Here is a 461,373-nt window from a genome sequence, read left to right on the forward strand (position 1 = left end):
CGTCGTGCTGGACGTCGGGGCCGCCGGCAAGGGCCACCTGGTGGACATCGTGGGCGACCTGCTGACGTCGTTCGGGATCGACTCCTGGGTGGTCGACGGATCCGGAGACCTGCGTCATCGAGCCCCGTCCGGAGACCCGGACGACGCCCTGCGGGTGGGCCTGGAGCATCCGTTCGTCCCCGACCAGGTCATCGGCGTCGCACCGCTGTCCGACGACGCACTGGCCGCATCGGCCGGCAATCGCCGCCGGTGGTCGACACCCGAAGGGCCCGGGTCCGGCCGGGTGCTCCACCACATCGTCGACCCCCGCACGGGCGCGCCCACCTCGGCCGTGCTCGCCACCTGGGTGATCGCCGGTTCGGCCCTGGTGGCCGACGGGCTGGCCACCGCCCTGTTCTTCACCGATCCCGTCGCGAGCCGCGACCTCGCCGAGGCGTTCGGCGCCGATTGGGTGCGCGTCGCGGCCGACGGATCGGCCACCTGGTCGCCCACCTTCGAAGGAGAGTTGTTCCGATGAGCGTGAGCACGAACCGCGGGAGCTCCGCCGCCCCCACCGCGCCGCCGCTGGTGGCGGCGCGCACCACCCTCGACCGACTGCTGGGGCGGGTCACCATGTACCGGCTCGTCGTCCTCGGCCTCGCCGCGCTCGTCGTCCTCTCGTTCGTACTGTCGTTGACCGGGGCGATCTTCTACACCCCGGCCGCGCTGGCCCTGACCCTGGCCGTGCTCGTCGTCGTCACCCTGGCCTCGGGACGGCTCTACGGCGCGCTGTTCGGCGTCACCCCGCACACCGAGTCCGCGCTGGTCACCGCCGGACTGCTCTACTTCCTGCTCTGGCCGAGCACCGAACCGCTGAAGCTGCTGGCCATCGCACTGGCCGCGTTCGCCGCGTCGGCCTCGAAGTACCTGGTGGCCTGGCGCGGCCGGCACATCCTCAACCCGGCCGCCGCCGGCGTGCTGCTGGTCACCCTGCTCGGGCTGACCGGCGGGGTGTGGTGGGTGGCCACCGAGCCGCTGCTCTACCTCGTCGCGCCGCTGGTCCTGCTGATCGCCTACCGCACCGGCAAGCTCCCCGTCGTCGCACTGTTCATCGTCGTCGCCGGGGCGCTCACCGTCGTCTTCAGCATGTCCGGCGGGACCGACCTCGCCGGAGCGCTGCAGTACGCCTTCGTCGCCAGCCCGATCGTCTTCCTCGGCGGGTTCATGCTCACCGAGCCGCTGACGCTGCCCCCCACCCGCGGCCAGCAACTGGCCGTCGCGGCCCTGGTCGGCGTCCTCGTCGCCCTGCCCACCCTGGTCAGCCTGCACGTCGGCCTGCTGTCGCTCACCCCGGAGACCGCGCTGCTGGTCGGGAACGTCGTGGCCTTCGCGCTGGCCCGGCGGCGGGGTCTGAGCCTCACCCTGTCCGGGCGACGCTCGTTCGGACCGACCACCACGGAGTTCGTCTTCACCCCCGATCATCCGGTGCGGTACCGGCCCGGCCAGTGGCTGGAACTCACGCTGCCCCATCGCAAGGTCGACTCCCGCGGCTCCCGGCGGGTGTTCTCCATCGCCTCGGCCACCCCGGACGGGTCGTCGGTCGCCGTCGGCATCAAGCTCCCGCCCGGCCACACCAGCTCATTCAAGCGGGCCCTGGGCGACCTGCCTGTCGGCACCCACCTGCGGGCCACGACCGTGGCCGGTGAGTTCACCCTGCCCACCGACCGCAGTCAGCCGCTACTGCTGGTCGCCGGCGGCATCGGCATCACGCCGTACCTGACCCAGCTCGCGGAATGCGTGCAGCAGGGCCGTGACGTCGTCCTGGCCTACGGGGTCACCGACCCCGACGAGATCCCCTACCGGGACGACCTGGTCGACCTGGGTGTCCCGGTGGTGCTGGCCGCCCCCCGGGTGGCCTCGGTGGATCTGCCCGACGGCTGGGTGCCGGTGGAAGGGTTCCTCACCGCGGACACGTTGCGCGAACACGTCCCGGACGTCGACCGCCGCGTCGCCTACGTCTCCGGCCCACCGGTGATGGTGAACGCGTTGTCCGCCACCCTGCGTCAGCTCGGCGCCCGGAAAGTGCGGACCGACGCCTTCGTGGGGTACTGAGCCGCAGCGAGCGAGCATCGCAGGCGCCCCCGGCGCCGAGGAGCGCAGCGAGCGCCAGGCGAACATCAGACACTGAGCCGCAGCGAGCGCCAGGCCCACTTCGGGGCAGGGGGTCGTGTGGTTACCGTGGTCCGGTGATGGACGTGCGCTGGACCACCGCGTTTCTCGACTTCCCGGCGGCTGTTCACCCGGCGGGAGCCCGGTTCTGGGAGCGGGTGACGGGCAGCACGCTGTCCCCGTCGCGCGGGGATCACCGGGAGTTCGCGACGCTGGTCCCCGGTGCGGGCGACGGGTTCCTGCGGGTGCAGCGGCTGGCCGACGGGCCCGCGCGAGTGCATCTGGATCTGCATGTCGCCGACTTGGAGGCCGGGACCACGGCGGCGGTGTCGTCCGGAGCGACCGTGGTGCACCGGTGGGACGACGGGGACGTGGTGGTGCTGCGCTCGCCCGCCGGACTCGTCTTCTGCCTGGTGCCGTTCGCCGCCGCACCGGGCACGCGCTGGCATCGCCCGCCGCCGTCGCCGTGGGCCGGGCACCTGTCGCTGGTCGACCAGATCACCGTCGACGTCGCCCCGGACGACGCCGATCGGGAGGTCGGGTTCTGGGCCGCCCTCACCGGTTGGGAGCCGTTGCGGCCGCACTGGGCGGGGCCGTTCCGGCCGCTGCTGCGACCGGAAGGCCAGCCGCTGCGCATCATGCTGCACCGGCTAGACCGGGGTCGCGGGCCGGCCACCGCACACCTGGACCTGGCCAGCACCGACCGGGCGGCGGAGACCGAGCGGCAGACCCGGCTAGGCGCCGTCGTCCACGCCGTGCACGACGACTTCACCGTGCTGACCGACCCGGCCGGGCTGGCCTACTGCATCACCGACCGCGACCCGGTCAGCGGGTTGTCACCCGACTGACCGGGTCGCGCCGCGCACCCGGTCAGACCGGGAGAGCCCACCGCTGGGCCGCGCTGCCGTTGCAGTCCCAGATCTGCAGGCGGTTCCCGTTGGCCGGGTTCCCGGCCGGAACATCCAGGCACTTGCCGGACTGCGGGTTCCGCAGGGTGTCGCCCTGCTCGACCCAGACCTGGGCACCGCTGCCGTTGCAGGTGTAGATCTGCAGGGCCGAACCGTTCGTCGTCCCGCCGCCGGCCACGTCCAGGCACTTGCCCTGGGCGCGAAGGGTGCGGTCGCTCGAGACGTTCCACTGCTGGGCCTTGCTGGTGTTGCAGGCGTACAGCTGCACGGGGGTCCCGTCGTCCGTCCGGGCCTCCCGGACGTCCGCGCACTTGCCGGCGAGCCCGATGATCTGCCCGACCGCGATCGACGACACCGGCAGCGACCAGCGCTGCGCCACCGTGCTGTTGCAGTCGTAGAGCTGCAGCGCGACCCCCTTGGCCAGGTTGCCGCCCGGGATGTCCAGGCAGCGACCCGACTGCGGGTTCTTCAGCGCCAGTCCCTGCTGCACCCACACCTGGGCACCGGATCCGTTGCACGTCCAGATCTGGACCGGCGCGAAGTTGACGGTCCCGCCGCCGGCCACGTCCAGGCACTTGCCCAGCGCGCGGACCGTCTGATCGCTCCCGACGTTCCAGGTCTGCGCCTCGGTGCCGTTGCAGTCCCACCGCTGCACCCGGGCGCCGTCGGTCGGGTTGCCGCCGCGGACGTCCAGGCAGGACCCTTGCGGCCCGACGACCGGACCGGAGGCGATCACGCTGCTGGCGACCCGCCACTGCTGGGCGCCCGAACCGTTGCAGTCCCACAGCTGCAGACGCTGGCCGTCCACCGCGTTGCCGCCGGGGACGTCCAGGCAGCGGCCGGACTGCGGGTTGCGCAGCGAGCCGTCACCCTGCGGCACCCAGACCTGGGCGCCGGAGCCGTTGCAGCTCCACAGCTGCACGGGGGTGCCGTTGGTGGTGCCGCCGCCCGCGACGTCCAGGCACTTCCCGAACGCCCGCAGGCTCTGGTCCGACCGCACGGTCCACTTCTGGGCCCCACTGCCGTTGCAGGTGTAGATCTGCACCGGCGTCCCGTCCGCCGAGCGCGCCTCCCGCACGTCCAGGCACTTGCCGCCCGGCCCGACGACCTGCCCGGCCGCCCCGGACGTCCCGGTGCCGCGGACCTGCACCTGCTGGGCGCCCTGGCCGTCGTTACCCGTGATGATGTACGTCCCGGTGACCTCGCCGGACGCCGTCGGCTTGAACGACACCGCCTGCCGGATCGTGTCGAGGGGCTCCAGTTCCTGTCCCTCGGCGACCGGGTCGGCCACGTCGAACGGTGCGGCCGGCGGGGCCGCCTTGTTCAGGGTGAGCGCGAGGTTGCCCTCGTTGACGATGTCGAAGTACTTGGTCGCCGTCTGCCCCACGGGCACCGCCCCGAAATCGATGACGTTCGGCGTGAGGGTCAGCTTCGGTGCGCCGACGACCCCCTCACCCGACAGCGGGACCCGCACGGTTCCGGTCGACGAGCGCACGACCAGCGCGGTGTCCACCGTGCCCGCCGCGGTCGGCGCGAACGCGATCGGCACCGACACCGACTGTCCGGCGGCGATGGTGGAACCCACGGTCGGCGGTGCGGCCACCCGGTAGGGCGCCGGTGGCAGGTCGACCCCGGTGATGGTGGTGCTGGTCGTCCCCGTGTTGGTGATGTTCGCGCTCAGGGTCACCACGCCGCCCGTCGGGACCTCCTCGAAGTCCAGCGACGCCGGGGTGGACAGCAGACCGTCCCGGGTCCCCAGGCCGTGCAGGTCGAAGCCCAGTGGCCCCGCGCTGGTGGCGAAGTTCAGGGCGCCGGACAAGGAGGTCGGAGTGCCCGGGGTGAAACTGACCGGGACGGTCAGGGTCTGCCCGGTCTTCAGCTGGGCCGGAACGGTGACCCCGCCCGCCCGGAACCCGTCGCCCGAGGTGGAGACGCCGGTGACCGTGACGTCGCGGACGGCGGTGACCGTCACCGACTTCGTCGCCGTCGCACCGACCGCGACCGAACCGAAGTCGGTGGGCGACCCGGACAGCGCGACCGTCGTCGGCCGGCCGAACCCGAACACCACGCCGTCCCGCGTGCCGGTGTAGACCCGGCCCCCGTCCGTGGCCGGCTTGGCGAACTTGGTCGCGGTGCCGATCGGCGCCGAGTAGCGCAGCACCATCTGGCCGTTGCGCGGCACCGCCTCGAAGGCCCGGATCTGACCGCCGGAACCGTTCGACCCGCTGCTGTACACGGCCCACACCAGGGCGGTGCCCGACTTCGTCCCGTCCGACGTCACCGCCGGGGATCCCGAGGTGTAGCCGAACCAGCCGGTGCTGGTCCCGGTCCGGGTCAGCGACGGCAGGCCGTTGCCGGCCACGCCGATCTTGAACGCCGACAGCGGCCCGCCGTTCGTCACCATGTAGACGTAGCCGCCGTCGCCGCCCCAGAACGCGGGATGTCCCCAGACGCCGTTGTAGGGGCCGACGGTCTGCAGCACGGCGTCGGTCTTGCCCGGCCCCTGCCCCATCCCGCCGAGCTTGTCCCGGTCCAGCAGGAACACCCGACCGTCCTTGCCGACCTGCACCATCAGGTGGGGATTCGCGGCCGTGCCGAAACCGTCCGGGATCGCCATCGGCGAGCCGGATCCGAAGTCGACGTCGTCGCGGTCGAGGTTGGTGTTGTTGACCGGGCTGAAGAAATCCTTGGACACCAGGGAACGGTCCGAGTTGACCTGGAGGCGAACGACCGATTCGCCGAGGGTGCCCGGCGGGGACTGGCCCGGACCGGGCGGCGGCGAGACGCCGTTGCCGGTGGTGAAGAAGATGCGACCGGGCCCGTCGGAGACCAGCCCACCGCCGGAATGCCAGATGCCGGCCCCGTCGCTGGACGATCCGGTCTCCGTCGCCCACATGGTGGTTTGGCGGCCGCTCGTCGCGTCGAAGCCGATCACGTAACCGACGTAGGCGCCGTAGTCGCAGTGACTGGCGAAGGAGGCGTAGACGACCCCGTCCAGCAGCAGCAGACCCGGCCGCTGCATCGCCGTCTTGGCGTTGAACGTGTTGGCGGGGTTGTTCGTCGGGCTGCCGGCGATCTTCGTCGGGAAGCCGGACCGTTCCCGGCCGGTCGTGATGTCGACGGCGTGCATGTACCAACTGGGCTGGTCGACCGTCGGGCCGTCGTTGACCTTGGACGTGAAGTACGCGGTTCCGGTAGCCGGGTCGACCACCGGCGTCGCGGTGATGCCGATGTTGGGAACCAGGTCACCGCACCCGATGGCCGAGGCCGGCCAGGGGCGGCCGACGTCCCGGGTCCACCGGATGGCCCCGCTCTTCGGGTCCAACCCGTAGGCCTTGTTGTTCTCGGTGACCGCCAACAGGGTGTCCTTGGCGATCACCGGCTGCGCGTAGATCTGGCCGTCGAGCTGGGTCGCGAACAGCTGGCCGAAGTCCGCCGCGGAGACGTCGGACGGCCCGAGTCCCGGCTGGTTCGGGTCCCATCCGGTCCGGTTGTTGTCGTACGACACGGTGGTGTTGTCGGCCGCCGCCGGGATGGACCCCGCCAGCGTGCCAGTGACGACGAGTGCGGTCGCCGACAGGATGGCGACCGCTTTCCGTCTGACGCGCTCTACCCGGATACGGATGGTCTGCATACGTGGTTCCCCCCACCTGCCGAAAGCCATTCGGGTGTCAGTCGTCTGTGACCGACAAGGGGAACGTACAGGAGCGTGGTGGACGGGTGACGAAGTTCGTCGACGCCCGCACCTGGAAGACGTTTTGTCGACTTTGTCCGAGCGTCAGCCCAGATCGACGGTGCCCGGCCGCTTGCGCTGACCGGCGACCACCGAGTAGGCGGCCGCGAGCAGGGACGGGTCCGGGCCCTCCAGCCGGCCCGGGCGGGCCAACCCGTCGAGCACGACGAACCGTAGCGTGCCCGACCGGGTCTTCTTGTCCGAGCCCATGATCGTGACCAGCTCGGAGAGCGCGTCCGGGTCGTAGGTGGTGGGCAGGCCCAGGGCGTGCAGGACGGTCAGGTGGCGGTCGGCGGTCTCGTCGTCCAGCCGTCCGGCGGCGCGTCCCAGCTCGGCGGCGAACACCAGGCCGACGGAGACCGCGGCGCCGTGCCGCCAGCGGTACCGCTCCCGCTTCTCGATGGCGTGCGCGAGGGTGTGCCCGTAGTTGAGGGTCTCCCGCAGGTCGGATTCCTTGAGGTCGGCGGCGACCACCGCGGCCTTCACCGCGATCGCCCGCCGCACCAGTTCGGCCAGCACCGGCGACGCCGGGTCCAGCGCGGGCGGCAGCGTGGACGAGTCGACCGACGCCGGGCCGTGTTCCTCGATGAGATCAAGGATGACCGGATCGGCGATGAACCCGGCCTTGACGATCTCGGCCATCCCGGCGACCAGCTCGTGCCGGGGCAGAGACTCCAGCGTGGCGAGGTCGACGATCACCGCGGCCGGTTCGTGGAACGCGCCGACCATGTTCTTGCCGGCGCCGGTGTTGATGCCCGTCTTGCCGCCCACCGCGGCGTCGACCATCCCGAGCAGTGTGGTCGGCACCTGCACCACGGCGATGCCACGCATCCAGCTGGCCGCCGCGAAGCCGGCGAGATCGGTGACCGATCCCCCGCCGAGCCCGACGACGACGTCGCGCCGGTCGAGACCGACCTGACCGAACACGTCCCAGCAGAAGCCGAGTACCTCCAGGGACTTGGCGTCCTCGGCGTCCGGGACCTGCACCATGTGGGCGTCCAGGCCGCCGTCGGCCAACGCGGCCTTGACCGCGTCCGCCGTCAGCTCCAGCGTCGGCGGATGCAGGATCGCGGTCCGGGTCGCCCCGGTGGCGCGGACGGCGGCGACCAGCTCGTCGAGCAGTCCCCGACCGATGACGACGTCGTAGGGCGCACCGGACTCCACCCGGACGATCTCGGGCGCGGTGGCCGGGCCGTCCGTGGCCGGTGCGGACTCCTGCGGTGTGCTCATGCCAGTCCCAACTTCTCGATGATCACGTCGGCGACCTCGTCGACCCCCAGGTCGTCGGTCGCCACCTCCACGGTCGCCACCTGCCGGTAGACGGGCATTCGGGCCGCGAGCAGGGCGCGGTACGTCGCCCGCGGGTTCACCCCGGCCAGCATCGGCCGGCCGGCCCCGTCCAGTCCGGTGCGCCGGACCCCGGTGGCCGCCGTCACCGTCAACAACACCACGGCGTGACCCCCGAGCACCGCCTGGGTCTCCGGCGCGAGGACCGCCCCGCCTCCGAGCGACAGCACGCCCGGGTGCTCGGCCACCGCCCGGGCCACCGCGGCCCGCTCCAGCGCCCGGAAGACCGGTTCGCCGTCGGTGGTGAAGATGTCGGAGATCGACCGGCCCTGTTCGGCGACGATGTCCGCGTCGGTGTCCCGGAGCGCGACCCCCAGACGAGCGGCGAGCACCTTCCCGACGGCCGTCTTGCCGGAGCCCATGGGTCCGACCAGGACGGCCAGCGGCCGCGTCATCCGGTGGCGACGGGCAGCGTCTGGCTCACGGTGTCCAGGTAGGCACGCACGTTGCGGGCCACCTCGGCCACGGAGTCGCCGCCGAACTTCTCGGCCACGGCGTCGGCCACCACCAGCGCGACCATCGCCTCGGCGACCACGCCGGCCGCCGGCACCGCGCAGACGTCGCTGCGCTGGTGGATCGCCTGGGCCTGCTCGCCCGTGGCCACGTCGAGCGTGGACAGCGCGCGCGGCACGGTCGAGATGGGTTTCATCGCCGCGCGGACCCGCAGGACCTCGCCGTTGGTCATGCCGCCCTCGATGCCGCCGGCCCGGTTGGAACGGCGGGAGACGCCATCGAGGCTGCCGTCGGTCCCGGCGACCGGCACGATCTCGTCGTGGGCCTGCGAGCCGCGTCGATGGGCGGTGGTGAAACCGTCGCCGACCTCGACGCCCTTCATGGCCTGGATGCCCATGAGCGCGCCGGCCAGCCGGGCGTCGAGTCGACGATCCCAGTGCACGTAAGAGCCCAGCCCCGGGGGCAGCCCGTAGACCAGCACCTCGACGACCCCACCGAGGGTGTCGCCGTCGGCCTTGGCCGCGTCGACCTCGGCGACCAGCGTCGCCGTCGAGTCCGGGTGGAAGGCCCGCACCGGCGACTCGTCGATGGCGGCCCGGTCGGCCGGGGTGGGCAGCACATCGGCGACGGCCTCGGCCGCACCGATCGACACCACGTGCGAGACCACCTCGGCGCCCACGGTGGCCCGCAGGTAGTGCTGGGCGATGGTGCCCAGGGCGACGCGGGCCGCGGTCTCCCGGGCCGAGGCCCGCTCGAGGACCGGGCGGGCGTCGTCGAAGCCGTACTTCTGCATCCCGGCCAGATCGGCGTGCCCGGGCCGCGGACGGGTCAGCGGAGCGTTGCGGGCCGAAGCCAGGACGGCGGCGGCGTCCTCGTCGCTCAGCGGATCGGGGGCCATGATCTTTTCCCACTTGGGCCACTCGGTGTTGCCGACCTGCACGGCCACCGGGCCGCCCTGGGTGAGGCCGTGCCGCACCCCGCCGATGAGGGTGACCTGGTCCTGCTCGAACTTCATCCGGGCGCCCCGGCCGTAGCCGAGGCGGCGACGTCCGAGTTCGACGGCGATATCGGCACTGCTCACCGGAATTCCGGCGGGCAGTCCCTCGATGACGGCGACAAGAGCGGGTCCGTGTGATTCCCCCGCGGTGATCCAACGCAGCACGGCCGCCATCCTTCCATTGATTGCCGGCGTCAGTGCGCGGCCTCCCAGGCGGCGTACGCGTCGTGCACGACCCGGACCATGTCGTCGACGTCGTCGGTGACGTGAAGCAGACCCAGGTCTGGCGGCGAGATGTTGCCGGCCCCGGCCACCGACGTGCCGATCCACTCGACGAGTCCGCCCCAGTACTCGGAGCCGAACAGCACCACCGGGAACTTGGTGACCTTCTTGGTCTGCACCAGGGTGAGCGCCTCGAACAGCTCGTCCAGGGTGCCGAAGCCGCCGGGCAGGCAGACGTAGGCCTGCGAGTACTTCAGGAACATCGTCTTGCGGGCGAAGAAGTAGCGGAAGTTGATGCCGAGGTCGACGTAGTCGTTCAGGCCCTGCTCGAACGGCAGCTCGATGCCCAGCCCGACCGACAGCCCGCCGGCCTGCTTGGCGCCCTTGTTGGCCGCCTCCATGATCCCGGGGCCGCCGCCGGTGATGACGGCGAAGCCCTCCTCGGCCAGTGCCTGGCCAATCTGCACGGCGGTCTCGTAGTACGGCGTGCCGGGCTTGGTCCGGGCGCTGCCGAAGACGGTGACCGCGCGGGGCAGGTCGGCCAGCGCACCGAAGCCCTCGACGAACTCGGCCTGGATGCGCAGCACCCGCCACGGGTCGGTGTGCACCCAGTCGTTCGGACCTCGGGAGTCCAGGAGCCGCTGGTCGGTGGTGGTCGCCGGGATCTGCTGATCCCGCAACCGCACCGGTCCGCGGAAGCGTTCCTCCTCACCATCGTGGGTGGAGGAGCGAGCCGCGCGGGCGGTCGCCGCCGCCGCGGCGGCCTCGACGTCTTCGGGTGGGATGAATTCGGCCACCTGATCACACTAATCACGGCGAGGTGTCCTCCGGTGGCGCAGCGCGCCCACCGGCGGCGGGTTCACCCCCTGTTCATGGCCGACCGTCAGATCAGGAAGGTCCGCAGGGTGTCCGTCATCTGCCGGATCTGCGCCCGGGACACGTGTTCCTCCCGGGTGTGGGCCAACGACGGGTCGCCCGGCCCGAAGTTGACGGCGGGCACCCCCAGCGCGGCGAACCGGGAGACGTCGGTCCAGCCGAACTTGGCCTGCGCCGCTCCCCCGGTGGCGGCGACGAACTCCGCGGCGGCGGGCGCGGACAGGCCGGGCAACGCCCCGGCCACCGCGTCCAGCACGGTCACCTCGTAGCCGTCGCACACCTCCCGGACGTGGTGAAGGGCCTGGTCGACCGACCGGTCGGGCGCGAAACGGAAGTTGAGGCGGACGACGCACTCGTCGGGGATGACGTTGTTGGCCACGCCACCGGAGATGTGCACGGCGTTCAGCCCCTCGCGGTACAGGCAGCCGTCGATGTCCACCGACCGTGCCTCGTAGGCCGCCAGCCGCGCGAGCAGCGGTGCCGCGCCGTGGATCGCGTTGACGCCCTTCCACGACCGGGCCGAGTGCGAACGGCGACCGGGGACGGTGACCGCGACGGTCGCCGTGCCCTGACAACCGGCCTCGACCACCCCGTTCGTCGGCTCGCCGAGCAGGGCGAGGTCGGCGGTCAACCAGTCGGCGTGCTCGGCCTCGATGCGGGTCAGCCCGTTGCGGTCGTGCTCGATCTCCTCGCAGTCGTAGAAGACGAGGGTCAGGTCGCGAGACGGTTCGGCGGGCTCGTCGGGGGTCCCGAAGAGGGTGGCCGCCAGGTGCAGGATCATCGCGTCGCCGGACTTCATGTCCGTGGTGCCGCAACCGTGCAGGATGTCGCCGTCCCGACGGGACGGCACGTTCCCCGCGATCGGCACGGTGTCCAGGTGACCGGCCAGCAGCACCCGGGTCGGGCGGCCGAGATGCGTGCGGGCCAGCACGGCGTTGCCCGAACGCAGCACCTCGTACTGCCCGAGCTCGCGCAGGGCCGCCTCGACCAGATCGGCCAGGGGTTCCTCGTTCCCGGACACCGACGGGATGTCGACGAGCGTGGCGGTGAGATCGGCCGGATCGGACCGCAGGTCCAGCGACGGCGGGACGGTGGCAGCAGGATCGGTCACACCGCGGCACAGTACCGTCGGCGGCGTGCGTCGCTCGGTGTCGGTTCCGCTGTTGGTCGTCGGTGTGCTGCTCGTCCTGGCCGTGGCGGGTGTCGGCGGGTTCCTGCTGCTCCGGTCGTCGTCGATCGCCGGACCCGAGTGCACGGTGGCCGGCGACGCGGCCGACCAGGACCGCACCCCGGACGTGGACCTGACGGCCGCCCAGTTGCAGCACGCCTCGACGGTCAACGCCGTGGGCCTGCGGCGCGGGCTGCCCGAGCGGGCCCGGGTGATCGCCCTGGCCACGGCGTTCCAGGAGTCCAGCCTGCGCAACCGGCCGGACGGCGACCGCGATTCCGTCGGCCTGTTCCAGCAGCGTCCCTCACAGGGGTGGGGCACCCCCGAGCAGATCCTCGACCCGGTGTACGCCTCAGGCCGGTTCTACGACGCCCTGGTGGAGGTGCCCGGGTGGACGGACCTGCCGCTGACCGAGGCCGCCCAGGCCGTGCAGTACTCCGGTCACCCCGACGCCTACGCCAAGTGGGAACCGCAGGCGACGACGCTGGCCCGGGGTCTCGGCGGCCGCACCTTCGTCCCGCTGGGCTGCCGGAACGGGGCGACCGACCCGGCGCCCATCGCCGCCGAACGCGCCGCCGTCGAGGGGCTGTCCGGGGCCGACCCCCGGTTGACCACCCTGCTGGAGGCCGCACAGGCCGAGTTGGGCGGGGTGGCCGTGTCCTCCGTCGGTGACGACGGCCGCACCGCGACCGTCACGGCGTCGGTGCCCGACCTGGACCCGACGGCGGCGGCCACCGCACTGGCCGCCTGGACGGTGGCCCACGGGACCACGGCCGACGTCGCCACGGTCACCACCGCCGGGCATCGGTGGGCCGGTCACGAGTGGGTGGGCGGCGACACCGCCGTGCCCGTGGGCTCGGTCACGGTGACCGTCGCCTGATCCGCCGGGGTCGGTGTCGGTCGCTGACCGGCCGATAGGCTTCGGCCATGACTGACGTCGACCCGTTCGCCCTGATCACCGACGGCGCCGAGGGCGCCGGACTGGCCACCGTCGCCGCCGACGGCACCGTCCTGGACGTCTGGTACCCGACCCCCTCGCTGCGCCACTCCGCCGGCGAGCCGGTCGAGGTGGCGACCGCCGCCCCGGCCACCACCGTCGACGACCTGGCCGCCGCCGAGCGGCACGACCCGATCCGCGACGTGACCCTGACCGCCGTGCAGACGGTCGTCTCCTCCCTCGCCGACCCGCCGGCCGACACCACCGACGCGTACCTGCGTCTGCACCTGCTGTCCGCGCGGCTGGTCCGGCCGCGCACCGTCAACCTCGACGGCATCTTCGCGGTACTGCCGAACAACGCCTGGACCAGCCTCGGCGCGGTCCGGCCGGACGACGTGGAGACGGTGCGGCTCCGGCTGCTCGCCGCCGGCGGTCGCCTGTCGGTCTTCGGCATCGACAAGTTCCCGCGCATGACCGACTACGTCGTGCCGTCCGGGGTGCGGATCGCGCACGCCGATCGCGTCCGGCTCGGGGCGCACCTGGCCTCCGGCACCACCGTCATGCACGAGGGGTTCTGCAACTTCAACGCCGGCACGCTCGGCACGTCGATGGTCGAAGGCCGCATCTCGCAGGGTGTCGTGGTCGGGGACGGCAGCGACATCGGCGGTGGGGCGTCGATCATGGGCACCCTGTCGGGCGGCGGCAAGGAACAGGTGACGATCGGTGCGGGCTGCCTGCTCGGCGCCAACTCGGGCGTCGGCATCTCCCTCGGTGACGACTGCGTGGTCGAGGCCGGCCTGTACCTGACCGCCGGTACCAAGCTGCTGCTGCGGGCCGACGGGGAGGAACGGGTGGTGAAGGCCCGCGACCTGTCCGGCACCGCCGGCCTGCTGTTCCGTCGCAACTCGCTGACCGGCGGCGTCGAGGCCGTGCCGCGGTCCGGCTCCTGGGGTGGCCTGAACGCGATCCTGCACGCCTGACCCGTGCCCGCCTGACTGCAGGCTCAGCTCACCGCGGCCGGGTCGGCGGCCCGGCCCACCGGGTCGGGCCGCCGGTTCGGCAGCGCCAGCGTCGCGAGCAGTCCGACGACCAGGAACCCGGCCGCGACGTAGGCCGCGAAGCTGGTGCCGTCCGAGAACGCGGTCTTGGCCGCGTCAGCGACCGCCGCCGTGTCCGGGGCGGCGGCCAGCTGGCCGATCGCCCCGCCGGCGCTTTCGACCACGACGTTGACGAGCTGGTCGGCGGCGGCAGTGGGCAGCCCCTGGTCGGTCAGCCGGTCGCCCAGGGCATTGCCGGCGCTGACGAAGAGGACCGTGCCCAGCACGGCGATGCCCAGCGCCGAACCGACCTGCCGGGCGGTGCTCGAGATGCCGGAGCCCTCGCCGCTACGGCGGACCGGGACGTCGGCCAGCACCACCCCGGTCAGCTGGGCGGTGGCCAGCCCGACCCCGAACCCGTAGACGAACAGGAACGCCACCAGCGCCGGCCACCCGGTCGTCGGCGAGACCACCAGGCCGATGCCGACGATCTCCGCCGCGATGCCGATGCGGACGACACCGACCGCCCCGATCCTGGCCGGCAACCCGACGGACAGACCGCTGGCCGCGAACGATCCGACGGCCAGGCCCAGGAGCACCAGGCCGGTCTGCAGGGCGCTGTAGCCCAGGACGTTCTGCAGCCAGATCGGCAGCGACAGCAGGATGCCGAACTCGCCGAGCGAGACGATCAGGGCGGCGACGTTGCCGTTGCGAAACCCGGAGATCGAGAACAGGCCCGGGTCGATCAGGGAGGGCCGGCCGGCCCGGGTCCTGCGCTGGGCCCGGACGACGAACACGACGAGGGCGATGGCGCAGACGGCGAACGCGACCGGGATCGGCGACAACGGGGCGGACCAGGACCAGCTCCCGATGCTCAGCGGCCGCAGGGACGTCCACCAGCCGTACTGCCGTCCCTCGATGAGACCGAAGGCCAGCAGACCGAACCCGACGGTGGTGAGCAGCGCGCCGACCCAGTCGACCCCGGTGGTGTGTTCACCCCGGGACTCCGGGACGAAGAGCACCACCAGCGCGATGATGGCCAGCCCGATGGGCAGGTTGATGCCGAAGGCCCAGCGCCAGGAGAAGGCGGTGGTCAGCCAGCCGCCGAGGAGCGGACCGACGGCGGCCATACCGCCGATCGTCGAGCCCCAGACGGCGAAGGCGATACCCCGCTCGCGGCCGGTGAAGGTCGCGTTGATCAGCGACAGGGTGGTGGGCAGCATCATCGCGCCGCCGATGCCCTGGACGACGCGGGCGCCGATCAGCAGCGCTCCCGTCGGCGAGACCGCGCACAGGACCGATGCCAGCAGGAACAGCGCGGTTCCGGTGAGCAGGATGCGGCGACGGCCGTAGCGGTCGGCCAGCGCCCCCCACACCAGCAGGGTGGCCGCGAACACCAGCGTGTACGACTCCTGCACCCACTGGACCTCGGTGGAGGACAGGGTCAGGTCGCGCACGATCGACGGGACGGCGACGTTGACGATCGTCGAGTCGACGATGATCAGCGCGACCGCGAGGCTGATGCCGATCAGGCCGATCCACCGGTTGCGGCCGGCGGGTGCGGTGGTGGTCACGGTGACCTCCCGGGAGGCTGGACGGACCGGGGGCGCGGCGGCGTGACCCGGAAGTACTACGGAAACCGTACTACACGGAAGGTATCATCACATCATGACCGGACCCCCGGCGGCCGCGCGGCACAGCGAACCGGAGACCCAGCTCCTCCGGCAGATCCAGGTGGCCGGGTCGATGGCCGAGCAGGTCATGGCCCGCCGGCTGGAGGTCAACGGCACCGACCTCGCGGCGATGGGACACGTCAGCGCCGCCGAGCCACCGATCGGCCCCCGGGAGCTGAGCCAGCGCCTGGGCCTGAGTCCGGCCGCCGTCACCGAGGTGGTCGATCGCCTGGAGTCCGCCGGTCACCTCGTCCGTCAACGGGACACCCGTGATCGGCGGCGGGTGCAGCTGCGGCCGTCCCCCACCGCCGTCGGCCGGGTGCTGACCGAGATCGCCCCGCTGACCCGGGAGCTGGACAGGTTGGCCGATTCCTTCGACGACGCCGAGCGCGCGGTGATCGGGCGGTACCTCACCGGGGTGCTGGTCGCGTACGAGCATTTCGGCCGGGACTGACCACCCGCCGACCGGCAGCAGGTCGCCCGGACCCGCTTGGGATACTGGCCCGGTGCCTCCGCGACGACGAACCGCCACCGTGACCGCTGCCACGCCGGGGAAGACCCCGGCGAAGCCCCGGGCCAAGACCCCGGGCAGGACGACGAAGGCCGCCCCCGCTGCGCAGCCCGCGGCGGCCGACGCCGTCGCGCCGCCCGGCCCCGCGGCCGGCCGTCGGACCACGACCAGCCGGCCGAAGCGCGCGCCCCGTCCCGCGCCGCTCAAGCCCACCGATGGCATCACGCCGGTCGCCGACGATCCGTCACCGGCCGGCGCCCTCCCGGTGGACGCCGACGCGATCGCCCCACCGCGGCCCGCCCCCCGCCGTCCCGGGTTGATCCCCACCGACATCGCCGACACCATCCGGCCGGTCCTCGGTAAGGCCGTCGCCGACATCCGCGCCCACGAGGAGGGCAGCCGCCGCGGCGGCGACATCGAGAACGTGCACAAGATGCGCGTCGCCACCCGCCGCATCCGCGCCTACCTCAAGGCCGCCCGGCCGGCCCTGGACCGGGTCGCCGTCGACCGGCTGCGCGACGACGTGCGGGAACTGGCCGGCACGCTCGGTGTGCTGCGCGACCACGACGTGATGATCGACCGGCTGCACACCGAGGCGTCCCGGCTCGGCGAACCGGATACGGCCGCGCTCGAGCAGTTGATCGCCCGACTGGACGCGGACCGGGTCCTCGCCCGGCGACGTCTGGTGGCCGAGCTCGACGACCCCGCCTACGCGGCGCTGCTCACCGAGTTGGACGAGGCCGTCGCCACGCCGCCGGTCGCCGACCCGTGGGCCGACCTGGTGGCGCTGGCCGCGGCCGAGTGGCGGGTGCTGGTCAAGCAGCAGCGCCGGCTGCAGCGCCGGTTCGGCGACGACCCGCCCAACGACGACCTGCACGACCTGCGGATCTACGGGAAGCGCGCCCGGTACGCCGCCGAGCTCCTGCCGTCGGAACCGAGGACCGTCGCGTTCCTCGGGGCCCTGGCCGAGTTCCAGGAGGTGCTCGGCGACCATCAGGACGCGTGTGTGCTGGAGGACCAGCTGCGCGAGCTGCTCGGCGGCGGTGCGTCACCGGGGGGCGCTGCGGACGTCGACCTGGCTGCGGCCGGGATCGCGGCCGGCCGGGTCATCCAGGGCTGCCGGGAACGCCGGGTCACGGCACGGGCCGACTACCCGGGGGCCTGGAAGAAGGTCAAGGCGGCCGGTGACGCCGCCTTCGGCGACGCCTGATCGAACACCGCACGGGGCTCCCGCCGGCCGGCTCACCGGCCTGCGGGGGCCTTCGTCGTTCCCCGGGCCGACGGCCGGGCAGGTGGTTCAGCGCCGGTGGTTCAGCGCCGGCGACCCGCGCGGAGTCGCTCGGCGGCGGCCTCGACCCGCTCGTCGGTCGCCGTGACGGCGACCCGGAAGTGCTGGGAACCGGCCGGCCCGTACATCGAACCCGGGGCGACGATGATGCCCAGCCCGGCGAGCCACTCCACCGACTGCATGGCCGGTTCCCCCCGGGTGCACCACAGGTAGAGACCGGCGTCCGACTCGGCCTGCACGCCGGCCGCCTCGAACGCGTCGATGAGCGTCTTGCGGCGGTTCTTGTAGCGGCTGCGCTGGGCCAGGACGTGCCCGTCGTCGGCCAGCGACGCGGCCGCGGCCGCCTGGATCGGCGTCGGGACGATGGCGCCGAGGTGGCGGCGCAGCGCGACGAGACCGGCGACGAGGTCCGGATCACCGGAGACGAACCCGGCCCGGTACCCGGCCATGTTGGAACGCTTGGACAGCGAGTGCACGGCCAGCAGGCCGGTGAAATCGCCCCCGCACACCTCCGGATGGAGGATCGAGACCGGCGTGACGTCCCAGCCGAGGTCGATATAGCACTCGTCGGAGGCGACGATGACGCCCCGGCTGCGCGCCCAGGCGACCACCTTGGCCAAATGTTCCGGGGGCAGTACCCGCCCCGTCGGGTTAGACGGCGAGTTCAACCACACCATGGAGACGCGGTCCGGCCCGATGGCCGTCAGGGAATCGGCCCGCAGCGGGGTCGCCCCCGCCATCAACGCACCGATCTCGTAGGTCGGATAGGCGATCTCGGGGATGACGACGATGTCGCCGCTGCCCAGCCCCAGCTGGGTGGGCAGGGAGGCCACCAACTCCTTGGAGCCGATGGTCGGCAGCACGGCCTGGGGGTCGACGTTCGGCACGCCGTGGGCGCGGGCCAGCCAGGAGGAGTACGCCTCCCGCAGGTCCGCGGTGCCGTGGACCGTCGGGTAGCCCGGACAGTCCGAGGCGTCGCCCAGCGCGCGACGGACCGGCAGGGGGACCCGATCGACCGGGGTACCGATGGACAGGTCCACCGGGCCGTCCGGGTGCTGGGCGGCCCGTTGCCGGGCCGGCACCAGGCTGTCCCACGGGAAGGCGGGCAGCCGGTGAATGGGACTGCTCCCCCGGCTCCGCCCGCCCGGCCCGTTCGCCGATCTCCCAGGACCGGCCGGAGGAGGCGCGGATCCCGGGGCGGCGGACGGGCTGGACGGGGAGCCGGGGGCGGGAGTCACGGGGTCAGTGGTCCTCACCCATCGGGGGCAGGCCCGCGACCATCGGGTCGTCCTTGGCCACCTTGCCGGTCTTGGAGGCACCGCCCGGGGAGCCGAGATCGTCGAAGAAGTCGACGTTGGCCCGCGTGTAGTCCGCCCACTCGGCCGGGACGTCGTCCTCGTAGAAGATGGCCTCGACCGGGCAGACCGGTTCGCAGGCCCCACAGTCGACGCATTCGTCGGGGTGGATGTACAGCATGCGGCCACCCTCGTAGATGCAGTCCACGGGGCATTCCTCGACACAGGCCCGGTCGAGCACGTCGACGCAGGGCTCGGCGATCACATAGGTCACGTCAGTTCTCCGACTGTGCAGGTGCTGCGGTGCGAGCGTTCCGGGTGGTTCCCGGCCCGGTCCGGACGGCCCGGGACACCCCCCGGCGGCGGGCGGCGGACATCACGGACTCGACCGTCAAAGGTACGGCACCGCGGAGCACCCGATCACCCGGCCGGTGGGCTGCGCTGCGCCGGAGCCGGATCGCCCGCCGCCTTCCCGGCGGCCGGCGCGGACGCCGCGACCTGCTGGCGCACGTGCTCGCCCCAGATCAGCGACAGCGCGGCCGCCCCGGTCAGCGCGCCCAGCCCGAGCAGCAGCATCACCCGCCACTGACCGTCGTGCACCGCATACGGCTGACCGGGCAGGATGCCGTTGCGGGCGATGCTCAACCAGCCCGCGGTGATCAACCAGGCCGCCGCGGGCAGCACCGCGGCGAAGACGGAACCGGTCAGCCGATGGACCGCCCGCGGCGCCCACCACAGCACGATGGGCCCGAGCAGGACGCTGATCGGCAGGGGCACCGACCCGACGTACAGCGGCAGGAACGCGGTGCCGACCAGAGCGGTGGCCGCGGCCAGCAGGATGATCCAGATCACGACGGCCCAATCCGCCACCGGCTCCGGCGCCGGTCCCTCGGTCGGGGACGGCACCACACCCTCAACCGATGGCTCCGGTGTCGTCACCGGCGGATCCGCCCCGGCCCACCGGAGGAGTCCGATCCCGCGAACAGGTCGGTGGCGGGCCGTTCGCCCGCCGGGTAGTCCGGTCCGGCCAGCAGCTGGAAGCTCTCGTGCGGCAGCAGCGGCTGCACCCGCTTGTTGGAGAGGACGAAGCCGTCCGGGACGCGGGCCGCGACCTCCAGATGGGGGTCGCCGCCGAAGACCGTGACCTGGGTGGCGTGCGCCCGCAGAGCGGCGGCCCGGGCTGCGGCGGCGTGGGGGCCGACGGGGACGGCGACGTCCACCGCGGCGTCGTCGACGAGGAACCCGAGGTCGTCGGCCGGCACCCGGGTGAACCCGGCCGGCACGGTGAGGCCGGCCAGGGCGGCGGTGAACGCCTTCCGGGGGCGGGCGACGGCGAGCAGCCGGGCCGACCGAATGCCGTCGGCGGTCCACTGGGCGAAGGCCGCGGCCGTGACCTCGTGGGTGGCGATGTGGTCGGGATGCCCGTACCCGCCGTCGGCCGCGTAGGTCAGCACCACGTCGGGGGCCACCTCGTCCAGGACGCCCAGCAGCGCGGCCACCGCCAGATCGTGGTCGGGGCCACCCGGGCGGGCCCGGACGAAGGCCCGCGGGTGTGCCGCGGAAGGGGTACCGACCATGCCCGAGTCCCGCCAGGCGCCCACGCCGCCCAGCAGCCGCCAGTCGGCGACCCCGAGCGCGGCCACGGCCGCCCGCAGTTCTGTGTACCGGTAGCCGCCCAGCTGGTCGGCCCGGTCGGCCACCAGCCCCTGCAGCTCGTGCCCGATGACCTCGCCCTGCTCACCCAGGGTCGCCGTCACCAGGGTCACCCGCACCCCGGCGGCGACCGCCCCGGCGAGGGTCGCCGCCATGGTCAGCGACTCGTCGTCGGGATGGGCGTGGACGGCGAGCAGGGCAGGCATGGCCCCGAACCTACTGCGTGGAACCCACCGGGTCGGGGACCGGACCGGTGCCCGCCCCCCGGGCGACGGCCGCGATCTCGGCCTGCGGGTCGTCCACCGGGAAATGGCAGGCGGCCAGGTGCGGGCCGGCCGTCCCACCGGCGGGGTCGACCAGCGGCGGTTCCTCCCGAGCACAGATGTCCTGCGCCTTCCAGCAGCGGGTGCGGAAACGGCATCCGGACGGTGGGTTGAGCGGACTGGGCACGTCACCGGTGAGGATGATGCGCTGGCGGCTCCGTTCGAGCCGGGGATCGGCCTCCGGCGCGGCCGACAGCAGGGCGACGGTGTAGGGGTGCCGGGGGTTGGTGTAGACCTCGTCCTTCGGACCCGTCTCGATGACCTTGCCGAGGTACATGACGGCGATCCGGTCCGAGATGTGCCGCACCACCGACAGGTCGTGGGCGATGAAGAAGTAGGCCAGGCCGAGCCGCTCCTGCAGGTCCTCCAGCAGGTTGACCACCCCGGCCTGCACCGAGACGTCCAGCGCGGAAACCGGTTCGTCCAGGATCAGCACCTCCGGTTCCAGGGCGAGCGCCCGGGCGATGCCGATGCGCTGGCGCTGCCCGCCGGAGAACTCGTGCGGATACCGGTTGCCGTGCTCGGGCGACAGACCGACGAGCTTGAGCAGCTCCCCGACCCGGGCCAGCCCGGCCGCGGTCTTCCCGCCCCTGGCACTCTCGGATCCGCCGGCGGTGTCCCACAGGCCGTGGATCTTCAGGGCCTCCCCGATGATGTCGTTGACCGGCATCTTCGGGTTCAGCGAGGCGAACGGGTCCTGGAAGACGATCTGCAGGTTGCGGCGCACACCGCGCAGTTCGTCGGCGTCCATCGTGGTCAGTTCACGACCCCGCAGCTTGACCGACCCGGACGTCGGCTTGTGCAGCTGCAGGATGGCCCGGCCGGTGGTCGACTTCCCGCACCCGGATTCGCCGACCACGCCGAGGGTCTCCCCCGCGTCCAGGTGCAGCGACACCTTCGACACGGCCTGCACCTTGCCGACGGTGCGGCGGACGAAGCCCTTGCCCTTGACCGGGAACTCCATCACCAGGTCGGTGACCTCGAGCAGCCGTTCACCGCCGGCCGGCCGGCCGGTCGACCCGGAATCGGCGGGCTTGGTCGAATCCGTCATGCGATACCCCCTACGGGTGCGCCCGCCGCCCCGGCCACGGTCTCGGTCCCCGGCCCCTCGCGGAAGAAACGGGTGGGGTCGTCGGTCGCGGCCAGCCGGTCCCAGTGGTGGCAGGCGGCGAGATGGTCGGGATCGTCGGTCGGAGCCAACGGCGGCTCCTCCTTCGTGCAGATGTCGGTGGCCACCGGGCAGCGGGGCGAGAACGGACAGCCCGGCGGCAACGAGATCAACGACGGCGGAGCGCCCTTGATCGGACGGAGCCGACCGGTGTCGCCGGCCGACGGGATGGACCCGAGCAGGCCCGCCGTGTACGGCATCCGGGTGCGGTAGAAGATCTCGTCGGTCGAGCCGAGCTCCACCGGACGACCGGCGTACATGACCAGGGTGCGGTGGGCCATACCGGCCACCACCCCGAGGTCGTGGGTGATCAGCACGATGGCCGCGTTGACCGCGTCCTTGACCTCGATGAGCTTCTCGAGGATCTGCGCCTGAACCGTGACGTCCAGAGCGGTGGTCGGCTCGTCGGCGATGATCACGTCCGGGTTGTTGATCACGGCCATGGCGATCATCGCCCGCTGTCGCATGCCGCCGGAGAACTCGTGCGGGTAGGAGTCGAGCCGCGTCTTCGGCTGCGGGATGCCGACCAGGGCCAGCATCTCCTCGGCCCGCGCCAGCGCCTGCTTCTTCGGCATCAGTTCGTGGCTGAGAACGGCCTCGGCCAGCTGGAATCCCACGGTGTAGACCGGGTTCAGGGCGGTCATCGGATCCTGGAAGATCATCGCGATGCGCTTGCCGCGCAGGCCCCGGCGCTGCCGGGCCGACATGCTCAACACATCCTGGCCGCGGAAACTCACCTTTCCGGTGATCCGCGCCGACTTCGGCAGCAGACCCATCACCGCCATCGACGACACGGACTTGCCGGAGCCGGACTCGCCGACGATTCCCAGCACCTCGCGTTCCTTCAGGGCGTAGGACACTCCGCGGACGGCCTTGACCAGTCCGTCCTCGGTGGGGAACGCGACGGTCAGGTCCTCGACCCGCAGCACCTCGGGAGCATCCGCCGGGACCGGGTCGGCCAGGCCCGAGGACACCTGGACCCCCTCGCCGGCGACCCGGTCGCGGATCTCCAGCCCCTTGTCGATGGCATCCGGCTCGCCGTACAGCGTGCCCGAACTGCCCTCGTCCTCCATGCGGTGGTCGTCGGCCGGGCCCAGGCCCGGCAAGCTTCCCGTCATGACCTCACTCGATTCTGGCGGGGGTCGAACGCGTCGCGCAGACCGTCACCGATGAAGTTGACGCACAGCGCGATCACCACGATGAACAGACCGGGCCACCAGAAGAGCCAGGGCCGGGTGGTGAACGCGTTCTGATAGGTCGAGACCAGCAGGCCCAGCGAGGTGTCCGGCGCACGGACGCCGAAACCCAGGTAGGACAGGGCGGTCTCGAGCAGGATGGCGGTCGCCACCGAGAGGGTGGCGGCGACCGTGATGACACCCACCGTGTTGGGCATGATGTGCCGGAAGATGATCCGCGTCGGCTTGGCCCCCAGAGCCCGCGCCGCCTCGACGAATTCCTTCTCCCGCAGTGACAGGAACTCGCCGCGGACCAGGCGGGCCAGCGTCATCCAGGTCACCGAGCCGACGACCAGCGCCAGCACGATCGGCCCGCCGTCGCCGTACTTCTGGCCGAGCACCGCGGCGATGACCAGCACCGGGATGGTGATGATGACGTCGGTGAACCGCATCAGGACGGTCTCCACCCGGCCGCGGTAGTAGCCGGCCAGCGCTCCGATGACGGTGCCGATGACGGTGGAGAAGATGCCCACCACGAAGGCGATGAGCAGCGAGATCTGCGCACCGCGCATGGTCAGGGCGAAGTAGTCGCGGCCCAGGTCGTCCTGCCCGAACGGGTGCTCGCCCCAGGCCAGCCCGTCCCCGCCCAGGAACGTCGGCACCACCGACAGGGTCGGGGCGCCGCGGTTGACGACGATGCCGGATTCCACGTAGCCGTACTTCCACCAGCCGGGGATCCCGAGCACCCCGATGGAGGTGGTCGCCAGCAGCAGCACGATGATCAGTACGGCCAGCGAGATCATCGCCGCCCGGTGCCGGAAGAACCGGCGCCGGACCAGTTGGCCCTGGCTGCGGGCCACGACAGCCAGGCCCTGCGCGGCGGTGTCGGCCTGGCCGGCCGGAGCGCCCGGAATCGGAGCGCCGGTCCCGGCGGTGTCCGGGACGGTCTTGTTCTTCTCGGTGGTCATGACTTCCCTCGCTCGCCCGTCACGACAACCGGATCCGGGGGTCGAGAACCCCGTACAGGATGTCCACGATCATGTTGAACACCACCACCGCGGTGCCGGTGACGAGGAAGAACCCCATCACCGGGTTCGGGTCGGGCACCCGTAGCGCGTCGGTGAAGAGCTTGCCCATCCCCTGCCAGCCGAAGACGGTCTCGGTGATGACCGCGCCGCCGATGACCGCGCCGAAGTCGATGGCCATCAGGGTGGTCACCGGGATCATGGCGTTGCGGAACGCGTGCCGGACGACGACGGTCCGCTCCGTCAGGCCCTTGGCCCGGGCGGTGCGGACGTAGTCCTGGTTCATCACCTCGAGCATCGACGACCGGGTGTACCGGGTGTAGGTCGCGAAGGAGATGAGCACGATCACGATCGACGGCAGCAGCAGGTGGCCGAGGGTGTCGAGCGTGGTCTGCCAGAAGTCGCCGGTGAAGTTCGGGGTGTTGGAACCGATGGTGGCGATCAGGATGCCCCGCACCTGCTGCGAGTAGTCCGGCACGGCGACCAGCAGCCGGTCGGCGAAGATCAGCGCCCCGACCCCCAGGCCGGTGAGGATGCAGGCCTTCACCGCCTGGGACCGCAGCAGACCGCCGCCGACGAAGCCGACCAGCCCGGACACCACGACGGTCACGACGGCCAGGATGAGGATCGTGCCGAGCGTGGAGATGTCGAGCAGCCACTGCAGACCGAAGTAGCAGCCGATGCCGATGGCCGCGACGACCAGGCAGCAGATCAGCACGTTGTAGGTGCGGAAGCCGGCCAGCAGGGCGGTCGCCCCGACCGCGGTGGCCAACGAACCGACGATGATGATGCCGGGGCCGATGGCCGGCTGGGCGAACCACTTGGTCAGGTCCAAATACAGGCAGATCCCGGCCAGGATGGCCGCCCCGACCCCGAACGACAACAGCTTGGTCCGGCGGTCGCCGCCGATCAGCGTCATCAGCAGCAGGCCGCCGATCAGCGCGACCGCGACGGTGATCCACAACGGGATGATCGGGTTCAGCAGCCACGAGTTGAACTTGATGGCCAGGAACTGCTTGAGCAGCACGGCGATCCAGAACGCCGGCAGCGAGAAGAAGAGGAACGCCAGGAACGTCACCGAGTAGTCCAGGCCGGAGTACTGCCGCAACGCGGTGACGATGCCGACCAGCACGCCGAAGACGATGGCGGTCACGGTGGCGAACAGCACCAGCTGCAGGGTCGACCCGATGGCCACGGACAGCAGCCCCGCGACGGGGGTCCCGGTGACGTTGGTGCCGAGATCACAGCTGCCGACGAAGCAGCCGGCCACGCCCTTCAGCCAGATGAAGTACCGGCCGACGACGGGGGTGTCGAGATTCAGGTTCGCCGTCAGGGCGGCGAGTTTGGCCTCTCGGCTGGGGTCGGCGGACTCCAGCAGGGCCGTGCGCGGGTCACCGGCGTTCGCGACCAGCACGTACACCACGAAGGTGGCGGCCAGCAGCACGAAGAACGAGATGACCAGGCGGCGCAGGATGAAGGTGGTCAACGGTGGGCTCCTACCCGTTGCGGCGAGACGGGTGTCACGAAGGGTACGCACGCGCGGCGGCGGACGGACCCCTTTCCCCAATCGGGGCCCGTGTCCGAGTGGATTCCACTCGGACACGGGCCCCGACGAGGGTGCTGGGTCAGCTACGAGCCCAGTCCTGCATGTTCCAGGTGCCCTGGGTCTGGCCGGAGTTCAGCTCGACGCCGGTGACGTTCGAGTTGCTCGCGAGCAGGCCCGGGAAGGTGAACAGCGGGATCGACCAGTACTTCTGGGCGTAGATCTGGTCGACCTTCTTCAGCTCGTCCACGATCGTCTGCTCGTCGGTCGAGGAGTTCAGCTTGGTGAACGCCTCGTCGACGGCCGGGTCCGACCAGCCGGCGGTGTTCTGCGGGCCACCGTTGTCCTTCGACGCGTACTGCGCCGAGATGGAGCCGAACAGACCGGATCCGGCCCAGGCGAACAGCGCGACGTCGTAGTCGCCGCCGGAGCGGGCGGCACCGAAGGCGTCACTGGCCAGCGGGGTGTCCTGGATGTTGAAGCCGACCTGGTCGCAGGACGACTTGATCAGGGCGACCTCGTTGGTCCGGCGCGGGTTCGGGTCGATGTGGATGATGCGGACGGTCTGTCCGGCCGGCGCCCCGGACGCGGCGTACGCGGCCTTGGCACCGTCCAGGTCGACCTGGTCGTAGGCGCTGAACCCGGAGGCGGCGGCCACCTCGTCGTACGCCGGCTGACCCTGCTGCAGCATCAGCGAGTTGAGGATGGTGGCGTCCGGCTGCGACGGCTTGATCAGGTTGTCGATGATCTGCTGCCGGGGCACGCACTTGAAGAACGCCTCACGCAGCTTCTCGTTGCTGAACGCCTGGTTGACGTTCAGGTCGAGGTGCTCGTAGGTGAACAGCGAGCCGGACTGCACGTTGACCGCGCTGCCCAGCGCGTTCAGTGCGGCCAGGCTGTCCGGGTTGGCCTGCGGCTCGATGACGTCGACCTCGCCGGACTGCAGGGCGGAAACCTGCTGGCTCTGGTCGATGAACCGCATGACGACGGTCCCGGTCTTCGCCGGGGTGCCCCACCACTTCGGGTTGGCCTTCAGCGTGATCGACTGACCCGGCTGCCAGGAGTCGATGTAGTACGGGCCGCTGGCCGGGATGACGTCGGCGCTGGGCAGACCGGTGTCCTTGTTCAGGGCCCAGCCGGTGTTCCAGAAGTCGGCGACCTTGGTCAGGACGTCGGCCTTGTCGTTGGTGATCGCGTCGACCACGCCGGCGGTGTCGGTGCCGGCGGCCTTGGCGGCGACGTGCGCCGGAACGATGCTGCCGCCCGAGGAGGTGGCGAAGGCGGACTCCCAGTCGACGAACGGGGTCCGGTAGACCAGCGTGATCGTCTTGTCGCCGTCCTTGCAGGTCGGCTTGTTGGTGTCCTCGATACCGGTGGTGGACGCGGCGTCGAACAGGTTGGTCGAGTCGGCGGTCGGACCGTTGGGGTTGGTCGAGCCGTCCTTGTTGTAGTAGCCCGACGAGGCGGCCCACAGCATGAGCAGGTCGGCGCAGCCGATCGGCTGGCCGTCGGACCAGACGGCCTTGTCGTTGAGCGTGTACTTGACCGTCAGCGGGTCGTCCGAGGTCTTTTCGATCGTCCCGAACTCGGTGTCCAGCTGGACGGCGCCCTTGTTGTCGACGTAGGAGAACCCGCGCAGCACCTGGTTGAGCACGGTCTGGTTGGCCGTCGCATTGCCGTCCACGGTGAAGGTGTTGTACGCGTAGAAGTCCTGCTCGGCCGCGTAGGTGATGGTTCCCTCGGACGGGGCGGTACCGGTATTGCTGGTCGCGCTGCCGCTGCCGCCGGTCGGAGCCGCGGACGACGACGTCGATCCGCCGCCCGATGTCGTGCACCCGGCCACCAGGGCACCCGCGGCGACAAGGCTCAGGAGCAGTGTCCCTGTGCCCTTCTGTGTCCGTCTCAACAGTCCTCCTCGAAGGTCCTCGCCAGTGGCGGCGCCACTACCGAACGCGTCTGAAGCCTCAGCTGTCAGTGACCTGTCGACCTTACGAGCGTTCCCACTATCCGGGCGCCCTGGTAACAGAATCGTGATCGACTGTGGCCCGGGTCACCCCGGTCCGCGAGCGATTCTGCCGCAGGATTCCGCGAAACACCAATTCCAGTCCGCAAACCTTGTCGGCAAGATGACCTGCGGCAACATTACTTTTCGTCGCCCAGTAGTTACCAGAGGTTAACTAGGCCATTGTGCACCACAACGGCAGCTGCGGACGCGGACGCGCCTCAGCCGGACGGCCAGTTCTGGGCGCCCTGCAGCGGCGTGGTCCAGGTCCACCCCGCCACCGGCCCGTCCAGCAGGCTCTGCAGCCCACTGCCCACCGCGAACGTGGTGGTCGGCTGGGCGAGCGGCAGCACCGGCAGTGCCGCCCACAACGGCTCGTCGACGTCGGGTACCGTCCCGGCGGCCAACGCGGCGACCAGCCCGGGCTGGACCGCGGACGAGCACAGTCCCGACAGGTTGCCGGTGCGTGGCTCGGTGGCGACCGCGGCGGCGGCATCGGGGGTGGCTGTGGTCGTCGAGGGAGCGGTCGACGTCGACGCGGCATCGCCCTCGGGTTCGGCGGTCGTCTCCGAGCGGCCGGCGGCCGCGTCGACCAGCGGCTCGACGGCGGCCGAGGCGCCGGACGACGCCCCGGCCACCCGCGGACAGCTGAAGGCGGTGGCCGCGGCGACGGCGTCGTCGGCGCCCCGCGGGACGGTCACCAGCGCGAGGTCCAGGCTTCCGGTGGCCACCCGGGTGGCCAGCAGCGTGGTCGCGGCGTCCGCCAGCAGCACAACCTGGATCCCCGCGGCTCCGAGCTGGGTCTGCAGCGTCCGCGCCACCGCGGCCAGCCGGCGGTGGCCACTGGGGTAGCCCAGGGTCAGGGTCAGCACCTCACCGCCCCGGGTCGCGTACAGACCGTCCGTCGTCCAGCCGGCGTCGCTGAGCCGACGGCGGGCGGCCGCCGCGTCGCCGGTGGGCACGGGCAGTTCCGCGGACGACCAGTCCCCCTCGACCGCTGCGCCGTCGGACTGCGCCGGCAGGCGCACCTGCGAGCGCACCGGCAGGACCCCGGCGGCCCGACCCGCGCCCAGTTCGGCTGCGACGTCCGCGGGGACGACGGCCTGCGCGATGGCCGCCCGGACGGCCGGATCGAGCGTCAGCCGTCCTGCGGAGCCGGTGCCCCCGGCGGTCGTGGCTCCCGTGGTCGACGGGGACCCGGTCGCCGCGGCGGACGCGGTGCCCGGTCCGATCGCGGCGTTGAACACCAACTGGACGGTGGCGGGGGCGGGCACGACGACCCGTCGCTCGGCCGGCACGGCGTCATCCAGCAGCGCATCGGTCTCCGCACCGGGGGCGAGCCACAGGGCCTGCACGTCACCGCGACCGTAGGCGGCGATGAGGTCGGCCGGGCTGCCCAGCCGCAGGACCACCGCCGCCGGCCCGGGCTGCGCGCCCCAGTACTTGTCGTTGCGGGCCAGCGTGATCTGCCCGGTCACCGGGTCGTACGGGTTCATCCGGAACCGGCCCCCGGAGACCGGGATGTCGGAGGAGAGCGCACCGGCCCACCCGGCGGGGCTGTCCTTGAGGATGTGGGACGGCAGCAGCGGCGAGAACAGCGACGGGTAGCCCGGGAACGAGGTCGCGAACTCGACGTCGACCGTCTTGCCGGCGTCCCGCGACCGGATCGCCGTGATGAGCCGGTAGCCGGCCGTGTCGACGGTGGCCGGCTGGGTGAGCAGTTGATCGCGCAGGTAGGCGAAATCCTCGGCAGTGACCGGGGTTCCGTCCGACCACGACGCCTTGCGGTCGAGGGTGTAGGTGACGGTGAACGGTTCGGTCGAGGTGACGGTGACGGCGTCGACCACGTCGACGTCGATCACCGCTCGGCCGTCCCGCCCGATGGTGAACACCGACGGCAGGACCAGCCCGGCCACCGCGGCGGCCGCCGGCGACCAGTCGGCGATGGCGTACGGGTTGAACCCGGTGACCGGGACCCCGGGCCCGTCCAACCCGACCACGATGGTCCCCGGTTCCGGCGGCCGGGCGGAGGCCGAGGACTCACCGCTGGGGGCGATCGGCGCGGGCAGCCCGTACGGCGTGCACGCCGCGGCCGCGAGGGCGGCCGCGCCCAGCGTGCCGACGCGCAGCAGCCGGCGCCGGGTCAGTGTCACTGACCCAGCCTAGAGAGCGCCGGCGACGGCCGTGGCCGTCGCCGGCCGCGACTCACGCCTTGTTCTTGGACCGGTTCTTGGCCCGCTCGTTGGCGGTCAGCAGCACCTTGCGGATACGGGCGTTGACCGGGGTGATCTCGACGCACTCGTCGTCGGAGCAGAACTCCAGCGCCTGCTCGAGGTTGAGCAGCCGGGCCGGGACCAGGTGGACGAGCTCGTCACCGGTCGAGGACCGCATGTTGGTGAGCTTCTTCTCCTTGGTGATGTTGACGTCCATGTCGTCGGAACGGGAGTTCTCCCCCACGACCATGCCCTCGTAGACCTCGGTGGTCGGCGGGACGAACATCGTGCCCCGCTCCTGCAGGGAGAACATCGCGAACGGGGTGGCCTTGCCGGCCCGATCGGCCACGAGCGACCCGGTCGGGCGTGCCCGCAGATCGCCGGCCCAGGGGCCGTACCCGTCGAAGATGGCCGACGCGATGCCGGTGCCGCGGGTCTCGGTGAGGAACGCGGTCCGGAAGCCGATGAGGCCACGGGACGGGACGTGGAACTCCAGCCGCACCCAGCCGGTGCCGTGGTTGCTCATCGTCTCCATGCGGCCCTTGCGGACGGCCAGCAGCTGGGTGATGGCACCGAGGTAGTCCTCGGGGGCGTCGATGGTCAGCCGCTCGAACGGCTCCAGCTTCTTGCCGTCGACGATCTTGGTGACGACCTGCGGCTTGCCGATGGTGAGCTCGAAGCCCTCCCGGCGCATGGTCTCGACCAGGATGGCCAGGGCCAGCTCACCGCGGCCCTGCACCTCCCAGGTGTCGGGGCGCTCGGTGTCGAGGACGCGGATGGAGACGTTGCCGACGAGTTCGGCGTCGAGCCGGTTCTTCACCTGGCGGGCGGTCAGCTTGGTGCCGCCGTCCCGGCCGGCCAGCGGCGAGGTGTTGATGCCGACGGTCATCGAGATGGCCGGCTCGTCGACGGTGATCGGCGGGAGCGGGATCGGGTTCTCCGGATCGGCCAGGGTCTCGCCGATGGTGATGTCGGCGATGCCGGCGACGGCGATGAGGTCACCGGCGGTGGCCGACTCGACGGGGACGCGGGTCAGCGCCTCGGTCATCAGCAGCTCGCTGATGCGGGTCCGGGTGACGGTGCCGTCGAGGTTGATCCAGGCGACCTGCTGGCCCTTGGTGATGGTGCCCTCGATGATCCGGCACATCGCGATACGGCCCAGGAACGGGGACGCGTCGATGTTGGTCACCTGCGCCTGCAGCGGCGCGTCCGGGGTGTAGCGGGGGGCCGGGATGGTCTCCAGCAGCACGTCGAACAGGGCGTCGAGATTCTCGGCGTCGGGCAGTTCGCCGTTGCCCGGCTTGCTCAGCGAGGCCTTCCCGGCGCGGCCGGAGCAGTAGACGATCGGGAACTCGATCTGGTCGTCGTCGGCGTCCAAGTCGAGGAACAGCGCGTAGGTCTCGTCGACGACCTCGTCGATCCGGGCGTCCGGACGGTCGGTCTTGTTGATGACGAGGACGACGGGCAGCCGGGCGGCCAGCGCCTTGCGGAGCACGAACCGGGTCTGCGGCAGGGGACCCTCGGACGCGTCGACCAGCAGCACGACGCCGTCGACCATGGACAGCGCCCGCTCCACCTCGCCGCCGAAGTCGGCGTGGCCGGGGGTGTCGACGATGTTGATGGTCATGTCGCCCCGCTTGACCGCGGTGTTCTTGGCCAGGATGGTGATGCCCTTTTCGCGCTCCAGGTCGTTGGAGTCCATCACCCGGTCGTTCTGGGTGGAGCCGGCGCGGAAGGCGCCCGACTGCCAGAGCATGGCGTCGACGAGCGTGGTCTTGCCGTGGTCGACGTGGGCGACGATGGCGATGTTCCGCAGATCGTCGCGGGACGCCGGTCCGGTGGATCGCACGGACGGGACGGGATGGGCACTACCGGGCACGGCTCAGTACTCCTCAAGGTGGTGGGGGCCGGGCCCGACGCGGTCGTCGCGGCGGTCCGGCAGGGGTCAGCCACCTCGCAGCACGGCAGCACAACAGGCCCATTCTAGTCGGTGGAGCTTGCGATACCGCCAGACAGCACAGTGAGCCGGGCGACCACGCCTGGGCGACGAAGGAGCCCGGCGCGATCGACCGGCTAGTCAGGCGAGCGGCGGCGACGCGAGTCGGCGCCCGAACCGGTGGTGACCGTCACGTCCTGATCCGGCAGTGCCCGCCGACCCGTCATGATCTCGGACAGGACATCCCGGAGGCGGCCATGACCAGCAACGATCGTTCCTCTCACCCGGATCCGGCGGACCCGCCGGAGTCGGCGGCGGACCCGGTCGAGCGGCTGGGCGCGCCCGCGGGCACCGTGGCGGGCGCGTCCCGTTCCAGCGATCCGATCGTCTGTTTCGACCTCCCCGGTCTGCCCGGGTCGGCACCCGGCGAGCCGGCCGCAACGGACCCCCGTCGCTGGTGGGTGCTGGCGGTGCTGGGCCTGGCCCAGCTGATGGTGGTGCTGGACGGCACGATCGTGAACATCGCGTTGCCGTCGGCCCAGGCCGACCTCGGGTTCGGCGACCAGTACCGGCAGTGGGTGATCACCGCCTACGCGCTCGGGTTCGGCAGCCTGCTGCTGGTCGGTGGGCGACTGTCGGACCGGTTCGGTCGCCGGGAGATGTTCCTCGTCGGGCTGGTCGGTTTCGCGGTGGCCTCGGCGGTCGGCGGTACGGCCACCACCATCGGCCAGCTGCTCGTCGCCCGGGCCGTGCAGGGCGTCTTCGGGGCCCTGCTGGCCCCCGCGGTGCTGTCCGCACTGACCACGACGTTCCCCGATGTCAGGGAGCGCGGGCGGGCGTTCGGGGTGTTCGGCGCGGTGGCCGGCTCCGGCGCGGCGATCGGCCTGCTGCTGGGCGGGGCGCTGACCGAGTGGTTCTCCTGGCGCTGGTGCCTGTTCGTCAACCTGGGGTTCGCCGCCGTCGCGTTCGCCGGCGCCTGGGTGCTGCTCCCCCGCGGGCAGGAGCGCAATCGCACGCCGATGGACTGGCCGGGGGTGGTCAGCGTCTGCCTGGGGCTGTTCGCGGTGGTCTACGGGTTCTCGTTGGCCGAGACGGACGGCTGGCTGGCCGCGCAGACCTTGTCGATGCTCGCCGCCGGGGTGGCGCTGCTGCTGGCGTTCGTGGTGGTCGAGAGCCGGTCTGGCCACCCGCTCCTGCCGCTGCGGGTGGTCGCCGATCGGGACCGCGGCGGGGCGATGCTGTCGATCTTCCTCACCGGGCTGGGCATGTTCGGGGTGTTTTTGTTCCTGACCTTCTACATGCAGCAGATCCTCGGCTTCTCGCCGGTCGTCAGCGGGGTCGGGTTCCTGCCGATGGCCGCGCTGATCGTGGTGACCTCGGCGGTCAGCGGCTCCCTGCTGGTCCCCCGGTACAGCCCCAAGCTGATGATGCCGATCGGGATGCTGGTCGCCGCCGCCGGGTTGATCCTCTTCACCCGCATCACGGTGGACGGCGAGTTCGTCACCCACGTGCTGCCGGCGTCGCTGGTCTTCGGCCTGGGACTCGGGCTGGTGTTCTCCTTCTCCACCAACGTGGCGACCCGGGGCATCCGACCGTCCGACGCCGGGGTGGGATCAGCGATGGTCAACGTCGCCCAGCAGATCGGTGCGGCCATCGGCACGTCGCTGCTCAACACCGTCGCCGCGAACGCCACCATCGCCTGGCTGACCGACCACCGACCAGGCCCCGACGCCACCGCCGCCCAGGCCGCGCGACTCCAGGCGGAGGCCGCGGTCAGCGGCTACAGCACCGCGTTCTGGGTGTCGGCCGCCGTCTTCGCGGGCGGGGCGCTGCTGACTGGTCTGCTGCTGCGCCCCGGCGTCGTCACCCCCGACCCGGACGTCCCGACCGCGGTCGGCTGAGCAGCCACCCGATCAGCACGCCGTCAACGGCACCCGGGGCGGCACGGTCGGACGGGAGCGGACGGCGATCGCCGTGCCGTCCCGACGAGCGGACCGGCGCACGGCCAGCACGGTCTCCAGGACGTGCGCGGCGATGCCCGGGTCGGCCTGCGCCGGACGGCCGGTCGCGATGGCGTCCGCCAGGTCCAGCACCCCGGAACCGCGGGCGGCGTCCACCGCCCCGGCCCGGTCCGGCAGGTCGGTCCACTGCCGCTCCCCCAGGCGGCGCAACCGCACCGTGCCGGCGAAGTGGTTGGGGTCGGGTACCGCGATGGAGCCTCTCGTGCCGTGGATCTCGATCGGTGGCGCCAGTGTGCCCACGCCGTCGAAACTGATGGTGACGGTGCTGACCGCGCCGCCGGCGTGGCGCAGCAGCGCCGTCTCGTGGGTGTCCACCTCGACCCCGAATTCGTCGCCGGCCCGCGGACCTCGCCCGATGCGCCGCACCGGCCGTGGTCGGGTGCCGATCCCGTTGACGGTCGCCACCGGTCCGAGCAGATGCACCAGCGCGGTGAGGTAGTAGGGCCCCATGTCGAGCAACGGTCCGCCACCAGCCCGGTAGAAGAACTCCGGATGGTGGTGCCAGCGCTCGTGTCCCGGAGTGACCATGACGGCGTGGGCGGACACCGGGGTCCCGATGAGCCCGTCCGCCACGGCGGCCCGGGCCGTCTGCAGACCGGTGCCGAGCACGGTGTCCGGAGCACAGGCCAGCCGGTGGCCGGGACCGGCCAGGGCCGGGAGGTCGACGGCGTCGGCCGCGGAGATGCCCAGCGGTTTTTCGCTGAACACGTGACGTCCGGCCCGCAGGCCGGCGCGCGTGATCGCGGCATGCTCCGACGGCACGGTGAGGTTGAGCAGCAGGTCGACGTCGGCGGCGGCAAGGACTGCGGACAACGTGGCGACACGCGCGCCGGGCAGGCGGTCGGCCAGCGCGGCGGCCCGGTCCGCGCGACGGTCGACCACGGCGACGAACCGCACCTGCGGGCGGCCGGCCAGCGTGGCCACGTACTGCTCGCTGACGGCTCCGGCTCCGACGACGGCGGTGCGCAACGGACGAACGGTCACCGGGCCGCCCAACGCAACCCGCGCTGTACGACGGCCCGGGTGACCGGGTGGTCGAGGTCCTCCGGGGAGTGCCCGAGGGTGCAGACGAAAACCCTTCCGTGGCCCCAGTTCCTGGTCCAGACGGCCGGACAGGTCACCGGCCGGTCCCACTGCTCCCCCGGCGCGATCGTGGTGGTGGCCAGCACGTCGTTGTAATCGTCGGCCAACACCCAGTACTGCTCGGTGTGCACGGCGAACGAGGACGGCAGGCCGGCGACGATCGGATGGTCGGCCCGTTCGGGAACCAGTTCGATCCGGTGGTCGACATGGCCGCCGGGGTGGGCGACGAACTGGCCGCCGACCATCTGCAGGTACTCGGGCCGGGAGCGGAACGCATCGACGACACCGCCGTGCCAGCCACCGAACCCGACGCCGCTCGCGACCGCACCGGTCAACCCCGCGCAGTGCTCGGCCGACATCCGGCCCAGCGTCCAACACTGCACGATCACCGAGAGGTCCTGCAGGCGAGCGGCATCGAGGTAGACGTCGAGGTCGTCGGCGATCTCCACCGAGTGGCCGGCGTCGCGCAGCACGGGTACGACCAGGTCCGTCGTCTCCTCCGGCGCATGACCCGGCCAACCACCTCGGACGACCAGCGCCCGGCGTCGTGGTGCGGTCACGGCGTCCTCCCGGCTCGGCAATGCGTGGACTGGGTCCCCGCTCAGCGGACTCGGACGGGGTTGCGGCCCACCTCACACGAGATCGGATAGTTGCGCAACACTTACGAGCCCGCGATGATCAGCCGGTGTCCACGCCCGCCCGTCGCCGTCGGTCCGGTTCCCCGACCCTGGCGGCCATCGCCGCCGAGGCGGGCGTCGCCGTGCCCACCGTGTCCAAGGTGCTCAACGGCCGCAGCGACGTCTCGGAGACCACGCGTTCCCGGGTCACCGAGCTGTTGCGGTCGGCCGGCTACCCCTTCCCCGAGCCCGAGACCGCCCCGCGGACCCCGGGTCTGGTCGACCTGGTGGTTCCGGGCATCGAGGGCTCGTGGGCCACCTCGATGCTCGCCGGCGTCGAGGAGATCGTCTCCGAGTCCGGCCGGGACGTGGTGCTGACCGTGGCGCACGGCCGCCCCGACTCGCCGGACTGGGTCGACCGCTTGATCGCGCGGCGCAGCCGGGGCGCGGTGCTGGCCCTGGTGACGCCGACGGCGGCGGAGATCCGCCGGCTCCGGGCGGCCGAGATCGCCGTGGTGCTCCTGGATCCGGGGGCCGATCCCACCCCGGGGATCGCGACCGTCGGCGCGACCAATTGGGCCGGCGGGTACAGCGCGACCGAGTTCCTGCTCGGCCTCGGGCATCGGCGGATCGGCGTGATCGGCGGCCTGAGCAGTCACCTGTACAGCCAGGCCCGGCTGGACGGGTACCGGTCGGCCCTGGCCGCGGCCGGCGAGCGCATCGCCCCCGAGCTGGTCCGGGATGCCGATTGGACCCGGACCGGGGCGTTCGCCCAGGCCACCCGGTTGCTCGCGCTGCGTCGCCCGCCGACCGCGATCTTCGCCTGTTCCGACCGGATGGCCCTGGGGGTCTACGAGGCCGCGGCGGCCCGCGGTCTGAGCATCCCGGACGACCTCTCGGTGGTCGGCTTCGACGACCTGCCCGAGGCCCGCTGGATCACCCCGGCGCTGACCACGGTGCGCCAGCCGGTCCGTGAGATGGGTGCCACCGCAGCCAGTGTGCTGCTCCGGTTGATGGCCGGCCAGACCGCGTCCAGCCAGCGTCTGGAGCTGTCCACCGTCCTGGTGGAACGGGCCAGTACCGGTCCGGCGCCGGCGCGCTGAAGGCGCGCAGAACCGCAGAAGTCGGCGGTCCGGGCGCCATCGCCGCGGGCCAGGCGAATGCCTCCGGTGTGCCGGAATGTCGAAAGTTTCGACCCGCCGCCGCGTCAGCGCCGTGACGACCGGGTCCGGCCGACCATCCGTCTGGCCGGCCGGGTCGGGAGGGCCAGCAGCGCGTGACCCCGGGCCCGCCGTATTCGCCCGCTGCGCCAGTCGTCTCCGCGCTTCGTCCCGTCCCCGCGGCCATCCCGGCCTGCCGTAGTTCGGCGGTCACATCCCGATCACGCTTCGAAATATTGCGCAACATTGCTTGACGCCGAGCGCTCGCGCCCCCCATAGTCGTCCGCATCACACCGGGCGCCGCCGTCGCCGTCCCTCACCGGAGCAGGCGGGTGCCCTCGGCGCGAGAGGCGCAGCATGACCGACCCGACACCCCCGGCCCCCGCCGGTGAACCCCTGCTGGCGATGCACGGCATCGTCAAGCAGTTCGCCGGTGTGCGCGCGCTGGACGACGTGTCGCTCCAGGTGCGGGCGGGCGAGGTGCACTGCCTGCTCGGCCAGAACGGGGCCGGCAAGTCAACCCTCATCAAGGTCCTGGCCGGGGTGCACATACCGGACGCCGGTGAGCTGCTGTGGGACGAGCAGCCCGTACGGTTCTCCGGGCCGGCCGCCGCCGTCCGCGCCGGCATCGCGACGATCTACCAGGAACTCGACCTGGTCGACGGCCTGTCGGTCGCCGAGAACGTCTATCTGGGACACGAACTCAGCACCGCCGGCTACAGCCGTCGACGGGCCACCACCGACGCCACCCGACGACTGCTCGTGCGGCTCGGCCACCCGGAGATCCACCCGGACACCGAGCTGCGCCTGCTGTCGATGGCGCAGAAGCAGGTGGTCTCGATGGCCCGGGCACTGAGCCACGACGTCCGGCTGATCGTGATGGACGAACCGTCCGCGGTGCTCGACCCGCACGAGGTGGAGAGCCTGTTCCGGCTGGTCGAGGACCTGCGGCGGGACGGCATCGCCGTCGTCTACATCTCCCACCGACTGGAGGAGATCCGCCGGATCGGCGACCGGATCACCGTCCTGAAGGACGGCCGGGTGGTCGCCGCCGGGCTGGCCGCCCGGGACACCCCGACGGCCGAACTGATCGCGCTGATGACCGGACGGTCCATCGAGTACGTCTTCCCCGCCCGACCCGGGGTGCCGGGCGACGCACCGGAAGTGCTGTCGGTGCAGGGTCTCTCGCGGCGCGGCGAGTTCACCGACGTGAGCTTCGGCGTCCGGGCCGGCGAGATCGTCGGCTTCGCCGGACTGGTCGGGGCCGGCCGCAGCGAGGTCATCGAGACCGTCTTCGGGGCCCGCCGGGCCGACGCCGGCCGGGTACTGGTCGACGGCCGGCCGGTTCGTCGCGGGTCGGTCCCGGCCGCCGTCGCGGCCGGGATGGGCCTGTGCCCGGAGGAGCGCAAGGCCCAGGGTCTGCTGCTGGACGAGTCGGTGTCGGTCAACATCGGCGCCGCCACGCTGCGGCGGACGTCCCGCTTCGGCTTCCTCGACCGCGCGCGTGAGCTGCGGCAGGCGCGCACCCAGATCGACGACCTGGAGATCCGCCCGAACGACCCGCGCCGCATCATCCGCACGCTGTCCGGGGGAAACCAGCAGAAGGCCGTCCTGGCGCGCTGGCTGGCCCGCGGCTGCCGGGTGCTGCTGCTGGACGAACCGACCCGCGGAGTCGACGTCGGCGCCCGCTCCGAGATCTACGCCGTCGTCCGGACGCTGGCCGATTCCGGGGTGGCCGTCGTGGTCGTCTCCAGTGAGGTCGAGGAGGTACTCGGGTTGGCCGACCGGGTGCTGGTGATGGCCGACGGCGCCGTCGTCCACGAGGGCCCGGCCACCGACATCGACGAGCACGGCGTGCTCGATCTCGTCATGAAAGGGACTGCCGTGCAGGGAACTTCCTCGAAGGGGACGGCGGCATGAAGACCGGAGTCCCGGCCGCGGCCGGCGCAGCCGCGACCGGACCGGAACTGTCGGGCATCGGCAGCGAGCCGCCGCCGGAGCCGCCGACCGCCCGGCGCACGAGCGTGCTGTCCGGTCCCCTGGGCCGCCATCTGGGCCTGGTCGCCGCACTGGTCGTGCTCTGCGTCATCGGTTTCCTGACCGCGGGCGACCGGTTCGGCGCCGGCTCCAACATCCGCACCATCCTGACCCTGTCGGTGGTCATCGGGGTGCTCAGCATCGGCATGACGTTCGTGATCATCGGCGGCGGGATCGACCTGTCCATCGGTTCGCTCGTCGCGCTCTCGTCGGTCTGGGCCACCACCGTGGCCACCCAGTCGCTGTCCGGGTCGTGGTGGCCGATGGTGATGGTGGCCCTGCTGGTCGGGACCATCTGCGGCGTCGTCAACGGCCTGTTCATCGCCTACGGGCCCATCGTGCCATTCATCATGACGCTGGCGACCATGGCCGCGGCCAAGGGACTGGCCGAGGTCATCTCGGCCAAGCGGACCCAGGTGATCCGCGACGACGGCTTCAAGAACTTCTTCAACGGCGACCTGTTCGGCGTCCCGGTGCAGATCCTGGTCTTCCTCGCCGTCGGCGTGATCGGCTGGGTGCTGTTGAATCGCACCACCTTCGGGCGCCGCACCTATGCCGTGGGCGGCAACCCGGAGGCGGCCCGGCTAGCCGGGATCGACGTCCGCCGACACACGGTCGGCCTCTACGCGCTGATGGGCCTGTGCTGCGGCATCGCCGCCGTGCTGATCGCCGCCCGTACCAACTCGGGCTCGTCCAACCTGGGCCTGGGGTACGAACTCGACGCCATCGCCGCGGTGGTCATCGGCGGCACGCTGCTGACCGGTGGCCGCGGCACCATCGTCGGCACCGTCATCGGGGTGCTGATCTTCACGGTGCTGTCCAACGTCTTCACACTCAACAACCTGGACACCTCGACCCAGGCGGTGGCCAAGGGCGTGATCATCGTCGTCGCCGTGCTGCTCCAGCAGCGCCTGGCCCGCAGCTCGATCTCGCCCTGACCGCCGGCACTGCCGTCGGTCCGGTCACTCCCGTTCGCCGGGCCGTACCGCCGGCGTGCCCGCTTCCGCCCCTGTCCCCGACCCGGTCATCCCAAGGAGCGCCCATGCCCACCTCCGAACCGCCACCGCCGGAACCCGTTGTGCGGCGCGGGATCCCCCGTCGCTCGTTCCTGTTCGCCGGGCTCGCCTTCGGCGGCACCGCCGTGCTGTCGGCCTGCGTGTCCAACGCCGCCCCCGAGAGTGCCGCCACCAGCACCGCCGGAACCACCGGGGCGGCCAGCAGCCCCGCCGCCAGCAACCCAGGAGGACAGATGGTCAGGATCGGTTTCTCGGCCCCGGCGGCGGATCACGGCTGGATGGCCTCGATCACCGACCAGGCCCGCAAGGTCGTCGAGCAGTACTCCGACGTGCAGGCCAGCTTCGTCGAGGGCACCAACGACGTGAACCAGCAGATCTCCCAGGTCGAGACCCTGATCAACGACGGGGTGGACGCCATCGTGCTGCTGCCCTACGACGGCGCCCAGATGACCGACGTCGCCCGCAAGGCGATGGACGCCGGCATCGAGGTCGTCAACGTCGACCGCGTCTTCTCGTCTCCACTGTCGTACCGGACCTACATCGGCGGCGACAACTACGGGATGGGCGTCTCGGCCGGCAACTTCGTCGGACAGCGGCTCAAGGACGCCGGAGCGGCCGACCCGGTCATCGCCGAGATCCAGGGCATCGCCAGCCTGCCGCTGACCGTCGACCGGTCCAAGGGCTTCGCGGACGCCCTGCAGACGTACGGGTTCTCCGTCACCAACCAGGTGTCGGCCGAGTTCACCGCCGACTCCGGTGAGGCGATCACCGCCAACCTGCTGCAGGCCGCGCCGAAGATTGACGCGATCTGGAACCACGACGACGACCAGGGGGTCGGCGTGCTCGCCGCCATCGAGGCCGCCGGCCGCAACGAATTCTTCATGGTCGGCGGGGCCGGCTCCGCCAACGTCATGCGCTCGATCAAGGACGACAACACCGTCCTGAAGGCCACGGTCATCTACCCGTCCACCCAGGCCGCGTCCGGCCTGGAGCTGGCCCGGTTGATCGTGCTGGAGAAGGGCCTGTCGGAGATCGAGGAGCTCGAGGTGCCCAAGAGCTTCACCCTGTACTCCGCCGTGGTCACCAAGGACAACGTCGACAGCTACCTGCCGTCGGCCTTCGAATCCTGATGAGCCCAGCGAGTACGGGGACCACGGTCACCCCGCGGCCGGTGCGGGTGGCGATGATCGGCTACGCGTTCATGGGCGCGGCCCACTCGATGGCCTGGCGCAACGTGCACCGGGCGTTCGAGCTGCCGGTGGCGCCCGAGATGAGCCTGCTGGTCGGCCGGGACGCCGAGAAGGTCGCCGCGGCGGCCCGGCGGCTCGGCTGGGCGCAGACGTCGACCTCCTGGCGGGACGCCGTCGAGCGGCCGGACGTCGACGTCGTCGACATCTGCACCCCCGGCGACTCGCACGCCGAGATCGCGCTCGCCGCGCTGGCCGCCGGCAAGCACGTGCTGTGCGAGAAGCCGTTGGCCAACTCGCTGGCCGAGGCCGAGCAGATGGCGGCAGCGGCCGCGGAGGCCCGGGGCGCGGCCATGGTCGGATTCACCTATCGCCGGGTGCCGGCGCTGAGCCTGGCCCGCCGCATGATCGCCGACGGCGAGCTGGGCACCATCCGGCACGTCCGGGCGGCCTACCTCCAGGACTGGATCGTGGACCCGGAGTTCCCACTGGTCTGGCGCCTGCAGGCCGAGCACGCCGGGTCCGGGGCCTTGGGCGATATCGGAGCCCACATCGCTGATCTCGCGCAATTCCTGACCGGGCAGCGGATCAGCGCGGTGTCCGCCCTGACCCGCACGTTCGTCCCGGAGCGGCCGCTGCCCGACGACGCTGCCGGGCTGGGTGCCACTCCCGGCTCGGGCCGGGGTCCGGTGACCGTCGACGACGCCGCCCTGTTCCTGGCCCGGTTCGACGGCGGGGCCGTCGGCACATTCGAGGCGACCCGGTTCGCCACCGGCCGCAAGAACGCCCTCCGCATCGAGGTCAACGGCTCGGACGGCAGTCTGGCTTTCGACCTCGAAGCGCTCAACGAGCTCTGGTACTACGACGGCCGCCGCCCGGCCGCCGGCGAGGGCTTCCGCAGGCTGCTCGTCACCGAGCCCGAGCACCCGTACCTGGAGGGCTGGTGGCCACCCGGCCACAGCCTCGGCTACGACCACGCCTTCACCCACCAGATGCGCGACTTCCTGCTCGCCGTCGCCGGAGCGGGTCGGGCGGAACCGGATTTCGCCGCCGGTCTGCAGGTGCAGCGGGTGCTGGACGCGGTGCAGCGCAGCGCCACGGACGGCACCTGGCGCGCCGTTCCGACCTCCGACCGAGTCGCGGCAACCGCGGGCTGAACCCGGTCCGTCGACCTCCAGAGCCCGAACCCGTTCGATCCGATGACAAGGACACCGCCATGGCCCGACCGATCACCCTGTTCACCGGCCAGTGGGCCGACCTGCCACTGGAAAAGGTGGCCGAGATGGCCGCCTCCTGGGGTTACGACGGCTTGGAGATCGCCTGCTGGGGCGACCATCTCGACGTGTTCCGCGCGGCCGACGAACCCGGTTACCTGGACTCCCGCCGGGAGATCCTGGACCGCTACGGATTGCGGGTCTGGGCGATCTCCAACCACCTGACCGGGCAGGCCGTCTGTGACGACCCGATCGACGCCCGCCACCAGGCCATCCTGCCGCCGCAGGTATGGGGCGACGGGGACCCCGAGGGCGTCCGCCGCCGGGCGGCCCACGCGATGCAGCTGACCGCCCGGGCGGCCGCCGGCTTGGGCGTCGACACCGTCATCGGGTTCACCGGATCGGCCAGCTGGAAGTACCTGGCCATGTTCCCGCCGGTCACCGAGCAGCAGGTCGCCGCCGGCTACCAGGACTTCGCCGACCGCTGGCACCCGATCCTGGACGTGTTCGACGAAGTCGGCGTGCGCTTCGCCCACGAGGTGCACCCCAGCGAGATCGCCTACGACTACTGGACGACGGTGGCCACGCTCGAAGCCATCGGACACCGCCCGGCCTTGGGCCTGAACTGGGATCCGAGCCACTTCGTCTGGCAGGACCTGGATCCCGTCGGGTTCCTGTGGGACTTCCGGGACCGGATCTACCACGTCGACTGCAAGGACGCCAAGCGGCAGGTCGGCAACGGACGCAACGGCCGGCTCGGCTCGCACCTGCCCTGGGCCGACCCGCGCCGCGGCTGGGACTTCGTCTCCACCGGGCACGGCGACGTGCCGTGGGAGGCCTGCTTCCGGATGCTCAACACCATCGACTACACGGGGCCGATCTCGGTGGAGTGGGAGGACGCCGGGATGGACCGCGAGGTCGGCGCCCCGGAGGCGCTGGCGTTCGTCCGGCGGATGGCCTTCGACCGACCGCAGGCCGCCTTCGACAGCGCCTTCGCGCGACAGGACTGACCAGGGCCAGGGGGGCGCGGGACGGGCGGTCGCTGACGGGCCGGCCGCCCGTCCGACGCGCTGATCGGACCGACCGGCTCTACGGTGGGCCGATGGACGACGCCCATCCCACCCCGGCCGATGCCACCCACGGCCCGGCCGGCGAGACCGCTCCCCCGCTCGAGGTTCTCGAGGCGGACGAAACCGTCCCGCCGCGGCCGGAGGAGGAGTTCGCGGACCGCGAACGGGCCCGGCCGGACCCGCACTGACCTCGGACTCAGGGGCCGTCCAGGCGGTCAGATGACCCCGCCGTGGCCCCCACGGTAGGGATCGAGGGCTGTCTCCGGGAGCACGGGCGCATCGATCTCCCCGGTCGGCGGGGCGGCGAACTCGTCGCCCTCCTGCACCGCCGTCGGGTTGAGCACCCGGGCCAGGAACGCCTGGGTGCGTTCGTGCTGCGGATTGCCGATGACCTGCTCGGCCGGTCCCTCCTCGACCACGTACCCGCCGTCCATGAACACGACGCGGTCGGCGACATCCCGGGCGAAGGCCATCTCGTGGGTGACGACCATCATCGTCATGCCCTCGGACGCCAGCCCCTTCATGACGGCGAGCACCTCGCCGACCAGTTCGGGATCCAGGGCCGAGGTGGGCTCGTCGAACAGCATCAGCTCGGGCGACATCGACAGCGACCGGGCGATCGCCACGCGCTGCTGCTGACCGCCGGACAGCTGCGCCGGGAAGGCGTCCTCGCGGTGGGCCAGACCCACCCGTTCCAGGTTCTCGCGGGCGATCTTCTCCGCCTCGCCCTTCGACCGCTTGAGCACCTTGATCTGGGCGACGGTCAGGTTCTTCAGGACCGTGAGGTGCGGGAAGAGATTGAACTGCTGGAAGACCATGCCGATGCGGCGGCGGACCTTGTCGATGTCGACGTCGGGGTCGGTCATCTCGTCGGGGCCGACGAAGATCTTGCCCCCGGTCGGCTCCTCGAGCAGGTTGACGCAGCGCAGCAGGGTCGACTTGCCGGACCCGGACGGGCCGATGACACAGACGACCTCACCCGCGTGCACGTCGAGGTTGATCTTCTTCAGGACCTCGATGGGTCCGAACGATTTCACCAGACCCTGGATGGAGATGGCCGGACGATCCGACCCACCGGGGCGGGCGCTGACAGATGCGGACACCGTGACCTCCTCAGCCCTTGGCCCGGGCGTGACGCACTTCGAGCCGTCGCACCAGCTGCGACAGCGGCAGGGTGATGCAGAGGTACAGCAGGCCGCCGACGACCAGCGGGGTCGGGCTGACGGCCTTGTTGAGGAAGTCCTGGCTGAACTTGGTCAGTTCGTACTGCGCCGTCGTGACGCCGAGGACGTAGACCAGCGACGAGTCCTTGGTGAGCAGGACGATCTCGTTGGTCAATGGCGGGATGACCACCCGGAACGCCTGCGGCAGCACGATGGTGATCATCGTGCGCCCCGGGCTCATGCCCAGGGTGCGCGCCGCCTCCACCTGCCCCTTGGGGACGGCCTGGATACCGGCGCGCAGCGTCTCGGACATGTACGCCGCGGCGGTCAACCCGAGGCCGACGGTGACCTGCCCGAGGAAGCCGCCGGGGAACTCGAACGTCGGGAACGCGTTCGGGATGCCGTAGGCGACCATGAACAGCACCAGCAGGGCGGGCAGCCCGCGGAACAGTTCGACGTAAGCGGTCGCGACCCAGCGGTAGGGGCCGACGGACGACAGTCGCATCAGGGCGATGATCAGGCCCACCACCAGCCCGAAGATGAACGACAGCACGGTGTAGAGCAACGTGTTCACCAGGGCCACCGTGAGCACCCGGGGGAACATGCGGGCGGCGACGTCAACATTCAGGAACGCGTCAGCGAACCTTCCCCAGTCGGCCGCGAACGCGATGAACACCAGGATGAGCACGAAGACCGCGTACTGCACACCACGGATTGCGCGGGTGCGTTGCCGGCGGGTCAGGGCCACGCGGGTCTCCTCAGACAGGACCGTCGTTGCGGGACAAGAGAAACCGACCGGCGGCGGGGGTCTGGTGAGGGCCGCCCGCGCGCCGGTCGGTCAGGGAACTCGGATCAGCTGGTCGGCGCCTGGCCGATCCACTTGGTGTACAGCTGGTCGTACGTGCCATCGGCCTTGGCCTTGTTGATGGCCGCGTCGGCGACGCTCTTCAGCGCGGTGTTCCCGAGCTTCATCCCGAACCCGTACTGCTCGCCCGTGTCGAACTGGGCGACGATCTTGGTCTTGTCGGGCTGTTCCTTGACGAACTCCGACCACACCGGCAGGTCGTTGATGGCCCCGTCGATCTGGTTGGTGACCAGCGCCTGCTGCTCGGACGCCAGGTCCTGGTACTCGACGATCTCGTAGCCGTTCGCCGCGGCCTGCGCGTTGGCGTAGTCCAGACCGGTGGTCGACGACTGGGCGCCGAGCTTCTTGCCCTTGAGGTCGGCCAGCGAGGTCACGGACTCGTCCGACCGCACCAGCAGCGCCTGGGTGGCGTCGAAGTACGGCTCGGAGAACAGGATGACCTTCTCCCGGTCCGGGGTGATCGTCATACCCGCGGCGGCGATGTCGCACTTGCCGGAGGACAGGTCCTGACCGGACTTGATCCCCTCGAACGGGGTGTCGACGATGGCCTGCTTGACGCCCAGTTCCTTGGCGACCAGGTCGATCATGTCGACGTCGAAGCCGACGGTGTTGCCGTCGTCGTCGTTCGACTGGAACGGTGCGTAGGGCAGGTGGGTGCAGGTGGTCAGCGTGCCCGACGCGATGAGCGCGGCCTTGGCGGCGTCGATGTCGGACTGGCTGGCGGTCGTGCTCCCGGTGCCGGGGGCCGACGAGCCGCTCGAGGAGGCGCCGCTGGAGGAGGCCCCGCTGGAGGAGGCCGCCGAGGACGGCGCGGCCGTGGTCGTGGCACCGCTTCCGCTGCTGGAGCCACCGCCGCAGGCGGAGAGCACCAGGACGCCGGCGAGGCCGGCGGCGAGGGCGACGGAACGGACGGCACGGGCCGGACGCGGATGGGATCTCACAACAGTCACAGCACTCCCCAGGAAGCGGCGGGTGATCGAACAGGGCTGGGCTGCGGACCGGGACGGTGGACCCGGCCCGGCGACAGCATCGGGCCATGCTGCCACGTGGGGCGTGACGACCGCATGACACACCTGCCGTTCACGGTCGTTCACCGGCGTCCGTTGTCCGATCGTGACCTGACAACCCGAGTCGGTGACGTCCGGTCGCCCTCGGTGACCGAACCGGGCGCCGGGTCAGGTGACGGTCAACATTTCCGTCAGGGCCGGGACCCAGTCGCGATCGGCCGCCCGCCACGGCAAAGCTTGGAGTTCGTCGGCCGCGATCCAGCGCAGTGCGGTGTGTTCCCGGGCCTGCGGATCCGGCTCGCCGTCCTCGAGGTGGGCGGCCAGCGCCCGCAGCTGGAGACCGTCGCCGAGATCGACCGGTTCGCCGACCCGGCCACCCACCACGATCCGGACCCCGAGTTCCTCGTCGATCTCGCGACGTAGTGCCTCGGCCTCGGACTCGCGGGGCTCGACCTTGCCGCCCGGCAGCTCCCACTCGCCCGACCGGCAACGACCGACCAGCAGCTCCGCGCGGCCCGGACCGGTACGGGTGATGGCGGCGGCGACCACCAGCCGGGGGGCTCGGGCGGTGCTGTCGATCAGACCGAGCAGCAGGCGCGCGGTGGCCGTGAGCCGCCGGCGGTCGGAGCCCAGCCACAGCCGGCCCGTCGTGGCGATGGCGACGGTCACCCGGGTGCCCGCACCCGCCGGCCCGACGGACACGTCGATCCGGTGCACGGGCCCCGGACCGGTAAGGACCGTCCAGGACGGCGGACCGGACGGATGGGGCCGGTCGGCGCGCAGGACGAGCGACCGGGCCCCCGGCCGCGAGCTCCGTCCGCGTCGCCGCAACCGCATCAGGTCGCCGTCGGCCACCGGCCCGGTGACTGCGGGGTGAACGTCGACGACGGCACCCCGCGCGGTGGCCGCCCGCACCCAGAGGCTCCGCTCCCCCACCACGGTGGTCACCCGGCCCGGCGAGACGGCGAGCACCGTCCCGACCGTCACGGTGTTGCCGCGCTCAGCCACGCCCCGGGTCCACCGCCCGCTGCCCGCGCCCGATGGGCACCGGGCCGTCGGTGACCGGCCGACCGGCCAGCCGGGCCAGTACGGCGAGGGTGACGAGTCCCAGCAGCGGATAGACGACGCCGAGCGCCGACTGCCACAGCGGACGCGACGCCGGCTGGTCCTCGTACTGCTGGGCGATGAGGATGCTCACGACGTAGCTGCAGGTCGCGACCGTCCAGGCGATCGCCAGCCAGCGCGCCGCGGCCGACCGCTGCCGGGGGCCGAACAGGCACCACAGCAGCAGCGGCAGCACCCACACCCAGTGGTGCGACCACGAGATCGGCGAGATAAGCAGCGCAGTGATCTGCACCGCCAGGAACGCCGCGGTCCGGTCGCCGGCCCGCAACGACCGCCACGCGCACCACAGGCCCAGGACGAAGGCCAGGGCCGCGCACACCAGCCACACTCCGACCCGGTCCTGCCCCTGCACCCGGGACAGCGCCCCGCGCAACGACTGGTTGATGGCCGACCAGATGGGACCGGTGCGGGCCGGGTCGAACATCAGCGACGTGAAGAAGCGGACGGTCTCGGACGGCGCGGCGATCCAGCCGACCGCGACGGTGGCGACGAACGTCGCCACCGACCAGAACACCGCCCACCACCGGCGTTGCAGCAGGTAGTACAGACCCGACAGGGCCGGCGTCAGCTTGACCCCGGCGGCCAGCCCGACGCTCAGACCACCCCAGAAGTCCCCGCGCCGGGTGGTTTTCGGGTCGATCATCGGATCGCCCGGGACGGCCGGCGGGCCGGCCGCCGCCGCGCCGGTCAGCAACAGCGCCGCGAGGAACAGATTGATCTGGCCGTAGTTGAACGTCGTCCGTACCGGCTCCAGCCAGAGCCCGAGGGCGATGACCGTGACGACGATGCCGCGCAGGTGCCTGACCGGGTGGGGGGCACCGGGACCGGCCCGGCCGAGCAGCTTGAGCGTCGAATACGCCATGAGACCGATCGCCCCGAAGGACGCCGCCTGCCACAGCACCCGCAGCACCGTCCACGGGATCCAGACCATCGGCGTGAAGATGAGCGCCGAGAACGTCGGATAGGTGAACGGCAGGTGCAGCGGCTCGGAGAAGAAGTCGTACAGGGTGCCGTCGAACAGGTGGCCGGCTCCGTCGTAGTAGACCTTGAGGTCCACCATGTTGAAGGCGTCCGACCCCAGCAGGGTGACGACCACGTGCAGGATCAGACTGACCGCCAGCAGCGCCCACGGCGCCCAGGTCGAGGCCACCAGGGACCGCATCGCCCGGACCATCGTGCGGGGCACCGCCTTCCATCCGTCGTCCGGTGGTGGTCGGCCGGACCGGCGCGACCGGTCCTGCCCGGTGGCGGCCATCGTAGGCAGCTCGGGAGTCCTGGGGCGGGAACACCCGCGGGGCTCATCGGGTTGCGCCCAGGGGCCGGCCCACCGCGCCGGCCTGCCAGGCATCCCACCCGGATGCCGTCCAGGTTCTCCAGAGAGGTCCGCACCGTGTCCGTCGACCACACCGCCATCAGCACGCAGATCCAGCTCGTCGCCCGCCCGGAGGGCTGGCCGACCCCCGACGACTTCCGGACGGTGACCGTCGAGTACGGCCCCCTGGAGCCGGGCCAGGTGCGGGTGGTCAACGAGTTCGTCTCGGTCGACCCGTACATGCGCGGCCGGATGAACGACGTGAAGAGCTACGTCCCGCCGTTCGCGCTCGGCGAGACGATGACCGGCGGGGCGATCGGGCGGGTCGTCGAGTCGACGGCGGACACGGTGCCGGTGGGCAGTGTGGTCTCGCACCAGTTCGGGTGGAGGGACGTCGTCCAGGAGGACGCCCGCGGCTTCCAGGTGGTCCCGGAGATCCCCGGTGTGCCGTTGTCGGTGCGGCTGGGCATCCTGGGCATGACTGGCCTGACCGCCTACGTCGGGTTGACCGACATCGCGCCGGTGAAGGACGGCGACACCGTCTTCGTGTCCGGGGCGGCCGGCGCGGTCGGCAGCGCGGCCGGCCAGTTCGCCCGGCTCCTGGGCGCGGCCCGGGTCGTCGGGTCGGCCGGATCGGCGGACAAGGTCGCCCGGCTCACCGACGAGTACGGCTTCGACGCCGCCTTCAACTACCGGGACGCCCCCGTCCGCGAGCAGCTGCCGACCGTGGCGCCGGACGGCGTCGACGTGTACTTCGACAATGTCGGTGGCGACCACCTGACGGCCGCCCTGGACGTGCTCAACCGGCACGGACGGGTCGCTCTGTGTGGCGCGATCGCCGGCTACAACTCGACCGAACGCACCCCGGGCCCGGACAACATGTCGAACCTCATCACCCGCAGCCTCACCCTGCGCGGGTTCACCCTCGGTGACCACCTGCACCGGGCCGCCGACTTCCAGCAGTGGGTGACCCCGCTGTTCGCCGCCGGGAAGATCGCCTACGACGAGACGGTGGTCGACGGGCTGGAGAACGCCGTCGATGCGTTCCTGTCGATGATGCGCGGCGGCAACACCGGCAAGATGGTGGTCCGCGTCAGCCAGTCCTGATCATCCGATGACCCCGCCGGCGAGGCCGCCCAAAAGATGGGTGACGCCCATGGCGAGGAGACCGCCGGCGACGTTCCGGACGACGGCCCGGCCGACCGGCGCCTTGCCCAGACGGGCGGACAGTGCGCCGGTGATGGCCAGCGCGACGGCCACGGCGATGACGGTGACCCAGCTGCTCGGTGCGAACGCCGCGCCGAGCAGCGGGATCGCCGCCCCGCAGACGAACGCGACGAAGCTCGCGAACGCCGCGTGCCACGGCGAGGTGAGCTCGTCCGGGTCCAGGCCCAGCTCGGCCTCGGCGTGGGCACCGAGGGCGTCGTGCTCGGTGAGCTGCACGGCCACCTGCCGCGCCAGTTCCGGACTCAGGCCCTTGCCCTCGTAGATGGCGGCGAGCTCGTCGAGCTCCTCCTCCGGCATCTCCGCGAGCTCGCGGCGTTCGAGGTCCAGGACGGCCTTCTCGGTGTCGCGCTGGGTGGACACCGAGACGTACTCACCGGCGGCCATGGACATGGCCCCAGCGGCCAGACCGACCAGCCCGGCGAGCACGATGGCGCTGCGGTCGCTGGTCGCCCCGGCGAAGCCGAGCACGATCGCCGCGGTCGAGACGATGCCGTCGTTGGCGCCCAGCACACCGGCGCGCAGCCAGTTCAGCCGGCCGGCCAGGCCGGGGTCGTGGGGTTCGTGCGGATGGGCGGGACCGTCGGTGGCCGGGTCGGCCACGGTCTTGGGGACAGTCGGGGTATCGGGGACCGCCGGGTGCTCAGGAGCGCTCACCGGACCAGCATGACCGACCGCGACCGCTTCCCGCCAGCTAGCAAAGGCTGCCCTGACCTGCGCAAAGAGGCCCCGGATACGCGGACGGGGCCGCCGTGACCGGCGGCCCCGCACCCGGGGTGGATGACTCAGCCGATGGTGCTGACGTCGATGACCGCCCGGTAGCGGACGTCGCCGTCGACCACCTTGTCGTAGTACGCGGTGGCGTCCTGGGCGTCGATGACCTCGACGGTGGCCGTCACGCCGTGCTCGGCGCAGAAGTCGAGCATCTCCTGGGTCTGCGGCAGCCCGCCGACCATGGAACCGGCGAAGGCCCGCCGCTTGGTCAGCAGCGAGAACACCCCGACCTGTTGGGGCTTCGACGGCGCCCCGACATTGACGAGCGTCCCGCCCCGGCCGAGCAGGCCCAGGTAGTCGTCCAGCGGCAGGTCGGCGGACACGGTGTTGACGATGAGGTCGAAGTGCCCGGCCAGCTCCTCGAAGACCTTCTCGTCCTCGGTGGCGTAGTAGTGGTCGGCGCCGAACTTGCGGCCGTCCTCCTCCTTGGCCGCGGTCCGGCTCAGGACGCTGACCTCGGCGCCCATGGCGGCCGCGATCTTGACGGCGACGTGCCCGAGGCCGCCCATACCGATGACGCCGACCTGCTTGCCCGGACCGGCGCCGTAGCGCTGCAGGGGGTTGTAGGTGGTGATGCCGGCGCAGAGCAGCGGGGTGGCCGCGGCCGGGTCGAGCCCGTCGGGGATGCGCAGCACGAAATGCTCACGGACGACGACGCCCTGGCTGTAGCCGCCGTAGGTGGTGGCGCCGTCCTTGTCGTGGTCGCCGTAGGTCTGCACGACCCCCTGGTCGCAGAACTGCTCCTCGCCGTCCTTGCAGGCCTCGCACTCCAGGCAGGAGTTGACGAAGCAGCCGACGCCCACCCGGTCGCCGACGGCGAAGCGGGTGACCTCGTCGCCGATCTCCGCGACGGTGCCGACGATCTCGTGCCCGGGGACGAGGGGGAACTCCATCGGTCCCCATTCCTCGCGGACCTGGTGGATGTCGGAGTGGCAGATGCCGGCGAACTCGATGGCGATGCGGACGTCGTCCGGACGCAGATCGCGGCGCTCGATGCTGATGGTCTCGAAGGGCGCCCCGGCGGACGGAGCGGCCAGTGCGGTGACGGTGGTTGTCATGCCCCCCCAGTGCCCCCGCGGGGCAGTCGTCGAACGACCGATCGGCGTGACGCTGTCGTCAGGCGGTCGGCCGGTCCGGTGTCGGCAGACCGATGAGGGCCCGACGATCGGCGTGCCGGCGGATCGAGTCGGCGACGACGTCGGGATGGGCGGCGTAGCGCTCCAGATGCGCGGCTACCACGTCGCGCAGCGGCAGACGCTCGCCCCGGAAGATCCACTCGGCCCGGTCGGGGTCCGCCGGCCAGTCGAGGGCGGCGGCCACCGCCGGTTCCAGCGGGGCCCGCCGCTCCCCCAGGTACTCGCGGTCGGGGACGGCGAAGGCGTCGGGCCCGTCGGGCAGTCCGAGCGCGGCGAGGATGCGGCGGGCCTGGGCGGCCAGCAGGGCGTTCGTCGGGTGGGTGATGGTGAACAGCGCGTCCGGTCCCAGTTCGTCGAGGAGATCGCTGACGGGGACGTCGATGTCGTGCTCGCGACGGCGCAGCTCGGCCCGGGACGCGGCGGTGGTGCGGAGTACGGCCTCGGCCGATGGCTGCGGCCACCGGTCCACCGTCTGGTCGACCGACCAGCCGCGCGCAGCCGCGTCCAGGATGCGCAGATCGTGGTAGTCGGTCATCGGCGCGGTCACCCGGTGTCCGTCGCCGTCGTGGGCGTTGACCTGGTAAGGGAACGCCCGGGTGTCGAAGGCGACCGGGAACGTGACCAGGCGCGCATCGGCGGGCAGCAGCGCGGCCAGCTGGCGGGTGCCGCACCCGGGTGTGGCGTACTCGTCACGGATGGGTTGGCTGACCAGTGCGGCCGCGTCCGCGAGCAATTCGCGGACCCGCTGCACGTCGTCGGCGTCGGCCAGGAAAACCGGTGGCACGTCCACGATCTCGCACCCCGCGGCGGCCAGCGGGGCGCGCAGCAGGTCGGCGGTCGGGGCGGCCTGGCAGTTGCCCCAGACCAGCACCGGTCGACCCCCGGACGGCAATGGCAGCGGATGACGATCCATGAGCGGACCGTAGCCCCCCGGGTGGAGGTTTGGTCCCGCCGATGCCGGGACACCTCTTCACGGTGAGCGGCTACTACATCCACCACCACGGGCATGGGCACCTGCACCGGGCCGGCACCATCGCCCGGGCGGTCGCTCGCGCCCACGGGTCGGTGGTCACCGGACTGTCGAGCCGGACCCGTCCGGCCGGCTGGTTCGGGCCGTGGGTCCACCTGGCCGATGACGCCGAGCCGGTCGCCGGACCGCAACACAATCCGTCGGCGTTCGGGCGTCTGCACTACGTCCCGACCGGTCACCCCGGGTTGCGGGCGCGGGCGGCCACCATCTCGTCCTGGATCGCCGCCACCGCTCCGCGGGTGCTGGTGGTGGATGTGTCCGTCGAGGTCGCCCTGCTCGCCCGCCTGCACGGCGTTCCGGTCGTCTCCATGGGAATGCCAGGGTTCCGGCATGACGAGGCCCACGAGATCGGTTACGGCGTCAGCGATCTGATCGTCGGACCCTGGCCGGCCGCGGCCAGCCGCTGGTTGCACGGTGGCACCCCGGAGGATCGCCTCGTCGCGGTCGGCGCGATCAGCCGGTTCGCCCCGGCCGACGGCCCGGTCGACGTCCGACCGGGCAGCGTCGTGGTGCTCAACGGCACCGGAGCCGCGGCGTCCGATCCGACGGCGTTGTCCGCCGAACTCGTCGCCGCTGCCGACGCCGTCACCCCGGACTGGTCGCTGGAGTACCTGGCCGGGGCGGGCCACTGGGTCGAGGATCCTTGGTCCCGGCTGAGCACCGCCGAGGTGGTGGTGAGCCACTGCGGACAGAACGCGGTGGCCGAGATCGCGGCCAGCCGCCGGCCGGCGGTGCTGGTGCCGTCCGCCCGTCCCTTCGACGAACAGTGGGCGACCGCACGGGCCCTGCGGGAGCTCGACCTGCCCGCCGTCGTGCTGGATGCGTGGCCGGCTGCCGAGGACTGGGCGCAGGTGCTGACCCGGGCTGCGCGGCTGGACGGGGCGGACTGGGTCCGCTGGAACGACGGCCAGGGCGCCGACCGCGCCGCGGCGCTCATCGGTGCGGTGTCCAGCCCCGCCGGGTCGACCACGACGCCCGGCGGGAGGTGGTCGGTCGTCGACGGAGACGGCCACGACCACGACGCCCGGATCGCATGACGACGCTGCGGACGGCCGTCATCACCACGGCCCACGGTCGACACGAACATCTGCACCGCCAGCAGCAGGTCCTGCAGGCCCTGCCCGACCCGGCCGACATCCGGGTGGTGGTCGCCCTCGACGATCCCGGGATCGCGGACGTCCTGCAGTCCGCCGGGGCCGGTCCGTCGACGACCGTGGTGGACGGACCACGCGGCGACCACGGCCTGGCCGTCGGGGCCGGTCGGAACGCCGGGGCCGCCGCCGCCCGGACCGCGGGCGCCGAACTCCTGGTCTTCCTCGACGTCGACTGCCTGCCGGGGCCGGGCACCCTGGCCGCCTATCGGCGATCCGCCGCCGGCGCCCGCCGCGACGATCTGCTCGCCGGCGTCGTGGCCTACCTGCCGCCACCCCCACCGGAGGGCTACGACCTCGACCGGCTGGCCGATCATCCCGGCCATCCCGGCCGACCGATCCCGGCGCCCGGCGCCGAGATCCGGGGCGACGACCCCCGGTTGTTCTGGTCGCTCTCGTTCGCCGTGCGACCCGAGATCTGGGACCGGGTCGGTGGATTCGACGAGGACTTCGAGGGATACGGCGCCGAGGACACCGATTTCGCGTTCCGGGCCGACCGGGTCGGTGTCGGACTGACCTGGGTGGGCGGGGCCGAGGCCTACCACCAGTGGCACCCCAGCGGGTCGCCGCCGGTGCGTCACCTCGACGACATCCTGCGCAACGGTGAGCTTTTCGCCCGGCGATGGGGATTCTGGCCGATGGAGGGCTGGTTGCGACAATTCGCCGAGATGGGCCTCGTCCGGCCGACCACGGCGGTCGGCGGACCGGCCGATGGCACTGCGATCCATGGATGGGAGCGAACATGATGTGGCCGACGGCGGGATTCATCGATCAGCCGGGTCACCGGCCCATCGCGCGATCGATGGCGACCGTCCCCCCGTTACGCATCGCGATCCTGGGCCATTTCCGCCACGCCATCGCCGAACCGTTCCAGGGTGGTCTGGAGGCGCACACCGCCCTGCTGGCCGACGAACTGACCCGCCGCGGTCATGACGTGACCCTGCTCGCCAAGGAGGGCAGCGTCACCGCCGCCCGGCTGCGGCCGATCGTCCCGGCCGGTTTTCACTACGGCCCGCTGCCGGGCGAGACCATCGACCGGTCGGAGATGATGGCTGACGCCGCCCTGCTCGAGGCCATCCATGAGGTCGAGGACGAGGTCGACGTCGTCCTGAACAATTCGCTGTCCAAGGTCCCGTACCTGCACCTGGCCGATCGGCCGATGCTGACGGCGCTGCACACCCCCGCCTCGCTGGAACGGGTCGTCGAGGTCATCGCGGCCACCGACTGGCGACCGGGGCACCGGCACGTCTGGGCCGGGGTGTCGCGGACCACCAGCCGCGACTGGGCCCGGTGGCTGCCCGACGTCCGCTGCATCACCAACGGCATCGACCTGGCCCGCTGGGCCCCGCGGCCGGACGTCACCGCCCGGCCCCAGCACGCGGTCTGGTCCGGTCGTATCACTCCGGAGAAGGGCCTGGTACTGGCCATCGAGGCAGCCCAGTTGGCCGGGTGGAGCCTGTCGATCAGCGGTCCGGTCGCCGACCCGGTGTATTTCGCCGAACAGATCGCGCCGCGGCTGGACGAGAAGATCCGGTACGTCGGCCATCTGCGGCACACCGAACTGCCCGCCTTCCTGCAGTCGGGTTCGGTGTACCTCTTCACGCCCATGTGGCCGGAGCCGTTCGGGTTGGCGCTCGTCGAGGCCCTGGCCGGCGGCACCCCGGCCGCGGTCCTGCCCCAGGGCGCGGTCGCCGAAATCGTCGGCCGCCGAGGGGGTGTCATCGCCGCCGGGTGCACCGCGGTCGATCTCGCCGCCGCCCTGCCGCGGGCCGCGGAACTGGACCGCCGGGCGGTGGCCGCGTCCGTGGCCGGCTTCTCCAAGACCGCCATGGTCTCGGCCTACGAGCAGGTCCTGGCCGAGATCGCCACTGTCGACAGTGATCTGATACCGGTTCCGGTCTCCGCGCCGTCCCGGTCCCACGAGCGCACCACCGACCGGGAGAAGGAGTCCCCATGCCGATGAGTTCCGCCGAGGGCAAAGACTGGACGCGGGAGCGCATCCAGCAGCTGTCCGAGGACCCGATCACCGTCCTGGACATCGGTCCCGGAGTGGGCACCTACGCCAAGCTGCTGGCCGGGCCGAACCTGGCGCACATCACCGGTATCGAGATCTGGGAGCCCTACGTCCACACCTACCGGCTCAAGGAGTACTACGACGAGGTCATCGTCGGGGACGCCCGGGAAGTGGAGTTCCCCACCGTCGACGTCGTCGTCCTCGGGGACGTCGCCGAGCACATGAGCGAACCCGACGCGCTCCGGCTGTGGGAACGGGCCGCGGCGGCGGCCCGCCGCGCGGTCTACCTGTCGATCCCGATCGTGCACTACCCGCAGGGGCACATCGAGGGCAACCCGCACGAGCACCACGTGGTCGACGACTGGGACCACGACAGGGTTCTCGCGACCTTCCCGGGGATCGGCGAGTCGTGGCGGGGCACCGAGGTCGGCGTCTACGAGCGGCGGACCGACGGTGGCGGGACGGTCGAATCCGCCGCCTGACCGGGCCCTGACGGCCGGGCGGTCACCGCCCGGCCGGTTCCTGGCCGACGTACTTCAGTTCGTGCGCCAGATCGACCGGACGCGTCGGCCGGGGATCGGGACGGTCGCGGCCGCCGAACAGCCGGGCGGTCACCAGCTCCACGTCCAGGGCCAGCCGGTCGGCCCATCGTCGGCTCCGGGCCTGGGCCCGGGCCGGCACCAGTCGGCCGGTCGGCAGCTGCAGCGGACCCTCACGGTACGCGCGGTCGAGGAGATCCATGACCCCGGTGATCCGCGCCGGGGCGTGCAGAGTCAGCACCGCCAGCGCACTGGCCGCGACGTCCGCCGGCACCGGGCCGGCCTGGACGCGCGGATCGCCCAGCCGACCGGCTGTCTCGACGGCGGCCTGGATCGATGCCTCGTCCATGGCGACCAGCCAGACCCCGACGTCGGCGTCCCCGGCGAACGCCGCCCGGGCGGTGGCCAGCACCTCGACCGGGTCGCTGAACGCCAGCTCCACGACCACCGCCGGCCGCGCCCACTGGCCGCCGCCCCGGGCCTCCGGATCGGGCAGACGCTCGGCCAGGACGAGGGTCTCGGCGTTCTTCGCCGCCCGGCGGTCCGGCTCCGGACGGTCGGCCCAGTCGGGCCCGTCGTGCCAGGCGACCGCGTCCCGCACGTGGGCCAGGACGGCACCGGCGGTGTAGGCCCGGTGGGTGAGCTCCCAGTCCTCGCCGCCGTAGCCGCGGAACGACTCGTCGAAGCCGCCGATCGCACGGAACAGGTCCCGCGGCACCGCCAGCACCGCCGAGATGACGGCGCGGTAGCTGCGGCGGTCGACGTGCCGCAGGTCGGCGCTGGCGGCATACAGATCGAGCAGCCACTGCGGCTCGGTGAGCTCACGAGGAGCCGGACCGAGGCCCAGCAACCAGTCGGTGATGGCGGCGGGGGTCCAGCCGTCCAGGTCGGCGTGCCGGCGGCGGCCGACGGTGAGCGCGTCCGGGCAGAGAGCGGGCAGCCGGGTCAGCCGGGTCAGATAGTCCGGTTCGGGAACGGTGTCACCGTCGAGGAACACCAGGATCTCGCCGTCCGCGGCAGCGGCGCCCCGGTTGCGGGCGGCCGCGGCCCGGAACCCGTCCCGGTCCTGGCGCACCACCCGCCCGGAGATGCCGGAGCCGTCCAGCACATCCAGGGAGGGCGGTCGGTCGCTGCCGTCGTCGGCCACCACCACCTGCACCCGCGTCCGCGGATGGGTGGTGACGGTCAATGCCGCCAGCACCTGGTCCAGCCCCGCCTGGGCCTGGAAGTACGGGACGACCACACTGACCGTGGGCGGCTCGACCGGCTCGACTCCGGCCAGCAGGTCCCACCGATTGCCCGGTAGCGCGGTCACCGACGCTCCCCCGGTCGTCGTCACCGTGACCGGCGCAGGTGCCGCACACCCGGCGAAGTGCCGGTGGTAGAACGCCGTGACCTCGACCGTCGACGGCGGGGGGACGGCGTCGGCCGGCAGCCGCGTCCGGGCGGGATCGGCCAGGGCGGCGGCGATCTCGGCCCGCAACGCCCCCGGCCGATCGGCGTCGTAGAGGCGGACGCAGCCGGGGGTGCGCTGTTCCAGCTCGCGGGCGTACGGCGAGTCGGGGACCAACGGTCGCCGGCCGTGCGCGTTCCAGGTGCTGATGGACGCGGAAGCGGCGACCCGCCGATTCGGGGCCACCGGCACCGCAGCCGCGGCCAGGGCGGCGGCGAGGTCGCGGTCGGGGACGAAACCGGTGACCTGCAGGCGGTGGCCGGCCGCGGCCGCCCGCTCACCCAGGGCGGCTGGCAGGTCCTCGTGCCCGGCGGGCGGCCGGCCGAGCGCGACCAGATCGACCCCGGGTGGCAGTTCGTCGATGGTGTGCTCGTAGCCGCGGTCGGGGAAGACGAAGCCGAGCACGGCGACCGCCCCCGCCAGCCCGTCGGGCGGGGCGGCCCCGTCCGCCGGGTCGCCCGCCCGCTCCATGGGCAGCGGGATGCAGCGGATGCTGCGGGGGCCCGGCTGGACGGGTTCCTCGGTGCCGTCGGGGGCGCCGGCCAGCAGAGTGTCGAGCAGCGCGAGTTCGCGCCACGAGTTCACGACCACGCCGTCGGCCCGCCGGACCACCTCCCGGTAGGCCGACCGGCGCCGACGGTCCCGGCCGGGGTCACCGGTGCCGTCGGGCAGATCGTGCAGCGTCACCGACAGGGCGACGCCGCGTTCCCGCCACGGGTCGACCAGGGCGGCGAAGGCGGCGGCACTGTTGGGTGCGAGATCGCCGAACAGGCGGTCGGTGAACGGCAGGTGCACGAGCGTGCCCGTCTCCGGGCGCAGGTCGGCGATGTCGGCCGCGGTCGTCCCGCGTGCGAGCCGGTGACCGCAGGCCCGGGCGACCTGGACGGCGTGGCGGACGACTCCGTGCTCGTCCGGTCCGACGACGACGTGCGTGGCATCGGTCCAGGCGGTCGGGTTCACCGGGCCGCTCCGACGAGCCGCGCGTAGAGCTCCGCGTGCTGGCTTCGGATGGTCGCGGCCTCGGCCAGCCGGGCGCCGCGGTCGGCCGGGGCGGGCGGCGGCTCGGACGCCGCCCGGGCGACCGCCGTCGACAGGGACGCCGGATCGAACCCGGCGCGCTCGTCGTTGACGAAGAGGTGCACACGGTCCCACTGGTCGCGGTAGTGACCGCAGCTGGGGGCGACGACCGCGGTGCCGAGATCCCGGGCCAGCTCCAACCACCCGGAGTGAGTGCCCCACCGGTGCGGCAGCACGGTGACGTGGGCCCGTCGCAGGTACCGCTCCAGTTCCAGGTCGTCGAACCGGTCGTGGACCGCGATCTCCAGGCCCGGACCGGGCTGCAGGCCGGCGAGCCGGGGATCGTCGACGACGTCCGGATGCATGTCGACCCGCAACCGGCCGCCCCCGGCGACCGCACCGGCAGCGGCCGCCGTCACCAGTTCCACCGGGTCGATGAGATTGCGCCGCAACGACTTCAGATGCAGGGCCACCAGACCGGGCTCGGTGTCGACGTCCGCCGTGCGGTCGGCGTCGACCAGGCTGGGGTGCGCGATGACCTGGGCGCGGCGCCCCCACCGGGAAGCGATCTCGTCGGCCGCGCCGTCGGTGAGGGTGACGACGGCGGCGGCCCGGGCGAACAGCGCGTCCAGCACGTCGGCGTGGGGGGCCGGGTCGACGTGATGCGGGTTGCGCAGATCGTGCGCGGTGAGGACCAGCGGGACGCCCGCCGTGTCCAGGGCGTCGGCCCAGCGCTCGGCCGCGGCGCGGTCGAGATGGTCGAATCCGAAGTGCAGGTGGACCAGGTCGGCGCTCCCGGCCCACTGCGGGACCGACGCCGCTTCCAGGTACGGGTCCGGTTCCCACCCGCGCACCCGGTCGATGGCGACCGGACGCACCCCGTCCGGGCGGACGGTCTCGACGTAGGGGTGCCGGGCGGGCACGGTGACGACCCGCAGGCCGGCGGTGGGCGCGACGGGCCCCACGGTCGGTCCGGCGGCGGTCGAATCGGCGGCGGTGGTGCGGGACGGCATGCTGGGGCTGTACCCCGCCGCCCGGTCGGTCAGTGCTTGACCACGGCCAGCATGTCGCGCAGGGACGCGGTCGGCAGGTACGCCCGGGTGATGGCGATGCCGATGCGCGGCAGGTCGCCCTCGTCCCGGAACGTCATCAGCATCGGCGACAGGCGTGGCTGGAACTTGGCCTTGAACGCGTGCAGCGAACGGAACCCGTAGACCGGTTCCAGGGTCTCGCCCAGGGTGCCGAGGAACTTCTCGATGGCCGAGCCGTGTTCCTCCTCGCCGTCCGAGCGGGCCAGCGGCGCCCCGGACAGCGACACGAACTGCGCACCCTGGGCCTTGAAATGCAGGCAGGACGAGGCGATGAGGAACTCCATCGCATTGCGGAAACCGCCGTCGGCCCGGCGCATCAGATCCAGGGTCCACCCGGCGATGTCGCCGCCTTCGGCGTACACCGGCATCCAGGACGTGACGCCGTGCAGCTTGCCGTCGGCGTCGACGGCCAGGCCGACCTTGACCTCCGGGTCGAGGGCCTCGGTGACCCCGCCGAGGGTGAAGCCCATCTCGGGCAGTTCCTTGTCGCCCAGCCACTGCTGCGAGAGGTGTTCGACCTGGCGCACCATCGCCCACGGCTCGTCGGACAGGGTGACCATGCGGAAGGTGATGCCCTCCTTGGCCCCCTTGTTGAGCGCGGTGCGGATGTCCTGCCACTTCTTGCCCTTGAACTCCAGGGGCGGCAGGTCGATGAGGTTGTCCTCGGCCACCTGGACGTGCTGCCAGCCCAGCCCGTCGGTGACGTCGGAGGTCAGGCGCGAGCAGGAGAAGAAGTACGGGATGAGCGACGCCTGCTCGCACATCGTCAGGAACTCGCCGATCGCGGGCGCCGTAGAACCGGGCGGTCCGATGGGGTCACCGAGGACGACAGCCACCCCGGCGTGTTTGCGGAACGCCAGGTACGACTGTCCGTCGGCGGTGATGAAGTGCCGGTTCTCCGGCCACGTCGTCATCCACGACAGGGGGCTGCCGCCCCACTGCCGCAGCAGTTGCCTGGCCATCTCGGGGTGCGAGGTGCCGCTGGCCTGCCGACGGGTCGATTTCCGGGGGACCTTGAACGCCGATCGGGCGGCGATGAGCATCGCCAGGTAGCCGCCGAAGATGACCGCCGCGGCGATGAGTTCCGGAATGCCGTCGACCTGCGCGTCCGGGTCGTCCAGCGCTCCGACGATCTCCAGGAAGAGCAACAGCGCGAAGACGGCGGCGACGGCGAGCAGCGGGATGGATGCGACCACCACCGCGACCCACCAGGCCCACCGGTAGCCGCGGCGCAGGCCGTTGGCGATGAGCAGCGCGATGACCAGGTACGGCAGCAGGTAGTACCAACTCCAGTCGTCGTCGTCGGTCATGCCGAACGGCGTCAGGTGCGACGGGAGGAAGTTGGCCAGCACGTTGGCGACGGCCAGCACGATCAAGGCGACCATGGCGATCAGCCGGATCTCGTGACGGGTGGGCAGCGCCCGTGCCTTGAGCGCACGCGGTCCGGCGAGCCGGCTGGAGAACGGCAGACTCAGGGCGACGGCGACGAAGTGTTCGGCGTCGGCCATCTGCCCGACGAAGATGATCGAGAAGACCACGTAGGTCCAGATGACGATGCGCAGCCGTAGCCGCCACGGCGGGCGCACGGTGGCCGAGGCGATGCCGAGCACGGCGAGCATGCCGGCCGAGAACCCGACGTCCGTCTCGGTGGCCCGGGTGGCCGCCCATTCCCACTGGGAATTGCGGAAGACGTAGAACACCAACGCGGTGACCAGGACCGCGACGATCTGGTAACCGAAGCACAGCAGTGCGGTCCGCCGGGTGCCGAGCTTCCATTCCGCGAAGCCGGTGAGGACGGCGAAGAAACCGACGACGAAGATGTAGTAGATCGGGTTCAGGGCGAAGAAGCAGCCCCACAGCAGGGACAGCCAGTTGCCGTCCTGCAACGCCGGCAGCCCGTAGCCGACCGTCGGGAAGAACGATTTCTCGTCGACCGGCGTCCACAGAGTGCCGAACCCGATGGCCAGGGCCAGCGTGATGACGACGTAGGTGGCCGTGAACGGCACCCGTCGAGCCAGTCTGGCCAGCGTCGCCCCGGTCCGGGCCAGCGCACCGGGTGGGGCGTCGTCGGCTGGCGTCTGCGGTGCAGGCGGCTCCGACGTCGTTCCCGGGGTCGTCCCAGGCGTCACAGTGGTCTCCACCGGGGGAACGCTAACGGCCCGATGGCCGAAAAGCCCTCGGATCGCGAATCCTTCACCGTCTTGGGACACCCGACCGGGGCCGTCGGGGCCGGGTGGTGATCCGGGCGTCCGTGAGGACCAGGGGTGCCCAGCTGGGGGCCGGCCGCCGTCCGTGGCCGGGATCCACCCCGATGATCCGCCGGCCACCGATCTCGGTGGTGACGTGCCGCCGCACCGGGTCCTCCACGGTGACGATGCCCGGTCGGTCGGTCAGGTCGCTGCGGTACTGCCGTCCGGTGGTGAAGTCGACGGTACTGCTGTGGCCGTGGACCTGATGGAAAGGGGCCGGAGCGGAGCTGGCGGCCCACGACGGCAGCAGCTCGTCGGGCGCCGAGGCCCAGAAGGGACCGGCGGACGGGTCGACCTCCCCGGTGAGCATCACCCCGGGCCGGAAGAGCGACGAGTGGCGCAAACCCCGCACCAGTCCGTTGAGGGCGGCAGCTGCCGCGGTGGCGTCGGCGGGCAGCCCCAGCAGGTGCCGCCAGAATCCTTCTGTCAAGCCGGCGTGGGTGATGAGCCAGTCGCCGTCCGGTGTGGCGACGGCGGCCGCGACGCCCATGCGCCCGGAGTGCCACCAGCCGTAGATCGTTTCGATGTCGTCCTCGTCGAGGCGCTCGGGCCAGTGGAACATCGGTGGGGCCAGGTACTGGGCCTCGTGGTTGCCGGCCAACTGGATCCACTGCTCGGGTTGGGCGAGCTGGATGCGGTCGACCAGGGCGATGGCGCCCGGGCTGTCCGGCCCCCGGTGGATGAGGTCGCCGACCTGGATGACGGTGAGGTCGTCGGGGAGCCGCCCGGTCCGTTCGTCGAATCCCAGATCGATGAGGGCATGCCGCAGTTCGTCCGCGTGGCCGCCCACATCCCCGATGACCGCCACGCGGCCGGTCGATCCAGCGACGGCCTCCGGCTCCGCGGAGCGGAGCGCCGGGGGCGCTGGTCGCGGTGGGTACGCGGTCATGCCGGGCAGTGGACCACACCGCAGCCGGCGCATCGTCCGTGATGTCCCACCGGCGGGTCGTGTCCACCGGGTCGGGGCAACCGGTCAGGGAGGCGGGAGCGACCGCGCATGGTCGAGACCGACGCGGACGTACCGTTGCAGCGCCGTTGGGTCGGCGATGGCGCTGGGGGCGACGTCCATCCAGCCGACCAGCTCGCGGCCACGCATCACCATGGGCTCCATTCCGGGCTCGGCCGCGTACTTCTCGGTGTCCTCCGGGGGAACCCGCAGCAGCAGTCCGCCCCGGCCACTCACCGCCATGGCCATGCGGCCGTGGACGAGGAACGCCAGCCCGCCGAACATCTTCTTCTCCGTGATCGCGGGCTCGCCCTCGAGGAGCTCCCGGATGCGCTCGGCCAGTTCCAGGTCGTAGGCCATGAACTGCAGTATCGCCCCGGACACCAGCATTCGGCCGGGATGGCGGGGCCGCGGTGACCGGTTCCGCCGGTCCTTCTAGGGTCTGGGCGTGCCGCACTCCGAGCCGACCCGGATCTTTCTCAATGCGCGCGTCTTCACCGGGACCGGAGAGGACGACTGGGCAGCGGCCTTTCGCGTCACTGCGGGCCGGTTCGATCGCGTGGGCGCGACGGCGGAGGTGATGGCCGACCGACCCGATGACTGCGAGATCGTCGACCTCGGCGGGGCGACGGTGCTGCCGGGGCTGCTCGACGTCCACAGTCATCCGGCGTTCCTCGCGGCGCTGGCGGACTCGACGCTGTGCTTCCCGCCCGCCGTGACCTCGCTGCGGGGGCTGGTGGAGCACCTGCGGGGAAACAGCGGGATCGGGCAGGGACCCGACGTCTGGATCGAGGGATTCGGTTACGACGAGTCGGCGTACCCGGAGAGGCGCGGACCGACGGCCGACGATCTCGATCAGGTCAGCCCGGACCAGCCGGTCTTCGTCCGCCGATGCGACGGGCACTCGGCGGCCGCGAACCACCGGGCCCTGGAACTGGCCGGGATCACCGCCGCCACCCCGGACCCGCCCGGAGCCCGTTTCGGGCGCGACGCCGCCGGCCGCCCCGATGGCCGGCTCATCGAGTCGGCGGCGACCGCCGCGGTGGCCCGGGTCGTCCCGCCACGAAGCTCGGCGGACCGTGCCCAGGATCTGGCCGGACTCGACTGTCACTTCCTGTCCCGGGGGATCGTCGGCGTGGCCGACCTGTGGGCCACCATGGTCCCGGAGCCGTTGGCCACCTTCCGCGCGGCCGAGGACCGCGGCCTGTCGGTGCAGTGCGCCCTGTACTACCCGTGGCCAGAGATCGTCGCGGCCGGACTGCAGGAGATCGGCGCGGACCAGCGGGCCGGCCGGATGCAGATCGCCGGAGCCAAGCTGTTCCTGGACGGCGCCTATTCCAACCGCACGGCCTGGACGGAACGCCCCTACCCCGGGTCCTGCGATCACGGACTGCGCACCGCGTCTGATGCCGACCTGCACGCCGCGGTCGCCTGGGCTCGTCGCAACCGGTTGCAGGTGGCCATTCACGCCATGGGGGATGCCGCCATCTCGCACGTCCTCGATCTGTTCGCCGACGTCGAGCCCTGGCTGACCGGGATGCCGTCGATCCGCATCGAACACGCCACCCTGTTCTCCCCCGCCATGCTCGACCGCCTCACGGCCGGCCGGATGCGATTCGGCGTCGTCAGCCACGCCATCTTCCTGTATGCCGAGATCGACGCCTATCGCGACAATCTCGACACCGAACAATTCGCCATCGCCTACCCGCTGCGCTCCTTCTTCGAACAGGTCGGGGATGCCGCGCTGGCGTCCGACGTTCCGGCCACCGCCTGGGCGGACGCCGACAACGTCTTCCTCTCGGTGCAGGCGGCCGTAAGCCGTCGGGCCCACGACGGCACCGACATCGGCCAGCCGCAGGCGGTGACGGTGCCGCAGGCCCTGCTGCTGTACACGGGGCGCGCCCGCACCCTCGCTCCCCTGCAAGACGTCGGCCTGATAGCGCCCGGATACGAGGGCAGCTTCGTGATCCTCGACCGGGACGTGTTCACCGTTCCGGTCGCTGACATCGCAGCCACCCGGGTGGTCCAGACCTGGCTGGCCGGGCGGCTGGCGTACGACGCCGAGGCGAGCACCCCGACAGGCTCGTGACGCCGCCGGCCCGCCGGAGGGTTTCTCCGACGGGCCGGGTGCTCAGGAGGACGCTGTGGTCAGTCCTCCGACTCCCGCTTGGCCTGGTCGGCCAGCGGACGGTTCGCGACGATCGGGTACGCACCGGTGAACCCGGAGCGCTCCTCGGCGATCGCGGTGATGCGGTCGCGGCACAGGAACCAGCCGAGGACCAGCAGCGGCACGATGATGACCAGCGAGCCGATGGTGTAGGTACCGACCGGGTAGTCGAAGCCGATCAGCACGAGCACCGCGAGCAGGAACGCCAGCGTCAGGTACGAGGTGAACGGCGCCCCGAACAGCCGGAACGACGGCCGCTCCAGCAGGCCCTTGTCGGCCCACTGCTTGAGGCGGATCTGACACAGCATGATGGTGGCCCAGCTGGCCAGGATGCCGATCGAGGCCACGTTCAGCACGATCTCGAACGCCTCGGACGGCACGATCGCGTTCAGCCCCACCCCGAGCAGGGTCACGACGGCGGTGATGGCGATGCCGCCGTAGGGCACGCCGGCCTTGTTCATGCGGCCCGCGTACTTCGGTGCCGACCCGGCCTTGGACATCGAGTGCAGGATGCGGCCGGTCGAGTACAGGCCGGCGTTGAGCGACGAGAGCGCCGCGGTCAGGACGACCAGGTTCATGATGACGTCGACGCCGTTGATGCCGATCGACGAGAAGAACGTGACGAACGGCGAGACCCCGGCCTGATAGGCGTTGTAGGGCAGCAAGAGCACCAGCAACAGCACGGACCCGACGTAGAACAGCGCGATCCGCCAGATGACCGTGTTGATCGCCTTGGGCATGACCTTCTCGGGGTTCTCGGTCTCCCCCGCCGTCGTCCCGATCAGTTCGATGGCGGCGTAGGCGAAGACGACGCCCTGGATGATCACGAACGCGGGCAGGATGCCGTTGGGCAGCCAGCCGCCGTTGTCGGTGATCAGCGAGAAGCCCACCTGCTGGCCCTCGATCGGCGTGCCGAAGATGACGAAGTAGGTGCCCACGAGCAGGAAGGCGACCAGCGCCGCCACCTTGATGAGCGCGAACCAGAACTCCATCTCACCGAACACCTTGACCGAGACCAGGTTCAGGCTCAGCACGATCACCAGGCCGAGCAGCGCCCACACCCACTGCGGCACCGAGTTGATGAAGGTGGAGTACTTGCCGAAGAACTTCATGTAGAGCGCCACGGCGGTGACGTCGACGATGGAGGTCATCGCCCAGTTCAGCCAGTACAGCCACCCGGCGGTGAAAGCGGCCTTCTCGCCGAAGAACTCGCGGGCGTACGAGACGAACGAGCCCGACGACGGCCGGTGCAGCACGAGCTCGCCCATGGCCCGCAGCACGAGGAAACCGAAGAAGCCGCAGATCGCGTAGATGAACACGAGCGCCGGCCCGGCCTGCGCGAGCCGACCGCCGGCCCCGAGGAACAGGCCGGTACCGATCGCGCCGCCGATGGCGATCATCTGGATCTGCCGGGCCTTGAGGCCCTTGTGGTAACCCGCTTCCTCCTCGGAGAAGATCTCCTTGAGGTGGGTTTCGGTCGCCTGCGGCGACGGCTGGTGGTAGCGGTGGTGCTCGCCGGGTCCGGTGGGCCCGGCAGGACCGGTGGACGTCGTCATGGAATGACCCTTTCGCGGGACGGGGGGAACGGGACGGGCGATCCGGGCGGGTGGGCGCCGTCAGGCAGCCCACCGGTGGATCACCGATGGCCTCCCGCGACGGCGCGGTGGGGGCAGCTGCGGCTTTCCCGGGGGTGGGTCGCTGCCGCAGTGACGCGTGGAACCAGAGGGGTTCGGATCAGGAAGTCAGGAGAACAGGTGCGGTACGACCGTGGCCGCCCCGACGGGGCGACCACCGCCCAGTACGACGTCCGCGGGCAGGTCGACATCGATGCCGAGCCGGCCGAGTGCGGCCTTGATCAAGGGCAACCGGGCGCGGTGCGCGCCGTCGGAGATCTTGAACGCGGCGGCGCGACCGTCGGGCAGGGCGAAAGCCTGCACCCCGTCGGCGCCGAGCTTGACCAGGATGCCGGGCACCGCGGTCATCACCTGGGTGTCGGGTGAGTGGGTGCCGCCCACCAACCAGGGGTGCGCCCGCATGGCGTCGGCCACCCGTCGTTCCGGCGACCCGACTGGACCGGTGACCAGCGCGGCGAAGCCGCGGGCCAGCGCGACCAGGTCCGTGGCGAACACCGGCGCGCCACACCCGTCCACCCCGACCGCCGACGGCTCGGCACCGGTCAGCCGGGTGACGGTCGCACGGACCGCGATCTGCAACGGGTGGTCGACGGCCAGGTACCCGACGGTCGGCCAGCCCTTGACCAGGCAGGTGCGCAGCATCGCCGCGTGCTTGCCCGAGCAGTTCATCAGCAGCTTGCGGCTGGGTACGCCGGCGAGAACCGCCGCGTCACGGGCGCTCTCGTCTTCCGGCCGGTCCGCCGGACAGCCCAGGTCGTCCTCGGACAGCCCGCCACCGGCGAGGATCCCGAGGATCCGCTCGACGTGACCCGCCTCGCCCGCGTGCGACGCCGCGGCCACCGCAAGGTCGCCGCCGTCGAGCGTCAGACCGGTTTCGAGCATGGCGGTCGCCTGGAACGGCTTGGCGCAGGAGCGGTGGAACACCGGTCGGCTGACGTCGCCGACCTGGTCGAGCACGGTGCCGTCCGCGTCCAGGATGACGAGCGCGCCGTAGTGGCTGTTCTCGTGCACCCCGGAACGGTGCACCCGGACGAGTTCGACGTCACCACTCGGAGCGCCCGCGGAGTGGGGGCCTCCCGGGCCGGCAGTCGGGGCGCCGGCCCGGGAGGAGTCGGTGGTGGCGCTCACTGGCTCGCCGGCACGGGGCGGACGGCTGCGTCGAGCAGGGCGTCGATGGCCGCACGGTCAAGCAGACCGCGGGACTCGACGATCTCGGCCACCCCGCGACCGGACAGCAGTGCCTCCTGGGCGACCGCGGTGGCGTTCTCGTAGCCGATGACCGGGCTGAGTGCGGTGACCAGGCCGATGGAGTCGGCGACCCGGGAGCGCAGCAGGTCGGCGTTGGCGGTAATGCCGTCGACGCACTTCTCGGCCAGCACGACGGCCGCGCGGGCCAGGTGCTGGAGGCTGGCGAACAGCGAGTGGGCGATGATCGGCTCGAACGCGTTGAGCTGCAGCTGCCCGCCCTCGGCGGCCAGCGTGACGGTGACGTCGTTGCCGATGACCTCGAAGGCGACCTGGTTGACGACCTCCGGGATGACCGGGTTGACCTTGCCCGGCATGATCGACGATCCGGCCTGCCGGGCGGGCAGCACGATCTCGTTGAACCCGGCCCGCGGACCGGACGACAGCAGCCGCAGGTCGTTGCAGATCTTGGACAGCTTGACGGCGACCCGCTTGAGCACACCGGACAGCTGGACGAAGTGCCCGACGTCCGAGGTGGCCTCGACGAGATCGGTGGCCGAGACGAGGGTTTCGATGCCGGTGATCGCGCGCAGCTCGGCCAGCGCCCGGGCGCGGTACTCGGGGTGCGCGTTCAGCTCGGTGCCGATCGCGGTTCCGCCGAGGTTGATCTCGTGCAGCAGCAGCCGCGCCTCGCGCAGCCGCTGCCGGTCCTCGGTGAGCGTGGCGGCGAAGGCTGCGAACTCACGGCCCAGCGTCATGGGGACGGCGTCCTGCAGCTGGGTCCGCCCCATCTTGACGACATCGGCGAACTCCTGCCCCTTGCGGGCGAACGATTCGACCAGCACGCCGAGCGCCGAGTCGAGGCGGACGACATACGCGTCGAGGGCGATGTTGACCGCGGTCGGGTACACGTCGTTGGTGCTCTGACCGAGGTTGACGTCCTGCAGCGGGTGCAGGTGGGCGTAATCCCCACGCTCGTACCCCAGAAGCTCCAGGCCCCGGTTGGCCAGGACCTCGTTGGCGTTCATGTTGGTCGACGTGCCGGCGCCGCCCTGGATCATGTCGACGACGAATTCGTCGTGCAACCGGCCCGCCCGGATCTCCTCCGCCGCCGCGATGATCGCGTCGGCCTTGGCCGGGTCGAGGACGCCGATCGCCTTGTTGGCGGTGGCGGCGGCCTGCTTGACGGCGGCCAGGGCGTTGACGAACGAGGGGTAGATGCCGAGCCGGATCCCCGAGATCGGGAAGTTGTCCACCGCGCGGGCGGTGTGGACCCCGTAGTAGGCCTCGGCGGGGACCTCGAGGTCGCCCAGCAGGTCGTGCTCGGAACGCGTGGTGGTCATGTCACCTTCCCGGCGGTGGGCCTGCGGATCGGTCCAGGCTGTCAAGTGGTCTTGCTGTCCAGCTGTCTGACAGGTGAACCATAAGAGAACCGTGAGAGTGCGTCAACGCCTTGGTGCGCCCCGTCACACTCTTTCGAGTCTCCCCAGGTCAGAGGGCTTTGGGCCGGTCTCTCGGCTACTCTGCACGCATGGACCCGTCGGACAGCTGGACAAGCGGACGGCCCGAGTTCGCCCGGGTGTCGGCCGCCGAAGCCGTGCTCGCCGACCTCCGGAACGCCATCGAGAAGGGCGAACTGGCCGTCGGCACCCGCCTGCCGTCCGAGGCCGCCCTGGCCGCCCGGTACGGCGTCAGCCGCTCGGTCGTGCGGGAGGCCCTGCGGTCCTGCGAGACCCTGGGACTGACCCGCACCCAGACCGGACGCGGCACGTTCGTCATCGCCGACCACGTCGCCACCGACCTGACGGTGGGCGAGTTCTCCAGTCGCGAGATCGCCGAGGCCCGGCCGCACGTCGAGATCCCGGCCGCCGGGCTCGCCGCACGGCACGGCAGCGAAGCCGTCCGCGCCGAGATCCGCCGGCTGGCCGACGAGATGAACCGGGTCACCGATCCCCCGCGCTGGGTCAAGCTCGACGGCGAATTCCACGCCGCCATTGCGCGGGCCGGCAACAACCGGCTGATCGCCGCCTGGCAGGCCACCATGCGCGCCGCACTGCTGCGGCAGTCCGAGACGCTCAACCTGGTCGCCCGCCGCCGGGACGCCGCCAACACCGAGCACGCGGCCATCGTCACCGCCATCGAGGCCGGGGACGCCGACCGCGCGGAGGCCGCCATGGCCGAGCACCTGGATCGGGTCCGCGAGGCGTTGGAGCGGCTGCGCGGCTGAGGCGTGGTCACGGTCACACAGCCACCGGATGACGGAATGCCTGACCCCGGTGGACGTTCGACCCGTACATGACTTCCTTGTTCGATCCGATCACCGTCGGCGGTCTCACCGTCAAGAACCGCATCTGGCTCTCCCCCATGTGCCAGTACAGCGTGGAAAAGCAGGACGGTGTACCCACCGACTGGCACCTGGTGCACCTGGGCGCCCGCGCGGTCGGCGGGTTCGGCCTGCTGTTCACCGAGGCCACCGCGGTGCTGCCCGAGGGTCGGATCAGCCCGCAGGACACCGGCCTGTGGAACGACGAGCAGGTCGCCGCCTGGCGCCGCATCGTCGACTTCGTCCACGCCCAGGACGCCGCGATCGGCGTGCAGTTGGCCCATGCCGGCCGCAAGTCCTCCACCTACACGGCGTGGCTGGGCAGCGGAACCGTGCCGGTCGACCAGGGCGGCTGGACCCCGCAGGGCCCCTCGCCGCTGGCGTTCGGCGACTACGCCCAGCCGGCCGAGCTGACCGTCGACCAGATCGCGGACGTGGTGACCGGTTTCGCCGACGCCGCCGATCGGGCCGCGGCCGCCGGCTTCGACGCCGTCGAGATCCACGCCGCCCACGGGTATTTGCTGCACGAGTTCCTGTCCCCGCTGGCCAACCAGCGCACCGACGGCTACGGCGGTTCGTTCGAGAACCGGAGCCGGCTGGTGCTGGAGGTCGTCGACGCGGTACGGGCCCGCTGGACCGGCCCGGTGGTGGTCCGCATCTCGGCCACCGACTGGGTCGACGGCGGCTGGGACGTCGCCCAGAGCGTGGAGCTGGGCGAACGGCTGCGGGAGCGTGGCGTCGACCTGATCGACGTCTCCTCCGGTGGCCTGGACCCGGCCCAGCAGATCACCGTGGGTCCCGGCTACCAGGTGCCGTTCGCCCGGGACGTCCGGACCAAGGCCGAGATCCCCACCGGGGCGGTGGGTCTGATCACCGAGCCGGCCCAGGCCCAGCAGGTCCTGGACGAGGGCTCGGCCGACGTCGTACTACTGGCCCGGGCCGCTCTGCGCGAGCCGAGCTGGCCGGTGCGCGCCGCCTTCGAGCTGGGCCTGCCGGCCACGAAGGACCCCTTGCCGAAGCAGTACGAGCGGGGCGCCTACCGCCGGGCCCACTGAGGCGTGGTCACAGCCAGCCGTTCTCGTCGGCCACCCGGACCGCCTCGGCCCGGGTGTGGGCCGAGGTCTTGCCGATCGCGGCCGAGAGATGGTTGCGGACGGTGCCTTCGGACAGGAACAGCCGCTGCGCGATGTCGCTGACCGGGGCGCCGTCCCGGGCGGCCAGCAGCACGTCCCGTTCCCGACCGGAGAGCGGTGACGCGCCGACGGTCATCGACTCGGCCGCCAGCTCCGGGTCGATGACCCGCAGGCCCGAGTGCACCCGGCGGACCGCGTCGGCCAGCAGATCGGGGCTGGCGTCCTTGACCAGCAGTCCGGACGCCCCGGCCTCCAGCGCCCGACGCAGGTAGCCGGGCCGGCCGAACGTCGTCACGATCAGCACCCGGCAGGTCGGCACCTGAGCACGGATGGCCGCGGTGGCACTGAGACCGTCCAGGCCGGGCATCTGCACGTCCAGCAGGGCGACGTCGGGCTGCAGCTCGACCGCGAAGGCCACCGCGTCGTCGCCGGTGCCGACCGAGGCGACCACCTGCAGATCGGGTTCGAGTTCCAGCAGCGCCGCCAGGGCGCCGCGGATGAGCGCCTGGTCGTCGGCCAGCAGCACCCGGATCGGCGTGCTCACCGGGCCGCCGCCAGCTCGGCGCGGACCACGGTGCCGCGGGGTTCACGGCGGGCCACCGTGAGCCGTCCACCCGCTTCGGTCAGCCGGCCGTCCAACCCGGCCAGTCCCGATCCCGTCGCGCTCCGTTCGTCCAGACCCCGCCCGTCGTCGGCGATCTCAACCCAGTTGGGGCCCAGATCGATCCGGCACGCGGACGCCTGGGCGTGGCGCACGACGTTGGTCACCGCCTCGCGCACCACGAAGCCGAACAACTCCCGGCCGTCGGCCCGGACGTTGTCCACCGCGGACGGGAGGTCGGCGGCGACCCCGGCCGAGTCCAGGACCGCCCGGGCGACGGCCAGTTCGCCGGCCAGGGTCACCGCGCGGACGCCCTGGGCGGTGGCCCGCACGTCCTTGATCGCGCTGCGGGCCAGGTCCTCGATCTCGGTCAGTTCGGCCGTGGCCCGTTCCGGGGCGATGGGCACCAGCTTGCGGGCCAGCCCGGCTTTGACGCTGATCGCGGTGAGCGAGTGGCCGAGGATGTCGTGCAGGTCGCGGCCGATGCGTTCGCGCTCGGCGGCCACCGCGGTGCGGGCCAGCTGCTCCCGCGTGGCGTACAGCTCGCGGGTCAGCCGGATGTTGCCGGCGAACCCCATCATCCACAGGGTGACCGCGATCTGGACCCCGGCGAGCTCCCAGCTCGCGCCGTCCGGCGACGACCACGAGGTGCCGACGATGACCGCCGCGACCGCGAAAGCCACCGTCAGCGACCACTTCCGGGGCAGCAGCAGTCCCCCGGCGACCGACGGGAAGATCAGCATCGACGCGGCGCCGGGGCCGATGACGAGCATCTGCACCCCGAACAGCAGGGCGGTCACCGCGACGTATCCGGCGGCCGTGCGGGTCGGCAGGCCGTCGTGCACCAGGCCGGCCGGACCGATGGCGTACCAGACCATCGCGACCACCATCAGAACGGTGGCGACGACCTTGGTCGACACCGGGGCCACCGCCTGCCAGACCCCGGTGAGGTAGAAGACCGGGAAGACCAGGGCGACCAGGGACCCGAAGACCCACTCCCTGGACCCGGGGGTCCAGCGCCATCCCGTGCGTTCGAGCAGCGCGGTCGTCCTGGCCTGCGTCATGGTCGGATTCTCCCCTGTCCTCAGGACCGCTTGCCGCTGCGCCGATAGGCGGCCACGCCGATCGCCCCGAGCCCCACGGTCCAGGCGGCCAGCACGCCGATGCCCTGCAGCGGGACCCCGCCGCCGGCCAGCACGGTGCGGCCGATGTCGGCGACCCAGTAGGCCGGGGTGTACTCGGCCAGCTGCTGGAACGTGGCCGAGAACTGGGTGACCGGCACCCACAGGCCACCGAGGATGGACAACCCCAGGTAGAAGATCATCGTCACCGGCTGCACGGTGTCGGGCTTGACCATCGAGCCGATGGCCAGACCGATGACGGCGAACGGGATGGTGCACAGCCACAGGGCCAGCCCGGTCAGCAGCCAGGTCGTCGCCGACAGCTGGACGTGCCCGATGGTCGCGCCGAGCAGGAACACCAGCACGATGGGCGGGATCGCGACCAGCAGGGCCACCGCGCACTTGCCGACGAGGTAGCCGGGGCCGGGCAACGCCGACAGCCGCAGCTGGCGGTTCCAGCCGGCCTGCCGTTCCAGGGCGACCCGGGCGCCGGAGTTGAGGCTGCCGCCGATCGCGCCGTAACAGGCCATCGACACCATCAGGTAGGCCCCGGCGGTGAGCGTCGAACCGTCCCCCGCGTCCTGGGTGCCGTAAAGGCTGTTGAACAGCAGGTACATCGCCACCGGCAGGATCGCGGTGAAGACCAGGAAGGCGGGGTTGCGGACGGCTCCCCAGGCGGACAGGGCACTGAACCGCAGTGTCATGGCGACGGGTCCGCGGGCGGCGGTGGCGCTTTCGCGGTGCACGGTGGTGGTCATCGCTGTTCTCCGATCAGGGTGAGGAACGCGGCCTCGAGAGTGGGCTGGACGACCTCGATGTCGTGGGCGTCGGGGTGGCGGGACAGCAGGGCGCGCAGGGTGTCGTCGGAGCTGGCGGTGCGGACCGACAGGCGGCCGCCGACCGGCTCGACCGCGGTGGCCCCGGGCAGATCCGCCAGGCTCTGCGGGTCGGCCCCGGGGACGACCGCCGAGACCGTCCGGCCGACCGTCCCGGCCTTGAGCTGGGCGCCGGTCCCGTCGGCGACCACGGCCCCGTCGGAGACGACGACGATGCGGTCGGCGAAGTCGTCGGCCTCCGGCAGGTAGTGGGTGGCGAACAGGACCGTGCGCCCCTGGGCGGCGAAAGACCGCATGGCCGCCCAGAACTCGCGGCGCACCTCGACATCCATGCCGACGGTCGGCTCGTCGAGGACGATGAGGTCCGGGTCGGGAACGAGGGCCAGGGCGAACCGGACCCGCTGGGCCTGACCACCGGACAGGTTCTGGGTCTTGCGCTTGGCCAGATCGGCGATGCCCGCCCGCTCCAGCACCTCGCCGATCGGCAGCGGGTGCGGCTGCAGGCCGGCGAACAGCAGGACCAACTCGCGGACGGTGAGATCGGGCAGCAGCGCGCCGGCCTGCAGCATGGCCCCGACCCGGCCGGCCGACACCGCCTGCTGCGGCGCCGCCCCGAACAGCCGGGCGGTGCCGCTGTCCGGGGTGGTCAGCCCGAGCAGCATGTCGATGGTGGTCGACTTGCCGGCGCCATTGCGGCCGAGCAGGGCGACGACCTCGCCGGGAGCGATGTGCAGGCTCAGGTCACGGACGGCGCGGACGGTGCCGAACGACTTGCTGACGCCGGTCAGGCGGACGGCGGCCCCGTCCGGCGCGGCCAGGGAATCAGAGCCCTGGATCGGTGCGGTGGAAGTCATGCGATGAGCTTCGGCCGAACGGCGGGCCCGTGCCTCGGCCGACTGTCATCGACCGACCATGACATCCGTCAGGGGTGGTCGGGCACCTCCACCACCTCGACCGCCCGGGCGTGCTCACACAACGCGGCCAGGTGCTCGGGCGGGGTGCGGGAATCGGTGAAGACGACGTCGAAGTCGGCCACCGCGCCGAGTTTGTGCAGGGCGATGCGGCCGAACTTGGTGTGGTCGAGCAGCAGGTAGCGCTTGCTGGCGATGCGCAGCATGGCCTGCTTGAGCGAGACCACCCGAGGTTCCTGATGGAACACGTAGGGCCCCGAGATGGCCGACGTGGACAGGAATGTGGCATCGACCCGGATCGAGGCGATGGCGTCCTCACACATCAGCCCGACGAACGCGTCGTGCTGCGGGTCGTAGTCACCGCCCAGGGCCATCAGCCCGACGTTGTCCAGGGTCACCAGTTCCTTCATCGCGGCCAGGAAGTTGGTGGCGATGCGCAGCGGCGCGACATCCCGCAGGTGCGGCACCATCTGCAGCACGGTGGTCGAGTCGTCGAGCACGATGGCCATGCCCGGTTCCACCAGTTCGGCCGCCCGGGCCGCGACCGCCTGCTTCTCCGCCAGTGCGGCGTTGTGCCGGTAGTTGACGCTGGCCTCGAATACCCCGGACGGCTGGGCGGTGGCTCCGCCGCGGGACTTGCGCAACACCCCGCGACGCTCGAGCTCGTCGAGGTCGCGGTGGATGGTCATGACGCTCACCGCGAACTGCTCGGCCAAATCGGCGGCCTTGACGCTGCCGTGGTCGACCACCAGGCGCTCGATCTCGGCCTGCCGCTGGGTGCGGTCCAGGGGGCGGCTGGTGGTCACCGCCTGATTGTCGTCCCTCACCGGTCGCTTCCGTCCCTTTCTGGTCGCCTTCGGGTTGTCTAAAAGTCCACCGACATATCGCTCCTAACATCTTGCCTGTTAACTTCACGCCCGATACTGTGTTCTTAACACCGAGGAGTACTTCTCGGGACATCGACCAGAGGAGATCGACATGGCTGACCAGCTTCGTATCGTCATCGGTAGCGACGACGCCGGGACGGCCTACCGCGAGACCCTGAAGAAGGACCTGCTGGCCGACCCGCGGGTGTCCGAGGTCGTCGACGTCGTCACGGACGGCCCGTTCGAGGACTCCACCGCGTACCCGCATGTGGCCGTCGGCGCCGCCCGTCGGGTCGCCGAGGGTAAGTCCGACCGGGCCCTGCTGATCTGCGGCACCGGCCTCGGCGTCGCCATCAGCGCCAACAAGGTCCCCGGCATCCGCGCCGTGACCGCGCACGACAGCTTCTCCGTCGAGCGGTCCGTGCTGTCCAACGACGCCCAGGTGCTGTGCCTCGGCCAGCGGGTCATCGGCCAGGAGCTGGCCCGCCGCCTGGTCAGCGAGTGGCTCGACTACCGCTTTGACCCGACCTCGGCCTCCGCCGACAAGGTCGCCGCGATCTGCAGCTACGAGCCCGAGCTGTCCGCCGTCTGAGTGACCGTCCCCTCGCACTGAACCAACGCGTCCGTCGCCCTCCCGCGACGGACGCGTTCGGCTTTTGCCCTGCCCGACCGATCACCCCAGTCGCACCACCCATCTCACCGAGGAGAACCGCAGTGACGCGTCTGTTCAACGAGCCCGACGACTTCCTCGACGAACTCACCGAGGGCCTCATCGCCGCATCCGGACGCTGGGTCCGCGGCGTGCCCGGTGGTGTCGTCCGCTCGACCAGGTCCCCCGAGCCGCAGGTCGCGGTCGTCGTCGGTGGCGGGTCCGGGCACTACCCGGCGTTCGCCGGCCTGGTCGGCCCCGGCCTGGCCCACGGCGCGGCCATGGGCAACCTCTTCGCCTCCCCCTCCACCCAGCGCGCCCACTCGGTGGCCAAGGCCGCGAATGAGGGCCGCGGCGTGCTGTTCACCTTCGGCAACTACGCCGGTGACGTGCTGAACTTCGCCGCCGCCGAGGAGCAGCTGCGGGCCGAGGGCATCGACTGCCGCACCGTTCTCGTCACCGACGACATCTGGAGCGCACCGGTCGACGAAATCTCCAAGCGCCGCGGCATCGCCGGCGACCTCACCGTCTTCAAGATCGCTGGTGCGGCCGCCGAGGAAGGTGCCGACCTCGACGAGGTCGAGCGCATCGCCCGGCACGCCAACGACCGCACCCGCTCCTTCGGCGTCGCCTTCGACGGTTGCACGCTGCCCGGCAAGTCCGAGCCGCTGTTCACCGTGCCGGCCGGCCGGATGGCCGTCGGCCTGGGCATCCACGGCGAACCCGGCATCGACGAGACCGCTGTGCCCACCGCGGCCGCACTGGCCGAGCTGTTCGTCTCCCGGCTGCTCGAGGAGGTGCCCGCCGGGGTCGAGAAGCAGGGCGCCCGCGTCGTACCGATCCTCAACGGCCTCGGCTCGGTGAAGTACGAGGAGCTGTTCGTCGTCTACCGGACGGTCGACAAGCTGCTCAAGGAAGCCGGTCTCGTGGTCGTCGACCCCGAGGTCGGGGAGTTCTGCACCAGCTTCGACATGGCCGGCTGCTCGCTCACCCTGCTGTGGCTGGACGAGGACCTGGAGCGGCTCTGGACGGCCCCGGCCGACACCCCGGCGTTCCGTCGTGGTTCCGTCACCGCCCGCGAACAGGTGTCGGTCAGCGAGACCGAGGCCGCCGCGGAGAAGACTTACGGGCAGGCCAGCGCCGAGTCCCAGGAGAGCGCCGGCCGCATCGCGGCGCTGCTCGGCTCCGCGGCCGGATCGATCGACTCCGCCGCCGACGAACTGGGCCGGCTGGACGCGGTGGCCGGCGACGGCGACCACGGCATCGGCATGCAGCGCGGCATCAAGGCCGGTGCGGCCGCGGCCCGTTCGGCCGCCGAGGCGGGTGCCGGTGCGGGCAGCGTGCTGATCGAGGCCGGCGACGCCTGGTCCGACCAGGGCGGCGGCACGTCCGGCGTGATCTGGGGCCGGATGCTGCAGGCGTTCGGCAAGTCCCTGGGCGACGAGAAGCCCGTCGACGCGGCTGCTGTCGTCGCCGCGGCGAGCGAGGCCCGCGACGTCGTGATGGGCTTCGGCAAGGCCACCGTCGGCGACAAGACGATGATCGACGCGGTCGTCCCGTTCGTCGACACCCTGGCCGCCGACGTGCAGTCCGGGCTGTCGCTGTCCGAGGCCTGGGGCCACGCCGCCCAGGTCGCCGACCAGGCTGCGAGGGACACCGCCCAGCTGGTGGCCAAGCTCGGCCGGGCCCGCTCGCACGGCGAGAGGAGCGTCGGCACGCCCGATCCCGGTGCCGTGTCCTTCGCGCTGATCGCCACCACCGTGGCCGGCGAGCTCAGCTGACCTGAGCCGCTGGCGCCATCGACCGGACGCAGATGTACGGAATCCCCCCGAAGGTTCCGTACGTCTGCGTTCTTCGTCGAACGCCCATTCCTCTGCACCTGCCCATGGTTCTTCCTTGTCGTCATCCTTTCCACCACGGATACTGGAACCATGGCACTGAACATCAAGGATCCGGAGACCGATCGGTTGGCCCGGGAGCTGGCTGCTGCCGCCGGCGAATCCATCACCACCGCGACCAAGCGGGCGTTGGAAGAACGGCTCGAACGGGTCCGAGCGCGGGCACGGGCGGAGTCGCTACCGGTGGATCTCAGTGACGTCATCGCCCGGGGGCGAGCCCGGGCAGTCCTTGATGGCCGACCCGAGGCAGAACTGCTGGGCTACGACGACAGCGGCATCCCGGCATGACCCAGGTCGTCGTTGACACCTCGGCCGTCGTGGCCGTCGTGCTGGGTGAACCGGACGCCGAGCAGTTCGCCGCTGTTCTGGTCCACCATCGCGGCGAATTGTTGATCAGCGCCACGACCCGCGTCGAGCTGGGCATCGTGGTCGAGGCACGCCATGGCCCGGAGGGAACCCGGGAACTCGAGGCGCTGTTGACGAGGCTGTCCGTCACGGTCGAGCCGTTCGACGCAGTCCAGTCGACAGTGGCGCTCGCCGCATGGCGACGGTTCGGGAAGGGACGCCACCCGGCTGGCCTCAACCTCGGCGACTGCTACAGCTACGCACTCGCCAAGTCCCGCGGCGCACCGCTGCTGTTCAAGGGTGACGACTTCTCACAGACGGATGTGGACGCCGTGCCGGGCTAATGCACTCGGGCAGCCCCAACCTCTGCGAGCCGTTCGGTGACGAACCGGTCGTTGACATCAATGTTGATCCGACTCGGACAGCCACGATCGAGCACTCCGGAGCGGTGCGGGGCCACGTCGGGGCGACGAGGAGCCAAAGGCCGGATGACCGTTGGGCTGGTGATTGACGGCGAGCCCGGTATCGACGCGACCGATGTACCCAACGCGGCCGAGCTGGCCAAACTGTTGGTCACCAAGCTGCTGGCCGAGGTGTCCGAAGGCGTCGACGAGCAGAGAGCGCGTGGTCTCGATCCTGAACGGGCTGTGATGTCACCGACTGGATGCAGATGTACGGATGATCGTCATCGGGCCGTACATCTGCGCCTGTGACTAGCTCGATCTGCTTGACGACTGCGTCTTCTACTGCTGGAAGCGCTGACGATCCGTTAGCACCTACTAGTGGTCCCGAGGGGTACCGGCTCCCACTTAGCTGGTCGGCTGACCGCCAAGCGCGGGCCGTTTCCCCGCCGGACCTCAACAGAGGGGTACCGCAACCTGCACACACGAACGCGTCACTTCCTGTCGGCCGCAGTTGACGCGGTCCTTTACTCTGCTTCGTCGTCGCTCGGAAGGGGACCAAGCGGCCGGCTGCCGAGACACATATAGCACCAGAATTCCGCGTACGAGAGCGCGGGATGCGTTGTCAATATTCGTGACGGTCTTGCGCGCGGTACTTGAAACGGGTTCGTACCCGATCAGGAAGACCTGAGACATGCACTGGGCCCCAATGCAGCATCCGTGTATCACGAACCTGCATGAGTTCATCCGTGTGTGTCAAGAACGTGCATCGGTTAGCATGCCCGACCCTGAGACTCGACACCCCGTTTGCGGCTCAGCATCACCTCTTTGAGCCAACACATTGAAATCATGCGATCCTTGCCCTAGGCTCCCGAGGTCTGCACTGTAGACACTCACGAGGGGGACTGCAATGGACTATCCGTACACAAAAAGTGTGAAATCAATTCCAAAGTTGTTCTCTGAGATTCGTAGGGTGGCAACGCCCGCAAAGGTCACTACATCCTATTTGAAATCGATCGGCTTCACGAGCAGCAATGATGGCTAATTGGTTGGGCTTCTTAAAGCTATCGGCTTTGTAGACCCAAGCGGGGTCCCAACTTCTCACTGGAAAGAATATCGGGGCAACGACCACAAACGAGTAGCGGCCGAGGCCACGCGTAAAGGGTATGCCAGCCTCTTCGAGGTTTATCCGGATGCAGACAGTCGCGACGATGAGGCAATTGCTAATCTTATTCGCCAGAACTCAAACTACAGTTCCGACACTGTTGCCCGGGTTGTGGGCTCTTTCAAAGCGCTCTGCTCCCTTGCCGACTTCGGTGAACCGAACGAAGTCGCGGAGACCATCCACGGCCACGTTGCTCCGACCGAGACTTCCATCAAGCCTACAAGTATCCCGATGGTGACCCTCACACCCGGTCTTCCAGCAATAAACCTGAACATTCAGCTGGAGCTTCCGTCGAATGCAGATGAAAAGTTCTACGACGCATTCTTCGCCGCACTTAAGAAACACCTGATGCAGTGAGCGACGCTGACTTAAGTGACTTCGCAGGAAGGTTGGCGCGGTTCGAGACCGAGGCACGGGGGATGGTAGTCGGCTATGAGACAAGCCGACGAGCCCGAGTGATGACTCTCTCCGCTAGCTTGACCGACGTCACCAATCTGAATGTGCGTCAGGACGAGCTCCTGAAGCAAGCCCTTCGATGTGCTGAGCACGAGCTCTACCGTGCAGCACATGTGATGGCCTGGGCGGCCTATGTGGACTGTCTGCAGCAGAAACTTGCAAGCGACGGTCTCGTCAAATTGCGCAAGTTGCGAACTAAATGGATATTTAGCCATCTGAACGACCTTGTGGAGAAGTTCACCGAGTTTGCGTTACTCGAGGCTTCACGCGACTTGCGGCTCTTATCGAAGGCCGACTTCAAGGCACTGTCCGGCGACCTGTCCAGACGTAATGAGTGCGCCCACCCTTCGGACTACCTGCCGGGGCTGAACGAGACACTGGGGTACGTCTCTGGCCTCGTGCAGCGGATTCGGAACCTTTCAGCGAAGGGCTACTGACTAATCTTTCAGCGAAGGGCTACTGACTAATTACGCCTCTCGCGAATTTTGCCGGGCTGCTCGCTGATTTCACCTCACACGTTGAAGCGGAACTCCACCACGTCCCCGTCGGCCATGACGTAGTCCTTGCCCTCCATGCGGACCTTGCCGGCGGCCTTGGCCGCGGCCATCGATCCGGCGGCGATGAGGTCGGCGAAGGAGACGATCTCGGCCTTGATGAAGCCGCGTTCGAAGTCGGTGTGGATGACCCCGGCGGCCTGTGGGGCGGTGTCGCCCTTGCGGATGGTCCAGGCCCGGGATTCCTTAGGGCCGGCGGTGAGATAGGTCTGCAGGCCCAGGGTGTGGAAACCCGCTCGCGCCAGGGAGTAGAGCCCCGGCTCGGACTGGCCGACCGATTCCAGCAGCTCGCGGGCCGACTCCTCGTCCAGTTCCAGCAGTTCGGATTCGACCTTGGCGTCCAGGAACACGCAGTCGGCCGGGGCGACCGCGGCGGTCAGCTCGGCCCGCTTGGCCTCGTCGGTCAGGACGGCCTCGTCGGCGTTGAAGACGTAGAGGAACGGCTTGGCCGTCATCAACGACAGTTCGCGCAGCGCCGCCACGTCGACCTTGCCGGCGGCGGCGAACAGGGTGGTCCCGGAGTCGAGGACGGTGACGGCGGCCTCGGCCGCGTCCAGCACCGGCTTGCGGTCCTTGGCGGTGCGGGCTTCCTTCTGCAGTCGCGGGATGGCCTTCTCCAGCGTCTGCAGGTCGGCGAGGATGAGTTCGGTGTTGATGACCTCGATGTCGGCCAGCGGGTCGACCCGGCCGTCGACGTGCACCACGTCGTCGTCGGCGAACACCCGGACCACCTGGCAGATGGCGTCGGCCTCACGGATGTTGGCCAGGAACTTGTTGCCCAGCCCGGCCCCCTCGGACGCACCCTTGACGATGCCGGCGATGTCGACGAACGAGACCGACGCGGGCACCGTCTTGACCGAGCCGAACACCTTGGCCAGCTCGTCCAGCCGCGGGTCGGGCAGCGGAACCACGCCGACGTTGGGCTCGATGGTCGCGAACGGGTAGTTCGCGGCCAGAACGTTGGCCCGGGTCAGGGCGTTGAAGACGGTGGACTTGCCGACGTTGGGCAGGCCGACGATGCCGAGGGTCAGACTCACAAGGAGCCAGTTTAGGTGCCCGGGGGGCTCACCTTCGGCCGTCGAGAGCCATCGGCCCCGCAACAGCGGGGGCCTTCCGTGGCCAGACGGTGTCGCAGACGGCGACCACCACCTCGATCGCGAGGATCAGCGCCAGCAACTGGACGGTCGCGACGAACGGGTCGAACGGTACGTCCGCGAACCAGGCCAGCCCGGCCATCACGGCGACGGCGACCGCGGCAGCCAGTCCGGTCCGGCCGACGTCCCGCCAGCTGGCCCGGGCCCGGGCGGCCCCGTACACCCTGACCGGCGCCGGTCCCCCGGCGAACCGATGGGCGAACCGGACGTCGGCCCAGCGGATCATGGCGTGCCCGTAGGCCAGTGAGAAGCCGAGGTAGAGCGCCGCCAGCGAGTGCGCCCCGCTCGGCTCCGCTCCCGACCGCAGGTGGACCGCAGTCGCCACCAGCAGGACGCCGTCGAGTACCGGGGCCGTGACCAGCAGGGCCGCCCCGAGGCGCGGGCGCCGCAGCAGGTAGCGGGCAGCCAGGCCGAGCCCGATCGCGACCCAGAAACCGATCTCGCAGGCCAGGATCACCGCATAGATCATGACTCTCCTTGTCAGTACGACTGTGTTACTTAAGCTAGCACAGTCGTGCCACATAGACTGGGCCGATGCCCCGACTCATCGACCACGACCAGCGGCGCGACGAACTGGCCCAGGCCGTCTGGCGCATCGTCACCGCGAAGGGCATCGGGGCCCTGTCGATCCGCGAGGTCGCCGCCGAGGCCGGCGTCTCCGCCGGATCGCTACGGCACCTGTTCCCGACCCGTGAGCAGCTCGTCATCGCGGCGGCCGAGCAGATGCTTCTCGGCGTGGAACGACGCATTCGCGCACTGCCGCAAGACATCTCGCCGCTCGACTTCGCCGAGCGGGCGTTGGCGCAGACACTCCCGCTCGACGACGCGCGGCGCACCGAGTTCGCCGTCAACCTGGCCCTCGTCGCCGAGGAACCGGCCGTCCCCGCTCTGGCCGGCATCCGCCGGCAGACCTACGACGACCTCCGCCGGCTGTGTCGCGGCCTGGTCGGGATGCTCCGCCCGCAGGACGACACCGCCGGCCGCGACCGCGCCGACCTCGACGACGCCGCCCGCCGACTGCACGTCCTGGTCGACGGTCTGGGCTTCCACCTGTTTCAGACCGGTGAGGACGACGGGTGGTCCCTGGCCACGCTCCGCGCCGAACTCCGGCAGCTGGCCGCCGACCCGAGGCCCGTCAGCCAGTGACCGACGGCGCCTTCCGCAACACCGTCACGCACCAGTCCGCATCCTCGGCCCACGGATCGAGGTGCCAGGTCGAGAACGTGTGTTCCACGGCCAGCCCGACCGCCGCGGCGGCCACGCGGAAGGCCGACACCTGGTAGTCGCGGTCGGTCGCGAACCCGGTCACCATCCGGCCGCCGGGAACGAGCAACCCGGCCAGGTTGGCCAGCACCGCCCGCTCGGTCCCCGGAGCCACGAAGACCAGCACGTTGCCGGCCAGCACGATCGCATCGAACTCGGCCACGACCCCGGCCTCGGCGAGTTCGGCCGCCGTGAGCGTGAGCAGGTCCCCGACCAGGTACCGACCGTCCGGATAGCGGAAACGGGCGATGGCGACCAGGCCGGCGTCCCGGTCGACCCCGACGGTGTCGTGCCCGGCCCGCCGCAGTCCCTCCGCCACCCGGCCGGTGCCGCACCCGGCGTCCAGCACCCGGGATCCCCGCGCCAGCAGCACGTCGACGAACCGGGCCTCCCCGTCGACATCGGCACCGGAGTGGTGCAACTCGGCGAACCGCTCGACGTAGTGCTGCCAGGAGGGGCCGTCGTGGAACGTTTCCCACCGGGTCGGGGGCGACTGCTCGGGACTCATGGCCCGATGATGCCCGGCCGCGCCGCGCGCCGGAAACGCGCCGATGACAACGGAGGTCTAGCGTCCCGGACGTCCGGGTGACGCACGACGAAAAGGAGCCACACCCAATGGCCATCGGCTGGAAGTTGGTGGGCGACAACGGCCCTCTGCCCGTGGGGTCGGTCGTCCGCCCCGAGGAACGGCTCTCGTGGCCGAAGACCATCGGTATCGGCGCCCAGCACGTCGTCGCGATGTTCGGCGCCACGTTCGTCTTCCCCATCATCATGGGGCTGGACGCGAACCTCGCGATCATGATGTCCGGGGTCTGCACGATCCTGTTCCTGCTGATCGTCAAGAACAAAGTGCCGTCCTACCTGGGCACCTCCGCCTCGTTCGTCGGCGCGGTCGTCGCGATCCGCGCCTCTGGCGGGACGTCGGCCTCGGTCACCGGCGCGATCCTGGTCGCCGGCGTCACCCTGGCCGTCGTCGGCCTCATCGTGCACTTCGTCGGCGGAGCAGCGATCCGCAAGATCCTCCCTCCGGTCGTGTCCGGCGCGGTGGTCATGCTCATCGGGTTCAACCTCGCCCCCGTGGTGGCCGGCACGTACTGGCCGCAGGACCCGGGCGTCGCCCTGCTCACGATGATCTTCACCATCGTCGCCGCGGTGGCCTTCCGAGGCTTCTTCTCCCGCATCGCCGTCTTCCTCGCCCTGATCTTCGGGTACGTGCTGTCCTGGGTGCTGGACAAGACCGCCGGCATGATCACCTCCCCGGACGGCGCCGGCGTGGTCAGCGAGCACTACCGGGTCAACCTGTCCGGAGTGGCCGACGCCGCGTGGTTCGGCCTGCCGACCTTCCACGCCCCCGAGTTCCAGGTGAGCTTCATCCTGCTCGCCCTGCCCGGCGTCATCGCGTTGATCGCCGAGAACACCGGCCACGTCCGGGCCGTGGCCGAGATGACCGGGGACGACCTCGACCCGTACATGGGCCGGGCGCTGTTCGGAGACGGCCTGGGCACTGCCCTGGCCTCGGCCGTCGGCGGCTCCCCCACCACCACCTACGCCGAGAACATCGGCGTCATGGCGGCCACCCGGGTCTACTCGACCGCCGCGTACTACGTCGCCGCGATCGTGGCCATCCTGCTCGGCCTCGTCCCCAAGTTCGGCGCCATCGTCAACGCCACCCCGGGCGGGGTGCTGGGCGGGATCACCGTCGTCCTCTACGGGATGATCGGCCTGCTCGGCGCCAAGATCTGGATCGAGAACCGGGTCGACTTCGCCAATCCCGTCAACCTGGTGCCCATCGCCGCCGGCATCATCATCGGCGTCGGCAGCGTCGCCATGCCGTTCGGCGACAGCTTCCAGCTCACCGGCATCGCCTTCGGCTCCATCGTCGCGATCGTCGCCTTCCACGTCGCCCGGCTCCTGGCCCCGGCGAACCTGCGCGAACCGTTGGACGGCGGCCGGTCGTACTCCGGCGGGACGGCGATCTCGACGGGATCGGTCGTCGAGGACGGGCGGAGCACGTCGCCCTTCGAAGATCCGCGCAGCGAAAGGTAGTCGAGCGACCGGGACGGAAATGGCCACACGTCCGAGTGACGACCTGGGCGGCGACTAGGTCGGCACGCGGGCGACGGTCACCCTACAGAGGCGCACCCCGTCGAGGTAGGAGACCAGAGACCCATGATCGAAGTGGTCGGACTGACCAAGAAGTACGGCAGCACGACAGCGGTGGACGACCTGACGTTCACCGTGCGACCGGGCATCGTCACCGGCTTCCTCGGACCCAACGGAGCCGGCAAGTCGACGACGATGCGGATGATCCTCGGCCTGGAGACGTCGTCGTCCGGCCGGGCGCTCATCGACGGCAAGCCGTACGCCGCGCTCGAGCGGCCACTGACCCAGGTCGGCGCACTGCTCGACGCCAACTGGATCCACCCCAGCCGGTCGGCCAAGGCGCACCTGAAGTTCCTGGCCGCCACCAACAACCTGCCCACCGCCCGGGTCGCCACCGTCCTGGATCTGGTCGGCCTGAGCTCGGTCGCCAACAAGGCCGCCGGCAAGTTCTCCCTCGGCATGAAGCAGCGCCTGGGCCTGGCCAGCGCCCTGCTCGGCGACCCGAAGATCCTGCTCTTCGACGAGCCCGTGAACGGCCTGGATCCCGAGGGCATCTTCTGGATCCGCAACTTCATGAAGCAGCTGGCCTCCGAGGGCCGGACCGTGCTCGTCTCCTCCCATCTGCTGTCCGAGATGGCGCAGACCGCCGATCATCTCGTCGTCATCGGCCAGGGCCGGCTGATCGCCGACTGCTCGACCGCCGACTTCACCGAACGATCCAGCCAGTCGTTCGTCCGCGTGCGGTCGCCGCGGCTACCCGACCTTGCTGCGGCGCTGCAGGCCGCGGGCATCGCGTCGACGGCCACCGGGAACGGTCCCGACGCCGCCCTCCAGGTCACCGGCACCCCGATCGAGCAGATCGGCGACATCGCCGGCCGGGCCGGGGTCTTCCTACACGAACTGTCCGTCCAGGGCGGGTCCCTGGAGCAGGCCTTCATCGAACTGACCGCGTCCTCGGTGCAGTACGGCGACGCCAGCAAGGCCGCCGCCGCCACGTCCAGCTCCGGAGTCCGATCATGAGCCTGCTCGCCGCCGAACGCATCAAGCTCGGTACCACCCGCTCGCCCTACTGGTGCATCGCGGCGGTGGCCGCCGGCGCCCTGCTCTTCTCGCTCATCACGGCCCTCAACCAGAGCGGCCGGTTCGCCTCGACGACCGGCTCGCTCATCGGCGTCGATCTCAGCCTGAGCATCTTCATGGTGCTCGCCGCGCTGTCCGTCACCACCGAGTACCGCTTCAACACCATCCGCAGCACGTTCCTCGCCGCTCCCCGCCGGGTTGGGGTGCTGGTCGCCAAGTCGGTCGTGGTCGGTCTGCTCGGGTTGGTGGTGGGCGCCGTCATGGCTCTGGCCGCGTTCTTCCTGGCCCAGGCGCTGGCGAAGGACCCGGCCACCCCGCTGACGCTGTCCACCGCCGAACAGTGGCGTCAGGTGCTCGGCTGGGGACCGATCTTCGCCATCGCCGGGGTGCTCGCCGTGGCCGTCGGGGTCATCGTCCGGCAGTCCGCCGGCGCGATCGCCATCGTGCTGATCTGGCCGTTGGCGCTGGAGGGTCTGCTGAAGCTGATCCCCGGCGTCGCCGACTCGATCGGCCCCTACCTGCCGTTCACCGCCGGACGGCAGTTCGTCGCGGACGGCCCGAACCTCGACCCGTCCCCGTGGGTCGGGCTGGGCGTCTTCGCGGCCTGGACCGCGGTCATCTGGTTGCTGGCGGCCGCGTTGCTGCGGGGCCGGGACGCCTGATCGGCTCACCGAACCCTCACCCGGTCGGTCAAGAATGCCGTCTCCGCGCGCCGGAGGCGGCGTTCTTTACCGACCCAGGTCGGCGGCGAGCGCGGCGAACCCCTCGTCCAACGACACCGCGGGCGACCACCGCAGGGCCTGCCGGGTGCGGCGCTGGTCGAACCAGTGCGCGGTGCCGAGCTGCTCGGCCAGGAACCGGGTCATCGGCGGGATGCCCGGCCGGCGGGCGACCCGCCAGCCGGTCTCGACGATGCTCCCGACGGTCGCGGCCACCGCGAGCGGTATCCGCCGCCGCGGCCCGGGCACGCCCGCCGCCTGGCAGATGCGGGCCAGGATCTCCCCCACCGGCCGCGGCTCGCCGTTGGTAACGACCAGCGCCTCGCCGTGCACGGGGCCGCAGGCGTCGACCGCGGCCACCAGGGCGGACACCGCGTTGTCGACGTAGAGCGTGTCGATCAGCGCCGTACCCCCGGCGATCAGCGGCAGTCGGCCGGCCCGGGCCCGCTCGAGGATCGGGGCCACCAGCTGGGTGTCGGCCGCCCCCCAGATGAGATGCGGCCGCACGGCCAGCACGGCCAGGTCCGGCCCGTCGGCGGCCAACACCGCACGTTCGGCGGTCGCCTTGGTCCGGGCGTAGGGACTGCGGGCGTGGGTGGGGTCGGCCCGGCCGGCGTCCACCCCGACCAGGGAGCCACCGGTGTGCGCCACCGACGGCGAGGACACGTGGACCAGGCGCGGGACCGCGGCGCGACGCACCGCGTCGATCACGGTGGCCGTGCCGGCCACGTTGACCCGCTCGAACTCGGCGGCCGTCCCGACCACCCCGACCTTCGCCGCCGCGTGCAGGACAGCGTCCTGGCCGGTGACCGCGTCCCGCACGCCGGCCTCGTCGGTGACGTCGGCCAGCACCTCCCGGACCCCGGACAGACCGCTGGGCCGACGCTGCAGCACCGTCACCTCGTCGCCGCGGTCGCGCAGGGCCCGCGCCACCGCCCGGCCGGTCATCCCCCCGGCCCCGGTGACCAGCACCTTCACCGGTCGCCCCCGAGGACGTCGGCGGCCCAGCGGGCCACGGCGACCCGGTCGATCTTGGAGTTGTGCCGGATGTCCACCGGCAGCGCCCGGCACAGCAGCACCGCCGCCACCGGGTGGTCGGCCACGGCGCGGACCGCGTCCTGGGTGGCGGTGTCGGCCAGGGCCCCCGCCTTCGGGGCGGTGCCGTCCTGCACGACGACCACCAGCTGCTGGGTGCCCCGTGGGCCGACCCCGACGGCTGCGACCAGCGGGCCCGCGGGCAGCGCCTGCTGGGTACGCACCTCGACGCCGACCGGGGTGACCGGACCGTCCACCGTGGTGATCACGTGGACCAGCCGTCCCTGCACCCACAGCCGGCCGTCGGGGTCGAACTGACCGACGTCGCCGGTGCGGTGCCACCCGGGGTGCGCGTCTGCGGCGCGGTCCAGCAGCCAGCGCGTGTCGTACCGGGCCCGCTGGTGCGGGGCCGACGCCCAGATCTCCCCGGTCACGCCGGGCGCGTCGGTCAGCTCGGCCGCGGGCTCCCCCGCCGCGTCGAGCGGGGCCACCGCGACCCGCACCCCGGCCAGCGGTGTGCCCACACACACGCCGTCACCCGCCCCGGCCGCCCGGATCTGATCCAGGCTGACATCGGTCAGCGGCAGCGCCTCGGTCATCCCGTAGGGGGTGTGCAGGGACGCCGCGGGCAGCAGCGCCTGCAGGCGAGCCAACAAAGCGACCGGGACCGGCGCCCCGGCGCTCATCAGCAGTCGCACCCGCCCCAGTGCATCCCGGTCGGCGGGCGTGAGGGCGTCCGCGGTGGCCAGCACGTTGACCAGGGCGGCCGGCGAAGCGAAGACCACGGTCGCGTCGATCGCCCGGGCCGCCTCGGCCAGCTTCACCGCGGTGAGCGTTCCGGGCTTCGTGACGTCGACGTCCGGGACCGCGGAGGCGATGCCGAGCGCCGGCCCGTACAGCGCGAACGGGGCGAAGGCGGCGACGATCCGGTCGTCCGCACCCAGGTCGTAGGTCGACCGGATGACCGCCAACTGGGCGGCGACCTCCCGCTGCCGGTACAGCACGCCCTTGGCCGGGCCGGTGGCCCCGGAGGTGAACAGCACGGCCGCCTCGGCGTCCGGGTGCACCTCGACGGCGGGCGTCGGGGACGAGACGGGCGCGCCGTCCAGCAGCGGCCCGACCGCGCCGGTCAGCCGCCGGACCGCCGCCGGGACCGCCCGCACCGCGATCCGGGTGCCCGGCACCCGCAGCGGCGCGGCAGCGACCAGCCCGGCGCTCTCGGCGATGAGATGGTCCACGTGGGCGGCCCGCAGCGCGGTCCCCATGGCCCGCAGACCGAGGCCCTTGTCGACGACGACGATCGCGGCCCCCACCCGCCACACCGCGTACAACGCGACGGTCAGCTCGAGAGAGGGCGGGACGAGCAGCGCGACCCGGTCCCCGGCCCGCACGCCCAGCCGGGTGAGGACGGCGGCGGCCGCCTCGACCTGTTCGGCCAGCTGCGCCCAGCTCAGGGTGCGCCCGCCCACCTCGACCACCGCCGGGGACGAGTCCTCACGGCGGCGGCGCAGGGCGATCAACCCGGCCGACTCGGCAGCGCCGGGATCCGCCGGTGCCGGCGGGGGCACCGACCCGGCCCCGGGCAGGCTCGCGACGAACCGGTGGACCGCGGCCACGTATTCCGGGGCGTCCTCGGGGAGCAGGTGCCCGGCGGTCTCGAAGCGGTGCACCCCGGCCTGCGGCAGGCGCTCCCGCAGGTCATGGAGGTGCTCGTCGAGGAACACCGGGTCCCGCGGACCCCAGAGCAGCAGCGCTGGGACGTCGAGTTCCCGGACGGCCCCGGCGATCCCGTCCAGCGCCGGGCGGCTCGGATGGCCCGGGGCGAACGGGATGTCGGCCACGAAGTCGCCGACCGCACGACGGTCGGCGACGGTCCGGTAGGGCGCGGCGTAGGCGTCCCGGATCGATTTCTCGGCCCGCGGCGGATTGATGAGAGTGGTCGCCCGGACGAACAGCGGCGTGCGCCGGCACGTCAGTTCGGTCAGCGCCGGGACGTGCGCGGCCCGGATCAGCCACGGCCCCTTCGAGGTGGTCGGCTGGTGCACGGCGGTGTTGGTGAGCACGACGCCGGCCAGCTGCTCGCGGTGCCGCTCGGCCCAGCCGAGGGACAGGATCCCGCCCCAGTCGTGGGCCAGGGTGACCACCGGTCCGGAAAGGTGAAGGGCCGCAGTCAGCGCGCCCAGGTCGTCGACCCGCTGGGCGAGGGTGCGGGGCACGGCCGGTCGCTCGGAGTACCCCATGCCGAGGTGGTCCAGGGCGACGACCCGCCAGCCGGGTGGCGGGTCGGCCAGCAACCGACGCCACAGATAGCTCCAGGTCGGGTTGCCGTGGACACAGAGCACGGTGCCGACCTGATCGGCGACCGGACCGGTGTCCAGGACGTGGAACGTCCGCCGGCCGTCGGCCAGGTCCACCGGGACGAGCCGGGACCAGCGCGGATCCAGCCCGGGCAGGCCGGATGGCGGCAGGGCGGCGGGGTGGGTGCTGGACCGGGAGGAGCCCCGGGTCACCAGACGATCTCGGTGATCGAGGCGTTCAGGCCGGAACCGATCCCCAGCAGCAGGACCCGATCCCCGGCGGCGAGTTCGTCGACCACGCCGGCCAGCGTGAACGGGATGGCCGCCGGGCCGAGGTTGCCCCGCTGCGGGAACGTCAGCGGGACCCGCTCGAGGTCGAGGTCGAAGACCTTGGCGATGGCCCGGGTGTGCACGTTGCTGACCTGGTGCATGACGTAGCGGCTGATGCCGGACCGCCAGCCGAAGTCGTCGGCCGATTCGGCCCACAGGTCGGCGGACAGCGCGATCCCGGCGTTCATCAGACCGGTGCTGTCGGTCTGCATGTGGTCCATCGTGCCCACGCACAGCAGGTGGTGTTCGCTGCCGGCCCGGGTGACACCACCGAGGTAGCGGTGACCCTCGGGGTGCCGGTCGGTCCGGCCGAGCACCATCGCCGCGGCGCCGGAGCCCAGGGTCAGGGAGGCGAACTGCTCGTAGACCGAGCGGGCGTCGTCGGCCCCGTTGCGCAGCCGCTCGATGGTCTTGGTGTGGATCTCCTGCGCGTCCTCGCCGTTGACGACGAGGGCGTAGTCGATCTGGCCGTTGTCGATCATCGCGGAGGCCAGTTGCATGCCGTTGACGAAGCCGAGACAGGCGTTGGTGACATCGAAGTTCAGACAGGAGGTCGGCAGGCCCAGCGTGTGGTGCACGGCCACCGCGGTCGACGGTTCCAGGTGGGCCCGGCTGACACTGGTGTTGACGATCAGCCCGATCTCACCGGGCTGCACTCCCGCCTCGGCCATGGCCTTGGCGCCGGCCATCGCGGCCCCGTCGACGAACGTGGTGCCCTCGTTCCACCAGCGCCGCTCCTCGATGCCGGCCAGCCGCTGCATCATTCCCGGGCGCAGGTTGACCCGCTGGTACACCTCGGCCAGTTCGGCGTCGATGGCGGCCGACGTCACGGACTTCGGCGCGTCGATGGCGCAGACGGACAGCACCGACGTGTTGCTGAACCGATGTATGGAGTTGCCGCCCACGCGGATCCTTCCGTGACCCAACCGGTGGCCGCGATACCGGCCGTACCCGTACTCATCGACGCACCGTTCCTGGTGTCGCCGAACTTCCTAACCCGCGATCCCCGGCGGCCTGGGTTGCAGACCGTCACGAACCGCCAACCTCACGACGATAGGCGCTGCGCAGACGTGATCGTTGCGCTGCACGGGTGAGACCGGGGCCCGCCCCGCGGCCGGGCCGTTCGAAGCCGCCGGACGACACAACCGCCGATCCTGCCGAACCGTTCCCCCTCAGTGAGCCACCGACACAGACTCACTCGTCCGGCGGAGTCCCTGCCAGGGATTCGACTTCGCAGCGACGACAAAACTACGCTCGGCTTGCGGCCAGACACGTTCTGCGACGCATGTCTGCGGGACAGCGGTTCCCGTCATCGATCACCCGGAGGCGGTATGACGCGCACCACCGACCGTGGGCCGCACCCGGCCCTTCGACCGGACCTGCGCCGAGGACTGGCCACCGTCACCGCGGTCCTGGCCGGTTCGGCCAGCATGCTGATCGCCACCGACGCCCTGGCCGACTCGGGAACGACCACACCGACCGCCTCGACGACCGCGGCCCCGGGCGAGGACTGCCTGGACGTCACGTCGGTCTCCGACGGCGCCGTGGTCATCGCCGGCCACGGCTTCCCGGCCGGCGACGCCGTCACGTTCCACCTCGGCACCACCGCAGCGGCCCCCGGGCAACGCGTGACGGCGACCGCCGGCGGGGATGCCGTGTTCACCCTGCCCCGGGCCGGCGATGCGACCGAGACCATCCTCACGGCGACCGGCGAGCCGTCCGGGCGGAGCTGCGCCGCACGGCTGACCGGCGATGCGATCACGCCGGTCACCCCGGCTGCACCGCTCCCGGCGGCCACCACCACCGTGCCCACCGCCAGCACGCCGTCGTCCGCAGCCACGACGACACCGACCACCCCGTCGACGCCCGCCTCGACCGCGGTCTCCACGCCGATGCCGACCCCCACGACCACGCTGTCCTCCGGGGCCGTCAGCGTGCCGCCGGCCTCCATCACGCCGTCGTCCTCGGTGCCGTCGACCACGCTGCCGTCGACCACGCTGCCGTCGACCTCGGTGTCCTCAACCTTGCTGCCGTCGACCGCGTCAGCGACCACCACGACCTCGGCCGCCACTGCCAGCACGGATTCGACGACCACCACCACCGGGCCGACCCCGGAAGCGCAGGTGCTGAACGCGCAACGTGCGGCGGAGCTGCCCGCGGCTCGGCCCGTTCAGCAGCCCTGGCAACCCCGGATGCAGGCCACCGAGGAACTCCCCGCCCCGAAAGTGCCACAACAGGACACCCTGCCCGGCGACACCAGTGACCTCAACAATCCGGTCGGTGACTCGTCGACCAGCGATCCGTACGCCGTGACCACCAGCGATCCGTACGCCGACCCCACCAGCGACAGCCTGCCGTCCAGCGCCCCGGTGACGTTCGGCCAGTGGTCGGTGCCGAGCTACCCGTCGGAGTCCGTCACCCCGTACGTCGCCCCGTCCTACGCCCCCACGACGACAGCACCCACGACCGACGGCCCCACGACCACCGCCCTGGCCAGCACCGGGGTGCCGGTGGCCGAACTGGCCGTCCCCGGATTGCTGCTGTCGATCGGCGGCGCCCTGCTGACGCTGATGGGTCGACGCCGCGGGCTGACAGGCCGTCGGTCGGGTCGGCACTCCTGACGCCCGACCGGTCGTCAGGACCGCTGGGCGCCCGTCGGGACGGTGACCCGGCGGCCGACGTTGTTGCAGGCCTCGCACACTGAGGCGGGGATGACGCCGAGTTGCTGCAAACGGCCGAAGATCAGGCAGCCCAGGCAGATCCCCAGCGCGGCCTCCAGTGACGCGGCGACGACGATGGCGCCGACCAGCACCCAGGCCACCGTGGGGGCGCCGAGCAGGTAGGCCACCAACGCGCCGGTGGACAGGGTGGCGCCGATGGTCTGCGCGAACCGCTTGGGCGGCCCGGGCACCAGTCGCGGCGCGCCCAGCCGGGGTGCGATCACCCGGGTGGCGATCTGACCGAACACCGAGAACCGCGGACCCGACGCCACTCTGGCCCAGAAACCGAGCGCGAGCAGGCCGATCAGCCACGGCGAGCGGGTGATCAGGATGGCCGCGGACAGCAGCACGACCAGACCGGCGACCGCGCGGGCGGCCTTCTCGTTGACCGGGTTGGGGAACGACAACAGCTTCACGCCAGCACCTCTCGCGCTTGGTCGTAACGGCGCAGCACCAGACCGGCCAGCGCGGTGCCGAGCGGGGCGGCCACCCGCACCTCGCCGTCCGGTACCAAGGCCGCCGCCTTGTCGGCGACCTGGTCCAGCAGCAGGCCCGGGGCCAGGAACAGCGGAACGATGCCCACCCGGTGGCCGTCACCGGCCAACCGTCGGATGACGGTGGCCGCCGACGGTGCCTCCGGCGTGTCCATGGTCGCGAAGCCGGCCAGCACCGGACCGGGGCGGGCAGCGGCCCACCGCGCCGCCAGCTCGTGCACCGCCTGGTTGGCGGACGCGCGGGACGACCCGACGGCCAGCAGCAGGATGCCGTCGTCGGCTCCGATACCGGCTGCGGCGGCGGTGTCGACCAGCGCGGCCAGCACCTCCTCCCCCATGCCGAGGATGCCGCCCACGGTGAGATCCACCCCGGTGGCCTCCGCCGTCTCGGCCACCGCCTCGGGGACGTCGACAGTGGCGTGGAACGCCTCGGTGAACAGCAGCGGCAGCACCACCGCCTGCTGCGCACCGTCCCGGGCCTGCACCTGCTGGACGGCTTCGAGCAGGTCGGGGCTGGCCAGGTCGAGGAACGCGGGCACGGCGATCAGCCCGGGCCGCAGCGCGGCGGTCGCGGCCATCACCTCGGCGATGGTCACCGCCGCCCGCGGGTCCCGGCTGCCGTGGGCCAGGCCGACCAGCACCGGGGCGTGACCCGGCCCGGGAGCGTCCGGACCGGGTTCGGTTGTCAGCACGGACACGACGGCCTCGTCAGGACCCGTACGGCTTGAGGCCGCGGGCATCCAGAATGACCCGCTCCAGCGGGCGGAACACCACCAGCTCGATGCCGACGCCGACGAAGAAGATCAGCAGCAGGCCCGAGTACAGCATCGGGGCGTCGGACAGGTCGCGGCCCTGCTGCATCAGCTGGCCGAGGCCGAAGCCCAGCTTGGTCGAGGTGACGATCAGCTCGGCCGCCATCAGCGAGCGCCAGGAGAACGCCCAGCCCTGCCGCAGTCCGGCGAGGTAGCCGGGCAGCGCGGCGGGCAACAGCACCTGCCGGACCAGGGCGGACTTGCCCATGCCGAGCACCTGGCCGACGCGGGTGTAGATCGGCGGGACGTGGTCGATACCGGCGACCAGGCCGTTGGCCACCGACGGCACCGCGCCCAGCAGCACGACGGCGTAGATCATCGCCGGGCTGATCTGGAAGAACAGGATGGCCATCGGGACCCAGGCCACGGACGGCAGCGACTGCAGACCGGTCAGCAGCGGACCGATCGAGGCCCGCAGCCACTTGAGCCGGGCCACCAGCAGGCCGAGCACGGTGCCGATGACGATGGCCATCGCGAAGCCCAGCAGACCGCGGGACAGGCTGGTCCAGATCGCCTGCCACGCCTGGCCGCCCTCGGCCAGCCGCAGGAACTCCTGCCACACCGCGGACGGAGCCGGCAGCATGACCTCCGGCTTGACCTTCAGCCAGTACAGGACCTGCCAGACGACGAAGACGACTCCGATGGCCAGCAGCGGCGGGACGATCGACCGGGATGTCCGGCGCCACCAGGAACTGCGCTCGGCGGTGGGAGCCTCCAGGGCGTCCAGACCGGCGCCGACGGCAGCGGTGTCCTCCCGCTCCACCGGCTCCGGCGGGGCGATCAGGCGGGCCCCTGGGCCCTGGGGGGTGTCAAGCGCGGGCATGTTTGGCGATCTCCTCCCGGAGCTGGACGGTGATCTCCGCCGCCAGCGCCGCCACCTCGGGGTGCTCGATGGTGCGGGGGCCGGGGATCTCCACGGCCCACTCGCGGATGACCCGGCCGGGCCGCGACGACAGGAGCACGACCCGCTGGCCGAGCCGCACCGCCTCGCGGACGTTGTGGGTCACGAAGACGACGGAGTTGCCGGTGCGCTTCCACACCCGGGTCAGCTCGTCGTGCATGACGTCGCGGGTGATGGCGTCCAGGGCCGCGAACGGCTCGTCCATCAGCAGCACGTGCCCGTCCTGGGCCAGGGCCCGGGCCAGCGCGACCCGCTGCCGCTGACCGCCGGACAGCTCGTGCACCCGGCGGTTCGCGGTGCCGGCCAGCCGGACAAGTTCGAGCAGCTCGTCGGCCCGGGCCGCCCGGTCGGCCCGCGGGACGCCGGCGTACTTCAGGGCCAGCTGGACGTTCTTGCCCGCGGTCAGCCACGGGAAGAGGGCGGCCTCCTGGAACATCAGCGCCGGCCGTCCCTCGACGGTGACGGTGCCGCTGGTCGGCCGGTCCAGACCGGCGATGAGGTTCAGCAGCGTGGACTTGCCGCAGCCGGAAGCGCCCAGCAGGCAGACGAACTCGCCCGGGGCGACCTTCAGGTCGATGGTGTCCAGCGCGGCCACCCGGCGGCCCTTGCTGCCGCCGTAGACCTTGGAGACGCCGTCGATGGTGACGGCCGCCCGTTCCTGCCGGATGGACGCCTCCAGCAGCGGGACGACGCGGGGGTCGTCGAGGTCGACGTCGGCCAGATCGCTGCGTTCCAGATCCTGCACGTCGGTCACCGGGTGCTCCTGGGTGTGAAGGTGGCGGGGATGAGGGGGGCTGATGCGAGCGGGAGACCGCAGGCGGGGCCGGTCACGAGCCCTGCCCCAGTCCGCCGTCGCTGACCTGGGGCTGACCGGCGTCGGCGAGCACCTTGTTCAGCAGGGTGAGGTCGTAGATGCCCTTGAGATCCGGCTTGCTGGTGAGGGTTCCGGCGGTGACGCCGTCGTCCGCGATGGTCGGCAGGGTGGCCGCCAGCGGATCCCACGTCGGCTGGATCTCCGTGAACGACCGCTGGATCACAGCGTCGGACAGCGGCTTCCCGGTCAGTTCCCCGATCGCGGCGTTCAACTCGGTCTGCGCGGTCGCCGGATCGGACTCGATCTTCTGGGTCTCGGTGACCAGGCCCTTGAGCAGCGCCTGCACCTGCTCCGGGTGGTCCTTCAGGTAGGAGGTGCTGACGATCAGGTGCGTGGTGAGGAACTGCTCGTTCGGCCACAGCGTCTTCTCGTCGACCAGCACCTTGCCGCCGGCGTCGAGCACCAGCCGGGACGCCCACGGCTCGGGCAGCCAGGCGCCGTCGATCTGGCCGGACTTGAACAGGTCCAGCGTCTGCGCGTTCTCCTGGTTGACGATGTCGACGTCGGACCCGCCGGTGGTCTGCGTCTTGAGCCCGTTGTCCAGCAGCCACTTCCGCAGGGCGACGTCCTGGGTGCCGCCCAGCTGCGGGCTCGCCAGTGTCTTGCCCTTGAGGTCGGCCGCGGAGTTGATCTCCGGCTTGACGACGAAGGCGGCGCCGTCGGCGGTGGTGCCGGCGATGATGCGGATGGCCTCGCCGCCCGACTTCGCGAACGCGTTGATGGCCGGGTTGGGGCCGATGAACGTCGCGTCGATCGAGCCGGACAGCAGCGCCTCGGTGGCGGCCGGGCCGGCGTTGAAGGTCGTCGTCTCGAGCTTGGTGGAGCCCAGGGCCTGCTGGAACGTCCCGTCCTTGACGCCGAGGACGGCACCGGCGTGGGTCACGTTCGGGAAGTAGCCGAGGCGGAGGGCGGCGGAACTGCCGCTGCCACCAGAGGTTCCGGCCGCGGTCGCACCGGAGTCCGACGACGAACCGCAGGCGGAGAGCACGGTGGCCGCCGCGGCGGCGAGGGCGACGAGAGCCAAGGGACGGGGGGTGCGACGAGGGGCTCGTCGGCGGGCGGAGCGCAGGGTCGACAGCACGGGGTGGGTCCTTGTCGGGGAGCCGGCGGTTACGGGCCGGGAGTGGGGAGGTTGGCGGATGCCAGGGACAGGTCGAAACCGCAGGCGATCCCGATCCACGTCGGGATCGCGCGGCGCGGGGCGCGACAACATCGCCCCCGGCACGGCATTCGGGTATCGGTCACAGCCAGTCCTCCTCGGCGGGGGTGGTTTCCTCCGGAGCGGCGGCGTGCCGTTCGGGGTGCAGGGCGGCGACACGGTCGCCGACCATGCCGGCGGCCAACGACGCACCGTCGGCCGGATCGATGAGCAGCAGGGACCCCACCGCGCCGCCGGGCCGGTAGTCCTCGACCGGCAGCGGGTCGGCGGTGCGGACGGTGATCCGGGCGATGTCGTTGAGCGCCAGCGAGTCCGGGGCCGGGGTGAACCGCAGAGCGTCAATGTCCAACCGACCGTCGATGGACGTGACCAGCGCCCGGGTCAGCGTGGTGCCGTAGCGCAGCAGCACCCGGGCGTTGGGCAGCAACGGCTTCTCGGCCAGCTGGGTCACGGTGACCGCGAAACTGGTCACCGGTTCCGGGGTCTGGCCCGGACCGACGATGAGGTCGCCGCGGGAGAGGTCGACGTCGTCGTCCAGCAGCAGGGTGACCGAATCACCGGCGGCGGCCAGATCCACGGTGCCGTCGGCGGTGTCGACCGCGGCGACCCGACTGCGCCGTCCGGACGGCAGCACAACGACCTCGTCGCCGGGCCGGACGGTGCCGGCGGCCACCCGGCCCGCGTAGCCGCGGTAGTCGGGCAGCTCGTCCGACCGTGGGCGGATGACGTACTGGACGGGGAACCGCAGTTCGCCCTGCGCCTTGTGGTCGGAGTCGAGCTCGACGTTCTCCAGGTGCTCCAGCACGCTGGGCCCGTCGTACCAGCCGATCCGCTCGGAACGCGTGACGACGTTGTCGCCGTGCAGGGCCGAGATCGGGATGGCGGTGACCTCACCGATACCCAGATCCCGGGCGTAGACGTCGAAGTCGGCGGCGATCCGATCGAAGACGGCCTCGTCGTAGTCGACCAGATCGATCTTGTTGACCGCCAGCAGCAGGTGCGGCACACCCAGCAGGGCGGCCACCGCGGCGTGCCGACGGGTCTGCGCGACCACCCCGGTGCGGGCGTCGACCAGGATCACCACCAGGTCGACGGTCGACGCGCCGGTCACCGTGTTCCGGGTGTACTGCACGTGCCCCGGGGTGTCGGCCAGGATGAACGTCCGGGCCGGGGTCGCGAAGTAGCGGTACGCCACGTCGATGGTGATGCCCTGCTCGCGTTCGGCCCGCAGGCCGTCGACCAGCAGGGACAGGTCCGGGGTGTCCAGGCCGCGGGCGGCCGAGGTGCGCTCCACCGAGTCCAGCTGATCGGACAGCACGGACTTCGAGTCGTGCAGCAGACGGCCGACCAGGGTCGACTTGCCGTCGTCGACGGAGCCGGCGGTGGCGAACCGGAGCAGCGCCCGGTTGGTGGTGAGTTCCTCGGCGAGGTCGTGCGCCAGCGCGCTGACCGGGGCGAGGGTGTCGGTCTGGGCGGTCATCTCTAGAAGTACCCCTCGCGCTTGCGGTCTTCCATGGCGGCTTCGCTGAGCTTGTCGTCGGCCCGGGTGGCGCCGCGTTCGGTGATGCGGGTGTGCACGATCTCCTCGATGACCTCGCGCACGGTGGCCGCGGTGGACTCGACGGCGCCGGTGCAGGACATGTCGCCCACGGTGCGGTACCGCACCGTCCGGACCTGCAGCTCCTCACCGTCGCGCGGGCCGCCCCACTCCCCCGGCGACAGCCACATGCCGTTACGGGAGAACACCTCCCGCTGGTGGGTGTAGTAGATCTGCGGGAGGTCGATGTTCTCGGCCTCGATGTAGTTCCAGACGTCCAGCTCGGTCCAGTTGGACAGCGGGAAGACCCGCAGGTGCTCGCCGGGCGCGTGCTTGCCGTTGTAGAGGCTCCACAGCTCGGGACGCTGCTTGCGCGGGTCCCAGCCGCCGAACGCGTCGCGCAGCGAGAAGATGCGCTCCTTGGCCCGCGAGCGCTCCTCGTCCCGCCGGGCACCACCGATGACGGCGTCGTGCTGATGGGCGACGATGGTGTCCAGCAGCGGCACGGTCTGCAGCGGGTTGCGGGTGCCGTCCGGCCGCTCGGTGAGCCGCCCGTCGTCGATCCAGTCCTGGACGTGGGCCACGTCGAGGCGCAGGCCGCCCTCGGCGACGACGCGGTCCCGGTACTCGATGACCTCGGGGAAGTTGTGCCCGGTGTCGACGTGCAGCAACGAGAACGGCAGTGGCGCCGGCGCGAACGCCTTCCGGGCCAGGTGCAGGACGAGCACCGAGTCCTTACCGGCCGAGAACAGGATGACCGGTCGGTCGAACTGGCCGGCCACCTCCCGCAGGATGTGGATGGCCTCGGATTCCAGGGCCCGCAGGTGCGGGCTCAGGCTCCGGGCCGGGGCCACCGGGCGGTTCGTCGCTCCGGTCGGCGGTGCGGTGGTGGTCGCGCTCACAGGGCGCCCCTTTCGGTCAGCAGGCCGATCAGGGCGGCGACGGCGGCGTCCTGGGTGACAGCGGCGGTGTCGATCCGCAGATCCGGGTTCTCCGGGATCTCATAGGGGTCGTCGACCCCGGTCATCTGGCTGATCTCGCCGCGGAACGCCTTGGCGTACAGCCCCTTCACGTCCCGTTCGGCGCAGACGTCGACGGACGTCGACAGGTGGACCTGCCAGTGGGCGGTGCCCTTGTCGGCGTGGTGGGCGGCGACCTTGGCGCGGGCGTCGGCGTACGGCGCGATGACCGGCACCAGCACGAGAACCCCGTGCCGGGCGAGCAACTCGGCGACGTAGCCGATGCGGGTCACCTGGGTCTCGCGGTCGGCCTTGGAGAAGCCGAGCCCGGCCGACAGGTGCGTGCGCACCTCGTCGCCGTCCAGGATCTCGACGTCCAGGCCGCGCTCGGTGAGCTGCGTGGCCAGGGCGCGGGCCAGCGTGGTCTTGCCGGCGCTGGGCAGGCCGGTCAGCCACAACGTGCCACCGGCCGTTCGCGCCGGGGCCGCCGGATCGGCGGCCAGGGTGGACGTGTCGGTCATGTGTTGATCCCGCATTCGGTCTTGGTGGATCCCGCCCAGCGGCCGGCCCGTGCGTTCTGCCCGGGCAGCACCCGGTGCGTGCACGGCTCGCAGCCGATGGACGGGTATTCGTCACTGAGCAGGGGGTTGACGAGCACGCCGTGCTCGGAGATGTAGCGGTCGACGTCGTCGTCCGTCCACGCCGCCAACGGGGCCAGACGGACCTTGCCCCGCTTCACGTCGAACTGCACCACCGGGGTGTTCGCCCGGGTCGGCGCCTCGACGCGACGGACCCCGGTGGCCCAGGCGTCGAAGTCACGGAGCGCCCGGTTCAGTGGCGCGACCTTGCGCAGCGAGCAGCACAGGTCGGGATCCCGGGCGAACAGATCCTTGCCCAGCTCGGCGTCCTGCTCGGCGACCGTCTGGGCCGGGAGCACCCGCTGCAGGGTGACGTCGTACACCGCTTCCACCGCGTCGGCTGTGCCGATGGTCTCGACGAAGTGGTAGCCGGTGTCCAGGAACAGCACGTCGATCCCCGGCACCGCGCGGGCCGCCAGGTGGGCCAGCACGGTGTCCTGCATCGAGGCGGTGACGGCCAGCCGGGTGCCGAACTGCTCGCCCGCCCACCGCAGGATCTCGATCGCGGTGGCGTCGGCCAGTTCCAGGGCACCGCGGCGGGCGATCGACCCCAGCTCCTCGGCCGACCGGGCGGCCTTGCGGACGCGGGGCACGCCGACCGGCACGGGAGCCGCGCCGGAGCGCGGGGAACGCGAGACCGCTTGCGCGGCACCGTCCACGGGGTGATGGGCGAGCGTCATGATCGCAGCTCCGCCGCGTCCGGGGCCGGGAAGGCCGACCCACCGGCCACCCCGACGAACTTGACCGCGAACACGCGGCGGCAGTCGCGGCAGGACCAGGTGCCGTGGCCCGCCTCGTGCGGCCACAGGTTCGTCTCGCCGCAATACGGGCAGTACTGGGCGGGCGACCGGGTGGGCGCGCTCATCGCAGGGCCGCTTCCTCGGCCCGGGCCACCCACTGCGCGAACGGCTCGTCGCCGTCGCGCTGCTCGGTGAACCGCCGGACGACCCGCTCGACGTAGTCAGGCAGTTCGTCACCGGTGATCTTGTGTCCGCGCAGCTTCTTGCCGAAACCGGGCGCCAGGCCGAGGCTTCCGCCCAGGTGCACCTGGAAGCCCTCGTGCTGCTCGCCGTCCGCGCCGGTGACGATCATGCCCTTCAGGCCGATGTCGGCGATCTGGGTGCGGGCGCAGGCATTCGGGCAGCCGTTGATGTTGATCGAAATGGCCGGCAGGCTGTCGAGCTCGTCGGCGAGCCGGGTCTCCAGCGCGTCGACCAGCGCGATGCCGCGCGCCTTGGTCTCGACGATCGCGAGCTTGCAGAACTCGATCCCGGTGCAGGCCATCATGTTCCGCTTGAACGTCGACGGGGTCGCGGTGAGTCCCAGCTCGTCCAGACCGGCCAGGAACGAGTCGATCCGCTCGGCCTCGAGGTCGAGGACGACGATCGCCTGGTCGGCGGTCAGCCGGACCCGCTGCGAGCCGTGGGCCTCGACCAGGTCGGCCAGCCGGGTCAGCAGGGTGCCGGAGACGCGGCCGACGGTCGGGGTGATGCCGACGTAGAAGCGGCCGTCGTTCTGCTCGTGCACGCCGACGTGGTCCCGGGCACCGGCGTACGGCTCCGGCGCCGGTCCGTCGACGAGCGCACGGTCCAGGTACTTGGGCGACTCGAGCACCTCACGGAACTTCTGGGCCCCCCAGTCGGCCATCAGGAACTTCAGCCGGGCGTGGTTGCGCAGCCGGCGGTAGCCGTAGTCACGGAAGATGCCGACGACGCCGGCCCACACCTCGGGCACCTCGTCCAGCGGCACCCAGACGCCCAGCCGCTGGCCGAGCATGGGGTTGGTGGACAGGCCGCCGCCGACCCAGACGTCGAAGCCGGGGCCGTGTTCGGGGTGCACCACGCCAACGAAGGCCAGGTCGTGGACCTCGTGCAGCAGGTCCTGCCGGGGCGAGCCGGTGATGGCGGTCTTGAACTTGCGCGGCAGGTTCGAGAACTCCTTGCTGCCGATGTACCGCTCGACGATCGCCTCGATGGCCGGGGTGCCGTCGATGATCTCGTCCTTGGCGATGCCGGCGACCGGCGAGCCGAGGATGACGCGGGGCACGTCGCCGCAGGCCTCGGCCGTGCTCAGACCCACGCCTTCGACGGCGTCCCAGATGGCCGGGACGTCCTCGATGCGGATCCAGTGCAGCTGGATGTTCTGCCGGTCGGTGACGTCGGCGGTGTCCCGGGCGTAGGTGGTGGAGACCTCGCCGATGGTGCGCAGCGCCGCCGTGGTCAGCTGACCGCCGTCGACGCGGACGCGCAGCATGAAGTACTTGTCCTCGAGCTCCTCGGGCTCGAGGACCGCGGTGCGACCGCCGTCGATCCCGGGGGCACGCTGGGTGTAGAGGCCCCACCAGCGGAACCGACCGCGCAGGTCACCGGGGTCGACGCCGTCGTAACCGGTGTGCCGGTAGATGTTCTCGATGCGGGCCCGGACGTTCAGGCCGTCGTCGTCCTTCTTCATCCGCTCGTTGGGGTTGAGCGGTTCGCGGTAGCCCAACGCCCACTGGCCCTGCCCCTTGGCCGTGCGCGGACGGCGGGCCGGACGCTCGGCCGCGGCCGGGCGGGCGGCGCGGGCCGGCCGCTCGGGGGTGACGGCAGCAGCCGCAGGGGCGGCTGAAGCACCCTCGGGCGCGACGCGCTCGGTCTGGGGCGAAACAGAAGACACAGGGGATCCTTGCGGACAGGGCCGGAAGGTCACACCAGAGCAGGGAGGTCCGCGAGTAGGACCGTGCGCGCCGGCATGACAGCCCGGCACGAAGCGGCGGGAGTCAGGCGGCGGAACAACAGGCAGCGCTGGCAACGCGCACGAGGTCGACCTCGCGACAGCACACCAGCATCACTACCCGGACAGACATATCAGGGATCCTACCGTGGCCGAGGCCGATCCGACCCCGTGAGCCGCTTCACGCAGACGTCGCGGATCAACCACTGAGAAAACGGCCGAACGGTGGGTCCGGTCATGCGGGCGGTGTGCGGCTTCGTAGGCTGGCCCGCCGTGACCCTCCTCGAGCGCCTCGCCGACATCCTGCGACACGAGACGGCCACCGTCGTCGTCGAACCGCCCGGAACCGGCACCGGCTTCTGGGCCGGCGGTCCGAGCGCCGTCCGGCACGACGGGATCTTCCACCTGGCCTATCGCCTGCGCCGCCCCGTCGACGCCGGCCGCGGGTACGCCAACGTGGTCGCCACCTCGACCGACGGCGTGCACTTCGAGACGGCCTGCACCGTTCCGGTGGGCGACTTCGATTCCGCATCGCTCGAACGGCCCGCCCTGGTCCGCCGTCCGGACGGCGGCTGGCGGCTCTACGTCAGCTGCTCGACCCTCGGCTCCAAGCACTGGTGGGTCGAGGCCCTGGACACCGCGGCGGACGGCTCCGTCGCCGACCTGGCCACCGGGACGCGGACCGTCGTCCTCCCTGGGGACGAGGCGACCGCGTGGAAGGACGTCGTCGTACAGGCACCGACCACCGACGACGGTCCCTGGCGCATGTGGGCCTGCCGGCACCCGCTGGACGGCGGTGACGACGCGGCCGACCGCATGCAGACCTGGTACTTCACCAGCCCGGACGGCCTGCGCTGGGATTCGCACGGCGCCGCCCTGGTGCCGACGGCCGACAGCTGGGATGCCCGCGGCACCCGGGTGACCAGCGTGCTGCCGGTCGACGACGGCTGGCTCGCCCTGTACGACGGGCGGGCCAGCGCGGCGGAGAACTGGTACGAGCGCACCGGTCTGGCCCTCGGGTCCGATCCGGGCTCGTTCCGTCCGGTCGCTGGCCCCCTCCAGCGCGACGGACGCACCCTGCGGTACGTCTGCGTCGTCCCGGCGGGCGATCACTGGCGGATCTACTTCGAGGCCGACCGTCCGGACGGGTCCAACGTGCTGCTCACCACCGTGCTGCCGCTGGGCTGAACTCCGCCCTTCGACTGCCGGCACACGCCGTTCGCCGGGACCGGGCCACGGCGTGTTGTCGGCAGTGGATCGTGCGCTCCCCCGCTCAGCTGCTGGCCCGCTCCCCGAACGAGCCGCGGCCGACCTCGTTGAGCCAGTCGGAGTGGTCGACGCCGGTGATCTCGCTGAGCAGGTGCACATCCGGCGCGACCCGCGGCAGCAGCGCGGCCCGTTGCTCGGCGGTCAGGGACGGACGGCGCCGGCCACCACGGTGCAGGACGCCCAGTAGGGGCTTCTCGACCCCGCGCCAGATCTGCGGCGGCACGTGCGCCCCGAGCGCGGCCCCGGCCCGGACGACCTGCCGCAGGACCTGGTTCACCGGGGTGTTGGGCACCCAGTTGGAGACGTTGGACCGGGGCACCGACGTGAGTTCACCGGTGCGTACGCCCAGGAACGTGCAGATCTCGTCGAGCACGGTCGCCGGGTCGTCGATGAGCCGGCGGTAACGGAGCACGAAGACCTGCTCACGGGGGAAGACCGAATACAGGTGCTGGAGCTGTTCGCCGTAGCGGCCCATCTCCAGGTACCGCCAGAACGGCGCGTAGCCGGCGGCGATGCGCTGCTCCTCCAGGTCGACCGCGCGGAGGAAGTCGGCCTCCGGCTCCAGACCGTCGCACCACAGGTGGGTCCAGTTGGAGTAGGCCCGATCGATCGGGTCCCGGACCACCGCGATGAGCTTGGCCTGCGGCACCACCCGGCGGATCCGCTCATGGGCCGAGCTGTCCCACAGGTAGAACGGCGTGCTCTCCCCGGTCAGGGTGCCGGGTGGGGCGGCGTCGAAGAGCGCCTCGTAGCGGTCCCGCCGCCAGACCCACTCCTGCGCCGAGTGAGCGTCCCCGGGGCCGCGCTGATGGGCCGGGTCGGGCGGAGCCGCCTCGCAGAGGAAGAACTTGGGTTCCTTCGGAGTGGAGAGGAACAGCTGCGGGTGCTGGGCCAGGGCCGCGTGCAGAGCGGTGGAGCCCGCTTTGGGTGAACCGATAATCAGGAAATCGGGAAGGGACACGGCAGGCACCCTTTCGGAAGGTGTCGGCGAATGCGGTGGGGTGCGCGACGGTGCGCTGTTCGTTCGGGGAGTGCGCCCACGGCCCGAGGGGGCCGAGCGCGAATGGAGGTCCGACCGACCGAGGCCGCTGCGGGCGGCGGCAGCCGTGCTAGTCGTTCCGGCGGACACCACGGGGTGCGGCCGGGGTCTGCTCAGCGGCCGAGGCGACAGGCGGCGCTGACCACACGCATGAGGTCGACCGCGCGGCGGCGGATCAGCGCGGTGCCCGGGCTGGTCATGGGGCGGGAGTGTAACGGCCGCATGTGAACGGCCCGCCGCCCCGGGCCGGGCGCGGCGGCCCGGCGCGCACACCGCTCACTGTCGGTGGCAGGTGCCATGGTGTCGACCATGGACACGGGAGGGTCGGGCGCCCTGCTCACCGGCGCGCTGCTGCTGGTCGTCGGGCTGCTCATCGGGGTGGTCGTCGGAGTGCTGCTCAGCCGGCGACGGGGCTGGTCGGGCGCTGGGCCGGACGGCCCCGACGTGGCCGCGGTGCTCGCGCCCGCGGCCGACGCCCTGACCCGGGTCGAGCACCAGCTGGCCGCGGTGGAACGCGAACGCATCGGCGCCTACGCGGGCCTGCAGGAGCAGGTAGCCGCCCTGCACCGGGCTTCGGTCGAACTGGGTGGCCAGGCCCGGTCGCTGGTCGGCGCCCTCCGCGCCCCGACGGTCCGGGGGCGGTGGGGTGAGGTGCAGCTGCAACGGCTGGTCGAGTTGGCCGGCATGGTCGAGCACTGCGACTACGACGTCCAGGTCAGCGCCCCGGGCGGCGAGGGTCCCGGGGTCCGGCCCGACATGCTGGTGCGGCTGTCGGGCGGACGGAGCATCCCGGTCGATGCCAAGGTGCCGTTCGCCGCCTGGCTGGAGGCCCTGGACAGCTCGGACGAGCAGCGGCGACGCCAGCTGCTGGTGGCCCACGCCCGGGCGGTACGGCACCACGTCGACCAGTTGGCCGCCAAGTCGTACTGGCGGCACTTCCACCCGGCCCCGGAGTTCGTGGTCCTGTTCGTCCCCGGCGAGCCGCTGCTGGACGCAGCCATGTCGGTCGACCCCGGGCTGTCCGACTACGCCTTCGCCCGCAACGTCGTGCTGGCCACCCCCACGTCGCTCATCGCCCTGCTGCGCACGGTCGCCTTCAGCTGGCGGCACGAGCGGGTGTCGGCCTCGGCCGCGGAGGTGCTCGAGGTGGGCCGCGACCTGCACGGGCGGCTGGTCACCCTGAGTACCCACCTGAGCCGGACCGGGGCGGCCCTACAGCGGGCGGTCGGCGCCTACAACCAGGCGGTCGGCTCCTTCGAGAGCCGGGTGGTGACCAGCGCCCGTCGACTCAGCGACCTGGGCGTGGTCGGCGACGAACTGGCCGCCCCGCCTCCCGTGGACACAGCCGCCCGTGACCACCGGTGGTCGTCCGAACGCTTCCCGTCACCCCGGTCTCCCCTGGAGTCCCCGGTCGAGTGGCCGCCCTCCGCGGAACGGCCGGTCTGGCCGGGCGAGGAGGCTACCGTGGACCGATGAGCACCTTCGCCCCCGACCGCTCCCGTCCCCTGGCCGTGTCGTCGGCCGCGCCGGGTGTGCGGGGCTGGCCGTGGTGGGCCGCGGTGCTCGTCGCCCTGGTGTGCACGCTCATCGGCACGGCCATCGACGGCTGGGTCTTCGGCACCTTCAGCTGGGGACTGCGGCTCGGCTTCTGGATCGGCGTCGCCCTCGCCGCCCTCCTGGTGCAGCGCCGGTCCGTCTTCACCGCGATGGTCCAGCCGCCGCTGATTCTGGTCGCCGGGCTCCTCATCGGCGGCCTGCTGTTCATCAACGGGGGCGGCATGTACGGGATGGCCCTCAAGCTGATCGCCACGTTCCCCACGATGGCCATCGGCACCGCGCTCGCGGTGGCCATCGGGCTCATCCGCATCGTCGCGCAGCCGCTGCGACGGACGTCCCGCACCGCCCACGCCGCCGACGCCCAGCGGGTCTGACCGGGCGGCTCGTCCAGGGCCCGACCAGGTCGGGCCCGAGCGGCTCAGGCGGAGGCCGGGCGCAGGTCGCGCCGCAGTTCCTTGGGCAACGAGAAGGTCAGGGTCTCGGTGGCCGCCGTGATCTCCTCGGCCGGCGGGAACCCGTTGTCCTGCAGGTGGGCCAGCACCCCGTGGACCAGGTCGTCCGGCACGGACGCCCCACTGGTGATGCCCACCGTGACCACTCCGTCGAGCCAGGCCGGGTCGATCTCACTGGCGTCGTCGATGAGGTACGAGGCGTCGGCCCCGGCGGCCAGCGCGACCTCGACCAGGCGCACCGAGTTCGACGAGTTCTTCGAGCCGACCACCAGCACCAGGTCGCACTCGCCGGCGATCTGCTTGATGACCTCCTGGCGATTGGTCGTGGCGTAGCAGATGTCGTCGCTGGGCGGCGCGGCCATCAACGGGAACCGCTTGCGGAGCAGACCCACCGTCTCCAGCGTCTCGTCGACCGACAACGTCGTCTGCGAGAGCCAGATGACCTTCTCCGGGTCACGGACCTGCACGGTGTCGACCTCGGACGCGTCGTTCACGATCTGGATCGACTGCGGGGCCTCACCGTGGGTGCCCTCGACCTCCTCGTGGCCGCGGTGACCGATGAGCAGGATGTCGTAATCCTCGGACGCGAAGCGCCGGGCCTCCTTGTGGACCTTGGTCACCAGCGGGCAGGTGGCGTCGATCACGCGCAACTGACGGTCGGCGGCCTCCTCGTGCACGGCGGGCGACACGCCGTGCGCGGAGAACACCACCAGTGCACCCTCGGGGACCTCGTCGGTCTCCTCGACGAAGATCGCGCCGCGAGCCTCCAGGTTGGCCACCACGTGCTTGTTGTGGACGATCTGCTTGCGGACGTACACCGGGGCGCCGTACTGCTCCAACGCCTTCTCCACGGTGATCACGGCCCGGTCGACCCCGGCGCAGTACCCGCGGGGGGCCGCCAGCAGGACACGGCGGCGGACGTCGTCGGCGGGCGGCGGGGTCGAGGGGGAAACCATGCCTCCATGGTAGGGGCGCGGTGGAGCGACCCCGGGTGACGAGCGCCATCGCCCGCCGTCCGGTGGGCGCGAGCACGGAACGCAGCACCCGCCCCCCTGCCGGTGCCACCGGGCCACCTCATACGGCAGTCTGGTCACATGGCTTTCCCCCTGCCGCTGCCGCTCAAGATCGCCACCGGCCTCGTCGTCACCGGGGTCGAACGGATCCGCAGCCTGCCCGCCGATCTGTCCGCCCTGCCGGTGCAGGCCGCCGGCTACGCCCTACGCGTGTCGATGAAGGTGCAGCAGGAGATCGCGGAGCTCGCCACGAAGGGCGACGAGACGCTCAGCGCCGTCTTCGGCGGCGGACAGCCGGAGCGTTCGCCGCTGGCCACGTTCGACGACGACCTGCCCACCCCACCGCGGCCCCGTCCGCGGCCGAGCGGGACCGGTGCGGCGGAGCGACGCCAGCCCGAGACCACCGGTCGCGGCGACGAGACGGGGTCGACCGCCACCGTCACCCCTGTCGACCGCGCCCGCCGGGGCGTCAAGCCCACCGTTCCGGTCGTCCCCCCGGGCGCCCGCATCGACGGCGTCCCCGTCGAGCCCGAGGACACCACCCCCACCACCCCGGCCCCCACCACCCCGGCGGAGACGACCACGGCACCCGCCGACGCCGCGCCCCGGGAAGACGCCGAGCCGGCGGCACCGGCCGAGACCCTCGTGCCCGCCGACTGGTCGGTCACCCGGGAGGATCCGGCCGCCGCGGCCGCCGCGATCGACGAGCCCACGGCCCACGTCGCCACCGAACCCGACCCGGTGGTGTGGACGACGGCGACCGACGAGCCGATCGCCGGCCCGCCGGTCACCCCGCCGCTCCCCCTGCCCGACTACGACCAGCTGACGGTCGCGCAGGTCCGCGGGCACCTGCGCCGGTTGACGGCCGACGACGTGCAGTCGCTGCTCGACCACGAACAGCAGTCCGCCGCGCGGGCCCCGTTCCTGACCCTGCTGTCGAACCGGCTGGTCACCCTGCAGCACTCGTCGTGAGCACCCCTCCCAGCACCACCGGCGCCGGGCCGGCGGCCGAGCAACGCCCCGCCCCACCCACCCGGGCCGGCGACACCACCCGCGAGAACCCCTGGCCGGTCCGCGCTCTCGCGCAGCGGATGACCGAGTACGTCGCCAAGGCCCCGGCCGCCTGGGTGGAGGGACAGATCGCGCAGCTGTCCCTGCGATCGGGCGGGATGTCCTTCCTGACGCTCCGCGACCCGGTGGTGCCCATGTCGCTGTCGGTGGCGTGCGGGCGGACCGTGTTCGCCGACTTCCCCACCCCGCCCGGCGAGGGCACCCGGGTCGTCGTGCACGGGAAGTTCGAGTTCTACCCGGCCCGCGGCACCCTCACCTTCCGCGCGGACGAGATGCACCCCGTGGGCCTGGGCGAGCTGCTCGCCCGGCTGGAACGGTTGCGCCGGCTGCTGGCCGTCGAGGGGCTGACCGCCCGGGAACGCAAGAAGCCGTTGCCGTTCCTACCGGGGACGGTCGGCCTCATCACCGGCCGGGCCAGCGCCGCGGAGTCCGACGTGTTGTCCAACGCCCGCGCCCGTTGGCCGGCGGTCCGGTTCCGGATCGAGAACCCTGCGGTGCAGGGCGTTTTCGCGGTCGAGCAGATCATCGAGGCGCTCCGCCGGCTGGACGCCGACCCGGAGGTCGACGTCATCGTGCTCGCCCGCGGCGGCGGCAGCGTCGAGGACCTGCTGCCGTTCTCCGACGAGACGCTGTGCCGGGAGGTGTCCCGCTGCCGGACCCCGGTCGTCTCAGCCGTCGGCCACGAACCGGACCATCCGATCGTCGACGACGTGGCCGACGTGCGCTGCTCGACCCCGACCGACGCCGGCAAGCGGGTCGTCCCCGACGCGGTGGCCGAGCGGGCGCAGATCGCCATGCTCTCCCACCGGGCCCGCCGGGCGCTGACCGGCTGGGTGCAGACCGAGGAGGCCCGGCTCCGCCGGCTCACGTCGGCCGCGGTGCTCGTCGACCCGCTCACCCCCATCACCGCCCGGCGCACGGAGGTCGAGCGGCTGCTGGAACGCTCCCGGCGCGTCGTCGACCGCACCCTGGACGGTCAGGAACGCGACCTGGCCCACCGTCGCGCCCAACTCACCGTGCTCGGCCCGGCCGCCACCCTGGCCCGCGGCTACGCCGTCGTGCAGACCGGCGGACCGGGCGGACGCGTGCTGCGCTCGATCGAGCAGGCGAAGACCGGCACCCCGCTACGGATCCGGGTCGCCGACGGCGCCGTTCTGGCGGCCACTCTCGGACCCGAACGATCCGGACCCCTGGGTCTGCGGCCGCGCCCCGCGCCCGGGACGACCCCCGTCGGTGCCATCCCGCTCGGCGGCGAGCCCGCCCCGGCCATCGAGACCGAGGCCCCCGGCCGGACGGACGACCCGGCGACCGATTCCCCCGCTACCACCCCGGCAGAGAGCACCCGATGAGCATCGACCGCAGCACCACCGCCCCCGGCCCCGCCGCGGACGAGCAGGACGACACCCCCCGCAGTTACGAGGACGCCCGCGACGAGCTGGCCGCGGTGGTCGCGAAGCTGGAGACCGGGGGCCTGTCCCTGGACGAGTCGCTCACCCTGTGGGAGCGCGGTGAGGCGCTGGCCGCGCTGTGCGGCACCTTCCTGGACGGGGCCCGCGAACGGGTCGAAGCCGCGCTGCGGACCGCCGAGCAGCAGTAGCGGTCAGCCCCGCCCGATCCCGGAGGGGATGAGCCCGAACCCGGCGGGCACGTCACCCGGGTCTGCGCCGGTGCTGACGATGCGGTTGTCGGCGTCGACGAACACCACCGACGGGGTGCGGGTGCGGGCCTCGGAATCGGTCAGCAGGCCGTAGCCGATGACGATGACGATGTCGCCGGGATGGATGAGGTGCGCGGCGGCGCCGTTGATCGACACGATGCCCGAACCGCGGTCACCGGCGATGACGTAGGTCGACAAGCGGGCGCCGTTGGTGACGTCGACGACGTCCACCTGCTGGCCGGGCAGCAGGTCGGCGGCCTCCAGGAGATCGGAATCCAGGGTGATGGAGCCGACGTAGTGCAGGTCGGCCGCGGTGACCGTGGCCCGGTGGATCTTGCCCACCAGCATGGGACGGAGCATCGGTGATCGTCCTTCCTCACAGCCGGATCGCGAAGGTCCGGTACGTGCTCCAGCATCACATCGCCGGCGCGGCCGGCGCGCGTGAGAGCACTCACAGCACCGTCCGACGGAGTGGCGGCGGCCCGCCTACGCTGGCCCGATGGATCCGATCACTGCCCTGCGCCGGATCGGTTTCCTGCTCGAACGGCAACAGGCCCCGACGTACCGGGTGCGCGCGTTCCGGTCGGCCGCGCTGATCCTGGCCGGGCTCGCGCCGGCGGAGCTGCGTCGCCGCACCGAGGACGGCACCCTCACCGATCTCAAGGGCATCGGCCCGAAGACGTCGACGGTGATCCGGCAGGCGCTCGCCGGGGACGTCCCCGAGTACCTGGCCGCACTGGAAGACGGGCTCGCCCCGCTGGTCGACGGCGGTGCGGATCTGCGCGGCGCCCTGCGGGGCGATCTGCACGCACACAGCGAGTGGAGCGACGGCGGCAGCCCGGTCGAGGAGATGGCCGTCACCGCACTGGAGCTCGGGCACGAGTACCTGGCGATGACCGACCACTCCCCCCGGCTGACGGTGGCCAACGGTCTGTCCCCAGAGCGGCTGGAACGCCAGCTCGACCTGGTCGAGACGATCAACGGCCGACTCGCCGGGCAGGGTTTCCGGCTGCTCTCGGGCATCGAATGCGACATCAACGAGGACGGCACCCTCGACCAGAGCGACGAACTGCTCGGCCGGGTCGACATCGTCGTCGCCTCGGTGCACTCCAAGCTGCGGTCGGATGCGGGAGCGATGACCAGGCGGATGCTGCGGGCCATCGAGAACCCGCACACCGACGTCCTCGGGCACTGCACCGGGCGGCTGGTGACCGGCGGCCGAGGGACCCGACCGGAGAGCCAGTTCGACGCGGAGCGGGTGTTCGCCGCCTGCGTCGAGTACGACGTCGCCGTCGAGATCAACAGCCGTCCCGAGCGCCTGGACCCGCCGCGCCGGCTGCTGCGGCAGGCCGTCGCGGCCGGGTGCCGGTTCTCCATCGACACCGACGCGCACGCCCCCGGTCAGCTCGACTGGCAGGCCTACGGCTGCGCGAGGGCGCAGGAGTGCGAGGTGCCGGAGGAGCGGGTGGTCAACACCTGGCCGGTGGACGACCTGCTGGCCTGGACCCGCGCCTGACCTGGTCGGCCGCTCAGACCAGGGCGGCGGCCAGCGTCGCGAACGACTCCGGCGTCGCGGTCCCGGTGATCAACCAGGTCGCCTCGCCCGCGGTGCGGTACCAGGCCACCTCGGTGCGCCGGCCGGAGGTGACGGTCCACTCGACGCCGTCGACGGTCTGCAGGCCGGTGTTGGGGCCGATCGACCCCAGCTCGGCGGGCAGCACCGTGGCCGGCGGTCCGGCGGCCTCGATGATCGTGATGAACCGGCCGTCGGGTGTCAGCCACCCGCCGCGGACGGTCGCGACCTGACCGGCCGGCGCCGTGGCCGGGTCGACGAAGGTGAACGAGCTGGGCTGCCAGTCGGCCGGCAACTCCCGGGGCACGGCCAGGTCGAACCCGACCAGCGGAGCCGCCCGGTCGAACCCGCCGCTGACGTCGGCCACCGGGGCCTGCCCGTCGCTCGGCCGGCCCGGCGAGAACGACACCGCGCCGTAGGCCCAGCCCAGCAGGATCGCGACGACGGCCAGCACGGCGATGGACCACGCCATGTCCCGCAGGGTGTTCGGCCGTCTGATCGCCACGGCTCCATCGTGTCACGCCGAGCGGCCGGGGCCGGCTGGGGGTTTCGCCGCGGCGGCCGGCCCGGCTGTGACCCATTTCGCCATCACCGGATCGTCCCCGGGGCGGTCCGCACCGGCGGGGCACCGATAGTTTGACCGGCATGGCTGAACACGACGACGGGGTCACCGGCGGCACCGACCAGGCGTACCGCATCGAGCACGACACCATGGGCGAGGTGCGCGTCCCCCGCGACGCCAAGTACCAGGCCCAGACCCAGCGGGCCGTGGAGAACTTCCCCATCTCCGGCCGGCCGCTGAGCCGGGCACAGATCCGGGCGCTGGCGCTGATCAAGTCGGCGGCCGCGACCGTGAACGCCCGGATGGGCATCGTCGAGCAGGAGACCGCCGACGCGATCACCGCCGCCGCGCAGCGGGTCGCGGGCGGCGAGTTCGACGCCGACTTCCCGCTGGACGTATTCCAGACCGGGTCGGGCACCAGCTCGAACATGAACACCAACGAGGTGCTCTCCACGCTGGCCACCGAGGCGCTCGGCCGCAAGGTGCACCCCAACGACCACGTCAACGCCTCGCAGTCGTCCAACGACGTGTTCCCGACGTCGATCCACGTGGCCGCCACCGAGGCCGTCGTCCGTGAGCTCATCCCCGGCCTGCGGCACCTTGCCACCGCCCTGGACACCAAGGCCGCCGAGTGGGCCACCGTGGTCAAGTCCGGCCGCACCCACCTGATGGACGCCACCCCGGTCACCCTGGGCCAGGAGTTCGGCGGGTACGCCGCGGCCATCCGCTACGGCATCGAGCGGGTCACCGCCTCGCTGCCCCGGCTGGCCGAGCTGCCGCTGGGCGGCACCGCCGTCGGCACCGGCATCAACACCCCGCCCGGCTTCTCCGCCGCGGTCATCACCGAGCTGGCCCACACCATGGACCTGCCGTTCACCGAGGCCCGCAACCACTTCGAGGCGCAGGGCGCCCGGGACGGCCTGGTCGAGATGTCCGGCCAGCTCAAGGTCATCGCGGTCAGCCTGACCAAGATCTGCAACGACCTGCGCTGGATGAGTTCGGGCCCGCGGGCCGGCCTGGCCGAGATCGCCCTGCCCGACCTGCAGCCGGGCAGCTCGATTATGCCGGGCAAGGTCAACCCGGTGCTGCCGGAGGCCACCCTGATGGCCTGCGCGCAGGTCATCGGCAACGACGCGACCATCGCGTTCGCCGGCGCCTCCGGCACGTTCGAGCTGAACGTGATGCTGCCGATCATGGGCGTGGACCTGCTGGAGTCGATCACCCTGCTGTCCACCACCAGCGTGCTGCTGGCCGACCGCTGTATCAGCGGCATCGTGGCCAACGTCGACCGCTGCCGCGAGTACGCCGAGTCGTCCCCCTCCATCGTCACCCCGCTGAACAAGTACATCGGGTACGAGGAGGCCGCCTCGGTCGCCAAGCAGGCGCTCAAGGAGAACAAGACCATCAAGGACGTCGTGCTGGAGCGCGGCCACGTCGACAACGGCCGGCTCACCCGCGAGCAGCTGGACGCGGCGCTGGACGTGCTGTCCATGACCCACCCGTAAGCCCCCGGTCACGCCCGAAGGCCCGGTCCCCCTCGCGCGGGGGGCCGGGCCTTCGGCGTTGTCGGGTGTCGCCTCGCAGGTCAGCGGCGGGGACCGCCGCGCGGGTCCTCGTCGTCCGGACGCCACGTCTGCGTCCGGTCGTCGTCCTCCGGGCGCCAGACCTGGGTGCGCTCCGGATCCTCCTGCGGCCGCTGGGGCGGGGGGCCCTGGGGACGCCGGCCCGGCGGCTGGTACGGCGGCACGAACTGGGTCGGGGCGTCCGAGCCGGGCGGACCGGCCGGTCCGCGCCCGGGCCCGGCCGGCGGGATGTAGCGGGTCTGGTCCTGAGATCCGGGGGGCGGGATGTACTGGGTGGGAGCGTTCGACGGCGGCGGCCAGCCCTGGGTGCGCGGACCCTGGCCGGGTGGGATGACCTCGGTCGGCCCCTGTCCGTAGTCGGCCGGGTCCCGGCCGGCGAGCAGCCCGTACGGGTCGGCGGGCGGCGGGTAGGCCTGGGTGGGCTGCTGGCCGAGCATCCGGTCGCGTTCAGCGGCCTGCTGCTGGGCGGCCGCCGCCTCCACGTCCCGCTGCTGCTGCTCGCGTTCCCGGTCCTGTTCCTGCTTGCGGCGCCACAGCACGATGCCGGTGACGATGCCGGCGATTACCAGCACCGCCAGCAGCAGCCACAACCACCACAGGCTGCTGCCCGAGTCGGACGCCGGGGTGAGGACGGCCGAGCTGGAGGTGGCCGGCGTGCTGCTGGCGACCACGGACGAACTGGTGGGCGACGCGCTGGTGGTCGGGGTGGAACTGGTGGTGGACGCCGGCGTCGAGGACGCGGTGGTCGGCGGAGCGACGACCTGGAACTCGGCGACGCCGACGATGCCCGAACTGCGGCCGGTGACCTGGAGCCGGACGGCACCCGGACTGACGGTGGTCGGCACCGTGAACGTGACGGTGGCGTTGCCGTTGCCGTCGGAGCCGAAGGTGCCGGGCGGGGTCACCGCCTGGGTCGACGTCGGCGGGAACAGCTCGACGCCGAGCACCTCGTTGGGGCGGAAACCGGTGAACACGACTGTCTGCTGCGCGCCGGCGGCGACGTCCTGGGTGGCGACGGACGCGACCACCGCGGTCGACGGCGCCGTCGGGGAGGTCGTCGTGGACGACGGGCTCGGACTGGTCGGCGCGGCCACGAAGGCGAGCGGGATCGAGACGTCCTGTGACGGGTCGCTCTCGTCGTCGCTGAACGCCCACAGCGAGCAGGCCTGGGTCTGGCAGTTCGGCGTGCCGGTGGCCGACGTCAACGTCAACGTGTACTGGGTGAAGTCGCCGCCGGTGAGCGGCGCGGTGACCCCGCCGCCGGGGCCGCCGGTGCGGTTCGGGTCGACGAAGTGCGCGTAGTCGCGGTTCAGCGACGCGTTCGGCCGGTTGCCGCCGATGCACTGTCCAGGTCGCACCCCGCCCGCGGTCTGCGCCGAGGTGCACACCGCGACGAAGATGCCGCCACTGGTCGGCGTGAAGCCGCTCCCGGAGACGGTGATCTGCGCCCCGTTGACGGCCAGGTCGGTGGACGGGTTCGCCGTGAGGGTCCGCCCGCCGGACGACGCGGTGGTCGGCACGGCCGCTGCGAGTGGGGCGGCGGCCACGGTCGGCGCCGCCGGGGCCGCGGACCCGGCCAGGGGGAACGCGATCCCCAGGCCGGCGACCAGGACGGCGGCGAGCATCGCCCCGACCGCGGTCCGTGATCCCGGACGCCGGCCCCGCCGGGCGCGCCCCGGAGGCCCCGAAGGAGCAGTGCTGTGCATGTGCCGTCCTCTCCACGAACCGCCGCGGCCCACCCGGCGGTCGCGATCAACGCGATCGGCGCGGTCGCCGCGTCCCGGTGTGCCGTCACTGTGCCGGTCGCGGGGCTCTCGTGCACCCCCGACACGACGGGCCCGGCCCGGACGGGATCGATCGGCGGGCGTACGTGGCCCCACGGCGGCGGTAGGCCCGGACGCCGACGCGGCGGCGGAACCGGGCGATCCCCGGTCCCGCCGCCGCGTCGCTCCAGCTCAGCCGTGGTCGGGCGTCTCCAGCAGCTCGGTCACCAGGGCGGCGATCGGTGAGCGTTCCGACCGGGTCAGGGTGACGTGCGCGAACAACGGGTGCCCCTTGAGGGTCTCGATCACCGCGGCGATGCCGTCGTGCCGGCCGACCCGCAGGTTGTCCCGCTGGGCGACGTCGTGGGTCAGCACCACCCGGGAGTTGGTGCCCAGCCGGGACAGCACGGTCAGCAGGACGTTGCGTTCGAGCGACTGGGCCTCGTCGACGATGACGAACGAGTCGTGCAACGAGCGACCCCGGATGTGGGTCAGCGGCAGCACCTCGAGCATCCCGCGGGCGACGACCTCCTCGATGACCTGCGGCGACGCGACCGCCGACAGGGTGTCGAAGACCGCTTGCGCCCAGGGGCCCATCTTCTCGCTCTCGCCGCCCGGCAGGTAGCCCAGCTCCTGCCCGCCGACCGCGTACAGCGGCCGGAAGACCACGACCTTGCGGTGCGCCCGCCGCTCCATCACCAGCTCGAGCCCGGCGCACAGGGCCATGGCGGACTTGCCGGTGCCGGCCCGCCCGCCGAGCGAGACGATGCCGACCTCGTCGTCCATCAGCAGGTCGAGGGCGATGCGCTGCTCGGCCGACCGGCCGCGCAGCCCGAAGGCCTCCCGTTCGCCGCGGACCAGGCGGACCTGCTTGCCCGCGGTGACCCGGCCGAGGGCCGAGCTCGTCGGGCCGACCAGCTTGACGCCGGTGTGACAGGGCAGGTCACGCGCGGCGTCGGTGTCGAGCAGTCCGGTGGCGAACAGCGTGTCGATCTCGCCGGCCGGGACGGATAGTTCGGTCATGCCGGTGAACCCGGACGGCACCACGTCCTGGGCGCGGTACTCGTCGGCGGCCAGGCCGACGGCGGACGCCTTCACCCGCAGCGGCATGTCCTTGGTGACGAGGGTGACCGACCCGGCCGGCCGTTCCGCGGCCAGGTTCAGCGCGCAGGCCAGGATCCGGGAGTCGTTGCTGTCGTTGCGGAAGCCGGCCGGCAGGACCGTGGCGTCGGTGTGATTGAGCTCGACGTGCAGCGTGCCGCCCTCGGTACCGACCGGGACGGGGGCGTCCAGCCGCCCGTACTGCACCCGCAGGTCGTCGAGCAGCCGCAGCGCCTGGCGCGCGAAGTACCCCAGTTCGGGGTGGTGGCGCTTGCCCTCCAGTTCGGAGATGACGACCAGCGGCAGCACGACCTGGTGCTCGGCGAACCGGTTCAGCGCCCACGGATCGGACAGCAGGACCGAGGTGTCGATCACGTAGGTCAGGCGGGTGTCGTCGGCGCCCCCCGACGCGACGACGGACGGTCCCGAACGCGCCACCGCAGCCGGCCGACCGTCGTCAGCGGGGACGACCGGATCGGCGGAGAGGGACGGTGACGAGTCGGAACGACGTGTGACCACGAAGGCTCCCAGCCGGGCGACAGGTGCCCGGATCCTCGAGAAGGGCCGGCGGTCCCGAACGTGTGGCGGCCGACGAGCGGGAACGGCGGGTGGGCACGGAGCCGCACAGCGGCCCCGTCGTACGACACGCCGGTCCGAAGCTGTGCGGTCTGCTCACGTGAAGGGCCTCCCGGATGGGCCGCCGAAGATGCGCCCCACGGATCGGACGCTACCGCCGCCCCCAGGGGGCCCCTGACCAACACGCGAAACGGCCGGGTGAACTTCGTATTGCCCGGATGTGACCGGGCCGGGCGCTGCGGGACCGGCGGACCGGGCTCAGACGACCGGGACCGGGACGGCCGCCGGCGCCGGGGGCGGGACCGCGGCGGTGCCGGTCGCCCGGGGCAGCACGACCGTGATCGTCAGCCCACCGCCCGGGCTGTGACCCGCGAGCACCCGCCCGCCGTGGTTGCGGGCGATGGCGGCGACGATGGACAGCCCGAGTCCGGTCCCGCCCTTCTCCCGGGATCGGGACGGATCGGCCCGGTAGAAGCGGTCGAAAAGCCGGTCCAGGTCCTCATCCGCGACTCCGGGACCGTTGTCGCTGACCGAGACCGCGATCTCCCCCGCCCCCGGCAGCACCGTCACGGTGGCCGTGGTCCCGGGCGGGGTGTGGGTGCGGATGTTGCCCAGCAGGTTCGCGAACAGCTGGCTCAGCCGCAGCCGATCGCCCAGGACAAGCACCCGCCCGGCCGCCGGGTCCCACCCGGACCAGCGCCACTGCCGCTCCGGGTCGATGACGGCGGCGTCCTCGACCACCCCGGTGAGCACCTCCACCAGGTCCACCCGTTCGTGGCTGGCGGTCTTCTCCGCGTCCGCCTGGATCAGCGTGAGCAGGTCCTGCACCAGCGCGTTCATCCGGGCGGCCTCGAACCCCATGCGTTCCATGGCCCGCTGCACGGCGGCCGGATCGCTGAGCATCCCGGCCCGGTACATGTCGGTGTAGCCCCGGACGGCCGCGACCGGGGTACGGAGCTCGTGAGAGGCGTCGGCGGCGAACTGCCGCAGTCGCTGCTCGCTGCGCTGCCGTTCGTCGAGCAGTTCGGAGATCCCGTCGAGCATGCCGTTGAACGCCACGCCGAGCCGGCCCACCTCGGTCGAGGGGTCGTCCTCCTCGACCCGGCGGTCCAGGTCGCCGTCGGCGATGTCGTCGGCGGCCCGGGCGATGGACTCCAGCGGCTTGAGTTCCCGTCGGATGATCAGCGACGAGGTCAGACCGAGCAGCAGCAACAGCGCCGCGGTGCCGAGCAGCTCGATGACGATCAGCCGGCCGACCGCGGTCTGCACGCCGGACGTCGACTGCCAGGCGACCAGCTCGGCCGGCAGGTTGGTGCTCTGGGCGGTGACGGTGCGGGCGACCGCCCGGTACTGGATGGTCGGGTCGTCCAGGTCGACGATCGTCTGCGGCACGCCCATCGCCTCGATGGCGTTGACGTCCGGGTTCGCCCAGGTGTCCTCGGATTCCGGCGGTTCGTGCTGGATGGAACCGTCCGCCGAGATGAGGGTGAAGCCGACCTCGCTGCCGGGCGAGCTGTCGCGGATCCGCTCCTGCAGGGCCTGGAACTGGAAGGTCTGCGGCAGGCTGCCCATCGCCCGGTTCAGCGTCGCGTCGAGGTTGGTGACCAGCACCGAGCGCAGCGCGATCGGCAACCCGACGTCCACCGACACCAGCGCGATCGCGGCCACCCCGACGACGAGCGCGATGAGCCGGGCCCGCAGCGTCCAACGGCGGGGGGCCGGGGCGGCGCCGTTGGTCAGCGGGCCCCGGGCGGCGGCGGTGCCGGTGACCGGGACCGCGGTCAGGGGCTCGGTGATCGGGCCGGAGGAGGCCATGCGGTGACCCGTCAGTGCCGGGTGCCGCGCAGCACGTAACCGAAGCCGCGGTGCGTGTGGATCAGCGGTTCACCGGTCGCGTCGACCTTGCGGCGCAGGTAGGAGATGTAGGTGGCGACGACGGCGTCGTCCCCGTAGAAGTCGGTGCCCCAGACGGCGTCGAGCAGCTGCTGGCGGGACAGCACGACGTTGGCGTTGACCATCAGGTGCCGCAGCAGCTTGTACTCGGTGGGGGCCAGTTCGATCGGCTCGCCCGCGCGGGTGACCCGGTAGGTCTCCGGGTCGAGCTCCAGGTCGGCGACCCGCAGCACCCCGTCGGCGTCGTCGGCCGGCCGGACCCGACGGAGCACGGCGGCGACCCGGGCGGCCAGCTCCTCCAGCCCGAACGGCTTGGTGACGTAGTCGTCGCCACCGGCGGTCAACCCGGCGATCTTGTCGGCCGGGGTGTCCCGTGCGGACAGGAACACGACGCCGGAGTCGACGCCGGCCGCCCGCACCCGCTTCATGACCTCCAGGCCGTCGAAGTCGGGCAGCATGACGTCGAGGATGATCAGGTCGGGCGGCGAGTCGGTGGCCATCCGGACGGCCTCCCGGCCGGTCCCGGCGACCGACACCTGGTATCCCAGGAACCGCATCGACGTCGCGACGATGTCCTGCAACGACGGCTCGTCGTCGACCACCAGCAACCGGGCCGTCCCCGTCATCTGAACTGTCCGTTCCCCTCGTTTCGGCCGGTCCGCGCCGGGGGCTGCGGTACTGCCCCACACGGAACCTGGCCGGACACCGCGCCCGGCCGGGCCTCGACGAGTGCACGCCCTGTGCACCCGCGCGGCGCAAGAATCCCATGAGAACCGGCGGTGAAGCGGTCGCCGGGCCGCGACACCCGCATCCGGGTGCGCCGACGACGGCCGGGTCAGACGCTGGCGCCGGCCAGTTCGGCCCGGATGGCCACCGGGGTCAGCGGCTCGTCGAGCAGCCGCCGGAACCGCTCGAGCGCACTCTGCTCGGCGGGGCGGGCGTCCAGCCAGGGGCGCAGCAGCCGCTCCCCCTCGACGTAGGTCGACACGTAGGCCCGCCACAACGGGTCGGTGAGGAACCGCAGGCGCTGCGCGGCCTGCTCGGGCCCGGCCAGCGACCACCGCTGCAGGTACTCCTGCACCTCCGACACCGGCCGCCCCCGGTCGTGCAGCAGGATCGCGGCGTTCTGCCGGACCGCGTTCAACGGACGGGACGCCAGTTCCAGTTCCTCGGCCAGGTCGGCGTCGAAGCCGGGCACCGGACGGCCGGCATCGCCGACCGGGCCGAAGTTCGCATCGAACAGTTCCGACAGCCAACGCCCCCAGCCGGGGCCGATCGCGGCGCTGAGCGCCAGGTCACCCAGCCCCTCGGCCATCACGCACTGCGGGGTGTTGACCAGGAAGATCGTCTGCTCGGCCTGGCCGCCCTGACGGACCAGCAGGTCCTCCTTGCGGCAGTGCTCGGTGTGGTGGCCCGGGTAGCACTCGTGGGCGACCAGCACGCCGAGCTGGGACATCCGGTGGCCGATGTCGGCGTTGACCGCCACCCGCGACGAGAAGTCGCCCAGGTAGTAGTTGAAGCCGCTCCAGGCCACGTCACGGGCGATCTCGAAGTCGATGTGCTCTCCGGCGGGCAGACCCGTCGGCCCGGCCACCCGCTCCCGCAGATCGGCGGCGATGACCCTGACGACCCGCTCGACCTGGTCGGGCGGGCACAGTTCGAGTTCGCGCAGCGCGGCCAGCCGGTCGAGCAGATCGCCCCGGCCGGGCAGCAGCTCGTCGAGGCGGGCGTGGGCGGCGGCGAACACGTCCTCGTCGACCAGGTCGATCTCGACCTGGAAGTAGCCGGCGACCTCGGCGACGAAGCCCATCTCCTGGCCGGCCAACCGCCGGCCGGCGACGGCCAGCGCCTGCAGGTGGGCGGTCAGGAAATCGACCCGCTGGGCGCTCAGATCAGCATCACCGACGGCGGCGACCAGCCGGGTGGCCTGCCGGGCCAGGTCGGCGGGGTCGGGCGCCGGCTCGTCGTCGACGGCCCGGCGCAACGCCGGATCACCGGTGTAGGCGTCGACGAAACCGCTGACCACCCGGTCGAAGCGCAGGCCGAGCTTGAGGTACTCCGTGACGACGTCCTGACCGGTGTCCATCCGATCATTGTCCGCCCGGATCATTCGCCGTAGCGCCGGTGCCGGTTCGCGTAGTCGCGCAACGCCCGCAGGAAGTCGACCCGGCGGAAATCCGGCCAGAACGCCTCGCAGAACCAGTACTCGGAGTGGGCACTTTGCCAGAGCAGGAACCCGGACAACCGCTGCTCCCCCGATGTGCGGATGACCAGATCCGGGTCTGGCAGTCCGGAGGTGTAGAGGTGTTCCCCGATGGTCTCCACGTCCAGCGAGTCGATGAGCTCCTGGATGCCCCGCCCCTCCTCGGCGCCGACCCGCAGCATCGACTTCACCGCGTCGACGATCTCGTGGCGACCGCCGTACCCGACCGCGATGTTGACCTGCAGGCCCTCGCGGCTCGCGGTCCGCAGTTCGGCGGCGGCCAGCCGGGTCGTCATCGCCTCGGGCAGCAACTCGCGGGCCCCGATGACGACGAGCTTCCACGGCTGGTCGGGGGCGGCCAGGTCGTCGACGACATCGGTGATGATGTCCAGCAGGGGCAGCAGTTCCTCGTCCGCCCGGCGCAGGTTGTCGGTGGACAGCAGCCAGAGAGTGACCATGCCGATCCCGGCCTCGGAGCACCACTCCAGCAGATCCGCGATGTGGGCGGCCCCGGCCCGGTGGCCCTCCGTGGGGTTGGTGAACCCGGCTTTGCGGGCCCACCGGCGATTGCCGTCCAACATCACACCGACGTGGTGCGGGATCGGCGCACCGGCCAGACTGGTGGCCAACCGGTTCTCGTAGAGCCGGTAGACCAGGTCGGGAAGACGCACGGGCGTCACCCTACGACGCCGGACGGCCACCGACGGCACGTCGACGCACTCGGACGACTCCCCGGCGCGGACGGCGCCGGTGCACCGTCCGACCGGCCGGCGGTATATACCGGAAGCACCACCCCGGACGGGCCCGCGCGGGCCGTCCGACCGAGCCAGGAGCTGAGCACGTGAACACGACGGTCCCCGCGACGGAGCCGCCCGCCCTGCTGCGCCCGCGCGCCCGGGGCTGGATCCACTTCTACTCGGCGGCCGTCGCCGTCGTCGGCAGCCTCGCGATGATCCCGATGGCCGCCGTGTTCGCCGGCCCCGGTCCGGCGGTCGCGTGCACCGTCTACTGCCTCACCCTGATCGGTCTGTTCAGCATCAGCGCGACCTACCACCGGCACACCTGGGTGTCCCCCCGGGCCCGCACCTGGATGAAGCGGGCCGACCACTCGATGATCTTCGTATTCATCGCCGGGTCGTACACGCCCATCGCGGCGCTGGCCCTGGAGCCGCCGACCAGCACGGTCGTGCTGGTGGCGGTCTGGCTGGGGGCGGCCGGCGGGGTCGCGCTCAAGATGTTCTGGCCGCATTCGCCGCGCTGGCTCGGCGTGCCGTTCTATCTGGCCCTGGGCTGGGTCGCGATCTTCGTCATGCCCGACCTGCTGGCCAACGGCGGCGCGGCCGTGGTCACGCTCATCGCCGCCGGTGGCCTGCTGTACACGATCGGCGCCGTGATCTACGGGATCCGCCGCCCGAACACCTGGCCGCAGGTGTTCGGGTACCACGAGTACTTCCATGCCTGCGTCACCGCGGCCGCTCTGTGCCAGTGGGTCGCCATCTGGCTGCTGCTGTTCCGCTGACGGCTACTCACCAGCGCGGGTCGGGCCCTGCTCGCGGAGCCGGTTGACCTGCTCCATCGCGCTGCGCAGATCGGCCAGCCAGGTGTCGGCGTGCTCGCCGACCAGCCGCACCGCCCAGGCCAACGCGTCGGACCGGGAGCGAGCGACGCCGGAGTCGACGAGCGTGTCCAGGATGACGCGCTCGGGCTGCCGCAGCCGCGTCATCACCGGGGCCGAGACCGTGGTGAACAGTTCCTCGGTGCCGCCCAGGCGGGCGCCCCAGGAGATCTCGCGCTCGTAGCGGTGCTGGCCCTGGCGGGCGATCTCGACGCGTTCGGCCCGGGAATCCTCCCGGAAGCGGGCGATGCGACCGGCCTCGGCGGCGGCCCGGGCCGCCTCGTCGGCGAAGTCGTCCGTCAGGGCCGGCAGTTCGCCGACCACCAGGATCTCGTCGCGGTCGACGGTGACGGCGGGGGCGCCGACGAACCAGCCGTCAGGCAGGCGTCCGGACAGCCAGGCGGCGGCGTCGGACGCGTCCGGCCCCTCGCCGCGGCCCCGGCCGCCCGGGCCTCGTCCGCGGGGTCCGAAGCCGCGACCGGGTCCGAAGCCGCGGCCCGGTCCGAAGCCGCGCCCGCCTTCCGGGCCGTCGCCGTGCCGGCGGGGTCCGCGGCGTTCGTCCTGCTGGTCCTGGGGGCCGGAACGGCGGCCGCGCCGGTGGGGTCGTCCGGTCTCGTCGGGTCCGGACGCGATGTGGTGTGGATTGCCCTTCATGGGTGTCCTCCGGTGTTCGTGGATGCCTCCCGGCATCTCGCAGATGGCGTTGCTCGTTGCAACACTTGCAATGATTACACCGTTACACACCTTGCACAAGGGGCTCCGGGTGACCGACGCCGGAAACGCCACCACCCCGCGCCGAGGAGCAGGCGCGGGGTGGTGGATGTGCGGGCGGTGCGGTCCGGGCGGACCGGTGGTCACCGGGTCGTCGGCGGGTCCTCCGGTCCGGCCGGGCCCGTCAGGGTGGCGGACGTCGCGGTCGGGGAATCCGGTCCGTCGGTCCCCCGCGCAGTGCCCGGCTCGGACCCGGCGGTCGCGGACTCGGGAGTGTCGAACGACGCCGGCACCCGCCGGAGGTTCTTGTTCATCGACTTGATGAGGAAGAACAACGCCACGCCGAGCAGCAGGATGATGAGCAGCCCGATCGGCGCCGCCTTGCCCCAGTCCGGGCCTCGTCCCGAACTCGGGTCGTAGTCCCCGGGCTGGGTGGCCAGCCAGGTGACGGCCCGCTGGGCGGTCCCGGTCAGCGCGGTCATCGGGCTTCCTCCGCCGCGGACGGGTCCGGGGTGACCCCGGCGAACAGGTCGTCCTCGGGCAGCGTCGCGTCGACGAGCGACCGGGCCAGTTCGTAGTCGTCGGTCCCCCACACCTGCGCCTCGATGTCCCGCGGGACGGCGAACCACCGCGAATCGGGGTCGATCTGGGTGGCGTGGGCCAGCAGGGCGGCGTCACGGGCGTGGAAGAAGTCGGCGACCGGCACCCGGGTGGTGACCCGCAGGCCCGGGTCGGGTCGCTGGTGCTCGGTGAAGTGCTTGATCCACTCGTCGTACGGGCCCTCACCGGTGCGCGACCGGACGGCCTCGTTGACGGCCATGATCCGCTCCCGGGAGAACCCCGCGTTGTAGTAGAGCTTCAGGGGCTGCCAGACCGACCCCGCGTCCGGGAACGCGTCCGGGTCACCGGCCGCCTCGAACGCCCCGACCGCGACCACGTGGCAACGGATGTGGTCGGGGTGCGGGTACCCGCCGTTCTCGTCGTACGTGGTCATGACGTGCGGTCGGTACCGGCGCACCAGCCGGACGAGCGCCTCGATCTCGGGCTGCGGGTCGAGGTCGGCGAACGAGCCGGGCGGCAGCTGCCAGCTGTCCGGATCGCCCTCGTGGTAGCCGGAGTCCTCGAACCCGAGCCATTCGTGCGCGATGCCGAGGATCTCGGCGGCATTGGCCATCTCGACGAGTCGCAGGGCCGGCAGATCCAGGTTCGGGTCGTCCTTGAGCGCCTCGGCCAATTTGGGGTTGAGCACGTCACCGCGCTCGCCCCCGGTGCAGGACACCACCACCGCGCCGATGCCGGCGGCGGTGTACTTGGCCAGCGTGGCCGCACCCTTGCTCGATTCGTCGTCGGGGTGGGCGTGGACGGCCATCAGGCGCAGCGCTGCGCGCTCGGCGTGCCGGGCCCGGCGGGCCGCCGCCTCGGACTGCGGCGAGGCAGCGGCCTGCTCGGCGGTCGGAGCGTCGGTGGGGCTGACACTGAGAGTGGAATGCTCGCTCACGGCGCGGTGGTTCCTTCCCGGGGTCCGGGTGACTGCTCATCGCGGAGCTGCTGGTCCGCGATGGACACGTACGGGGTCGTCCGCCATTGTCCACTTCGCTCCGTCCGGTTCCGAACTGCCCGGGCCACCGGGGGCACCGCGACCGGCGGCGGGCCACTCCACGGCCACCACCCCGGCATGGACACGTCGGGGCACCGGACAGGCACTGGACGGGCACTGGACGGGCACTGGACGGGCACCGAGAGCGACGGCGTGCGTCGTCAGCGCTCGTTCACCTGGGCAAAATGGTAGGATTCGACAAATGAACGGTCCCGATGGGGGCCGTTCATCGTTTTTTGTCATCAGTGCCGCCCGTCCGCCGGGGATTTCCCGCGCCCGGGCACCCCTATGCCCCGCTTCCCGGTCCACCGGGGAGCCGCCCGAATCGTGGCCGGACCACGTCGGACCGGGCCTCGGAGCCGGCGCGGTCACCGCGTCCGGCGTCCCCGGGCCCGCACGACCGGCACCCGGCCGCCATCGCGGGACCACCCCGGTCCCCGAGCGCACCGCAGTGAGGAGTTGCCATGACCGGAACCGTGACCTGGCTGACCCAGGAGGCGCACGACCGACTCCAGGGCGAGCTCGACCAGCTGGTCGCCCACCGTCCCGTCATCGCCGCGGAGATCAACGCCCGGCGCGAGGAGGGCGACCTCAAGGAGAACGGTGGCTATCACGCCGCCCGGGACGAGCAGGCCAAGCAGGAATCGCGCATCCGGCAGATCCAGGAACTGCTGCGTAACGCGCAGGTGGGCGTCGCCCCCGCCGACGACGGTGTCGTCGAGCAGGGCATGGTCGTCACCGTCGCCTACGACGGGGACGACGACGACCAGGAGACCTTCCTGCTCGGTTCCCGCGAGGAGGGCGCGCACGGCAACCTGCCCGTCTACTCCCCGCAGTCGCCGCTGGGCCAGGCCATCATCGGCTCCTCCCGTGGGGAATCCCGCGAGTACGCGCTGCCCAACGGCAAGATCCAGAAGGTCGCCGTCCTGGAGGCCAAGCCCTTCACCGGCTGAGGTCAGCTGCCGCACCCGCCACCCCCGTCGCTCCGCGGAGCGACGGGGGTGCTGCGTTTTCCGGGCCGGGCCCCCAGGATGGCGGCATGCATGCCGCGTTCGTGGACGAGCTGGGTCCGACCGATCTCATCCGCTACGGCGAGCTGCCCGACCCGGTGGCGGGTCCCGGGGAAGCGCTGGTGCAGGTGCTGGCCGTCGCCGTCGACGGGGTGGATCTGCTGCTGCGGTCGGGCCGGTGGGTCAACCCGGTGCGGTTTCCGCTGGTGCTGGGCCGTGACCTGGTCGGACGGGTGGTCTCGCTCGGGCCCGACACGTCGTCGGAGCTGCGGCCCGGTGACCTGGTCTGGACGAACACGGCCGGGTTCGGGGGACGGCCCGGTGCGACGGCCGAACTGACCTGCGTCGCGCTGGACCGCCTGTACCGACTGCCGGCCGGGGCCGACCCGGTGACGTTCGTGGCGACGGTGCACCCGGCGGCGACCGCGCAGGCCGGACTGCTGGGCCGGGCGCGGCTGGCGGCCGGGGAGACCGTCGCGGTGGTCGGCGCCAACGGCGCGGTGGGCGCGGCGATGGTGCAGGCGGCCGGGACTGTCGGAGCGCACGCGATCGGGGTGGTGCGGGCCGCGGCCGCGGCCGGTTCGGTCGAGAGCTGCGGCGGTGTCGCGGTGGTGGCCGACGCCCAGGGCGCGGTAGCGGCGGCCGTCGCGGCGGCGCCGGACGGCGTCGACGTGCTGGTCGACACCACCGGGCGGGTCGACCTGGGCGCCGTGGCCGGGCTGCTCAACCCCCGGGGCCGGATCCTGGTGATCGCCACCCGGACCACGGTGGAGCTGGATCTGTGGCGCTTCTACACCCGCGAATTGCAGCTCGTCGGCTTCGTACTGTCCGAGCTGACCGTGCCCGAGCTGGCCGCGGCGGCGGACTGGATCGGTGAGCAGTGGCCGACGGGCCGGATCGGCGCCCCGGTCGGCGTGGTGTGGCCGTTCGCCCGCGCCCGTGAGGCCCACGAGGTGGTGCAGAACGGCGGGCTCCCCCATCGCCCGGACGGCGCCGCGACCCGCATCGTGCTGGTGCCCTGACCGGCCGCCACCCCCGCGGGGTGGCGGCCGTCTGCGCCGAGTCGGGTCGGTCAGTCCAGGGCCTGGCGCAGGTCGTCCAGCAGGTCGTCCACGTCCTCGATGCCCACGGAGAGCCGGACCAAGTCGTCGGGGACCTCGTGGGCGGACCCGGCGACGCTGGCGTGCGTCATGAGGCCCGGGTGTTCGATGAGCGACTCGACGCCGCCGAGCGACTCGCCGAGGGTGAAGACGGCGGTCCGCTGGCAGACCTTGAGCGCGGCGTCCCGCCCGTCCCGGACGGTGAAGGAGACCATCCCGCCGAACCGCAGCATCTGCCCGGCCGCAACCTGGTGGTGCGGGTGCGTCTGCAGCCCGGGGTAGTGGACGGTGCCGACCCGCGGGTGCTCGGCCAGCATCTCGGCGACCGCCTCGGCGTTGTCGCAGTGCCGGTCCATCCGGACGGCCAGCGTCTTGACCCCGCGCAGCGTGATCCAGGCGTCGAACGGGCCGGCCACCCCGCCGATCGATTTGGTGTGGAACGCGAGCTCCTCGGCCAGATCGGCGTCGTCGACGATCAGCGCACCACCGACGACGTCGGAGTGCCCGCCGACGTACTTGGTGGTCGAGTGCAGGACCACGTCGGCGCCGAGGGCCAGCGGCTGCTGCAGGTACGGGGAGGCGAAGGTGTTGTCGACGACGAGCCGGGCTCCGGCCCCGTGGGCGATGTCGGCCAGGGCGGCGATGTCGGCCACGTTCAGCAGCGGGTTGGTCGGCGTCTCGCACCACACGATGCGGGTGTTGGGCTGCAGCGCGGCCCGGACGGCGTCGAGGTCGGCCAGCGCGACGGCGGTGTAGGTGATGCCCCAGTTGGCCAGCACCCGGCTGATCAACCGGAAGGTGCCGCCGTAGGCGTCGGCCGGCAGGACGAGGTGGTCGCCGGGTCGCAGCACGGCCCGCAGCAACGTGTCGGTGGCGGCCATCCCCGAGGCGTAGGCGAAGCCGGCCCGGCCGCCCTCCAGGCTGGCCAGCGCCTGCTCCAGAGCGGTCCGGGTGGGGTTGCCGGCCCGGCTGTAGTCGTAGCCCGCGCGCGGTTCGCCGACGACGTCCTGGGCGAACGTCGAGGTCTGGAAGATGGGGACGACCACGGCACCGGTGACCGGCTCGGGGGCCTGTCCGGCGTGGATGGCACGGGTGGAGAACCCACCGACCGCCGCGCCGGTGTTCGGCGCGGCGGCGGGCAGGGCGGCGGGCACGTCAGTCATGTCCGCCACCCTAGAACGGCCGGGGGTGGGGGTTCAGAGCACCGGCCGGCCGCCGGTGACGGCGAGTCGGGCGCCGGAGATGTACGACCCGTCGTCGGAGGCCAGCAGCACGTAGGCGGGGGCGAGTTCGGCCGGCTGCCCGGCCCGGCCGAGCGGGGTGTCGGCGCCGAAATTCGCCACCTTCTCCTCCGGCATGGTGGACGGGATGAGTGGGGTCCACACGGGCCCGGGGGCGACGCTGTTGACCCGGATCCCGCGCTCGCCGAGCAGCTGCGCGAGGCTCGCACAGAAGTTGGCGACGGCCGCCTTCGTCAGCGCGTAGGGCGCCAGCGTCGGGGAGGGCATGTCGGAGTTCACCGACGAGCTGCCGATGATCGCCCCACCGGACGGCATGTGCGGCAGCACCGCCTTGACGAGGTAGAACATCGCCGAGACGTTCGTGTTCAGCGTGAACGCCCACTCGTCGTCGGAGATCTCCTCCAGCGTCTCGTGGGACATCTGGTAGGCGGCGTTGCTGACGAGGACGTCCACCCGGTCGAACTCGGCGACGGTGCGCTCGACGATGTCCCGGCAGTGGGCCGCGACCGAGATGTCGCCGGGGAACAGCAGCACCCGCCGGCCGGCCGCGCGGACCTGTTCGGCGACGGCCTCGGCGTCGTCGTGCTCGTCGAGGTAGGAGATGGCGACGTCCGCGCCCTCGCGGGCGTAGGCGATCGCCACGGCCCGACCGATGCCACTGTCACCGCCGGTGATGAGCGCGACCTTGCCGGCCAGCCGCCCGGTGCCGACGTAGGAGTCCTCCCCGCAGTCGGGCACGGGGGTCATGGCCGACTGCCGGCCGGGCGGGGTCTGCTGCTGGGGTGGTTGCGGGGTGTCGGTGCTCATGCCCGGACAGTTCCGCGACTGCCCCGGGCCAAACACCGCCGCCCGGTGCGTCAGGCGCGACGGCCGGCCAGGAACGCCAGCAGGTCGGCCCGGGTCAGCACCCCGACCGGCTTGCCGTCGTCGATCACCATGACCGCGTCCCGCCCGTGCAGGGCGGATCGGGCGGCGGTGATCTTCTCCCCCGCCCCGACCAGTTCGAACGGCGGCGCCATGTGGTGGCGGACGGCGTCGGACAGCTGGGCGGTCCCGGCGAAGAAGGCATCCAGCAGGTCCTTCTCGGACACCGACCCGACGACCTCACCGGCCATCACGGGCGGCTCGGCCGACACGACCGGCATCTGCGAGACGCCGTACTCGTGCAGGATCTCGACGGCGTCCCGCACGGTCTCGGTCGGGTGGGTGTGCACGAGGGAGGGCAGCTTGCCGGTCTTGCTGCGGACGATGTCGCCGACGGTGGCCTCCCCGTCGCTGGACAGGAACCCGTAGGACGACATCCAGTCGTCGGAGAAAATCTTGGACAGGTAGCCGCGGCCACCGTCCGGGAGCAGGACGACGACGACGTCGTCGGCGGTGAGTCGGCCGGCGAGCTGGAGCGCGGCCGCGACGGCCATCCCGCAGGATCCGCCGACCAGCAGCCCCTCCTCCCGGGCCAGCCGCCGGGTCGTCGCGAACGACTCGGCGTCGGACACGGCGATGATCTCGTCGGCCACCGACTGGTCGTAGGCGCTCGGCCAGAAGTCCTCGCCGACCCCCTCGACCAGGTACGGCCGGCCGGTGCCACCGGAGTAGACCGACCCTTCCGGGTCGGCGCCGATCACCTGCACCCGGCCGTTCGACACCTCCTTGAGGTATCGGCCGGTCCCGGAGATGGTGCCGCCGGTGCCCACGCCGGTGACGAAGTGGGTGATGCGGCCCTCGGTGTCGGCCCAGATCTCCGGGCCGGTGGTCTCGTAGTGGCTGCGGGGGTTGTTGGGGTTGGAGTACTGGTCCGGCTTCCATGCGCCCGGGATCTCGCGGACCAGCCGGTCGGAGACCGAGTAGTACGACTGCGGATCCTCCGGGGCGACCGCGGTCGGACAGACGACGACCTCGGCGCCATAGGCGCGCAGCACGTTGCGCTTGTCCTCGGAGACCTTGTCCGGGCAGACGAACACGCAGCGGTACCCGCGTTGCTGGGCGACCAGGGCCAGCCCGACCCCGGTGTTGCCGCTGGTCGGCTCGACGATGGTGCCGCCGGGTCGCAGCGCCCCCGACTCCTCGGCGGCGGTGATCATCCGGGTGGCGATGCGGTCCTTCACGGACCCGCCCGGGTTGACGTACTCGACCTTCGCGAGCACCAGTGGTGCGACGTCGGCGGCCAACGGCCCCAGCTTGACCAACGGGGTGTGCCCGATGAGGTCGACCACGGATTGGGCGTAACGCACGACGGAACTCCTGACGCGGTGGGGCCGGTGACAACCTCTGTCTATACCAGCGCGGGCGGTGGGTGCGGCCGATCGGCTGCGCCGACCCGGCCACCGGATCGTGCGACACCGGTCACCCGACCCGGGAATTCCTGTTGGCGGGGTGGAGTTGGCCGGAACATCATGACGTTCGGACCCGCTCGAACCGGCCGATCGTCACAGCTGTTCGGCTGCGGTGGGATCCCGGGGAACCGACGGGGCACGGAGGTGCACATGGGGACCGCTGATCGTTCCGGTCTAAGGGCCGGGTTGGGGGCGCTGGCCGGGTTCGGCGTCCTGGTGGGGGGCTCCGCACTCGCGCTGACCGCGCAGGCCCGGTCGGCCACCCGGGTCATCGATACGGCGGCCCTGCAGGCGGCGCTGGCCGACGGTTCGCTGGTGCCGCCGGCGGTGCCCGGCGCCGACCGCGCGCAGCAGCGCACGGCCGACCATCTGATCCACGTCCGGCTGCCGCAGGGCGACGGCGTGTGGCGGCCCGACGGCCTCCGCGAGGACGACCCGACCCCGGACGGGGTCGACGCCCTGCGCCCCCTGTCACTGGTGGTGCTGGGCGATTCCACGTCGGTGGGCTACGGGACGACCTCCGTCGCGGAACTGCCCGGGGTCGTCCTCGCCCGGGCGGTCGCCGCGCACGTGCGGCGACCGGTCCGACTGTCCAGCCTGGGCCTCACCGGCGCCACGACCGCCGACCTCACCCGCCAACTGGGCGCGGCGACCGCCGTGGCGCCGGACGCGGTGGTCATCCTCATCGGCGCCAACGACATCCGCGAACGGATCCCACCGTGGCGGTCGGCCGCCCAACTGGGCGCGACGGTGGCCGCGCTGGTGGCCCAGGGGGTTCCGGTCGTGGTGGGCACCTGCCCGGACTTCGGGGTCATCGAGGCCATCCCGCAGCCGCTGCGCCGGATGCTGAGCACCTGGTCGCACCAGTTGGCCGCGGCGCAGGAGCGGTCGGTCACCGCGGCCGGGGGCCGGGCCGTGCCGCTGGGGCGGTTGGTCAGTCCGCAGTTCGCGGGGCGCCCGGAGTTGTTCGCCGCGGACCATTTCCATCCGTCCGGTCCGGGCTACCGGCGGGCGATGGACGTGATGGTGCCGGCGCTGCTGGACCACTGGCGGCCCCGGTCGTCGTCGGATGTCGATGGCGGGGCGGGACCCTCCACGCCCCAGGTGGCCTGAGGGCCGGAGTCAGCCCAGACCGAGGTCGTGGCTCAAGTCGGTCCGCACCCGCCCGATCTCGGCCGGGGGGGCTCCGGCCCGGACCGCGTCGGCGAGCAGCACGGCCAGCTGGTCGGCCAGCGCGGTGACGGCCAGCTCGGGCACGGGCGGGGCAGGGCGGCCTCGGGCCTGGCCGGCGAGGTCGGCGAGCTCTCGGAGCGCCGCGCGGGTGCGGGCGACGCGCTCGCCGTGCCCCCAGGACGCCGCAGGCCAGGCCCGCAGCCGACGAAGGAGGTCGTCGGCCGGCAGGCCTGGCCCGGTGGCGGAGGTCATGAGCAGATCATCGCCGACACCGGCGTCAGTCCGAGGACAGTGCCGGTGTCGGGACGATCGGTCAATCCCGCAGGTAGCTCAGCAACCGGAGGATCTCCAGGTATAGCCACACCAGGGTGACCATGAGCCCGAAGGCGAAGTACCAGGAGGTCTTGGCCGGGGCGCCTTCCTTGATCGCCTGGTCGATGGCGTCGAAGTCCAGCAGGAAGCTGAACGCGGCCAGCGCGATGCACAGGATGGAGAAGCCGATCGCCAGCGCGCCGCCGCTGCGCAGGCCGGTGTCGACGCCGAACAGGCTCATCACCAGGTTGAACAGCATGAGCACGGCGACACCGACGATGCCGCCGATGATCATCTTGGTCAGCCGGGGGGTGACCCGGATGGCGCCGGTCTTGTAGACGACGAGCATGCCGCCGAAGACACCCAGGGTGCCGACGATGGCCTGCGCCGCGATGCCCGGGTACCACTGGTTGAACACCCCGGTGATCGCGCCCAGGAAGATGCCCTCGGCGATCGCGTAACCGATGACCAGCGGCGGGCTGATCGTCTTCTTGAAGATGACGATCAGCGACAGGACGAGACCGACGATCATCGCCGGCAGGGCCAGCGCGTACAGCTCGAACCAGGCGGTGGCGAAACCGGCGACGACGGCGAGGACCAGCAGGGTGCCGGTCTTCATCACGACGTCGTCGACCGTGAGGAAACGCTCCCGGGCCGGCGCGGTGTACGACGGCTGGTTGTACATCTGGTTCAGGTAGTCGGAACTGGGCGCCGATGTCTGCTGCGCCCCGATCACCTTCTCCATGTTCTTGAAGGCGGGGTTGTTGCTCTTCTGCACGAGACCCTCCGCGGGGGTGGCCGAACTGTGGTGGGGACCGGACTCCGTGACCAGGCGCATCCACCGGGCGTGCGCCCGACGGATCCGCCGATCAGCGGTGTCCACATCATCCAACGCACGGGCGGCCACCGCGGTTCCCGGGATCGACCGGGCGATCAGGTGCACTCCGACGGGTCGGGTCGGGCACGCCTGGTCACCCCGGGTGGGACAGGGACCCGAAGGCCGGTGTCCGGGTCCCGTCGGACCCGAGCATGGAGCGCGGTGCCCCGGACGAACGACCCGAGCCGGAATTCGTCCATTCGAGCCGCCCGGCCGATTCCGTCACCCGCCGAGACCAGCGGAGCACCGCCGACGACCGTTTCGATACTGAGCCTGGCCCGGCGGTGCCCGGACCCGGGGCCGGGAGGTTCCGGAGCGCGACGGGTGTCGTGAGTCCTCCGGCGCGGGCGGCTCTCACCCGTTCTGCCCAGCCAATTCGCAGGCATTCCACGTCGTGCACAGTTGATGACTGTCGATGGACCATCACGCGCCCGACCGGGGGAAGGCATGCGCAGGAACTCAGGCCAGAACTCCGATATACCGAAGACTCTACGCCTCGGCGTCGTCACAGCCTTCCCGCCCGGCCGAAATAGCCTGAACGAGTTCGGCCTGCACCTGGTCCGTCACTTCTCCCGCCTCCCGGAGGTCGCCGAGGTGGTGGCCTACGTCGACGAGACCGACGCCGGGGCGCCCGACCCGCAGGCCAAGGTCGCCTTTCGGCCGTGCTGGCGCTTCAACCGCCTGACCAACCTGATCCGGATCCCCCGCGAGATCCTGCGCACCCGACCCGACGCGGTGGTGATCAACCTGCAGTTCGCCACCTTCGGCGACCGCCGCCTGCCCGGGGCACTGGGGCTGCTCCTGCCGGCGGTGCTGCGGATGCTCCGGGTCCCCACCCTGCTGGTCCTGCACAACCTCGCCGACAACGTCGACATGCAGGACGCCGGGTTCGCGCGGTCGGCACTGGCCGCCCGGCTGATGCGGCTGGCCGGCCGCCTGCTCACCCGCGGCCTGCTGCTGGCCGACCTGGTGACCCTGACGATCCCCCGCTACGTCGAGTTCCTGCAGTCGAGCTACGGGGCGAAGAACGCGATCCTCGCACCGCACGGCAGCTTCGAGGACGTCGCCGTCCCCTCGTTCACCGTCCCGCCCGGGCGCCGGTCCATCATGGCGTTCGGCAAGTGGGGGACATACAAGACCGTCGACATGCTGGTCGACGCCTACAGCGAGCTGCTCGACCGCGGCTACGACGACCTGCGCCTGGTGCTCGCCGGCGCGGACAGCCCGAACTCGGCCGGCTACATGGCCGCTGCGGCCACCCGGTACGCCGACGTCCCGCACGTCGAGTTCCCCGGGTACGTCGCCGAGGCGGACGTCCCCGACCTCTTCACCCGGGCCGCGGTCGTCGCGTTTCCCTACACCTCGACCACCGGTAGCTCGGGGGTGCTGCACCAGGCCGGCGAGTACGGCCGCGCCGTCGTCCTGCCGCGGATCGGTGACCTCGTCGACATCATCGAGGAGGAGGGTTTCGCCGGGGTCTACTTCGCACCCGGGGACACCGCCAGCCTCGCCGGGGCCCTGGCCGAAGTCCTGGACGACCCGGCCAAGCGGGAGTCCCTCGGCCGCCGCAACTTCGCCGCCGCCGCCGGCGTGCCGATGTCCGAAGTGGTCGAGTGGCACCTCGCGCACATCGAACGGCTGCTGAAACGGCGGTCCCGACGATGACGACGTCCCGAGCCGAGCCGGTCGCTTCGGAGCGCCGTCTGGCGTCGGGCGGGGCGGTGCTCGCCGTGGCCATGATGGCCGCGAACGCAGCCAACTACCTGCTGAGCCTGTTCCTCGGCCGGGTGCTCACACCGGCGGAGTTCTCCGACGCCAACCTGATGGTGACGACGCTGTTCAGCCTGACGTCGATCGCGCTGTGCCTGCAGCTCGTCGCCTCCCGGTTCATCGCCCGCTGCGACGCCCTGGGCGTCCCGGGGGACGGCGACGCCCTGGCCCGCCGGTTGCGCCGCCTCGCCCTGCTCGCCGGTCTGGTGGCATCCGCCGTCCTGGCCGTGGGGTCGCCGGGCTGGTCGGCCCTGTTCCAGACCGCCTCGCCCTGGCCATTCGTGGTCCTCGCCGCGGGCGTGCCGTTCTGGCTGGTCCAGGCGGTCGAGCGGGGGGTGCTGCAGGCCCGGCTGCGCTTCGTCCCGCTCGCGGTGTCCTTCGTCGTGGAGGCCGGCACGCGGATCGGGCTCGGCGTGCTGCTGGTCTGGGCCGGCGGCGGCGTCCCGGGCGCGACCGCCGCACTGTCCGCGTCGTTCGTGGTCACCTTCGTCGTCGTCCGGATCGCCGCGCGGGTGCGCGGCGCGCGCCCCACCGGCGCGGGTGTCAGCCCCGCGGAGGTGCGCGCCTACGCCGGGTTCGTGTCGGTGCTGCTGATCGGCCAGATCATCGCGAACAACAGCGACATCTTCGTGGCCAAGGCTTTCCTGTCCCCCACCGACGCCGGGGTCTTCGCCGCGGTCGCCCTCATCGGCCGGGCCGTCTTCTTCCTGACCTGGTCGGTGGTGACGGTGGTCTTCCCGGTGGCCGCGCGGCAGCAGGCGGCCGGTCGCGGGATGCCGGGCCTGCTGGTCAAGGCCACGGCCGCGGTCGTCGCCATCGGGCTGCTGTGCACGGCGGCCGCCTGGTGGGTCGGCGGACCGGTGCTGGAGACCGTCCTCGGCCCGGCCTACGCCGGCCTGTCCGGGGCGATGGCCGCCTACGCCGGGGCGACCACGCTCTTCGCGATCGGCAACCTCGTCGCCGCCCACCGCCTGTCGCAGTCCCGGGTCACCGAGTCGTGGCTGCTGCTGGGCGCCGCCCTGTTGCAGGTGGTGCTGCTGCTGGTGTGGCACCGGGACATGGCCGATCTCATCGCCGTCCAGGCGGTCGCCATGGGGTGCCTGGTCCTGGTGCTGGCGGTCCGTGCCCTCCCGACGCTGCCGTACCTGTCCCGTTCGTCCACCGGTGCCCGTCAGGAGGTCACCCCATGACCGGAGCACCGTCGGCCTACCGGGCCTACCGGGACTGGGTCACCACACCGATCACCGGCCCACCCGCGGTCTCCGTGGTGATCCCGGCCTACAACGAGGAGTGGCGCATCCTGCCGACGATCGGCGCGATCGCCACGCACATGAGCGCGCGTGGTGGGCCGTGGGAGCTGATCGTCGCCGACGACGGCTCCACCGACGCCACGCTGTCCCTCGTCCGCGACCTGCGCTTCGCCAACCTGCGCCTGCTGGTCGCCGACCGCAACGGCGGCAAGGGCAGCGCGGTCCGGCGCGGCATGCTGGCCGCCCGGGGCGACCTCGTCCTGTTCGCCGACGCCGACCAGTCCACCCCGATCGAGCAGTTCGACCGGCTGGCCGCGATGGTCGGCGACGGCTTCGACGTCGTGGTCGGGTCGCGCAAGGCCGACGGCTCGCAGGTGAGCGGGCGGACCCTCACGCGGCGGATGCTCAGCGGGGGTCTGCAGACCCTGGTGCGCGGCATGGGGATCTCGGTCCGCGACACCCAGTGCGGCTTCAAGCTCTTCACCCGGGACGCGGCCCGTGCGCTGTTCTCCGTCCAACTGGTCGACGGTTTCTCCTTCGACCTCGAGGTGCTCTACCTCGCGCGTCGGCGCGGCTATCGGGTGGCCGAGATCCCGGTCGAGTGGATCGACGCCCCGGGGTCCACCGTCGACGCCGCCCGGGTGAGCCTGCAGTTCGTCCGCGACCTCGCCCGGGTCCGCCTCAACGACGTCCGCGGCAGGTACTCGTCCACCCGCGCCGGCCACCGCGACCAGCCGGTGCCCACGTCCGTCCCGTCCGTCGGAGGTCAGTCGACATGATCATCAGCACCTCACTCGATCCGGACCGGCGCGTCGTCCGGCTGGTCGGCCGCTTCGACGCCCACGAGTCGGCGACGTTCCGGGACACCGTGCACCCCCTGATCACCCCGCAGACGCCCGTGCTGTCGGTCGACCTCGCGCAGGTCGCCTTCGTGGACTCCACGGCCCTGTCCGAACTGGTGCGCCTGCAGAAGGCCGCCCAGAAGGCCGGCGGCGAAGTGGTGCTGGTCGATCCGTCCGACCCCGTGCGGGTCATCCTGGAGATCACCGAGTTGGCACCGCTGTTCACCACCGAGCGCACGGCGGCGGAGTCCCGGTGACCACCACCGCCCCCGGCCTGGGACCACCCGGACTGGTCGAGCCGGCCGCACCGGCCACCGCCGAGGCGGCCGTCGAGGCGCTCCTCGGGCTCGCCCTCCCGCACGCCACGACGGCCGCGGGCCGGGCCGCCGGGGTCGTCCGCGCCGCGCTGGGCGAGTTCGCGTCCGTCCAGACCGCGCTGACCGAGGCACTGGTCGCCAGCCAGGACCGGCTGCTGGCCATGAAGACGTTCACCCAGGTCAACCTGCGCGACGTCGCCGGCCGGGAGGCCGTCGCCCGGCTGCTCGGCCGGGCCCTGACGCTGACCGGCGCGGCCACCGTCCTGCTGCTGGAGGAGGACAGCGTGGCCACCGCCGTCGGCGAGGTCGCCGATCTGGACGGGCTGGCCGACCTGGCGCGCGCGGCGATCCGTGCCGCGCCCGACCGCGTGCTGCGGACCGTCGCCGGTGACAGCGCGATCATCGGCAGCCTCGACGTGGACACCTCGAGCGCCTGGCACCTGGCCTACTTCCGCCCGGCCGGCCGTCGGTTCGCGACCTCCGACCTGCCGCTCGTCGAATCGATCGGCGCCGCGCTGGGCATCGTCCTGGCCTTCATCGAACTGCACCGCCGCGAGCTGGCCCGGGCGGCGGTCGCCCGCGAACACGAGGTGGCCTCCGCGCTGGCGCAGTCGGCGATCTCCGCCGTGCCGCCGGTCTCGGCCCGCGTCGACATCTTCGCGCGCACCGCTCCGGCGTCGCTGACCGGCGGGGACTTCTACGTCTTCGAGCGGACCGGCGGGTCGATCTGGTTCGCGGTCGGGGACGTGGCCGGCAAGGGCCTGCCCGCGGCGATCTTCATGACCCGGGCGGTGGCCGCGTGCCGGGTCGCGTTCCTGGCCCACCGGGACGAGGCGGTGACCGCGGCCTTCACCCGCGTCCAGGACGAACTGTTCGACCACCTCGAGGACGCCGGGCTGTTCCTCACCCTGGTGCTCGGGGTCGTCCGCGAGGACTGCGGCACCGTGTCGCTGGTCAACGCGGGGCACTCCCCCGTCCTGCTCGTGAAGGACGGCACCCCGCAGGTGGTGCGGGCGTCGGTGCCGCCCATGGGCATCGTGCGGCGGACCCCCGTGCCGACGACGGCCACCCTGTCCGGCGACGACTGCCTCGTCGTCGGGACGGACGGCCTGGTCGAACAGGAGGACCCGGCCGACACGATGTTCGGATACGAACGGTTCGGCCAGCTGTGCCACCGCCACCACACCCGGCCGGCCCCCGAAATCGGGGAGGACATCTTCGCCGAGGTCACCCGGTTCGCCGCCGGCCGCCCGGCCTCCGACGACTCCACCCTGGTCGTCCTCAAGCGCCTCGCGGCCGCGGCATGAGCGGCCCCACGACGGCCACGCTCGGGCTGGCCCCGACGGAGTTGGCCCTGCGGGCCATCGGGCCGTGGCTGGCGCGGTCCGTCGGCGGTCTCGATCCGGCGACGGCCCGGTCCCTGCTGCCCCGGATGGAGCTGGCCGTCCACGAGACGTGCATGAACGTCGTCCACCACGCCGCCCTGTCCGACGGCGAGCAGATCGAACTGGCCCTCACTCTCGACCCGGACCACCTGACCGTCTGGGTGCGGGACTCCGGGGCCGCGTTCGACCAGGCGGGCGTGCCCGAACCGGCCGGCGGGCAGCTGCGCGAGCGCGGTTACGGCGTCAAGATCGCCCGCTCGCTCGTCGACGAACTCACCTACCGCCGACAGGGATCGCGCAACGAACTGGCCCTGCGCATCGACCTGGAAGGACCCCCGTGACCGCCGCCGACACCCGCCCCGACCTGGACGGACCCCGCCTGCGGTGGTCGGTCACCCATGCCTCACCGGACCACGCCACCGTCGCCTTCGCCGGCCGGTTCGACGCCGTGGAGGCGCTGGCCGCCCGCACACGCCTCGCCCAGGACGACGTGGTCGGCCGCGCGCACCTGGTGCTGGACCTGCACGCGGTGACCTTCCTGGACAGCGCGGGGCTCGCCGTCCTGGTCCGCGCCCGGCGCGACCGGCAACGGGACGGCCGCACGATCGCCCTGGTCCGCCCGGCGTCGGAGGACGCGATGCGGGTCCTGCGGCTGACCCAGTTCGACCAGATCTTCACCCTGGTCGACCGCTGTCCCCCGGGCGGCCCGTGATGTCGCGGCGCGCCCTGGTGGTCGACGACGACGCCGTGTCCCGGCTCGTCCTCGGCCACATGCTGCGGGGGCTGCAGTGGACGGTGGAGCAGGCGGTGGACGCGCCGGATGCCGCCTCCCACCTGGACAACGCCGAGTTCGACCTCGTCATCTCCGACTTCCTCCTCCCGTCCGGAACCGGCGTCGACGTGCTGCGGACCGTCGAACGACGCCACCCGGGAACCGCGTTCGTGCTGGTCACCGGGTTCATCGAGCATTCGACCCTGCCGCCGGAGACCACGGCCCGCCTCTCGGGCCAACTGACCAAGCCGGTCAGCTCCGACACCCTGCGGACCGTGCTGGACGAGCTGTTCCCGGCGGCTGGGACCCCATGACCGGGGCCGCCCCGTCCCCGTCCACGACCACCCTGCGGGTGCTCGTCGCCGAGGACGACGAGACGCTGCGGTTCCTGTCCCGGCGGTTCATCGAAAAGCTGGGGCACACGGTGACCACCGTCCCCAACGGCCGGGACGCCGTCGACGCCGCCCTGACCGGCGGGTTCGACGTGGTGCTGATGGACGTGAACATGCCGCTGCTGGACGGACCGCAGGCCACCCGGATGATCCGCACCGCCGGCGACCGCATCCGGCAGCCGCACATCATCGCCCTGACGGCCGCAGTGAACGCCGGGGTCCGTCAGGCGTGCCGGGCGGCCGGCATGGACGCCTTCGTGACCAAACCGTTCCGTTCCGCGGACATCCGCCAGGCACTGACCGGAATCGGGACCACACCAGCCGTCACCGGGATCGCCCCGGCTGCTGACACCCCGTCGTCAGAGCCCTTCGCCGGGCTGGAACAGTTCGAACCGGCCGTCCGGGCCGAGATCCTGCGGACCTTCCGGCAGCGCGGCGGAGACGACGCCACGCAGCTCGCGCAGGCGCTCGACGACGGCGACACAGACCGGGCCCGGTTCCTGGCCCACCGGCTGCGGGGAGCGAGCGCGGCCGTCGGCGCCACCGGGCTCGCCGAACTCTGCCGGTCGATCGAGACCGCACCGGCCGCCCCCGTCCCCGCCGGTCGGGTGGCCGCGCTCCGGACCGCGTTCGCCTCTGTCGAGAGCCACATCGAGACGTTCGAGCGTGGTCACCCTTCTCCGTAGCCGCCGGTCGCGGCCGCCGGCCGACCCACCGCCGACGCCACCGCCCGGCGCCGCCCACCCGACCGGATCCGAGCCGCCGCCGCGGCCCGCCGGGGTCGCCGGGCTGCGCCCACGGACCATCGCCCTGGTGGTGGCGGCGGTCTACTACGTCGGCGCACTGATCGTCTTCCGGGACGTCGTGCGGGCCATCCCGTCGGTCCTGCGCGGTGACGCGGTCATCGCCGGTGACGAATTGGTCCCGTTCTTCAACTGGCACACCCAATTGCTGGACCAGGCGGCCGGGGAATTCAACGACCTGGTCAACGGCTACGAGTTCCGGGTCCGGTATGCCTTCCTGACGACCTGGCTGCGGTACTACCAGGTGCTGCCGTTCGCGATCCTGCTCGTCATTCCCAGCCTGTTCCTGGTCACCTATCTGACGGTGGCGAAATTCGCCGACCGCGTCTTCACCTCGCTGTCCTCCCAGGCCATCTACCTCGCGACGTTCTTTCCGGTCACCCTGATCTATCTGATCATGGTCTATTCCAAGATCACCCACTTCTACACGCTGGTCCTCGGGCTGGTGCTGATGACCATCTCGGCCCTGTGGATGCTGTATGCCCTGCTCTTCGCCGGGCGGAAGTGGAAACGCTGGATGGTGCTGGCCAGCGTCGCCACCCTGTTCAACCCGGCCATCCACTACCTCATCCTGTTCAGCCTGTTCTTCGCCATCACGGCGGTGACCCTGCTGGTGGGCGAGATCGGCCACTGGCTCCGGCGGGGCGGCCCGGCCTGGCTGCGCACCCTGCCGCGCCGGGTCAAGGGGGCGACCACCGAGCCGGGGCGGTGGCGGCGGCTGCGCGCCTGGTGGCGCATGTTCACCGGGACGACGACCGGCCGGATCGCCGTGGCCGGCGTGCTGTACGCGGCGATCACCCTGATCCCCTACGCGTTGTTCGTCAAGTACGTGGCACTGGCCGGGGTCACCAACCTCACCGACACCGTGCCCGGGGACTACTACTTCATCCGCGACGCGTCGGTGTCCTGGTTGCACGAGCTGTCCTGGGACCTGGCCGGCATCACCGACAAGATCCTCTACGGCGACTATCTCGCCAAGGTGCCGCGCTACCCCAACGCGATCTACACCGTGCTGCTGTTCGTACCGCTGGTGGTGCCGGCCGTCCGGCGCCGCCTCTTCCCGACCCGGGCCCACCGGCAACTGCGGGGCGTCATCTTCGTGGCCGTGGTCTTCGCGCTGTGGGCCACCATCGGCTACGCCGAGCCGCTGTGGTTCCCGACCTTCCACCGCACCCTGGCCGACCTGGCCATCGCGGCCAACGACAGCCATTCGACGATCGGCAACCTGGTCGTTACGGTCGCCGGGACCATCGTCCAGATCCTGCGGTTCCCCCACCGGTTCCAGCTGATCCTGTTCATGCTCGCCCCGCTGGTCATGTCGTTGACGCTGGCCTACCTCATCGACCTGGTGAGCGGCCGGTGGCTGGGTCCGGCCCGCCCCCGACGGAATCCGCCGCCGACGGACGGGCCGGTGGCACAAGCCCGCCCCCGCCGAATACCGGGCCGGGCCGCACGGACGGCCGCGCGCATGGTCAGCGGCGAGTGGTTCGTCAAACTCCTGGCCACCGCGTGCGTGGGCATGGTGTTCTTCACGCCGTTCTTCTCCAACGACGTCTACCGCCAGGTCTTCTCCTCCGGCAACATGGCCGGGTTCCTGTCCCCTTTCCCGCTGGCCGACCTCAAACAGGTCAAGCAGGCACTGAACGAGCTGCCGCCGGGAAAGACGGTGGTCCTGCCGCCGACCGAGACTGCGAAGCTGGTCAGCGACAGCAACGGGGTGGACCACAAATTCATCGACAAGTTCTTCATCTACTACCTGGACAAACCGAGTTACTACTACGGACTCACCGGGGACGTGAAGAACAAGTTCGAGTTCTTCCTCATCCTGCGGGGGCTGTACTACCAGCAGGACTGGTGGCTCAACGTCGCCCGCGACATCGGTGTCCGGTACATCGTGGTCAATCGCAAGATCCACTCCAACGAGGGGGTCGGGGCCGAGTACCTGCCCAAGGTGGAGAGCTACGTCGAACCCGCGCTGGCCCGGCTCACGCCCGACGTGCAATTGCGGATGAGCAACGAGAGCTACGCCCTGTACGAGATCGTGGATCAACCCCCACCGGACCGCCCGGTGCTGCTGGTCGACTCCAGCTGGCAGACGTATCTGGACCTGGTGTTCAACCGGCGGAACCTGTCCCGCTGCTACTCCTTCGAGTACACGCCGTACGCCGACGTCGACCGGGTCATCAGCGACCGGCAGACCATGCTGCTCACCGACGACCCCCACACCTCGGCCCTGAACCTCTACCTGATGCAACATCCGAAGGCGTTCTCCGGGCCGGACTCCCGGATGTTCGCCTTCAACCCCGATGTGGTGGCGTCGAACTACTACCTGTCCCCGATGTTCCGGGCGTTCCTGCTGTTCTCCATCACCAAGTGGAACCGCATGGACATGATCACCCCGGGCGTCTTCGGCACGTTACGCGGATCGTTCATCGGCATCCCCCGTGCGACCGAGATCAGCGTGCCGGTCAAGGTCGCCGAACCCGGCCGCTACCACGTGCTCATGCGCACCGCCGATACCGCCAACCGGCTGCACATCACGGCCCCCAGCCTCGGGTACGACCAGACCCCCGAACTGCGGTCGCCCGCGGCGAACGTCAAGTTCTTTCCGACCGACCAGGTGTACAACCCGGACCGGGTGGCGGTCGACACCTCCGGCATGACCGTCGAGGACCTCGAGGCCAGGATCCCCGATCAACTGGTCGCGGTGAACTCCGGCTACTCCTACCAGGACCTCGGCGTCGTCGACGCCAAGGCCGGGACCCACACCTTCACCATCGACAAGCTGGACAGCAATCCGATGCTGTTCGAGGGCATGGTCCTGGTACCGGAGGCCGACTACCAGGCCCTGGCCCTGCCTGCGACCGTCACCCCGATCACCGACCCGAACACGTTGGGCTGTTCGGAGCGCACGACCAGCAGCGGCGGCAAGGACGGCTACGTCGACCCCGCCGCCAACCCGGCCCACGCCGACCTCACCCAGGACGAGCTGCTCAACCTGGCCGCCGCCGACGTGCAGGACCTGGAGCCCCCGGAGGGCGGGACCCTCGACTCCAAATGGCTGGGGGTCGGCCTGACCCTGGCCCTGCTCATCGTCAGCGGCCTGCTCGTGCGCTGGCGCGCCCGGTGGTCGCCCACCGTTGACGGCCCCGATCCCGACGCCCCGGCGGGTCCGGATCCCCCGGACCCGACCCTCACCGACCCGGAACCACCCGATCGCCACGACGACCGGGGGCGCGAGCCACCCCGGACGAAGGAGATGCCGTCATGACCGCACCCGCCCGCCGCATCGTCTTCCTCGGCACCCACGGGCAGTACAACATCGGCGACGAGCTGCTGCTCGAGACGTTCCTGACCGAGCTGGGCCCGCAGCACCGGTACGTCGTCAACAGCTACGACCCGGCCTTCACCCGGGCCCAGCTGGCGGAACGGTTCGCCGTGACCGTCATCGACACCGCGACCGAACGTGGCCGGTTGCTGCGTGCACTGCGCTCGGGCGACGTGCTGTGCTTCGGCGGCGGCTCCATCGTCAAGGAGCTGTACGCCAGCACCGGACGGCACCGGTGGTCGACGCTGCTGATGATCCTGGCCATCGTCACCTACACCCGGCTGGTCGCCCGTAAACCGATCGCCATGCTGAACGTCGGGGTCGGGCCGGTGCGTTCGGCGGGCGGTCGGCGGCTTGCCCGCATGATCCTGTCCCAGGTCGACGAGCTGACCGTCCGCGACGAGCGTTCCCTGCGGCTGTGCCAGGAGCTCGGGGTCCCGGCCCGGGCGGTCACCGACGCGGTGTTCTCGGTCGACCCGGGGTCCCTGGTGGGCGGCGCACCCCCACCGGCCCGCCCGGTGGACGGCCCGGTCCGGGTGGCGCTGAACCTCAACATCGACGTCGAGAACCCGGCGAACTGGGAGTCGTTCCTGGCCGGGCTCGCCCAGGCGCTGACCGTGCTGCACGCCCGGCAGCCGATCGAGATCCACACCCTGCCCATGCAGACCGGGTTCAAGGAACACGACGACGCCGACGTGCTGGCCGGGTTCGCCGTTCGCCTCCCCGGCATCCCCGTGGTGCGGCACGACCCACGTTCCCCCGGTGATGTCGCCGCGATCATCGGCGACTGCGACGTGGTCGTGTCCGAACGGCTGCACGCCATCGTGCTCGCCTCGATCCTCGGGGTGCCCGCGTTCGCCCTGGTCTACGACCAAAAGGTCGCCGAGCTGGCCGCCATGCTGCGGATGGAGCAGTGGAGCGTCGACATCAACGCGCCGTTCGACGCCGACGCCCTGGCCGATCGGCTCGGTGACCTCGTGCGGGACCGCGATGAGGTGGCCCGGCAGTTCCTGCAGGTCAGTGGTGCGCTGCGGGACCGGGCGCGGGGCGAGTTCGAGCGGGCGCGGCGGTGGGTCGCCGGTACGCCGTCCGGCGGGTCGGATCAGGCGGATTCCGGTCCGGTCCTGGTCAACGGGGCGGCCTCGAGCCGCCCGGAGGTGTCGACGGCCCGGTGAGACGACGGGGCCGGGGTGCCCTTGGCCGGCACGTCCGGCCGCCAGAAGCGGCGCTCGACGAAGCGGTACGAGACCTCGGCGCAGGCCAGGGTGGCGACGACGTTGGCCGGGATCCAGGCCCAGGTGCCGGCCAGGGACGGCGTCAGGGCCCAGGCCATGAAGTTCTGCCACAGGTAGATCGAGTAGGACCGGCGGCCGATGGCCGTCATGGGGCGGCTACGCAGTAGTCGGGTGACGGGGTCGTCGAGCCGGCCGAGGGTCTCCTTGCCGACCAGACTCCAGACCAAGGCCGCGGCCAGAACCGTCGCCACGGCCATGCCGCCGACGTAGCTGACGGTGCCGTCCAGGGGCAGGGTGAGCGCGGCGACCAGCAGGCCGAGCAGCGCCACCGCCGGGATCCACCGCGCCTGTGCCACGGCGGTCAGGCTGTTCTCGGCGCGGCGCCAGCAGTACCACTGGGCGAGCAGACAGCCGAGCAGGATGCCCTCCGCCCGCAGGGGGCTGGCCAGGTAACTGATGTTCACCGAGTGCCAGGCCAGGAACGAGACGGCCTGCAGGAGCACCGAACCGGCGGCGGCGAGGCCCGTGATCCACATCAGCGTCGTCCGCCGGACCCGTGGGAGCAGGACGATCAGCACCAGCGGCCACAGCAGGTAGAACTGTTCCTCCACGGACAGCGACCACAGGTGGTCGACCTGCCAGGGCACGTCGTGCTGCAGGACGCCCGCCCAGTTCAAGGTGTAGGTCAGGAGCCCGGCGTCGGTGACGGCGGTGACGACGAGGTTGCGCGTCGAATGGTCGAGCAGCACCGCTGTGACCGTGAAGACCAGGCTCAGGAGCAGCACGGCGGGCAGCAGCCGGCGAGCGCGCCGGACGTAGAAGCGACCCAGCGCGATGCGGCCGTGCCGGTCCCATTCGCCGATGAGCAGGCTGGTGATCAGAAAGCCGCTCAGCACGAAGAACATGTCGACGCCGATGAACCCGCCGGGGACCGCGTTCGGCACCAGGTGGATCAACGACGTGAAGATGACGGCGATCGTGCGGACGCCGTCCAGCGACGGCATCCGGCGCAGGCGCCGGGTCGGCTCGATGGAGCGGGCGGCGTCAAGGGTCATAGCGGGGCCATCCTGACGAATGCGGAAGCGCCAGGCACCCTGGCAGATCGGATACATATCGCCAGATCCGGTCACCGTTCGTCAAGATGCCGGGCCCCAAACGGGGCAATATCACCCCATGGGGGCGCCGGCGGCGGTCACGGCGGGTCGTCGAGCGGGGCCCTACCTGCACACAACCGAGCCCCCTAGGCACAACCGAGCCCCCTGCGCACAACGGTGCCCCCGGTGGGATTCGAACCCACACCTGGTGACCCTCCTTGACGCGGCCCTGCCTGCGCACAACGGTGCCCCCGGTGGGATTCGAACCCACACCTGGTGACCCTCCTTGACGCGGCCCTGCCTGCGCACAACGGTGCCCCCGGTGGGATTCGAACCCACACCTGTGACCCTTTTAAGGGGCCTGCCTCTGCCGTTGGGCTACGGGGGCTCCACCGACGGCAATCAGCGTAGGGGGCGGCGAGGGCCTACCCGCGGAACTCGTCGGTCGAGTGACCCGGGGATGTAGCAAGATGACGGGATGCCCGCACCCGTGACTTCGGCCGTCCCCTCGGAGGGTCTGCTGCAGATCGGCGAGGTGGCGACGCGCACCGACCTGTCGGTCCGGACGATCCGGCACTGGGAGGACATCGGGCTGATCAGCCCCAGCGCCCGCAGCCGCGGCGGCTTCCGGTTGTACTCCTTGGAGGATGTCGCGCGCATCCGCCTGTTGCGGTACATGAAGCCGTTGAACTTCACCCTGGAACAGATGCGCGAACTCCTCGAGCTGCGGGACCAGGTGGTCGCCTCGGGAGGTGCCGGCGACCGGGGTCTCGTCTGGCCCCCGTCCAGCGCGGTGGCCGACGCCGACACGGCCAGCAGGGTGGTGCTCGACCTCGAGCGCTACACCGAACTCGCCGCCCGTCGACTGCAGCAGTTGCACCAGCAGATCGGCGAGGTCGAGGAGTTCGTGGCCCAGCTGCGGGAAGAGGTCAATCGAGGGCGCGGCGCGAGCTGACCCGGCGACGTGCGCCGGGCGGAGTCGGCCCGTCGTCACCGGCCCCGGATGCGCGCCACCAGCGCGGCGTCCAGGACTTCAGCGCGAGGGCCGGGGCTTCGACGGCCGTCCAACTCACAAGGGCCAGGCCCAGGCTGATCGAGGTGGCCGCGAGGACGAACACCGCTAGTGGCCAGTCGGCCGCGCCGAGCAGGAGCAGTGTCATCTGGACCGGCCAGGCGTAGATGTAGAGCCCGTAGGACACGTCACGTCGGGAACCGACACGGTGCAGTCCCGTGGCGGCACCGACGAAGAGGATGACGTACGCCACCGCCGCCGGAGCGAGCACGAGGTAGGCGGCCCGCGATTGTGGGTCCCGACCGAAGAACGCCGCCGCGGCCAGGGCACCGGCGAGGAGGACCACGGCCGCCAGCGCACCCCGGCCACGTAGTGGAATGCGATCGGCCCACTGGTAGGCGAGCACCCCGGCGACGAACATCGACCCGAGGCGGAGGAACAGCCACCTGACGTCTCCGTCACCGGTGACGATTCCGGCTGACAGCAGGTCGACGACCGCCGCGCCCATGAGCAGCGCACCGACGACGACCATCGCACCGCGGCGGCGCCGAATGAGCCCGAGGGCTCCGATGACCGCGACTCCGAGATAGCAGGCGAATTCGTAGAAGAGCGTGTAGAGGGACCCGTTGACCGGGCGTCCGTCGAACAGCCCGCGGACGGTGAACTGGTCGATGTAGAGCGCGGCGTTCGAGAGCAGATAACCGACCGCGGAGTCCGATCCCGTCAGCGGGAAGCCGGCGAGGGTTCCGTACCGCAACACCTGGGCCAGGGGCAGGAAGACGGCCACCGTGACGACGAGACAGGCCCAGAACCCCGGCAGGATGCGGAGCGCGCGGCGCCAGAGGAATCGGCCGGTGGTCGGTGAGGACACCGCGCTCCGAGCGATCAGGAACCCGCTCAGGGCGAAGAACCCGTCGACGGCGACCGTGCCCATGTCGACGATGCCACCGGTCAGGTCGCCGAGCGGATCGGTGCCGCCGGACATCGTCAGGCTGTGCGAGAGCAGCACCAGCGCGGCGAGGGCCAGACGGAGCGCGTTGACGCTGTTGTGACGGGGGTCGAACCGCGCGGCGATCGAGTCGGCCCGCCGGGGCGCGGCGAATTCGGGCAGACCGGTACCGGTGACTCGTCCGGTCGAGGTGACCTCGACATCGCTCATGCGATCCCCCGTTACCAAGAGTCAAATCTCCTCTCACGTAAGAGTAGACCGGCACATCTGTTCCCGACACCGGGTCGCGGTCACGCGATCGAGCGTTGTGTCCCCGGGGCCCGCCATTCGCTCCGACAGACGGGACGGCATCGAGGCGTTCGCGCTACGGCAATCGAGTTGCGGGTGTCACGACCAGTGGGCGTGGCGCGAGAAAGACGAGGCACGGTGGTGAGAACTCACTCCAATGGGCTACCTCACGTAATGTTAGAGTAGCGACCGATCGTCCGTTTCGTGCCTGGCTCAGCAGCCCAGTTGCACTCGAGACCCGCCCCGTTGTCCATGTCCGCCCGCTCCAGCGGCCCCCCGACTGGCCACCTCCAGCGAGAGGAACGCATGTCGAGCCGAGATGCCCTCCGGCACGAACTGGTGACGACGCTCCCGAACGGCAGGTTGCAATGAGTCACCCCACGGCGCCGCAGGCTGCGCCACCCCCGGGTCCGGTCCGCCGTCGGCGACGATGGCCGGTCGTTCTGGTGACGCTGGCCGTCCTCGCGCTCGCCGTCGTCGTCGTTCGCGCGCTCAGCAGTGGCGGCACGCCCGCTGCCACGGCCCCGGAGACACCGACGGCGGCGCAGACCTCCGGGCCGCTCGCCGCCACCACCACTGCCGAGACGACGACGCCGGCGGACGGCGTGCCCGCCCTGACCGTGCAGGGCAACCGGATCCTGCGGGACGGTGTGCCGTGGTGGCTGCTGGGCTACAACTCCTTCACCTGGTCGGCCAACTGCGGGCACCCCGAAGAGCTGATGACCCAGGACCAGGTCGACCAGTGGCTCTCGTCCATGCGCCACGACGGCCACGGCGCCGTCCGGCTCTTCTTCTTCCAGGGGTGGAGCCTCGAACGTCTCGACGCCCTGCTGGCCTCCGCCGAGCGCAACAACATCTACGTCATCCTCACGATCGACAACGCACTCCCGGACTGTGGGGAGGAGCGCAAGACCGCGGAGTGGTTCCGCGACTCGCAGAAGGCCGCCTCCTACCAGGCGTGGATGACGACGCTGCTCCAGCGCTACAAGGGCAACACCACCATCGCCTGGTTCGAGTACTTCAACGAGCCCGGGTGGGAGGACGGCGGCCTCCTGGACTTCATCACGCGCATGCACGACGTCGCGGTGACGATCGACCCCGACCGGCTCTGGTCATCGGGGACCATCGCTCCGTACGCCGTCGGTGGGCCGGACAACTTCCGCGCCATCAACGAGTCCCGTGCCGTCGACATCGTCTCCCTGCACGAATACGACTTCCGCGACGCCGAAACGCATTTCGGTCCGGCCACCCGCGAGAACGCAGCCGGCAAACCGGTTCTGGTCGGCGAGTTCGGGGTCATCGACTACAACGTCGACGCAGCCGGCTGCCAGGCCGACATCGCACTGCGCGCCGACCGGGTGCAGCGCAAGGCCGAGGCCTACATCACCGTCGACGGATACGTCGGCGCACTCGCCTGGTCCTGGCAACCGGGCCGCGGCGTGGGCCCGTGCTCGAGCCCCGGGGTCGACCAGGACCAGCAGGTGCAGGACCTTCTCCGGACCATCACCCGATGACGGATACCCGACGACCAGGAGGAACGGACGAATGACCGATCGCGTCCTGATCATCAGTACGGCACCGCCGGTGCCCGTCGACAACGGCAAGCGCATGGTGCTCAGCGGCCTGCTGGACTACTTCGCCGGTCGGCTGGGTGCGGAGAACGTGCACTACACCCTGCTGGGCGCACCAGGAGCCGAGCGCCCCGGCTTTCCCGGCATCGCCCACCGCCTCGACCCACCCAGCACGATCGGCCAGCTGTCGGTCCTGCTGGGTCGATTGGCCCGGGACAGCTCCTACACCGTGCAGGAAGCGATGCTGGGCTCGCCGGCCCTGCGGGAGCAGATCCAGGCGTTGGTGTCATGGCTCCGTCCCACCATCGAGATCTACGACACCCTCCGGATGGGCCAGCACGCGCCGACCGGCTCCGTCGGCCGGCAGTACCTGTACCTGGACGATCTGTTCTCCCTCCGCTACGAACGCATGCTGCGGTTCGACCGGGACAACGACGTCCAGATCGATCCGCTCGGCGAATTCGCCAGCAACGTGCCCGGACCGCTGCGCGCCCTGGTCCGTCGCCCCGCTGTCTATCGGCGTGTCCTCAAGCTGGAACAGCGCCGGATCGAACGCCGCGAGGTCACCATGGCCCGGCGGTTCGACACCAGCATGCTCATCAACCCCAACGAGGTGGCCACTCTGCGGCAGCGCGCCGGCACCGACGGGGTGCGCCAGATCAGCGGCCTCCTGCCGTCGGTGGAACCCGTTCACCGCGAACCGGTTTCGCCCCCGGAACTGCTGTTCCTCGGCCGCCTGAACATCCCCCACAACGAGGACGCGATCTCGGCGTTCCTGCAGTCGGTCATGCCCACCCTCGTCGACACGATGCCCGGGGTCGTGCTGCGTGTCGTCGGCAGCGGGGCGTCGGACCGGTTGCGGGCACTGGCCGCGCCGTTCGGCGACCAGGTCCGGATGGAGGGCTTCGTCCCCGACCTGGAGCCACTCTTCTCCCGGGTGACCGCGTCGGTCGCGCCGCTGCGCTTCGGCACCGGCATCAAGATCAAGACCCTCGACACGCTGGCCCGGGGGGTACCGGTCCTCACCACCGCACTGGGGGTCGACGGCCTGGACGTCTCCCCCGACGGCCGCGACGGGATCCTCGTCTGTGACGACCTGTCCGCCTGGCCCGACCTGCTGCGCGAACTGACCGTGCGCAGTGAGAACCAGCTGCTCTCGAAGGCAGCGGTCACCTACTTCGACCGCACCTTCTCCCGGCGGGTCGTCGAGCAGCAGTACGACGAGCTGTTCGGCCTGTAGACCGTCCCGTGCGTCGCCCAAGGTGGGCGACGCACGGGAACCGTCACCGGGCGGTGTCCGCGGCGAGCGCCGCGCGCAGGCGGTCGATCTGGCGCCCGCCGTCCAGCTCCTCGGAGATGAACCGGCGGCCGGCCCGGGCCAGGCGATCCCGACTCGCCGGATCCGCGAGCAGGCCCGACACAGCATCCGCGAACGCCCGCTCCTCGTCCGCGATCAGCAGGTGCTCGCCGTCGCGCCAGGGCAGTCCGCGCGCCCCGACCGAGGTGGACACCACGGGCAGCGAGGCCGCCATCGCCTCCACCATCTTGATGTTCACCCCGGCGCCCGCGAGCACCGGATTGAGGAAGACGTCGGCGCCGGCGAGGACCGGCGCCACATCGGGGACGTCGACCAGGACCTCGGCGCCGGCGGCCTCGAGTTCTTCGACCAGCGCGGGGGATGCGCGGCGGCCGGCCACCCGGAAGCGGGCCGGGGTGCCGGCGCCCGTCGTCCTGTCCCGTACCCCGGGCCAGATTCGCTGCGCGAACCAGCGGATGCCCTCGATGTTGTTGGCGAAGTCGAGAGAGCCGAGGAACAGCAGGACCGGTTCGCGCCCGGTGGCGCTCGTGTCGACCGGGGGGCGGCCGACAATCGGTCGATCCCCGACGAACGGCGGCACGAAGAGCACGGTCCGACCGGTGTGCCGGCGGCGGGCTTCGGCGTCCTTCTCACCGATCTCGGCGAAGGCGACGATCGTCGGGTCCGCGTGCAGACGGCGTTCGGCCCGGCGGAGCTTGGCCGCCTCCAGGCGGTACATCAACGATCGCGGCAGGGAGGAGGATCGCGCGAGCGCGTCGAAGTAGTCCGACTCGATGTTGTAGGAGCGGACGAGCATCGGCAGTCGCAGCGCGCGGGCCAGCGCCAACGCCGTCGGAGCCGACCGGAAGCTGACGGCGACGACGGCGTCCCACGGGGTCCTGTCGTGGTCCGCCGCCAGCTGGGCCACGAGCGCGGCGGGCACCGGGCGGGAGGCGAACACGTAGGGCTGCGGGGACAGCAGTGCCGCGGCACCCTCCCGACGCGGAACGAAGTGCAGCGCCGTACCGGCGGGCAGCGCCGCGCGGTGGGCGTCCTGCGCCGGAAGATCCAGGACGCCGGGCACGACGACGGTCAGCTCGACCCCCGCCGCGGCCGCCGCCCGGAGCAGGTTCAGCGACTCCACCCGCCCGCCGGCGTCGGCGGGCACGAACGCCTCCTCGACCACGACGAGCCAGCGGGCCGGGGTTCCGGCGGACGGGCTCACGGCGCGACCGGCTGCACGTCGCTGGTCGTCGATGCGGCGGCCGCCAGTGGCTCCGCCGCCGACGGACCCCGGCCACCGGCGGTCGCCGCGGGATGCCAGTCGCCCCGTTCGGTGCGTTTCCACAGCCCGGACTGCCGACGCCGCACGTGGCGGTACGCCCCGCCGAGCGCCGCTGCGTTCGTCATCGCGAACTGGTACGGGGCGGCGCAGCCGCGGTTGTTCGAGACCGCGCCGACCGTCGCCGCCGTGTAAGCGGCCAGCTGGGGGACGAGCAGCCATCGGCCCAGCCGGTGGTGTCGGGCCGCCTGCGCCGAGCTCAGCAGGATCACCGGAAGCAGCGGCGGCACGACGATGGAACGCAGCACACGGTGACCACCGAAAGCGACCGCGGTCCAGCCGTGCCGGGGGTGCAGCAGGCCCAGATTGCCCAGCGAGACCTGCCAGATCCCGGCCGCGATCCGCTGCCGACGCTCGAAGTCGTCGCGCTTGCTGGTCGAGGTGCGTTCGTACACGGCCGCGTCGTTGGCCTGCCGGACCAGCAGGCCGCGACTCAGAGCATCGATGGGGATCCAATAGTCGTCGGCGAACACCCCGGCGGGGATGGGACGGAAGTGCTCGCGGCGCACCGCGAAGATCCCCCCGTCGGCACCCACGACGCGGCCGATGATGCCTTCGGCGTCCTTGAGCGCTGATTCGAAGCGCCAGTAGAGCGATTCGCCGGCCCCGTGGGCGCCGTCCCCCACCGGGAGCTTCCGACCGCTGACGACGGCCACCTCGGGGCGGTCGAAGCTGCGGACGATGGCCCGCACCGACCCGGGATCCAGCGAGCCGTTCGCATCCGTCAGGACGACGATGTCCCCCCGCGCCTCCTGCATGCCCCGGTTGATCGCCGCGCTCTTGCCACCGCGCGCGCTGACGGTGACGACGCGCATGCAGGGGTGGGGGACGGACATCGCCTTCTCGGCGGTGCCGTCGGAGGAGCCGTCGTCCACGACCAGCACCTCCAGACGGTCGGCCGGGTAGTCGAGTGCGGCCGTGTCACGGATCTTCTGGGCGATGAACCGGCCCTCGTTGTACGCCGGGATCAGGACCGTCACGGTGGGTTGCCGGTCGACGGACCCAGAGGCATCCGTGGCGTGGCCCCGGCCCCGGCGGGCCGCCCGGGCGACGGTGTGGGCCGCCAGCGGGTAACCGACATGCGTCAGCAGGACCAGGCCGATCCCGCTCAGCGAGACCCCGGAGGCCAGCCTTCCGGGCGGCGACGGCGGACGGGTGTGGCGACGGATGCCCATGTCGGAAGTCCTCAAACTCGGCAGCGGGTGGCGTGAGCAGTCGGCCGATCACCCCCGGAGGGGTTGTCAGCGCGCGGAGCTGGAGACGATCCGACCCGGCGGTCGGGGCCAGGTCTCGTCGTCGACGTTCGGTGCGCGGGCGGCCAGGCCGTCCGGGTCGTCCTCCATCTGCGGGCCCCGGCGGGGTGACCACAGGGTGACCAGCGCCAGGACCGGGACGGTGATGATCGCCGTCGTCAGACCGGGCTGCAGCAGCAGCAGCGTGAGCAGCAACGGGACGGACAGCGTGCGGCTGGGTCCGCCCCAGAAGGCCAGGAGGAACATCCCCGCCAGGATCAGGCCGGCCAGCAGGCCGTACTCGTAGAAGATCTTCACGGGGGTGGGAACCAGCAGTCCGACAAGCCCGGAGTCGTTGACGACGCGCTGCGAGGACCCCGGTCCCCACCCGAGCACCATGGCCAGCGGATCCGAGATCCACTGGGGCGTGATGACCTCGTACGGCAGGGTGGAGCGCAGGGCGGCGGACGAGTTGTCGGACTGCACCTCGGTCGACCGGCTCAGCAGCACCTCGCCGAACGTCGTCAACGACGTGGCCACGACCGTCAGGACGCCCAGGAACCAGTAGGGGGCCAGGATCGACCGCGCGCGGCTCAGGAGCAGCACCACCACGCCGCCGATGACCAGTACGACACCGGACCCGGACACCGTGGCGACCAGCCCCACGATCAGCACCACGATCGCCCAGATGGATGACCGGGACAGCAGCGCGGCCAGCAGTCCCAGACCGAGGAACGCCGAGGTGATGGAGGGCTCGAGCCCGATCCAGGCGGTGCCCTTGTAGATGGGCGAGCCGTAGAAGATCGGGATCAGCGTGTTGAACCCCTCGAGCAGGAACGACGGGGGGACGACCCGCGCCACGACGTCCACGTACTGCACGCCGGCCAGCTGCGAACCCACCATGGCCAGTGTCGCCACCGCCAGGACCACGGTCGTCCGGGTCAGGTACCGCAGCAGCAGGACGAATCCCGCCCGGCCGGTGTCGACCAGCCGGAAGGTGAAGGGCAACCAGACGGCCAGCACCAGGAGCCAGGCGTTGACGCTGATGTCGGCGTTCGGCAGCCAGGCCTGCTGGAGCAGCATGGCGACCCCGGTCACCCCACCCATGGCCAGCCACCAGCAGAAGCGGAGCCGGTCCAGGCAGATCACGTGGCAGATCGCCGCCGCCGCCACCCAGCCCAGGATGAGCACCGTGGTCATGCCGATGAACGGCACTCCGGGGATACCCACCCGCTGGGTCAGGATGACGAGGATGAGAAGAGCCGCCACCCAGCGTGCGGACCGCCGCTCCGTCGCGTTCGGCTGCACGGCCTTACTTCGCCAGGACCAGAGTCGGGCGGGCGCGGGAGAACGATTCGAGGATGTGCAGGGTCCGGCTCAGGGTGGTGCGCCCGCTCTGGACGACGACGTGGGCGCGAACGTCCGACTGTCCCTCCAGCAGGGCCGCCGCATCGCTGTCCGCGACGACGACCGCCACCAGCAGATCGGCACCGTTCTGCAGCATCACGTCCTCGCGGACGTCCCGACCCAGCAGGCCGAGGGCCGCTGCCCGGTCCTCCACCTGCTCGGGCTGGATGACGATGACCCGACGGCCGTGGGCCCCGATGAAACCGGCCAGTTCCTCACCGATCGCCTTGCTCTGGGCGATCGTTCCGGGGGCGGCGACGACGGCGACGGTGTCGATGCGGGAATCGAGGCACTCCCCCGCCAACTTGGCCACCTGGCCGGAGCTGTTCACCTCGGTGTGCGGCAACAACGTGCGCAGCGCGCGGCCGGACGACACCCGCAGGCCGCGCAGGCCCAGCAGGAGCGCGGCGAGCCCGCCGAGCAGCAGACCCGCGACCAGCCCGATGGCGGCACCGATCGGGCGTCCCAATCCTGCCGCCGAAGCGGTGGTCGCCGGGTCGGTCACCGACAGCGCGTTGGTCTGGCCGATGATGGCGTCCTGCCGGGTGCCCAGGGCGGCCCCGAGCTGGTTCTTACGCGCCAGCTCGGCCTCCGTCTGCGGGAGCGTCTGGTCGTTGAGCACCGAAGTGGAGTCCTGCAAGGCGGTGGTGAGCGCAGCCTGGCGACCGGCCTGAGCGACAGTGATCACCGCGGAGGCGACCACGTTGGCCGAGTTCACCGCCTGCTGCTCGTCCGGCGCCGTGACGGTGACGGTGACGAGGCGGGTGTCGGTCTCCCACTTTGCACTCAACCGGGCCGACAGATCGGTCGCGGTCGTCTGCAACGCGGCGGCGGCCTGGTCCAGGACGGTCTGGTTCACCGCCGTCCGGGCCAACGTCTGCCCGGTCTGCTTGGCCACGTTGCTGTCCGGTGACGTCACGGTGTACTCGATGACCGCCGAGGCCTTGTAGCCACCGCCACCCGACACCCCGAAGCCGATGAGCGCGCCGACCAGGGCGCACACCAACAGGAGCACCGGTCGCGCCAGCAACAGGCCGGTCGGCGGCAGTGTGCCGCGGTCCAGGATGTCCGCCGTGTCCCCGGCGTCGGCCGTCGTCGCGGACGGGCGGCCGACCGCCCCATGACGGGGGCGTCCGGCGCGGCTGCCGTTCTCCGGTTCGGGCTGCCCGCCACGCGGGCGCAGGCTGCTGCCGCGGGCCTGTCGCTGCGGGTTGGTCGTCGTCATGGTGGGGTTGGCTCTCTCTCGTCGTCCCGGGCGGATGAACGCCGGTGGGCGGTGCGCCGGGCCCGGTGGGGCCCGGCGGCGGGGGGATCAGTCCTTCCAGACCTTCCAGGGCGCGTCGCCGCTGTCCCAACGCTTGTTCAGATCGGTCCAGTCGCGGAACGTGTCCATGCCGGCCCAGAAACCCTCGTGCGCGAAGATGCCGAGCTGGCCGTCCCGCGCCACCCGCTGCAGCGGCGCCTGCTCCAGGAGCAGGCCGGGCTCGTCGTCCAGGTAACGGTCGGCGAACTCACGCTGGAACAGGAAGAACCCGCCGGACACCCAGCCGGTGGCCAGGGTCGGCTTCTCGTTGAACTCGACGACCTGCTTGGCGGCCTCGTCGACGTGCACCTCGCCGAACCGGCTGGTCGGGTGGACCCCGGTCACGGTGGCCAGGCGGCCGGACTCGACGTGCTGCTGCAGCTGCGCGGACAGGTTGACGTCCCCGATGCCGTCGCCGTACGTCAGGGCGAACGTCGGGGCGTCACCCAGGTACTTGCGGATGCGGCGGATGCGGCCACCCGTGCCGGTCTCCAGACCGGTCTCGGCGAAGGTGACCTCCCAGTTCTCCTCCAGCGTCTCGTCGTGGAAGACGGGCGCCTGCTGCGAGCCGAGGTGCAGGGTGAAGTCGTTGACCTGCTCGCGCATCTCGAGGAAATGACGCTTGATGAGCTCGCTCTTGTAGCCGAGGCAGAGGATGAACCGGCGGAAGCCGTGCGCCTCGTAGGTCTTCATGATGTGCCAGAGGATCGGCTTGCCGCCGATGTCCACCAGCGGCTTGGGCAGCTTCTCGCTGGCCTCGCGCAACCGGGTTCCCATCCCGCCGCAGAGGATCACGACCGGGATGTCGGCCGGGTTCGGGGTGGTGCCTTCGATGGTCGTCATGTCATCCCTCGGGTGGTCGGGTCGGGTGGGTCGGAAGTGGTCGGTGAAGTCGTCCGGACGTGGTCCGGCTCAGGCCCGCACGACGAGGTCGGGGGGCACCGCGTCCGCCCTCGTGAGCCCGGCCAGAGCCAGGCTGTGCCGCAGGTCGTCGGTCAGGGCGTCCAGCGCGGCGGTCACGCCCGTAGCGCCGTCCGCCGCCAGGGCCCAGAGCGCCGGTCGGCCGATCATGACGGCACGCGCGCCCAGGGCGAGTGCGACCAGGACGTCGAGGCCGCTGGTGATGCCGCCGTCGACGAGGACCGGGACCTGATCACCGACAGCCGCGACGACCTCGGCCAGCGCCAGGGCGCTCGGCACCGCCCGGTCCAGCTGGCGGCCGGCGTGGTTGGAGACCACGATCCCCGCTGCCCCGGCCTGGACGCAGTCCTGGGCGGCATCGCCCCGCAGGACGCCCTTGACCAGCACGGGCAGACCGGTCGCTCGGGTCAACCAGTCGATGGTCTCCAGAGTGATGGACGGATCCTGGGCGGCGGCGGCCCGCGCGGCGACGTTGTCCGACCGGATATCCGCCGGCAGGTACGGCCTGACGTTGACCAGGTACTCGTCGTCGGGCATGGAGATGCGGACGCCGGCGACCTTGCGCTTGCGCCCGACGTAAGGCGTGTCGCCGGTCAGGACCAGGGCCCGGGCGCCGGCGTCGACGGCCGCCTCGACGATGCGCATCGTCACGTCACGACGTTGCATGACGTAGACCTGGAACCACCACGGGGCGTCGAGCGCCCCCATGTGGGCGCCGAAAGCGGCCACCGGCACGGACGAACGGGTCGAGAGCACGAACAGGGCCCGGGCCGCGGCCGCGCCGGACCCGGTCGCGGGCTCGGCGTCGACGGATGCCAACTGGTGGAACGCCGACGGTGCGACCGCGATGGGGGTTGCGTACCGATGGCCGAACAGGTCGACCGAGGTGTCGACCTGTCCGACGTCACGCAGGGGCCAGGGGCGCAGACGGAAGCTGTCCCACGCCTGCGCGGCCTCGTGCCGGGTGAGTTCGGCGCCGGCGCCGGAGTCGTAGTACTCGAAGACGGCGGACGACAGCACGGACCGGGCGGTCGCCAGGTGCTCGGCGAGAACGGGCAGCACGTCTTCCTTTCCGGAACTCTGGACGACCGGGTCTGGTCGAAGGGGCGCCACGTCAACGAGGCGCAGTACCGCTCCCCCGCGGTGAGATGACCGACGCATCGATCACGGAGAGTTCACCGCTTTCCTGCATTCGAGGAGGGATGAACGTCGAAAACAGTATGCATCCCCGTTTTGCGACACGCAATGTGATGACGTCGACCCGGTACGCATCCGAGAGCACCAGGCGGATGCGGCCGAATGGGTGATGACTGGAGAGCGACCATGTCGACAGCCGGTCTTTTCACCCCCACGGTGGTCCCTCCGGGGCACGACGCGCCGCCTGGGCCGCAGCGGTCCCCCGCGAAACCCGACGACCCACTCAACCGGGTACATCTGTCCGTCACTCCGATCGTGCCACCGCGGCCCCCGGTCGGGCCGTAGAGTGACCCTGCGTTCCCTCGGGAGGCCATCGGGTCTCCTCCTGCGCTTCTCCCGTCCGTCATTCGGATGCGAACGCTGCCCGGGCGGGAACGCTCCGCCACCCCGTTCGCCTCAGGCACGGCAGGTGCCTGGGGCGCCACGGCCTCGAGTCGGACGCTCGGGTTCGGGGTTCTCGTGCACGAGACCGTCAGAACCACCCGGGAAGGAAGCAGCAGATGCGTTCACCGATCCCGGTCCGCGTTCGCCAGGTCGCGGGCCGCGTCAGCTGGACCGTCGTCGATCAGGTGCTGTCCGCCCTGTCGAACTTCCTGCTGTCGGTCCTCGTGGCCCGGACGGTCTCCGCGGACGTCTTCGGTGCCTTCTCGATGGCGTTCCTCATCTTCACCTTCCTCATCGGCGTCACCCGCGCGCTCATCGGCCAGCCGTTGCAGATCACGTTCGCCTCCGCCGAGCCCGCCGCCTTCCGTGTGGCCACCCGCTCGGCCCTCGGGGCGGCGGTCCTCGTGGGCGTCGTCTGCGGGGCCCTCTGCGTCCTGGCCGGCGTCCTCACCGGCGGCGAGCTGTCCACCGCGCTGATCGTGCTGGGCGTCTGCCTGCCCGGCCTGCTCGCCCAGGACATCAGCCGGATGGCGTTCTTCGCCCGCGGCCGGCCGGCGGCGGCGGCCGGCATCGACGCACTGTGGGCGGCCCTGCTGTTCCCCGCGCTCCTGGTCGCCCAGCTGCTGGGGCTGTCCGACATCGGGTGGCCCCTGGCGCTATGGGGGGTGTCGGCGCTGATCGCCGCCCTGGTTGGCCTGCGACTGCTCGGCGCGACGCCGCGGGTCGCCGGGGCCGCCCGGTGGGGCTGGCAGCAGCGTCCGCTGACGGGTTACCTGCTGGCCGAGTACGTGATGACCGCCGGGGTCGGCCAGATCGGCATCCTCGCCGTCGCGCTCACCGGTGACGCAGCGGGTGTGGGGTCGCTGCGGGCGGCGCAGGTCCTGCTCGGGCCGCTCGGGATCCTGGTGGCCGCGTCGTTCCTGTTCGCCATCCCCGAGATCGCCCGCCGGCCGGACATCTCGGCCGGCGCACTGACCCGGCTCGGTCTGACGATGATCAGCGCGATGGGCGGGATCACCGCCGTCTACTGCGTCGTCGTCCTGCTGCTCCCCGACGGCGTTGGCCTCGGGCTGCTCGGTGACACCTGGAGCGGCGCGCAGACCGTGCTGCTGCCGATGTCGGTGACCGCCTTCTTCGCCGCACTGGGCACCGCCCCGGCATCCGTGCTCTACGGGCTCGGGCAGGCCCGCAAGACGTTCTCGATCCAGGTGTGGAAGGCCCCGCTGCTCGTGGTCCTGCTGGCCGTGAGCATCCCCCTGTGGGGGGCCGTGGGGGCGGCCTGGGCCATCGCCGTCACCGAGATCGTCACGCTGCCCCTGTGGCTCCTGAAGGCGCGGGCGGCCGTGCGGGAGCGGTCGGCGTCGACGGTCGCCGCGACGCCGACGGTCCAGTGATGGCCGGCCTGATCCCGACCTGGATGCGGGATCTGCTGCCCGACCTGAGCTTCCTGGACCCGTGGACCCGGCCGGGCCCGGTGGCGGACATCTGGGCCTTCGCCTCGTTGACGGCGATGATCGTGGCGTCCGTCGCCGTGATCCGCGGCGGGAGATGGCCGTGGCGGGTCGTTCTCGTTCTGGCTGCCGGATCGTGGCCGCTCCCGGACCACCCGGCCCAGGGGCCGATCCTGTTCGATCTCAGCTACCAGCACGGGGTGCACGCGGCGGATCTGCTGAGCGTCGTCGCCGTGGTCGTCGCTGTCCTGCCCTGGGGGCGGTTCCGGCGGCCCGGCCGACCCACATCAGGGTCGACCGGGCAGCAGGAACGGCGGCGTCAGGACCGGTAGGGCGAACGCCTGGTGGCCTGACCCTTGAGATAGGCCAGATGGTGACGACGGGCGTCCCGGTCGCGTCGCAGGACGGCCACCCCCAGCCGCGGGAGGAATCCGGCCATCAGGACGGCCCGCATGAAGGTCGCCACGACCGGCCCGTTGTGGTCGACCAGATAGGACGCCATCGACGCGCCCTTCTGCTGCGGCATCTTGGGCAGCTGTGCGCCGCGGCGCGCCGTCTCGCGCGGTCCCGAGCTGCTGGTGGCGTGCCGGACCAGCAGATCGGTGCGCAGGCGCTGCCGGAGTCCGGCCTCCCGCACCGCACGCCCGAAGGCCATGTCTTCGTTGTAGACGAAGTAGCGCTCGTCGAAACCGCCCAGCCGCAGGAAGGTCTCGCGCCGTACCGCCAGGCAGGCGCCGGTGATCCAGCCCAGCTCGATCTCCTCGCCGACCTGCGGTCGGGCGACGACCCCGGCTCGGGGCCAGCGACGATGCAGACCGAAGGCATAGACCAGGGCGCGACGGGGAGTCGGCTCCCAGCCACCCACGCCGAGCTCGATGCGACCGTCGGCGCCGGTCGTCGCCGCTGCCACACTGCCCAGGGTCGGGTCAGCGGCCAGATCGGCGACCAACGACTCCAGCACCGCCGAGGTGGGCCGGGTGTCCGGGTTGACGAAGACCAGGTAGTCCGCCGTCGACGATCGCGCCCCCAGGTTCGCCGCCCGGGCGAAGCCGACGTTCTCCCCGTCGAGGCAGCGCGTCCCGGCCCGGCCGGCGACCAGCGCCGGCACACCGTCGGCGCCCGAGGCGTTGTCCACCACTGCGACCGGGACGGTGGGGCCGAGGGCGTCGAGCAGACCGGCCACCTGAGCGTGGCTGTGGTAGGTCACCAGGACGACCTCGTACGACGGCGCGGAATCCGCGCCGACCGGCTCGGCCTGCCGACCCGCGGCCGGACCGGCCGTGTCGTCGAGCGTGTCGGTCACGCGAACACCTGCGCCTGTTCCTGACGGAGCTTGTCGATGAGGCGCCCCTCGGGCACCACGACGTCGTCATAGGTCAGCGTCTGGTCCTTGGCCACCGGCCGCACCAGGGTGCAGCCCTCGGCCACCCCCATCGGCAGCAGGCGCTCGGACGCGGTGACGTCGGCCCGCTCGCACTCGCCGTAGGAGTGGTAGCCACCCAGCGCGTCGATGACGGTCCCGGCGGGCAGGTCGGTCTTGGCCGTCGCGACGACCTCGACCTGCGGCGCGCCCGCGGACGCGATGACCACGTCGGCGAAGTCCACCGCCCGGGCCAGGCTGGTGGGCACCTCGAAATGGCAGAGGTGGTAAGGGGTGTAGAAGCTGTACAGCGGGCCCTGACCGAGCTTGTACAGGTTCAGGTAATGCTCCTGCACCGGGTCGCTGATGGTGGCCAGGCAGTAGACGCCCGGTCCGGGCTGCGAGCCGACGACGTAGTCGACCACGCCGCCCAGCTCGCGCAGCTGGTCCACGTCGTAGGCCTTGGTCAGCTCATCGACGTGCCCGCGGTGGTCGGCGCCGCGCATGCCGCGCTTCTCCACCGTCATGCCGACGGCGTTGGCCACGATGGCCTGCTCGAACGACACCTTGGTGCCGTCGGCGAAGCTGGTGACCATGTGCGGGTCCTGGCCCCACTGGCGGGCGAAGCCCTCCTGGGTGGTGGGGTTGCGGAAGCGGTCCTGCAGACCCTTGATGTTGCCCAGCACGAGCGGGGTCAGTCCCAGCCCGGAGACGAACCGGTGCAGGTTGATCTCGACGCCCGGCTGGTCGCCGTCGACCCCGGAGAAGATGAGACCGGCGGCCCGGGCCCGGTGCGCGAGCAACGGTCCGACGGTGCCGTCCAGCTCGGCGTTCATGGTGACGACGTGCTTGCCGGCCTCGAACGCGGCCAGCGTGACCGCCGCACCGAACTCCACCGCACCGGTGACATCGCAGATGACATCGATGTTCTCGGCCGCACAGATGGCGAACGGGTCCTCGGTGACGACCGGACGACCGGCCTCGATCGCGCGGTCGACGGCGGCGGCCGAATCGGCGGTGACCAGATCGTCGACACCGGCTTCGCGGTACGCGCGCTCGGCACCGGCCAGCCGGCGGTTCGAGACGGCGGCCAGCACCATGCCCGGCGTGTACTGCACGATCTGCCGGGCGACCCCGCGGCCCATGAACCCGGCGCCGATCATCCCGACCCGGATCGGCCGACCCTGCGCCTGCCGACGGGCCAGGGCGGAATCGACGAGCATCATCGGGCGGCCCCGGACAGCTCGAGAAGCGGCCAGTTGGCGTCCTTCTCGCTGATCTTGGTGATCGGCACCGGCCAGCTCAGCCCCAGGGCCGGGTCGTCGTGCCGCAGCCCGCGCTCCTGACCGGGGGTGTACCGCTCGCTGACCTGGTACATGACCTCGGTGTCCGGGACCAGGGTCTGGTACCCGTGGCCGAACATCGGCGGGACGTACAGCGCCCGTCGGTTCTTGGCGCTGAGCTCGACCGAGACGTGCTGCAGATAGGTCGGCGAGTCCGGCCGCAGGTCGACGATCTGGTCGACGATGGCCCCGGCGATGCAACGGACCAGCTTGGCCTCGGTGGCCGGCGGCAGCTGGTAGTGCATGCCACGCAGGGTTCCGGCCTCGTAGTTGTACGAGATGTTGCACTGCACGACGTCCGGCAGCAGACCGTGCTCGGCGAACTCGTCCTGGCAGAAGCTGCGGGCGAAGAAGCCGCGATCGTCCTCACGCAGTTCGAGGTCGATGATGGCGACCCCGGCGATGGGGGTGGTCTCGAACTTCATGGTTACTTGACCGTCCAGAGGAGCTCGGCGTCGATCTGCTTGGTCTTGAGCAGGTATTCCAGCTGCTTGAGCCGGGTGTGGCCGCGGCCGGTGAAGGTCTCCGGGTCGAGGTCGATCGAGGAGAAGATCTTGGACAGCTGCTCGGCGCCGGAGGCGGCGTCCCAGTCGCAGGAGAAGCCCGGCAGCTCGGCGTGGATCTTGTCGAAATTCACGCGGTAGCTACGGTTGTCGGCGCCCGGCGCTCCGAACTCGGTGGTGCAACCGGGGAATGCGGCGGCCACGGTCTCGGCGATGTCGCGGACCTGGTAGTTCTGCTCGTTGCTGCCGACGTTGAACACCTGGTTGTGGATCGCCTCGCGGGGGGCGTCCAGCGCGCAGCGGATGGCCTTGCCGATGTCCATGGCGTGGACCAGCGGGCGCCACGGGGTGCCGTCCGAGGTCATCGAGATCTTGCGGGTGGTGTACGCCAGACCCGAGAGGTTGTTCAGCACGATGTCGAACCGCATGCGGGGCGAGGCGCCGAAGGCGGTGGCGTTGCGCATGAAGGTCGGGGAGAAGTCGTCGTCGGCGATGGCCGACACGTCCTTCTCCACCAGGGCCTTGCAGTCCGCGTAGGCGGTCTGCGGGTTGACCGGCGAGGACTCGTCGACGATGCCCTCGGCCACGCCGTACACCGAACAGGACGACATGTGGATGAAGCGCTGCACCCCGGCGGCCTTGGCCAGCTTCGCCAGCCGCACGGTCCCCTTGTGGTTGACCTGGTAGGTCAGGTCACCCAGCAGGTCGCCCATCGGATCGTTCGACAGCTCGGCCATGTGCACGATGGCGTCGAAGCCCTCGAGCTGCTCCTGGGTGACCTCGCGGACGTCCTGGTCGATGGTGTACACCGTGCGGTCGGTACCGCGGTACAGCCAGCCCGACTTGAAGTAGCCGGTGTCCAGGCCGACGACGTCGTGGCCGCGTCGACTCAGTTCCGGGGCCAACAGACTGCCGAGGTACCCCTCGGTGCCGGTCACCAGAATGCGCATCAATCCTCCAAGTAACGGGGTCCGTCCGCTGCGGACCCGTGGTGGGGCACGCGGTTCACCGCCCGGCAGGTCGTCGCCACGACCACCGGACGAAGCGCGCCCGCCGAACGGGTCGCTGTGGATCGCGACCACCGGACCCCCCGGACGTCAGGAAACGAGAAGACGACCGGGAAAGGGCACCGGTCAGGACTGCGTCGGCCCCCGTGGCGCACTGCGAATCAACGATCCAGGCACAAACACTACGGCCTTCCGGGCGAGAAGTCGGACGTATGGGGTCAACAATCAGCAGAACGTGACCAAATGCGGGGATGTTCGCGCTCCGTGGTCCACTTTCGATGAGCCACCCGGGAATTCTCACCGTATCGATCGTCACCGTCCGCGGTCGGGGCCGTGACGTCCGATTTCGGACTTCCGCGACAAGTAGGTCGGACGGCCCGGCGACGGACCGATATCACGGAGTGCTCACGCCGGTTCGACCGCGTGCCCCCATGGGGCCACGGGGCCACGGATCGAGGCAATGCAGATGACCTAGAACAGGCCCTGCAGATTGATCACCCACCGTCCGCATTCCCTCCGACGACGGAGTTTGACGTTCAGCCTTGTGACTCTTCAGAACCGACCCGTAGCGTTACTCAGTGTGATTTGAGGTGACTCCGGGTAGCGGGGTCGGCCCATCCGCCCCCGCGACAAGGACTGAGATGACGATGAGCCCCCAGCGACGGCGTGCCGCCGACCCGCCCCCGCCCCCCACCGCGGCCCATGGTGGCCGCCGCGCGAGCACTCGACTGCTCGCCGTTCTCGGCCTCGTCGTGACCGTGCTGGCCGGGTTGGTGACGACTCAATTTCCCGCCACCGCCGCGTCGGCGCCCGCCGGCATCCAGCTGTCGGCCGCTGCCTCGGTCGACGACGGCGATTCCTCGCTGGTCTACTCGGGACGCGGTTGGGACACCTGCACCCGCGCCTGGTCCGGATGCAACCTCACCGCATCCCTGGAGCGGTACCGATTCGCCACCGCCGCCGGCGACACGGTCACCCTGCGGTTCACGGGGACCGGCGTGCGACTGTTCGCCTTCAAGGAGCCGCAGGGCGGTATCGGCTCCGTGCGCATCGACGGGGTCAGCCGAGACGTCGACTACTACGCCCGCAGCCAGACGCTGACCGAGGTGTTCTCCGCCCAGTCACTGACCTCGGGCGACCACACCCTGACGCTGAGCTGGACCGGCCGCCGCGGCAACGGATCCTCGGCCAACATCAACCTCGACCGCATCGAGATCACCGACGGCGTTCCCTCGGCGTCCCCGACGCCGACCACGTCGACACCGGTGCCCACCACCGCGCCCTCGACGACGTCACCGGCCCCGACAACGCCCACGACTCCCCCGACCAGCACCCCCTCCACGACGACTCCCCCCACCACCACGGCTCCGACCACCGGCAATCCGTCCACCGGGGACCGGGCGTGGCTCTCGGGTGGTAGCGGAGCCGGTATGGGCGACGGGTCCTTCGGAGCCTGGCGGGGTAGTCCTACCCCGATCGCGACGACCTGGTCCGACACCGACTTCGACAACGCTTCGCACGCCTACCAGTTCTATCCCGGCCAGGACTACCAGAACTGGACCGGTTCGATCGACTGGTCCCCCGGTGCCCTGTGGGGTGCGAGCTGGTCGACCGCGGCCTCGGGCGCGCTGGACGACAAGTGGATCGCGATGATGAAGAACGCGCGGTCGACCTGGACCAGCAAGTCGCGCGGCACCTTCTACATCCGCTTCGCCCACGAGATGAACGGCAACTGGTTCCAGCATTCCGTGCGGGCCTCGGAGATCAACGACTTCAAGACCGCCTGGCAGCGCATGGCCCGCATCAAGCAGGCCTACTTCCCGGAGGCCAAGCTGGTCTTCAACACCAACGCCAACACCGTGCAGTCCCCCTATTACGACTGGCGGCAGCTCTGGCCCGGTGACGCCTACGTCGACGTGTACGCCACGGACTTCTACTCCCAGCACTGGAAGTTCCCGATGTTCGACGGCACCGGCGCCCCGCTCCAGCTCGAAGCCCACCGTCAGTTCGCCGCGGCCCACGGCAAGCCGTTCGCCGTTCCCGAGTGGGGCATCAACATGGACTCGGGCGGGGATCAGCCGGCCTACATCCAGTTCATGTACGACTTCTTCAGTCGCAACGGTGGAACCGGAGGCGGGAAGCTGCTCTACGAGTGCTACTTCAACTACCTCTACGCCAACAACCAGTACTCGTTGTTCCCGTCCAACCGGACCCGGGCCCCGCAGTCGGCGGCGCTGTACCAGAAGTTGTTCTGATCCCATCCCGACGGCCCACGGAGGCGGCCGGTGACCGATGCACGTCGGTCACCGGCCGCTGCCGGACCTGACCTCCACCCGGCGGACCAGCTGGTTTCCGCGTCGCGCCCCCTGCAGTCGGCCGACGCAACCACCGAGGGAACGGGACGCGACGACGAGATCATCCCGGTGCCGGGCGGTCACCACCGTGCTGACCGGCCGAGCCCAGCGGCGAATCTCCTTCCACCGCAACGCGTCCCGTATCGAGCGGGGCCGCAGACCGAAGTTCTCGAAGCGAGCAGTGAGCTCCGCCTCCCCCATCGCCCACTGCCGGGCCTGACGAAAGGCCGGAACGGGTCGATCGCGCAACCGGTAGTGCACGACCGCATCGGCGGCGAAGACGACCGGGCGGGCGCCGGCGAGCTGCATCCGCCAACACAGGTCGGTGTCCTCCGTGACGGTCAGGCTCTCGTCGAACCCGCCGACCTGGTCGAAAGCCGCGCGCCGCACCGAGAGCGCGCAACCCGACGACCAGGGCAGGAAATCGTGGTGGGTCATCGGCCCGTGCGACTGCATGTCACCCCAGCCGGCCCGCAACCGGGGCCGGTTCAAGGCATCCAGGTCGATGTGGGCGGCGACGATGTCGGCCCCGTCCAGGGCGGCGGCGACGGCCGCCGTGTACCCGGGCGCCACGACGTCGTCGTCGTCGAGGAAGAGCAGGCCGTCGAATCTGGCCTGCTGCGCACCGGCGTTGCGCGCGGCGGCCACCGTCCGGTCGGACGGGACCTCGATCAATTCCAGCACCGGCAGGGCGTCGCGCCACCGATCGATGACGGCGTCGACGGCCCCGGGGACCCCGTTGTGGACGACGACGATCTGATCGGGTCCGGTGACCTGCTCCGCGAGCGCCGCCAGTTGCTCGGCCAGGACAGCACGCCCCACGGTGGCGATGATCGCCGTCGTCCTCATCGAGGACCCCCTTCGTGTCGCCCCGAGGTCGTCCGGGACGCGCACGTCCCGCTTGCGAACCTAGATCTCGGAGCCACTCAGGGGGAACAGTCGGCCGACCGGGCCGACGGCCCGCACCTCGTCCAGCAGCCACGACGCGGCCGGACGTGGCCCAACTCACCTACCGGCGAACCGCCACTCAGCCGGTGCGGACCAGACCGGCGACCTGCCGGGGCGACGGACCGTCAGCGGCCGGTACGGACGGTGATCCGACCTCCACCGACCGCCCGGCGGACGGGGCGGCCGGGGGTTGCGTCGACTTCCGCTGCCGGCGGGTGAACTGCATCGCGTGACGCGCAGCCTTGACGGTGCTGAGCGCACCGAAGACTCCGTAGCGGGCGGCCAGCGATCGCCCGCCCGCGCCGTAGGCGAAATCGTGTCCGACCCACAGGGTTTCGCTCCACCTCAGCTTCGACACGCTCGGACCGGGCGAGAAGTTGACCATGGCGTCGCCCCGCTCCACCGCCGTCCGGACGACCTCGGACTGCAGCAGCGTGGTGGGGCCGAGGTTCCACACGGACGGCAGGAATCCCGAGGAATGCACGTAGGCGGTGCCGGGCGCCCGCAGAGCCAACTGGGCGGCCACCACCTCGCCGTCGATGACCAGTTCGAACATCGAAGCCAGACCCTCACGGGCCAGCACAGGCAGCACGGTACGGAGCAACTCCCGGTGACGGACGTCGGCATAGGCGTCGTGGTGGTCGATGCCCGACGAGTCGTTCGCCGATCGGCTGCGGTGCAGGTCGAGGAACCGATCCAGGGCCGCCCGGTCGAGGTCCGCGCCGGTGAGCTCACGGACCTCGGTGCATCCCGGGTGCTTCGCGAGGCGGTTCGTGCTGCGCCGGATGCTCTCCTTGACGTTCCGCTTCAGCGCCGACCGCGTCGCCGCCCAGGTCGACTCCACCGTCAACATCACGCAGGCCCGGGACCGGACGTGCTCACCGAACGAGACCGGGGCGTCCCCGAAGGCCCATTCGGGCTCGAACCAGCCCTGGTCCTCCCCCAGCGAGATCTCGCACCAGTCGGCCGACGGGTCGCCGATCGTCGCCCCGACCACCATGCGGGAGACCTCGCGGCCCCACCCCGGGGCCGCCAGCCGGCCGGGCATCTCCAACGGAGAGCTGAAACCGCACCCGACGGGGATCATCCGTCGCGCCGCCTTGACCGGGCCGACCGACAGCTGCTGGACGAACATCGGGGCCACCCCGACGAGCGCACCGGTGTCCGTCCGCCGCACCAGGACGAGCGCGGACTCCAGGTCGTAGGTGCGCAGCCAGCCCAGCACCCACACCGGGTGCAGGAACGGATTGGCCGGAGCCGGCTGCAGGTGGAACAGCGACACCCACTCGTCCATCAGGGTGTCATCCGGCTCACTAGACCGAACGATGCTGACGGATAGTGTGCCCATCGGTACTCAACTCCGGCGTTAGGGGGATTTTCGCCCGTCAGGCTAACCCATCGCTGCGGAACGCGAGGGGTGAATGTCCGAAATCTCCGTTCGCGAACGGGGGACCCCTGTCCGTGGCCGGAGTGCGGCTCGGGTCAACCGAGCGACAACGCCAGCCCGTCGAGGATGTCGTGTTCGGACACCGTCATCGCCTGCAGCCCGGTCCGTTCGGCCACCAGATCCGCCAGGATCGCGAGGATCAGGGCCCCGCCACCGATGACGTCGACCCGGCCGGGATGCATGTAGCCCAGCGCCGCCCGGTCGGCCCGGGTGGCGCCCAGGAAGAACTCCGCCACCTCGCGGGTCCGGTCGAAGCCGACGGTGCTCAGGTGGATGCGATCGGCGTCGTAGGTCGTCAGCCCCAGGGCGGCGGCGGCCACCGTGGTCGCGGTCCCGGCGACCGGCACGAACCGCCGGACGACCGTGCCCGCGCCGTCGGCCAGGGGAATCGCGTCCAGGCCGCGGGACAGCTGCTCACGGACCCAGCGCACCGCGGACCCGCGTTCCGACGCCGTCGGCGGATCGGAGTGCAGCAGCCGTTCGGTCAGCCGTACGCAGCCCAGGTCGATGCTGATCGCCCCGAAGAGCCGGGTGGTCAGGCCGCCGGCGGCACCGGCCACGCGTTCACCGGTCACCAGCTCGGTCGAACCGCCGCCGATGTCGACCACCAGGAACGGGCCGGTCGCGGGGTCGAGCTCGCCGACCGCTCCGGTGAAGGAGAGCGCGGCCTCCTCGGTACCGGTGATGACCTCGGGATCCTGACCCAGGACGTCGCGCACCATGGCGACGAAGTCCGCGGTGTTGTCGGCGTCGCGGCTGGCCGAGGTGGCGGCCATCCGCACCCGCGTCGCCCCCGTCTGCCGCAGCGTGCCGGCGTAGTCGGTCAGCGCCCGCTGGGTCCGGTCGATCGCCGCGGGCGACAGGCGGCCGGTCGCGTCGACCCCCTCCCCCAGCCGGACGACCCGCATCTCGCGATGCACCTCGACAAGCGGTGGGCCGCCGTCGCCGACCCCAGTGGTCGGCAGGTCGGCGACGAGCAGCCGGATCGAATTGGTGCCGCAGTCGATCGCCCCGACGCGGAGCCGGTCGGACGATGCCACCTCAGACATTCGTCCCGGCCGATCCGCCGGAGCCGGGGTCGGGGTCGGACGGGTCGAGGCGCGCGCACGGGGTCGCCCCGCGGAAGAAGTCGGGGAGCCGGTCGACGGCCTCGTCGCCCAGCGGGTTGATCCCCCGGCCGACGGCGAGGGAGTGCGCGACCAGCACGTGCAGGCACTTGACCCGCGTCGGCATGCCGCCGGCCGTGACGTCGATGCCGAGGTCGTCGATGGCGTTGCGCTGCGCGAGGTACTGCTCGTGGGCGACCTGGTAGGCCGCGGCCAGTTCCGGGTCGTGGTCCAACCGTTCGGTCATCTCCCGCATGACCCCCTCGGCCTCCATCCGGCCCACCGCCGAGTTCAGCGCGCGACAGCACAGGTAGTACAGGGTCGGGAACGGGCTGCCGTCAGGCAGCCGCGGGCTGGTCTGCACGACCGCCGGCACCTGGTGGTCACAGCGGTAGGCGACGGCCAGCAGGCCGCGGGGGGCGCGACCCAGCTCGGAGGTCAGTGCGTCGACATCGGCCGGGGTCACCGGCTGCCACTTCATGGAATGCGTACCGATCGAGGTCAGGAGGGTTCGGACAGAGTCGCCCACAGGTCGCCGTACCAGGGCCCCGACGGCGGGGCCGCGGTGCCGGAGCCGGCGTCGGTGGGATCGAGCGCGGGGGCGTGCACCACGAAGACGGTGTCGCCGGGCTTGACGTACTGCAGCCGGCGACGCGCCTCGGCGGTCACATAGTCGGGATCGAGCAGCGCTTCCCGACGCGCCACCAGATCGGTCTTCTGCTGCTCGAGCGTCTGCTCGGTCTCCTGGGCCGCCGACAGGATCTGCCGCTGCTGCAGGTAACTGCGCAGCGGGAAGGCCAGCGAGAGCGCGACCGCGCACAGCACGAGCCCGAGTGCGGTGATCTGCCGGGTGAGCCGGGAGCGGGGCAGCAGCGTGCGACCGGCGGGCTTGGCCGGTCCGGAGACCCCGCGTCCGCTGCGCCGGGCCAGTCCCGTGGCGGCGGTGGTCGGCGCGGTGCCCGGGCGGTTCGCGCGGGGTCGCGCCGCGCGCCGGGGTCGACCCGAACGGCCGGTCCGCCGCGCCCCGTCGGACGCCCCGGAGGTGGGCTTTTCGGAGCTCATGCCCTGCACCCCGCCGCCGTCACGTCCACCGGTCCCGCCACCACCACACACCCATCTGTCCGTCGAGGCGTCGTGTCCGACGCCCACCCACCGACGTCGGCACTCACCGAGAACGACGGGGTGCTGTCATTCTGCGGGTCGCACGCCGATGACGGGCGAAGACACGAGCAGCCGGTCGGGTGGGAAACCCGACCGGCCGCCCGGTGCCGATGGTGCGACCGCGACGTCAGGACGCCGGGGTGTACCGCGGGAAGGCCAGCTCACCCAGGTAGCGGGCGGCGTCGCCGAGGTTCTCCTCGATGCGCAGCAGCTGGTTGTACTTGGCCACGCGCTCGGACCGGGCCGGGGCGCCGGTCTTGATCTGGCCGCAACCGGTGGCCACCGCGAGGTCGGCGATGGTGGTGTCCTCGGTCTCGCCGGAGCGGTGGCTCATCATGCAGCGGTAGCCGGAGCTGTGGGCCAGGGTGACGGCGTCCAGCGTCTCGGACAGGGTGCCGATCTGGTTGACCTTGACCAGCAGCGCGTTGGCCGCACCCTTGGCGATGCCGTCCTCGAGCCGCTCCGGGTTGGTGACGAACAGGTCGTCGCCGACGATCTGCACCTTGCCGCCGAGCTGGGTGGTCATGGACACCCAGCCGTCCCAGTCGTTCTCGTCCAGCGGGTCCTCGATCGAGACGATCGGGTAGCTGTTCACCAGGTCGGTCCAGTACGCGATCATCTCGTCGGACGACTTCTGCGTGCCCTCGAACCGGTACGAGCCGTCCGAGTAGAGCTCGGTGGCGGCGACGTCCATGGCCAGCACGATGTCGGTGCCGAAGGTGAACCCGGCCTTGGTGATGGCCTCGGAGATGGTGTCGAGCGCGGCCCGGCTGTCCTTGAGCGCCGGGGCGAAACCGCCCTCGTCGCCCAGCGCGGTCGAGTAGCCGGCCTTCTTCAGGACGGACTTCAGCGAGTGGTAGGTCTCCGCGCCCCAGCGCAGCGCCTCGCGGAAGGTGCTCGCACCGATCGGGGCGATCATGAACTCCTGGACGTCGACGCCGGAGTCGGCGTGCGCCCCGCCGTTGATGATGTTCATCATCGGCACCGGCAGGATGTGCGCGTTCGGTCCGCCGATGTAGCGGAACAGCTCCAGCTCGGCCGACTCGGCCGCGGCCTTGGCCACCGCGAGGGACACGCCGAGGATGGCGTTCGCGCCGATCCGGCCCTTGTCCGGGGTGCCGTCGATGTCGATGAGCTTCTGGTCGATGACGCGCTGCTCGATGGCGTCGTAACCGATGAGCTCCGGTCCGATCTCCTCCAGGACCGACTCGACGGCCTTGAGGACACCCTTGCCCAGGTACCGCTCGTTGTCGCCGTCCCGCAGTTCGACGGCCTCGTGTTCGCCGGTGGAGGCGCCGGACGGGACCGCGGCCCGGGCCAGCGAGCCGTCGTCCAGAGCGACCTCGACCTCGACCGTGGGATTGCCACGGGAGTCGAGAATTTCACGTGCGCCGATGAGTTCGATGGCCGCCACAGGCACATCCCTTCGCTGGTGCGAGTTGTTGGCAGGCGGTCGACCGACCGGTGGTGCAGGTCGGCCGCGCCGGGTTCCGGGGCTCAGCCTAGAGCCAGACGACGCCGCCCACCCGACGGGGGCGGCGGAACGGGGCAGTTTTTCTGTATCAATTCAGCTTCCGGTCGCCCGGCAGGTGCGCAGCAGGGGTCGCAAACGGGACGAGGAGTCGACCCGTGCTCGATCAGAGTGCCCGCAGCCGCGGCAGCACGTGCTCGCCGTAGAGCCGCAGGAACCGCTCCTGGTCCTCTCCGGGGGCGTGGAAGACCAGGTGGGTGAAGCCGAGATCGAGGTAGCGCCGGATCTTCTCGACGTGCTCATCCGGGTCAGTGGAGACGATCCACCGGGACGCAGCCTTTTCCACCGGCAGCTCATCGGCCAGCCGCTGCATCTCGATCGGGTCCTCGACGCCGCTCTTCTGCTCGGGCGACAGCGCCAGCGCGGCCCAGTTGGCCGTGTCGGCCAAGGCCCGGTCGGCGTCCGGGTCGAACGACACCTTCATCTCGATGAGCAGGTCGAGATCGGACAGGGTGCGCCCGATCTTGCCCGCGCCCTCGGCCAGCGCCGGGAGCAGGGTTTCGGAGTACAGCTCGGGGGCCTTGCCGGAGGTGGTGATGAACCCGTCGGCGACACGGCCGGCCAACCGGGTGGCGGCCGGACCGGAGGCCCCGATGTACAGCGGTACCGGCTGGGTGGGCTTGTCGTAGATGGTGGCCTTGTCGGTCGAGTAGAAGGTGCCGTCGAAGGTCACCCGGTCCTCGGTCCACAACTTCTTGATGAGCGTCACCGCCTCCTTGAGGCGGGCGAAGCGTTCCTTGCCGTCCGGCCACTCCAGGCCCAGCGCGACCTCGTTGAGGGACTCCCCCGAGCCGACGCCCAGGATGACCCGCTCGGGGTACAGCAGTCCGAGGGTGGCGAACGCCTGGGCGATGACGGCCGGGTGGTAGCGGAACGTGGGCGTCAGCACCGACGTGCCCAGCAGTAGCCGCTCGGTCCGCGCCCCCACCGCGCCGAGCCACGGCAGGGCGGCCGGTGCGTGTCCCCCGTCGTGCCGCCAGGGCTGCAGGTGGTCGGAGATGAAGACCGAGTCGAAGCCCTGTTCCTCCGCGGTCACGGAGAACCGGATGAGATCGTTCGGACCGAACTGCTCGGCCGACGCCTTGTAACCGAGTCGGATGCCCATCGATGTCCTGCCTTCTGTCGCCCCCGGGTCATCCCCATCCTGGCACCGCACCGTGACCGGCCGGTGAAGTCCGACACCAAGCCCCAATCCCCCGCGCGAGCGCGGCCGACCTCCGCGGGTCCCCGGATGTCAGTTGCCGACGGCATCCCGGACGACATCCGCGACGGCCCCGGCTTCGATGAGGAAACCGTCGTGGCCGTACTCCGAGTGCAGGACGTGCAGTGCCCGGCAGGCGGGGGCGGTGGCCAGCACCTCGCCCTGGGCGGGCGGGAACAGGCGATCGGAATCCACCACCGCAACGGTCAGCTCGGCCGTGATGCGGTGCAGGGCGGCGGTGATGCCCCCGCGGCCCCGGCCGATGTCGTGGGAGTTCATCGCCTCGGTGAGCACCAGGTAGGAGTTCGGGTCGAAGCGGCGGCCGAGCTTGCGGCCGTGGTGGCGCAGGTAGGACTGCACGGCGAACTGTTCGGCGGCACCGTCGACGGCCGGCTGCGGGTCACGGCCGAAGCGCACGTCGAGCTCGAGCGCGCTGCGGTAGGTGGCGTGGGCGATCTGGCGGGCCACCGCCATCCCCCGCACCGGTCCGGCGCCGGGGTAGTAGTCGCCGCCGCGGAACTCGGGGTCGAGTCGGATCGCGTCGAGTTGCGGTGTGCTCCAGGCGATCTGGTCGCCGCTGAAGGCCGCGCCGGTGGCGATGGCGACCGATCGGGCGACCCGGTCGGGATGACCGACCGCCCACTCCACGGCTCGCATCCCGCCCATCGACCCGCCGACGACGGTGTGGAACCGCTCGATGCCCAGGTGGTCGGCGAAGGCGACCTCGGCGGCCACCTGGTCGCGGACGGTGATCCGCGGGAATCGCGATCCCCACGGCCGGCCGTCCGGCGCCGGGGACGACGGGCCGGTGGTCCCCCGGCAGCCGCCCAGCACGTTGGCGGCCAGGACGTAGAGCCGGTCGGTGTCCAGCGGGGCGCCGGGGCCGATCAACCCGTCCCACCAGCCCGGGGTCGGCTGCTGGGGTCCGGCCGGCCCGACGACGTGGCTGTCCCCGGTCAACGCGTGCAGCACCAGCACGGCGTTGTCGCGCCGGGCGTTCAGGCGCCCCCACTGCTCGTAGGCCACGGTGAGGGCGGGCAGCGTGGTGCCGTCCTCGACCGTCAGTCGGCCGAGATCGGCGAACCAGCGGTCGGTCCCGGCGTCCGGTCGGTCGGCCGGGCGACCGCCGGTCACCGGCCCGACGGCGACCACGGGGTCGCCACCGGACCGATGCACCGACGTCATCGCCGAGGTCGGTCTGTCCACGGACCGGTCAGTCCTGCTTGGCCGCCCGGAAGCCGGCCTCCAGGTCGGCGAGGATGTCGTCGATCCCCTCGATGCCGACGGCCAACCGGATCAGGCCCGGGGTGACACCGGTGGTCAGCTGCTCCTCCGGGCTGAGCTGGCCGTGCGTGGTCGACGCCGGGTGGATGACCAGCGAGCGGACGTCACCGATGTTGGCCAGGTTGGTGAACAGCTCGAGCGCGTCGCTGAACGCCGCGCCGGCCGCCACCCCGCCCTTGATCTCGAAGGAGACGATGGGCCCGCCGCCCCGGGGGGCGTACTTGCGCTGCAGGTGGTTCCACCGGCTGGACTCCAACGCCGGGTAGGACACCGACTCGACCTCAGGCCGGTCGGCCAGCCAGCGGGCCACCGCCTCGGCGTTGGCGTTGTGCCGCTCGACCCGCAGCGACAGCGTCTCGATGCCCTGCGAGATGAGGAACGCGTTGAACGGCGAGATGGCCGGGCCGACGTCGCGGAGCAGCTGCAGCCGGGCCTTGAAGATGAACGCCACGTTGGCCTTGAACAGGCCCTCCGGGCCGAGGTCGCGCCCCCAGACCAGGTTGTTGTAGCTGGGGTCGGGGTTGTTGAAGCCGGGGAAGCGCCCCGGGTCGGCCTGCCAGTCGAAGTTCCCCGAGTCGACGATGACGCCGCCGATCGCGGTGCCGTGCCCGCCCAGGTACTTGGTCGCCGACTGGACGACGATGTCGGCGCCGTGCTCGATCGGCCGGATCAGCCAGGGCGTGGGCACCGTGTTGTCGACGATCAGCGGCACCCCGGCCTCATGGGCGACGCCCGCGACCCCGGCGATGTCGAGCACGTCGAGCAGGGGGTTGGAGATGGTCTCGCCGTACAGCGCCTTGGTGTTGGGCTTGATCGCGGCCCGCCAGGACTCGAGATCGTCCGGATCGTCGACGAAGTCGACGGTGATGCCGAGCTTGGGCAGCGTGTAGTGGAACAGGTTGTAGGTGCCGCCGTAGAGACGCGGCGAGGAAACGACATGGTCGCCGGCCTGGGCGATGGTGAGGATGGCGACGCTCTCGGCGGCCTGCCCGGACGCGAGCAGCAGCGCCCCTACCCCACCCTCCAGGGAGGCGATGCGATCCTCGACCACGGCCTGGGTCGGGTTCATGATCCGGGTGTAGATGTTGCCGAGTTCCTCGAGCGCGAACAGCTTGCGGCCGTGCTCGGACGAGTCGAAGGCGTACGACGTCGTCTGGTAGATCGGCAGCGCCCGCGCCTTGGTGGTGGGGTCGGGCTGCTGGCCGGCATGGATCTGACGCGTGTCGAAGGACCAGTTGGTGCTCATCGGGGATGCACTCCTGCCGAGACAGGGACCGGTCCCTGGTCGGATGACCTCTGGGGTCCCGGTCCGCGCTTGCGAACCGCCACCGCAGCGGCCCGCCTGGTCGTCACCCGGGGCACCCCCACCGCGGAAGGAGGGTTGCCGCCCAGCCGGCCGGGGCCTGTGGCTGGGACTCAAGACCGTGCCCGGAGTGTAACGGCGATGTGTCGCCGCCGTTCGGCCGGGTGGGTGAACGTCCGACCTCGCCGTCGTGACGGTTGTGAGATGGGCCGCGATCCGCGGCCGCGGCACCGAACCCCGCGCCCGGCCGGGCCAGACTGGACGGCATGTCCCCCCGCGCCCTGGTCACCGCGTTCCGCGTCGTCTCCATCGCCGAGGCCGTCTCCTGGACGGGCCTGCTCATTGGCATGTACTTCAAGTGGATCGCCGGGACGACCGAGGTCGGGGTCAAGGTCTTCGGCCCGATCCACGGCGGGATCTTCGTGGCCTACGTCGTCGTGGCGCTGCTGACCGCTCGGGCCCAGCGCTGGACCTGGATCACCACCGGCCTCGCCCTGGTCGCGTCGATCCCCCCGTTCTTCACCCTGTGGTTCGAGCGGTGGGCGCTGCGCACCGGCCGACTGGACCCGCAGCGGGCCCTGCGCACGGCCGGCTGAGCCCGGTACGTCAGGCCGACCCGCTGATCACTCCGACGATCAGCACCGCGTTGAGGGCGACGATCGCCGCCGCGATCAGCCAGCCGAGCACCCGGACCGGGCGTCCGCTGACCGAACCCTCCATCACCGTCGCGTCGCCGGTCAGCCGCAGCAGCGGCACGAGCACGAACGGCAGCCCGAACGAGAGCACCACCTGCGACAGGATCAGCACGGTCGTCGGGTCGGCACCGACGGCGAGCAGCACCAGGGCGGGCGCGAGGGTCACGGCCCGCCGGACGAACAGGTTGATCCGGCGGCGCAGCAGACCCTCCATGATCGCGCTCCCGGCGTAACAGCCGACCGATGTCGAGGCCAGGCCGGAGGCGAGCAGGCCGAGCCCGAACAGCACCCCGATGCCGGTGCCCAGCGTGGCGCTGACCGCGGCGTGCGCGCCCTCGATGGTGTCGACGTCGTCCCGTCCACGCAGGGCCGAGGCGGCCAGCAGCAGCATCGAGATGTTGACCGCACCGGCGAGCAGCATGGCCAGGACGACATCGAGCCGAGTGGCCCGCAGCAGCCGGGTGCGCGCCGGCCCGGCCGGGGTCCGCTGGTCCCCCGCTCCGAACCGGTCCCGGGTGAGTGCCGAGTGGAGGTAGACCACGTGCGGCATGACGGTGGCGCCGAGCATGGCCGCCGCCAGCAGCACCGATCCCAGGCCGTCGAAGCGGGGCACCAGTCCGGCGGCCACCTCCGCCGGGTCGGGTGGGGCGACGAAGAGCCCGGACACGAAGCCGATGGCGATGACGAGCAGGAACGCCGTGATGACGCGTTCGAACGGCCGCTGGCCGCCGCGGTCCTGCACGGCCAGCAGCCCCAGGGACACGACGCCCGAGATGAGACCGCCCAGCACCAGTGGGACGTCGAACAGCAGGTACAGCGCCACCGCTCCGCCGATCACCTCGGCCAGGTCGGTGGCCATCGCGACGGCCTCGGCCTGCGCCCAGTAGGCCAACCGGCCCGGGGTGCGCAGCCGGCGGCCGAGCAGCTGCGGCAGGGACGCGCCGGTGACGATGCCGAGCGACGCCGAGAGGTACTGGACCAGACCGGCCGCCGCGGTCGCGACGACCAGCACCCAGGTCAGCAGGTAGCCGTACGACGCCCCGGCCGACAGGTTCGCGGCGACGTTGCCCGGGTCGACGTAGGCGACCGCGGCCACGAACGCGGGGCCGAGCGCCGACCGCAGGGCCAGACGCGAGCGTCGCAGGCGTGAACCGGGTACCGCCGCGCTGGAGGCACCGGGCAGGGTGTCGCGGGTCCGCGAGCGCTCGGTGTCGGCCGCCGCCCGGCTCGCGTGTCGGTCCTCCACCGGTCCCGCTTCTCCGTTCCGCTCGATCCGCTGTTCGACGCTGCCCCGGTCGCCCGGCGCGGCCCCCCGATGGGGCAGCATGCCATCGTGAGTTCCCTCCCCGTCGCCCGCACACCAGATCCGTCGCTCGCCCCGCCGCTGCGCTGGGGGGTACTCGCGCCGGGCCGTATCGCGGCCGGCTTCACGGAGGCGCTGCACCGCCACACCCGGCAGCGGGTGGTGGCCGTCGGTTCCCGGTCGGCCGAGCGGGCGGCCGCCTTCGCCCACCGGTTCGGCATCGCCCGCTCCCACGGCTCCTACCAGGCACTGGTGCAGGACTCGCAGGTCGATGCGGTCTATGTGGCCTCCCCGCACAGCGAGCACCACGCGCAGGCCCTGCTGGCGATCGCCGCCGGCAAACCGGTACTGGTGGAGAAGGCGTTCACCCGCAACGCCCGCGAGGCCCGGGAGGTCGTCGATGCGGCCGCCACGGCGGGGGTGCTGGTGATGGAGGCGATGTGGACGCGGTTCCTGCCGCAGACCGACGTCCTCGGACAGCTGCTGGCCGACGGGGCCCTCGGCGAGGTGACGACCGTGCTGGCCGACCACGGTCAGTACTTCACCCCGGACCCGACGGACCGGTTGTTCGATCCGCACCTGGCCGGCGGGGCCCTGCTCGACCTCGGCGTGTACCCGCTGTCCCTGGCCTCGTTCGTCCTCGGGGTGCCCGGGACACATCCTCCGGTGGACGACGCCCCGGGCGTCGTCGCGGTCGGCACGCGCACGGAGACGGGTGTCGACGCCCAGGTCTCCCTGGTGCTGAGCGCAGGCCGCGCGCAGGCCTGCCTGTCGACGACGTTGCTGGCCGTCACGCCGACCACGGCCGCGGTCTGTGGAACGGCGGGCCGGGTGGAGTTCACCGGCCCGTTCTATGCCCCCGCGACGATGACGCTCTGGCCCACCGGATCCGACGACCCGCTGGTGCGGCCGGCCGACGACCTGCCGGGGTCGGGCGGGATGGCCTACGAGGCGGCGCATTTCGCGACGCTGGTGGACGGCGGCGCGACCGTGTCGCCGCTGTTGCCGCCGTCGGAGTCGGTCGCCGTACTCGAGCTGATCGACGAGGTGCGTCGGCGGCTCGGGGTGGTCTACCCGGGCGAGTGATCGCCCTGCAACCGGGAGGCCTGGGTGCGGGCGACGGCCCGGAGTTCCGACTCCGGATCGTCTCCCGCCGCCCCGGCCCGCGCGGCGATGCGGTAGAGCCGCTCGCCGACCGAGTCGCCGGTGGGCAGATCGAGGGGTAGACCGTGCCGGGCCGTCCGGGCGCCGATCTTGCCGGCCAGTGCGGCGGCGGGTTGGCCGAGCGCCACGCCGTCCAGCGGACCGGACCGGCCGGGTTCGGCCGTCTTGAGTTCGTCCCAGCGGCGCTGCTGGTCCGCGGCCGTGTGCAGCCGTTCCCGTTCGGTGGGGTCGGCGAAGACGTGCGGGTGCCGGCGGACCAGCTTGTCGACCAGATCGCCGGCGACGTCGTCGATGTCGAAACCGCCCTGTTCCGCGGGGGTCTCGGCGGCGATGCGGGCGTGGAAGAGGACCTGCAGCAGGACGTCGCCGAGTTCCTCACGGACGGCGGCGGCGTCGCCCCGTTCGATGGCGTCGACGAGCTCGTAGCACTCTTCGACCAGGTAGCGGAGCAGGGTCGCGGGCGTCTGCTCGGCATCCCACGGGCAGCCGCCGGGGGAACGCAACCGGTCCATCACCGCGATGGCGTCGAGCAGGGTGTGACCCGCCGGGGGCTGCTCGGCGGGGTTGCCGACGATCGCCGGGGCGAGGGGTGGGAAGCGGTCGGTCACAAGCCGTCCCCGACCGGGATCACGGCGACGGACAGGGGATCCCAGGCGCCGATCCTCGGGTTGACGGTGACCCCCACCTGCTCGGCCGTGGGGGCGAGCAACAGGGCGCCGAGGTCGAAGATGGCCGACAACTGCTGGCTGGGGCCGCCGCCGGCCCCCTGGGAGGCCGCGGCCAGGTCGTCGGCGGTCAACCGGCCCGGCTGCTCCTGCCGGCTGGTGATCCGCAGGACGGCGACCCCGCCGTCCGCGGCCGGAGCGAGGATGACGTCGCCGACCGCGGCGTGGTAGACGCCGAGCGCTCCGAGGGCCGGCCGCGTGGTGAGCTGGAACTGCTGGCGCACCGGGTTGCTGGACGTGGAAACCTCGGTGTCGACGACGTCGGGCTGGCTGAGCCAGCGTGTCCGGGTGGCCACCGCGGCCGCCCGGTCGGCGACCAGGACGCCGTCGACGCCGACGGACACGTCGGTGACGGCCGCTCCCTCGGCGGGCAGCGCGGCGAACCATCGCTCGAGGAGCAGCAGGTCCCGGACGGCGCGCCGGCCGACGTCGCCGGACCCGCCGGTGGCGGACGCCGACTGGGCCAGGGCGGTGCTGACCTCCTGCTCGGAGACGGTGATGCCGGCCCGGGCGGCCGCCTGCTCGAGCAACTGGGAGCGGATCGCCGACGTCGCCTGGCCGCGGTTGTAGTACGCGGTCTCGACGGGACCGGGCCCGGTGGTCGGGGAGGTGGCGCCGGCCTGGATGGCGGTGACCGCGCTGGCTGCGGCGGCGAACACGTCCGCTTCCGAGATCGCGACGTCACCCACCTCGGCCGCCGCGGATGGCGGTGGCGTGGCACAGGAGGCCAGGACGGGCAGAACGAAAAGCGTCCCGGCCAGTGCCGCGAGCAGTCGACGCGGCACCCGTGACCGTCCGCAACCGGGCCGCGCCGCACCGGTCGCCTTCTGGCGGTAACTCACCCACGAAAGACTGCCACACGGCCCCGGAGTCCTCGGGACGTGGTGCGGCCTGCTGCCCGGAAGAGAGCTTTCCTCAGCATTACTCATGCGCATAGCGTCATCAATACGTGACTCGTAGTAAGGCAGGCCGATGCCCCTCTCTCGCCGTCGTTTCCTGTCCGTCGCCTCGGCCACCGCCGGGCTGACGGTGGCCTCTCTCGCGGGTCCACGGTCGGCGCTGGCCGCGGGTTCGTCGTTCACCGTCGCGGTCATCCCGGACACCCAGCAGGAGGTCTTCGGATCGGACCGCCGCTTCGGCCAGCGCACCCGGTGGCTGGCCGACAACCGCTCGGCCCTCGGCCTGGCCTTCGTCGCCCACACCGGGGACGTCGTGAACTGGGACACCCCCGACCACTCCCAGTACGCCGTCGCCAGCCAGGCGTTCGAGAACCTCGACCGGGCCGGCATCGGTTGGCTGCCCAGCATCGGCAACCACGACACCGCCGCGGTCGGGGTCGGCGGCAGCGCCGCGGACCCCCGCCGTACGCGCGCCCTGGTCCGCGACACCACCACCTTCAACGACTACTTCCCGACCTCCCGGATGCGCTCCCTGAGCGGGACGTTCGAGAACGGGAAGATCGACAACGCCTACTCCACCTTCACCGCCGGCGGCGCGCAGTGGATGCTGCTGAGCCTGGAACTCTGGCCGCGCGCCGCGGCGGTGGCCTGGGCCGACGCGGTGCTGGCGGCCCATCCCCGCCACAACGTCATCCTGTCCACCCACAGCCACCTGAACGGCGACGGCACCGTCTACGGCCGCGCCGACTACGGCGACACCAGCCCTCAACAGCTCCTCGACCAGCTCCTCCGCCCCCGCGCCAATGTCAAGATCGTGCTGTCCGGGCACGTGGGCCTGGCCGGGCACCGCATCGACACCCACACCGACGGTTCCCGCTTCGCCTCGTTCCTCGGCACCTTCCATTCCAACAGCACCAACCCCGTCCAGCTCCTGACCATCGACCCGGACGCCGGCACCATCGCGACCCGGTTCACGGCCCCCGCCAACGGCCAGACCTGGCCCGAGTACGCCACGACCGTCGACGGGATGACCTTCTCCCGCTCCAGTGACGGGGCCGAGTCGAGCCGGGCCGTGGCTCTGCAAGCACGGGTCAACGCTCGGTTCGTGACGGCCGAGGCGGCCGGCACGCGCTCCCTCATCGCGAATCGGGACGGAGTGGGGCTCTGGGAGACCTTCGACCTGGTCTCACTCGCCGATGGCGGGAGTGCTCTGCGAGCCCGGGCCAACGGCCGGTTCGTCTGCGCCGACGGCGCCGGCTCGCTGCCGTTGATCGCCAACCGGGACGCGGTCGGCACATGGGAGACCTTTGATCTCGTCCCGACCGGGGGCGGGGACGCCCTACGGTCCCGGGCCAACGGTCTGTTCGTCTGCGCCGACGGGGCCGGCAGTCAGCCGCTACAGGCGAACCGGTCGGCCGCGGGGTTGTGGGAGACCCTGGTCATCGTCGGCGCCTGAACCCCAGGACGGACGCACCCCGCGGCACAGCGGACGCGGAGACGACGACGGCCCGACCGCAAGGGTCGGGCCGTCGTCGGGGGGGCCTGCGCTGAGAGCTGGGACGGCTAGAACGCCCCGGAGCCGGTCATGACCGCCTTGACGGTCTTGAACATGATGACCAGGTCGCCGGTGATGGACCAGTTCTCGACGTAGAAGACGTCGAGACGGACCGAGTCGTCCCAGCTGAGGTTGGACCGGCCGGAGACCTGCCACAGGCCGGTCATGCCCGGCTTGACCAGCAGGCGCAACCGCGCCTCGTCCTCGTAGAGATCGACCTCGGCCTTGAGCGGCGGCCGGGGGCCGACGAGGCTCATGTCGCCCTTGACGACGTTGAACAGCTGCGGCAGCTCGTCGATCGAGTAGCGCCGGATGATGCGGCCGACCGAAGTGACCCGGGGGTCGTTCTTCATCTTGAACAGGACGTTGTTGCCGGCGTCCTGCTGCTCGACCCGCAGGGCCTGCAGCTGGCTCTCCGCGTCGGTGACCATCGACCGGAACTTGATCATCCGGAAGATCTCGCCGTTGATCCCGACCCGCTCCTGACGGAAGAAGACCGGGCCGCGGCTGGTCAGCTTGATGGCCACTGCCACCCCGATCAGGATCGGGGAGAACAGGGTGATGAGCAGGCTGGCCCCGACGACGTCGAACGCCTTCTTCAGCAGGCGGTTCGCGCCGTGGTACGTCGGGCGGTCGACGTGGATCAGGGGCAGACCGTCCACCGGCTGGGTGTGGATGCGCGGGCCGGCGATGTTGGTCAGGGCCGGCGCCAGGATCAGCTCGGCGTCGGTGTCCTCCAGGGCCCAGGACAGCTTGCGGACGGACGTGGGGCCGAACGCGGCGCTGGACGTCACCGCGACTGAATCGGCGCCGGTGCTCCGAACGACGTCGACGATGTCGTCGAAGTCGCCGACGACCGGCACACCGTCGACGGCCAGGACGGGACCCCCGTCGGCGTCGACCGCTCGCCGGGACTGGTGCAGGCAGACGCCGATCACCTGGTAGCCGGCCCGCGGGGTCCGCTTGAGTTCCTGGACCAGTTCGGTCACCGTCGCGAGGTTGCCGACGGCCAGCACCTTGGACTGGTACTCGCCGGCGTCCCGGACCCGGTGCAGCCACCGGCGCCAGACGTAGCGACTCACCAGCAGGGCGGCCAGACCCACGGGCAGCATGACGAGCAGGTAGCCGCGGGACAGTTCCAGCTTGAACAGGTACGACATGATCGCCGCGAAACCGAAGACGGCGAAGGTGGCGTTGATGATCCGCTTGTACTCGGCGGCGCCGTAACCGCAGAAGCGCGGGTCCCGGGAACCGAAGACGTTCAGGGCCAGCAACCACACGACGGCCAGGACCACCGTGGTGGCGGCGTACGGGAGACCGGTGGCCACGAGCGTCTCGCCGGCGCCGATGGTCGGCAGCGGCTCGGTGTGGACGACGATGCCGGCCAGGATCAGCGCAGCGAGGTCGGTCAACAGCAGTCGGCTGGCGTACCGGGCGCCCCAGCGACGGCGACCGCCGCGGGCGGTGGCGTCGCCGGGCTGAGCACTCGAGGGAGTGGCTGCGCCGGATCCCACCATCGGGGTGGCCGCATGCCGCGCCCTCCGCCCCCGAAAGCCGATTCCGTCCGTCGTCAGTGCCATCTCACCCTCGAATTCTGCTCGCAGTCTCACGCGCGGCCTGGTGACGCAGTGCTGTTGTGCGTCACACCAGAGCGGGAAACTCTCCCCTCGCGATCGGCAGAAGAGTGATCCTCGCCGACCACCCGAATCTACCGTCTGACCTCACTCAGAGCGAAGACCCTGATGGCGTATTCCCCTTTTCGAGTGGCTGTTCACTCTCTGGGGCTCGTCATGAGCGAAACACGATGACCCAGTGTCGATTGAGTCGCCTGTTCCCGCGGTGGACCAGCAGACACGGAGGGTCAATGTGGCTCTGGTCACGCAGAAACGTGGTACTCGGATGGGTCAGGGCGGATGCGAACCCAGCCGGGATGGATGCTCGGGACGCTCAGCGTTGCTGATCGGTGGGGGCCAGCCAGGAGCGTAACCGAAAAAGCCCCGAACGAGGACGAGAGGTCCTCGGTCGGGGCAATCGGAGCACAACGGATGAACAGCCGGTGACTACCGTCGGGCGGTACCGGATCGAGCCTGGTCACGGCTCGGCAAGGATCGGCCGGTGGCCGACCGGCGGTCAGACAGCGGCCGAACGACCCTCGGTCGCGGCGGTCAGCGCCCGCCGCAGCTGGGTGCTCGACGTGTGGATGGTGTACGGGAAGTACTCGATCTCGACGCCGTGCTCGGCGAAATCCTGCTCGAGCCGGATCCCCTTGGGAGTCCCCCGCCAGTCGTCACCCTTGAAGAGCACGTCGAACCGCAGTTCCCGCCAGGTGTCGACCTTGTCCGGAACCACCTCGGCCACCGCGCGGTCCACGACGTCGATGTGCGACACGATCTCCAGCCGCTCGGCGAGCGGGATGAACGGCCGCGCCCCCTTGGTCAGCTCCAGCATCTCGTCGGAGACGACGCCGGCGATCAGGAAGTCACACCGGCTTTTGGCGTGCCGCAGGATGTTGAGGTGACCGATATGGAACAGGTCATAAGCGCCAGGGGCATAGCCGATGCGCACAGTGACTCCAATCAAAAGGGGTAAGTGTTGCAGTCACCCTTCGGCCCCCCATTGGACACCCGAGCGCTACCTTCTGATTGAGAGTAATCGAGTGGACGCCCCAAATGGAGCAGCGTCACCCGGTCGGGCTTAAGAAAGCCCCGGTCTCATCACGAAGCGTGGCGTCCCGTGATGCTCGCTCGATCTGACGTCATATGGCAGTAGCTGGCCGGTTGCGCGCCGTCATCCGACTGCCCGCGTCAGATCTCGCCGTCATCCGAGGGCGCCGCCCGGCGACCCCGGGGCCGGTCGGCCGACGGCGGGGACGAGCGATCGAACGACGATGGCAGGGGGGCGTGTCGCTCTGCGTTCGACTCCTCGACCCTCTTGCCCTTGCGGTTCAGACGGAGGCGCTTCGAGCGGGTCGGCGATTCGGCCCCGTACGTGTTGTACCGCGCCGCTCCATAGGAGGCTCCCCCGCCCGGCGGGACCATGGTCAACACCGACCCGAGATTGCGGGCGCCGACGGCGTCCAGCGACCGCACCGCCGCGGCGATGTCGGCGCGGGAGGTCCTCCCGTAACGGACGATCAGGATCGCGCCATCGGCGAGAGTGGCCGCGATGGCGGCGTCGGTCACCGGGACCAGGGGTGGCGTGTCGATGACGACCATCTCGAAGGATGTGGACAGTGACGCCATCAGTTCGGCCATCACCGGGCTCCCCAGCAACTCCGAGGGGTTGGGCGGGATGGTGCCGCTGGCCAGGAGGGTCAACGGCAGGTTGCCCCACGGCTGGAGCGCGTCGTTGATGTCGACCCCACCCAACAGGACATCGGTCAGTCCGACGGCCCGCTCCAGCTCGAGGTAATCGGCCACCTTCGGTCGCCGGAGGTCCGCCTCGACCAGCAGGGTGCGCCGGCCCGATTCGGCAAAGGCGACGGCCAGATTGGCCGCCGTGGAGGACTTGCCCTCATCGGGCAGGGACGACGTCACGACGAGCGTTCGGACGGGTTCCTGCAGATCCACGAACTGCAGATTCGTCCGCAGTTGCCGAAAGGCTTCGGCCCGGCCCGATTGGGCAGACCGATCCACGATGAGCGGTGAGCGCCGAGCACCCCGGTCGCTGGCGATCGTGGCCAGAACGGGTGCCCCGGTCAGCTCGCGGAGGGCCTGCGGAGAACGCACCGTGGTGTCCAGGATCGTGCGCAGAATGGCGAGTGCCAGGCCGGCGGCCAGGCCCACCACGAGTCCGAGGGCATAGTTCAACGTCTTCTTCGGGGAGACCGGCACCGGGTTCAAGGTGGGCCCGGACACGACGTTGAGAACGACGGTGGGATTGTCGGTTCCCCGGTTCTCGAGCTGCTGGACCATGGTGCCGAAGGTGTCGGCGACGCCGGTGGCGATGGCCAGGGAGGTCGCGGGCGACGATGCGGTCACGGTGGCCGACAGCAGAACGGTGTTCAGATCGGCGGAGGCCGTGATCGACGACTGGACCTGGTCCCGGGTCAGCGCGGGATTTTTCTCGACCACCAGGTCGGACAGCTTCTCACTGGTCAACAACCCGACGTAGGAGTTCACCCGGCGCTGGGCGTACTGGTCGGCCTGCAGGGGTGTTCCGTCCCCGTTCGTCGGGGTGGACGCGAACCAGGTGATCGAACTCTGGTACTGCGGGGTGGCCTTGGCGGTGATCAGCACCCCCGCGCCCAGGCCCAGAACAGCGAGGAGCAGCACCAGCCACCACGACTTGCGGATGGCCCTGCCGTACGCCCGCATGTCCAGCGCGCCGGAGTGCGCCTTGAGCTCGGCGGCAGTGTCGTTCGGCATGCGTCCCCCTCGGTACCACGTACGCCCGATCGGCACCGGACCGGCCACTTCTGCCCCGAACCGGCCCACCCCGGCTCCGGTCGTCCCCTTCACCCCGATAGGAGGAGCTGAACCTCAGCGGAGTCCCGTTCGGCGATGATACTCAGGCAGGTTGATCCATTCGGCTTCCCATTCCCCAGAAGGTCCCTTCAGTGCTTGATCCTTGCGATCCGTCCGCCCGCTCTTCGGGGCGCACCACGGTTCCCAGTCTTCGCGGCCTCCCCGCGCCCGGCGGGGCAGCCACGAGATGAGGGATGCACCGGGTACCGGACGGCCATCGGGCGACGGGGAGCGGTCGGACGCGCACTCGCGGCCGGCTGCGGCCATGGAGCCGGCCGAGATCGAGCGGGAGATCGAGGAACTCGAGCAGACAGATCTCGATCAGGGGCCGGTGTCGGGTTCGACGTCCCCGGCCCATCTCGGCCCGGTCCGAAAGGACCGCAGCGGCGACGTCGCCGGCAACATGCTGGCCACTTTGATCGGCAATTTCTTTCCCCCGCTCGCAATGCTCGTCACAGCCCCGGTGCTGGCTCACGCACTGGGCGTCACCGGGCGCGGCGAGGTGGCGGCGGCCACGGCGCCGCTCCTCCTGGTGCTGACGGCGGCGACCTTCGGCATCCCCCAGGCGGTGACCTACGTCATCGCCCGGTCACCGGCCAGCACCGCCCGGGTCACCCGGATGGGGCTCATCCTGATCGTCGTCGCGGGTCTGGCCGCTACCGGTGCCGTGATCCTCGCGGCCGACTGGCTGTCCGGGCAGCAGAACTCGGTATCCCGGCTGATCGTCATCGCATCCCTCGCGGTCGTCCCCAGCCTGGCCGTCGCCGTGCTCCGCGGAGCGGCATCCGGTCTGCACCGTTGGCGTGTCGTCACCCGCGAACGCTTCCTGTCCGCGGTGTCGCGGGTGGTCCTCCTGGTCCCCCTGGCCCTGACCGGTCTGCTCAACCCCCTGACCGCCACCCTGGTGATCTCCGTCGGACCGCTCATCGGTGCGCTGGCCTACGTGCGGGCCCTGCGGGTCTCGCCGGAGGACATGCACGACGACGAGGATGTGCGGACCGACGCCCGCACCATCCTGAGCTACGGCATGAGGGTGTGGGTGGGAGCCATCTCCGGCATCCTCCTGTCCCGCCTCGACCAGACGCTGATGACCCCGCTCGCCGGTTCCTATGAGCTGGGCCTCTACGTGGTGGCCGCGACGATCGCCGACATCCCGCTCATCATCAACGCCGCGGTCCGGGACGTGACGTTCTCCGCCGACGCCGCCCACGCGACCGACCGGCGCCTGGCCCAGTCGGCTCGGATCTCCAGCACCGCCTGCCTGGTGCTGGCGGTGGCCATTCTGGTGCCGATCGCGTGGTGGCTGCCGCTGCTCTTCGGCCCGGAGTTCTCACCGGCCGTCCCGGTCGCGATCATCCTGGTGATCGCGACGGTGCAGGGCGCCCCAGGGTCCATCGCCGGGGCGGGCCTCGCCGCCCGGGGCCGTCCTGGGCTGCGGAGCACCTCGCTGGTCGTCGCCTGCATCATCAACATCGGCCTGCTCGTCGTCATGGTCCCGTCGCTCGGGGCCATGGGCGCGGCCTGGGCAACGCTGATCGGCAGCTTCATCGCGGCCAACAGCAACATCTTCTTCCTGTGGAAGATCTTCGGTGTGTCGCCCTGGCAGTTCTACGGATTCCGTCGAGACGATTTCCACACCACGGTCCGTTTCGCGCGGCGAATGTTGAAAGGTGTGCGGCGTTGAATCCTCGCAGGCTCGGCTCCCGCATGTACGACGTGGCCGGTTGGCCGGCCGCCGCGCTGCTGCGGCTGGTCGATCGGGTCGACCAGCTGACGGGCTTCCCCTTCACCGAACCGTCGAGGCGCTGGTCCCGAACGTTGAACTGGCACGGACGTCGCATCACCGGGCGCGTCGCCCAACCGTTGTTGCGGATGTCCAATCGCTGGAACCGGCGCAGCATCCTGGGCGACGGTCCACCGATCTCGCTCACGTCCCACGGGTCCCGCGTCACGGGGGCATTCGCCACCATCGAATCCATCGGACTGGGGAGGACCCGGCCGCGGGAGATCGTCCTCTGGCTCAATTCGGCGGCGGAGATCGCTGATCTGGCGCCCGAGCTACGCCGGCTGCAGCGACGCGGCCTGACGGTGGTCCAGGTCGAGAACCTCGGACCGCACACCAAGTACTTCCCGTTCGTCCGCGACCGGTGGGACGGCGCCAGTCCGTTGGTGACGGCGGACGACGACCTGGTCTATCCCGCGGGGTGGCTCGCCCGATTGGTGAGGGCGGCGGCTGATCGGCCGGATGCTGTCAACGCGCACCGGGCCCACCACGTCGAGGTCGACCCCGATGGCGCATTGCTGCCCTACTCCCGGTGGACCGCCTGCCGCTCCGACCGGCCCGAGGTGCGCACCTTCGGCACCGGGCTCTCCGGGGTCTGGTACCCGCCGGCCATGCTCCGCCGGCTGCGGGAGCGGGGTACCGCCTTCGCCGACGTCTGTCCCCGGGCCGACGACATCTGGCTGCACTTCGTCGCCGTCGCCGACGGAATCCCGGTCCGGCAGATCAGAAGCGGGTCACGTCACTTCCCCGTACTGCGGGGGTCACAGGTGTCGAAGCTGCAGGCCGACAACGTCGGCCTGTCCGGCAACGACCGCCAGATCAGGGCGACCTACACCGACGACGTACTCGGTCGGCTGGCCGCCGGTTGACCGGGCGCCGGCCCGCTTCTTCAGCCGGTCGTAGCGGGCGCGGTCGGTCGTGCGTACTCGGTGTACGTGCTGCCGATCGCGCCCCGCACGTAGCCCACGCCCTTCATCATGGTGCGGCGGCCCCGAGCGTGATGCCGCTGGGACCGGGTGACCGTGCCCACCGCCATCCGCACGGCTCCGCCGGCCACCCGGATCGCGCCGCGGCCTGCCATCTCGGCCCGCACCAGAACTCGCCGCGCACCGGGCTCGGCGAGCACGATCGAGGTTCGGCTCCACGAGTTGCCGTAGCGCATCGCCCGCTTCGTCACCCACTGACGGGTGGTGCGAGCGGCGGGCACGTGATCCACCACGATCGCCTCGTCGCACCACACCATGGGCAGACCCGCCCCTGTCAGCTGACGAGTGAACAGAGTGTCCGATCCGCCGCTGAGACCGAACGCCGAGTCGAATCGGAGGCCTGCGTCGCGGATCTTCGCCAGGTCCAGGAGCAGGTTGTTGGTCGCCGCGGTCTCGATCCGAGTCCCGGTCGGCATACGGCGCCGCTCGAAAAACCCCCCCGCGGCGATCCATGGATCCAATGAGCCGATGAAGTCGGAGATCACCGGCCCGACCACCGCCGCTGGACGATGGGCCCGGTAGGTGGCCAGGAGGTCTCGCAACCAGTTCTCGCTGGGGGTCTCGTCGTCGTCGATGAAGATGAGGAGATCATCGTCGGGAGCCTGGTCGAGAGCATGGTTGCGCGCCGCGGCGATTCCCGCCTGTGGCTCGATCGAGTACGAGATGCGAGGGTCGCCGATCAAGTCGACGACGGGGCGGGCGGCGCCCTCCGGGTCGTTGTCGACCACCAGCACGCGGCAGGCGTCGGAGACGGTCTCGATCTGGACCAGGATCAGGGGCAGGGTCGCCCGCAATTCCTCCAGACGCCGGTAGGTGACCAGGGCGACGACCACGGAGAGCGCGGTGTCTTCCCCAGGCCGGTCCGAAGTGTTCACGTGTGGCTCCGCCTTCTGCTGGCTGATGTGCGACATGTCATTCCATTCACTACAGGATCTCGGAGCCGAGACGGTCGGTCCGGTTCGGGCGCCGTCGCGCCGAGGCTGGGTCGTCGACCACCGCGCCGGTCAGGGTGCCGCAGCGGCACCGACGGTACGACTGGTCGACGCCGTTCCTCCACGGTTGTCGGTCACCGTCAGCGTGACCGTGTAATCCCCCGGGGTGTCGTACGAGTGCCGAGCGCTCTGCCCACTGCCTGAGCTCCCGTCGCCGAAATCCCACCGATAGGTGGCGATCGAACCGTCCGGATCGGTGGATCCGGACCCGTTCACCGCGACGTCCATATAGCTCAGGGCCATCGCGAAATCGGCTGAGGGCACGATATTGGCGGGGCCGGTTCCGGAACCCAGGGCGTAGTGCTCCTTCACCTGGTCCGCCGTCAGGACCACCGGGTAGACAGCGGCCTCGTCCAGTGCCCCGGCGAAGTACGAGCTGGTCGACCCCCAGGTCTTGTCGCCACCGATCCGCCAGTAGCCGGTGTAGTTCTGGGCAGCCGTCTGCTTGTTCGTCCCGGCGATGGCGCCGTCCACGTACAGCTTCATCCCGTCCGGGCCCTGGGTGGCCACGACGTGATGCCACTGACCGTCGTTGTACGCCTTGGGTGAGGTCACCTTGTTCTGGACGCCGGTGTATGTGCCGAAGACCAGCCGCCCGTCATCCTGCATGTAGACGTGTCGGTCGTAGCTGCCCGAGAGCCCTTGCTGAGCGGAACCGAAACCGATCAGTTTGCCCCCACGAGAGGTGGCGGTCTTGAACCACAACTCTGTGGAATACACGCTGGGCGGAAGTGTCTGCGTGCCGGCGACAACGGTTCCGGTAGCGCCATCGAAGGTGCTGGCGGTGTTGCTGTCACCACTGATCGCACCCGCGGCGCCCCGGGTCACCGCCGGGCCGACGGCCCCGTCGTTGAAGCCGGCCCAGTCGTACGCGGTGGTGCCGGACGCCTCGCCCAGGCGCCAGAACAGGTTCGCTCCCTGGTCCTTCACCGCCCGCGAGTACGGACTCAGCTCCGGCCCGTCAGCCGGCACGGTGACGGAGACGGTGTCGCCGCCGACCTGGTTGCCGTCCTTGTCAGTCGCGAAAACTCGGTACCGGTAGTCACCTGGGGCCAGACCGGTGTCGGTGAACCCGAGCGACGGCCGGTCCCAGTAGGTCGACGTCGCCGTCGTCGTATAGACCGGGGCCGCGGTGTTGCTGTTGCGGACCACCTTGTAGGTCAGGTTCATGTCGTCGCGGTCCCAGTTCGCCGAGAACGCCACCCGAACGGTGCCTTTCGTCAGCGAAACGAGACTTGGCGTGAACTTGGAACCGGTGAGCATCGGACCGGACTTCCCCGGGGCCGGCGGCTTGGTGGCAAAGCGGACCAGACCCTGCTGACCGGTTCCGTTGACCTGCGGGAACTCGCCACCGACCGAGATGTACTGGCCGGACCCGACGATGTTCCAGCCGGCCTGGTTCTGCCCGCTGACGGTCCCGGTCTTGAAGTCCGGGAACCAGTTGATCAACGACGGGCTCGGATTGCCCTGCCAATTGGTGTACCCGTGCGGATCCGATCCGATTGTTCCGGTGACCCCCTTCGAGAAGGCGAGCGCGAAACGTTGATTGGTCGACCATGGGTTCGACTGGAAGAACCCGCCGATGTTGCCGCAGTAGTGAGCGTGGCTGGTCGTGTACACCGCCGCGCTGGTCGCCCACACCGAATACGTGTCCCCGTGACAGTCCTCGATCCACCGGATCTCACCGCTGATCGGATCCACGGCGAAAGTCCCCTCCAGATTCCCCCCCGCACCGTAGTGATACCCCGTCCCGTACACCGACGACCCGTCGGTGGACAAACTGGTGATCGCCGCATTGGGACCCGCGTTACGCACCTTCTGATTGGCCGCGAAAGGCAACAATGCCGACGAGCGTATGTCCACCGCAGCCAATCCGTACGCTGGACTTCCGTTGATGTTCTGGAACCCACCGCCTAGGACGAGTCGACTCTTGTCCGGCGACAGGACCATCGCATTGACGGTGTAATCCGCCTGTGGCGCCCAGGTGGTCAATGCACCGTTGTCGGCCCGGAACGCGGCCAGCCGGGCACGGGGCTGACCGTTGGCCGCCGTGAACTGTCCACCGATGTACACCGTGTCATTGGTCGCCACAATGGACTTCACCCGTGATCCGACATTCACATTGAATGTCGTGATCAGCGCACCCGTCGTGGCGTCGAAAGCCGCCACCCGGTTTCGCGCCGAACTACCACCCACCGTGGTGAATTCACCTGCCGCGTAGATCCGCTGACCGTCCGGCGACGCAGCGACGGCCAGAACCTGACCGTTGAGGGCCGGCGGCACGAAGCCCGTCTTCAGGGCGCCGGTGGTGATGTCGTAGGCCAGCAGATTCGCCCGCGGCGTCAGGTTCGTGCCGGCGGCCGCACCCGCCGGACGCGCGTTCGCGAACTTGCCACCCGCATACACCGTGTTACCGATCGTCGCCTGCGACCACACCATCCCGTCGACCTGCACCGTCGGCAACGCATCCGCCGTCACCTGGTCGGCGGTCGGGCTCAGCACCGGACTCTTCCCAGTCCCCTGGTCGGCGGCCGCCGCCACAGCGGGAGGGACGACGACAATGGATGCCACGGTCAGCATCAGCGACGCGGCAATCGCCCATCCGCTCTTCAGGCGAGAGCGAGCAGCAGATCTGGGCATTGAGATTCCCCCACAGTCAGGTCTACGGCTAGCGAACCCGGACCCCGCGGCTTCACTCGATTGGCCTAGCGTAGACAACGCGGAGCGACACAGCAACGCCGAGGGGACAGATTCAGCCGGCCGAGTACGCCATGTGGGACTCCTTCGCCACGGTCGGTGCAGCGAATGACCACCCAACCGCAGCTGGCCCGGTCGACAACTCCGACCGGGCCAGCGCACCGCGACATCAGATCGAACGGCTCACCCAAGCGGGATGGTGGTGATGGTGAGGTTGTCGAACGAGGCCACCACCGGAGCATTGGTCGCCGTCCCCGCCAGATACGCCTGCAACCCCACCGCACCCGGACCCTGCAACACCGACTCCGCATCCGTCACCGTCGACTGCCACCCCGCCGGCTCGGCCGCCGAGCTCTTCCACACCTTCGCCGACAACGTCGTGGTCCCCACACCCTGCGCCTGGAACCCCAACCGCAACACATCACCCGGAGCCCACGTCATCCCCGACACCGTCTGCGTCCGCAACACCGTCTCAGTCCCATTGACCACCTTGGCCAACTGGATCTGCACCGACGACGGCTGGATCCGCACCTTGAACCGGTAATCCGAAGTCCCCACCCGACGCACCGCAACACTGGTGTACGTCCCACCACCCGTGCTCGCCTTGTCATACGTGAAATCCACCGTGCCCCGCAGATCCGACGCCGACACCGAGTTCAACCACGCCAACGGACCCGAACCCGCCTTCGCGATCTGCAAATTCCCCGTCCCATTGGCCACCGAGAACTGCGACGCACTCCCATTCAGAGTCCACGCACCACCGGTCTCCGCCGAACCCAAACCACCGGACACCGCCCGACCGAACGCATCGGACACATACGCCGTCGGCGTCGCCGGATTCGACACCGTCACCGACCTCGTCACCGTGTTCGTCGCACCCTGATTGTCAGTGACCGTCAACGACACCTGATACGTCCCCGCCGCCCCATACGTGTGCGACGCCGTCCGACCAGTCTCCGCAGAGTTGTCACCGAAATCCCACGCCCACGCCGACACCGAACCATCCGCATCAGACGACGACCCACCATCAAAACTGGCCGCCAAACCCGACACCGTCTCCGTGAACGCCGCCACCGGCGCCTTGTTCACCGGCGGCGGAGCCGTCACCGTCACCGACTTCGACACCGACGACGACGCACCATCATCATCAGTCACCTTCAACGTCACCTGATAAGACCCAGCCGACCCATACGTATGCACCGCCGTCGCACCCGAATCAGAACCACCATCACCGAACGACCACTCATACGACTTGACCGACCCATCAGAATCCGACGACCCCGTCCCATCCACCGTCGCCGTCAAACCCGCCGAGGTCACATCAAACGCCGCCACCGGCGGCGCATTCGGCGGCGGCGCCGTCACCGTCACCTGCTGCGACGACACACCCGTCAAACCCTTGTCATCGGTCACCGTCAACGACACCGTGTACGTCCCCGCCCCGGCATACGTATGCGACGCCGTCGCACCCGAACCCGACCCACCATCACCAAACGACCACGCCCAAGACTTCACCGATCCGTCCGAATCCGACGAACCCGAACCATCCACCGACAACGACAGGTCCTGACTGCCAGAGGTGAAGGATGCCGTGGGCGGACGGTTGGGCAGGGCTCCGGACTGGCCGAGCGCGTAGTGGTCGGCCACCTGCTGCGCGGACAGCACGGATGGGTAGACGGCGGCCTCGTCCAATGAACCGGCAAGGTAGGAGCTGGTCGATCCCCAGGTGCGATCGCCGCCGATCCGCCAGTAACCGTCGTAGTTCTGGGCCCCGGCCTGAGGATTGGTGCCCACCACCGCTCCGTCGACGTACAGCTTCATCCCGCCGGCACCCTGGGTGGCGACCACCTGGTGCCAGCGGCCGTCGTTGTAGCTGGCGGGCGAGGTCACGAGATTCTGGACCCCGGTGTAGGTGCCGAAGACCAGCCGTCCGTCGTTCTGCATGTAGACGTGCCGGTCGTAGCTCGCGGACAGACCCTGCTGGGCCGAGCCGAACCCGATCAGCTTGCCGCCCCGCGCAGTGGTCGTCTTGAACCAGACCTCGGCCGAGTACGTCGTGGGATTGCTGAACTTGTTGTCGGACGTCACCACCCCGGTCGTCCCGTCGACGGTGACCGCCGCATTGTTCACACCGGAGAGGGCCCCCGCGGCGCCAAGGGTGACGGCGCCTCGGTAGGTACCCGAATTCAGCTGCCGGCCGGAGTCGGCCGCGGTGACGCCACTGGATTCGGCCAGACGCCAGTAGAGAGTCGGCGCGTCGCGATAGACGGCAGCACCGTAGGCGTCCGCCGGTGCGGCAGGCACCGGGGAGACCCGCCCGGAAGCGACCCATTGGGCGATGACGTCATCGGGACTCAGGGCCGTCGGGTAGATCGACACGTCGTCGATGTCACCGATGAAGTAGTCCTTCGTGGGCCGGGACGCCCAGCCGCTGAGGTTGTCGCCGCCGATCCGCCAGAAACCGGGATAGACGGCCCCGGTGGTGGTGTCGGTCCGTTGGCCGACCTGCACACCGTCGACGAACAGCGTCATACCGTTCGGGCCGAGGGTCGAGACGACCTGATGCCACTGGCCGTCGTTGTAGCTCTTCGGGCTGCTGAGCACCCGCCGGGTGCCGCCGGACGAGACCCCGAAGGTGAGCTTGCCGTCGTTGGTCATGTAGACGTGTCGATCGGTCGTCACCGAGGCGCCGGCCGGCAACCGTCCGAAGCCGACGATCCGACCGCCCGACGTGGTGGTCGTCCGGAACCAGGCCGAAGTGGAAAACGTGGTCGGTGCGGACTGCAGCGAGGGGGCCGACACCCGACTGTCGGTCGTGCCGGTGAAGGTGCTCGCCGTGTTCGGATCGCCGTTGAGGGACCCGGGCGCGCCCCGGGTCACCGCGGTCCCGACCGACGCGTCGGAGTACCCCGCCGAGTCGTAGGCCCAGCTCCCGGTTGCCTCACCGAGCCGCCACAGACTGCTCGCGCCCTGCTGCCGCACCGTCGTGACGTAGTCGGTCGGGCCGGGAGGCGCGGTCGGGACGGTGACGTAGGCGGTGTCGCCGGCGACCTGGTTGCCGTCCTTGTCCAGGACGTAGAGGCGGTAGCGGTAATCACCCGGCGCGAGGCCGGTGTCGGTGAATCCGAGCGACGGCCGGTCCCAGTAGGTCGACGTCGCCGTCGTCGTATAGACCGGGGCGGCGGTGTTGCTGTTGCGGACGACCTTGTAGGTCAGGTTCATATCGTCGCGGTCCCAGTTCGCCTGGAATCCGACCCGGACCGTGCCCGGACCCTGGACCACCAGATTGGGCACGAATTTCGATCCGGTCAGGACCGGGCCCGACTTCCCCGGCGCCGGCGGCTTCGTCGCGAACCGCACCAGACCCTGCTGACCGGCCCCGTTGACCGTAGGGAACTCCCCGCCGACCGAGATGTACTGGCCGGACCCGACGATGTTCCATCCGGCCTGGTTCTGCCCGCTGACCTTGCCCGTCTGAAAATCGGGGAACCAGTTGATCAACGACGGGCTCGGATTGCCCTGCCAATTGGTGTACCCGTGCGGGTCAGCGGTGATCGTTCCGGTCGCGCCCTTGGAGAACGCCAGCGCGAAGCGCTGGTTGGTCGACCACGGATCAGACTGGAAGAACCCGCCGATGTTGCCGCAGTAGTGAGCGTGGCTGGTCGTGTACACCGCCGCGCTGGTCGCCCACACCGAATACGTGTCCCCGTGACAGTCCTCGATCCACCGGATCTCCCCACTGACCGGATCCGCGGCGAAAGTCCCCTCCAGATTCCCCCCCGCACCGTAGTGATACCCCGTCCCGTACACCGACGACCCGTCGGTGGACAGACTGGTGATCGCGGAATTCGTCCCTGCGTTGCGGACCTTCTGATTCGCCGCGTACGGCAGCAGCTCCCCGGTCGTCGCATCGATCGCGGCCAGACCGTAGGCCGCGGCCCCGTTGATGAACTGGAAGGCGCCGCCGACGATCAGCCGGCTGCCGTCCGGCGACAGCACCATCGCGTTGACGGTGTAATCGGCGGTCGGCGCCCAGGCGGTCAACGCGCCGTTGGACGCCTGGTAGGCCGCGAACCGTGTGCGGGCCTGACCGTTGGCGGAGGTGAACTTGCCCCCGACGTAGACCGTGTCGTTCGTCGCGACGATGGCCCGGACGGATGACTTGATGTTGACGCTGAACGTGGAGATCAGCGCACCCGTCGTGGCATCGAAGGCTGCGACCCCGTTGCGGACGGTCGATCCGCCGACCTCCAGGAAGTCGCCGCCGGCATAGACGCGCTTGCCGTCCGGCGAGACGGCGACGGCCAGAACCTGACCGTTGAGGGCCGGCGGCACGAAGCCCGTCTTCAGGGCCCCGGTGGTGATGTCGTAGGCCAGCAGGTTCGCCCGCGGCGTCTGATTGGTACCGGCGGCCGCACCCGCCGGCCTCGCGTTCGCGAAGCTTCCACCGGCGTAGACGGTGGTGCCGATCGTCGCCTGGGACCAGACCATCCCGTCGACCTGCACCGTCGGCAGGGCGTCCGCGGTGAGTTGATCGGCGGTCGGGCTGAGCACCGGACTCACACCGGGAGGCTGGTCCGCCGCCCTTGCCAATCCGGGCAGCCAAGCGACAAGCCCGGCGAACACCAGAACGGCCACCACGAAGACAGAGACGGGTCGCCGACTGACGGTTGACCACTTCATTCGACGACCACTCCCCCGGTTGTCCGCAGCTCGTCCTCACCGAAGGTCGACTGCAGTCATCACTCTTTCGGCGCATCGTAATCGGACAACCGGTAGCGAAACAAGCCTAATGGGTGGTACGGCACTGGATGGCGGTAGGTGCCCTGGGGGTTGCGCACCACCCGGCGTAACACACGCACGCCTGCGGAAAAACGTGAGATGGCCCGGTCGGAAAGATCCGACCGGGCCATCATCGTCACCGGAACCGCGTCACACGGACCCGTGAATCCGAATCACTGCTTGGGGATGGTGGTGATGGTGAGGTTGTCGAACGAGGCCACCACCGGAGCATTGGTCGCCGTCCCCGCCAGATACGCCTGCAACCCCACCGCACCCGGACCCTGCAACACCGACTCCGCATCCGTCACCGTCGACTGCCACCCCGCCGGCTCGGCCGCCGAGCTCTTCCACACCTTCGCCGACAACGTCGTGGTCCCCACACCCTGCGCCTGGAACCCCAACCGCAACACATCACCCGGAGCCCACGTCATCCCCGACACCGTCTGCGTCCGCAACACCGTCTCAGTCCCATTGACCACCTTGGCCAACTGGATCTGCACCGACGACGGCTGGATCCGCACCTTGAACCGGTAATCCGAAGTCCCCACCCGACGCACCGCAACACTGGTGTACGTCCCACCACCCGTGCTCGCCTTGTCATACGTGAAATCCACCGTGCCCCGCAGATCCGACGCCGACACCGAGTTCAACCACGCCAACGGACCCGAACCCGCCTTCGCGATCTGCAAATTCCCCGTCCCATTGGCCACCGAGAACTGCGACGCACTCCCATTCAGAGTCCACGCACCACCGGTCTCCGCCGAACCCAAACCACCGGACACCGCCCGACCGAACGCATCGGACACATACGCCGTCGGCGTCGCCGGATTCGACACCGTCACCGACCTCGTCACCGTGTTCGTCGCACCCTGATTGTCAGTGACCGTCAACGACACCTGATACGTCCCCGCCGCCCCATACGTGTGCGACGCCGTCCGACCAGTCTCCGCAGAGTTGTCACCGAAATCCCACGCCCACGCCGACACCGAACCATCCGCATCAGACGACGACCCACCATCAAAACTGGCCGCCAAACCCGACACCGTCTCCGTGAACGCCGCCACCGGCGCCTTGTTCACCGGCGGCGGAGCCGTCACCGTCACCGACTTCGACACCGACGACGACGCACCATCATCATCAGTCACCTTCAACGTCACCTGATAAGACCCAGCCGACCCATACGTATGCACCGCCGTCGCACCCGAATCAGAACCACCATCACCGAACGACCACTCATACGACTTGACCGACCCATCAGAATCCGACGACCCCGTCCCATCCACCGTCGCCGTCAAACCCGCCGAGGTCACATCAAACGCCGCCACCGGCGGCGCATTCGGCGGCGGCGCCGTCACCGTCACCTGCTGCGACGACACACCCGTCAAACCCTTGTCATCGGTCACCGTCAACGACACCGTGTACGTCCCCGCCCCGGCATACGTATGCGACGCCGTCGCACCCGAACCCGACCCACCATCACCAAACGACCACGCCCAAGACTTCACCGATCCGTCCGAATCCGACGAACCCGAACCATCCACCGACAACGACAGGTTCTCCCCGGCGGTGGTGAACGAGGACGTCGGAGCCTTGTTGGCCGGTGGGGCGGTCACGGTGACGTCCTTGGTCGTCGCGTTGGTCGCGCCCTTGTCGTCGGTCACCGTCAGCTTGACCGTGTAGGTCCCGCCAGCCGTGTAGGTGTGCGACGCGGTCGCACCGTCAGCGGTCGCACCGTCACCGAACTCCCAGTGGTAGCCGGCCACGGTCCCGTCGGAATCCGACGAGGTGCTGCCGTCCACCGCCAGCGCCAGCTGGTTCGCCGTGGCCGTGAAGGCCGCGGTCGGAGCCGCGTTGGGCGGCGGGGCGGTCACGGTGACGTCCTTGGTCGTCGCGTTGGTCGCGCCCTTGTCGTCGGTCACCGTCAGCTTGACCGTGTAGGTCCCGCCAGCCGTGTAGGTGTGCGACGCGGTCGCACCGTCAGCGGTCGCACCGTCACCTAACTCCCAGTGGTAGCCGGCCACGGTCCCGTCGGAATCCGACGAGGTGCTGCCGTCCACCGCCAGCGCCAGCTGGTTCGCCGTGGCCGTGAAGGCCGCGGTCGGAGCCTTGTTCGGCAGCGCACCGGTGGCGCCGAGCGAGTAGTGCGTCGCGACCTGATCCGCGCTCAGCACGGTCGGGTACACCGCCGCGTCGTCCAGGCTGCCGGCGAAGTACGCGCTGGACGAGCCCCAGGTGTTGTCGCCGCCGATCTTCCAGAAGCCGTCGTAACCCTGGGCCTGGGTCTGCGGGTTGGTGCCGACCAACGACCCGTCGATGTACAGCTTCATGCCGTCGGCGCCCTGCGAGGCGACCATGTGGTGCCACTTGTCGTCGTTCAGCGCCGTCGGCGTGGTGATCGTGTTGAGCTGGCCGGTGTACGTGCCGAAGACCAAGTGGCCGTCGTCCTGCATGTAGACGTGCCGGTCGTAGGCCCCGGAGTTGCCGGACTGGTTGTTACCGAACCCGATGAGCTTGCCGCCCCGGTTGGTGGAGGTCTTGAACCAGATCTCCTCCGAGTAGGTGGTCGGGTTGGAGAACCCGTTGTCCGAGGTCGTCATGGCGCTGTTGCCGTCGTACGTGGCCGAGGTGCCGACCCCGCCGGACAGGGCGCCCGGGGCGCCGAGGGTGACCCCGTTGTAGTAGGTGCCCGAGTTCAGCGACCGCGACGAGTCGGCGGCGGTGGTGCCGGTCGACTCGTTCAGCCGCCAGAAGATCGCAGGCTGCGCGTCGTAGACGGCCGCACCGTAGGCGTCGGTCGGACGGGCCGGGATCGGCGAGGTCCGACCTGAATCCACGTACTGCTGCAGGACCTGGTCCGCAGTCAGCGCGGTCGCATAGACCGCGGCCTCGTCGATGTCACCGGCGAGGTAGCCGCTGTTGATGGCACCCGGCCATCCACCGAGGTTATCGCCGCCGACGTGCCAGTAACCGGTGTAGTTGTACGCGGTGGTGACGTCGGCGCGGCCGGCCACCCGGACACCGTCGACGTAGAGGTTCATACCGTCTGCGCCGAGGGTCGAGGTGACGAAGTGCCACTGACCGTCGTTGTAGCTCTTGCCCGAGGTGACGGTCTGGGTCCCGTTGATGTAGACGCCGAAGTTGATGCGGCCCTCGTTGGTCATGTAGGTGTGCCGGTCGTAGTTCGACGACCAGTCACCCTGCGAGTCACCGAAGCCGATGATCTTGCCGCCGTTGGTGCTGGTGGTCCGCACCCACGCCGACTGGCTGAAGGTGGTCGGGGCGCTCTGCCGCACCCCGGCCACGACCTTGCTGCCGGTGGTGCCGTCGAAGGTGCTCGCGGTGTTGGTGTCCCCGTTGACCGCACCCGCCGCTCCCCGGGTCACCGCGGGGCCGACGATGCCGTCGTTGAAGCCGGCCCAGTCGTACGCCGTGGTGCCGGACGCCTCGCCCAGCCGCCAGAACAGGTTGGCGCCCTGGTTCTTCACCGTCTGCGCGTACTGGCTCGGGTCCTGCCCGTCGGCCGGCACGGTGATGTAGGCGGTGTCGCCGGCGACCTGGTTGCCGTCCTTGTCGATCACATACAGGCGGTACCGGTAGTCCCCCGGGGCCAGCCCGGTGTCGGTGAAGCCCAGCGCCGGACGGTCCCAGTAGGTCGACGTCGCGGTCGTGGTGTAGACCGGCGCCGCGGTGTTGCTGTTGCGCACCACCTTGTAGGTCAGGTTCATGTCGTCCTTGTCCCAGTTGGCCTGGAAGGCGACGCGGACACTGCCCTTGGCCAGGGACACCAGCGACGGGGTGAACTTGCTACCCGTCAGCACCGGACCGGACTTGCCGGGGGCCGGCGGCTTGGTCGCAAACCGCACCAGGCCCTGCTGACCGGCCCCGTTGACCTGCGGGAACTCGCCGCCGACCGAGATGTACGGGCCCGAACCGACGATGTTCCAGCCGGCCTGGTTCTGCCCGCTGACGGTCCCGGTCTTGAAGTCCGGGAACCAGTTGATCAACGACGGGCTGGCGGTTCCCCGCCAGTCGTGGTAGCCCAGCGGGTCACCGGTGACGACGCCGGTCGCGTTCTTGGAGAACGCCAGCGCGAACCGCTGGTTGGTCGACCACGGGTCGGACTGCGGAAAACCACCGATGGTGCCGCAGTAGTGCGCGTGGCTGGTGGTGTAGACGGCCGCGGAGGTCGCCCACGCCGAGTAGGTGTCGCCGTGGCAGTCCTCGACCCAGTTGATCGCCCCGGTGTTCGGGTCGGCCGAGAAGGTGCCCTCGAGGTTGCCGCCGGGTCCGTAGACGTAACCGGTCCCGTAGATCGTGGTCCCGTCGGTGCTCAGGCTGTTGATCGCCGCATTGGCACCCGAGTTCTGGATCTTCTGATTGGCGTCGAAAGGCAGCAGGGTGCCCTGCGCGGTATCGATCGCGGCCAGGCCGTAGACCGTCGAACCGTTGATCGCCTGGAAGGCGCCGCCGACGATCAGCTTGGACTTGTCCGGGGACAGCACCATCGCGTTGACGGTGTAGTCGGCCGTGGGCGCCCACCCGGTGAGCGCACCGTTGGAGGCGGCGTACGCCGCGAGCCGGCTGCGGGGCTGGCCGTTGGCCGAGGTGAACTGCCCGCCCACGTAGACCGTGTCATTGGTGGCGACGATGGCCCGGACCCGGGATCCGATGTTGACGTTGAACGTCGTGATCAGGGCACCGGTCGTGGCGTCGAACGCCGCGACGCGGTTGCGGAACTGATTGCCCCCGACCGTGGTGAAATCGCCCGCGGCGTAGATCCGCTTCCCGTCCGGCGACGCAGCAACGGCCAGAACCTGACCGTTGAGGGCCGGCGGCACAAAGCTGGTCTTGAGGGCCCCGGTGGTGATGTCGTAGGCCAGCAGGTTCGCCCGCGGCGTCAGGTTCGTGCCGGCGGCCGCACCCGCCGGACGCGCGTTCGCGAACTTGCCACCCGCATACACCGTGTTACCGATCGTCGCCTGCGACCACACCATCCCGTCGACCTGCACCGTCGGCAACGCATCCGCCGTCACCTGGTCGGCGGTCGGGCTCAGTACCGGGCTGGTGCCCGGCGGCAGGTCGGCCGCCACCGCGACGCTGGACGCGCCGACAGTGGTCACCACGCTGGCCGCGAACAGCCCAGCGATGGTCGCCAGCGACGTCAGACGCCGCCGGAGGGACGGGGCAGATCGCATCGGGTTCTTCTCCTGGTTCATGACGCAACTCCGGTGAACAGCGCGATCGGCGCGCCGGCCGCGTAGGCGAGGCTGAGGGTGGTGGGGCCGCTGAAGTCGGCCGGCAGGGTGAAGACGTAGACGCCCTGGGCGGACTGGCCCGGGGCGAGCGAGCCGGTCAGCGGCTTGGCCGGATCACCCTCGATGGAGCTGAACGGGGCACCCGACTGGTCCTGGACGTTCACGGAAACGCCGGCCAGGTCCACCGCGGTCGAGCCGGTGTTGCTGACAGTCACGGTGTAAGCCAGGGCGGGCCCGGAGATCTCACCGACGCCCCGTCCGGTCGCATCGACCTGCTGCACGCCGTCGACCGTGGCGGTCACCTCCGGGTCGACGGCGACCGCCTGCTGGAACGAAGCCGGGGCCAAGGTCGTCTGCTCGACCGCGGCGACGGTCTGGTTGATGTCGCCGGCCGACGGCGGCGCGACCGGGGTGGTCGCGGGCGGGGCCTGCTCCGGGGTGCTCGGCGCGGTCGATTCGGACGAGCCCTGTCCGGCCGTGGCCGACGAGTCGGCGGCCGGGACGTCAGCGGCGGACGAAGCCGGGGTCGACGCGGTCGAGGAGCCCGGCCCGGGTCCCATGGACGACGGCGCGTCGACACCGGGGGGCGTGCTCCCGTCGGCACCGGAGGTCCCGGTGCAGGCCGCGGTCAGCACTGCCAGGGATGCGAGGGCAGCGACGAATGCACCGGAGCGCAGCCGTCGCGCGCTGGTCGGACGTGTGGTCATGAGGCCCCCCCGGGCTTGGATCGAACACGCCGGCGTCCCGCCGGCGCGACTGATGAGGTGGTGGTGCGAGTGTCGGCACCCGGAAATCCGAGCCCCCGCCGATCGCCACCGATGCCTTCGCCTCGATGTCGCCGCCCCGTTGCGACCACCGGCGAGCACTCCGATGTCACAATGAGTGACAGCGCGGAGTCCGGTTGACCTGACCCCCGCGATGCGACTCGATCAGACTATCGGCTGACCGTGTCAAAAGTAACGGTCGGTCCATTTTCTCCTCATCGGATGGTGGTACTTCACCCTTTCGAGCTCACTGATCCGTCCCCTGGAAGGCGATCCGGGTGACCACCCGGTCGACATGCCGAATTCTGACCGTGCCGGATGACGGTCTCCCGGCCCGACGGTCCGGAGCATCCGGCGGCTCGCTCCACGCCGCTCCGGAGCCCACTTCGACGGATCGCCTAGACGATGACGAAAGCCGCCAGCCGGCCGGACAGGGTCCGGCCGGCTGGCGGCTTGCAGAGTGCGACGGTGGGCGTCTGGGTTGCCCGCTCGGTTAGGAGTCGTAGCGGATGCCCGTGTCGCGTCCGACGGTCATCAACCCGTTGGTGTCCTCCCAGCGGTTGGTCAACAGACCGTAGACCGTGGACCGGGACTGGGAGACGATGCGAATCGCATATTTGGAGCCTCGGCCGAAGTCGTACTGGTTGCGGCCGAACCAGTTGTATTGCAGGGTCAAAGTGACCGTCGAAAACTTGCCGGGCTGGATGTTGACGCTGTTCTGGGCGTCATCGAACCAGTTCTTCTCGATGACCAGATTGTTGACCTGGGTGACATTCTGCGTGACCAACAGTGCCGCGCCACCGTGCAGCCCGTACTGACCCAATCCGTCGCCGGCCACTACCGAGCCGACGATGTTGTTCCCGGCGATGTAGATGTTCTGCCCACCCTGGATCTCGATCCCGTCGTTGTGGGTGCCGTTGGCGTGGGCCGGGTCGTAGTTCCAGTGCGTCAGGTCGTGGATGTAGTTGCCGGTCACCCGCACGTTGGCCTGCCAGGCGCCACCCGGCCGGTTGAAGATCCCGATGCCGTCATTGGTCCGCGAGATGTGGTTTCCGCGAGCGGTGAACTCATGCCCCACGATGCCGTCACGGAAGTACGACGGACTGTCCGGAATGATCGTGTTGTTCTCGACGAGCAGGTTGTAGACATTCCAGTGGTTGGCGTCGACACACCCTGTGTTCGACGACGGGTGCCCGGTACCACAGTGCAGGTACGAGTTTCGGATCACCACGTCACGGGCCTGGATGCGCAGATCGCCGTAGATCGCCTTGTTCTCGATGACCGTGCCAGGGGTGGTGATGTTCAGCGGCCCGGTGTAGCGGCTGAGCGAAGTCCCCGACCGGACTCCCGTGGTCGAGGCGTTTGGCTTACCGCCGGTCGTGGTGGTGGTCGACCCCGTGGTCGAACCGGAACTGACAGTGGTGGTGCCCGACTCGTCGACCGCGGACAGAGAATTCATCCGGACCGTCGTCGGAGCGGACGCGTTGGACAGGTAGTTCCAGGCGCCGACCGCACCGGCTCCGGAGAGGCGGGAAGCCGACGAGTCCACCACCTGGGTCTGCCAGTCCGGCTTGCTCTGTCCCGCGGCCCAGAGCCGGGCCTGCAGAGTCACCGGATTCGATCCGGTCACGCGGAAGTCCACCGAGAAAGTCGTCCCGGCAGACAGCGACGATACCGTGGTCGTCGAGCTCAGCAGCGTCTCGGTGCTTCCCGCGGTACGACTGAAGCCCAGACCGATCCGGCCGTCCGCGCCGTAGCGGATTTTGCCACGGTAGGTCGACCCGTCGGCCTGCCGACGGGCCTCGAGGCCGCCGTACCACGTGGCCGAAGTACCGCTCAGCGATGGCGCGACGAATGCCCCGGAGACCACCGCGTCGGTCGCCGACGTACTGGTGGCGACGACGCCCGCGGCGCGCTCGCTCTGCAGCCCGGTGATCGTCAGGGCTCCACCCGAGACACTGACCAGTCCAGCTGCGGCGGCCGGCACGATCGAGTAGGAGCCGCCGGTCGGTGCGGCGGGAACACCGGTGGATGACGCGGTGTCGAAGCTGTCGTTGAGCACCGTGACGGTCGCGGCCGATGCGGGCGTCACGGTCATGGCGGCCGCCCCGATCGAGAGGGCCGCGGCCGACAGCACCGCCAGCGAGCGCCTGATGAATGCTCTCGAACGGCCCGATTTCGGTGTCGTCACGTCGACGTCCTTCCGGTGGTCTGATCTGTCCGAAACTTCTGATTCCCACCCGACGCAGAGCGCGTGGAACACAGAAGCCCGCCACAGAAATGCACGGAAGAAAGCAGCGCGATATCAGGGCAGCAATGCCCGGATCGACTCCTGGGGAAGCCGATCTTTACCTCGAAGGCAATTCGAGCTTGGGAGCCGGCGAAAGGAAGCTACCGCGAAATTCTCTGGCGATCCACATGAACAGGCTCGAAACAGTTTTGATCATGAATCGTGGATTACGTTTCGCCGCGCGCATGATTGCACTGCGCGAACATCCGTACCGCCGAGCCCACCCAGGTGGACTCGCTTGCCGCAATGAGGCATGTTTGTCGGGCGGCGTCATCACTCCGTTGCGCACGAGCGATCTACCTTGACGAACAAGGCATTGGTGGGGTTGTGACTTGCGGCACAACGCGTAACGGCAGCCGACATCCCGGGCGCAACAGGAAAAGGCCGACCCGTCCTGGGCCGACCCTTTCTGTCCGGTTTCTCCGTTACGCCCCGTTGTAGCGGATTCCCGTGTCCCGGCCGACGCTGAGCAACCCGTTGGTGTCCTCCCAGCGATTGGTCAGCAGGCCGACCACGTGATCCTGCGACTCGGAGTAGATGCGGATCTGATAGGTGGAGTTGCGCGGATACTGGAACTGGTTGCGACCGAACCAGTTCTCCTGCAGGGTCACCGTGACATCGGCCCACTTGCCGTGCTGGATGCAGACGCTGTTCTGGGCATCGTCGAGCCAGTTCTTCTCGATCACCAGGTTGTCGACCTTCGTCACGTTCTGCGTGACCAGCAGTGCCGCTCCGGCATGCAGTCCGAAGACTCCCAGGCCATCTCCGGCGACCACCGAGCCCACGATGTTGTTGCCGGCGATGTAGATGTTCTGCCCACCCTGGATCTCGATCCCGTCATTGTGGGTGCCGTCCGTGTGCGCCGGGTCGTAGTTCCAGTGCGTCAGGTCGTGGATGTAGTTACCGGTCACCCGCACATTGGCCTGCCAGGCGCCACCCGGCCGGTTGAAGATCCCGATGCCGTCGTTCGTCCGCGAGATGTGGTTTCCGCGAGCGGTGAACTCGTGCCCCACGATGCCGTCACGGAAGTACGACGGACTGTCCGGAATGATCGTGTTGTTCTCGACCAACAGGTTGTAGACGTCCCAGTGGTTGGCGTCGACACACCCCGTGTTGGAAGTCGGGTGCCCGGTACCACAGTGCAGGTACGAGTTTCGGATCACCACGTCACGGGCCTGGATGCGCAGATCGCCGTAGACCTCCTTGTTCTCGATCACCGTGCCCGGCGTCGTGATCGTGAGGGGCCCGGTGTACCGGGTGAGCGCCGTCCCCGCCGGGACACCCGTGGTACTCGCGCCGGGCTTCCCGCCGGTGGCCGACGCCCCGCCCGTGGTGGTGGCGGGCGCCGTGGTCGTGGACGGAGCCGTGCTGGTCGACGGAGCGGTGCTCACCGATGCTGGCGGCTCGATGGAGGTCGGGGTGGCGACCTCCGAGCTGGTGGCGGGGATGAGCGACGACCCCGGGACGGGCTGCGGGGAGGAAGACGTCTGCACGGTGTCGGGAGCCGATGCAGCGGTCGTGACCGCGGTCGTGCTGGCCGGCGCCGACTGCGAGGTCGATACAGGGGTCGACGTGGACGGAGCCGACGTGGACGGGCTGGTTGCGCCGACCGGGGTCGAGGCAACTGGACCCGACGTCGACGGCCGGGTCGACGTCGACGCCGACGTGGCTGGTGACGACACGGCAACCGGGGCGGAACTGGACGGCCGGGTCGAACCCGGAGCCGAGGCGGCCGGCGAGGTCGAGGACGGGTTGGGTGATGGCGAGACGTCGGCGGTGGCGATCTGCAGATGGTCGATTCGAGCGGTGACGGCCGCGCCCGAGCCTGCGTGCGTCCAGACCGTCGATGTCCCGGGGGCGGAAATGCGGGCGCTCGAGGCGTCGCTGACGGCGAGCTGCCAGGCCGGCTCGGCCGTCCCGGCCATCCAAGCCTTGCCCTTGATCTGTACCGGCGAGGTACCGGTGACCTCGAAGCGGAGGGCCAGAGGAACCGCCGCGGTCGCCTTCACCGGGACGTCGACCGAACCCAGGGCGATCTCGCTCCCGGTGGCGGTGCGAGTGGCGCTGACGGCCACCCGGCCATCGGCCGTCACGCGGGACCGCACCCGATAGGACGCCCCGTCATTCTGTCGACGAACCTGAACGCCCTGGAACGCGGTCCACGAACCGGAGCCGATCGCCGGGAACGTGGCGTCGTAGCCCACGCGGACATCGGCGGCCTTCGCGGCGGCCAGGGTCGCGGTGGCGGAGACACCGGACGGGAGATCCTTGATCCAGCCGGTGCCGTCGGCGACGCTCAGCGTCTGAGCACCCGAAAGGGCCGACCACACGCCGCCCGTCTGAGCCGTACCCCAGCCCGTCGACATCGTGCGCTCGAACTCGTCCGTGGCGATGGAGCGCCATGATCCGTCTGCCGCGCTGGCCGTTCCGGACAGGATGCCCGCAGCTCCGACGGCCACGGCGAACACGGCCCCCAGCACCACAAGACGCCGCCCAGGTCGACCGGACGGTCGAGCTGCTGCCTTCATCGCTGTCCCCCGTCGATCCCCGCTCGCATCTCGAGCTGGTAACAGACGGTATTTTTTTGGGCACGCTCCGCACATGGTCCGGACGGACTGAACTCGCTAGTTCGTTTGACTTATCAAGCGGGGCCCGTCACGGACGCGGATCCACCGCAAATCGGACAGAGGGCGTGGTTTCGTCCCGACGCGCCCGCGAAGAGTTCGGCAACCGGTCGGCGGAACGGGACTCCACGGACCGCTCGGTGGCATCGAGGCGACGGTCCGCCATCGCCGTACACAACCCGACGATGGTCCACACGAGCACTCCGGCGAAGGTCTGCGAATTCAGCGCGTTGAAGGTCTGCGGAACGATCACCACCAGGAGTCCGGCCAACCACAGCCCCCGACAGGTGGACGGTCCGAAGGAACGGACGACCAACGCCAGCTGGGTTCCGAAGTACAGCAGTGTGAACAGCGCGCCGAGATCCACGGCGTAGATCAGGAACGAACTCTCCAGACTCGTCGTCAGTCCACCGCGTTCGGCGACACCGGAGGCGGACCCGATTCCACCCCCGGTGAAGAGGAAGTTCGGCAGGTTGTCGTAGAAGAAGGTGAGGGCGGCCTCCCGTGCTCCGGCCGACCCACCGTCCTCGGTCAGTCGTTGGGCGACCCCGGCACTGAGCTGCGACGACGCCACCCAGGCGCCGGACCCGATGACGACGGACAGGGCGAGGAACCTCGTCATCGGCTTCATCGGCGAAGTCGTCAGGACGTAGACCACGCCGAGGACGGCAACCGCCAGGCCGGTTCTCGACTGGGTCGCCAGCAGCCCGGCCAGCAGGACGAGCATGAGACCGAGTTGCAGCCAGACGCTTCGGACACCCGAGAGCAGGGGCAGGACCGCGCAGATCAGCAGCGACAGCGTCAGCGGATGGTCGAGCGTGCCCATCCACCGGGGGAAGTTGACTTCGTCGAACCAGTAGTTGGTCGCGTAGTACTCCCGGTACAGCAGGACACCGCCGAGCGACCACTCGATGACGGCGAGGACCGACTGGATCGCCGCGATTGCGAGGAGCCAGTTGCGGATGAGGGCGAGCCGCTCCGGTCGCTCCGCGATCGCCACGACGGTCATCCAGAAGAGCAGGATCGGACCGACCATCTGGCTGAGAAACAGAACGAGTCCGCCACCGGACTGCCCCGATCGCGAGGTCAGGAACGCGGCGACGAGAAACACGGTCAGGCCGAGGAAGACGAAGACGTGTCTGGTCAGCTGGGCGATCATGGCGTGGAACTGGTGCACCATCTGCACCGCGAAGGTCAGCAGGATGAGCCAGGTGGCGAAGTGAAAGGCCAGCGGGTTGCCCCGCGCGACGCCGGTCACCATCACCGATGCCACACCGGGCACCGCGGCCCACAGCACAAGACACACAACGATGAGCGCGATCAGCCGATCCCGCAGCAGTACGGCCGCGGCGAGGCAGATGGCCACCCACGCGACCAGCTGCATGTCGACCTCCGCCCCCACGACTGACCTCTGCTGCCACCCACAGCCGTCCGTCCGCGTGCGGTCAGATTACGGGCGGACATCGAGCACGGTCGCCGATACAGCGGTCCGACACTCAGACCGGTGGTGGTTCGCCCACTTGCTGCACTCGATTCAGCCTAATATCCACTCATTTGGTTGAGTAAGGTCGACGGGATGCTCTCGCTGCGTTACTATTGGCCGTACCGCATGGCAGTGGAACCGCCGTTGAGGGGTCAATGGGGATGTACCTCTCATTCGGGATGCACGGACGTGGACGTTCGAGCTCCCTCGTACGGCCCCACCGAGCCGGCACATCACGCGCGGCGATGACGAACGGGAAGGGATCACGAGGTGACGAGTCTGGACGCCGTCGTGATCGGCAGCGGACCCAACGGGCTGGCTGCGGCCGTCACGCTCGCCCGGGCAGGACTGCGCGTCCAGGTTCTCGAGGCCGAGGATTCGATCGGCGGTGGCAGCCGGACACTCGATCTCGGCCCCTCCGGGTTCCGGCACGACCTCTGCTCGGCAGTTCATCCCATGGCCCTGGCCTCTCCTTTCTTCCGCGAGTTCGAGCTGGCGCGGCGGGTGGAGTTCATCGTCCCCGACATCTCTTTCGCGCACGGCCTGTCTCCCACGACCGCGGCACTGTCCTACCGGGATCTGGCCAGGACTGCGGACGGACTGGGACCCGACGGCCGTGCCTGGGCTGGCCTGTTCGCCCCTCTCGTCGAGAACATCGACGCGGTCATCGATCTCGGCCTGAACCAGCTGCTGCGCATACCGACCCATCCGGTCGTCGCGGTCCGCTACGGTCTGCGGGTCGCCGAGCAGGGCTCGCTGCTGTGGAACCTCCGATTCCGCACCGCCGCGGCCAGGGCCCTGCTGACCGGGGTCAATGCCCACACCCTGGGCCGCATGCCCAGCCTGCCGACCGCCGGCGCCGGGCTTCTGCTCGCCGCTCTGGGCCATGCCGTCGGGTGGCCCATTCCTCGAGGCGGATCGCAGAGCATCGCGGACGCGATGGTCGACGACCTCCTTCGACACGGCGGCGACGTGGTCACGGGGGTCAGGGTGCAATCGCTCGCCGATCTGCCCGAGACCCGGGCCACCCTGTTCGACACCTCGGCAAGGGCCATGGACGCGATCGTCGGTGAGCGGTTTCCCGCGGGGTACCGTCGCGCGCTCGGGCGCTTCCGCTACGGCAACGGCGCGGCCAAGGTCGATTTCGCGCTCTCCGGCCCGGTTCCCTGGCGCAACCCTGAGCTGCGATGCTCTCCGACGATCCATCTCGGCGGCGACCGGGCGACGCTGGCCCGGTCCGAGTGGGAGGTCAGCCGGGGGCGTATTCCCGCGTCCCCATACCTGCTGGTCTCCCAGCCCAGTCTGGTCGACGACACCCGCGCGCCTCATGGTGCGCATTCGCTGTGGACGTACACCCACGTCCCACAGGGTTGCGAGCAGGACATGGGACAGGTCGTGGAAGACCTCCTCGAGTCCTACGCCCCGGGATTCAAGGACCTGGTCGTGGCCCGCAACTCGATCCCGGCCAGCCGCCTGTCTCACCACGACGCCAACTACATCGGCGGTGACTTCGGCGCCGGGGCAGTGACGCTGACCCAACTGGTGAAACGACCGGTCGTCTCGCCCCGCCCGTGGCGCACACCGGTGCCGGGGATCTACCTCTGCTCGTCGTCGAGTGTCCCCGGGCCCGGTGTGCACGGAATGTCCGGATGGCACGCCGCCCGGCTCGCCCTCGCCGAACGCTTCGGTCTCGAGCCCCCGGCGCTGGCGCTGCACGCCACCGAGACCGTCACACGACCCGGCAAGCGGGACATCAGGGAGAGGGCATGACGACCACTCACGGATCGAGGATCGCCATTCGCGTGGCCTTCCTCATCGTCCTCCTCGCCGTACCGGCCGGTCTCGGGATCAAGCGGTTGACCGGTACCGAGCCCTATCCGGCCCTGCTGCTTCCCAGCTTCGGACCCGTCCTCGAGAAGAACTCGATCGTCAGCTTCCGCTCGCCGGACATCACCGGTGTGTTGGCGGACGGCCAGACCATCCCCCTCGACCCGGCGAAGGTCATGCCCGGCAGCACGGGCGACGGTTACGCCACCGTCTTCCAGACCATCTTCACCAACGAGGCCCGAGTGACCGATCCGGACGCCCAGCGGTGGGTGGGCGAGCAGCTCGCCCGGGCCTACCCGGGCCAGCAATTCACGGGCGTCACCGTGCGGTGGGACACCACCCGTTTCGACGTCGGTACCGGGGCCGTCGTGGTCGACGCCGGCCAACCGTTCACCATCCCGTTGGCGGTGCAATCGTGAACCGTGTCCTCGACCGCTTCGACCAGTGGGTTCAGCAGGGTCCGTTCACCGCGCGGGACCTGGGTCGGTACCGGGTGGTCTACTGCGTCCTGCTGTTCCTGCTGATGCCCCGGTTGTCCTGGCTGGCCGGGTATCCGAGTTCCTTCTACGTCCCGCCGACCGGACCCTTCGAATGGTTGGGCGGGTTCCCGTCCGCCGGGGCACTCGTCGCGATCGAGATCCTGGCCTACCTGCTGCTGGCCGCGACGCTGTTCGGGGTCTGGACCACAGCCAGTTCCATCGGCCTCTCGCTCGTCCTGGTGGTCGACTTCGGTCTCAACTTCTCCGTGGGCAAGGTCGATCACTCGATGGTCATGGTGATCGTGCCGCTGATCCTCGCCTTCGCCCGCTGGGGGGACCACCTCTCCATCGACGCCATCCGGCGACGAGCGCGCGCGGCGCAGGGCGGTCCGATGGTGACCGTGAGCCTGGACGATCCGCAGCGTCAACCGCAGTGGCCGCTACGCCTGCTGGGCTTCTGCCTCGGCGCCGCGTTCGTGAGTGCCGCCGTTCCGAAGGTCCTCGGCGGCTGGCTCAGCCTGTCGACCCAGGCCAGCTACGCCTACCAGGTGCGCAGTGACTTCAACAGCGGTCGTTCCAGTCTGCTGTCCGAACTGCTGGTCAACACACCGTTCCCGCCGATGTGGGAGGCACTGGACTGGGCCACCGTCCTGCTCGAGGGGCTTGCCGTCCTGGCTCTGGTCACGTGGCGGTCGTGGCGCATCGCGCTGGCCGTTCTGGTCCTTTTCCACGTCAGCGTCGGCCTCTCGCTGGGGATCTGGTTCGCCAGCAACCTCGTCGTGTACGGAGCCTTCGTCGCGTGGGGCCGGGTGCAGCTCCCCGGATGGTCGTTTCCCGAGCGGTGGACCGCGAGGGTCACCTGGCTCGCCGGACCAGTGGTCGCCCTGTCCGCCCTTGCCCTCTGGTGGCTCGGCGGGATGCTCTCCAACGACATCGAGATGTTTCGCATGTTCATCATCGCCATCGGCGGCATCGTCGCCGTCGGCTTCCTCGTCACCCAGGTCGTCGGCCTGCTCCGCGGGCGTCGCGCCGTCGGTGCGGCCGCCGGTTGACGCGATGACCCTTCCAGGGCACCTCAGGGTCGCATCCGTCCTCCGCGCAGGAACCAGCCGCCATCATGGCGAGAACCCGCTCCGGCCCGAAGCGGGGGTCCCCGCTCCTGACCATTCACACCCATCCAGCAAGGAGCACCGCCAGACATGCCCGCAGCAGCGAAAGCGGAGGCCCGGCCGACCGTCCGTATCCTCGGCACCCACGGGGTGCCGGCCAACTACGGCGGCTTCGAGACCGCAGCCGAGAACGTCGCCCTCTTCCTGCGGGACAACGGCTGGCGGGTCATCGTCTACTGCCAGGAGCAGGGCGACGGGCCGATCCGCGAGGACGTCTGGAACGGCATCGAACGCGTCATCATCCCGGAGAGCCGGGAGGGCTGGCTCGGCACCTCGCGATTCGATCTGCGCTCCATCCGGCACGCGACCAGGTCGCGGGACATCTGCCTGACCTTCGGCTACAACACCGCCGTCTTCAACGTCCTGCAGCGGCTGCGCCGGATCCCCAACGTCATCAACATGGACGGGATCGAATGGTCGCGCGCCCGCTGGGGGAAGGCCCGGCAGGCCATCCTGTGGACCAACGAACGTATCGCCTGCTTCGTCGGCAACGACCTCATCGCCGATCACCCCGAGATCCACAAGTACCTGCAGACCCGGGCCCGGGACTCGAAGATCACGACCATCACCTACGGCGCGCACCGGGTCGACGAGGCCCCCACCGAGCCGGTGACGAGCCGCGGGCTGGAGCCGGGCCGCTACCTCACACTGATCTGTCGACCCATCCCCGAAAACTCCATCCTCGAACTGGTGCAGGGCTTCTCGGCCCGTCCCCGGGGCTTCCGGTTGGCCGTCTTCGGGCGCTACGAACCCGACCAGGACCCGTACCACCGGCAGGTCGTCGACGCGGCCAGTGACGAGGTCGATTTCGTCGGGCCGATCTACGACCCCGGGGAGGTCGCCGCGCTGCGGTTGCACAGCGCGGCCTACCTGCACGGACACACCGTGGGCGGGACCAATCCATCGCTGGTCGAGGCGATGGCCGCCGGCAACCCGGTGCTGGCTCACGACAACGACTACAACCGCTGGGTCGCCGATGACGCCGCCCGCTTCTTCCGGACCGCGTCGGACGTGGACCGGATGTTGACGCTCATGCTCGGTGACGACGAGCTCCGGCAGCGGATGGGTGCGGCCGCACGGGCGCGGCACGCGCAGGAGTTCACCTGGGAGCACGTCGCCGGCCAGTACCGCGATCTGCTCGCCAAGCACCTACCGGCGGGCACCGCCCCGCAGACCCAGGCACAGACCCAGGCACGACGCCGAGAGGACCACGACATGACCCAGTCCCCCATCCGCATCGGGATCGTCGGGCTCGGCAAGATGGGCTTGTCCCACGTCTCCATGATCCGCGCCCATCCGGACGTCTCGGTCGAGGCGGTCGTGGACCAGGCCGGCTACGTCCTGGACGTGCTCAGCAAGTACACGGGCCTGCGCACCTTCACCGACTACGACGAGATGCTCAAGTCGGTGGAACTGGACGCGGTCATCATCGCGACGCCCACCCGCTTCCACGCCTCGATGGTCAAGACCGCTCTGGAGCACGACCTCAACGTCTTCTGCGAGAAGCCGCTGTGCCTGACGGCCGCCGAATCGGAGGACCTGGCCCAGATCGCGGCCGACCGTGGGTTGGTCACTCAGGTCGGGTACCACAATCGATTCGTCGGAGCCTTCGAAGAGGTCAAGCACCTGCTGGACGCCCAGGCCATCGGCAAGGTGACCCACGTGCTGGCCGAGGCCTACGGACCGGTCGTCCTCAAGCCCAAGGGCTCCACCTGGCGCAGCCAGCGCTCGGAGGGCGGCGGATGCCTGTACGACTACGCCGCACACCCCATCAATCTGGTCAACTGGTACCTGGGCGCACCGACCGCCGTCGGTGGCACCGTGCTGGGCAGTGTGTTCTCCGCGGACACCGAGGACGAAGTCTTCGGCACCCTGTACTTCGGCGACGGGGTGACCGGCCAGGTGTCGGTCAACTGGTCCGATGAGTCGTACCGGAAGATGACCACCCGCATCACGCTCTGGGGCACGCTGGGCCGCATCACCGCGGACCGGCAGGAGTGCCAGGTCTACCTCCGCGATCAGGCCAACCCCCCGGAGGGCTACCGGCACGGCTGGAACGTCCGGTACACCACCGAACTCACCGACCAGGTCTGGTTCTATCTGCGCGGCGAGGAGTACAGCGCTCAGCTCGACGCCTTCGTCCAGCGGGTGGCCAAGCGAGACATCGAGGGCATCAACGACTTCTCCAGTGCCGCGGTGACCGACCGCGTCCTGGAGCTCATGGTCGCCGATGCCGCGGGCGGTGTGAGCACCACCGACGACTGGCCCGCCGCCCTGGCTGCATCCGCGGCTCGGCGACCGGACGAGACCCTGACCCGTCGTGCCGCCGAGCTGGTCCGTGACACGGCCAAGCAGGCCGGCCAGGCCGGGCGCCGTCTCACCGGCAAACTCCGGTCCCGCTGACCCCGCTGCCGGCATCTCTGGAAGGAAATTCGATGGAAAAGCTGCTGTTCGGGGACAACCAGTTCTTCGGCGTCAACCACATGTCCGAGGAGAAGGCCAGGGCGCAGGCCCTGCGGTTCCAGGACCTCGACGCGATCATGGGTGTGCTGGATTCGGCGTACGACGCCGGCATCCACACGTTCATGTGCACGACCCACGAGCGGATCGCCGACGTGGCCGAACGCATCCGCCAGAACCCCGCCCGCTACGAGGATTTCGCGTTCTACCCGTGCCTGCCTTACGCGCACAAGTACGCGAACGCCATGGCGGAGAACGGGATGATCGGGGCGGTCCGGCAGTTCCTCCCGGAGGAGGGCCTGATGAACGCCGCCCTCCGGGGTACCCGCTCGTTCGCCAAGAAGGACATCGAGGGCGTCACCACGCTGCTCATCGACGCCGAACTGGCCATGTTCCGGGGGCTGCGCACTCCGGTGATCTGGCTGCAGAACGTCGTGGTCGACCTGCTGCTCGGGCTCGGTTTCAACGACGCGTTCCGCATCTTCGCCGACCACGTCCGCAAGCGCTACAACGCCGAGCCCGGGTTCATCACCATGAACCTGCCGCGGATGCTGGACGCCCTCGAGTCGGTCGGGGTGGAGAACCCGCTGGTCTGCTCGAACATCAACAAGATCGGGTTCCGGATGTCCGGAGGTATCGACGCCTACCGGGACGCGCTGGACAACCGCCCGTTCCGAGCGGTGGCCATGTCGGTGTTCGCATCGGGAGCGATCCCGCCCCGCGAGGCCATCGAATGGATCTTCCAGCAGCCGAACATCGAGTCGATCGTCTTCGGAGCCTCGTCCCGGGCGAACATCGTGAGCACCAAGTCGCTGGTCGACGAGTACTCCGGCCAGCGTCTGACCACGAGCTGACGGTCCGCGCTGGCCGGTGCGCCGCCGTCGGAAGATTCAGCGACGGCGGCGCCGCCGGCGGCCGAGCGATCGGACCTCGGTCATCAGTTCCACCACCTCAGCCCGGTATCGCTCGACCGAGAAGCGCTCCAGGGCCCGCCGCCGGGCGGTGGCGGCGATGCGATCGGCCTCGGCCGGGTCATCGAGCAACCGGGCCACGGCCGCCGCGGCCGCCGCGGCATCGCCGGCCGGGACGAGGAGCCCGGTCTCGCCGTCCTGCACAGACACCAGGTGTCCCATCTCCGCTGCCGCCACCACCGGTCGCTGCGCCAGTTGCGCCTCGACCACGGCGTTGCCGAACGGTTCCCGCAGTGAAGGGGCCAGCACGACCTCGGCCTCGGCCAGCACCGGCCACACCGGATTGACGTACCCGGAGAAGGTGACCGCTCCGGCCAGATCCGGGCGCGTGGCCCGCTCGTGCAGCTGCTCGGTGAACCACTCGTACCCGGCGAAAGCCGTTCCGCAGACCTCCAGAACGACGTCGCGGCCGCCGGCTCGCAGCAGCCCGACCGTGTCCAGAGCGACATCGGTCCCCTTGCGCGGGGACAGGCGACCGACGATCGCGATCCGCCGCGGACCTTCCCGACGAGTCACGCCCTCCACCGCCCCGGTCGGCTCGGGAACGCCGTTGAAGATCATCCGGCTACGCTCACCCAGGCGTTTCACCGTCTCCGTGACCGCCTGCAGCGACGACGGCGAGATCACGATCAAGCGGTGGGCGAAGACGAGCGGGCCGTTGAGAGCCAGCTTCACGGGGCGGCTGTCACCCAGTTCGGCCTCGTGCACGTAGCCGACGGTGGGCCGGCCCATGAGCCGCGAGCCCAGCAGCCACCAGGGCAGCGTCACCGTGTTCACCAGGACGACGTCGGGGTCCACCTGGCGGATGGTGCGGTACAGCACCGGTAGCGAGCGCATGATGTCCGCGATCAGGCGCGCCATACCCCGGACCGACGCGTTCTCTCGCCGCAGCACCGGGTACCGGGGGCGGATGACCTCTGCCCCCCGCCCGGTCAGCAGGTCGATGAGTGGACCGTCATCGGGCGTACTGACCACCACCCGCCAGCCGGCCTCGGTCATGGCCGTGACCGTCTCGAGCATTTGCAGGTCGGAGCCGTAGACGTCCGACGAGGGGTTGGCGATCAGCAGGGTGTGCGCAGTCTTGGCGGCGGTCATGATGAGTGACCGCCGGCCGAGAGCTCGCGCCACCAGCGGGCCAGCGCCACCAGCAGGACGAGGCCGTGCGCGGCGAACATCGCGGTGTACAACGTCGCGAAGACCGGGGTCCAGCCGAAGACGACGAACACCAGACACAGCAACCCGTAATCGGTGGGGGCCGCGAGCGCCGTCTGGACGAGACCGGACCCGGCTTCGTTACCACGGTGCGCCTGCCGTCCGGCCGACTTCCGCAGTTTCTCGACCAGGATGAAGGTGAAGAAGAAGACGCTCGACACTGCTTCGTACCCCAAAGGGACGAGGAGCATGGCGTGCGGGAGATCGCTGAACCGGAAGAAACTGATCAGCACGGCGGAATGCAGCAGGCAGATCTTTGTCGCGTCGACGACGTGGTCGAGCCATTCCCCCGCTGCGCTGCCGCCGCCCCGCAAACGGGCCAGCTGGCCGTCCGCGGCGTCGAACGCGTATCCCAGCACCAGCAGTGCGGCGACCACCAACCCCGTCCACCACTGCGGCCGCACCAGGGCGACGATGAGGATGCCGGCCAACGACAAGGCCGCGCTGATCATCGTCACCTGGTTGGGCGTCCGACCGGCCAGATGGGCCCCCGCCGCGATCCAGCGCCCAAGTCGCCGATTGATCCAGCGGGAGTAGGGCGGCGCACCGCGGCCCGGCTTCTGGGCGACACTCAGTTGTTCGACCGCCTGGCGGTACGTGGTCACTGTCGACTCCCCCGAGCGCACTGCTGCCCCTGCAATTCGACTACCGAGCGTAGCCCAGCTGTCGTCGGCGCAAGGCGGTGCCGCCGGCGGACCACCCGACCGTGCTCGAGCTTCCCGGGCGGGTCCCGAGCACGGTCGGTCAGACCTCAACCGGTGTTGCGCATCCCCGCAGCCACCCCGTTGATGGTCAGGAGCATCGCCCGCTGCAGGTCGGCGTCCACCTGTCCTTCGCCGGCCTTCCGGATGCGGTGGAGTAGGTCGACCTGCAGGTAGGAGATGGGCGCCAGGTACGGCTCCCGTACCGCGAGGGTCCGGGCGAGTGACGGCTGGTCGTCGAGCAGGTCCGACTCGCCGGTCACCCGCAACAACTCGCTGACGGTCAACGCGTGTTCCTCCCGGACGACCTCGAACAGGTGCCGCAGGTGCTCCGGCACGAGGGAGTCGACGTACAGCGCCGAGATCTCCATATCGGTCTTGGCCAAGGTCATCTCGACGTTGGACAGGAACGTCCGGAAGAAGTGCCACTCGGCGTGCATCTCGGTCAGGGTGGCACCCGCGCCGGACTCCCGGGCGGCCCTCAGACCGGACCCGACGCCGAACCAGCCGGGCACGATCTGCCGGGACTGCGTCCACCCGAACACCCACGGGATGGCGCGCAGCCCCCCGATGCCGCCGCCGGAATCGGGGCGGCGCGACGGCCGGGACCCGATGTTGAGCGATCCGAGCTGCTCGACCGGCGTCGAGGCCAGGAAGTACGCGGGCAGATCCGGGTCGTCGATCAGACGGCGGTAGGCGCCGAACGCGCCATCGCTCACCGTCTCCATGACCGCGTCCCACGCAGCCAACTGGTCGGCCGGCTGGCGCGGCTCCCGATGCAGGGCTGCGGCCCGCAGGGTGGCGGCCAGGGTGAGTTCCAGGTTCTCCTTGGCCAGCTCGGGCAGCGTGTACTTGTCGCTGATCACCTCGCCCTGCTCGGTGAACTTGATCGCCCCGGTCAGCACGCCGTGCGGCTGGGCCAGGATGGCGTCGTACGTCGGCCCGCCGCCGCGACCCACCGTCCCGCCCCGGCCGTGGAACAACTCGAGGCTGACGCCGTGCTTGGCCGCGACGTCCCGGAGCGAACGCTGGGTCTTGTGGATCTCCCACTGGCTGGTCGTGATGCCGGCCTGCTTGTTGGAATCCGAGTAGCCGAGCATGACCTCCTGGTGATCACCCCGCAGTCGGACGATCTCCCGGTAGACCGGGTCGGACAGCAGCTCGTCGACGACCTCGGCCGAACGGCGCAACTCCTCGACGGTCTCCAGGAGCGGCGCGAACCCGATGTCGGCGTGGGGACCGTGATCGGGGTCACCCGGGGTGCCGTGCAGGTCGATCAGGCCGGCCTCACGGGCCAGCACCGCCGGGGCCAGCACATCGTCGGGACCCATCGTCATCGAGATGATGTAGGTCTGGATGACCTCCGGCCCGTAGGTCGCCTGGGCCGCCTTGATCTCGTCGAAGACCGAGAACGTCTTGGCGGCGGCGGCATCCAGCGGCGCCGGGCGGGTGGACAGCGGCCGACGGGAGGCCAGTTCGGCCGACAGGAACGCCTGCCGATCCGGCCGGGACAAGTCGTCGTACGGCCCGTCGAGCTCCCCCAGCCGATCGATGAGCTGACCCACGACGTGATGGTGTGCCTCGGCGTGCTCCCGGATGTCGAGCATGGGTCCGCTCAGCCGGCTGACCGCGATGGTGCGACGAGCCGTCGCGAGCACTCCGGTCGCCGCCAACCCCCCCTTGTTCTGCTCCAGCGAACGGGAGACGACGGCAAGATCGGCCAGCAGTTCCTCGGTGGTCGCGTAGTCCCGCCCGGGCTCGTGCGGACGGCCGTCGCGTACCCGGTCACGGGTGTTCATCAGTTTGGCCTTGATGCAGGTCAACTTGAGCCGGGTCGGCTCCTCCCGGTTCAGCTCCTTGACCCGCGGCGGAAGCCGGTACAGGTGCTCGAGATCGACAGCCAACGACTGACGCAACTCGTCGGAGATCGTCGCGATCGCGGTCGAGCTGGACAGCATCATGATGAGGTCGTCGACCGTCTCGAGGGCGACCCGGATCGCGGTGCGGTGCTGGAGCTCCAGCACCTCGCGGGTGATGGCGGCGGTGACGTTCGGGTTGCCGTCCCGGTCACCGCCGATCCAGCTCCCGAGAACCAGCGGGGTGGCGTCCGCCGGCAGCGTGACCCCGTGCCGTTCCAGCTCGCGGGCCAGGTCGTCACTCAGTTCGGGGATGGTCGTGCTGAGTAGATCTTCGATGTAGAAGAGGACGTTCCGGGCCTCGTCCACCGGAGTGGGGCGGACCTGACGGAGCTCGTCGGTCTGCCAGATGAGCTCGATCAGCTCCGACAGCTTCCGGTCCTGCCGGGCCCGCGCGACCGTTCCGGACTCCGCCGGAACCGCGAGGACATCGGAGATGTCCCGCAACTTCGTGAGGACGGATCGACGGCTGGCCTCGGTGGGATGCGCGGTGAAGACGGGCTGGACCGCGAGCGCCGCGATCGACGCGGCCAACTCCTCCGGGCCGAGCGCCTCGGCGACCTCGGCGACGGCCGAAGCCAGATGTCCGTCCTCGACCGGGCGGCGGCGCAACTCGCGGACCCGATGAACCTGCTCGGCGTCGTTGGCCAACTGGAAGTAGGTCGCGAACGCCCGAACGAGATCCGCCGCAACCGGGATCGGCAATCCGGCCAGGATGCCCCGCACCTCCTGGGTCGCGGCGGCCCGCTCCTGCGCGGTCGGGGCGTCGGACGCCTGCTTGGTCAGCGCCCGGACCTGCTCGACCAGATCGAGCAGGCCCTGCCCCTCCTGACGGACCAGCGTCTCGCCGAGCAGCACTCCGACCCGGCGCACGTCGGCCCGCAGGCCGTCGGTCGAACTGTCAGCGGTCCGAGGTGGCTCCCGGCCGTCCAGCGGTTCTTCGGCTCCGCCGTTGCGCACGCCGGCCGACGGTGCAAATGAGGTCATGCCCAGATCTTCCTGCAGGCGTGTGACGGCAAAGTGACGGCCCCCGCTTCACCGAGCCACAGTCTCGGTAGTCGCCGTCCCCGGGGGACCGTCTCCGAGGTGCGGCCGGAGGCGGGTAGATCCGGCGGCTCACACCGCCCTCTTTCTTGTCTCATACCCTTCACCCATACTGGGGATTCCTCGGTGTTACACGCGCGGTCGGTCGCTCGATCAGACCCGTACCTCCCCGGGATGCTTTCTGTTCGGCGTCCTCCTCAGCTGAAGGTGTCTGGCTTGCGTAGGTGTGCTCTTCTTCTGGCTGGAGTCCTGCTGACCGGACTGACCAGTGCGGTCACTGCCGGGCCCGCATCCGCCGCCCCGACCGACGTGTGCAGTGGGTTCGATCAAGCCATTCTGATGAGGCTCAATCCGACCACGACCAGCAGCCTGCTGACGCGGTCGCCCGGAGAGGCGTCCGGATCCAGCCGTTACGGCTACACCGTCGATGAGGGACCGGAGTTCTACGCGGCAGCGACGGCAGTCGCGGGATCCGTACCGGTCCGACGCCTGTACAACGCCGCCACCCGCGATTTCGTCGCCCTGACCCAGCAGTCCGACATCTCGGCCGCCCAGGCCGAGGGGTACGCCGACCAGGGCGTCCGGTTTTACGCCTCTCCCACCGTCAGCGACTGCGCCGACCCGGTCTACCTGGTGCGCAAGGGCGCACACTTCCGTCAGGTGGCCAGCTCGGCAGTGCGGTCCGCTCTGCTTGACGACGGTTGGACCGACCGCGGCATCGCGTTCTACGCCAGCTCCGCCGACGAACCGGCCCCAGGCCAACCGGGGTCCTCCGGATCGGCCTTCACCGTCGCGGTGATCCCGGACACCCAGCAGGAGGTGCTGTCGGCGGCGGATAACCGATTCGCCGAGCGCACGCGGTGGCTGGTGGACAACCGCGCCTCGCTGTCATTGGCCTATGTCGCCCACACCGGCGACCTCGTCAACTGGGACACCACCGAGCACGAGCAGTACGCCCGCGGCAGCGCAGCGATGAAGGTCCTCGACGACGCCGGCATCCCGTGGTCGGGGTCCATCGGCAACCACGACACCGCTGCGGTCTGCGCCGGAGGAAGTGCGTGCCCGGGTACCCGACCCCGGATCACGGTGCGCAACACCGCGACCTTCAACCAGTACTTCCCGGTCTCCCGCTTCCCTGCCATGAAGGGTGAGTTCGAGGCCGGCAAGGTCGACAACTCCTGGTCGACCTTCGAGGCCGGCGGCACGAAGTGGATGGTCCTGAACCTGGAGCTGTGGCCGCGCCCCGAGGTAGTCGCCTGGGCGTCGTCAATGGTCAGCAGCCACCCGGACACGAACGTCATGCTGGTCACCCACTCGTATCTGAACCCGGACGGTTCGATCTACGGTGCCGCCGACTACGGCCAGACCACTCCTCGGACGCTGTTCGACCAACTGGTCCGACCCAATTCGAACATCAAGATCGTGCTGTCGGGTCACGTCGGTGAAACAGCGGACCGCGAGGACATCCGACCGGACGGCACCAAGGTCGTCTCCTACCTGGGCGCCTTCCACTCCAATACGACCAATCCGGTCCAGTTATTGAAGATCGACGTCGCAGCCGGGACGATCACCCGCACCTGGACCGCTCCCCGCACCCCGGGGTTCCCGACGTACGAGGACGTGAACAGCGGGATGACCTGGGCGCGGTGACCCTGCACCTGCCAGTCAGCGTTCGAGCCGAGCCCAAGCGACCGAATTGACCGAACGGTCCAGCGGTTTGCGGACCCAAAACACTGGCAGCCGCGCGACGCGTTCCTGCCGGGTGGTCGCCCTCAACCCGTTGTTCATCGTGGGCCCTGGTGCCGCCGACCTGTTGCGATGGTCCGGCCTGTTCCTGGACGTCCCCGGCTGTCAACCACCTGATCTCCCAACTGCGCACGCACCGCCCAGACAAGCCCAACGGGTAATGGTGGCTCACCGCGATTGTGTCGATACTCCCTGCAGTGGGGCCGACCCTCGACAGCGCAGCCCGGCCCACAGGAGGCCGAAATGCGCAGCGCGTCGAAACGCTACCGGCGACACGCCGTGCGGCAGTGGCCGACGGCTTTGCTGCTGGCCGTGACCGCGCTCGCTATCGGGCGGCCGCCGGCTGCCGCCGCCGGCGTCGAGCGGGTGTACCCGGTTCACACCGGGATCGTGGCCACCACCTTCTGGGTCGGCGAGGTCTTCGACGCAACCGCCGCAGACGGTTCCCAGGTCTGCTCGAGCTACGACGACCGATGGGCCGAACGCTGGTCGGGCCGGTCCGGCACGGCCATCGCGGCGCCTGGCACCGACTGCGCCGGAGCACCCATCGGTGGCTGTGACGGCCGGCCGAGCGGCGCCGGTCCGGCCTTCCGCTGCGCGACCGAGCGGCGCTCGGCGGCGAACGGCTGGTTCCCGACCAGCACCCTGGTGACGCCCCAGGAGAACCCCTTCTATCTGGACCTGCCGTTCGACGACGTGCACGACAACTGGGCCTTCGCGCATCGTGCCCAGGTCGTTCCGTGGGCGGCCGATCCCGGCTACGCCGACCGTCAGTCCGACCGCGGGTTCTCCTACCTCAAGAACCGCTGGGTGCGCATCAACTACCAGGGACGCACCTGCTTCGGTCAGATCCAGGATGCCGGACCGGGCGAATACCACGACAGCGCCTATGTTTTCGGCGCCGGCGACGCCCGACCGGAGAACTCCCGGTACGGGGGTGCGGGAATGGACGTCTCCCCCGCCCTCACCGGTTGCCTCGGCTTCATGGACCTCGACGGCGTGACCGGGGGCCTGCGCTGGCGGTTCGTCGAGAACACCGACGTGCCGGCCGGGCCGTGGACGCGCACCGTCACCACGAGCCAGGTCGACGGTGCACCCCCGTCGGCGGCCTACCGGTCCTCGATCCTGCCCCGGACCTGACCGACGATGCACCGGCAGCCGGGGACCGCTGGTCAGTGCACCGCGGTCGACGGCAGCGGCTGCCCCGATCCCGGCGGCCGGCCGACGTCCGACGGACGGGTCGACGGAGCGAGGGCGGCCACGGCCGGCCGCCGGGTCGGGCTGACCCAGACGCCCGAAGAACGTCGCCCGAAGGCGCGGGCCAGCGATCGCAGGCACAACGCGGCATCCAGGATGCGCATCAGCGGGAAAGCCAAGGCGTAGACCAGGAACCGCGAGCTGCGCCGGACGAGCACCGCGAACACCGTGAGCGCCAGATCGGGGATCAGCAGGCCGACGAGCAGCGCCCACGGCGGGAGGATGCCGGACAGGGTCACCCAGACCGCCGAGGGGTCCGGGTCGATCGTCGTGACCAGCAGACCCGCACAGGTGATCGCGAAGGCGGGGAGAAGCAGCACCAAAAGGACGCAACTGCTGAGCAGCTCGAGGACGAAGACCACCAGGTTGACCCCGAACACCCCCCGCTGCAGGCCATGTCGGCGGACCGTCTGCCAGAAGCCGAGGATCCAGCGCTGCACCTGCTTGACGTAGTCCCCCAGATTGTCCGGATCCTGGGTGTACGCGACCGCAGCACTCGGATGGAACTCGATGCGACCGAGGCGCTTTGCGTGCAGCTCGAAGGTCATGTTGAAGTCCTCGATGACCAGACCCGCACCCACGACGTCGATCTGGCCCAGGACCCGGGTGCGGTACATGCTCGCGAACCCGGGGACGATGGTGACGGCGTTGGCCCACCGCGCCGCCTGCCCGTACTTGAGCAGGAGTTGGACGACCAGGTAAAGCCGTTCCCGGTAGGCGATCAGGAACCGCCCGACACGCGTTCGCGGGGCGGGGTTGTCGATGGTGGAGGCCCTGCCCGCCACCGCGACCACATCGGGCTCGGCGAACAACGGCAACCCGGTCCGAAGGTAGTCAGAAGCCAGATGGGTGTCGGCGTCCAGCAGCAGCACGATCTCGAACCGCCGGGCCAGCGCGAAATGCTCGATCCCGGCCGCCAGTGCCCCCGCCTTCCCCCGGTTGGGATTGAGCTCCAGGACGTTCGCACCGGTCGCCCTGACCACGTCGGCGGTGCCGTCGCTGGAACCGTCCGACACCACGTGGATATTTGCCGCCGGAACGAGCGCCGTTGCGCGGGAGATGGTCTCGCCGATGACAACGGCCTCGTTGTGGGCGGCGATCAGGATCGCCACCTCGCGCGGACGGGGGACGCCGTCACCGTCCCGCCGAGGACCGCGCCCCGACCGGTGCGTGTGCCGATCCCGGGTGTGCAGACCCGGACGTTCCCGGTGCCGTAGACCGGCCAGCGAACGACCGAGTCCGACCACCGTCCAGAACAGGGTGCTCACACCCAGCACGACGATGGTCAGCAGCAGAATCGACATCGTTGCCGACATCCAGCCCCCAGTCCCTCGCGGCGCGTCCCGCGATCACCCGTCCGACGAGGACGTCGTCGTTGTCGAGGCGCGCAAAGCATCCCTTTCCTACCGGTTCACGCCTGTTGCCCGCTACCGTCAGTTGTTGAGGCTGGGTAAATGTCACTCGTCCAGGGCTCACGTTCACCCGAATGGTGTGTTTTCGGACCAGGGCTCTCATCCTAGAGTCACTGTTGTCGCAATGGCCGATTGGCGCACTTTGACCCTTCTGTCCGGTCTGTCCTTCCCAGGGGGCGGAACAACTGCGTCCCGACACAGCGGCTCGGCGGGGGCCTGCCGCCTGGACAACCATGGTCGATGCCTGCGCTCGACCTGCCTTCTGCGCAAAGGAGCGTGCCTCCATGACGGCGGCCACCCACCCCACCTCCTCCACCGCTTCAGGGTTCCCCCCGCTACCCGCCGTCGAGACCGTCGACGCCTACGGGACCGGGTCCGCCGGCGACGAGAACCCCGCGTTCGACCATGATGTCGCGCTCGTCGGATTGGGCTACGTCGGCCTCCCGACCGCCCTGGCCTTCCACACCGCCGGACGACGGGTCCTCGGGCTGGACGTCAGCGAACGCCGACTGGCGGTCATCGCCTCCGGCGAGGCCGACCTGCTGGACAGCGACCGCCTCCGACTCGGCACCGCGCTGCAGGCCGACGACTTCCGGATGACCAGCGACCCCCGGGAGCTTTCCACGGCCGCCGCGGTCATCATCTGCGTGCCGACGCCGGTGGACGCCTATCTCCTCCCCGACCTGCAGATCCTGCGTTCGGCGTGCGAGACCGTCGTCGCCGCAGCGACTCCGGGCCAGGTCATCATCCTGACCTCGACGACCTACGTCGGGACCACCAGGGAACTGCTGGTCGAGCCGCTGACCGCCCGGGGACTGGTGGCCGGCACCGACCTGTTCGTCGCCTTCAGCCCGGAACGCATCGACCCCGGCAACGACCGCCACAGCCACGAGGACGTCCCCCGGGTGCTCGGCGGCGTCACGCCGGCCTGCGCGGATCGGGCCGCCGCCGTCCTGCACGGGTACGCCCGCAGCGTCCACGTGGTGCCGTCCCCCGAGGCGGCCGAAATGACCAAACTCCTCGAGAACACCTTCCGCGCCGTCAACATCGCGCTGGCCAACGAGTTCGCGGAAATCTGTGCGGCGATGGACATACCGGTCATGGACGTCATCCGGGCGGCCGCGACCAAGCCGTACGGTTTCATGCCCTTCTTCCCGGGGCCGGGCGTCGGCGGCCACTGCATCCCCTGCGATCCCCACTACCTGCTGTGGCAGCTGCGCCGCGAGCGGATGACCTCCCCGGTCATCGAGAACGCCATGATGGGCATCGCCGGCCGTCCCCGGCGGGTCGTCGAGCGGATTCGCGCGACGCTCTCGGACAACGGACGCGGCCTGCGCGGCACCCGGATCCTCGTCGTCGGGGTGGCCTACAAGCCCGACGTCCAGGATCTCCGCGAGTCCCCCGCGTTGGAGATCATGAACGAGCTGCTGGCCGAGGAGGCGATCGTGGCCTACAACGACCCGTTGTTCGCCAACCTCAGCCTGCCCAACGGGACAGCACTCATCGGTACCGACGACCCGACCAGCTTCGCGGCCGACCTGGTCCTGGTGCACACCCGCCACCGGAGCGTGGATCTCCACTGGTTGGCCGACGAGCCACTGGTGATCGACGCGACCTACGGCCTGACCGGGGTCCCCCACGCGGTGACCCTGTGACCGCGGGTGCCCACCGGCGACCAGCCACCCGGACCCGTCGCACCGTCACCCCGATACTCGCGCTCGTCCTCGCACTGGTCGGCTGGTCGCTGGTCGGGGTGGTGGCCGCACCGGCGGCCGGTGCCGCCACCGGAACCGTGGTCTCCCTGACCTTCGACGACGCCAACGCCGATCAATTCGCGGCGGCCGCCAAGCTGAAGTCCAAGAACATGGCCGGCACGTTCTTCATGAACTCCGGTTTCATCAACGCCGCCGGGTACCTCACCCTCGACCAGGTCCGTTCCATGAAGGCGGACGGACACGAGATCGCCAGCCACACCATCTCCCACCCGGACCTGGCCGCGATCTCGCTGGACGAGGCCAAGCGGCAGATCTGCAACGACCGGGTCAACTGGGCGAACTGGGGGATCCCGGTGGCCAACTTCGCCTACCCCTTCGCCTCCTCCACCACGGCCGTCGAGAACGCGGTCAACACCTGCGGCGACAACAGCGCCCGCGGCCTGGGAGACGTCAGGACGCGGTTCAGTTGTGGGACCTGCACGGTCGGCGAAACCGTCCCGCCAGCCTACAAGTGGTACACCCGGGCACCCGACCAGGTCGAGAGCACCTGGACGCTGGCCGATCTGCAGAAGAGCGTCACCCAGGCCGAGGCCCGCAACAACGGCCCCTGGGTCCAACTGACCTTCCACCACATCTGCGCCGCCGGCGCCCCGTGCCCGGCCCCCTCGGTCACCAGCACGATCTTCGACCAGTTCGTCGACTGGCTGGCCGCCCGGCCGACCACGACGAAGGTCAAGACGGTCGGGGCGGTGATCGGCGGCACGACCAAGGCGGCGATCGCCGGACCGGTGGCGCCCGAGGCGCCGGCCGGCACCAACATGATCGGCAATGCGTCAATGGAGACCTTCGACACCGCAACCGGTCTCCCGCAGTGCTTCATGGCCGGCGGCTGGGGCACGAACACCGCGTCCTTCGCCGTCACCACCGACGCGCACACCGGGTCCAGCGCGGTCACCACCACGGTCAGCGGCTACCAGTCCGGCGACGCGAAGATCCTGCCCACGCTCGATCTCGGGCAGTGTTCCCCGACGGTCACCGCCGGCCAGACCTACACCCTGGGCGAGTGGTACAAGTCGACCGGGGTCACCCAGTTCGCCGTCTACTACCGAACCGCCAACGGGCTGTGGAACTACTGGACCTCCAGTCCGTGGTTCGCCGCCGCGTCGACCTGGACCCAGGCCACCTGGACCACCCCGGTCGTGCCGGCCGGCGCAACCGCGGTCAGCTTCGGACTCAACATCTTCAGCAACGGCACCGTCACCACCGACGACCTGTCGATGGTGCGGGCCGTCGCCGCTGCGGCACCGTCGGCTCTGCGCTCGGCCTCGTCGACGCAGCCCGCGGCGTTCGTCGACGCCGCCCCGCCCCCGGCCGGCTCCGCCGCGGCCGGCGGCCCGCCGAAGAAGCGCGGCGACGTCATCCGCAAGAGTTCGCCGATGCCCGGACCGGCTCTGCCCCGGGTCGGACGTGGCGACGGCCGTCCCGAGCGCGGCATCGCACCGGGGGCCGTGGTCCTGGCTCCGTTCGTCGTCAGCCCCGAGCTGACGCGCGGCTGATCGAACCGGCCCGGTCCCGGTGCGCGACCTCTCGCCGCGCACTGGGGCCCTCGATCAGCTCCAACCACCCAGGGCGGCGACGTCCGCCCGCGACACACCAGACCTCCGCCGACCAGTAGGCATCGATCCCGAATCCCCCCAGCGTTGAGGAAGCACCATGCGAAGCATCGTCACCGGCGGCGCCGGCTTCATCGGCAGCCACCTGACCGAACTACTGCTCGAACAGGGCGACGAGGTGGTCGCGCTCGACGATCTGTCGACCGGCCGCCTGGAGAACCTGAACCGCGCCGTCCGGCACCCCCACTTCATCTTCGTCGAGGGCGACATCCGCGACACCGCTCTGGTCGACCGGGTCGTCGACGGCGCCGATCGCGTGTTCCACCTCGCCGCCGCGGTCGGCGTGCGGATCATCGTCGACCATCCGCTGGAAAGCCTGCGCACCAACATCCACGGCACCGAGTCGGTCCTCGAGGCCTGTCGCCGTCACTCGGTCGCCCTCCTGCTCGCCTCGACCAGCGAGATCTACGGCAAGAACACCGCGGATGCGCTCTCCGAGGACGCCGATCGCATCCTCGGGTCACCGTTGAAGTCGCGCTGGACGTACGCGGCGGCCAAGGGCATCGACGAGGCGTTCGCCCACGCCTACTGGCAGCAGTTCGACCTGCCCGTGACGATCGTCCGCCTGTTCAACACGGTCGGTCCCCGACAGACCGGCCGGTACGGGATGGTCGTGCCGAACCTGGTCGGGCAGGCCCTGCGCGGCGAACCGCTGACCGTCTACGGCGACGGCCGCCAGACCCGCTGCTTCTCCTATGTGCACGACATCGTCCCCGCGATGGTCCGGCTGCAGGAGGAGCCCAGGAGCGTCGGGCGGGCATTCAACCTGGGCGGCTCGTTCGAGGTGTCGATCCTCGACCTGGCCGAACGGATCGTCCAACTGCTCGACAGCCCCAGTCGTATCGAACTGGTGCCCTACGAGCGGGCCTACGGACCCGGCTACGAGGACATGCGCCGTCGGGTACCGGACAACACCCTGTCCCGTGAGCTCGTCGGGTTTGCCCCGACCACCACGCTCGACGAGATCATCCGGGCCGTTGCCCAGGACCGGGCCAGCCGGATGGCCACCCAGATCGGGGCGTCCGGGCTGCCGGCCCCGTCGCCCGCGAGGTGAGACGGTCGGAATCCGACGGGCTCCCGTCCGGTCCGTCGTCGACGTCCGCGCTCCCCGACGTCGACGAACTGGATTCCTGGTACTTCGACGATCGACCCGCGTCGGTCCGGCTGCCCCGCGGCTACCGCGTTCTGCTGGTGATCCTGGTGACCCTGGTGCTGTTGTTGACCGCCGGCCTCGGTGCCCTGTGGTGGCGGGTCGCGACGCCGACGCCCGCGCCGCTGGGCCATTCGCTCCCGGTCGTCATCGGCGCCGTGCCGTACTGGGACGAGGCTGAGGCCAGGCTCACCACCGAGGCGAGGGCCTCCGCGATGACCACCACCTCGCCCTGGTCGTATGCGGTCACCGCCGACGGCGGCGTCGAGCTGCAACCCGGGCTCAGCGCAGACGGCGAACGCGCGCTGCACGACCGCTGGCGGCAGCAGGGCCTCCGCGTCGTCCCGACGATCGCCAACACCAGCCAGGGCCTCTGGGACACCGCGACGGTGTCCAGGGTCCTCGGGGACCCGCAGCTGCGGGACGCCCACGTCACCGCGATCGTCGCCCTGGTGCAGGACGAGGGGTTCGAGGGGATCCAGATCGACTACGAGGACCTGCCGGCCACCGACCGGGATCCGTTCTCCGCCTTCCTGTCCGCGCTCGGACCGGCCCTGCGCGCACAGGGCAAGATCCTCTACGTCACCGTGCACGTCAAGGAGGACGACGCCGGGTACGACGAGCGCAACCGGGCGCAGGACTACGCCGCGATCGGTCAGGCCGCCGACCTGGTCTGTCTGATGGCCTACGACTGGCACTGGAGCACGGGCCCCAGCGGACCGATCGCCCCCTACGACTGGGTCGACCGGGTGCTGCGCTACTCCGTCACCCAGATCCCGCCGGAGAAGCTCGTTCTCGGCGTCGGCCTGTTCGGCTACGACTGGGTCGGTACCACCGCGGACAACGTGACCTGGCGTCAGGTGGTCGCACTGGCCGCTCAGCACCAGGTGGACGAGCAGTGGGATGTCGGGGCCCAGTCCCCCCACTTCTCCTACACCGTCGACGGGGTGACCCACGAGGTCTGGTACGAGAACGGGAGGAGCGTGAACGCCAAGTTCGATCTCGCGCGGCGCTACGGCCTACAGGGCATCGAGCTGTGGCGACTCGGCGCCGAGGACCCGTCGATCTGGGACCCGGGTCCGTGACCCGGCGCCGACCGGCGCTGCCGCTCGGCGTGGTCGCGCTGACGGGACTCGTCGTGGCCTGCGCGGGACCGGCCACGGCCGCCCCTGGCTCCGACGCGCCGACCACCCCCGTCGGCCGCAACTACCCCTGGCACACCGACATCGTCGCCACCACATTCTGGGTGGGTGAGGTGTTCGATCCGACTGCCGAGGACGGCAGTCAGGTCTACTCGACGTACGACGCCGCCTGGATGGTGCACTACGGCGGGTGCGACGGCGTCGTGGTGGACGGCGTGTGCGGGACCGAACCGCGCTCGGCCGACAACGACTGGTTCCCGACCGCCATGACTCCGCTGGAGAACCCGTTCTACCTGGACCTGCCGTTCGACGACGTCAACGATGCGGCCGCATTCGCCCGGCGCGGCGCCGTCATCCCCTGGGCGCACGACCCGCCGTACCGGGACCTGCTCGCGGCCGGGGACGTCTCGCTGATGAAGAACCGGTGGGTGCAGATCCGCCGGGGTGACCGCAGCTGTTACGCCCAGATCCAGGACGCCGGGCCCGGACAGTACGACGACGCCGACTACGTCTTCGGCAGCGATGATCGCCGGCCGCTCAACCAGGAGTTCAACGGCGCCGGCATGGACGTCAGCCCCGCCGTCAACGGCTGCCTGGGATTCACCGACCTGAACGGTGAGAACGACCGCGTCGATTGGCGTTTCGTCGACGACGCGGATGTTCCCGTCGGCCCGTGGCGCAATCTGGTCACCACCAGCGGGGTGACCGGCTGATCAGGCCGTCGGGCGACGCATCGCGTGCCGGAGGGCCTGGACCGCCTCGTAGAGGTCGGCCTCCAGCAACTCGGCCTCCGGCGTGCCGGCGAGCGGCGGGAGCGGACGGATCCGATCACGCACCACCATGAGCAGGGTGGTCATGCGGACCGCCACCTCGAACGGCAACTGACCGCGTTGCCGGTGTTCGTGGACCATACCCAGCAACAGGACCACGGCGTCGACGGCGTCCTGCTCGCCGACGCAGGCCCGGGCATCACCGGTGGGGGTCTCGACCCCGGCGAGTGGACCGAGCAGCAGCTGGGTCGCCGCCTGGTGCAGGCGCTGCTCGAAGCTCGGCGGGCCGGGCTGCTCACAGGCGGGTTCGACTGGCATACCCCAGTTGACCTCAGCACCGCGATTTGGGCAAGAATGCCGGTGTACCCCAAAGTTCGGGGGCGGTTCGCATTCCGGAACCCGTAGCCACATCGCGTCGCGTGCGGTAGGGGCCCCGCCCAACCCACCGTTTCGCATCAGCCCACCCGCACCGGCACCAGATCGTCCAGCACCCGCTCCAGCCAGGCCAGGAGCTCCCGGTCCCGCATGGCCGGCGCCCCGAGGCGATCGCCCACGGTCGGCGGCTTGAGTGTCAGCGTGGAGGTCAGGGCCCGGTACTTCGAGCCCGGGTAGAGCCGGGCCAGTCGCATCTGCCCGGACTCGGGCAGTTCGACGGGCGTGATGCGGATGCCCTGCGGTCCCTGCGCGATCTCGGTGACCCCGGCGGCGCGGGCCCGCTGTCGGAACGCGGCGACCGCGAGGAGGTTCTCGACGAGTTCGCCGGGTGCGCCGTACCGGTCGGTGAGTTCCTCGCGGACGGCGTCGATGTCCTGCGGGGTGAACGCGCCGGCGATCCGGCGGTAGGCATCGAGCCGCAGGCGTTCGACGGGGATGTACTCCTGCGGCAGGGTCGCGTCGATGGGCAGCTCGACCCGGACCTCCGCCGGTTCCTCGACCGGCTCGGACCCGTCCGCGGACCCCTTGGCCCCGGCCGCCTTCTTGAACGCGGTGACCGCCTCGCCGACCAGTCGCACGTACAGGTCGAAGCCGACGCCGGCGATGTGCCCGCTCTGCTCGGCGCCGAGAATTGAACCGGCGCCGCGGATCTCGAGGTCCTTCATGGCCACGGCCATGCCGGCGCCCAGGTCCGAGTTCTGCGCGATGGTGGCCAGCCGATCGTGGGCGGTCTCGGTCAGCGGCTTCTCTGCCGGGTAGAGGAAGTACGCGTAGCCGCGTTCGCGGCCACGTCCGACCCGCCCCCGCAACTGGTGCATCTGGGACAGCCCGAGGATCTCGGCGTGATCGACGATCAACGTGTTGGCGTTGGAGATGTCGAGGCCGGTCTCGACGATCGTGGTGCACACCAGCACGTCGTAGTCGCGGGCCCAGAACCCGTCGATGACCTTCTCCAGCATGTCCTCGTTCATCTGCCCGTGGGCGATGGCGATCCGCGCCTCGGGGACCGCCTCGCGCAGCCGCTTGGCGACGGCCTCGATGTCCGAGACCCGGTTGTGGACGAAGAACACCTGTCCGTCGCGCAGCAGCTCACGCCGCACCGCGGCGGCGACGAGCCGGTCGTCGTAGGCGCCGACGTACGTCAGGATCGGGTGCCGCTCCTCGGGAGGCGTTGCGATGGTGGACATCTCGCGGATACCGGCCAGGCTCATCTCCAGGGTCCGCGGGATCGGGGTGGCCGACATGGTGAGCATGTCGACGTGCGCCCGCATCGCCGTGATGTGTTCCTTGTGCTCGACGCCGAACCGCTGCTCCTCGTCGACGATGACCAGGCCCAGGTCCTTCCAGCGGATGCTGGGCTGCAGCAGCCGGTGGGTGCCGATGACGATGTCGACGGTGCCGTCCGCCAGCCCCTTCACGGTCTCGGACGCCTCGCTGGCGTCGGTGAACCGGGACAGCCCGCGCACCTTGACCGGGAAGGCGGCCATCCGCCCACTGAAGGTCGAAAGATGTTGCTGGGCAAGCAGTGTCGTCGGTACGAGGATGGCGACCTGCTTGCCGTCCTGGACCGCTTTGAAGGCCGCCCGCACGGCGATCTCGGTCTTGCCGTAGCCGACGTCGCCGGAGATGACCCGGTCCATCGGGACCGGACGTTCCATGTCGAGCTTGACCTCGTCGATGGCCGCCATCTGGTCGGGGGTCTCGGTGTACGGGAACGCGTCCTCCAGCTCCCGCTGCCACGGGGTGTCGGCGGCGAAGGCGTGCCCGGGCGCCGACGCGCGGGCCGCGTACAGCTGTACTAGCTTCGCGGCGATCTCCCGCACGGCCTTGCGGGCCCGGCCCTTGGTCTTGGCCCAGTCGGACCCACCGAGCTTGTTGAGGATGGGGATCTCCCCGCCGACGTACCGGGACAGCAGGTCCAGCGCGTCGGTCGGAACGAACAACCGGTCGCCCGGCTGGCCCCGCTTGGACGGCGCGTACTCGACCACCAGGTACTCGCGGACCGCGCCACCGGAGGTCCGCTGGACCATGTCGATGTACTTGCCGATGCCGTGCTGGGCGTGCACGACGTGGTCCCCCGGCTTGAGGGCCAGCGGATCGACCGCGTTGCGGCGGCGGGCCGGCATCCGCGTCCCGGCGACCTCACCGCCGGCCCCTCGGGTGCCGGTCAGGTCGGCCTCGGTCACGATCGCCAGGCCGCTGTCGCGCAACACGAAGCCATGGTCCAGCCGACCACAGGTGACGGTGACGACGTCCCGGTTCGGGGCCTCGGTGAGCGGTTCGGCGACGACGACGCCGAGGTCGGCCTCGGCGACCCGCTCGGCGGCGCGCGCCGCCGTCCCGGAGCCGGCCACGACCAGGACGGTCGACCCGCCCGTGCTGCGCCGTTCCTGGGCGTCGGCGACGGCCGCGGACAGTTCCCCCCGGTACAGCGGCGCGGCCACCACCGCGGGCTCGTCCTCCTCCGCCGCGGCGTCGGTGCCCGCCGCCGGATCGGAGGCCTCGCCGGCGGCCCCGGCGCCGAAGGGGCTGATCCGCCAGATCGGCAGCTCGGCGTCCCGGCAGACGTCCAGCACCTCGGCCAGCGTCCAGTAGGCCGACGAGCCCAGGTCGATCGGGGCCTTGCCGCCGGTCGCCGCAGCCATCCACGACGCGGCCAGGAACTCCTGCCCGGTGCGGACCAGGTCGTCGGCCCGGGTGCGGATCCGCTCGGGGTCGGCGAGCACGACGTGCGTCCCGGCCCGCACCAGCTGGGGCAGCAGCTCGAGCCCGCCGTCGGCCTCACTGCCGGAACCGACGAGCACGGGAATCAGCGACTCCATGCCCTCGACGGTGATGCCGTTGGCCAGGTTGTCGAGCATCTGGGCCAGCGTCGGGTCACCCGTGGCGTTCGCCGAGAGGGACTTCGCCCGGTCGCGGACCTCGTCGGTCAGCAGGATTTCCCGGCACGGCGGGGCGATCAGCTCGCCGACGGCGGCGTCGTCCCCGGACAGCGAGCGCTGGTCCAGGACACCGAACATGCGGATGTCGCTGATCTCGTCGCCCCAGAACTCGATCCGCGACGGGTGGTCGGCGGTCGGCGGGAAGATGTCGAGAATGCCGCCGCGGACCGCGATCTCGCCGCGCTTCTCGACCAGCTCGACCCGGTTGTAGGCCAGTGCGACGAGCTGCTCGGTGAGCTCGGTGAGGTCGCGCTCGTCGCCGACCCGCAGTCGCACCGGGGCCATGTCCCCCAGCCCTGGAGCCATCGGCTGGATCATCGACCGCACGGTGGCCACCACCACGGACGGGTAGCCGGCCGGCTCGTCGTCTGGGTGGGCCAGGCGGCGCAGGGTCGACAGACGCCGACCGACCGTGTCCGCCCGCGGGGACAACCGTTCGTGCGGCAGCGTCTCCCAGGACGGGAAGAGGGCCACCCGGTGGTCACCGATCAGGTCGCCGACGGCAGCCGCCGCGACCTCCGCCTCCCGACCCGTCGCGGTCACCAGCAGCACCGGCACCCCGGTCCCCACCCTGGATCCGACGCCCTCGGCCAGCAGAGCGGCCACGAACGGCCGGACGGCGGGCGGGGCCACGATGCGGTGCGTGATCGATCCGGCAGCCGCGCCGATGCCGGCGAAGAAGGCGTCCTGCGCCACCGCCGACACCAACCCGTGCAGGGCGCCGTGTGCCGTGACCTGTGCCGTCTTGCCCATCGTCTTCTCCCACGTCCGTCGTCCCGGGGCGCCCATCACCGCCGAGCGGAGAAGAACCGCCGACCGGGCCCGGGCACACCCAAAACCCCCCGTCCGGAGAACGGGGGGTGCCGGGAACCAGACTACGCCGGGCGGGGCCGCGCGGGAGGTGGGGAGAAGCGCGGCCAGCATGGAACAATGCAGCGGGCATTCCGCCGTGGTGTAACGGCAGCACCTTGGATTTTGGTTCCAATGGTTCAGGTTCGAATCCTGGCGGCGGAGCACGCCCGGTCGGGTGGACGACGCGGCGGCGCCACCGGTTTCCCCGGACCGTCGACGGCCCCCCGACTACCATCCGGCCCGTGACCTCCCTCGGTGCCACATCCGCGTCGTCGTCCTCCGCCACTGCCGCCACTTCCCCGGCCGCCGTCATCGTGCTAGCCGCCGGCGCCGGCACCCGCATGAAGTCACGGCTGCCCAAGGTGCTGCATCCCATCGCCGGACGTCCGCTGGTCTGGCACGCCCTGTCGTCGGCCGCGGGTCTGGCCCCGGGCCGGCTGGTCGCCGTGCTCGGACACGGGCGCGACGAGGTCCAGACGTGGCTCGACGGGCCCACCGGACTACCCCCGGTCACCGTGGCCGTGCAGGACGAGCAGCGCGGTACCGGCCATGCCGTCGCCTGCGCACTGGCGGCCACGGGTGCCGTCGACGGCACCGTCGTCGTCACCTACGGCGATGTACCGCTGCTGCGCTCGGAGACCCTGCAGGTGCTCCTGGACGAACACCGCCGTACCGACAGCGCGGTGACCGTGCTGTCGGCGATCGTGTCCGACCCCACCGGCTACGGCCGCATCGTCCGGGACGCCGACGGTCAGGTGGCCGGCATCGTCGAGCACAAGGATGCCGACGACGCCCAGCGGGCCATCACCGAGATCAACTCCGGGGTGTACGCCTTCGACGGCCGGGTGCTGGCGGATGCGTTGACCCGCCTGTCGGACAGCAACGCCGCCGGCGAGCAGTACCTCACCGAGGTCGTCGAGATCGCCCGGGGCGACGGCCGCCGGGTCGGCGGCGTGGTGGCCGACGACCCTGTCGAGACCGAGGGCGTCAACGACCGGGTGCAACTCGCCGATCTCGCCCGGGTGCTCAACGACCGGATCGTCCGCGGGCACCAGCGCGCCGGGGTGACCGTGCAGGACCCGGCCACCACCTGGATCCACGCCGACGTCACCATCGGCGCCGACTCCGTGCTGCTGCCCGGCACCTCCCTGGAGGCCGGCACGGTCGTCGGGTCCGGTTGCACCATCGGCCCGGACACGACGCTCGTCGAGTGCACCGTGGACGACGGGGCGACGGTGGTGCGTTCCCAGGCCCAGGGGGCCCGCATCGGTGCCCGCGCCTCCGTCGGACCGTTCAGCTACTTGCGGCCGGGCGCCGACCTCGGACCGGACAGCAAGGTCGGCGCATTCGTCGAGGTGAAGAAGACCACCATCGGCGAGGGGTCGAAGGTCCCTCACCTGTCGTACGTGGGTGACACGAGCATCGGCGCCGGCGTCAACGTGGGGGCCGGCACCATCACGGCCAACTATGACGGTGCTCACAAGTTCGGCACGGTGATCGGCGACCACAGCTTCGTCGGCAGCAACACCACCCTGATTGCGCCGGTCAGGGTGGGCGACGGCGCCTACGTCGCCGCCGGATCGGCCATCACCGGCGACCTCGCCCCCGGTGAACTGGGCGTCGCCCGCGGCCGCCAGCGCAACATCCCCGGGTGGGTTCCGGCCCGCAAGCCCGATTCAGCCGCCGCCCGCGCAGCGGCCGCCGCCGGTGGCCCGGAGTCCGGTGTCAGCGGAGCCGGTCCGGCGGAGGACAATCACTAGGACCCCGCTGCCCGACCTGGCGCCCGCCCCGCTTCCCAGTGCGCGCCACCACCTCCCCCGAAGGGTTTCCGCCGGCGTGAACGCGATCTCGATCACCACCCGCAAGAGCCTCATGCTGTTCTCCGGACGGGCCTTCCCGGCTCTGGCCGAGGAGATCGGGAAGTACCTCGACGTCACGGTGACGCCGCAGTCGGCCTACGACTTCGCCAACGGCGAGATCTTCGTCCGGTTCGAGGAGTCGGTGCGCGGATCGGACGCCTTCCTGGTCCAGTCCTGCGGCGTCGACCTCAACAAGTGGGTCATGGAGACGCTGATCATGATCGACGCCCTCAAGCGGGCGTCGGCCAAGCGGATCACCGTGGTCCTGCCGTTCTATCCGTACGCCCGGCAGGACAAGAAGCACCGGGGTCGCGAGCCCATCTCGGCCCGCCTCGTCGCCGACCTGCTGCGGACGGCCGGCGCGCAGCGCCTCATGACGGTCGACCTGCACACCGACCAGATCCAGGGTTTCTTCGACGGGCCGGTGGACCACCTGTTCGCGCAGCCGCTGCTGACCTCCTACATCGGCCAGCGCTACAGCGGCGAGGAGCTCACCGTCGTCTCCCCCGACTCCGGCCGGGTGCGGACCGCCGAGCGCTGGGCCGACCGGCTGGGCGGCGCGCCCATCGCTTTCATCCACAAGACCCGCGACCCGAACCGACCGAACCAGGTCGTCGCCAACCGCGTCGTCGGCGACGTCGCCGGCCGGACCTGCATCGTGGTCGACGACATGATCGACACCGGCGGCACCATCTCCAAGGCCGTCAAGCAGGTGCTGGAGGCCGGGGCCAACAAGGTCGTGGTCGCCGCCACCCACGGTGTGCTGTCCCCGCCGGCGTCCGAGCGACTGGCCGAGAGCGGGGCGTGCGAGGTCGTCCTGACCAACACCGTGTCGATCCCCGAGGAGCACCGGTTCGACACGCTGACCGTGCTGTCCATCGCCCCGCTCATCGCGCAGGCAATCCACGAGGTCTTCGAGGACGGTTCGGTGACCTCGCTGTTCGAGACCGGCTGAGCCGCGCCGGCCTGAGGCCGATCACGCGGATCGGCTCCGCCTCAGCGGATGTCGCCGGGTAGCGGCTGGTCCGCCGCCAACGCCTGCAGGTAGGCGTCCATGTCCGGGCCGGCCAACTGCCCGTCGGTCTCGGTGTCATTGACCGTCGGCAGGGTGTAGCGGGTGACCTGGGCGTCACCGCCGCCCTTCACCGCCAGCGCCAGATCGACCAGGTCCGGGACGGTGACGTTGTCGGTCCGGGCATTGTCGAGGATGGTCTGCACGGTGCCGGTGAGCCGAGCCGGGTCCGTGAGCACCCCCGTGCTGGTCGCCTGACCCAGGATCGCGGTGATGAGCTGCTGCTGTCGGCCGATCCGGCCGATGTCACCGGACGGGTCGCCGGCCACCTTGCGCGCCCGGACGAGCTTGAGGGCGGTCTCCCCGTCGACGAGCCGGGTGCCCGCCGCGTCGATGACGGTCTTGCCGTTGTCGACGATCGGCCCGGAAAACGTCATCTGCACCCCGCCCAGGGCGTCGACGATCCTCTTGAAGCCCGCGAAGTCGAAGATGATCGCGCGGTCGATCCGCACCCCGGTCAGCGCCTGGACGGCGCGGACGGTGCACTGCGGGCCACCGACCGCGTAGGCGTTGGTGATCTTCCACTGCCCGTAGGAGTTGTCGAAGTCGCGATCGGACAGCGTGTCGGTCGAGTAGTCCCACGCCTTGCAGGTGGGCGCCGGGATGAGCAGGTCCCGGGGGACGGAAACCAGATCGACCCGCCGACGGTCGGCCGAGACGTGCGCGATCATGATCACGTCCGACTGGGACGTGCCCTCGCCCGGCTTGACCTTCTCCGGCGGCCGGGTGTCCAGGCCGAGGATCAGGATGTTCTGGGCCACCCCCGGCTGGATGGCCGACCCATCGGTGGCCGACGCGGCCTGCGCCGCTCCGTCGGTGCTGCTTCGGATGTTGGGGTCGTCGGGGACGAGGGCGGACACCGCGTTCCGCTGGATCTGCTGCTCGGCGCGATCGAGCACGAACCACCCGATCCCGCTGGCCGCCAGCACCACGACCGTCAGCGCCAGCACCGCCGCCCGCAGCACCCGGCCACCGACCGGGCCTGAACGGCGGTGCCGCGGCTGATGCTCTTCCTCATTCCCCACCTGCACCACTCTACGTAACCGGCACGCGTGCGTGGTGACACGAATGGAGCATCAGGAGACACGAACGAAGGATGGCGGCCTGCCTGGGGCCGGTCAGTCACCAGAACGCAGCACGGGAGAAGTCGCCGTCGGCCCGACCACCATCCGTCCGGGTCACGTCAGCCCGGACCGGGCGGGACCATCGACCCTGACGTCTTTGACCGCAGTAGTTGCGGCCGATAGGCTCATCTGACACAAAACTTTTGTTGAAGGGGCGGTTGTCATGAGTGTTTTCCCGCGAGTGGCGATCGTCCACCCCGATCCGTCCGCACTGTCCGACGGCTACCCCGTCGATGATGTGGAACAGGTGGTCACGCGGCGGGGTTGGCAGCTCACCGATGTGCCGGACGGGGCCGATGTCGTCGTGACGATTGGCCCCGCCGTGATCGTCGAGGCCGACCGAGCCGGATCGGCCGACACCGAGCCGGGCCCGGCCGTCGACGCACTCGACGACGGTGGCCCGGTCGTCCAGGCCGTGGTGCACGACGACGGACCGGGTCGCGCCATCGACCTGCTCGCCCACGTCCGGGTGGCCGAGCTGCGCGCCTCCGGCACCCTGGCCGAGCCGGCCGACGGCTGGGTGGTCCTGCGCTCCTCCGGACGACCGGTGGTCGTGGCCGCCAGCCCCGACGGCGGGTCCCGCCGGGTCGTCCTGGCCATCGAACCCGACGCCGGCCCCGCTTACGCCGAACTGCTGGGCAACGCGATCGCGTTCGCGGCGGACGCCCCGTCGGACGCTCCGGTGGAGCCGGACCCCGCCCGTACCGGGCACCCCGCGTGGCTCCGGCTGAAAGCGGCTGTCGGCGCCGTCGCGCAGACCCAGTCGGCCGACGGGTCCATCCCCGACCCCGCGGATCACCTCGTCGCACGCGACCACGTCGCGACGATCGTCGATGCCGTCGAGGACATGGCCCCGTCGTTCCGCCACGACCAGGACTACCTGTCCGCGCTCGTCAAGGATTTGCGGCGGTGGTCCGACGGCGGCTTCGGCGTCCCGGACTTCCTGGACTCGTTGACCGCCTTCCACCCCGAACGGGCGCGGGTGGACGGCCGCGAGCACCTCGTCGTCTTCCCGATGTACACCCAGAACGGCAGCCCCGATCGGCACCTGGAAGCCGTTCTGCTGCAGGTCATCTGGCCGGACTTCGTCGCCGACCTGCAGGCCGGCGCCTACTCCAACAAGCTGTTCGTGCCGGTGCGCTTCCTGGACTTCACCGCCGGCTACGACACCAATTCGGCCGTGCTGTTCCCGGAGACCGTGGCCATGCGGGAGGTTCCGAAGTTCACCTGGGGGGCGATCTTCGCCGACCGGGAGGCCGCCCGGTTCCGCCGCGTGATCACCGCCGCTGCGGACATCACCGGCTTGGCCCTGCCTCCCGAAGCCGCTCGACTGCTCGGTGACCAGCGGCTGACCGAAGAGACCTTCGTGATGTGGGACCTCATCCACGACCGCACCCACATGCACGGCGATCTGCCGTTCGACCCGTTCATGATCAAACAGCGCATGCCGTTCTTCCTCTACACACTGGAGGAGCTGCGATGCGACCTGACCGCGTTCGCCGAGTCGGTGTCGCTCGAACAGCAGGGACACCCCCACGCCCGGCTCGTGCAGTACGCCGTGGTCTTCGACCGCATCTTCCGGTTCGCCATCACGGGCTCCCGGGTCCGCAACTACGACGGCCTGGGCGGGCAACTGCTCTTCGGCTGGCTCCACCAGCACCACGTCCTGCACTGGACCGACAATCGGCTGTCGATCGAATGGGACCGGGTGGCCGACGCGGTCCTCGAGCTCAAGCGGCAGATCGACGATCTGTACTGGCGGTCGATCGACCGACCCAAGATCGGCCACTGGCTGGCGGCCTACGACCTGATCTCCGCCACGGTGGCCCCACATCCGGCGTCGGTCTGGGCCAAGGGCCCGGACGCGCTACCACTCGACGGGCCGCCGAAGGGCCTGACCGATGTGGTGCGGGCCGACGAGTTCCCGCTGTCGATGTTCTACGAGGCACTGTCCCGCAAGTTGTCCCCCGTCATCGCGTCGACCAGCGGCATCACCGGCTGACCCGGCCCGCTCCAGCCGAGGGTCGGTAAATAACGCCGCTCCGACGTGGTCAGAGCGGCATTCTTCACCGACCTGGCGGGGCCGTCGTCGATCGCACCACCAGGTGCGGGGGCACGACCACCTCGGGTCCGATCTCGCCATCACCCGACGCCCGCCGGACGGCGGCCGCGACCGCGTGCTCCCCCAGCGAACGGACGTCCTGGGCCACCGTCGTCAATCCGATCTGCGGCAGCCGGGCCAGGGCGCTGTCGTCGAACCCGACGACGGACAGGTCGGCCGGGGCGCCGACCCCGGCCTCGGCGCAGGCGGCCAGCAGGCCAACCGCGCAGCGATCGTTGAACGCGACGACCGCGGTGGGGACCGACCGGCCGGACGCGCGCAGGACCGCCGGCGCGGCGGCCCGGCCGTCGTCCTCGGTCTGCCCGCCCGGAACCACCCGCGTCCAGCGCGACGACCCGGCATCGGCCATCGCCCGCCGGTAGCCGTCCCGCCGGATGTCGGCGACCTCACCGGGGGGACCGTCGACGTACGCGATCCGGCGATGCCCGAGATCGACGAGATGGCGCACCGCCAGGGCGATCCCGGTGTCGTCGGCCGAGCGGACGACACCCACCTGCTCGCTGATCAGGGGGCGACCGAGCGCCACGACCGGGACCTGCCGACCGATGCGCTCGAGCTCGGGGACGGGGCCGCGTGGTCCGAGCAGGATGAGGGCCGCGCAGCGGGAGTCCAACAGTGTCTCCGCGGTGGCGTTCTCGTCCTGACGGGCGGTGACGGTGGCCAGCAGCACCTCGTGTCCCTGGCGGAGCGCGGCGTCCTGGATAGCCAGGGTCAGGTCGGCGTGGAACGGGTTGCTCAGGTCCAGGGCGACCCCGATCGTCCGGCTCCGCCGGCTGGCCAGGGCGCTCGCCGCTCGGTCGGGGCGGTAGCCCAACTGCTCGGCGGCGGCCAGCACCCGCTGGGCGGTGGCGACGCTGGGACCGGCGACGCCCCGCAACACCAGGGACACGGTGGCCGTGGAGACCCCCGCGGCGACGGCCACGTCACCGAGGCGAGGCCGTGACGGGTTGCCGTGCACCATCCGTACACCTCGCAGAATGTCTTGACAAAGAGAGCGCTACGGCTGAAGATTGGCAGCGGCTTTTGAAGCGCTTTAAGCCTACCCCGGCTTGCCCGTCCCGCCCACGGCTCCCCTCAACTGGAGCGCAGACGGTCCGGCCCGGTTCGACCGCGGGTCCGTCGTCCCGTCTGACCCGTGCCGCACCCCTCAAAGGAGAGACCGCGATGGCCAGCGCCACCAGCGACCGTTCCCAGCTCGTCGTCGGAACCGCCCCCGATTCCTGGGGCGTCTGGTTCGCCCAGGACGCGCACCAGGTCGGCTGGAAGCAGTACCTCGACGAGGTGGCCCTGTCCGGTTACGTCTGGACCGAGCTCGGACCTCAGGGATTCCTGCCGCAGGACCCGGCGCAGCTGCGTGACGAACTGGGCTCCCGCGGTCTCAAGGTCAGCGGCGGCACCGTCTTCGCCGGGCTGCACAAGGGCAGGGACGCGCTCGACGAGGCCATCGCCGCCTTCTCGCGCGAGGCCCGGCTGCTGTCCGAGGTGGGGTCGGAGTTCCTCATCCACCTGCCCGAGCAGTACACGGACCTGCACACCGGCGAGGCCACCCAGGGTGGCGAACTCGACCGTGAGCAGTGGAACTCCCTGATCAGCGGGACGAATGAACTGGCCAAGGTGATCTTCGAGCAGTTCGGCGTCAAGTTGGTCTTCCACCCGCACGCCGACACCCACGTCGACACCCAGGAGCGGATCCTGCAGTTCCTGGCCGACACCGACGAGCAGTACGTCAACCTTTGCCTGGACACCGGTCACGTCGCCTATTGCGCCGGCGACAACCTGGAGATCATCCGGCAGGCCCCGGAGCGCATCACCTACGTGCACCTGAAGTTCGTCGACCCGGCCGTCCGCGCCCGGGTGCAGGCCGAGGGCCTGTCGCTGGCCGAAGCCGTACCGCTGGGCGTCATGGTCGAGCCGCCCTACGGCGAGCCCGCCGTGCCCCCGCTGCTCGATGCACTGGCCGGTCTGGACCGGGAGATCTTCACCGTCCTCGAGCAGGACCTCTACCCGGTCGCCCCGCAGATGCCGTACGGCATCCAGGCCCGGGCAGCGGGCTACCTCACCGGCTGCGGCCTCGGCCCGTTCCGCCGCTGGCCCTACTCGTCCTGACGGACCCCGGCCCGACCACCCTCCCCCGCGAACGGAACTGACATGGTCACCATTGCCCTCGATCCCGCGATGTACCACGCCGACCTCACGGTCGTGCAGGAACTGCAGAAGGCCGCCGACCTCGGCTACGAGTACCTCGAACTGTCCCCCCGCCCCGACTGGTTCTTCTGGCACCGCTACCCCAAGGCCGACGATCAGGCGATCGTCGAGGTCAAGCGGGCGATGCGCGAGACCGGCGTCCGGATCAAGACTCTCGTGCCGGTCTTCAACTGGTCGTCGCCGGACGAGCAGGAACGCCGATTCCAGGTCCGCAACTGGCGCCGGCTGCTGCAGATCGCCCACGAGCTCGAGCTCGACCTGGTCAATTCCGAGTTGTCCGGCGACCCGAACCGCGCCCTGCAGTCCGAGCACGCCTTCTATCTGTCGATGGAGGAGCTCACCCCGGACTTCGAGCGGTACGGCATCGCCCTGAACCTCGAGGCCCATCCGTACGACTTCTCCGAGACCAACGACGACGCCGTGCAGATCGTCCGCGGGCTCAACCTGCCCTGGGTGAACTACGTCTTCTGCGCCCCGCACGCGTTCCACCTGTCCCAGGGCGCCGGCGACGTCGAGCGGATGATCGCCTACGCCGGGGACAAGCTGACCCACGTGCACCTGGCCGACTGTTACAACCACCTGGCCAACGTCGGCAATCGCTACATCATCAACCCACCCGGTGTGGACGCCCGGATCCATCAGCACAACGAGATCGGTCACGGCGACCTCGACTGGGACGCCACCTTCAGCGCCCTGCGCGCCGCGAACTTCGACGGCGTCGCCACCGTCTGCGTCTTCGGCTGGGAGGAGAACGCCGACGACATCCACCGCCGGATGCTGGAGCGGGTCAAGGCCGAGCTCGCCTGATCCCCACCTGCACCCCGGCACTGGTCGGTAAAGAATGCCGCTCTGACGCAGTCAGAGCGGCATTCTTTACCGACCCGGTCGCCGGGCAGGGGAGAATGTTGCGGTGACCACTCTGCACGACCCCGACCAGCGGGGATTCGCGTCCGACAACTACGCCGGGGTGCACCCCGAGGTGCTGGCCGCTCTGGCCGAGGCCAACGGCGGCCATCAGATCTCCTACGGCGAGGACGCGTACACCGCGCGCCTGGCCGAGGTGATGGCCGGCCACTTCGGCGACCAGGCCGAGATCTTCCCCGTCTTCAACGGCACCGGTGCCAACGTCCTGTCCCTGCAGGCCCTGCTCCCCCGCTGGGGCGCGGTCGTGTGCGCCGAGACCGCCCACATCAACTGCGACGAGAACGGGGCCCCGGAACGGGTCGGCGGGCTCAAGCTGCTGACCGTGCCGACGCCGGACGGCAAACTCACCCCTGAGCTCATCGACCGCCAGGCCTGGGGCTGGGGCGACGAGCATCGCGCGCAGCCGCTGGCCGTCTCGATCACCCAGAGCACCGAGCTCGGCACCGTCTACACCCCGGACGAGATCCGCGCGATCGCCGACCACATCCACGCCCGCGGCATGGTCCTGCACCTCGACGGCGCCCGGATCGCCAACGCCGCCGCGTCCCTGGACGTGCCGTTGCGGGAATTCACCACCGACGCCGGCGTGGACGTGCTGTCCTTCGGTGGCACCAAGAACGGGCTGATGTTCGGCGAGGTCGTCGTGGCGCTGCGCCCGGATGTCGCCCCCGGTCTGCTGTACCTGCGCAAGATGAACATGCAGCTGGCATCGAAGATGCGCTTCGTCTCCGCCCAGCTGCTGGCCCTGCTCGACGGCGACCTGTGGCTGCGATCGGCCCGGCACGCCAACGCGATGGCTCAGCGGCTGCGCGCCGGGGTCAGCGAGCTCGACGGCGTTCGACTGACCCAGATCCCGCAGGCCAACGCGGTCTTCGCGGTCCTTGACCGCGACGTCGCCGAGCGGCTGCGGCAGCAGTTCCGGTTCTACGACTGGAACCCGGCGACCGGTGAGGTGCGCTGGATGTGCGCGTTCGACACCACCGAATCCGACGTGGACGACTTCGTCGAGGCGTTGCGCAAGGAACTCGCCCGCTAGCAGACCACTCGGGAATGCCGAAAGGCGCGTGACCCCCCTCGGGTCACGCGCCTTTCGGGTCCGGTGCCGGCCAGCTCAGCCGGTCAGCCCGGCCTTGGCCTCGGCCTCCAGCAGGACGGTCGCGGCCACCTGCAGACCCTCGACCCGGCCCAGCTCGGTGTCCTCGTGCTCGATGTTGACCAGCATTCCCGGGTCGACCTCGTGCAGAGCGCTGAGGAAGTCGGCCCAGAAGTCGACGTCGTGACCCTTGCCGAGGGCGACGAAGTCCCACGCCGAGTTCTTCGGCCACTCGTTGGCCCACTCGTCGCCGCCCAGGTTGGTGCGCGGTTCGTCGGCGGACAGACGACGGAACGAGTTGTCGAGAACTCCGTACAGCGCGGCGTTCTCGGTGTTGATCCGGACGTCCTTGGCGGCGGCCTGGTAGACCAGTGGGCCGAGCGCACGGACCACGGCGACCGGGTCCATCTGCTGCCAGAACAGGTGCGAGGCGTCCAGCTCGACCCCGACGTTCGTGGCGCCGGTGAGTTCGATCAGCTTGTGCACGTCGGCGGTGTTGAACACGAGGTTCTGCGGGTGCAGCTCCAGCGCGACCTTGACGCCGTGATCGCCGGCCAGCTGGTCGATCTCCGTCCAGAACGGCACGGCGATCGACCACTGATGGTCCAGGACATCGAGGGCCGCGGAGTTCCAGGCGTTGACGATCCAGTTTGGCACGGTGGCGCCGGGTTCGCCGCCGGGCAGGCCGGACATCGTCACGACCCGGTCCTGTCCAAGCCGCTGCGCCAGCGCGATCGAACGTCGGATGTCCTTGGCGTGCGCGTCGCCGATGAGCGGGTTCGGGTGCAGCGGGTTGCCGTTGCAGTTCAGCCCGGCGATGGACACCCCGGTGCCCTCGAAGAGGCCCAGGTAGTCGTCACGGGCGGTGTCACTGGTCAGGATCGCGTCGATGTTCGGCACGTGCACCGGGGGCAGGAACCCGCCGGTGTTCAGCTCGATGCCGGTCAGCCCGAGATCGGCAATGACGGCGAGCGCCTCGGGCAGCGGACGGTCGTGCAGGATCGCGTTGTAGACGCCGAGCTTCACAGCTGCACCAGCTTTCCGTGGTCGGCGGCCGACCGGGCGACCGCACCGAGCAGTTCCATGTTGTGGACGCCATCGGCGAAGGTGGCACAGCGGGGCAGGGAGGACGCCTCGTCGAGGCCGGCCACCTCCTCCAGGAAGGCCCGGGCCTGGTAGGCGAACGCCTCGTTCTGGCCGAAGCCGACACCGGCGACGTCCATCGGCAGACCACCGGCGACGTACGGGTGGGGGGCGCCGAGCGGGACCTGACGGTATCCGGCGGTGTAGGCATCGTCGTGCAGGTACAGGCCGATCTCGGCCGGGCGGCCCTGATCGAAGCGGGCGGCCCCGTTCTCGCAGAACACCTCGAAGATCAGGCCGTTGGCGTGGCCGGCGGCGACCCGAGACGCCTGGATGGTGCCGGCGGCGCCCCCTTCGAAGGTCACCGCGAAGGCGGCGAAGTCGTCGTTGGTAACGGGCTCGTACACGTCGCTGACGGCGCCGTGGTCGTGCCCGATCACCTGGCCGAGCGGCTGGGGTCGCGATCCGATGACGGTCGTCAGGGTGCCGCCGCTGACCGACGCCACCGGGCCGGCCAGGAATTCGGCGATGTAGGACATGTGGCTGCCGACGTCGGCCAGCGCCCCCGAACCCATGGGGCCCTGGTAGCGCCAGCTGATCGGGGCGCTCGGGCTGCAGGAGTAGTCACACCAGTACCGGCCGGAGAAGTGCAGGACGTGGCCCAGCCGGCCGGAACGGATCAGGTCCCCGATGGCGGCGATGCCCGGGGCCCGCAGGTAGGTGAAGCCGATGCGGGCCAGCACGCCCCGGGCGGCCGCGGCGTCGGCGGCGGCCTCCATGGCGCGGGCGTCCTCGATGGTGTCGGACAGCGGCTTCTCGCACAGCACGTGCTTACCGGCGTCGAGCAGACCCTCGACGATCTCGCGGTGCAGCTTGTTGGCCACCACCACGCTGACGACCTGGATGTCGTCGGCGGCGGCGATGGACCGCCAGTCGGTGTCGTTGCGCTCATAACCGAATCGGCGGGCAGCCGCCGACCCGAACTCGGCGTTGACGTCCCCGATCGACACCAGCCGGACCTCGGGAAGCACCGGGGCGTAGAGCGAATTCGCCACCTTGTAGGCGGCCGCGTGGGCTTTGCCGGCCATGCCGGCACCGATGACGGCGACGCCGATGCTGTCGCTCATGGGGCTTCTCCTTCGAAGTCCTGGAGGCTTGGAGCGCTCCATTTTGGAGCGCTCCACTACTGTGACAGTCGGCATGGAAGCTGTCAAAGGGTGGCGACCGGAATCCTGGGGGAGAGTGACGGACGTGGTCGAACGACGCCCCACCATCTACGACGTGGCCGAGCGGGCCGGGGTCTCGAAGTCCCTGGTCTCGCTGGTCCTGCGGGATTCGCCGAAGGTCTCCGAGCAACGCCGGGAGGCCGTGCTCGCCGCCATCGCCGACCTCGGCTACCGGCCCAGCCAGGCCGCGACCCAACTGGCCAGCAGCCGGGCCCGCAGTGTCGAGCTGCTGGTCGACGACTACCGCAACCTGTCCTTCGTCGGCCTCGTCCAGGGCCTGCGCCGCGGCCTGACCGGGCAGGGCTACCACCTCACCGTCACCGAGATCCCGCGCTTCGGCAACCGCCTGGACGTCCCCGGTGTGGCCCCCGCCGCCGATGCCCGGGTGCTCGCCGGAGAACCGGGGCGGGCGTTGCTGGCCGGCTGGAACGGACCGACGGTGGTGGCCGGGTGGCGGGGCGACGACGCCCGCGGCGAAGCCGAGATCGCCCGCCTGGAAGCCGATCTGGTGGCCGCCGACGACGAACTGGGAGCGCGTCTGGCGACCGATCACCTGCTGGACCTCGGACACCGCTGGATCGGGCACCTGAGCGGCAGCAGCGGACCCGCTGTCCATCGACGAGCCGGTTACCAGCAGGCCATGGCCGAGGCCGGGCTACCCGCGCTGGTGGTGGGTGACCGGGGCACCACCGAGGACGACGGCTACCTGTCCGCGTCGACGCTCCTGGACGGCCATCCCGAGATCACGGCGCTGGTCGCGGCCAACGATCTGATGGCCGTCGGCGCCCTGGCCGCCGCCCACGAGCGGGGCCGCACCATCCCGACGGACATGTCCATCGTCGGCTACGACGACAGCCCCCTGGCCCGGTACCGGGTGCTCGACCTGACCACCGTGGACGACCGCAGCGTGCCCGTCGGTGAGGCGGCCGCGCAGGCTCTCCTCCGGCGGATCGACGATCCCCACCAGCCGGCGACCCGGACGCTCATCCCGCCCGAGCTGATCGTCCGGGGCACCACCGGTCCGGCGCCGACGCACCCCTGAGCCGACCGACCCTGTTTCACCAGATCGACGCTGTCCCACCAGGTCGACGCTGATCATCACGCCGGTCAGACCCCGGCGCATCGATGCGATCCGCGAAGAAGATCAGCGCCAGCGGAGATAGACGGCGTCAATCGGGGGCGGACGCGGCGACTGGCCAGGATCGATGACGAGCCGGCCGCGGTCCGGGAAATGCCGAACGGCCGGCCGTGGCCCCCGAGGGGACCGCGGCCCGGCCGTCAGCCTGCTGCGACTACGAGCGGGTGGACTCGCCGAGCTTCTCGCCGTCCCCGATGGATTCCGGCGACTCCGGCGACTTGAAGGTCTCCGGCGGCAGGATGGCCCGGTTCTTGGTGCTCTCCGGACCGACGCGACGCTGGGCGCCCTCGAACGTGATGATGCGGTGGCCGCGGTTCTTGGTGAAGATCATGCCGCGCAGCCAGTTGTACATCGTGCCGAAGCGGTTGCCCCAGCCGACCAGGTAGGCGACGTGGACGAAGCTCCACATGCCCCAGGCGATGATGCCGGTGAACTTGCGGCCGAAGGCATCGGCGACCGCGGACCGGTAGCCGATGGTGGCCATCGAGCCCTTGTCGAAGTACTTGAACGGCGCGGGCGCGGGCGCGCCGGCCAGGCGGGCCTTGATGACCTTGCCGATGTACTTGCCCTCCTGGAGGGCCGGCTGGGCCACCCCAGGGAGCTTGTTCAGCGAGACCATGTCACCGATGGCGAACACCTCGGGACGGCCGTCGACCGTGCAGTCCGGGTTGACCGGGATGCGGCCGGCCCGGTCGACCTCGAGACCGGCCTGGTCGGCCAGCTTCTTGGCCAGCGGCGACGCGGCGACACCGGCCGCCCAGATACGCGTCCGCGTCCGGATGGTCTCGATGCCGTTGGGGCTCTTGACCGTGATCGACCCGTGGTCCATGTCGACGGCCAGCGAGTTGAGGTGGATCTCCACCCCCATCGACTCCAGCTTCTTCTGGGCCCACTGCTGGAGTTCGGGCTTGAACGGCGGAAGCACCGCGCCGGCGCCCTCGAGCAGGATGATGCGCGCCTGGCGGGTGTCGACCGAGCGGTAGTCCTTGGGCAGCACCGAATGGGCCAGCTCGGCGATCTGGCCGACCAGCTCGACGCCGGTCGGACCGGCGCCGATGACGACGAAGGTCAGCCAGTCGGACCGCTCCTGCGGGTCGGTGGTCATCTCGGCCATCTCGAACTTGCTGAGCACCGCGTCACGCAGGTAACGAGCGTCCTCGATGGTCTTCATGCCCGGGGCGAACTCGGCGAAGTGGTCCTTGCCGAAGTACGAGTGGGTCGCCCCACCGGCCACGATCAAGGTGTCGTACGGCAGCTCGAGCGGCTCGCCGTCCGGTTCCGTCGTGTAGACGATCTTCTTGTCGAGGTCGAACCCGTCGACCTCGGCCAGCAGCGTGCGGACGTTGCGCTGCTTCTTCACGACCGTGCGCAGCGCCGGCGCGATCAGGCCGGGCGAGAGCAGACCCGCGGCGACCTGATAGAGCAGCGGCTGGAACAGGTGGTGGTTGGTGCGGTCGACGAGCGTGATGTCCACGTCGGCGTCGGCCAGGGACTTGGTGGCGTTCAGCCCACCGAAACCGCCCCCGACGATGACGACCTTGTGGCGTCCCTTCGACATGACGTCCTGCCTCTCCGGTGTCGCCGGTCGGGCGACACATGACAAATCTGTTCAACCGGGCGACGCGGGGCCGCGGTGCCCACCCGGTCGGCTTCCTCGTCGAGTCCAGCCGGGGACGTACGGGTGCAGCGTTGGTGCCCGTCGTCGCCCTATCGTCTCAGGCTCGCGGCCAGTCCGCATACACGGCGGCCACCTCCCGGTGGCGGGACGGAACGGGGCACCGCTGCGGGCCGCCGGTTCCGCCGCACCACGGGGGTGGGCGGCGGACCGGGCGGCGACCGTCAGCCCCGTGGGGGCGTCAGGTAGGGGCGCTGATCCTTCTTGTGGTCGGTGTAGACCGCGAAGGCCTCACGGGTGCTGTCCAGCTCGGAGACCTCCGACACCGGCACGTCCCACCAGGATTCCGAGGACGGGACCGGGGCGATGGGGTCGGTCTCGATGTGGATGACGGTGGTGCGGGTGGCGGCGCGGGCGGTGTCCAGGGCCTTGCGGAACTCGGAGATCCCATTGACCCGGATGACGTCCGCGCCGAGCGATTCGGCGTTCAACGCCAGGTCGACCGGGAGCTTGTCCCCGTCCAGCTGCCCCGACTCGGCGTCGCGGAACCGGTAGGACGTGCCGAACCGCTGCGACCCCAACGACTCCGACAGCGCGCCGATCGAGGCGAACCCGTGGTTCTGCACGATGACCACGATCAGCTTGATGTTCTCGGAGATGGCGGTCAGCAGTTCCTGCGCCAGCATCAGGTACGAGCCGTCGCCGACCAGCGAGTACACCTCGCGCTCGGGGGCGGCCATCTTGATGCCCAGCGCACCGGCGATCTCATAGCCCATGCAGGAGAACGCGTACTCCACGTGGTACTGCTGGGGATTGGCCGCCCGCCAGAGCATCTGGAGGTCACCGGGCATCGACCCGGCCGCCTGCACGACGGTGCCGTTCTCGCCGATGGACTCGTTGAGCGCGCCCAGCACCTCGGTCTGCGCGGGCAGCGGCCCGTGTCCGAGGTGGAACGCCTCGTCGACGACCGTGTTCCAGCGGCCCAGGTGTTCGGAGTAGGAGTCGATCAGCGACTCGGCCACCCGGTAGCCCTCCAGCGCCGGGATCAACGCCTCCAGGGTCTCCCGGGCGTCGGCCTGCACGGCGATGCCGGAGTGCTTGACCGCGTCCAGCCCGGCCACGTTGACGTTCACGAACGTCACGTCCGGGTTGGCGAACGCGGTGCGCGAGGCGGTGGTGAAGTCGCTGTGCCGGGTACCGATCCCGATGACCAGGTCGGCCTCACGGGCGAGGGCGTTGGCGACCGGGGAGCCGGTCGACCCGACCCCGCCCACGGCCTGCGGGTGGTTCCAGGCGATCGCGCCCTTGCCGGCCTGTGTGTCGGCGACGGGGATGCCCGTGGCCTCGGCCAGCCGCCGCAGGGCGTCGGCGCCGTGGGAGTAGATGACCCCGCCACCGGCCACGATCAACGGGCGCTCCGCGGCCTTGATGGCCGCGACGGCCCGGGCCAGCGCGGCCGGCTCCGGGACCGGGCGACCGACGTGCCAGACGCGCTTGCTGAACAGCTCCTCCGGCCAGTCGAATCCCTCGGCCTGCACGTCCTGCGGCAGGGCCAGGGTCACGGCGCCGGTCTCGGCCGGATCGGTCAGCACCCGCATCGCCCCGAGCAGGGCCTGCGGCAACTGCTCCGGACGCCAGACCCGGTCGAAGAACCGGGACAGCGGGCGGAACGCGTCGTTGACCGAGATGTCATACCCGGACGGCAGTTCCAGCTCCTGCAGCACCGGGCTGCCCACCCGCGTGGCGAAGATGTCGCTGGCCAGCAGCAGCACCGGCAACCGGTTGGTGGTGGCCAGGGCGGCGCCGGTCAGCATGTTCGCCGACCCCGGTCCGATCGAGGCGGTACAGGCCAAGGTCTGCAGCCGGTCCCGCGTCTTGGCGAAGCCGGCGGCCGCGTGGACCATGCCCTGCTCGTTCCGGGCCAGGTAGTACGGCATATCGGCCTCGCCCGTACGGGCAGCCTGCAGCAGCGCCTGCCCGACCCCGGCCACGTTGCCGTGCCCGAAGATCCCGAACGTCCCGGGGATCAAGCGCTGCTCGATCCCGTCGCGCTCGCTGTACTGGTTGGCCAGAAAACGTACCGTCGCCTGCGCGACCGTCAGGCGAATGGTGCCCACCGCCGGTCCTCCTTGGTTCCGTGGGGCTCGCTGCGGACGGGTACCGCCCGCAGCGAGTGGTGAGAAGTCTGATGCCGACGAGTGTGTCAGCGGTAGAGCGCCGGCTGTTCGATGAGCGCGACCGGGACGACGGTGCCGTCGTGCAGGGCCTGCACGGCGGCGTCGGAGACGACCGCGGCGGCGTAGCCGTCCCACGAGGTGGCGGCGCCGTCGACGACCCCCTGGCCGGCGGCCAGCGCGTCGACCCATTCCTGGAACTCGATGTCGTACGCGCGCAGGAACCGCTCGCGCCAGTCCTCGGGCACCCGGCTGGTCAGCGCGTTCCCGCGACGGATCTGCACGGCGGTGGTCTCGGCCAACTCGACGGTGCCCTGCTCGGCGACGATCTCGCCGCGGATGTCGTAGCCGTACCGGATGTTCACGCTGGTCTCGATGTCGACGACCGCACCGGAGGCGGTGGTCAGCAGGATGAACAGCGGGTCCTCCAGGTCGCCGCCCAGGCTGTTCTTGCGGGGCTTGACCACCTGGGCCGAGATGATCTCGTCGTCCAGCAGCCAGCGGGCGGTGTCGATGTCGTGCACCGCAGTGTCGGTGATCGCCATCTCGCGGGTGTAGTGCCCGGGCACCGACGGGTTGCGGTGGGTGGAGTGGAACATCAGCGGCGCACCGATCTCACCGCTGGTGATGACCTGCTTCATCGCCTGGTAGGCCGGGTCGTACCGGCGCATGTACCCGACCTGCACGATCTTGCGGCCCAGCTCGACCTCGGCGGTGATGATCCGCTCGCAGGCCACCTGGGTGGTGGCCAAGGGCTTCTCGCAGAACACCGGCTTGTTCGCGGCGATCGCGGCGAGGACGTACTCCTCGTGGGTCGGGCCCCAGGAGCAGACGACGACCGCGTCGACGTTCGGGTCCAGGATCAGTTCCTGCCCGGTGCCGTGGACCTTCACCCCGCCCGCCGGGGCGCCCTTGACACCGGCCGCGACCGACGCGGCCTGCTCGGCGTTCACGTCGGTCACCGCGACCACCGCGGCCCCGGAGAGGACGGTGGTCAACCGGCGGATGTGGTCCTGGCCGATCAATCCCACGCCGATGACGCCGACGTTGACAGTCACGTGCTGACTCGCTTTCTCGTTCACATAATGGGTGCGGCAGGGACGGCCCGGCGGCTCCGTGCGACGGAGCCGCCGGGCCGAGAACTCAGCGCTGGGTGGACTGCAACTCGTGGGACAGCTCGGCGAGTTCGCGGCCGCCGGCCATCTCGGCGGTGAGCTCCTCGAGGGTGACCTCGTCGCGGTGCTTGTCGAGCACCCGCTGGCCCAGCTTGAGGATGACGAAATGGTTCCCGACCAGGTAGGCGTGGTGCGGGTTGTGGGTGATGAACACGACCCCGAGGCCGGCGTCACGGGCGGCGGCGGTGTACTTGAGCACCACACCGGACTGCTTGACGCCGAGGGCGGCGGTCGGCTCGTCCAGGATGAGCACGCGGGCGCCGAAGTAGACGGCGCGGGCGATGGCCACGCACTGCCGCTGCCCACCGGACAGGGTGCCGATCGGCTGGTTGATGTCCTTGACCGTGATGCCCATCTTCTTCAGCTCGGCATCGGCGATCTCCCGCATCTCCTTGATCTTCAAGGGGGCCAGCGGGTAGTTCCCGGCGCGCAGCTCGGAGCCGAGGAAGAAGTTGCGCCAGACCTCCATGAGACCGACGACGGCGAGATCCTGGTAGACGGTGGCGATCCCGTGGTCCAGCGCCTCACGGGGCGAGCCGAAGGTCACTTCTTCCCCGTCGACCTTCAGGGTGCCCTCGGAGTGCGGGTGCAGCCCGGCCATGATCTTGATGAGGGTGGACTTGCCGGCGCCGTTGTCGCCCAGGACGCAGGTCACCTCGCCCGCGTTGACCTGCAGGTCGATGCCCTTGAGGGCGCGGATGGCGCCGTACGTCTTGCCCACGTCGGTCATCTGGATGAGCGGCTGACCCTTGGACAGGTTCGGATCGGCGTGTTCGTGCAGCGTGTCAGTCATCGCGATCAGACCTTCCGGGTGGTGGAGAGCTTCTTGACGTACAGGTTCACCGCGACGGCGAGGAGGAGCATCACGCCGAGGAAGGCGCGGAACCAGTTCGGGTCCCAGCCGGCGTAGACGATGCCCTGGGTGACCATGCCGAAGATGAACGCACCGATCGCGGTACCGATCGCCGAGCCGAAACCGCCGGTCAGCAGAGTGCCACCGACCACGGCGGCGATGATGTAGATGAACTCCTGGCCCACGCCCTGACCGGCCTGAATGGTGTTGAACGCGAACAGCAGGTGCATGCCGTAGAACCAGGCGGCGAACCCGACACCCATGAACAGGCCGATCTTGACCTTGTTCACCGGCACACCGACCGCGCGGGCCGACGCTGCGTTGCCACCGACGGCCAGGATCCAGTTGCCGATTCGGGTGCGGGTCAGCATCCACGTCGCGACGGCCACGAAGACCAGCCACCAGATCACGGTGCCCTTCAGCTGGGCACCGAAGAACGGCACGGTGCCGGCGAAGATCGACTGCAGCGAGCCGAAACCCTGGATGTCGGAGACGTTCTTGGTGGCCACCGAGCCGGTGATCAGCTTGGTGACACCCAGGTTGCAGCCCTGCAGGATGAAGAACGTGCCCAGGGTGACCAGGAACGACGGGATCCCGGTCTTCTGCACCAGGTAACCGTTGACGAACCCGATGACCAGCGCGAACAGCAGCGACACGATCGCGCCGACCCACATGTTCAGCGACAGCTGGTAGCACAGCAGCGCCGCGGTCAGCCCGTAGGTGATCGAGGCGACGCCCGACGACAGGTCGAACTCACCGCCGATCATCAGCGCGCCGACCGCGACCGCGACGATGCCGACCTGAGAAGCCGCGTACAGCACGGTGGCGAACGACTCGATCGAACGGAACGGCGGGGCGACGGCGAAGAAGAAGATGAAGATGACGATCGCGGCGATGGCTGCGCCGATTTCCGGACGACCCAGCACGCGGGTCAGCAGCGGGGACGGGGCCTTGGCCGGAGCGGCGGTCGCATCCGACGACGCCGGCTGCGGCGCCTTGACTGGTGTGCTCATGACTCTCCCTGGTCACCACGACAGTGGGGTCGGGCACCGGTGCGGGCGGAGAACTCGTGTTCCCCGCGGGGTTCTCGGTGGGGTGGTTGTCGCGTTCGCCGGGCGCGTCGGCCCCGGTCCGGGGCGGCTCGTCCGACCCGATCGAACAACAGCTGGGCCCATCCCGCCGGGCGAGCGGCGCCCGATCGGGTGGCGTCGCTGACCTGGAGTGAGAGCGGGGGGCGGCTCCCGGCAACGCCCGGGGCGAAAGGTCACTCGGGGGTGCGGGGCGTGCGGTGGAGTCTCGTGCTCCCGGGACGGCCGGCGGCGGTGGGAGCCACTGCCGCCGGCCGTACTCGGGTATTGCGGGGGTCGCCCCGGTGGGGACGACGGGGTCAGCGCTTGCCGGCCTCGGCGTAGGTCAGGATCGCGTCGATGTTGGAGCTGTCGACGATCGCGGGACCGGTCAGCGTGGGCTCGCCACCACCGATGGTGTTGCCGTTGGTCAGGTACAGCCACAGCGAATCGACAGCCAGGTAGCCCTGCAGGTACGGCTGCTGGTCGACCGAGAAGGAGATGGTGCCGTCCTTGACGGCCTTGGCGACGTCGGCGTTCAGGTCGAAGGTGACGACCTTGGCCGAGCTACCGGCGTCCTTGGCCGACTGGATGGCGGCCAGGGCGATCGGAGCGCCCAGGGTGACGATCGAGTCGATCGACGGATCCTGCTGCAGCTTGGCCTGGATGGTGGACTGCACGGAGGCGATGTCGGCGCCGTTGACCTGCAGGTTCTCGGTCGACGAGTCCTTGTCCTTGACGCCGGCGCAACGCGCCTCCAGGGCCACCGAGCCCTCGGCCTGGATGACGCAGAGGGTCTTCTTGGCCCCGTTGTCGACGAGCTTCTGACCGACGGTCTGCCCGGCGAGGGTCTCGTCGGAGCCGAAGTACATCAGCGCGCCGAGCTGCTTGTACTGGTCGATGCCGGAGTTGAAGCCGACGACCGGGATCTTGGCGTCGGTGGCGGCCTTGACCGCGCCGGCCAGGGCGTCCGGGGTGACCAGGGTGGTGGCGATGCCGTCGACCTTGGCGTCGACGTTGTTCTGGATCAGGGTGGACTGACCGGCGGCCTGCGGGTCGTTCGAGTACTTCAGGTCGACGTTGTCCTTGGCCGCGGCGGCCTCGGCACCGGAACGGATCTTGTCCCAGAAGGTGTCGCCCGGGGTCTCGTGGGTGACCATCGCGATGGTCAGCCGCGGGGTGTCGGCGACGGCCCCGCCACCGGTGCCGGCGCTGCCGGTTCCGCTGCCGGCCGTGGCCGTGCTGCTCTGGGTCTGTGCGCCACCGGTGCTGCTGCAACCGGTGAGCACGACCGCGGCCGCGGCGGCCACCGCGGTCAGGCCCACGAGCTTGCTACGAATCGCCATCGATTCGGGTCCTTTCGTTCCGGGACTTCCGGGTCCCTGGTGCGTGAGGTGGTGCCGGGGTGATGCGGGTGGTACGTCCCGGGGGCCGACGGAGGGAGCGAATCCTGGTGAATCCGTGGCGTTCTCGGGGAGTCCGGGCGCTGGGCCCGGAGGCGGGACCTTACCGAAGACGGTCACCGGATCGGGTGCTGATCCTGACCGGCAGGGCCGGTGCGATACGCGGAGCGGCCGGTCGACCGGGGGTCACCCAGGACGTCCCGTCCACCTCGCCACAGACTCGCTCGGCCATCGGATCTCCGTTCGTCCCGGCGTCGTCGCCCGGGTTAAGAGTGGCCCGTGCCACACGCGGTGTCAAGCATTTGTTATGACATCTTGACGTCTTACACACAATGACCGTTCCGCGGTGTCGCTGACCGATCCGCGCTGGTCACGCTGGGTGCACCGGGGAGGGGCCGAGCAACTGGCTCGGCCCTGACCCGGGAGCGGAAGGGCCGCTACGAGCAACCCTGACGAGACGCACGGCCCGGTACCGAGCCTGCGAGAAGGTCAGACGTTCTGCGGGAAACCCAGGTTCAGGCCCCCGTGGCTCGGGTCGAGCCAGCGGGTGGTGATGACCTTGCCGCGGGTGAAGAAATGGAACCCTTCGGTGCCGTGGGCGTGGCTGTCCCCGAACAGGGACTGCTTCCAGCCGCCGAAGCTGTAGTAGCCGACCGGAACCGGGACCGGCACGTTGATGCCGACCATCCCGACCTGCACCTCGTTCTGGAACCGCCGGGCGGCGCCACCGTCGTTGGTGAAGATCGCGGTCCCGTTGCCGTACGGGTTGGCGTTGATCAGGTCCAGACCCTCGTCGTACGACTCGACCCGCACGACAGACAGGACGGGGCCGAAGATCTCGTCGGTGTAGATGCTCATGTCGGTCGTCACCCGGTCGAACAGGGTCGGGCCGAGCCAAAAGCCGTCGGCGGCGCCGTCGAACTCCTGCTCCCGCCCGTCGACGACCAGCTCGGCTCCTTCGGACACCCCGGCGGCGACGTACCCGGCGACCTTGTCCCGATGCGCCCCGGTGACCAGCGGCCCCATGTCGCACCCACGGCGACCGTCACCGGTCCGCAGCGTCGCCATGCGGTCCTTGATCTTGCCGATCAGCTCGTCGGCCACCGAGTCCACCGCGACCAGCGCGGAGATCGCCATGCAACGCTCCCCCGCCGACCCGAACCCGGCGTTGACCGCGGCGTCCGCGGCCAGGTCCAGATCGGCGTCCGGCAGCACCAGCATGTGGTTCTTCGCCCCGCCGAGGGCCTGGACCCGCTTGCCGTGCGCGGTGCCGGTCGAATAGACGTACTGCGCGATAGGTGTCGAGCCGACGAAGCTGATGGCCTTGACCCGCGGGTCGGTCAGCAGCGCGTCGACCGCGACCTTGTCACCGTGCAGGACGTTGAAGACCCCGTCCGGAAGACCCGCTTCCTTCCACAGCCCGGCCAGCCAGTTCGCCGTCGACGGGTCCTTCTCGCTGGGCTTGAGCACGACGGCGTTGCCGGCGGCGATCGCGATCGGGAAGAACCACATCGGCACCATCGCCGGGAAGTTGAACGGGGAGATGATCCCGACGACGCCCAGCGGCTGTCGCAACGAGGAGACATCGACCTTGGTCGAGGCGTTCTCGGTCAACGAGCCTTTGAGCAGGTGGGACAGGCCGCAGGCCAGTTCCACGATCTCCTGACCGCGGGTGATCTCCCCCAGCGCGTCCGAGAGCACCTTGCCGTGCTCGGCGGTGATGATCGCCGCGCCCTCGGCCTTGCGGGCGTTCAGCAGCTCGCGGAACGCGAACAGCACCTGCGTCCGCTTGGCCAGCGAGGCATCCCGCCAGGCCGGGAACGCTGCGTGCGCCGCCGCGATCACCGCGTCCGCATCCGCTTCGGAGGCCAGCGCGACCTGCTTGGCCACCTGACCCGTCGCCGGGTCGTACACCGGGGCGGTCCGGGTCGAGTCGCCCGGGAATTCGGCGCCGTCGACCCAGTGCGGCAGGACCCCGCCGTCGGTGTCGGTGGTGATCGACAGGGCGTCCGGATCAGTGATCGTGGTCATCGCGCATCCACTCCTGCTCGCTGCGAATCGTCGGGGTCGGTGGCCGCCTCGTAGAGCGGCAACCGGGGGTCGGTGGGCTGGTCGGCCCAGGTCGCGCGGACCCAGCCGTGCTCGGGGTGATCGCTGATGCCCCAGGCTCTTTCGTCACCCGGACCGGCCATCACGTTGAGGTAGTACATGTGGTGCGAGGGCGAGGCGATCGCCGGTCCGTGCCAGCCGTGCGGGACCAGCACGGTGTCGCCGTCGGAGACCTCCTCCAGCACCTCGACCGGTCGCTCGTCGGTGCCGAAGACCCGCTGGTAGCCGACCGGACGTCCGGTCCGGGCCAGCTCGGGGGCGTCATCGGGGGCGGCGGACGCGAAGCGGAAGTAATAGATCTCCTCGAGTTCGGTTTCGTCGCCGACCTTCTCGTCGTGCTTGTGGGGCGGGTACGACGACCAGTTGGAGGCCGGGGTGATGACCTCGGTGGCCAACATCTTGGCGCACTGCATGCCGGTCGCCATCGCGAAGTCGTTGACCTGTCGGGTGTGCGACCCGGCGCCCCGCAGCACGACCGAGGTACCGGAGGCCGGCTGGTAGCGGAACGGCAGTTCCCGGTCGACCACGGTGCCGGGCAGGGCCAGGGTGATGCCGCCGGGGCTGTGGATCGTCACCTCGGATCCGATGGGCAGGTAGGCCAGGTCGGTGGTGGCGGTGAAGACGCTCTCCCGGCCGGCCAGGGAGAAGGTCTCCTCACCGACGGTCACGTCGCAGCTACCGGCCAGCGGCAGCGCGATCATCTCCTCGCCGCCGGTCGAGAAAGTGTGCGACTCACCGGGTTCCATGGTCAGGATGCGCAGGCTCGAGTAGCCCCAGCCGGCCGTTTCCGGAGTGATGACCAGGTCGTAGGGCGACTGGGCCGTCGACCCGGCCGGCAGATACAGGCCCGGCGTCCGGCCGGCCACGGAGCCGGTCATCGGACCATCCCGGCAGCGGTGTCGACCGCGGCCGCGACATCGTCGTCGGCCGGGTAGAGCAAGGTGCGGCCGACGACCAGGCCGCGGACCGACGGCAGGGTCAGGGCGTGCCGCCAGGTCGCGAAGGTCTCCTCCGGGGTGGTCTCCGGATCGCCGCCGAGCAGCAGGGTGGGCAGGACGGTGGAGTCCATGACGCGTTCCATGTCCGGGACGACCGGGAGCTTCATCCAGGTGTGCGCGGTGGTGCGGCCCAGCGCGGAGGCGACGCCCACCGACTTGATGACGGCGTCGGCGGACAGGTCGTTGCGGACCTTGCCGTTGACGCGGGACGACCAGAACGGTTCGACCATGGCGGCCAGGCCCCGCTCGGCCAGCTCGTTGACGGCCGTGGCGGTGGCCTGCAGGGTGTCGACCGTGCCCGGGTCGTCCAGGGCGATGCGGGTCAGCGTCTTGCCGCCGTTGAGGCCCATGTCGGCGATGCCGCGGGCGTCGTAACCGGTGAACCGGTCGTCCAGCTCGAAGACGGAACCGGCCAGCCCGCCGCGGTTCATGGATCCGAAGACGACCTTGTTCTCCAGGGCGCCCAGCAGCAGCAGGTCCTCGATGATGTCCGGCGAGCCGAGCAGCCCGTCCACGCCGGGGCGGGACAGGGCGGTGACCAGGCGGTCGAGCAGATCGACGCGGTTGCCCATGGCCAGCGGCCGCTTGCCGACCGCGTTGGCCCCACGGGCCGGGTGGTCGCAGGCGATGATCATGAGCTTGCCGTCGGCCGGGACCAGCGGGGCCTTGGCCCGGGCGTCGGCGGCCCGCTGGATGGCCCCCGGGTCCTGGACGCGGATCTCGGTCAGTCGGTCACACCGCGTCCGCATGGTGTCGCCGGTGATGGCCGCGGTCGCGGCGAGGGTGTCAGACACTGCGGACCTCCTGCAGAAGGGTCTCGACCTCGTCGGAGGTCGGCATGGCGGTGGAGCACTCGCGACGGGTGGCCACCAGAGCCCCGGCCGCGTTGGCGAAACGGAGGATCTTCTCCAGGTCCCAGCCGGCCAGCAGGCCGTGGCAGAACGCGCCGCCGAAGGCGTCGCCGGCACCGAGCCCGTTGACCGGGGTCACCGGCGTCGGGGGGACCTCGACGACTCCGCCGTCCCGGGTCATCCCGAGCACGCCCTTGGGGCCCTGCTTGACGATCGCGATCTGCACCCCGGCGTCCAGCAACGCCTCGGCGGCACGCCGGGGCTCGGTCTCGCCGACCGCGACCTCGCACTCCTCCTTGTTGCCGATGGCGACGGTGACGTGCGGCAGCGCGGCGCGGACCTGCTCGGAGGCGAGTTCCTTGTCGGCCCAGAACATGGGCCGGTAGTCCAGGTCGAGAATGGTGTGCTCGCGACGCTCGCGGGCGGCCCAGGCCGCGTGGTGCGCGGCGCGGCTCGGTTCGGCCGACAGGCCGGTCACGGTCGACCAGTAGATCCCGGCGTCGGTGATCGCGGCCAGATCCAGCTCGTCGGTGGCGATCATCAGGTCGGGCGCGATCGGCAACCGGTAGAACTGCAGCGGGAAGTGGTCCGGCGGGTAGTTCTCGCAGAACGCCAGCGGGGTGAGCAGACCCTCGACCGGGGCGACGAACTCGTCGGACACGCCCAGCCGACGCAGCTCCTGATGCACGAACCTGCCGAAAGCATCCGGACCGGTGCGGGTGATGACCGCCGTCCGCCGCCCGTGCTTGGCCGCGGCGATGGCCACGTTGGTGGCGCTGCCGCCCAACGACTTCGAGAACGTCTCGACGTCCTCCAGCCCCACGTTGTCCTGCAGCGGGTACAGGTCGATACCCACCCGTCCGATGGTGACGACGTCGAAATGCTCGACCACTGGTGTCCTTTCGTTGCCTGGCGGGTGTGGCTACTCCACCCGTGGCGGCCGACCGGAACGGCCGGGTCCCGTCCGCTCCCGGACGCCCGGCCCCAGCGGCCGCATCGCCGTGTGACGGCTGCAACTGTGGACCCTGACCAGAACTCGTGTCAAGACTTTGATAGGACATACGGTCATATTCATGTTCGGCCTTAGCTGCGCTACCATTCCCCGCCAGGACCTGGGGAGGGTGCCATGCCGACACTGTCCGTCGACCTCGACCGGTCCAGCCCGGTGCCGCTCTATTTCCAGGTCGCCCAGCAGATCGAAAGAGCCATCAACGAAGGCGAACTCGCGCCCGGTGATCGACTCGACAACGAGATCAGCCTGGCCGAACAGTTCGGACTGTCCCGCCCGACCATGCGCCGGGCCATCCAGGAGCTCGTCGACAAGGGACTGCTCGTCCGCAAGCGCGGCGTCGGCACGCAGGTGGTCCACGGCCAGGTGACGCGGCCGGTCGACCTCACCAGCCTGTTCGACGACCTGGTCAACCACCACCAGGTGCCGACCACCACGATCCTGGAGAACGCGATCGTGCCGGCCCCCGACGAGGCGGCCGTACGGCTGGCCGTCAACCCGGGCTCCCCGGTCCTGCACCTGCGTCGCCTGCGGTTCGCCCACGGCGAGCCACTGGCCCTGATGGAGAACTTCCTGCCCGAGGACCTGATCCCGGTCGGCGAGGCCGACCTGGCGACGCGAGGTCTGTACCAACTGATGCGGTCGCGCGGGGTCAACATCCGGGTGGCCAAACAGCGCATCGGCGCCCGCACCGGCACTCCGGACGAGTGCTCGATGCTCGGCGAGAAGCGGGGTACCCCGGTACTGACGATGGAGCGGGTCGCCCATGACGACTCCGGCCGACCCGTGGAGTGGGGACGGCACGCCTACCGGGCCAGCCAGTATTCGTTCGAGGTCACGCTGGTCGAGCACTGACGCCCGCTGTCCCGTCGGCATGCGGTCACCCTTGGTGGTCGGTAGGTTGCGAGGCGACCGCCCGCCCCACACAGGAGGAGTCACCCATGACCAGCCCGCAGGACAAGTACGCCGACGTCATGCGTTCCAGCCAGGAGGCCGTCGTCGAGGCCTTCGAGTCCTGGACCAAGAACGCACAGAACGCGATGACCAGCGTTCCCGGGATGGGCAGTGCGCCGGTCCCGCCGCAGGAGGTCATCGACCAGGTCTTCGACTTCGCCGGGAAGCTGCTCGAGGTGCAGCGCGACTTCGCCAAGTCGCTGGCGTCGACCGCCGCCTCGGCCGCCCAGTCGGCGCGGGACAACACCGAGAGCATGTCCCAGGCGGTCCGCGCGCACGCCGAGGGCACCCAGCAGGCCGTCCGGGACGCCGCCGACGGGGCCCGCCGCACCGCCGAGTGAGCCCGGCCCGATCCTGCTGCTGACGATCCACTGGCGACGCCGGTGTCCCTCACCCGAGGGCACCGGCGTCGTCGCGTCCCGAGGTCGCGTGCCGGATCCGGAAACCCCGGTGACCCGGCGGACACCCGGCTCACCTTGTCACCCATCAGCATTTGTCCTAACATTTACGACGCATCAGCCACCCCTCCCGTCGGTCCCGGCCGACGACGACCCTGCTGGCCGCGCGCGACATTCTCAGCAGCGGAAGGACTCCCGTGACGATCACCGACGACGCCGGATCGACGACCAGCGCCGCCCCCCAGGCGCGCGACTACCCGATGCTGATCGGCGGTGAATGGGTCGCCGCGCTGGACGGCGAGTGGAGCGAGGTCGTCTCCCCCGGCCGCCGGGATGTCGTCCTGGGCCGGGTCCCCGTCGGGCACGCCAACGACGCCGACCGCGCCGTCACCGCCGCCCGCAAGGCGCTGCCGGCCTGGCGCGCGCTGCACTTCAAGGACCGCCAGAAGGCGCTGCTCAAGGCGGCCGACGCGCTGGAGGCCCGGGCCGAGGAGCTGGCCCTGCTGACCGCGGCCGACACCGGTAACGCGCTGCGCACCCAGGCCCGCCCGGAATCCCAGACCCTGGTCAACCTCTTCCGCTACTTCGGCGGCGTGGCCGGCGAGTTCAAGGGCACCGTGCTGCCCGCCGGTGACGATCAGCTGCAGTACACCCGCCGCGAGCCGCTCGGCGTCGTCGCCGGCATCCTGCCGTGGAACTCGCCGCTCATGATCGCCGGTATGAAGACCCCGGCCTCGCTGGCGGCCGGCAACACCCTGGTCCTCAAGACCGCGCAGGAAGCGCCGCTGACCATCCTGAAGATGGCCGAGATCGTCTCCGAGTTCCTGCCCGCCGGCGTGCTGAACGTGGTCACCGGGCGCGGGTCGGACATCGGCGAGGCGCTGCTGGTCCACCCGGGCGTGGACAAGGTCTCCTTCACCGGCTCCACCGAGATCGGCATGCACGTCGGCCAGATCGCCGGGAAGCGGCTGGCCCACCAGTCGCTGGAGCTGGGCGGCAAGAGCCCGAACATCGTCTTCCCCAGCGCCGCCTCCGCCGAGCAGCTGGACACCACCGCGGCCGGCGTGCTGACCGCGATGCGCTTCACCCGCCAGGGCCAGTCCTGCACCGCCGGGTCCCGGTTGTTCGTGCACGCGGACGTCTACGACACATTCCTGGACGCCCTGGTGGGCAAGGTGAAGCAGCTCAAGGTCGGCGACCCGCTGGACGAGGCGTCCGACATGGGCTCGATCATCAGCCAGAAGCAGTACGACTCGGTCCGCGGCTACATCGAGGACGGTAAGTCGCAGCCCGGCATCTCGGTCGCCCTGGACGGGTCCGAGTTCGTCGCCGAGGGCCTGAACGGCTTCTACCAGGGTCCGACCATCCTGGCCGGCGTCGAGAACTCCTGGCGGATCGCCCAGGAGGAGATCTTCGGACCGGTCCTGGTCGCCATCCCGTGGCGGGACCGCGACGACGTGATCCGGATGGCCAACGACTCGCACTACGGTCTGGGCGGCTACATCTGGTCGCAGGACCTCACCGAGGCGCTGGACACCGCGCACCGCGTCGAGTCCGGCTGGATCCAGGTCAACCAGGGCGGCGGTCAGGTCATCGGCCAGTCCTACGGCGGCTACAAGCTGTCCGGCATCGGGCGCGAATTCTCGCTCGAAGGCGCGCTGGAGTCGTTCACGCAGATCAAGCAGATCAACGTCAAGCTCGGGGTGCCCACCCCCGGCCCGGTGGTCGCTCCCCCGGTCACCGGCGGCCAGCCGTGACCTCCCCCGCCGATGATGCCGGCAAGCCGGGCGGTACCGGGCCTCTCGCGGACATCGTCGTCGTCGACCTGACCCGGGCCCTCGCCGGGCCGCACGCGGCGATGATGCTCGGCGACCTGGGGGCCCGGGTCATCAAGGTGGAGACCCCCGGCTCGGGTGACGACACCCGCGGCTGGGGGCCGCCTTTCGTCGAGCCGGACGCCGAGCGGATCGCGGCCGGGGCCGACCCCCGGCCCGTGTCGACCTACTTCCTGTCCTGCAACCGGAACAAGGAATCGATCGTCCTCGACCTCAAGAGCGACGAGGGCAAGAGCGCGCTGACGGAGTTGATCCGGCGGGCCGACGTGCTGCTGGAGAACTTCCGGCCCGGCGTGCTCGACCGTCTCGGCTTCCCGCTGGCGCGGCTGGCCGAGCTCAACCCGCGCCTGGTCATCCTGTCCATCTCCGGCTTCGGCCACGACGGACCCGAGGGCGGGCGCGCGGGCTACGACCAGATCGCCCAGGGCGAGGCCGGTCTCATGTCGATGACCGGTCCCAACCCGGAAACGCCCACCAAGGTGGGTGTCCCCATCTCGGATCTGCTGTCCGGCATGTACGGCGCCTACGGGGTGCTGGCCAAGCTGCACGAGCGGGAGCGCACGGGCCTGGGCGGTCTGGTGCGGACGTCGCTGCTGGCCGCGGTGGTCGGGGTGCACGCCTACCAGGGCACCCGCTGGACCGTCGCCGGCGAGATCCCGAAGGCCGAAGGGCCGCATCACCCGTCGATCTGCCCGTACGGCCTGTTCCACGCCTCCGACGGCGTCGTGCAGATCGCCGTCGGATCGGAGGGCCTGTGGGCCCGGTTCGCGCCGGCGTTCGGTCTGCCGACCGACGACGAGCGGTTCGCCAGCAACCCGGCCCGGGTCCGCAACGGCGAGGTCGTCCGGGCGGCGGTCGAGGAGGCGTTCTCGCACTGGACCACCGCGGACCTGCTGGCCAAGCTGTCCGAGGTCGGGGTGCCCAGTGGCGAGGTGAAGAACCTGCAGCAGGTCTTCGAGTGGGATCAGACCGCCTCGCAGGGGCTGCTGCTGGACCTCGAGCACTCGTCGCTCGGGCCCATCACCATCCCCGGCCCGCCGCTGCGCTTCTTCGACACCGACGGCGGCGAGTGGAAGCGGAACCACCTGCCCCCGCCACTGCTCGGCGAGCACACGGACGCGGTGCTCAGCGAGTTGGGAACGGCCCCGGACGCCTGAGCCGCGGCAGCCCGACTACTCCGACGCGCGGACGAGATCGGCGACGCCCCGCTCGATGGTCACCTGCGGCGTCCATCGGAGGTCCCGTTCGGCGGCCGCGACCGACATGGAACGGGCGTTCATGTCGTAGGCGTCGGGTTCGTCGCCGGATTCGACGGTCGTTCCCGGCAGCTCGGCGACGATGGCCTCGGCGATCTGCACGAACGTGGGGTGGCCGGGGCCGGTGACGTTGTAGGCGAACACCCCGTCGGCTCCCAGGTCGGCGCGCGGAGCGGTCAGCGCCGCCTCGAGCACCGCGCACACGTCGCTGATGTGCACCCACGGCAGCGGCTGGTCGGCTCGCTGGTGCAGGGTGATGACCCCGCTGGTGCGGGCGGCCGTGATCATCTCGGTGATGCCGCAGTACGTGGTCCGGCGGGGGCCGTAGACGATCGAGACCCGCAGGGCGACGGCGTCCAGGTCGAACTGGTCGATGTAGGCCCGCATCAGCGCCTCGCTGGCCACCTTGGACGACCCGTAGGGCTCACTGGCCAGGAGCGCGTCGGTCTCCATACATTCCCGCGTGAGCGACCGCTCCTCCCAGGCCCGCCCGTAGGTGGAGCTCGACGACAACAGCACCACCCGGCCCGGAAGGCCGACCCGGCGGGCGGCCTCGAACAGACCGACGGTGCCCACCAGGTTGACGTCGACGACCAGCGGCGGGTTCTCGTTGGCCACGTGCGGCCCGGAGATCCCCCCGCCGTGCACGATGTCGGTGATGGACTCGGCCTGAAGAAGGGCTCGAAGCGCGTCCGCGTCGCGGACGTCGAGCTCGTGATGGTCCCATCCTGAGGCCGCGGCAGGACCGATGTCCGCGCCGACGACGTGGTGGCCCCGCTCGCCGGCGAAGGCGGCGAACGTGCGGCCGATGAATCCGTTGACCCCGGTCACGAGGATGCGCATGGGGCCACGCTAGGTCCGCTCGTCGCCCGCGTTCCTCGATTCCGGCGGCCGGTGCCCGAAAGATGGGCCCGGTGCGCGGCGACCGAGCAGGCGGACCGGGAGACGACGAAGGGGCGGGCCTGATGGCCCGCCCCTTCGTCAGGTGGCGCTGATGCCGGGCCGACGAGCCCGGCGGGAGGTCACTTCAGCAGATCGTGAGCGGCGCCGGTGGTGACCTCGACGACCTCGGTGACGACCGCGGCGTTCTTCTTGGTCAGCTCGGTGACCCAGGCGACGTTGGCCGACTCGGCCAGCTCGACGGCCCAGTCCAGCTGCTGCTGGACGGCCTGCTGGTAGCCGTCGACCGACAGGCCGACGACCTTCTTCGCCTCGGCGGCGAAGCCGTCGGTGAGCTCCTTGGCCTTGGCCGAGGAGTCCTGGACGACCGGGGTCAGCGCGTGGGCGGTCTTGGTGAAGAACTCGCCGGCGAACTCGGCGCCCTGGGTCCAGGCGGCGACCAGGGTGTCGGTGGCCTGGGCGACGGCCGCGTCGGTGGCCGGGGTGGTCGGAACGGTGACGGGGGTGGTCTTGGTGGCGGTCGCCATGGGATTCTCCTTCTCGGTGGTGGTCACCGGGTCTTCCCGGCTGCTGTTAGCAGGTTAGCTAACAGCCCAGCTAATCTGCTAACAGGTGTGACGGTGTTCATATCGAAACGTTTCGCCCCGCAGGAATCCACGACCCGGTTCTCGCGTCCTTCCCATGTGACCGTCCACGACTCCGTCCCCACCGCTCCCGCCGCCGAGGCCCGGGTCGATCTCGCCCACTCCGGCAGCACCCCCACCCTCGGTCGCCTTCGTCTGGTGCTCGCTCTGGGGGCGCTGGCGGTCGGGTCGTTCGCGATCGGTACGACCGAATTCGTCTCCATGGGCCTGCTTCCACAACTGGCCGCCGGAGTCGACGTCTCCATCCCGACCGCCGGCCACGTCATCTCGCTCTACGCACTGGGCGTGGTGGTCGGGGCACCGGTGCTCTCCGTCCTCGGCGCCCGGATGCCGCGCCGCACCCTCCTGCTGCTCCTGATGGGCGTCTTCCTGTTCGGCAACCTGGCCACCGCACTGGCCCAGAGCTACCCGCAACTGCTGGCGGCTCGCTTCGTCGCCGGCCTGCCGCACGGCGCCTACTTCGGCATCGCCTCGATCGTTGCCGCCGACCTGGTGTCCCCGGCCCGGCGCGGCCAGGCGGTCAGCCTGGTGATGACCGGCCTGTCGGTGGCCACGGTGGTCGGCGTGCCCGCCGCCACCTGGCTCGGCCAGGGGATCGGCTGGCGGTCGGCGTACTGGCTGGTCGCTGCACTGGCCCTGATGACGCTGGTCCTGGTCGCCTCGCTCGTACCGTTCCTGCCGGGTGACAAGACGGTCAGCCGGACCGGCGAGCTGGCCGCCCTCAAGCGCCCACAGGTGCTGCTGGCCCTGGCCGCCGGCGCCATCGGGTTCGGTGGCATGTTCGCGCTGTACACCTACATCGCCCCCACCGTCACCGATGTCGCCGGACTCTCCGAGGGCATGGTCCCGGTCTATCTGCTCGCCTTCGGCCTGGGCTCGCTGCTGGGCACCCCGCTGGCCGGGCGGCTGGCCGACTGGTCGGTCATGCGGACGATGCTGATCGGCTCGGCCGCCATGGGGCTCGGCCTGGTCGCCTTCACCGTCACCGCCCAGTGGTTCATCCCCGGGCTCATCACCGCGTTCCTCATCCCCATCGCCGGGTCGCTGCTCGTCATCAGCCTGCAGATGCGGCTGATGGCGGTGGCCGGCAAGGCCCGGGCGCTGGGCGCGGCGCTCAACCACTCGGCCCTCAACACCGCGAACGCCCTGGGGGCCTGGCTCGGCGGCCTGGTGATCGCGGCCGGCTTCGGCTACACCGCGACCAGCTGGGTGGGCGCCGGGTTGTCGCTGGCCGGCTTCGGCATCCTGCTGGTCTCGGCCGCCCTGGAGCGACGCTCCCCCACCGTCGTCGACTGAGCGCCGTCCGGGACGCGCCGACGGCCCCGGCCCGGACCCTGTACGGGTCCGGGCCGGGGCCGTTCGTCGTTCGAACCCTGGATCAGACGCCGAAGGCCAGCGCCATGTCGTCGGTGGAGTTCCGGGCCGAGGTCTTGGTCACCGCCTCGTCGGTCGACTCCGGAGCATCGGAGTCCGTCGCCACCGCCTCATCCGGGGAGGGCGCGACGATCGCCGGGTCGATGCGCATGACCGAGTACCCGGCCACCGAGCCCGCCCCGAAGCCGGGGGCGAAGATCCACATCGGCCGGTCGATGACCTTGTCGGCCACCGCGTCGGCGATGGCGATCGGGATGCTCGCCGACGACGTGTTGCCCATGGTCTCGATGTTGAAGTACAGCTTGTCGGCCGACAGCCCGGCCCGCTTGGCCAGGTCGATCACCATCGTCTTGTTGGCCTGGTGCGGGACGACGAGTTCGACGGTGTCCCAGGCGGTCTCGGCGCGACCGGTGGTGTCCGGCAGGTTCGAGAGCTCCTCGATCATCTGCGCCAGGTAGCGGCCGGCCAACGACTTCACCTCGGGCCCGTAGACCGTGATGTTGTTGTCGAACGACGGGTTGGGCCAGATGATCGAGTTGACCTGGGTCACGGGTCCGCCGGCGTAGGTTTGCAGCAGGTCGAAGTCGCCCGACTCGCCCTCGGGGGCCGGCGCGATGACCAGGGCCGCGGCGCCGTCACCGAAGATCATCCGGGACGGACGGACGGTGCCGATCTTGTCGGAGAACTTCTCCCCGCAGACCAGCAGCACCGGCCGGTTGACCTCCTGCAGGAGTCGGACCGCCTCGGCCAGCCCGTAGGGCAGACCGGCGCAGGCGGCGATGAGATCGACCGAGCAATGGGTCTGCTGCAGCCCCAGCTGACCGGTGATCCAGGTCGCCGTCGACGGCATCATCCGGGCGCTGGTGCACGAGCAGAACAGCACCGCCCCGATCTCCTCCGGCCGGCGGCCGGCGTGCGCCAGGGCCGCCTTGGCCGCGTCCAACGAGATCTCCTCCAGCTCGCGCGCGGTGTAGCGGCGCTGCTCGATCCCGGTCTTGGTGCTGATCTCGTCGGCGCTCATCGGCGACCAGCTGTAGGCCGAGTTGCGGATGAGATCGTCGTTGGTGCAGACGTACTCGCCCTTGACGACGGCCAGCGCCTCGATCTTGGGCTTGATCGCGAACGCCTCGTGGACGTTGACCGGCGGATACGGCGAGATGGGGTCGACCGCATCGATGCCCTTGGACAGCTCGGCCGTCCGCACCCGGGCGTCCTGCACCCCGTCGGCTCCGGCGGCCTTCATCTTGCTGACGAAGCGCACGACGTCCCGGTTGCGGGGCAGGTACAGCACGACGATGTCGTCGTCGGACAGCTCGCCGACCGGAGTCAGCCGGACGCTGTCGCCCTTCCACGGGTACTCGTTGTGCAGCACCATCGACCAGCGCTGCAGGGCCTCAAGCTCGGGCACCGCGTTGTCGACGTCGAGGATCTCCTCGTAGCCGAAGAAGGTGTAGTCCGGGTCGTAGTCGGCCAGCGTGAACGTCAGCTGCGCCGGCTCGGCCAGCGCCTCGGCGATGGTCGGCTTCACCGACGGCAGCGTGGTCGCGTCGAACGTCCGGTGGCTGTAGGCGTTGAACAGCAGCTTCCAGACCTTGTCCTCCGACTCGGCGTCCCAGGTCGGTGGAAGCGAGGCGTAGGCCTCGGCCACGGCCGTCACCTTGGCGTCCTTGTCGTCCCAGGGGGCGACGATCGGCAGGAAGATGTCGCTGCGGTTGCGGGGAACGTCCTTCCACCGCATCGGCTGCTTGTCGTACATGGTCATGGCGAAGCGGTTGACCCAGAACAGGTTCAGGGCGATGTCGCGCATCAGGTCGCCGCGGCTGGCGTACTTGCCATCGCGCGCCCGCTGGAGGATGTCGCTGCCCTTCGGGGCCTTCGTCTCGAAGTCGCGCCGGATGACGCTGTCCAGCTGCTCCTCCGAATCGATGACCGAGAAGTCGAGGTCGGGCAGGAAGTTGGACGGGAACACCAACCGTCCGTGCTGGTTGACGACGAAGGGCTGCATGCGATCTCCGGGGGGTGGGAGCGGATCTTCTTCGATGGCCACGCTGACTGTCCGGCCGTCCCCGCGCGGCGGGAAACCGACCGCTTCGGGTATAGCAGCGACGGCCCCGTTCCGCTCAGCGGAGACAGCCGGTTGAGAGCCGGTTCATAGGCCACGACCTGCGCACATAGGTCGTGGGTCACATCCGACAGGCCGGGCGGGAGCCCGGCCGGTAGGGTCGGCGTGCCGTTCGTCCGGGGCCGTGCGACCGGGTTCTTGCGACCCGTTGGCCGGCATCGGTGGCCGCGGCCGTCGACGGCAGCTGCCCGGCCCGTCACCGGCGGCGGGCGGCACCCACGGTCGCCCCACCGAGCCTGGAGACGCACATGTCCATCGACGCCCCTTCCACTCCGATTCCGGGCGCCGACAGCGCCGCGATCCCCGACGGCTCGCCGACCGGCCGGATCGGCGACAAGCTCGCCGGTCGGGTCGCGCTGGTCACCGGCGGCACCCGCGGGATCGGTGCCGCGATCGCCCACAGCCTGGCCGCCCAGGGCGCCGCCGTCGCCGCCGGCTACAGCGGCAACGTCGGCAAGGCCGAGCAGTTCGCCGCGGAGTTCCCCGGCATCTTCGGCGCGGACACCCGCGTGACGGTCCACCAGGGCAACGTCGCTTCCCCGGAGGACTGCCGCCGGGTCATCGCCGAGGTGCTCGAGCAGCACGGCCGCCTCGACATCCTCGTCAACAACGCCGGCATCACCATCGACAAGACGGTGCTGAAGCTGACCGACGACGACTGGTACAAGGTGCTCGCGGTCAACCTCTCCGGGGCGTTCTTCCTCTCCCAGGCGGCGCTGGCCCACATGGCCGAACGCGGGACCGGCCGGATCATCAACGTGTCGTCGATCATCGGCGAGATGGGCAACATCGGGCAGGCCAACTACGCGGCCTCCAAGTCGGGGCTCTTCGGCCTGACCAAGACCATGGCCCGGGAGGCCGCCTTCCTCCTGGAGCGCTCCGGCAAGCTCGCGGACGACTCGGTCGGACTGACCGTCAACACCGTCACCCCCGGCTACATCAGCACGGAGATGGTGCAGACCGTGCCCGAGAAGGTGCTGGAGCGCATCAAGGGTCAGATCCCGCTGCGCCGCCTCGGCCGGCCCGAGGAGATCGCCCGGGTCGTCCACTTCCTCGCGTCCGACGCCTCCTCCTACATCACCGGCCAGATCTGGGGGGTCAACGGCGGGATGGACATGTGACACCGCCATCCCGGCCACCAGGATTGTGACGTGCGTCACGCCCGGAGGCCGACGTGGCGCCCCTCACTGCGAGGTCGGAACGCTTGCCGGTTAGCTGGCTAATCTGCTAACTTGCTAACAACGGGGCCGAACGCTGGCTCCGAGACGGACCGTTCCGGGCGCCCTGCGCCGGAGCCCCGTCACCGACCAGCCACCTCGATGATGGGAGAGCCACATGGCCACCAACACCGCCACCAAGGCCGCTCAGAACGGCGCTGCCGCCACCGACGCCGCCTTCAAGGCCGCCACCGACGCCGCCACCGACTTCGCCCGCACCGCGTCCGAGGCCTTCGCCCCGACCATGGAGAAGGCCACCGGCCAGGTCCAGGAGTACGTCGACGTCACGTTCGCGCAGGCCAAGAAGTCCTCGCTGGCCATGCTGGACGCCTTCGACGCCGGCCTGGACGTGACCCTGGGTCTGCACAAGCAGCTCGCCCACATCTCCGACGTGGACTGGGTCAAGGACGCCGTCGCCCGCTACACCGATGTCGCCGCCCAGGCCGGTGCGAACTACTCGCGCGCCGCCCGTGAGCTGCTGAAGTAAGTCCCACCTGCTGTGCACTCGGCGCAGTCGACCTCCGGGTCGGCTGCGCCGAGTGCTTTTCCGGGTCCGGTGGGCGGCCGGCGAAGCGCTCGCCGACCACCCCGGGACGGCCGGCCGACCCGGCTCGCGAGGGTGGGCCAGACCCCCGACCCGCTGGCTAACGCGCGAACCCTAGCGCGCCCGCGACACGACATTTCCCCTGACGAGTGAGGTGGGTCACACCCGGCTGTGGCCGGGCGTACGCTCGCCATCGCGCTAACACAGCTAACGGCGGTGCACATTCACCGCCCGGCCCGACGCAGGCGAACCCCGCCGAGGTCGGTCCATCCGAACGCATACTGCAATCGCCGTCACGGTTGCCGGGAACACCCTCTGGTGGGACCGGATCCGGCGGCTCGCACACACGGGCGGCACCCCGCCCGGAGAGGACAGGTACCGATGAGCGCGGGTTGGCCCGACGCCCCCAGCCTGGGGGAGATGATCCGGCGGCAGCGGGAACTGGCGCAGCTGCCCATGCGGCAACTGGCCGCGATGTCCGGCATCTCGAACCCGTACCTGTCCCAGATCGAACGTGGTCTGCGGGATCCCTCCGACCAGGTGCTCAACGCGATCGCCGACTCGCTCGAGCTCTCGGCCGAGGCCCTGCGGCCGCCGCCCCGCCCGCTCGCCGAGGACGAGCAGCCCGCGGTGATGACGGCCATCGAGGAGGACCCGGACCTGACCCCGGCCCAGCGCAAGGCACTCACCGAGTCCTACCTGGCGTTCCGCCAGCTCACCGGCGAACGCCGCCGCAACCGGGGTCGCGGCCAGCGATCCTGAACGACGACCGCGGGGCCGGACCCCGCGCCACCGTCGGTCCCCTCCGATGGGCCCCGCCCGGGCCCACCCCCACGACAAGCAGCTCGGTCCCCTCCGATGGGCCCCGCCCGGCCCACCCCCACGACAAGCAGCAGACTCCGACCGATCCCGGCCGGAGCCCCGGTGAGCCGGTCAGTGTTGACCGGCAGGCTACGAGGAGCGTGCGATGTCCGCCGCTACAGAGGAATCCCCGTCGACCGTCGTCGCGACCGTCCCCCGCCTGTGGGAACTGGTCGACGACCGGACACGGGAACAGTTCGCCGAGAGCATCGGTCGGCTGGCCGACCGCCTGGACCGCGGCGTGATCGGCCAGTACGACCAGGCGTCGATGCTGCCGTCCCTCGCCCGGTTGTCCAGCTACTGGGCCACCCACCCGGACCGCATGATGCAGGCGTCCCTGCGCTGGACCGGCCAGGCGTGGCAGGCCTGGATGGCCGCCGGGGCCCGCGCCCTGGGCGCCGACGTCCCCGGCCCGGTGGAGCCGCCACGGGACAAGCGGTTCGCCGACAAGGCCTGGACCGACTCACCTGCCTACTGGTTCCTGCACCAGCAGCACCTGCTGCTCGAGCAGGCCGTCGCCGAGTTCGTCGACGACGCGGAGCTGAGCGACAGTGACCACCAGAAGGCGACTTTCGCTCTGAAGACCATCGTCGACGCGGTGAGTCCCACCAACTTCCCCGCCACCAACCCGACCGTCATCAAACGCGCCGTCGAGACCGGCGGGCAGTCGGTGGCCAAGGGCGCCCGGACGTTCGTCCACGACATGCTGGTCAACGAGGGACAGCCCGAGCAGTTCGCCAAGGGCGTCTACGAGGTCGGGCGCGAGCTCGCCGTGACCCCCGGAAAGGTCGTGTTCCGCAACGACCTGATGGAGCTGCTGCAGTACTCCCCGACCACCGAGACCGTGCACGAGATCCCGTTGCTGGTCAGCCCGCCGTGGATCAACAAGTACTACGTCATGGACCTCTCGCCGGGTCGCAGCCTCGTGCAGTGGGCGGTGGACCACGGGCACACCGTGTTCCTCATCAGCTACCGCAACCCCGACCAGACCATGGCCGACGTGTCGATGGACGACTACCTGCTGTCCGGCCCGATGAAGGCGCTCGACGTCATCGGCGACATCACCGGCTCGCCGAAGGTCAACCTGCTGGCCCTGTGTCTGGGCGGCACCCTGGCCATGTCGACCCTGGGCTACCTGCATGCCATCGGTGACGACCGGGTCAACAGCGCCACGTTCCTGAACACCCTGGTCGATTTCTCCGAACCCGGAGCGCTGGGCGTCTTCACCGACGAGCGTTCGGTGGCCAAGCTCGAGAAGTCCATGGCCAAGACGGGTTTCCTGCCCGGCGGATCGATGCGCAAGACCTTCGACCTGCTCCGCGGCAACGACCTGATCTGGAACTACGTCGTCAACAACTGGCTGCTCGGCCAGGACCCGCCGGCGTTCGACCTGCTCACCTGGAACGCGGACTCGACCCGCATGCCGGCCGACATGCATTCCTTCTATCTGCGCAGCTGCTACCTGGACAACCAGCTGGCCACCGGCCGGATGGAACTGGCCGGGACGCACCTCGACATCTCCGAGCTCGACCAGGACATGTACTTCCTGGCCGCCGAGCAGGACCACATCGCGCCCTGGCGCAGCTCGTACCGGGGCGCCCGTCTGCCCAAGGGCGACGTCCGGTTCGTGCTGTCCAACTCCGGCCACATCGCCGGCATCGTCAACCCGCCGAACCCCAAGTCCCGGCACTGGGTGGGCACGACCGACGAGCTGCCGGCCGACCCCGACCAGTGGAAGGCCGAGGCGACCATGCACCCGGTCACCTGGTGGGAGGACTGGGCCGAGTGGATCGGCGAGCGCGCCGGCCTGTTGACCACCCCGCCCCCCAGCGGTTCGGACGACTACCCCGCCCTGGGCGACGCCCCGGGCACCTACGTCCTCGGCACCTGACGCACCGGCGCCTCCTCCGAGAAGACCGCACCGGGGCGGTGTTCCGCCCCGGTGTCGCGGGTCGACCACTCTCGTCGACCCGCCGTACCACCCGCACCACCTGATTCCGTCACCCACCATCCACACCATCACCAGCAGTGAAAGGGTCCGCCATGTCCGATCGGTACAGCGTTTCGAAGGCCGTCGTCACCGGAGGCGCACAGGGGCTCGGCGAGGCCATCGCCCTGCGGCTGGCCAGCGAGGGCCTGTCGGTCGCCGTCCTGGACCGCAACGCCGACGGCGCGCGGGCCACCGCCGACCGCATCTCGAGCCAGACCGGTTCGCCCGTCTTCGGTTTCGGCTGTGACGTCAGCGACCGCGGGCAGGTCAAGGAGGCGTTCGCGCAGGCCGCCGAGGCGATGGACGGCATCGACACCTACATCGGCAACGCGGGCATCACCCGGGACCGGATGTTCCACAAGCTGACCGACGACGACTGGGACCAGGTCATCGCCGTCAACCTCACCGGAGTGTTCGAAGGTCTGCGCGCCGCGGCGCCGTGGCTGCGGACCGAAGGACCGGGCCGCGTCGTCCTCATCTCGTCGATCGTGGCCAAGGCCGGCAACCTCGGCCAGATGAACTACATCGCCGCCAAGGCCGGCGTCGTCGGCCTGGTCCGCGCGGGCGCGCTCGAACTGGCCCGCTTCAACGTGACCGTCAACGGCATCCGCCCCGGGTTCATCGAGACCCCGATGACCGCGGCGATGACCAAGGAGGCCTACGAGGCCACCATGACCAGCAACCCGCTGGGTCGCGCCGGCCAGCCGGAGGACATCGCCGGGGCGGTCGCCTACCTCTGTTCGACGGACGCGAGCTTCGTCACCGGCCACATCCTCGACGTGAACGGCGGCATGGCCCTCTAGGCCGGCGTCACCCGCACCGACCTGCCCCGTCCCCGATCGCCGCGCGCGGTCGGGGGGCGGGGCATCCCACTGTCCGGGCCCGGTCGGGCCCGGTGGTGTGGGGGCCCGGTTTGGCCGCCGCGGGCGCGGCACGTAACATGTCAGGGTTGCCTCGGCGAGGGTCAGTCCCGTCCAGCCGCTTCCGCCCCCGGGTGGAGAGCGCCGGAAGGACGACCGTGATCGACGCGGTGGAATCCTCCGCCGTGCGTGAACACCCCGCCCGGAGCACGTCACCGCAGCCGAAACAGTTGTCGTCACCAGTATTGGGAGTGTTGTCGTCATGGCCGAGGTCCGTCTGATCGCGGAGAACCGCACCGACTTCGGGAAGGGCGGCGCCCGCCGTACCCGCCGGGCCGGCAAGATCCCCGCCGTCCTCTACGGCCACGGCTCCGAGCCGCGGCACCTGTCCCTGCCGGCCCGCGAGTTCACCGCCGCGATCAAGGGCGGTGGCAACACCGTGCTGACCCTGGAGCTGTCCGACGGTGACCAGCTCGCGCTGCCCAAGGCCGTCGTGCGCCACCCGCTGCGCGACTACTACGAGCACGTCGACCTGCTGATCATCCGTCGCGGCGAGCGCGTGACCGTCGACGTCCCGGTCACCGTCGTCGGCGATGCCGCCCCGGGCACCCTGGTGCTCAACGACCTGTCGACCCTGTCGATCGAGGCCGAGGCGCTGTCCATCCCCGAGTCCGTCGAGGTCTCGATCGAAGGGGCCGAGGCCGGCACCCAGGTCCTGGCCGGCCAGGTCGAGCTGCCCGCCGGGGCCACCCTGGTGACCGACGCCGAGGCTCTCGTCGTCGCCGTCAACACCGCCCCGACCGCCGAGGAGATCGAGGCCGAGGGCTCCGGCGAGACCCTGGGCGAGGTCCTCGAGGCCGAGGCCGACGCCGAGGACAGCTCCTCCGAGAGCTGATCCACCCAGCGCACCCACGGGGGCGGTGCCGCGGCGACGCGGCCCGCCCCCGTTCTCGTCCCCGCCACCCGAGAGGATGTTCCCGTGGTCGATCGCGCCGCGAGTGCGGCGGTCCCGGCCGCCGTCCCCTCCCCCTGCCTCGTCGTCGGCCTCGGCAACCCGGGCAAGGAGTACGCCGGCCACCGGCACAACGTGGGCGCGATGGTCGCCGACATCCTCGCCGCCCGGCTCGGTAGCCGTTTCACCAGCCACAAGGCGGGCGCCGACATCGCCACCGGGCGGTTCGGCGACGCGAAGGTGATCGTCGCCAAACCCCGCAGCTACATGAACGTCTCGGGCAAACCGGTGGCCGGGCTCGCGCGGTTCTTCTCGGTCGAACCGACATCGGTGATCGTCGTCCACGACGAGCTGGACGTCCCGTTCGGCGCGCTACGGGTCAAGCAGGGTGGCGGCGAGGGCGGCCACAACGGGCTCCGCGCGATCTCCGCGGCCCTGTCGACCAAGGACTACCTGCGCGTCCGGGTCGGCATCGGACGGCCCCCGGGCCGCCAGGACCCCGCCGACTACGTGCTCCGCGACTTCTCCGCCGCCGAACGCAAGGACCTGCCGGTCGAACTGGAACTGGCCGCGGACGCCGTCGAACTCCTCATCGCGCAGGGGCTGCTCGTCGCGCAGAACCGACTGCACGCCCCCTGATCCGCAAAGCCCCAGATCCGTGCGGGCTCAGCCCTGCGGGTCGTCGGCGGCGAGCAGGGCCGATGCCGCGGCCCGCTTGATCTTCCCGGACGGCGTCTTCGGCAGCGTTCCCGGCGGCAGCACCCGCACCAGCGCGGGACGCGCGCCGACCGCCGTGGTCACCGCCGAGCGCACCGCGGCGACGATGCCCTCCACCTCCTCGGGGCTGCCGCTCCCACCGGCCGCACGGGACTCGACCCCGACGGCGAAGGATTCCCGCCCACCGGGGGTGGTCCAGCGGACGGCGACGGCGTTGCCCGCGCGGACGCCGTCCACCGCCTCGGCGACCCGTTCGATGTCGGTCGGGTAGATGTTCCGGCCGCCCATGATGATCACGTCCTTGGCCCGGCCGCAGATGACGATGCGGCCGTCGACCAGGTAACCCAGGTCGCCGGTGTCCAGCCATCCGTCGGCTGCCCGGGTGGGCACGGGTCCGTCGACCGTGAAGTACGTGTCGGTGACCGCCGCGCCGCGCAGGAAGAGCGTGCCGACCTCGCGCTCGGCCCGGTCCGGGCCGGAGGGCCCTTCCGGTCCGCAGACCCGCACCTCGATCCCCGGCAACGGCGGACCGAGCACCGGGTACCGGCGCGGTTGCGCGGGTTCCGGGGCGTCCGGCGCCACCGAGACAGCCCGGCGTTCGTGCTCGACCGACCGTCCGTCGACGGTGTCCACCTGCAGCGGCGTACCCCACGGGTGGAACGACACCCCGAGGGTGGCCTCGGCCATGCCGTAGGCCGGCACCATCGCCGTGGACGGCAGCCCGAACGCGGCCCCGGCGGCCAGGAACGCCTTCACCGCGTCCACGTCCACCGGCTCGGCCCCGTTCAGGGCGAACCGGAGCGTCGACAGGTCGAGTGCGGGGGCATCGGCCCCGTCCGCACGGGTGCGGGCGGCCCGGGCCAGCACCCGCGCGGTCAGCGCGTAGGCGAAGTTGGGGGCGGCGGTGACGGACCCGCCGTACCGGCTGATGAGCTCGGGCCACAGAGCCGGCGAGGACAGGAAATCCGACGGGGTGACGCTGACGACCTCGATCCCCCGGCTCATCGGCAGGGTCAGGAAGCCGACCATGCCCATGTCGTGGAAGAGCGGCAGCCAGGACACCATCACGTCGGACGGACCGATGTCGGCCGCCGCGCACATCGCCTCCAGGTTCGCCCACACGTTGCCGTGGCTGATGCGGACGGCCTTGGGCGTGGCGGTCGAACCCGAGGTCAGCTGCAGCAGCGCCGTGGCGTCCTCGCCCACCTCGACGTCCGGCACCGTCACCTCACCGGGCGCGGTCAGGTCGGCCACGGTGAACACCAGCACCCCGGACGCCCGGAGCTGACCGACCGCGTCGGCGAAGGCCGGGCCGTCGAACGGCGCGCCCAGGACGACGGCGCGCGCCCGGATGACCCGCAGCACGGCCGCGGTCTCCGGCAGGTAGTGCCGCATGTCGGTGCGGGCCGTGGGCTGGTGCAGCATCGTCACCGACGCCCCCACCAGCCACGCCCCCTGGGCGATCGGTGCGACATCGACCGGCTGGGCCGCGAGGATGGCCACCGCGTCTCCGGAGCGGACCCCGGCGGCCGCCAGCCGACCGGTGGCCGACCGGGCCAACTGGTGGATCTCGCCCCACGTCCGCCGCAGCGGACGGTCTGGCTCGCCGGTGACCATGCCCTTGTCGCCGGCGGCGGCCCGACGCAGCGCTGCGGTGAAGATGCTCATCGCTGACCACCGTAAATGCTCCGCCCGCCGGAGGCGCCCCGGGGTGGCGCCCCGACCGTCGACGACCCGGCGGGCCTGGGATGCGACCACCAAGCACGGCGCCCCGACCGTCGACGACCCGGCGGGCCTGGGATGCGACCACCAAGCACGGCGCCCCGACCGTCGACGGCCCGGCGGGCCTGGCCTGCGACCACCAAGCACAACGACCCGACCCGTCGACGGCCCGGCGGGCCTAGGATGCGACAACCAGGCAACGATGCCGTGCGGTGGACATGTCGACGCGCGTCAGCGATCCCCCGACGGCCCGACCCCCGGGAGCCGGACACGTGGAAACCGACCGCTTCGGTGACCCGCTCCGCGCGCTCAGCGGCCTCACCGGCCACTACAGCGCGATCCACGACATCCGCGTGGGCGAGATCGGTGGCCGGGACGGCCGCGGCCGTCTGGTGCGCATCTATTCGAACGGCACCGGCGCACCGGTCCTGGCCGTCCCCGACCTCGGGTCGTCCGCCGCGGCCTGGTTGGGGCTGACCGAACCGTTGTGCGCCGCCGGCCGGCAACTGGTGTCCGTCGACCTCCCGGGGTCGGCGCACTGCGACCCGCTCGACGCACCGGGCGGGGACGCCCACGCCGAGCACCTGGCGGCCGTCACCGAGCAGCTGCTCGGTGGTGACCGCTCCGCCCGATCCGGCGAGACCGGTTGCGACATCGTGGGTGTCGGGTTCGGCGCCTACGTCGTGCTGACACTCGCGACCCGCCGACCGGACCTGGTGCACCGGGCCGTCGTCATCGACCCGCTGCTGCCGCCCCCCAGCGCCGACGCGCCCCGGCCGCGGCTGTCCCTGGGCATGATGCTCGACGGCGCGGTCACCACGGTGCGGCGGGGTCGCCCGCTGGCCAACCTCGCCGGGCTCGGTCGGGCGCGGGCGACGCTGGGCGCGTTGGCCGACCCGGACCCGGCCTGGTGGACCGCCCTGTCCGCCGTCACCGCCCCTGTGCTCGTGGTCGCCTCCGGTCCGTCCCACGCCGACGGCGCCACCGGGGCCGACGCGCTGGCGGCGCGCATCCCGGGCGCCCGCCGGGCCGACCTGCCACCCGGGGTCGGCGGCCCCCACCGCGACCCGGAGCGGCTCGCCGATCTGGTGGTGCCCTTCCTGCGCGGCTGATCCCGCCCGACCGGGCCCGACGGTCGGAGAGCAGGGGCGTCGCCCTTTAGCCTGGGAGACGTTATGGCGCATCTTCTCGGGGCCGAAGCCCTGTCGTTGGAATATCCGACCAAGGTCGTGTTCGACTCCGTCTCTCTCGGGGTGAACGAGGGCGACCGCATCGGCATCGTCGGCCGCAACGGCGACGGCAAGTCCAGTCTGCTGGCGATGCTGGCCGGCCGGCAGCGCCCGGACCGCGGTCGGGTGACCGTCCGCGGCGGGGTCCGGGTCGGCGTACTCGACCAGGGCGACACCCTGGACGACACCCAGACGATCCGGCAGATCGTGGTCGGCGACGCCGAGGAACACGAGTGGGCCGGGGACGCCCGGGTCCGGGACGTCATCGGCGGTCTGCTCGGCGACCTCGACTTCGATGCCCCGGTGGACCGGCTGTCCGGTGGTCAGCGGCGGCGGGTCGCACTGGCCCGGCTGCTGGCCGGTGACTGGGACGTGCTGGCCCTGGACGAGCCGACCAACCACCTCGACACCGAGGCCATCGCCTGGCTGGCCGAACACCTGCGCCGCCGCTGGTCGGCGTCGGCCGGTGGCCTGCTGCTCGTCACCCACGACCGCTGGCTGCTCGACGCGGTGTGCACCACCACGTGGGAGGTCCACGACCGGATCGTCGAACCGTTCGAGGGTGGCTACGCGGCCTACATCCTGCAGCGGGTCGAACGCGACCGGCAGGCCGCGTCGATCGAGGCCCGCCGGCAGAACCTGGCCCGCAAGGAGCTGGCCTGGCTGCGGCGCGGCGCGCCGGCCCGGACGTCCAAGCCGAAGTTCCGGATCGACGCGGCCAACGCCCTGATCGCCGACGTCCCGGAGCTGCGCGACCCCATCGCGCTGCGTTCGCTGGCGGTGTCGCGGTTGGGTAAGGACGTCGTCGACCTGCTCGACGTCGGGGTCAGCTACGGCGACCACCACGTGCTGGACGACATCGAGTGGCGGATCGCGCCCGGTGAGCGGACCGGTGTGCTCGGCGTCAACGGGGCCGGCAAGTCGACGCTGCTCGGCCTGATCGCCGGGACCGTCGAACCGACCGCGGGACGGGTCAAGCGGGGCAAGACCGTCAAGGTCGCCACCCTGACCCAGCGGATGGACGAGCTCGACGAGCACCTGGAATCCCCGGTGCGGGTGGTGCTGGAGCGGTTGCGGACCACGTACTCGTTCGGCACCGGGTCCAAGGCGATGGAACTCACCCCGGGGCAGCTGCTCGAACGGCTCGGTTTCGCCAGCGCCCAGCTGTCGACCCCGGTCAAGGACCTGTCCGGTGGTCAGCAGCGTCGCCTGCAGCTGCTGCTCATCCTGCTGCAACAGCCGAATGTGCTGATCCTCGACGAGCCCACCAACGACCTCGACACCGACATGCTGGCCGCCCTGGAGGACCTGCTCGACTCGTGGCCGGGGACGCTCATCGTCGTCTCCCACGACCGGTACTTCCTCGAGCGGGTCACCGACCAGCAGTTCGCGATCCTCGACCGTCACCTGCGGCACCTGCCCGGCGGTGTCGACGAGTACCTGCAACGCCGCCGACGGGGCGAGGGCACCTTCACGGGCGCCACCGGCGCCCCGGACGCCCCGGCCGCGAACGGGGCCGCCGACGCCGGCGGACCGGCGCTGTCCGGAGCCGAGCTGCGGGCCGCGCAGAAGGAGCTGGAGGGGATCGAACGCCGCATCACCCGGCTCGACACCCAGATCACGAAGGCCCGCACCGCATTGGCCGACCACGACCACGCCGACTACACCGGCCTGGCCGCGAAGATGAAGGACATCGGCGAGCTGGAGCGGCAGAGCGCCGAACTCGAGGAACGGTGGTTCGAGCTCAGCGAACAGCTGGGCTGAGCCCCTCCGCCGGGCCCGCGACCGGGCGGAACACGCCGTTCCCGCGACGGAACAGCGGCGGGCTTGACCGAGTCGCGCACGGCACCTCCGCGACCCCTCTCGCGACTGGGCGGAACACGCCGTCTCCGCGACGGAAAAGCGGCGGGCTTTACCAAGTCGCGGGGGGGGGGCGCGGGCGGGGTGGGTGGGGTGACTCAGCCGACGACGCGGGCTCCCGGGGCCGGACCCGTGGCCACCCGCACCGAGCGGCAGGTGCCGCTGCCGGCCAGTTCCGCAGCGACCGCGGCGGCCGACTCGGCGTCCGCGCACAGCAGCGCGACCGTGGGGCCGGACCCGGACACCACCCCGGCCAGCGCGCCCGCCGCCACCCCGGCCCGCAGAGTGCGCCGGAGGCCCGGTTGCAGGGAGATCGCCGCGGCCTGCAGGTCGTTGCCGAGGGCGGCGGCCACCGCGGCGGCGTCACCGCCGGCCAGCGCGGCCAGCATGGTCTCCACCGGTCCGACCCGTGGGGGGTCGCCGATCTCCCGCAGCCGGTCGAGTTCGGCGAAGACCGCCGGGGTGGACAGGCCCTCCGCGGACAGCGCGAGCACCCAGTGCAGCCGGATCCGGGAGAGGACCGGCGACAACCGTTCCCCCCGCCCGGTGCCCACGGCGGTTCCGCCGGTCAACGCGAACGGGACGTCGGAGCCGAGCTCGGCCCCGATGTCGATCAGCTCGCCGCGGGTGGTCTCGATCCCCCACAGGGCCGCGCAGCCGACCAGGGCCGCGGCCGCGTCGGCGCTGCCGCCGGCCATGCCGCCCGCCACCGGGATCCGCTTGGTGATCGAGATGGCAACGGGGGAACCGGTTTTGCGGCGACGGCGGAGCGCCGCGGCGGCGGCGCCGGCCAGATTGTCCGTCCCCGACGGCACCCCGTCGGCCGGTTCGCAGGTGACCGACGAACGGACGGCCGGGGCGATGACGACATCGTCGGCCAGATCGACCGCATGGAACACCGACACCAGGTCGTGGTAGCCGTCGTCACGGAGCGGGCCCACGCCCAGGTGGAGGTTGATCTTGGCCGGGGCCTGCACCCGCACCGCGCCGCCCGCGGCCACCGCCCGGGGTGGGCCCACCGGGCTCAGCCGTCCTCGTCGTTCGCTCACGTCGGTCCGTTCACTCCTGCTCGCCCCGGTCGACGGCCTTCATCGCGTCGGCGATCCGGGTGAAATCGTCGATGCGCAACGTCTCGCCCCGGGCCCCGGGGTCGACGTCCGCGCGCTCACAGATCTCCTGGGCGAAAGCCGACGACCCGGCCCATCCGGTCAGAGCGGCGCGCAGGGTCTTGCGGCGCTGCGCGAAAGCGGCGTCGACGACGGCGAACGTCGCGGCCCGGTCGTCCGTGCGCGGGTGCCGGTGCACGTCGACCGAGACCAGGGCGGAGTCCACGCCGGGGACCGGCCAGAAGACATTGCGGCTGATCGAACCGGCCCGCCGGGCCACCCCGTACCAGGCCACCTTCGCGCTCGGCGCCCCGTAGACCTTGGACCCAGGTTCGGCGGCGAGCCGATCGGCCACCTCGGCCTGGACCATGACCAGCACCCGCCGCAGGGTGGGCACCTCGGCCAGCAGGTGCAGCAGCACGGGGACGGCCACGTTATACGGCAGATTGGCGACCAGCGCGGTCGGTTCGGCCGGGGCCGCGACCTCCTCGGGCAGCACGAGGCGATCGGCGGTCACGGTCATCGCGTCCGCCGCGATCACCTGGAGGGCGGTGCGCCGGGTCGGGGCGTGCTCGGCGACCGTCCGCGGCAGCAGATCGGCCAGCCGGGGGTCGATCTCCACCGCGGTCACCGCACCGACCGTGTCCAGCAGGGCCAGGGTGAGCGAGCCGAGGCCGGGACCGACCTCCAGGACGTGCTCGGTCGACCGCAGATCGGCGGCCGCCACGATCCGCCGCACCGTGTTGCCGTCGAGGACGAAGTTCTGCCCCAGCGTCTTGGTCGGGCGGAGATCGAGTTCCTCCGCCAACCGCCGGATCTCGCCGGCGCCGAGCAGCGTCACCCGTGGTCGTTCCGTCACCGCGTCATACTCACACGCGGGTCGTGGCCGACGCGACGCGTCCGGGCGGGCACGCCGCTCGGGCCGGCCCGAAACCGCGAACGCGCCCTTCCCGGATGGGGAAGGGCGCGCTCGCGGACGTCATGAAGAGGGTCGGTCAGGCCGGCGGCGGACCGGACGCCGCATCGCGGCACAGCCACGGCTCCAGACCGCGCTTCTGGTACAGCATCTTGGCCCGCATGAGCTGCTCCTCCGGACTGGCGTCCATCGGATTGCCGGTGCCGTCGACCGACTGCCAGGTCGGCAGGTCGAACTGGAACAGCCCGAAGGTCGCCGGGAAGCCGGACGGGTAGAACGTCGCCTTGGGGTTGTTGGTCGACTCGCAGTACGCCAGGCCGTCCCAGTTCACGCCGAACTCGGTGTCGTTGAAGAAGACCCGGTTGCCCCGCGTCTCGAGGGTCGACTTGGTGCCGTCGCTGATGATGGTCGGGACCGGCTCCTTGACGGTGACGCGACCGGTCTCCTGGCGCGCGGTCTCGGCCCCGTTGACGGTGGTCACCTCGCTGGTGACCTGCTGCTGGCCGGGAACGCCGGCCTGGGTGACGGCGGAGGTGCCCTTGTTGGCGTTCGGGTCCTCGACGCGCTGCTCGGGCGCCGGGATCTCGACGGTGTCGGTCACGGTGGCCGTCAACACCCGGTCGACGGTGATCTGCAGGCCGTCGGTGACCGGGGTGGTCGCGTCGGGGGCGACGGTGTCGGTCGGTGACAGGGTGACGCCCTGGTCGGCCAGCAGGTCGGCCACGGTCGCGGCGCCGCTGGTCACGGGGGTGGCCGCGCCGGCCACCGTCAGGGTCACGCTGTGCAGCGGCGACGCCGTGACCTCCAGGCCGTCCAACGGGATCTCGCGGGACCGGTCGGCGGACAGCTGGTAGGCGGACGGGTCCTGGCCGAGCTGCACCAGGGCCTCCTCCACCGTGTCGGCGGTGGTCCAGGCCTGCTGCTGTATGCCGTCGATGTCGAGCGTGAACGGCTTGGCCTTCTGCAGCGCGATGGTGTCGCCGTCATGGACGGGCGCGTCGACGGCGGGGGCCACGATGTCGTGATCACCGGCGGTCTGATCGGCTGCCGCCAGGGCGCCGGACACGGAGCCGGCGAACGTGCGGACCTGCTGGGACTGGCCGTCGACGACAACGGTGACGGACTTGCTGAGGGCGGCGGCGGTGCCGCCGCCGACGGCGGCGAGGGCCAGACCGACCGCGGTGGCGATGACGACCACCCGGCGGCGTCCGGGGCGGCGGGCGGGTTCGCCTGCGGCGGCCGGCGGGGTCGGCTGGGCGGGGGTGTCGAGCTCGGCGGTCAAGGGTCCATCCGTGGGGCACGTAGTCCCGGGCAGGGGATTTCCGACGTCCGGCGCAGTCCAGGCGCATCTCGCGACGGAGAGGCACGTGCCGGCGCACGCAGGCGTGATCGCATTCCCGCTCATCGGCGAAAGAATTGCGATCCGCGGGCCGCGCACGATCTGGAGACGATCGGCGACCTGCCGCCTGCCGGCGGAAACCGTGGTGGTTCGATGCGGGGCACCGAACACGTCCCATCCCGGCTTCTATCACAGAACAATAACGAGCCGCGAATGCGGCGGCAATGAGTTGGCGACATCCGTTGGATTCGTCACACCCACAAATGACCGAGGGTTATCCGGTCAATACAGAACGTGGAAATTGCCGAGCATCATCGGGGCATCCGGGTCTGCGGCCGACGAAACGGACTCCGGCCCGACAGTCGGTGTCGGCACCGCAGACGACGACGGGCCCCGATCCCAGAGGGATCGGGGCCCGTCGCTCAGCCGGTCAGCGGGACACGCACCCCGCTGTCGTCATCAGCCGTGGCTGGCGCACGCCCACGGCGAGCTGCCCCGGGTGGCGGCCACGTTCTCGGCCACCGCGATCTGCTGTTCACGGCTCGCGAGGTCGGGACGGGACGCGTACTGGCTGCCCCCGCCGCTGTTCCAGGTGGGGATGTCGAACTGCAGGCCGCCGTAGTAGCCGTTACCGGTGTTGATCGACCAGTTGTTGGTCGACTCGCACTGCGCGATGCCGTCCCAGTTGATGCCACTGGAACCGCTGGAGGACGGCGCCGGGGTGCTGGACGACGAGGAGGAGCTGCTGGCGGACTCCTGCGCGGGCGCGCTGGACTGCGCGGACGACGCCGACCGGGAGGAGGACTCCGACGAGGCGGACTGGCTCTGCGACGAGCGGCTCGAGGACTGCGCCGGGGCGCTGACCTTGACCGGCTCCTTGGTGCCGACGGAGACGATGGTCGGCTGGGCCGCGGTGAGCGGGCTGCGACCGGTCTCGACCTTGCTGGTCTCGGCACCGTTGGTGCTGGTCACCTCGTAGGTCACCTGGTCCTTGCCGGCGGTGCCCTGCTGGGTGACCGTCGAGGTGCCGACCGTGGCGGACGAGTCCTCGACCTGCTGGTCAGCGGGCTGCGGGACGTCGACCTGCTCGGTCACGGTGGTCTTGGCGACGCGGGTGACGGCGATCTGCAGGCCGTCGCTCAGCGGGGTCTCCGCCGCGGGGGCGACGGTGTCGAGCTCGCCGAGGGTGATGCCACGCTCGGCCAGGAGAGCGCCGACGGTCTCGGCGGAGGACTGCACGCCCTCCGCGGCGCCGGCCCCATCGGCCACGGTGGCCGAGTGGATGGTCTCGGCGGACAGCGCCAGACCGTCCAGCGGGATCTCGCGGGACCGGTCGGCGGACAGCGTGTAGGAGGCCGGGTTCTGGCCCAGCTCGGTCAGCGCCTCTTCGACGGTATCGGCCGTCGTCCACACCTCACGGGTCTGGCCGTCGATGCTGAGGGTCAGCAGGCGACCGCGCTCGATGGCGATCTGCGAGCCGTCCTGGATGGCCGTGTCCGCAGCCGGGGCGAGCATGTCGTGCTCGGAGACGGAGAGACCGGCGGACTCCAGGGCACCGGAGACCGAGCCGGAGAAGGTGGAGATCTCCTGGGCCTGGCCGTCGACGGTGATGGTCACGGTCTTGTTCATGGCGGCGGCGATGCTGCCGCCGGCGACCAGCGCGACGGCCAGTGCGGCGGCGACGGCCAGCACGGGCTTGCGGAGCTTGCGTCCGGTCGAGGCGGTGCCGGTCGAGCTGGTGGAATCGGTGTCCTGCGGCTCGGCGACGGCGACGGAACCGAATTCCTCGGTCGCGTCGGTGCCGGCGGTGACGTTGTCAGAATGCGCGCCCATAGTCATGTCCTAGCGTCGTGGTGTCCGGGCAGGGGCCATGGCGAACAATTCCTCCGAATTGACGGAGAATGGTGGCGGAAATGTCTGTCACACCGTCACCCTGCGCGGACGCTGACGCGCGTCCGACCTTCTCGGCGCGACCGTGAGAACGGTCGGAGTGGGTGTATCCGGTGGCTCGTGTTTCCGTTTCCAGTTCGACGTGGCAGCGATCCATCCCAGCTGCTATTACGGAACGATAACGGATGAGCAAACGATGTGAAAGGCTGATGAACCAACTGTGGTGCAGGCCATAACCTTGTGGCGTATCCGCCTTGATCGATTCGGACAATTACTCCGGCATATGGCTGACAACGCCCATTGACGGATAGGCCAAATGGGTGGCCAAGCGGGTCTGATCGGCCAACTCCGTCGCATCCACTTCGCGGAGCGCGGCAAGCGCTCGGACCGTCCACGGCAGGGCGAAGGGCTCGTTCCGCCGTCCCCGGTGCGGATGGGGCGTCAGGAACGGGGCGTCGGTCTCGACCAGCAGCCGGTCGACGGGCACCATGCGAGCGGCCTCCTGCAGGGCCGGCGCATTCCGGAAACTGACCGGCCCGGCGAACGACAGGAAATGGCCCGCGTCCACGCAGCGGCGGGCGAAGTCGGCATCCCCGGAAAAGCAGTGGAAGACGACGGTGTCCGGCGCCCCCTCGGCGTCCAGGACGTCCAGGATCGCGTCGTGGGCGTCCCGGTCGTGGATCATCAGCGGCTTGCCGACCCGCTTGGCCAGATCGATGTGCCAGGCGAAGGCGTCACGCTGCACATCCGGTTGGGCGTAGTCCCAGTAGAAGTCCAGGCCCGTCTCCCCGATCGCCACCACCCGGGGATCGGCGGCCAACCGTTCCAGCTCGGCGCGGGCCGCCTCGTCCAGGGCATCGGCCCGGGTGGGATGCAGCGCCACCGCCGCGTACACGTCCGGGTGCCAGTGGGCCGCCCGCACCGCCCACCGGGCCGAGGCCAGGTCGTCGGCCACCGTCACCACCTGCCGCACCCCGACCGCGGCGGCCCGGGCCATCGCCGCGACCACATCCTCGGCGTCGCGGCAGCCGCAGGCGTCCAGGTGGGTGTGCGCGTCGACGACCGGCGCGGGCAACGGCGCGGGCGCCGAGACCAGCTTCTTCTCGACCACCGCCGGGTGCAGCTCACCGGCCGGGGTGCTGACCGGCTGGGTCACTGGACAGGCGCCCAGTCCGGTCCTGTCTCCCCCAGCCCGGGGTCGAGCTTGGTGAACAGCGGCGTCGGCTTGGCCAGCGGACGGCCCACCTCGATCTCGGTGCGCCGCCAGGCGGCCTGCTCGGAGCGGTAGTCACCAGTGAGCACCGGATACTCGGCGACCGGCGGGGTGCCGACACCTTCGACGTCATCATCGAAATCGGTGACCCGCTGGATCTCCGGCTGCGCGGCCCAGACCCCGGACCCGCCGAGCGCGTCATGGACCTGCTGACCGGCGTGCGGCAGGAACGGGGTGAGCAGCGTCTTGACGTCGTCGACGACCTGCAGCGCGGTGTGCAGGATGGTGCCCTGGCGTTCCCGGTCGGCCGGATCGGTGCTTTTCGCCAGCTTCCACGGCTCGGTGTCGGACAGGTACTTGTTGGCCAGCCCGGCGACGCGCATCGCCTCGGCCGACGCGGCCTTGAACCGGCTGCGGGACAACAGGTCTCCGACCGTATCGAACGCGGCAGCGGAGGCGGCCAACAGCTCGGCGTCCTGTGCGGTGGGCGCCGTCGGGGCGGGCACCGCCCCGAAGTTCTTGTTGGCCATCGCGATCGAGCGGTTGACCAGGTTGCCCCACTCGTTGGCCAGCTCGAAGTTCGTGCGGCGGACGAACTCCTCCCAGGTGAAGTCGGCGTCCTGGGTCTCCGGGCCGGCCGCGGCGATGAAGTACCGCAGCGCGTCCGGCCCGAACTCGCGCAGGAAATCGCGGACGTAGATGACGGTGCGTCGCGAGGTGGAGAACTTGGAACCGCTCATCGTCAGGAACTCGCTGGAGACGACCTCGGTCGGCAGGTTCAGCTGCCCCAGCCGACCGGGCGCACCGCCGTGCACGCCCCGGCCGTCGTAGGCCAGCAGCTCGGCCGGCCAGATCTGGCTGTGGAAGGTGATGTTGTCCTTGCCCATGAAGTAATAGGCCTTCGCGCCGGCCACCCCGTCGCGGCCCTCGGGGGACCACCAGCGCTGCCAGGCGTCGGCGTCCGGGCGTCCGCCGTCACCGGCGGTGGTGCCGAACCGGCGGGCCCACTCGATCGACGCCGACAGGTAACCGATGACCGCGTCGAACCAGACGTAGAGCTTCTTGTCCGGCCGGTCGCGCCAACCGTCCAGCGGCACCGGGATGCCCCAGTCGATGTCGCGGGTCATGGCCCGCGGCTTGAGGTCGTCCAGCAGGTTCATGGAGAACCGCAGGACATTCGGGCGCCAGTCGGTGCGGGTGCGCAGCCAGTCACCCAGCGCTCCAGCCAGCGCGGGCAGGTCGAGGAACAGATGCTCGGACTCGGTGAAGACCGGGGTCTCGCCGTTGATCCGGGACACCGGGTTGATCAGGTCGATGGGGTCGAGCTGGTTGCCGCAGTTGTCGCACTGGTCGCCGCGGGCTCCGTCGTACCCGCAGATCGGACAGGTGCCTTCGATGTAGCGGTCGGGCAGGGTGCGCCCGGTGGACGGCGAGATCGCCGACATCGTGGTCTGCGGGACGAGGTAGCCGTTGCGGTGGACCGTGCGGAACAGCTCCTGCACCACCGCGTAGTGGTTGCGGGTCGACGTGCGGGTGAACAGGTCGTAGGACAGACCGAGGCCGGCCAGGTCCTCCACGATGACCTCGTTGTACCGGTCGGCCAGCTGCCGGGGAGTGACGCCCTCCTGGTCGGCCTGCACCAGGATCGGGGTGCCGTGCTCGTCCGTTCCCGACACCATCAGCACGTCGTTGCCGGCCATCCGCTGGTAGCGGGAGAAGACGTCGGCGGGAACGCCGAACCCGGACACGTGACCGATGTGCCGCGGGCCGTTGGCGTAGGGCCAGGCCACCGCGGTGAGAACAGGAACGCTCATACGTTCAGGCTAGTGGTCGGCGGAGGAGCGCCCGTCCCCCACCGGACGGGCCGGAACGGCGACTGGCGCAGGGACAGCTGACTTCAGCTGCCCCTGCGCCAGTCACGGGCGTCGAGATCGATCAGCTGCCGGACTTCACCGGGGCGTTGACGCCGGGGGTATGCCCGTCCTCCTGGATCTCGCTGCGGTCACCGGACCACAGGGTGTGGAAGGTGCCTTCCTTGTCGACCCGCTGGTACGTGTGGGCGCCGAAGAAGTCCCGCTGGCCCTGGATGAGCGCGGCGGGCAGCCGCTCGGTGCGCAGCCCGTCGTAGTAGGCCAGCGAGGACGCGAACACCGGCGTCGGAATGCCCGACTGGGCGGCCCCGGCGACCACCCGGCGCCACGAGTCCTGGCCCTTGCTGACCACGTCGGTGAAGAACGGCGCGAACAGCAGGGACGCGAGCTCCGGGTTGTCGGCGTAGGCCTCGGTGATGCGGTTGAGGAAACGGGCCCGGATGATGCAGCCACCCCGCCAGATGCGGGCGACGGCGCCGCGGTCGATCTCCCAGTCGTACTGTGCCGCGCCGGCGACGATCTCGTCGAAGCCCTGCGCGTAGGCGACGATCTTGGACGCGTAGAGCGCCAGCCGGACGTCCTCGACGAAGGCGTCGCGGTCCTTGACCGACCACGGCTGCGACGGGCCCGGCAGGTTGCCGGCCCCGGCCCGCTGCTTCGTGGACGACGACAGCCCGCGGGCGAACACCGACTCGGCGATACCGGTCACCGGGATGCCCAGCGTCAGCGCGGTCTGCACCGTCCAGGTGCCGGTGCCCTTCATGCCGGCCGCGTCGACCACGACGTCGACGAAAGGCTTGCCGGTCTCGGCGTCGACCTGCTTGAGCACCTCGGCGGTGATCTCGATGAGGAAGGAGTCCAGGTCGCCGCGGTTCCATTCGGCGAAGACCTCGGCGATCTCGGCCGGCTCCATCCCGGCGCCGCGGCGCAGCAGGTCGTAGGCCTCGGCGATCAACTGCATGTCGGCGTACTCGATGCCGTTGTGCACCATCTTGACGAAGTGGCCGGCCCCGTCGGTGCCGATGTGGGTGCAGCACGGTTCGCCGTCGACGTGGGCGGAGATCTTCTCCAGGATCGGGCCGAGCGAGGCGTAGGCCTCCTTGGAGCCACCCGGCATGATCGACGGGCCCTTCAGCGCGCCCTCCTCACCGCCGGAGATGCCGCAGCCGACGAAGTGGATGCCCTTCTCGCGGGCCGCCTTCTCCCGGCGGATGGTGTCCTCGAACAGGGCGTTACCGCCGTCGATCAGGATGTCGCCGGGCTCGAGCAGCTCCGACAACTCGTCGATGACGGCGTCGGTGGGGCCACCCGCCTTGACCATGATGATGATCTTGCGCGGCGTGGCCAGGGAGGCCACGAAGTCGGCCGCCGACTCGGACGGGACGAACTGACCGTCACCACCGTGCTCGTCGATGAGGGCCGTGGTCTTGCTGTACGAGCGGTTGTGGACCGCGGTCACGAAACCCTTGCTGGCGAAATTGCGGGCCAGGTTGGAACCCATCACGGCCAGGCCGGTGACGCCGATGTCGGCCTTGGGGGTGGAATCGCTCATCGAATGCCCTTCCAGGGGTGTCGGACGTCGCGGTGCTCGGACGTCCTGGGGTCGAAACGGGGTCACGGGCGGGTCGGTCCGGTGGCGCAGGAGCTGCGGCCTACCGGACGCTGACCTCCCACCTTGGCAAAGCTCCCGGCACGGCGCGCGGTCGGGGGCATGACGACCGCGCTACAGATCCCGCACGGGCCGCCGCGCGGGCCGTGCGGGACCGGTCAGAACAGCGGTCAGGAGAGCGCCTGCTTGACGGCGGCGGAGATCCGCTTGCCGTCGGCGCGGCCCTCGGCGGCCGCCTGCACCTTCTTGATCACCAGACCCAGCTGGCGCGGGCCGACCTCGGCGCCGGTCTCGGCGGCGACGGCGGACACCGCGGCGCTCACCAGATCCGACACCTCGTCATCGGTCAGCGAGGCCGGCAGGTAGGACGTCAGCACCGCGGCCTCGGCGGTCTCCTTCTCGGCGAGCTCCGCGCGGCCGGCGGCCGCGAACGCCTCGGACGCCTCGGTCCGCTTGCGGACCTCCTTGCCGAGCACCGCCAGCACCTCGGGTTCGGACAGCTCCTTGGCGGTGTCGCCGGCGACCTCCGCGGTGGTGATGGCGGCCAGGGCCATCCGCAGCGTCCCGGTGGTCAGGGTGTCCCGCGCCTTCATCGCCGCGGTGAGATCGGTGCGCAGCCGGGCCTTGAGCCCGGGGGTGTCGGTCATGTCGAGCCGTCCTGTTCGGTGGTGCGAGAGCACGTGCACCCTCGACCCTGCCAGCCGGTCGGGTCCCCGCTCAACTGTGTTGCCTCAGGTGGCGGCCCGGTAGACGACCCGGCGGGCCAGACCGTGCCGGGCGGCGACCGCGTCGACGGCATCGCGACGGGACGAGCCCTGGTCGACTAGCTCCTGCACCTGCGCTGCGAGCTGGTCGTCCTCCGGCACGACGGCCGGACCGGTGGTGGCGCCGTGCACGACGAGCGTCACCTCCCCGCGCACCCCGGCGTCGACCGCCGCGACCAGGTCGCCGAGGGTGCCGCGGATGACCTGTTCGTAGGTCTTGGTCAGCTCCCGGCAGAGCGCGGCCGGCCGGTCCGACCCGAACGCCTGGGCCATCGCGGCCACGCAGTCGCCGAGCCGGTGGACGGATTCGAAGAACACCATCGTCCGGGTCTCGCCAGCCAGGGCGGCGAGCGCCCGGGCCCGCTCGCCGGTCTTCCGCGGCGGGAACCCTTCGAAGCAGAACCGGTCCGACGGCAACCCGGACAGCGCCAACGCGGTGATGACGGCGGACGGACCCGGGACCGACGTCACCACATGACCGGCCGCGGCGGCCGCGGCCACCAGGCGGTAGCCGGGGTCGGACACCGACGGCATACCCGCGTCCGTCACCAGTACGACGGTCGCCCCGTCGGCCAACCGGTCGAGCAGCGCCGGGATCCGTGATTGCTCGACCGCCTCGTAATAGGAGACGAGCGACCCACGGACGGTCACTCCGAGATCACCGGCCAAACGCCGGAAGCGGCGGGTGTCCTCGGCGGCCACGACGTCGGCGTCGGCCAGCACCGCTCGCAATCCGTCGGAGGCGTCCGACGGCCGGCCGAGGGGCGTCCCGGCCAGAACCAGCCGGCCGCCCGGCCGCGACGCGCCGGCAGCCGCCGGACGTCCCGTGTCGTCGCGAACGGGGTCGTCTTCGCCCCGGTGGTCCGGGCTCCCGGGATCGGCCATGGCCAAACCTTACGATCGGCCCATGCCGGTGCTCTCCGCCGTCGCCGATGGCGACCGATCGTCGTCCCCCGTCGGGGACGACCACCCGGGGGGCATCCCACCGGTGTCGTCCGCCGACCTCGACGACCCCGCCCGTCTGCGGGGGGCGTCGGTCGGCGAACCCCTCGACCCGGACGAGGCCCGGACGGACCCGGCCACCGGCGTGGTAGGCATCGGCGAGATCCCCCCGATCCGCCGCCCGCGCGCAGCCCGCCGGCTGCTCCCGCCCCCGCCGACGGACCGGCTGCGCGGCTGGGTGGTCACCCTGCTGCTGTCGACCATCGCGGCCGTGGTGCGGCTGGTCGACCTGGGGAGCAAGGCCGACGGCGGCACCCCGCTCTTCGACGAGAAGTACTACGCCATCCAGGCCTGGGAGATGCTCCGCAACGGCGGCATCGAGGACAACCAGGCCTACGGGGTGGTCGTGCATCCACCGCTGGGCAAGCAGCTCATCGCCATCGGCGAGGCGTTGTTCGGCTACACGCCGTTCGGCTGGCGGTTCGCCTCCGCGGTGGCCGGGGTGCTCTGCGTGGCCATCATCATCCGGGCGGCCCGGCGGTTGACGGGCTCCACCCTCCTCGGCGGGATCGCCGGGGTCCTGCTGATCTGCGACGGCGTCAGCCACGTCATGGCCCGCACGGCGCTGCTCGACGTCTTCCAGGCCCTGTTCGTGCTGGCCGCGTTCGCCTGCGTCATCGCCGACCGGGATCAGGTACGTCGACGCCTGCACGAGAGCCTGGCCGGGGCCGTCGAGGTGGCGAGCAGCCGCGGAGCCTGGGCGGGGGCCGCGCTCGGGGCGCGGTGGTGGCGGTTCGGGGCCGGCGTCTTCCTGGGTCTGGCCACCGGCATCAAGTGGTCCGGGGCCTACTGGGTCATCGCCTTCCTGGTCATGGTCTTCGTCTGGGACGTGTGCGGACGTCGGGAGGTCGGTGTCCGGCGCCCGGTTCGGGCCGCCGTGCGGCGCGATCTGCTGCCGACCATCTGGTCCCTGGGGGTCGTCCCGCTGCTGGTCTACGTCGGTAGCTGGTGGGCCTGGTTCGCCTCCGAGACCGCGTGGGCCCGGCACATCCTGGTGGCCACCGCCAACAACCGCAACGACTGGAAGAGCAGCACGCTTTACGAGCTGGGTGCGCTGTGGAAGAACTCGCTGTGGCAGTGGACGTGGAAGATGCTCGACTTCCACTCGCACCTGCTCACCCCGACCGATCCGAGCAAGCGCCATCCGTGGGAGTCCAAGCCCTGGACGTGGCCGCTGAGCACCCGGCCGGTGCTGTTCTACTCCCCCGGCACCGGGGACGGCTGTGGGCAGGGGCGCACCGACTGCGTGAGCCGCATCTTCCTGGTCGGCACACCCGCCCTGTGGTGGGTGTCGCTGTTCGTCCTGGTGTGGGCGCTGTGGAAGGCGGTCGGGCGATTGGACTGGCGGTACGCGGCGGTGCTCGTCGCCTACGGCGCGGGCTACCTCCCGTGGTTCACCAACCTCGACCGGCAGATGTACTTCTTCTACGCCACCCCGCTGGCCCCGTTCCTGGTGCTGGGGATCGTGCTGGTGCTGGGCGACATCCTGGGGCCGGCCCGTCGACCGGCGGTGACCGGCGCACCACCCGGGTCGTCCGGGACACCGCCGACCGGCCGGACACGACTGCTCGGCGAAGTGGGCGTGGAACGCCGGCTGCTGTCGGTGGCCGTCGTCGCGATCTACGTCGGTCTGGTCGTGGCCAACTTCATCTGGTTGTGGCCGATCCTCGTCGGCGCTCCGATCACCCCGGAACGACTGACGATGGAGACCTGGCTGCCGTCCTGGGGATGATCTTGGAACCCGGGTTGACGACCCGTCGGAGGGGTACCGGGCAGTGGGATCGACGCGCGGGTTAGGGTCGGAACCGGGTGGATCGGCGGCGACGCCGATCCAGCAGAATCGCCAGTCCGCGAACCCGGCCGGGCCCCGGCCACGCGAGCGGGCGACCGCCCCATTCTCGGCAGGAGGAACACATGGCGCAGTACACGTTGCCGGATCTTCCCTATGACTACGGCGCACTCGAGCCGTTCATCTCCGGGCAGATCATGGAGTTGCACCACGACAAGCACCACGCGACCTACGTCGCGGGCGCGAACACGGCCCTGGAGCAGATGGCGGAGGCCCGGGACAAGGACTCCTTCGCCAACATCAACGGCCTCGAGAAGAACCTGGCCTTCAACCTCGGTGGTCACATCAACCACTCGATCTTCTGGCCGAACCTGTCGCCGGACGGCGGGGACAGCCCCGACGGCGAGCTGGCCGCGGCCATCGACGAGTTCTTCGGCTCGTTCGACGGCTTCCGTCGGCAGTTCACCGCCAACGCCGGCGCCATCCAGGGCTCCGGCTGGTCGATCCTGGCCTGGGACACCCTCGGCCAGCGGCTGAACATCATGCAGCTGTTCGACCAGCAGGGGAACCTGCCGGCCGCACAGATCCCGATCGTGCTGCTCGACATGTGGGAGCACGCCTTCTACCTGCAGTACAAGAACGTCAAGCCGGACTACGTCAAGGCCTGGTGGAACGTCGTCAACTGGGCCGACGCGGCGGCGCGCTTCGAGGCGGCCCGGTCCAAGACCGGTGGCCTGATCACCCTGTAGTCCCGTACGTCTCGTCGGCGGTCCCGTGTCCGGTTCCGGACGCGGGGCCGCTTGTCGTTCCGGGGTGTCAGCCGTACGGCAACGGGGCCAGGACCGGTCGGTGGATGCCCAGGCGAGCGGCCAGCCGGCGGGCGTCGTAGGGTGCCCGGGCCTGGAAGTCGTTGTCGAAGTAGACATGCACCTGCTGAACGCCGGGCCGGTCGGCCCATTCCCGTACCCGTCCCGCCCAGTACTCGATGCCGGCATCGGTGTAGCCGGAGACATACAGCTCCTGATCGCCGTGCAGCCGCACGTAGACCAGGTCGGCGGTGACCTGGTCGACCCAGACGAAGCGCTGTGCGGTGTCCGCGACGACGAGCGCGATGCCGTACCGGCGGCACAGCTGGTAGAACTCCTCGGTCGCGAACGTCGGTGAGCGCACCTCGATGGCGTGCCGCAGTGGTCGGACGGGCTGGGCGCCGAACCCGTTCGGATCGGGTCGCGACTCCTTCCACCGTTCCAGCAGCCGATCCTCGATACCGGCCGCCAGGTGCGCTGCCTGCTGCGTGTCGGTGGGCAACCGCTCGAAGAACGCGGTCAGCTTGTCGACATCGAACCGGAACCATTCCGGCAGCTGCCACAGCAGGGGACCCAGCTGCTCCCCCAGTTCCAGTAGGCCGGAGCCGAAGAAGTTGGCCAGGGCCTGATCGACCGGCTTCTCCACCGATCCCAGTTTGCGCAGGTGGGTGATGAACCGGCTGCCCTTGACGGCGAAGACGGTGTCGGGCGGCACGACCGACCGCCACCGGCGGTAGCTGCTCGGCCGCTGCAACGAGTAGAACGAGCCGTTGATCTCGAGCGCGTCGAAAGCCGCTCCGGCGTAGTCGATCTCGCGGCGCTGCGGCCAGGCCGGCGGGTAGAACCGGCCCCGCCAGTGCGGATAGGTCCAGCCCGAGACACCGATCCGGATCTGCGCCGTCACCCGCCGGCCGCCTCCGGTGGGAGGTCGTCCAGCAGCCGACCGACCCGCTCGACCTTGCCGGTGAGTTCGCCGGTGTGGCCGGGCCGGATGTCCGCCTTCAGTACCAGCGAGACCCGACTGCCGTAGGGACCGACCGCGGCGCAGGCCCGGCGGACGACGTCCATGCATTCATCCCAGTCCCCCTCGACCGTGGTGAACATGGCGTCGGTGCTGTGCGGCAGGCCGGAATCCCGCACCACCCGCAGGGCCTTCGCGACGGCGATCGAGACCGAACCGGGTTCCTCGCCCGCGGGCAGCTCGCCCGGACCGGACGGGGCGACGGAGAACGCGATCAGCATTCCCCGAACCTACGCACCGTCCGACCCGGCCGCGCGGGCTGCCCGCATCGACATGGTCGACCCGGTTGGTGCAGCCGACGTCCGGTCACCTGTGGCACGTCGGCATGTGGTGACGACCGGATCGACCAGCTCTACTCGGCGGCCTTGGCGGTGGCCCGCTGGTTGGCCTTCTGCAGGGCTTCCACCAGCTCGTCCTTGCTCATCCGCGAGCGGCCGGGCACGTCCAGTTCCTGGGCCAGCTTGTACAGGTGGGCCCGCGACGCCGTGGCGTCCACCCCGCCCGCGGTCTCGCCCCCGAACCGGTCGGGCGACGCGGCCCGGGAATCCGAGGGGCCGGGCTCGTCCTTGGCCTCCCAATGGTCGCCGACCTTCTCGTAGGTGTGCTTGAGCGCCGCGAACGCTGTGCGGTGAGCCCGCTCGCCCTCGCCGTACTGCTCGACGGCGGACTCGTGGACGGCGGTGTAGGTCTCCTGCGCGTGCTCATCGGATCGGGCGACCGTGCTGGGCAGGTCCGCGGTCCGCCGCCGGTTGGCCGGACGGGGCGCGGGGGTGCGACCGCTGGACTTGCCGTCCGACTTGGTCGCCCCGGAGCTACTCGAAGAGGCTGCCGGGGACGTGGTCGTCGACCCACCCGAGGACTTCTTCGCGGCAGCCTTGCCGCCGGCACGCTTCACGCTCGCGGGCTTCTTGCCCTCGGCCTTCTTGCCGGCCGTCCTCTTGGTGTCGGCCTTCTTGCTGGCCGTCCTCTTGGTGTCGGCCTTCTTGCTGGCCGTCTTCTTGGTGTCGGCTTTCTTGCTGGCCTTCTTCTTGGCGTCGGCCGCCTTCTTGGCGTCGGCCTTCTTCTTCGCGTCGGCCTTCTTCTTCGCGTCAGCCTTCTTCTTCGCGTCAGCCGCCTTCTTGGCGTCAGCCCTCTTCTTCTTCTGAGCGGCCTCGGCCGCGGCCTTCTTCTTCGCGTCAGCCTTGTCCGAGCCGTTCTTGCTACCCGACTTCGCCATCCCGATCTCCCTTCGCCACCGCCGCAGCGGTTCAGCGGTCGGTCGACCTCACCACATCGCGGGGCAACCCGTCATGTCCCCCGCCCGAACCCGGGTCACACCGCCCCCGACAACAACGGCGTGATCCGGGTCCGGGCGAGGGAGGCGTGCTCGCCCTGGTCACCGACCGGACACGGCCTGCCGGACCGTGGTGGCGAACAGCTCGGGCGCGGCGACGTGGGCGAAATGGTCGAGGTCGGGCAGGTCGGTGATGCCGGCGCCGGGGACGATGCCGACCAGTCGGTGGGCCGACTCGTACAGGAACGCAGTGGTTCCCGTTCCGGCGATGAGGTGGGTCGGCGCGGTGATCGAGGCGTAGTGGTCGAGATCCGCACCCCGCGCGTCGATCTGTTCCAGCTCCCGGACCCAGGTCGGCGTCAGCGGCACGCACTGGTCCCACAGCGGGGTCTGCCGGACGTAAGGGATGGCCTCGGCGGGCAGGCGGACGAAGTTCACCAGGGCGTGTTCGAGGGCGCCGTCCAGATCACCGGCGTCCACCAGTTCCCGGTACCGGGCCAGACCGGCGCCGGCCACCGGGCCGTGAACGGCCAGCGGCGGCTCGAACAGGATCAGGGTCCCGTCCAGAGGCAGCCGTTCGGCGTACGCCAGCGTGCACAGGGCACCGTAGGAGTGCCCCAGCAGGTGCGCCCCCGGCCCGGCGACCGCCATCATCGCGGCGATGTCGTCGACCTCGGTCGACAGGTCATAGGTGGCGTGGTCGCCGCTGCGGCCGCGACCCCGGCGGTCGTGGACGAAACAGGTGAAGTGCTCGGCCAGGTGCTCGGTGGCCGGCAACCACTGGTCGCCGGTCGCGATGCTGCCGTGGGTGATCACCAGGGCCGGGCCGGAACCGCGGCGGTAGTAGCCCAGGGTGGTGCCATCGGCCGAGAGGGTGGTGCCGTACTCGACGGGCGGGGTCACGGCATCGGCCGTGGCAGAGCCCGTCCGGGCGTCGGCGATCACAGTCGCGTCACTCGTCATTGAGGTGCCTCCTGCGGCAGCGGAACGGAATGCCGACAAGTATGTGCCGTAATGGCGACGAGCGTCAAGAGAACGACACATATCTCGTCAGTCGGCGAGAACGGCCCCCAGGACGGCCTCCGCGGACGCCTTCAGCAGGTCGTGCGCGTCGATGAACAGCTCGAAGGCCCGTCGGCCCGGCCAGTCGTCCGGCACCAGCTCGGCCGGCAGATCGGGGTCCCGGAACGGGAAGCCGCGGTAGTCGCGCACCAGTCGCATGCGCAGGACCAACGCCTCCGCCCCCTGCGGGGGCTCGCGCCGACAGCGCCGCACCACCGGCTCCCAGCGCTGCAGCCAGGCCCGGTAGTCCCGGCCCAGTTCGTCGAGATCCCACGCCCGGCCAACCAGCTCGGCATCGGACGTGCCGTTGTCGCTGCGCGAACGGAAGACATCGAGCCGCACCGGCCCGTCGCCGGGGAAGGCCTCCGAGATGGCCGCAGCCCGGTCGTGCGGGCTGATCCAGACCGAGGGGGACAACGAGCCGAAACCCCACCAGGCCAGCCGTTTGCGCAGTTGATCACGCACGGCCCGCTCGGTCTCCGGCACCGAGTAGATGATCATCTGCCACTCCCCCGACCACGCCTCGTCGGCCCGGCGGAAGATGCGGTCGCGCCCTTCGTCGAGCAGTCGCCAGGCCGCATCGGTGAGGGCGTAGACGGTCTCCCGCCCCTCCCGTCTGCTGACCAGCCAGCCGTCCCGCCGCAGGCGCCCGACCACCACCCGCACGGTCGACTCCGGGATGTCGAAGAAACCCAGCAGCGTGCTCAGGTGACGCAGGCGGACTTCGCCGCCGCGGTACCGCAGGTAGTCGCCGAACAGGTCGAAGACCAGGGACCGCGGCTTGATGGTTGCACCCACCGCGTCCGCGTCGCCGTCCTCGACCACCGAATCCCCCTTCACTCCATCGTCTCTCCGGCCGGGCAGCACCGAACCGTCCAGCACCTTCGCCATCGCTCACCTCTCCGGAGATCGTCGCACCACCCGATCCGCCCCACCCGACGCACTCATGTGCCATGATGTTGACGCCCGTCGTCAAAGTGTTGCATTGTTGGGCGGACCGCGCAGCTCGACCTGCTGCCGTCCCCGCCCTCACCCTCGGAGGACACCGATGTCCCGAGCTCCCGACCGCTCCGCGCGTCAGCGCCTCGTCGTCGTGCTGGTCTGCTTCGCCACCATCGTCTTCGACGGTTACGACCTGGTCGTCTACGGCACCACCGTGCCGGCCATCCTGGCCGACCAGCAGTGGGACGTCAGCCCGGCCCAGGCCGGCGCCATCGGCAGCTACGCCCTGATCGGCATGCTGATCGGGGCCCTTGCCATCGGGGCGCTGACCGACATCGTGGGCCACCGGCGGGTCATGCTGCTGTGCATCACCTGGTTCTCGATCGCCATGGCCCTGACCTGGCTGGCCCCGAACCCGCAGGCCTTCGGGCTGCTGCGGTTCGTCGCCGGTCTCGGACTGGGCGGCGTCGTCCCCACCGCCATCGCGCTGACCGTGGAGTACTCGCGCCCGGAGCGACGTCAGTTCAACAACGCCGTGATGTACAGCGGGTACTCGGTCGGCGGCATCGGCGCGGCCGTGCTTGGACTGGCCCTGCTGCCGCAGCACGATTTCCGCCTGCTCTACCTGTTCGGCGCCCTGCCCCTGGTCGTGATCCTGCCCATCGCCTGGAAGTGGCTGCCGGAGTCGACCGCTTACCTGGTGTCCCGAGGACGACTCCGCGAGGCCCGCGCGCTGGCCGACCGGTACGGCCTGCAGGTTCCCGCCCTCCAGGCGGCAGCGGGGCACCTCGCCCCACCGAGCAGCCGGTCGAACGGGCTGCGGGTGCTCTTCTCCCGGCAGTACCTGGCCAGCACGCTGCTGTTCGCCGCGGCCAGCTTCTGCGGTCTGCTGCTCGTCTACGGCCTGAACACCTGGCTCCCGCGGATCATGCAGCAGGCCGGCTTCGGGTTGGGCAGTTCCCTGTCGTTCCTGCTCGTGCTCAACGTCGGCGCGGTGATTGGCGCCATCGGCGCGTCGTTCGTCGCCGACCGGGTCGGTATCCGTCCGGTCACCATCGCCGCCTTCGGGTGCGCCGCGGCCGCCGTCGTACTGCTGGCCGCGCACCAGCCGACCGCCGCCGTTTTCCTGCTCGTCGCCCTGGCCGGGTTGGGCTCGGTCGGCACGCAGATCCTGGTCAACGGGTACGTCGCCACCACCTATCCGGACGACGTCCGGGCCACCGCTCTGGGCTGGGCCCTGGGCATCGGCCGGCTGGGCGCGATCACCGGGCCGATCGCCGGCGGGCTGATCGCCGGCAACGGCCTCGGTTACCAGTGGAACTTCTACCTCTTCGCGGTGGTCGCCATGGCCGGGCTGCTGCTCATCGCCGCGGTCCCCGCCCAGCGTCGTCGAGCCGCCCGCACCAGCCGATCCCGCTCGATCCCGTTCGCGCGCCCGGCGCAGTAGCGACGATCACCGAACGCATGACCCCGACCCGGTCCGGCCCGACACCCGGCCGCACCCGTGGTCCGATCCCCCAACGAATGAAGTGAGGTCGGCAATGTCTCTGCGCGTCGCCTGCATCGGCGCGGGCCCGGGCGGCCTGTTCGCGGCCACCCTGATCCGGCGGCTGCTACCCGACTCCCAGGTCACCGTCTATGAGCGCAATCGCGCCGAGGACGTCTTCGGGTTCGGCGTCGTCTTCTCCGACCAGACCCTGGAGCGGATCGACGCCGCCGACCCCGTGCTGCGTGATGCCCTGGCCCGGCACGGCAAGCACTGGGACAGCATTGACGTGCGCCTCAAGGGTGAACAGGTCACCTTCGCCGGCAACGGGATGGCCGCCATCCACCGCCGGACCCTGCTCTCGCTCCTGCAGGACCGGGCCGCCGAATTCGGCGTCGACGTCCGCTGGTCGAGCGCCGTCCCCGACATCCGTTCCCTGGCCGCCGACCACGACCTGATCGTCGCGGCGGACGGTGCGAACTCGGCGAGTCGGGAGTCGTTCGCCGACGCCCTGGGCCCGCAGGTGCAGACGGCCACGGCCAAGTTCATCTGGTTCGGCACCACCCACCGGTTCGACGGGCTGACATTCCTGCACCGCAGCAACAAGCACGGGCACTTCGCCGTGCACGCCTACCCGGTCAGCGACGACGTGAGCACGTTCATCGTCGAGGCCGACGAGCCGACCTGGCGGGCGGCCGGCCTGGACTCCTTCGACGTCACCCAGCCCCCCGGCCCGTCCGACCTGAAGTCCAAAGCCTACCTGCAGGCGCTCTTCGCCCCGGATATCGACGGAGAACCACTGTTGGACAACAACTCCCGGTGGGGCAACTTCCGTACCCGACGCACCGCCTCCTGGCACGCCACCGCCGGCGGCACGCCCGTCGTCTGGCTCGGCGACGCCGTGCACACGGCCCACTTCTCGGTCGGGTCCGGCACCAAGATGGCCATGGAGGACGCCGTCAGCCTCGCCCAGCAGCTGGCCGCCCGTCCGACCGACCTGCCCGCCGCGCTGGCCGCCTACGAGGCGGACCGGCAGCCCGAGGTGGCCAGGATCCAGGACTCGGCCCGCCCCAGCCTGTCCTGGTGGGAGAACTTCGGCCGCTACCACGACGCGTTCGCGCCCTGGCAGTTCGGTTTCCACTTCTTCTCCCGGAGCATCACGGCCGACAAGCTCCGGCGCCGCGACCCCGCATTCGTCGCGCAGGCCGAACAGGCCTGGCAGACCATCCACGGCGCCGCCCCGCTCGACACTCCGCTGGCCGCAGGCGATCTCGCGCTCCCCGGCCGGCTCGTCCGGCTCTCCGCGGACGGTCGCACGATCACCACCACCGATCCCGCCGGCGGCCCCGACCGCCACGTGTCCCTGCGAGCGGCCGGTGAACCGACCGTCCCCGGCTCCGCCCTGCGGGTCGAGGCCCCCAAGGAGGAGGCCGAGGTGGACTCAGCCGCGGCCGCCGCGCTCCAGGAGCTCGACCGCACTGGCCAGCGGGCCCTGGTCGTCGTCACCGGCGGCACCCGGTTGACCCGGGCCCTGCTGTCCGAGCGGTTGCGGTTCACCGGGTCCGCGGTCACCGTCGTCGTCGACGACCCACCGAAGGGCGTCGAGGCCGGGACCGACCCGACGGTCGCGGAGCACCGCGTGAAGGACCAGGCGCTGACCCTGGTGCTGTCCGGCCGGGCCGACGGCGTCGCCGCAACCGTCGGGGGCGACCGCTGATGCCGGCCGATCTGCAGCCCCTGTTCCGGCCGGGCCGGGTTGCCGTGATCGGCGCGTCCCGGGGCGGCGGCAAGCTCGGCGCCGTGATGGCCCGATCGCTGGCCGGGTATGCCGGGGGTGTCGCCCTGGTCAACGCCCGGTCGGCCGACCCGGCTGCCGGCATCCACCCGAGCGTGGCCGCCGCCGTCGCCGCGGAGGGCCCCATCGATCTGGCCGTGTTCTGCGTCCCGGCCGCGGTGACCGCCGCCGGGCTCGCGGAGGCGGCCGATGCCGGCGTCCGCGCCGCCGTGGTGTGCGCCGGTGGCTTCGCTGAAGCCGGCGGACCGGGCCTGGGACATCAGGCCGATGTCGAGGCGGTCGTCGCCGCCACCGGACTGCGCCTGCTCGGCCCGAACACCTCCGGCTTCTTTGTCCCCGGCCGCGGGCTGACCGCCAGCTTCGTCCCCGGGGTGGAACGCATCCCCGCCGGCCGGGTCGCCGTCGTCGCCGCCAGCGGCGGGGTCAACCACGCCCTGTCGTTCCAGCTGGCCGGCTCCGGCGTGGGCATCAGCCTCGGCGTCGGGCTGGGTCTGGGCGTCGGCGTCGGCACCGCCGACGTGCTGCACCACCTGGCCACCGATCCCGAGACCGCCGCCGTGGCCCTGCACCTGGAGACCGTGGTCGACGGCCCGGGGCTGCTGGCGGCGGTCACCACCCTCAGCGCGGTCAAGCCGGTCGTCGCCCTCGTGGTCGGCCGGACCGACGTGGGCGAATTCGCCCGCTCACACACCGGCGCGCTGGCCACGTCGTGGAAGACCACCCGCGCGGTGCTCCGGCAGGCCGGGGCCGTCGTCGTCGACGACGAGCGGGCCCTGCTGGACGCGGTGACCGGCCTGTCCGGCCGGCGTCTGCCGCCGCATCCCTGCCCCGGTCTCGCGCTGGTCACCGGTCAGGCCGGACCCGGCCTGCTGGTCGCCGATGCGGTCGCCTCGGCGGGCGGCCGGCTGCCGACCCTGACCGACGCCACCCAGGCCCGGTTGCGGGACCTGCTGCCGCCACTCACGTACCAGGCCAACCCGGTCGACACCGGCCGCCCGGGGCCGGGTTTCGCCGACGTCCTCGCCACGGTCGCCGCGGACCCGGGAGTCGACCTGGTCGCCGTCTACGGTCTGGCCGAACCCGACGTGGTCGATCTGCCCGCCGCCGCCGCCCAGGCCGGGCTGCCGGACGTCGCCCCCACCGTGCTGGGCACCGGCGGGCTGCCGGCGGACGTGCAGACCGTCGTCCGCTCGGCCACCGCCCTCGACCTGCCCACGGTGGCCAGCCCGTCCGCCCTGGCCACCGCGACGATGGCCCTGGTCCAGGACGCCGTCGCCCGGCACCGCCGGCAGGACCCGCCGACCCCCCGGCCGCGGGCCTGGACGCGGGGCCCGTGGGACGAGGACCAGGCCAAGACCCTGCTGGACGACTGGGGCATCGCCACCCCACCCCGGATGCGGTGCCTCGACCGGGAGCAGGCGGAGACCGCGCTGGACTGTGTCCCCGGCCCGGTGGCGGTGAAGATCCTGGACGCCGCCGTGCTGCACAAGACCGAGATCGGCGGCGTCCACCTGGGTGTGCGCACCGCCGAGGAGCTGGCCGCCGCGCTCGACCGGCTGGCCGACATCGGGGCCAAGCAGTTCCTCGTGGAGGCGATGGCCCCGTCCGGCGTCGACCTGGTCGTCGGGGTCCGCCGGGACCCGGTCTTCGGACCGGTCGCCCTCGTCGGTCTGGGCGGCACCGCGGCCGAGGCGTACGGCGACGTCGCCATCCGCGCGCTGCCGGCCGGACCAGCCGAGATCGCCGCCATGGTCGACGACCTGCAGGCCGCAGCGCTGCTCGACGGCTGGCGGGGCGGGCCGGTGCTGGACCGCGGCGACCTCGTCACGGTGGTCACGGCGCTGGGCGATGCACTGCTGTCCGCGCCGGACGTGGCCGAGATCGAGATCAACCCGCTGCGCCTGACCGTCGACGGGCTCATCGCACTGGACGCCGTCATCGTGCCGGTCTCACCGGTCCCGGACGACACCGACAGCCCGACCATCGAGAGCGAGGTGGACCATGCCCCGGCCCATCACTGACGGGCTCGTGCCCTGGCCGGCGGAGGTCGCCGCCCGCTACCGGGCCGCCGGCCACTGGCTCGGCCGTTCCCTGGGTGACCTGCTGTGGGAGCAGGTCGACCGCACCCCGGACGCGGTGGCCGTCGTCGACGGCCCGGTCCGACTCACCTACCGCGAACTGGCGCAGCGGGCCGACGCCGCGGCCGACCGCCTGACCACGCTCGGCCTGACCCACGGTGACCGGGTCGTCGTCCAGCTCGGCAACACCTGGCAGTTCGTGGCCTTCTACCTGGCGTGCCTGCGCACCGGGGTGGCCCCCGTGATGGCCCTGCCCGCCCATCGCCACCACGAGATGTCCTATCTGGCCGCGCATGCCGAAGCGGTGGCCCTGGCCGTCCCGGGCGGGACCGGCGACTTCGACCACGCGGAGATGGCTGAACGGATCGCCGCCGAGCAACCCGACCTGCGACTGGTCCTGGTGCAGACCGACGGCGGTCCGCTGCGCACCGGTCAGCAGGCGATCGACGACCTGTTCGTCCCGGTGGTCGACCCGGACGCCACCCGGCGGCGCTGGAACGCGGCTTCGCCGGCCGGCGACGACGTGGCCTGCTTCCTGCTGTCCGGTGGCACCACCGGACTCCCGAAGCTCATCACCCGCACCCACGACGACTACGCCTACAACGCCCGGCAATGCGCCGTGATGGCCGGCCTGGACGCCGGCAGCGTGTATCTCGTGGCCCTGCCGGCCGGGCACAACTTCCCGCTGGCCTGTCCAGGCATCCTGGGCACCCTGCTGGTCGGCGGGACCGTCGTGCTGCTGCCCAGCCCGTCCCCGGTCCGCGCGTTCGCCGCCGTCCGCGAGCACGGGGTCACCCACACCGCGGTGGTCCCGGCCGTCGCCGGACGCTGGCTCGACCACCACACCGCGAACCCGAGTGACGACCTGCGCACCCTGCGGGTCGTGCAGGTCGGCGGCTCCCGGCTGCCCGACGAACTCGCCGCACGGATCACCCCCGTGCTGGGGGCGACGTTGCAACAGGTCTTCGGCATGGCCGAGGGTCTGATCAACGTGACCCGACTGGACGACCCGGACGCGATCGTGCACCACACCCAGGGCCGGCCGGTCAGTCCGGACGACGAGGTGATGGTCGTCGACGAGGCCGACAACCCCGTTCCGGTCGGGGTTTCCGGCGCCCTGCTGACCCGGGGGCCGTACACGCCGCGCGGGTACTACCGGGCCGCCGAGCAGAACGCCAAGGCGTTCACCGCCGACGGCTGGTACCGCAGCGGCGACATCTGCTCGATGGACGCCGCCGGCAACCTCGTCGTGGAGGGACGCGACAAGGACATGATCAACCGCGGCGGCGAGAAGATCAGCGCCGAGGAGATCGAGAACTTCGGCTACCAGGTCGCCGGGGTCGCCCAGGTCGCGGCCGTCGCCATGCCCGACCCGCTGCTCGGCGAACGGCTGTGCGTCTACGTCGTCCCGCGGGACGGTGCGCAGGTCACCCTGGACGACTTCACCGCGGTCATGGACGCCGCCGGCGTCGCGCGGTTCAAGCTGCCGGAGGCCCTCGTCGTGGTCGACCGTCTTCCCGTGACCAAGGTCGGCAAGATCGACAAGAAGACCATCCGGGCCGACGTGCTGGCCCGGCTCACCGACGGTCGGTTGGCCGAACGCATGCGCCGCTGAACCTGTTCCGCCGGGCCGCTGCCCGCCCGAGCTCAGACCCAGACCTTCATCCCGAGAGGTGGATCCCCCATGTCCGGCCAGTTCCCCGACGAACCCGATAGCCCCGAGTTGTCCCAGCTGTACGACGATTTCAAGCGTGAGCACCTGACCCCGCTGTGGACGCAGCTGGACGAACTGATGCCGCTGCAGCCCAAGCCCAAGGCCCTGCCGCACGTCTGGCGCTGGGACACGCTTTTCCCGTTGGCCGCTCGATCGGGCGATCTGGTCCCGGTCGGCCGGGGCGGCGAACGCCGGGCCATCGCGCTGGCCAACCCCGGCCTGCCGGGCACCGCCTACGCGACCCCGACCCTGTGGGCCGCCATTCAGTACCTCGGGCCGCACGAGGTCGCCCCCGAGCACCGGCACAGCCAGAACGCCTTCCGCTTCGTCTGCGAGGGCGAGGGCGTCTGGACCGTCGTCAACGGCGATCCGGTGGCGATGAGCCGGGGCGACTTCCTGCTCACCCCGGGCTGGAACTTCCACGGCCACCACAACGAGACCGACCAGCCGATGGCCTGGATCGACGGGCTGGACATCCCGTTCGTCCACTACACCGACACCTCCTTCTTCGAGTTCGGCTCCGAACGGGTCACCGACGAAGCCACGCCACCCATCTCCCGCTCCGAACGCCTGTGGGCCCACCCCGGTCTGCGGCCACTGTCCGGGCTGCAGAACACGGTCAGCTCCCCCATCGGCGCCTACCGCTGGGTACACACCGACGCCGCGCTCGACGAGCAACTGGCCCTGGAGGACGAGGGGTACCCGGCCACCGTCGAACTGGGCCACGCCGCCATCCGGTACACCAACCCGACCACCGGCGGCGACGTGCTGCCGACCATCCGCGCCGAGTTCCACCGGCTGCGGGCCGGCGCCACCACCCGTCGCCGCCGGGAGGTCGGGTCGTCGGTGTGGCAGGTCTTCGACGGCGCCGGCACCGTCACGCTGGCCGACGAGACCCACGAGGTGGCCAAGGGCGACCTGTTCGTCGTGCCGTCGTGGGTGCCGTGGACGTTCCGGGCCGCGCCCGGTGACTCCACGTTCGACCTCTTCCGCTTCTCCGACGCCCCGGTCGTCGAACGACTGCACTTCGACCGGGTCCAGATCGACACCGAGAACGACCCGAAGGACGCCCGATGAGACTCGCCACCGTCACCCTCCCGACCGGCGGCACCGCCGCCGTCCGCATCGACGGTCCGGCCGCCGCCAGCGGGACGGCGATCCCCGACGTCGCCGACGTCGGCGCCCTGCTCGACCGCCCCGACTGGCGGGCCGTCGCCGCCGCGGCCGACGGTCCGACCGCCCCGCTGGACGACCTGGGCCGGCTCATCCCCCGGCCGGGCAAGGTCGCCTGCGTCGGGCTGAACTACCGGGCCCACATCGAGGAGATGGGCCGGCCGCTGCCGGACCACCCCACGTTGTTCGCCAAGTTCGCCGACGCCCTGATCGGGCCGCAGGACGACATCGAGATCCCCTCCACCGCGGCCGAGGCCGTCGACTGGGAGTGCGAGCTCGTCGTCGTGGTGGGCGCCACCCTCCGTGGCGCCGACCGCGCCGAGGCCGCTGCAGCCATCGCCGGATACACCGTCATGAACGACATCTCGATGCGGGACTGGCAGTTCCGGACCCGGGAATGGCTGCAGGGCAAGACGTTCGGCAACACGACACCGGTCGGACCGGTGCTCGTCACCGCCGACGAGTGGCAGCCCGGGCCGAACATCTCCACCGAGATCGACGGCGAACTCGTCCAGCAGGCGTCCACCGGGGACCTGGTCTTCGACCCGGCCGACCTCGTCGCCTACCTCTCGCAGATCGTCACCCTGCGACCCGGCGACCTCATCGCCACCGGCACGCCCGGCGGCGTCGGCCATGCTCGCAAGCCCCCGCGCTACCTGGCCCCGGGGATGACGGTGCGGACGACGATCGACGGTATCGGCAGCCTGCAGAACACCTGCGTGGCCGTGGACGGACGGGGGCGTCGTGCCGGCACGCCATGACCAGGTGACCGACCCGGCGGTCGCCGACGCGCTGCTCATCGCCCGGCGGGGCACCGCCTACTTCGCCCGCCAGCTCGCGGCGCTGTCGGACGAGGACTTCGCCGCGCCGTCGCTGGTGCCGGGCTGGTCCCGCGCCCACATCGCGGCCCACGTCGGCTACAACGCCCGGGCCCTGACCCGGCTGGTGGAGTGGGCGCGCACCGGGATCGAGACCCCGATGTACGCCGGGCCGGCCGAACGGAACCTCGAGATCGAGCAGGGGGCGACCCTCAAGCCGATCGCGCTGCGGCATCTGGTGACGCACGCGGCGGTGCACCTGACCGTCGAGTGGCGGGACCTGCCGGCCGACGCGTGGACCCGGATCGTCCGCACCGCGCAGGGCCGGTCGGTGCCGGTGTCGGAGACGGCCTGGATGCGGTCCCGGGAAGTGTGGATCCACGCCGTCGACCTCGACAACGGCGGGGCGTTCGGGGACTTCCCCGCGCCGGTGGTCGACGGCCTGCTGCGGGACATCACCGGCCTGTGGCGGACCCGGGGCGTCGGCGCCGGACTGGTGCTGCGCCCCACCGACCGGGACGCGGCGATCACGATCACCGACGCCGGGGACGGCGCCGGGACGGTGATCACCGGTACCGCCGCCGACCTGGCCCGCTGGGCGTCCGGCCGCGGCGGCGCCGGGGTGCGCACCCCTGACGGACCCGTCCCGTCGCCGCCGCGCTGGCTCTGATGACGCCCGCCGGACGCGGTCATCGGCAAGATCAGGACATGAGCCCGACCCGGCGCGACAGCCCCAGCGGAGTGGGCAAGAATCTCGTCATGCCGCCGCAACATGTCGACCCTACGGTCAGGGCCATGGCCGACCTGTTCGAGGACTATCCCTTCGGCCGGGCGTGGGATGAGATGTTCTCCGCCCCGGGCCAGATACGACCCGCGTACGAGGGGGTGTTCTCCGCCCTCCAGCAGTTGGACGCCGCCGATCTCACGGCGCGCGCCGACATCATGGGGCGCACCTTCCTCGACCAGGGCATCACCTTCGCCCTCGGCGGGGTCGAACGTCCCTTCCCCCTCGACCTCATCCCGCGGATCGTCACGGCGGCCGAGTGGCGGGTCGTCGAGCAGGGCGTCCCGCAACGGGTCCGGGCCCTGGAGGCATTCCTGGCCGACGTCTACGGGGCCGGTCGCATCTTCGCCGACGGTGTCGTCCCCCGGCGGCTCATCACCACCTCGCCGCACTTCCACCGCCAGGTGTTCGGGATGAGCGCCCAGGACGGCGCGCGCATCGTGATCTCCGGGGTCGACCTCATCCGGGACGAGGACGGCGGCTTCCGCGTCCTGGAGGACAACGTCCGCATCCCGTCCGGGGTGTCCTACGTCCTGGAGAACCGGCAGGCCGTGGCCCAGGTGCTGTCCGAGGCCGGGGCCGACCACGAGGTGCGCCCGGTCTCGGAGTACCCCGGCCGCCTGCTGGCCGCGCTGCGCGCCGTGGCCCCCTGGAACGTCACCGATCCGACGGTCGTCGTGCTCACCCCGGGCGTCTACAACTCGGCGTACTTCGAGCACACCCTGCTGGCCCGTGAGATGGGCGTCGAGCTGGCCGAGGGACGCGACCTGATCTGCCGGAACAACCGCGTCTACCTGCGCACCACCTCCAGCGAGATGCCGGTGCACGTCATCTACCGCCGCGTCGACGACGACTTCCTGGACCCGGTCCAGTTCAAGGCCGACTCGCTGCTCGGCGTGCCCGGGCTGGTGAACGCGGCGCGGGCCGGCAACCTGACCATCGCCAACGCGGTGGGCAACGGCATCGCCGACGACAAGCTCGTCTACACCTACGTGCCCGACATCATCCGGTACTACCTCGCCGAGGAACCCATCCTGAAGAACGTCGACACCTACCGCATGGAGGTGCCGGACCACCGCGAGTACGCCCTGGAACACCTGGCCGAGCTGGTCCTCAAGCCGGTCGACGGGTCCGGTGGCAAGGGCATCGTCATCGGGTCGCAGGCCGACTCGTCGACACTGGCCAAGGCCCGGACGACGGTGCTGGAGAACCCGCGCGGCTGGATCGCCCAGCGGGAGATCGCGCTGTCCACCGTCCCGACGCTCATCGGCGACAAGATGCGACCCCGGCACGTCGACCTGCGGCCGTTCGCCGTCAACAACGGCAACGACGTGTGGGTGCTGCCCGGCGGGCTGACCCGGGTGGCGCTGCCCGAGGGCGAGCTGGTGGTCAACTCCTCACAGGGCGGCGGCTCCAAGGACACCTGGGTGCTCTCCGCACCTCCGGCCGCCGAGCCGTTCACCGCCGCGCCGCCCAGCGGGGCGGCCGACGCCACCCAGGTGCTGCCCGTATTCACCGAGGGCAGCATGAGCCAGAGCATGGGTGGCGGGATGAGCCAGACCATGGGCGGCATGAGCCAGACCATGGGCGGCGCGTTCGACCCGATGGTGCAGGCGCCGTCGTCCGACACGGGTCTGCGAACCCAGCACGAACAACAACAACAGGTGCGTCCCGACGACACCACGCCCGAGAACCCGGTGACGCCATGCTGAGTCGGATCGCCGAGTCGCTCTACTGGCTGGGCCGCCACCAGGAGCGGGCCGACTGCACCGCGCGCATCCTGGACACCTACCTGCACCTGCTGCCCGCCGGCTCGTGGCAGTCCGACCACCAGGTCATCCGCTCGCTGCTGGACTCCATGGGCCTGGCCGACGACGACGCGGTCGGCTCCGACGCCCACGCCGACTCCGGGCAGCTGGTCCGCACCCTGGTCTTCGACCGGGAGAAGGCCTCCTCGGTGGCCGGCGCGCTGGCCGCGGCCCGGGAGAACGCCCGCGGGGTCCGCGACGCCATCCCGCTGGACGTCTGGGAGTGCCTGAACGTCACCTGGCACGGACTGCGTGCCCGGGAGACCGGCCTGGCCGGCCCGCACCAGTTCCTGCGCTGGGTCGGCGAGCGGTGCGCGATGGCCAACGGCCTGGTGTCGGAGGTGATGAGCCACGACGAGGGCTGGCACTTCCTGGTCCTCGGACGCTCGCTGGAGCGGGCCGACATGACGATCCGGTTGCTGGCCGCCGCCGAGTCCGAGACCGGTTCGGTACCGCCCTGGCGGGCCCTGGTCAGCGCCTGCGGCGGGTGGGAGCCGTACGTGCGCTCCTACGGCGGGACCATCGGTCAGCGCACGGCGACCGAATTCGTGCTGCTCGACCGGCAGTTCCCACGCTCGGTGCTGCGCGCGCTGACCGTGGCCGAGTCCTCGCTGGGCGAACTGGAGGCCGCGGGCTCGGCGCAGCACCGCGACCCGCGACGGGACCCGTCGTCGGCCCGCCGGATCGTCGGACGCACCCGGACCAGCCTGGACTACCGGACCGGCACCGAACTCGCCGCCGACCGCGAGGCCCTGCTGTCCTCGCTGCAGCGCACCGTCTACAGCGCACACACCGCGGTCACCCGCTCGTTCTTCCGCCGGGAGGACGCCGTGACCTGGGCGAACATCGGAGCAGACGGAGGGGCAGCATGACCGCGCCGACCACCCCGGAGATCTGGCGACTGCTGATCGTCCACCGGACGGTGCTGACCTACCCGGACACGGTGACGACCTCGTACAACGAGGTGCGCATGCAGCCCATTGACGAGCCGGGGCAGGCGGTGCTGTCCAGCCGGCTCGAGCTCGAGCCCTTCGAGGGCGTCCTGTCCTACCAGGACTACTTCGGCACCCGGGTTTCGGCGTTCGACATCCACCGGCCGCATCGCCATCTGTCGGTGACCTCGACCACCACCGTCGAGACGTTCGCGCAGAGCAGCGGGATCTGGTCCCCCGCCCCCGCCCCGTCGGCGTCGGGGTGGAGCGACCCGGCCCCACCGGCCGACCCGCTCGGCTGGGACGAGCTGGCCGGGTCCGGCTGCGCCGACCGGTTCGAGGAGTTCCTGACCTCCACGCCGCTCACCCAGCTGGACGACGAACTCGTCGGTATCGCGACGGAAATGCAGGCCAGCGCAACCTCTCCGGCTGCCGCGGCCGCCGCGGTGACCGACTGGGTGCACCGCACCCTGAAGTACGAGGGCGGCAGCACCGGCGTGCACACCTCCGCCGCCGAGGCCTACCACGCGCGGCGCGGCGTCTGCCAGGACATCTCGCACCTGGCCATCGGCCTGCTCCGCCACATGGGCATCCCCACCCGGTACGTGTCCGGCTACCTGCACCCCGATCCGGCCGCCCCGATCGGCAAGCAGGTCACCGGCGAGTCGCACGCCTGGATCGAGTGGTGGAACGGCACCTGGAACGCCTTCGACCCCACGAATCTGTCGGCGCCGAGCCAGGCCCACGTCGTCGTCGGGCGGGGCCGCGACTACCGCGATGTCGCCCCGGTCAAGGGCGTCTACGCCGGGCCGGACGCGACCGGGAACGAGGTCTCGGTTCGGGTCACCCGACTGAGGTAGGCACCTTCGCGGACCGTCCGCCGGCTCGGCGGACGGTCACCCGGGCGGGCGACGCCGCGTCGGACGGTCGGCCACGGGATCCGTTAGCACCGCTGTGCGGTGCTCGGCGGCGCGGACGGCGTCGTAGAGTCGATCACGCAGCACCCGGCGTCGCGCTGACCGAGCCCCGCAGGACGGGCCCCCGTTCGTGGTCGTGACGGGTGCGCAGGCCAGCGCCCGTCGACCTGTGGAGGACCCACCGATGACCGCACCCGGGACGGGCGCCAGCAGCGGCCTGCTCAGCGAGCAGTCGCCCTCGTTCGGACACCTCTTCCTGGCCCGGGTGGCGGCGACGCCGGACCGGCCCGCCTACCAGTACCTGCGGGGCGGCGACTGGGAGACGATCACCTACGCGCAGACCCGGGACCGGGTCACCCGCCTGGCCGCCGGGCTGATCGATCTCGGCGTGCAGGCCCAGGACCGGGTGGCCATCGCCTCGGCGACGCGCATCGAATGGATCCTGGCCGACCTCGCCGTGGTGTGCGCCGGGGCGGCGACCACGTCCATCTATCCGACGACGACGGCCGAGGACGTCGCGTACATCCTCGGCGATTCGGGTTCGGTAGTGGCGATCGTCGAGAACGCCGAGCAACTCGACAAGATCCGTCGGGCCGACCTGCCCGCGCTCCGAGCCGTCGTGCTCTTCGACGCCGACGGCGTACCGCTCACCGAAGGCGATCCGGGCGACGGTCTGCGACTGCTGTCGCTGGACCAGCTCTCCGCACTCGGCGCCGCCCGCCTGACCCGCGAGACCGACCTCATCGAGCGTCGCCTCGACGGCATCGACGGCGAGTCGCTGGCCACCCTGATCTACACCTCCGGCACGACCGGCCGCCCCAAGGGCGTGCGCCTGGTGCACGCCAACTGGATGTACGAGGGCCGCGCCGTCGCCGCCCTGCACATCCTGTCCGAGAACGACGTCCAGTACCTGTGGCTGCCGCTGTCCCACGTGCTGGGCAAGGTGCTCACCGCCCTGCAACTCGAACTCGGGTTCTCCACCGCGGTCGACGGCGACCTCACCAAGATCGTCGAGAACCTGGCCGTCGTCCGGCCGACGTTCATGGGTGGCGCCCCTCGCATCTTCGAGAAGGTCAGGGCCAAGGTCACTCTCACCGCCCAGGGGCACGGCGGCCCGAAGGCGAAGATCTTCGACTGGGCGATCGGCGTCGGCGTCCGGGCCGTCCGCCTGCGCCAGCAGGGCCGCTCCCCCGGCCCGTTGCACAAGGCCCAGCTGGCGCTGGCCGACAAGCTGGTCTACGGCACCATCCGGGAACGCCTCGGCGGGCGGATCCGCTTCTTCGTCTCCGGTTCGGCCCCGTTGGCCGCCGACGTCGCCGAGTGGTTCGACGCCGTCGGCATGCGCATCCTCGAGGGCTACGGCCTGACCGAGACCAGCGGTCCGGTGTCGGTCAACCTGCCCAAGGACACCCGCATCGGCACGGTCGGGCCGCCGCTGCCCGGCACCGAGTTCGGCATCGCCGAGGACGGCGAGATCCTCGTCCGCGGCGGCAGTGTCATGCGCGGCTACCACGGCAACGACGAGGCCACGGCCGAGGTGCTGACCGAGGACGGCTGGTTCCACACCGGTGACATCGGTGAACTGCTCGACGGCTACCTGCGGGTCACCGACCGCAAGAAGGACCTCATCAAGACTTCGGGTGGCAAGTACGTCGCCCCCCAGAAGATCGAAGTGCTGTTCAAGGCCGACTTCCCCTACGCCAGTCAGATCGTGGTGCACGGGGACGGTCGCAAATTCGTCTCCGCGATCATCACCCTCGACCCGGAGATGATCACCGACTGGGCCGGCCAGAACGGGTTGGGCGACAGATCCCACGCGGAGCTGGCGGACGAGCCGGCCGTGCAGAAGCTGGTGCAGGACGCGGTGGACCAGCTCAACGGCAAGCTGGAGCGGTGGGAGACGGTGAAGAAGTTCATCGTCCTCGACCGGGATCTGCAGATCGAGGACGGCGAGATGACCCCCTCGATGAAGGTGCGCCGGCGGGCCGTGGAGGCGAAGTTCGCCTCCGACCTGGACAAGCTCTACCAGGATTGAGCCTGCTCAGGGGCCTGAGCGGGACGCGAAGATCGTCGAGATCTGGCTGGCCGACAGCGCGGTCGAGTAGAACGCGACGTCGGCGAGCGACCCGGCCAGGGTGTTCGACGGCGGGGCGCTGGGCCAGTTGGCGAGGGTGTCCCAGCCGACCCGCCAGTAACCGGTCCGGTTGTCGGCCGAGACGGCTGAACTTGTAGCCACCCGGGTGCCGTCGACCCACAGTGCGGTGCCGGCGGCCGTCTGGGTGGCGACCAGCAGATGCCACTGCCCGTCGTTGTATGACCGGGTGGTCTTCAGTTCGGTGAGGCCGCCGGAGGCCTTGACCCCGAACACGACCTGACCGGTGGCGGTGAGGAACAGGTGCCGGTCGGAGTTCGTGGACACGCCGGTCGTCGTGCCGGAGAAGCCGGCCACCCGCCCGCCGGTGGTGCTGGTCGTCCGCACCCAGGCCGAGATCGAGTAGACCGTCGGGTTGGTCAGGGCGACCGGCGCGGAGACGAACGGCGTGCTGCCGGACAGCGTGACCCCCGCACTGCCGTCCCGCTGGCACGGGCCGGCCGCTCCGAAGGTGAACATCGACGGGGTCTGGTAGGTACCGGCGCGACCGTTCCCGGAGGAGTCCGCGGCGACGCTGGAGCCGGTGGTCTGGTTGAGCCGGTAGAAGGCCCACGGCGCGGCTGCCGTGACCGCCGCCGCGCAGCTGGCGGGAATGGCTGCGGCCGTGAACATCTGGCTCACCTGGGTGGCGGTCAGGGCGGTGCCGTAGACTGCCGCGTCGGCCACCGAGCCGGCCAGGAACCGGCTGGTCGGCTGGTCCGGCCAGGAGTCGAAGTTCCCGGCTCCGACCCGCCAGTAGCCGGTGTAGTTCTGGCTCCCGGTCACGGTGTTGGACCCCACCTGGACGCCGTCCACCCACAGCCGCATGCCGGCGCTCGACTGGCTGGCCGCCACCTGGTGCCAGGCGCCGTCGTTGTAGGACGCGTTGCTGGTCAGGGTGTTGAAGGCCCCGCCGAAGGTGCCGAACACCACCCGACCGGCGTTGTTGAGGTAGATCATGCGGTCGTAGTCGGTCGGGGTGCCGACCGAGGTGTTGCCGAAACCGATCAGCAGTCCACCTCCGGCCGTCGTCGTGCGGAACCACACCGACAGGCTGTACGTGGTCGGATTGGTGACCGCGGTGCTGGTCGACACGTATCCCGTGGTGCCGTCCAGGGTGATGCCCGTCTGGCCCGAGCAGGCCGCGGGCACCGAGTACGTGATGCCGCCCTGGTATGTCGCGGAGCGGTTGTTGCCGGAGGAGTCCAGTGCGAGCGACGGTCCCCCCTCGTCTAGGCGGTAGAACTCGAACGGCGACGCGGACCGCACGGCGGATGCGCATCCGCCGGGCGGCGCGGCCGCCGCGTACTCGGCCGCGGCGTCGCCGGGGCTCAACGCCGTTCCGTAGAACGCGGCCCCGGCCACGGTGCCGGCGAAGTAGTTCCCGGTGCCCGCCCCCCAGTTGGCGGAGAAGGCGGCGTAACCGATCCGCCAGTAGCCGGCGAAGTTCTCGGCGCCGGTCTCCCCGTCGCTCGCGTCGAGGACGCCGTCGACGTAGATCCGTTTGCCCACGGCGGACTGGGTGGCGATGACCTGGTGCCATTGCCCGTCGTTGTACTGGCCCTGGGTGGTCAGGGTGCGGACGGCACCGGGATAGGTGCCGAACACCAGGCGGCCGCTGGTGTCCATCCAGGTGATGCGATCCATCTGGCTGCCGCCGCCGGTCCGCGCGGCCACGAGGCCGGTGAGGAAACCACCGCTGGTGGTGGTGGTCCGGAACCAGATCCCGGTGGAGTAGGTCGTCGGGTTGGCGACCTGGGTGGCGGTGGACACCCACCCGTTGCTTCCGTCCAGGGTGACGGCTCTGCTCCCGCCCGCACACGGACCCGCCACCCCGTAGGCGACCCCGGTACCGAGCAGGTTGGTGCGATAGGTGCCGTTGCCGCCGGTACCCGACGAGTTCGCCGCCGTCGGCGGACCGTTCTCGTCGAGCCGGAAGTACTGGCCGGGTGAGCGCGCGAGGACGGCGCTGTCGCAGGTGAAATCGCTCGCCGACGCGTACGAGTTCGTCGGCGCCGCGGTGGTCGACGACCAGGCGGCCTGTGCGTCGACCGTGGTCGTCACGGCCGCGCCGACCACGACGACGACCGCCACAGCGGCGAGGTGGCTGCTGACCGAGGTTCGCGGCGCTCGTCGCGTATAGGCCGGGGGCTCGTACGACGAGGGACGCCCGACCACCGGTCGGGCCGCGGATGGCAGAACCCGGCCGCCACCGCCGGGCGGCGCGTGGTTCCCCGGGGTCCCACCGGGCCGTTGGCGCTCATCGGTCCGCCGCCGGTCGAGCCTGGCCAGCCAACCGAGGGCGGCGGTCATGACGACGGTCAGACCGAGGGCGGACCAACGGTTCTCAGCGAGCCACACCACGGGCGCACCGACCCACGGCACCCGCAGGACGGCCACGCCGCGGACGGCGGACGGGTCGACCGGAGTGGAGTCGGGGTCGGCGTTCGCGTCGCCCTTGAGGATGAGCTGACCGGTATCGGTGATGTGGTCCAGCCGGTGCAGCCGGAGCCGGCCGACGTGATCGGGGTCGGCCACGAGAAGGACCTGCCCGATCTGCCAGGACCCGGGCTCGACGGGCCGGGCGACGACCACGTCGCCGGCGACGATCCGGGGTTCCATGGACCCGGTCATCACGTCGGTCGGCTGCCATCCGATCCCCGCCGGCAGGACCACCCACACCAGCAGACCGATCGGCAACAACAGCAGCATGCGGGCCACCGTGGCCGCCAGGACGCGGACCCACTCGGTCCCCCCGGCCGGGCTCGCGGGCTCCGCACCGCCGGTGGGATGCCCTGAGCGAGCGGTCGTCAGCCCCTTCACCGTCGATCCTTCTCCTCGGTCTCCCGCTCGGCTCGGTTGACCCCCCGGGTCCACGAGCCGTGGACGTCGCTGATCGGGGCGGCCGACAGCCGCCCGACCACCGACGTCGTCATCAGGTGTTCTGGGCCTCCCAGGTGAAACCGATGGAGGCGGTTCCGCCCTGGACCGTGTTGGGGGCCAACGGGTCGACGGTGTAGGTGAACTGGTAGGTCTTGCTCTCCGCGGCCGCACCGGTGGGCGCCCAGGTGGCGGCGGCCGCGGTCGGCGTCCCGCTCGCGAAGGCGGTCGCGGAGCTGCCGAAGGCGGCCAGGGTGCCGGAGAAGACGCTGCTGTTGGTGGCCTGCGGGGTGAAGCCGGTGCAACCGCCGCCGAAGGAGCCGCCCGTGCCCTGGACGATCGAGAGGTTGATGCTGCCGGCGAGGTTGTTCGTGGTGGCCGGGCTGGTGCCGTAGAGCTTGACCTGGCTCGGGAGGGATCCGCTGGACGTCACGACGATGCACTTGGTGCCGGTGGAGCCGGGCTTGAGGTTGGTGGCCGTGAACAAGGCCGTGTTGGCGTCGTCGTCGGAGAGCGCGACGGTGCCGGCGCTCCAGTTGTTCGTCGGATTCGACGTGGTGGAACTGAACGCGGCGTACGAGGACTGGGCGACCACGACGGCGCTCAGGCCCAACGCCGCGGGGATGGTGGCCCACTTGAGCCAGCGGGACACACGGGGGGACGGACGGGACATCGAGGGGCTCCGCTCAGGATCGGTGGTCGCGGAGCACGGACCGACGGCCCCGCATGACGATGGCCCCCGGCGTCTTCAGCAATCTGACTTCGCTCCGTTGACCACTCTCAGCATTCAATAGGCCAATCGGCGCAGTCAACGCCCAGAAAGCGTCCTTTAATATCGACATACTGGTGTCCGCGGGCCTCTTCCGGGGGCTCGGCGACAGCGCGTGACAGTTCGGACCCGTCAATTCCCTCCGTGGGGTCATGGCCCGATTCATCCCACCGAGCTGGTCGTTCCGTCGCTGAAACGCATTAGCGGACTGGCTCGGGGATGCGGAAAGGCCCCGCGCACCACGGCGCGGGGCCCTTCGATTCGTCTCGATCAGCCCCCGGAGAGGGCGCCGGATCAGCCGGCGACGTACTCCGCGAACGGCAGCTGGAAGTCGCCGTATCCGTCCCACCACTCCAGGGCCGGACCGCTGGTGTTGCTGATGATGACCGGGTCACCGGGCAGCGCGTTGTCGTAGAACCACTTGCCCCAGTCGGTCGACACGTTGACGCAACCGTGGGACACGTTCTCCACCCCCTGGGAGTCGACCGACCACGGCGCGGCATGCACGAACTCACCGGAGTCGGAGATCCGGCTGGCCCAATCGACCTTCGTGCGGTATGCCCCCGCCCCGGTCAGCCCCCAGGTGCTGGAATCCATGATCTTGGACTCGTACTTCTGCTTGACCACATGGATGCCGTTGTAGGTGGGGTACTTGTCCCGGCCCATCGACACCGGCACGAGCTGCGTCAGCTGGTCGTCGACGTAGATACCCATCATGTGGTTGTTGTTGTCGATGTCGGCGACGAACTTCCGCCCGACGGTGAACGACCGGGGAGTGTCGGACCCGACGAACATCCCGCCGCCGAGGTCCCGGCCGTACAGGTCGGTGGTCACCGTCACCTGGGTCCCGGACGTCCAGAAGCTCTCCGGGCGCCAGCGCAGCTCGGTGTCGTTGACCCAGCGGAACCCGCCGTTCTGAGCCGGGGTCGAGGTGACGGTGATGGCCTTCTCGACGCCTTCGTGATTGGTCACCGGCTGATCGAAGTAGAAGGCGATCGGCTGGGCCACCCCGACGGTCATGCCGTCCGACGGGAACCCGGTGACCTCCACCCGGCCCCCCGGCCGGACCGTCCGGAAGGTCGAGGTCGCGGTGGCCGGTGCCCCAGTGGCGTTGGTCGCCTCGGCGGTGAGGGTGTAATCGGTGTCGTAGGCCAGGTCGGTGGTGTTCCACCATTCCCGCTGGTCCGCCGACACCGCCCCCACGATCTCGGTGCCGTCGGCGGCGACGAGCCGCACGGTGCCCAGCGTCCCGTCGGCCACGGCGACGGTGACCGGATCGGCCGGGCTGAGTGCCGGGGTGCCCGACGCCGGGCTGACGGTGAGCACCGCCGGCGCGGCGGGCGCCGAGCTCACGGTGACGGTGGGCGCCGGGGCCGACGACGACGGGGCGGCGGGGACGGCGACGGCGGCCGACGATCCGGTCAACGCCTGCTCCTGCCCGGCGGGCGACACGGTCGCGGCGATGGCCCCCAGGGTCGACGACCCGGAACCGCTGCACCCCGTCACGGCGGCGAGCAGTACACCGGCGGCCAGGGCGACGGTGGTCACCCGGCGCCAGGGCCGGCGGGCCGGAGCGGGTCCGCTGATGGTGTGATCGGTGCCGCCACGGTTCGGCATGATGAGCCCCCCACGTCGTGAGGCACCCCCCAGCGCCTCGTCCGACCAGTGTGCGGTACGCCAGTCGGGTGACGCCCTCCTCGCGCGCGAGTTCGCAACTTCGTGTCCGGACTGTGACTGACGGTTGCGGTGCGACCGTGCCGTCCGGAGCGCCCGCCGAGATGTCAGTGCACGGTGGCGGCGATCCGCCGGATGGCCTCCGGACCGACCCGGCAGCAGCCGCCCACCAGCCGCGCCCCGGCGGCGATCCATCCGCTGACGTGATCGACTCCGAAGGTCGGCTCGCCGGCCCAGGCCCGGGCCTGCGCGTCCCAGCGCTCCCCGCTGTTGGGGTAGGCCACCACGGGCTTCCCCGACGCCTGGGCGGCCAGGGCGACCAGCGCGTCCACGTCGTCGCTGTCGGTGCAATTGACCCCGACGGCGATGATCTCGTCCACTCCGGCGGCCAGGGCGAACACCTCGGCGGCGTCCTCGCCCGCCCGGGTCCGGGTGCCGGCGCAGGTCAGCGACAACCAGGCCGCCTGGCCGGTGCCGTCGATCTCGGCCAGCAGCGCCTGCGCCTCGATGGCACCGGGGATGGTCTCCAGGGCCAGCACGTCGGGTCCGGCGGCGATGAGCTCGGCCAGCCGGGGACGGTGCCATCGGCGCAGTTGATCCACCGTCCGTCCGTAGTCGCCGGTGTACTCCGACCCGTCGGCCCGCACCGCCCCGTACGGGCCGACCGACGCCGCGACCCAACGGGGTCCACTCCCCGGGGCCGTGTCGGCCGCCCGCCGGGCCAGCTCCACCGACGAGCGCATCAGCGCGGCCGCGGCCGCACGGTCCAGGCCGAGGGTGGCCAGCCCTTCGAACGACGCCTGATAGGACGCGGTGATGGCGACCTGGGCGCCGGCCGCGTAGTACTCGGCGTGCGCGGCGACGATCGCGTCGGGATCGTCGCGCAGCAACCGCGCCGACCACAGGTCGGAGGTCAGATCAGAGCCGTGCGCCTCCAGGAGGGTGGCCAGGCCACCGTCCAGGACCACCGGGCCCGCCGCCAGTGCGGTCGCCAGAGTCGTTGTCGTGCCGGTCATGTCGTCACTCCTACCGTTCTACCGCCGAGTCGCGTCGCCGGTGCCGGTCACCGGGCGGCGACCCAGGTCCACCCGGGACGCCCAGCACAGCAGGGTGGCCGCCACCACGGCGACCACCGTCACGGCCAGGGCGCCGACCACCACCGTGCCGTAGCCGCTCGGCCGGGGGTCGATGAACGGGTAGGGGTACCAGTCGACGATCGGACCGCGGATCAGACTGTAGGCGAGGTAGCCGACCGGGTAGATCAGGAACAGCAGACCGTCCCGGGTCCGCAACGGCCGCACGGTCCGGTCCAGGAGCCAGTCGGCGACGATGATCAGCGGGAACAGGTAGTGCAGGACGGTGTTGATCCACGGTTCCGTGGTCTGCAGGCTCTCCTCCAGTCCGCGCAGCAGGAGGGTGAAGACGACCCCGGTGATGGCCATGTACAGGGTGGTCGCGCCGCGGAAGAGACTGAGCCCGAACGACTGTCGGGCCCGTCGGGGGGTCAGCGCCGCCACGATGAACGCGGCGGCGCCCAGCAGGTTCGACTGGATCGTGAAGAAGCTGAAGAAGTTGCCGACGCTGAAGTTCCTGGCCGCCGAGTTCGCGAACTGCGTCCCCACCGCGACCAGGACACCGGCGGCGACCAGCAGGCGGTAACCGGCCAGCAGTCGTGACCCCACGGTCGACGCGGCGCCCGAGTCCTGCACTGATCCGTCACGAAGAGCCATTCGCAGGATGCTAGATCCGAACCGGTCGGCGCGACCTGGCACACTCCGGCGCGGGACGCCGACAGACGCGCGGCGAAATTCCCGCGCCTGCCGCCGGCCCTGCCGGGGCCGGCGGACAGTCGGACAGGATCGGGGCGACGAGTGGATCTGCAGGCGGCGACAGCGGACTGGGCGGTCGGGGCACGGGCGGTCGCCGTCATCGACCCGACCGGGGTGGTCGACCGGTTCGACAGCGCCGCCGACGGGACGACCGGCGCGCGGTACCGCTGGGCCTCGGTCACCAAGATCATCAGCGCCCTGACCGTGCTGGACGCCACGGTCGAGGGGGTGGTCTCGCTCGACGATCCGGCCGGGCCCCCGGGGTCCACGCTGGCCCACCTGCTCAGCCACTCGTCGGGCCTGTCGATGGATTCCGATCGGGTACTGGCCGCGCCGGGCAGCCGGCGGGTCTACTCCAACGCCGGCATCGACGCGGCGGCGCAGCACCTGGCCGATCGGACCGGCCGGCCGTTCGCCGCCGAACTGCAGGAGCGGGTGCTCGATCTGCTGGAGATGTCCAGCACCGAACTCGACGGCCCACCGGCGCACGGCGCGGTCAGCGACCTCGACGACCTGGCCGCCCTGGCCGCCGAACTCCTGCACCCCCGCCTGCTCATCCCCCAGGTGGTGCGGCTGGCGTCGACCATCGCCTTCCCCGGGCTGGCCGGAGTGCTGCCCGGCTACGGCCGGCAGACCCCGAACGACTGGGGTCTGGGCTGCGAGATCCGAGACGGCAAGGCCCCGCACTGGACGGCGGCGGAGAACTCGCCGCGAACCTTCGGGCATTTCGGCCAGTCGGGCAGCTTCCTGTGGGTCGACCCGGACGCCGAACTGGCCTGTGTCGGGCTGTCCGACACCGCCTTCGGACCGTGGGCGGTCGACGCCTGGCCGGTGTTCTCTTCGGCCGTCCTGCGCGAGTACGCCTGACTCGCGACGGATCCTGGACGGCGGAACAGGCAAGTAGTAACTTGCCTGTGTTGACAGGACCGACGACAGGAGGACGGCCATGCTGCGCATCGGAATCACCAGCGTCTTCGTCGACGATCAGGCCGAGGCCGAGCGGTTCTACACGGGCGTCCTGGGTTTCGAGATACGCCAGGACCTGCCCCTGGGGACCGATCGGTGGCTGACCGTGGCCCCGCCCGGACGACCGGAGATCGAGTTGCTGCTCGAACCGGCCCACCATCCGGCGGTCAAGCCGTACCGCGACGCCCTCGCCGCCGACGGCATCCCGCTGCTCATGCTGTTCAGCGACGACGTGCGGGCCGAGGTCGATCGTCTGGAACGGGCCGGGGTGCACTTCACCCAGCCGCCGCAGGCCATGGGCGACGTCACCACCGCGGTCTTCGACGACACCTGCGGCAACCTGGTCGTCCTGGTGCAGCAGTCCTGAGCGGTCGGCCCGGCCGCCCGTCGGCGACCGCACCACCGACCGTGTACGACGCGCTGGCCCACCGGGTGCGGCGGGCCGTCCTGGACGCGCTGGTCGAGCGGGACGGGCAGACGCTGTTCGAGCTGACGACGCGCCTGGTCACCGACGGGGTCACCACCGGCAGCCGTCAGGCCATCACCCAGCACCTCGACGTCCTGGAGCAGACCGGACTGCTCCGCATCGAGCGGGTCGGTCGGCAGCGGATCCACCGGGTGGATCTGACCGGACTACGGGACATCTGCGAACGCTGGCGGCTGCACCCCGGTCCGCCGGACGCCGACCAGGCCGGCTCACGCTGATCTTCGGCGCCGACGACGGGGCGGGACGGCGTGTCACCGCATCATGACCAGCGTCGGCGGCGGTGATCGGCGTCAGCGGCTTCGGCGTTCCGAAGCTGACAGGCCCCGACTGTCGGTGGCGACCGCCAAGATGGCGGGATGCAACTGCAGACCCTGGTGCAGACCTGGCGGGAGTTGTCCGCCACCCGGTCCCGGATCGCCAAGCGGGATCGGCTGGCCGCGGTCATCGGCGCGGCCGAACCGGCCGAGATCGCCCTGGTGGTGACCTACCTGTCCGGGACCCTGCGGCAACGCCGCACCGGGGTCGGCTGGGCGGCGCTCAGCGACGTGCCCGACCCGGCGGTCGAGCCGTCGCTGACGGTGGCCGAGGTGGATGCCGCGTTCGCGGCGATGGCCGAGCTGGCCGGCAGCGGTTCGGTCGCCCGGCGGGCGGCGGCGGTGGCGGAGCTCTGGGGGCGGGCCACCGCGGACGAGCAGGGTTTCCTGCGCGGCCTGGCGTTCGACGAGCTGCGCCAGGGTGCCCTGGTGGCGCTCGTGCAGGACGGTCTGGCGCAGGCGTTCACGGTGCCGGTGGCCGCGGTGCAGCGGGCGTCGATGCTGCTCGGCTCCACCCCGGCCGCCGCGGAACTGCTGGCCACGCAGGGGCTGCCGGGTCTGGAGTCGGTCCGGCTGACCGTGGGCATCCCGATCTCCCCCATGCTGGCCGCCGCGGCCCCCGACCCGGCCGCCGCGCTGGACAAGGTCGGCCGGCCGGCGTTCGCCGACGTCAAACTGGACGGCATCCGGGTGCAGGTCCACCATGGCCCCCATGGGACCCGGGTGTTCTCCCGCAGCCTGGACGACATCACCGACCGGGTGCCCGGGATCGTCGCGGCGGTCGCCGGTCTCGGCGTCGACACCGCCGTGCTGGACGGCGAGGCCATCGCGTCGGGACCGGACGGCCGGCCCTTGGCCTTTCAGGAGATCTCGTCCCGAGCGGCCACCCGGGCCGCCGGCCGGGGTTCCCGGACGGCCGCCGCACCGGCCGTCGACGAAGTCGAGAACCATCTGCAGCTGCGGTGTTTCGACGTGCTGCACCTCGACGGCCGGGACCTGCTGGACGAGCCGTTGACCGTCCGGGCTGAGATCGCCGAGCAGTTGCTACCGCCCGCCCTGCGGGTCGACCGGCACCTGCTGCCGGACGGTGTGGACGACGCGGAGTCGCTGGCCGAGTTGGAGCGGGTGTTCCGGGGGGCCGTGGCCGACGGCTTCGAGGGCCTGGTGGTCAAGAGGGCCGCGGCCGGCTACGCAGCCGGGCGGCGGGACGCCGGTTGGGTCAAGGTCAAGCCCCGGCACACCCTGGACCTCGCGGTGATCGCCGCCGAATGGGGCTACGGCCGGCGGCAGGGCTGGCTGTCCAACATCCACCTGGCCGCGCGCGACGCCGACACCGGCGAGCTCGTCATGCTGGGCAAGACGTTCAAGGGCATGACCGACGCGATGCTCGCCTGGCAGACCGAGCAGTTCCAGGCCCGGGAGGTGCGGCGCACCCGGTCGACGGTGTTCGTCGACCCGCCGCTGGTCGCCGAGATCGCGATCGACGGCCTGCAGCGGTCCACCCGCTATCCCGGCGGGGTCGCCCTGCGATTCGCCCGGGTGCTGCGGTACCGGGACGACAAGACGCCCGACGAGGTCGACACCCTGCAGACGGTGCGCGCCATCGGCGGTCCGCTGCTGGCCGCGGACGGCTGACCGCCGTCCCCGGAGCGCTCGGGCACCCACCGATCGGCGGCATCCACCGCCGACCGCAGCTGCCCGGGCGCCGCTCAGCCGGCAGGCCCCGGGAACGGCGGGGCGGTGGAACTCCGCACCACCAGGCGCGGGGCGACGACCTGCTCACGGGGGCCGGGGCGAGCGCCGTCCGGATCACCGTCGAGTCGGTCGGCCAACCGGTCGACGGCCAGATCGGCCAACCGGTCGGTGTCCTGGGCCACGCTGCTCAGGTCGACCGCGGACAGCCGGGCCAGGCTGCTGTCGTCGAACCCGACGACGCTGATCTCCCCCGGAACATCGACCCCGGCCCGGCGCAGCGCATCCAGCAGACCGAACGCGCAGCGGTCGTTGAAGACGGCGACGGCGGTCGGCCGGGGCCGCAGCGCCAGCAGCGCCCGCCCGGCCTCTTCACCGTCCTGGGCTCCGAGACCGCCTGGCAGCAAAACCAAGTGATCGGTCAGCCCGTGCGCGGCCATCGCCTCGGCGTAACCGCGTCGGCGGTCGGCCGCACCGGCCGCCCGGCCCCCGTCGGCGTGCGCGATGCGCCGGTGACCGAGGGCAACCAGATGGTCGACCGCGTCCCGCAGTCCCTCGGCGTCCGCCGTGCGGACGACGTCGACCTCGGCGGAGCGGACGGCGCGGGCGACCGACACGAGGGGGATCTGAGCCCCCAGGTCGGCCAGTCGAGCGGTGGTGGCGCGGGAACCCAGCAGCACCAGCCCCTCGCAGCGGTCGCGGAGCAGATCGTCCACCGCCCGTTCCTCCGAACGGCGCCCGGTGACGGCGCTCAACGTCAGGTCGTAGCCCCGCCGCTCGGCCGCCTGGTACAGACCGCCCACCAGGTCGGCGTGGAACGGCTGCTCCACCTCGAAGACGACGCCCAGCAGCCGGGACCGGGCGCTGCGCAGCCGGCGCGCGCCGGCGTCCGGGCGGTAGCCGATCTCGTCGGCCACCCGGCGCACCCGCTCCCGGGTGGCGGCACCGGCGCCGGGCGCGTCCCGCATGACGATCGACACCAGGGCGACCGACACCCCCGCCGCGGCCGCGACATCGGCCAGGGTGGGCCGGCGGCCGGCGGGCGGGACGGTCATGCGGCCGATGGTAGCGCGACGGAACTAGAACGTTCTATGCGAGACCGCTTGACGCGCCGGGCGACCCGGCCCATGCTGATGGTCGGACCGACTAGAACGTTCTACAAGTGACACACAGGAGTGGACATGACGAACCCCGTACGGGTCGCGCTCATCGGATCCGGGCGCATGGGCTCCTTCCACGGACGCACCCTGGCCCAGCGGCTGCCCGGGGTGCACCTCGCGGTCATCGCCGACCCGGCCCCGGGCGCGGCCGGGAAGCTCGCCGCCGAGCTCGCCGTCGACCCGGCGCCCGCGGCCCGCGCCGTGACCGACCCGGCCGAGGTCTTCGCCGACCCCGATGTCGACGCCGTCGTCATCGCCGCGCCGGCCCGCTTCCATACCGACCTCGTCGTCGCCGCCGCGGCGGCCGGCAAGGACACCTTCTGCGAGAAGCCCATGGCCCTGTCGCTGGCCGACGCCGACCGTGCGCTCGCCGCGGTCCGCGATGCCGGCACCCTGTTGCAGATCGGGTTCAACCGCCGCTTCGCCGCCGACTGGCACGCCGCCCGCGGCCTGCTGGACTCCGGAGACCTGGGCACGCCGCGCCAGATCCGTTCGCTGACCAGGGATCCCGGCGGGTTCGACCCGTCCCGGGTCGCCCCGGGCACCATCTTCAACGAGACCCTCATCCACGACTTCGACACGCTGCGGTACCTCAACCCCGGCGCCCGGGCGGTCCGCGTCTTCGCGACCGCCACCGCCACGGTGGAACCGGACTGGCGCGACCGCGGCCTGCAGGACACCGCGACGGTGCTGGTCGAGTTCGACAACGGCGCCGTCGGCATCGCCGAGGCCTGCTTCGAGGCCGCCTACGGCTACGACGTCCGCGGGGAACTGTTCGCCGCCGGCGGCATGGCGACGATGGGCGACGGCCGGTCGACCGGTCTGGTGTTCTCGCACACCGGTGGCCGGTCCGTGTCCACCGCCCGCAGCGACCAGGAACTGCTCGACGCCGCCTACGTGGCCGAATTGGCCGCCTTCACCGCCGCCGTCCGCCGCCGGGCCGCCGCCCCCGGAGCCGAGCGCAATCCGGCGATCGCCGACGGCACCGACGCCCGGGCCGCGCTCGAGATCGCCCTGGCCGCCGCGGAATCCGTCCGCACCGGCCGCGCGGTCCGCCTCGACGGAGTGACCGGAGCCGGCGCATGAGCGACTACCGGTTGGCCGTCTCGGCCGAGATGATCTACGTCGACCTGCCCTTCGTCGAGCGGGTGCGCCGGCTGCACGAGCGCGGGTTCGAGGTCGAGATCTGGGACTGGACGGTCAGGGACGTCCCCGCCCTGGCGCGGCTGGCCGAGCAGGGCGTCGTGTTCTCCTCGATGACCGGGTACGTCACCGGTCGGCTCGCCGATCGGGAGGGGGCCGACGAGCTGCTGCGCACCGCCGAGCAGTCGCTGGCCGTGGCCGAGCAGCTGAACTGCCCCCGGCTGAACCTGCACGGCACCGGGCTGGACGACCGGGGACTGCCGGTCCGGCCCGCCAGCGCCGTGACCCCGCAGATGTGGCTGACGGCCGCCCGGACCCTGGACCGGGTGGCCGCGCTGGGCGAACGCGCCGGACGGGTCTTCATGTTGGAGAACCTCAACACCGCGGTCGATCACCCGGGCACCCCGTTCGCCACCGCGGCGGACACCCTGGCGCTGGTGCAGCACGTCGACAACCCGCATCTGCGACTCAATCTCGACCTCTACCACGCTCAGATCGGCGAGGGGAACCTGGTCGAGCTGACCGAGCGGGCTCTGCCGTGGGTCGGCGAGATCCAGGTGGCCGACGTCCCCGGGCGCTGCGAGCCGGGCACCGGCGAGATCCACTACCCGGCGGTCGCGGCCGCCCTGCGCCGACACGGCTACACCGGGGTGGTCGGGCTGGAGGGCTGGGCGTCCGGCGATCCGGACCTGGCCCTGGACCGCTTCCGGGCGGCCTTCGCCTGAGCCGCCCGTCCTGGACGACCCGGCGCGGCGTCCGGGACGGGGCGGTCGCTCAGACGGACCCGGGAACGCGACCGGTGCTCGCCTCGTCCAGCGCCTGGATGAGCGGGCGGAGCCGGCCGGTCTTGAGCACGAACCGGTCGGCGCCGGCGGCCAGCATGTCGTCCCGGACCTGGGGACGGCTCTGACCGGAATAGACCAGGATGAAGAGCCCGGGCCAGCGGGTCCGCAGGGTGCGCGTGATGTCGGGGCCGCCGCCGGGCATGTTGACGTCCAGGATGAGCAGGTCGGGGCGGTGCCGGTCCACCTGCTGCAGGCAGCTCTCGGCGTCCTCGGCCTCGGCGACCAACCGGAACTGTGGGTGTCCCCGCAGGACCAGACCGATGGCGTCGCGGAGCTCCGCGCGGTCGTCGCAGATCACCACCCGGCACCGGGGCCGGGTTTCGTCGGGGTCGTGCTCACCGGCCGAACCCGCGCCGGACATCAGGTGCCGACCATGATCTTCTCGCGGGTCGCGATGGCGACGGCTTCCAGGCGGCTGTGGGCGCCCAACTTGGTCATGATCGACTGCACGTGGTTGCGAGCGGTGGCCGGTGAGACCACCAGTGCGCGGGCCAGCGCCGCGGTGCTCTTGCCGTCGATCAGCAGTTGCAGGACCTCCCGCTCCCGGGCGGTGAGGTCGTCGCCCAGACGCTTCCCCCGCTGGGCCAGCCGCGGCATCAGGCGGCGCAGGGTGTCCGCGGTGATGACGGCCTCGTTGTTGGCCGCGGCCCGCACCGCCCGGACCAGGCTCGCGGCCCGGTCACCCTTGGGGATGAAGCCGGCGGCCCCGCCCTCGATGGCGCGGGTGAGGACCTCGTCGTTGTCGACGGCCGTCATCAACAGGACCTTGGTGCGCGGACTGAGGCTGAGCATGGCGGGCAGCACGTCGGTGCCCAGACCGTCGGGCAGGCGCTGGTCCAGGACGAGGACGTCGGGACGATGGCGCTGCACGGCGGCGAAACCGTTGGCGCAGCTCCCGGCGATCTCCACGACCTCCATGTCGTCGTAGGCGTCGAGGGCCGCCGCCACCGAATCCGCGACCAGCAGATGGTCGTCGACGATGACCACCTTGATCGGCGACGTCCGCACCGTTTCCGTCGAGCCGGCGAGGATGCCGCCCGCGCGTTCAGTCATGAGTCGGACGCTCCGTCGGTGGGGGACGCGGGCCGTGCGTGCTGACCCGCCATGGTTCGTCGGTCGGTCGACGAGCTGTCGGCCCGTCTTCTCGGGAGCACCAGCACCACGTGTGTCCCCTCCCCTCTGGATCCGGACACCGTCAGTTCGCCACCCTCCGCATGCGCACGCGCACGCATCGTAATCATTCCCAGGTGTCCCGGAGCTGAATCGAACGAATCCGCGCCGACCCCGTCGTCGGACAGCGAGACGCGGACCTCGTCGGCGGAGTCCTCCACCCGCAAGACCACCTCGTCGGCGTCGGCGTGCTTGCGCGCATTGACGAGCGCCTCCCGGAAGATCCGGTAGACCGTTCCCTTGGCCCCCATGGACAGACCCACGTGCTGCCGACCCTCGAAGGTCACGCGGGTCCGGGTGCCGGTGAAGATGCCGCGGGCGAGGTTCAGCAGGGCCGGACCCAACCCTTCGGACAGGTCCGGCGGATTCAGCGCCACGATGAGGGTGCGCAGCCGGTCCACCGCCGACTCGAGCATGTCGACCAGGCGCTCCAACTCCGCCCCGGCCTCACCCGACATCGACATGGCCAGGGTGTCGATCCGCATGGCCGCGGCCACGATGGTCTGCATCGGATCGTCGTGGATGGCCTCGGCCAGCAGGATCCGCTCACGCTGTTCGACATCGCCGAGCTGATCGACGAGTTCGCGTTGTTCGGCGGACAGCTGGGTGATCCGGCCCAGGATGGCGGCTCTTTCCCGGCCCTGCTGCTCCACCCAGGCCCGGGTGCGTCCGTGGGCGATGACCGCGCCGACCCGGTCGGCCAGCACCTGGGTGAGGTCGTCGTCGCCCGGGTCGTACGGCCGGTCCGGATCGCGACGGATGACGCCCAGTACCCCGAGCACCGCGCCGTCGTGACGGATCGGCGCGAACACGTAGTGCGGGATCTGGCCGTAGGGAGTCGTCAGTCCGTCCGGTCCGACGATGGTCGCCGCGTCACGATGCAGGCTGCTCACACAACGGCCCCGACCGTAGAGCCAGCGTTCGACGCCGGCCGACCGATCGAAGAACGGCGCACTCAGCGCGGCGAACTCGGCGAGGCGGGCCCGGGCCGCCGGGTCGCGATGGGCGACGAAATCGGCCTCCACCGTCCGGCCGCTGGGCTCGAGGATGCGCACCATGGCCCCGTCGCCCAAGCCGGCCGCGGCCAGTTCGGTCACCTTCTGTACCAGCTCCGGGACCGGTTTGCCGGAGTCGACCAACAGATCACTGGCCTGCCGCAACATCGCGGTGCGGGCGTTCGCCGACTCCGTACGCGCCGACTCGACCGACTGCATCGCCAGGACGGCCCCGGTGACGTCCGAGTGCGTGATCATCGCCTGCAGCAGCCGTCCCTGGTCGTCGACGAGGGCCTGACAGGTCCCCCGGACGTACTGCACGCCGCCCGTGTCCGAGCCACGCAGGCGGTAGTCGACGGTGACCTCACCCCCCTCGGCCAGCACCGTGCCGTAGGCGTGCTGCACGCGGGGGCGGTCCTCGGGCACGACCAGGTCGATCACCCAGGACGCGTCGGCGTGCGCCTGTCCTGGTCCAAGCCGGACGGCGGTATCGGACCCCGCGTCGGAGTCCACGTCGACGAGCCCCAGCAGCTCCCACAGCATGGGGTCGAACACCCAGCCGTGGCCCATCTCGTACCGGACGCTGCCGACCCGGCTGGCCCGCTGCACCTGCTCGAGCTGCCGTTGCAGCAGACGCGGACCGGTCACGTCCTCGCTGAGCAACAACCCACCGACCACGGTCCCCCGGGCGTCCCGCACGGGGCGGATCCGGATGACGTACTCCCAGCCGTTGACCGGACTGGTGAAGTGGGTGTCCACCGACGACCCCCGAAGCGCACGCTCCAGGTCAGGGACGAGCCGGCGACCGACCGGCTCGGAGACCGCCTCACCGAAAGGCAGCCCGACCATCTCGTCGGGGTCGTATCCGGCGCGGCGCAGCAGCGACCCCGCAGCCAACTGCACCACCAGCCCCGGCCCGAACACCAGCAGACTGAGGCTGGGAATGCTGTCCAGGACCTCGCGGTACCGCCGCTCGACGGCGGCCAGGACGAACTCTTCGGCTCGGTGGGTCGCGCGTGACCGTCCGGTCGACCTCGATGGCTCCACCGGCCCGGGAACCGGGTCCGACACAGCGATCGATGGGAGCGCGACAGAACCCCCGTCCTTCACGCAACCTCCACGAACCCGCCTGCCGACTACCGATCGCTGTTGACCAACTCCACTATGTGTTCAACAGGGGCCCGTACTCAATTCCCGAAACGGCTGGTTCAGGGCGATTCACCGCCCCGCGCCGCCGCGCGTCGGTCGACCCGGACGGACGGCCGCCCCGGCTGCCCCCTCCCGCACCCGACCGGTGACCGCCCCCCCTGCACCCTGCCGGCACCCGCCGGCGTCCGGACACCCCTTTGGTGTGACCGGAACACGGTGCAGATGGTGCGGGGCGACCAGGCGGCCTGATGCAAACGACCCAGGCCATTTCTGATGCATCACCAATCATCTGGGCATTTGTGCCGGGGCGTAGTTGATCGCCCCGGATGATGTGCGGAAAGTAGTCGCCCGATTACGGTTTGAGCACAGCAAGAAATCGTTGCAGCCCTCATATCCCGGAGGACGACATGACCGCCGCACGCCTGACCCCCCACAGTCCCACCACCACCGCCGGACCGACCCGCCGCCTCGGGTTCCGGTTCCGCTCGGTGGTCGTCGGGCTCGCCGTGACCCTCACCGCCGGCCTGACCACCGGCGCGGGCACTGCGTCGGCCGAGGTCACGGTGCCCGCTCCGCCGGCCGGCACGTCGTACCCCGAGATCTCCACCCTGGGCACCAGCCCGTTCAAGGCCGCCGAGGAATCGGCCGCCGGCATGAAGACCGCCATGATGGAAATCAGCTGGCGGAACTGGGAACCGCAGAACGGCGTGTTCAACGCGACCTACGAGAACGAGATGAAATGGCGTCTCGCTCAATTGCGCGCATCCGGAATGAAGGTGACGCTCGGACTGGGTCTGCATTTCACGCCGGAATGGGTTCGTTCCATGCCCAACGGTCGCCTCGTCGACCAGAACGGCAAGGTCAGCAACGAGGCCAACTTCATCTACAACGACAAGATCCGTAGCGAGGGGTGGCAGTTCCTGCAGCGCGTCGCCAAGGTCCTGGACATGAGCCAGATCGACGCCATCCGCATCACCTCGGGCGGCCGGGCCGAGCTCATCTACCCCGAGGGCACCACCTACTGGGCGTTCGACGCCAACGCCCAGAACGGTGACGACCTGCCGCGCACCGTCGGCCCGAACCCCTATCCGGGCTGGAAGCCGGGTACCCCCGGACTGCAGCCGGCCCAGACCCAGCAGTGGGCCCTCTGGTACGTCGACGCCCTCGCCGATGTCGGGGAATGGCAGATGCGGGCCATGCGCAAGCTGAACTTCACCGGCACCTTCGAGATCATGACCCCCGGGGTCGGCGTCTACGCCCGCAAGCTCGACGTCCTGGCCCGGCAGAACCTGCCCGCCAGCCCGCTGGCCGTCGGCGCCCTGTGGGACCGGATCTACTTCGACATGTACCACGCCGACAAGAAGATCGCGGCGAACGTCAGCTCGATGGCCGACGGGTCCGGCGGCAACGACTCCTGCACCCCGGCCGACAAGAACGTCCCGCTGACCGACATGGCCGTCACCACCTGGGGCGGCGCCCGCTGGATCTCCCGCATCGCCGACGAGTACGGCATCCCCAAGGTCGGCGAGAACCCCGGGTTCAGCGAACCCAAGCGCGGCGTCTACTCCTCACGGAACCAGGACGGCTACATGGCCACCACCATGCGACAGGGCGCCACCTGCGGCTTCTCCACCGTCTACTGGGCCCACGACAATCAGTTCTGGAACGGCACCCTGGACTTCGCGACCTGGGCGGCCTACGCGCGGGCCTGACCCGCCGGCCGCCCGGACGCGGCGAACCGGAACTCCGACGGCATCCCACCCCCCGGGACGCCGCCGGAGTTCCGTCGTCTGCCGATCAGCCGGCGGGCTGGCCCACCCGTCCGACCGACCTCGCCGGGTCGGTCATCTCCCGGGCCTGGTCCAGGACCAGCGCCGCCCGGAACGACCAGTCCATCTCCCGGGCCGCGACCCGTCCGTCACCGGACGGGGGCTCGGCGTGGGCGTGGGCGTAGGCGCGGCCGGCGGCGGCGGGCGTGTCCGGATCGGTGCTGGGCGACTCGCCCGCCCCGGCGACCGGGGGTCCGTAGAGCGCGACATCGGCCAGCGGGACGGCGGCCAGCGCCGGGGTCCGGCGGGCGACCACCCGCAGACCGGCCGCGAGGTACTCGTACAACTTCATCGGGCTGCGGCCCGCGTTCGTCGGGTGCTCGGACAGCGGGAGCACCCCGACCCGGTGGGCGGCGAAGACGGCCGGGACCTGCTCGTAGGGCACCGCACCGTGGATCGCCACGTTCGGCGGCAGGTCCGGCACCGGCCCGGTGACCGGACCGTGGACGTCGACCGGTTCCCCGGGCACCGCCAGCGCCATCTCCCGGACCGCGGCCCAGTCGAAGCGCTCGTCCAGCGCCCCGACGTACACGGCGCCCCGACGCTGCTCCCACGCGGGGCCGGCCACGTCGAAGGCCGCGATCTGCGCGCCGTTGGGCACCGCGACCACCGGCAGGTCCGGACGGCGGTCCGCGACCCGCTCGGCGATGGCCGCGGCCACCACCCCGGAGGTGGCGATCACGCCGGCGCAGCGGTCCAGGACGCGGTCCTCGGCGGCGATCTGCCCGGGCCGCACGTTCACGTCGGTGGGCCGGTAGACCACCGGGCCGACCGGCAGATCGTCCAACAGGTAGTCCAGCAGCGGCTGATCGATGAGGGTCAGGTCGAACGGACGCCGGGGATCCTGCCCGAGGGCCCGCCAGTGGGCGGCCAGCCGGCGACGCAGGACGGCTCCCGACCCCAGTCGGAATGGACGCGGGAGCGGATCCGGCATCAGCGGGAACACGCTCCACGGCACGGCGAAGGCCGCACCCTCATGGGCGTGCAACCGCAGGGGCACCGCCTGCCGGGCCCGTCGCCGGACCTCGGGGTCCCGCACGGCGGCCACGTGGCTGAGGGAGATCGGGTTGCTGACGTGCACGACGTCATGGCCGGCCGCGGACAGTTCCCGGGCCAGGTGGTGACTGCCGACGCGGAAGACACTCGACAGACCGGTGTGACTGAGCAGCAGGATGCGCATGACGGTCAGGCCGACCGGGCCTCGTCGGCGGCATGACGCCCGCCCCGCTCGACGCGCCGGTCGATCACCGGCGAGTACCCGGGGACGGCGAGCAGCTCGCTGTCGTAGTGCAGGTCCAGGACCTGCAGGCAGGCCGCGAGATCGCGACGGTCCAGCACCCGCCCCGAACCCTCGTGGGTCATCACCTGCACCACCGAGACCACACCGCGGGCGCGGCGCAGCGGGACGAGCAGCGCCGAGGTGACCCCGGCCGGCAGTGCCGCGGCCAGCCGGGCGAGGGTGGGCTCCCCCGCCGTCGTGTCGGTCGCCCGGACCACCACCGGCTCGGACAGCCCGCCGGCCAACCGGGCCAGCGGGGCGGCCTGCCGGCGCGACGACCCGTCGGCCGCCCAGGTCTGGCCGTGCTGTACCCGGCCGTCCCGGCAGAGCAGGGTCAGGGTGGCCTCGTCGGCGCCGATCCGGTCGAGCAGTTCGTCGAGCAGATGGGCCGGGGTGGACCAGCGGGCCGGCAGGGCGTGTCCGGCGCGCCGGCGACCGGCCGACTCCGCCGCGGTGACGAATTCGTGAGCGTAGGACTGGGCCATCGACCGGACCGAGAACCGGGCCGAGCGGTCCAGCGACCGCTGGGACAGCGTCGCGAGGCGGTGCCGGTCGTCCCGCAGCCCGGTGAAGGCACTCCGCAGTGCGGCCACGTCACCGGGCGGGCAGACGATGCCCGTCTCGGCGGCGACCTCGACCACTCCGGGCAGCGCCGAGGCGACAGGGACACACCCGGCGGCCATGCCCTCGGCCAGCACCAGGCCGTAGGCCTCGGCGGTGGTGAGGCTGGGCAGGACGATGACGTCGGCGCGCTGGTAGGCCTCTTCCAGGTCGTCGTCGGACAGTCGCCCGGCCAGGGTGACGTTCGTCAGCCCCTCCCGGCGGACCCGCTCGGTGACCTCGTCCTTCATCGGACCGCTGCCGACCATGGTCAGTTCGATGCCGTCCTGCCCGGCCACCGCGTCGAGCAGCACGTTGATGCCCTTGTAGACGCGGAACTGCCCGACGAACAGCACCTTCAGCGGCCCCGCCTGCGCGGAGCGGGCCTGCCCGACCCGGCCCCGCAGATCGACCCCCCAGGGGATGAGCCGGACCGGGGCGCCGCCGTTGCGGTGCAGCTTGCGCTGGTAGGCCTGCGAACTGACGACGACCGCGTCGGCCCGGTGGGCCAGCGTCCGGGCGATGCCGTTGTAGACCCGGCACAGCGGTTGTACCGCGGCGATCGCCAGGTCGGAGTGATGGGTGTAGACGACGGTCGGCTGCTGTGCGCGGTGCAGCGTGGACCGGAGGAGGAAGACGACCTCGCTCATGGTCGGCACCGGGCCGTGCAGGTTGATGACGTCGTAGGCGGCGAACCGCCGGCGCAGGGTCGGCCAGAACAGCCCGATGGACGAGAGCCGGACCTCCTGCCGGATGAAGGCCGGATAGTCGGCCCGGGACACGATGTCGACGTGGTGTCCGAGGTCGGTGAGCCCCTTCTGCAGGTGCTCGATGGTCCGGGAGATCCCGCTGACCACCGGGGGCGCCTCGGAGGTCACGATCAGGATGCGCAGGCCGCCGGCGTCCGCGGCCGGACCCGGGCGGGACGTCCGCTCCGCCACGTCGTGTCGACGGGGTTCGGAACCCCGTCCGTGGGACCGCCGCTGCAGCGGCAGTCGGCGATCGCCGACCAGCCCGGTGGCCGGGTCGACGGACCGCCCCGAGGGCAGTCCCGACACCATGGCCAGAGCCAGGCCCGTGGCGACCGTGCCCAGGAGGCGTCCGGCCCGACGACCCTGACCGGATCGCGTTCGCTTCGTCATGTGTTCCCTACCTCGCCGTCGGCCGCTGATTGCCGGTCCGGACCGTGGGGTCCGGGACCGAGGGGCGGCGCTGCCCGGACTGTCGTGTGTCTTCGTCTGCGCACCCAGCACCGCGCGATCCTGCGTGCGGGTCGGGCTGGTGGAACGGGGACCGGTCGCGGTCGGTGCGCCGGTGGTCGATCACGAACTGCTGGCCGTCGCTGGCTGTAGGCCCCCACCCAGCCGGGAAGACCTCGAATGGTCCCTCGGGCCGGTCATGGACATCACGCAGACGATTCGCATGGTCACTCAGTGTCAATCGTGCGGGATGGACCAGCACGGAGTCAACGTCGACCTCGCGGGTGGGCGGTAAACAATGGGTGACTCCGACCACGTCCACCCCTGACCCGACCGCGGTCACCGGGTCGCTCCCAGCGGTGCGGCGACCTCGTCGTACAACGCCTCCAGGTGGGCGGCGTGCCGATGCCGGTCGAACAGGTGGTTGACCCGCTGCTGCCCGGCCCGGCCCAGCCGTCGGCCCCACTCCGGGTCCGCCAGCACCCGGGCCAGCGCGTTGGACAGGGCCGCCACGTCCCCTTCCGGGACGGTCAGGCCGGTCTCGCCGTCGGCGACGACCTCCGGCACTCCGCCATGCCGGTAGGTGACCACCGGCAGACCGGCGTTCGACGCCTCGACGAACACCATGCCCAGTCCCTCGGCGTCACCGTTGGCCGCCCGCTGCGAGGGACCGCAGAACACCGCGTGCTCCCGCAGGATCTCGGCCACCTCCGCCGAACTCCGCCGACCGGCGAACGTCACCCGCAGATCCAGGTCGGCCGCCTGACGCTCCAGCTCGTCCCGCAGCGGGCCGTACCCGACGACGGTCACCGGCACGGAGCGCAGGGGTTCGGGCAGTCGGGCCACCGCGGCCAGCAGGTCGGGCACGCCCTTCTTCTCGACCAGTCGCCCGACGAAGACGATCCCCACGGCGTCGCCGGCCGGGGCCGGACGGTGGTCGAGCCCGAGCGCCGGGTAGATCAGCCGTACCTTGGCCGGGTCGGCACCCAGTTCGACGGTGCGATCGGCCAGGAACTGCGACACCGGGACGAGCGCGGACGCGTAGTCGAACAGCTCGGCCAGGCCCGCCCGGAAGCGGCGTCCGTCGGCCCCCCGCCGCCAGGGCAGCGACGTCACGTCCATCCCGTAGATGGAGACGATCAGGGGCTTGCCGGCGGCCCGGGCCCACGGCAGCGCCGACAGGCCGTCCTGGCCGAAGTGGGCGTGCACCAGGCCGACCCGCGGATCGGCGACCGCGTCGCGCCAGCCGCGGCGGGCCCGGGGCCCGGCCGGCAACCGACTGGCCAGCCGGCCGGCGAACCGGTCGGAGTAGGGCGCGACATCCGCCGTCATCAGGGTGGTGTCGAACTGGCGGCGGCCGACCAGCACCGGCTCCCACCGGGTCAGGGCGGTCGTGGTCTCGCGGATGAACGTCTCCGACGGGGCCAACCAGTAGTCCCGCCACATGACGACGCGTCGGCGGCCGTGCGGTCGGTCCGCGGCGGTGGACCCCGCCGTGGAGGTCGGATGGGTGGTCATCGGTGGCTCACCCGGCGCCTTGCACCGACCGACCGCACCAGGCCGGCCCCCTTGTCGACGATGATCCGCAGATCCGAACGCCGGACGCCGAGGAAGCGGCGCAGCGGGATACGGCTGGTCCGCGAGAGCAGCAGCAGGTTGCTGACCCCGCACACCAGGTTGCCGGCCAGGGTGGCGAGCGCCGCCCCGACCGCACCGAACGTGGGGACGAGCGCGAACAGCAGGCCGATATTGATGATGCAGGCCAGGGCCAGCGACAGGGTGCGCAGCTCCGGTCGGCCGCGCGCACTCAGACCGGCCCCGGCGATCGAGCCGGGGGTGATGAGGACGACGGCGGCGAGCAGGATCCAGCCGGGCGTCACCGCGGGCGCGAAATCGGCACCGAAGAGCAGCGGGAGCCCGAACGGCAGCAGCACGGCCAGGGCCCCACCAAGAATCAGCGAGAGGAGGAAGGAGATGCGGGCCGACGCCGACAGCCGGTCGTCGTCCCGATCCGCGGCATCCGCGGTGGTGGTGACGTCCCGCATGGCGCTGTTGAGGACCAGGGCCACATCGCTGATGTTGACCGCCGCGACGTAGAGGCCCAGCTCGTAGGCGTTCGACAGCGGCGTGACCATCACCTGGTCCAGGCGGGAGAGCAGCACGCCCGACAGCGACCCGAACCAGACCCGGGTCCCGAAACTGAGCAGGACCGGATAGGGCGCTTCCGACTCCGCCGGGCGATGACGTCCCCTGGCGGCGTCGGGGACCGACGGGTCGGCCGACCGCTGTTGCAGTGCGGCGACCAGTTCGCGGCGCCGGCGGATGAGCGGGAGGTAGACGATGCCGGAGACCACCGGGGCCAGGGCCATGACGATCGTGGCGGTCAACGGAGTGAGGACCCCGGCCACGGCGAGCCCCGCCACCCCGCCCAGGCGGGCGACGGCCACGACGACCTGTTCCATGGCGACCAACCGCCACTGGTGCAGACCCGCCGCCCCGGCGCGCAGCACCAGCACCAGCAGGGACGGCACCAACGCGAGCGAGGCCAGCACCACCAGGTGCTGGACCGAGGCACTGCCGCCCGAGAGGATGCCGGCGCAGCCGATGACGATGGCGGTCCCGATCAGGCCGGCCAGGGTGATCAGCAGGGCACCTCGCCGGATGGCGGCGACCAGCGCCGACGGCCGGCGGGCCACCAGGTTCATGATCGCCTCGGGCAGGCCGAAGGTGGAGGCGGTGACCCCCAGCAGCAGTGGCGCGGTCGCCGCCGCCAGCTCACCGCGACCGGTCACGCCGAGCGCATACGACAGGATCGGCGTGGTGGCCAGGGCGGCGATCGGGGCGACCGCGTTGCCGAGCGCGGTCAACGTCATGTTCCGCGCCAGGTCGGGTGTCGCCGCCGCCACGGTCCGCGGCGACGTGGTGGACGCCGAGCGCGCCGCACCCGCGGCGGGCTGCGGATGCGGCGATACACCGACATCCGGGCGCTGCTCCGGTCCGGCCACGTCGTCGACGGGACCGTGCGAACGGAGTGACACGCGGGAAGGTCCTTTCGCGTCGAATAACGAACCGGGTCCACTGGAAGGAGAACGAGCGGCCGTTGCCCGTCGCGACGGCACAATCGTCAAAGACGTGGCCGACGTACTAAACCGTAGAGCCTTCAGGTGTCCGGCACATCAACGGAATGAGTCCGAACACTCCCCGGAGGGCACCGCGCAGAGCATAACGACACGATCACGGGGGTCACGCCATGCGCATCGCGCAGTACGTTCGGTGGATTTTTCACCCGAATGCCGGTTCGGCGAATGGCGTGATCGCCGTCACCACCGGGCCCGGTCCGCCTCCTACGACACGTCATCGGGCCGCCGAGTTGGCCTGCGGTGCAGCCCATATGGCCGCCGTCGGCCGTCTGAGACGACCGGCCCGAACCACCCACTCGGTGTCCGAAATTACCGAATGACGGGAATTGCCTCCGCAATACCCTGATGGACTCTGCGTATTGGCCATCGGTACGCGATTGGGCCGAACGAGGGAAAACGACACAGCCACGGTCGGCAATCGAATCCCGTACCCGCGGATCGGGCACCGCCCTCCGGGCTGTGACTTTATCGGGCGGACGGAACAGTCGACGGACACCTCGTCGGCCGTTACGATCGATCTGCTCGACGACTTCCCGGGCGAATTGTGTTCACCAACCCTCGGCTGCCGAGGAGTCGACGGTGGCCAATTCCCAGGACCATTTCCCGCGGCCCTCCACCACGGTGGCCCGCCCGGAGGCGGGCCGTCGTGTCCGTCCGTCGATCAGCGTTGATCCCACAGCTCGACCGCGCCCTGCCCGTCCGACCGGGCCGCAGTGCGCCTCCGACCGGGGAGGACCAATGCCCGCACTCTGCGTCACACCCTCCGCGTCGCCCGCTGCCGCCGGCCCGCCGGCCACCGCGGCGACCGGAGCGGCCTCGGCCGCCGGGACCCGGCGATGAGCGAGTCCGCCTGTCCGACCCAGCTGATCGACCGCCTCCAGCGGACCGTCGCCCCGGGCCGGGCCACCCTGACCCCGGCCGAACAGGACTCCCTGCGCGAGGTGACGGCCAGACTGGTCGGTGCACTCGGACCGCAGGCGCACGCCGAGCTGGCCACCTTCCGCAGCATCGTCGACCGGCGCATCACGGTGGACGACGAGGCCGTGGACCAGGTACTCACCGGCGCCGTCGTCCTGGTCACCGGCGGCACCGGGACCATCGGATCCGCGTTGTTGCGGCGCCTGGCCGAGTTCCGTCCGGCCCGGGTCGTCAGCATCAGCCGAGGGATCACCGCCCCGGTCCGGGTCTGCCCCGACGTCGAGTACCGCACCGTCGACATCCGCGACCTGCGGGCACTGTCGACCCTGGCCCGCGAGATCCGCCCGACGGTGATCTTCCACCTGGCCGCCCAGCACGATCCGAGCCTGGCCGAGGTCGACGTCGCCGGAACCCTGTCGACCAACGTCGGTGGCACCACCAACGTGCTCGCCGTGTGCCGGGAGCTCCCGGGGGTGCGCCTGGTACACGCCTCCACGGGCAAGGCGCTGCGGCCGTTCAGCCCGGACGTCTACGCCGGGTCCAAGAAGATGGCCGAGTGGCTGCTCGGTCGACACACGTCCGCGCACCACCTGCTGACGTCGGCGGTCCGCTTCACGCACGTCGTCGACAACTCGATCATCGCCCGCCGGCTGGCCCGCTGGACAGCCCGCGACGAGCCGATCCGGCTGCACGGCGCCGACACCATGTTCTACGTCCAGTCCGCGCGGGAGGCCGCCGACCTGCTGACCAGCGCCCTGGTCGGCGGGCGCCCCGGGGTCGCCACCGTGCACACGATCCGCGACCTCGGCTGGCCGGTGGCCCTGCTCGACCTGTCGCTCGGGTGGATCGCCGACACCGGGTCCCGCGCGCCGGTCTACATCTGCGGGTACGAGGCCGGTTACGAGAGCTCGCCCTACCCCGGTCTCTACGACCCCCGGGTGTCGGTGGAACGCAGCCCGCTGGTGAACGCGCTGGAGGCCTTCTCCACCGTCGACGCCACCGGATCGGTCGACGTCGACAGCTACGACGTCCCGGCCCCGACCGACCTGCGGCCCCTGGTGGAGATCGACGGTCTGACCGCCGAGGCGACCGTCGCGGTGGCCACGGCCGGCGAGACCGGCGCCGTCGACGCGCGCACCACCGCGCGGCTCCGCCGGCAGGTGGAGTCGGTCGGATGGACGATGCTGACCGGCAGCCTCGGCTCGCTCCCCGACGCCCCCCTGCGACGGCACCTCGACCTGCTCGCCGGCCTCCCCGAGGCCCAGTTCGGTGCCGACAACGGCACCGTCCGCCGCCTCGTCCTGCGGGAGGCCACCCGGCGGGGCTTCGCCGGCCCGACGATGGACACCGTTGCGTCGTGACACACCCCCGGGCCGACCGGGGACCGGGGCGCGCCGGCGACGGCTCGTGGTGCTCCTGGTCCTCGCCCTGGCCGTCGGCGCCGCGGCCGTCACCGGACTGTTCGCGTCGATGACGCCCACCGACACCGCCGTCCATGCCCCCGACGCGCGGACCCCCGGCACGCCGCTGGTCGGCACCCTCGGCACCCGGCCGTCCACCGCCGACCGGGAGGCCGACAACGGCGTGGCCCTCGGCATGGTCGAGCTGCGCTGGGCGGACTGGGAGACCTCCCCGGGCGCGTGGAACGAGTCGTACCAGCGACAGATCACCGACCAGATCGACGCGCTGCACCGGGCGGGTCTGCGGGTGACCCTCGGACTCGGCCTCCACTACACGCCGTCCTGGGTCCGGGACCGACCGTTCGTCGACGACCACGGCAACCGTTCCGAGCAGGCCGACTTCGTCTTCGACGCCCGCAACCGGGCCGCCGCCGAGGCGTTCATCGGCCACGCCGCCACGGTCATCGACTTCTCGCGCCTGTGGGCGGTGCGCATCTCCAGCGGGTCCCGGTCGGAACTGATGTACCCGCAGGGCGGGACCTGGTGGGCGTTCTCCCCCGGCGCCCTGGGCACGGCCGCCCGGCCGGACACGGTGCGGGCCAACCCGTTCCCGGACTGGCGACCGGGCGACGGCGACGGACTGTCGGAACCGGACCGCAGACGCTGGTACCAGTGGTACCTCGCGTCCCTGGCCGACACCGCCCGCTGGCAGATGCGGATGGCGCAGGCCCACGGTTTCCAGGGCTGGTTCCAGGTCCTCACCCCCGGTTCGGGGATCCGTCCCTCGGTGCGGGAACGGATCATCGAGCAGGGGCTGCCCGACGGCCTGGGCGGCGAGGGCGTCGACTGGCCGGAGATCTACCGGCTGGTCGCCGGGTTCGGGCCGCCCGGCCGGGTGGTCGCCTACGTGACCTCGGTGGGCGACGACTCCGGCGGCAACAGCGGATGTCAGCCCGGCGACCGGGCCGTCCCCCTGGACGCCGACCGCGCCGACGGCTGGTCCTCGACCCGCTGGATCGCCCGGATCGCCGCCGAGCACGGGTTCCCGGTGGCCGGTGAGAACCCCGGGTACACGGCCTCGCCCGAGTACCAGCGCCAGTACCGCGACGACAGCGACGACGGCCTGCTGGCCACGACGTTCCGGCTGGCCCAGGAGTGTTCCTTCCAGTCCGTCTACTGGGCCCACGACGATCAGCTGTGGAACGGCACCGTCGACCGGGGGCAGTTCTTCGACCTGGTCCGCGCGCTGCCCCCGGAGCCGACGTCGTGATCGCCCGCCACCCGTCGCCCCACCCCACACCGGAGGAATCCCCGATGACGTCCCGCCCCCCGTCCGCGACGCCGGGCCCCGGCCTGCGCATCGGGGTCGACGCCCGCGTCCTCGACGAGCGCTACCACGGCATCGGCCGCAGCACCTACGAGCTGCTGGCCGCGGCCACGACGGCGCATCCGGACTGGGAATTCGTGCTGTTCACCAACCGCACCCAGCGCACCGACCGGTTCGATCTCGACGCCCTGACGAGCCGTCCCGGGGTGCGCACCGCGTCCTTCGACCACGAGCTCACCGCCGTCAGCCAGTACCTGCGCTGGCCGGCGGCCCTGCGGGCGGCCCGGGTCGATGTCGCGCTCTTCCCGTACCACCTGGGCGCGGCCCTGTCCGGCCGGGCCCGGCGGTTCGCGATCGTCCACGACTGCATCCTCGAGGCCGACCCGCGGTTCGCCCCGGACCGCCGGACCCGCCTGCTCTACATGCTGCTGACGGCGGCCGTCGTCCGGCGGACCCGGGTGCTGACGCCGAGCCGCGCCTCGGCCGACGACATCGCCCGCATCTACCGGCTGGGGCGGGCCCGCGCGACGGTGGGTGTCGTGCGCTGGGGCGTCGGTGACGCGTTCGCCGCCGAGGTACCGGCGCCGACCGAGGTCAACGGACTGCCCATCGACGGGCCGTATCTCCTGCACGTGGGGGCCCGTCGGCCGCACAAGAACGTCGGGCACCTCGTCCGCGTCCTCGACCGGCTGCCGGCCGAGTACCGGCTGGTGCTCGTCGGGTCCCCCGACCCCCGCTGGCCGGACGACGTCGACGACCTCGTCGCCGAGCACGACCTGGGCGATCGGGTGCTGCAGCCCGGCAAGGTCAGCGAGTCCGACCTCATCGGCCTCTACGCCGGCGCGGCGGCCTTCGTCTACCCCTCGCTCATCGAAGGTTTCGGGCTGCCGCTGCTCGAGGCGTTCGCGGCGGGCACGCCCGTGGTGGCCAGTGACATCCCCGTGTTCCGGGAGGTCGCCGAGGGCGCGGCGTTGCTGTGCGCACCGGACGACCCGGACGCCTGGGCCGCGGCGGTGACCTCCCTGGTGGCCGGTCCGTCGACCGGAGCGCAGGTCGCCCGCCGCCGTCAGAAACTCGTCGCCGCCGGCCGGGACCGCGCCGCCGGCGCCACCTGGGACCGCGCGGTGCAGGACCTGGCCGGCGCCCTCGACCCCTCCGGGCCCCGGACGGCCGCGGCCGCCGCGCCGCCCGCCCCGACGAGCAGCACGACCGCAGAGAAGGTGTCCCGATGACCATGACCAGACCCGAGGACGCCACCGCCGTCCGGTCGGCCGACCGCCGCCCCGCGGCCTGGGAGCGTCTGCTGAGCCGATGGGACGCGCGCCCGGTGTGGGTGTTCGCCGCCCTGACCGTGCTCACCGGGGCGATGCTGCTGCTCAACCTGCACCGGTCGCCGGACTACCTGGTCGACGAGACCTACTACACCGCCCTCGGCCAGCACATCGTCGACGAGAACGCGATCTCGATCGGCGGTGGCGCGCTCACCGTCCACCCCCCGCTGTACTTCATGGCCATCGGGGCCTGGGAATGGTTGACCGGCCACTCGACCGCGCCGATCCTGGACGCGTTGTGGGCCAACCGCTACCTCGGGGCGCTGCTGTGCACCCTGGCCGCCGTCCTCACCGGGATCACCGCCCGGGAACTCGCCTCCCGGGCCCGCCCGGCCGTGCGGATGGCCGCGGCGATCGTCGCCACACTGCTGGTCGCCTCGAACGGGTTCCTGCTCGCCTTCGGCCGCACCGTGCTGATGGAGCCCGGCGCCATCGCCATCGGTGCCGCATTCATCCTCACCGCGATCAAGCTGCGCCACGCCTCCCGAGTCACCCAGGTCGTGGTGCTCGGCGCGCTCATCGGGACCGGGGTGCTGGTCAAGGCGACCGTCGCGTTCATCGTGCTGGCCCCGCTCGTCGCGGCGCTGCTGCAGCGTGAGCGGCGGGCCATCGTCACCCAGGCGCTGGCCGTGCTGACCGGCGCGCTGGTGTGGACGGCGTTCCCGCTGTGGGCCGCGGTCACCGGCAACGGGGCCCGGTTCTGGGACACCCAGACGCTCAGCATCCGCCGGCTGTTCGGCCTGGTGCACACCACCGGGGTCAACCTGCCGTCCGGGAATCCGGTCTCGCAGTTCCTGCGCACCCTGCCGCTGTACGTCAGCGGATACGGCGCGGTGCTGCTCGGCGGCATCGCCGGCCTCGTGCTGATCTGGCGGTCGGGCCTGCTGCGCAAGGGTCTCTGGCGCGCCGATCCGGACAGCGCGCTGCTGCTCGGCTACGGCGGGCTGACCTACCTGTTCTTCAGCTACTCGTTCCTGTTCGGGGCGGGCAACCAGCACCTCACCGCCTACGCGGCGGCGCCGGCGGCCCTGCTGTGCGTCAGCCTGTTCTCGATGCGTCCGGTCGACGGCCCCGTCGGCGAGCACCCCGAGGTGCCGGCCGGTCGGGCCGACGGGCCGCGACTGGTGTCGCGCGTCGTCGCCGGCGCGGTCGGTCTGCTGCTGGCCGTCGGGATCGTCGGGTGGGGCGCGTTCTACGCGGTCCAGCGGGACGACGGCACCACCCAGATGTCACAGTGGATCTCCGCCAACGTCCCGGCCTGCGTACCGGTGAACGGCACCGGGTCCGGTTTCCGCTGGCAGGTCGCGCTGCCCGACCGCGAGGTCACCATCGGCCGCGACGGCCCCACCACGCTGGCCCGCGGGGTGCACCTGTACCTGGTCTCCCCCAAGGACACCCGGTACGCCTACGCCCCCAGCAGCCCCGCGCTCACCGCCTGGATCCAGGCCAACGGCACGATGATCCACGAGACCGACAGCCGTTCGTCGGAGTCGCTGCAGCTGTGGCAGGTCGGCCAGTACCCGGCGCCGCCCCAGACGTCGGACTGTGCGTTGTCGCTGCGTCCGCCGACCGGGGACGCGTCCGCGCTGGCCTTCCTCGCGCTGTTCGCCACGACGGTGGTGCTGGCCCCGGCGCTCGTCGGGGGTGCCACCTGGCTGGTCGGGCGTCGGCGCCGCGCCGGCTCGTCGGACGAGGTCGGCACCCGATCCTGATCGGGCCGTCCCCCACCCCGCGACTGGGTAAAGACGGTCGCTGAATCCGGATGGAGACGGCGTGTTGTGCCCAGTCGCGCCGGGGCGGCCGATCAGCGCGGGACGAGCCGGTCGTAGGCGGCGATGATCTGGCCCATCTCCTCGAGATTGGCGTGGTGGGTGACGACGTCGTCGAAGCCGTAGACCTGCTGCCGGCGCAGCAGTTCCTCGGCCGCGGCCTCGGCGGTGGGGGCGAAGAGGGCGAACGGGGTGTCGAGCAGATCGTCGGCGGTCAGACCGGGCATCTCGGCTGCGACCCGGGTGGCGGCGGCCCGCGGGTCCGGGTCCAGGTCGATCATCTGCACCAGATGGTCGAAGCGGCAGGGACGGTCGCCCCGGGCGGCGCGGACGTCGGCGACGCGCGCGGCGGTGTCCGCGGACGAGACGAAGGTCAACTGGGCCCCGTTGGTCCCCGGCACCGACCGCAGCCCGGAGAACGCGACGATGTCGGCGTGCTCGGCGGCGATCCGCAGCCCCTCGGCCGACATCGCGCCGACCATGATCGGGACCGGTGTCTGCAGCGAACGGGGACTGTGATCGGGATCGGCCAGCCGGGCCCGCAGGTCCACGACGAGCCGCTCCAGGTCAGCCAGGCGTGCGGCGAACGGACGACGCTCGATACCGGCGGCCCGGAACTCGGCGGGCGCCCACCCGGTGCCGATGCCGACCTCGACCCGCCCGTCGGACAGGGCGTCGACGGTGGCGACATCGCGGGCGAGCAGCGCCGCCGTCCGGGTGCCGCCGCCGTGGAAGGCCGCGTTCAGCACGTACGGGCGCAGCCGCAGTCGTGGGCTGACGGTGGCCGCGGCGGCGAGCAGCGGGAACGGTGACGGGGTGCCCAGGTGGTCGGGGACGGCGAGGATGTCGAACCCGAGTTCGTCGACCCGGCGAACGTCGGCCGCGAACTCGGCCGCGGATGTCGCCGACCGCAGGTTCACGCCGAAACGCATGCGCATCATGGCGACGATCCTGCCCGGTCACCCCGCGCGCCGAGTCGATCTTCGACCTCCGGCACGCCGATCAGGGGGTCGGCGGGTGATCGACGGTCGCGGGCCAGCGGATGACCAGGACGACGTCGGCCGGCCGTCCGTCGAGCGCGCGGTAGGTGTGGGTGTCGTCGCTGACCCAGGTGGTCGACGCTCCGGTGTCGACGTCGACCTCGGCGCCCCGCACCCCGGCGGACACCCGTCCGTCGACGACCAGCAGGTGCTCGACGACCCCGGGACCGTGGGCACCGGAGACGTGCCGCTCCCCGGGGGACAACGCGATGGCGTACACCTCGACGGTCGCGTCGGCCACCGTGGACGTGTCGAGCAGGCGGGCCGTGATGCCGGGTGAGCTGACCTGCGCCCCGGCCCGTTCGGCCAGCAGCCACGACAGCGGCAGCCCCAGGGTGTTGGCCAGCGCGTAGAGCGTGCCGAGAGTCGGATTGCGGGTGCCGTTCTCGATCTCCGACAGCGAGCCCTTGCCGACCCCGGCCGCCGTGGCCAGGGCGCCGACGGACCAGCCGCGGGCGGTCCGGGCTGACCGCAACCGCTCACCGATCACCCCGGCCAGCGGCTGGGCCTCCCCGGCCGGGGCGGGGTCTGCACGTCGCGGCCCGGTCACCCCTGCACCCTACGACGCGATGTTCTGTTTGCAGAACAGCAACTGCTACCGTTCTGTACATGGAACGCGAGACCGAGGCCGCTCTGGCGGTTGGCGTCGTCACGTCGATCGTCGGGTTCACCAGTTCGTTCGCCGTGGTCGTCGCCGGCCTGCAGGCGGTCGGCGCCTCGACCGCCCAGGCGGCGTGCGGGCTGGCCGTGCTCTGCGTCCTGCAGGGCGCCGGGTCGATCTGGCTGAGCCGCCGGCACCGTATGCCGCTGACCCTGGCCTGGTCGACTCCCGGCGCGGCCCTCCTGGTCTCGGCCGCCGGGCTGAGCATCGGCTGGTCGGCGGCCATCGGCGCGTTCCTGGTCACCGGCGCGCTGCTGGCCCTCACCGGCCTGTGGCCATGGCTCGGGCGGACGGTCGCGGCGATCCCCCCACCGCTCGGCCAGGCCATGCTGGCCGGCGTGCTGGTCCCGCTGTGCCTGGAACCGGTGACCGCGATGTCGGTGTCCCCCGCCCTGGTCATCCCGGTCGTCGTGGTGTGGCTGGTGCTGCAACGGTGGGCGCCGCGGTGGGCCGCCCCGGCCGCATTCGCGCTGGCCGTGGTGCTGGTGGTGGTCTCGGTCCTGCACTCGACGGGCAGCATCCCGCTGCGCGTCCCGACCCTGGAACTGACCGCCCCCACCTTCGACTGGGCGGCGATGATCGGCATCGCCGTCCCGCTCTACCTGGTCACGATGGCCGCCCAGAACGTGCCCGGGGTGGCCGTCCTCGGCGCGGCCGGGTACCAGGTGCCGTGGCGCGAGTCGCTGCTGCTCACCGGGTTCGGCACGGTGGCGGGGGCGGCCGCCGGAACCCACGCCGTCAACCTGGCCGCCATCACCGCCGCGCTGCCGGCCTCGGCCCAGGCCCACCCGGACCCGGCCAAGCGGTGGATCGCCTCCGCCGCCGGCGGCGGCTTCTACATCCTGCTGGCCCCGGCCGTGCCGTCGCTCACGATGCTCCTGGCCGCGGCACCACCCGGCGTCCTGGAATCCGTGGCCGGTCTGGCCCTGCTCGGCACCCTGGCCGCCTCGCTGACCTCCGCCCTGACCACCGTGTCGGACGAGACCGGTGGCCGACTCCCGGCGGTGGTCACCTTCCTGGTCGCGGCCAGCGGGACGACGGCCCTCGGCATCGGCGCCGCCTTCTGGGCGCTGCTGGCTGGGCTGCTGCTGCGGTTCGTTCTCCGCACCCCGAAGGCCGCCCGGCATGCGGCCGGCCGGACGACTACCGGACGCTGACCACCCGCTGCGGAGCCTCTTCGGGTGATCCTCGGCCGGCCCCGGGCCGGGCCCGGGCTCCCCACCCCATGCTGGGTTCGACTGCGCGGCCCGCACGGCTCGCGGCGGATCCCCGGAGGCGCACCATGGCGCAGAACCTGGCCAGGCATCGCCAGCTGCTTCTCGTGGTCGGCGGGGGGCTCATCGCCCTGGCCGGCGTGCTGTTCCTGATCGCCGGCCAGCATGTGCGCGGATGGCCGTTCCTGGCGGTCGGCGTAGTCCTCATCGTCGTGGCCGTGTTGACCGGCCGCCGCACCAGCTCGGCGGCCCGCCCGTCGACGCGGCCGGGGGGCCGCTGATCCGGATCCGACGTCGATCGACGAACCGCAGACCCCGGGTCGCCTGAGGCTCTGATCCCCGGTGGACGAACGACGAAGGGCCCGGTCATCAGACCGGGCCCTTCGACGTGCGGGTGGAGCTGCGGGGAATCGAACCCCGGACCTCTTCGATGCGAACGAAGCGCGCTACCAACTGCGCTACAGCCCCGCGACCTGCGGATCTTTCCGTAAGCCGTCGACCACTCTAGCAGCCCCGAGAGGGCTGTGACGCCACCGGATCCAGGACGGAGCGGTGGCGGCGGGACACCTCCGGCGGGTCGACCACCGGAGGCGTCCCGGGGCTTTATTCGCCGACCGCGCGGCGGTACTGCTGCACCTCGTGGTACTCGAGGTGCTCGAACACCGGGTCGTCGTCCTCGACGTCCACGACGCGGCGGTTGCGGTACAGCGTCGCCTCCCGCTCGCTCCGGGCACGGGCCAGCTCGACGGCCGGGCGGACCTGGCGGGCCTGCTGCAGCTTCTCCATGCGCCGACGCCGGATCTGCGCCTCGATGGTGACCTGCCGGCGCAGGTAGCCCAGGTAGGCGACCAGCAGCAGGGCGCAGACGGTCGCGGGCCACCACAGCACCGACGACGCGAGGGCCCCACCCAGGGCGAACACCACGGTGGCGATCAGCAGGGCCAGGGTCACCCGGCGCCGCTGCTGGTAGCGGTAGGCGCGGGTGGCCTCGGCCGCGTCCGGGTCGAAGCCACCGCGACCCGCACGCCGCGGGACCGGACGGAGCTCCTCGTCGTTGTGCTCGGTGACCCGGTCGTAGTCCGACGGGCCGGTCGCGCCGCCACGGGAGGACTCCCAGTCGGCCTCGTCCCACTCGTCCTGCAGCGGGGCCGCCGGGGCGGGCGGCTCGGCGACGGCCTGCAGATGGGACGGCCGTTCGACGGTGGGGATCTCGTCCGTGTCGAACTCGGCGAGGGGTTCGGCGGTCACAGGGGCCTGCTCGTCGACCTGGTCGTCGGCGGCCGCCACGGCCTCGGGCTCGTACCGGGTCGAGCCGTGGTAGCGCGGGATCTCGTCCTCGTCGACCTCGGCCAGCCGATCGGTCTCCGGACGCTGCTCCTCCCGCCCCGAGGTCACGACGCGGGGGCGCCGCTGCGCCTGCTCGGCCGCCCACTCCTCCGCGGCATCCACCGGCGCGTGCTCCTGCGGTCCGGTCCCGACGCTCACGGCCTGCTCCTCGCGGATCTCGATGGGGTGATGCGACACACCGCCGCGCCGATGCGGACGGCGCAGCGTGCCCGACGCCCGCCGCAGCACCCGCAACCCGGCTCCGGCCGCCGGCGAACGATGGACCTTCTCCCGTCGGCGGGCCACCATCGGCACCAGCACCACGAGCCAGGCCACCGCCAGCAGCACCAGAATGATCGACGTCGGAACGTTCACGGGACCTCCCCCTCACCACAGCGCCGCACAGCAGGACGACAGACGCGTGCGCCCACGCTAATCAGGGCGAACGACCGGATCGGGGAGGACACGCGGACCCGCGACACACCCGGCCCCAAAGACTTTTTCAGCCGGTCTGCTCGGGCCCCCGCCAACGGCTCAGCAACTGGGTGAGACCCCCTGGCAGCTCCTCCACCGTGAGGCCGAACAGCAGGTGGTCCCGCCACGCCCCGTCGATGTCCAGGTACCGCTCCAGACGCCCCTCGCGCCGGAATCCGAGGTGCGCGACCACGGCTCGGGAGGCCCGGTTCGCCGGGGCGATGGTGGCCTCCACGCGGTGCAGACCGACCGGCCCGAACGCATGGGCCACCAGCAGGGCCACCGCGGCCGTCGCGACACCCTGGCCGTGGAACCGGGAGTCGGTCCAGTAGCCGATCCATCCCGATCGCAGGGCCCCCCGCTGGATGCCGCCGAGCGTCACCTGCCCGGCGAACTCACCGCCCACGGTGATCGCCAACGGGACGATCTCGCCGCGGCGGGCCCCCGAGGCGAGCAGCGACCGGTGGCCGTGCCACATCGGCCGGGTGTGCCGGGCCGCCCAGGTCAGCTCACTGGTCGCGTCCCACGGGGCGATGATCCGTTCGTCCCGCAGCCGGGAGGTGCGCCAGGCGTCGCCGTCGGACCGACGCAGTGGGCGGGCGTGCACCATCCCGGCGCGGGTCGACACCGGACCGAGGACGCAGGGCCAGCCCGGGTGTCGGCCCCCCGACCCGCCGCCCAGAAAGCCCGTCGAGAAGGACATGACGGCGTCGCGGGGCTAGGCCCGCTGGGCCAGGAACGACACCGGGACGTCACTGCCCACGGGAAGGTCGGTGGTCGCCTCGTCGACGATGACTAGGCAGTTGGCCTCCGCGAGAGAGGCCAGCAGGTGGGTGCTGCCGCCCGACAGGACGTGCACCACGTACGAGTCGTCCTCGTCGCGCATCAGCTGACCGCGCAGGAACTGGCGCCGGCCCGCCGGGGACGTCAACGGTTCCAGGGTGCGGGCGGTGATCGTCCGACGGTATGGGTTCCGGCGACCCAGCATGATCCGCAGCAGCGGCCGGACCATGACCTCGAAGACCACCAGGGCCGAGACCGGGTTCGCCGGCAGCAGGAAGGTGGGCACCCGGTCGCGGCCGAGCAGGCCGTATCCCTGGGCCGACCCCGGCTGCATGGCGACGCGGTCCAGCTCCAGCGGACCGAGGTCGCCCAACGCCTCGACGACCAGCTCGGCGCTGCGGCCGCCGGCCGCCCCGGCGATGACGAGCACCTCGGAGACCAGCAGGCGCGCCTCGATCAGTTCGCGCAGCTTGCGCGGGTCCGCCGGCGCGATGCCCACCCGGGTCGCCTCGGCACCGGCGTCCCGGGCCGCGGCGGCCAGGGCGAACGAGTTCACGTCGTAGACCTGCCCCGGCCCGGGGTTGCGCTGCACGTCGACGAGTTCGTCACCGACCGATACCACCGAGACCCGGGGGCGCGGGTGGACCAGCACCTTGTCCCGCCCCACCGCGGCGAGCAGACCCACCTGGGCCGCGCCGATGAACGCCCCCGAGCGGACGGCCAGGTCACCGGGTTGGACGTCCTCGCCGGCGCGGCGGACGAACTGACCGGACACCACCGGCCGGGAGATGGACACCCGGGCCGCCGTGCCCTGGGTCTGCGACAACGGCACCACCGCGTCGGCCACCGTCGGCATGGGCGCACCGGTGGCCACGTAGACCGCCTGCTGCGGCTGCAACCGGTGCGGCGTGCGCATGCCGGCCTCGATGTCACCCACGACCGGGAGCACCACCGGATGACCTTCGGACGCGACCGTCAGATCGACCGACCGCACCGCATACCCGTCCACGGCGGCCTGGTCGAACGCCGGCAGGGAGGTCGAGGCGATGACCTCCTCGGCGCACAGCAGGCCCTGGGCCTCGGTGATGGCGACCCGGACGGAGGCGGGGACGACCGCCGTCGACAGCACCCGATCGAGGGCGGATGCGACCGGCCTCATGCCGACACCTCCGCGCGAGGCCGGACGGACGCAGTGCGGTCGGGACGCCGCGGCGCGGCAGGCACGGCGCGGGCGCGCGCCGGCGGACGCGGGGCAGCGTTCATGGTGCCCCAACCTAGTCGCTGAATCCGGTCACACCCTCCCGCCACGGCGGTGACGGAGCGTCAGTTCGTCGTGATCGGCGTTGCCTCGACCACAACGGCATCACCCCGACGATGCGTACCCTCGCCCGGTGCACACCGGCTCGCCTCCGACCCCGTCCGCGGACGGCGGACCCACCCCGACGCCCGGGGACGACGTGGCCGACGCCAAGACGCAGGTCCGGCGGCGGCTGGCCGCCGGCCGCCGGGAGCGCCCGGCCGCCGAACGGGACGCCGCCCGGGCGGCCATCGCCGGCCACCTGACGTCTGCGCTGTCGCCCTGTCGCCGGGTCGCGGCCTACCTACCCCTGTCGACCGAGCCGCTACCCCCGACCTTCGCCGCCGACCTCGCCGCAGTCGGGGTCACCGTTCTGCTGCCGATCGTGACCGGTGCGTCACCCCTGGACTGGGCCCTGGCCGACGGCCCGGTGACGACCGGCAGCCGCGGCATCAGCGAACCCACCGGACCCCGGCTCGGGCCGGACGCCGTCGCCACCTGCGACGTCGTCCTCGTCCCGGCCCTCGCCGTCGACCACGCCGGTGGCCGCCTCGGCCGGGGCGGCGGTCACTACGACCGCACCCTGGCGCCCCTCCCGACCCGCCGGGCGGACGGCCGCCCCTGGCTCGTGGCCGTCGTGTTCGACGACGAGTTCCTCGACCGGGTGCCCACCGATGCCCTCGACCGTCCGGTGGACGCAGTGGTCACGCCGAGTGGGGGGCTCCGGGAGTTGCCCACCTGACCGACGGTCGGTCGACCCGAGCGGACGCGAACGACGTTTGCGCGGGCGGGCGTCGCTGGCGCATCATCGTTTCTGGCAGTCTCCCCGCCCGAGTGCCAATCGGGTGCGGGCGCTGCCCGCCATCCCCCCGTCCGGCGACCGGTGCCGTCGCACCGGTCCCACCGGGCCCGGATTCGAAGAAGGACCACGTGCCCACCTACCAGTACGCCTGCACCGACTGCGACCACCGCTTCGAGGCCGTCCAGTCGTTCAGTGACGCGTCGCTGACCACCTGCCCCGAGTGCTCTGGCCAGCTGCGCAAGGTCTACGGCTCGGTGGGTGTGGTCTTCAAGGGCAGCGGCTTCTACCGCACCGATTCCCGGTCCGGCGGCAAGGGCACCAGCTCGACCACCGCGGAGAAGCCGGCCGAGAAGAAGTCGGGCGACGCGAAGTCCGACTCCGGCTCGTCGTCCTCCGCCGCGAGCAAGCCCGCGGCCACCTCGGGATCGTCCACCGGCGGTTCCGGGTCCTCGAGCAGCAGCTCCGCCAGCTCGTCCTGACCCGGGGCGGCGTTCGCCCGCCGCCGGCGCGGGCACAGTGGAGAGGGTGACCGCCTCGGCCCCCGCTCCCATGCCCGCCACCTCGGCGTCCGGTCGGACCGCCGGCCGGACCGGCTCCCGGCCCGGCCGGACCCTTCGCGCGCTGCGGTCGGTGTCCACCGCGGTCGCGGCCACCGTCCTGCTGACGGCCTGCTCCGACGACCGATCGACGCCGGAACCGACGCCCGGTTCGTCGAGCACGCTGGCCGCGACGTCCGCACCGCCGGCGGCGACCGGCGCCCCTGGTTTCAGCGGCCCGTCCGGCGCCGCGGCGTCGCTCGATCCGGACGTCCGCGAGGTCGTGACCGGCCTGGCCGCCCCGTGGGGGCTGGGTTTCCTGCCGGACGGCGCCGCCGTGCTGACTCAACGCGACGACGCCCGCGTGCTCGTGATCCGCGACGGCGGAGCCATCCCGGTCGGACAGGTGGACGGGGTGGTCGCCGCGGGCGAGGGCGGCCTGCTCGGGCTGGCGGTCTCCCCCACCTTCGCGCAGGACCGTGCTCTGTTCGTCTACTACACCGCCGCCGACGACAACCGCATCGACCGGGTCACCCTGGCCGGTGACCCGGGCGGCGAGACCCTCACCGATCAGCGCACCGTCGTGTCCGGCATCCCCAAGGCCGGCGTCCACAACGGCGGCCGGCTGCGATTCGGGCCGGACGGCTATCTGTACGTCGGGACCGGCGACGCCTCCGACCGGCCGGCCGCCCAGGACCTCAAGTCACTGGGCGGCAAGATCCTGCGCGTCACCGCCGACGGCACCGGCGCGCCGGGCAACCCATTCCCCGAGGCCCCTCTGGTCTACTCGCTCGGCCACCGCAACGTGCAGGGTCTGGACTTCGACGCCCAGGGCCGGCTGAGGGCGGCCGAGTTCGGCCAGAACACGTGGGACGAACTCAACCTCGTCGAGGCCGGCGGCAACTACGGGTGGCCCGACGTGGAAGGGCCGGCCGCCGAGGGCGCCGCGACGTCCGCCGACCAGCGCTCCCCGGCTCGTGCCTGGCCGACGGACGACGCCTCGCCCAGCGGCCTGGCCGTGGCCGACGGTTCGGTCTGGATGGCCGGGCTGAGGGGCGAGCGCCTGTGGCAGATTCCGCTGACCGCGGACGGCACCGGAGAGCCGATCGCGCACCTGACCGGCGAGTGGGGGCGACTGCGCACCGTGGAACCGGCCCCGGACGGCACGCTGTGGGTGACCACCTCCAACACCGACGGACGGGGCGACGTCCGGGACGGCGACGACCGCATTCTCGCCCTGACCCTGTCCTGAGCCGGCCGCAGCACCCGGAACTGTCCACATCCCCGGCGGGGCCGCGGAGCTGTCCACAGGGCTGTCCGTCCCGGGTCGGGCCGTTCTAGCGTCCGCCGCATGCGTACTCCTGGTCCCGACGATCCCGCGGGTCTCGCCGCCCGCGGCTGGCAACGGTGGTGGTCGCGGTGGGCCGACCGCCGCCGGGGCGGCCCGGCTCCCCGTCAGGTTCGGCGGGCCCTCGCCGCCGTCCTGGTCGTGGTCGGCGGGGTCCTCGCCGTGCTGCCGGCCCGGGCCACCGGCGGAGTGGCCGTGGCCGTGACCACCGACGATCTCCCCGTCGGCAGCGTGCTGGACGAAGCCCGGGTTCGCACGGAATCCGTGGTGGCGATCCCGGACGGTGCGCTGACCCCGGAACAGGTGGCCGGCCGGGTTCTGGCGGCGCCGGTCCGGCGCGGCGAGATCCTCACCGACGCCCGGCTGGTCACGGCGGACGGCCCGGACCCGGGTTCCGGGCGGGTGGCGGTACCGGTCAACCTGCCCGACCCCGGCGTCGTGGCGCTGCTGCGCCCCGGTCTGCACGTGGCGGTGCTGGCCGTCGGGGACGGGACGAGCGGCGCAGACGCGGCGACGGGCGTGGAGACGGCCGTGGTGACCGTGCTCGCCGAGGACGCGGTGGTGCTGACGGTGCCGGCGCCCCGGGAGTCGGGCGCGGCCCGCCTGGGCTCCGGGGCGGGGACGATCCTGCTCGCCGTCCCGGCGGCGGCCGCGGACGCCATCGCGGCGCACGCAGTCCTCGGTTCGCTGACCGTCCGGTTCACATGATCGCCGCGGGGTCTGGGTAGGGTGTCCCCGCCCGGACCGATATGTCCTGATCGGTGCGGGCCGTCACCCATCCCCCAGCCACGAGGAACGCACATGCTCAAGGGTTTCAAGGACTTCATCCTGCGCGGCAACGTCATCGACCTCGCCGTGGCGGTCGTGATCGGCGCCGCCTTCACCGCCGTGGTCACCGCCATCACGACCAACCTCATCCAGCCGTTCATCAACGCCATCGGTTCGGTCGATGCCGGTGGGCTCGGCTTCTACGTCAACTCCAGCAAGCCCGAGTCGTTCGTCAACATCGGGGCGATCGTCACCGCGGCGATCACGTTCCTCATCACCGCCGCCGTCGTCTACTTCGTGTTCGTCGCCCCGATGAAGCACGTCAACGACCGGCTGAACGCCCGTAAGACCCCGGTCAAGGCCGACCCCACCGAGGTGCAGCTGCTCATCGAGATCCGCGACCTGCTGCGGGCCGGGCGGGTCGACGCCGCCGCGGAGGCCGCCGACCGGCCCTCCGGTCCGACCGGCACCGTCTGATCGGACGGTCCCCGCACCACGGCGGATCAGCCGTGGTGCGGGGGGCGGTTCTCCGAATACCAGCGATCGCGGTCGGAAGGGCCGTTCGCTCGGCCGTCCGGGCCGCTCTCGTCCCGGGTGGTCTCGGGCAGCACCTCGCCGAACATCTGGTCGAGCTCCCGGCGGCGACGGGCCTGCCTACGCCGTTCCGCCGCCGCCCTGTCCGGCTCGGCGGCGTGACCGGGATCGGCGTCGACCGGTTCGTTGACCTCCACCACCGCCGTCCTAGATCTCCGGATCGGAGAGCTCCTGGATGACGTGCACCGCGAGCGGGTTCAGCGTGGCCATCCCATCGCGGATGGCCGCCCGGGACCCGGCGATGTTGGCCACCAGGGTGGATCCCGAGACGCCGACCAGACCCCGGGAGACCACCGCGTCGGTGACGCCCGCCGCCATCCCCGACCAGCGCAACGCCTGGGCGATACCGGGCAGTTCGCGGTCGATGACCTCGGCGGTGACGTCCGGGGTGACATCACGGGGGGACACCCCGGTGCCGCCGACCGTGACGACCAGGTCGACTCCCCCGATGACCGCGGTGTTGAGTGCGGTCCGGATCGCGACGGTGTCGGACGGCACCGCGACCGATCCGTCGACCACGAAACCGGCCTCGCTCAGCAGCTCCGTGACCAGCGCCCCCGCGCCCTCGTCGTCCTCACCGTGCAGCGTGTGATCGGTGATCGACACGATCAACGCGCGTCCCGCGTGGATGGATGACATGGTTCCTGGTCCTCCCGATGACCGCCCCGACGCCGACCGGTCGGTGGCGTACACCCGGCTTCTCGAGCGACCGGGGCCAAAGCAGCCTATCGACCGCCCCGCCCCGCGCATTTCGGGCCCCGCCGGTGGATGCGAAACTCAGCTGCCCCGCTCGGACGCCACCGTCCGCCCCACCCGTCCTCAGGAGTTGCCGTGCCGTCCCGTCGCACCACCGCGCGCGATCTCGCGCAGATCGCCATCTTCGCGGCACTCATCGCCGCCCTGGGGCTGCCCGGGGCGATCTCGGTCGGCGGCCTCGGGGTGCCGATCACCCTGCAGACCCTCGGCGTCATCCTGGCCGGCGGCATCCTCGGCGCCCGCAAGGGCGGGCTGGCGATCGTCGTCTTCCTGGTGCTGACCACCGCCGGTCTGCCGTTGCTGGCCGGCGGCCGGGGCGGTCTCGGAGTGTGGACCGGCCCCACCGCCGGCTACCTCATCGGCTGGCTCCCGGCGGTCCTGCTCATCGGTTTCCTCACCGCCCGGCTGCTGCCGAGCTATCCGTTCTGGTCCGGGTTGATCGCGAACCTCATCGGCGGGGTGCTCGTCATCCACGCGTTCGGGGTGGCGGTGCTGACGCTGCGGGTCGGGCTCGGTCCCGCCCTGACCGGTGACCTCCCGTTCCTGCCCGGCGACGCCGTGAAGGCGCTGGTCGCGACGGTGGTCATCAAGCAGGTCCACCGGGCCTACCCGGGCCTCATCCCGCTCCCGGCCACCGCCCGGTCCGGCCGCGGCCCCGCCGCCTGACCGGGGCGACCCGACGGTGCCGGTGGCTCCTGACCTGCGACTGGGCGGCCACCCCGCGGCGACCGCCCTGCACCTGGACGGCCACACCGTCACCTACGGTGACCTGGGCGCTCTCGTCGCCGATCGCTCGGCCGCCCGGTCCGCGGAACCGGCCGACGCGGTCCTGGACCTGACCGGCCGACCGGTGACCGAGGTCCTGGTCGAGGTGTTCGCCGCCGCGGCGGCCCGGTGCCGGATCCGGCTGGCCGATCCCGCCGCCCCGGCCCCGGCCGCCGCGGGACCGCCGGACGAGACGCACGGCGGGCCGGGTGACGCCGCGGACCCGCACTGGCTGACGGTCGTCACCTCGGGCAGCTCCGGGTCCCCGCGGGCCGTGCGCCGGTCCGTGGGCTCGTGGACCGCGTCGTTCGCGGCGTTGTCGACGCTCATCGGCTTCTCCGGCGCCGACCGGGTGCTGCTCACCGGGCCGCTGCACGCGACGCTGCACCTGTTCGCCGCCGTCCACGCCCTCGCCGGGGGCGGGGAAGTCACCGACGCCCCGGAGCGGGCGACCATCGCCCACGCCGTGCCGGCGGTCCTGGGGGACCTCGTCTCCGACCCGCGGACGAGCGGCCTGCGCACCGTCGTCGTGGCGGGTGCCGCCGTCGACCCGGACCTGATCGACGCCGCGGCACACCGGGGCCTGTCCACCGTCGAGTACTACGGCGCGGCCGAGCTGTCGTTCGTGTCCGCCGGGGTCCGGCGGCCCGGCGGGTCACCCGGCCTGCGGCCGTTCCCCGGCGTCACCGTCGACGTCCGCGACGGGGAGATCTGGGTCCGGTCGCCCTATCTGTCCAGTGGGTATCCGACCGGCGTCACGGGCCCGTTCCGCCAGGACGACGCCGGGTTCGCCACGGTGGGCGACCGGGGGGTGCTGACGGCCGACGGCCACCTGCTGGTGCGGGGCCGGGGGTCGTCGGCGATCACCGTCGGCGGCGCCACGGTGCTGGCCGAGGACGTGGAGGCCGCTCTGGTTCCGCTGGTGACCCGGGCCCGTCGTTCCGTTGCCGGTCGTCCCGCCCACGCGGCGACGGTCGCGGTGGTCGGGGCACCGGTCCCTCGCCTGGCCGCCGTGGTGGTCGCCGTGATCGCCGACGACGACGGGCCCCTGGACGTGGCCGCCCTCCGCGCGGCCGCCCGCCGATCGCTGACCGGGGCGTCACTACCCCGTCGCTGGCTCGCCGCCGACCGGCTCCCCCGCACCCCGGGCGGCAAGCTGGCCCGGGGTGCCCTGCAGGACGCCGTGCGCCGGTACCTGGCCGGTCGACCGCCCGCACCGGGCGACCCTCGGCTGCGCCCGTTGTCCTGACCGCCCTCGGTCACCACGGTGGGCGGGGCGGCCCCCGCCGCGCCGGTTACCGTGACCGGCGTGCCCGCCCCCGCCCGCGATCCACGCGCCGTCGTCCTCACGGCCGGTCGCCGCACACCGGTCGGCACGGCCGGGCACTCGTTGGCCGCCGTCGACGTGGTCGGGCTGGCCGCTCCGGTGCTGGCGGCCGTCGCCACCGCAGTGGCCCCGGCGGGGCGAGGGGTCGACGAGGTCCTGCTCGGCAACTGCCTCGGCCCGGGCGGTGACGTGGCCCGGGTCTCGGCGCTGGCCGCCGGTCTGGGCGCGGAGGTTCCCGGCGTGACCGTGGACCGGCAGTGCGGGTCGGGCCTGGAGGCGATCCGGCTGGCCGCCGCCCTCGTCCGGGCCGGCGATGCGGACCTCGTCCTGGCCGGCGGTGTCGAGTCGGCGAGCACGGCGCCGTGGCGGTTCTGGCCGCCGGACCGGACGGCCGCCGGACCAACCGCCATGGACCCGGCGCACCGCTATACCCGGGCTCCGTTCGCCCCGCCCGGTTTCGCCGACCCGGACATGGGGATGGCCGCCGACGACCTCGCCGCCGCCCGGGGCATCGACCGGGACCGGCAGGACGCCTACGCCGCCCGCTCGCACGCGCGAACGGTGGCCGCCGTGCGGGACGGGGTGTTCGACGCCGAGCTGGTCCCGGTCGCCGGGGTGCGACGGGACGACCGGCCCCGGCCGGGGCTCGACGAGACGCGGCTCGCCCGGCTGCGCCCCGCTTTCCCGGCCCGGACCGACGGCGTCCGCCCGACGGCTACGGCCGGTAATTCCTGCGGCATCTCCGACGGCGCGGCGGCGGTCGCGGTCACCACGGCCGCGGTGGCCCGCGCCTCCGGGTCGCCGTACCTGGAGGTGATGGGCGGGGCGGTGGCCGCCGCGGATCCGGCCCTGCCGGGGGCGGTCCCGGCGTTGGCGGTGCGGCGGCTGCTGGACCGCCACGGCCTGACGGTCGACGACGTCGACGCCGTGGAGCTGACCGAGGCGTTCGCCTCGGTGGTGCTGGCCGCGGTGGACGAGCTGGCCATCGATCCGGATCGGGTCTGCACCGAGGGCGGAGCGATCGGTCTGGGGCATCCGTGGGGTGCGTCGGGGGCCCTGCTCGTCCTACGGCTGCTGTCCCGGCTCGGTCGTGCGGACGTCCGGCCGGGGGCCCACGGGGTGGCGGTCTGTGCGATCGGTGGCGGGCAGGCTGTGGCCCTGCTGGTCCGGGCGGGCGGGCGATGAGCGAGATCGTCCTGAGCGGGGTGTCCCACCACTACGGGGAACGCGCGGTGCTGCACGGCGTGGACCTGCGACTCACCGAGCACCGCATCGGCATCGTCGGGGCAAACGGGTCGGGCAAGTCGACCCTGGCCCGCATGATCAACGGCCTGGTCTCGCCCAGCCGGGGCACGGTGTCGGTCGACGGGTTCGACGCGACGCGTCAGGGCCGGGAGGTGCGGCGGCGGGTCGGCTTCGTGTTCACCGACCCCGACAACCAGATCGTGATGCCGACCGTCGCCGAGGATCTGGCGTTCTCGTTGCGACGTCGAGGGCTGTCCAGAGCCGAGGTCGCGGAACGGGTGTCGACGGCGCTGGAGCGGTTCGGCCTGGCCGGCCACGCCGACCACCCGACCCATCTGCTGTCCGGGGGTCAGAAGCAGTTGCTGGCCCTGGCGGCCGTGATGATCACCGAACCCGCGGTGGTGGTGGCCGACGAGCCGACGACGCTCCTCGATCTGCGCAACGGCCGTCTGGTGCACGGCCTGCTCAGCGCCCTGCCGGCCCAGGTGGTGCTGGTGACCCACCACCTGGACCTGCTGGCCGGATGGGATCGGGCCATCCTGATCGATGCGGGGCGGGTCGTCGCGGACGACGTACCGGAGCGGACGGTCGCCGTCTACCGGGAGCTGATGGCGTGATCGGTCTCTACCGTCCCGGTTCGTCCCCGCTGCACCGGGCGCCCGCGGGCCTGAAGCTGTTCGGACTGCTCGTGGTCGTCACCGTGATCGTGCTGCTGCAGTCCCCCTGGCAGCTCGCGGTGGCCGCGGTACTGGTGGCCGCCGGGTTCGCGGTCGCCCGGATCCCGGCGCGGGTGGCCGTCGCGCAGCTCTGGCCGATGCGGTGGCTGCTGCTCGTCACGGCGGTCTTCCAGGTGGTCTTCACCGGCCCGGAACGGGCCGTCATGGTGTGCGGCACCCTGCTGCTGACGGTGGCGGCGGCCGCGTTGGTCACCCTCACCACCCGCGTCACGGCCATGCTCGATCTGTGCCGTCGGCTGCTGCATCCGTTGCGGCGCTGGGTCGATGCCGACCGGGTGGGGCTGCTGCTGGCCCTGACCATCCGGTGCGTCCCCCTGCTCGCGACGGTGGTGTCGGAGGTATCGGCGGCGAGAAAAGCCCGAGGGCAGTCGTTCTCCCTGCGGGCCATCGCCGCTCCGGTCGTCGTGCGGGCCCTGCGTACCGCGGACGAGATGGGGGCCGCGCTGATGGCGCGCGGTGTCGATGACTGATCGGGACGGCGCGGCAACCGGCTGACACGGCACCCCGCCGGCCGATCCCGGCCGGCGGCAACCGAGCGATCGGCGGTGACCCGGCCTACCGTCGAGGGATGAGCGGAACTACCGGACCGACCGCCGGAGATCGACCGACGTCGGGCGAAGATCGTTTCCACCTCGGGCGTTTCGTGACGGCCCAGGACGAGGGGGCCGTCTTCGAGCGTGCGCTCGCCGAGGTGGCGGCGGGGTCCAAACGCAGCCACTGGATGTGGTTCGTCTATCCCCAGATCGCGGGGCTGGGCGGGAGCCCGATGGCCCGGCGGTACGCCGTGTCCGGCCTGACCGAGGCCCGCGCCTACCTGGCTCACCCAGTGCTCGGCCCCCGGTTGCTCGCGGCGGCCCGGGCCGCGGCGACCACCCCCGGGCGAACGGCGGAATCCGTCTTCGGCGGGATCGACGCGATGAAACTGCTTTCCAGCATGACGCTTTTCGCGATGGCTGCCGAGGCCGACGACGGCGAGGGCAATGCTGGGCCGGATGACCCGGATGACGCCTGGCGACGCACGACCGCGCAGGCCTGCCGCGACGTGCTGGCCCGGTTCTTCGCCGGTGAACCGGATCCGGCCACCGTTCGACTGGTGGAGGTCGATGCGTCGGCAACGGAAAACTGAATCGTTCCACCATTTCTCGGAAAGAAACGGTACCCCAGAACAGGCGGGTCCAAACACGTCTTTTCGGCGGAAAGCCTCCCGCCACATGCGTTGTGCAGCAGGCGTTTTCACCACGGCGCAGATTCTTCGGGACAATCAACGAAAAGATGCATCCGCCCTGTGAGGTACCTGGGTAATGCCAGTCACGGACACCCGGTCCCGAGCAAGGAGGAGCCATGAAACGAGTTCTCGCCGCTACCGCAGTGGGCGGCCTGGCCCTGGCCACGGCATTCCTGGGCGCCGCGTCGGCATCCGCCGCCGACACGGCGACCGTGTACGTCGTGCACGGCATCCCGGACACCCCCGTCGACGTCTACGTCAACGGGGAGCGCACGCTCGACGACTTCCAGCCCGAGACCGTGGCCGGCCCACTGGATCTCCCGGCCGGTTCGTACAAGGTCGACATCACCGCGGCCGACGCCGCGGACGACTCGTCGCCCCTGCTGAGCACCACCGCCGACCTCAAGGGCGGGGACAACGTCTCGCTGGTCGCCAACCTCGACACCTCCGGCAACCCGACCGTCAACGCCTTCGTCAACGACGTCTCGAGCGTCGGCGCCGGTGAGAGCCGCGTCGTCGTCCGACATGTCGCGGCTGCTCCGGCGGTCGACGTGCGCGCCGGCGGCAAGGTCGTGCTGTCGGACGTGACCAACCCGAACGAGGGCTCCCTGACCGTGCCGGCCGGCACCGTCTCGGCGGACGTCACCCTCGCCGGTACCGACACCGTGGTCATCGGGCCGGCCGACCTGAAGCTGGCCGAAGGCACCGCGACCTTCGTGCACGCCGTCGGCAGCGCCGACAAGGGCACCCTGGGTCTGGTTTCCTTCACCGTCAGCGGCCTGCACTCGGCGCCGGGCGGCGTTCCCGCCGGCACCGGCCCGGCCGACAACGCCTGGGCCCTGCCGCTCGCCGGTGTCGTCCTGGTCGGCGGCGTCGCCCTGCTGCTGACCAGCGGTCGCCGTCTGCGGGCCGACAAGTCCTGATCACCGGGATCTGAAGGTCTGTTCACCGCATGAGCACCGATGAGCGCCGGTCCCGCCGCCCCGCCCTGCTGGGTGTGGCAGCGGGACTGGCGCTCATTCTTCTCGCCCCCCTGGTCTGGTGGGGGCTGCAGCCCAGTGCAGCCGGGCAGCAGGTGAGCACCGTCAATGTGGCCGCAGCCGAGCAGTTGGCCGGCTCGCAAGCCGTCACACCGTTCTCGGCACCCCCGTCGACCGTGCTCGATCCGAGCATGCCGCCGGCTCCGGCTGCCGATTCGCCGCCCTCGGCCGAGCTCTCCGCCGGCACGGGATCCGCCGCCGAGCCCGCTCCGCCGTCGGAGACAGCCACCGCGGCATCGGTATCCCCCCCGCTCGCCGACCCCGTCTCACTGTCGTTGCCGACCCTGGGCGTCGACGCCACCGTCGTCCCCGTCGGGGTCACCACCAACGGGGAGATGGAGGTCCCTCGTGACGTCGGCACGGTCGGCTGGTACCGGTTCGGTCCGGCCCCCGGCGCTTCGGCCGGTTCCGCCGTCATCACCGGCCACGTCGACGACGTGAACCAGGGCACCGGCGCGTTCGCCCGCCTGGGCGACCTGCAGCCGGGCGATCCGCTGTCGGTCGTCGACGTCGACGGCCGCACGTTGTCCTACACCGTGCTGGCCCGGGAACAGTGGCCCAAGTCGCAGGTCCCGCTGGAGCGGCTGTTCGACCGCGGCGGCGAACCGCGACTGGTCCTCATCACCTGCGGCGGGGCGTTCGACGACAACGTCCTGGGCTACGACGACAACATCGCGATCACGGCGGTTCGGGTCGGCTGAATGCCGCCACCCGGTCGAATTCTTCGCCTCACGGCCCCCCGCGCACGCGAAGTGGCCCGGATTCCCTTTAGGCTCGGGTGGTGTCCGATCCCCACGTCGTCGCTGCGGGGGTCTCACCCGATCCCGAGGACGGAGACGGACGCACCCAGCAGGACGCTCCTCCCGATCGCCCGTGCCCGGACGGCCAGCGGCCGACGGACGCGGAGCGGGAAGCAGCGGAGGCCCAGCGGGCCGCGGACACCGAGTGGGCGGTGCGTTTCCGGGACGGGGACGAGACCGCGTTGCGGTGGGCGTTCGACCGCTACGGCGGGATGGTGCTGCGGCTGGCCCGCCTCCGTCTCGGAGACCCGTTCGACGCCGAGGAACTGGTCCAGCAGGTGTACGTGCGGGCCTGGCGCGGCCGTCAGGGCTTCGACCCCGAACGCGGCACCCTGGCCTCCTGGTTGATGGGGATCGCCCGCCGTCAGGTGGCCGATCGGTATGCCGCACTGGACCGGGACCGAAAGATCCTGGCCGCTGCGCAACAAGTTGCCCCACCCGCGACGAACCCGAGAGCAACCGAAGACGTCGTTGACCGGGTAGTCATCACCGATGAGATAGCTCGGTTACCGGAGCAGCAGCGTCTGGTGCTGCAATTGGCGTTCTACGGGAGATTGACCCACTCGGAGATCGCCGACCGAACCGGACTACCGATCGGCACCGTGAAGAGCCACATCCGGCGGGCTCTGCTTCGACTCCGCGCAGCGTGGGGGGTGGACGGCCTTGGCTGACGACGCCTGGGACGAGCGTCTTCCCAGCGACCCCTCGGTCTGGTCGACGCTCTTCCCCGAGTGCACCAGCGAGCACCACCCGCTGGTCGACGACCTCGCGCTCGTCGCGGTCGGTGAGCGTCTGACTCCCGACCTGGAACAGCACATCCTGGACTGCCCGCCCTGTCTGCACGCCGCGTCGGCCTGGGTGGAACTGGCCGACCTGGCCGCCTTCGGCAATTCCACGGCCGACGTGCCCCCACCCGGTGGCGGGGTGTGGGCGGCGATCGGCTCCGAGCTCGACCTCACTCCCTCCGGGCCGGGACCCGGCGGTCCGGCACTGGGATCGGGCTCCCGGACGGACCCGGTGGGCGTGGGCCGGCCCGCCACGGGTCGCACTGCCCCCCCGGAGCCGGTATCCGGCGCGTCGGTCGCCGGGGCCGAGGCGACCGTGGTGCCGCTGTCCTCCCGCCGTCCGGCTCGGCGCTGGCTGGTGCCGGCGGCCGCCGCCGCGGCGGGTGTCGCGCTGGCCATCGGGGCGGCCGTGGTGGGGCAGCAACCCGACGCCGGCGAACTGCGGGCCGTGGCCGATCTGACGATCGTCCCCGGTGGCCCGGCGACCAGCGGCAGTCGCGGTGCGGCCGAGCTGATGGCGACACCGCAGGCGCAGATGGTGCGGGTCTCCGTCGACGACCTCCCGGCGGGCGCCAACTCCTACGAGGTGTGGTTGTTCGACGGCACGGGCGCCATGGTCTCGCTCGGTTTCCTGCGCGACGGTCAGGGCGTCTTCGCCGTGCCGGCCGGGGTGGACGTGAGCACGTTCAACACCGTCGACGTCTCGGACGAGCCCGGGGACGGCAACCCGGCGCACTCCGGCGTCAGCGTCGTGCGCGGCACCTTTGTCTGAGCCGGGCGGCTGCTCCGGTCACGGTGTCCCGGCGGCGACCCGCTCGGCGATCGCGAGGGTCGCCGCATCGAACAGGACCAGGACGGCCCGTTCCACCGCCGTGTCGCTCGATCGCAGCACGGACAGCGCCTGGCGCACCGCATCGTCCTTGGGCCACCGGTAGACCCCGGCCGAGACGAGTGGGAACGCGACCGTTCGGGCGCCGAGCTGGTCGGCGACGGCCAGGCTGCGCTGGTAGCAGGACCGCAGCAGCGGCGACTTGTCCTTCGTCTTCGCCCACGTGGGGCCCACGGTGTGGATCACCCAACGGGCGGGGAGCCGCCCCGCGGTCGTGGCCACCGCCTCGCCGGTCGGCAGCCCGTCCGGGTACTGCTCGGACCGGATGCGTCGGCATTCGGCCAGGATGTCCGGCCCGCCGCGGCGGTGAATGGCACCATCCACTCCCCCGCCACCGAGCAGGGAATGGTTGGCCGCGTTCACGATCGCGTCGACCCGCTGCCCGGTGATGTCGCCCTGGACGAGTTCGGTGGTCGCGGCCATGAGTGCTTGCGTACCGTGCCCGGGCCCGGATCAAACCCCGGTCAGCCGCGGGCCGCGGCCTCCAGGTCGGCGACGATCAGCTTGCGCATCCGGAGCATCGCCTGCATCACCCGGGCCACCACCTGCGGATCCGGATCGGCCTGCAGCCGGACCAGTTCGACCGGGACGATCTGCCAGGACACCCCGAACCGGTCCTTGAGCCAGCCGCACTGACTGGGCGAACCGCCCTCGGCCAGCAACGCCTCCCACAGCCGGTCGACCTCGGCCTGGCCGCCGTCCACCGTGACCGACAGGGAGAACGCCTCGTCGAGACGGAAGTGCGGGCCGCCGTTGAGCAGTTGCAGCGGCAGCCCGGCGACCACCAGGTCGGCGGTCATCGCCATGCCAGCGGGCAGTGGCGACCCCTCCGGGTAGTGGGTGACGGCGACGATCCGCGAGTCCGGGAACAGGCCGACGTAGAACTCGGCGGCCTCGGTGATGCGGCCGTCGAACCACAGGCACGGGGTGATGGTGCTCATCGCTGACTCCTCGCTGGCGGAACATCTGTCATCGGGGCAGACCGTGCGCGGCCGGGGAAGTCATCGGGTGGGGTCAGTCCGGCCGGCGGCGCAGCCCCCGAAAGCCGAGCCACCCGACCACCCCGGCCAGGCTCAGCACGATCGCCCCTTCGGTGGCCTGGAACCGCAGCCACTGTCCACCGGCGTGGAAGACGGTGACCTCGTCGACGTAACCGTCGGACACCAGGCAGCGCTCCCAGAAGGTGTCGAACGGTTCCTCCGGCACGTCGCCGGCGCAGCGGATGGCCGAGGAATCCATGGATCGCCCGTCCGGAGCCACGTAGCTGACGTCGAGCTCCCACGCCGAGCCGTTCGTTTCAGCCGTGGGCGACGTCCCGTCCGCACGGATGTCCGTCAGCGGTCGGACGACCGTCGTCGGTTCGGCGTAGTGGGAGCGCACCGAGGCCAGGCCGACGAGCACCAGCAGGGCACACCCGACGACCGACCCCACGAGGGCGACGATGGTGGCGCGGCGCCAGGCCCCCAGAGCCGCGCTCACCACGAACGCGAGCAGGAAGAAGGCGCCCAGGACCGGGCCGCTGGTCTCGAAGAACGGGGTGGTCATGGCGCTGCGCAGGAACGGCTGTACCGGCTCGAATGCCCAGCGGGCGAGCAGGCCGACACCGGCCCAGGCGAGGGCCAACGGCCCGGCGAGCAGGGCCAGCGTCGTCAGCCACCACCGCCTGGTCGTCACCCCCTGGGTCAGGGCCAGCGCGAGAGTCCCCCGCTCGGCCTCCCGGGCCACGCCCAACGCACCCAGGAGCGCACCCGTCGCCGTGGGCAGCACCAGCAGGACGAGCGTCACCATCGGGATCAGGTCACCGATGCGCAGGCCGGCCACGATCAGTCCCGCGCACCCGCTGACATCGGAACACCATCGGCCGTCCGCGACGTCGCCGACAGCGGAACGGAATGCGAGAAGCCCGGCCGTCAACAGCAGGACGGTTCCAGCCACCGCGAGCAGGGCGAAGCGATGAACCCGCCAGACCATCCACACCGCTGACGGTGGGCGCGTCACCGAACCGTCCGGCGGGGCATCGCACTCGCTCGCCGCGAAGTGGTGGCTCATCGCGACAACCTCCCGAGGCGCCACAACCCGCCGACGGCCGCGGCCAGACCGAGGATGGACACCAGCACCGTCTCGATGAGCTGGAACACTCTCCAACGTTCGACCGGTTGGAACGCGACGCTCTGAGCGACGACACCGAGCTCGCGCTGGCAGGAGAGCGTGTCCTGTTCGGTCCACGACGGGTCGGCTGTCGCCGGCCTCATACAGTGCTCGACCAGTACCTGCTCCTCGACCACGGAACCATCCGCACGGACATGCCAGTAGCCCAGGGTGAAGTCGGGGCTCACCGGCATGTCCGGAGTCGGGCGGATGTCGGTGCCCAGCAGCTCGATGGGAATGGTGGTGACGACCGGCGGCAGGTAGGAGGGTCGCAACCACAGGCCCACCGCCGACCCGGCCACCACCTGCAGGGCCAGCGTGACCACGATCGTCGCGGCGACGTTGCGCAGGAGAACGCCGATCAGGACGGCGATCCCGAAGGCCAGGAAGTAGTAGCCGCCCAGGACCGGCCCGCTGCCGAGGAAACTGGGCTGGCTCAGCGTCCATCCCGGCCCGGTGCTTGAGTCGGCCGGTAGCTGGTGGACCAGCAGTCCCAGCAGGCCGAACAGCACCGCCGGCCCGACGCCGAGGATGACCAGGCTGGCCGTCCACCATTGCGTCCGCTGCACTCCTTGCCCGAAAAGAGTCAGAGCGGTCCCGGTCTCGAGCTCGTGGGCCCAGGCCCGTGCGCCCATCACGGCCCCGGCCAGGGTCGGCGCCAGGAGCAGCACCAACAGCAGAACTCCTGCCGCGAAAGCGGTGAAGTGGTAGTCACCACCCACCGGTTCCGATGACCTGGCACGGGCGGCGTCAGCGTTCCAACGGCTCGCCCCTTCGATCCACACCGCCACGACAGCCAGCGTCACGACGCCGGCCGTCGTGACTCCCACAGCCCCCCGCTGCCGCCGCCACACCGTCCACCAGGCCGAGGGGGACGAGCACGGACGGGCGCCGCGACTGGAGCGGGTGGGCAGCTGGCTGGTCACCGTGCTCCCCGTGAACGCCGGAACCCGAGCACCGCGGCCCCCAGGCCGATCACTGTCGTCAGCGCCAGCTCGGTCAGCTGGAACCGCAGCCAGCGGTCGGCCGGCTGGTACACCAGTCGCTGCGCGACCACCTGCTCGGAGAAGCACCGCTGCCAGTCGGCGGACGTCTGGCCGTCGCAGGTGATCTGGCTGGCGGTCACCAAACCTCCCCGGGGGTCGACGTACACGTCGTCGAGGATCCAGTCGGGTGGCATCGGCCGGTCCGCGGACCACGTCTCGGCCGCAGTGATCGGCACCGTGGTCGTCAGGGGCGCCTGGTAGTGCGGGCGGACCCAGGTGCCGACGGCCAGCACGACCGCGACCGCCCCGACGAGGCCCAGGGTGATGGCCGCCGGAGTGTGGTGGGTCCACGCTCCGGCGGCCGCGGTGAGCCCGAGGGCGAGCAGGAAGTAGCCGGCCAGGACCGGCCCGGTGATCTCGAAGCCGGGGGTGCGCATCGGCTCGGACATCGACTCGAACGCGGCGTCGAACGTGGACCGGGCCAGTGCGCCGAGCGCGGCGAAGAGCAGCGCGACCGGGGCGGCGATCACCAGCATCCGGGCGACCCACCAGCGCCGAGCGGACAGACCCTGGGTCTGCAAGAGGATGTCGGTGCCGCGCTCCTGATCGCGGGCGAAGACCGCTGCTCCCACGAGGCAGCCGGTCACGGTCGGCAGCGCGAGGAGCGCAATGGTCAGCCCGGGCAGCACCTGACCCCGCTCCCACCACCACATGCCGTTCTCCACGCAGAATCCCGCCCACCCCGGGCACACCTCCTCCAACGGAGCGCCCTGAAGGGCCGCGGACGCCAGGTGACGCAGGATGGCCAGCACTCCGGCGAAAGCCCCGACGGTCAGCACCGTTCCGGTGATCGCGGCCCGATGCATTCGAAAGATCATCGGCACCGGCGACGGTCGCCTTCGGATGGACGGCGACGGACGGTGATCCCGGTCGGTCGGGCCAAGGGTGGTCACGCGCGCACCTCCCAGTCGTCGCGGTCCCGCTGGGCGTTGTCCTCGTCCTGGCGGAGGTAGGCCAGGACGACCTCGTCGAGAGTGGGCACACCGATGCCCCAGCGGTCCGAGGCCACCGACCGCGCATCTTCGCCGGCGGCACCCGCCAGCAGAGCGGTCGTCTGCCGGCCGACCGTGGTGGCGTGCACGACGCGACCCCTCAGCGCGTCCTGCTCGGCACTCGGCCCGGTGACCACCCGATGCCGGTCCAGCAGCTCGTCGATCGGCCCGGACAACCTGACCCGCCCACCCGTGAGCAGCACGAGATGGTCGCAGAGGTCGTCGATCTCGCTGATCACATGGGACGACAGCACCGTCGTCATCCCGGTGGCGGCGGCTTCCCGCAGCACGGTCGTCATGACGTGGGAGCGGGCCAGCGGGTCCAGCGCCGCGAACGGTTCGTCCAGGACCAGCAGGGCCGGCCGTCGGGCCAGCACCAGGGTGAGCGCCACCCGGGCCCGCTGCCCCACCGAGAGCCGGCCGACCCGATCGTCAAGCCCCAAACCGGCCTGGGCGATGAGCTCCTGCGCGTACTCCTGGTCCCAGCGGAGGTTGGTGGTCCGGCCGAACCGCAGGGTTTCCGCGATCGAGAAGTGGGGGAACAGCGGTCGCTGCTGGGACAGGAAGGCCAGGTCAGGCTGTGGTCGTCCCGGTTCGACGGTGCGGCCGAAGATGCGGATCGACCCGGCTGTGGGGGCGATCAACCCGGCGGCCAGCATCATCAGGGTGCTTTTGCCCGCTCCGTTGGGGCCGACCAGGGCACAGGTGACTCCGGCGGGAATGCGGAGGTCGCAGTCGCGCAGCGCCCAGGTTCGCCGGAAACGTCTGGCCAGACCGGCGGTCTCGAGGGCGACACCTTCGCGGTCGGTCATGACGTCCCACTTCCGTCGTCGTCCAGCACGGCTTTGATCAGCGCCTCGATGTCGGCCCGTTGCAACCCGGCGTCGTGAGCCTGGTCCACCCAGACCCGCAGCTCCCGGGCCAGCGGACTGTCCGGACCGACGTCCGGATGGTGCAGGGATTGGGTGACGTAGGTGCCGGACCCGGCCCGCCCCTGGACGAGTCCCTCGGCCTCCAGTTGGCGATACGCCTTGAGGACGGTGTTCGGGTTGATCTGCGTCATCCCGACGACTTCCCTACTGGTGGGCAACTTGTCGCCCGGGACCAGCAATCCCGTCCGGAGCGCCTGTCTGGTCTGGTGAACGATCTGCATGTACGTCGACACCCCTGACCGTCGATCGATGCGGTACTGGATCAAGCTCCCCACCTCACTAACTAAGTAGTGAGGTTAGGGCGAGGCGAGCTCCATCGCAAGACCCTGGAAACGACAAAGGGTGGGGGCCGCAGCCGCGACCACCCACCCCTCGTTCTGAAGCTCCGACCGCAGGCCGGTGGCCCGGTCAGTCCGGGATGGTCACCTCGATGCCACCCGCTCCCCCGTCGATGGGTCGGAAGGTGATCTGGTCGAAGGAGGTCACGGTCGGCGCGTCCAGTTCCCGGTGGGTGGTGAGGACCCCGACGACGATGCACCCGGCGGTGCGGGCGGAGACCACGCCGGCCGGCGCGTCCTCGACGGCCAGGCAGCGTTCGGGCGCGAACCCGAGCCGCTGCGCGCCGAGACGGAACAGTGCCGGATCGGGCTTGCCCAGCTCGACCTCGTCGGCGGTGACGACGACGTCCGGGCGTTCCAGTCCGGCTGCGGCGATCCGGGCGGACGACAGGCGCACGCTGCCGCTGGTGACGATGGCGACCCGGTCCCGGGGCAGCGTGGCGAGGGCGGCGACGGCACCGGGCTGGGCGGTGACCCCGTCGATGTCGGTGGCCTCGACGTCGGACATGAACGCGTGATGGTCGGCGACCTCCTCGGGCGTCAGCTCGGGCGCGAGGTCGGCCAGCACCTGCGGCACCGGGGTGCCGTGGATCCGCGGTTCGATCTTCTCCCACGGCATCCCGATGCGGTCGGCCAGCGCCCGCCAGCTGCGGTGCACGCTGCCGGACGAATCGACGAGCGTGCCGTCCAGGTCGAAGAGGATGGCGTCCACGGTCCACGAACTCATGCGCACACCCTGACACGTCCCGGGACGAGGCCGGTCCATGGGTGCGGCCGATACCGACGACCACGTCGCAGACTGGGTCCATGCACGTGCTGCTGCTGTCCGACACCCATGTGCCGAAGCGGGCCCGCGAATTGCCGGGCGGGCTGTGGGCCGACATCGAGGCGGCCGACGTCGTCGTGCATGCCGGGGACTGGGTGGTCCCCGCCCTGCTCGACGAGATCCAGGAACGGTCCCGGCGGCTGATCGGGGTGGCCGGGAACAACGACGGCACCGAGCTGCACGAACGTCTGGGTGAGGTCGCCACCATGACGTTGGGCGGTCTGCGGTTCGCGGTGGTGCACGAGACCGGGGCGAAGCAGGGCCGGGAGGCGCGGATGGACCGGGCGTTCCCGGATGCCGACGTCGTCGTCTTCGGCCACAGCCACATCCCGTGGGACACCCGGACCCCGCAGGGCCGCCGGCTGCTCAACCCCGGGTCGCCGACCGATCGCCGCCGCCAGCCGGTCGGCACCTACCTGACCCTCACCGTGGCCGACGGGCGGATCGAGGACCTGGTTTGGCACGAGATCCCGCCCCGCCCGGCGGCCGGCGACCCGACCGGCACGGGACCGGGGTGATCGACATGCCACTTCCGACCGTGCGGGCGTCATCGGACCGGTCGAAAGTGGCATGTCGATGGGCCACGTCCGCAACCGGCCGAACTCAGCAGCCCCCGGACGTTTTCAGCCCCTCCTCGGCGGACACCTGGCAGGCATGCAGAACATCGGCTACACCCTGATGACCGAGCAGACCGGTCCGCGTCAGCTCGTCGAGGATGCCGTCACCGCCGAGCGGGTCGGCTTCGACTTCGCCGTCTCCAGCGACCACTACTTCCCGTGGCTGGACGAGATGGGCCATTCCCCCAACGCCTGGGTCACCCTGGGTGCGGTCGCCCGGGCGACGGAGCGGATGGGCCTGATGACGTACGTGACCTGCCCGACGTTCCGCTACCACCCGGCGGTCGTCGCGCAGCAGGCCGCGACCCTACAGATCCTCTCGGACAACCGGTTCACCCTCGGCGTGGGCTCAGGCGAGAACCTCAACGAGCACATCATCGGGGCCGGCTGGCCCGGCGCGAACGAGCGGCAGGAGCGGCTGGTCGAGGCGCTCACCATCATCAACGCGCTGTTCGACGGTGGGTACGTGAACCTGCGGGGCGACTACTACCGGGTCGATTCGGCCAAGCTGTGGGACCTGCCCGACGTGCGGGTGCCGATCGGCGCGGCCGTGTCCGGCAAGCAGTCCTGCTCGATCTTCGCCCCGCTCGCCCAGGTGATGGTGGCCATCGACCCGGAGCCCGAGCTCGGCCAGTGGTGGGACGAAGCCCGGCAGGCCGTCGACAAGGACGCTCCGGCGAAGTCCCGCAAGGTCGGGCAGCTGCCGATCTCCTGGGGTGCGGACAAGGACGAGGCCACGCAGCGGGCGCACACACTGTTCCGCTGGAGCGTCGGCGGGTGGAAGGTCAACGCCGAACTGCCGAGTACGGCCGGCTTCGACCAGGCCGCGCAGACCACCCGCCCCGAGGACGTCGCCGAGCAGATCCCCTGCGGCAACGATGTCGACGCGGTCGTCGAGGCGGCGAAGAAGTTCGCCGACGCCGGCTACACCGACCTCGCCCTGGTGCAGATCGGAGCCGATCATCAGGACGAGTTCTTCCGGGCGGCCGAGAGCGAGATCATCCCGGCACTGCGGGCGTTGTGACTCAGGCCCGACCGGGGGTCGTCACCACCCCCGGTCGGACCGACCTACCCCGCCACCACCCCGCCGAATGCGCGGGTGCAGAAACTCGACCAGGAAGGTCGAACCGCGTCCTCGGAACGGGTCAACCGCGTTCGGCCGCGCTGCGCAGGACACAGAACTCGTTGCCCTCGGGATCGGCCAGCACCCACCACCCGGCGCCACCGCTGGTCCGGCGATCGTGCCGGACGGTCGCCCCCAGGCCCACCAGCCGCTCGACCTCCACGTCGCGGCCGTCCTCCGGTTCCAGACACAGGTGCATGCGGTTCTTCACCGTCTTGGCTTCCGGGACGGCCAGGAAGAGCAGTTCCCCGCCCCCGGCCAGCGGGATGCCGACCTCGTCATCGGTCGGCTCGTTGTCCGGGTCGACCGGACGACCCAGCGCGGCACTCCAGAAGTGCGCCAGATCCCAGGGGTGGGCGCAGTCGACGGTGGTGTTGAGGATGCGGGAAGCCATGGCCCCATGCTTCCAGTCGTCTCCGTACCGTCGGCGGTATGACCTCGTTGTCCGATGACCTGATCGCCCTGCTGCGTGGCCGCGCCACCTGCCACATCACGACCCTGATGCCGGACGGCTCTCCCCAGTTGACGCTGACCTGGGTCGACACCGACGGCGAGCAGGTCGTCGTCAACAGCGTGCTGACCCATCAGAAGGTGCGGAACGTCCAGCGTGATCCGCGGGTCGCGCTGGCCATCGGGGATCCGGCCCAGCCGTGGTCGTACACGCAGATCCGCGGCGAGGTCGTCGACATCACCACCGACGGTGCCGTCGACCACATCGAGGCCCTGTCCCGGCGGTACACCGGCCAGCCCTACCCCTGGTACGGGGGCCGGGACCAGACCCGGGTCCGGCTCCTCATCCGCGCGGATCGCATCAGCGCACCCTTCTGAGTCGAGCGGCGCCGGTCACCCCCACCTTGCGACAGGTACCCCCCAGGGGTATACCTGGAGGTACCCCCAGGGGGTACCGAGCGGTGAACGACGGAGGGTGCGAGATGACCACGCAGAACGCGACCACGGTGACCTACACGGTGACCGGGATGACATGCGGACACTGCGAGAACGCGGTCCGCGAGGAGGTCGGCGCCATTCCCGGCGTCGTCGGCGTGGACGTCAGTGCGACCACCGGGCAGCTGGTGATCAGCGTCGGAGACGGCGTGACCGTCAGCGATCAGGCCGTCCTGGACGCGGTCGACGAAGCCGGATACACCGCCACCCCAGGGCAGCCGGCATGACCACGCCTACCCCGCTGTCCCCCGCACTGGCCGACCAGCTCGCCCAGCCGTCCGCCACCATCATCGAGCTGTCGCTCACCGGCATGACCTGCGCCTCCTGCGCGGCCCGGATCGAGAAGAAGCTCAACCGCATGGACGGCATCACCGCGACCGTCAACTACGCCACCGAGACCGCGCACGTGGTCGGCCCGGCCGGCCAGCACGCACCGGACCTGGCCGCCGCGGCCATCGCCACGGTCGAACGCACCGGCTACGGCGCCACCCTGGTGCCGGACGAGCCGCCGACCACGTCGAACGACGCGGACCCTGAGCTCGACAGCCTCCGCCGGCGACTGATCCTCGCCGTCGTCCTGGCCGTCCCCACCATCGCCCTGGCCATGGTCCCGGCCCTGCAGTTCGACTACTGGGGGTGGGTGTCGCTGGCCCTGACCCTGCCCGTCGTGCTGTGGTCCGGATGGCCGTTCCACCGGGCCGCGCTGGTCAACCTGCGGCACGGCACGGCCACGATGGACACGTTGATCTCGTTGGGCACGCTCGCCGCCCTGGGCTGGTCGGTCTACGCCCTGGTCGTCGGCACGGCCGGGATGCCCGGCATGCGGCACGGTTTCGACTGGACCACGGAGAACACCGCCGGCGGGGCCCCTTCCACAATCTACCTCGAGGTGGCCGCCGGGGTCACGGCTTTCGTCCTCGCCGGGCGCTTCTTCGAGAAGCGGTCCAAGCGGCGGGCCGGTGCGGCGCTGCGCGCGCTGCTCGACCTCGGCGCCCGGGACGTCGCCGTCCGCAAGGACGGTCACGAGATCCGGCTGCCCATCGGCGCACTGCGGGTCGGCGACGAATTCGTCGTCCGTCCCGGCGAGAAGATCGCCACCGACGGCGTCGTCGTCTCCGGCACCTCCGCGGTCGACTCGTCGATGATCACCGGCGAGTCCATCCCCGTCGAGGTCGGACCGGGTACCGCCGTGGTCGGAGCGACCGTGAACTCCGGTGGCCGGCTCGTCGTGCGGGCGACCGGGGTCGGGGCCGACACCCAACTGGCCCGGATGGCCCGTCTGGTGCAGGACGCCCAGTCCGGCAAGGCCGAGATCCAGCGACTGGCCGACCGCATTTCCGCCGTGTTCGTCCCGGTCGTGCTGGCCATCGCCGCATCGACCCTGGCCGGCTGGCTGCTGACCGGACACTCCGCCACCGCGGCGTTCACCGCCGCCGTGGCCGTGTTGATCATCGCCTGCCCCTGCGCGCTGGGCCTGGCCACCCCGACGGCGCTGCTGGTCGGCACCGGCCGCGGCGCACAGCTCGGCCTGCTCATCAAGGGGCCCGAGGTGCTGGAGTCGACCCGCCGGGTCGACACCGTGCTGCTGGACAAGACCGGCACCGTGACCAGCGGCGACTTGGCCGTCACGGACGTCGTCCCGGCCGCCGGAGTCGACGCCGACGACCTGCTGCGCCGGGCCGGCGCGGTCGAATCCGGCTCCGAGCACCCCATCGGCCGGGCCATCGCCCGGGCCGCCGATCAGCGGACCGGCGAGCACCCTGCGGTGACGGGATTCGCCGCCCTGGCCGGGCTCGGCGTCCGCGGAACGGTGGACGGAGACCAGCTGGTCGTCGGCCGGCCCGCCCTGCTCGCCGACCTCGGCCTACCGATGCCCACCGGGCTGAGCGGCCCACTGGCCGACATCCAGCAGCAGGGGCGTTCGGTCGTGGCCGTCGGCTGGGCCGGTCGGGTCCAGGGGCTGATCGCGGTGGCCGACACGGTCAAACCCACCAGCGCCCGAGCCGTCGCCCGTTTGCAGGCGCTCGGCCTGCGGACCGTGCTGCTGACCGGTGACCAGCGCCCGGTGGCCGAACAGGTGGCCGCCGCCGTCGGCATCGACGACGTCATCGCCGAGGTCCTCCCGGAGGGCAAGGTGGCCGCGGTCGTCGAGCTCCAGGCCCAGGGTCGGGTGGTCGCGATGATCGGGGACGGCGTCAACGACGCCCCGGCCCTGGCCCGGGCCGACCTCGGCGTGGCCATGGGGACGGGCACTGACGCCGCCATCGAGGCCGCCGACATCACCGTGGTCGGCGGCGATCCCGCCGGTGCCGCCGACGCCATCCGGCTCGCCCGGCGTACCCTCGGCACCATCCGGACGAACCTGTTCTGGGCGTTCGCCTACAACATCGCCGCGATCCCGCTCGCCGCCGCCGGGCTGCTCAACCCGATGCTCGCCGGCGCCGCAATGGCGCTGTCCAGCGTGTTCGTCGTCGGCAACAGCCTGCGACTGCGGCGGTTCACCGCCGCCTGATCGGCCGGTCGCGGGTCCACCCGTCGTCCCGCGACCGGCACTAAGGTGCCAATCGTCCCGGCCCCGGACCGGCCGACGCCGAAGGAGATCCGATGTCCGAGACCACCGCCGACCCCGACTGCCACGACGGACACGCACCCGGCCACGGGTACATCCAGGACAAGGACAAGTACCTGGCCCGCCTCAAGCGGATCGAGGGCCAGGCCCGCGGCATCCACCGCATGGTCGATGAGAATCAGTACTGCATCGACATCCTCACGCAGATCTCGGCCCTGACCAGCGCCCTGCAGAACGTCGCCATCGGCCTGCTGGACGACCACCTGCGGCACTGCGTCGTCGACGCCGCCAAGTCCGGCGGACCCGCCGCCGACGCGAAAATGGCCGAGGCCTCCGCCGCCATCGCCCGCCTGGTCAAGTCCTGAACGCACGGCTCCGCCGCCCGACCGCCGACGACTAGACTCTCCCGGGGTTCGGTCCGCCGACCCCCGCCCTCATAGCTCAGGGGATAGAGCATCGGTTTCCTAAACCGTGTGTCGCAGGTTCGAATCCTGCTGGGGGCACAGAAGTTCGGGTAGACGCCGTCGCAGAGCGTCAGGATCGAACGCGCCGGGAACTGCCGTGACTGGGATACCCCAGTCTTCCGGGTCTTCTCTGAGGGCAGCGAGCAGGAGCCACGCTCGAAAGAGGTCCCGTTCGTCGAGCTCGGCCGGATCGGTGATCCGGTAGAGCTTAGAGAAGGTGTTTCGCACTCCGATCTGCGAGCCCACCTCAGTACGGATGACATCGACAATTCGCCTCAGTCCACCTTCGGTTCCAAAGGTCTGCGCCAAGAGAGCACTTCCCCAGGGAACCGGTCGAGTAACGACGGCCATTTCAGTTCTCCTCGTTCTTCGGGCTGGCGAGTAGGTATCGGTAGTCCGGCCGTTTGACTTCTTCGAGTAGGTCATCCAGGTCGAGCAAGAACACCCAGCGGGTGGTTCGGAGCTGTTCAACTGCGTCCTCAGGATCCGGAGGATCGACGGCCCGCTCCCCCATGACTAGGGCTCTAGCCTCGGCGGTCACGACGTCTAAGGCCATCAAGCACGCCCCGCACATCGGCACCGAGCGATCCTCGATCGGGGTCGGGGTGCCCTCGGCCATCGAACGCTGGTCGCAGAGCGAACGACGGTCCGTGAGCCAGAGATGGTGACGCTTTTGCGACATGGCAAAGATGCTATGTCGGTCGTATTGACACGTCAATCACTCGATGGCATGGTTGCCATATGGCAGAACTGACCCCGGGTCAGACAGTTCGTCGGGCCCGCGAGCAGCTCGGGCACACCCGCGACCACCTGGCCGTACTGGCTGACGTTTCCTCGAGCATGGTCGCCCGCTTGGAGCTGCGCGACCACATCCCGAATGTCCTTGCGCTGGGCCGGATCGTCCGTGTCCTGAACCTCGACATCTCCGACGTCGTCGCCGCGGTCGCGGCCGACGAGGCCGAGCGTCCCGACCGGCGACGAGGTGCCCGTCGCACACCCATCTCGGCGTAGAGCCGACCCCCCTGCTCCCCGGCGGTCTCGCTCCCTTGTCGGGGGGCGGGCGAGCCGTCGGGGCCTCCCACTTCCCCACTCACCCCGTTGGAGGGGTCATGTCGCACACCCAGGGCTGCATGCGGCCGGCGCTCGGCGCCGCGGTTCAGCACGCGCAGCTGGCGCTCGGGACCGGGCTGTTCGCCTCGGTTCCGAAGCGGACCGGCACCGTATTGGAGGACATCGAGCGCCTGGCCGAGAAGCTGCTGGCCGAGGGCAAGGTGTCCTGCCGTTGCGAGGTGGCGGTCGAGGTCTGGCAGCGAGATCAAGCGGCCGTCCGCCGGCTGTCGGCCGAGCGTCGCCGGCACCTGACGGCGGTGGCCCGATGACCCGCTCAGTGACGGTGCTGGCCGATCGCGGGCCGGTCTACCCGCGGTGGTCGATGCGCAAGCGGGTGGCCCTGATGACGGTCGCGTCGGCGTGGGCGATCTTCCTGGTCTATGCGGCGCTCGTGTGGGCGGTGCCGGCCGTGCTGTGGGCCGCGGTCGCGGTTCCACCGGCGATCCGCTGGTGGCTGCTGGGCATCGCTGTCGGTGTCGCCCTGGTCCTCTCTGTGCGCGCCGAGCGCCGGCAGCTCCGGGGTCGGCGATGACGGCCGGGGTAGGCGTCCCGTTCGGGGTGTACCGGCTGTGCCGCGCCCTGCCGGCCCTCCGCCGCGTGCCGTCGCATGACGAGCACTTCATCGACCGGGCTGCCCGTGAGGTGGCAGTGCGGACGGGTGAGCGGCGGCTGGCCGCCGAGGTGGCGGCGTGGCGGGCGGAGGACCCGGCCGGGTTCGAGGCGGTGATGGCCGACCTGCGGCTGCGGGACTTGCTCGAGCGGACAGCCGCGGTTGTTGTCCCCGACGCCGTTCGTCGACCGTGGCCCATTCGGCCGCAGGTGTCGATCGCGAAGGAACCGGAAGACTTCGGTCCGTTCGAGATCGAGGAAGACCTGTGAGCGGGGACCCGCGGGTGCCGGTGGTCGTCGCGGCGATCGACAAGCTCTGGGCGCCCTGGGTGGAGGACAGCTCGTCTGATCGCCCAGTCCCGCCGTCGGACGAAGACGAGGCAGTGGCGGTCCTGGCCGCGCTGGACGCCTGGGTATCGGCGCAGCTGTCCGCGTCCGGGATGCCGTCACCGCGGTTCGTGGTGCTGGCCCTGGTGGCGAAGTTGTCCCGTACGCAGGCGGCTTTGCACGCCGCGTTGCTCGCTGTGCAGACGGGAGCCGAGGTACCCGCTGACGTTGTCGCGTCGTGGGAGCGGATCGTGGCGGGCGAGATCGTGCCGGTTTCTGACGGGCTCAGCGGATGACCGCCCCGGCTCGCCCCCCGCGGGTACTGGTGCGGCCGGCCTCGGCTGAGTGGGACTGCGGCGGCTGCGGTGCATGGAAGGTGGGGGTCGACTGGATCGGCCCGGTCGAGGACCTGTTCGCCGTCGCGATCGGGCACGCGCAGAACTGCAAGGCGCTGCACCTGGCTCGCCTGCGATACGACGTCAGCGATCAGGCGAGCTTCCTCCGGCTGCGGGCGACGCACCTGGAGTCGACGTCGCGGGAGACGGGTGAGTTGCCGTTCCCGTGGGTTGAGCTGCGGGCAGCGGCCCGCCAGCTGGACGAGCTGGTGACGTGGTGACGCGGGCGGCAGAGGTGCGGGCCGAGGTCGCCGAGCTGGACGCTCAGGGCCTCACCGCGGCCGACATCGCGGACAAGGTGGGTGTCCCGCAGGCCCGTGTCGAGCGGGTGCTGGCCGACCTCGACGGGCCCCCGTGGGATGACCGTGAGGATGCCCCGGTGTTGGAGCCTCTGGGGCGGTTCGCGCCGGACCCGGCGCCGGCCTCGCCGCCGTTCGGTCAGGGCGGTGGCCGCCGTCCGTACACCGACGTCGCGGTGCTGGCCCGCCCAAAGGTTGCCGTATGCGGGACCCCCAGCGGCTACCAGCGTCACGTCCGGGCGAAGGAGCCGACGTGCGCGCGGTGCCGGGCGGCTGAGGCTCAGAGCCGTCGTGACCGGACCGCGCGTCGGCGGGCTGAGGGTGAAGCGTCGTGAAGCGCTCACCGATGCCGCCGCGGCGGTCTCCGTTGCGGTCGTGGGTGGTGCTGCCCCGCAGCCGGGCGCCGCGGTGGCGTCCGGCTCGTGCGGAGCTGGTGGCGTCGAGCCAGGCGCGAATGCTGATCGTCGCGCGCGATACCCGCTGCGTGTTCGGCCGGTGTGACGGCGCGATCGAGGAGGTGCACCACCGGTTGCCGCGCGGCATGGGCGGCGCGGGCCGGGACGAGACCCGCTGGTCGTACTCGCGTCTGGTTGGCCTGTGCGCTGTGCATCACCGCTGGGTGGAATTGAACCGGCGGCGGGCGTACGAGCTGGGTCTGCTGGTCCGGCATGGCCGGGCGGCGTGCTCGCTGGTGCCGGTGCTGCATCACGGCCGGTGGGTGCTGCTGGACGACGGGGGCTGCGTACTGCCGTGCGAGGCGCCGGCGGGGTGGTCTGAGTGAAACACCCGCTGGAACCGTTCGAGGCGGCGCTGATCACGATGTGGGCGCGTACCCATCACGAGCTGGCGTGGTCGCTGCGGGCCGGGTCGCCGCATCTCCCCGAGCTGCACGGCGGTTCGATCTGCCGTGAGTTCACGGACGTCCTTGTCCCTGCCGACGACGAGGAGGGGCCCTGGTGGGAGGCGACCAAGAAGGGCCTGACGGCGTGCAGTCGGTACGCGTACAGCGGCAAGACCGGCATGCGGTGCAGCGCCGCGCATCGGTACGAGGTGCGGCCACCTCGGATCCGCGAGTGGTTGGCGTCCTGGCCGTCCGAGTCGGCCGCTCAGTTCCGCGACCTGCACGCCCGGTACATGGCGGTCTACGCCCCGCCGGGTGAGCTGGAGTTCGATCCTCGACGGACCATCGCTCAGGTTCAGGCTGACAACCGCGCTCGTCAGGCACGCCTGGAGGACGGTGGGTACGCCGAGCTGCGAGCCCTGACCTGGCGGATGGACGCGATGGTGGACGAGCGCGTCGCGGCCGCGTCGGCCGGCGCCGAGCTGTCGCTGTTCGAGGTGCCGGCGTGACGGCCCCGTCCGCGAGGGAGCGGCTGGCCATCGAGCAGGGCGTGGCTCGGGGTTGGTCGGCGTCGGTGATCGCCGGCCGGGTGGGTGTGTCGCTCGACGTGGTCCACGCGGTCTGGGATGACCTGGACGCCGCGGTGGCCGCCGCGGACCCGCCGCGACGGCCGGTCGCGGTCGACCAGGATCCGGTGGTGCTGCCGCCCCGCGGGGCCAACGCCGTGCCCCCGGAGTGGTTCGTGGATTTCCGGGCGTCGGTGCTGTGCATGGGCTCGATCGAACTGGCTTGCCTGGACATGGGTGTGTCGGTGTCGGCGGCCGAGAAGCGTTGGGCGCGTCACCATCCGACGGACCCGGTTCGGCTGCGCCTGATCAAGGAGGCGGCCCGGCAGACGCGGCTGCTCCGCGCGCTGGCGGCTGCCCGTGGGGTGGCGGCGTGATCGCGGGGACGGCGGCCGAGCGCGGCTCGGCGCTGGCCGAGCTGAAGCGGCAGTTCGCTGTCGACCTGGGCGCCGCGCCCGATCCGCAGGCTGCGGTCGCGGTGGTCCTGCGGTTCATCGACGACCGGTCGGAGCAGCTGCTCCGGAGAGGAGGGGCAGCGCAGGCGTTCCTGCAGAACTCGGCGGACGGCATGGCCCGAATCGGAACGGAGCTGGATGAGGCGTCGCGGGCGGCGTGGGGCGAGCTGGCCCCGCATGTCCCGCAGCCGCCGCGGCCGGTGTCGTTCGACGACACCGACTTGGACGCGCACGAACTCGCTGACGCCCGCCGCGAGGCGGAGGCCCGCGCAGTCGCTCGGACAGCGGCGGCCGCCGCGGCGAGGAAGTCGGGTCGACGTCGTGGGTGACGCGCTGGTGCAGGTGGTGCTGCTGGTCGGCGTGTTGGCCGGCTGGGTGGCGTGGGAGCGGAACAGGAACGGACGAGGAGGTGGGACGGCATGACTGAGTTCGACGTGACGGTGTCGACGGGGTCTCTGCGGGCGGCTCTGACTGCGGTGCTGCCGCACGCGGCGACGGACCCGGACGAGAGCGTCTACTACCGGCTGCGGTTGACGGTCGGCGTTGACGGTGTGACGGTCGGGGCGACCGACGGATGGACCACCGCGCTCGCCCTGGTGACTGCGAACGAGACCCGCGGCGAGGTCGGCTGTTTCGATCTGAGCCCGCAGGACGCGAAAGACCTGCTGACCCTGTTCCGGGTGGCCAAGGACGCCCCGGTGGCGCATCAGCTGCAGCTCGTCCACGACGGGAAGACTCTGGTGGCCACGGACGTCTCCGGACTGTTCGAGGGCCGGCAGGTGCGGTTCGAGGCCGTGCCCCTGGCCGACGACTACCCCGACCTGGGCCGCGCCGTCGGCGCAGCAGTCCGCGCTGCCGGCCACCTGCCGTACCGCATTCCGGTGCCGGCGGTCTCCCTCGGCCGGTTCGTGGTGGCCGGCAAGGCGTACGGCGCGGTGCTGTCCATCGAACCGACCGCGGTGTCGGATGCCCTGCTGGTCCTGTGCGGTGACGACTTCGTCGGCCTCATGGTCCCGATGCCCGGCGAGTCCGACGTGTACCTGCAGGGCATCCGCGAGTCCTGGGAGCCGGTGACGCACGACATCTCGCTGAGCCACCCGACCCCGCCGGGCGCCCTGGTTACCGACCTGACTGACCTGGCCGCGGCGCTCCGCCCGCCGGCCACCAAGGAGGACTGACTCATGGCGCGGAACCAGGCCCCGGCCCGCCGGGACGTGCGACACCCTGACGGCGCGGCCGCGCCCGCCCCTGTGCCGCCGTGCGAGGACTGCACCTACGGCGATCACACCCGCCACCGTGCGGCTCTGGGTGGGATCTGCGTCGGCTGCCCGTGCCCGGAGGTGATCAGCGATGAGCGGCCTGCCGGCTGAGCTCGGCAGTCAAGTCCGTCAGTTCCTTGATCGCGGCGGTATTCAGCCGCGACCAGTCCGTCAGATGGGAGATCGCTCTCAACAGGGCCGAGTCACCGCTCCGAGCTTCGTCACCCCGGTCCTGCACGTTGCTCAGCAGGTCCCGCAGGTCGTCGCCAATTCTGCTGCTCAGGGATTCGATGCGCTGCGCCAAGTCTTGATCAGTCATCGACGCAATCTAGGTATCGAGCTGGTCGCGCCGCGGGTCGATTCGCTCCTTTTGCCCCAATCGTGTCCGGCCACGACTGTCATCCCGGGCGCCGGCCGTGGCTGAGGTGTTCGTGGTGGGCGACGACGGCCCTGATGATCCGGTGCATGCCCTGGCCGCTCTGGCCGCGGCGGCGGTCGCCGACTTCATCATCGAGCGCCCGACGCAGTGCCCTACATGTCGTTCGTGGCTGGCTGCGGGTGACCGGTGGGGCGATCACCGCTGCGACGGCGCGCGATGACGGAGTCGCGCGAGGCCGCGCGGAAGCGTGCGTTCCGGGACCGTCAGCGCTCCGTGGCCGCGGCCGGCGGCCCGGTGGTGCTGCCGGACCAGCCGACCAGGATGACCACGCTGTGCATCGTCCTGGGCTGCCTGGACGCCCGGGCGATCGGTCAGCTGTGCCGGCGTCATGCCCGTGAGACGGACCCGTGAGCGGCCCGCCACGCCCAGGAGTCGGCGCGCGGGTCGACCTGGCCCTCACTCGCAATACGGCCCTGTCAGTGGCCTGCGAGGAATGCGGCGCCGCGCCGGGCGGCCCGTGCATCAACCGGTGGTCAGGGAAGCCGCACGAGCGGCTCCCGGCCCACCTGACACGAATCAGACGAGCTGAGAAGGGATCTGGACAACATGGCAGGGACTGAGCTGAAGCTGGATGGCGAGGCACTGACGGCGCTGGTCACGAAGTCGATCGTCGACAACATCACGGACGAGCAGCGCGAGCAGTTCATCGCGGTGGCGATCGGCCGGCTGATGCAGGTCGAGAAGGACTGGACCGGCCGGCCGAAGCAGGACACGCCCCTGCAAGCCGCGCTATACGACGCGATGCAGGCGGCGTGCCGCGTCCTGGCTGTCGAGATGGTCGAGCAGAACCCGGCGCTGCAGCAGCAGCTTCGCGACCGGATCAACGAGGCCATCGCGTCCACCCTGACCGACGAGAACTCCCGGCTGAACCGCCTTGTCGGCGAGGCCATCTCGACCGCCCTGACGAGCGCCAGCTACGACTGAGGTCGACCGAGCTGGCGCGGGTAATGCAGGGCGATCTGATGGGAGTGGGGTAGGCGTGGCGTGGTCTCGGACGGGCGATCAGTGGTCTGGTCATCCGGGGTTTCAGGCTGCCGCTGTGCTGGGCAACCGGGAGATGTTCGTGACGTCGGGGATGATGGTCGCGATGGTCAAGGGGTTCGTGCAGTCCCTGGTGACCGAGTCGGCCGCCCACAACACCGACTACAAGATCAACCTGGGCCAGGTGCTGCTGGCCGGTGGTGAGCAGGCCGGCCAGCAAATGGCCGGCTGGTGCGTGAGTCTCGGACTGATGAAGGTCACGGCCAACCTGGCCGACCAGCCCACCGAGTGGGAACTGACGCTACCCACCGACATCGCGCACAACCGGTCGGCCGCCGAGATCGCACGGGACCGGCAACGCCAGCGGGACAACACGAACCCGCGAATCCGGGCCGAGGTCCGTCTCCGCGACGGCGACGCGTGCCGCTGGTGCGGGGTGATCACCTACTGGGGTTCACCGGACAAGCGGTCGGCCCGGGTCGGGGAGCTTGACCACCTCGACGACCAAGCCCTCGCCGCAGGGAAGCCCGGCAAGGTCACCACCATCGTGGTGGCCTGCCGCCACTGCAACGGCTCCCGCCAGAAGGCTCGCGAGGGCTGGGACGTCGAGCTGAATCCCCCACCCCACCCGTCGGACCGGTTCTACTCGCGGGTCACCGCGGCCTATATCCACAAGCACCTGGGCATCCCCGTGCCCGTCACGACAGCCGACGACGAGCGACCCGACAGCCAGTCGGGTACCGCCGCGCCCGAGCGACCCGGCCCCCAGCCGGGTACCGCGCCGAACCCGCGCCAGCGTGCGCGTCGCGTTCCGGGCACCCGCGACTCAGCGGATGAGCGCCCAACCGCGGGCGCGCCGGCCATGGTGCACCTGGAGTGGGACGCGGGGCCGGGATCACCGGCCGATCACCGGATAACCACGGATCAGCAGCTCTCTGAAACCCGGGTTTCCCGGGACGGGTCGGGTAGGGGCTTGGTCGGTTCTGGTCGGGACGGGCCGGGCGGGGATGGGAAGGGCAGCGCACCGCCTGCTGGTCGCAGTAGGCGCTCACGACGTAGGGGGAGATCCCGGCATGGCTGAACCACCCACCCAACACGCATGCCCGTCCTGCGGAGCTGAGTCCAGGGACCACCTCCTCTGCCGGAAGTGCACAGCTCAACTCCGGGGTGCGCTGCTCGACATCGCTCCTCGGCTCACACCGGTGCAGGCGTTCATCGCCGGCCGCCGCGCTCCTGCCGCGTTGACGACGGGCGGTCGGCAGACGTTGCCGTGGGAGGACCAGCGAGGTTGGTGGACTGGCCTCGAAGACCAGCTCATGGCGTCGATGGCCAAGACCGGTCGGAACGGTTCGCGAGGCGGCGGCCGCTCGTCATCGGTGCCGCTGCCCCTCGACCTCGGCGCCGGGGCGGCCCGCATCGAACTTCGGGACGCGCTGGCCAAGTCGGTCCGGACTCTGAACCTCGGTCCGACCGGCACCGTGCTCGGCCCGTGGCCGCAGGACACCATCACCGCGATGGGCGCCTGGTTGCTCGAGCGGATCGACTTCGTCCGTGGTCATGCCCGGGCCGACGAGATCAAGTGGGACGTGTGCGGCGCGGTGGCCCAGGCCCGGCGGGTGATCAACGCGCCGTCGTCGTCGCAGCAGCTGGCCGGCCGGTGCGAGGTCTGCGGCGGCGACATCTACGCCGCGCCGACGTCGGACATCGGGGCATGCCGGCAGTGTGAGCGTGTCGTGACCGGAGTGGCCGTCCGCCGCGGCGCGATGCTCACCGCGGCCGAGGACAAGCTGGTGACCAAGCGGCAGGCGCTGGCCATCCTCCCGTCGATGTACGGCGTCGAGGTCAGCGACACCCGGTTCCGCAAGTGGGTAAGCCGCGGCCGGCTGGCCGTCAGCGGGTGCGACGTCGCGGACCGAGTCGACCTGTTCCGCGTGGCCGACCTGCTCGACCTGGTCCACGGCGAGGTGCGACGATCCGCGATGAGGAAGGGAGCAAGCCATGCCTGACGACATGGGCGCGAGCATGGACCAGTACGTCCGGACGATCAGCCGTCGGCGCACCGCCCTGATCGAGCGCGCATGCGAGCAGGCGTTGGCTGGCGGTGAGCACGGCGTACTGGTCACGACGCAGCGGCTGAGGCAGATCATCAGCCAGGACCGGCTCGCAGTTGTGGACGAGACGACCGCCGCCCCTGACCCGTCGGTGCCGTACGGCCGCATCATCTACCGCGAGGACCCGGATGACACACCGCCGGGTGCCGTTGCGTAACGCGTAACGCAACGGTGTGTCACACTGTTTGCCAGCAGCACAGCTGTACCCGGAGCCCGGCCAGTCCCTCGGATGGCCGGGCTCAGTCGTTCCCGGAGGTGTGGTCATCGTTGGCTGATCACCAGGACCGCAGGGTCGTGCTCGTGCTCGGCCCGCCGGGGTCGGGGAAGTCCACGTTCGCCCGGTCACTCGGCCTGCCGGTCTTCGACCTCGACGACGAGCGGTGGCGCGGCAACGACTTCCGGTTCCGGCAGGCGGTCGAGACGGCGGCGCTCGCCCCGGCCGCGAAGTGCGTGGTCATCCGGACCGGCGCGACGGCGACCGCCCGGGCCGCGGCCCGCCGGCTGTGCGATCCGACCGAGGTGGTCGTGATGGATACGGACGAGGCCGTGTGTGTCGAGCGGGTGAGGCGCCGGGGCCGGGCGCCGATCGACTTCCAGCTCAACGGGATCCGCGACTGGTTCGCCAGCGACCGGTCCGACCTGAGCGACGCGGTGGACGGCGGCTCGTACGGCGACGTCGTCGCTGCGCCAGTCGTTCACCCACCGCGGCTGCCGGTGCCGAGCAAGCCGGCGACCACCGTCAGCCGTGGCTACGGGGTGGAGCACCGGGCGCTGAGGCAGCGGTGGTCGGACCTGCTGGCGGCGGGGCAGACGGTGCCGTGCGCGTGCGAGCACCGGGACTGCCCGCACCACGCGGGCCCGTGCCTGACGGTCATCACGTCGGCGACGCCGTGGGACCTCGGGCACACCGATGATCGGCGGGACTGGACGGGACCGGAGTGCGTGCCGTGCAACCGGTCGGCCGGGGCCCGGGCCGCGCGTGCGGCGTCGCAGGTGCAGCCGATGACCATTCGGGAATGGTGCGAGCCGATCGCCAATCGCCGCTAGGAATGGCGTCGAAATGCGTTGTATCGCAACGCATTTGGCCCTGCCTGCCCGACCGAAATGCGTTGCCGCACAAAGCATTTCAATTCGTTTCAGGACAACAGCGAGCCGAATAAATTCGACGGACCCGAAAAAGACGGACGAGACCTGTCGTGTCAGATCCACGCACGGCGCCCAGGTAACGTTACAAAGCAATTCAATTCATTTCCTGTCATTCTATTACTATTCGATCCGCATTAATTCACCCTGGAATTAGGTCGCGCGGGGCGATTATCGAGCCTAATTCGAGAGAGTGAGGCGTGTCGTGCAATTGAAAGAATGCGAACAGTGCGGCACGCAATTCGAGGCCAGAAAGTCGACGGCTAAGTACTGCAGCGGCAATTGCCGCACGCGCGCGTCGCGGAATAGGACGGCGACCGGAATCAATTCGGCGGGCCAGCCGGCGGCGGCGCAGCCGAAGGCTTCGGGAGGCGTGGTCCTGGTCGCCGGCGAGGGGCTGGTGGCGCAGGTTCAGCGGGAGCTGCAGGACGCGGGCCGGCTGGACACGGTGCTCGGCCAGCAGGCGCTGGTGCTCGCGCAGCGGATGCGGGTGGTGTCCCCGGATACGGGCTCGTCGCTGTCGGCCATCTCGAAGGAGCTGCGCACGGTGATGGCGCAGGCGCTCGACGGCGTGGCGATCGAGGGCGACCCGATCGACGAGGTCACGAAGCGGCGTGAGGCGAAGATGGCCAGGCTCAATGCCGGCTGAGTTTCAGCTGGTGCCGCCGGCGTACCGGACCGAACCGAGCTACGTCACGACGTTCGGGCCCGAGGTGGCCGATCTGAACGAGGCTGTGGGCCTGATCCCGGACCCGGAGCAGCGTCTGGCGCTGGACATGATGTTCGGCGTCGACAAGCGGGGCAAGTCGGCGGTGTTCGAGTTCGCGGTGGTCTGCGCTCGTCAGAACCTGAAGACCGGACTGTTCAAGATGGCGGCGATGGGCTGGCTGTTCCTGACTGCTGTCGAGCTGACGGTCTGGTCGGCGCACGAGTTCCAGACGACGCGCGAGGCGCACCGCGACATGGTGGCGCTGATTGATTCGTCGTCGTGGTTTTCCCGAAAGGTCAAAGCCATTTATGACTCGTCAAATGACAAGTCCATTCACCTACTGAATGGTAGTCGCCTGATATTCAAGGCGCGGACGCAATCGGGCGGCCGTGGCCTTTCCGGTGACAAGGTCATTCTGGACGAGGCGTTCGCGCTGCAGGCCGGCCACGTCGCGTCGTTGCTGCCGACGGTGTCGGCCAAGCCGGACCCGCAGATTGCGTACGCGTCGTCGGCCGGGATGGCCCGGTCGACGGTCCTGCGGGCGATCCGCGACCGGGGGCGGTCGGACCGTCCGGGCCGGCTGGGCTACCTGGAATGGTGCGCGCCGCCCGGTGGGTGCGCGATCGACGGGTGCGAGCACGCGCTGCACACGCCGGGGTGCGCGCTGGACAAGGTGGAGAACCGGCGGGCGGCGAACCCGCTCCTGGGCCGGGTGCGGGCCAACGGGACGACGTTGACCGAGGAGTACCTGGACGACGAACGGCAGGCGTTCGCGGCCATCCCGCTGGAGTGGGCGCGGGAGCGCCTGGGGTGGTGGGACGACCCGGGCGTCGCGGAGGTGTTCGGCGCTGGCCGGTGGGAGGCGTGCGGCGGGCCGACGCCCGAGCGGTCCCGTCTGCTGGCCGTGGCCGTCGCGGTGTCGGTCAACCTCGACGCGGCCGCGGTGGTCGGGGTGGGCGTGGTCGGTGCCCGGGTGTATGTGCAGGTGCTGGCGCACGGGCCCGGGTGGGACTGGCTGCCGGAGCAGGTCCCGGCGGACGTGAAGTGCCTGGTCGACCCGCGCGGCCCCGCCGCTGTAGCGGTTCCAGCGCTGAAGGCGGCGCTGCGGAAGCGGCTGGTCGAGCCGACCCGCGCCCAGGTCTACGACGCGTTCGACGCGCTGCTGACGCTGGTCAAGGACGGCGACCTGCTGCACGACAAGGACTCGATCCTGACGGCGTCGGCGAACGGCGCGGTGCCCCGCCTGGTGGGCGACCGGAGCACGTGGGGCCGGCGGACATCGACGGCAGACACGACCGCGATCGAGGCCGCGACGTTGGCGGCCTGGTGGGCGTCGCTGCCGGCCCCGGCGCCTCCGCCTCCGCCGCCGCCGGCCGCGGTGGTGGCCGCCGCGCCGACGGCGCGTGGTGACGACTTGACGACGATGGGCTTCTGAGGGAGGACCGCGTGACGATTCCCCCCGAGGGCGAGGCCGGATACACGAACGACCGCAGCGGTTGGTGGGGTCAGCTCGACGATGAGCAGACACCCGAGCTGGTGTGGCCGCGGTCGCGGGACGTGTACGACCGGATGCGGCGGCAGGACGCGCAGGTGATGTCGGTCCTGCGGGCGGTGACGCTGCCGATTCGGCGGACGCCGTGGCGGATCGACCCGGCGGGGGCGCGGCCGGAGGTCGTCCAGCTGGTCGCCGAGGATCTGGGTCTGCCGATCGTCGGGCAGGACCCGGCGCCGCTTCCTCGGACGAAGGACCGGTTCTCGTGGGCGGAGCATCTGCGGTTGGCGCTGCTGATGCTGGTTTTCGGGCACTCCCCGTTCGAGCAGGTCGCCCGGTTCGACGAGCAGGGCCGGGCCAGGTTGCGCAAGCTCGCGTGGCGGCCACCGAAGACGATCTCCGAGTTCGAGGTCGCGGCCGACGGCGGCCTGGTCGCCATCAAGCAGCACGGCATCGCCGGGAAGTCGACCGCGCGGATCCCGGTGGATCGTCTGGCGGTGTACGTCAACGACCGTGAGGGCGCGAACTGGGCCGGCCAGAGCTTGCTGCGGCCGGCCTACAAGTTCTGGCTGCTGAAGGACCGTGCGCTGCGGACGCAGGCGCAGACGATCGAGCGGAACGGTCTCGGTGTGCCGGTCATCGTGGCCGGTGACTACTCGGACGATCTGGACGGGAACGAGCGGTATCAGCGGGAGCAGGCCGAGGTCGCGGCCAACGCGAAGCTGGCCGCCGGGGTCCGGGCTGGGGATAACTCCGGGATCTCGATGCGTCAGGGCGGCGCGTTCGACATGAAGGGTGTCAGTGGGACTCTCCCGGACGCAGAGAAGGTGATCCGCTACTACGACGAGCAGATCGCCCGCGCGGTGCTCGCGCACTTCCTGAACCTGGGCACGCAGACCGGTTCGTGGGCGCTGGGGTCGACGTTCGCGGACTTCTTCACCCTGTCGCTGCAGACCGTCGCGCAGGACATTGCGGCGGTCACGAACCATCACGTGATCGAGGACATCGTCGACTGGAATTGGCCCGCGGGTGAGCCGGCCCCTCGGCTGGTGTTCGACGAGATCGGTAGCGGCATCACCGCCGAGGGGATCAAGGCGCTGATGGACTGCGGCGCGCTCACGCCGGACGACCGGCTGGAGCAGTACCTACGGCAGCAGTTCAGCCTGCCCGCTTTCGACCCGAGCACAGCCCGCGAGGCCAAGCAGCCAGCGGCGTCGCCCCCGCCGGCCTCCCCCGCACCGCCGGGCGAAGCGCCACCCGAGCAGCAGAGGAGATTCACGTGAGCCGACGTCGCGCGATCCGGGCGAACGCCCGTCAGCGGTGGTACGAGATCCGCAACGAGGCCAGCGGTTCCGAGCCGGCGCAGGTCCTGATCTACGGCGACATCGGCGATTCCTGGTGGGGCGAAAGCGTTTCCGCCTCGCAATTCGTCCGGGACCTGACCGAGGTCGACGCCGACGCGATCGACTTCCACATCCACTCCCCCGGCGGGGACGCGTTCGACGGGCTGGCCATCGCCAACGCCATCCGCACCCACAAGGCCCGCACCACCGCCTACGTGGACGGTCTCGCGGCGTCGGCCGCCAGCTACATCGCGACCGCCGCCGACGAGGTCGTGATGGGCGTCGGCGCCGAGCTGATGATCCACGACGCGTGGGGCATGGCCATCGGCAACGTCGAGGACATGACCGCGATGGCTGACCTGCTCGGCCACCTGAGCGACAACATCGCGTCGCTGTACGCCATCAAGGCCGGCGGGAAGCCGGAGGACTGGCGGGCCGCGATGCGGGCCGAGACCTGGTACTCGGCCGACGAAGCCGTCGAGGCCGGCCTGGCCGATCGTGTCGCGTCGCTCCCGGCGGAACCGGCCAAGGCCGCCGCGAAGGACGACTTCGACCTGGCCGTCTTCGCACACGCCGGACGGCGTGACGCCCCCACACCGTGGCTGCCGGCCAAGGCCGCCGCCACCTACAGACCTCCGGCCGAGCCGGCGGACACCACCACCCCCACGGAAGGAGCCGACCCCATGTCGGACAAGCTCATCCAGGGTCTGCGTGCGCGGCTCGGCGTCACCGCCGACGCCGTCCTCGACGACGACGGCCTGCTGGCCGCCGTCGACGAGGCGCTCAACGAGCGCGCGCAGACCTCCACCCAGGCCCCTCGGGCCGCGCTGCCCGAGGGCGCCGTGCTGGTCGACAGCGAGGTGCTCGACAGCCTGAAGGCGTCGGCCGCCCGCTTCAACGCCTACGAGGCGCAGCGCCTCCAGGACGAGCAGACCCGCGTCGTCGACGAGGCCATCGCCGTCGGTCGGATCGGCGGTGGCCGGCGGGACCACTGGCTGAACAAGTTCCGCGTCGACCCCGAGGGCGCCGCCGCGGATTTGGCTCTGTTCGACCCGGGATCCGCGGTCCCGGTGGACGGTCCCCGCGGCCACGCCGGAAGCGCGCAGGCCCTCATCGCCAACACCGCAGACGACCAGGCCATGGCCGCGGTCGGCTGGGACATCAAGGAGTAGGCCATGGTCGACCATCTTCCGAAGTTCAAGCCCGGTCAGGACGTCACCCTCACCGCGGGCGCCGCGATCACCGGCAAGCAGCTGCTGTACGTGTCCGGTGCCGGCGCGGTCAGCCCGACCACGGCCTCGACCGCCAACTGGCTGGGCGTCGCCCGCCAGGACACGGCCGCCGGGGACAAGGTCGTCGTCACCAAGGGCGGCTTCCAGAAGCTGCTGGCCAGCGGCTCGATCGCCGCCGGCGACCTCGTCGTCCCCGCCGCCGGCGGGGCAGTCGCCACCCTCGGCGGCGGTAACGCCGCGCACCGGGTCGGCGTGGCGGTCGAGGCCGCCGCAAGCGGCCAGGTTCTCGTCGCGATGGATCGGTAAGGAGACCGCATCATGCCCATCACCTACCCGCCCCCCGCGGCGACCCTGAGCCCGGACCTCACCGCGACGCAGGTGCACTACCTGCTGAAGAACCCGAGCCTGATCGCGCGTCGGGTCCGCGACCTGGCCCTGAACCGGTACGTCGCGGACTACCTGCTGACCGGCCGGTACACGGCCGAAGGCGGCGCGATCCTGTACCCCAACGGCGAGCCCGTCTTCGCCGACAGCGACCCCGAAGCCGTCGGCGTCGGCGGCGAGTACCCGCTGGACACCGTCGGTCAGGGCACCCTGGCGATGGCCCGGACGGTGAAGTGGGGCCGTGACGGCGAGGTCTACGACGAGGCCATCAAGCGCATGCTGATCGACCCCGTCAACCGGCTGCTGTCCCGGCTGATCAACTCGAACGTCCGGTACGTCGACTCGGTGGCCCTGGCCGTCATCGCCTCGAAGATCACCCGCACCCGGGCCGCCACCGGGGCGTGGACCTCGGGTGCGCAGATCATCACCGACGTCCTGCTGGCCAAGGCCGACACCGAGCAGCTCGAGGATGGGTTCGACCTCGACACTGTCGTGCTCACCCCGGTGCAGTACGCCAAGGTGGTGGCTGCCCTGATCAAGGACGGTCTGCTGCCCCGCGAGGCCGCCAACCCGGTCCTGTCCTCCGGTGTCATCCCGGATGTCCTGGGCCTGTCGTGGACCCGGTCCGCGCACTCCCCGACCGTCAATCCGCTGCTGGTCGACCGGGAGCAGCTCGGCGGCATGGCCGACGAGGATCTGCAGTCCCCCGGCTACACCTCGGCCGGGCCGACCGGCATCGAGGCGAAGGTGAGCCGCCTGCAGGGCTCGGACGACCGTGACGGCTACCGGATCCGGGTCCGCCGGGTCACCGTGCCCGTCGTGGTGGAGCCCAACGCCGGCATCCAAATCACCGGGACCGGCGTCTGATGGCCGCCGGCGACTACGTGGTGACCGCGCCGGTTGTCGTCGCTCGCGACGGCACGCCATACGGCGAGAGCTACTACTACCGCGGCGCCGTGCTCCCGGCCGGTGTCCCGGCCGAGGAGAAGGAACGGCTCGCCGCGGCCGAGCTGGTCAAGGTCGAGGGCGGCGATGACCCGGCACCCAAGACCCGGCGCCGGGCCGCGGCCGGCGACGCGGACTGATCGAGAAGGGCGGCGGCCGTGCTGATCACTCCTGACGAGCTGGGCCTGGGCGACGGCGTCGACCAGGCGTGGGCGCAGGCGGACATCGGCACGGTCACCGCCCGGGCGTCCATCTTCGCCCCCAGCCTGCACACCCTGACCGGCGAGTTCGAGAAGGCCGCCAAGGGCGTGCTGATCGACGTCGTCGTGCGCCGGTACAAGACCCGCAATCTGCTGCCGGGCGTCTCGCAGTCCAAGGCAATGGGCGATCGGTCGACGTCGTCGGACACGAAAGACCTGCCACGGGCGCTGTTCTGGCCCGAGCAGATCACCGAGCTGCAGGCGATCTGCGCAGCCGCGGCGACCGGAGGGGGCCCGCCGGTCGTCGCAGCCGTCGGCGCGTTTCCGGAGCCGGGGCGGTACCCGGACCCTGCTGAACGCCTGCCGCGTTGGCCGGTCTGAGATGTTCGAGGACTGGTACTCCGACCCGGTCGGGGTCCGTCGGCTGACGAACGAAGATCCGACGTCTGATGCGCAGTCCTGGGCGGCGCGGACTGCGCTGATGGGGATGGTCCGGGAGGACGTCACCCTCACCCGGGACGCGACCGGCGCCGAGGTGACGTCCACGGTGACGGTGCACCTGCCGCTGTCGGCGGCCGGAAAGGTCAACGCCGGCGCGCTGATCGACCTGCCCGAGTCGCAGCACCCGGACACGGTGGCCATCTCCGTGATGGTCAGCCGCGGCGACCCGGACCTCAAGGGTGTGCGGGTGATGTGCCAGTGACCACGCCGGGTGGGTGGGACCCGTCGCAGCTGATCAACGGGATCAAGGAGTGGGCCGGGCAGGTGCGCGAGGCCATCCCGGACGCCGTGCGGGAGCAGGCCGAGCAGTGGCTGGACGAGGGCAACGCGCTGGCCCCGAAAGACACTGGGGCGCTGCGCCGCTCGGGCCAGGTCAGGGTGGAGAACACCACGGCCGCGGTCGGGTGGGGCGACGGTCTGCCCCGGGACTACGCCGTCATCCAGCACGAGAGCACCGGCTACCGGCACCCCGGAGGGGGTGGCCCGAAGTTCGCGGAGGTCGCCGGCCGTCGCCGCGCCCAGGTCGCCGGTCAGCAGATCGCTGACGACATCAAGTCCCGGACCGGCGGATGAGCCCTCTGTCGCCGTCGACGGAGACCAAGCTGCGGCGCGGCGTTCGGGACCTGCTGGCCGGCCTCGACCTGGGCTGCCCGGTCGTGGCCGGCGTGCTTAAGCCGAGCACCACCGACGCCGTGGTCGGCGTGGTGACGTACGAGACCGGCGACCCGAGCGTGGAGGCCAGCACCGGGCAGACGACGGTGTCGGTGCAGCTGACGATCCGCGGGGACGCCGCGTCCGGCAGTGACCCGCTGAGCGACCGGCGGCAGGCCATCCGGGATGCCCTGACTTGGATCGGGCCCCGCACCGTCGGCGGGGTCGTCGTCTCGTCCGCGTTTCGTCAGCTGATCTCCGGGCCGCCCGCTCTCGACGAGCAGTCCCGGCCCGTCCTCTTCGACACCTTCGACCTGACCTGTTCCCGGGTCGGCGCGGTTGCGCCGGTCCACAGCATCTGACCCAACCGCCCCGATGGAGGGAACCCCATGACCGCACCTGTTCTCGCACCGACGTCGGCCGGCGTGCTGCAGCTGGCGTCCGCGAAGCGCCTGCGCGTGAACCTGGCCTACGACCCGTCCCTGGCGAGCCAGGTCACGCCTGTCTGGGCTGACGCGTTCGGCATTACCAACCTGACCCCGGGCGCCCCGTCGTGGGACAAGATCGACGCCACCGCGTACCACAACGCCGACGTGAACACGGGTCTCGTGAACAAGCGGGACAAGAAGGTCGCGTCCAGCCGAGAGATCTCCGGGGTGTGGCAGCGGGAGATCTTCGCCGACCCGGCGGACAACGCGGCCACGAAACGGCTGAAGGACTCGGCCGAGCAGAACAAGCTCGCGCAGGTCATGATCTTCAACGCGGTCGACCGGACCGAGCAGGCCACGGTGTACATCGTGGACGTCACCTGGGACGAGCAGGGCGGCGCGGCGGCCGACAAGGGCGTGGACAACTTCACTCTGTCCGTGCAGGGCGCGGGGGTGAAGGTGGCCAACCCGATGGGCGCCGCGATCGTTCCGGACGCCACCTCGGTGAACGTGGCGTCGGCCGCGGCTGGTGTCCGGGTCATCATCACCGGCACTGGGTTCGCTGGGGCCACCAGCGTGAAGTTCGGGTCGACCGAGTCCGAGCTGTTCAAGGTCATCGGGGACACCGAGATCCGCGCCGTCGTCACGGGCAGCACCGGGTCGAAGCCGATCACCGTCGCCACCCCGCAGGGTCCCGACACCACGCCGCTGGCGTTCACGATCGTCTGATGCCCGACTTCGGGGCGCCGGTCGCGGCCGCCGCGGACGACCTGGTCCTGCACTTCCCCGGCCGGGATGGGCAAGTCCGGGAGTACCGCATCCCGCCGTGCACTGCGGGTGAGCTGTTCGATCTGCTCGCGCTGGACCGGGTGTGGACGGCGATCGGGAAGCAGCGGCTGCTGCGGCTGGCCAAGGCTCCGGCGTCCGAGGTGGCCGCGACGGTCACTGAGGACGTCGGGCTGCGGCAGCGGATCGAGCGGCTGATGAACGGTCCGCTGTCGGCCGAGGACATGCTGGCGTTGCCGCTGGGTCCGGTGGCCGAGCAGATGCTGGCCGACGGGGTTAGTAAGCCGCACTACCTGCTCGCATCGGCCACCGCGCAGCACTGGCACATCTCCGGCGAGGAGGTGGCCCTGGAGATCTACAAGACGGGCGTCGTACCGGTGGGAAAACCGGGCGCCCGACCCGCGAAGAACTCGCGCCGTACGGGGTCGGGCCCTGCACCTCGGAAGGCGTCTTCGCGTCGTACCAGCTCCCCCCGGAAATCCTCGAGCGGCTGACCGCCCCGCCCGAGGACGAGCAGTTCACGATCCGCAAGCTCTGGGACCTGCCGGATCTGGTGGAGATCGACGTCCACGCGATCTACGGGTTCGACGTCGCCGGGCCAGGTCGGGACGACCGGTCGGGCCCGTGGCTGCGGAAGCGCGTCGAGAACCTCCCGTTCCACCCGAACAGCGTCGCCGCGGCCCGCGTCAGGGCGGACATCCAAGTCGCCCGGGAGAGGCGCGAGAAGGCCGAGAAGGCCGCCAAGACAGAGAGGGGGTGACCGGTCGTGCCCTTCAACATCGGCGAGCTGCAGGGCACGATCGGCATCGACGACTCCGGCGTCGACGGCGGGCTCTCGTCGGTACTGGACAAGATCACCGGGTTCGCCGGCCGTGGTGGCGCGGCAGCCGCCGCGGCCGGCGCGGCGATCGGCGCGGGCCTGGCGATCGCCATCGCCGCGGCGTTCGAGTCCGACACCGTGACCCGCAAGATCCAGGCCACCCTCGGCGCCACGGAGAAGGACGCCGCCCGCTACGGCAAGGCCGCCGGCAGCCTGTTCTCGAAGAACTACGGGGAGTCGCTGGACGAGGTCGGGTCGGCCATCTCGTCGGTGGTCAAGAACATCGGCGGCATGGGCGACGTGTCGAACGATGTCCTGGAATCCATTACAGGACAGGTACTTTCGCTGTCCAAGGTGTTCGATGAGGACCTGGGCGCGGTGACCCGCTCGGTCGGTCAGCTGATGAAGACCGGCCTGGCGGCGAACGCCCAGGAGGCCCTCGACATCGTGACGAAGGGCCTGCAGTCCCCGGTGAACGCCGCCGACGATCTGCTCGACACCTTCGACGAGTACAGCACGATCTTCCGGTCCATCGGCCTGGACGGGAAGGACGCCCTCGGCGTCCTGTCGCAGGGCCTGCAGGCCGGCGCCCGGGACGCCGACGTCGTCGCCGACTCGCTGAAGGAGATGCTGCTGCGCCTGCAGGCCGGCGACTCCCGCAAGGCGATCACCGACCTGGGGTTGAATTTCGAGCAGGCCCTGGGCCAGGTGTCCAAGGGGGGCGACGCGGCGAAGGCCACCTTCGACGTCATCATCGACCGGCTCAACGCGGTCGAGGACCCGGCCACCCGGAGCAGCATCGCGGTCGGGATCTTCGGTACCAAGGCCGAGGACATGCAGAAGGCCATCGCCGGAATCGACATCGATTCTGCCGCAACCGAATTCGAATCCGCCTACGGCAAGATCAACGGCGCCGCGCAGGAGCTGGACGCCACCGTAGGCGGGTCGCTGCAAGGGTCGTTCGAGACGTTGTGGCGGTCCCTGCAGGGCACCGCGTCGGCAGCTGGCGAGGGGGTCGCGCCGTTCATCCGGATCGCCGCTGACGCACTGTCCTTCCTGTTCGGCATCCTGCAGGGCGGCATCCAGTTCGTGATGGACCTGCCCGGCCCACTGTTCGCCATCGGCGCCGCGGTGGCCGTCTGGGCCAGCTGGTCGACCATCGCCGCCGGCGCGGTAGCGCTCCAGGCCGCCATCGTCGGCATCGGGGTCGCAGCCCGCGGAATGCTGGTCAGCCTCGGCCCCATCGGGCTGTTGCTCATCGGGATCACCACGGCGATGGCGTTCCTGACCGACGAGTCCGACCGGGCGGAGAGCGCCCTGGCCGACCAGAAGACCCGGTTCGACGACCTGAAGGCCAGCCTCGACTCGGCGACCGGGGCGATCACGGAAAACACCCGGGCGACCGTGCTGCAGCAGGCGCAGGCGACCGGGGTCGCGGACACCCTGCGGAACGCCGGGATCTCCCTCGATCTCTACGCGGACGCGGCCACCGGGAACGCGCAGGCGCAGGAGGAGCTGGCTCGGCAGATCACCGCCGCCCAGACCGCCGCGCTCGGCAGCGACGGGGCGTTCAAGTCGCTGGCCGGGGTGCTCGACGGGGCGAAGGTGTCCCAGGAAGACCTGGCCACCGCCATCCGGTCCGGGGACTGGTCGACCGTCACATCGCAGGTGTCGGCGTACGCGGATTCGGTGGCGCGCCAGTCCGGGAACACGGGCGACGCGACGTCGATCATGGACCAGTTCACGGCGGCCATGCAGCAGGCGCAGGGCCCGGTGAATCAGCTCGACGGGGTCCTCTTGCAGGCCGGTGAGGCGACCGACCAGCTGAAGACCGCTCAGGCCGACGCCGCCACCACTGCCGGCGACTTCGGCAACTCGGCTGAGGCCGCATTCGACCGGATCATGGCGCTGGCCACCGTGTCCGGGCTGTCCGCTGACGAGATTCAGCGCATGGGCACCGAGGCCGGCCTGTCCGCGCCCCAGATCGACGCGATCAAGGCGGCGGCCGACGGCGCTACGGCCGGGGCGTCACCGCTGGCTCAGGCGCTCCAGGACGGCGCGTCGGCCAGCTCCGAGTTCGACGCGGCTCTGCAACTGCTGCAGATCGGCCTGGACACCCTGGCCGGGAACACGATCTCGGCTGAGCAGGCGTCCCGAGCGCACGAGGCAACCATCCGGGCGGTCGCCGCGGCGGCCCGGGATCGGTACGACGCCGACGTCGCCCAGGCCGAAGCCCAGGCCAAGGTCAACGAGTTGACCGCCGCGGGGACCAGCTCGGGCTCGGAGTACGACGCCGCGACCCGGGCGCTGACCGAGGCGCAGGCGGCGGCCGCGGATGCCAGCGACAAGCAGGCCGACTCCCTGGACCAGCTGGCCGACTCCGCGCAGGGCATGACCCAACGGGCGTTCGACGGCGCCGGCGGGATGTCGAACTACGAGGCCGCGGTCGTCGCGGCCACGGGCAAGATGACCGAGCAGCGAGCCCAGTTCATCGAGTCGGCGAAGGCGGCCGGTGTCGGCGAGGTCGCGGCCGAGCAGCTCGCCGACGCGCAGGGCCTGATCCCCGGGAACGTCCGGACGGCGTACGACGCGATCCGGGCGAAGGAGGCGGCGGACGCGGCGGGCGGGGTCGCCGGGGCGGTCAACTCGATCCCGTCGTCCAAGACGAGCACGCTGAACGCCAACGACTTGGTCTCCGGCATCGTGCGGGACGTGACGCTCGGCATCGCGAACATCCCGAGCCAGAAGACGGTCACCATCCAGGTGGTTCAGCAGGGCATCGCGCAGGTCCAGCAGGCCATCAACAACATCAACCCGTTCCGGGAGAACGGCGGCGTCGTGCATGCCGCGGACGGCCGGCTGATTGGTGGGCGCGGGACGTCCACGGTCATGGACGGCCGCGGCGCTGGTCTGACGTGGGCCGAGCAGGCGACCGGCAAGGAGTACTACATCTCGATGAAGTCGGGGCAGGAGACCCGTAACCGGGGCTTCGCGAGCCAGGCCGTCGACGAGCTGGGCGGCATGGCCATCTGGCCGTCCCGCGGCGGCGGGGGCGGGGGCGGCGGCACCCAGGTGTTCGACATCCGTCTGCAGCTCGACGGGGACGTGCTGGACCGCCGCACGTTCCAGGTGGTCGACGGCCGGCTGACAGAGGTGGCCCGGGAGTACCGGCGCGAGAAGGCGCGAACGCTGTGAGCGTCGCGATCTCGCTGTCCCCGTTCGACGACCCGGATCTGCCGCCGGGGATGCGGCTGACCGTGACAAGCGATCAGCTGGGGACGGTGCCGCTGGAGGTGTGGCGGGTCCACCCGGACGGCAGCGAGCACCGGGTGATCTCCTCTTCGCGCCCGTACCTGATCGCCGGTGCGTGGGTGGAGACCGACATCCACGCCCCCTACAACGTGGACGTCACGTGGCGGGTGCAGTCCTCCGCCGGGTCGGCGTCGACGGTGGGAACGGTGTACTCGGAGTTCTCGTGGCTGGTGCCGCCGTCCGAGCCGACGACGGCCGTCCGCCTGGACGAGGTGGTCAACCTCTCGTCCCGGCAGCGGGAGACCCGGGCCGCGAAGTTCCAGCCGGTGTCCGACGGGTCGAACGGTGACAACCCGAAACCGATCTTCGTCAGCGACGGCGGGCGTGGCGGCACGGGTGTCACCGCGACGGTGCGGGTGCTCGACGAGCAACCGCTGTGGCGGCTGCTGGACTCCGACACCGTGCTTCTGCTCATCACCCCTGGGCCGGGGTGGCGGGTCAAGTGGATGTGGGCGCAAGTCACCCGAGACGAGTGGGCCAACCCCGGCCGGGCGTGGTGGCCGTACGACGACGTCGTCCTGACGCTGGATGAGTCGGCCGACCCGGATGCCGAGCTGATGCCGATCTGGACCGACGGCGACGTGCACGCGTGGGCGCTGGCGAACGGCCTGACCGAGGGAGGCGTCGCCGCGGCGTACGCCACCGACCTGGACATGCAGGTCAACAACCGGACCGCGTGATGCATCAGCCGGTGGACGACCGGGAGTGGGACCCGGAGCGGTGGGCACGGGCGATCAAGTCCCCGCACCGGGCGGTGTTCCGGGTCGAGGTGTGGGCCGACGGGGTCCAGCAGACTGAACGGGCCCCGTACTCGCAGGGCTCGGTCACCGAGGATTGGGTGACGGCCGGCCCCCGGTGGTCGCTGTCGCTGACTCCGCCGGCGTCGCCGGCGTGGCGTCGTTGGTTGGCCATGCAGTCGGTGGAGCTCCGCCCGTACCGCGGGGTCAAGCTCAACCGGACGACGACGTGGTGGTGCCCGATGGGCCGGTACCCGGTGCCGCCCCCGCCGCAGGGGCGGCCGTGGTCGGGTGCCCCGATCAGCGCCGAGGACTACTGGTCGTGGATCAGCGAGGGCAAGTGGCCGCTGCCGATCATCTCGCCGGGCGGTCGGATCAGCGATCAGATCGAGTGGGCCATCCGGGAGGCCGGCCTGGGCGATGTCGACGTCCGGGCCACGAGCACGGCCGAGCGGGAACCGGTGTTCATCGACAAGCAGCGTGACGAGTGGATCGGGTCGGCGGCCCGGTCGATCAGCGCCGAGGTGTCCCTGGACCGCACCGGCCGGCCGGTCGTGCAGGACGCCCGCCGGATCGGTACCCCGACGACGGACCTTCGCGGGTCGGTGACGTCGATGGTGTGGACCCCGGAATGGGCGAAGGTCTACAACGCCGTCGACGTCGAGTCTTCCGCGTCCAATGTCGACGTCCGAGTGCGGGTGGCGCTGACCGACCCGAAGCACCCGGCGTCGCCGTGGCGGCTGGGGTCGTCGGTGCGGCCGCGGTGGCGGGTCTACGGCTACTCCTCGCCGCTGATCACCACGCAGTCCCAGGCGGTGTCGGCGGGGCAGCGGATCTTGGAGCGGGTGTCGGCGGCCGCGACGAAATGGTCGTACACCGCGGTGCCGGACCCGACCCGCTCCGGCGGTGACAGCGCCTACGCCCCGACCCTGTCGAACGGGGTGCAGGTCGTGCAGTTGCAGTCCATCCAGACGCCGCTGACGTTGGACGGCGGTCCGCAGCAGATCGACACCGTCAGCACGAACACCGGGGAGCTGGAGTGAGCGAGGCAGCCGCCGAGCTGGCCGCCGCGTTGGCCGGGGACGAGCCGTCCCCGTTCGCGATGGTGGCCACCGTGACGCAGGTCGAGACGCTACGCACGAACGCCGGTGTCATCACCGCGGCCGGGCGGGTGTGGGTGCAGATCGGCGGTCGGTCCATCGACTGTGACTGGCTCGAGCTACTGAACGACCGGGCCCGCGCGGGCCGCCTCAAGGAGGGCGCGCAGGTCGTGCTGCTGATGATGGGCGCACGTCCCGTCATCTTGGATCTCTTCGTGAAGGGGGCGAATCCCGTTGCCGTTTAGTCGGGTGTGGTCGGGGGCCACCAGGTGGCTGAAGGACGATCCGGCGTCGATCCGCTTGTTCAGCGATGCCCTGTCGGCCTGGTTGGACGACAAGGTCATGGCCAAGTTCGCGACCCTGGACGCCAAGAACACCGCGTTCGCGGCGCTGTCGACCGCTCAGAAGCGGGGGACGCTCTTCTGGGTCGACGGGCTGGGCGCATTCCTGCAGCGGTCGGCCGATTCAGCGGTCCGCCTGATGACCGGTGACATGGAAACCCAGTCCGACGTGTACGGCGGGACCACGGAGCCGACCGGGCTGATGCTGATCCCGTTCCCCAAGCCGTTCGACAGCGGCCGCACCCCGGTGGTGACGTGCTCGCACGCGACGACGGACACAGGCGCCCCGCCCCTGACGGTGCGGCCTTACATCAAGGCCGGGTACACCACGAAGGACAACTTCCACGTGTCGGTCAAGAACGCCGACGGGTCGATCGCCGGGAAGGTCTACCTCGACGTCTCCTGGATCGCCCACGGGCCTAGTAAGCCACTGACGTGACCGGCGCCAGGTGGGTGTCGCAGCGCGCGGCCGGCGTGTACCGGCGGGTGTCCGCCGCGCGGCCCCTGGTCGCGCATGGCAGCTGGCTCGACCTCCGCACCTGGCTCCTGTTGTCGTTGGCGGTGATCTGCGGTTCCCGCGGCATCGTCTATGCCTTCGACGACGAGCCACTGCCGTACGGGCTGCGGAACATCGCCGCCCTGCTGCCCCCGTGGGTGTACGCCGTGCTGTGGGCCGGGACGTGCGGTGTGCTCGCCGTGGCCGCGGCCCGGCAGTGGCCGATGAAGCCGTGGCACGGGATCGCTGTGGGGATGCCGGTGCTGTGGGGGATGTTCTACGCGGCCGGCGCGGCGGTCCGCCCGTCCGACCGGTTCGTCAGCACCTTTGGCAACGCGTGGCTGTGGTGGGCGGTCGGCCTGGGCGTCGCGGTGACGCTGATGATCCCGCCGGGTGTGGTGTCGATGCCGTGGCGGCGGCCGGAGCCGACGGAATGACTGACAGCCCGGGCCTGGACCCGACCGTCGGGGTGATCATCGGGGCGCTGCTGTCCACAGTGGTGGCGGTCATCGCGGCCGGCGTAACGGTGTGGCAGGTCCGCCGGCAATTGGCCGCGAAAGAGCGGGAAGACGCGGCCCGGCGGGCATCTGAGGCCGCGGAGCGGCGGCGGGCGTCGGAGGTGGCCGCCGCCGATCGGGCTCAGCAGGCCAAGACTTCCTCGTACGACAACGTCCAGGAGGACCTGGAGAACTTGCGCCGGGAGCACCGCGCTGACCGTGAGATCACCCGGAGGGAACTGGAATGGTCGTCCAAGGTGATCCGAATCCTCGACGAGGAAGTGCGTGATCTTCGAGCTGTACTGACTCAGAACGGCATCCGGGTAGAGCGTCGCCCGGACTGGCCGGACCGGCCGCAGAACCCGGCGAGCATCTGATGGACGTAACCCTGGTCGTTCGGGTAGTAATCGTCGCCCTGGCGCTGACCGCCACCACGCTGGTCGTGCTGTCCTCCCGAGCTGGGTGGCGGGACACACCTCTGACCGAGGGGTTCGCGGTGACCCGTCTCGGCGTGGCCGGCGTCCTGCTGGCCGTGGCCTACGGCACCGCCGAATCACACGTCCTGGCCGTACCGCCCGCGCCGCGCATGTGGGTGCTGATGGTCGCCCTGTCCTGGCTGAACTACGGCCTGATCACTCGCATCCGCGCGACCCGCGGCGCCCGACCGAAGGAGAAGTGATGACACCTCGATACCCCGGCGCCTATTGGATGTCGGCCGGGAAGGATCAGGGCCCCAACAACGGCCCGACCACGGTCAGCTTCCACGGGTGCATCACCAACGCCGGCATCGAGGGGGTCCGCTCGTACGTCGAGCAGGAGAACACCCTGCACGGGTACGTCGCCAAGGACGGGACCGCGGCCCAGTACAAGGACTTCGACCGGATCGCCTACGGAATGCTCGACGGGAACGAGCGGGGCGGCGTCACCTGGGAGACCTGGGACGGCCTGAACGTAGGCACCGCCACCTACGACGACGTCAACCGCGGAGCGGACGCCCGCCCTGAGGGCACGTGGACTGACGAGGAGTGCGAGCGGATCGCAGACATCATCGCCTGGGACGCAATCGTCCTGGGCATCCCGGCCCGGACGGTGACCTCGACGCGGGACCGGGCCCACGGCATGCACGGGCACGGGATCCCGAGCCGCGCGACGTCCGGCGAGGGACCGAACATCTACGTTGGCCCGGACCGGTGGAGCAAGGACAACAAGAAGCCGTGCCCGGGGAACAAGCGGATCGCCCAGTGGCCCGGGATCATCCGTCGCTCGCAGGTCATCGAGGCGGCGGTCCGCGCCGGCCGGTGCGGGTTCCTCCCGCAGGGGCCCGTCGACCTGCGCGCCGCGCTCTCCCGGACGGCCGGCGGCGTCCAGGTCGACGCGGCGGACTGGATGCGGTTCTTCGTGGCGGCGATGGCCTGATGGCCGACCAGCCGCCCCGTCTGTCCGACCTGACCGAGCTGCAGGTCCGGCGAGCGTCGACGATCGCCCGGGCCGCCCGGCCGTTCGGTCTGGAAGCGGTCAAGGCGGCGCTGATGTGCGCGTTCGAGGAATCGTCGCTGCTGATCCACGCCAACAACGGCCGCACCACCCGCACCGACGTCCCGCTGAAATGGCGCGCGCTGGCCGCGCTCTCGCAGGAATTCCCCCACGACCGGGTGGCCGGCGAGGCGTGGACGACGGCCGACAGCATCGGCATGTTCCAGCAGCGGCTTATGTACGGGTACGCCTCGCCGGACCGCGCCGGGGTCGCCGCCCTGATGGCGGTGGACGAGTCGACGCGGATCTTCCTGCGCGGGTCCACCTACGCCAAGACGAGATCGTTCCTCGACCCGGCGAACACCCGAGGTGACATCGCTACCCGCATCCAGTGGGCGAATTCGGCGACGGCGCCAACTACCGCCCCAACGAGGGCCTGGCCGACGAACTCATGGCCCTGTTCGGGCTGACCCCACCGGCGCCAGCGATGAGCGCCACCGACTGGCTGCGGTTCTTCGCCGCAGCCATCTGAGAGGAGAACCGCGATGGCGGACCAGGAGTACGACAAGGCCCTCGGCGATCTGCGCACCGAGTTCGCCAAGCTCAAGGAGGACATCGTCTCGGGCGTGCTCGACAAGAAGGTCGGCCCCCGCGAGGTCCCGTTCTGGCTGTACGCCAGCGACACCAAGACCACGCTGGAGAACGTCGAGCAGAAACTCATCCGAGTCGAGGCCAACCAAGCGGAGATCCTGGCCAAGCTCGACACCCTCCTCGGCGCCAAGGCCTGACACCCGCCCCAACCCCATCACCCCCAGCCAACCCCCGGGACCGCCGCCGCGGCCGGGGGTTTCGTCTACCCGGAGGACCCCATGAGCGAAAACCCGAACACCCTGCCGGCCAGCGCCGACCTGAAGGACGCCGTCGCCGCGCCAGCCCAGTGGGGCTCGGTCGAGCTGGTGCACGAGCCGACCCCGCCGCCGGAGTTCACCGGCCCGCAGAAGGCGATGGCCGGCGCGGTCATCTCGACGCTGGCGCTGATCTCCACCACGGTCGCGCCGTTCGTCGACGGCACGGTGTCGTCCGTGCTGTACGCCGTCGGCGGTGCGCTCGCCGTGATCGGGGTGCCGTTCGGCATCTACGTCACCGTGAATAAGCCGGTCCGCTGACATGCCCTACCGGAAGGTGCGGTTCGCGCCGCTGGTCATCGACGGGGTCGCGGACCCGAAGATCGCGACCGGCGTGTACACGGTGGCGTTTCTGAAGCGGACCGCGTTCGGGACGCTGGGCCAGCTGCAGGACGCCGCGGCAGACGAGTTCAAGGTGGTCGTCAAGGGCGTCGCGGTCGAGGCGGATCTGCCCGTCGTCGAGGCGACCGACAAGAACTGCCTGGTGATCCGCGGGTACATCAAGCCCAAGGGGTCCTACCCGTCCAAGCAGACCAGCGTCGACTACGTGCTCGTGCCGTCCGGCGCGGCTTCCACGGTGCTGCGGTTCGAGGATCTGTCCCGGGTGGACCCGGACACGCTGACCGAGGTCAGCCAGACCCCGACCCCGGCATGGATGGCGCGCCTGACCGCGGCCGAGGCCGCCATCGCCACCCTCTCCGCGGGCGGGGTCCCGGCCGGCACACTCGACGTCGGCGATCTGACGGACGTCACCGAGCCGGGCAAGACGGCGATCACCGCGACAGGGGCGACCCTGGCTGACCGACAGGCCGCGTTCCGGTCGTCGATCGACGCACCGAAGACGTCGCATCAGCATCAGCTGTCGCAGATCTCTGACCTGTCCTCCCTGACGATCGGGTGGGACAAGGTCACGGGCGAGCCGGACACGTTCCCGCCGTCGACGCACCGGCACAGCATCACCGACATCGACGGCCTGGCCGACGTGCTGGCCTCGCTGGGAGCGTCAGCGTCGGCGTCCGCGCAGGTGCTGAAGTGGACGGAGGGCGATCTGTCGACCAACGGCACGAGCTACGGCGTCTACGACACGTCCCGTCCGTTGCACGAGTTCATCGGTGCCCGTGACCCGAAGATCGCCGGGTACACCCTGCGGGCTGGGGACAAGTGGCGGGAGCAGATCGTCACCGGCACGGGCGGTGTCGACATCACGATCGACGACAAGGAGCTGACGTACACCTCGGGGTGGATCTCCGGGGACGACGTTCTGACCTATGGGTCCAGCGACCACTACGCCCAGGTCGCCGGGGAGAAGGCCACCTACACGTGGACGTCCCTGGCGAACGGCACCGCGGCGCTGATCTGCAAGAAGGCACCGCACCACGGGATCATGTCGCTGCGCCTGGACGGTGGGACCGCGGTCAGCGTGGACCTGTACGCCGCCACCGAGGCGTACAGCGTCGAGGTGTGGAAGTCCGGGCCGCTGTCGGCGGGCTCGCACACCATCGAGATCACCTCGACGGCGACGAAGAACTCGGCGGCGGTCGGGACGGTCGCCGAGGTCGACGGGATCAAGCTGGTCGCCGCAGCGGCCGGCACCAGCAACACCAACCCGAACCCCAGCACCGGTGGCAGCAGCGGAGGCACCACCCCGGCACCGACGGGGTTCCTGACCCGGGTCGGCGACAAGCTCCAGGTCGACGGGAAGAACTGGCGCGCAACCGGTATCAACCTGCCATGGTGGAACGGCTGCGGCTCGGAGATCGGTCTGCCGCCGACGGTCGCCCAGATGACGACCCTGTTCCAGAACGCCACCCCCGGCAGCATCTACCGGTTCTTCACCTTCGGCGGCTGGGACCTGGCCAAGATGGACCAGCTCGTGGCCGCGGCCCGCCCCTACGGGCACAAGTTCATCCTGACCCTGTCGGACAACATGGACGGCTGCGGGGAGCCCTACTGCGGGCCGAACCCGACGGCGTTCTTCTCCGGCGGTTGGAAGACCGGCGGCTGGCGGGATAAGTGGCTGACCCCGGTGGTGCAGCGGTACAAGAACGAGCCGGTCATCGGCATGTACGAGTGGTGCAACGAGCCGCCGCCGGATCAGCTGTTCCGATCCTTCCTCGACGAGGTCGGCGCATACGTGCGGAACACGTTGGGCGACAAGCATCTGATCTCCACCGGGTGCATGTCGGCCTACGGCAATGACACCGGCGCCCGGCTGCTGAACAACAGCCCGTACATCGACGTGGCGTCGATGCACGAGTACGACCCGAATCAGGCGCCGTCGGTCTGGACGACCCGGGACGCGGCGAACGCGGCCGTCGCCGGGAAGCCCTTCATCGTCGGCGAGTCCGGGATCAAGGACACGGAGATCGCCGCGGGCTCCCCCCGAGCGACGGCGATCAGGAACAAGATCCTCGCGCTCAAGGCCAACTTCCCGACCTGCGTGGCCTACATCTACTGGTCGGGTGGCGCCCCGACCGGGGCGTACCTGTCCCAGCATCGGCATGAGCTGTCGATCATCGGGACGCAGGAGATCAACGTCATCAACACCACCCCGCTGCTGTGAGAGTCCGCCGCCTCAAGCAGGTCACGGTCCGCGGCGGCCTCGACTGGGCGGGCGACGTCGTGGACGCGACGTTCACCGCCGACGGCGGCCGGGTCGACCTGGTCGCCGGTGACGGTCAGGCCCGTTCGCTCGAGCTGGCCGGCCCGCCGATCGACGTGCGGTGGGGCTACGTCCTGCGGGTCGTCGGCGCCGAGGCGACCGTCCATCTGGTCCAGTGCGCTGACTGCGCCGAACGCAAGGAGATCGCCGGTGGCTGAGAAGGTGTGGTCCTACGACGGGACCGGGTGGTCCTCCAGCGTCCCGGTCGACGGCACCGGAACCGGCGGGGCGGCGACCATCCTGGACGTGCAGCTGGCCGTGGCCAACAGGGCCAAGGTCGACAGCAACGGCAACGTGCTGACCGGCGATGGCTCGGTGGTGGCCACGCAGACGTTCGTCGATCAGCGGATCGCGGAAGCGCTGGCTCAGAACCCGTCGGTGCCGGACAACATCCAGCAGCAGCTGGACTCGAAGGTCTCCAACACCGCACTGTCCAACATCCAGTACACCCTCATCGTCCCGCTGGGCGAGACGGGCCCGTCGACCCGCCCAGCGGAGGCCGGCAACCGCCCGATTCTGCAGAAGGGCGGGCCGATGCCACTGCCGTGGATCGACCGGAGCAAGGGTGACGACTGGCTCGGAGTCCTGAACGCATGAGCCAGCCCATCCTGGATCAGCCGTGGCAGGTGCGGGCGATCAACGGGCAGATGTACGCCGTCGCGCGGGACCGGGCTGCGGTGCTGCTCAAGCCGGAGACGCCGGCCCGGACCACGGCCCGGCTGCTCCAGCTGTCGCTGGAGGCTAACGGGCTGGGCGGCCCGGTGGTCTCACCCGGGATCGATAGGTCGTCCCTGCCGGCGTTGTACGGCAAGTACAAGCTGCCGTCGGTGGTGCCCGCGGACTATCGACAGTCGCAGGCCGGCGCCCGGAACCGCATGGCCGACCTGAACGAGTGGAACTCCCCGGACACCCAGGACTTCCAGTGGCCAACGGGAATCTCGTCGCTGACCATCCAGAACGCCATCGTTTACGGCCGGTTCGTGAACCCGCCGTACCCGGTGCACCTGGAGAACGTCATCAGCCTCGGCCCGAAATCATTCATCGGGAACGAGTCAGCGGTGTGGGATTTCGACAACCCGACGACCCGGCAACAGTCGGTGTTCCTGGACGTGACGGTCGCGCCGCGGTTCCCGCAGCCTCGGCTGAACGCGTTCAAGGGAAGCCTGCACAAGTGCGAGCGGGTCCACGCGGTGTGGTGCGTGGACGCGTGGGGCCCGTACACCAAGAAGGGGTACAGCTGGGGAACGAACGTCGAGGTCGTGGGGTCCCGCGCTGAGGCGCTGGTCTACTTCCCGGGCCCCTACTACGCGAGCCATTCACCGTGGTACTGGAACGGCGCCGGCTACCAGAGCTCGACGTCGGGCGCGGTCGCCCGATCAACCGCAGACATGGGCGGGTCCACCTCGTGGGTGGACTACGGCCACGGCGACGGCAACCACTCCGACGGCTGCGAGGGTCACGGCGGCAGGGGGTCTCACACCTACGATCCGTCCACGAACCGGTGGGCCGGCGACGGGGTGCACTTCTGGTCCACGGGTCTGCTAACCACTGACGCGTACGACTACGACTACGACCCAACTGGTCTCGGCATCCCGGTCCCGGTGGCCGGCACACCGGGCGCGGGACAGGGCACCCGCGGATGGGGCGACAACCCGAAGCGGGGACTGCCGGACGGCGGGCAGCGCCCAGGCCAGGCCCGGCCCAACACCGCGGTCGGGACGCGTCGGCAGATGGATGGCCAGTACTCGGCCAACGGCAGCGGGTTTTTGGTGCTCCAGCTCGAGAACCAGCTGCCGGACCCGACGACCTACCTGATGCACGACATCTACGTCCGCGGCGGGAACATGGGCCTGCAGGAGCAGCGCAAGGCCTACCCCTCGATCCAGTTCACTGCCTACGACTGGGAGTTCGGGCCGGGCTGGTTCCCGTGGGGCGCGACGGACTCCTTCGCAAACCTGAACCAGTACCCGGTCCGGATCAACGACGTGACCTCGCTGGCCGCGATGCCCGGCGTCGTCGACATCTACGGCCGCCCGACCGGCCATCCCGCCGGCGCCGCGCCCTGGTATCAGACCTTCCGCTGGGACGACCCCGCGGACTTCTACAACGGCCAGGACGGGCAGTTGCTGCCGTTCGGCCGCAACGGCATCCGGTTCGGCTGAGAGACAGGACAACACACCCATGGTTGCAACGATCATCCGCACCCACGAGCCGAGCACCCAGGCTGACGGGGCGACGGTGCTGGCCGGTACGCCGGCGCACAACTGGTCCCGCCTGAACTCGGGCGACGTCGGAACCGGCGCGTCGTTCACCTACGCCACCGACGACGGCGACAAGGTCTACCAGCTGTCGCAGGGCTCGACCGGCACGATCTGGGCCTACGACACATGGACCGGCGCGCAGGGCGACTTCGCGATCCAGTTCGAAATCGAGTTCGACAACCTGCCCTCGACGACGTGCACGCTGTTCCAGCTGTTCTCCGACGACGCCTACGGCTCGGGCGCGGTCAACCTCAACATCCAGCTGGCGGCTGGCTCCCCGGCTGGCCGAATGCGTATCCGGAACAACGCAACGAGCACGGACTTCACCGCGCCCGCCGCGATCACCGCAGGGGTTCGGTACCTGGTGCAGTTCCGCTACCAGGCATCGGCGCAGACGGCGACGCTCAACGTCTACGTGAAGGGATCGGCCACGCCGGCCACGGTTCTGTCCGGGTCCCCGGCTACCCAGCAGCCCCTGTCGGTGACGGCGTCGGTGCCGACGGCGACGCAGGTCAACTCGATGCGCGGCGGCGTCGGCACGGCGTCGACCGGTCTGTCCTACAAGCTCAAGAAGGTGATCATCGGGTACGGCGACTGGATCGCCCGCACCGATGTCGCTGCCCCGACCGCGACCATCTCCCGTGGCCACCAGGAACGGCAGATGTACCCGGCCGGGTACAGCACCCCGGGCGTGCCGCTGCAGTGGACCGCGGCCATCTCCGGGGACACGATCGCGTCGGCGACCATCACCTGGCAGCTGAAGCCGGACGGCGCGGCGGATCCGGCGATCTCCGGGGCTCCGACGGGGATCGGCTCGGCCAACGTCACGGTGAACTCGACGGCGGTGCTGCCGTCGGTGGGCTACTACCGGGCGCTGCTGACGGTGACCCCGAACGGTGGCGGCGCGGCCACGACGTCGACGCTGGCGTTCGGGATCTACCCGGCGCCCAAGACCCCGACGATCGTCCAGGAGGTGATCCTGGACGGGGTCACCGTGTTCGGTGGGCCGCCGAACACGGCGGCCGGCGCGAAGACCGCGCTGACCGACGGGGACCTGGCGACCGGGCTGGAGTTCCTGCTGTCCTCGGCCAGCAAGGCCCGGGTCCGGTTCGGGCCGGTCGGCCCGACCGGCCTGGACTACAAGGCGGTTCACGACCTGGTTGGCGGCGGTTCATACGGCCGCAAGTTCACGTGGATGACCGACGACGGGACGGTGATCTTCTCCTACACCCGTTCGGGGATCACCGCGCAGACCAGCGAGACCTACGGCTTCCCGCAGGACGCGCTGACCGCCATCGCCGCGGCCGGCCCGAACGACGTCAAGCGGTACGGGCTGATGGTCGACATCGAGAACGTGGCCTGAGGTGCCCACCGCGACGCGACTCCAGGAGTTGTCGCTGACCGAGGTGCCGCTGCAGCGCGCCCGGCTGCTGGCTTTGACGCTGGAGGCGGCCGAGCCGGCGACAAAGCCGCGGTTGCTGGGCCTATCGCTGGAAGCCGACGGCGTCGTGCCGGCGACGCAGGTCCGGCCGCGGCTGGCGTCGCTGTCGCTGTCGGAGAACAACGACGTCCTGGGCGCGATCCTCACCGTGTCCCCGGCGGGGAAGCTCGAACCGGGGCAGCGGTTCTCCATCACCGCGGCCGGCTCCTCGGGGTCGATCACCGGGTATGCGTTCGAGCAAACCGGCGGCCCGGCCGTCCCCGGCGGGCTGCCCGGGTCCGGGAACATCCGGTACGGCGTGGTTCCCCTGACTTTGCCGCAACCGATCTACGACTCCAAGGGGAAGTGGGCAGGCGCCGATAGCCCCCAGTCGCTGGAGTTCGCGGTGTCGGTCACCGATGGCACGTCGACGTCGTCGGCGACCGTGCAGGTCCCGTTCGCCTCGCACCTGCGGTGGACGCAGGAACAGCCGTCGGGCAAGGCTCTACCAGTGATCAACGCGCCGATCCCGCTGCCGGGCCCGGAGCCGGTCCCGCAGGCGCCGCTGCGGGTGGGCACGCTGAACACCAACAGCGTGGGCAACTCGGCGACCGTGCTGCCCACCTACCGGGCCGGGAAGATCACCGACGCCATGCAGGAGTGGCGGATGAGTTCGCTCTACCCGACACCGTTCGGGGCGATCGACTCGGCATCTCTGGACGCGGTCCTGACCAAGCTCGACCAGTTCCGCACCCTGGGGTTCCGCACCACCATCGGCCTCGGGATGCACTACCAGCCGGCCGCCCTGGCCGCGACCCGCCCGCTCGGGTCGTCCGGCGAGAAGGACATCCGGTTCGTCTCCCACGACGGGCTGCTCGGCAAGTACGCCGGCGGCGGCGACATGATCGACATGGTCTGGTCGGCCGACGGGTGGGCTTGGTGCCAGGACTACCTGAACAAGATGGCCGACGCCGTCGACCTGTCGAAGGTCGACGCGATCCGGGTCACCGCGCACCGCTCCGAGGTGCTGTATCCGGAGAACCCGTCGACCCGGTTGTGGTGGCACGCCCCGCACGTCCAGAACGGCGGCGCCGGGCTGGCCGGCGATCAGGATCCCGCCCCGTTCCCGGGCTGGGTGGGCGGCACCGCGGGGCTGACGCTGGATCAGCGGACCGTCCAGCACCGCTGGTATGTCCGGTCTTTGGTGCAGCGGCACAACGCGATCGCGAACCTGCTCAACGCGCGCGGGTTCCGGGGGACGTTCCTGTGGCCCATGCCCGGTGTCGGGTCCAAGCCGCAGGGCCTGGCCGCCGACCTGGCCGACCTACTGCCGCAGACCCGGGTGTCGGCTCGGGGTGTGGCCTGGCACCTGGTCGCCGACGAGATCACCGTCGGGCCGTACCGGGCCCCGAACCAGATCATGCTGTGGGCCAGCAGCGTGGGCGAGGCGACCACGCTGGACCGGGTCCCGTCGGACGCCGACATCAACGTCCCGCTGGACTCGACCACCTACTCGCGGTTCGGGTCGCTGCGCACGATCAAGACCCTGGCCGACCGGCACGGCTTCCGGGTCGGCGGCGAAAACCCCGGCTACTCCAGCGGTATCGCCACCGACTACAACGACACCAGCTCGGCCGGGATGATGGCCCGCGCTCTGGCCGAGGTCGCCCCAGCCGGCGCCCGGCACGTCGACCGGTTCGACTGGGCCCACGGCACCACCCTCACTCCCGAGCTGCTGACCGCGCTCACCGCCCACATCACCCGGATCAACGGATAGGACGCAAGACATGTCGGTCAATCAGGCGCAGGTCCGTTTCGACATGCACGACAACACATTCGGGTCTGAGTGGCACCCTTTAGTTCCAGCCGATCTGGCCGCCGCGCATGTGACGTTCGAGATCCGCGTGGGCACGGGCTGGGGTGGTCATGCCGATGAAATTGAGCGTGCACCGCAGGAACCGGCAGTCCCTGACCAGGATGCCGCCGAGCAACGGCGGAATGTCATCTGGCAACGCCGGCCATAGGTACTGCTCGAAGCGCGCTTGCGGGAAGTGGGCGTTACCCACCATCACGATGTCGCCGAACAGCATTAGGACGGCTGGACCGTCGAGCTCGCACTCCTCAAAGGTGTAGCCCTCCAGCTGGCAACTCGGTCGTGCCAGCTCGGGGAGCGACACGCGCTCGTTGATGTAGTGCTTCCCGTCGATCGTCATCCGGGGGACGGTAAGGGTCCGCTTCCCCCGCCGCATGTTGATCTTGTTCCCACCCCATCGCACAACGGATAGGACTGCTCATGCCCAGCTCTGTCATCACCAACGGCACCCGCGCGGCCGCGGCGGCCGGACTGACCTCGCTGATCACCCACTGGGGCGTCGTCGACACCGCCGGTGCCGCGATCGGTTCCCGAGTGGCCAACACGGCGGTCATCGACGGCACCTACACCGTGCGGCCGTCGGCCGACCTGAACATCCCCGTCCCGGCCGGCGCGACGGTCGGCGGGGTCCGCGCCTACGACGCCGCCACCGGAGGCACCGACCGGGGCGGCTGGAACTACGCCGCCGGGGAGACCCCGGGCCGGGAGACCTTCAACGGCGCCGGGGTCTACCAGGTGACCGCGGCCTCGTCCGGTTTCCAGGTGCCGTGACCTCGAAGACGAACACCTTCGAGGGGCAACCCTCGGGGACGTCCTGGTCGGTGGCCAACTCGGGCGGCGGCTCCGGCGATGCCTGGAACGCGCTCACCACGTCCGGGACGGTCACCGCGGTGTATGACTCGGCGTGGGCCATGCATGGCTCCGTGTCGCTGCACATCACCGGGCAGGCGTCCTCGCAGTTCATCCTGCGGTCCACCGGCTACAACGGGGCCAGCCTGTCCGCCCGGATCTACGCGCGGCTCGCCTCGTCGTCGGCCGCGCAGGACATCGTGCAGGTCCGTAACGGCTCTGGCCAGGCGGGGGCGCTCGGGCTGAGTTCCTCGCGTCAGCTTCAGGTGAAGAACGCGCTCGGTGGGGTCCTCTACACCTTCGGCGCCCTGGCCTACCTTTCGGACTACCGCGCCGAGATCCAGGTGACCAAGGGCGTAGCCACCTCGGCGCCGTTCGACGGGGTCATCACCGCCGCGGTCTACGCCGGAGACAGCCGGATCCCGATCGAGTCGTACACCTCGGCGGCGGTCAACACCGGGACCGGGAACCTCACCGAGTGGCGGGCCGGGAAGCTGACCAGCGGCCCGTCGCTGGAGATGTTCCTGGACTCGGCTGGGGCTCATGACGTCTCGGCCGATCCGATGGGCCCGTTCCTGCGGGCGGTGTCCGGGTCGGCGTCGGTCCAGCTGGCCGCGACCGGGGCCGGCGGGAAGGTCGCCGTCGGCCAAGGCGCCGCGGTACTCACGGTGACTGCGGCCGGTGTCGGCCGGAAGCTTGCCGCTGGCTCGGGGATCGCGTTGGTCCCGGTCGCCGCGGCCGGGGCGGGCCGCAAGGTGGCCGCGGCCGCCGGGACCGCCGTCGTGCAGCTCACCGCCACCGGCGCCGGCCGAAAACGGGCCGCAGGCGGTGCGGTGGCCGCCGTGCCCATCGCCGCGTTCGGAGCCGGTCAGAAGCGGGCCGCCGCCGGCGGCTACGGCACCATCGCCCTTTCCGCCACCGGGGCCGGGCAGAAGCGCATCGCCGGGTCCGGGACCGCGGTAGTAACCGTCATGGCGGCCGGCGTGGGGACGAAACGTGTGGCCGCCGGCGGGATCGCCGCCGTCCCGGTCGCCGCCGCCGGGAGTGGCCGCAAGATCGCCGCCGGCGGCGGCTACGCCCTGGTCGTCATCATCGCCAGCGGCGTCGGCCAGGCGATCGTCGAGAAGCCGTTCACCGTCACCGTCGGCGCCGGCTATACCCGGCCCGGCGTCGCCGTCGGCCGAGCCGTCACCCGTGCACCGACCATGGGTGCTGGCCGCACGCGCAGCGCCGTCACCGTCGGACCTGGGAGGGAAGCATGACCACGCACACCCTGAACGCTGGCGAGCGGCGTCTGGTCTGGTGGCCATTCTGGGGGCTCCCCGCCAACGCCGCCCCGGACATCCGGATCGGGGCCGGGCCGTGGTTGAAGCTCACGGAAGACCCCGGGTTCGTCCCGGACGAACCACCGGCCAGGCCGGGGGCGAAGTGGTTCCGAGCGCTCCTCGCCCACCCCGACGCACCCCCGCGGGACGGAGCCATCACCGTGCCGCTGGGGACCAGCACCCTGCGCCACCGGGTCGTCGGCGACCCCGAGATCGAGATCCCCAACCCCGGCGAGTACGTCGCCGCAGCCTCCACCTGACCCCGACCTGGAAGGAACACCCATGGCCCCCATCACCCCTGAGCCACACGAGCCCCTGCTGCGGTGGTTCGAGTACGCCCACCTGCCCAGCAAGCTGCAGGCCGTCTCTAAGCCGTTCGGCGACCTGGCCGAGCGCCTGGTCGAAACCATCCCCCGCAACGCCGAACGCTCGGTCGCCCTGCGCAAACTCCTCGAATCCAAAGACGCCGCAGTCCGCGCCGCGCTGTAGCGTCGTCGGTGTCCGGGCGCGTTCCGGGCATTGGCGGAGAAGCTGGCTACCGATCTGCCCTGGCCCCCGTCAGCTACGGCTGGCGGGGCCCTTCGGTGTTTCTCAGGCTTCAGATGGCCTTCCGGGTGTCTCGCCATCGAACGAGTAGGTCGAGGTACCCGGAACAAGCCGGTAAGTCAGGTTGACGTACTCCCGTTCGTCGTCGTCCTCTCCGTGCCAGCCCGCAAAGCGGATGACCTCGGGCGTGTAGTTGTTGACCTCGTTCATGTGAATCGTGTCCAACGGTCCACCGGTGAAGTAGATGCGAGTCCCCATTCGTGAAGTGTCCGGTATGCGACGATCCGCCGTCATCCCTCAGCTGGGCGACAGGTCCGGGGGACGCCGCAGCCCGTGCCGCCTATGTATAGAAGTCCCCGTGTGCATGGGAGGGGTCTCCGCCAGCCGCGGCTGGCGGGGACCGCTCCATGCGCTGAGCTACTGAGGCGGAACGAACCCGCCGGCACGGAACGTGGCGCGTTCGACTTCCTGACCATCGATGCTGATCAGGAAGTAGTAGCTGCCCGGCTGCTGGATGGTCAGGCCATCGAATTGCAGGGCTAGCGGGATTGCTTGGGTCGCCCCGGGGACGAGGTAGGGCGGGCGGCCGATGTTGAAGCCGGCGCTAACTTCACTGACGGGCGGGTCGTCGGGGCCGGGGCCGGGATGCAACGGCTGGGCGACGCCGTCTTCGTCGCGGAGTTCGACGGTCAAGGTGTGGTTTGAATTCGTCCTGCCATACGGGATTTCAACCAGAAGGGCCAGGCCGATCCGGCCGACGACCATCGGGTAGCCGTTCGGCGGGGCCAACTGGTCCCATCCGCCGCCGTGGACGTACAGCTTGCCGTCCGCTACCGAGACCGTGTCGCACAGAAGTGCCCGGGCCCGGAAATCCATCTCCTTGGTCGTGGTGGCCACGCCCATCACCTCACCTTTGTGTTCGTATTACGTATCGGACGTTCTGACGTATGACACTCTACCACCTATCTGAGCGATCGCGTATACAGCGCGAGGGTGATGTAATACAGGCCTATCAAGGACCGTCCCGCCCGGCCCAACCCGGCCGCGTCCGGAGAAGGAGACTCGAAGCCATGTCGCGCCCCACCCGCACCAACGTTCTAACCCTCCGCATTACCGACCAGGAGCAGGAACGGCTGCGATCCATCGCGGACGCCAACAACCAGACGGTGTCCGAACTGGTGCGCTCGATCGTTGAAGTTCGGACCCGGGCTACCCCGGACCGCAAGGTTCCTACTCGGTCCGAAGCCGGCCGCACCGTGCCCTCTCGTGGCACGGTCACCGCATCGCCCGTCATGTCCTCGGCCGCGCCCCAGGGTGGCACCTGGACCGTGACCGACCCCGCCACCCAGGTCATCTCGGGTGGTGCGTTGACGATCACCTCGTCACGCCGATAACCCCCAACTTCAGCAGCCGGTGGGACAGAAGCGGCCCCACCCCTCATGGGATGGGGCCGCTTTGCTGTACCACCCAGTCGGGGGTTGGCGACCTGGACCTCATGACCGAAATGGGAATCGCTCATCCCACGGCGCATCACCAGGCTGCGCCACCCAACCCGGCTGCAAGTTGTCCTCGCCAGGCTCGTAGCTATGTCCGAACTCGACGACCCGCGCCTTCGCCTGATCCAACGACGAGGCGCGGTCCACGATTACACCGTCACGACGAACAACTAGCCACTCTTCACCCTCCCTGACGTAGCGCACCTTCGCACCTGACGGCGTGTCTTCGTCGTACATCCCTCTGTCCACCCCTCCGCCTTACGGATGCTCCGCTGGTAGCGCACCTTCCCATATGCACCCTTTGCACCGGTATCGCCGGTTCAGGGGACCCTTCACGTACACGATCTCGTGGTCGTCGCTCCGGGCCGGCGCTGCCAGGGACTCGGGCGGCAGCGGTGTCTCGGCGATTGGCGCGCCGTCCCAGGTCAACGCCGGCGGCCGTTCCGGCTCCACCACCGTCGCCGACCCATCGGGGTGCCGCTCGAGAACTTCCCACGGCGCCTTCCGCCACTCCACCGGGCCGACCCGCACCCACTGCCCAGAGCGGAGTACGGCCGCGGTCACCCTCATCGTCGCCATGGGGCGGACCCTGTCACCGCCCACCGACAGCGACAGTTCCCGGCACCGCGCCGCCTCGCCCATACTCCGGTACACCAACTCACCCGGCGACAGGAGTACCGCAGTGGCTGACGATGACGTCGAGCTGACCAAGTCCGAGCAGCGAGCACGGAAGCGTCGCGAGAGGGCCGAGGCAGATGCCGCCCTCTCCGCTCCGGCCCGCGCCCTGAAATGGCTGATCATGGGCGTGGTCGCGGCCGCAGTGCTGGTCTTCGCGATCTACCTCGGCAGCAACCACCGGAAGGTGGGATTCCACGTCGAGAGCAGCACTCCGTACCCGCAGCTGGGCATCACCAGCTATCAGGTATCGGTGGAGAGCTGGAAATCCGATGATGCCGAGGACATCGTCCAGGCCGTCTACGAGAGGGCCGGCAGCCGACCGGTAGGGGTCGACATCTACTGCCGGGACACGGCTGGCAAGGTCGGCGTCCGGCTGGCCAGCGGCACCCAGACCAGCGGCACGAACCAGGAACTGGTCAACGTCCGCGACGACGACGCCTGCTAGGCCGCGGCGCCGGGGTCGAGGCGGTGGACAGCCGCGCGTCGCATCCGGTCGTCGACCTGCGTGTAGATCTCCGTGGTGTTCAGGTTGGCGTGCCGCAGAAGGGTCTGCGCCGTCCGCAGGTCGGTCCCGGACTGCACGAGCGTGGTGCCGTACCAGTGGCGCAGCGAGTGCGCGCTGCCGGGGACGCCGGCCCTGCGCATGGCCAGTCTCACGACATCGGTAACGGACCGAGGGAGAACGTGTCCGGTGCGGCTGCCGCGGGCCGGGAACCACCAGCCGCGGCGGGGCATCCGGAGAGCGGCGGTGGCCAGCATGGGGTGCAGCGGCAGGACGGTGGTGACGTGCCCCTTGCCGGTCACCCTGATGGTATTGGCGACCAGGTCGACGTCTTCGCCGCGGACCTTCGCGATCTCGTGGACGCGAAGCCCGGCGAGAGCGGCCAGCAGGATCATGACGTGGGTTCGGCTGTAATGGCCGCCGGCGAGCAGGACGCGCATGTGAGCGTCGGCGACCGGGTGCGGTAGCCGACGGGGGCTGCGAGGCGCCTTCACCCGTTGGGTGGGGTCGTCGTCGCGGTGGCCGGCCTGGACGAGCCATCGATACCAGGCTCGAAGGTGGGCGTAGTAAGTGGCTTTCGTGGATGGGTGCGCGATCGTCGCGGTGTAGGCGTAGATCTCGTCGATCGTCAGCTCGGCCGCTGGCGCCCCGGCGAATTCTTCGAGAATGCGAATCCGGGCGGTCCGCGCCTGAATCGTTGTCTCAGCGCAATTCTGGGCGCGCATCCATGTCGCCCATTGGGCCAGCAATCTGCCGGTCTCCATGCTTTCCTCCTGGTCCGACTTCGTTGTCAGCGGGACCATGATCTTGCATCGAGCAGCTAGCACATCGGCACGCTGAGGAGTCGCATCCGCCCTCAGGTGGGCGAGTCCACTCGACCGGGTCATCACGCCGCTACCGAAAGTGAACGCACGGAGTTGTAAACCGTGTGTCGCAGGTTCGAATCCTGCTGGGGGCACATCTTCACGGCGCACATCTTCACGGCGCTGCCGCACTCAGCGAACGACAACACCGGTTCCTCAACCGTGTGTCGCAGGTTCGAATCCTGCTGGGGGCACCACCACCGTGTGCCGCAGGCCCCCAGCCCCCTCAGCGCATCCCGCGCAGCGTCTGCTGCGGCGACCGCCCGTAGGCGCGGCGGTAGTCGGCGGCGAACCGGCTAGGACTGCCGAAACCCCAGCGGGCAGCGATCGCCGTGACGGTCGCGCCGTCGCCGGGCTGGGCGGCCTGCAGGTCGGCGTGGGCGCGGTCCAGTCGGACCCGGCGCAGGTAGTTCATGGGTGTGGTGTCCAGGTGTCGCCGGAAGGCGATCTGCACGGCCCGGGGGCTGACGTAGGCCGCCCGCGCGATGTCGCCGACCGTGAGGGGCACGTCCGGGCAGGACTCGATGAAGGTGATCGCCCGGCGCAACGCCGGCGAGTGGGCGTCCGCCCCGGCACGACGACTCGGCTCAGCCGACGACCGCGGGAACAGCGACAGGGCGGTGGCGGCCAGGAGTCGGCCAGCCGAGTCGACGACGAGCGGGCTCGCCGCCTCCGGTTCACCGACCAGCTCGTCGACCAACCTCGCGGCGTTGCGCCACCGGGCCAGCCCGCCGGGGTGCGGGACAGTATCGGCGAAGGGCACGGCGCCCGGCCCCCCGGCGCCGTCCTCGTCTCCCGCGACGTCCCGCAGCAGGGCGGCGCTGAGGGTGACCGCGTGCAGTCGCACCCCCTCCGTCCGGCCCGGCCACACCACACCGGGTTGGGTGGCGACGAAGACGTCCCCGGCGGAGTAGCGCTGCGGTGTCCGCTCGGACTCCATCTCGATCGACCCGTCGAGAACGGTGTCGATGACGACGCTGTCGGCGCCGCGATTGGTGAACCGGAGGACGTTGCGGAAATCGACCTGGGCCAGGGCGAAATCGCCGGTGTCGACGTACGAGATCGCCATGCCCGCCGGGCCTTCCGCCGCGCCGGTCGACTTCGCCATGCGGGCCTCCGACCCGTACAACTCGCGCAGGGCCTCCTGAGCACGGTCCGGATCGGACGTGCTGAAGTGTTCTCTGCGGGGCAAGAGGCGGGTCACGCGATCGATCAGCGTCCTTCGGGTCGGCCGGCGGCGAGGTGCGTCGCACGGCCGAACCGCCCGCCAGGGACGAACGACGCCAGGCGACGTTTTCTCACGATATCGCGTTCCGAGGGTGCGAACCCGACACCCGTTGGGCGACGCCCGGACCGGCGGATCAGCGACCGACCGGGGCCACGGCGCAGCTGTCCGGGGCGTCGTCCACCGCGCCCGTCGGCACCGCCGGCGGCGTCTCGCGCTCGACCACTTCCGCTTCCAGGGCCGGCCGGGCGGCCACCACGGGCGCAACAGTCGGCGGTCGGCGCCCGTACCCCCGCCGCAACATGGCCTCCACCGCCGGGGCCGGGATGGGTTCGGAGAAGAGGAACCCCTGGGCGTAGGTACACCCCAGCGCGGTCAGGATGTCGGCCTGTTCGGCGAGCTCGACCCCCTCGGCGGTGGTGACCAGCCCCAGCTCCCGCGTCATCCGCAGCATGGCTCCGAGGAACTCCTCGGCCTCGGCGTCACGGTGGATGTTGGCCACGAACTCGAGGTCGATCTTCACCGAGTGCAGGGCGATGCGACGCAGGCTCAGCAGCGAGGAATAGCCCGATCCGAAGTCGTCCAGCCACACCTGGATGCCCAGTTCGCGGAACCGTTGCGCGACGACCTGGGTCGTGCGGTAATCACCCAGCAGGGCGTCCTCGGTGATCTCCAGGGCCAGCTGCCGGGGGTCCACCTCGTACTGGTCGAGCACCGCCACGACCCGGGCCGGGAAGGACAGGTCGGTCATCAGCCCGGGCGGGACGTTGAGGCTGACCTTCAGGTCGGCGCAGTCGAACTGCTCGTTCCAGGCGGCGAGGTGGGCTGCGACCAGGTCGAGCATGTGCTCGGTGAGAGCGGGCAGCAGACCCGATCGACCGGCGAGTGCGATGAAGTAGCCCTGATCGACCTGGCGGCCGTCGACGTGCCAGCGGGCCAGCGCCTCGAGGGACACCAGTTGCCGGGTGTCCAGGGCGACGATGGGCTGGAACAGGCAGTGGATGCGTCCCGCAGCCAGGTCGTCGATGAGCAGCGGACGGAAATGGAGGTCGTCGGCCTCGGGTAGCACCATCGCCGGGTGGTGCGCGCTGCGCTGCCCCTTCCCGGCCCGCTTGGCCGCGTACATGGCGATGTCGGCCCGCGAGAACAGTTCGTCGACGCCGGGGGTGTCGGCGTCGGCCGCGACGTGCGCGATCCCGATGCTGCAGCTGATCGCCAGCGGTTGCACGCGGAGGGCGAACGGCCGGCGGAGCTCGCCGACCAGCCGGTCGGCCATCGCCAGGGAATCGTGGTCGCCTTCGACCAGGACGGCGAACTCGTCGCCACCGAACCGGCTCACGGTGTCCGTGGAGCGGACCAGGCGACGCAACCGGGCCCCGACCCGACTGACCAGTTCGTCCCCCACCGGATGACCGAGGGTGTCGTTGACGGTCTTGAAATCGTCCAGATCGATGAACAGCAGCGCCAGCGGACGGCGTTCCCGGCGATGCCGCTCCACGGCCTCGACCACCCGCTGGGTGAACAACGCCCGGTTCGGCAGGCCCGTGAGGACGTCGTGGAACGCCTGCTGGCGGAGCTGGCGTTCGCGGGCGGCGAGGTCCGCCGTGAGGTTCCGGTTGTCCCGCAGCGTCAGGTACTGCCGGAGCAGCACCAGACCCAGGACGACGATGGTCACCAGCTCGCTGACCGGGTCGGACGAGCCCACCACGTTGCGGACCGCGAGGATGCACAGCGCCGCCATCACCGGCAGGTAGGGCAGCATGCTCAGGACCCGGCTCTGGCTGGACTCCCACTCCTCCGGCGTCTCCGACGTCGGGGCCGGCACGGTGCGGATGTCCACCGTCCAGGCGATCGACGCGAAGACGGCGATGACCCCGAACCCGACGAGCCAGCAGAGGTCGACCGCGGTGCCCACCTGGAACGAGGACACCACCGTCTCGTAGGCGTAGAGCGTGTCGCCGGTGGCGATGAGCGTCATGGCCACGACGAGCGTGCCCAGGATGACCCGGTTGACCGGCATGCGACTGATGCCGAGGAGCAGCATGGTGATGGCCACGATGTCCAGGCACGGGTAACACAGGCTGACGATCAGGACCAGCGCGTCGTCCGGGCGGTTCTCCTCGCTCGTCACGTGGGTCAGCGCGAGGACCCAGCTGATGACGAAGAGGGACGCCGCGATGATGACGCCGTCCAGGACGACCCGGAGCTGACGCAGCCGGGTCCGGCGCAGCGGCACCAGGACAGCCGTGGCCATGAAGATCGGGAACCCGAGGTAGAGCGCGTCGGCGAACGACACGTCCGGCAGGGGCGGCCCCACCGTCTCGCTGACGAACCAGGAGAGCTGGCCGGCGAACCAGAGTCCACAGCCCACCGCCAGCAGGGCCGCCGGTCGCCGCACCCGGTGCCAGGTGCGACGCCAGGCCAGCACGCCCAGCGAGGTGGTGGCCAGACCGGAGGCGGTGAGCTGGGCGACGTGACTGGTGATCGCGGCCGTCCGTGACTCCGCCCCGGCCAGTGCGATCGCGGCGAGCAGCGCGACCACCAGGAGGACGACCACGGCGAGCATCGCCGCCGCGGCCGCGGTCAGGCGCAGCGGGGACGACGCCGCGGTGCCGACGGCTGTCCGTGGCGCCCCGCGAGCGGGCGCGTCGGCCGGGAACCCACGGGTAGGAACGCCGCCGCTGCGCGCCATGGTCGTTCCTCCCCTGCCCCGCGGTCCCCGACACCTGAACTACGAATAGTGACGGATAGATTACTCAACGTACAAGGGTATGCCGGGCTGGTCGCTTCAGCCTTCGCGCATCGCCCAGGGCGCCCCGTACTCGGTGATCAGGTCGAGGAACGGGCGGGGCGGCAGTGCCTCCGGACCGAGCACCCCCGCACCCCGCCAGGCCCCCGACGCCAGCAGCTCCAGCGCGACGACCGGGTTGAGCGCGGTCTGCCACACCACCGCCTGCGCCCCGTACTCCCGCATCGACCACTCGTTGTCGACGACGTGGTAGAGGTACACCTCCCGCGGACGGCCGTCCGGGCCCGTGCCCTTCACCCAGGTACCCGCGCAGGTCTTACCGGTCATCCGGTCCCCCAGCGCGGCCGGATCGGGCAGCACGGCGGCCACCACATCGCGGGGCGACACCGTCCCCCCGCGCATGGTCACCGGGTCGGTCCGGTCCAGACCGACGGTGTGCAGGGCCTTCAGGACGGCGATGAACTCGGCCCCCAGGCCGTACTTGAAGGTGACCCGCCCGACGTCGATCCGCCGCGGCATGAGGTAGACCTCCTCGTGCTCGACGTTGACGCACTCGACCGGGCCGATGCCCTCCGGGAAGTCGAAGATCTCCGGCTCGCTGAACGGCTCCGTGGTGAACCATCCGCGGTCCCGCTCCCAGACCACGGGCGGGTTCAGGCACTCCTCGATGGTGGTCCAGATCGAGAAGCTGGGCGCGAAGTCGTAGCCGGCCACCGCGAGGTTGCCCCCGTCCCGCACCCCGATCTCGTCGATTGTGGAGAACAGCTCGTCCGCCGCGTACCGGGCGAACACGTCGGACAGGCCCGGCTCCACGCCCATGCCGACCAGCGCCAACCGGCCGGCCCGCTCCCACTCCCCGGCCAGCGCGAACTGCTCGTCCCCGAGTTTGACCCCCGTCTGCGCGTACGGATGCTGCGGATGCGGATGGGACAACGACATGGCCATGTCGAGGTAATCGACGCCCGCCGACAGGGCCGCCCGGAACAGGGGCATGACGAACCGCGGGTCCGTGGCGTTGACCAGGACGTCGCAGCGGTGCCGCCGCAGCAGGTCGACCACCGCGGTGGCGTCGGTGGCGTCGACCTGGGCGGCGACGAACCGGTCGTCGCCGGTGGCCGCCACCGCCGCCGCGGCCCGCACGGGGTCGTAGTCGGCCATCACCACCAGCTCGTGGAACGGCCGCCGGGCGGCGATCACCGCGATGGCTCCCCCGACCCCGCCGGCGCCGACGACCAGCACCCGCATCAGACCCGCCCCCACTCGACCGCAGCTCGTTCGTCGGACATCCGTCCCCGGGCCAGGATCACCGGACGGGTTTGACAGTATGGGCGGGAATTCCGGACGGACATCCGAACGAGCTTTCGTTCCCCGCACTGGCCCCGCGACGTGCCGGTCGACCGACCCGTCGCAGGACCCGGAACATCCCGTACAGCGCGCGAGCAGTTCGCACAGCCGGAGAGGGGTCTCATGACCGCTTCGCCCCCGCCCCCACGACCCGGTGCCACCGGTACCGAGCCCACCCTGCAGGAAGGGGCCATCGGTTTCGTCTCGTCAATGGTCATCGGGCTGGCCGCCACCTCCCCCGCCTACTCGCTGGCCGCCATCATCGGCCCGATCGTCGCCCTGGTCGGGGTGTACGCGCCCGGCGCCCTGCTGGCGTCGTTCGTCCCCATGCTGCTGATCGCGTCCGCGTTCTACTTCCTCAACAAGGTCGACTCCGACTGCGGCACCACGTTCTCCTGGGTGACCCGGGCGATGGGCCCGTGGCTCGGCTGGATCGGCGGCTGGGCCATCGGCATGACCGGGGTGCTGGTCGTCGGCTCCCTGGCCAACGTCGGGGTCACCTACACGCTGCTGGCCTTTGGGCTCGACGACATCGCCGAGAACACCACGATCGTCCGCATCCTCACCGTGGCGCTCATCCTGGTGATGACGGCGATCTGCGTCGTCGGCACCGAGCTGTCGGCCCGCCTGCAGAACTTCCTCATCATCGCCCAGACCGCCGCGCTGCTCGCCTTCGCGATCACCGCTCTGGTCCGGGCCGCCAACGGCACCAGCAGCCTCGAGGCCACCACGCCGGAGTTGGGCTGGCTGAACCCGTTCGGCGCCGGCGGCGCCGCACTGTCCGCGGCCCTGCTGCTCGGCGTGTTCGCCTACTGGGGCTGGGAATCGGCGGTCAACCTCAACGAGGAGACCGAGAGCGGCTCCACCACCCCGGGACGCGCGGCGATCGTCTCCACCGTCGTCCTGCTGCTGACCTACCTGGTGGTGGCCATCGCCGTCGTCGCCTACGCCGGACCGCAGTTCCTGGCCGACAACGCCTCCGAGGAGGAGGCCATCTTCGGCACCCTGGCCGACGAGGTCATGGGCGGCTGGTCCTGGGTGGTGCTGCTGGCCGTCTCGACCTCGGCCATCGCCTCGACGCAGACGACGATCATCCCGGCCTCGCGGACCGCTCTGTCGATGGCCCGTCGGCACGCCATGCCCCGATCGCTCGGCCACATCCACCCGCGGTTCCGGACCCCTGACGTCTCCACCTGGGCGGTCGCTCTCATCGCCGTCGTCTGGTACGTGGTCGTCGACCTCATCAGCCAGAACGCCCTGCTCGACTCGGTCACGGCCTTGTCGCTGCTCATCGCCTTCTACTACGCCCTGACCGGCGTCGCCTGCGCCGTGTACTACCGCCACGAACTGCTCCGCAGCGTGAAGAACTTCCTGCTCATCGGGGTCGGGCCGGTGCTCGGCTCGGTCATGCTGTTCTGGCTGCTCGTCCAGTCGATCATCGACATGGCCGATCCCGAGAACTCCACCACCGGCGAGGCCTGGCTGGGCGTCGGCCCCCCGCTGGTCATCGGCGTCTTCATCTTCGCCGTGGGCGTCGTCTTCATGGTCGGCTGGCGTGTCCACGACCGTCGCTACTGGAACGAGAAGCCGGGCGTCGTCGACCCCGCGCTGACCGGCCGGGCCTGAGCGCCCCACTTCGAAAGGACCCCGCCGTGACCATCGTCCTGGGCTACGACGAATCACCCGGCGCCGACCGCGCCCTCGACCAGGCCATCACGCTGGCCGGTCAGCTCTCCGACCGGCTGGTCGTCGTCTACGGAGCCGCCCCGCCCAGCATGATGGGCGAGGAGTACGGCGCCCATCTGGCCGCGCTGAGCGAGATCGGGCACACGGCCCTGACCGCGGCCACCGAGAAGGCCCGGGCCGCCGGCGTCGACACCGTCGTGGAACTGACCGAGGACAAACCGGCCGAGGCCCTGCTGGAGGCCGCCGAGAAGTACGACGCCCGGGTGATCGTCGTCGGCACCTACGGCGAGAGCCCGCTCCGAGGCGCCATGCTCGGATCCACCCCGCACAAACTGCTGCACTGGTCGCACCGACCGGTGCTGTGCGTGCCGCCACCCGAGAGGGCCTGACGCCAGGTCCGATTCGGCCCGGATCGGCCCGGATCGGTCGGGGTCGGGCGAGATTCGGTTGTGCACTCTGTAGAGTTGCCCTCGGTCCGCGACGATGCCGGACCGGACTTTCCGAGACCGCCGCGGCCCGCCGCGGACGATTCCCTCGGGACGGAGCAGCCTGGTGAGGTGCAGCGGATGACCGAGGCGACGCCGCCACGTCCGCGCGCCCCGGGCGCGCGGACCACGTTGCTGGACGTCGCCCAGCGGGCCGGGGTCTCCCGCACCACCGCCTCGTTCGTGCTGACCGGACGGCGGGACATGCGTATCTCGGCCGATGCCGAGGAGCGGGTCCGCCGCGCCGCCCGCGAACTGAACTACCGCCCCAGCCTGCTGGCCCGCAGCCTGCGCACCAACCAGTCCCAGACCCTCGGGCTGCTGTCCGACGAGATCGCGAGCGAGGCCTTCGCCGGCGACGTCATCCGCGGGGCCACAGCCACCGCACTGCTGCACGACCACCTGCTCTTCGTCGGCGAGACCGAGGGCGACCCGCAGGTCGAGCAGAGCCTCATCCAGAACATGCTCGATCGAGGAGTCGGCGGTTTCGTCTACGCCTCCATGTACACCCGCAAGGTGTCGGTGTCCAAGGTCCTGCGGGCCCAGCAACTGGTGCTGCTGAACTGCCTGCCCCGGGTGCGCGGCGTCGCCGCCGTGATCCCGGACGAGCGCGAGGCCGGCCGGGCCGTCGCCCGTCTGCTGCTGGACCACGGCCACCGGGACGGCATCGTGCTCGTCGGCGAGCAGGCCACACACATCCACGCGGCGGCCGAACGGCTGCTCGGGATCACCGAGGTCCTCAAGGAAGCCGGGGTGACCCCGGCCGCCGAGGTGGAGTGCCTGTGGTGGCCCGAACCGTCCTATCAGGCCGTGACAGATTTTCTGCGGGAGCCGCACGCCCCGCCCGCCACCGCCCTGATCTGCCTCAACGACCGGGTCGCCATGGGTGCCTACCAGGCCGCCGCGGACGCCGGGCTGCGCATTCCCGACGACCTGTCGATCGTCGCGTTCGACAATTCCGACCTCGCGGCCTGGCTGCGTCCCGGGCTGACCAGCGTCGGGATCCCGCATTTCGAGATGGGCCGACGGGCGGTCGAGCTGCTGCTCGACAAGGACCGGCCGACGACGGTGGAACAGATACCGATGCCGGTGGCCCACCGCGACTCCGTCGGCTCCCCCCGGCGGGCGTGACCGGAGCGGTCACGACACCGTCCGTCCGGCCGTACCCGTCGGCGGGCTGTGCGGGCCGCACAGCAGGCGCACAGTCACGACCTAGACCCCGCACACAGGCGGCGCTCAGGATGGACTCATGACCAGCGCACCCGGATTCCGCTCGTCGTCCCCGGCCCCTGCCCGTCCCGGCACCGTCGGACGACAGGCCATCACCGCAGCCGACGGACGGCCCATCCGGGTCCTGGTGGTCGACGACGAGCAGGCCCTCTCCGAGCTGGTCGGCATGGCACTGCGCTACGAGGGGTGGGAAGTGCGCACCGCCGCCAGCGGACTGGCCGCCGTCTCCGCGGCCCGGGAGTTCCGGCCCGACCTCGTGGTGCTGGACGTCATGCTCCCCGACATCGACGGTCTCGAGGTCCTCCGCCGGTTGCGCGCGGACATCGAGCGGATGCCGGTGCTGTTCCTGACCGCCCGCGACGACGTGAGCGACCGGATCGCCGGGCTCACCGCCGGCGGCGACGACTACGTCACCAAACCGTTCTCCATCGAGGAACTCGTGCTGCGCCTGCGGGCCCTGCTGCGCCGGTCCCACCTGGCCCTGGAGACGGAGTCGTCGACGATCGTCGTCGGCGACCTCACCCTCGACGAGGACGCCCGCGAGGTCCGCCGGGGTGGGGAGATCATCAACCTGACCGCCACCGAGTTCGAGCTGCTGCGCTTCCTGATGCGCAACCCGAAGCGGGTGCTGTCCAAGGCGCAGATCCTCGACCGGGTGTGGAACTACGACTTCGGCGGGCAGGCCAACATCGTCGAGCTGTACATCTCCTATCTGCGCAAGAAGATCGACGCCGGCCGGGATCCGATGATCCACACCATGCGAGGCTTCGGTTATGTCCTCAAGCCCGCGGCCTGACTCGGCGGACGAGACGGCGGCAGCGCCGGGAAGCGGACGGGCACGTCGGCCCCGCACGCTGCGGACCACCCTGGTGGCCAGCATGCTGGCGTTGATCGTGGTCGTCTGCGCGGTCCTGGGCGTGACCACCGAGATCTTCCTGTCCCGGTACCTCGTCGCCCAGGTCGACCAGCAGCTCAAGGTGTGGGACGACAAGCCCGGCAACCCGTACGACCACGCCGGGACGTCGTGGGGTGGGGGTCGCTGCGCCTCGGGTCAGCTGCCCGGGCGTGGTCCGGGGCTGCAACGCGGCTCCGTCTGGCTGACCGCCGAGGGCAGCGAGATCTACGACAGCGGCGCCGTCCCCTACGGCGAGAACCCCACCTGCGTCGAGCTGACCAGCACCGCGCAGACCGAACTCCTGGCGGTGCCGACGGACGGCGTCATCCGCACGGTGTCCATCGACGGGCTGGGCGACTACCGCGTCCGGGCCGACGTCGACGACTTCGGGGTGACCCGGCTCGCCGGACAGTCGCTGGACCCGGTCCACGCCTCGCTCGTGCGCCTCGGCGTCATCATGGCCGCCGTGACCGGCGTGGCCCTGCTCATCGGGGCGGGGGTGGTGGTGCTGATCGTGCGCCGCGCCCTGCGGCCGCTCGACCGGGTCGCCGCGACCGCCCACCAGGTCAGCTCCATGCCGCTGGCCAGCGGGGACGTCGACCTCGCCGTCCGGGTCCCGGAGCAGGACACCGACCCGCGGACCGAGGTCGGCCAGGTCGGTGCCGCCCTGAACCAGATGCTCGGGCACGTCTCCGGGGCGCTGGTCGCCCGCCAGGAGTCCGAGACCCGGGTGCGCCAGTTCGTCGCCGACGCCTCGCACGAGCTGCGCACCCCGCTGGCGTCGATCCGCGGCTACGCCGAACTGGCCCGCCGGGAGGGACAGCGCACGCCGGGTCGGGACGGGGACGACGAGGACGTGACGGCCCACGCCCTGCGCCGGGTCGAGTCCGAGTCGGCCCGCATGACGACCCTCGTCGAGGACCTGCTGCTGCTGGCCCGGCTCGACTCCGGCCGGCCGCTGTCCCGCGACGAGGTGGACCTGACCATGCTGGTGCTGGACGCGGTGTCCGACGCCCGGGTCGCCGGTCGGGACCACCACTGGCAGCTCGACCTGCCCGAGGAGCCGGTGACCGCCGTCGGTGACGCCCACCGTCTGCACCAGGTGGTGGCGAACCTGCTGGCCAACGCCCGCGCGCACACCCCCGCCGGCACCCGGGTGGAGACCGGACTGCGGGTCGACGGCGCGTGGGCGATCCTCACCGTGACCGACAGCGGACCCGGCATCCCGGCCGACCTGCAGCCCGAGATCTTCAACCGCTTCGTCCGGGGTGATTCGTCCCGGTCCCGCGCGGCCGGGTCCACCGGACTCGGTCTGGCGATCGTGGACGCGGTCACCAGCGCCCACGGCGGCAGCGTGCAGGTCCGCAGCCGACCGGGACGAACCACCTTCGTCGTGCGGTTGCCCCGGCCGGCCGACGAGGGGGCGGCCTCCACCGCCGCGCCGATCGTGGACGCGGGTCCGGCGACCGTCCGGCGCTGATCCGGCCCGGCCGATCGGCCGATCGTGGCCGGCCGACATGAGTGGTGCACGTGCAGTCGAAGAAGGCTGCAGGTGCACCACTCGGTGCCGTCCCGTCGGGCACCGGGCCGTCACCGTCAGGCACAGTGGACGGGTGACATCGACCCCCGCGCCGGCGTCCGCCGGATCGGCGGGAGCCGACACCCCGCCCCCTCCCCCGGCGCGGGTCGGCGCCCCGGGTTCCGGCGGTCTGACCCGCCGCTGGCGGCCGGACGGGCCGTTGGATCCGGTGGCGACCTTGCGTCCGTTGCGCCGCGGCGCCGGGGACCCGACGTTCCGGTTGGAACCGGGTGTGCTGTGGCGGGCGACCGGCACCCCCGCCGGGCCGGCCACCCTGCGGTTGACGCGTGACCCGGACGGCACGATCGTCGCGACCGCCTGGGGGTCCGGTCGCCGGTGGATCCTCGAGCAGCTTCCGGAGCTGCTGGGCGAGGGCGACGACTGGACCGATCTCGACATCCACCTGCGTTCCGGCCGGCCCACCGCCACCGCGCTGCTCCGCGACACCCGCCGGGCCCGGCCGGGGGTGCGGATCTGCCGCACCACCGTCGTCCACGAGGCGCTCATCCCGGCCATCCTCGAACAGAAGGTCGTCGGCCTGGACGCCTTCCGGGCCTGGCGCTACCTCGTGCTCCGCTACGGCGACCCGGCCCCCGGCCCGGCGCCCGCCGGTCTGACCGTGTGCCCGCCGCCCTCGGTCTGGCTGTCGATCCCGGCCTGGGAGTGGCACAAGGCGGGCGTCGACCTGAAGCGCACCGAGACGGTGCGGGCCGCCTGCCGGGTGGCCGCCGGTCTGCAGCGCACCGTCGACCGCGGACGCGGCGGACCCGAGGTGATCCGCCTGCTCCGCACCGTGCCGGGGATCGGGATCTGGACGGCCGCCGAGACCGTGCAGCGAGCCCACGGCGACCCGGACACCGTCAGCGTCGGCGACTTCCACCTCTCCCGGCTGGTGGGCTGGGCCTTGATCGGCCGGCCGGTCGATGACGACGGGATGCTCGAGATCCTCGAGCCCTACGCTGGTTCGCGCCAGCGGGTCGTCCGGCTCATCGAGATCAGCGGTTTCTCCAAGCCGCGCTTCGGTCCCCGCATGACGCGGGTGGACCACCGCTTCCACTGACCCGTCGCGGACCCGGGAAGGCGAAGAGCCGCCCGGGTCGACCGGCTCGATCGCTCGTGGGCCGGCGTCAGCCGATGAGTGCGGCGACCGCCTGGCGCAGTCCGGCGGCGGGGCGGCTGCGACGACGCATCAGGGCGGGGGCCGGCTTCGGCTTGGGCTTCAGCTTCTCGGCCATCTCGTTGGGCAGCGACAGCCGGATGATCTTGCCCCAGGCCGAACCGACCTGGCGGGGCAGCGACCCGGTCATGTAGCGCAGGCCGTACTCGTCGAAGATGGCCTGGATCTTCGGGGCGATCTCGTGGTACCGGTTGCTCGGCAGGTCCGGGAACAGGTGGTGCTCGATCTGGTACGACAGGTTGCCGGTCATGATGTGCATGGCCTTGTTGCCCGAGATGTTGGCCGAGCCGAGCATCTGCCGGACGTACCACTCGCCCTTGGTCTCGCCGTCGATCGAATGCTTCTCGAAGGTCTCGACGCCCTCGGGGAAGTGACCGCACATGATGACCGAGTGGGTCCACAGGTTGCGGACCACGTTGGCGGTGAAGTTCGCGGCCACGGTGTGCAGGAACGACGGACCCGACAGCAGCGGGTGCACCAGGTAGTCCTTGGTGGCCTGCTTGCGGATCTTGTGCAGGGTCTGCTTCGCGCGGGCCTTGAACGCCGGATCCTGCCGCCGGCGCTTGTACTTGAGGTTCTTGCCGAGCTCGAGATCGTAGGCAGCGATGCCGTACTCGAAGAAGCAGGCGTTGATGAAGTTCCACAGCGGCTGGGCCAGGTAGATCGGGTACCACTTCTGGTCCTCGTCGACCCGCATGATGCCGTAGCCCAGGTCGTTGTCCTTGCCGACGACGTTGGTGAAGTTGTGGTGCAGCTCGTTGTGCGAGTGCTTCCACTGCTCCGACGGCGAGGCGTTGTCCCACTCCCAGGTCTTGGAGTGGATCTTCGGGTCACGCATCCAGTCCCACTGGCCGTGCATGATGTTGTGCCCGATCTCCATGTTGTCCAGGATCTTGGCGACGGACAGGCCGGCGGTGCCCAGCAGCCACGCCGGCGGGAAGAACGAGGCCAGCAGCACGGCCCGGCTGCCGAGCTCGAGCTTGCGCTGCACGTCGATGACGCGGCGGATGTACTTCGCGTCGCGCTCACCGCGGGTCTCGATGACCTCCTGACGGATGGCGTCCAGCCGGCGGCCGATCTCCTCGATGTCCGCGTCGGACAGATGGGCGATCGGGTTGACGTCCTTGCGCTGCAGCACGGTCATCGGGCTATCGACTCCTCGAGGTGATGTCGGGATTTGGGGTTGGGTGTCAGGGGGCGGGCGCCGGGACGACGCCGGGGTCAGTTGTCGATGAGGCAGGTGCCCGCGGCGGCGGTCACACAGGTCTGGACGAGGACGCCGTCGCCGACGGCGGCGGTGGTGATCTCCCCGTTGCGCAGGTCGCGCACCGTGCCTTCGCGGAGCGGCAGGACGCAGGAGAAGCAGATGCCCATGCGGCAGCCGGAGGGCATCAGCACGCCGTTGGCCTCGCCGGCATCCATGATCGTCATCGCGCCGGTGGCCTCGACGGTCGTGCCACTGCGGGTGAACTGGATGGTGCCGCCGTCGCCGGGGGCGACCAGGGTGGTCCGGAAGCGCTCGGTGCGCAGGCGGTGCCCGGAGCCGAGATCGGCCCAGTACGACTCGATCTCGTCGAGCAGACCGGCCGGGCCGCAGGCCCAGGACTCCCGCTCGGCGAGATCCGGCACCAGGGAACGCAACTCGTCCATCTCCAGGCGGCCCGAGGTGCGGGTGTGCTTCTCGACCAACCGGATCCGCCCGCCGGCGGCCAGGTCCCGCAGCTCGGGCCCGAAGATGACGTCGGTGTCGGTGGCGTCGGAATGGACGAGGACGACGTCCCGCAGCCGCTGCAGGCCGGAGCGCAACATGCCGATGACCGGGGTGATGCCGCTGCCGCCCGTGATGAACAGGACCTTCTCCGGCACCGGATCCGGGAGAACGAAATCGCCGCAGGCCTGGTCGAGGTGCACCAGGTCGCCGGCGGCCAGACGCTGGGACAGGTGGGCGCTGACGATGCCGTCCGGCACCGGGCGCGCGGTGATGGAGATGGTGCCGTCCGCGGTCTCCGGCGGACTGGTCAACGAGTAGGACCGCCAGCGGCGGATGCCGTCGACGTCCAGACCGACGCGGACGTACTGGCCGGGGACGTGCCCGCGCCAGCCGGCCCCGGGGCGCAGGACGACGGTGACGGCCCCGCCCGCCTCGGGTTGCACGGCCACGACCCGGGCCCGCAGGTCGGCGCCCCGCCGCAGCGGGTGGAACATGTCCAGGTAGTCCTCGGGCCGACGCGGCGAGGCCAGGGCCTCGGCCACTCCCCAGAGCCGACGGCGCAGACCGACGCGACCCCCCGTGGGGCGTGCGGGGTCGACGTGCGGGGTGCTCATGCCACTACTCTGCCTGTAAGTCAGGCGTAGTTTCCTGCCTCGGTGACGTGAAATCCAACCTTCAGCTTGTGCGGAATGAACAAAGCGGGGTCCGACGTGCCCACCAACGAACCTCTCGAATCGCCCACCGAGGCTGCGAACCCCACGCTGACCCTGCGTGCGCGGAACCCCCTCCCGGACGGGTCGGACGCCCCTCCGACGGACCTGCCCCCCTCACCGGGCGTGGCCGTCGTCCCCGCCGTCCTCGACGAGCCGCTGCGCCTCGGACCGGACACCGTCGAACGGCTGCGGGCCCGCCTCCCGCGGCTGGCCGAACTGACGGTCCGGGCCATCATCGACCAGGTCCCCGCCTACACCGATGCCCTGGCCGGGCCGATCGGCGCCAACATGCGGGGGGCCGTCGAACTCGCCCTCGGAGGATTCCTGACCCTGGCCGTCCGCTCGTCCGGGGGCGGGGTCCGCAGCCCGCGCACCCCGGCGCTGGACGGGGCCTACGCCCTGGGCCGCGGCGAGGCCCGGGCCGGGCGCTCGATGGAGGCGCTGCTGGCGGCCTACCGCATCGGGGCCCGGGAGTCCTGGCGGCAGTTCTCCCGCACGGCGGTGGAGACGGGTGTCGGCGCGGACACCATGGCCCGGTTCGCCGAGCTGGTCTTCGCCTACATCGACGAGCTGTCGGCAGCCAGTGCCGCCGGGCACGCGGACGAACTGGCCACCACCGGTCGCGTCCGCGAGTGGTACCTGACCCGGCTGGTGACGGCCCTGCTCGGCGGCGCCTCGGAACAGCGGGTGGTCGACGCCGCCGAACGGGCCGACTGGCGCCCACCGACCAGCCTGGCCGCCGTGGTGCTGCCCACCCGACAGGCCGCCCGGGCCCTGACCACGCTGGACGACCGCACCCTGCGGACCGACGAACTCCCCGGCCTACCCCCGGAGGAGCACTCCGAGCTCACCGTGCTGCTCGTCCCGGACGCCGAGGGCCCGGGACGGGTGGCCGCCGCCGCCGCACTGCGCGGGCTCGACGCGTGCCTCGGTCCGGCCACGCCGTGGCTGCAGGTCCGGACGTCCTACCGGCGGGCCCTGCGTGCGCGTCGGCTGCTGGGTGGCGGTCCGGCGGGGGCCCAGCCGGGCGGACAGCTGATCGACACCGAGGAACACCTGGTCGCGCTGGCGGTGACGGCCGATCCGGAGGTCCTGGAGGATCTCCGGCGCCGGGCCCTCGCGCCGCTGGCCGACGTCCGGTCCGGCACGGCCGAGCGTCTGGTCGAGACGCTGCGGGCCTGGCTGCTGCTGCGTGGTCGCCGTGAGGAGGTCGCGGCGGCCCTGCACGTGCACCCGCAGACGGTGCGGTACCGGGTCGGCCAGCTCCGGGAGCTGTGGGGCGACCGGCTGGACGATCCGCAGGTGGTGGCCGAACTGACGGTGGCCCTGGCCTGGGAACCGCCCGCGCCCCCGCCGCCCTCCCCCACCCCGCGGTCCTCCGCGACTCGGTAAAGACCGCCGCGTCGTCGTCGGGAAGACGGCGTGTCGGGCCCAGTCGCGGACCTGATCCCGCGAGTGATGGTTCGCGTCGCTCAGGGTCCGCACAGCGTCGCCGGGGGATGCGGACAGCTCCGCCGCCGACGGTGATCACCATGACCGTTACGTTGACCGACGGCCGGGCCGGGGACGTCACCCCCGACGGCGACCCGCGCCGGCCACGCTCCCGTCCGACCGCCACCGTCCTGGACGTCGTCGTCCCGGTCTACAACGAGGAAGTCGACCTGCCGCGCTGTGTCGAGCGCCTGCACGACCACCTCTCGACGCGGATGCCGATGAGCTTTCGCATCACCATCGCCGACAACGCCTCGACCGACGGCACCGCGGCGATCGCCGCCGAACTCAGCCGGCGCTTCCCGGAGGTGCGGGCGACGCACCTGGCCCAGAAGGGCCGGGGCCGGGCGCTCCGGCAGGTCTGGCTCGACTCGGACGCCGACGTCCTGGTCTACATGGACGTCGACCTGTCGACCGATCTGTCGGCCCTGTTGCCGCTGGTCGCCCCGCTCGTCTCCGGGCACTCGGACCTGGCCATCGGCACCCGGCTGCACCGCGGTTCCCGGGTGGTGCGCGGGCCGAAGCGGGAGATCATCTCGCGCTGCTACAACCTCATCCTGCGGGGCACCCTGGCCGCGCATTTCTCCGACGCGCAGTGCGGCTTCAAGGCCATCCGCCGCCCGGTCGCGCAGCAGTTGCTGCCGCTGGTGCAGGACACCGGGTGGTTCTTCGACACCGAGCTGTTGGTGCTGGCCGAACGCTCGGGGCTGCGTATCCACGAGGTCCCGGTCGATTGGACCGATGATCCGGACTCCCGGGTCGACATCGTCCAGACCGCGAAGGACGACCTGCGCGGGGTCTGGCGGGTCGGCCGGGCCCTGTCCACCGGCGCGCTGCCGTTGACCGAGGTCCGCCGCCAGCTCGGGCGGTCCGCCCTGGATCCGGGCACGCCGGGCGTGCCCACCGGACTGACCAGGCAGGTCGTCCGCTTCGCGGCGGTCGGTGTGCTCAGCACCGCGGCCTACCTGCTGCTGTTCCTGCTGCTGCGGGACGTGATGAGCGCGCAGGTCGCGAACCTCCTCGCGCTGGCCATCACCGCGGTGGGCAACACCGCGGCGAACCGCCGGTTGACCTTCGGCGTGCGCGGCCGCGACGGCGCCGTCCGCCACCAGGCCCAGGGTTTCGGGGTGTTCCTGCTCGGCCTGCTGATCACCGGCGGCTCACTGTGGCTGCTGACCGCGGCGAACCCCACCCCGCCCACGTCGATCGAGGTCGCCGTCCTGGTGGTGGCCAACCTGGCCGCCACGGTCGTCCGTTTCCTCCTGCTGCGCAGCTGGGTGTTCCGGCACCGCGCTCCCGCCACCCCCGCCGCCTGACGTGGCCTCCGCCCCGCACTCGCCGCGCAACCGGCCGGCCGCTGACCCGCACGAACGAAGGACCCCACGATGACCGACACCGCCAGCCGGACCACCGGACCGATGAGCGGGCCCGGATCCGTCCACCACGGATTCCCGGCCTCGACCGACCACCCACCCGTCGACCACGGCGCAGCTCCCCCCGTTCCGTCGGGATCGACGGGTGGGTCCGGACGTCGGCGGACCGGCTGGGCCCGGCTCGTCCGTGGCCCGCAGGACCAGCCGGCCTGGGTCCGCCCCGCACTGTGGGGGTTGCTGGCCGCGACCGCGGTGCTCTACCTGTGGAACCTCACCGCGTCCGGCTACGCCAACGACTTCTACGCGGCCGCGGTCAAGTCCGGCACCGAGAGCTGGAAGGCGCTGCTGTTCGGATCGCTCGACTCCGCCAACGCGATCACCGTCGACAAGCCGCCGGCCTCGATCTGGATCATGGCGCTGTCCGGCCGGTTGCTCGGGTTCTCGTCGTTCTCGATACTGCTGCCCCAGGCGCTGATGGGGGTGGCGACGGTCTATCTGGTCTACGCCGGGGTGAAGCGGTTCTCCGGCCCGCGGACCGGGCTCATCGCCGGCGGGCTGGTCGCGATCACCCCGGTGGCCGCACTGATGTTCACCTTCAACAACCCCGACGCGCTCCTCGTGCTGCTGATGACCGGCGGGCTGTACGCGGTGGTGCGGGCGATCGAGTGTGACCGCGACCGGGCCCGATCCGCAGTGAAGTGGTTGCTGCTGGCCGGCGTGCTCATCGGCTTCGCGTTCCTGACCAAGATGCTGCAGGGCCTGCTCGTCCTGCCGGCCATGGCCGGCGCCTACCTGCTGGCCGGGCAGTCCAGGCTCGGGACGCGCATCTGGCATCTGCTGACTGCCGGGGTGGCCGTGGTCGTCTCGGCCGGCTGGTTCGTCCTGTTGGTGGCCCTGTGGCCGGCGGATTCCCGCCCCTACATCGGGGGTAGCGAGACGAACTCGTTGTGGGAGCTGGCCCTCGGCTACAACGGACTCGGCCGGATCTTCGGCGGCGACGGCAACGGTGGTGGCGGCGCGACGGCGCCCACCGGGACGACCGGCGGGTTCGGCGGTGGAGGCGGAGGGTTCGGTGGGGCCACCGGCATCACCCGACTGTTCAACACCCAGTTCGGCTCCGAGATCTCCTGGCTGTTGCCGGCCGCGCTCATCGGCCTGCTCGCCGGGCTCTGGTTCACCCGCCGCTACCCCCGCACCGACCGGATCCGCGCGGCCCTCGTCCTCTGGGGCGGGTCGCTGGTCGTGACGGCGCTCGTCTTCTCCTTCATGGAGGGGACGATCCACCAGTACTACACGGTCGCGATGGTCCCCGCGCTCGCCGCGACGCTCGCGATCTCGGCGCGCGAATTGTGGCGCGGCCGTAGCAGTCTCGTCGTGCGATCGATCCTGGCACTGATGATCGCGGTCACCGGGGTCTGGTCGTTCGTGCTGCTCGGCCGGGCCGACGGCTGGCTGCCCTGGTTGCGGTGGGTCGTGCTGATCGGTGCGCTCGTCGGCGCCGCGCTCCTGGTCGCGTCGACGGCGGCGCTGCGGCGGCTCGCGGTGGTCGGCGTACTGGTCGGCTCGCTGTCCGCGCTGGGCGGTACCACCGCCTGGGCCCTGGCCACCACCGGGCACGGGCACACCGGCTCGATCCCCACGTCCGGCCCGGCCGGCTACTCCAGCGGCATGGGCGGCGGGACCGGGATGACCGGAGGCTTCGGCCGCACCGACGGCGGCTTCGGCCGGCGGTCCGGTGACGGCGCCACCGACGGATCGGCCTCGACGGACGGCTCCGGTTCGCTGTCGGGCGGCAGCGACGGGCCCGGTTCGCCGTCCGGGCAGTCAGGCACCACCGGCGGCCAGAGCATGGCCCCGCCGGAAGGCGTGACGGCACCCGACGGCATGACCCCGCCGGAAGGCATGACGGCACCCGACGGAATGACGGCACCTGACGCCGCCGCGGACGGCACCGGTCAGTCGGGGATGCAGCAACCCGGCGGCACCGGGTCCACCGACGGCAGCGGGACGACCGACGGCCGGGGAGCCACCGGCGGAACCGGCGGCGGCTTCGGCGGCGGCGGCGGACAGACCGCGAACAGCGAACTGGTCGCGCTGCTCAACGCGACGACCAGCCGTTGGTCGGCGGCGACGATCGGCTCCCAGTCGGCGGCCACCTACATCCTGGGCACCGACACGGCGGTGATGGCCATCGGCGGCTTCACCGGCAGCGACCCTTCCCCCACGCTGGCCGAGTTCCAGCAGTACGTGGCCGACGGCGACATCGGCTACTTCATCGCCGGTGGCGGCATGGGTGGGCGCGGCGGCGGCAGCGGGTCCGGCAGCGAGATCTCGACCTGGGTCGAGGCGAACTTCACCGCGCAGACCGTCGGCGGCACCACCGTCTACGACCTCACCCGGCCCACGGGTTCGACGAGCTGACGGCTCCCGGCCAGAGCCTGATCCCCGACGGCCCGGTCCTGCCCCTGCGGCGGGTCCGGGCCGTCCTCCGTCTTCGCGTCGACGGCGACTTCCGGAACACACTTGACCCTGACGCGACGTCAGGCCGCACAGTCGTCCGTGTCCGGCCGACCGGCCGGACGACGGGAGAGGGAGACATGAGTTTCACGGTGGGGCAGGTGGCCGAACTGACCGGGGTCACGATCCGGACGTTGCACCATTACGGCCAGATCGGTCTGCTGGAACCACAGGACCGCACCGGCGCCGGATACCGCCAGTATTCGGACGCCGACCTGCAGCGGCTCCGGCACATCCTGTTCTACCGCGAACTGGGTTTCCCGCTCGACGAGGTCGCGACCATTCTGGATGATCCGGCGGCCGACGCCGCCGCGCATCTGCGGCGGCAACGTCAGTTGCTGACCGAGCGGATCGAACGCCTGGAACACATGGTCGCGGCGGTCGACAAGGAAATGGAGGCGCTCACCATGGGCGTGCAACTGACTCCGGAGGAACAGTTCGAGATCTTCGGGCCGAACTACTCCCCGGACTACGAGACCGAGGCGCAGCAGCGCTGGGGCGACACCCCGGAATGGGCGCAGTCCCAGCAGCGCACCGCGTCGTTCGACAAGCAGCGGTGGATGGAGGTCAAGCAGGAGATGGACGACCTCAACCGTCGGCTGGCGAAGGCGCTCCGTTCGGGCGCGGCCCCGGATAGTGCAGTGGCGATGGACCTGGCCGAGGAGCATCGGCGGTCCATCGAGACGTTCTACGACTGTTCGGCGCAGATGCACCGTTGCCTGGGCGACATGTACGTCGCTGACAAGCGTTTCACCCGTACCTACGAGGACGTCGCCCCCGGTCTGGCCATCTGGCTGCGGGACGCGATCCACGCCAACGCCGACCGGGCCGAGGCGAAGCAGTAGGCCGGAGAGCGGCGGAGCCCCCTGACCCGGGTGGGTCAGGGGGCTCCGCAGGGGGTTGTGTCAGGTCCGGGTCAGGGCGCCTGCCCGGCCACCGGCTTCTGCGCCTGCAGATCGGCCAGCACCTGCGGGTCCTGCAGTTCCATCCATTTGATGACGTCCTGGTAGGTGGCGCAGATGACGCCCTCCATGCCGCACTTCTCCTTCATGAAGTCCATGGCCGGCGGGTTGAAGGAGTCGCCGTTCCATTTGTTGAAGTGGTTGGCGATCAGGATGGGTGCCCGGTTGCCGTTGTAGGTCTTGTCGAACATGAATTCGTAGGTGCCCTTGACGATGCTCCGCAGTTCCGGGGCCGAACTCGGCTCCTCCTGGGCGCCGTTGAACTGGGCCCAGAAGTTGTAGTCCATCGCCGTGGTCATCTTCTCCAGGCCCGGCGAATAGACCTGCGGCATGTAGAACTCCCAGATGCCGTCCCGCTTCTCCGGCCAGGCGATGCCGTTGTACGGGGCGGGGATCGACGAGTCGTAGGTCAGCCCGTACTTCTTCCAGGCCGGCGCCAGCTGGTCCCACTTGCCCTCCAGGCACGGGGTGCGGCCGCCCTTGATCTCGCTGACCGGCACCTGCAGGTCGGGGGCGTCGGAGTAGCCGTTGAGCGTCTTCCAGTTCTCGACGAAATCGAAGAACTGACCGAGTTCGGCGTTCCAGTCGGCGGTCACCCACTGGTTGCCGCCGGGCGGGGCGTCGCTGCAGAAGTGGCCGTTGTAGTGGGTGCCGATCTCGTGCCCGCGGGAGTACGCGGTGTTGAGATCGTTGACCTCGGTGACGATCTCGTCCTCGGGACCGCCGTACCCGATGGACGCCTTCCCCGGCTGGTGGCCGGGGGCGGTGTAGACCTTGGCGTTCTTCGCCGGGTCACCGAGCAGGTAGATCCCGGACAGGAACCCGGTGAAGCGGGCGTTGGTCTGGTCGGCGACCGCCATGAACTCGTTCCACCGCTGATGCGAGCCGGCGCCGTCGAAGCTGAAGATGATGAACTGCGGGGCCTGCTGACCGGGCTCGAGCTTGGTCATCGGCACGTTGCTCGCCGGGCGACTGGCGGCCGGCGCCATGGTGGCGAACGTGGTGGCGGTGGTGGGGTCGTCCTGGCCGTTGAACACGTCGGTGGACGACGAGGTCGCCGACGAACCCCCGGCGGTGGCCGCCGAGGTCACCTGGTTGCCCTGGTAGACCAGCACCCCGGTCACCACCATGAGTACCGCCACCAACCCGAGGATCAGGTGTTGGGGTCGCATCGAAATTCTGCCGCCTCTTCCGCCGTCGGCCGCGCCGCGGCCCGTTGGTCCGGGCCCGTCCCCGCGGACCCACCCGGTCGGGACGTCGCACGGCAGCGGTGGTTGCCCGATCCGGCGGCGTCCCGCAGGCCAGGGTGCCACGGGCGGTGCGGACGAGGTGGGAGGGCACGCGCGCGGACCGGGGGCCGCTCGACGTCACCCGACCCGGCTCACGAGGTCGGCGGCGCCGTTGGTTCCGAGGGCACCGTGGCGGTCATCTCCGCCTCCGGACCACCCCCGGGTGCGGACGGGGCAACGGTGAGCGGCGGGGTCTGGGTGACGGTGTCACGGGCCGGATCGCCGGCGGCCGCGATACAGGCCGGGACTCCCCCGGTGCGCCCGAGGTCGAACCAGCCGACCCGCTGGAAGGAGTCGCCGTGATCGGCCTCGGTGGCCCAGGCCATCTCGTCGCCCAGGGCGCTGAGCGAGGTGACCAGCTCGCGGGTGTCGCCCTCGTCGAACTGCAGGGTGCCGTCGGCGGCGGCGCCGAACAGGGCCGCCGCGCCCAGGCAGTCGGCCTGCAGTTCGTACCCGGCGGCGACCAGACTCGGGTCCAGGCGCGCCTGGACGGCGTGGCCCCACTCGTGGGCGATCACCAGGTAGGGGAAGCTGTCGCCGATCTGCGCCGACCCGTCGACGATGAGATTGACGTCCCAGGCCAGGCTGTCGTCGGCCGAGCAGTAGAAGGCGTTGTACGCCTCCAGGGGTTCGCCCCCGCAGGTCGGGGCGGTGCCCGCGGCGAGCCCGTCGTACAGGCCGGTGACCGTCGGGGCGACGTAGGCCCCGGTGAAGTAGTCCGACCAGTGGGTCGACCAGAAGGTGTCGGTGACCGTCACGGCGGCGTCCAGGTCGCCCCGGAGTTCGGTGAGCGTCAACCCGTTGTCGAAGGTGACGTCGGTGGGGGTGGTGCTCGTCGGGGTGGACGCAGCGGTCGTCGGCCGGGCGGTCGTGCCGGACGTCGTCGGTCGGACCGTGTTCGTCACCGTGCCGGGGTCGGCGGCCGCGACCGTGCCGGCCACGGTGGAGCCACAGGCGGTGAGGACGGCGGCCAGGGCGAGCCCGGCGGTCGCCGCTCCGAGGCGGGCACGGGTCGGACGGAACCTCGGGGACGTCGCGGGCATGACGATCCTTTCGCCACCGGCCGGGCGGTGGGGCGCTGCGGGGAGGCCGCTGAAGACGCGGACCGGCGGCCGCACCCTGCTGTGCGCGCCGCCGTCCAGCCAGAGGCCGCGCGCGGCCCGGTGATGCGGTGACAGCGTCGAACCGCGTGATCCGGGTGCTGACCACACCGGTCCGGGCGGTCGACGGCCGGGGCGCGGTCGTTCCGTCACCCCCCGGCGCTCTCCGCCGCCGACCGCCGGGCGATCAACTCCCGCTTGAGGACCTTGCCCGACGGGCCCAGCGGGAGCTCGGTGACGAACTCGACCCGACGCGGGTACTTGTGGCCGCCCATCCGTTCCCGGGCCCAGGTGATCACCGCGGCCTCCTCCAGCTCACCGTCCGCGCCGTCATCCGCCGGCCGGGGCACGACGACGGCGCAGATCTCCTCGCCGTGGGTGGCGTCCGGTACGCCGATGACGGCGACCTGGGCGATCCCGGGGTGGGTGGCCAGCACCTCCTCGACCTCCCGCGGGTAGACGTTGAACCCACCTCGCAGGATCAGGTCCTTCTTGCGGTCGACGATCGTCAGGAACCCGTCGTCGGCCAGGGTGCCGAGGTCACCGGTGCGGAACCACCCGTCGATCAGCACCGCCGCGGTGGCCTCCGGCTTGTTCAGGTAGCCGGCGAAGATGTGGTGACCGCGCAGCACCACCTCCCCGACCTCGCCGACGGGCAGGAACTCGATGCGCCCCTCCACGTCAGCCGCGGCGATGCGCGCCTCGGTCCCCCAGACCGGCCGCCCGACCGTGCCCGGCTGCCGGCCGAAGATCTCCTGGTTGAACGTGGCCACCGGTGAGGTCTCCGACAGCCCATACCCCTCGTACACGTCCGCGCCGAAGGTCTCGCCGAACGACTCCAGGACGGCGCGCGGCAGGCTGGCCCCGCCGGACACCGCCTTGCGCAGCCACAGGGCAGGGGGGCCGTCGGGCACCTGCCGGGCCGCGGCCAGCAGGCCGATGTACATCGTCGGGACCCCCATGAACACCGACACCCGCTCGGTGGACAGCAGGGCGAGTGCGCCGGCCCCGTCGAACCGGGGCATCAGCACCAGCGTGCTGCCGGCCAGGAACCCGGCGTTCATCGCGCAGGTCTGGCCGAAGGAGTGGAACAGCGGCAGGCAGCCGAGGATGACGTCGTCCGGGCGCAGGTCGATGACCGAGTTCGCGGTGACCCAGGCGTTCATCGTCATGTTGAGCTGGGTGAGCATCGCGCCCTTCGGGAAGCCCGTGGTGCCCGAGGTGTAGAGGATGACCGCCTCGTCCTGCGGCTCCCGGCCGACCAGGGCGTCGACCGGGTCGAGCGATGCCGCCCGACGGTCCACCGCCGTCTCCGGCCCATCGCCGTCCGGAGCCGTCGCACCGTTCATCACGGTCACCACGGGGATGCCGACCTCGGCGGCCGCCGGCCGACCCTGGGCGAGCAGCGGCCCACCGGTCACCAGCAGACGGGCCCCGGAGTCGCGCAGCAGGTAGGCGATCTCCCGGGCCACCAGCAACCCGTGCACCGGGACCACGACGGCGCCCAGCGAAAGCACCGCGTAGTAGACCCGGGGGAAGTCCGGCACATTCGGCAGCAGGACGGCGACCCGGTCACCCGGGCCCACCCCCTGCTCGGCCAGGGCGGCCGCATACCGCCGGGTCTGCTCCCACAGTTCGCGGTAGCTGACCCGCTCGGTCCCCAGGACGACGGCCGTCCGGTCGGGATAACGACCGGCGGACTCCGCCAGGATGCCGGCCAGGGTCAACGTCATCGTGCCCGCCCTTCGGGTGTGTGGTGCGTCCGGGCCAGACCCGCCCGCCGCCATCGCACCTTCCGACCCCGCTCCCGGTGAGACGGCTGTCACAACCGCACCACCGGACCGGCCCCTGACGCCGGTGTTCGGCCCCGTCGGCCGCTTCGAACGGTCACCGGAAGGCGACCCGCGGCACGAGCACCGCCCGCCGGCCAGTAGCCTCGGCAGCACAGACGGCCCGTAGCAGTCCATCGTCAGGATTGCGCTGGCGACGACGACGGTCTCCTGGCCCTCGTGGTCGTCCTCGCATCCTTCCCCCGCACGTCCCGGCCCGCTCGTCGGAAACGACGCCGAGCGGGCCGCCCCCGCTGGAACGAGAGGCGAGTCGCAATGGCAGAGGTCACCGAGAAGTCCACCCCCACCCCGGCGCCGCCGGCCGACGGTGCCGCGACAGCGGACGGCGCCGCGACCCCGCAGGCAGCCATCGAGGTGGACGGTCAGCGACTGGACCTGAAGTACGTCCCGGCGACCGAGGGCGCCTCCGGCCTGGAGATCTCCAAGCTGCTCGGCTCGCTCGGGGTCATCACTCTGGACTCCGGGTTCACCAACACCGGGTCGACGACGTCGGCCATCACCTACATCGACGGCGACGCCGGCATCCTGCGCTACCGGGGCTACCCGATCGAGCAGCTGGCCGAGAAGTCGACGTTCGCCGAAGTCAGCTACCTGCTGATCAACGGTGAGCTGCCGACGGCCGACCAGCTCAACACGTTCACGAGCCGCATCAAGCGGCACACGATGCTGCACGAGGACCTCAAGCGGTTCTTCGACGGCTTCCCCCGCGACGCGCACCCGATGCCGGTGCTGTCCAGCGCGGTCAGCGCGCTGTCGACCTTCTACCAGGACTCGCTGGACCCCTTCAATCAGGAGCAGGTCGAGCTGTCGACCGTCCGGTTGCTGGCCAAGCTGCCCACGGTCGCCGCCTACGCCTACAAGAAGAGCGTCGGTCAGCCGTACCTGTACCCGGACAACTCGCTGGGTCTGGTCGAGAACTTCCTGCGCATGTCGTTCGGGTTCCCGGCCGAGCCCTACGAGGTCAACCCGGTGCTGGCGAAGGCGCTGGACCAGTTGCTGATCCTGCACGCCGATCACGAGCAGAACTGTTCGACCTCGACGGTCCGGCTGGTCGGCTCCTCGCACGCCAACCTGTTCGCCTCCGTCTCCGCCGGCATCAACTCGCTCTTCGGCCCGCTGCACGGCGGCGCCAACCAGGCCGTGCTGGAGATGCTGGAGAAGATCGACCGCGAGGGCCTGGACATCAAGGAGTTCGTGACCCGGGTCAAGAACCGCGAGCCCGGCGTCCGGCTGATGGGCTTCGGTCACCGGGTCTACAAGAACTACGACCCGCGCGCCGCCCTGGTCAAGAAGACCGCCGACCAGGTGCTCACCGAGCTCGGGGTCAACGACCGGCTGCTCGACCTGGCCAAGCAGCTCGAGGAGATCGCCCTCTCCGACGACTACTTCATCGAGCGCAAGCTGTACCCGAACGTCGACTTCTACACCGGCCTGATCTACAAGGCGATGGGCTTCCCGACCCGGATGTTCACCGTGCTGTTCGCCCTCGGCCGGCTGCCCGGCTGGATCGCCCAGTGGCGCGAGATGATCCAGGACCCGTCGACCAAGATCGGCCGCCCGCGGCAGGTCTACACCGGCTACACCGAGCGCGACTACGTCGATCTCTCGGCCCGCTGATCTCAATCGACTCGACGGCCCGCCCTTCTTCCTCAGCCAGCCCCGTCCGCACCCGCGGTCGGGGCTGGTTGCGTCTGGCCGCGCTGGCCGGTCTGCTGCACGCCGCGGCCAGCCTGTACTGGGCGCTCGGTGGTCGGTGGCTGCTGGACACCGTCGGCGCCTGGGCGGTGGACCTGGCTGCCTCCGCCCCAGTCGCCGCCGGTCTGGCCCTGGGCGCGATCGCGCTGGTCAAGGCCCTGGGCGCCGTCGTTCCGCTGCTGGTGGAATCCGGTCGCTGGCCCGGGTCGCGCCGGTTCTGGCGGGCCCTGGAGTGGGCCGGCGGCGCGGGGCTGCTGCTGTACGGCGGGGGCAACGCCGTGGTGGCCGGACTGGTGCTGAGCGGGGTGATCCGCCCGGACGGCGGCTACGACCCGGCCGCGATGTGGGGGCACGCCGCGCTGTGGGATCCGCTGTTCGCCCTCTGGGGTCTCGCGCTGATCGTCGGGCTGTGGCGCAGTCGCCGTCCGACCTGACCTGAATCTGACCTGACCCGCGACTCGGCGCAACACGCCGTCACCAGCCCCCACTCCTTGCGCGACTGGGCGGAACACGCCGTCTCCGCGCCGAATTGGCGGCCGTCTTTACCGAGTCGCGGGAGGCCCCGGTCGCGGCGAGCCCCGGAACGCGAGGCGTGACCGCGTCGGGCGATGGCCGGGGCGTGTGCGGGGAACAGCGCAGGCATGACCGAGCGCTCGTCCGCCCCTGCCCTGCTCTGGTTCCGCCGCGACCTGCGGGTCGGCGACCACCCGGCCCTGTCGGCCGCGATCGAGGCGGCGGGGGATGCCGGCGTCTGCCCGGTCTTTGTCGTCGACGACCGGCTGCTGCAGTCCTCCGGCGCCCCGCGGCGGCACTTCCTGGCCGGCGCCCTGGCCGCCCTGGACGAACAGCTCGGCGGCAACCTGCTCGTCGTGCACGGCAAGGCCGAGACCACCATCCCGCGGCTGGCCAAGGCCCTGGGCGCCGGCAGCGTGCACGCTTCGGCCGACTACCTGCCGTACGGGGTCCGTCGGGACGAACGGGTCCAGCAGAAGCTGGCCGATCAGGACGTCGAGTGGGTGACCACCGGGTCCCCGTACGCCATCGCCCCCGGCCGGGTCCGCAAGTCCGACGACACCCGCTACGCGGTCTACACGCCGTTCTACAAGGCCTGGCAGCAGCACGGCTGGCGCAAGCCGGCCGACTCGGCGAGCGCGGCGAAGGACGCGACCTGGCTGGCCCCGAAGGACGTGGCCAAGGACTCCGGACTGAAGCAGTACGGGATCGACGCGGTGGACCACCGTGTCGGCGACGTGGAACTGCCCGAGCCCGGGGAGGCCGCCGCACTGGCCCGCTGGAAGGACTTCCGCAAGCTGGTCACCGATTACGACGACGACCGCAACCGGCCGGACAAGGACGGCACCAGCCGGCTCTCGGTGTACCTGAAGTACGGCTGCATCCATCCGCGGACCCTGTTGGCCGGGATCGACGGGACGACCGGCAAGGGGGCGGAGACGTTCCGTCAGGAGATCGCGTGGCGCGACTTCTACGCCGACGTCACCTATCACCGGCCGGACAAGCTGTGGACGTCCCTGGACCAGTCGATCGACGACATGCAGTGGGACGACGGCCAGGACGCCGACGAGCATTTCGCCGCCTGGCAGCAGGGGAAGACCGGGTACCCCTACATCGACGCCGGGATGCGGCAACTGCTGGCCGAGGGCTGGATGCACAACCGGGTGCGGATGGGCACCGCCTCGTTCCTCATCAAGGACCTGCACATCCCCTGGCAGCGCGGCGCGGCCCACTTCATGGAGCACCTGGTCGACGGCGACATCTCGTCCAACAACCATGGCTGGCAGTGGGTCGCCGGCTCCGGGCCGGGGTCGTCGCAGTTCTACCGGGTCTTCAACCCCACCAACCAGGGCGAGAAGTTCGACCCGGACGGCGACTACGTGCGCCGCTACGTGCCCGAGCTGCGGGACGTCCCCGGCGGCAAGGTGCACCAGCCGTGGGAGCTCCCGGACGGCCCGCCGAACGGCTACCCGCAGCCGATCGTCGACCACAAGGCCGAGCGCGAGGAGGCGCTGCGGCGGTTGCGGGCGTGAGCGTCGAAAGGGCAGCACCGGCCGATGGTGTCGAGCCGGATCGGCGGGACGCCCGCTACACCGTCGGCGCAGTGCTGTTGATCGCCAACGCGGTGGTCTACCTCGCGTCGGAGGCCATCACGGCCGCTGCGTGGCGCGCCCCCGCCTACAGCTACCGCCGCAACTACATCAGCGATCTGGGCGTCCCCGATGTCGTCGAGTCGGGCGGACGACTGATCGATTCGCCTCTGCACGGGCTGATGAACACGGCATTCCTGGTCCACGGCGCGGTCTTCGTCCTCGCCGCACTGCTGCTGCGGCCGGTGATCCGGCGGCCACGTGCACGGTGGGCCTACCTGATCCTCGCCGTCCTCCACGGGGTGGGAAACGGCCTGGTGGGGCTGTTCCACAGTTCCGGCATCGACACGACGGCCACCACCAGCGCGCTGCACGGACTGGGCGCGGTGCTCGCCATCGGCGGCGGGAACGCCGCGGCGATCGTCGTCGGCGTCGACCTGTTCCGTCGCCGCCGCGGCCTCGGGGCCACGTTCATCGCGATGGGCGCCCTCGGGATCGGCGCCTCCCTCTCCCTTCTGATCACCATGGGCGGCGATGTCGACGGGATCCCGGAACGGATCTCGGTGTACACGATCCAGGCCGCGGAGATCCTCGCGGGCGCCGCGCTCCTCATGGGCCGCCGGGTCCGGACCTGACCGTCCCACGCCGCCGGCCTCTCGACGTCCTGCTGGGCGGCGCGGACGTGCTGGGCCAGCTGCGGGACCGACGGCTACGCAGCGTGAACCACTCCGCTGTCACGATGGAGTGACCGCCCGCGACCATGGTCGTCCCCGGTTCCCCCGTGGACTGAAAAACGTCATCACCACCGCCCCGGCCGGGTGACCTGGACCTCGAACGCCGAGGCAAACCCGCATTCTGTTCGCATGTCCGAATTGCGCCTGCTGCGCCCCGTGATCGCCACCGCTCTCGCCGTCGG

412 protein-coding genes, 4 tRNA genes, 3 pseudogenes and 1 riboswitch (2 of these 420 cut by a window edge) are annotated in these 461,373 nt (G+C 71.0%); of the genes and pseudogenes, 224 read left to right on the top strand and 195 right to left on the bottom strand.

The features are described 5' to 3' along the window. The 3 genes from FDO65_RS08290 to FDO65_RS08300 form a co-directional block, all read left to right on the top strand. On the top strand, positions 1–517 hold the 3' portion of the coding sequence (locus FDO65_RS08290; RefSeq protein WP_137448858.1) for an FAD:protein FMN transferase. 455 nt of this gene lie to the left of the window's left edge; the window shows 517 of its 972 coding nt (coding positions 456–972); the start codon falls outside the window, past its left edge; the stop codon is at positions 515–517. After that, the gene (locus FDO65_RS08295) at positions 514–2,091 is read left to right on the top strand and encodes an FAD-dependent oxidoreductase (protein WP_137448859.1); all 1,578 of its coding nucleotides are present in this window, start codon (positions 514–516) and stop codon (positions 2,089–2,091) included. The genes FDO65_RS08290 and FDO65_RS08295 overlap by 4 nt, the downstream gene beginning before the upstream one ends. Positions 2,092–2,228: 137 nt before the next feature. After that, positions 2,229–2,996 carry a VOC family protein gene (locus FDO65_RS08300; protein ID WP_137449640.1) on the top strand — a complete coding sequence of 256 codons (768 nt, stop codon included), beginning with the start codon at positions 2,229–2,231 and terminating at the stop codon, positions 2,994–2,996. A 22-nt stretch (positions 2,997–3,018) separates the two neighbouring features. Here the strand turns inward: FDO65_RS08300 and FDO65_RS22480 are convergent, their stop codons facing one another. The 6 genes from FDO65_RS22480 to dapE all read right to left on the bottom strand — a co-directional run bounded on the left by FDO65_RS22480 (position 3,019) and on the right by dapE (position 11,795). After that, entirely contained in the window at positions 3,019–6,690 is a 3,672-nt protein-coding gene (locus FDO65_RS22480) for a ricin-type beta-trefoil lectin domain protein (protein WP_137448860.1), read from the bottom strand. A 144-nt stretch (positions 6,691–6,834) separates the two neighbouring features. Beyond that, the gene (gene aroB / locus FDO65_RS08310; protein ID WP_137448861.1) at positions 6,835–8,019 is read right to left on the bottom strand and encodes a 3-dehydroquinate synthase; all 1,185 of its coding nucleotides are present in this window, start codon (positions 8,017–8,019) and stop codon (positions 6,835–6,837) included. Then, positions 8,016–8,531 carry a shikimate kinase gene (locus FDO65_RS08315; RefSeq protein WP_137448862.1) on the bottom strand — a complete coding sequence of 172 codons (516 nt, stop codon included), beginning with the start codon at positions 8,529–8,531 and terminating at the stop codon, positions 8,016–8,018. The genes aroB and FDO65_RS08315 overlap by 4 nt, the downstream gene beginning before the upstream one ends. Further along, a complete protein-coding gene (gene aroC / locus FDO65_RS08320; RefSeq protein ID WP_137448863.1) occupies positions 8,528–9,751 on the bottom strand; it encodes a chorismate synthase in 1,224 nt (407 codons plus the stop codon). Before aroC ends, FDO65_RS08315 begins: the two co-directional genes overlap by 4 nt. A gap of 29 nt (positions 9,752–9,780) precedes the next feature. Continuing rightward, positions 9,781–10,494, bottom strand: coding sequence for an LOG family protein (locus FDO65_RS08325; RefSeq protein ID WP_420847532.1), 714 nt, complete (start codon positions 10,492–10,494; stop codon positions 9,781–9,783). Positions 10,495–10,691: 197 nt separating this feature from the next. After that, entirely contained in the window at positions 10,692–11,795 is a 1,104-nt protein-coding gene (dapE, locus tag FDO65_RS08330; RefSeq protein ID WP_137448864.1) for a succinyl-diaminopimelate desuccinylase, read from the bottom strand. Positions 11,796–11,820: 25 nt separating this feature from the next. On the opposite strand from dapE, the gene FDO65_RS08335 reads away from it, so the two are divergent. Then, on the top strand, positions 11,821–12,732 hold the full coding sequence (locus FDO65_RS08335; RefSeq protein ID WP_137448865.1) for a heavy metal transporter: 912 nt from the start codon (positions 11,821–11,823) through the stop codon (positions 12,730–12,732). Between the two features lie 47 nt (positions 12,733–12,779). Further along, positions 12,780–13,769, top strand: a complete 990-nt coding sequence (gene dapD, locus FDO65_RS08340) for a 2,3,4,5-tetrahydropyridine-2,6-dicarboxylate N-succinyltransferase (protein ID WP_137448866.1) — start codon at positions 12,780–12,782, stop codon at positions 13,767–13,769. Positions 13,770–13,792: 23 nt separating this feature from the next. On the opposite strand, the gene FDO65_RS08345 is transcribed toward dapD, so the two are convergent. Next, entirely contained in the window at positions 13,793–15,400 is a 1,608-nt protein-coding gene (locus tag FDO65_RS08345; protein ID WP_137448867.1) for a DHA2 family efflux MFS transporter permease subunit, read from the bottom strand. Between the two features lie 94 nt (positions 15,401–15,494). On the opposite strand from FDO65_RS08345, the gene FDO65_RS08350 reads away from it, so the two are divergent. Together FDO65_RS08350 and FDO65_RS08355 are read left to right on the top strand one after the other, a co-directional pair. Further along, positions 15,495–15,953 carry a MarR family transcriptional regulator gene (locus FDO65_RS08350; RefSeq protein WP_137448868.1) on the top strand — a complete coding sequence of 153 codons (459 nt, stop codon included), beginning with the start codon at positions 15,495–15,497 and terminating at the stop codon, positions 15,951–15,953. A gap of 79 nt (positions 15,954–16,032) precedes the next feature. Then, positions 16,033–17,220 (top strand): CHAD domain-containing protein, encoded by a 1,188-nt coding sequence (locus FDO65_RS08355; protein ID WP_137448869.1) that lies wholly within the window; start codon positions 16,033–16,035, stop codon positions 17,218–17,220. Between the two features lie 101 nt (positions 17,221–17,321). On the opposite strand, the gene dapC is transcribed toward FDO65_RS08355, so the two are convergent. The 11 genes from dapC to typA form a co-directional block, all read right to left on the bottom strand. After that, the gene (gene dapC, locus FDO65_RS08360) at positions 17,322–18,416 is read right to left on the bottom strand and encodes a succinyldiaminopimelate transaminase (protein WP_137449644.1); all 1,095 of its coding nucleotides are present in this window, start codon (positions 18,414–18,416) and stop codon (positions 17,322–17,324) included. Between the two features lie 124 nt (positions 18,417–18,540). After that, positions 18,541–18,867, bottom strand: a complete 327-nt coding sequence (gene fdxA / locus FDO65_RS08365; protein WP_137448870.1) for a ferredoxin — start codon at positions 18,865–18,867, stop codon at positions 18,541–18,543. Positions 18,868–19,013: 146 nt separating this feature from the next. Further along, positions 19,014–19,445: a hypothetical protein gene (locus tag FDO65_RS08370; RefSeq protein WP_137448871.1), complete on the bottom strand. Its 432-nt coding sequence runs from the start codon at positions 19,443–19,445 to the stop codon at positions 19,014–19,016. A gap of 83 nt (positions 19,446–19,528) precedes the next feature. After that, a complete protein-coding gene (gene mshB / locus FDO65_RS08375; protein WP_137448872.1) occupies positions 19,529–20,452 on the bottom strand; it encodes an N-acetyl-1-D-myo-inositol-2-amino-2-deoxy-alpha-D-glucopyranoside deacetylase in 924 nt (307 codons plus the stop codon). A 10-nt stretch (positions 20,453–20,462) separates the two neighbouring features. Further along, positions 20,463–21,620, bottom strand: a complete 1,158-nt coding sequence (locus tag FDO65_RS08380) for an ABC transporter ATP-binding protein (RefSeq protein WP_137448873.1) — start codon at positions 21,618–21,620, stop codon at positions 20,463–20,465. Then, the gene (locus FDO65_RS08385; RefSeq protein WP_240757496.1) at positions 21,617–22,855 is read right to left on the bottom strand and encodes an ABC transporter ATP-binding protein; all 1,239 of its coding nucleotides are present in this window, start codon (positions 22,853–22,855) and stop codon (positions 21,617–21,619) included. The genes FDO65_RS08380 and FDO65_RS08385 overlap by 4 nt, the downstream gene beginning before the upstream one ends. Continuing rightward, positions 22,852–23,880: an ABC transporter permease gene (locus FDO65_RS08390; RefSeq protein WP_137448874.1), complete on the bottom strand. Its 1,029-nt coding sequence runs from the start codon at positions 23,878–23,880 to the stop codon at positions 22,852–22,854. Before FDO65_RS08390 ends, FDO65_RS08385 begins: the two co-directional genes overlap by 4 nt. Positions 23,881–23,899: 19 nt before the next feature. Then, positions 23,900–25,423 carry an ABC transporter permease gene (locus tag FDO65_RS08395; protein WP_137448875.1) on the bottom strand — a complete coding sequence of 508 codons (1,524 nt, stop codon included), beginning with the start codon at positions 25,421–25,423 and terminating at the stop codon, positions 23,900–23,902. A gap of 139 nt (positions 25,424–25,562) precedes the next feature. Continuing rightward, entirely contained in the window at positions 25,563–27,386 is a 1,824-nt protein-coding gene (locus FDO65_RS08400; RefSeq protein ID WP_166442090.1) for an ABC transporter family substrate-binding protein, read from the bottom strand. Between the two features lie 317 nt (positions 27,387–27,703). Further along, positions 27,704–29,635: an ABC transporter substrate-binding protein gene (locus FDO65_RS08405; protein WP_137448877.1), complete on the bottom strand. Its 1,932-nt coding sequence runs from the start codon at positions 29,633–29,635 to the stop codon at positions 27,704–27,706. Between the two features lie 52 nt (positions 29,636–29,687). Beyond that, positions 29,688–31,544, bottom strand: a complete 1,857-nt coding sequence (typA, locus tag FDO65_RS08410) for a translational GTPase TypA (RefSeq protein WP_137448878.1) — start codon at positions 31,542–31,544, stop codon at positions 29,688–29,690. Positions 31,545–31,888: 344 nt separating this feature from the next. On the opposite strand from typA, the gene FDO65_RS08415 reads away from it, so the two are divergent. Beyond that, entirely contained in the window at positions 31,889–33,532 is a 1,644-nt protein-coding gene (locus FDO65_RS08415; protein WP_137448879.1) for an MFS transporter, read from the top strand. A gap of 12 nt (positions 33,533–33,544) precedes the next feature. On the opposite strand, the gene FDO65_RS08420 is transcribed toward FDO65_RS08415, so the two are convergent. Then, positions 33,545–34,621 carry a Gfo/Idh/MocA family protein gene (locus tag FDO65_RS08420; RefSeq protein WP_205849851.1) on the bottom strand — a complete coding sequence of 359 codons (1,077 nt, stop codon included), beginning with the start codon at positions 34,619–34,621 and terminating at the stop codon, positions 33,545–33,547. Positions 34,622–34,632: 11 nt separating this feature from the next. Further along, positions 34,633–35,295, bottom strand: a complete 663-nt coding sequence (locus FDO65_RS08425; protein WP_137448881.1) for a ThuA domain-containing protein — start codon at positions 35,293–35,295, stop codon at positions 34,633–34,635. 125 nt (positions 35,296–35,420) lie between these two features. Here FDO65_RS08425 and FDO65_RS08430 point away from each other — a divergent pair, with 125 nt between their 5' ends. From FDO65_RS08430 to FDO65_RS22120, 7 genes are all read left to right on the top strand, one after another. Next, complete coding sequence (locus FDO65_RS08430) at positions 35,421–36,455, top strand: substrate-binding domain-containing protein (RefSeq protein WP_205849852.1); 1,035 nt, start codon at positions 35,421–35,423, stop codon at positions 36,453–36,455. 414 nt (positions 36,456–36,869) lie between these two features. Further along, positions 36,870–38,432: a sugar ABC transporter ATP-binding protein gene (locus tag FDO65_RS08435; protein ID WP_137448883.1), complete on the top strand. Its 1,563-nt coding sequence runs from the start codon at positions 36,870–36,872 to the stop codon at positions 38,430–38,432. Continuing rightward, positions 38,429–39,487: an ABC transporter permease gene (locus tag FDO65_RS08440; RefSeq protein ID WP_137448884.1), complete on the top strand. Its 1,059-nt coding sequence runs from the start codon at positions 38,429–38,431 to the stop codon at positions 39,485–39,487. The genes FDO65_RS08435 and FDO65_RS08440 overlap by 4 nt, the downstream gene beginning before the upstream one ends. Positions 39,488–39,591: 104 nt before the next feature. Continuing rightward, positions 39,592–40,695: a substrate-binding domain-containing protein gene (locus FDO65_RS08445; RefSeq protein ID WP_137448885.1), complete on the top strand. Its 1,104-nt coding sequence runs from the start codon at positions 39,592–39,594 to the stop codon at positions 40,693–40,695. Beyond that, the gene (locus FDO65_RS08450) at positions 40,695–41,909 is read left to right on the top strand and encodes a Gfo/Idh/MocA family protein (RefSeq protein WP_205849853.1); all 1,215 of its coding nucleotides are present in this window, start codon (positions 40,695–40,697) and stop codon (positions 41,907–41,909) included. Before FDO65_RS08445 ends, FDO65_RS08450 begins: the two co-directional genes overlap by 1 nt. A 59-nt stretch (positions 41,910–41,968) precedes the next feature. Beyond that, positions 41,969–42,976, top strand: coding sequence for a sugar phosphate isomerase/epimerase family protein (locus FDO65_RS08455; RefSeq protein WP_137448886.1), 1,008 nt, complete (start codon positions 41,969–41,971; stop codon positions 42,974–42,976). A 92-nt stretch (positions 42,977–43,068) separates the two neighbouring features. Next, entirely contained in the window at positions 43,069–43,224 is a 156-nt protein-coding gene (locus FDO65_RS22120; RefSeq protein WP_166442091.1) for a hypothetical protein, read from the top strand. 27 nt (positions 43,225–43,251) lie between these two features. On the opposite strand, the gene FDO65_RS08460 is transcribed toward FDO65_RS22120, so the two are convergent. The 5 genes from FDO65_RS08460 to FDO65_RS08480 all read right to left on the bottom strand — a co-directional run bounded on the left by FDO65_RS08460 (position 43,252) and on the right by FDO65_RS08480 (position 48,451). Next, positions 43,252–44,139, bottom strand: coding sequence for an amino acid ABC transporter ATP-binding protein (locus FDO65_RS08460; protein WP_137448887.1), 888 nt, complete (start codon positions 44,137–44,139; stop codon positions 43,252–43,254). Between the two features lie 10 nt (positions 44,140–44,149). Beyond that, positions 44,150–44,947, bottom strand: a complete 798-nt coding sequence (locus FDO65_RS08465; protein WP_137448888.1) for an amino acid ABC transporter permease — start codon at positions 44,945–44,947, stop codon at positions 44,150–44,152. A gap of 104 nt (positions 44,948–45,051) precedes the next feature. Next, positions 45,052–46,005 carry a transporter substrate-binding domain-containing protein gene (locus FDO65_RS08470; RefSeq protein WP_205849854.1) on the bottom strand — a complete coding sequence of 318 codons (954 nt, stop codon included), beginning with the start codon at positions 46,003–46,005 and terminating at the stop codon, positions 45,052–45,054. A 234-nt stretch (positions 46,006–46,239) separates the two neighbouring features. After that, positions 46,240–47,079 carry an NUDIX domain-containing protein gene (locus FDO65_RS08475; RefSeq protein ID WP_205849855.1) on the bottom strand — a complete coding sequence of 280 codons (840 nt, stop codon included), beginning with the start codon at positions 47,077–47,079 and terminating at the stop codon, positions 46,240–46,242. Next, complete coding sequence (locus FDO65_RS08480) at positions 47,072–48,451, bottom strand: glycosyltransferase 87 family protein (protein WP_166442092.1); 1,380 nt, start codon at positions 48,449–48,451, stop codon at positions 47,072–47,074. The genes FDO65_RS08475 and FDO65_RS08480 overlap by 8 nt, the downstream gene beginning before the upstream one ends. A gap of 135 nt (positions 48,452–48,586) precedes the next feature. Between FDO65_RS08480 and FDO65_RS08485 the strand changes: the two genes are divergently transcribed. Continuing rightward, positions 48,587–49,615, top strand: a complete 1,029-nt coding sequence (locus tag FDO65_RS08485; RefSeq protein ID WP_240757497.1) for an NADP-dependent oxidoreductase — start codon at positions 48,587–48,589, stop codon at positions 49,613–49,615. Here the strand turns inward: FDO65_RS08485 and FDO65_RS08490 are convergent, their stop codons facing one another. The 3 genes from FDO65_RS08490 to FDO65_RS08500 all read right to left on the bottom strand — a co-directional run bounded on the left by FDO65_RS08490 (position 49,616) and on the right by FDO65_RS08500 (position 52,555). After that, complete coding sequence (locus FDO65_RS08490; RefSeq protein ID WP_137449652.1) at positions 49,616–50,335, bottom strand: VIT1/CCC1 transporter family protein; 720 nt, start codon at positions 50,333–50,335, stop codon at positions 49,616–49,618. It abuts the gene before it with no gap. 182 nt (positions 50,336–50,517) lie between these two features. Beyond that, a complete protein-coding gene (locus FDO65_RS08495) occupies positions 50,518–51,564 on the bottom strand; it encodes an NAD(P)-dependent alcohol dehydrogenase (protein ID WP_137448891.1) in 1,047 nt (348 codons plus the stop codon). 58 nt (positions 51,565–51,622) lie between these two features. Then, entirely contained in the window at positions 51,623–52,555 is a 933-nt protein-coding gene (locus FDO65_RS08500; RefSeq protein WP_137448892.1) for a WcbI family polysaccharide biosynthesis putative acetyltransferase, read from the bottom strand. A 41-nt stretch (positions 52,556–52,596) separates the two neighbouring features. On the opposite strand from FDO65_RS08500, the gene FDO65_RS08505 reads away from it, so the two are divergent. Genes FDO65_RS08505 through FDO65_RS08520 form a run of 4 tightly spaced genes read left to right on the top strand, consistent with a single transcriptional unit; the run spans position 52,597 to position 56,319 of the window. Beyond that, the gene (locus FDO65_RS08505) at positions 52,597–53,709 is read left to right on the top strand and encodes a glycosyltransferase (protein WP_137448893.1); all 1,113 of its coding nucleotides are present in this window, start codon (positions 52,597–52,599) and stop codon (positions 53,707–53,709) included. Then, the gene (locus FDO65_RS08510; protein ID WP_205849856.1) at positions 53,706–54,569 is read left to right on the top strand and encodes a glycosyltransferase family 2 protein; all 864 of its coding nucleotides are present in this window, start codon (positions 53,706–53,708) and stop codon (positions 54,567–54,569) included. Before FDO65_RS08505 ends, FDO65_RS08510 begins: the two co-directional genes overlap by 4 nt. A gap of 56 nt (positions 54,570–54,625) precedes the next feature. Further along, positions 54,626–55,786, top strand: a complete 1,161-nt coding sequence (locus FDO65_RS08515; protein WP_166442093.1) for a glycosyltransferase — start codon at positions 54,626–54,628, stop codon at positions 55,784–55,786. Next, positions 55,777–56,319: a class I SAM-dependent methyltransferase gene (locus FDO65_RS08520; RefSeq protein WP_137448895.1), complete on the top strand. Its 543-nt coding sequence runs from the start codon at positions 55,777–55,779 to the stop codon at positions 56,317–56,319. Before FDO65_RS08515 ends, FDO65_RS08520 begins: the two co-directional genes overlap by 10 nt. A gap of 22 nt (positions 56,320–56,341) precedes the next feature. On the opposite strand, the gene FDO65_RS22485 is transcribed toward FDO65_RS08520, so the two are convergent. The 5 genes from FDO65_RS22485 to FDO65_RS08545 all read right to left on the bottom strand — a co-directional run bounded on the left by FDO65_RS22485 (position 56,342) and on the right by FDO65_RS08545 (position 63,492). Then, positions 56,342–58,789, bottom strand: coding sequence for a glycosyltransferase family 2 protein (locus FDO65_RS22485; protein ID WP_205849857.1), 2,448 nt, complete (start codon positions 58,787–58,789; stop codon positions 56,342–56,344). Further along, positions 58,786–59,859: a glycosyltransferase family protein gene (locus FDO65_RS08530; RefSeq protein WP_137448896.1), complete on the bottom strand. Its 1,074-nt coding sequence runs from the start codon at positions 59,857–59,859 to the stop codon at positions 58,786–58,788. Before FDO65_RS08530 ends, FDO65_RS22485 begins: the two co-directional genes overlap by 4 nt. Before the next feature lie 29 nt (positions 59,860–59,888). Next, the gene (locus FDO65_RS08535; protein WP_205849858.1) at positions 59,889–62,078 is read right to left on the bottom strand and encodes a bifunctional lysylphosphatidylglycerol flippase/synthetase MprF; all 2,190 of its coding nucleotides are present in this window, start codon (positions 62,076–62,078) and stop codon (positions 59,889–59,891) included. Between the two features lie 52 nt (positions 62,079–62,130). After that, positions 62,131–63,075, bottom strand: coding sequence for a metallophosphoesterase (locus FDO65_RS08540; protein WP_137448897.1), 945 nt, complete (start codon positions 63,073–63,075; stop codon positions 62,131–62,133). Positions 63,076–63,159: 84 nt separating this feature from the next. Continuing rightward, positions 63,160–63,492 (bottom strand): TfoX/Sxy family protein, encoded by a 333-nt coding sequence (locus tag FDO65_RS08545; protein ID WP_137448898.1) that lies wholly within the window; start codon positions 63,490–63,492, stop codon positions 63,160–63,162. Positions 63,493–63,580: 88 nt separating this feature from the next. On the opposite strand from FDO65_RS08545, the gene FDO65_RS08550 reads away from it, so the two are divergent. Beyond that, positions 63,581–65,221 (top strand): amidohydrolase, encoded by a 1,641-nt coding sequence (locus tag FDO65_RS08550; RefSeq protein ID WP_137448899.1) that lies wholly within the window; start codon positions 63,581–63,583, stop codon positions 65,219–65,221. Between the two features lie 59 nt (positions 65,222–65,280). Here the strand turns inward: FDO65_RS08550 and FDO65_RS08555 are convergent, their stop codons facing one another. The 3 genes from FDO65_RS08555 to FDO65_RS08565 all read right to left on the bottom strand — a co-directional run bounded on the left by FDO65_RS08555 (position 65,281) and on the right by FDO65_RS08565 (position 69,461). Then, a complete protein-coding gene (locus FDO65_RS08555) occupies positions 65,281–66,855 on the bottom strand; it encodes an amino acid permease (protein WP_137448900.1) in 1,575 nt (524 codons plus the stop codon). A 186-nt stretch (positions 66,856–67,041) separates the two neighbouring features. Then, entirely contained in the window at positions 67,042–67,959 is a 918-nt protein-coding gene (locus tag FDO65_RS08560; protein ID WP_420847533.1) for an asparaginase, read from the bottom strand. Between the two features lie 98 nt (positions 67,960–68,057). Beyond that, complete coding sequence (locus FDO65_RS08565; protein ID WP_137448902.1) at positions 68,058–69,461, bottom strand: aspartate ammonia-lyase; 1,404 nt, start codon at positions 69,459–69,461, stop codon at positions 68,058–68,060. Positions 69,462–69,649: 188 nt separating this feature from the next. On the opposite strand from FDO65_RS08565, the gene FDO65_RS08570 reads away from it, so the two are divergent. Continuing rightward, the gene (locus FDO65_RS08570; protein WP_137448903.1) at positions 69,650–70,345 is read left to right on the top strand and encodes a FadR/GntR family transcriptional regulator; all 696 of its coding nucleotides are present in this window, start codon (positions 69,650–69,652) and stop codon (positions 70,343–70,345) included. Positions 70,346–70,413: 68 nt separating this feature from the next. After that, a complete protein-coding gene (locus tag FDO65_RS08575) occupies positions 70,414–71,496 on the top strand; it encodes an NADH:flavin oxidoreductase/NADH oxidase (RefSeq protein WP_137448904.1) in 1,083 nt (360 codons plus the stop codon). Between the two features lie 7 nt (positions 71,497–71,503). On the opposite strand, the gene FDO65_RS08580 is transcribed toward FDO65_RS08575, so the two are convergent. From FDO65_RS08580 to FDO65_RS08600, 5 genes are all read right to left on the bottom strand, one after another. Beyond that, on the bottom strand, positions 71,504–72,118 hold the full coding sequence (locus tag FDO65_RS08580; protein ID WP_137448905.1) for a response regulator transcription factor: 615 nt from the start codon (positions 72,116–72,118) through the stop codon (positions 71,504–71,506). Continuing rightward, positions 72,115–73,239, bottom strand: coding sequence for a sensor histidine kinase (locus tag FDO65_RS08585; protein WP_137448906.1), 1,125 nt, complete (start codon positions 73,237–73,239; stop codon positions 72,115–72,117). The genes FDO65_RS08580 and FDO65_RS08585 overlap by 4 nt, the downstream gene beginning before the upstream one ends. Positions 73,240–73,259: 20 nt before the next feature. After that, positions 73,260–74,054 (bottom strand): ABC transporter permease, encoded by a 795-nt coding sequence (locus tag FDO65_RS08590; protein ID WP_137448907.1) that lies wholly within the window; start codon positions 74,052–74,054, stop codon positions 73,260–73,262. Beyond that, entirely contained in the window at positions 74,051–74,986 is a 936-nt protein-coding gene (locus FDO65_RS08595; protein WP_137448908.1) for an ABC transporter ATP-binding protein, read from the bottom strand. Before FDO65_RS08595 ends, FDO65_RS08590 begins: the two co-directional genes overlap by 4 nt. Positions 74,987–75,054: 68 nt before the next feature. Continuing rightward, entirely contained in the window at positions 75,055–75,849 is a 795-nt protein-coding gene (locus FDO65_RS08600; RefSeq protein ID WP_137448909.1) for a DeoR/GlpR family DNA-binding transcription regulator, read from the bottom strand. A gap of 172 nt (positions 75,850–76,021) precedes the next feature. Here FDO65_RS08600 and FDO65_RS08605 point away from each other — a divergent pair, with 172 nt between their 5' ends. The 7 genes and pseudogenes from FDO65_RS08605 to FDO65_RS08635 all read left to right on the top strand — a co-directional run bounded on the left by FDO65_RS08605 (position 76,022) and on the right by FDO65_RS08635 (position 81,260). Then, positions 76,022–76,501 (top strand): ribose-5-phosphate isomerase, encoded by a 480-nt coding sequence (locus FDO65_RS08605; RefSeq protein WP_137448910.1) that lies wholly within the window; start codon positions 76,022–76,024, stop codon positions 76,499–76,501. A 122-nt stretch (positions 76,502–76,623) separates the two neighbouring features. Beyond that, complete coding sequence (locus FDO65_RS08610) at positions 76,624–78,339, top strand: dihydroxyacetone kinase family protein (RefSeq protein WP_137448911.1); 1,716 nt, start codon at positions 76,624–76,626, stop codon at positions 78,337–78,339. A gap of 150 nt (positions 78,340–78,489) precedes the next feature. Further along, complete coding sequence (locus FDO65_RS08615; RefSeq protein ID WP_137448912.1) at positions 78,490–78,744, top strand: type II toxin-antitoxin system VapB family antitoxin; 255 nt, start codon at positions 78,490–78,492, stop codon at positions 78,742–78,744. Beyond that, complete coding sequence (locus FDO65_RS08620) at positions 78,741–79,145, top strand: type II toxin-antitoxin system VapC family toxin (protein ID WP_137448913.1); 405 nt, start codon at positions 78,741–78,743, stop codon at positions 79,143–79,145. Before FDO65_RS08615 ends, FDO65_RS08620 begins: the two co-directional genes overlap by 4 nt. Before the next feature lie 144 nt (positions 79,146–79,289). Next, positions 79,290–79,514 carry a hypothetical protein gene (locus FDO65_RS08625; RefSeq protein WP_137448914.1) on the top strand — a complete coding sequence of 75 codons (225 nt, stop codon included), beginning with the start codon at positions 79,290–79,292 and terminating at the stop codon, positions 79,512–79,514. A gap of 598 nt (positions 79,515–80,112) precedes the next feature. After that, a pseudogene (locus FDO65_RS08630) lies at positions 80,113–80,724 on the top strand (DUF5343 domain-containing protein). A gap of 101 nt (positions 80,725–80,825) precedes the next feature. Continuing rightward, entirely contained in the window at positions 80,826–81,260 is a 435-nt protein-coding gene (locus tag FDO65_RS08635) for a hypothetical protein (RefSeq protein ID WP_137448916.1), read from the top strand. Between the two features lie 74 nt (positions 81,261–81,334). Here FDO65_RS08635 and ychF read toward each other — a convergent pair whose 3' ends face one another. Both ychF and FDO65_RS08645 read right to left on the bottom strand, forming a co-directional pair. Beyond that, positions 81,335–82,414, bottom strand: a complete 1,080-nt coding sequence (ychF, locus tag FDO65_RS08640) for a redox-regulated ATPase YchF (RefSeq protein WP_137448917.1) — start codon at positions 82,412–82,414, stop codon at positions 81,335–81,337. 28 nt (positions 82,415–82,442) lie between these two features. Further along, positions 82,443–83,000, bottom strand: coding sequence for a hypothetical protein (locus FDO65_RS08645; protein ID WP_137448918.1), 558 nt, complete (start codon positions 82,998–83,000; stop codon positions 82,443–82,445). Positions 83,001–83,065: 65 nt separating this feature from the next. Here FDO65_RS08645 and FDO65_RS08650 point away from each other — a divergent pair, with 65 nt between their 5' ends. Further along, positions 83,066–83,677 carry a TetR/AcrR family transcriptional regulator gene (locus tag FDO65_RS08650; RefSeq protein ID WP_137448919.1) on the top strand — a complete coding sequence of 204 codons (612 nt, stop codon included), beginning with the start codon at positions 83,066–83,068 and terminating at the stop codon, positions 83,675–83,677. Here the strand turns inward: FDO65_RS08650 and FDO65_RS08655 are convergent. Further along, positions 83,667–84,302, bottom strand: coding sequence for a class I SAM-dependent methyltransferase (locus FDO65_RS08655; RefSeq protein WP_137448920.1), 636 nt, complete (start codon positions 84,300–84,302; stop codon positions 83,667–83,669). The genes FDO65_RS08650 and FDO65_RS08655 overlap by 11 nt on opposite strands. 107 nt (positions 84,303–84,409) lie before the next feature. Between FDO65_RS08655 and FDO65_RS08660 the strand changes: the two genes are divergently transcribed. The 3 genes from FDO65_RS08660 to FDO65_RS08670 all read left to right on the top strand — a co-directional run bounded on the left by FDO65_RS08660 (position 84,410) and on the right by FDO65_RS08670 (position 87,639). Further along, the gene (locus FDO65_RS08660; RefSeq protein ID WP_137448921.1) at positions 84,410–85,840 is read left to right on the top strand and encodes a uracil-xanthine permease family protein; all 1,431 of its coding nucleotides are present in this window, start codon (positions 84,410–84,412) and stop codon (positions 85,838–85,840) included. Positions 85,841–85,963: 123 nt separating this feature from the next. After that, positions 85,964–86,917 carry an ABC transporter ATP-binding protein gene (locus FDO65_RS08665; protein WP_137448922.1) on the top strand — a complete coding sequence of 318 codons (954 nt, stop codon included), beginning with the start codon at positions 85,964–85,966 and terminating at the stop codon, positions 86,915–86,917. Beyond that, the gene (locus tag FDO65_RS08670; protein WP_137448923.1) at positions 86,914–87,639 is read left to right on the top strand and encodes a hypothetical protein; all 726 of its coding nucleotides are present in this window, start codon (positions 86,914–86,916) and stop codon (positions 87,637–87,639) included. The genes FDO65_RS08665 and FDO65_RS08670 overlap by 4 nt, the downstream gene beginning before the upstream one ends. A 66-nt stretch (positions 87,640–87,705) precedes the next feature. Here the strand turns inward: FDO65_RS08670 and FDO65_RS08675 are convergent, their stop codons facing one another. The 3 genes from FDO65_RS08675 to FDO65_RS08685 are packed head-to-tail and all read right to left on the bottom strand — an operon-like array spanning position 87,706 to position 92,263. Further along, positions 87,706–88,674, bottom strand: coding sequence for an NAD-dependent epimerase/dehydratase family protein (locus tag FDO65_RS08675; protein WP_137448924.1), 969 nt, complete (start codon positions 88,672–88,674; stop codon positions 87,706–87,708). Next, on the bottom strand, positions 88,671–91,241 hold the full coding sequence (locus FDO65_RS08680) for an alpha/beta fold hydrolase (RefSeq protein ID WP_137448925.1): 2,571 nt from the start codon (positions 91,239–91,241) through the stop codon (positions 88,671–88,673). The genes FDO65_RS08675 and FDO65_RS08680 overlap by 4 nt, the downstream gene beginning before the upstream one ends. Then, positions 91,238–92,263 carry a 3-oxoacyl-ACP synthase III gene (locus FDO65_RS08685; RefSeq protein WP_205849859.1) on the bottom strand — a complete coding sequence of 342 codons (1,026 nt, stop codon included), beginning with the start codon at positions 92,261–92,263 and terminating at the stop codon, positions 91,238–91,240. Before FDO65_RS08685 ends, FDO65_RS08680 begins: the two co-directional genes overlap by 4 nt. A 426-nt stretch (positions 92,264–92,689) precedes the next feature. Between FDO65_RS08685 and FDO65_RS08690 the strand changes: the two genes are divergently transcribed. Next, a complete protein-coding gene (locus FDO65_RS08690) occupies positions 92,690–93,979 on the top strand; it encodes a hypothetical protein (protein WP_137448926.1) in 1,290 nt (429 codons plus the stop codon). 14 nt (positions 93,980–93,993) lie between these two features. Here FDO65_RS08690 and FDO65_RS08695 read toward each other — a convergent pair whose 3' ends face one another. The 11 genes from FDO65_RS08695 to FDO65_RS08745 form a co-directional block, all read right to left on the bottom strand. Then, entirely contained in the window at positions 93,994–94,494 is a 501-nt protein-coding gene (locus FDO65_RS08695) for a DUF4395 domain-containing protein (protein WP_137448927.1), read from the bottom strand. Continuing rightward, a complete protein-coding gene (locus FDO65_RS08700) occupies positions 94,491–95,270 on the bottom strand; it encodes a sirohydrochlorin chelatase (protein WP_166442095.1) in 780 nt (259 codons plus the stop codon). Before FDO65_RS08700 ends, FDO65_RS08695 begins: the two co-directional genes overlap by 4 nt. A gap of 10 nt (positions 95,271–95,280) precedes the next feature. After that, positions 95,281–96,207, bottom strand: a complete 927-nt coding sequence (locus FDO65_RS08705) for an ABC transporter permease (protein ID WP_137448929.1) — start codon at positions 96,205–96,207, stop codon at positions 95,281–95,283. Continuing rightward, the gene (locus tag FDO65_RS08710; RefSeq protein WP_137449660.1) at positions 96,194–96,967 is read right to left on the bottom strand and encodes an ABC transporter ATP-binding protein; all 774 of its coding nucleotides are present in this window, start codon (positions 96,965–96,967) and stop codon (positions 96,194–96,196) included. Before FDO65_RS08710 ends, FDO65_RS08705 begins: the two co-directional genes overlap by 14 nt. Positions 96,968–97,112: 145 nt before the next feature. Beyond that, positions 97,113–98,240, bottom strand: a complete 1,128-nt coding sequence (locus tag FDO65_RS08715) for an ABC transporter substrate-binding protein (protein WP_240757500.1) — start codon at positions 98,238–98,240, stop codon at positions 97,113–97,115. 160 nt (positions 98,241–98,400) lie between these two features. Further along, positions 98,401–99,798 carry a sulfate adenylyltransferase subunit 1 gene (locus tag FDO65_RS08720; protein ID WP_137448931.1) on the bottom strand — a complete coding sequence of 466 codons (1,398 nt, stop codon included), beginning with the start codon at positions 99,796–99,798 and terminating at the stop codon, positions 98,401–98,403. Between the two features lie 2 nt (positions 99,799–99,800). Further along, positions 99,801–100,709, bottom strand: a complete 909-nt coding sequence (cysD, locus tag FDO65_RS08725; protein ID WP_137449662.1) for a sulfate adenylyltransferase subunit CysD — start codon at positions 100,707–100,709, stop codon at positions 99,801–99,803. A gap of 44 nt (positions 100,710–100,753) precedes the next feature. After that, positions 100,754–101,335: an adenylyl-sulfate kinase gene (cysC, locus tag FDO65_RS08730; RefSeq protein ID WP_137448932.1), complete on the bottom strand. Its 582-nt coding sequence runs from the start codon at positions 101,333–101,335 to the stop codon at positions 100,754–100,756. After that, positions 101,332–102,132 (bottom strand): phosphoadenylyl-sulfate reductase, encoded by an 801-nt coding sequence (locus tag FDO65_RS08735; protein WP_137448933.1) that lies wholly within the window; start codon positions 102,130–102,132, stop codon positions 101,332–101,334. The genes cysC and FDO65_RS08735 overlap by 4 nt, the downstream gene beginning before the upstream one ends. After that, a complete protein-coding gene (locus tag FDO65_RS08740) occupies positions 102,129–102,317 on the bottom strand; it encodes a hypothetical protein (protein ID WP_137448934.1) in 189 nt (62 codons plus the stop codon). Before FDO65_RS08740 ends, FDO65_RS08735 begins: the two co-directional genes overlap by 4 nt. After that, positions 102,314–104,107 (bottom strand): nitrite/sulfite reductase, encoded by a 1,794-nt coding sequence (locus FDO65_RS08745; RefSeq protein WP_276606841.1) that lies wholly within the window; start codon positions 104,105–104,107, stop codon positions 102,314–102,316. The genes FDO65_RS08740 and FDO65_RS08745 overlap by 4 nt, the downstream gene beginning before the upstream one ends. Positions 104,108–104,437: 330 nt before the next feature. Between FDO65_RS08745 and FDO65_RS08750 the strand changes: the two genes are divergently transcribed. Beyond that, positions 104,438–105,352, top strand: a complete 915-nt coding sequence (locus FDO65_RS08750; RefSeq protein ID WP_137448935.1) for a glycoside hydrolase family protein — start codon at positions 104,438–104,440, stop codon at positions 105,350–105,352. Between the two features lie 85 nt (positions 105,353–105,437). On the opposite strand, the gene FDO65_RS08755 is transcribed toward FDO65_RS08750, so the two are convergent. Next, entirely contained in the window at positions 105,438–106,394 is a 957-nt protein-coding gene (locus FDO65_RS08755; RefSeq protein WP_137448936.1) for a sulfotransferase family protein, read from the bottom strand. A 387-nt stretch (positions 106,395–106,781) separates the two neighbouring features. On the opposite strand from FDO65_RS08755, the gene FDO65_RS08760 reads away from it, so the two are divergent. Next, on the top strand, positions 106,782–107,948 hold the full coding sequence (locus tag FDO65_RS08760; protein ID WP_137448937.1) for a DNA recombination protein RmuC: 1,167 nt from the start codon (positions 106,782–106,784) through the stop codon (positions 107,946–107,948). Then, a complete protein-coding gene (locus FDO65_RS08765; RefSeq protein ID WP_137448938.1) occupies positions 107,945–108,403 on the top strand; it encodes a DUF6542 domain-containing protein in 459 nt (152 codons plus the stop codon). Before FDO65_RS08760 ends, FDO65_RS08765 begins: the two co-directional genes overlap by 4 nt. A gap of 44 nt (positions 108,404–108,447) precedes the next feature. On the opposite strand, the gene FDO65_RS08770 is transcribed toward FDO65_RS08765, so the two are convergent. Next, a complete protein-coding gene (locus tag FDO65_RS08770) occupies positions 108,448–109,437 on the bottom strand; it encodes a 4-hydroxy-3-methylbut-2-enyl diphosphate reductase (protein WP_137448939.1) in 990 nt (329 codons plus the stop codon). Positions 109,438–109,575: 138 nt separating this feature from the next. On the opposite strand from FDO65_RS08770, the gene FDO65_RS08775 reads away from it, so the two are divergent. The 3 genes from FDO65_RS08775 to FDO65_RS08785 are packed head-to-tail and all read left to right on the top strand — an operon-like array spanning position 109,576 to position 112,162. Next, positions 109,576–110,466, top strand: a complete 891-nt coding sequence (locus FDO65_RS08775) for a lipid droplet-associated protein (protein WP_137448940.1) — start codon at positions 109,576–109,578, stop codon at positions 110,464–110,466. Then, positions 110,463–111,914 (top strand): exodeoxyribonuclease VII large subunit, encoded by a 1,452-nt coding sequence (gene xseA / locus FDO65_RS08780; protein ID WP_137448941.1) that lies wholly within the window; start codon positions 110,463–110,465, stop codon positions 111,912–111,914. The genes FDO65_RS08775 and xseA overlap by 4 nt, the downstream gene beginning before the upstream one ends. Beyond that, positions 111,911–112,162 carry an exodeoxyribonuclease VII small subunit gene (locus tag FDO65_RS08785; RefSeq protein WP_137448942.1) on the top strand — a complete coding sequence of 84 codons (252 nt, stop codon included), beginning with the start codon at positions 111,911–111,913 and terminating at the stop codon, positions 112,160–112,162. Before xseA ends, FDO65_RS08785 begins: the two co-directional genes overlap by 4 nt. A 3-nt stretch (positions 112,163–112,165) precedes the next feature. Here the strand turns inward: FDO65_RS08785 and panD are convergent, their stop codons facing one another. Further along, complete coding sequence (panD, locus tag FDO65_RS08790) at positions 112,166–112,582, bottom strand: aspartate 1-decarboxylase (RefSeq protein WP_137448943.1); 417 nt, start codon at positions 112,580–112,582, stop codon at positions 112,166–112,168. 139 nt (positions 112,583–112,721) lie between these two features. Between panD and FDO65_RS08795 the strand changes: the two genes are divergently transcribed. After that, positions 112,722–113,738, top strand: coding sequence for a PHP domain-containing protein (locus tag FDO65_RS08795; protein ID WP_137448944.1), 1,017 nt, complete (start codon positions 112,722–112,724; stop codon positions 113,736–113,738). Positions 113,739–113,751: 13 nt separating this feature from the next. Here the strand turns inward: FDO65_RS08795 and FDO65_RS08800 are convergent, their stop codons facing one another. Next, positions 113,752–114,300 carry a DUF4245 domain-containing protein gene (locus tag FDO65_RS08800; RefSeq protein ID WP_137448945.1) on the bottom strand — a complete coding sequence of 183 codons (549 nt, stop codon included), beginning with the start codon at positions 114,298–114,300 and terminating at the stop codon, positions 113,752–113,754. A 140-nt stretch (positions 114,301–114,440) separates the two neighbouring features. Here FDO65_RS08800 and FDO65_RS08805 point away from each other — a divergent pair, with 140 nt between their 5' ends. Beyond that, entirely contained in the window at positions 114,441–115,862 is a 1,422-nt protein-coding gene (locus FDO65_RS08805) for a class II fumarate hydratase (protein WP_137448946.1), read from the top strand. Between the two features lie 80 nt (positions 115,863–115,942). Here the strand turns inward: FDO65_RS08805 and FDO65_RS08810 are convergent, their stop codons facing one another. The 6 genes from FDO65_RS08810 to FDO65_RS08835 form a co-directional block, all read right to left on the bottom strand. Further along, positions 115,943–117,565 (bottom strand): hypothetical protein, encoded by a 1,623-nt coding sequence (locus FDO65_RS08810; RefSeq protein ID WP_137448947.1) that lies wholly within the window; start codon positions 117,563–117,565, stop codon positions 115,943–115,945. 330 nt (positions 117,566–117,895) lie between these two features. Next, a complete protein-coding gene (locus FDO65_RS08815) occupies positions 117,896–119,242 on the bottom strand; it encodes a PhoH family protein (protein ID WP_137449666.1) in 1,347 nt (448 codons plus the stop codon). A 396-nt stretch (positions 119,243–119,638) separates the two neighbouring features. Continuing rightward, positions 119,639–121,195, bottom strand: a complete 1,557-nt coding sequence (locus tag FDO65_RS08820; protein ID WP_137448948.1) for a sensor histidine kinase — start codon at positions 121,193–121,195, stop codon at positions 119,639–119,641. An 11-nt stretch (positions 121,196–121,206) separates the two neighbouring features. Further along, positions 121,207–121,899 (bottom strand): response regulator transcription factor, encoded by a 693-nt coding sequence (locus tag FDO65_RS08825; RefSeq protein WP_137448949.1) that lies wholly within the window; start codon positions 121,897–121,899, stop codon positions 121,207–121,209. A 209-nt stretch (positions 121,900–122,108) separates the two neighbouring features. Beyond that, positions 122,109–123,359: a DUF885 domain-containing protein gene (locus FDO65_RS08830; RefSeq protein ID WP_137448950.1), complete on the bottom strand. Its 1,251-nt coding sequence runs from the start codon at positions 123,357–123,359 to the stop codon at positions 122,109–122,111. Between the two features lie 20 nt (positions 123,360–123,379). Further along, on the bottom strand, positions 123,380–124,147 hold the full coding sequence (locus tag FDO65_RS08835) for an isoprenyl transferase (RefSeq protein WP_137448951.1): 768 nt from the start codon (positions 124,145–124,147) through the stop codon (positions 123,380–123,382). Between the two features lie 170 nt (positions 124,148–124,317). Here FDO65_RS08835 and trhA point away from each other — a divergent pair, with 170 nt between their 5' ends. Further along, positions 124,318–124,995, top strand: a complete 678-nt coding sequence (gene trhA, locus FDO65_RS08840) for a PAQR family membrane homeostasis protein TrhA (protein WP_240757502.1) — start codon at positions 124,318–124,320, stop codon at positions 124,993–124,995. Positions 124,996–124,998: 3 nt separating this feature from the next. Here trhA and FDO65_RS08845 read toward each other — a convergent pair. The 3 genes and pseudogenes from FDO65_RS08845 to mca form a co-directional block, all read right to left on the bottom strand. Continuing rightward, positions 124,999–125,550, bottom strand: a pseudogene (locus tag FDO65_RS08845) (hypothetical protein); the annotation flags it as partial. A gap of 395 nt (positions 125,551–125,945) precedes the next feature. Next, positions 125,946–126,284 carry a hypothetical protein gene (locus FDO65_RS22490; RefSeq protein WP_205849862.1) on the bottom strand — a complete coding sequence of 113 codons (339 nt, stop codon included), beginning with the start codon at positions 126,282–126,284 and terminating at the stop codon, positions 125,946–125,948. After that, positions 126,281–127,171: a mycothiol conjugate amidase Mca gene (gene mca / locus FDO65_RS08855; RefSeq protein ID WP_137449672.1), complete on the bottom strand. Its 891-nt coding sequence runs from the start codon at positions 127,169–127,171 to the stop codon at positions 126,281–126,283. The genes FDO65_RS22490 and mca overlap by 4 nt, the downstream gene beginning before the upstream one ends. 692 nt (positions 127,172–127,863) lie before the next feature. Here mca and greA point away from each other — a divergent pair. Together greA and FDO65_RS08865 are read left to right on the top strand one after the other, a co-directional pair. Further along, a complete protein-coding gene (gene greA, locus FDO65_RS08860) occupies positions 127,864–128,352 on the top strand; it encodes a transcription elongation factor GreA (RefSeq protein WP_137448952.1) in 489 nt (162 codons plus the stop codon). A gap of 86 nt (positions 128,353–128,438) precedes the next feature. Next, entirely contained in the window at positions 128,439–129,431 is a 993-nt protein-coding gene (locus tag FDO65_RS08865) for an alcohol dehydrogenase catalytic domain-containing protein (protein WP_137448953.1), read from the top strand. 50 nt (positions 129,432–129,481) lie between these two features. Here the strand turns inward: FDO65_RS08865 and FDO65_RS08870 are convergent, their stop codons facing one another. The 3 genes from FDO65_RS08870 to FDO65_RS08880 are packed head-to-tail and all read right to left on the bottom strand — an operon-like array spanning position 129,482 to position 132,981. Then, on the bottom strand, positions 129,482–130,672 hold the full coding sequence (locus tag FDO65_RS08870) for a cystathionine gamma-synthase (protein ID WP_137448954.1): 1,191 nt from the start codon (positions 130,670–130,672) through the stop codon (positions 129,482–129,484). A gap of 33 nt (positions 130,673–130,705) precedes the next feature. Continuing rightward, positions 130,706–131,557, bottom strand: coding sequence for an SDR family oxidoreductase (locus tag FDO65_RS08875; protein WP_137448955.1), 852 nt, complete (start codon positions 131,555–131,557; stop codon positions 130,706–130,708). A gap of 50 nt (positions 131,558–131,607) precedes the next feature. Next, positions 131,608–132,981 carry a cystathionine beta-synthase gene (locus FDO65_RS08880; RefSeq protein ID WP_137448956.1) on the bottom strand — a complete coding sequence of 458 codons (1,374 nt, stop codon included), beginning with the start codon at positions 132,979–132,981 and terminating at the stop codon, positions 131,608–131,610. A gap of 252 nt (positions 132,982–133,233) precedes the next feature. On the opposite strand from FDO65_RS08880, the gene FDO65_RS08885 reads away from it, so the two are divergent. Then, positions 133,234–134,196: an SGNH/GDSL hydrolase family protein gene (locus tag FDO65_RS08885; protein ID WP_166442096.1), complete on the top strand. Its 963-nt coding sequence runs from the start codon at positions 133,234–133,236 to the stop codon at positions 134,194–134,196. 9 nt (positions 134,197–134,205) lie between these two features. Here FDO65_RS08885 and FDO65_RS08890 read toward each other — a convergent pair whose 3' ends face one another. Together FDO65_RS08890 and FDO65_RS08895 are read right to left on the bottom strand one after the other, a co-directional pair. Beyond that, a complete protein-coding gene (locus FDO65_RS08890) occupies positions 134,206–134,508 on the bottom strand; it encodes a hypothetical protein (protein WP_137448958.1) in 303 nt (100 codons plus the stop codon). Positions 134,509–134,569: 61 nt separating this feature from the next. Continuing rightward, positions 134,570–135,346 (bottom strand): Bax inhibitor-1/YccA family protein, encoded by a 777-nt coding sequence (locus FDO65_RS08895; RefSeq protein ID WP_137449674.1) that lies wholly within the window; start codon positions 135,344–135,346, stop codon positions 134,570–134,572. A gap of 546 nt (positions 135,347–135,892) precedes the next feature. Here FDO65_RS08895 and FDO65_RS08900 point away from each other — a divergent pair. The 11 genes from FDO65_RS08900 to FDO65_RS08950 are packed head-to-tail and all read left to right on the top strand — an operon-like array spanning position 135,893 to position 147,479. Beyond that, complete coding sequence (locus FDO65_RS08900; protein WP_205849863.1) at positions 135,893–137,110, top strand: glycosyltransferase; 1,218 nt, start codon at positions 135,893–135,895, stop codon at positions 137,108–137,110. Next, positions 137,107–138,405, top strand: coding sequence for an MATE family efflux transporter (locus FDO65_RS08905; protein ID WP_137448959.1), 1,299 nt, complete (start codon positions 137,107–137,109; stop codon positions 138,403–138,405). Before FDO65_RS08900 ends, FDO65_RS08905 begins: the two co-directional genes overlap by 4 nt. Continuing rightward, complete coding sequence (locus FDO65_RS08910) at positions 138,402–139,244, top strand: dolichyl-phosphate beta-glucosyltransferase (RefSeq protein WP_137448960.1); 843 nt, start codon at positions 138,402–138,404, stop codon at positions 139,242–139,244. Before FDO65_RS08905 ends, FDO65_RS08910 begins: the two co-directional genes overlap by 4 nt. Then, positions 139,241–139,564, top strand: a complete 324-nt coding sequence (locus FDO65_RS08915) for an STAS domain-containing protein (RefSeq protein WP_137448961.1) — start codon at positions 139,241–139,243, stop codon at positions 139,562–139,564. Before FDO65_RS08910 ends, FDO65_RS08915 begins: the two co-directional genes overlap by 4 nt. After that, positions 139,561–140,931, top strand: coding sequence for a PP2C family protein-serine/threonine phosphatase (locus FDO65_RS08920; protein ID WP_137448962.1), 1,371 nt, complete (start codon positions 139,561–139,563; stop codon positions 140,929–140,931). The genes FDO65_RS08915 and FDO65_RS08920 overlap by 4 nt, the downstream gene beginning before the upstream one ends. Beyond that, positions 140,928–141,350 (top strand): ATP-binding protein, encoded by a 423-nt coding sequence (locus tag FDO65_RS08925; RefSeq protein ID WP_137448963.1) that lies wholly within the window; start codon positions 140,928–140,930, stop codon positions 141,348–141,350. The genes FDO65_RS08920 and FDO65_RS08925 overlap by 4 nt, the downstream gene beginning before the upstream one ends. Further along, a complete protein-coding gene (locus FDO65_RS22130) occupies positions 141,347–141,721 on the top strand; it encodes an STAS domain-containing protein (protein WP_166442097.1) in 375 nt (124 codons plus the stop codon). Before FDO65_RS08925 ends, FDO65_RS22130 begins: the two co-directional genes overlap by 4 nt. Beyond that, complete coding sequence (locus FDO65_RS08935) at positions 141,721–142,095, top strand: response regulator (protein ID WP_137448965.1); 375 nt, start codon at positions 141,721–141,723, stop codon at positions 142,093–142,095. The genes FDO65_RS22130 and FDO65_RS08935 overlap by 1 nt, the downstream gene beginning before the upstream one ends. After that, on the top strand, positions 142,092–142,859 hold the full coding sequence (locus FDO65_RS08940) for a response regulator (RefSeq protein WP_137448966.1): 768 nt from the start codon (positions 142,092–142,094) through the stop codon (positions 142,857–142,859). Before FDO65_RS08935 ends, FDO65_RS08940 begins: the two co-directional genes overlap by 4 nt. Continuing rightward, positions 142,840–146,247 (top strand): hypothetical protein, encoded by a 3,408-nt coding sequence (locus FDO65_RS08945; protein WP_137448967.1) that lies wholly within the window; start codon positions 142,840–142,842, stop codon positions 146,245–146,247. The genes FDO65_RS08940 and FDO65_RS08945 overlap by 20 nt, the downstream gene beginning before the upstream one ends. Continuing rightward, complete coding sequence (locus FDO65_RS08950; RefSeq protein ID WP_137448968.1) at positions 146,244–147,479, top strand: polysaccharide pyruvyl transferase family protein; 1,236 nt, start codon at positions 146,244–146,246, stop codon at positions 147,477–147,479. Before FDO65_RS08945 ends, FDO65_RS08950 begins: the two co-directional genes overlap by 4 nt. On the opposite strand, the gene FDO65_RS08955 is transcribed toward FDO65_RS08950, so the two are convergent. Beyond that, complete coding sequence (locus FDO65_RS08955; protein ID WP_166442098.1) at positions 147,407–148,594, bottom strand: acyltransferase family protein; 1,188 nt, start codon at positions 148,592–148,594, stop codon at positions 147,407–147,409. The two genes, FDO65_RS08950 and FDO65_RS08955, sit on opposite strands and share 73 nt — an antisense overlap. 353 nt (positions 148,595–148,947) lie before the next feature. Beyond that, positions 148,948–149,021: transfer RNA gene (locus tag FDO65_RS08960), tRNA-Leu, on the bottom strand. Between the two features lie 90 nt (positions 149,022–149,111). Here FDO65_RS08960 and FDO65_RS08965 point away from each other — a divergent pair. After that, positions 149,112–149,588, top strand: coding sequence for a MerR family transcriptional regulator (locus tag FDO65_RS08965; protein WP_137448970.1), 477 nt, complete (start codon positions 149,112–149,114; stop codon positions 149,586–149,588). Here FDO65_RS08965 and FDO65_RS08970 read toward each other — a convergent pair. Next, positions 149,563–150,804: an acyltransferase family protein gene (locus FDO65_RS08970; RefSeq protein WP_137448971.1), complete on the bottom strand. Its 1,242-nt coding sequence runs from the start codon at positions 150,802–150,804 to the stop codon at positions 149,563–149,565. The two genes, FDO65_RS08965 and FDO65_RS08970, sit on opposite strands and share 26 nt — an antisense overlap. A 524-nt stretch (positions 150,805–151,328) precedes the next feature. On the opposite strand from FDO65_RS08970, the gene FDO65_RS08980 reads away from it, so the two are divergent. Continuing rightward, positions 151,329–152,396: a cellulase family glycosylhydrolase gene (locus tag FDO65_RS08980; RefSeq protein ID WP_166442099.1), complete on the top strand. Its 1,068-nt coding sequence runs from the start codon at positions 151,329–151,331 to the stop codon at positions 152,394–152,396. Positions 152,397–152,427: 31 nt separating this feature from the next. Then, on the top strand, positions 152,428–153,693 hold the full coding sequence (locus FDO65_RS08985) for a glycosyltransferase family 4 protein (protein WP_137448973.1): 1,266 nt from the start codon (positions 152,428–152,430) through the stop codon (positions 153,691–153,693). Between the two features lie 43 nt (positions 153,694–153,736). Here the strand turns inward: FDO65_RS08985 and FDO65_RS08990 are convergent, their stop codons facing one another. The 6 genes from FDO65_RS08990 to FDO65_RS09015 all read right to left on the bottom strand — a co-directional run bounded on the left by FDO65_RS08990 (position 153,737) and on the right by FDO65_RS09015 (position 161,017). Then, entirely contained in the window at positions 153,737–154,975 is a 1,239-nt protein-coding gene (locus FDO65_RS08990) for a glycosyltransferase family 4 protein (RefSeq protein ID WP_166442100.1), read from the bottom strand. Further along, entirely contained in the window at positions 154,972–156,267 is a 1,296-nt protein-coding gene (locus FDO65_RS08995) for a glycosyltransferase family 2 protein (RefSeq protein WP_137448975.1), read from the bottom strand. The genes FDO65_RS08990 and FDO65_RS08995 overlap by 4 nt, the downstream gene beginning before the upstream one ends. A 66-nt stretch (positions 156,268–156,333) precedes the next feature. Then, positions 156,334–157,593, bottom strand: coding sequence for a hypothetical protein (locus tag FDO65_RS09000; RefSeq protein ID WP_137448976.1), 1,260 nt, complete (start codon positions 157,591–157,593; stop codon positions 156,334–156,336). A 43-nt stretch (positions 157,594–157,636) separates the two neighbouring features. Next, entirely contained in the window at positions 157,637–158,956 is a 1,320-nt protein-coding gene (locus tag FDO65_RS09005) for a hypothetical protein (RefSeq protein ID WP_137448977.1), read from the bottom strand. Between the two features lie 87 nt (positions 158,957–159,043). Next, positions 159,044–159,877, bottom strand: a complete 834-nt coding sequence (locus tag FDO65_RS09010) for a glucose-1-phosphate cytidylyltransferase (RefSeq protein ID WP_137448978.1) — start codon at positions 159,875–159,877, stop codon at positions 159,044–159,046. A 69-nt stretch (positions 159,878–159,946) separates the two neighbouring features. After that, positions 159,947–161,017: an alpha-hydroxy acid oxidase gene (locus FDO65_RS09015; RefSeq protein ID WP_240757505.1), complete on the bottom strand. Its 1,071-nt coding sequence runs from the start codon at positions 161,015–161,017 to the stop codon at positions 159,947–159,949. A 635-nt stretch (positions 161,018–161,652) separates the two neighbouring features. On the opposite strand from FDO65_RS09015, the gene FDO65_RS09020 reads away from it, so the two are divergent. After that, positions 161,653–162,930 carry an MATE family efflux transporter gene (locus FDO65_RS09020; protein ID WP_137448980.1) on the top strand — a complete coding sequence of 426 codons (1,278 nt, stop codon included), beginning with the start codon at positions 161,653–161,655 and terminating at the stop codon, positions 162,928–162,930. Then, positions 162,930–163,319, top strand: coding sequence for a hypothetical protein (locus FDO65_RS09025; protein ID WP_137448981.1), 390 nt, complete (start codon positions 162,930–162,932; stop codon positions 163,317–163,319). The genes FDO65_RS09020 and FDO65_RS09025 overlap by 1 nt, the downstream gene beginning before the upstream one ends. Here FDO65_RS09025 and FDO65_RS09030 read toward each other — a convergent pair. Genes FDO65_RS09030 through FDO65_RS09045 form a run of 4 tightly spaced genes read right to left on the bottom strand, consistent with a single transcriptional unit; the run spans position 163,307 to position 167,143 of the window. Then, positions 163,307–164,290 (bottom strand): glycosyltransferase, encoded by a 984-nt coding sequence (locus FDO65_RS09030; protein WP_137448982.1) that lies wholly within the window; start codon positions 164,288–164,290, stop codon positions 163,307–163,309. The two genes, FDO65_RS09025 and FDO65_RS09030, sit on opposite strands and share 13 nt — an antisense overlap. Continuing rightward, positions 164,287–165,573: an NAD(P)H-dependent oxidoreductase gene (locus tag FDO65_RS09035; RefSeq protein ID WP_137448983.1), complete on the bottom strand. Its 1,287-nt coding sequence runs from the start codon at positions 165,571–165,573 to the stop codon at positions 164,287–164,289. The genes FDO65_RS09030 and FDO65_RS09035 overlap by 4 nt, the downstream gene beginning before the upstream one ends. Next, positions 165,570–166,115, bottom strand: coding sequence for a dTDP-4-dehydrorhamnose 3,5-epimerase (rfbC, locus tag FDO65_RS09040; protein ID WP_137448984.1), 546 nt, complete (start codon positions 166,113–166,115; stop codon positions 165,570–165,572). The genes FDO65_RS09035 and rfbC overlap by 4 nt, the downstream gene beginning before the upstream one ends. Positions 166,116–166,117: 2 nt before the next feature. After that, a complete protein-coding gene (locus FDO65_RS09045) occupies positions 166,118–167,143 on the bottom strand; it encodes an NAD-dependent epimerase/dehydratase family protein (protein WP_137448985.1) in 1,026 nt (341 codons plus the stop codon). Between the two features lie 698 nt (positions 167,144–167,841). Here FDO65_RS09045 and FDO65_RS09050 point away from each other — a divergent pair. Next, positions 167,842–169,455: a glycoside hydrolase family 26 protein gene (locus tag FDO65_RS09050; protein WP_137448986.1), complete on the top strand. Its 1,614-nt coding sequence runs from the start codon at positions 167,842–167,844 to the stop codon at positions 169,453–169,455. 48 nt (positions 169,456–169,503) lie between these two features. On the opposite strand, the gene FDO65_RS09055 is transcribed toward FDO65_RS09050, so the two are convergent. From FDO65_RS09055 to FDO65_RS09095, 9 genes are all read right to left on the bottom strand, one after another. Further along, positions 169,504–170,403: a glycosyltransferase family 2 protein gene (locus FDO65_RS09055; RefSeq protein WP_137448987.1), complete on the bottom strand. Its 900-nt coding sequence runs from the start codon at positions 170,401–170,403 to the stop codon at positions 169,504–169,506. Positions 170,404–170,581: 178 nt separating this feature from the next. After that, positions 170,582–171,796, bottom strand: a complete 1,215-nt coding sequence (locus FDO65_RS09060; RefSeq protein ID WP_166442101.1) for a GNAT family N-acetyltransferase — start codon at positions 171,794–171,796, stop codon at positions 170,582–170,584. Between the two features lie 188 nt (positions 171,797–171,984). Then, complete coding sequence (locus FDO65_RS09065) at positions 171,985–172,989, bottom strand: Ppx/GppA phosphatase family protein (RefSeq protein WP_240757506.1); 1,005 nt, start codon at positions 172,987–172,989, stop codon at positions 171,985–171,987. A 1-nt stretch (position 172,990) separates the two neighbouring features. Further along, a complete protein-coding gene (locus FDO65_RS09070) occupies positions 172,991–173,536 on the bottom strand; it encodes a DUF501 domain-containing protein (protein WP_137448990.1) in 546 nt (181 codons plus the stop codon). 20 nt (positions 173,537–173,556) lie between these two features. Beyond that, complete coding sequence (locus tag FDO65_RS09075; RefSeq protein WP_137448991.1) at positions 173,557–174,117, bottom strand: FtsB family cell division protein; 561 nt, start codon at positions 174,115–174,117, stop codon at positions 173,557–173,559. A 226-nt stretch (positions 174,118–174,343) separates the two neighbouring features. Next, positions 174,344–175,630, bottom strand: coding sequence for a phosphopyruvate hydratase (eno, locus tag FDO65_RS09080; protein WP_137448992.1), 1,287 nt, complete (start codon positions 175,628–175,630; stop codon positions 174,344–174,346). Positions 175,631–175,853: 223 nt separating this feature from the next. Next, complete coding sequence (gene fgd / locus FDO65_RS09085; protein ID WP_137448993.1) at positions 175,854–176,852, bottom strand: glucose-6-phosphate dehydrogenase (coenzyme-F420); 999 nt, start codon at positions 176,850–176,852, stop codon at positions 175,854–175,856. A 129-nt stretch (positions 176,853–176,981) separates the two neighbouring features. Further along, positions 176,982–178,154, bottom strand: a complete 1,173-nt coding sequence (gene metX / locus FDO65_RS09090; protein WP_240757507.1) for a homoserine O-acetyltransferase MetX — start codon at positions 178,152–178,154, stop codon at positions 176,982–176,984. A 7-nt stretch (positions 178,155–178,161) separates the two neighbouring features. Continuing rightward, positions 178,162–179,478 carry a bifunctional o-acetylhomoserine/o-acetylserine sulfhydrylase gene (locus tag FDO65_RS09095; protein WP_137448994.1) on the bottom strand — a complete coding sequence of 439 codons (1,317 nt, stop codon included), beginning with the start codon at positions 179,476–179,478 and terminating at the stop codon, positions 178,162–178,164. Between the two features lie 60 nt (positions 179,479–179,538). After that, positions 179,539–179,656, bottom strand: a riboswitch (SAM riboswitch). Between the two features lie 145 nt (positions 179,657–179,801). Here FDO65_RS09095 and FDO65_RS09100 point away from each other — a divergent pair. Beyond that, positions 179,802–180,131 (top strand): DUF3817 domain-containing protein, encoded by a 330-nt coding sequence (locus FDO65_RS09100; protein ID WP_137448995.1) that lies wholly within the window; start codon positions 179,802–179,804, stop codon positions 180,129–180,131. Positions 180,132–180,141: 10 nt separating this feature from the next. Here FDO65_RS09100 and FDO65_RS09105 read toward each other — a convergent pair whose 3' ends face one another. Further along, positions 180,142–181,557, bottom strand: a complete 1,416-nt coding sequence (locus tag FDO65_RS09105; RefSeq protein WP_137448996.1) for an Nramp family divalent metal transporter — start codon at positions 181,555–181,557, stop codon at positions 180,142–180,144. Here FDO65_RS09105 and FDO65_RS09110 point away from each other — a divergent pair. Continuing rightward, the gene (locus tag FDO65_RS09110) at positions 181,546–182,619 is read left to right on the top strand and encodes a Gfo/Idh/MocA family protein (protein ID WP_137448997.1); all 1,074 of its coding nucleotides are present in this window, start codon (positions 181,546–181,548) and stop codon (positions 182,617–182,619) included. The two genes, FDO65_RS09105 and FDO65_RS09110, sit on opposite strands and share 12 nt — an antisense overlap. A 5-nt stretch (positions 182,620–182,624) precedes the next feature. Here the strand turns inward: FDO65_RS09110 and FDO65_RS09115 are convergent. Both FDO65_RS09115 and FDO65_RS09120 read right to left on the bottom strand, forming a co-directional pair. Beyond that, positions 182,625–183,299, bottom strand: a pseudogene (locus FDO65_RS09115) (nucleoside triphosphate pyrophosphohydrolase); the annotation flags it as partial. Between the two features lie 2 nt (positions 183,300–183,301). Beyond that, complete coding sequence (locus tag FDO65_RS09120) at positions 183,302–184,264, bottom strand: SurA N-terminal domain-containing protein (protein ID WP_166442102.1); 963 nt, start codon at positions 184,262–184,264, stop codon at positions 183,302–183,304. A gap of 130 nt (positions 184,265–184,394) precedes the next feature. Between FDO65_RS09120 and FDO65_RS09125 the strand changes: the two genes are divergently transcribed. Then, a complete protein-coding gene (locus FDO65_RS09125; RefSeq protein WP_137448999.1) occupies positions 184,395–185,777 on the top strand; it encodes a metallophosphoesterase in 1,383 nt (460 codons plus the stop codon). A gap of 107 nt (positions 185,778–185,884) precedes the next feature. On the opposite strand, the gene FDO65_RS09130 is transcribed toward FDO65_RS09125, so the two are convergent. The 3 genes from FDO65_RS09130 to FDO65_RS09140 all read right to left on the bottom strand — a co-directional run bounded on the left by FDO65_RS09130 (position 185,885) and on the right by FDO65_RS09140 (position 190,243). Beyond that, positions 185,885–187,393, bottom strand: coding sequence for a sugar transferase (locus tag FDO65_RS09130; RefSeq protein ID WP_240757510.1), 1,509 nt, complete (start codon positions 187,391–187,393; stop codon positions 185,885–185,887). A 613-nt stretch (positions 187,394–188,006) separates the two neighbouring features. Next, positions 188,007–188,441 (bottom strand): FAD synthase family protein, encoded by a 435-nt coding sequence (locus FDO65_RS09135; protein ID WP_205849864.1) that lies wholly within the window; start codon positions 188,439–188,441, stop codon positions 188,007–188,009. A gap of 239 nt (positions 188,442–188,680) precedes the next feature. Then, complete coding sequence (locus FDO65_RS09140) at positions 188,681–190,243, bottom strand: tyrosine-protein kinase domain-containing protein (RefSeq protein WP_137449001.1); 1,563 nt, start codon at positions 190,241–190,243, stop codon at positions 188,681–188,683. Positions 190,244–190,607: 364 nt separating this feature from the next. Here FDO65_RS09140 and FDO65_RS09145 point away from each other — a divergent pair, with 364 nt between their 5' ends. Then, on the top strand, positions 190,608–192,026 hold the full coding sequence (locus FDO65_RS09145) for a flippase (protein ID WP_166442103.1): 1,419 nt from the start codon (positions 190,608–190,610) through the stop codon (positions 192,024–192,026). Beyond that, entirely contained in the window at positions 192,023–192,994 is a 972-nt protein-coding gene (locus FDO65_RS09150) for a hypothetical protein (protein ID WP_137449003.1), read from the top strand. The genes FDO65_RS09145 and FDO65_RS09150 overlap by 4 nt, the downstream gene beginning before the upstream one ends. Before the next feature lie 20 nt (positions 192,995–193,014). Here the strand turns inward: FDO65_RS09150 and FDO65_RS09155 are convergent, their stop codons facing one another. The 8 genes from FDO65_RS09155 to FDO65_RS09190 all read right to left on the bottom strand — a co-directional run bounded on the left by FDO65_RS09155 (position 193,015) and on the right by FDO65_RS09190 (position 213,899). Further along, the gene (locus tag FDO65_RS09155) at positions 193,015–193,986 is read right to left on the bottom strand and encodes a glycosyltransferase family 2 protein (protein WP_240757511.1); all 972 of its coding nucleotides are present in this window, start codon (positions 193,984–193,986) and stop codon (positions 193,015–193,017) included. 129 nt (positions 193,987–194,115) lie between these two features. Next, the gene (locus tag FDO65_RS09160) at positions 194,116–196,839 is read right to left on the bottom strand and encodes a LamG-like jellyroll fold domain-containing protein (protein WP_137449005.1); all 2,724 of its coding nucleotides are present in this window, start codon (positions 196,837–196,839) and stop codon (positions 194,116–194,118) included. 144 nt (positions 196,840–196,983) lie between these two features. Then, a complete protein-coding gene (locus tag FDO65_RS23055) occupies positions 196,984–201,363 on the bottom strand; it encodes a PKD domain-containing protein (protein WP_276606842.1) in 4,380 nt (1,459 codons plus the stop codon). A 392-nt stretch (positions 201,364–201,755) separates the two neighbouring features. After that, entirely contained in the window at positions 201,756–206,777 is a 5,022-nt protein-coding gene (locus tag FDO65_RS23060; RefSeq protein ID WP_137449007.1) for a PKD domain-containing protein, read from the bottom strand. A gap of 17 nt (positions 206,778–206,794) precedes the next feature. Beyond that, positions 206,795–207,544, bottom strand: coding sequence for a COG1361 family protein (locus FDO65_RS09175; protein WP_137449008.1), 750 nt, complete (start codon positions 207,542–207,544; stop codon positions 206,795–206,797). Positions 207,545–208,094: 550 nt separating this feature from the next. Further along, positions 208,095–209,792, bottom strand: coding sequence for a right-handed parallel beta-helix repeat-containing protein (locus tag FDO65_RS09180; protein ID WP_137449009.1), 1,698 nt, complete (start codon positions 209,790–209,792; stop codon positions 208,095–208,097). Positions 209,793–210,316: 524 nt separating this feature from the next. Next, the gene (locus FDO65_RS09185; protein WP_137449010.1) at positions 210,317–212,371 is read right to left on the bottom strand and encodes a hypothetical protein; all 2,055 of its coding nucleotides are present in this window, start codon (positions 212,369–212,371) and stop codon (positions 210,317–210,319) included. 175 nt (positions 212,372–212,546) lie between these two features. After that, positions 212,547–213,899 (bottom strand): hypothetical protein, encoded by a 1,353-nt coding sequence (locus FDO65_RS09190; RefSeq protein ID WP_137449011.1) that lies wholly within the window; start codon positions 213,897–213,899, stop codon positions 212,547–212,549. A 369-nt stretch (positions 213,900–214,268) separates the two neighbouring features. Between FDO65_RS09190 and FDO65_RS09195 the strand changes: the two genes are divergently transcribed. The 5 genes from FDO65_RS09195 to FDO65_RS09220 all read left to right on the top strand — a co-directional run bounded on the left by FDO65_RS09195 (position 214,269) and on the right by FDO65_RS09220 (position 220,787). Further along, positions 214,269–215,768 carry a phytoene desaturase family protein gene (locus FDO65_RS09195; RefSeq protein WP_137449012.1) on the top strand — a complete coding sequence of 500 codons (1,500 nt, stop codon included), beginning with the start codon at positions 214,269–214,271 and terminating at the stop codon, positions 215,766–215,768. Next, entirely contained in the window at positions 215,765–216,244 is a 480-nt protein-coding gene (locus FDO65_RS09200; RefSeq protein ID WP_137449013.1) for a hypothetical protein, read from the top strand. The genes FDO65_RS09195 and FDO65_RS09200 overlap by 4 nt, the downstream gene beginning before the upstream one ends. Next, positions 216,241–217,356 carry a hypothetical protein gene (locus FDO65_RS09205; RefSeq protein WP_137449014.1) on the top strand — a complete coding sequence of 372 codons (1,116 nt, stop codon included), beginning with the start codon at positions 216,241–216,243 and terminating at the stop codon, positions 217,354–217,356. The genes FDO65_RS09200 and FDO65_RS09205 overlap by 4 nt, the downstream gene beginning before the upstream one ends. Before the next feature lie 147 nt (positions 217,357–217,503). Next, positions 217,504–219,876, top strand: coding sequence for a Gfo/Idh/MocA family oxidoreductase (locus tag FDO65_RS22495; RefSeq protein ID WP_205849865.1), 2,373 nt, complete (start codon positions 217,504–217,506; stop codon positions 219,874–219,876). A 32-nt stretch (positions 219,877–219,908) separates the two neighbouring features. After that, complete coding sequence (locus FDO65_RS09220) at positions 219,909–220,787, top strand: hypothetical protein (RefSeq protein ID WP_137449015.1); 879 nt, start codon at positions 219,909–219,911, stop codon at positions 220,785–220,787. Between the two features lie 36 nt (positions 220,788–220,823). Here FDO65_RS09220 and FDO65_RS09225 read toward each other — a convergent pair whose 3' ends face one another. The 3 genes from FDO65_RS09225 to ppc all read right to left on the bottom strand — a co-directional run bounded on the left by FDO65_RS09225 (position 220,824) and on the right by ppc (position 225,720). Beyond that, positions 220,824–221,999 (bottom strand): glycosyltransferase family 4 protein, encoded by a 1,176-nt coding sequence (locus tag FDO65_RS09225; RefSeq protein ID WP_137449016.1) that lies wholly within the window; start codon positions 221,997–221,999, stop codon positions 220,824–220,826. After that, entirely contained in the window at positions 221,996–222,721 is a 726-nt protein-coding gene (locus FDO65_RS09230; RefSeq protein WP_205849866.1) for a CDP-alcohol phosphatidyltransferase family protein, read from the bottom strand. The genes FDO65_RS09225 and FDO65_RS09230 overlap by 4 nt, the downstream gene beginning before the upstream one ends. A 146-nt stretch (positions 222,722–222,867) precedes the next feature. After that, positions 222,868–225,720, bottom strand: coding sequence for a phosphoenolpyruvate carboxylase (gene ppc, locus FDO65_RS09235; RefSeq protein WP_137449018.1), 2,853 nt, complete (start codon positions 225,718–225,720; stop codon positions 222,868–222,870). A 396-nt stretch (positions 225,721–226,116) separates the two neighbouring features. Between ppc and FDO65_RS09240 the strand changes: the two genes are divergently transcribed. Next, complete coding sequence (locus tag FDO65_RS09240) at positions 226,117–227,427, top strand: metallophosphoesterase (RefSeq protein ID WP_166442104.1); 1,311 nt, start codon at positions 226,117–226,119, stop codon at positions 227,425–227,427. Between the two features lie 339 nt (positions 227,428–227,766). Further along, positions 227,767–228,663 (top strand): hypothetical protein, encoded by an 897-nt coding sequence (locus FDO65_RS09245; protein ID WP_137449020.1) that lies wholly within the window; start codon positions 227,767–227,769, stop codon positions 228,661–228,663. Positions 228,664–228,695: 32 nt separating this feature from the next. Here FDO65_RS09245 and FDO65_RS09250 read toward each other — a convergent pair whose 3' ends face one another. Continuing rightward, positions 228,696–230,084, bottom strand: coding sequence for a glycosyltransferase family 2 protein (locus FDO65_RS09250; RefSeq protein WP_137449021.1), 1,389 nt, complete (start codon positions 230,082–230,084; stop codon positions 228,696–228,698). Between the two features lie 392 nt (positions 230,085–230,476). Here FDO65_RS09250 and FDO65_RS09255 point away from each other — a divergent pair, with 392 nt between their 5' ends. The 5 genes from FDO65_RS09255 (at position 230,477) to FDO65_RS09275 (ending at position 236,585) form a co-directional block, all read left to right on the top strand. Then, positions 230,477–231,847 carry a nucleotide sugar dehydrogenase gene (locus FDO65_RS09255; RefSeq protein WP_137449022.1) on the top strand — a complete coding sequence of 457 codons (1,371 nt, stop codon included), beginning with the start codon at positions 230,477–230,479 and terminating at the stop codon, positions 231,845–231,847. After that, entirely contained in the window at positions 231,844–233,463 is a 1,620-nt protein-coding gene (locus FDO65_RS09260) for a polysaccharide deacetylase family protein (protein WP_166442105.1), read from the top strand. Before FDO65_RS09255 ends, FDO65_RS09260 begins: the two co-directional genes overlap by 4 nt. Positions 233,464–233,620: 157 nt before the next feature. Beyond that, positions 233,621–234,634: a dTDP-glucose 4,6-dehydratase gene (locus FDO65_RS09265; protein WP_137449024.1), complete on the top strand. Its 1,014-nt coding sequence runs from the start codon at positions 233,621–233,623 to the stop codon at positions 234,632–234,634. Further along, positions 234,631–235,815 (top strand): glycosyl hydrolase family 18 protein, encoded by a 1,185-nt coding sequence (locus tag FDO65_RS09270; protein ID WP_137449025.1) that lies wholly within the window; start codon positions 234,631–234,633, stop codon positions 235,813–235,815. Before FDO65_RS09265 ends, FDO65_RS09270 begins: the two co-directional genes overlap by 4 nt. Beyond that, positions 235,812–236,585 carry a hypothetical protein gene (locus FDO65_RS09275; protein WP_137449026.1) on the top strand — a complete coding sequence of 258 codons (774 nt, stop codon included), beginning with the start codon at positions 235,812–235,814 and terminating at the stop codon, positions 236,583–236,585. Before FDO65_RS09270 ends, FDO65_RS09275 begins: the two co-directional genes overlap by 4 nt. Here the strand turns inward: FDO65_RS09275 and FDO65_RS09280 are convergent, their stop codons facing one another. Together FDO65_RS09280 and mfd are read right to left on the bottom strand one after the other, a co-directional pair. Beyond that, entirely contained in the window at positions 236,586–236,960 is a 375-nt protein-coding gene (locus FDO65_RS09280; protein ID WP_137449027.1) for a hypothetical protein, read from the bottom strand. Positions 236,961–237,097: 137 nt separating this feature from the next. Continuing rightward, complete coding sequence (gene mfd / locus FDO65_RS09285) at positions 237,098–240,772, bottom strand: transcription-repair coupling factor (protein ID WP_137449028.1); 3,675 nt, start codon at positions 240,770–240,772, stop codon at positions 237,098–237,100. Positions 240,773–240,962: 190 nt separating this feature from the next. On the opposite strand from mfd, the gene FDO65_RS09290 reads away from it, so the two are divergent. The 3 genes from FDO65_RS09290 (at position 240,963) to FDO65_RS09300 (ending at position 243,685) form a co-directional block, all read left to right on the top strand. Continuing rightward, a tRNA-Gln gene (locus FDO65_RS09290) sits at positions 240,963–241,033 on the top strand. A gap of 80 nt (positions 241,034–241,113) precedes the next feature. Beyond that, the gene (gene glmU, locus FDO65_RS09295) at positions 241,114–242,631 is read left to right on the top strand and encodes a bifunctional UDP-N-acetylglucosamine diphosphorylase/glucosamine-1-phosphate N-acetyltransferase GlmU (protein WP_137449029.1); all 1,518 of its coding nucleotides are present in this window, start codon (positions 241,114–241,116) and stop codon (positions 242,629–242,631) included. 76 nt (positions 242,632–242,707) lie between these two features. Then, complete coding sequence (locus tag FDO65_RS09300; protein ID WP_137449030.1) at positions 242,708–243,685, top strand: ribose-phosphate diphosphokinase; 978 nt, start codon at positions 242,708–242,710, stop codon at positions 243,683–243,685. Positions 243,686–243,726: 41 nt separating this feature from the next. Here FDO65_RS09300 and FDO65_RS09305 read toward each other — a convergent pair whose 3' ends face one another. Beyond that, positions 243,727–244,827: an LCP family protein gene (locus FDO65_RS09305; protein WP_137449031.1), complete on the bottom strand. Its 1,101-nt coding sequence runs from the start codon at positions 244,825–244,827 to the stop codon at positions 243,727–243,729. 781 nt (positions 244,828–245,608) lie between these two features. Here FDO65_RS09305 and FDO65_RS09310 point away from each other — a divergent pair. Continuing rightward, entirely contained in the window at positions 245,609–246,928 is a 1,320-nt protein-coding gene (locus FDO65_RS09310; protein WP_137449686.1) for a DUF6421 family protein, read from the top strand. A 64-nt stretch (positions 246,929–246,992) separates the two neighbouring features. Here the strand turns inward: FDO65_RS09310 and FDO65_RS09315 are convergent, their stop codons facing one another. Then, positions 246,993–247,970 (bottom strand): LacI family DNA-binding transcriptional regulator, encoded by a 978-nt coding sequence (locus FDO65_RS09315; protein ID WP_205849868.1) that lies wholly within the window; start codon positions 247,968–247,970, stop codon positions 246,993–246,995. 242 nt (positions 247,971–248,212) lie between these two features. Between FDO65_RS09315 and FDO65_RS09320 the strand changes: the two genes are divergently transcribed. The 3 genes from FDO65_RS09320 to FDO65_RS09330 all read left to right on the top strand — a co-directional run bounded on the left by FDO65_RS09320 (position 248,213) and on the right by FDO65_RS09330 (position 251,213). Continuing rightward, on the top strand, positions 248,213–249,154 hold the full coding sequence (locus FDO65_RS09320) for a TIM barrel protein (protein ID WP_137449033.1): 942 nt from the start codon (positions 248,213–248,215) through the stop codon (positions 249,152–249,154). A gap of 42 nt (positions 249,155–249,196) precedes the next feature. Next, entirely contained in the window at positions 249,197–250,060 is an 864-nt protein-coding gene (locus FDO65_RS09325; protein ID WP_137449034.1) for a sugar phosphate isomerase/epimerase family protein, read from the top strand. 103 nt (positions 250,061–250,163) lie between these two features. Then, on the top strand, positions 250,164–251,213 hold the full coding sequence (locus FDO65_RS09330) for a threonine aldolase family protein (protein WP_137449035.1): 1,050 nt from the start codon (positions 250,164–250,166) through the stop codon (positions 251,211–251,213). A 75-nt stretch (positions 251,214–251,288) separates the two neighbouring features. On the opposite strand, the gene FDO65_RS09335 is transcribed toward FDO65_RS09330, so the two are convergent. Together FDO65_RS09335 and FDO65_RS09340 are read right to left on the bottom strand one after the other, a co-directional pair. Continuing rightward, positions 251,289–252,296, bottom strand: coding sequence for a sugar phosphate isomerase/epimerase family protein (locus FDO65_RS09335; protein WP_137449036.1), 1,008 nt, complete (start codon positions 252,294–252,296; stop codon positions 251,289–251,291). Then, positions 252,293–253,480, bottom strand: coding sequence for a Gfo/Idh/MocA family protein (locus FDO65_RS09340; RefSeq protein WP_137449037.1), 1,188 nt, complete (start codon positions 253,478–253,480; stop codon positions 252,293–252,295). The genes FDO65_RS09335 and FDO65_RS09340 overlap by 4 nt, the downstream gene beginning before the upstream one ends. 124 nt (positions 253,481–253,604) lie before the next feature. Here FDO65_RS09340 and FDO65_RS09345 point away from each other — a divergent pair, with 124 nt between their 5' ends. Continuing rightward, complete coding sequence (locus tag FDO65_RS09345) at positions 253,605–254,621, top strand: LacI family DNA-binding transcriptional regulator (RefSeq protein WP_205849869.1); 1,017 nt, start codon at positions 253,605–253,607, stop codon at positions 254,619–254,621. A 250-nt stretch (positions 254,622–254,871) separates the two neighbouring features. Here the strand turns inward: FDO65_RS09345 and FDO65_RS09350 are convergent, their stop codons facing one another. From FDO65_RS09350 to iolC, 10 genes are all read right to left on the bottom strand, one after another. Next, positions 254,872–256,275, bottom strand: a complete 1,404-nt coding sequence (locus tag FDO65_RS09350; RefSeq protein WP_137449039.1) for an NAD(P)/FAD-dependent oxidoreductase — start codon at positions 256,273–256,275, stop codon at positions 254,872–254,874. A gap of 281 nt (positions 256,276–256,556) precedes the next feature. Beyond that, positions 256,557–258,449: a 3D-(3,5/4)-trihydroxycyclohexane-1,2-dione acylhydrolase (decyclizing) gene (gene iolD, locus FDO65_RS09355; RefSeq protein WP_137449040.1), complete on the bottom strand. Its 1,893-nt coding sequence runs from the start codon at positions 258,447–258,449 to the stop codon at positions 256,557–256,559. 86 nt (positions 258,450–258,535) lie between these two features. Further along, on the bottom strand, positions 258,536–259,564 hold the full coding sequence (locus FDO65_RS09360; protein ID WP_137449041.1) for a Gfo/Idh/MocA family oxidoreductase: 1,029 nt from the start codon (positions 259,562–259,564) through the stop codon (positions 258,536–258,538). Between the two features lie 85 nt (positions 259,565–259,649). Beyond that, on the bottom strand, positions 259,650–260,474 hold the full coding sequence (locus FDO65_RS09365; protein WP_137449042.1) for an ATP-binding cassette domain-containing protein: 825 nt from the start codon (positions 260,472–260,474) through the stop codon (positions 259,650–259,652). Between the two features lie 5 nt (positions 260,475–260,479). Then, positions 260,480–261,547 carry an ABC transporter permease gene (locus FDO65_RS09370; protein ID WP_137449043.1) on the bottom strand — a complete coding sequence of 356 codons (1,068 nt, stop codon included), beginning with the start codon at positions 261,545–261,547 and terminating at the stop codon, positions 260,480–260,482. 374 nt (positions 261,548–261,921) lie between these two features. Further along, the gene (locus FDO65_RS09375; RefSeq protein ID WP_137449044.1) at positions 261,922–262,947 is read right to left on the bottom strand and encodes a substrate-binding domain-containing protein; all 1,026 of its coding nucleotides are present in this window, start codon (positions 262,945–262,947) and stop codon (positions 261,922–261,924) included. Between the two features lie 546 nt (positions 262,948–263,493). Continuing rightward, complete coding sequence (locus FDO65_RS09380; RefSeq protein ID WP_137449045.1) at positions 263,494–265,035, bottom strand: CoA-acylating methylmalonate-semialdehyde dehydrogenase; 1,542 nt, start codon at positions 265,033–265,035, stop codon at positions 263,494–263,496. Further along, the gene (gene iolB / locus FDO65_RS09385) at positions 265,032–265,991 is read right to left on the bottom strand and encodes a 5-deoxy-glucuronate isomerase (RefSeq protein ID WP_137449046.1); all 960 of its coding nucleotides are present in this window, start codon (positions 265,989–265,991) and stop codon (positions 265,032–265,034) included. The genes FDO65_RS09380 and iolB overlap by 4 nt, the downstream gene beginning before the upstream one ends. Next, a complete protein-coding gene (locus FDO65_RS09390) occupies positions 265,988–266,905 on the bottom strand; it encodes a Cgl0159 family (beta/alpha)8-fold protein (protein ID WP_240757512.1) in 918 nt (305 codons plus the stop codon). Before FDO65_RS09390 ends, iolB begins: the two co-directional genes overlap by 4 nt. Beyond that, entirely contained in the window at positions 266,898–267,854 is a 957-nt protein-coding gene (gene iolC, locus FDO65_RS09395; RefSeq protein WP_137449047.1) for a 5-dehydro-2-deoxygluconokinase, read from the bottom strand. The genes FDO65_RS09390 and iolC overlap by 8 nt, the downstream gene beginning before the upstream one ends. Positions 267,855–268,088: 234 nt before the next feature. Here iolC and FDO65_RS09400 point away from each other — a divergent pair, with 234 nt between their 5' ends. The 4 genes from FDO65_RS09400 (at position 268,089) to FDO65_RS09415 (ending at position 272,315) form a co-directional block, all read left to right on the top strand. After that, positions 268,089–268,826 (top strand): GntR family transcriptional regulator, encoded by a 738-nt coding sequence (locus FDO65_RS09400; RefSeq protein ID WP_137449048.1) that lies wholly within the window; start codon positions 268,089–268,091, stop codon positions 268,824–268,826. Positions 268,827–268,912: 86 nt separating this feature from the next. Further along, the gene (locus FDO65_RS09405) at positions 268,913–269,266 is read left to right on the top strand and encodes a hypothetical protein (protein ID WP_137449049.1); all 354 of its coding nucleotides are present in this window, start codon (positions 268,913–268,915) and stop codon (positions 269,264–269,266) included. A 317-nt stretch (positions 269,267–269,583) separates the two neighbouring features. After that, complete coding sequence (locus FDO65_RS09410; protein ID WP_137449690.1) at positions 269,584–271,080, top strand: aldehyde dehydrogenase family protein; 1,497 nt, start codon at positions 269,584–269,586, stop codon at positions 271,078–271,080. Further along, on the top strand, positions 271,077–272,315 hold the full coding sequence (locus FDO65_RS09415; RefSeq protein ID WP_137449050.1) for a CaiB/BaiF CoA transferase family protein: 1,239 nt from the start codon (positions 271,077–271,079) through the stop codon (positions 272,313–272,315). The genes FDO65_RS09410 and FDO65_RS09415 overlap by 4 nt, the downstream gene beginning before the upstream one ends. 15 nt (positions 272,316–272,330) lie before the next feature. Here the strand turns inward: FDO65_RS09415 and FDO65_RS09420 are convergent, their stop codons facing one another. Continuing rightward, entirely contained in the window at positions 272,331–273,257 is a 927-nt protein-coding gene (locus FDO65_RS09420; RefSeq protein WP_137449051.1) for an NAD-dependent epimerase/dehydratase family protein, read from the bottom strand. Between the two features lie 179 nt (positions 273,258–273,436). After that, on the bottom strand, positions 273,437–273,841 hold the full coding sequence (locus FDO65_RS09425; RefSeq protein WP_137449052.1) for a hypothetical protein: 405 nt from the start codon (positions 273,839–273,841) through the stop codon (positions 273,437–273,439). A gap of 156 nt (positions 273,842–273,997) precedes the next feature. Here FDO65_RS09425 and FDO65_RS09430 point away from each other — a divergent pair, with 156 nt between their 5' ends. Beyond that, complete coding sequence (locus FDO65_RS09430; RefSeq protein WP_240757514.1) at positions 273,998–275,254, top strand: MFS transporter; 1,257 nt, start codon at positions 273,998–274,000, stop codon at positions 275,252–275,254. Positions 275,255–275,336: 82 nt separating this feature from the next. Here FDO65_RS09430 and FDO65_RS09435 read toward each other — a convergent pair whose 3' ends face one another. Continuing rightward, complete coding sequence (locus tag FDO65_RS09435) at positions 275,337–277,337, bottom strand: 3-oxoacyl-ACP synthase III family protein (protein ID WP_137449053.1); 2,001 nt, start codon at positions 277,335–277,337, stop codon at positions 275,337–275,339. 365 nt (positions 277,338–277,702) lie between these two features. Here FDO65_RS09435 and FDO65_RS09440 point away from each other — a divergent pair, with 365 nt between their 5' ends. The 7 genes from FDO65_RS09440 to pth all read left to right on the top strand — a co-directional run bounded on the left by FDO65_RS09440 (position 277,703) and on the right by pth (position 284,517). Next, positions 277,703–278,575, top strand: a complete 873-nt coding sequence (locus tag FDO65_RS09440) for a 3-oxoacyl-ACP reductase family protein (protein ID WP_137449054.1) — start codon at positions 277,703–277,705, stop codon at positions 278,573–278,575. Positions 278,576–278,789: 214 nt separating this feature from the next. Then, positions 278,790–279,158: a hypothetical protein gene (locus FDO65_RS09445; protein ID WP_137449055.1), complete on the top strand. Its 369-nt coding sequence runs from the start codon at positions 278,790–278,792 to the stop codon at positions 279,156–279,158. Between the two features lie 438 nt (positions 279,159–279,596). Next, on the top strand, positions 279,597–279,977 hold the full coding sequence (locus tag FDO65_RS09450; protein WP_137449056.1) for a helix-turn-helix domain-containing protein: 381 nt from the start codon (positions 279,597–279,599) through the stop codon (positions 279,975–279,977). 205 nt (positions 279,978–280,182) lie between these two features. Next, entirely contained in the window at positions 280,183–281,967 is a 1,785-nt protein-coding gene (locus FDO65_RS09455) for a PHA/PHB synthase family protein (RefSeq protein WP_137449057.1), read from the top strand. Between the two features lie 152 nt (positions 281,968–282,119). Then, positions 282,120–282,869 (top strand): 3-oxoacyl-ACP reductase FabG, encoded by a 750-nt coding sequence (gene fabG / locus FDO65_RS09460; RefSeq protein WP_137449058.1) that lies wholly within the window; start codon positions 282,120–282,122, stop codon positions 282,867–282,869. 319 nt (positions 282,870–283,188) lie between these two features. Further along, a complete protein-coding gene (locus FDO65_RS09465; protein WP_137449059.1) occupies positions 283,189–283,821 on the top strand; it encodes a 50S ribosomal protein L25/general stress protein Ctc in 633 nt (210 codons plus the stop codon). Positions 283,822–283,905: 84 nt separating this feature from the next. Then, positions 283,906–284,517 (top strand): aminoacyl-tRNA hydrolase, encoded by a 612-nt coding sequence (pth, locus tag FDO65_RS09470; protein WP_137449060.1) that lies wholly within the window; start codon positions 283,906–283,908, stop codon positions 284,515–284,517. A 27-nt stretch (positions 284,518–284,544) separates the two neighbouring features. On the opposite strand, the gene FDO65_RS09475 is transcribed toward pth, so the two are convergent. Further along, positions 284,545–286,263, bottom strand: a complete 1,719-nt coding sequence (locus tag FDO65_RS09475) for a fatty acyl-AMP ligase (RefSeq protein ID WP_137449061.1) — start codon at positions 286,261–286,263, stop codon at positions 284,545–284,547. A gap of 326 nt (positions 286,264–286,589) precedes the next feature. Here FDO65_RS09475 and FDO65_RS09480 point away from each other — a divergent pair, with 326 nt between their 5' ends. After that, positions 286,590–287,429: an alpha/beta fold hydrolase gene (locus tag FDO65_RS09480; protein ID WP_137449062.1), complete on the top strand. Its 840-nt coding sequence runs from the start codon at positions 286,590–286,592 to the stop codon at positions 287,427–287,429. 63 nt (positions 287,430–287,492) lie between these two features. Further along, positions 287,493–289,310 carry an ABC-F family ATP-binding cassette domain-containing protein gene (locus FDO65_RS09485; RefSeq protein ID WP_137449063.1) on the top strand — a complete coding sequence of 606 codons (1,818 nt, stop codon included), beginning with the start codon at positions 287,493–287,495 and terminating at the stop codon, positions 289,308–289,310. A 194-nt stretch (positions 289,311–289,504) separates the two neighbouring features. Here FDO65_RS09485 and FDO65_RS09490 read toward each other — a convergent pair whose 3' ends face one another. From FDO65_RS09490 to rsmI, 9 genes are all read right to left on the bottom strand, one after another. Then, entirely contained in the window at positions 289,505–290,407 is a 903-nt protein-coding gene (locus FDO65_RS09490; RefSeq protein WP_205849973.1) for a 4-(cytidine 5'-diphospho)-2-C-methyl-D-erythritol kinase, read from the bottom strand. Positions 290,408–290,465: 58 nt separating this feature from the next. Next, entirely contained in the window at positions 290,466–291,371 is a 906-nt protein-coding gene (rsmA, locus tag FDO65_RS09495; RefSeq protein WP_137449064.1) for a 16S rRNA (adenine(1518)-N(6)/adenine(1519)-N(6))-dimethyltransferase RsmA, read from the bottom strand. A gap of 136 nt (positions 291,372–291,507) precedes the next feature. Next, the gene (locus FDO65_RS09500) at positions 291,508–292,710 is read right to left on the bottom strand and encodes a resuscitation-promoting factor (RefSeq protein ID WP_166442106.1); all 1,203 of its coding nucleotides are present in this window, start codon (positions 292,708–292,710) and stop codon (positions 291,508–291,510) included. Between the two features lie 516 nt (positions 292,711–293,226). Continuing rightward, positions 293,227–294,600 (bottom strand): resuscitation-promoting factor, encoded by a 1,374-nt coding sequence (locus tag FDO65_RS23065; protein ID WP_166442107.1) that lies wholly within the window; start codon positions 294,598–294,600, stop codon positions 293,227–293,229. A 328-nt stretch (positions 294,601–294,928) separates the two neighbouring features. Next, positions 294,929–295,768: a TatD family hydrolase gene (locus FDO65_RS09510; protein ID WP_137449696.1), complete on the bottom strand. Its 840-nt coding sequence runs from the start codon at positions 295,766–295,768 to the stop codon at positions 294,929–294,931. Positions 295,769–295,809: 41 nt separating this feature from the next. Continuing rightward, positions 295,810–297,684 carry a methionine--tRNA ligase gene (gene metG, locus FDO65_RS09515; RefSeq protein WP_137449067.1) on the bottom strand — a complete coding sequence of 625 codons (1,875 nt, stop codon included), beginning with the start codon at positions 297,682–297,684 and terminating at the stop codon, positions 295,810–295,812. A 121-nt stretch (positions 297,685–297,805) separates the two neighbouring features. Continuing rightward, the gene (gene gndA, locus FDO65_RS09520) at positions 297,806–299,293 is read right to left on the bottom strand and encodes an NADP-dependent phosphogluconate dehydrogenase (protein WP_137449068.1); all 1,488 of its coding nucleotides are present in this window, start codon (positions 299,291–299,293) and stop codon (positions 297,806–297,808) included. Between the two features lie 227 nt (positions 299,294–299,520). After that, complete coding sequence (locus FDO65_RS09525) at positions 299,521–299,997, bottom strand: GatB/YqeY domain-containing protein (RefSeq protein WP_137449069.1); 477 nt, start codon at positions 299,995–299,997, stop codon at positions 299,521–299,523. Positions 299,998–300,081: 84 nt separating this feature from the next. Next, on the bottom strand, positions 300,082–300,999 hold the full coding sequence (gene rsmI, locus FDO65_RS09530) for a 16S rRNA (cytidine(1402)-2'-O)-methyltransferase (RefSeq protein WP_137449070.1): 918 nt from the start codon (positions 300,997–300,999) through the stop codon (positions 300,082–300,084). A gap of 22 nt (positions 301,000–301,021) precedes the next feature. Between rsmI and FDO65_RS09535 the strand changes: the two genes are divergently transcribed. Together FDO65_RS09535 and FDO65_RS09540 are read left to right on the top strand one after the other, a co-directional pair. Continuing rightward, positions 301,022–302,848, top strand: a complete 1,827-nt coding sequence (locus FDO65_RS09535) for a dolichyl-phosphate-mannose--protein mannosyltransferase (protein WP_137449071.1) — start codon at positions 301,022–301,024, stop codon at positions 302,846–302,848. A gap of 182 nt (positions 302,849–303,030) precedes the next feature. Further along, positions 303,031–303,654: a superoxide dismutase gene (locus tag FDO65_RS09540; RefSeq protein ID WP_137449072.1), complete on the top strand. Its 624-nt coding sequence runs from the start codon at positions 303,031–303,033 to the stop codon at positions 303,652–303,654. Positions 303,655–303,721: 67 nt separating this feature from the next. Here FDO65_RS09540 and FDO65_RS09545 read toward each other — a convergent pair whose 3' ends face one another. From FDO65_RS09545 to FDO65_RS09565, 5 genes are all read right to left on the bottom strand, one after another. Beyond that, a complete protein-coding gene (locus tag FDO65_RS09545; protein ID WP_137449073.1) occupies positions 303,722–304,615 on the bottom strand; it encodes a DUF72 domain-containing protein in 894 nt (297 codons plus the stop codon). Beyond that, positions 304,612–304,953, bottom strand: a complete 342-nt coding sequence (locus FDO65_RS09550; RefSeq protein WP_137449074.1) for a thiamine-binding protein — start codon at positions 304,951–304,953, stop codon at positions 304,612–304,614. Before FDO65_RS09550 ends, FDO65_RS09545 begins: the two co-directional genes overlap by 4 nt. Positions 304,954–305,084: 131 nt before the next feature. After that, positions 305,085–305,948 carry a ChaB family protein gene (locus FDO65_RS22135; RefSeq protein WP_166442108.1) on the bottom strand — a complete coding sequence of 288 codons (864 nt, stop codon included), beginning with the start codon at positions 305,946–305,948 and terminating at the stop codon, positions 305,085–305,087. 159 nt (positions 305,949–306,107) lie between these two features. Next, the gene (locus tag FDO65_RS09560; RefSeq protein ID WP_137449075.1) at positions 306,108–306,968 is read right to left on the bottom strand and encodes an alpha/beta fold hydrolase; all 861 of its coding nucleotides are present in this window, start codon (positions 306,966–306,968) and stop codon (positions 306,108–306,110) included. Positions 306,969–307,055: 87 nt separating this feature from the next. Further along, positions 307,056–307,958 (bottom strand): PaaX family transcriptional regulator, encoded by a 903-nt coding sequence (locus FDO65_RS09565; RefSeq protein ID WP_205849871.1) that lies wholly within the window; start codon positions 307,956–307,958, stop codon positions 307,056–307,058. A gap of 157 nt (positions 307,959–308,115) precedes the next feature. Between FDO65_RS09565 and FDO65_RS09570 the strand changes: the two genes are divergently transcribed. From FDO65_RS09570 to FDO65_RS09620, 11 genes are all read left to right on the top strand, one after another. Then, positions 308,116–309,456: an MFS transporter gene (locus FDO65_RS09570; protein WP_205849872.1), complete on the top strand. Its 1,341-nt coding sequence runs from the start codon at positions 308,116–308,118 to the stop codon at positions 309,454–309,456. Positions 309,457–309,550: 94 nt separating this feature from the next. Beyond that, positions 309,551–311,212 carry an FAD-dependent monooxygenase gene (locus FDO65_RS09575; RefSeq protein WP_137449076.1) on the top strand — a complete coding sequence of 554 codons (1,662 nt, stop codon included), beginning with the start codon at positions 309,551–309,553 and terminating at the stop codon, positions 311,210–311,212. Further along, positions 311,212–313,311 (top strand): acetate--CoA ligase family protein, encoded by a 2,100-nt coding sequence (locus FDO65_RS09580; protein WP_137449077.1) that lies wholly within the window; start codon positions 311,212–311,214, stop codon positions 313,309–313,311. The genes FDO65_RS09575 and FDO65_RS09580 overlap by 1 nt, the downstream gene beginning before the upstream one ends. Beyond that, on the top strand, positions 313,292–314,983 hold the full coding sequence (locus FDO65_RS09585; RefSeq protein WP_137449078.1) for a (2,3-dihydroxybenzoyl)adenylate synthase: 1,692 nt from the start codon (positions 313,292–313,294) through the stop codon (positions 314,981–314,983). Before FDO65_RS09580 ends, FDO65_RS09585 begins: the two co-directional genes overlap by 20 nt. Positions 314,984–315,052: 69 nt before the next feature. After that, on the top strand, positions 315,053–316,159 hold the full coding sequence (locus FDO65_RS09590; protein ID WP_137449079.1) for a cupin domain-containing protein: 1,107 nt from the start codon (positions 315,053–315,055) through the stop codon (positions 316,157–316,159). Continuing rightward, positions 316,156–317,016 (top strand): fumarylacetoacetate hydrolase family protein, encoded by an 861-nt coding sequence (locus tag FDO65_RS09595; RefSeq protein ID WP_137449080.1) that lies wholly within the window; start codon positions 316,156–316,158, stop codon positions 317,014–317,016. Before FDO65_RS09590 ends, FDO65_RS09595 begins: the two co-directional genes overlap by 4 nt. Positions 317,017–317,020: 4 nt before the next feature. Continuing rightward, a complete protein-coding gene (locus tag FDO65_RS09600; protein ID WP_205849873.1) occupies positions 317,021–317,743 on the top strand; it encodes a maleylpyruvate isomerase family mycothiol-dependent enzyme in 723 nt (240 codons plus the stop codon). 125 nt (positions 317,744–317,868) lie between these two features. Continuing rightward, positions 317,869–319,569 (top strand): circularly permuted type 2 ATP-grasp protein, encoded by a 1,701-nt coding sequence (locus FDO65_RS09605; protein ID WP_137449082.1) that lies wholly within the window; start codon positions 317,869–317,871, stop codon positions 319,567–319,569. Continuing rightward, entirely contained in the window at positions 319,563–320,537 is a 975-nt protein-coding gene (locus tag FDO65_RS09610) for an alpha-E domain-containing protein (RefSeq protein ID WP_137449083.1), read from the top strand. The genes FDO65_RS09605 and FDO65_RS09610 overlap by 7 nt, the downstream gene beginning before the upstream one ends. After that, positions 320,534–321,457 (top strand): transglutaminase family protein, encoded by a 924-nt coding sequence (locus FDO65_RS09615; RefSeq protein ID WP_137449084.1) that lies wholly within the window; start codon positions 320,534–320,536, stop codon positions 321,455–321,457. Before FDO65_RS09610 ends, FDO65_RS09615 begins: the two co-directional genes overlap by 4 nt. Positions 321,458–321,698: 241 nt before the next feature. Next, on the top strand, positions 321,699–323,549 hold the full coding sequence (locus FDO65_RS09620; RefSeq protein ID WP_137449085.1) for an AMP-dependent synthetase/ligase: 1,851 nt from the start codon (positions 321,699–321,701) through the stop codon (positions 323,547–323,549). Between the two features lie 6 nt (positions 323,550–323,555). On the opposite strand, the gene FDO65_RS09625 is transcribed toward FDO65_RS09620, so the two are convergent. From FDO65_RS09625 to FDO65_RS09645, 5 genes are all read right to left on the bottom strand, one after another. Then, positions 323,556–326,357, bottom strand: coding sequence for a LamG-like jellyroll fold domain-containing protein (locus FDO65_RS09625; RefSeq protein WP_205849874.1), 2,802 nt, complete (start codon positions 326,355–326,357; stop codon positions 323,556–323,558). 223 nt (positions 326,358–326,580) lie between these two features. Further along, positions 326,581–327,198 (bottom strand): TasA family protein, encoded by a 618-nt coding sequence (locus FDO65_RS09630; RefSeq protein ID WP_137449087.1) that lies wholly within the window; start codon positions 327,196–327,198, stop codon positions 326,581–326,583. Between the two features lie 390 nt (positions 327,199–327,588). Continuing rightward, positions 327,589–328,911 (bottom strand): L,D-transpeptidase, encoded by a 1,323-nt coding sequence (locus FDO65_RS09635; RefSeq protein WP_137449088.1) that lies wholly within the window; start codon positions 328,909–328,911, stop codon positions 327,589–327,591. A gap of 164 nt (positions 328,912–329,075) precedes the next feature. Then, positions 329,076–329,984 carry a homocysteine S-methyltransferase gene (gene mmuM, locus FDO65_RS09640; RefSeq protein WP_137449089.1) on the bottom strand — a complete coding sequence of 303 codons (909 nt, stop codon included), beginning with the start codon at positions 329,982–329,984 and terminating at the stop codon, positions 329,076–329,078. Between the two features lie 18 nt (positions 329,985–330,002). Then, positions 330,003–330,698, bottom strand: coding sequence for a Pr6Pr family membrane protein (locus tag FDO65_RS09645; protein ID WP_137449090.1), 696 nt, complete (start codon positions 330,696–330,698; stop codon positions 330,003–330,005). Between the two features lie 141 nt (positions 330,699–330,839). Here FDO65_RS09645 and FDO65_RS09650 point away from each other — a divergent pair, with 141 nt between their 5' ends. The 4 genes from FDO65_RS09650 to FDO65_RS09665 all read left to right on the top strand — a co-directional run bounded on the left by FDO65_RS09650 (position 330,840) and on the right by FDO65_RS09665 (position 334,199). Next, on the top strand, positions 330,840–331,664 hold the full coding sequence (locus FDO65_RS09650) for a serine hydrolase domain-containing protein (RefSeq protein WP_137449091.1): 825 nt from the start codon (positions 330,840–330,842) through the stop codon (positions 331,662–331,664). A gap of 82 nt (positions 331,665–331,746) precedes the next feature. Further along, a complete protein-coding gene (locus FDO65_RS09655; RefSeq protein ID WP_137449704.1) occupies positions 331,747–332,130 on the top strand; it encodes a VOC family protein in 384 nt (127 codons plus the stop codon). Positions 332,131–332,171: 41 nt separating this feature from the next. Beyond that, positions 332,172–332,468 carry an ArsR/SmtB family transcription factor gene (locus tag FDO65_RS09660; RefSeq protein ID WP_137449092.1) on the top strand — a complete coding sequence of 99 codons (297 nt, stop codon included), beginning with the start codon at positions 332,172–332,174 and terminating at the stop codon, positions 332,466–332,468. Between the two features lie 138 nt (positions 332,469–332,606). After that, positions 332,607–334,199, top strand: coding sequence for an ATP-dependent DNA ligase (locus FDO65_RS09665; RefSeq protein ID WP_137449093.1), 1,593 nt, complete (start codon positions 332,607–332,609; stop codon positions 334,197–334,199). A gap of 74 nt (positions 334,200–334,273) precedes the next feature. Here FDO65_RS09665 and FDO65_RS09670 read toward each other — a convergent pair whose 3' ends face one another. Beyond that, positions 334,274–335,311 carry a LacI family DNA-binding transcriptional regulator gene (locus FDO65_RS09670; RefSeq protein WP_137449094.1) on the bottom strand — a complete coding sequence of 346 codons (1,038 nt, stop codon included), beginning with the start codon at positions 335,309–335,311 and terminating at the stop codon, positions 334,274–334,276. Between the two features lie 126 nt (positions 335,312–335,437). On the opposite strand from FDO65_RS09670, the gene FDO65_RS09675 reads away from it, so the two are divergent. Both FDO65_RS09675 and FDO65_RS09680 read left to right on the top strand, forming a co-directional pair. Continuing rightward, positions 335,438–336,502: a Gfo/Idh/MocA family oxidoreductase gene (locus FDO65_RS09675; protein WP_240757517.1), complete on the top strand. Its 1,065-nt coding sequence runs from the start codon at positions 335,438–335,440 to the stop codon at positions 336,500–336,502. Then, positions 336,499–337,284: a TIM barrel protein gene (locus FDO65_RS09680; protein ID WP_137449096.1), complete on the top strand. Its 786-nt coding sequence runs from the start codon at positions 336,499–336,501 to the stop codon at positions 337,282–337,284. The genes FDO65_RS09675 and FDO65_RS09680 overlap by 4 nt, the downstream gene beginning before the upstream one ends. Before the next feature lie 49 nt (positions 337,285–337,333). Here FDO65_RS09680 and FDO65_RS09685 read toward each other — a convergent pair whose 3' ends face one another. Genes FDO65_RS09685 through FDO65_RS09695 form a run of 3 tightly spaced genes read right to left on the bottom strand, consistent with a single transcriptional unit; the run spans position 337,334 to position 340,616 of the window. Continuing rightward, on the bottom strand, positions 337,334–337,765 hold the full coding sequence (locus tag FDO65_RS09685; RefSeq protein ID WP_137449097.1) for a response regulator: 432 nt from the start codon (positions 337,763–337,765) through the stop codon (positions 337,334–337,336). Further along, positions 337,765–338,457 carry a response regulator transcription factor gene (locus FDO65_RS09690; protein WP_137449098.1) on the bottom strand — a complete coding sequence of 231 codons (693 nt, stop codon included), beginning with the start codon at positions 338,455–338,457 and terminating at the stop codon, positions 337,765–337,767. Before FDO65_RS09690 ends, FDO65_RS09685 begins: the two co-directional genes overlap by 1 nt. Beyond that, the gene (locus FDO65_RS09695; RefSeq protein WP_166442109.1) at positions 338,454–340,616 is read right to left on the bottom strand and encodes a PAS domain-containing protein; all 2,163 of its coding nucleotides are present in this window, start codon (positions 340,614–340,616) and stop codon (positions 338,454–338,456) included. Before FDO65_RS09695 ends, FDO65_RS09690 begins: the two co-directional genes overlap by 4 nt. A gap of 509 nt (positions 340,617–341,125) precedes the next feature. Here FDO65_RS09695 and FDO65_RS09700 point away from each other — a divergent pair. After that, the gene (locus FDO65_RS09700; protein WP_137449100.1) at positions 341,126–342,430 is read left to right on the top strand and encodes a beta-galactosidase; all 1,305 of its coding nucleotides are present in this window, start codon (positions 341,126–341,128) and stop codon (positions 342,428–342,430) included. Positions 342,431–342,515: 85 nt separating this feature from the next. On the opposite strand, the gene FDO65_RS09705 is transcribed toward FDO65_RS09700, so the two are convergent. From FDO65_RS09705 to FDO65_RS09720, 4 genes are all read right to left on the bottom strand, one after another. Next, complete coding sequence (locus tag FDO65_RS09705; RefSeq protein WP_137449101.1) at positions 342,516–343,727, bottom strand: glycosyltransferase family protein; 1,212 nt, start codon at positions 343,725–343,727, stop codon at positions 342,516–342,518. A 5-nt stretch (positions 343,728–343,732) separates the two neighbouring features. Beyond that, the gene (locus tag FDO65_RS09710; protein ID WP_137449102.1) at positions 343,733–345,568 is read right to left on the bottom strand and encodes a glycosyltransferase; all 1,836 of its coding nucleotides are present in this window, start codon (positions 345,566–345,568) and stop codon (positions 343,733–343,735) included. A gap of 396 nt (positions 345,569–345,964) precedes the next feature. Beyond that, a complete protein-coding gene (locus FDO65_RS09715) occupies positions 345,965–347,143 on the bottom strand; it encodes a glycosyltransferase (protein WP_137449103.1) in 1,179 nt (392 codons plus the stop codon). Beyond that, a complete protein-coding gene (locus FDO65_RS09720) occupies positions 347,140–348,663 on the bottom strand; it encodes an oligosaccharide flippase family protein (RefSeq protein ID WP_137449104.1) in 1,524 nt (507 codons plus the stop codon). Before FDO65_RS09720 ends, FDO65_RS09715 begins: the two co-directional genes overlap by 4 nt. 938 nt (positions 348,664–349,601) lie before the next feature. On the opposite strand from FDO65_RS09720, the gene FDO65_RS09725 reads away from it, so the two are divergent. From FDO65_RS09725 to FDO65_RS09740, 4 genes are read left to right on the top strand one after another with little or no spacing between them, the layout of a single operon-like run. Further along, positions 349,602–351,044, top strand: a complete 1,443-nt coding sequence (locus FDO65_RS09725; protein WP_137449105.1) for an NAD-dependent epimerase/dehydratase family protein — start codon at positions 349,602–349,604, stop codon at positions 351,042–351,044. Between the two features lie 46 nt (positions 351,045–351,090). Then, positions 351,091–352,353 (top strand): hypothetical protein, encoded by a 1,263-nt coding sequence (locus tag FDO65_RS09730; RefSeq protein ID WP_137449106.1) that lies wholly within the window; start codon positions 351,091–351,093, stop codon positions 352,351–352,353. A 44-nt stretch (positions 352,354–352,397) separates the two neighbouring features. Next, entirely contained in the window at positions 352,398–353,642 is a 1,245-nt protein-coding gene (locus FDO65_RS09735) for a glycosyltransferase family 4 protein (RefSeq protein WP_137449107.1), read from the top strand. After that, a complete protein-coding gene (locus tag FDO65_RS09740) occupies positions 353,639–355,453 on the top strand; it encodes an ArnT family glycosyltransferase (RefSeq protein WP_137449108.1) in 1,815 nt (604 codons plus the stop codon). The genes FDO65_RS09735 and FDO65_RS09740 overlap by 4 nt, the downstream gene beginning before the upstream one ends. 92 nt (positions 355,454–355,545) lie before the next feature. On the opposite strand, the gene FDO65_RS09745 is transcribed toward FDO65_RS09740, so the two are convergent. Continuing rightward, positions 355,546–356,451 carry a TIGR03621 family F420-dependent LLM class oxidoreductase gene (locus tag FDO65_RS09745; RefSeq protein WP_137449109.1) on the bottom strand — a complete coding sequence of 302 codons (906 nt, stop codon included), beginning with the start codon at positions 356,449–356,451 and terminating at the stop codon, positions 355,546–355,548. Positions 356,452–356,512: 61 nt separating this feature from the next. Beyond that, positions 356,513–357,100 carry a helix-turn-helix domain-containing protein gene (locus tag FDO65_RS09750; RefSeq protein WP_240757518.1) on the bottom strand — a complete coding sequence of 196 codons (588 nt, stop codon included), beginning with the start codon at positions 357,098–357,100 and terminating at the stop codon, positions 356,513–356,515. A 59-nt stretch (positions 357,101–357,159) separates the two neighbouring features. Between FDO65_RS09750 and FDO65_RS09755 the strand changes: the two genes are divergently transcribed. Continuing rightward, positions 357,160–358,368 carry a benzoate/H(+) symporter BenE family transporter gene (locus FDO65_RS09755; RefSeq protein ID WP_137449110.1) on the top strand — a complete coding sequence of 403 codons (1,209 nt, stop codon included), beginning with the start codon at positions 357,160–357,162 and terminating at the stop codon, positions 358,366–358,368. 125 nt (positions 358,369–358,493) lie between these two features. Further along, the gene (locus tag FDO65_RS09760) at positions 358,494–358,706 is read left to right on the top strand and encodes a hypothetical protein (protein ID WP_137449111.1); all 213 of its coding nucleotides are present in this window, start codon (positions 358,494–358,496) and stop codon (positions 358,704–358,706) included. A gap of 114 nt (positions 358,707–358,820) precedes the next feature. Here FDO65_RS09760 and FDO65_RS09765 read toward each other — a convergent pair. The 4 genes from FDO65_RS09765 to glp form a co-directional block, all read right to left on the bottom strand. Further along, a tRNA-Ala gene (locus tag FDO65_RS09765) sits at positions 358,821–358,893 on the bottom strand. Positions 358,894–359,028: 135 nt separating this feature from the next. Next, positions 359,029–360,126 carry a divisome protein SepX/GlpR gene (sepX, locus tag FDO65_RS09770; protein WP_137449112.1) on the bottom strand — a complete coding sequence of 366 codons (1,098 nt, stop codon included), beginning with the start codon at positions 360,124–360,126 and terminating at the stop codon, positions 359,029–359,031. A gap of 127 nt (positions 360,127–360,253) precedes the next feature. Continuing rightward, complete coding sequence (locus tag FDO65_RS09775) at positions 360,254–360,853, bottom strand: GNAT family N-acetyltransferase (protein WP_240757519.1); 600 nt, start codon at positions 360,851–360,853, stop codon at positions 360,254–360,256. Positions 360,854–360,943: 90 nt separating this feature from the next. Further along, positions 360,944–362,167, bottom strand: coding sequence for a molybdotransferase-like divisome protein Glp (gene glp / locus FDO65_RS09780; RefSeq protein ID WP_137449114.1), 1,224 nt, complete (start codon positions 362,165–362,167; stop codon positions 360,944–360,946). A gap of 232 nt (positions 362,168–362,399) precedes the next feature. Here glp and FDO65_RS09785 point away from each other — a divergent pair, with 232 nt between their 5' ends. The 5 genes from FDO65_RS09785 to mscL all read left to right on the top strand — a co-directional run bounded on the left by FDO65_RS09785 (position 362,400) and on the right by mscL (position 366,236). Next, on the top strand, positions 362,400–363,047 hold the full coding sequence (locus FDO65_RS09785; RefSeq protein ID WP_205849875.1) for a 5-formyltetrahydrofolate cyclo-ligase: 648 nt from the start codon (positions 362,400–362,402) through the stop codon (positions 363,045–363,047). Between the two features lie 188 nt (positions 363,048–363,235). Beyond that, entirely contained in the window at positions 363,236–363,586 is a 351-nt protein-coding gene (locus tag FDO65_RS09790) for an FmdB family zinc ribbon protein (RefSeq protein WP_137449115.1), read from the top strand. A gap of 46 nt (positions 363,587–363,632) precedes the next feature. Then, a complete protein-coding gene (locus tag FDO65_RS09795; RefSeq protein ID WP_240757520.1) occupies positions 363,633–364,895 on the top strand; it encodes a PQQ-dependent sugar dehydrogenase in 1,263 nt (420 codons plus the stop codon). Positions 364,896–364,994: 99 nt separating this feature from the next. Beyond that, on the top strand, positions 364,995–365,699 hold the full coding sequence (locus tag FDO65_RS23070; protein WP_137449116.1) for an SAF domain-containing protein: 705 nt from the start codon (positions 364,995–364,997) through the stop codon (positions 365,697–365,699). 93 nt (positions 365,700–365,792) lie between these two features. Then, on the top strand, positions 365,793–366,236 hold the full coding sequence (mscL, locus tag FDO65_RS09805; protein ID WP_137449117.1) for a large conductance mechanosensitive channel protein MscL: 444 nt from the start codon (positions 365,793–365,795) through the stop codon (positions 366,234–366,236). Positions 366,237–366,262: 26 nt separating this feature from the next. Here mscL and FDO65_RS09810 read toward each other — a convergent pair whose 3' ends face one another. Continuing rightward, entirely contained in the window at positions 366,263–366,490 is a 228-nt protein-coding gene (locus FDO65_RS09810) for a hypothetical protein (protein ID WP_137449118.1), read from the bottom strand. 10 nt (positions 366,491–366,500) lie between these two features. Then, positions 366,501–366,992: a MogA/MoaB family molybdenum cofactor biosynthesis protein gene (locus FDO65_RS09815; RefSeq protein WP_205849876.1), complete on the bottom strand. Its 492-nt coding sequence runs from the start codon at positions 366,990–366,992 to the stop codon at positions 366,501–366,503. A 192-nt stretch (positions 366,993–367,184) separates the two neighbouring features. On the opposite strand from FDO65_RS09815, the gene FDO65_RS09820 reads away from it, so the two are divergent. The 10 genes from FDO65_RS09820 to FDO65_RS09865 all read left to right on the top strand — a co-directional run bounded on the left by FDO65_RS09820 (position 367,185) and on the right by FDO65_RS09865 (position 375,805). After that, positions 367,185–367,775, top strand: a complete 591-nt coding sequence (locus FDO65_RS09820) for a biotin transporter BioY (RefSeq protein ID WP_205849877.1) — start codon at positions 367,185–367,187, stop codon at positions 367,773–367,775. A gap of 22 nt (positions 367,776–367,797) precedes the next feature. Next, positions 367,798–369,123 (top strand): AMP-binding protein, encoded by a 1,326-nt coding sequence (locus FDO65_RS09825; RefSeq protein WP_137449121.1) that lies wholly within the window; start codon positions 367,798–367,800, stop codon positions 369,121–369,123. A 60-nt stretch (positions 369,124–369,183) separates the two neighbouring features. Further along, positions 369,184–370,386, top strand: a complete 1,203-nt coding sequence (locus FDO65_RS09830; RefSeq protein WP_137449122.1) for a thiolase family protein — start codon at positions 369,184–369,186, stop codon at positions 370,384–370,386. Beyond that, positions 370,383–371,063: an energy-coupling factor ABC transporter ATP-binding protein gene (locus FDO65_RS09835; RefSeq protein ID WP_137449123.1), complete on the top strand. Its 681-nt coding sequence runs from the start codon at positions 370,383–370,385 to the stop codon at positions 371,061–371,063. The genes FDO65_RS09830 and FDO65_RS09835 overlap by 4 nt, the downstream gene beginning before the upstream one ends. Beyond that, a complete protein-coding gene (locus FDO65_RS09840) occupies positions 371,060–371,653 on the top strand; it encodes an energy-coupling factor transporter transmembrane component T family protein (protein WP_137449124.1) in 594 nt (197 codons plus the stop codon). The genes FDO65_RS09835 and FDO65_RS09840 overlap by 4 nt, the downstream gene beginning before the upstream one ends. A gap of 98 nt (positions 371,654–371,751) precedes the next feature. Further along, entirely contained in the window at positions 371,752–372,309 is a 558-nt protein-coding gene (locus FDO65_RS09845) for a DUF1810 domain-containing protein (RefSeq protein WP_137449125.1), read from the top strand. Between the two features lie 215 nt (positions 372,310–372,524). Continuing rightward, positions 372,525–373,331: a DUF4397 domain-containing protein gene (locus tag FDO65_RS09850; protein ID WP_137449126.1), complete on the top strand. Its 807-nt coding sequence runs from the start codon at positions 372,525–372,527 to the stop codon at positions 373,329–373,331. A 29-nt stretch (positions 373,332–373,360) separates the two neighbouring features. Then, the gene (locus FDO65_RS09855; protein ID WP_137449127.1) at positions 373,361–374,149 is read left to right on the top strand and encodes a class F sortase; all 789 of its coding nucleotides are present in this window, start codon (positions 373,361–373,363) and stop codon (positions 374,147–374,149) included. Between the two features lie 80 nt (positions 374,150–374,229). Next, entirely contained in the window at positions 374,230–374,919 is a 690-nt protein-coding gene (locus FDO65_RS09860; RefSeq protein WP_240757521.1) for an RNA polymerase sigma factor, read from the top strand. Next, positions 374,912–375,805 (top strand): anti-sigma factor, encoded by an 894-nt coding sequence (locus FDO65_RS09865; protein WP_137449128.1) that lies wholly within the window; start codon positions 374,912–374,914, stop codon positions 375,803–375,805. The genes FDO65_RS09860 and FDO65_RS09865 overlap by 8 nt, the downstream gene beginning before the upstream one ends. An 18-nt stretch (positions 375,806–375,823) precedes the next feature. Here FDO65_RS09865 and FDO65_RS09870 read toward each other — a convergent pair whose 3' ends face one another. The 8 genes from FDO65_RS09870 to FDO65_RS09905 form a co-directional block, all read right to left on the bottom strand. After that, positions 375,824–376,345, bottom strand: a complete 522-nt coding sequence (locus FDO65_RS09870) for an O-acetyl-ADP-ribose deacetylase (protein ID WP_137449129.1) — start codon at positions 376,343–376,345, stop codon at positions 375,824–375,826. 41 nt (positions 376,346–376,386) lie between these two features. Beyond that, complete coding sequence (locus FDO65_RS09875) at positions 376,387–376,863, bottom strand: VOC family protein (protein WP_137449130.1); 477 nt, start codon at positions 376,861–376,863, stop codon at positions 376,387–376,389. A gap of 73 nt (positions 376,864–376,936) precedes the next feature. Next, positions 376,937–377,971, bottom strand: a complete 1,035-nt coding sequence (locus tag FDO65_RS09880) for a hypothetical protein (RefSeq protein WP_137449131.1) — start codon at positions 377,969–377,971, stop codon at positions 376,937–376,939. Next, positions 377,968–378,792 (bottom strand): hypothetical protein, encoded by an 825-nt coding sequence (locus FDO65_RS09885; protein WP_137449132.1) that lies wholly within the window; start codon positions 378,790–378,792, stop codon positions 377,968–377,970. Before FDO65_RS09885 ends, FDO65_RS09880 begins: the two co-directional genes overlap by 4 nt. Positions 378,793–378,992: 200 nt before the next feature. Continuing rightward, on the bottom strand, positions 378,993–379,922 hold the full coding sequence (locus FDO65_RS09890) for a hypothetical protein (protein ID WP_137449133.1): 930 nt from the start codon (positions 379,920–379,922) through the stop codon (positions 378,993–378,995). Between the two features lie 83 nt (positions 379,923–380,005). Then, positions 380,006–380,920, bottom strand: coding sequence for an ABC transporter ATP-binding protein (locus FDO65_RS09895; RefSeq protein WP_205849879.1), 915 nt, complete (start codon positions 380,918–380,920; stop codon positions 380,006–380,008). After that, positions 380,917–381,261 carry a GntR family transcriptional regulator gene (locus FDO65_RS09900; protein WP_137449135.1) on the bottom strand — a complete coding sequence of 115 codons (345 nt, stop codon included), beginning with the start codon at positions 381,259–381,261 and terminating at the stop codon, positions 380,917–380,919. Before FDO65_RS09900 ends, FDO65_RS09895 begins: the two co-directional genes overlap by 4 nt. Before the next feature lie 187 nt (positions 381,262–381,448). Continuing rightward, complete coding sequence (locus FDO65_RS09905) at positions 381,449–382,105, bottom strand: HAD-IA family hydrolase (protein ID WP_166442110.1); 657 nt, start codon at positions 382,103–382,105, stop codon at positions 381,449–381,451. Positions 382,106–382,185: 80 nt separating this feature from the next. Here FDO65_RS09905 and FDO65_RS09910 point away from each other — a divergent pair, with 80 nt between their 5' ends. Both FDO65_RS09910 and FDO65_RS09915 read left to right on the top strand, forming a co-directional pair. Further along, positions 382,186–382,722: a metallophosphoesterase family protein gene (locus tag FDO65_RS09910; RefSeq protein WP_137449137.1), complete on the top strand. Its 537-nt coding sequence runs from the start codon at positions 382,186–382,188 to the stop codon at positions 382,720–382,722. Between the two features lie 136 nt (positions 382,723–382,858). Beyond that, positions 382,859–383,845 carry a TIGR03557 family F420-dependent LLM class oxidoreductase gene (locus FDO65_RS09915; protein ID WP_137449138.1) on the top strand — a complete coding sequence of 329 codons (987 nt, stop codon included), beginning with the start codon at positions 382,859–382,861 and terminating at the stop codon, positions 383,843–383,845. A 121-nt stretch (positions 383,846–383,966) separates the two neighbouring features. Here FDO65_RS09915 and FDO65_RS09920 read toward each other — a convergent pair whose 3' ends face one another. Then, positions 383,967–384,338 (bottom strand): VOC family protein, encoded by a 372-nt coding sequence (locus FDO65_RS09920; RefSeq protein ID WP_137449139.1) that lies wholly within the window; start codon positions 384,336–384,338, stop codon positions 383,967–383,969. Positions 384,339–384,376: 38 nt separating this feature from the next. On the opposite strand from FDO65_RS09920, the gene FDO65_RS09925 reads away from it, so the two are divergent. The 5 genes from FDO65_RS09925 (at position 384,377) to FDO65_RS09945 (ending at position 387,961) form a co-directional block, all read left to right on the top strand. Further along, the gene (locus tag FDO65_RS09925; RefSeq protein WP_137449140.1) at positions 384,377–384,772 is read left to right on the top strand and encodes a PPOX class F420-dependent oxidoreductase; all 396 of its coding nucleotides are present in this window, start codon (positions 384,377–384,379) and stop codon (positions 384,770–384,772) included. Positions 384,773–384,876: 104 nt separating this feature from the next. Continuing rightward, positions 384,877–385,116 (top strand): heavy-metal-associated domain-containing protein, encoded by a 240-nt coding sequence (locus FDO65_RS09930; protein ID WP_137449141.1) that lies wholly within the window; start codon positions 384,877–384,879, stop codon positions 385,114–385,116. Continuing rightward, the gene (locus tag FDO65_RS09935) at positions 385,113–387,401 is read left to right on the top strand and encodes a heavy metal translocating P-type ATPase (protein WP_137449142.1); all 2,289 of its coding nucleotides are present in this window, start codon (positions 385,113–385,115) and stop codon (positions 387,399–387,401) included. Before FDO65_RS09930 ends, FDO65_RS09935 begins: the two co-directional genes overlap by 4 nt. A 92-nt stretch (positions 387,402–387,493) precedes the next feature. Beyond that, on the top strand, positions 387,494–387,823 hold the full coding sequence (locus tag FDO65_RS09940; RefSeq protein ID WP_137449143.1) for a metal-sensitive transcriptional regulator: 330 nt from the start codon (positions 387,494–387,496) through the stop codon (positions 387,821–387,823). A 65-nt stretch (positions 387,824–387,888) separates the two neighbouring features. Next, positions 387,889–387,961: transfer RNA gene (locus tag FDO65_RS09945), tRNA-Arg, on the top strand. Between the two features lie 313 nt (positions 387,962–388,274). Here FDO65_RS09945 and FDO65_RS09950 read toward each other — a convergent pair. Continuing rightward, positions 388,275–388,541 carry a hypothetical protein gene (locus FDO65_RS09950; protein ID WP_137449144.1) on the bottom strand — a complete coding sequence of 89 codons (267 nt, stop codon included), beginning with the start codon at positions 388,539–388,541 and terminating at the stop codon, positions 388,275–388,277. 122 nt (positions 388,542–388,663) lie between these two features. Here FDO65_RS09950 and FDO65_RS09955 point away from each other — a divergent pair, with 122 nt between their 5' ends. From FDO65_RS09955 to FDO65_RS10010, 12 genes are all read left to right on the top strand, one after another. Next, complete coding sequence (locus tag FDO65_RS09955; RefSeq protein ID WP_137449145.1) at positions 388,664–388,933, top strand: helix-turn-helix domain-containing protein; 270 nt, start codon at positions 388,664–388,666, stop codon at positions 388,931–388,933. A gap of 98 nt (positions 388,934–389,031) precedes the next feature. Further along, positions 389,032–389,301, top strand: coding sequence for a hypothetical protein (locus FDO65_RS09960; RefSeq protein ID WP_137449146.1), 270 nt, complete (start codon positions 389,032–389,034; stop codon positions 389,299–389,301). Further along, on the top strand, positions 389,298–389,564 hold the full coding sequence (locus tag FDO65_RS09965) for a hypothetical protein (protein ID WP_137449147.1): 267 nt from the start codon (positions 389,298–389,300) through the stop codon (positions 389,562–389,564). The genes FDO65_RS09960 and FDO65_RS09965 overlap by 4 nt, the downstream gene beginning before the upstream one ends. After that, positions 389,561–389,911, top strand: a complete 351-nt coding sequence (locus FDO65_RS09970; RefSeq protein WP_137449148.1) for a hypothetical protein — start codon at positions 389,561–389,563, stop codon at positions 389,909–389,911. Before FDO65_RS09965 ends, FDO65_RS09970 begins: the two co-directional genes overlap by 4 nt. Continuing rightward, the gene (locus FDO65_RS09975; protein WP_137449149.1) at positions 389,908–390,264 is read left to right on the top strand and encodes a hypothetical protein; all 357 of its coding nucleotides are present in this window, start codon (positions 389,908–389,910) and stop codon (positions 390,262–390,264) included. The genes FDO65_RS09970 and FDO65_RS09975 overlap by 4 nt, the downstream gene beginning before the upstream one ends. After that, a complete protein-coding gene (locus FDO65_RS09980; protein ID WP_137449150.1) occupies positions 390,261–390,584 on the top strand; it encodes a hypothetical protein in 324 nt (107 codons plus the stop codon). The genes FDO65_RS09975 and FDO65_RS09980 overlap by 4 nt, the downstream gene beginning before the upstream one ends. Then, complete coding sequence (locus FDO65_RS09985; protein WP_137449151.1) at positions 390,581–390,997, top strand: TrmB family transcriptional regulator; 417 nt, start codon at positions 390,581–390,583, stop codon at positions 390,995–390,997. Before FDO65_RS09980 ends, FDO65_RS09985 begins: the two co-directional genes overlap by 4 nt. Before the next feature lie 119 nt (positions 390,998–391,116). After that, positions 391,117–391,443: an HNH endonuclease gene (locus FDO65_RS09990; RefSeq protein WP_137449152.1), complete on the top strand. Its 327-nt coding sequence runs from the start codon at positions 391,117–391,119 to the stop codon at positions 391,441–391,443. Beyond that, the gene (locus FDO65_RS09995; RefSeq protein ID WP_137449153.1) at positions 391,440–392,012 is read left to right on the top strand and encodes a hypothetical protein; all 573 of its coding nucleotides are present in this window, start codon (positions 391,440–391,442) and stop codon (positions 392,010–392,012) included. The genes FDO65_RS09990 and FDO65_RS09995 overlap by 4 nt, the downstream gene beginning before the upstream one ends. After that, entirely contained in the window at positions 392,009–392,446 is a 438-nt protein-coding gene (locus FDO65_RS10000; protein WP_137449154.1) for a hypothetical protein, read from the top strand. The genes FDO65_RS09995 and FDO65_RS10000 overlap by 4 nt, the downstream gene beginning before the upstream one ends. Further along, positions 392,443–392,853, top strand: coding sequence for a hypothetical protein (locus FDO65_RS10005; RefSeq protein WP_137449155.1), 411 nt, complete (start codon positions 392,443–392,445; stop codon positions 392,851–392,853). Before FDO65_RS10000 ends, FDO65_RS10005 begins: the two co-directional genes overlap by 4 nt. A 90-nt stretch (positions 392,854–392,943) precedes the next feature. Beyond that, the gene (locus tag FDO65_RS10010; RefSeq protein WP_137449156.1) at positions 392,944–393,702 is read left to right on the top strand and encodes a hypothetical protein; all 759 of its coding nucleotides are present in this window, start codon (positions 392,944–392,946) and stop codon (positions 393,700–393,702) included. A 166-nt stretch (positions 393,703–393,868) separates the two neighbouring features. On the opposite strand, the gene FDO65_RS10015 is transcribed toward FDO65_RS10010, so the two are convergent. Next, positions 393,869–394,102 (bottom strand): hypothetical protein, encoded by a 234-nt coding sequence (locus FDO65_RS10015; protein WP_137449157.1) that lies wholly within the window; start codon positions 394,100–394,102, stop codon positions 393,869–393,871. 97 nt (positions 394,103–394,199) lie between these two features. Here FDO65_RS10015 and FDO65_RS10020 point away from each other — a divergent pair, with 97 nt between their 5' ends. The 40 genes from FDO65_RS10020 (at position 394,200) to FDO65_RS10210 (ending at position 424,929) form a co-directional block, all read left to right on the top strand. Next, a complete protein-coding gene (locus tag FDO65_RS10020; RefSeq protein WP_137449158.1) occupies positions 394,200–394,382 on the top strand; it encodes a hypothetical protein in 183 nt (60 codons plus the stop codon). Then, positions 394,379–394,573, top strand: coding sequence for a hypothetical protein (locus FDO65_RS10025; protein ID WP_137449159.1), 195 nt, complete (start codon positions 394,379–394,381; stop codon positions 394,571–394,573). The genes FDO65_RS10020 and FDO65_RS10025 overlap by 4 nt, the downstream gene beginning before the upstream one ends. Further along, entirely contained in the window at positions 394,570–394,782 is a 213-nt protein-coding gene (locus tag FDO65_RS23305) for a zinc finger domain-containing protein (RefSeq protein WP_420847505.1), read from the top strand. Before FDO65_RS10025 ends, FDO65_RS23305 begins: the two co-directional genes overlap by 4 nt. Next, entirely contained in the window at positions 394,769–395,146 is a 378-nt protein-coding gene (locus FDO65_RS10030) for a hypothetical protein (protein WP_137449160.1), read from the top strand. The genes FDO65_RS23305 and FDO65_RS10030 overlap by 14 nt, the downstream gene beginning before the upstream one ends. Before the next feature lie 115 nt (positions 395,147–395,261). Beyond that, a complete protein-coding gene (locus FDO65_RS10035; protein WP_137449161.1) occupies positions 395,262–396,284 on the top strand; it encodes an HNH endonuclease in 1,023 nt (340 codons plus the stop codon). 244 nt (positions 396,285–396,528) lie between these two features. Next, on the top strand, positions 396,529–397,209 hold the full coding sequence (locus tag FDO65_RS10040) for a hypothetical protein (RefSeq protein WP_137449162.1): 681 nt from the start codon (positions 396,529–396,531) through the stop codon (positions 397,207–397,209). Then, positions 397,202–397,471: a hypothetical protein gene (locus FDO65_RS10045; protein WP_137449163.1), complete on the top strand. Its 270-nt coding sequence runs from the start codon at positions 397,202–397,204 to the stop codon at positions 397,469–397,471. The genes FDO65_RS10040 and FDO65_RS10045 overlap by 8 nt, the downstream gene beginning before the upstream one ends. Positions 397,472–397,581: 110 nt before the next feature. After that, a complete protein-coding gene (locus tag FDO65_RS22500) occupies positions 397,582–398,361 on the top strand; it encodes an AAA family ATPase (protein WP_205849881.1) in 780 nt (259 codons plus the stop codon). A gap of 301 nt (positions 398,362–398,662) precedes the next feature. Next, the gene (locus FDO65_RS10055) at positions 398,663–399,106 is read left to right on the top strand and encodes a hypothetical protein (protein ID WP_137449164.1); all 444 of its coding nucleotides are present in this window, start codon (positions 398,663–398,665) and stop codon (positions 399,104–399,106) included. Next, complete coding sequence (locus FDO65_RS10060; protein ID WP_137449165.1) at positions 399,096–400,601, top strand: hypothetical protein; 1,506 nt, start codon at positions 399,096–399,098, stop codon at positions 400,599–400,601. Before FDO65_RS10055 ends, FDO65_RS10060 begins: the two co-directional genes overlap by 11 nt. Positions 400,602–400,612: 11 nt before the next feature. Further along, a complete protein-coding gene (locus tag FDO65_RS10065; protein WP_205849882.1) occupies positions 400,613–401,941 on the top strand; it encodes a phage portal protein family protein in 1,329 nt (442 codons plus the stop codon). After that, entirely contained in the window at positions 401,938–403,173 is a 1,236-nt protein-coding gene (locus FDO65_RS10070; protein WP_137449166.1) for a head maturation protease, ClpP-related, read from the top strand. The genes FDO65_RS10065 and FDO65_RS10070 overlap by 4 nt, the downstream gene beginning before the upstream one ends. Before the next feature lie 3 nt (positions 403,174–403,176). Next, positions 403,177–403,539 carry a capsid cement protein gene (locus FDO65_RS10075; RefSeq protein ID WP_137449167.1) on the top strand — a complete coding sequence of 121 codons (363 nt, stop codon included), beginning with the start codon at positions 403,177–403,179 and terminating at the stop codon, positions 403,537–403,539. A gap of 12 nt (positions 403,540–403,551) precedes the next feature. Next, on the top strand, positions 403,552–404,484 hold the full coding sequence (locus FDO65_RS22505) for a phage major capsid protein (protein ID WP_205849883.1): 933 nt from the start codon (positions 403,552–403,554) through the stop codon (positions 404,482–404,484). After that, positions 404,484–404,702, top strand: a complete 219-nt coding sequence (locus FDO65_RS10085) for a hypothetical protein (RefSeq protein WP_137449168.1) — start codon at positions 404,484–404,486, stop codon at positions 404,700–404,702. Before FDO65_RS22505 ends, FDO65_RS10085 begins: the two co-directional genes overlap by 1 nt. An 18-nt stretch (positions 404,703–404,720) precedes the next feature. After that, positions 404,721–405,143 (top strand): hypothetical protein, encoded by a 423-nt coding sequence (locus FDO65_RS10090; protein ID WP_137449169.1) that lies wholly within the window; start codon positions 404,721–404,723, stop codon positions 405,141–405,143. Between the two features lies 1 nt (position 405,144). Then, positions 405,145–405,465, top strand: a complete 321-nt coding sequence (locus FDO65_RS10095; RefSeq protein WP_137449170.1) for a hypothetical protein — start codon at positions 405,145–405,147, stop codon at positions 405,463–405,465. Further along, the gene (locus tag FDO65_RS10100; protein WP_137449171.1) at positions 405,462–405,836 is read left to right on the top strand and encodes an HK97 gp10 family phage protein; all 375 of its coding nucleotides are present in this window, start codon (positions 405,462–405,464) and stop codon (positions 405,834–405,836) included. Before FDO65_RS10095 ends, FDO65_RS10100 begins: the two co-directional genes overlap by 4 nt. Next, positions 405,833–406,276, top strand: coding sequence for a hypothetical protein (locus FDO65_RS10105; RefSeq protein WP_137449172.1), 444 nt, complete (start codon positions 405,833–405,835; stop codon positions 406,274–406,276). Before FDO65_RS10100 ends, FDO65_RS10105 begins: the two co-directional genes overlap by 4 nt. A 27-nt stretch (positions 406,277–406,303) precedes the next feature. Then, on the top strand, positions 406,304–407,071 hold the full coding sequence (locus FDO65_RS10110; RefSeq protein ID WP_137449173.1) for an IPT/TIG domain-containing protein: 768 nt from the start codon (positions 406,304–406,306) through the stop codon (positions 407,069–407,071). Continuing rightward, positions 407,071–407,622, top strand: a complete 552-nt coding sequence (locus FDO65_RS10115; protein ID WP_137449174.1) for a DUF7426 family protein — start codon at positions 407,071–407,073, stop codon at positions 407,620–407,622. The genes FDO65_RS10110 and FDO65_RS10115 overlap by 1 nt, the downstream gene beginning before the upstream one ends. 59 nt (positions 407,623–407,681) lie before the next feature. Then, the gene (locus FDO65_RS10120; protein WP_137449175.1) at positions 407,682–407,888 is read left to right on the top strand and encodes a hypothetical protein; all 207 of its coding nucleotides are present in this window, start codon (positions 407,682–407,684) and stop codon (positions 407,886–407,888) included. Between the two features lie 6 nt (positions 407,889–407,894). Then, positions 407,895–411,143 carry a phage tail tape measure protein gene (locus FDO65_RS10125; RefSeq protein ID WP_137449176.1) on the top strand — a complete coding sequence of 1,083 codons (3,249 nt, stop codon included), beginning with the start codon at positions 407,895–407,897 and terminating at the stop codon, positions 411,141–411,143. Further along, positions 411,140–411,940 (top strand): hypothetical protein, encoded by an 801-nt coding sequence (locus FDO65_RS10130; RefSeq protein ID WP_137449177.1) that lies wholly within the window; start codon positions 411,140–411,142, stop codon positions 411,938–411,940. Before FDO65_RS10125 ends, FDO65_RS10130 begins: the two co-directional genes overlap by 4 nt. Further along, positions 411,940–413,040: a hypothetical protein gene (locus FDO65_RS10135; RefSeq protein WP_137449178.1), complete on the top strand. Its 1,101-nt coding sequence runs from the start codon at positions 411,940–411,942 to the stop codon at positions 413,038–413,040. Before FDO65_RS10130 ends, FDO65_RS10135 begins: the two co-directional genes overlap by 1 nt. Further along, positions 413,037–413,342 carry a hypothetical protein gene (locus FDO65_RS10140; protein ID WP_137449179.1) on the top strand — a complete coding sequence of 102 codons (306 nt, stop codon included), beginning with the start codon at positions 413,037–413,039 and terminating at the stop codon, positions 413,340–413,342. Before FDO65_RS10135 ends, FDO65_RS10140 begins: the two co-directional genes overlap by 4 nt. A 55-nt stretch (positions 413,343–413,397) precedes the next feature. After that, positions 413,398–413,877, top strand: a complete 480-nt coding sequence (locus tag FDO65_RS10145) for a hypothetical protein (protein WP_137449180.1) — start codon at positions 413,398–413,400, stop codon at positions 413,875–413,877. Further along, complete coding sequence (locus tag FDO65_RS10150; protein ID WP_137449181.1) at positions 413,874–414,371, top strand: hypothetical protein; 498 nt, start codon at positions 413,874–413,876, stop codon at positions 414,369–414,371. Before FDO65_RS10145 ends, FDO65_RS10150 begins: the two co-directional genes overlap by 4 nt. After that, positions 414,344–414,808, top strand: a complete 465-nt coding sequence (locus FDO65_RS10155; protein WP_137449182.1) for a hypothetical protein — start codon at positions 414,344–414,346, stop codon at positions 414,806–414,808. The genes FDO65_RS10150 and FDO65_RS10155 overlap by 28 nt, the downstream gene beginning before the upstream one ends. Continuing rightward, complete coding sequence (locus FDO65_RS10160) at positions 414,808–415,110, top strand: hypothetical protein (RefSeq protein ID WP_137449183.1); 303 nt, start codon at positions 414,808–414,810, stop codon at positions 415,108–415,110. Before FDO65_RS10155 ends, FDO65_RS10160 begins: the two co-directional genes overlap by 1 nt. Further along, the gene (locus tag FDO65_RS10165; RefSeq protein ID WP_137449184.1) at positions 415,110–415,847 is read left to right on the top strand and encodes a hypothetical protein; all 738 of its coding nucleotides are present in this window, start codon (positions 415,110–415,112) and stop codon (positions 415,845–415,847) included. Before FDO65_RS10160 ends, FDO65_RS10165 begins: the two co-directional genes overlap by 1 nt. Continuing rightward, positions 415,847–416,374 (top strand): hypothetical protein, encoded by a 528-nt coding sequence (locus FDO65_RS10170; RefSeq protein WP_137449185.1) that lies wholly within the window; start codon positions 415,847–415,849, stop codon positions 416,372–416,374. Before FDO65_RS10165 ends, FDO65_RS10170 begins: the two co-directional genes overlap by 1 nt. A 75-nt stretch (positions 416,375–416,449) precedes the next feature. After that, on the top strand, positions 416,450–416,692 hold the full coding sequence (locus FDO65_RS10175) for a hypothetical protein (RefSeq protein ID WP_137449186.1): 243 nt from the start codon (positions 416,450–416,452) through the stop codon (positions 416,690–416,692). An 81-nt stretch (positions 416,693–416,773) separates the two neighbouring features. Further along, positions 416,774–417,070 (top strand): hypothetical protein, encoded by a 297-nt coding sequence (locus FDO65_RS10180; RefSeq protein ID WP_137449187.1) that lies wholly within the window; start codon positions 416,774–416,776, stop codon positions 417,068–417,070. Position 417,071: 1 nt separating this feature from the next. Further along, positions 417,072–419,372, top strand: a complete 2,301-nt coding sequence (locus FDO65_RS10185) for a glycoside hydrolase 5 family protein (RefSeq protein ID WP_137449188.1) — start codon at positions 417,072–417,074, stop codon at positions 419,370–419,372. Beyond that, positions 419,369–419,629, top strand: a complete 261-nt coding sequence (locus FDO65_RS10190) for a hypothetical protein (RefSeq protein WP_137449189.1) — start codon at positions 419,369–419,371, stop codon at positions 419,627–419,629. The genes FDO65_RS10185 and FDO65_RS10190 overlap by 4 nt, the downstream gene beginning before the upstream one ends. Continuing rightward, the gene (locus FDO65_RS10195) at positions 419,622–420,068 is read left to right on the top strand and encodes a hypothetical protein (protein ID WP_137449190.1); all 447 of its coding nucleotides are present in this window, start codon (positions 419,622–419,624) and stop codon (positions 420,066–420,068) included. Before FDO65_RS10190 ends, FDO65_RS10195 begins: the two co-directional genes overlap by 8 nt. Then, entirely contained in the window at positions 420,065–421,633 is a 1,569-nt protein-coding gene (locus tag FDO65_RS10200) for a hypothetical protein (RefSeq protein ID WP_137449191.1), read from the top strand. The genes FDO65_RS10195 and FDO65_RS10200 overlap by 4 nt, the downstream gene beginning before the upstream one ends. 19 nt (positions 421,634–421,652) lie before the next feature. Next, positions 421,653–423,095 (top strand): hypothetical protein, encoded by a 1,443-nt coding sequence (locus FDO65_RS10205; protein ID WP_137449192.1) that lies wholly within the window; start codon positions 421,653–421,655, stop codon positions 423,093–423,095. Position 423,096: 1 nt separating this feature from the next. After that, positions 423,097–424,929, top strand: a complete 1,833-nt coding sequence (locus FDO65_RS10210) for a hypothetical protein (RefSeq protein ID WP_137449193.1) — start codon at positions 423,097–423,099, stop codon at positions 424,927–424,929. A gap of 79 nt (positions 424,930–425,008) precedes the next feature. Here FDO65_RS10210 and FDO65_RS10215 read toward each other — a convergent pair whose 3' ends face one another. Beyond that, entirely contained in the window at positions 425,009–425,365 is a 357-nt protein-coding gene (locus tag FDO65_RS10215; RefSeq protein WP_137449194.1) for a hypothetical protein, read from the bottom strand. Between the two features lie 80 nt (positions 425,366–425,445). Here FDO65_RS10215 and FDO65_RS10220 point away from each other — a divergent pair, with 80 nt between their 5' ends. Genes FDO65_RS10220 through FDO65_RS10235 form a run of 4 tightly spaced genes read left to right on the top strand, consistent with a single transcriptional unit; the run spans position 425,446 to position 427,688 of the window. Continuing rightward, the gene (locus FDO65_RS10220; RefSeq protein ID WP_137449195.1) at positions 425,446–425,796 is read left to right on the top strand and encodes a hypothetical protein; all 351 of its coding nucleotides are present in this window, start codon (positions 425,446–425,448) and stop codon (positions 425,794–425,796) included. Continuing rightward, positions 425,793–427,136: a hypothetical protein gene (locus tag FDO65_RS10225; RefSeq protein ID WP_137449196.1), complete on the top strand. Its 1,344-nt coding sequence runs from the start codon at positions 425,793–425,795 to the stop codon at positions 427,134–427,136. The genes FDO65_RS10220 and FDO65_RS10225 overlap by 4 nt, the downstream gene beginning before the upstream one ends. Further along, the gene (locus tag FDO65_RS10230) at positions 427,133–427,459 is read left to right on the top strand and encodes a hypothetical protein (RefSeq protein WP_137449197.1); all 327 of its coding nucleotides are present in this window, start codon (positions 427,133–427,135) and stop codon (positions 427,457–427,459) included. The genes FDO65_RS10225 and FDO65_RS10230 overlap by 4 nt, the downstream gene beginning before the upstream one ends. Before the next feature lie 22 nt (positions 427,460–427,481). Then, positions 427,482–427,688, top strand: coding sequence for a hypothetical protein (locus FDO65_RS10235; RefSeq protein ID WP_137449198.1), 207 nt, complete (start codon positions 427,482–427,484; stop codon positions 427,686–427,688). Positions 427,689–427,790: 102 nt separating this feature from the next. Here FDO65_RS10235 and FDO65_RS10240 read toward each other — a convergent pair whose 3' ends face one another. Continuing rightward, on the bottom strand, positions 427,791–428,003 hold the full coding sequence (locus FDO65_RS10240) for a hypothetical protein (protein ID WP_137449199.1): 213 nt from the start codon (positions 428,001–428,003) through the stop codon (positions 427,791–427,793). A gap of 159 nt (positions 428,004–428,162) precedes the next feature. Further along, positions 428,163–428,642 carry a DUF6941 family protein gene (locus FDO65_RS10245; protein WP_137449200.1) on the bottom strand — a complete coding sequence of 160 codons (480 nt, stop codon included), beginning with the start codon at positions 428,640–428,642 and terminating at the stop codon, positions 428,163–428,165. A gap of 173 nt (positions 428,643–428,815) precedes the next feature. Here FDO65_RS10245 and FDO65_RS10250 point away from each other — a divergent pair, with 173 nt between their 5' ends. After that, positions 428,816–429,139, top strand: coding sequence for a hypothetical protein (locus FDO65_RS10250; RefSeq protein ID WP_137449201.1), 324 nt, complete (start codon positions 428,816–428,818; stop codon positions 429,137–429,139). A 99-nt stretch (positions 429,140–429,238) separates the two neighbouring features. On the opposite strand, the gene FDO65_RS10255 is transcribed toward FDO65_RS10250, so the two are convergent. Beyond that, on the bottom strand, positions 429,239–429,478 hold the full coding sequence (locus FDO65_RS10255) for a hypothetical protein (RefSeq protein WP_137449202.1): 240 nt from the start codon (positions 429,476–429,478) through the stop codon (positions 429,239–429,241). 445 nt (positions 429,479–429,923) lie between these two features. Between FDO65_RS10255 and FDO65_RS10260 the strand changes: the two genes are divergently transcribed. Continuing rightward, on the top strand, positions 429,924–430,364 hold the full coding sequence (locus FDO65_RS10260; protein WP_137449203.1) for a hypothetical protein: 441 nt from the start codon (positions 429,924–429,926) through the stop codon (positions 430,362–430,364). On the opposite strand, the gene FDO65_RS10265 is transcribed toward FDO65_RS10260, so the two are convergent. From FDO65_RS10265 to FDO65_RS10280, 4 genes are all read right to left on the bottom strand, one after another. Next, complete coding sequence (locus FDO65_RS10265) at positions 430,361–431,308, bottom strand: tyrosine-type recombinase/integrase (protein WP_240757558.1); 948 nt, start codon at positions 431,306–431,308, stop codon at positions 430,361–430,363. The two genes, FDO65_RS10260 and FDO65_RS10265, sit on opposite strands and share 4 nt — an antisense overlap. A gap of 202 nt (positions 431,309–431,510) precedes the next feature. Then, positions 431,511–432,488, bottom strand: coding sequence for a helix-turn-helix transcriptional regulator (locus FDO65_RS10270; protein ID WP_137449205.1), 978 nt, complete (start codon positions 432,486–432,488; stop codon positions 431,511–431,513). Positions 432,489–432,645: 157 nt separating this feature from the next. After that, complete coding sequence (locus tag FDO65_RS10275) at positions 432,646–435,201, bottom strand: putative bifunctional diguanylate cyclase/phosphodiesterase (protein WP_137449206.1); 2,556 nt, start codon at positions 435,199–435,201, stop codon at positions 432,646–432,648. Positions 435,202–435,297: 96 nt separating this feature from the next. After that, on the bottom strand, positions 435,298–436,503 hold the full coding sequence (locus FDO65_RS10280; RefSeq protein ID WP_137449716.1) for a saccharopine dehydrogenase family protein: 1,206 nt from the start codon (positions 436,501–436,503) through the stop codon (positions 435,298–435,300). Between the two features lie 222 nt (positions 436,504–436,725). Here FDO65_RS10280 and FDO65_RS10285 point away from each other — a divergent pair, with 222 nt between their 5' ends. The 6 genes from FDO65_RS10285 to FDO65_RS10310 all read left to right on the top strand — a co-directional run bounded on the left by FDO65_RS10285 (position 436,726) and on the right by FDO65_RS10310 (position 443,537). Further along, positions 436,726–438,228 carry an APC family permease gene (locus FDO65_RS10285; RefSeq protein ID WP_137449207.1) on the top strand — a complete coding sequence of 501 codons (1,503 nt, stop codon included), beginning with the start codon at positions 436,726–436,728 and terminating at the stop codon, positions 438,226–438,228. 26 nt (positions 438,229–438,254) lie between these two features. After that, positions 438,255–438,677 (top strand): universal stress protein, encoded by a 423-nt coding sequence (locus tag FDO65_RS10290; RefSeq protein ID WP_137449208.1) that lies wholly within the window; start codon positions 438,255–438,257, stop codon positions 438,675–438,677. 177 nt (positions 438,678–438,854) lie between these two features. Next, positions 438,855–439,904: a LacI family DNA-binding transcriptional regulator gene (locus FDO65_RS10295; RefSeq protein WP_137449209.1), complete on the top strand. Its 1,050-nt coding sequence runs from the start codon at positions 438,855–438,857 to the stop codon at positions 439,902–439,904. A 118-nt stretch (positions 439,905–440,022) separates the two neighbouring features. Then, the gene (locus FDO65_RS10300) at positions 440,023–440,799 is read left to right on the top strand and encodes a response regulator transcription factor (RefSeq protein WP_276606843.1); all 777 of its coding nucleotides are present in this window, start codon (positions 440,023–440,025) and stop codon (positions 440,797–440,799) included. An 82-nt stretch (positions 440,800–440,881) separates the two neighbouring features. Further along, positions 440,882–442,378 carry a sensor histidine kinase gene (locus FDO65_RS10305; protein WP_240757559.1) on the top strand — a complete coding sequence of 499 codons (1,497 nt, stop codon included), beginning with the start codon at positions 440,882–440,884 and terminating at the stop codon, positions 442,376–442,378. Between the two features lie 133 nt (positions 442,379–442,511). Next, on the top strand, positions 442,512–443,537 hold the full coding sequence (locus FDO65_RS10310; RefSeq protein WP_240757523.1) for a DNA-3-methyladenine glycosylase family protein: 1,026 nt from the start codon (positions 442,512–442,514) through the stop codon (positions 443,535–443,537). 67 nt (positions 443,538–443,604) lie between these two features. On the opposite strand, the gene FDO65_RS10315 is transcribed toward FDO65_RS10310, so the two are convergent. Continuing rightward, complete coding sequence (locus FDO65_RS10315; protein ID WP_137449210.1) at positions 443,605–444,798, bottom strand: fatty acid desaturase family protein; 1,194 nt, start codon at positions 444,796–444,798, stop codon at positions 443,605–443,607. Between the two features lie 77 nt (positions 444,799–444,875). Continuing rightward, complete coding sequence (locus FDO65_RS10320; protein WP_137449211.1) at positions 444,876–445,979, bottom strand: ferredoxin reductase; 1,104 nt, start codon at positions 445,977–445,979, stop codon at positions 444,876–444,878. 222 nt (positions 445,980–446,201) lie between these two features. Here FDO65_RS10320 and FDO65_RS10325 point away from each other — a divergent pair, with 222 nt between their 5' ends. From FDO65_RS10325 to FDO65_RS10340, 4 genes are all read left to right on the top strand, one after another. Next, the gene (locus FDO65_RS10325) at positions 446,202–447,470 is read left to right on the top strand and encodes an RsbRD N-terminal domain-containing protein (RefSeq protein ID WP_240757524.1); all 1,269 of its coding nucleotides are present in this window, start codon (positions 446,202–446,204) and stop codon (positions 447,468–447,470) included. Positions 447,471–447,610: 140 nt separating this feature from the next. After that, positions 447,611–448,885 (top strand): bifunctional glycosyltransferase family 2/GtrA family protein, encoded by a 1,275-nt coding sequence (locus tag FDO65_RS10330; RefSeq protein ID WP_137449213.1) that lies wholly within the window; start codon positions 447,611–447,613, stop codon positions 448,883–448,885. 69 nt (positions 448,886–448,954) lie between these two features. Next, on the top strand, positions 448,955–451,363 hold the full coding sequence (locus FDO65_RS10335) for an ArnT family glycosyltransferase (protein WP_240757525.1): 2,409 nt from the start codon (positions 448,955–448,957) through the stop codon (positions 451,361–451,363). Between the two features lie 176 nt (positions 451,364–451,539). Then, positions 451,540–452,304 carry a MerR family transcriptional regulator gene (locus FDO65_RS10340; RefSeq protein ID WP_137449214.1) on the top strand — a complete coding sequence of 255 codons (765 nt, stop codon included), beginning with the start codon at positions 451,540–451,542 and terminating at the stop codon, positions 452,302–452,304. A 71-nt stretch (positions 452,305–452,375) separates the two neighbouring features. Here the strand turns inward: FDO65_RS10340 and FDO65_RS10345 are convergent, their stop codons facing one another. From FDO65_RS10345 to FDO65_RS10355, 3 genes are all read right to left on the bottom strand, one after another. After that, positions 452,376–453,593, bottom strand: coding sequence for a polysaccharide deacetylase family protein (locus FDO65_RS10345; RefSeq protein ID WP_137449215.1), 1,218 nt, complete (start codon positions 453,591–453,593; stop codon positions 452,376–452,378). Positions 453,594–453,802: 209 nt separating this feature from the next. Continuing rightward, positions 453,803–454,753: a neutral zinc metallopeptidase gene (locus FDO65_RS10350; protein ID WP_137449216.1), complete on the bottom strand. Its 951-nt coding sequence runs from the start codon at positions 454,751–454,753 to the stop codon at positions 453,803–453,805. Between the two features lie 206 nt (positions 454,754–454,959). After that, entirely contained in the window at positions 454,960–456,543 is a 1,584-nt protein-coding gene (locus FDO65_RS10355; RefSeq protein WP_137449217.1) for a long-chain-fatty-acid--CoA ligase, read from the bottom strand. A gap of 372 nt (positions 456,544–456,915) precedes the next feature. Between FDO65_RS10355 and FDO65_RS10360 the strand changes: the two genes are divergently transcribed. The 5 genes from FDO65_RS10360 to FDO65_RS10380 all read left to right on the top strand — a co-directional run. Further along, complete coding sequence (locus FDO65_RS10360; RefSeq protein ID WP_137449218.1) at positions 456,916–458,277, top strand: citrate synthase; 1,362 nt, start codon at positions 456,916–456,918, stop codon at positions 458,275–458,277. Between the two features lie 68 nt (positions 458,278–458,345). Continuing rightward, the gene (locus tag FDO65_RS10365) at positions 458,346–458,789 is read left to right on the top strand and encodes a DUF3995 domain-containing protein (RefSeq protein ID WP_137449219.1); all 444 of its coding nucleotides are present in this window, start codon (positions 458,346–458,348) and stop codon (positions 458,787–458,789) included. Between the two features lie 207 nt (positions 458,790–458,996). Next, a complete protein-coding gene (locus tag FDO65_RS10370; RefSeq protein ID WP_137449220.1) occupies positions 458,997–460,400 on the top strand; it encodes a cryptochrome/photolyase family protein in 1,404 nt (467 codons plus the stop codon). Further along, positions 460,397–461,092: a DUF998 domain-containing protein gene (locus tag FDO65_RS10375; protein WP_166442111.1), complete on the top strand. Its 696-nt coding sequence runs from the start codon at positions 460,397–460,399 to the stop codon at positions 461,090–461,092. The genes FDO65_RS10370 and FDO65_RS10375 overlap by 4 nt, the downstream gene beginning before the upstream one ends. Positions 461,093–461,320: 228 nt before the next feature. Continuing rightward, positions 461,321–461,373, top strand: partial view of an Ltp family lipoprotein gene (locus FDO65_RS10380; RefSeq protein ID WP_137449222.1) — the 5' end (the start) only. Its footprint extends 580 nt past the window's final position; 53 of the gene's 633 nt are visible here — the first part of the coding sequence; it begins with the start codon at positions 461,321–461,323; its stop codon lies beyond the right edge, outside the window.

The organism is Nakamurella flava, assembly GCF_005298075.1.
Classification (GTDB): domain Bacteria; phylum Actinomycetota; class Actinomycetes; order Mycobacteriales; family Nakamurellaceae; genus Nakamurella; species Nakamurella flava.

What these genes read in the sequence shown, in the direction of transcription:
- FDO65_RS08295 (WP_137448859.1), top strand. Translation starts at nt 514, where the DNA reads ATGAGCGTGAGCACGAACCGCGGGAGCTCCGCCGCCCCCACCGCGCCG.
- FDO65_RS08300 (WP_137449640.1), top strand. Translation starts at nt 2,229, where the DNA reads ATGGACGTGCGCTGGACCACCGCGTTTCTCGACTTCCCGGCGGCTGTT.
- FDO65_RS22480 (WP_137448860.1), bottom strand. Translation starts at nt 6,690, where the DNA reads ATGCAGACCATCCGTATCCGGGTAGAGCGCGTCAGACGGAAAGCGGTC.
- aroB (WP_137448861.1), bottom strand. Translation starts at nt 8,019, where the DNA reads ATGAGCACACCGCAGGAGTCCGCACCGGCCACGGACGGCCCGGCCACC.
- FDO65_RS08315 (WP_137448862.1), bottom strand. Translation starts at nt 8,531, where the DNA reads ATGACGCGGCCGCTGGCCGTCCTGGTCGGACCCATGGGCTCCGGCAAG.
- dapD (WP_137448866.1), top strand. Translation starts at nt 12,780, where the DNA reads ATGACTGACGTCGACCCGTTCGCCCTGATCACCGACGGCGCCGAGGGC.
- FDO65_RS08350 (WP_137448868.1), top strand. Translation starts at nt 15,495, where the DNA reads ATGACCGGACCCCCGGCGGCCGCGCGGCACAGCGAACCGGAGACCCAG.
- mshB (WP_137448872.1), bottom strand. Translation starts at nt 20,452, where the DNA reads ATGCCTGCCCTGCTCGCCGTCCACGCCCATCCCGACGACGAGTCGCTG.
- FDO65_RS08380 (WP_137448873.1), bottom strand. Translation starts at nt 21,620, where the DNA reads ATGACGGATTCGACCAAGCCCGCCGATTCCGGGTCGACCGGCCGGCCG.
- FDO65_RS08385 (WP_240757496.1), bottom strand. Translation starts at nt 22,855, where the DNA reads ATGACGGGAAGCTTGCCGGGCCTGGGCCCGGCCGACGACCACCGCATG.
- FDO65_RS08390 (WP_137448874.1), bottom strand. Translation starts at nt 23,880, where the DNA reads ATGACCACCGAGAAGAACAAGACCGTCCCGGACACCGCCGGGACCGGC.
- FDO65_RS08415 (WP_137448879.1), top strand. Translation starts at nt 31,889, where the DNA reads ATGACCAGCAACGATCGTTCCTCTCACCCGGATCCGGCGGACCCGCCG.
- FDO65_RS08435 (WP_137448883.1), top strand. Translation starts at nt 36,870, where the DNA reads ATGACCGACCCGACACCCCCGGCCCCCGCCGGTGAACCCCTGCTGGCG.
- FDO65_RS08440 (WP_137448884.1), top strand. Translation starts at nt 38,429, where the DNA reads ATGAAGACCGGAGTCCCGGCCGCGGCCGGCGCAGCCGCGACCGGACCG.
- FDO65_RS08445 (WP_137448885.1), top strand. Translation starts at nt 39,592, where the DNA reads ATGCCCACCTCCGAACCGCCACCGCCGGAACCCGTTGTGCGGCGCGGG.
- FDO65_RS08450 (WP_205849853.1), top strand. Translation starts at nt 40,695, where the DNA reads ATGAGCCCAGCGAGTACGGGGACCACGGTCACCCCGCGGCCGGTGCGG.
- FDO65_RS08455 (WP_137448886.1), top strand. Translation starts at nt 41,969, where the DNA reads ATGGCCCGACCGATCACCCTGTTCACCGGCCAGTGGGCCGACCTGCCA.
- FDO65_RS22120 (WP_166442091.1), top strand. Translation starts at nt 43,069, where the DNA reads ATGGACGACGCCCATCCCACCCCGGCCGATGCCACCCACGGCCCGGCC.
- FDO65_RS08480 (WP_166442092.1), bottom strand. Translation starts at nt 48,451, where the DNA reads ATGGCCGCCACCGGGCAGGACCGGTCGCGCCGGTCCGGCCGACCACCA.
- FDO65_RS08495 (WP_137448891.1), bottom strand. Translation starts at nt 51,564, where the DNA reads ATGACAACCACCGTCACCGCACTGGCCGCTCCGTCCGCCGGGGCGCCC.
- FDO65_RS08500 (WP_137448892.1), bottom strand. Translation starts at nt 52,555, where the DNA reads ATGGATCGTCATCCGCTGCCATTGCCGTCCGGGGGTCGACCGGTGCTG.
- FDO65_RS08505 (WP_137448893.1), top strand. Translation starts at nt 52,597, where the DNA reads ATGCCGGGACACCTCTTCACGGTGAGCGGCTACTACATCCACCACCAC.
- FDO65_RS08510 (WP_205849856.1), top strand. Translation starts at nt 53,706, where the DNA reads ATGACGACGCTGCGGACGGCCGTCATCACCACGGCCCACGGTCGACAC.
- FDO65_RS08515 (WP_166442093.1), top strand. Translation starts at nt 54,626, where the DNA reads ATGGCGACCGTCCCCCCGTTACGCATCGCGATCCTGGGCCATTTCCGC.
- FDO65_RS08520 (WP_137448895.1), top strand. Translation starts at nt 55,777, where the DNA reads ATGCCGATGAGTTCCGCCGAGGGCAAAGACTGGACGCGGGAGCGCATC.
- FDO65_RS08530 (WP_137448896.1), bottom strand. Translation starts at nt 59,859, where the DNA reads ATGCCGTCCCGCACCACCGCCGCCGATTCGACCGCCGCCGGACCGACC.
- FDO65_RS08540 (WP_137448897.1), bottom strand. Translation starts at nt 63,075, where the DNA reads ATGACCGCGTACCCACCGCGACCAGCGCCCCCGGCGCTCCGCTCCGCG.
- FDO65_RS08545 (WP_137448898.1), bottom strand. Translation starts at nt 63,492, where the DNA reads ATGGCCTACGACCTGGAACTGGCCGAGCGCATCCGGGAGCTCCTCGAG.
- FDO65_RS08555 (WP_137448900.1), bottom strand. Translation starts at nt 66,855, where the DNA reads ATGACGACGTCCACCGGTCCTGCCGGGCCCACCGGACCCGGCGAGCAC.
- FDO65_RS08565 (WP_137448902.1), bottom strand. Translation starts at nt 69,461, where the DNA reads ATGACCACCACGCGTTCCGAGCACGACCTGCTGGGCGACCTCGAGGTC.
- FDO65_RS08570 (WP_137448903.1), top strand. Translation starts at nt 69,650, where the DNA reads ATGGACCCGTCGGACAGCTGGACAAGCGGACGGCCCGAGTTCGCCCGG.
- FDO65_RS08575 (WP_137448904.1), top strand. Translation starts at nt 70,414, where the DNA reads ATGACTTCCTTGTTCGATCCGATCACCGTCGGCGGTCTCACCGTCAAG.
- FDO65_RS08585 (WP_137448906.1), bottom strand. Translation starts at nt 73,239, where the DNA reads ATGACGCAGGCCAGGACGACCGCGCTGCTCGAACGCACGGGATGGCGC.
- FDO65_RS08590 (WP_137448907.1), bottom strand. Translation starts at nt 74,054, where the DNA reads ATGACCACCACCGTGCACCGCGAAAGCGCCACCGCCGCCCGCGGACCC.
- FDO65_RS08595 (WP_137448908.1), bottom strand. Translation starts at nt 74,986, where the DNA reads ATGACTTCCACCGCACCGATCCAGGGCTCTGATTCCCTGGCCGCGCCG.
- FDO65_RS08605 (WP_137448910.1), top strand. Translation starts at nt 76,022, where the DNA reads ATGGCTGACCAGCTTCGTATCGTCATCGGTAGCGACGACGCCGGGACG.
- FDO65_RS08615 (WP_137448912.1), top strand. Translation starts at nt 78,490, where the DNA reads ATGGCACTGAACATCAAGGATCCGGAGACCGATCGGTTGGCCCGGGAG.
- FDO65_RS08620 (WP_137448913.1), top strand. Translation starts at nt 78,741, where the DNA reads ATGACCCAGGTCGTCGTTGACACCTCGGCCGTCGTGGCCGTCGTGCTG.
- FDO65_RS08625 (WP_137448914.1), top strand. Translation starts at nt 79,290, where the DNA reads ATGACCGTTGGGCTGGTGATTGACGGCGAGCCCGGTATCGACGCGACC.
- FDO65_RS08635 (WP_137448916.1), top strand. Translation starts at nt 80,826, where the DNA reads ATGACTCTCTCCGCTAGCTTGACCGACGTCACCAATCTGAATGTGCGT.
- FDO65_RS08645 (WP_137448918.1), bottom strand. Translation starts at nt 83,000, where the DNA reads ATGATCTATGCGGTGATCCTGGCCTGCGAGATCGGTTTCTGGGTCGCG.
- FDO65_RS08650 (WP_137448919.1), top strand. Translation starts at nt 83,066, where the DNA reads ATGCCCCGACTCATCGACCACGACCAGCGGCGCGACGAACTGGCCCAG.
- FDO65_RS08655 (WP_137448920.1), bottom strand. Translation starts at nt 84,302, where the DNA reads ATGAGTCCCGAGCAGTCGCCCCCGACCCGGTGGGAAACGTTCCACGAC.
- FDO65_RS08660 (WP_137448921.1), top strand. Translation starts at nt 84,410, where the DNA reads ATGGCCATCGGCTGGAAGTTGGTGGGCGACAACGGCCCTCTGCCCGTG.
- FDO65_RS08665 (WP_137448922.1), top strand. Translation starts at nt 85,964, where the DNA reads ATGATCGAAGTGGTCGGACTGACCAAGAAGTACGGCAGCACGACAGCG.
- FDO65_RS08670 (WP_137448923.1), top strand. Translation starts at nt 86,914, where the DNA reads ATGAGCCTGCTCGCCGCCGAACGCATCAAGCTCGGTACCACCCGCTCG.
- FDO65_RS08690 (WP_137448926.1), top strand. Translation starts at nt 92,690, where the DNA reads ATGACGCGCACCACCGACCGTGGGCCGCACCCGGCCCTTCGACCGGAC.
- FDO65_RS08705 (WP_137448929.1), bottom strand. Translation starts at nt 96,207, where the DNA reads ATGCCCGCGCTTGACACCCCCCAGGGCCCAGGGGCCCGCCTGATCGCC.
- FDO65_RS08720 (WP_137448931.1), bottom strand. Translation starts at nt 99,798, where the DNA reads ATGACCGCCCAGACCGACACCCTCGCCCCGGTCAGCGCGCTGGCGCAC.
- cysC (WP_137448932.1), bottom strand. Translation starts at nt 101,335, where the DNA reads ATGACCGACACGTCCACCCTGGCCGCCGATCCGGCGGCCCCGGCGCGA.
- FDO65_RS08735 (WP_137448933.1), bottom strand. Translation starts at nt 102,132, where the DNA reads ATGACGCTCGCCCATCACCCCGTGGACGGTGCCGCGCAAGCGGTCTCG.
- FDO65_RS08740 (WP_137448934.1), bottom strand. Translation starts at nt 102,317, where the DNA reads ATGAGCGCGCCCACCCGGTCGCCCGCCCAGTACTGCCCGTATTGCGGC.
- FDO65_RS08760 (WP_137448937.1), top strand. Translation starts at nt 106,782, where the DNA reads ATGGACACGGGAGGGTCGGGCGCCCTGCTCACCGGCGCGCTGCTGCTG.
- FDO65_RS08765 (WP_137448938.1), top strand. Translation starts at nt 107,945, where the DNA reads ATGAGCACCTTCGCCCCCGACCGCTCCCGTCCCCTGGCCGTGTCGTCG.
- FDO65_RS08770 (WP_137448939.1), bottom strand. Translation starts at nt 109,437, where the DNA reads ATGGTTTCCCCCTCGACCCCGCCGCCCGCCGACGACGTCCGCCGCCGT.
- FDO65_RS08775 (WP_137448940.1), top strand. Translation starts at nt 109,576, where the DNA reads ATGGCTTTCCCCCTGCCGCTGCCGCTCAAGATCGCCACCGGCCTCGTC.
- FDO65_RS08785 (WP_137448942.1), top strand. Translation starts at nt 111,911, where the DNA reads ATGAGCATCGACCGCAGCACCACCGCCCCCGGCCCCGCCGCGGACGAG.
- panD (WP_137448943.1), bottom strand. Translation starts at nt 112,582, where the DNA reads ATGCTCCGTCCCATGCTGGTGGGCAAGATCCACCGGGCCACGGTCACC.
- FDO65_RS08795 (WP_137448944.1), top strand. Translation starts at nt 112,722, where the DNA reads ATGGATCCGATCACTGCCCTGCGCCGGATCGGTTTCCTGCTCGAACGG.
- FDO65_RS08805 (WP_137448946.1), top strand. Translation starts at nt 114,441, where the DNA reads ATGGCTGAACACGACGACGGGGTCACCGGCGGCACCGACCAGGCGTAC.
- FDO65_RS08810 (WP_137448947.1), bottom strand. Translation starts at nt 117,565, where the DNA reads ATGCTCGCCGCCGTCCTGGTCGCCGGCCTGGGGATCGCGTTCCCCCTG.
- FDO65_RS08820 (WP_137448948.1), bottom strand. Translation starts at nt 121,195, where the DNA reads ATGGCCTCCTCCGGCCCGATCACCGAGCCCCTGACCGCGGTCCCGGTC.
- FDO65_RS08825 (WP_137448949.1), bottom strand. Translation starts at nt 121,899, where the DNA reads ATGACGGGGACGGCCCGGTTGCTGGTGGTCGACGACGAGCCGTCGTTG.
- FDO65_RS08830 (WP_137448950.1), bottom strand. Translation starts at nt 123,359, where the DNA reads ATGGACACCGGTCAGGACGTCGTCACGGAGTACCTCAAGCTCGGCCTG.
- FDO65_RS22490 (WP_205849862.1), bottom strand. Translation starts at nt 126,284, where the DNA reads ATGACCGCGCTGACCGGGACCGCCCAGCGGGCCGTCACCTGGCTGGCC.
- mca (WP_137449672.1), bottom strand. Translation starts at nt 127,171, where the DNA reads ATGGCCGTCCACGCCCACCCCGACGACGAATCGAGCAAGGGTGCGGCC.
- greA (WP_137448952.1), top strand. Translation starts at nt 127,864, where the DNA reads ATGACCGGAACCGTGACCTGGCTGACCCAGGAGGCGCACGACCGACTC.
- FDO65_RS08865 (WP_137448953.1), top strand. Translation starts at nt 128,439, where the DNA reads ATGCATGCCGCGTTCGTGGACGAGCTGGGTCCGACCGATCTCATCCGC.
- FDO65_RS08870 (WP_137448954.1), bottom strand. Translation starts at nt 130,672, where the DNA reads ATGACTGACGTGCCCGCCGCCCTGCCCGCCGCCGCGCCGAACACCGGC.
- FDO65_RS08875 (WP_137448955.1), bottom strand. Translation starts at nt 131,557, where the DNA reads ATGAGCACCGACACCCCGCAACCACCCCAGCAGCAGACCCCGCCCGGC.
- FDO65_RS08885 (WP_166442096.1), top strand. Translation starts at nt 133,234, where the DNA reads ATGGGGACCGCTGATCGTTCCGGTCTAAGGGCCGGGTTGGGGGCGCTG.
- FDO65_RS08890 (WP_137448958.1), bottom strand. Translation starts at nt 134,508, where the DNA reads ATGACCTCCGCCACCGGGCCAGGCCTGCCGGCCGACGACCTCCTTCGT.
- FDO65_RS08900 (WP_205849863.1), top strand. Translation starts at nt 135,893, where the DNA reads ATGCGCAGGAACTCAGGCCAGAACTCCGATATACCGAAGACTCTACGC.
- FDO65_RS08905 (WP_137448959.1), top strand. Translation starts at nt 137,107, where the DNA reads ATGACGACGTCCCGAGCCGAGCCGGTCGCTTCGGAGCGCCGTCTGGCG.
- FDO65_RS08910 (WP_137448960.1), top strand. Translation starts at nt 138,402, where the DNA reads ATGACCGGAGCACCGTCGGCCTACCGGGCCTACCGGGACTGGGTCACC.
- FDO65_RS08915 (WP_137448961.1), top strand. Translation starts at nt 139,241, where the DNA reads ATGATCATCAGCACCTCACTCGATCCGGACCGGCGCGTCGTCCGGCTG.
- FDO65_RS08925 (WP_137448963.1), top strand. Translation starts at nt 140,928, where the DNA reads ATGAGCGGCCCCACGACGGCCACGCTCGGGCTGGCCCCGACGGAGTTG.
- FDO65_RS08935 (WP_137448965.1), top strand. Translation starts at nt 141,721, where the DNA reads ATGTCGCGGCGCGCCCTGGTGGTCGACGACGACGCCGTGTCCCGGCTC.
- FDO65_RS08940 (WP_137448966.1), top strand. Translation starts at nt 142,092, where the DNA reads ATGACCGGGGCCGCCCCGTCCCCGTCCACGACCACCCTGCGGGTGCTC.
- FDO65_RS08950 (WP_137448968.1), top strand. Translation starts at nt 146,244, where the DNA reads ATGACCGCACCCGCCCGCCGCATCGTCTTCCTCGGCACCCACGGGCAG.
- FDO65_RS08955 (WP_166442098.1), bottom strand. Translation starts at nt 148,594, where the DNA reads ATGACCCTTGACGCCGCCCGCTCCATCGAGCCGACCCGGCGCCTGCGC.
- FDO65_RS08965 (WP_137448970.1), top strand. Translation starts at nt 149,112, where the DNA reads ATGCCCGCACCCGTGACTTCGGCCGTCCCCTCGGAGGGTCTGCTGCAG.
- FDO65_RS08970 (WP_137448971.1), bottom strand. Translation starts at nt 150,804, where the DNA reads ATGAGCGATGTCGAGGTCACCTCGACCGGACGAGTCACCGGTACCGGT.
- FDO65_RS08985 (WP_137448973.1), top strand. Translation starts at nt 152,428, where the DNA reads ATGACCGATCGCGTCCTGATCATCAGTACGGCACCGCCGGTGCCCGTC.
- FDO65_RS08995 (WP_137448975.1), bottom strand. Translation starts at nt 156,267, where the DNA reads ATGGGCATCCGTCGCCACACCCGTCCGCCGTCGCCGCCCGGAAGGCTG.
- FDO65_RS09005 (WP_137448977.1), bottom strand. Translation starts at nt 158,956, where the DNA reads ATGACGACGACCAACCCGCAGCGACAGGCCCGCGGCAGCAGCCTGCGC.
- FDO65_RS09010 (WP_137448978.1), bottom strand. Translation starts at nt 159,877, where the DNA reads ATGACGACCATCGAAGGCACCACCCCGAACCCGGCCGACATCCCGGTC.
- FDO65_RS09020 (WP_137448980.1), top strand. Translation starts at nt 161,653, where the DNA reads ATGCGTTCACCGATCCCGGTCCGCGTTCGCCAGGTCGCGGGCCGCGTC.
- FDO65_RS09025 (WP_137448981.1), top strand. Translation starts at nt 162,930, where the DNA reads ATGGCCGGCCTGATCCCGACCTGGATGCGGGATCTGCTGCCCGACCTG.
- FDO65_RS09035 (WP_137448983.1), bottom strand. Translation starts at nt 165,573, where the DNA reads ATGATGCTCGTCGATTCCGCCCTGGCCCGTCGGCAGGCGCAGGGTCGG.
- rfbC (WP_137448984.1), bottom strand. Translation starts at nt 166,115, where the DNA reads ATGAAGTTCGAGACCACCCCCATCGCCGGGGTCGCCATCATCGACCTC.
- FDO65_RS09045 (WP_137448985.1), bottom strand. Translation starts at nt 167,143, where the DNA reads ATGCGCATTCTGGTGACCGGCACCGAGGGGTACCTCGGCAGTCTGTTG.
- FDO65_RS09050 (WP_137448986.1), top strand. Translation starts at nt 167,842, where the DNA reads ATGACGATGAGCCCCCAGCGACGGCGTGCCGCCGACCCGCCCCCGCCC.
- FDO65_RS09055 (WP_137448987.1), bottom strand. Translation starts at nt 170,403, where the DNA reads ATGAGGACGACGGCGATCATCGCCACCGTGGGGCGTGCTGTCCTGGCC.
- FDO65_RS09060 (WP_166442101.1), bottom strand. Translation starts at nt 171,796, where the DNA reads ATGGACGAGTGGGTGTCGCTGTTCCACCTGCAGCCGGCTCCGGCCAAT.
- FDO65_RS09070 (WP_137448990.1), bottom strand. Translation starts at nt 173,536, where the DNA reads ATGAAGTGGCAGCCGGTGACCCCGGCCGATGTCGACGCACTGACCTCC.
- FDO65_RS09075 (WP_137448991.1), bottom strand. Translation starts at nt 174,117, where the DNA reads ATGAGCTCCGAAAAGCCCACCTCCGGGGCGTCCGACGGGGCGCGGCGG.
- fgd (WP_137448993.1), bottom strand. Translation starts at nt 176,852, where the DNA reads ATGGGCATCCGACTCGGTTACAAGGCGTCGGCCGAGCAGTTCGGTCCG.
- FDO65_RS09095 (WP_137448994.1), bottom strand. Translation starts at nt 179,478, where the DNA reads ATGAGCACCAACTGGTCCTTCGACACGCGTCAGATCCATGCCGGCCAG.
- FDO65_RS09100 (WP_137448995.1), top strand. Translation starts at nt 179,802, where the DNA reads ATGTCCCCCCGCGCCCTGGTCACCGCGTTCCGCGTCGTCTCCATCGCC.
- FDO65_RS09110 (WP_137448997.1), top strand. Translation starts at nt 181,546, where the DNA reads ATGGGGCAGCATGCCATCGTGAGTTCCCTCCCCGTCGCCCGCACACCA.
- FDO65_RS09105 (WP_137448996.1), bottom strand. Translation starts at nt 181,557, where the DNA reads ATGCTGCCCCATCGGGGGGCCGCGCCGGGCGACCGGGGCAGCGTCGAA.
- FDO65_RS09125 (WP_137448999.1), top strand. Translation starts at nt 184,395, where the DNA reads ATGCCCCTCTCTCGCCGTCGTTTCCTGTCCGTCGCCTCGGCCACCGCC.
- FDO65_RS09130 (WP_240757510.1), bottom strand. Translation starts at nt 187,393, where the DNA reads ATGGTGGGATCCGGCGCAGCCACTCCCTCGAGTGCTCAGCCCGGCGAC.
- FDO65_RS09140 (WP_137449001.1), bottom strand. Translation starts at nt 190,243, where the DNA reads ATGCCGAACGACACTGCCGCCGAGCTCAAGGCGCACTCCGGCGCGCTG.
- FDO65_RS09145 (WP_166442103.1), top strand. Translation starts at nt 190,608, where the DNA reads ATGGAGCCGGCCGAGATCGAGCGGGAGATCGAGGAACTCGAGCAGACA.
- FDO65_RS23060 (WP_137449007.1), bottom strand. Translation starts at nt 206,777, where the DNA reads ATGCGATCTGCCCCGTCCCTCCGGCGGCGTCTGACGTCGCTGGCGACC.
- FDO65_RS09175 (WP_137449008.1), bottom strand. Translation starts at nt 207,544, where the DNA reads ATGACCACACGTCCGACCAGCGCGCGACGGCTGCGCTCCGGTGCATTC.
- FDO65_RS09190 (WP_137449011.1), bottom strand. Translation starts at nt 213,899, where the DNA reads ATGCAGCTGGTCGCGTGGGTGGCCATCTGCCTCGCCGCGGCCGTACTG.
- FDO65_RS09200 (WP_137449013.1), top strand. Translation starts at nt 215,765, where the DNA reads ATGACGACCACTCACGGATCGAGGATCGCCATTCGCGTGGCCTTCCTC.
- FDO65_RS22495 (WP_205849865.1), top strand. Translation starts at nt 217,504, where the DNA reads ATGCCCGCAGCAGCGAAAGCGGAGGCCCGGCCGACCGTCCGTATCCTC.
- FDO65_RS09220 (WP_137449015.1), top strand. Translation starts at nt 219,909, where the DNA reads ATGGAAAAGCTGCTGTTCGGGGACAACCAGTTCTTCGGCGTCAACCAC.
- FDO65_RS09225 (WP_137449016.1), bottom strand. Translation starts at nt 221,999, where the DNA reads ATGACCGCCGCCAAGACTGCGCACACCCTGCTGATCGCCAACCCCTCG.
- ppc (WP_137449018.1), bottom strand. Translation starts at nt 225,720, where the DNA reads ATGACCTCATTTGCACCGTCGGCCGGCGTGCGCAACGGCGGAGCCGAA.
- FDO65_RS09240 (WP_166442104.1), top strand. Translation starts at nt 226,117, where the DNA reads ATGAGGCTCAATCCGACCACGACCAGCAGCCTGCTGACGCGGTCGCCC.
- FDO65_RS09245 (WP_137449020.1), top strand. Translation starts at nt 227,767, where the DNA reads ATGCGCAGCGCGTCGAAACGCTACCGGCGACACGCCGTGCGGCAGTGG.
- FDO65_RS09250 (WP_137449021.1), bottom strand. Translation starts at nt 230,084, where the DNA reads ATGTCGATTCTGCTGCTGACCATCGTCGTGCTGGGTGTGAGCACCCTG.
- FDO65_RS09255 (WP_137449022.1), top strand. Translation starts at nt 230,477, where the DNA reads ATGACGGCGGCCACCCACCCCACCTCCTCCACCGCTTCAGGGTTCCCC.
- FDO65_RS09265 (WP_137449024.1), top strand. Translation starts at nt 233,621, where the DNA reads ATGCGAAGCATCGTCACCGGCGGCGCCGGCTTCATCGGCAGCCACCTG.
- FDO65_RS09280 (WP_137449027.1), bottom strand. Translation starts at nt 236,960, where the DNA reads ATGCCAGTCGAACCCGCCTGTGAGCAGCCCGGCCCGCCGAGCTTCGAG.
- mfd (WP_137449028.1), bottom strand. Translation starts at nt 240,772, where the DNA reads ATGGGCAAGACGGCACAGGTCACGGCACACGGCGCCCTGCACGGGTTG.
- FDO65_RS09320 (WP_137449033.1), top strand. Translation starts at nt 248,213, where the DNA reads ATGGCCAGCGCCACCAGCGACCGTTCCCAGCTCGTCGTCGGAACCGCC.
- FDO65_RS09325 (WP_137449034.1), top strand. Translation starts at nt 249,197, where the DNA reads ATGGTCACCATTGCCCTCGATCCCGCGATGTACCACGCCGACCTCACG.
- FDO65_RS09340 (WP_137449037.1), bottom strand. Translation starts at nt 253,480, where the DNA reads ATGAGCGACAGCATCGGCGTCGCCGTCATCGGTGCCGGCATGGCCGGC.
- FDO65_RS09350 (WP_137449039.1), bottom strand. Translation starts at nt 256,275, where the DNA reads ATGTCGAAGGGACGCCACAAGGTCGTCATCGTCGGGGGCGGTTTCGGT.
- FDO65_RS09365 (WP_137449042.1), bottom strand. Translation starts at nt 260,474, where the DNA reads ATGACTGACACGCTGCACGAACACGCCGATCCGAACCTGTCCAAGGGT.
- FDO65_RS09370 (WP_137449043.1), bottom strand. Translation starts at nt 261,547, where the DNA reads ATGAGCACACCAGTCAAGGCGCCGCAGCCGGCGTCGTCGGATGCGACC.
- FDO65_RS09375 (WP_137449044.1), bottom strand. Translation starts at nt 262,947, where the DNA reads ATGGCGATTCGTAGCAAGCTCGTGGGCCTGACCGCGGTGGCCGCCGCG.
- FDO65_RS09380 (WP_137449045.1), bottom strand. Translation starts at nt 265,035, where the DNA reads ATGACCACGATCACTGATCCGGACGCCCTGTCGATCACCACCGACACC.
- iolB (WP_137449046.1), bottom strand. Translation starts at nt 265,991, where the DNA reads ATGACCGGCTCCGTGGCCGGCCGGACGCCGGGCCTGTATCTGCCGGCC.
- FDO65_RS09400 (WP_137449048.1), top strand. Translation starts at nt 268,089, where the DNA reads ATGCCGACACTGTCCGTCGACCTCGACCGGTCCAGCCCGGTGCCGCTC.
- FDO65_RS09405 (WP_137449049.1), top strand. Translation starts at nt 268,913, where the DNA reads ATGACCAGCCCGCAGGACAAGTACGCCGACGTCATGCGTTCCAGCCAG.
- FDO65_RS09410 (WP_137449690.1), top strand. Translation starts at nt 269,584, where the DNA reads ATGCTGATCGGCGGTGAATGGGTCGCCGCGCTGGACGGCGAGTGGAGC.
- FDO65_RS09420 (WP_137449051.1), bottom strand. Translation starts at nt 273,257, where the DNA reads ATGCGCATCCTCGTGACCGGGGTCAACGGATTCATCGGCCGCACGTTC.
- FDO65_RS09425 (WP_137449052.1), bottom strand. Translation starts at nt 273,841, where the DNA reads ATGGCGACCGCCACCAAGACCACCCCCGTCACCGTTCCGACCACCCCG.
- FDO65_RS09435 (WP_137449053.1), bottom strand. Translation starts at nt 277,337, where the DNA reads ATGCAGCCCTTCGTCGTCAACCAGCACGGACGGTTGGTGTTCCCGTCC.
- FDO65_RS09440 (WP_137449054.1), top strand. Translation starts at nt 277,703, where the DNA reads ATGTCCATCGACGCCCCTTCCACTCCGATTCCGGGCGCCGACAGCGCC.
- FDO65_RS09445 (WP_137449055.1), top strand. Translation starts at nt 278,790, where the DNA reads ATGGCCACCAACACCGCCACCAAGGCCGCTCAGAACGGCGCTGCCGCC.
- FDO65_RS09450 (WP_137449056.1), top strand. Translation starts at nt 279,597, where the DNA reads ATGAGCGCGGGTTGGCCCGACGCCCCCAGCCTGGGGGAGATGATCCGG.
- FDO65_RS09455 (WP_137449057.1), top strand. Translation starts at nt 280,183, where the DNA reads ATGTCCGCCGCTACAGAGGAATCCCCGTCGACCGTCGTCGCGACCGTC.
- fabG (WP_137449058.1), top strand. Translation starts at nt 282,120, where the DNA reads ATGTCCGATCGGTACAGCGTTTCGAAGGCCGTCGTCACCGGAGGCGCA.
- FDO65_RS09465 (WP_137449059.1), top strand. Translation starts at nt 283,189, where the DNA reads ATGGCCGAGGTCCGTCTGATCGCGGAGAACCGCACCGACTTCGGGAAG.
- FDO65_RS09475 (WP_137449061.1), bottom strand. Translation starts at nt 286,263, where the DNA reads ATGAGCATCTTCACCGCAGCGCTGCGTCGGGCCGCCGCCGGCGACAAG.
- FDO65_RS09485 (WP_137449063.1), top strand. Translation starts at nt 287,493, where the DNA reads ATGGCGCATCTTCTCGGGGCCGAAGCCCTGTCGTTGGAATATCCGACC.
- FDO65_RS23065 (WP_166442107.1), bottom strand. Translation starts at nt 294,600, where the DNA reads ATGGGCGCGCATTCTGACAACGTCACCGCCGGCACCGACGCGACCGAG.
- metG (WP_137449067.1), bottom strand. Translation starts at nt 297,684, where the DNA reads ATGAGCGTTCCTGTTCTCACCGCGGTGGCCTGGCCCTACGCCAACGGC.
- gndA (WP_137449068.1), bottom strand. Translation starts at nt 299,293, where the DNA reads ATGAGCGATTCCACCCCCAAGGCCGACATCGGCGTCACCGGCCTGGCC.
- FDO65_RS09525 (WP_137449069.1), bottom strand. Translation starts at nt 299,997, where the DNA reads ATGACCGACACCCCCGGGCTCAAGGCCCGGCTGCGCACCGATCTCACC.
- rsmI (WP_137449070.1), bottom strand. Translation starts at nt 300,999, where the DNA reads ATGGCCGATCCCGGGAGCCCGGACCACCGGGGCGAAGACGACCCCGTT.
- FDO65_RS09535 (WP_137449071.1), top strand. Translation starts at nt 301,022, where the DNA reads ATGCCGGTGCTCTCCGCCGTCGCCGATGGCGACCGATCGTCGTCCCCC.
- FDO65_RS09540 (WP_137449072.1), top strand. Translation starts at nt 303,031, where the DNA reads ATGGCGCAGTACACGTTGCCGGATCTTCCCTATGACTACGGCGCACTC.
- FDO65_RS09550 (WP_137449074.1), bottom strand. Translation starts at nt 304,953, where the DNA reads ATGCTGATCGCGTTCTCCGTCGCCCCGTCCGGTCCGGGCGAGCTGCCC.
- FDO65_RS22135 (WP_166442108.1), bottom strand. Translation starts at nt 305,948, where the DNA reads ATGGCGAAGTCGGGTAGCAAGAACGGCTCGGACAAGGCTGACGCGAAG.
- FDO65_RS09560 (WP_137449075.1), bottom strand. Translation starts at nt 306,968, where the DNA reads ATGACGAGTGACGCGACTGTGATCGCCGACGCCCGGACGGGCTCTGCC.
- FDO65_RS09565 (WP_205849871.1), bottom strand. Translation starts at nt 307,958, where the DNA reads ATGGCGAAGGTGCTGGACGGTTCGGTGCTGCCCGGCCGGAGAGACGAT.
- FDO65_RS09570 (WP_205849872.1), top strand. Translation starts at nt 308,116, where the DNA reads ATGTCCCGAGCTCCCGACCGCTCCGCGCGTCAGCGCCTCGTCGTCGTG.
- FDO65_RS09575 (WP_137449076.1), top strand. Translation starts at nt 309,551, where the DNA reads ATGTCTCTGCGCGTCGCCTGCATCGGCGCGGGCCCGGGCGGCCTGTTC.
- FDO65_RS09580 (WP_137449077.1), top strand. Translation starts at nt 311,212, where the DNA reads ATGCCGGCCGATCTGCAGCCCCTGTTCCGGCCGGGCCGGGTTGCCGTG.
- FDO65_RS09585 (WP_137449078.1), top strand. Translation starts at nt 313,292, where the DNA reads ATGCCCCGGCCCATCACTGACGGGCTCGTGCCCTGGCCGGCGGAGGTC.
- FDO65_RS09590 (WP_137449079.1), top strand. Translation starts at nt 315,053, where the DNA reads ATGTCCGGCCAGTTCCCCGACGAACCCGATAGCCCCGAGTTGTCCCAG.
- FDO65_RS09595 (WP_137449080.1), top strand. Translation starts at nt 316,156, where the DNA reads ATGAGACTCGCCACCGTCACCCTCCCGACCGGCGGCACCGCCGCCGTC.
- FDO65_RS09605 (WP_137449082.1), top strand. Translation starts at nt 317,869, where the DNA reads ATGGCCGACCTGTTCGAGGACTATCCCTTCGGCCGGGCGTGGGATGAG.
- FDO65_RS09610 (WP_137449083.1), top strand. Translation starts at nt 319,563, where the DNA reads ATGCTGAGTCGGATCGCCGAGTCGCTCTACTGGCTGGGCCGCCACCAG.
- FDO65_RS09615 (WP_137449084.1), top strand. Translation starts at nt 320,534, where the DNA reads ATGACCGCGCCGACCACCCCGGAGATCTGGCGACTGCTGATCGTCCAC.
- FDO65_RS09620 (WP_137449085.1), top strand. Translation starts at nt 321,699, where the DNA reads ATGACCGCACCCGGGACGGGCGCCAGCAGCGGCCTGCTCAGCGAGCAG.
- FDO65_RS09625 (WP_205849874.1), bottom strand. Translation starts at nt 326,357, where the DNA reads ATGCTGCTGTTGTTGCCGATCGGTCTGCTGGTGTGGGTGGTCCTGCCG.
- FDO65_RS09630 (WP_137449087.1), bottom strand. Translation starts at nt 327,198, where the DNA reads ATGTCCCGTCCGTCCCCCCGTGTGTCCCGCTGGCTCAAGTGGGCCACC.
- FDO65_RS09635 (WP_137449088.1), bottom strand. Translation starts at nt 328,911, where the DNA reads ATGCCGAACCGTGGCGGCACCGATCACACCATCAGCGGACCCGCTCCG.
- mmuM (WP_137449089.1), bottom strand. Translation starts at nt 329,984, where the DNA reads ATGACCGGCACGACAACGACTCTGGCGACCGCACTGGCGGCGGGCCCG.
- FDO65_RS09645 (WP_137449090.1), bottom strand. Translation starts at nt 330,698, where the DNA reads ATGGCTCTTCGTGACGGATCAGTGCAGGACTCGGGCGCCGCGTCGACC.
- FDO65_RS09665 (WP_137449093.1), top strand. Translation starts at nt 332,607, where the DNA reads ATGCAACTGCAGACCCTGGTGCAGACCTGGCGGGAGTTGTCCGCCACC.
- FDO65_RS09670 (WP_137449094.1), bottom strand. Translation starts at nt 335,311, where the DNA reads ATGACCGTCCCGCCCGCCGGCCGCCGGCCCACCCTGGCCGATGTCGCG.
- FDO65_RS09675 (WP_240757517.1), top strand. Translation starts at nt 335,438, where the DNA reads ATGACGAACCCCGTACGGGTCGCGCTCATCGGATCCGGGCGCATGGGC.
- FDO65_RS09680 (WP_137449096.1), top strand. Translation starts at nt 336,499, where the DNA reads ATGAGCGACTACCGGTTGGCCGTCTCGGCCGAGATGATCTACGTCGAC.
- FDO65_RS09685 (WP_137449097.1), bottom strand. Translation starts at nt 337,765, where the DNA reads ATGTCCGGCGCGGGTTCGGCCGGTGAGCACGACCCCGACGAAACCCGG.
- FDO65_RS09690 (WP_137449098.1), bottom strand. Translation starts at nt 338,457, where the DNA reads ATGACTGAACGCGCGGGCGGCATCCTCGCCGGCTCGACGGAAACGGTG.
- FDO65_RS09700 (WP_137449100.1), top strand. Translation starts at nt 341,126, where the DNA reads ATGACCGCCGCACGCCTGACCCCCCACAGTCCCACCACCACCGCCGGA.
- FDO65_RS09705 (WP_137449101.1), bottom strand. Translation starts at nt 343,727, where the DNA reads ATGCGCATCCTGCTGCTCAGTCACACCGGTCTGTCGAGTGTCTTCCGC.
- FDO65_RS09710 (WP_137449102.1), bottom strand. Translation starts at nt 345,568, where the DNA reads ATGACGAAGCGAACGCGATCCGGTCAGGGTCGTCGGGCCGGACGCCTC.
- FDO65_RS09715 (WP_137449103.1), bottom strand. Translation starts at nt 347,143, where the DNA reads ATGACCACCCATCCGACCTCCACGGCGGGGTCCACCGCCGCGGACCGA.
- FDO65_RS09725 (WP_137449105.1), top strand. Translation starts at nt 349,602, where the DNA reads ATGAGCGAGTCCGCCTGTCCGACCCAGCTGATCGACCGCCTCCAGCGG.
- FDO65_RS09735 (WP_137449107.1), top strand. Translation starts at nt 352,398, where the DNA reads ATGACGTCCCGCCCCCCGTCCGCGACGCCGGGCCCCGGCCTGCGCATC.
- FDO65_RS09740 (WP_137449108.1), top strand. Translation starts at nt 353,639, where the DNA reads ATGACCATGACCAGACCCGAGGACGCCACCGCCGTCCGGTCGGCCGAC.
- FDO65_RS09745 (WP_137449109.1), bottom strand. Translation starts at nt 356,451, where the DNA reads ATGATGCGCATGCGTTTCGGCGTGAACCTGCGGTCGGCGACATCCGCG.
- FDO65_RS09755 (WP_137449110.1), top strand. Translation starts at nt 357,160, where the DNA reads ATGGAACGCGAGACCGAGGCCGCTCTGGCGGTTGGCGTCGTCACGTCG.
- FDO65_RS09760 (WP_137449111.1), top strand. Translation starts at nt 358,494, where the DNA reads ATGGCGCAGAACCTGGCCAGGCATCGCCAGCTGCTTCTCGTGGTCGGC.
- glp (WP_137449114.1), bottom strand. Translation starts at nt 362,167, where the DNA reads ATGAGGCCGGTCGCATCCGCCCTCGATCGGGTGCTGTCGACGGCGGTC.
- FDO65_RS23070 (WP_137449116.1), top strand. Translation starts at nt 364,995, where the DNA reads ATGCGTACTCCTGGTCCCGACGATCCCGCGGGTCTCGCCGCCCGCGGC.
- mscL (WP_137449117.1), top strand. Translation starts at nt 365,793, where the DNA reads ATGCTCAAGGGTTTCAAGGACTTCATCCTGCGCGGCAACGTCATCGAC.
- FDO65_RS09815 (WP_205849876.1), bottom strand. Translation starts at nt 366,992, where the DNA reads ATGTCATCCATCCACGCGGGACGCGCGTTGATCGTGTCGATCACCGAT.
- FDO65_RS09835 (WP_137449123.1), top strand. Translation starts at nt 370,383, where the DNA reads ATGAGCGAGATCGTCCTGAGCGGGGTGTCCCACCACTACGGGGAACGC.
- FDO65_RS09845 (WP_137449125.1), top strand. Translation starts at nt 371,752, where the DNA reads ATGAGCGGAACTACCGGACCGACCGCCGGAGATCGACCGACGTCGGGC.
- FDO65_RS09850 (WP_137449126.1), top strand. Translation starts at nt 372,525, where the DNA reads ATGAAACGAGTTCTCGCCGCTACCGCAGTGGGCGGCCTGGCCCTGGCC.
- FDO65_RS09855 (WP_137449127.1), top strand. Translation starts at nt 373,361, where the DNA reads ATGAGCACCGATGAGCGCCGGTCCCGCCGCCCCGCCCTGCTGGGTGTG.
- FDO65_RS09870 (WP_137449129.1), bottom strand. Translation starts at nt 376,345, where the DNA reads ATGGCCGCGACCACCGAACTCGTCCAGGGCGACATCACCGGGCAGCGG.
- FDO65_RS09875 (WP_137449130.1), bottom strand. Translation starts at nt 376,863, where the DNA reads ATGAGCACCATCACCCCGTGCCTGTGGTTCGACGGCCGCATCACCGAG.
- FDO65_RS09880 (WP_137449131.1), bottom strand. Translation starts at nt 377,971, where the DNA reads ATGAGCCACCACTTCGCGGCGAGCGAGTGCGATGCCCCGCCGGACGGT.
- FDO65_RS09890 (WP_137449133.1), bottom strand. Translation starts at nt 379,922, where the DNA reads ATGCATCGGGCCGCGATCACCGGAACGGTGCTGACCGTCGGGGCTTTC.
- FDO65_RS09895 (WP_205849879.1), bottom strand. Translation starts at nt 380,920, where the DNA reads ATGACCGACCGCGAAGGTGTCGCCCTCGAGACCGCCGGTCTGGCCAGA.
- FDO65_RS09900 (WP_137449135.1), bottom strand. Translation starts at nt 381,261, where the DNA reads ATGCAGATCGTTCACCAGACCAGACAGGCGCTCCGGACGGGATTGCTG.
- FDO65_RS09905 (WP_166442110.1), bottom strand. Translation starts at nt 382,105, where the DNA reads ATGAGTTCGTGGACCGTGGACGCCATCCTCTTCGACCTGGACGGCACG.
- FDO65_RS09910 (WP_137449137.1), top strand. Translation starts at nt 382,186, where the DNA reads ATGCACGTGCTGCTGCTGTCCGACACCCATGTGCCGAAGCGGGCCCGC.
- FDO65_RS09915 (WP_137449138.1), top strand. Translation starts at nt 382,859, where the DNA reads ATGCAGAACATCGGCTACACCCTGATGACCGAGCAGACCGGTCCGCGT.
- FDO65_RS09920 (WP_137449139.1), bottom strand. Translation starts at nt 384,338, where the DNA reads ATGGCTTCCCGCATCCTCAACACCACCGTCGACTGCGCCCACCCCTGG.
- FDO65_RS09925 (WP_137449140.1), top strand. Translation starts at nt 384,377, where the DNA reads ATGACCTCGTTGTCCGATGACCTGATCGCCCTGCTGCGTGGCCGCGCC.
- FDO65_RS09930 (WP_137449141.1), top strand. Translation starts at nt 384,877, where the DNA reads ATGACCACGCAGAACGCGACCACGGTGACCTACACGGTGACCGGGATG.
- FDO65_RS09935 (WP_137449142.1), top strand. Translation starts at nt 385,113, where the DNA reads ATGACCACGCCTACCCCGCTGTCCCCCGCACTGGCCGACCAGCTCGCC.
- FDO65_RS09940 (WP_137449143.1), top strand. Translation starts at nt 387,494, where the DNA reads ATGTCCGAGACCACCGCCGACCCCGACTGCCACGACGGACACGCACCC.
- FDO65_RS09950 (WP_137449144.1), bottom strand. Translation starts at nt 388,541, where the DNA reads ATGGCCGAGGGCACCCCGACCCCGATCGAGGATCGCTCGGTGCCGATG.
- FDO65_RS09955 (WP_137449145.1), top strand. Translation starts at nt 388,664, where the DNA reads ATGGCAGAACTGACCCCGGGTCAGACAGTTCGTCGGGCCCGCGAGCAG.
- FDO65_RS09960 (WP_137449146.1), top strand. Translation starts at nt 389,032, where the DNA reads ATGTCGCACACCCAGGGCTGCATGCGGCCGGCGCTCGGCGCCGCGGTT.
- FDO65_RS09965 (WP_137449147.1), top strand. Translation starts at nt 389,298, where the DNA reads ATGACCCGCTCAGTGACGGTGCTGGCCGATCGCGGGCCGGTCTACCCG.
- FDO65_RS09970 (WP_137449148.1), top strand. Translation starts at nt 389,561, where the DNA reads ATGACGGCCGGGGTAGGCGTCCCGTTCGGGGTGTACCGGCTGTGCCGC.
- FDO65_RS09980 (WP_137449150.1), top strand. Translation starts at nt 390,261, where the DNA reads ATGACCGCCCCGGCTCGCCCCCCGCGGGTACTGGTGCGGCCGGCCTCG.
- FDO65_RS09990 (WP_137449152.1), top strand. Translation starts at nt 391,117, where the DNA reads ATGCTGATCGTCGCGCGCGATACCCGCTGCGTGTTCGGCCGGTGTGAC.
- FDO65_RS10010 (WP_137449156.1), top strand. Translation starts at nt 392,944, where the DNA reads ATGACTGAGTTCGACGTGACGGTGTCGACGGGGTCTCTGCGGGCGGCT.
- FDO65_RS10015 (WP_137449157.1), bottom strand. Translation starts at nt 394,102, where the DNA reads ATGACTGATCAAGACTTGGCGCAGCGCATCGAATCCCTGAGCAGCAGA.
- FDO65_RS10025 (WP_137449159.1), top strand. Translation starts at nt 394,379, where the DNA reads ATGACGGAGTCGCGCGAGGCCGCGCGGAAGCGTGCGTTCCGGGACCGT.
- FDO65_RS10030 (WP_137449160.1), top strand. Translation starts at nt 394,769, where the DNA reads ATGGCAGGGACTGAGCTGAAGCTGGATGGCGAGGCACTGACGGCGCTG.
- FDO65_RS10040 (WP_137449162.1), top strand. Translation starts at nt 396,529, where the DNA reads ATGGCCAAGACCGGTCGGAACGGTTCGCGAGGCGGCGGCCGCTCGTCA.
- FDO65_RS10045 (WP_137449163.1), top strand. Translation starts at nt 397,202, where the DNA reads ATGCCTGACGACATGGGCGCGAGCATGGACCAGTACGTCCGGACGATC.
- FDO65_RS10060 (WP_137449165.1), top strand. Translation starts at nt 399,096, where the DNA reads ATGCCGGCTGAGTTTCAGCTGGTGCCGCCGGCGTACCGGACCGAACCG.
- FDO65_RS10075 (WP_137449167.1), top strand. Translation starts at nt 403,177, where the DNA reads ATGGTCGACCATCTTCCGAAGTTCAAGCCCGGTCAGGACGTCACCCTC.
- FDO65_RS22505 (WP_205849883.1), top strand. Translation starts at nt 403,552, where the DNA reads ATGCCCATCACCTACCCGCCCCCCGCGGCGACCCTGAGCCCGGACCTC.
- FDO65_RS10085 (WP_137449168.1), top strand. Translation starts at nt 404,484, where the DNA reads ATGGCCGCCGGCGACTACGTGGTGACCGCGCCGGTTGTCGTCGCTCGC.
- FDO65_RS10095 (WP_137449170.1), top strand. Translation starts at nt 405,145, where the DNA reads ATGTTCGAGGACTGGTACTCCGACCCGGTCGGGGTCCGTCGGCTGACG.
- FDO65_RS10105 (WP_137449172.1), top strand. Translation starts at nt 405,833, where the DNA reads ATGAGCCCTCTGTCGCCGTCGACGGAGACCAAGCTGCGGCGCGGCGTT.
- FDO65_RS10110 (WP_137449173.1), top strand. Translation starts at nt 406,304, where the DNA reads ATGACCGCACCTGTTCTCGCACCGACGTCGGCCGGCGTGCTGCAGCTG.
- FDO65_RS10115 (WP_137449174.1), top strand. Translation starts at nt 407,071, where the DNA reads ATGCCCGACTTCGGGGCGCCGGTCGCGGCCGCCGCGGACGACCTGGTC.
- FDO65_RS10135 (WP_137449178.1), top strand. Translation starts at nt 411,940, where the DNA reads ATGCATCAGCCGGTGGACGACCGGGAGTGGGACCCGGAGCGGTGGGCA.
- FDO65_RS10160 (WP_137449183.1), top strand. Translation starts at nt 414,808, where the DNA reads ATGGACGTAACCCTGGTCGTTCGGGTAGTAATCGTCGCCCTGGCGCTG.
- FDO65_RS10165 (WP_137449184.1), top strand. Translation starts at nt 415,110, where the DNA reads ATGACACCTCGATACCCCGGCGCCTATTGGATGTCGGCCGGGAAGGAT.
- FDO65_RS10170 (WP_137449185.1), top strand. Translation starts at nt 415,847, where the DNA reads ATGGCCGACCAGCCGCCCCGTCTGTCCGACCTGACCGAGCTGCAGGTC.
- FDO65_RS10175 (WP_137449186.1), top strand. Translation starts at nt 416,450, where the DNA reads ATGGCGGACCAGGAGTACGACAAGGCCCTCGGCGATCTGCGCACCGAG.
- FDO65_RS10180 (WP_137449187.1), top strand. Translation starts at nt 416,774, where the DNA reads ATGAGCGAAAACCCGAACACCCTGCCGGCCAGCGCCGACCTGAAGGAC.
- FDO65_RS10185 (WP_137449188.1), top strand. Translation starts at nt 417,072, where the DNA reads ATGCCCTACCGGAAGGTGCGGTTCGCGCCGCTGGTCATCGACGGGGTC.
- FDO65_RS10200 (WP_137449191.1), top strand. Translation starts at nt 420,065, where the DNA reads ATGAGCCAGCCCATCCTGGATCAGCCGTGGCAGGTGCGGGCGATCAAC.
- FDO65_RS10205 (WP_137449192.1), top strand. Translation starts at nt 421,653, where the DNA reads ATGGTTGCAACGATCATCCGCACCCACGAGCCGAGCACCCAGGCTGAC.
- FDO65_RS10215 (WP_137449194.1), bottom strand. Translation starts at nt 425,365, where the DNA reads ATGACGATCGACGGGAAGCACTACATCAACGAGCGCGTGTCGCTCCCC.
- FDO65_RS10220 (WP_137449195.1), top strand. Translation starts at nt 425,446, where the DNA reads ATGCCCAGCTCTGTCATCACCAACGGCACCCGCGCGGCCGCGGCGGCC.
- FDO65_RS10230 (WP_137449197.1), top strand. Translation starts at nt 427,133, where the DNA reads ATGACCACGCACACCCTGAACGCTGGCGAGCGGCGTCTGGTCTGGTGG.
- FDO65_RS10235 (WP_137449198.1), top strand. Translation starts at nt 427,482, where the DNA reads ATGGCCCCCATCACCCCTGAGCCACACGAGCCCCTGCTGCGGTGGTTC.
- FDO65_RS10240 (WP_137449199.1), bottom strand. Translation starts at nt 428,003, where the DNA reads ATGGGGACTCGCATCTACTTCACCGGTGGACCGTTGGACACGATTCAC.
- FDO65_RS10250 (WP_137449201.1), top strand. Translation starts at nt 428,816, where the DNA reads ATGTCGCGCCCCACCCGCACCAACGTTCTAACCCTCCGCATTACCGAC.
- FDO65_RS10255 (WP_137449202.1), bottom strand. Translation starts at nt 429,478, where the DNA reads ATGTACGACGAAGACACGCCGTCAGGTGCGAAGGTGCGCTACGTCAGG.
- FDO65_RS10265 (WP_240757558.1), bottom strand. Translation starts at nt 431,308, where the DNA reads ATGACCCGGTCGAGTGGACTCGCCCACCTGAGGGCGGATGCGACTCCT.
- FDO65_RS10275 (WP_137449206.1), bottom strand. Translation starts at nt 435,201, where the DNA reads ATGGCGCGCAGCGGCGGCGTTCCTACCCGTGGGTTCCCGGCCGACGCG.
- FDO65_RS10280 (WP_137449716.1), bottom strand. Translation starts at nt 436,503, where the DNA reads ATGCGGGTGCTGGTCGTCGGCGCCGGCGGGGTCGGGGGAGCCATCGCG.
- FDO65_RS10285 (WP_137449207.1), top strand. Translation starts at nt 436,726, where the DNA reads ATGACCGCTTCGCCCCCGCCCCCACGACCCGGTGCCACCGGTACCGAG.
- FDO65_RS10295 (WP_137449209.1), top strand. Translation starts at nt 438,855, where the DNA reads ATGACCGAGGCGACGCCGCCACGTCCGCGCGCCCCGGGCGCGCGGACC.
- FDO65_RS10300 (WP_276606843.1), top strand. Translation starts at nt 440,023, where the DNA reads ATGACCAGCGCACCCGGATTCCGCTCGTCGTCCCCGGCCCCTGCCCGT.
- FDO65_RS10305 (WP_240757559.1), top strand. Translation starts at nt 440,882, where the DNA reads ATGCTGGCGTTGATCGTGGTCGTCTGCGCGGTCCTGGGCGTGACCACC.
- FDO65_RS10315 (WP_137449210.1), bottom strand. Translation starts at nt 444,798, where the DNA reads ATGACCGTGCTGCAGCGCAAGGACGTCAACCCGATCGCCCATCTGTCC.
- FDO65_RS10320 (WP_137449211.1), bottom strand. Translation starts at nt 445,979, where the DNA reads ATGAGCACCCCGCACGTCGACCCCGCACGCCCCACGGGGGGTCGCGTC.
- FDO65_RS10330 (WP_137449213.1), top strand. Translation starts at nt 447,611, where the DNA reads ATGACCGTTACGTTGACCGACGGCCGGGCCGGGGACGTCACCCCCGAC.
- FDO65_RS10335 (WP_240757525.1), top strand. Translation starts at nt 448,955, where the DNA reads ATGACCGACACCGCCAGCCGGACCACCGGACCGATGAGCGGGCCCGGA.
- FDO65_RS10340 (WP_137449214.1), top strand. Translation starts at nt 451,540, where the DNA reads ATGAGTTTCACGGTGGGGCAGGTGGCCGAACTGACCGGGGTCACGATC.
- FDO65_RS10345 (WP_137449215.1), bottom strand. Translation starts at nt 453,593, where the DNA reads ATGCGACCCCAACACCTGATCCTCGGGTTGGTGGCGGTACTCATGGTG.
- FDO65_RS10350 (WP_137449216.1), bottom strand. Translation starts at nt 454,753, where the DNA reads ATGCCCGCGACGTCCCCGAGGTTCCGTCCGACCCGTGCCCGCCTCGGA.
- FDO65_RS10355 (WP_137449217.1), bottom strand. Translation starts at nt 456,543, where the DNA reads ATGACGTTGACCCTGGCCGGCATCCTGGCGGAGTCCGCCGGTCGTTAT.
- FDO65_RS10360 (WP_137449218.1), top strand. Translation starts at nt 456,916, where the DNA reads ATGGCAGAGGTCACCGAGAAGTCCACCCCCACCCCGGCGCCGCCGGCC.
- FDO65_RS10370 (WP_137449220.1), top strand. Translation starts at nt 458,997, where the DNA reads ATGACCGAGCGCTCGTCCGCCCCTGCCCTGCTCTGGTTCCGCCGCGAC.